At 69.6% G+C, this 453,145-nt stretch carries 407 protein-coding genes, 8 tRNA genes and 8 pseudogenes (1 of these 423 cut by a window edge); 187 read left to right on the top strand and 236 right to left on the bottom strand.

Going from position 1 to position 453,145, the window contains the following annotated elements:
* Positions 1-3 precede the first annotated feature (3 nt).
* The 4 genes from G3I56_RS03360 (at position 4) to rdgB (ending at position 2,399) form a co-directional block, all read left to right on the top strand.
* On the top strand, positions 4-261 hold the full coding sequence (locus G3I56_RS03360) for a PTS glucose/sucrose transporter subunit IIB (RefSeq protein WP_343239846.1): 258 nt from the start codon (positions 4-6) through the stop codon (positions 259-261).
* A gap of 128 nt (positions 262-389) precedes the next feature.
* Positions 390-1,127, top strand: a complete 738-nt coding sequence (rph, locus tag G3I56_RS03355; RefSeq protein ID WP_164407025.1) for a ribonuclease PH — start codon at positions 390-392, stop codon at positions 1,125-1,127.
* A gap of 180 nt (positions 1,128-1,307) precedes the next feature.
* A complete protein-coding gene (locus G3I56_RS03350; RefSeq protein ID WP_203688965.1) occupies positions 1,308-1,736 on the top strand; it encodes a hypothetical protein in 429 nt (142 codons plus the stop codon).
* Between the two features lie 60 nt (positions 1,737-1,796).
* A complete protein-coding gene (rdgB, locus tag G3I56_RS03345; protein WP_164407024.1) occupies positions 1,797-2,399 on the top strand; it encodes an RdgB/HAM1 family non-canonical purine NTP pyrophosphatase in 603 nt (200 codons plus the stop codon).
* Positions 2,400-2,463: 64 nt separating this feature from the next.
* Here rdgB and G3I56_RS03340 read toward each other — a convergent pair.
* The 3 genes from G3I56_RS03340 to bcp form a co-directional block, all read right to left on the bottom strand.
* Positions 2,464-2,546: transfer RNA gene (locus G3I56_RS03340), tRNA-Leu, on the bottom strand.
* 54 nt (positions 2,547-2,600) lie between these two features.
* A complete protein-coding gene (locus tag G3I56_RS43140) occupies positions 2,601-3,629 on the bottom strand; it encodes an HNH endonuclease (protein WP_239134652.1) in 1,029 nt (342 codons plus the stop codon).
* Positions 3,630-3,789: 160 nt separating this feature from the next.
* Positions 3,790-4,257: a thioredoxin-dependent thiol peroxidase gene (bcp, locus tag G3I56_RS03330; RefSeq protein ID WP_164407023.1), complete on the bottom strand. Its 468-nt coding sequence runs from the start codon at positions 4,255-4,257 to the stop codon at positions 3,790-3,792.
* A gap of 141 nt (positions 4,258-4,398) precedes the next feature.
* Between bcp and G3I56_RS03325 the strand changes: the two genes are divergently transcribed.
* Positions 4,399-4,731 carry a DUF3618 domain-containing protein gene (locus G3I56_RS03325; RefSeq protein ID WP_164313204.1) on the top strand — a complete coding sequence of 111 codons (333 nt, stop codon included), beginning with the start codon at positions 4,399-4,401 and terminating at the stop codon, positions 4,729-4,731.
* A gap of 21 nt (positions 4,732-4,752) precedes the next feature.
* The gene (locus G3I56_RS03320) at positions 4,753-5,106 is read left to right on the top strand and encodes a co-chaperone GroES (RefSeq protein ID WP_164407022.1); all 354 of its coding nucleotides are present in this window, start codon (positions 4,753-4,755) and stop codon (positions 5,104-5,106) included.
* A gap of 133 nt (positions 5,107-5,239) precedes the next feature.
* Here the strand turns inward: G3I56_RS03320 and G3I56_RS03315 are convergent, their stop codons facing one another.
* A complete protein-coding gene (locus tag G3I56_RS03315) occupies positions 5,240-7,897 on the bottom strand; it encodes a transglycosylase domain-containing protein (RefSeq protein WP_239134651.1) in 2,658 nt (885 codons plus the stop codon).
* A gap of 214 nt (positions 7,898-8,111) precedes the next feature.
* Between G3I56_RS03315 and G3I56_RS03310 the strand changes: the two genes are divergently transcribed.
* From G3I56_RS03310 to G3I56_RS03295, 4 genes are read left to right on the top strand one after another with little or no spacing between them, the layout of a single operon-like run.
* A complete protein-coding gene (locus G3I56_RS03310) occupies positions 8,112-8,912 on the top strand; it encodes an ABC-2 family transporter protein (protein WP_164407020.1) in 801 nt (266 codons plus the stop codon).
* A 1-nt stretch (position 8,913) separates the two neighbouring features.
* The gene (locus G3I56_RS03305; RefSeq protein WP_343239845.1) at positions 8,914-9,837 is read left to right on the top strand and encodes an ABC transporter permease; all 924 of its coding nucleotides are present in this window, start codon (positions 8,914-8,916) and stop codon (positions 9,835-9,837) included.
* A gap of 53 nt (positions 9,838-9,890) precedes the next feature.
* Positions 9,891-10,925: an ATP-binding cassette domain-containing protein gene (locus G3I56_RS03300; protein WP_164407019.1), complete on the top strand. Its 1,035-nt coding sequence runs from the start codon at positions 9,891-9,893 to the stop codon at positions 10,923-10,925.
* Positions 10,926-10,957: 32 nt separating this feature from the next.
* Positions 10,958-11,668 carry a DUF1707 domain-containing protein gene (locus tag G3I56_RS03295; protein ID WP_164407018.1) on the top strand — a complete coding sequence of 237 codons (711 nt, stop codon included), beginning with the start codon at positions 10,958-10,960 and terminating at the stop codon, positions 11,666-11,668.
* Between the two features lie 141 nt (positions 11,669-11,809).
* On the opposite strand, the gene G3I56_RS03290 is transcribed toward G3I56_RS03295, so the two are convergent.
* Positions 11,810-13,156, bottom strand: coding sequence for an SGNH/GDSL hydrolase family protein (locus G3I56_RS03290; RefSeq protein WP_164407017.1), 1,347 nt, complete (start codon positions 13,154-13,156; stop codon positions 11,810-11,812).
* 203 nt (positions 13,157-13,359) lie between these two features.
* Between G3I56_RS03290 and G3I56_RS03285 the strand changes: the two genes are divergently transcribed.
* The 3 genes and pseudogenes from G3I56_RS03285 to G3I56_RS03275 all read left to right on the top strand — a co-directional run.
* On the top strand, positions 13,360-14,685 hold the full coding sequence (locus G3I56_RS03285) for a DUF445 domain-containing protein (RefSeq protein WP_239134649.1): 1,326 nt from the start codon (positions 13,360-13,362) through the stop codon (positions 14,683-14,685).
* A gap of 111 nt (positions 14,686-14,796) precedes the next feature.
* Positions 14,797-15,378, top strand: a complete 582-nt coding sequence (locus G3I56_RS03280) for a hypothetical protein (RefSeq protein WP_239134648.1) — start codon at positions 14,797-14,799, stop codon at positions 15,376-15,378.
* A 6-nt stretch (positions 15,379-15,384) separates the two neighbouring features.
* Positions 15,385-15,918: pseudogene (locus G3I56_RS03275) on the top strand (helix-turn-helix domain-containing protein); the annotation flags it as partial.
* A 448-nt stretch (positions 15,919-16,366) separates the two neighbouring features.
* Here the strand turns inward: G3I56_RS03275 and G3I56_RS03270 are convergent.
* The 3 genes from G3I56_RS03270 to G3I56_RS03260 all read right to left on the bottom strand — a co-directional run bounded on the left by G3I56_RS03270 (position 16,367) and on the right by G3I56_RS03260 (position 19,158).
* The gene (locus G3I56_RS03270) at positions 16,367-16,795 is read right to left on the bottom strand and encodes an ester cyclase (protein ID WP_164407015.1); all 429 of its coding nucleotides are present in this window, start codon (positions 16,793-16,795) and stop codon (positions 16,367-16,369) included.
* Positions 16,796-16,975: 180 nt separating this feature from the next.
* Positions 16,976-18,037 (bottom strand): alkene reductase, encoded by a 1,062-nt coding sequence (locus G3I56_RS03265; protein WP_164407014.1) that lies wholly within the window; start codon positions 18,035-18,037, stop codon positions 16,976-16,978.
* A 329-nt stretch (positions 18,038-18,366) separates the two neighbouring features.
* Positions 18,367-19,158 carry an SDR family oxidoreductase gene (locus G3I56_RS03260; RefSeq protein WP_164407013.1) on the bottom strand — a complete coding sequence of 264 codons (792 nt, stop codon included), beginning with the start codon at positions 19,156-19,158 and terminating at the stop codon, positions 18,367-18,369.
* Positions 19,159-19,422: 264 nt separating this feature from the next.
* Between G3I56_RS03260 and G3I56_RS03255 the strand changes: the two genes are divergently transcribed.
* The gene (locus G3I56_RS03255) at positions 19,423-20,034 is read left to right on the top strand and encodes a TetR family transcriptional regulator (protein WP_164407012.1); all 612 of its coding nucleotides are present in this window, start codon (positions 19,423-19,425) and stop codon (positions 20,032-20,034) included.
* A 91-nt stretch (positions 20,035-20,125) separates the two neighbouring features.
* On the opposite strand, the gene G3I56_RS44630 is transcribed toward G3I56_RS03255, so the two are convergent.
* From G3I56_RS44630 to G3I56_RS03245, 3 genes are all read right to left on the bottom strand, one after another.
* Positions 20,126-20,272, bottom strand: coding sequence for a hypothetical protein (locus G3I56_RS44630; protein ID WP_275406628.1), 147 nt, complete (start codon positions 20,270-20,272; stop codon positions 20,126-20,128).
* Between the two features lie 20 nt (positions 20,273-20,292).
* A complete protein-coding gene (locus G3I56_RS03250; RefSeq protein WP_239134647.1) occupies positions 20,293-20,703 on the bottom strand; it encodes a transposase in 411 nt (136 codons plus the stop codon).
* Between the two features lie 213 nt (positions 20,704-20,916).
* Positions 20,917-21,228, bottom strand: coding sequence for a hypothetical protein (locus G3I56_RS03245; protein ID WP_164407010.1), 312 nt, complete (start codon positions 21,226-21,228; stop codon positions 20,917-20,919).
* A gap of 290 nt (positions 21,229-21,518) precedes the next feature.
* Between G3I56_RS03245 and G3I56_RS03240 the strand changes: the two genes are divergently transcribed.
* On the top strand, positions 21,519-21,935 hold the full coding sequence (locus G3I56_RS03240) for a hypothetical protein (protein ID WP_164407009.1): 417 nt from the start codon (positions 21,519-21,521) through the stop codon (positions 21,933-21,935).
* A gap of 93 nt (positions 21,936-22,028) precedes the next feature.
* Here the strand turns inward: G3I56_RS03240 and G3I56_RS03235 are convergent, their stop codons facing one another.
* The 7 genes from G3I56_RS03235 to G3I56_RS03205 all read right to left on the bottom strand — a co-directional run bounded on the left by G3I56_RS03235 (position 22,029) and on the right by G3I56_RS03205 (position 26,389).
* Positions 22,029-22,598 carry a hypothetical protein gene (locus G3I56_RS03235; protein ID WP_164407008.1) on the bottom strand — a complete coding sequence of 190 codons (570 nt, stop codon included), beginning with the start codon at positions 22,596-22,598 and terminating at the stop codon, positions 22,029-22,031.
* A 44-nt stretch (positions 22,599-22,642) separates the two neighbouring features.
* A complete protein-coding gene (locus G3I56_RS03230; RefSeq protein ID WP_239134646.1) occupies positions 22,643-23,089 on the bottom strand; it encodes a hypothetical protein in 447 nt (148 codons plus the stop codon).
* A 134-nt stretch (positions 23,090-23,223) separates the two neighbouring features.
* Entirely contained in the window at positions 23,224-23,997 is a 774-nt protein-coding gene (locus tag G3I56_RS03225; protein ID WP_164407006.1) for a PIG-L deacetylase family protein, read from the bottom strand.
* Positions 23,997-24,602 carry a DUF5753 domain-containing protein gene (locus G3I56_RS03220; protein WP_164407005.1) on the bottom strand — a complete coding sequence of 202 codons (606 nt, stop codon included), beginning with the start codon at positions 24,600-24,602 and terminating at the stop codon, positions 23,997-23,999. Before G3I56_RS03220 ends, G3I56_RS03225 begins: the two co-directional genes overlap by 1 nt.
* A gap of 62 nt (positions 24,603-24,664) precedes the next feature.
* Entirely contained in the window at positions 24,665-25,219 is a 555-nt protein-coding gene (locus tag G3I56_RS03215) for a GNAT family protein (RefSeq protein WP_164407004.1), read from the bottom strand.
* 118 nt (positions 25,220-25,337) lie between these two features.
* The gene (locus G3I56_RS03210; protein ID WP_164407003.1) at positions 25,338-25,544 is read right to left on the bottom strand and encodes a DUF397 domain-containing protein; all 207 of its coding nucleotides are present in this window, start codon (positions 25,542-25,544) and stop codon (positions 25,338-25,340) included.
* Positions 25,544-26,389 (bottom strand): helix-turn-helix transcriptional regulator, encoded by an 846-nt coding sequence (locus G3I56_RS03205; protein ID WP_164407253.1) that lies wholly within the window; start codon positions 26,387-26,389, stop codon positions 25,544-25,546. The genes G3I56_RS03210 and G3I56_RS03205 overlap by 1 nt, the downstream gene beginning before the upstream one ends.
* A 203-nt stretch (positions 26,390-26,592) precedes the next feature.
* Here G3I56_RS03205 and G3I56_RS03200 point away from each other — a divergent pair, with 203 nt between their 5' ends.
* Complete coding sequence (locus tag G3I56_RS03200) at positions 26,593-27,255, top strand: ATP-binding protein (RefSeq protein ID WP_164407002.1); 663 nt, start codon at positions 26,593-26,595, stop codon at positions 27,253-27,255.
* Between the two features lie 4 nt (positions 27,256-27,259).
* Here G3I56_RS03200 and G3I56_RS03195 read toward each other — a convergent pair whose 3' ends face one another.
* The gene (locus tag G3I56_RS03195) at positions 27,260-30,421 is read right to left on the bottom strand and encodes a DUF3427 domain-containing protein (protein WP_164407001.1); all 3,162 of its coding nucleotides are present in this window, start codon (positions 30,419-30,421) and stop codon (positions 27,260-27,262) included.
* A gap of 147 nt (positions 30,422-30,568) precedes the next feature.
* Here G3I56_RS03195 and G3I56_RS03190 point away from each other — a divergent pair, with 147 nt between their 5' ends.
* Entirely contained in the window at positions 30,569-31,414 is an 846-nt protein-coding gene (locus G3I56_RS03190; RefSeq protein ID WP_164407000.1) for a DUF6602 domain-containing protein, read from the top strand.
* Between the two features lie 17 nt (positions 31,415-31,431).
* Here G3I56_RS03190 and G3I56_RS03185 read toward each other — a convergent pair whose 3' ends face one another.
* Entirely contained in the window at positions 31,432-32,547 is a 1,116-nt protein-coding gene (locus G3I56_RS03185; protein WP_164406998.1) for a hypothetical protein, read from the bottom strand.
* Positions 32,548-32,666: 119 nt separating this feature from the next.
* Between G3I56_RS03185 and G3I56_RS43555 the strand changes: the two are divergent.
* Positions 32,667-32,753 (top strand): annotated as a pseudogene (locus G3I56_RS43555) (DUF2199 domain-containing protein); the annotation flags it as partial.
* 56 nt (positions 32,754-32,809) lie between these two features.
* Here G3I56_RS43555 and G3I56_RS03180 read toward each other — a convergent pair.
* Complete coding sequence (locus G3I56_RS03180) at positions 32,810-34,042, bottom strand: serine hydrolase domain-containing protein (RefSeq protein WP_164406997.1); 1,233 nt, start codon at positions 34,040-34,042, stop codon at positions 32,810-32,812.
* Positions 34,043-34,585: 543 nt separating this feature from the next.
* On the opposite strand from G3I56_RS03180, the gene G3I56_RS03175 reads away from it, so the two are divergent.
* The 4 genes and pseudogenes from G3I56_RS03175 to G3I56_RS03160 all read left to right on the top strand — a co-directional run bounded on the left by G3I56_RS03175 (position 34,586) and on the right by G3I56_RS03160 (position 39,637).
* Entirely contained in the window at positions 34,586-35,356 is a 771-nt protein-coding gene (locus tag G3I56_RS03175; RefSeq protein ID WP_164406996.1) for a hypothetical protein, read from the top strand.
* A gap of 90 nt (positions 35,357-35,446) precedes the next feature.
* A pseudogene (locus G3I56_RS03170) lies at positions 35,447-36,265 on the top strand (SDR family oxidoreductase).
* 247 nt (positions 36,266-36,512) lie between these two features.
* Positions 36,513-38,336: an asparagine synthase (glutamine-hydrolyzing) gene (gene asnB / locus G3I56_RS03165; protein ID WP_164406995.1), complete on the top strand. Its 1,824-nt coding sequence runs from the start codon at positions 36,513-36,515 to the stop codon at positions 38,334-38,336.
* Positions 38,337-38,416: 80 nt separating this feature from the next.
* Positions 38,417-39,637, top strand: coding sequence for an acetyl-CoA C-acyltransferase (locus tag G3I56_RS03160; protein WP_164406994.1), 1,221 nt, complete (start codon positions 38,417-38,419; stop codon positions 39,635-39,637).
* Between the two features lie 243 nt (positions 39,638-39,880).
* Here G3I56_RS03160 and G3I56_RS03155 read toward each other — a convergent pair whose 3' ends face one another.
* The 5 genes from G3I56_RS03155 to G3I56_RS03135 form a co-directional block, all read right to left on the bottom strand.
* A complete protein-coding gene (locus tag G3I56_RS03155) occupies positions 39,881-42,631 on the bottom strand; it encodes a hypothetical protein (RefSeq protein WP_164406992.1) in 2,751 nt (916 codons plus the stop codon).
* Positions 42,628-44,088 carry an SWIM zinc finger family protein gene (locus G3I56_RS03150; RefSeq protein WP_164407252.1) on the bottom strand — a complete coding sequence of 487 codons (1,461 nt, stop codon included), beginning with the start codon at positions 44,086-44,088 and terminating at the stop codon, positions 42,628-42,630. The genes G3I56_RS03155 and G3I56_RS03150 overlap by 4 nt, the downstream gene beginning before the upstream one ends.
* 179 nt (positions 44,089-44,267) lie before the next feature.
* Positions 44,268-44,642: a VOC family protein gene (locus tag G3I56_RS03145; RefSeq protein WP_164406991.1), complete on the bottom strand. Its 375-nt coding sequence runs from the start codon at positions 44,640-44,642 to the stop codon at positions 44,268-44,270.
* A gap of 368 nt (positions 44,643-45,010) precedes the next feature.
* Entirely contained in the window at positions 45,011-46,030 is a 1,020-nt protein-coding gene (locus G3I56_RS03140) for an SEC-C domain-containing protein (protein WP_164406990.1), read from the bottom strand.
* Between the two features lie 72 nt (positions 46,031-46,102).
* The gene (locus G3I56_RS03135; protein ID WP_164406989.1) at positions 46,103-47,578 is read right to left on the bottom strand and encodes a beta-1,6-galactanase; all 1,476 of its coding nucleotides are present in this window, start codon (positions 47,576-47,578) and stop codon (positions 46,103-46,105) included.
* Positions 47,579-47,821: 243 nt separating this feature from the next.
* On the opposite strand from G3I56_RS03135, the gene G3I56_RS03130 reads away from it, so the two are divergent.
* The 4 genes from G3I56_RS03130 to G3I56_RS03115 all read left to right on the top strand — a co-directional run bounded on the left by G3I56_RS03130 (position 47,822) and on the right by G3I56_RS03115 (position 50,897).
* On the top strand, positions 47,822-48,628 hold the full coding sequence (locus G3I56_RS03130) for a class E sortase (protein WP_164406988.1): 807 nt from the start codon (positions 47,822-47,824) through the stop codon (positions 48,626-48,628).
* Positions 48,629-48,721: 93 nt separating this feature from the next.
* Positions 48,722-49,045: a DUF6412 domain-containing protein gene (locus tag G3I56_RS03125; RefSeq protein WP_164407251.1), complete on the top strand. Its 324-nt coding sequence runs from the start codon at positions 48,722-48,724 to the stop codon at positions 49,043-49,045.
* A 112-nt stretch (positions 49,046-49,157) separates the two neighbouring features.
* Positions 49,158-49,934, top strand: a complete 777-nt coding sequence (gene yidC / locus G3I56_RS03120) for a membrane protein insertase YidC (RefSeq protein WP_239134696.1) — start codon at positions 49,158-49,160, stop codon at positions 49,932-49,934.
* Between the two features lie 105 nt (positions 49,935-50,039).
* Positions 50,040-50,897, top strand: a complete 858-nt coding sequence (locus tag G3I56_RS03115) for a fumarylacetoacetate hydrolase family protein (RefSeq protein WP_164406986.1) — start codon at positions 50,040-50,042, stop codon at positions 50,895-50,897.
* Here G3I56_RS03115 and G3I56_RS03110 read toward each other — a convergent pair.
* The 4 genes from G3I56_RS03110 to G3I56_RS03095 form a co-directional block, all read right to left on the bottom strand.
* Positions 50,884-52,449 (bottom strand): condensation domain-containing protein, encoded by a 1,566-nt coding sequence (locus tag G3I56_RS03110; protein ID WP_164406985.1) that lies wholly within the window; start codon positions 52,447-52,449, stop codon positions 50,884-50,886. The two genes, G3I56_RS03115 and G3I56_RS03110, sit on opposite strands and share 14 nt — an antisense overlap.
* Positions 52,450-52,573: 124 nt before the next feature.
* Entirely contained in the window at positions 52,574-53,464 is an 891-nt protein-coding gene (locus G3I56_RS03105; protein ID WP_164406984.1) for an LLM class F420-dependent oxidoreductase, read from the bottom strand.
* A 92-nt stretch (positions 53,465-53,556) separates the two neighbouring features.
* The gene (locus tag G3I56_RS03100) at positions 53,557-54,090 is read right to left on the bottom strand and encodes a heme-degrading domain-containing protein (protein WP_203688961.1); all 534 of its coding nucleotides are present in this window, start codon (positions 54,088-54,090) and stop codon (positions 53,557-53,559) included.
* A complete protein-coding gene (locus G3I56_RS03095; protein WP_164406982.1) occupies positions 54,087-55,187 on the bottom strand; it encodes a Gfo/Idh/MocA family oxidoreductase in 1,101 nt (366 codons plus the stop codon). The genes G3I56_RS03100 and G3I56_RS03095 overlap by 4 nt, the downstream gene beginning before the upstream one ends.
* 84 nt (positions 55,188-55,271) lie before the next feature.
* Between G3I56_RS03095 and G3I56_RS03090 the strand changes: the two genes are divergently transcribed.
* The 6 genes from G3I56_RS03090 (at position 55,272) to G3I56_RS03065 (ending at position 61,808) form a co-directional block, all read left to right on the top strand.
* The gene (locus G3I56_RS03090; RefSeq protein WP_164407250.1) at positions 55,272-56,828 is read left to right on the top strand and encodes an ROK family transcriptional regulator; all 1,557 of its coding nucleotides are present in this window, start codon (positions 55,272-55,274) and stop codon (positions 56,826-56,828) included.
* Between the two features lie 283 nt (positions 56,829-57,111).
* The gene (locus tag G3I56_RS03085) at positions 57,112-57,921 is read left to right on the top strand and encodes a hypothetical protein (RefSeq protein WP_343239844.1); all 810 of its coding nucleotides are present in this window, start codon (positions 57,112-57,114) and stop codon (positions 57,919-57,921) included.
* 105 nt (positions 57,922-58,026) lie between these two features.
* Entirely contained in the window at positions 58,027-58,806 is a 780-nt protein-coding gene (locus tag G3I56_RS03080) for an HAD-IIA family hydrolase (RefSeq protein WP_164406980.1), read from the top strand.
* Between the two features lie 202 nt (positions 58,807-59,008).
* Complete coding sequence (locus G3I56_RS03075) at positions 59,009-59,599, top strand: hypothetical protein (RefSeq protein ID WP_164406979.1); 591 nt, start codon at positions 59,009-59,011, stop codon at positions 59,597-59,599.
* A 6-nt stretch (positions 59,600-59,605) separates the two neighbouring features.
* On the top strand, positions 59,606-60,277 hold the full coding sequence (locus G3I56_RS03070; RefSeq protein WP_164406978.1) for a class F sortase: 672 nt from the start codon (positions 59,606-59,608) through the stop codon (positions 60,275-60,277).
* A 499-nt stretch (positions 60,278-60,776) separates the two neighbouring features.
* Complete coding sequence (locus G3I56_RS03065) at positions 60,777-61,808, top strand: glycoside hydrolase family 6 protein (RefSeq protein WP_164406977.1); 1,032 nt, start codon at positions 60,777-60,779, stop codon at positions 61,806-61,808.
* 138 nt (positions 61,809-61,946) lie between these two features.
* Here the strand turns inward: G3I56_RS03065 and G3I56_RS03060 are convergent, their stop codons facing one another.
* The 3 genes from G3I56_RS03060 to G3I56_RS03050 all read right to left on the bottom strand — a co-directional run bounded on the left by G3I56_RS03060 (position 61,947) and on the right by G3I56_RS03050 (position 66,438).
* Positions 61,947-63,884: a kelch motif-containing protein gene (locus tag G3I56_RS03060; RefSeq protein ID WP_164406976.1), complete on the bottom strand. Its 1,938-nt coding sequence runs from the start codon at positions 63,882-63,884 to the stop codon at positions 61,947-61,949.
* A complete protein-coding gene (locus G3I56_RS03055) occupies positions 63,881-65,914 on the bottom strand; it encodes a cellulose synthase catalytic subunit (protein ID WP_164406975.1) in 2,034 nt (677 codons plus the stop codon). Before G3I56_RS03055 ends, G3I56_RS03060 begins: the two co-directional genes overlap by 4 nt.
* A 450-nt stretch (positions 65,915-66,364) precedes the next feature.
* Positions 66,365-66,438: transfer RNA gene (locus G3I56_RS03050), tRNA-Lys, on the bottom strand.
* Between the two features lie 180 nt (positions 66,439-66,618).
* Between G3I56_RS03050 and G3I56_RS03045 the strand changes: the two genes are divergently transcribed.
* The 7 genes from G3I56_RS03045 (at position 66,619) to G3I56_RS03015 (ending at position 73,634) form a co-directional block, all read left to right on the top strand.
* Complete coding sequence (locus tag G3I56_RS03045; protein WP_164406973.1) at positions 66,619-68,076, top strand: peptidoglycan-binding protein; 1,458 nt, start codon at positions 66,619-66,621, stop codon at positions 68,074-68,076.
* Positions 68,077-68,171: 95 nt separating this feature from the next.
* Entirely contained in the window at positions 68,172-69,299 is a 1,128-nt protein-coding gene (locus tag G3I56_RS03040; protein ID WP_164406972.1) for an SPFH domain-containing protein, read from the top strand.
* Between the two features lie 121 nt (positions 69,300-69,420).
* Positions 69,421-70,026 carry a lytic polysaccharide monooxygenase gene (locus G3I56_RS03035; protein WP_164406971.1) on the top strand — a complete coding sequence of 202 codons (606 nt, stop codon included), beginning with the start codon at positions 69,421-69,423 and terminating at the stop codon, positions 70,024-70,026.
* A gap of 113 nt (positions 70,027-70,139) precedes the next feature.
* Positions 70,140-70,688: a DUF3592 domain-containing protein gene (locus G3I56_RS03030; protein WP_164406969.1), complete on the top strand. Its 549-nt coding sequence runs from the start codon at positions 70,140-70,142 to the stop codon at positions 70,686-70,688.
* Between the two features lie 40 nt (positions 70,689-70,728).
* Positions 70,729-72,393: an AMP-binding protein gene (locus G3I56_RS03025; RefSeq protein WP_164406968.1), complete on the top strand. Its 1,665-nt coding sequence runs from the start codon at positions 70,729-70,731 to the stop codon at positions 72,391-72,393.
* 42 nt (positions 72,394-72,435) lie between these two features.
* Positions 72,436-72,870 carry a J domain-containing protein gene (locus G3I56_RS03020; RefSeq protein ID WP_164406967.1) on the top strand — a complete coding sequence of 145 codons (435 nt, stop codon included), beginning with the start codon at positions 72,436-72,438 and terminating at the stop codon, positions 72,868-72,870.
* 353 nt (positions 72,871-73,223) lie between these two features.
* Positions 73,224-73,634 (top strand): hypothetical protein, encoded by a 411-nt coding sequence (locus G3I56_RS03015; RefSeq protein ID WP_164406966.1) that lies wholly within the window; start codon positions 73,224-73,226, stop codon positions 73,632-73,634.
* A 16-nt stretch (positions 73,635-73,650) separates the two neighbouring features.
* Here G3I56_RS03015 and G3I56_RS03010 read toward each other — a convergent pair whose 3' ends face one another.
* Complete coding sequence (locus tag G3I56_RS03010) at positions 73,651-74,226, bottom strand: hypothetical protein (protein WP_164406965.1); 576 nt, start codon at positions 74,224-74,226, stop codon at positions 73,651-73,653.
* A gap of 308 nt (positions 74,227-74,534) precedes the next feature.
* Positions 74,535-74,699, bottom strand: a pseudogene (locus tag G3I56_RS43135) (histone-like nucleoid-structuring protein Lsr2); the annotation flags it as partial.
* Positions 74,700-75,242: 543 nt separating this feature from the next.
* On the opposite strand from G3I56_RS43135, the gene G3I56_RS03000 reads away from it, so the two are divergent.
* The 3 genes from G3I56_RS03000 (at position 75,243) to G3I56_RS43550 (ending at position 77,847) form a co-directional block, all read left to right on the top strand.
* Entirely contained in the window at positions 75,243-76,178 is a 936-nt protein-coding gene (locus G3I56_RS03000) for a site-specific DNA-methyltransferase (protein ID WP_164407248.1), read from the top strand.
* Positions 76,179-77,375: a NotI family restriction endonuclease gene (locus G3I56_RS02995; RefSeq protein WP_164406963.1), complete on the top strand. Its 1,197-nt coding sequence runs from the start codon at positions 76,179-76,181 to the stop codon at positions 77,373-77,375.
* Between the two features lie 103 nt (positions 77,376-77,478).
* The gene (locus tag G3I56_RS43550; protein ID WP_164406962.1) at positions 77,479-77,847 is read left to right on the top strand and encodes a hypothetical protein; all 369 of its coding nucleotides are present in this window, start codon (positions 77,479-77,481) and stop codon (positions 77,845-77,847) included.
* Between the two features lie 65 nt (positions 77,848-77,912).
* Here G3I56_RS43550 and G3I56_RS02985 read toward each other — a convergent pair.
* The 7 genes from G3I56_RS02985 to G3I56_RS02955 form a co-directional block, all read right to left on the bottom strand.
* Positions 77,913-77,986: transfer RNA gene (locus tag G3I56_RS02985), tRNA-Lys, on the bottom strand.
* A gap of 97 nt (positions 77,987-78,083) precedes the next feature.
* Positions 78,084-78,842 carry an IclR family transcriptional regulator C-terminal domain-containing protein gene (locus tag G3I56_RS02980; RefSeq protein WP_164406961.1) on the bottom strand — a complete coding sequence of 253 codons (759 nt, stop codon included), beginning with the start codon at positions 78,840-78,842 and terminating at the stop codon, positions 78,084-78,086.
* A 191-nt stretch (positions 78,843-79,033) separates the two neighbouring features.
* Entirely contained in the window at positions 79,034-79,810 is a 777-nt protein-coding gene (gene ehuA / locus G3I56_RS02975) for an ectoine/hydroxyectoine ABC transporter ATP-binding protein EhuA (RefSeq protein ID WP_164406960.1), read from the bottom strand.
* Positions 79,800-80,450, bottom strand: coding sequence for an ectoine/hydroxyectoine ABC transporter permease subunit EhuD (gene ehuD, locus G3I56_RS02970; protein WP_164406958.1), 651 nt, complete (start codon positions 80,448-80,450; stop codon positions 79,800-79,802). Before ehuD ends, ehuA begins: the two co-directional genes overlap by 11 nt.
* Positions 80,447-81,118, bottom strand: coding sequence for an ectoine/hydroxyectoine ABC transporter permease subunit EhuC (gene ehuC, locus G3I56_RS02965; protein WP_164406957.1), 672 nt, complete (start codon positions 81,116-81,118; stop codon positions 80,447-80,449). The genes ehuD and ehuC overlap by 4 nt, the downstream gene beginning before the upstream one ends.
* Positions 81,115-82,047, bottom strand: coding sequence for an ectoine/hydroxyectoine ABC transporter substrate-binding protein EhuB (gene ehuB / locus G3I56_RS02960; RefSeq protein ID WP_343239855.1), 933 nt, complete (start codon positions 82,045-82,047; stop codon positions 81,115-81,117). Before ehuB ends, ehuC begins: the two co-directional genes overlap by 4 nt.
* Before the next feature lie 143 nt (positions 82,048-82,190).
* Positions 82,191-83,141 (bottom strand): D-2-hydroxyacid dehydrogenase, encoded by a 951-nt coding sequence (locus tag G3I56_RS02955; protein WP_164406955.1) that lies wholly within the window; start codon positions 83,139-83,141, stop codon positions 82,191-82,193.
* 284 nt (positions 83,142-83,425) lie between these two features.
* Here G3I56_RS02955 and G3I56_RS02950 point away from each other — a divergent pair, with 284 nt between their 5' ends.
* Both G3I56_RS02950 and G3I56_RS02945 read left to right on the top strand, forming a co-directional pair.
* Positions 83,426-84,130, top strand: a complete 705-nt coding sequence (locus G3I56_RS02950) for a decarboxylase (protein WP_164406954.1) — start codon at positions 83,426-83,428, stop codon at positions 84,128-84,130.
* 225 nt (positions 84,131-84,355) lie between these two features.
* Positions 84,356-85,504, top strand: coding sequence for an LLM class flavin-dependent oxidoreductase (locus G3I56_RS02945; protein WP_164406952.1), 1,149 nt, complete (start codon positions 84,356-84,358; stop codon positions 85,502-85,504).
* Positions 85,505-85,526: 22 nt separating this feature from the next.
* Here the strand turns inward: G3I56_RS02945 and G3I56_RS02940 are convergent, their stop codons facing one another.
* Entirely contained in the window at positions 85,527-87,518 is a 1,992-nt protein-coding gene (locus G3I56_RS02940; RefSeq protein ID WP_164406951.1) for an EAL domain-containing protein, read from the bottom strand.
* Between the two features lie 447 nt (positions 87,519-87,965).
* On the opposite strand from G3I56_RS02940, the gene G3I56_RS02935 reads away from it, so the two are divergent.
* Positions 87,966-89,321, top strand: a complete 1,356-nt coding sequence (locus G3I56_RS02935) for a M6 family metalloprotease domain-containing protein (RefSeq protein ID WP_343239843.1) — start codon at positions 87,966-87,968, stop codon at positions 89,319-89,321.
* Between the two features lie 69 nt (positions 89,322-89,390).
* On the opposite strand, the gene G3I56_RS02930 is transcribed toward G3I56_RS02935, so the two are convergent.
* The 7 genes from G3I56_RS02930 to G3I56_RS02895 form a co-directional block, all read right to left on the bottom strand.
* A tRNA-Lys gene (locus tag G3I56_RS02930) sits at positions 89,391-89,464 on the bottom strand.
* Positions 89,455-90,099, bottom strand: a complete 645-nt coding sequence (locus tag G3I56_RS02925) for a hypothetical protein (protein WP_164406950.1) — start codon at positions 90,097-90,099, stop codon at positions 89,455-89,457. Before G3I56_RS02925 ends, G3I56_RS02930 begins: the two co-directional genes overlap by 10 nt.
* 167 nt (positions 90,100-90,266) lie before the next feature.
* A complete protein-coding gene (locus G3I56_RS02920; RefSeq protein ID WP_164406949.1) occupies positions 90,267-90,674 on the bottom strand; it encodes a hypothetical protein in 408 nt (135 codons plus the stop codon).
* Positions 90,675-91,016: 342 nt separating this feature from the next.
* Positions 91,017-92,369, bottom strand: coding sequence for an AAA domain-containing protein (locus G3I56_RS02915; RefSeq protein ID WP_164406947.1), 1,353 nt, complete (start codon positions 92,367-92,369; stop codon positions 91,017-91,019).
* 79 nt (positions 92,370-92,448) lie between these two features.
* The gene (locus G3I56_RS02910) at positions 92,449-94,077 is read right to left on the bottom strand and encodes a hypothetical protein (RefSeq protein ID WP_164406946.1); all 1,629 of its coding nucleotides are present in this window, start codon (positions 94,075-94,077) and stop codon (positions 92,449-92,451) included.
* Positions 94,068-95,348: a hypothetical protein gene (locus G3I56_RS43545; protein ID WP_239134693.1), complete on the bottom strand. Its 1,281-nt coding sequence runs from the start codon at positions 95,346-95,348 to the stop codon at positions 94,068-94,070. Before G3I56_RS43545 ends, G3I56_RS02910 begins: the two co-directional genes overlap by 10 nt.
* On the bottom strand, positions 95,329-96,303 hold the full coding sequence (locus G3I56_RS02895) for a phosphatase PAP2 family protein (protein ID WP_164406945.1): 975 nt from the start codon (positions 96,301-96,303) through the stop codon (positions 95,329-95,331). The genes G3I56_RS43545 and G3I56_RS02895 overlap by 20 nt, the downstream gene beginning before the upstream one ends.
* 285 nt (positions 96,304-96,588) lie before the next feature.
* Here G3I56_RS02895 and G3I56_RS02890 point away from each other — a divergent pair, with 285 nt between their 5' ends.
* Positions 96,589-97,185: a histidine phosphatase family protein gene (locus tag G3I56_RS02890; protein WP_164406944.1), complete on the top strand. Its 597-nt coding sequence runs from the start codon at positions 96,589-96,591 to the stop codon at positions 97,183-97,185.
* A gap of 138 nt (positions 97,186-97,323) precedes the next feature.
* On the opposite strand, the gene G3I56_RS02885 is transcribed toward G3I56_RS02890, so the two are convergent.
* Positions 97,324-98,778, bottom strand: a complete 1,455-nt coding sequence (locus G3I56_RS02885) for a hypothetical protein (protein WP_164406942.1) — start codon at positions 98,776-98,778, stop codon at positions 97,324-97,326.
* 280 nt (positions 98,779-99,058) lie between these two features.
* On the opposite strand from G3I56_RS02885, the gene G3I56_RS02880 reads away from it, so the two are divergent.
* Complete coding sequence (locus tag G3I56_RS02880; RefSeq protein WP_343239842.1) at positions 99,059-99,517, top strand: hypothetical protein; 459 nt, start codon at positions 99,059-99,061, stop codon at positions 99,515-99,517.
* Positions 99,518-99,592: 75 nt separating this feature from the next.
* The gene (locus G3I56_RS02875; RefSeq protein WP_164406941.1) at positions 99,593-100,462 is read left to right on the top strand and encodes a fused MFS/spermidine synthase; all 870 of its coding nucleotides are present in this window, start codon (positions 99,593-99,595) and stop codon (positions 100,460-100,462) included.
* 25 nt (positions 100,463-100,487) lie between these two features.
* Here the strand turns inward: G3I56_RS02875 and G3I56_RS02870 are convergent, their stop codons facing one another.
* Complete coding sequence (locus G3I56_RS02870) at positions 100,488-101,027, bottom strand: hypothetical protein (RefSeq protein ID WP_164406940.1); 540 nt, start codon at positions 101,025-101,027, stop codon at positions 100,488-100,490.
* A 120-nt stretch (positions 101,028-101,147) separates the two neighbouring features.
* On the opposite strand from G3I56_RS02870, the gene G3I56_RS02865 reads away from it, so the two are divergent.
* On the top strand, positions 101,148-101,852 hold the full coding sequence (locus G3I56_RS02865; RefSeq protein ID WP_164406939.1) for a response regulator transcription factor: 705 nt from the start codon (positions 101,148-101,150) through the stop codon (positions 101,850-101,852).
* A gap of 10 nt (positions 101,853-101,862) precedes the next feature.
* On the top strand, positions 101,863-103,251 hold the full coding sequence (locus G3I56_RS02860; protein WP_164406937.1) for a HAMP domain-containing sensor histidine kinase: 1,389 nt from the start codon (positions 101,863-101,865) through the stop codon (positions 103,249-103,251).
* A gap of 326 nt (positions 103,252-103,577) precedes the next feature.
* Here G3I56_RS02860 and G3I56_RS02855 read toward each other — a convergent pair whose 3' ends face one another.
* The 4 genes from G3I56_RS02855 to G3I56_RS02840 form a co-directional block, all read right to left on the bottom strand.
* Positions 103,578-105,005 carry a GH1 family beta-glucosidase gene (locus tag G3I56_RS02855; RefSeq protein ID WP_164406936.1) on the bottom strand — a complete coding sequence of 476 codons (1,428 nt, stop codon included), beginning with the start codon at positions 105,003-105,005 and terminating at the stop codon, positions 103,578-103,580.
* Between the two features lie 155 nt (positions 105,006-105,160).
* Positions 105,161-106,075 (bottom strand): carbohydrate ABC transporter permease, encoded by a 915-nt coding sequence (locus G3I56_RS02850; RefSeq protein ID WP_203688955.1) that lies wholly within the window; start codon positions 106,073-106,075, stop codon positions 105,161-105,163.
* Positions 106,072-107,091 carry a sugar ABC transporter permease gene (locus G3I56_RS02845; protein WP_164406935.1) on the bottom strand — a complete coding sequence of 340 codons (1,020 nt, stop codon included), beginning with the start codon at positions 107,089-107,091 and terminating at the stop codon, positions 106,072-106,074. Before G3I56_RS02845 ends, G3I56_RS02850 begins: the two co-directional genes overlap by 4 nt.
* Positions 107,088-108,413, bottom strand: coding sequence for an ABC transporter substrate-binding protein (locus tag G3I56_RS02840; protein WP_164406934.1), 1,326 nt, complete (start codon positions 108,411-108,413; stop codon positions 107,088-107,090). The genes G3I56_RS02845 and G3I56_RS02840 overlap by 4 nt, the downstream gene beginning before the upstream one ends.
* 415 nt (positions 108,414-108,828) lie before the next feature.
* Between G3I56_RS02840 and G3I56_RS02835 the strand changes: the two genes are divergently transcribed.
* The gene (locus G3I56_RS02835; protein WP_164406933.1) at positions 108,829-109,884 is read left to right on the top strand and encodes a LacI family DNA-binding transcriptional regulator; all 1,056 of its coding nucleotides are present in this window, start codon (positions 108,829-108,831) and stop codon (positions 109,882-109,884) included.
* Between the two features lie 204 nt (positions 109,885-110,088).
* On the opposite strand, the gene G3I56_RS02830 is transcribed toward G3I56_RS02835, so the two are convergent.
* The 4 genes from G3I56_RS02830 to G3I56_RS02815 form a co-directional block, all read right to left on the bottom strand.
* Positions 110,089-110,161, bottom strand: a tRNA-His gene (locus tag G3I56_RS02830).
* Positions 110,162-110,291: 130 nt separating this feature from the next.
* On the bottom strand, positions 110,292-110,897 hold the full coding sequence (gene orn / locus G3I56_RS02825; protein ID WP_164406932.1) for an oligoribonuclease: 606 nt from the start codon (positions 110,895-110,897) through the stop codon (positions 110,292-110,294).
* A gap of 191 nt (positions 110,898-111,088) precedes the next feature.
* The gene (locus tag G3I56_RS02820) at positions 111,089-112,369 is read right to left on the bottom strand and encodes a helix-turn-helix domain-containing protein (protein WP_164406931.1); all 1,281 of its coding nucleotides are present in this window, start codon (positions 112,367-112,369) and stop codon (positions 111,089-111,091) included.
* A gap of 377 nt (positions 112,370-112,746) precedes the next feature.
* Entirely contained in the window at positions 112,747-113,067 is a 321-nt protein-coding gene (locus G3I56_RS02815; protein WP_164406930.1) for a hypothetical protein, read from the bottom strand.
* 347 nt (positions 113,068-113,414) lie between these two features.
* Between G3I56_RS02815 and G3I56_RS02810 the strand changes: the two genes are divergently transcribed.
* Together G3I56_RS02810 and G3I56_RS02805 are read left to right on the top strand one after the other, a co-directional pair.
* A complete protein-coding gene (locus tag G3I56_RS02810) occupies positions 113,415-113,942 on the top strand; it encodes a universal stress protein (protein ID WP_164406929.1) in 528 nt (175 codons plus the stop codon).
* 145 nt (positions 113,943-114,087) lie between these two features.
* Positions 114,088-114,657, top strand: a complete 570-nt coding sequence (locus tag G3I56_RS02805; RefSeq protein WP_164406928.1) for a GPR1/FUN34/YaaH family transporter — start codon at positions 114,088-114,090, stop codon at positions 114,655-114,657.
* 200 nt (positions 114,658-114,857) lie between these two features.
* Here G3I56_RS02805 and glmS read toward each other — a convergent pair whose 3' ends face one another.
* Together glmS and G3I56_RS02795 are read right to left on the bottom strand one after the other, a co-directional pair.
* A complete protein-coding gene (glmS, locus tag G3I56_RS02800) occupies positions 114,858-116,675 on the bottom strand; it encodes a glutamine--fructose-6-phosphate transaminase (isomerizing) (protein WP_164406927.1) in 1,818 nt (605 codons plus the stop codon).
* Between the two features lie 54 nt (positions 116,676-116,729).
* Positions 116,730-116,987: a hypothetical protein gene (locus tag G3I56_RS02795; RefSeq protein WP_164406926.1), complete on the bottom strand. Its 258-nt coding sequence runs from the start codon at positions 116,985-116,987 to the stop codon at positions 116,730-116,732.
* A gap of 164 nt (positions 116,988-117,151) precedes the next feature.
* Between G3I56_RS02795 and G3I56_RS02790 the strand changes: the two genes are divergently transcribed.
* Complete coding sequence (locus G3I56_RS02790) at positions 117,152-118,723, top strand: metallophosphoesterase family protein (RefSeq protein WP_164407244.1); 1,572 nt, start codon at positions 117,152-117,154, stop codon at positions 118,721-118,723.
* Positions 118,724-118,791: 68 nt separating this feature from the next.
* Here G3I56_RS02790 and G3I56_RS02785 read toward each other — a convergent pair whose 3' ends face one another.
* The 8 genes from G3I56_RS02785 to G3I56_RS02750 all read right to left on the bottom strand — a co-directional run bounded on the left by G3I56_RS02785 (position 118,792) and on the right by G3I56_RS02750 (position 128,767).
* On the bottom strand, positions 118,792-119,676 hold the full coding sequence (locus G3I56_RS02785) for a DUF4429 domain-containing protein (protein WP_164406924.1): 885 nt from the start codon (positions 119,674-119,676) through the stop codon (positions 118,792-118,794).
* Between the two features lie 23 nt (positions 119,677-119,699).
* The gene (locus G3I56_RS02780; RefSeq protein WP_164406923.1) at positions 119,700-121,184 is read right to left on the bottom strand and encodes an RICIN domain-containing protein; all 1,485 of its coding nucleotides are present in this window, start codon (positions 121,182-121,184) and stop codon (positions 119,700-119,702) included.
* 183 nt (positions 121,185-121,367) lie between these two features.
* Positions 121,368-123,170 (bottom strand): IucA/IucC family siderophore biosynthesis protein, encoded by a 1,803-nt coding sequence (locus tag G3I56_RS02775; protein ID WP_164406922.1) that lies wholly within the window; start codon positions 123,168-123,170, stop codon positions 121,368-121,370.
* Positions 123,167-123,733 carry a GNAT family N-acetyltransferase gene (locus tag G3I56_RS02770; RefSeq protein WP_164406920.1) on the bottom strand — a complete coding sequence of 189 codons (567 nt, stop codon included), beginning with the start codon at positions 123,731-123,733 and terminating at the stop codon, positions 123,167-123,169. Before G3I56_RS02770 ends, G3I56_RS02775 begins: the two co-directional genes overlap by 4 nt.
* The gene (locus tag G3I56_RS02765; protein ID WP_164406919.1) at positions 123,730-125,034 is read right to left on the bottom strand and encodes a SidA/IucD/PvdA family monooxygenase; all 1,305 of its coding nucleotides are present in this window, start codon (positions 125,032-125,034) and stop codon (positions 123,730-123,732) included. The genes G3I56_RS02770 and G3I56_RS02765 overlap by 4 nt, the downstream gene beginning before the upstream one ends.
* 10 nt (positions 125,035-125,044) lie before the next feature.
* Entirely contained in the window at positions 125,045-126,517 is a 1,473-nt protein-coding gene (desA, locus tag G3I56_RS02760) for a lysine decarboxylase DesA (protein ID WP_164406918.1), read from the bottom strand.
* A 189-nt stretch (positions 126,518-126,706) separates the two neighbouring features.
* Positions 126,707-127,588, bottom strand: a complete 882-nt coding sequence (locus tag G3I56_RS02755; protein WP_164406917.1) for a siderophore-interacting protein — start codon at positions 127,586-127,588, stop codon at positions 126,707-126,709.
* Between the two features lie 120 nt (positions 127,589-127,708).
* The gene (locus G3I56_RS02750) at positions 127,709-128,767 is read right to left on the bottom strand and encodes an ABC transporter substrate-binding protein (RefSeq protein WP_164406915.1); all 1,059 of its coding nucleotides are present in this window, start codon (positions 128,765-128,767) and stop codon (positions 127,709-127,711) included.
* A gap of 350 nt (positions 128,768-129,117) precedes the next feature.
* On the opposite strand from G3I56_RS02750, the gene G3I56_RS02745 reads away from it, so the two are divergent.
* From G3I56_RS02745 to G3I56_RS02730, 4 genes are all read left to right on the top strand, one after another.
* Positions 129,118-129,471, top strand: a complete 354-nt coding sequence (locus tag G3I56_RS02745; RefSeq protein ID WP_164406914.1) for a hypothetical protein — start codon at positions 129,118-129,120, stop codon at positions 129,469-129,471.
* A gap of 507 nt (positions 129,472-129,978) precedes the next feature.
* Complete coding sequence (locus tag G3I56_RS02740; RefSeq protein WP_203688952.1) at positions 129,979-133,509, top strand: LamG domain-containing protein; 3,531 nt, start codon at positions 129,979-129,981, stop codon at positions 133,507-133,509.
* A 148-nt stretch (positions 133,510-133,657) separates the two neighbouring features.
* Positions 133,658-140,185 carry an RHS repeat-associated core domain-containing protein gene (locus tag G3I56_RS02735; RefSeq protein ID WP_164407243.1) on the top strand — a complete coding sequence of 2,176 codons (6,528 nt, stop codon included), beginning with the start codon at positions 133,658-133,660 and terminating at the stop codon, positions 140,183-140,185.
* Positions 140,186-140,193: 8 nt separating this feature from the next.
* Positions 140,194-140,538 carry a hypothetical protein gene (locus tag G3I56_RS02730; protein ID WP_164406913.1) on the top strand — a complete coding sequence of 115 codons (345 nt, stop codon included), beginning with the start codon at positions 140,194-140,196 and terminating at the stop codon, positions 140,536-140,538.
* 141 nt (positions 140,539-140,679) lie between these two features.
* Here the strand turns inward: G3I56_RS02730 and G3I56_RS02725 are convergent, their stop codons facing one another.
* Complete coding sequence (locus tag G3I56_RS02725) at positions 140,680-140,883, bottom strand: DUF397 domain-containing protein (protein ID WP_164406912.1); 204 nt, start codon at positions 140,881-140,883, stop codon at positions 140,680-140,682.
* 10 nt (positions 140,884-140,893) lie between these two features.
* A complete protein-coding gene (locus G3I56_RS02720) occupies positions 140,894-141,745 on the bottom strand; it encodes a helix-turn-helix transcriptional regulator (protein WP_164406910.1) in 852 nt (283 codons plus the stop codon).
* A 234-nt stretch (positions 141,746-141,979) separates the two neighbouring features.
* Here G3I56_RS02720 and G3I56_RS02715 point away from each other — a divergent pair, with 234 nt between their 5' ends.
* Positions 141,980-142,420, top strand: a complete 441-nt coding sequence (locus G3I56_RS02715; RefSeq protein WP_164406909.1) for an ATP-binding protein — start codon at positions 141,980-141,982, stop codon at positions 142,418-142,420.
* A gap of 68 nt (positions 142,421-142,488) precedes the next feature.
* On the opposite strand, the gene G3I56_RS02710 is transcribed toward G3I56_RS02715, so the two are convergent.
* Positions 142,489-143,475: a hypothetical protein gene (locus G3I56_RS02710; RefSeq protein WP_164406905.1), complete on the bottom strand. Its 987-nt coding sequence runs from the start codon at positions 143,473-143,475 to the stop codon at positions 142,489-142,491.
* A 308-nt stretch (positions 143,476-143,783) separates the two neighbouring features.
* On the opposite strand from G3I56_RS02710, the gene G3I56_RS02705 reads away from it, so the two are divergent.
* Positions 143,784-144,917 (top strand): polyprenyl synthetase family protein, encoded by a 1,134-nt coding sequence (locus G3I56_RS02705; RefSeq protein WP_343239841.1) that lies wholly within the window; start codon positions 143,784-143,786, stop codon positions 144,915-144,917.
* Positions 144,914-145,594, top strand: a complete 681-nt coding sequence (locus G3I56_RS02700) for a biliverdin-producing heme oxygenase (protein WP_164406902.1) — start codon at positions 144,914-144,916, stop codon at positions 145,592-145,594. Before G3I56_RS02705 ends, G3I56_RS02700 begins: the two co-directional genes overlap by 4 nt.
* Here G3I56_RS02700 and G3I56_RS02695 read toward each other — a convergent pair.
* From G3I56_RS02695 to G3I56_RS02680, 4 genes are read right to left on the bottom strand one after another with little or no spacing between them, the layout of a single operon-like run.
* On the bottom strand, positions 145,551-146,723 hold the full coding sequence (locus G3I56_RS02695; RefSeq protein ID WP_164406901.1) for an acyl-CoA dehydrogenase family protein: 1,173 nt from the start codon (positions 146,721-146,723) through the stop codon (positions 145,551-145,553). The genes G3I56_RS02700 and G3I56_RS02695 overlap by 44 nt on opposite strands.
* Before the next feature lie 6 nt (positions 146,724-146,729).
* Positions 146,730-147,734, bottom strand: coding sequence for a hydroxymethylglutaryl-CoA lyase (locus tag G3I56_RS02690; protein WP_164406900.1), 1,005 nt, complete (start codon positions 147,732-147,734; stop codon positions 146,730-146,732).
* Complete coding sequence (locus G3I56_RS02685; RefSeq protein WP_164406898.1) at positions 147,731-149,734, bottom strand: biotin carboxylase N-terminal domain-containing protein; 2,004 nt, start codon at positions 149,732-149,734, stop codon at positions 147,731-147,733. Before G3I56_RS02685 ends, G3I56_RS02690 begins: the two co-directional genes overlap by 4 nt.
* 6 nt (positions 149,735-149,740) lie before the next feature.
* Positions 149,741-151,357, bottom strand: coding sequence for a carboxyl transferase domain-containing protein (locus G3I56_RS02680; RefSeq protein WP_164406897.1), 1,617 nt, complete (start codon positions 151,355-151,357; stop codon positions 149,741-149,743).
* A 143-nt stretch (positions 151,358-151,500) separates the two neighbouring features.
* On the opposite strand from G3I56_RS02680, the gene G3I56_RS02675 reads away from it, so the two are divergent.
* From G3I56_RS02675 to tesB, 3 genes are all read left to right on the top strand, one after another.
* Positions 151,501-152,100 carry a TetR/AcrR family transcriptional regulator gene (locus G3I56_RS02675; RefSeq protein WP_164406895.1) on the top strand — a complete coding sequence of 200 codons (600 nt, stop codon included), beginning with the start codon at positions 151,501-151,503 and terminating at the stop codon, positions 152,098-152,100.
* Between the two features lie 96 nt (positions 152,101-152,196).
* Positions 152,197-153,354 (top strand): acyl-CoA dehydrogenase family protein, encoded by a 1,158-nt coding sequence (locus tag G3I56_RS02670; protein ID WP_164406893.1) that lies wholly within the window; start codon positions 152,197-152,199, stop codon positions 153,352-153,354.
* A gap of 87 nt (positions 153,355-153,441) precedes the next feature.
* Positions 153,442-154,323, top strand: a complete 882-nt coding sequence (gene tesB / locus G3I56_RS02665; RefSeq protein ID WP_164406892.1) for an acyl-CoA thioesterase II — start codon at positions 153,442-153,444, stop codon at positions 154,321-154,323.
* 17 nt (positions 154,324-154,340) lie between these two features.
* Here tesB and G3I56_RS02660 read toward each other — a convergent pair whose 3' ends face one another.
* Complete coding sequence (locus tag G3I56_RS02660; protein ID WP_164406890.1) at positions 154,341-155,135, bottom strand: phosphatase; 795 nt, start codon at positions 155,133-155,135, stop codon at positions 154,341-154,343.
* Positions 155,136-155,388: 253 nt separating this feature from the next.
* Between G3I56_RS02660 and speB the strand changes: the two genes are divergently transcribed.
* The 5 genes from speB (at position 155,389) to G3I56_RS43540 (ending at position 159,821) form a co-directional block, all read left to right on the top strand.
* A complete protein-coding gene (speB, locus tag G3I56_RS02655) occupies positions 155,389-156,384 on the top strand; it encodes an agmatinase (RefSeq protein ID WP_164406889.1) in 996 nt (331 codons plus the stop codon).
* Complete coding sequence (locus G3I56_RS02650) at positions 156,381-158,069, top strand: thiamine pyrophosphate-binding protein (RefSeq protein ID WP_164406888.1); 1,689 nt, start codon at positions 156,381-156,383, stop codon at positions 158,067-158,069. The genes speB and G3I56_RS02650 overlap by 4 nt, the downstream gene beginning before the upstream one ends.
* A 230-nt stretch (positions 158,070-158,299) precedes the next feature.
* Entirely contained in the window at positions 158,300-158,656 is a 357-nt protein-coding gene (locus G3I56_RS02645; RefSeq protein ID WP_164406886.1) for a hypothetical protein, read from the top strand.
* A gap of 69 nt (positions 158,657-158,725) precedes the next feature.
* Positions 158,726-159,352, top strand: a complete 627-nt coding sequence (locus G3I56_RS02640) for a hypothetical protein (RefSeq protein WP_343239840.1) — start codon at positions 158,726-158,728, stop codon at positions 159,350-159,352.
* Between the two features lie 253 nt (positions 159,353-159,605).
* On the top strand, positions 159,606-159,821 hold the full coding sequence (locus G3I56_RS43540) for a hypothetical protein (RefSeq protein WP_239134644.1): 216 nt from the start codon (positions 159,606-159,608) through the stop codon (positions 159,819-159,821).
* Between the two features lie 131 nt (positions 159,822-159,952).
* On the opposite strand, the gene G3I56_RS02630 is transcribed toward G3I56_RS43540, so the two are convergent.
* Both G3I56_RS02630 and G3I56_RS02625 read right to left on the bottom strand, forming a co-directional pair.
* A complete protein-coding gene (locus G3I56_RS02630; RefSeq protein WP_164406884.1) occupies positions 159,953-160,360 on the bottom strand; it encodes an NUDIX domain-containing protein in 408 nt (135 codons plus the stop codon).
* A 576-nt stretch (positions 160,361-160,936) separates the two neighbouring features.
* A complete protein-coding gene (locus G3I56_RS02625; RefSeq protein WP_239134643.1) occupies positions 160,937-161,140 on the bottom strand; it encodes a hypothetical protein in 204 nt (67 codons plus the stop codon).
* 156 nt (positions 161,141-161,296) lie between these two features.
* Between G3I56_RS02625 and G3I56_RS02620 the strand changes: the two genes are divergently transcribed.
* Entirely contained in the window at positions 161,297-162,031 is a 735-nt protein-coding gene (locus G3I56_RS02620) for a ferritin-like domain-containing protein (protein ID WP_164406883.1), read from the top strand.
* A 586-nt stretch (positions 162,032-162,617) separates the two neighbouring features.
* Complete coding sequence (locus tag G3I56_RS02615) at positions 162,618-163,262, top strand: hypothetical protein (RefSeq protein ID WP_164406881.1); 645 nt, start codon at positions 162,618-162,620, stop codon at positions 163,260-163,262.
* A gap of 110 nt (positions 163,263-163,372) precedes the next feature.
* Here the strand turns inward: G3I56_RS02615 and G3I56_RS02610 are convergent, their stop codons facing one another.
* A complete protein-coding gene (locus G3I56_RS02610) occupies positions 163,373-164,317 on the bottom strand; it encodes a LysR family transcriptional regulator (protein ID WP_164406880.1) in 945 nt (314 codons plus the stop codon).
* Between the two features lie 150 nt (positions 164,318-164,467).
* Between G3I56_RS02610 and G3I56_RS02605 the strand changes: the two genes are divergently transcribed.
* The gene (locus G3I56_RS02605) at positions 164,468-165,580 is read left to right on the top strand and encodes a M20 family metallopeptidase (protein WP_164407242.1); all 1,113 of its coding nucleotides are present in this window, start codon (positions 164,468-164,470) and stop codon (positions 165,578-165,580) included.
* Positions 165,581-165,620: 40 nt separating this feature from the next.
* Positions 165,621-166,364: a DUF6585 family protein gene (locus tag G3I56_RS02600; RefSeq protein ID WP_164406878.1), complete on the top strand. Its 744-nt coding sequence runs from the start codon at positions 165,621-165,623 to the stop codon at positions 166,362-166,364.
* A gap of 68 nt (positions 166,365-166,432) precedes the next feature.
* On the opposite strand, the gene G3I56_RS02595 is transcribed toward G3I56_RS02600, so the two are convergent.
* The gene (locus G3I56_RS02595) at positions 166,433-167,242 is read right to left on the bottom strand and encodes an endonuclease (protein WP_164406877.1); all 810 of its coding nucleotides are present in this window, start codon (positions 167,240-167,242) and stop codon (positions 166,433-166,435) included.
* Between the two features lie 254 nt (positions 167,243-167,496).
* A complete protein-coding gene (locus G3I56_RS02590) occupies positions 167,497-169,842 on the bottom strand; it encodes a glycosyltransferase family 39 protein (protein WP_164407241.1) in 2,346 nt (781 codons plus the stop codon).
* 265 nt (positions 169,843-170,107) lie between these two features.
* Here G3I56_RS02590 and G3I56_RS02585 point away from each other — a divergent pair, with 265 nt between their 5' ends.
* The 5 genes from G3I56_RS02585 to G3I56_RS02565 all read left to right on the top strand — a co-directional run bounded on the left by G3I56_RS02585 (position 170,108) and on the right by G3I56_RS02565 (position 178,270).
* Complete coding sequence (locus G3I56_RS02585) at positions 170,108-170,968, top strand: serine hydrolase (RefSeq protein ID WP_203688949.1); 861 nt, start codon at positions 170,108-170,110, stop codon at positions 170,966-170,968.
* A gap of 99 nt (positions 170,969-171,067) precedes the next feature.
* Positions 171,068-172,111 (top strand): esterase-like activity of phytase family protein, encoded by a 1,044-nt coding sequence (locus tag G3I56_RS02580; protein WP_164406876.1) that lies wholly within the window; start codon positions 171,068-171,070, stop codon positions 172,109-172,111.
* A gap of 203 nt (positions 172,112-172,314) precedes the next feature.
* On the top strand, positions 172,315-176,073 hold the full coding sequence (locus G3I56_RS02575) for an ABC transporter ATP-binding protein (protein WP_164407239.1): 3,759 nt from the start codon (positions 172,315-172,317) through the stop codon (positions 176,071-176,073).
* Positions 176,074-176,266: 193 nt separating this feature from the next.
* On the top strand, positions 176,267-176,671 hold the full coding sequence (locus tag G3I56_RS02570) for a hypothetical protein (protein WP_343239839.1): 405 nt from the start codon (positions 176,267-176,269) through the stop codon (positions 176,669-176,671).
* A 129-nt stretch (positions 176,672-176,800) separates the two neighbouring features.
* Positions 176,801-178,270: a S28 family serine protease gene (locus G3I56_RS02565; RefSeq protein WP_164406875.1), complete on the top strand. Its 1,470-nt coding sequence runs from the start codon at positions 176,801-176,803 to the stop codon at positions 178,268-178,270.
* A gap of 83 nt (positions 178,271-178,353) precedes the next feature.
* Here G3I56_RS02565 and G3I56_RS02560 read toward each other — a convergent pair whose 3' ends face one another.
* The 6 genes from G3I56_RS02560 to G3I56_RS02535 form a co-directional block, all read right to left on the bottom strand.
* The gene (locus G3I56_RS02560; RefSeq protein WP_164406874.1) at positions 178,354-178,977 is read right to left on the bottom strand and encodes an ATP/GTP-binding protein; all 624 of its coding nucleotides are present in this window, start codon (positions 178,975-178,977) and stop codon (positions 178,354-178,356) included.
* Complete coding sequence (locus G3I56_RS02555) at positions 178,958-179,347, bottom strand: DUF742 domain-containing protein (RefSeq protein ID WP_164406873.1); 390 nt, start codon at positions 179,345-179,347, stop codon at positions 178,958-178,960. The genes G3I56_RS02560 and G3I56_RS02555 overlap by 20 nt, the downstream gene beginning before the upstream one ends.
* Positions 179,344-179,772, bottom strand: a complete 429-nt coding sequence (locus G3I56_RS02550; RefSeq protein WP_164406872.1) for a roadblock/LC7 domain-containing protein — start codon at positions 179,770-179,772, stop codon at positions 179,344-179,346. Before G3I56_RS02550 ends, G3I56_RS02555 begins: the two co-directional genes overlap by 4 nt.
* Positions 179,769-182,240, bottom strand: coding sequence for a nitrate- and nitrite sensing domain-containing protein (locus tag G3I56_RS02545; protein WP_164406870.1), 2,472 nt, complete (start codon positions 182,238-182,240; stop codon positions 179,769-179,771). The genes G3I56_RS02550 and G3I56_RS02545 overlap by 4 nt, the downstream gene beginning before the upstream one ends.
* 212 nt (positions 182,241-182,452) lie before the next feature.
* A complete protein-coding gene (locus G3I56_RS02540; RefSeq protein WP_164407237.1) occupies positions 182,453-183,091 on the bottom strand; it encodes a hypothetical protein in 639 nt (212 codons plus the stop codon).
* A 224-nt stretch (positions 183,092-183,315) separates the two neighbouring features.
* Positions 183,316-185,163 carry a glycoside hydrolase family 3 protein gene (locus tag G3I56_RS02535; protein ID WP_164406868.1) on the bottom strand — a complete coding sequence of 616 codons (1,848 nt, stop codon included), beginning with the start codon at positions 185,161-185,163 and terminating at the stop codon, positions 183,316-183,318.
* A 500-nt stretch (positions 185,164-185,663) separates the two neighbouring features.
* Between G3I56_RS02535 and aroA the strand changes: the two genes are divergently transcribed.
* The gene (gene aroA, locus G3I56_RS02530; protein ID WP_164406867.1) at positions 185,664-186,911 is read left to right on the top strand and encodes a 3-phosphoshikimate 1-carboxyvinyltransferase; all 1,248 of its coding nucleotides are present in this window, start codon (positions 185,664-185,666) and stop codon (positions 186,909-186,911) included.
* 3 nt (positions 186,912-186,914) lie between these two features.
* Here aroA and G3I56_RS02525 read toward each other — a convergent pair whose 3' ends face one another.
* Together G3I56_RS02525 and G3I56_RS02520 are read right to left on the bottom strand one after the other, a co-directional pair.
* Complete coding sequence (locus G3I56_RS02525) at positions 186,915-187,715, bottom strand: sugar phosphate isomerase/epimerase family protein (RefSeq protein WP_164406866.1); 801 nt, start codon at positions 187,713-187,715, stop codon at positions 186,915-186,917.
* A 10-nt stretch (positions 187,716-187,725) separates the two neighbouring features.
* Entirely contained in the window at positions 187,726-188,700 is a 975-nt protein-coding gene (locus tag G3I56_RS02520; protein WP_164406865.1) for a helix-turn-helix domain-containing GNAT family N-acetyltransferase, read from the bottom strand.
* 214 nt (positions 188,701-188,914) lie between these two features.
* Between G3I56_RS02520 and G3I56_RS02515 the strand changes: the two genes are divergently transcribed.
* Complete coding sequence (locus G3I56_RS02515; protein WP_164406864.1) at positions 188,915-189,316, top strand: nuclear transport factor 2 family protein; 402 nt, start codon at positions 188,915-188,917, stop codon at positions 189,314-189,316.
* Here the strand turns inward: G3I56_RS02515 and G3I56_RS02510 are convergent.
* From G3I56_RS02510 to G3I56_RS02495, 4 genes and pseudogenes are all read right to left on the bottom strand, one after another.
* On the bottom strand, positions 189,313-190,155 hold the full coding sequence (locus tag G3I56_RS02510; RefSeq protein WP_343239854.1) for a zinc ribbon domain-containing protein: 843 nt from the start codon (positions 190,153-190,155) through the stop codon (positions 189,313-189,315). The genes G3I56_RS02515 and G3I56_RS02510 overlap by 4 nt on opposite strands.
* 135 nt (positions 190,156-190,290) lie before the next feature.
* Complete coding sequence (locus G3I56_RS02505) at positions 190,291-191,454, bottom strand: hypothetical protein (RefSeq protein WP_164406861.1); 1,164 nt, start codon at positions 191,452-191,454, stop codon at positions 190,291-190,293.
* A pseudogene (locus G3I56_RS02500) lies at positions 191,447-191,839 on the bottom strand (recombinase family protein); the annotation flags it as partial. The gene G3I56_RS02505 and the pseudogene G3I56_RS02500, both read right to left, overlap by 8 nt.
* A gap of 481 nt (positions 191,840-192,320) precedes the next feature.
* The gene (locus tag G3I56_RS02495) at positions 192,321-192,716 is read right to left on the bottom strand and encodes a nuclear transport factor 2 family protein (protein WP_164406859.1); all 396 of its coding nucleotides are present in this window, start codon (positions 192,714-192,716) and stop codon (positions 192,321-192,323) included.
* A 167-nt stretch (positions 192,717-192,883) separates the two neighbouring features.
* Between G3I56_RS02495 and G3I56_RS02490 the strand changes: the two genes are divergently transcribed.
* The 3 genes from G3I56_RS02490 (at position 192,884) to G3I56_RS02470 (ending at position 195,588) form a co-directional block, all read left to right on the top strand.
* Positions 192,884-193,165: a hypothetical protein gene (locus G3I56_RS02490; protein WP_164406858.1), complete on the top strand. Its 282-nt coding sequence runs from the start codon at positions 192,884-192,886 to the stop codon at positions 193,163-193,165.
* Between the two features lie 705 nt (positions 193,166-193,870).
* A complete protein-coding gene (locus G3I56_RS02480; protein WP_164406856.1) occupies positions 193,871-194,386 on the top strand; it encodes a VOC family protein in 516 nt (171 codons plus the stop codon).
* Positions 194,387-194,559: 173 nt separating this feature from the next.
* The gene (locus G3I56_RS02470; protein WP_164407236.1) at positions 194,560-195,588 is read left to right on the top strand and encodes a transcriptional regulator; all 1,029 of its coding nucleotides are present in this window, start codon (positions 194,560-194,562) and stop codon (positions 195,586-195,588) included.
* A 115-nt stretch (positions 195,589-195,703) separates the two neighbouring features.
* On the opposite strand, the gene G3I56_RS02465 is transcribed toward G3I56_RS02470, so the two are convergent.
* Complete coding sequence (locus tag G3I56_RS02465; RefSeq protein WP_164406855.1) at positions 195,704-196,591, bottom strand: hypothetical protein; 888 nt, start codon at positions 196,589-196,591, stop codon at positions 195,704-195,706.
* 238 nt (positions 196,592-196,829) lie between these two features.
* On the bottom strand, positions 196,830-197,876 hold the full coding sequence (locus G3I56_RS02460; RefSeq protein ID WP_164406854.1) for a LacI family DNA-binding transcriptional regulator: 1,047 nt from the start codon (positions 197,874-197,876) through the stop codon (positions 196,830-196,832).
* Between the two features lie 335 nt (positions 197,877-198,211).
* On the opposite strand from G3I56_RS02460, the gene G3I56_RS02455 reads away from it, so the two are divergent.
* From G3I56_RS02455 to G3I56_RS02445, 3 genes are read left to right on the top strand one after another with little or no spacing between them, the layout of a single operon-like run.
* On the top strand, positions 198,212-199,369 hold the full coding sequence (locus G3I56_RS02455; RefSeq protein WP_164313070.1) for a Gfo/Idh/MocA family oxidoreductase: 1,158 nt from the start codon (positions 198,212-198,214) through the stop codon (positions 199,367-199,369).
* Positions 199,366-200,523 (top strand): dihydrodipicolinate synthase family protein, encoded by a 1,158-nt coding sequence (locus tag G3I56_RS02450; RefSeq protein WP_164406853.1) that lies wholly within the window; start codon positions 199,366-199,368, stop codon positions 200,521-200,523. Before G3I56_RS02455 ends, G3I56_RS02450 begins: the two co-directional genes overlap by 4 nt.
* A 59-nt stretch (positions 200,524-200,582) precedes the next feature.
* Positions 200,583-201,380: a sugar phosphate isomerase/epimerase family protein gene (locus G3I56_RS02445; RefSeq protein WP_164406852.1), complete on the top strand. Its 798-nt coding sequence runs from the start codon at positions 200,583-200,585 to the stop codon at positions 201,378-201,380.
* An 80-nt stretch (positions 201,381-201,460) separates the two neighbouring features.
* On the opposite strand, the gene G3I56_RS02440 is transcribed toward G3I56_RS02445, so the two are convergent.
* The 8 genes from G3I56_RS02440 to G3I56_RS43535 form a co-directional block, all read right to left on the bottom strand.
* Positions 201,461-202,477, bottom strand: coding sequence for a hypothetical protein (locus G3I56_RS02440; protein WP_164406851.1), 1,017 nt, complete (start codon positions 202,475-202,477; stop codon positions 201,461-201,463).
* Positions 202,478-202,533: 56 nt separating this feature from the next.
* Positions 202,534-203,946, bottom strand: a complete 1,413-nt coding sequence (locus G3I56_RS02435; protein WP_164406850.1) for a cytochrome P450 — start codon at positions 203,944-203,946, stop codon at positions 202,534-202,536.
* The gene (locus tag G3I56_RS02430) at positions 203,943-204,638 is read right to left on the bottom strand and encodes a methyltransferase domain-containing protein (protein ID WP_164406849.1); all 696 of its coding nucleotides are present in this window, start codon (positions 204,636-204,638) and stop codon (positions 203,943-203,945) included. Before G3I56_RS02430 ends, G3I56_RS02435 begins: the two co-directional genes overlap by 4 nt.
* 97 nt (positions 204,639-204,735) lie before the next feature.
* A complete protein-coding gene (locus G3I56_RS02425; protein WP_343239838.1) occupies positions 204,736-206,016 on the bottom strand; it encodes an FAD-binding oxidoreductase in 1,281 nt (426 codons plus the stop codon).
* A gap of 100 nt (positions 206,017-206,116) precedes the next feature.
* Positions 206,117-206,641, bottom strand: coding sequence for a flavin reductase family protein (locus G3I56_RS02420; protein ID WP_164406846.1), 525 nt, complete (start codon positions 206,639-206,641; stop codon positions 206,117-206,119).
* The gene (locus G3I56_RS02415; protein ID WP_164406845.1) at positions 206,634-207,140 is read right to left on the bottom strand and encodes an SRPBCC family protein; all 507 of its coding nucleotides are present in this window, start codon (positions 207,138-207,140) and stop codon (positions 206,634-206,636) included. The genes G3I56_RS02420 and G3I56_RS02415 overlap by 8 nt, the downstream gene beginning before the upstream one ends.
* Positions 207,141-207,189: 49 nt before the next feature.
* Complete coding sequence (locus G3I56_RS02410) at positions 207,190-208,179, bottom strand: DUF2156 domain-containing protein (protein WP_164406844.1); 990 nt, start codon at positions 208,177-208,179, stop codon at positions 207,190-207,192.
* Positions 208,163-208,663, bottom strand: coding sequence for a DUF4260 domain-containing protein (locus tag G3I56_RS43535; RefSeq protein WP_164406843.1), 501 nt, complete (start codon positions 208,661-208,663; stop codon positions 208,163-208,165). The genes G3I56_RS02410 and G3I56_RS43535 overlap by 17 nt, the downstream gene beginning before the upstream one ends.
* Positions 208,664-208,989: 326 nt before the next feature.
* On the opposite strand from G3I56_RS43535, the gene G3I56_RS02400 reads away from it, so the two are divergent.
* On the top strand, positions 208,990-209,637 hold the full coding sequence (locus tag G3I56_RS02400) for a dihydrofolate reductase family protein (RefSeq protein WP_164406841.1): 648 nt from the start codon (positions 208,990-208,992) through the stop codon (positions 209,635-209,637).
* A gap of 22 nt (positions 209,638-209,659) precedes the next feature.
* On the opposite strand, the gene rbsD is transcribed toward G3I56_RS02400, so the two are convergent.
* The 5 genes from rbsD to G3I56_RS02375 form a co-directional block, all read right to left on the bottom strand.
* Positions 209,660-210,055: a D-ribose pyranase gene (gene rbsD, locus G3I56_RS02395; RefSeq protein ID WP_164406840.1), complete on the bottom strand. Its 396-nt coding sequence runs from the start codon at positions 210,053-210,055 to the stop codon at positions 209,660-209,662.
* Positions 210,052-211,053: a ribokinase gene (locus G3I56_RS02390; RefSeq protein WP_164407235.1), complete on the bottom strand. Its 1,002-nt coding sequence runs from the start codon at positions 211,051-211,053 to the stop codon at positions 210,052-210,054. Before G3I56_RS02390 ends, rbsD begins: the two co-directional genes overlap by 4 nt.
* Positions 211,054-211,255: 202 nt before the next feature.
* Complete coding sequence (locus G3I56_RS02385; RefSeq protein ID WP_164406838.1) at positions 211,256-213,211, bottom strand: substrate-binding domain-containing protein; 1,956 nt, start codon at positions 213,209-213,211, stop codon at positions 211,256-211,258.
* Positions 213,201-214,751 carry a sugar ABC transporter ATP-binding protein gene (locus G3I56_RS02380; protein WP_164406837.1) on the bottom strand — a complete coding sequence of 517 codons (1,551 nt, stop codon included), beginning with the start codon at positions 214,749-214,751 and terminating at the stop codon, positions 213,201-213,203. Before G3I56_RS02380 ends, G3I56_RS02385 begins: the two co-directional genes overlap by 11 nt.
* Positions 214,748-215,806, bottom strand: a complete 1,059-nt coding sequence (locus tag G3I56_RS02375) for a LacI family DNA-binding transcriptional regulator (protein ID WP_164406836.1) — start codon at positions 215,804-215,806, stop codon at positions 214,748-214,750. The genes G3I56_RS02380 and G3I56_RS02375 overlap by 4 nt, the downstream gene beginning before the upstream one ends.
* Positions 215,807-216,023: 217 nt before the next feature.
* On the opposite strand from G3I56_RS02375, the gene G3I56_RS02370 reads away from it, so the two are divergent.
* Both G3I56_RS02370 and G3I56_RS02365 read left to right on the top strand, forming a co-directional pair.
* Positions 216,024-218,291 carry an ATP-dependent RecD-like DNA helicase gene (locus G3I56_RS02370; protein ID WP_164406835.1) on the top strand — a complete coding sequence of 756 codons (2,268 nt, stop codon included), beginning with the start codon at positions 216,024-216,026 and terminating at the stop codon, positions 218,289-218,291.
* A 250-nt stretch (positions 218,292-218,541) separates the two neighbouring features.
* Positions 218,542-219,840, top strand: coding sequence for a citrate synthase (locus tag G3I56_RS02365; RefSeq protein ID WP_164313061.1), 1,299 nt, complete (start codon positions 218,542-218,544; stop codon positions 219,838-219,840).
* Between the two features lie 677 nt (positions 219,841-220,517).
* Here G3I56_RS02365 and G3I56_RS02360 read toward each other — a convergent pair.
* Complete coding sequence (locus G3I56_RS02360) at positions 220,518-222,800, bottom strand: heavy metal translocating P-type ATPase (RefSeq protein ID WP_164406834.1); 2,283 nt, start codon at positions 222,798-222,800, stop codon at positions 220,518-220,520.
* A 19-nt stretch (positions 222,801-222,819) separates the two neighbouring features.
* Complete coding sequence (locus tag G3I56_RS02355; RefSeq protein WP_164406832.1) at positions 222,820-223,059, bottom strand: cation transporter; 240 nt, start codon at positions 223,057-223,059, stop codon at positions 222,820-222,822.
* 173 nt (positions 223,060-223,232) lie between these two features.
* On the opposite strand from G3I56_RS02355, the gene G3I56_RS02350 reads away from it, so the two are divergent.
* Positions 223,233-224,276, top strand: a complete 1,044-nt coding sequence (locus G3I56_RS02350; RefSeq protein ID WP_164406831.1) for a zinc-dependent alcohol dehydrogenase family protein — start codon at positions 223,233-223,235, stop codon at positions 224,274-224,276.
* Here G3I56_RS02350 and G3I56_RS02345 read toward each other — a convergent pair.
* The 3 genes and pseudogenes from G3I56_RS02345 to G3I56_RS02335 all read right to left on the bottom strand — a co-directional run bounded on the left by G3I56_RS02345 (position 224,257) and on the right by G3I56_RS02335 (position 226,364).
* Positions 224,257-224,885 (bottom strand): annotated as a pseudogene (locus G3I56_RS02345) (GNAT family protein). The gene G3I56_RS02350 and the pseudogene G3I56_RS02345 overlap by 20 nt on opposite strands.
* A 59-nt stretch (positions 224,886-224,944) precedes the next feature.
* Positions 224,945-225,145 carry a MerR family transcriptional regulator gene (locus G3I56_RS02340; protein ID WP_164406830.1) on the bottom strand — a complete coding sequence of 67 codons (201 nt, stop codon included), beginning with the start codon at positions 225,143-225,145 and terminating at the stop codon, positions 224,945-224,947.
* 280 nt (positions 225,146-225,425) lie between these two features.
* The gene (locus G3I56_RS02335) at positions 225,426-226,364 is read right to left on the bottom strand and encodes a sugar phosphate isomerase/epimerase (RefSeq protein WP_164406829.1); all 939 of its coding nucleotides are present in this window, start codon (positions 226,362-226,364) and stop codon (positions 225,426-225,428) included.
* A 214-nt stretch (positions 226,365-226,578) separates the two neighbouring features.
* On the opposite strand from G3I56_RS02335, the gene iolC reads away from it, so the two are divergent.
* From iolC to mmsA, 5 genes and pseudogenes are all read left to right on the top strand, one after another.
* Positions 226,579-227,544 (top strand): 5-dehydro-2-deoxygluconokinase, encoded by a 966-nt coding sequence (gene iolC / locus G3I56_RS02330; protein WP_164406828.1) that lies wholly within the window; start codon positions 226,579-226,581, stop codon positions 227,542-227,544.
* Between the two features lie 137 nt (positions 227,545-227,681).
* Positions 227,682-228,566 (top strand): deoxyribose-phosphate aldolase, encoded by an 885-nt coding sequence (locus tag G3I56_RS02325; RefSeq protein ID WP_203689108.1) that lies wholly within the window; start codon positions 227,682-227,684, stop codon positions 228,564-228,566.
* A 23-nt stretch (positions 228,567-228,589) separates the two neighbouring features.
* A pseudogene (locus G3I56_RS02320) lies at positions 228,590-228,802 on the top strand (5-deoxy-glucuronate isomerase); the annotation flags it as partial.
* Between the two features lie 47 nt (positions 228,803-228,849).
* Complete coding sequence (iolD, locus tag G3I56_RS02315; RefSeq protein ID WP_164406826.1) at positions 228,850-230,760, top strand: 3D-(3,5/4)-trihydroxycyclohexane-1,2-dione acylhydrolase (decyclizing); 1,911 nt, start codon at positions 228,850-228,852, stop codon at positions 230,758-230,760.
* A 14-nt stretch (positions 230,761-230,774) separates the two neighbouring features.
* On the top strand, positions 230,775-232,277 hold the full coding sequence (mmsA, locus tag G3I56_RS02310) for a CoA-acylating methylmalonate-semialdehyde dehydrogenase (RefSeq protein ID WP_164406825.1): 1,503 nt from the start codon (positions 230,775-230,777) through the stop codon (positions 232,275-232,277).
* Between the two features lie 76 nt (positions 232,278-232,353).
* Here the strand turns inward: mmsA and G3I56_RS02305 are convergent, their stop codons facing one another.
* Both G3I56_RS02305 and G3I56_RS02300 read right to left on the bottom strand, forming a co-directional pair.
* Positions 232,354-233,130, bottom strand: a complete 777-nt coding sequence (locus G3I56_RS02305) for a polysaccharide deacetylase family protein (RefSeq protein WP_164406824.1) — start codon at positions 233,128-233,130, stop codon at positions 232,354-232,356.
* 146 nt (positions 233,131-233,276) lie between these two features.
* The gene (locus G3I56_RS02300; RefSeq protein ID WP_164406823.1) at positions 233,277-233,735 is read right to left on the bottom strand and encodes a GNAT family N-acetyltransferase; all 459 of its coding nucleotides are present in this window, start codon (positions 233,733-233,735) and stop codon (positions 233,277-233,279) included.
* A 162-nt stretch (positions 233,736-233,897) separates the two neighbouring features.
* Here G3I56_RS02300 and G3I56_RS02295 point away from each other — a divergent pair, with 162 nt between their 5' ends.
* The 3 genes from G3I56_RS02295 to G3I56_RS02285 all read left to right on the top strand — a co-directional run bounded on the left by G3I56_RS02295 (position 233,898) and on the right by G3I56_RS02285 (position 239,240).
* Positions 233,898-236,555 carry an alpha/beta fold hydrolase gene (locus G3I56_RS02295; protein WP_164406821.1) on the top strand — a complete coding sequence of 886 codons (2,658 nt, stop codon included), beginning with the start codon at positions 233,898-233,900 and terminating at the stop codon, positions 236,553-236,555.
* Positions 236,552-237,478 carry an ABC transporter permease gene (locus tag G3I56_RS02290; RefSeq protein WP_239134640.1) on the top strand — a complete coding sequence of 309 codons (927 nt, stop codon included), beginning with the start codon at positions 236,552-236,554 and terminating at the stop codon, positions 237,476-237,478. The genes G3I56_RS02295 and G3I56_RS02290 overlap by 4 nt, the downstream gene beginning before the upstream one ends.
* Before the next feature lie 157 nt (positions 237,479-237,635).
* Positions 237,636-239,240, top strand: coding sequence for a VWA domain-containing protein (locus G3I56_RS02285; RefSeq protein WP_164406820.1), 1,605 nt, complete (start codon positions 237,636-237,638; stop codon positions 239,238-239,240).
* Positions 239,241-239,344: 104 nt separating this feature from the next.
* Here G3I56_RS02285 and G3I56_RS02280 read toward each other — a convergent pair whose 3' ends face one another.
* Positions 239,345-239,965 (bottom strand): chorismate mutase, encoded by a 621-nt coding sequence (locus tag G3I56_RS02280; RefSeq protein ID WP_164406819.1) that lies wholly within the window; start codon positions 239,963-239,965, stop codon positions 239,345-239,347.
* A 172-nt stretch (positions 239,966-240,137) separates the two neighbouring features.
* Between G3I56_RS02280 and G3I56_RS02275 the strand changes: the two genes are divergently transcribed.
* A complete protein-coding gene (locus G3I56_RS02275; protein ID WP_164406817.1) occupies positions 240,138-242,069 on the top strand; it encodes an AMP-dependent synthetase/ligase in 1,932 nt (643 codons plus the stop codon).
* Between the two features lie 111 nt (positions 242,070-242,180).
* On the opposite strand, the gene G3I56_RS02270 is transcribed toward G3I56_RS02275, so the two are convergent.
* The 3 genes from G3I56_RS02270 to G3I56_RS02260 all read right to left on the bottom strand — a co-directional run bounded on the left by G3I56_RS02270 (position 242,181) and on the right by G3I56_RS02260 (position 244,361).
* Positions 242,181-242,588, bottom strand: coding sequence for a rodlin (locus tag G3I56_RS02270; protein WP_164406816.1), 408 nt, complete (start codon positions 242,586-242,588; stop codon positions 242,181-242,183).
* Positions 242,589-242,754: 166 nt separating this feature from the next.
* Positions 242,755-243,834 (bottom strand): LCP family protein, encoded by a 1,080-nt coding sequence (locus G3I56_RS02265; protein WP_343239837.1) that lies wholly within the window; start codon positions 243,832-243,834, stop codon positions 242,755-242,757.
* 116 nt (positions 243,835-243,950) lie between these two features.
* Positions 243,951-244,361 (bottom strand): rodlin, encoded by a 411-nt coding sequence (locus G3I56_RS02260; protein ID WP_164313048.1) that lies wholly within the window; start codon positions 244,359-244,361, stop codon positions 243,951-243,953.
* Positions 244,362-244,612: 251 nt separating this feature from the next.
* Between G3I56_RS02260 and G3I56_RS02255 the strand changes: the two genes are divergently transcribed.
* Together G3I56_RS02255 and chpD are read left to right on the top strand one after the other, a co-directional pair.
* Positions 244,613-245,023, top strand: coding sequence for a rodlin (locus tag G3I56_RS02255; protein ID WP_164406815.1), 411 nt, complete (start codon positions 244,613-244,615; stop codon positions 245,021-245,023).
* Between the two features lie 312 nt (positions 245,024-245,335).
* Positions 245,336-245,563: a chaplin ChpD gene (gene chpD, locus G3I56_RS02250; RefSeq protein ID WP_006377744.1), complete on the top strand. Its 228-nt coding sequence runs from the start codon at positions 245,336-245,338 to the stop codon at positions 245,561-245,563.
* Positions 245,564-245,887: 324 nt separating this feature from the next.
* Here chpD and G3I56_RS43530 read toward each other — a convergent pair whose 3' ends face one another.
* Positions 245,888-246,316 (bottom strand): hypothetical protein, encoded by a 429-nt coding sequence (locus G3I56_RS43530; protein ID WP_164406814.1) that lies wholly within the window; start codon positions 246,314-246,316, stop codon positions 245,888-245,890.
* A gap of 76 nt (positions 246,317-246,392) precedes the next feature.
* On the opposite strand from G3I56_RS43530, the gene G3I56_RS43525 reads away from it, so the two are divergent.
* Positions 246,393-246,539 (top strand): hypothetical protein, encoded by a 147-nt coding sequence (locus G3I56_RS43525; RefSeq protein ID WP_164406813.1) that lies wholly within the window; start codon positions 246,393-246,395, stop codon positions 246,537-246,539.
* 66 nt (positions 246,540-246,605) lie between these two features.
* On the opposite strand, the gene G3I56_RS02235 is transcribed toward G3I56_RS43525, so the two are convergent.
* Complete coding sequence (locus G3I56_RS02235) at positions 246,606-247,967, bottom strand: NAD(P)-binding domain-containing protein (RefSeq protein WP_164406812.1); 1,362 nt, start codon at positions 247,965-247,967, stop codon at positions 246,606-246,608.
* Positions 247,967-249,268 (bottom strand): ATP-grasp domain-containing protein, encoded by a 1,302-nt coding sequence (locus G3I56_RS02230; RefSeq protein ID WP_164406811.1) that lies wholly within the window; start codon positions 249,266-249,268, stop codon positions 247,967-247,969. The genes G3I56_RS02235 and G3I56_RS02230 overlap by 1 nt, the downstream gene beginning before the upstream one ends.
* A gap of 190 nt (positions 249,269-249,458) precedes the next feature.
* Here G3I56_RS02230 and G3I56_RS02225 point away from each other — a divergent pair, with 190 nt between their 5' ends.
* Complete coding sequence (locus G3I56_RS02225) at positions 249,459-250,811, top strand: glycosyl hydrolase (RefSeq protein ID WP_203688940.1); 1,353 nt, start codon at positions 249,459-249,461, stop codon at positions 250,809-250,811.
* Positions 250,812-250,833: 22 nt separating this feature from the next.
* Here the strand turns inward: G3I56_RS02225 and G3I56_RS02220 are convergent, their stop codons facing one another.
* From G3I56_RS02220 to G3I56_RS02180, 9 genes are read right to left on the bottom strand one after another with little or no spacing between them, the layout of a single operon-like run.
* On the bottom strand, positions 250,834-251,997 hold the full coding sequence (locus G3I56_RS02220; RefSeq protein WP_343239836.1) for a GNAT family N-acetyltransferase: 1,164 nt from the start codon (positions 251,995-251,997) through the stop codon (positions 250,834-250,836).
* Positions 251,994-252,647, bottom strand: coding sequence for a lipopolysaccharide biosynthesis protein (locus tag G3I56_RS02215; protein ID WP_164406810.1), 654 nt, complete (start codon positions 252,645-252,647; stop codon positions 251,994-251,996). The genes G3I56_RS02220 and G3I56_RS02215 overlap by 4 nt, the downstream gene beginning before the upstream one ends.
* Positions 252,644-253,828: a glycosyltransferase gene (locus G3I56_RS02210; protein WP_164407227.1), complete on the bottom strand. Its 1,185-nt coding sequence runs from the start codon at positions 253,826-253,828 to the stop codon at positions 252,644-252,646. Before G3I56_RS02210 ends, G3I56_RS02215 begins: the two co-directional genes overlap by 4 nt.
* A 5-nt stretch (positions 253,829-253,833) precedes the next feature.
* Positions 253,834-254,610, bottom strand: coding sequence for a polysaccharide deacetylase family protein (locus G3I56_RS02205; RefSeq protein ID WP_164406809.1), 777 nt, complete (start codon positions 254,608-254,610; stop codon positions 253,834-253,836).
* Positions 254,570-256,309, bottom strand: coding sequence for a lipid II flippase MurJ (locus G3I56_RS02200; protein WP_164406808.1), 1,740 nt, complete (start codon positions 256,307-256,309; stop codon positions 254,570-254,572). Before G3I56_RS02200 ends, G3I56_RS02205 begins: the two co-directional genes overlap by 41 nt.
* A gap of 35 nt (positions 256,310-256,344) precedes the next feature.
* The gene (locus G3I56_RS02195) at positions 256,345-257,682 is read right to left on the bottom strand and encodes an O-antigen ligase family protein (RefSeq protein ID WP_343239835.1); all 1,338 of its coding nucleotides are present in this window, start codon (positions 257,680-257,682) and stop codon (positions 256,345-256,347) included.
* Between the two features lie 5 nt (positions 257,683-257,687).
* Positions 257,688-259,145 carry a sugar transferase gene (locus G3I56_RS02190; protein WP_164406807.1) on the bottom strand — a complete coding sequence of 486 codons (1,458 nt, stop codon included), beginning with the start codon at positions 259,143-259,145 and terminating at the stop codon, positions 257,688-257,690.
* Positions 259,142-260,323 (bottom strand): glycosyltransferase, encoded by a 1,182-nt coding sequence (locus G3I56_RS02185; protein ID WP_164406806.1) that lies wholly within the window; start codon positions 260,321-260,323, stop codon positions 259,142-259,144. Before G3I56_RS02185 ends, G3I56_RS02190 begins: the two co-directional genes overlap by 4 nt.
* A gap of 45 nt (positions 260,324-260,368) precedes the next feature.
* Positions 260,369-261,490, bottom strand: a complete 1,122-nt coding sequence (locus tag G3I56_RS02180) for a DUF3344 domain-containing protein (RefSeq protein WP_164406805.1) — start codon at positions 261,488-261,490, stop codon at positions 260,369-260,371.
* A 358-nt stretch (positions 261,491-261,848) separates the two neighbouring features.
* On the opposite strand from G3I56_RS02180, the gene G3I56_RS02175 reads away from it, so the two are divergent.
* From G3I56_RS02175 to G3I56_RS02140, 7 genes are all read left to right on the top strand, one after another.
* Entirely contained in the window at positions 261,849-262,088 is a 240-nt protein-coding gene (locus G3I56_RS02175) for a chaplin (RefSeq protein ID WP_006382607.1), read from the top strand.
* A 296-nt stretch (positions 262,089-262,384) separates the two neighbouring features.
* On the top strand, positions 262,385-263,281 hold the full coding sequence (locus G3I56_RS43520; RefSeq protein WP_239134639.1) for a hypothetical protein: 897 nt from the start codon (positions 262,385-262,387) through the stop codon (positions 263,279-263,281).
* A gap of 228 nt (positions 263,282-263,509) precedes the next feature.
* Positions 263,510-263,800 carry a hypothetical protein gene (locus tag G3I56_RS02160; protein ID WP_164406801.1) on the top strand — a complete coding sequence of 97 codons (291 nt, stop codon included), beginning with the start codon at positions 263,510-263,512 and terminating at the stop codon, positions 263,798-263,800.
* Positions 263,801-263,960: 160 nt separating this feature from the next.
* Positions 263,961-264,455, top strand: coding sequence for a DUF5949 family protein (locus G3I56_RS02155; RefSeq protein ID WP_164406800.1), 495 nt, complete (start codon positions 263,961-263,963; stop codon positions 264,453-264,455).
* Positions 264,456-264,655: 200 nt separating this feature from the next.
* Positions 264,656-265,165 carry a hypothetical protein gene (locus G3I56_RS02150; RefSeq protein ID WP_164406799.1) on the top strand — a complete coding sequence of 170 codons (510 nt, stop codon included), beginning with the start codon at positions 264,656-264,658 and terminating at the stop codon, positions 265,163-265,165.
* 108 nt (positions 265,166-265,273) lie between these two features.
* The gene (locus G3I56_RS02145) at positions 265,274-265,750 is read left to right on the top strand and encodes a tyrosinase family oxidase copper chaperone (protein ID WP_164406797.1); all 477 of its coding nucleotides are present in this window, start codon (positions 265,274-265,276) and stop codon (positions 265,748-265,750) included.
* A complete protein-coding gene (locus G3I56_RS02140; protein WP_164406796.1) occupies positions 265,734-266,597 on the top strand; it encodes a tyrosinase family protein in 864 nt (287 codons plus the stop codon). Before G3I56_RS02145 ends, G3I56_RS02140 begins: the two co-directional genes overlap by 17 nt.
* Before the next feature lie 87 nt (positions 266,598-266,684).
* Here G3I56_RS02140 and G3I56_RS02135 read toward each other — a convergent pair whose 3' ends face one another.
* Positions 266,685-266,975, bottom strand: a complete 291-nt coding sequence (locus G3I56_RS02135) for a chaplin (RefSeq protein ID WP_164406795.1) — start codon at positions 266,973-266,975, stop codon at positions 266,685-266,687.
* A 231-nt stretch (positions 266,976-267,206) separates the two neighbouring features.
* Between G3I56_RS02135 and G3I56_RS02130 the strand changes: the two are divergent.
* From G3I56_RS02130 to G3I56_RS02105, 6 genes and pseudogenes are all read left to right on the top strand, one after another.
* A pseudogene (locus tag G3I56_RS02130) lies at positions 267,207-267,497 on the top strand (DUF2087 domain-containing protein); the annotation flags it as partial.
* A 346-nt stretch (positions 267,498-267,843) separates the two neighbouring features.
* Positions 267,844-269,043, top strand: coding sequence for an ATP-binding protein (locus G3I56_RS02125; protein ID WP_164406792.1), 1,200 nt, complete (start codon positions 267,844-267,846; stop codon positions 269,041-269,043).
* Positions 269,040-269,441, top strand: a complete 402-nt coding sequence (locus tag G3I56_RS02120; RefSeq protein WP_164313030.1) for a roadblock/LC7 domain-containing protein — start codon at positions 269,040-269,042, stop codon at positions 269,439-269,441. The genes G3I56_RS02125 and G3I56_RS02120 overlap by 4 nt, the downstream gene beginning before the upstream one ends.
* Complete coding sequence (locus G3I56_RS02115) at positions 269,438-269,818, top strand: DUF742 domain-containing protein (protein ID WP_164406791.1); 381 nt, start codon at positions 269,438-269,440, stop codon at positions 269,816-269,818. The genes G3I56_RS02120 and G3I56_RS02115 overlap by 4 nt, the downstream gene beginning before the upstream one ends.
* Complete coding sequence (locus G3I56_RS02110; protein ID WP_164406790.1) at positions 269,793-270,386, top strand: ATP/GTP-binding protein; 594 nt, start codon at positions 269,793-269,795, stop codon at positions 270,384-270,386. The genes G3I56_RS02115 and G3I56_RS02110 overlap by 26 nt, the downstream gene beginning before the upstream one ends.
* A gap of 199 nt (positions 270,387-270,585) precedes the next feature.
* Positions 270,586-271,947 (top strand): cytochrome P450, encoded by a 1,362-nt coding sequence (locus G3I56_RS02105; RefSeq protein WP_239134638.1) that lies wholly within the window; start codon positions 270,586-270,588, stop codon positions 271,945-271,947.
* 112 nt (positions 271,948-272,059) lie between these two features.
* Here the strand turns inward: G3I56_RS02105 and G3I56_RS02100 are convergent, their stop codons facing one another.
* Both G3I56_RS02100 and G3I56_RS02095 read right to left on the bottom strand, forming a co-directional pair.
* Positions 272,060-272,620, bottom strand: a complete 561-nt coding sequence (locus G3I56_RS02100) for a PadR family transcriptional regulator (RefSeq protein ID WP_164406788.1) — start codon at positions 272,618-272,620, stop codon at positions 272,060-272,062.
* A gap of 60 nt (positions 272,621-272,680) precedes the next feature.
* Positions 272,681-274,696 (bottom strand): NADPH-dependent 2,4-dienoyl-CoA reductase, encoded by a 2,016-nt coding sequence (locus G3I56_RS02095; protein ID WP_164406787.1) that lies wholly within the window; start codon positions 274,694-274,696, stop codon positions 272,681-272,683.
* A 203-nt stretch (positions 274,697-274,899) separates the two neighbouring features.
* On the opposite strand from G3I56_RS02095, the gene icmF reads away from it, so the two are divergent.
* The 6 genes from icmF (at position 274,900) to G3I56_RS02065 (ending at position 283,069) form a co-directional block, all read left to right on the top strand.
* Positions 274,900-278,127 carry a fused isobutyryl-CoA mutase/GTPase IcmF gene (gene icmF, locus G3I56_RS02090; RefSeq protein WP_164407224.1) on the top strand — a complete coding sequence of 1,076 codons (3,228 nt, stop codon included), beginning with the start codon at positions 274,900-274,902 and terminating at the stop codon, positions 278,125-278,127.
* A gap of 119 nt (positions 278,128-278,246) precedes the next feature.
* A complete protein-coding gene (locus G3I56_RS02085; RefSeq protein WP_164406786.1) occupies positions 278,247-279,332 on the top strand; it encodes an S-(hydroxymethyl)mycothiol dehydrogenase in 1,086 nt (361 codons plus the stop codon).
* Entirely contained in the window at positions 279,332-279,964 is a 633-nt protein-coding gene (locus G3I56_RS02080) for an MBL fold metallo-hydrolase (protein WP_164406785.1), read from the top strand. Before G3I56_RS02085 ends, G3I56_RS02080 begins: the two co-directional genes overlap by 1 nt.
* 294 nt (positions 279,965-280,258) lie before the next feature.
* On the top strand, positions 280,259-280,621 hold the full coding sequence (locus tag G3I56_RS02075) for a bifunctional 3-phenylpropionate/cinnamic acid dioxygenase ferredoxin subunit (protein ID WP_164406784.1): 363 nt from the start codon (positions 280,259-280,261) through the stop codon (positions 280,619-280,621).
* On the top strand, positions 280,618-281,787 hold the full coding sequence (locus G3I56_RS02070) for an FAD-dependent oxidoreductase (RefSeq protein WP_164406782.1): 1,170 nt from the start codon (positions 280,618-280,620) through the stop codon (positions 281,785-281,787). The genes G3I56_RS02075 and G3I56_RS02070 overlap by 4 nt, the downstream gene beginning before the upstream one ends.
* 154 nt (positions 281,788-281,941) lie before the next feature.
* A complete protein-coding gene (locus tag G3I56_RS02065; protein WP_164406780.1) occupies positions 281,942-283,069 on the top strand; it encodes an aromatic ring-hydroxylating dioxygenase subunit alpha in 1,128 nt (375 codons plus the stop codon).
* 73 nt (positions 283,070-283,142) lie between these two features.
* Here G3I56_RS02065 and G3I56_RS02060 read toward each other — a convergent pair whose 3' ends face one another.
* Entirely contained in the window at positions 283,143-283,889 is a 747-nt protein-coding gene (locus G3I56_RS02060) for an IclR family transcriptional regulator (RefSeq protein WP_164407223.1), read from the bottom strand.
* A 201-nt stretch (positions 283,890-284,090) separates the two neighbouring features.
* On the opposite strand from G3I56_RS02060, the gene betA reads away from it, so the two are divergent.
* The 3 genes from betA to G3I56_RS02045 all read left to right on the top strand — a co-directional run bounded on the left by betA (position 284,091) and on the right by G3I56_RS02045 (position 287,794).
* Positions 284,091-285,764 (top strand): choline dehydrogenase, encoded by a 1,674-nt coding sequence (gene betA, locus G3I56_RS02055; RefSeq protein WP_164406778.1) that lies wholly within the window; start codon positions 284,091-284,093, stop codon positions 285,762-285,764.
* A gap of 3 nt (positions 285,765-285,767) precedes the next feature.
* Entirely contained in the window at positions 285,768-286,622 is an 855-nt protein-coding gene (locus G3I56_RS02050; protein ID WP_239134637.1) for a methylenetetrahydrofolate reductase, read from the top strand.
* A 299-nt stretch (positions 286,623-286,921) separates the two neighbouring features.
* Entirely contained in the window at positions 286,922-287,794 is an 873-nt protein-coding gene (locus G3I56_RS02045; protein ID WP_164406777.1) for a class I SAM-dependent methyltransferase, read from the top strand.
* A gap of 210 nt (positions 287,795-288,004) precedes the next feature.
* Here G3I56_RS02045 and purU read toward each other — a convergent pair whose 3' ends face one another.
* Positions 288,005-288,886, bottom strand: a complete 882-nt coding sequence (gene purU, locus G3I56_RS02040; RefSeq protein ID WP_164406776.1) for a formyltetrahydrofolate deformylase — start codon at positions 288,884-288,886, stop codon at positions 288,005-288,007.
* 228 nt (positions 288,887-289,114) lie between these two features.
* Between purU and G3I56_RS02035 the strand changes: the two genes are divergently transcribed.
* The 12 genes from G3I56_RS02035 (at position 289,115) to G3I56_RS01980 (ending at position 310,222) form a co-directional block, all read left to right on the top strand.
* Positions 289,115-290,587: an aldehyde dehydrogenase family protein gene (locus G3I56_RS02035; protein ID WP_164406774.1), complete on the top strand. Its 1,473-nt coding sequence runs from the start codon at positions 289,115-289,117 to the stop codon at positions 290,585-290,587.
* 20 nt (positions 290,588-290,607) lie between these two features.
* A complete protein-coding gene (locus tag G3I56_RS02030; protein ID WP_164406773.1) occupies positions 290,608-291,720 on the top strand; it encodes a glycine betaine/L-proline ABC transporter ATP-binding protein in 1,113 nt (370 codons plus the stop codon).
* Positions 291,717-293,738 (top strand): ABC transporter permease subunit, encoded by a 2,022-nt coding sequence (locus G3I56_RS02025; RefSeq protein WP_164406772.1) that lies wholly within the window; start codon positions 291,717-291,719, stop codon positions 293,736-293,738. The genes G3I56_RS02030 and G3I56_RS02025 overlap by 4 nt, the downstream gene beginning before the upstream one ends.
* Positions 293,739-293,752: 14 nt before the next feature.
* Positions 293,753-294,730, top strand: a complete 978-nt coding sequence (locus G3I56_RS02020) for an ABC transporter substrate-binding protein (protein ID WP_164406771.1) — start codon at positions 293,753-293,755, stop codon at positions 294,728-294,730.
* A gap of 267 nt (positions 294,731-294,997) precedes the next feature.
* A complete protein-coding gene (locus G3I56_RS02015; protein ID WP_164406769.1) occupies positions 294,998-297,445 on the top strand; it encodes an FAD-dependent oxidoreductase in 2,448 nt (815 codons plus the stop codon).
* Positions 297,446-297,610: 165 nt separating this feature from the next.
* Complete coding sequence (locus tag G3I56_RS02010; protein WP_164406768.1) at positions 297,611-298,843, top strand: sarcosine oxidase subunit beta family protein; 1,233 nt, start codon at positions 297,611-297,613, stop codon at positions 298,841-298,843.
* Between the two features lie 24 nt (positions 298,844-298,867).
* Positions 298,868-302,245, top strand: coding sequence for a sarcosine oxidase subunit delta family protein (locus G3I56_RS02005; RefSeq protein ID WP_164406767.1), 3,378 nt, complete (start codon positions 298,868-298,870; stop codon positions 302,243-302,245).
* Complete coding sequence (locus tag G3I56_RS02000) at positions 302,238-302,909, top strand: sarcosine oxidase subunit gamma family protein (RefSeq protein WP_164406766.1); 672 nt, start codon at positions 302,238-302,240, stop codon at positions 302,907-302,909. Before G3I56_RS02005 ends, G3I56_RS02000 begins: the two co-directional genes overlap by 8 nt.
* A gap of 379 nt (positions 302,910-303,288) precedes the next feature.
* Entirely contained in the window at positions 303,289-306,231 is a 2,943-nt protein-coding gene (locus tag G3I56_RS01995) for a glycosyl hydrolase 115 family protein (RefSeq protein WP_164406765.1), read from the top strand.
* Between the two features lie 143 nt (positions 306,232-306,374).
* The gene (locus G3I56_RS01990; RefSeq protein WP_239134636.1) at positions 306,375-307,070 is read left to right on the top strand and encodes a polysaccharide lyase family 7 protein; all 696 of its coding nucleotides are present in this window, start codon (positions 306,375-306,377) and stop codon (positions 307,068-307,070) included.
* A 3-nt stretch (positions 307,071-307,073) separates the two neighbouring features.
* Positions 307,074-307,835: a polysaccharide lyase gene (locus G3I56_RS01985; protein ID WP_164406764.1), complete on the top strand. Its 762-nt coding sequence runs from the start codon at positions 307,074-307,076 to the stop codon at positions 307,833-307,835.
* Positions 307,836-307,894: 59 nt separating this feature from the next.
* Positions 307,895-310,222, top strand: a complete 2,328-nt coding sequence (locus G3I56_RS01980) for a Tat pathway signal sequence domain protein (RefSeq protein ID WP_203688933.1) — start codon at positions 307,895-307,897, stop codon at positions 310,220-310,222.
* 67 nt (positions 310,223-310,289) lie between these two features.
* On the opposite strand, the gene G3I56_RS01975 is transcribed toward G3I56_RS01980, so the two are convergent.
* The gene (locus G3I56_RS01975) at positions 310,290-311,432 is read right to left on the bottom strand and encodes a Fic family protein (protein WP_239134635.1); all 1,143 of its coding nucleotides are present in this window, start codon (positions 311,430-311,432) and stop codon (positions 310,290-310,292) included.
* Positions 311,433-312,169: 737 nt separating this feature from the next.
* Between G3I56_RS01975 and G3I56_RS01970 the strand changes: the two genes are divergently transcribed.
* On the top strand, positions 312,170-312,355 hold the full coding sequence (locus tag G3I56_RS01970) for a hypothetical protein (protein ID WP_164406269.1): 186 nt from the start codon (positions 312,170-312,172) through the stop codon (positions 312,353-312,355).
* Positions 312,356-312,373: 18 nt separating this feature from the next.
* Here G3I56_RS01970 and G3I56_RS01965 read toward each other — a convergent pair whose 3' ends face one another.
* The 4 genes from G3I56_RS01965 to G3I56_RS01945 all read right to left on the bottom strand — a co-directional run bounded on the left by G3I56_RS01965 (position 312,374) and on the right by G3I56_RS01945 (position 315,191).
* Positions 312,374-312,919: a hypothetical protein gene (locus tag G3I56_RS01965; RefSeq protein WP_164406763.1), complete on the bottom strand. Its 546-nt coding sequence runs from the start codon at positions 312,917-312,919 to the stop codon at positions 312,374-312,376.
* Positions 312,920-314,437: 1,518 nt separating this feature from the next.
* On the bottom strand, positions 314,438-314,773 hold the full coding sequence (locus tag G3I56_RS01955; protein ID WP_164406761.1) for a hypothetical protein: 336 nt from the start codon (positions 314,771-314,773) through the stop codon (positions 314,438-314,440).
* Complete coding sequence (locus tag G3I56_RS01950; RefSeq protein ID WP_164406760.1) at positions 314,770-314,958, bottom strand: hypothetical protein; 189 nt, start codon at positions 314,956-314,958, stop codon at positions 314,770-314,772. The genes G3I56_RS01955 and G3I56_RS01950 overlap by 4 nt, the downstream gene beginning before the upstream one ends.
* Positions 314,955-315,191 (bottom strand): hypothetical protein, encoded by a 237-nt coding sequence (locus G3I56_RS01945; protein ID WP_164406759.1) that lies wholly within the window; start codon positions 315,189-315,191, stop codon positions 314,955-314,957. The genes G3I56_RS01950 and G3I56_RS01945 overlap by 4 nt, the downstream gene beginning before the upstream one ends.
* A gap of 103 nt (positions 315,192-315,294) precedes the next feature.
* Between G3I56_RS01945 and G3I56_RS01940 the strand changes: the two genes are divergently transcribed.
* Entirely contained in the window at positions 315,295-316,053 is a 759-nt protein-coding gene (locus tag G3I56_RS01940) for a GntR family transcriptional regulator (protein ID WP_164406757.1), read from the top strand.
* A gap of 53 nt (positions 316,054-316,106) precedes the next feature.
* On the opposite strand, the gene G3I56_RS01935 is transcribed toward G3I56_RS01940, so the two are convergent.
* The 28 genes from G3I56_RS01935 to G3I56_RS01800 all read right to left on the bottom strand — a co-directional run bounded on the left by G3I56_RS01935 (position 316,107) and on the right by G3I56_RS01800 (position 334,369).
* The gene (locus G3I56_RS01935) at positions 316,107-316,379 is read right to left on the bottom strand and encodes a hypothetical protein (protein ID WP_164406756.1); all 273 of its coding nucleotides are present in this window, start codon (positions 316,377-316,379) and stop codon (positions 316,107-316,109) included.
* Positions 316,379-316,804, bottom strand: coding sequence for a hypothetical protein (locus G3I56_RS01930; protein WP_164406755.1), 426 nt, complete (start codon positions 316,802-316,804; stop codon positions 316,379-316,381). Before G3I56_RS01930 ends, G3I56_RS01935 begins: the two co-directional genes overlap by 1 nt.
* Positions 316,804-316,986, bottom strand: a complete 183-nt coding sequence (locus G3I56_RS01925; protein ID WP_164406754.1) for a hypothetical protein — start codon at positions 316,984-316,986, stop codon at positions 316,804-316,806. Before G3I56_RS01925 ends, G3I56_RS01930 begins: the two co-directional genes overlap by 1 nt.
* 9 nt (positions 316,987-316,995) lie before the next feature.
* Positions 316,996-317,745 carry an N-acetylmuramoyl-L-alanine amidase gene (locus G3I56_RS01920; protein WP_239134634.1) on the bottom strand — a complete coding sequence of 250 codons (750 nt, stop codon included), beginning with the start codon at positions 317,743-317,745 and terminating at the stop codon, positions 316,996-316,998.
* Complete coding sequence (locus G3I56_RS01915) at positions 317,745-317,987, bottom strand: hypothetical protein (protein WP_164406753.1); 243 nt, start codon at positions 317,985-317,987, stop codon at positions 317,745-317,747. Before G3I56_RS01915 ends, G3I56_RS01920 begins: the two co-directional genes overlap by 1 nt.
* A 68-nt stretch (positions 317,988-318,055) precedes the next feature.
* Complete coding sequence (locus tag G3I56_RS01910) at positions 318,056-318,319, bottom strand: hypothetical protein (RefSeq protein ID WP_164406751.1); 264 nt, start codon at positions 318,317-318,319, stop codon at positions 318,056-318,058.
* Between the two features lie 10 nt (positions 318,320-318,329).
* A complete protein-coding gene (locus tag G3I56_RS01905) occupies positions 318,330-318,848 on the bottom strand; it encodes a hypothetical protein (RefSeq protein WP_164406750.1) in 519 nt (172 codons plus the stop codon).
* 12 nt (positions 318,849-318,860) lie between these two features.
* Positions 318,861-321,629, bottom strand: a complete 2,769-nt coding sequence (locus G3I56_RS01900) for a hypothetical protein (protein WP_164406749.1) — start codon at positions 321,627-321,629, stop codon at positions 318,861-318,863.
* A gap of 13 nt (positions 321,630-321,642) precedes the next feature.
* Complete coding sequence (locus G3I56_RS01895) at positions 321,643-323,730, bottom strand: phage tail tape measure protein (protein WP_164406748.1); 2,088 nt, start codon at positions 323,728-323,730, stop codon at positions 321,643-321,645.
* Positions 323,731-323,756: 26 nt separating this feature from the next.
* Entirely contained in the window at positions 323,757-323,912 is a 156-nt protein-coding gene (locus tag G3I56_RS01890) for a hypothetical protein (RefSeq protein WP_164406747.1), read from the bottom strand.
* Positions 323,909-324,319, bottom strand: a complete 411-nt coding sequence (locus G3I56_RS01885; RefSeq protein WP_164406746.1) for a hypothetical protein — start codon at positions 324,317-324,319, stop codon at positions 323,909-323,911. The genes G3I56_RS01890 and G3I56_RS01885 overlap by 4 nt, the downstream gene beginning before the upstream one ends.
* Before the next feature lie 9 nt (positions 324,320-324,328).
* Positions 324,329-324,835 (bottom strand): hypothetical protein, encoded by a 507-nt coding sequence (locus G3I56_RS01880; RefSeq protein ID WP_239134633.1) that lies wholly within the window; start codon positions 324,833-324,835, stop codon positions 324,329-324,331.
* Entirely contained in the window at positions 324,835-325,236 is a 402-nt protein-coding gene (locus tag G3I56_RS01875; RefSeq protein WP_203689084.1) for a phage tail tube protein, read from the bottom strand. Before G3I56_RS01875 ends, G3I56_RS01880 begins: the two co-directional genes overlap by 1 nt.
* Positions 325,237-325,314: 78 nt before the next feature.
* Positions 325,315-326,052 (bottom strand): hypothetical protein, encoded by a 738-nt coding sequence (locus G3I56_RS01870; RefSeq protein ID WP_164406744.1) that lies wholly within the window; start codon positions 326,050-326,052, stop codon positions 325,315-325,317.
* Position 326,053: 1 nt separating this feature from the next.
* Positions 326,054-326,284 (bottom strand): hypothetical protein, encoded by a 231-nt coding sequence (locus G3I56_RS01865; protein ID WP_164406743.1) that lies wholly within the window; start codon positions 326,282-326,284, stop codon positions 326,054-326,056.
* Positions 326,284-326,733, bottom strand: a complete 450-nt coding sequence (locus tag G3I56_RS01860; RefSeq protein WP_164406742.1) for a hypothetical protein — start codon at positions 326,731-326,733, stop codon at positions 326,284-326,286. The genes G3I56_RS01865 and G3I56_RS01860 overlap by 1 nt, the downstream gene beginning before the upstream one ends.
* Positions 326,734-326,743: 10 nt before the next feature.
* Positions 326,744-327,340 (bottom strand): phage head-tail connector protein, encoded by a 597-nt coding sequence (locus G3I56_RS01855; RefSeq protein WP_164406741.1) that lies wholly within the window; start codon positions 327,338-327,340, stop codon positions 326,744-326,746.
* 1 nt (position 327,341) lies between these two features.
* Positions 327,342-327,581: a hypothetical protein gene (locus tag G3I56_RS01850; RefSeq protein ID WP_164406740.1), complete on the bottom strand. Its 240-nt coding sequence runs from the start codon at positions 327,579-327,581 to the stop codon at positions 327,342-327,344.
* 79 nt (positions 327,582-327,660) lie between these two features.
* Positions 327,661-329,052, bottom strand: a complete 1,392-nt coding sequence (locus G3I56_RS01845) for a hypothetical protein (protein WP_164406739.1) — start codon at positions 329,050-329,052, stop codon at positions 327,661-327,663.
* A 137-nt stretch (positions 329,053-329,189) separates the two neighbouring features.
* Entirely contained in the window at positions 329,190-329,480 is a 291-nt protein-coding gene (locus G3I56_RS01840; RefSeq protein WP_164406737.1) for a hypothetical protein, read from the bottom strand.
* Entirely contained in the window at positions 329,477-330,148 is a 672-nt protein-coding gene (locus tag G3I56_RS01835; RefSeq protein WP_164406736.1) for an HK97 family phage prohead protease, read from the bottom strand. The genes G3I56_RS01840 and G3I56_RS01835 overlap by 4 nt, the downstream gene beginning before the upstream one ends.
* Positions 330,145-331,359, bottom strand: a complete 1,215-nt coding sequence (locus tag G3I56_RS01830; RefSeq protein WP_164406735.1) for a phage portal protein — start codon at positions 331,357-331,359, stop codon at positions 330,145-330,147. Before G3I56_RS01830 ends, G3I56_RS01835 begins: the two co-directional genes overlap by 4 nt.
* Before the next feature lie 14 nt (positions 331,360-331,373).
* Complete coding sequence (locus G3I56_RS01825) at positions 331,374-332,936, bottom strand: terminase (RefSeq protein ID WP_164406734.1); 1,563 nt, start codon at positions 332,934-332,936, stop codon at positions 331,374-331,376.
* The gene (locus G3I56_RS01820; RefSeq protein WP_164406732.1) at positions 332,899-333,174 is read right to left on the bottom strand and encodes a hypothetical protein; all 276 of its coding nucleotides are present in this window, start codon (positions 333,172-333,174) and stop codon (positions 332,899-332,901) included. Before G3I56_RS01820 ends, G3I56_RS01825 begins: the two co-directional genes overlap by 38 nt.
* A 123-nt stretch (positions 333,175-333,297) precedes the next feature.
* Positions 333,298-333,579 carry a hypothetical protein gene (locus tag G3I56_RS01815; RefSeq protein WP_164406731.1) on the bottom strand — a complete coding sequence of 94 codons (282 nt, stop codon included), beginning with the start codon at positions 333,577-333,579 and terminating at the stop codon, positions 333,298-333,300.
* Position 333,580: 1 nt separating this feature from the next.
* Positions 333,581-333,832 carry a hypothetical protein gene (locus G3I56_RS01810; RefSeq protein WP_164406730.1) on the bottom strand — a complete coding sequence of 84 codons (252 nt, stop codon included), beginning with the start codon at positions 333,830-333,832 and terminating at the stop codon, positions 333,581-333,583.
* Between the two features lie 2 nt (positions 333,833-333,834).
* Positions 333,835-334,065 (bottom strand): hypothetical protein, encoded by a 231-nt coding sequence (locus G3I56_RS01805; RefSeq protein WP_164406729.1) that lies wholly within the window; start codon positions 334,063-334,065, stop codon positions 333,835-333,837.
* 10 nt (positions 334,066-334,075) lie between these two features.
* Complete coding sequence (locus tag G3I56_RS01800) at positions 334,076-334,369, bottom strand: HNH endonuclease signature motif containing protein (RefSeq protein ID WP_164406728.1); 294 nt, start codon at positions 334,367-334,369, stop codon at positions 334,076-334,078.
* 64 nt (positions 334,370-334,433) lie between these two features.
* Here G3I56_RS01800 and G3I56_RS01795 point away from each other — a divergent pair, with 64 nt between their 5' ends.
* Positions 334,434-334,982, top strand: a complete 549-nt coding sequence (locus G3I56_RS01795) for a PH domain-containing protein (RefSeq protein ID WP_164406727.1) — start codon at positions 334,434-334,436, stop codon at positions 334,980-334,982.
* 122 nt (positions 334,983-335,104) lie between these two features.
* On the opposite strand, the gene G3I56_RS01790 is transcribed toward G3I56_RS01795, so the two are convergent.
* The 19 genes from G3I56_RS01790 to G3I56_RS01705 all read right to left on the bottom strand — a co-directional run bounded on the left by G3I56_RS01790 (position 335,105) and on the right by G3I56_RS01705 (position 345,640).
* The gene (locus tag G3I56_RS01790) at positions 335,105-335,305 is read right to left on the bottom strand and encodes a hypothetical protein (protein ID WP_164406726.1); all 201 of its coding nucleotides are present in this window, start codon (positions 335,303-335,305) and stop codon (positions 335,105-335,107) included.
* Between the two features lie 169 nt (positions 335,306-335,474).
* Positions 335,475-337,595, bottom strand: a complete 2,121-nt coding sequence (locus G3I56_RS01785; RefSeq protein ID WP_164406725.1) for an FtsK/SpoIIIE domain-containing protein — start codon at positions 337,593-337,595, stop codon at positions 335,475-335,477.
* 85 nt (positions 337,596-337,680) lie between these two features.
* Complete coding sequence (locus G3I56_RS01780) at positions 337,681-337,854, bottom strand: DUF6257 family protein (RefSeq protein ID WP_164406724.1); 174 nt, start codon at positions 337,852-337,854, stop codon at positions 337,681-337,683.
* Positions 337,847-338,053 carry a hypothetical protein gene (locus tag G3I56_RS01775; RefSeq protein WP_164406723.1) on the bottom strand — a complete coding sequence of 69 codons (207 nt, stop codon included), beginning with the start codon at positions 338,051-338,053 and terminating at the stop codon, positions 337,847-337,849. The genes G3I56_RS01780 and G3I56_RS01775 overlap by 8 nt, the downstream gene beginning before the upstream one ends.
* 96 nt (positions 338,054-338,149) lie before the next feature.
* Positions 338,150-338,470: a hypothetical protein gene (locus G3I56_RS01770; protein WP_164406722.1), complete on the bottom strand. Its 321-nt coding sequence runs from the start codon at positions 338,468-338,470 to the stop codon at positions 338,150-338,152.
* On the bottom strand, positions 338,467-338,643 hold the full coding sequence (locus G3I56_RS43110) for a hypothetical protein (protein ID WP_203688931.1): 177 nt from the start codon (positions 338,641-338,643) through the stop codon (positions 338,467-338,469). Before G3I56_RS43110 ends, G3I56_RS01770 begins: the two co-directional genes overlap by 4 nt.
* The gene (locus G3I56_RS01765) at positions 338,640-339,755 is read right to left on the bottom strand and encodes a hypothetical protein (RefSeq protein ID WP_164406721.1); all 1,116 of its coding nucleotides are present in this window, start codon (positions 339,753-339,755) and stop codon (positions 338,640-338,642) included. The genes G3I56_RS43110 and G3I56_RS01765 overlap by 4 nt, the downstream gene beginning before the upstream one ends.
* Positions 339,752-339,970 (bottom strand): hypothetical protein, encoded by a 219-nt coding sequence (locus G3I56_RS01760; RefSeq protein ID WP_164406719.1) that lies wholly within the window; start codon positions 339,968-339,970, stop codon positions 339,752-339,754. Before G3I56_RS01760 ends, G3I56_RS01765 begins: the two co-directional genes overlap by 4 nt.
* Positions 339,967-340,239: a hypothetical protein gene (locus tag G3I56_RS01755; RefSeq protein ID WP_164406268.1), complete on the bottom strand. Its 273-nt coding sequence runs from the start codon at positions 340,237-340,239 to the stop codon at positions 339,967-339,969. Before G3I56_RS01755 ends, G3I56_RS01760 begins: the two co-directional genes overlap by 4 nt.
* A 286-nt stretch (positions 340,240-340,525) precedes the next feature.
* The gene (locus G3I56_RS01750; protein ID WP_164406718.1) at positions 340,526-341,194 is read right to left on the bottom strand and encodes a hypothetical protein; all 669 of its coding nucleotides are present in this window, start codon (positions 341,192-341,194) and stop codon (positions 340,526-340,528) included.
* The gene (locus G3I56_RS01745) at positions 341,191-341,550 is read right to left on the bottom strand and encodes a hypothetical protein (protein WP_164406717.1); all 360 of its coding nucleotides are present in this window, start codon (positions 341,548-341,550) and stop codon (positions 341,191-341,193) included. The genes G3I56_RS01750 and G3I56_RS01745 overlap by 4 nt, the downstream gene beginning before the upstream one ends.
* 23 nt (positions 341,551-341,573) lie before the next feature.
* Positions 341,574-342,131: a WhiB family transcriptional regulator gene (locus G3I56_RS01740; RefSeq protein WP_164406716.1), complete on the bottom strand. Its 558-nt coding sequence runs from the start codon at positions 342,129-342,131 to the stop codon at positions 341,574-341,576.
* A gap of 48 nt (positions 342,132-342,179) precedes the next feature.
* Positions 342,180-342,683, bottom strand: a complete 504-nt coding sequence (locus G3I56_RS43515) for a hypothetical protein (RefSeq protein ID WP_239134632.1) — start codon at positions 342,681-342,683, stop codon at positions 342,180-342,182.
* Positions 342,680-343,573: a helix-turn-helix domain-containing protein gene (locus G3I56_RS01730; RefSeq protein ID WP_164406715.1), complete on the bottom strand. Its 894-nt coding sequence runs from the start codon at positions 343,571-343,573 to the stop codon at positions 342,680-342,682. The genes G3I56_RS43515 and G3I56_RS01730 overlap by 4 nt, the downstream gene beginning before the upstream one ends.
* Before the next feature lie 135 nt (positions 343,574-343,708).
* Entirely contained in the window at positions 343,709-344,083 is a 375-nt protein-coding gene (locus tag G3I56_RS01725) for a VVA0879 family protein (RefSeq protein ID WP_164406714.1), read from the bottom strand.
* A gap of 21 nt (positions 344,084-344,104) precedes the next feature.
* Entirely contained in the window at positions 344,105-344,377 is a 273-nt protein-coding gene (locus tag G3I56_RS01720; protein WP_164406713.1) for a hypothetical protein, read from the bottom strand.
* Between the two features lie 61 nt (positions 344,378-344,438).
* Positions 344,439-344,882 (bottom strand): hypothetical protein, encoded by a 444-nt coding sequence (locus tag G3I56_RS01715; RefSeq protein ID WP_164406712.1) that lies wholly within the window; start codon positions 344,880-344,882, stop codon positions 344,439-344,441.
* Positions 344,879-345,253 (bottom strand): hypothetical protein, encoded by a 375-nt coding sequence (locus G3I56_RS01710; RefSeq protein ID WP_164406711.1) that lies wholly within the window; start codon positions 345,251-345,253, stop codon positions 344,879-344,881. Before G3I56_RS01710 ends, G3I56_RS01715 begins: the two co-directional genes overlap by 4 nt.
* A 93-nt stretch (positions 345,254-345,346) precedes the next feature.
* Entirely contained in the window at positions 345,347-345,640 is a 294-nt protein-coding gene (locus tag G3I56_RS01705) for a hypothetical protein (RefSeq protein ID WP_164406710.1), read from the bottom strand.
* A 548-nt stretch (positions 345,641-346,188) separates the two neighbouring features.
* On the opposite strand from G3I56_RS01705, the gene G3I56_RS01700 reads away from it, so the two are divergent.
* Positions 346,189-346,596: a hypothetical protein gene (locus G3I56_RS01700; RefSeq protein ID WP_164406709.1), complete on the top strand. Its 408-nt coding sequence runs from the start codon at positions 346,189-346,191 to the stop codon at positions 346,594-346,596.
* A 217-nt stretch (positions 346,597-346,813) separates the two neighbouring features.
* Positions 346,814-347,002 (top strand): hypothetical protein, encoded by a 189-nt coding sequence (locus G3I56_RS01695; protein WP_164406708.1) that lies wholly within the window; start codon positions 346,814-346,816, stop codon positions 347,000-347,002.
* 16 nt (positions 347,003-347,018) lie between these two features.
* On the opposite strand, the gene G3I56_RS01690 is transcribed toward G3I56_RS01695, so the two are convergent.
* Together G3I56_RS01690 and G3I56_RS01685 are read right to left on the bottom strand one after the other, a co-directional pair.
* The gene (locus tag G3I56_RS01690; RefSeq protein WP_343239834.1) at positions 347,019-347,990 is read right to left on the bottom strand and encodes a tyrosine-type recombinase/integrase; all 972 of its coding nucleotides are present in this window, start codon (positions 347,988-347,990) and stop codon (positions 347,019-347,021) included.
* 183 nt (positions 347,991-348,173) lie between these two features.
* A tRNA-Arg gene (locus G3I56_RS01685) sits at positions 348,174-348,246 on the bottom strand.
* A gap of 321 nt (positions 348,247-348,567) precedes the next feature.
* Here G3I56_RS01685 and G3I56_RS01680 point away from each other — a divergent pair.
* The 7 genes from G3I56_RS01680 (at position 348,568) to G3I56_RS01650 (ending at position 357,756) form a co-directional block, all read left to right on the top strand.
* Positions 348,568-350,187 (top strand): dynamin family protein, encoded by a 1,620-nt coding sequence (locus tag G3I56_RS01680; RefSeq protein ID WP_164406707.1) that lies wholly within the window; start codon positions 348,568-348,570, stop codon positions 350,185-350,187.
* A 5-nt stretch (positions 350,188-350,192) separates the two neighbouring features.
* The gene (locus G3I56_RS01675) at positions 350,193-352,280 is read left to right on the top strand and encodes a YfjP family GTPase (RefSeq protein ID WP_164406705.1); all 2,088 of its coding nucleotides are present in this window, start codon (positions 350,193-350,195) and stop codon (positions 352,278-352,280) included.
* A gap of 340 nt (positions 352,281-352,620) precedes the next feature.
* Positions 352,621-353,097 (top strand): single-stranded DNA-binding protein, encoded by a 477-nt coding sequence (locus tag G3I56_RS01670; protein WP_164406704.1) that lies wholly within the window; start codon positions 352,621-352,623, stop codon positions 353,095-353,097.
* A gap of 233 nt (positions 353,098-353,330) precedes the next feature.
* Positions 353,331-354,770, top strand: a complete 1,440-nt coding sequence (locus G3I56_RS01665; protein WP_343239833.1) for a Cys-Gln thioester bond-forming surface protein — start codon at positions 353,331-353,333, stop codon at positions 354,768-354,770.
* Positions 354,771-354,958: 188 nt separating this feature from the next.
* Positions 354,959-356,623, top strand: coding sequence for an energy-dependent translational throttle protein EttA (gene ettA, locus G3I56_RS01660; RefSeq protein ID WP_164406702.1), 1,665 nt, complete (start codon positions 354,959-354,961; stop codon positions 356,621-356,623).
* Positions 356,624-356,629: 6 nt separating this feature from the next.
* Positions 356,630-357,067, top strand: a complete 438-nt coding sequence (locus tag G3I56_RS01655) for a thioesterase family protein (protein ID WP_164406701.1) — start codon at positions 356,630-356,632, stop codon at positions 357,065-357,067.
* Positions 357,064-357,756, top strand: coding sequence for a hypothetical protein (locus G3I56_RS01650; protein WP_164406699.1), 693 nt, complete (start codon positions 357,064-357,066; stop codon positions 357,754-357,756). The genes G3I56_RS01655 and G3I56_RS01650 overlap by 4 nt, the downstream gene beginning before the upstream one ends.
* A gap of 35 nt (positions 357,757-357,791) precedes the next feature.
* Here the strand turns inward: G3I56_RS01650 and G3I56_RS01645 are convergent, their stop codons facing one another.
* Positions 357,792-358,205, bottom strand: coding sequence for a globin (locus G3I56_RS01645; RefSeq protein ID WP_164406698.1), 414 nt, complete (start codon positions 358,203-358,205; stop codon positions 357,792-357,794).
* Between the two features lie 129 nt (positions 358,206-358,334).
* Between G3I56_RS01645 and G3I56_RS01640 the strand changes: the two genes are divergently transcribed.
* Positions 358,335-359,330 carry a methyltransferase domain-containing protein gene (locus G3I56_RS01640; protein WP_164406697.1) on the top strand — a complete coding sequence of 332 codons (996 nt, stop codon included), beginning with the start codon at positions 358,335-358,337 and terminating at the stop codon, positions 359,328-359,330.
* Positions 359,331-359,367: 37 nt separating this feature from the next.
* On the opposite strand, the gene G3I56_RS01635 is transcribed toward G3I56_RS01640, so the two are convergent.
* The 14 genes from G3I56_RS01635 to G3I56_RS01570 form a co-directional block, all read right to left on the bottom strand.
* The gene (locus G3I56_RS01635; protein ID WP_164406696.1) at positions 359,368-360,816 is read right to left on the bottom strand and encodes an FHA domain-containing protein; all 1,449 of its coding nucleotides are present in this window, start codon (positions 360,814-360,816) and stop codon (positions 359,368-359,370) included.
* A 41-nt stretch (positions 360,817-360,857) separates the two neighbouring features.
* The gene (locus tag G3I56_RS01630; RefSeq protein ID WP_164406695.1) at positions 360,858-362,204 is read right to left on the bottom strand and encodes a VWA domain-containing protein; all 1,347 of its coding nucleotides are present in this window, start codon (positions 362,202-362,204) and stop codon (positions 360,858-360,860) included.
* Positions 362,205-362,307: 103 nt separating this feature from the next.
* Positions 362,308-363,705 (bottom strand): PP2C family serine/threonine-protein phosphatase, encoded by a 1,398-nt coding sequence (locus G3I56_RS01625; RefSeq protein ID WP_164406694.1) that lies wholly within the window; start codon positions 363,703-363,705, stop codon positions 362,308-362,310.
* Between the two features lie 3 nt (positions 363,706-363,708).
* Complete coding sequence (locus G3I56_RS01620) at positions 363,709-366,207, bottom strand: serine/threonine-protein kinase (RefSeq protein WP_164406693.1); 2,499 nt, start codon at positions 366,205-366,207, stop codon at positions 363,709-363,711.
* Entirely contained in the window at positions 366,207-367,532 is a 1,326-nt protein-coding gene (locus G3I56_RS01615) for a hypothetical protein (RefSeq protein WP_203688927.1), read from the bottom strand. Before G3I56_RS01615 ends, G3I56_RS01620 begins: the two co-directional genes overlap by 1 nt.
* 64 nt (positions 367,533-367,596) lie before the next feature.
* The gene (locus tag G3I56_RS01610) at positions 367,597-368,661 is read right to left on the bottom strand and encodes a glutamate ABC transporter substrate-binding protein (RefSeq protein ID WP_239134631.1); all 1,065 of its coding nucleotides are present in this window, start codon (positions 368,659-368,661) and stop codon (positions 367,597-367,599) included.
* 118 nt (positions 368,662-368,779) lie between these two features.
* Entirely contained in the window at positions 368,780-370,261 is a 1,482-nt protein-coding gene (locus tag G3I56_RS01605; RefSeq protein ID WP_239134630.1) for a hypothetical protein, read from the bottom strand.
* 216 nt (positions 370,262-370,477) lie between these two features.
* A complete protein-coding gene (locus tag G3I56_RS01600) occupies positions 370,478-371,449 on the bottom strand; it encodes a BadF/BadG/BcrA/BcrD ATPase family protein (protein ID WP_164406691.1) in 972 nt (323 codons plus the stop codon).
* Complete coding sequence (locus tag G3I56_RS01595; RefSeq protein WP_164406690.1) at positions 371,440-372,705, bottom strand: 6-phospho-beta-glucosidase; 1,266 nt, start codon at positions 372,703-372,705, stop codon at positions 371,440-371,442. The genes G3I56_RS01600 and G3I56_RS01595 overlap by 10 nt, the downstream gene beginning before the upstream one ends.
* Positions 372,706-372,712: 7 nt before the next feature.
* The gene (locus tag G3I56_RS01590; RefSeq protein WP_164406689.1) at positions 372,713-373,609 is read right to left on the bottom strand and encodes a carbohydrate ABC transporter permease; all 897 of its coding nucleotides are present in this window, start codon (positions 373,607-373,609) and stop codon (positions 372,713-372,715) included.
* A gap of 1 nt (position 373,610) precedes the next feature.
* Complete coding sequence (locus G3I56_RS01585) at positions 373,611-374,555, bottom strand: sugar ABC transporter permease (RefSeq protein WP_164406688.1); 945 nt, start codon at positions 374,553-374,555, stop codon at positions 373,611-373,613.
* Positions 374,556-374,557: 2 nt separating this feature from the next.
* Positions 374,558-375,895 (bottom strand): ABC transporter substrate-binding protein, encoded by a 1,338-nt coding sequence (locus tag G3I56_RS01580; protein ID WP_164406687.1) that lies wholly within the window; start codon positions 375,893-375,895, stop codon positions 374,558-374,560.
* An 82-nt stretch (positions 375,896-375,977) separates the two neighbouring features.
* Complete coding sequence (locus G3I56_RS01575) at positions 375,978-377,189, bottom strand: ROK family transcriptional regulator (RefSeq protein WP_164406686.1); 1,212 nt, start codon at positions 377,187-377,189, stop codon at positions 375,978-375,980.
* Between the two features lie 209 nt (positions 377,190-377,398).
* Positions 377,399-378,502: a mechanosensitive ion channel family protein gene (locus G3I56_RS01570; RefSeq protein ID WP_164406685.1), complete on the bottom strand. Its 1,104-nt coding sequence runs from the start codon at positions 378,500-378,502 to the stop codon at positions 377,399-377,401.
* A 336-nt stretch (positions 378,503-378,838) separates the two neighbouring features.
* Here G3I56_RS01570 and G3I56_RS01565 point away from each other — a divergent pair, with 336 nt between their 5' ends.
* The gene (locus G3I56_RS01565) at positions 378,839-379,375 is read left to right on the top strand and encodes an HNH endonuclease (protein ID WP_164320750.1); all 537 of its coding nucleotides are present in this window, start codon (positions 378,839-378,841) and stop codon (positions 379,373-379,375) included.
* Between the two features lie 151 nt (positions 379,376-379,526).
* On the opposite strand, the gene G3I56_RS01560 is transcribed toward G3I56_RS01565, so the two are convergent.
* From G3I56_RS01560 to G3I56_RS01550, 3 genes are all read right to left on the bottom strand, one after another.
* On the bottom strand, positions 379,527-380,921 hold the full coding sequence (locus G3I56_RS01560) for an ABC transporter permease (protein ID WP_164406684.1): 1,395 nt from the start codon (positions 380,919-380,921) through the stop codon (positions 379,527-379,529).
* Positions 380,922-381,060: 139 nt separating this feature from the next.
* A complete protein-coding gene (locus G3I56_RS01555) occupies positions 381,061-381,795 on the bottom strand; it encodes an ABC transporter ATP-binding protein (protein WP_164406682.1) in 735 nt (244 codons plus the stop codon).
* Positions 381,792-382,325, bottom strand: coding sequence for a PadR family transcriptional regulator (locus tag G3I56_RS01550; RefSeq protein ID WP_164406680.1), 534 nt, complete (start codon positions 382,323-382,325; stop codon positions 381,792-381,794). The genes G3I56_RS01555 and G3I56_RS01550 overlap by 4 nt, the downstream gene beginning before the upstream one ends.
* Before the next feature lie 166 nt (positions 382,326-382,491).
* On the opposite strand from G3I56_RS01550, the gene G3I56_RS01545 reads away from it, so the two are divergent.
* The 3 genes from G3I56_RS01545 (at position 382,492) to G3I56_RS01535 (ending at position 385,209) form a co-directional block, all read left to right on the top strand.
* Positions 382,492-382,707, top strand: a complete 216-nt coding sequence (locus tag G3I56_RS01545) for a hypothetical protein (protein WP_343239832.1) — start codon at positions 382,492-382,494, stop codon at positions 382,705-382,707.
* Positions 382,708-384,837 carry a 4-alpha-glucanotransferase gene (gene malQ, locus G3I56_RS01540; protein WP_239134629.1) on the top strand — a complete coding sequence of 710 codons (2,130 nt, stop codon included), beginning with the start codon at positions 382,708-382,710 and terminating at the stop codon, positions 384,835-384,837. It begins immediately after the preceding gene.
* Between the two features lie 108 nt (positions 384,838-384,945).
* Entirely contained in the window at positions 384,946-385,209 is a 264-nt protein-coding gene (locus G3I56_RS01535; protein WP_164406678.1) for a hypothetical protein, read from the top strand.
* 89 nt (positions 385,210-385,298) lie between these two features.
* On the opposite strand, the gene G3I56_RS01530 is transcribed toward G3I56_RS01535, so the two are convergent.
* Positions 385,299-385,808 carry a MarR family transcriptional regulator gene (locus G3I56_RS01530; RefSeq protein WP_164406676.1) on the bottom strand — a complete coding sequence of 170 codons (510 nt, stop codon included), beginning with the start codon at positions 385,806-385,808 and terminating at the stop codon, positions 385,299-385,301.
* A 128-nt stretch (positions 385,809-385,936) separates the two neighbouring features.
* Here G3I56_RS01530 and G3I56_RS01525 point away from each other — a divergent pair, with 128 nt between their 5' ends.
* Positions 385,937-386,899: an EamA family transporter gene (locus tag G3I56_RS01525; RefSeq protein ID WP_164406675.1), complete on the top strand. Its 963-nt coding sequence runs from the start codon at positions 385,937-385,939 to the stop codon at positions 386,897-386,899.
* A gap of 31 nt (positions 386,900-386,930) precedes the next feature.
* Here the strand turns inward: G3I56_RS01525 and G3I56_RS01520 are convergent, their stop codons facing one another.
* The 3 genes from G3I56_RS01520 to G3I56_RS01510 all read right to left on the bottom strand — a co-directional run bounded on the left by G3I56_RS01520 (position 386,931) and on the right by G3I56_RS01510 (position 388,666).
* Positions 386,931-387,707, bottom strand: coding sequence for a peptidoglycan recognition family protein (locus G3I56_RS01520; protein ID WP_164406674.1), 777 nt, complete (start codon positions 387,705-387,707; stop codon positions 386,931-386,933).
* Positions 387,708-387,739: 32 nt separating this feature from the next.
* Complete coding sequence (locus G3I56_RS01515; protein WP_164406673.1) at positions 387,740-388,138, bottom strand: peptidoglycan-binding protein; 399 nt, start codon at positions 388,136-388,138, stop codon at positions 387,740-387,742.
* 78 nt (positions 388,139-388,216) lie between these two features.
* The gene (locus G3I56_RS01510) at positions 388,217-388,666 is read right to left on the bottom strand and encodes a peptidoglycan-binding domain-containing protein (RefSeq protein ID WP_164406672.1); all 450 of its coding nucleotides are present in this window, start codon (positions 388,664-388,666) and stop codon (positions 388,217-388,219) included.
* A gap of 145 nt (positions 388,667-388,811) precedes the next feature.
* Between G3I56_RS01510 and G3I56_RS01505 the strand changes: the two genes are divergently transcribed.
* Complete coding sequence (locus tag G3I56_RS01505) at positions 388,812-389,819, top strand: winged helix-turn-helix domain-containing protein (RefSeq protein WP_164406671.1); 1,008 nt, start codon at positions 388,812-388,814, stop codon at positions 389,817-389,819.
* A 123-nt stretch (positions 389,820-389,942) separates the two neighbouring features.
* Here the strand turns inward: G3I56_RS01505 and pepN (G3I56_RS01500) are convergent, their stop codons facing one another.
* On the bottom strand, positions 389,943-392,525 hold the full coding sequence (gene pepN / locus G3I56_RS01500) for an aminopeptidase N (RefSeq protein WP_164406670.1): 2,583 nt from the start codon (positions 392,523-392,525) through the stop codon (positions 389,943-389,945).
* Between the two features lie 112 nt (positions 392,526-392,637).
* On the opposite strand from pepN (G3I56_RS01500), the gene G3I56_RS01495 reads away from it, so the two are divergent.
* Positions 392,638-393,153: a DUF1203 domain-containing protein gene (locus G3I56_RS01495; protein WP_164406669.1), complete on the top strand. Its 516-nt coding sequence runs from the start codon at positions 392,638-392,640 to the stop codon at positions 393,151-393,153.
* Between the two features lie 196 nt (positions 393,154-393,349).
* On the opposite strand, the gene G3I56_RS01490 is transcribed toward G3I56_RS01495, so the two are convergent.
* Positions 393,350-394,369, bottom strand: coding sequence for an aspartate-semialdehyde dehydrogenase (locus G3I56_RS01490; RefSeq protein WP_164406667.1), 1,020 nt, complete (start codon positions 394,367-394,369; stop codon positions 393,350-393,352).
* A gap of 344 nt (positions 394,370-394,713) precedes the next feature.
* On the opposite strand from G3I56_RS01490, the gene G3I56_RS01485 reads away from it, so the two are divergent.
* Positions 394,714-395,250: a sigma-70 family RNA polymerase sigma factor gene (locus G3I56_RS01485; protein ID WP_343239831.1), complete on the top strand. Its 537-nt coding sequence runs from the start codon at positions 394,714-394,716 to the stop codon at positions 395,248-395,250.
* Between the two features lies 1 nt (position 395,251).
* Positions 395,252-396,028 carry a hypothetical protein gene (locus tag G3I56_RS01480; RefSeq protein WP_164406663.1) on the top strand — a complete coding sequence of 259 codons (777 nt, stop codon included), beginning with the start codon at positions 395,252-395,254 and terminating at the stop codon, positions 396,026-396,028.
* Positions 396,029-396,128: 100 nt separating this feature from the next.
* Here the strand turns inward: G3I56_RS01480 and G3I56_RS01475 are convergent, their stop codons facing one another.
* Positions 396,129-399,476: a S8 family serine peptidase gene (locus tag G3I56_RS01475; RefSeq protein WP_164406661.1), complete on the bottom strand. Its 3,348-nt coding sequence runs from the start codon at positions 399,474-399,476 to the stop codon at positions 396,129-396,131.
* A 286-nt stretch (positions 399,477-399,762) separates the two neighbouring features.
* Here G3I56_RS01475 and G3I56_RS01470 point away from each other — a divergent pair, with 286 nt between their 5' ends.
* Positions 399,763-400,221: an NUDIX hydrolase gene (locus G3I56_RS01470; RefSeq protein WP_164406659.1), complete on the top strand. Its 459-nt coding sequence runs from the start codon at positions 399,763-399,765 to the stop codon at positions 400,219-400,221.
* A gap of 231 nt (positions 400,222-400,452) precedes the next feature.
* Positions 400,453-402,222 carry a TIGR03767 family metallophosphoesterase gene (locus G3I56_RS01465; protein WP_164406657.1) on the top strand — a complete coding sequence of 590 codons (1,770 nt, stop codon included), beginning with the start codon at positions 400,453-400,455 and terminating at the stop codon, positions 402,220-402,222.
* 20 nt (positions 402,223-402,242) lie between these two features.
* Here the strand turns inward: G3I56_RS01465 and G3I56_RS43510 are convergent, their stop codons facing one another.
* Positions 402,243-402,653 (bottom strand): zinc-binding dehydrogenase, encoded by a 411-nt coding sequence (locus G3I56_RS43510; RefSeq protein ID WP_239134628.1) that lies wholly within the window; start codon positions 402,651-402,653, stop codon positions 402,243-402,245.
* Here G3I56_RS43510 and G3I56_RS43505 point away from each other — a divergent pair.
* Both G3I56_RS43505 and G3I56_RS01450 read left to right on the top strand, forming a co-directional pair.
* The gene (locus G3I56_RS43505) at positions 402,552-402,857 is read left to right on the top strand and encodes a TetR-like C-terminal domain-containing protein (RefSeq protein ID WP_239134627.1); all 306 of its coding nucleotides are present in this window, start codon (positions 402,552-402,554) and stop codon (positions 402,855-402,857) included. The two genes, G3I56_RS43510 and G3I56_RS43505, sit on opposite strands and share 102 nt — an antisense overlap.
* Before the next feature lie 239 nt (positions 402,858-403,096).
* Complete coding sequence (locus G3I56_RS01450) at positions 403,097-404,218, top strand: serine hydrolase domain-containing protein (protein ID WP_164407206.1); 1,122 nt, start codon at positions 403,097-403,099, stop codon at positions 404,216-404,218.
* A gap of 114 nt (positions 404,219-404,332) precedes the next feature.
* Here G3I56_RS01450 and G3I56_RS01445 read toward each other — a convergent pair whose 3' ends face one another.
* Both G3I56_RS01445 and pepN (G3I56_RS01440) read right to left on the bottom strand, forming a co-directional pair.
* Positions 404,333-405,403: a hypothetical protein gene (locus G3I56_RS01445; protein WP_164406655.1), complete on the bottom strand. Its 1,071-nt coding sequence runs from the start codon at positions 405,401-405,403 to the stop codon at positions 404,333-404,335.
* A 423-nt stretch (positions 405,404-405,826) separates the two neighbouring features.
* Positions 405,827-408,421 carry an aminopeptidase N gene (pepN, locus tag G3I56_RS01440; protein ID WP_164406654.1) on the bottom strand — a complete coding sequence of 865 codons (2,595 nt, stop codon included), beginning with the start codon at positions 408,419-408,421 and terminating at the stop codon, positions 405,827-405,829.
* Positions 408,422-408,560: 139 nt separating this feature from the next.
* On the opposite strand from pepN (G3I56_RS01440), the gene G3I56_RS01435 reads away from it, so the two are divergent.
* Positions 408,561-409,217, top strand: coding sequence for a DsbA family protein (locus G3I56_RS01435; protein WP_164406652.1), 657 nt, complete (start codon positions 408,561-408,563; stop codon positions 409,215-409,217).
* A 43-nt stretch (positions 409,218-409,260) separates the two neighbouring features.
* Here G3I56_RS01435 and G3I56_RS01430 read toward each other — a convergent pair whose 3' ends face one another.
* From G3I56_RS01430 to G3I56_RS01395, 8 genes are all read right to left on the bottom strand, one after another.
* Positions 409,261-409,491, bottom strand: coding sequence for a hypothetical protein (locus tag G3I56_RS01430; RefSeq protein ID WP_239134626.1), 231 nt, complete (start codon positions 409,489-409,491; stop codon positions 409,261-409,263).
* Between the two features lie 211 nt (positions 409,492-409,702).
* Entirely contained in the window at positions 409,703-410,344 is a 642-nt protein-coding gene (locus G3I56_RS01425) for a superoxide dismutase (protein WP_164406650.1), read from the bottom strand.
* 138 nt (positions 410,345-410,482) lie between these two features.
* Complete coding sequence (locus G3I56_RS01420) at positions 410,483-411,379, bottom strand: TauD/TfdA family dioxygenase (protein ID WP_164406648.1); 897 nt, start codon at positions 411,377-411,379, stop codon at positions 410,483-410,485.
* A gap of 28 nt (positions 411,380-411,407) precedes the next feature.
* Positions 411,408-412,766: an LLM class flavin-dependent oxidoreductase gene (locus tag G3I56_RS01415; protein WP_164406646.1), complete on the bottom strand. Its 1,359-nt coding sequence runs from the start codon at positions 412,764-412,766 to the stop codon at positions 411,408-411,410.
* Between the two features lie 177 nt (positions 412,767-412,943).
* Complete coding sequence (locus G3I56_RS01410) at positions 412,944-413,660, bottom strand: ABC transporter ATP-binding protein (RefSeq protein ID WP_164406644.1); 717 nt, start codon at positions 413,658-413,660, stop codon at positions 412,944-412,946.
* On the bottom strand, positions 413,636-414,568 hold the full coding sequence (locus tag G3I56_RS01405) for an ABC transporter permease (protein WP_164406642.1): 933 nt from the start codon (positions 414,566-414,568) through the stop codon (positions 413,636-413,638). Before G3I56_RS01405 ends, G3I56_RS01410 begins: the two co-directional genes overlap by 25 nt.
* A gap of 5 nt (positions 414,569-414,573) precedes the next feature.
* The gene (locus G3I56_RS01400) at positions 414,574-415,641 is read right to left on the bottom strand and encodes an ABC transporter substrate-binding protein (protein WP_164406640.1); all 1,068 of its coding nucleotides are present in this window, start codon (positions 415,639-415,641) and stop codon (positions 414,574-414,576) included.
* Between the two features lie 311 nt (positions 415,642-415,952).
* Positions 415,953-417,203 carry an ROK family protein gene (locus G3I56_RS01395; RefSeq protein ID WP_164406639.1) on the bottom strand — a complete coding sequence of 417 codons (1,251 nt, stop codon included), beginning with the start codon at positions 417,201-417,203 and terminating at the stop codon, positions 415,953-415,955.
* Positions 417,204-417,786: 583 nt separating this feature from the next.
* Here G3I56_RS01395 and G3I56_RS01390 point away from each other — a divergent pair.
* Complete coding sequence (locus tag G3I56_RS01390; protein ID WP_164406638.1) at positions 417,787-418,365, top strand: biotin transporter BioY; 579 nt, start codon at positions 417,787-417,789, stop codon at positions 418,363-418,365.
* A 135-nt stretch (positions 418,366-418,500) separates the two neighbouring features.
* On the opposite strand, the gene G3I56_RS01385 is transcribed toward G3I56_RS01390, so the two are convergent.
* Complete coding sequence (locus G3I56_RS01385) at positions 418,501-419,223, bottom strand: hypothetical protein (RefSeq protein ID WP_164406637.1); 723 nt, start codon at positions 419,221-419,223, stop codon at positions 418,501-418,503.
* Positions 419,224-419,409: 186 nt separating this feature from the next.
* Between G3I56_RS01385 and G3I56_RS01380 the strand changes: the two genes are divergently transcribed.
* Entirely contained in the window at positions 419,410-421,500 is a 2,091-nt protein-coding gene (locus G3I56_RS01380) for a protein kinase (protein WP_343239830.1), read from the top strand.
* A gap of 49 nt (positions 421,501-421,549) precedes the next feature.
* On the opposite strand, the gene G3I56_RS01375 is transcribed toward G3I56_RS01380, so the two are convergent.
* Positions 421,550-423,040: an amino acid permease gene (locus tag G3I56_RS01375; protein ID WP_164406635.1), complete on the bottom strand. Its 1,491-nt coding sequence runs from the start codon at positions 423,038-423,040 to the stop codon at positions 421,550-421,552.
* 211 nt (positions 423,041-423,251) lie between these two features.
* On the opposite strand from G3I56_RS01375, the gene G3I56_RS01370 reads away from it, so the two are divergent.
* Positions 423,252-423,737 (top strand): ribose-5-phosphate isomerase, encoded by a 486-nt coding sequence (locus G3I56_RS01370; RefSeq protein ID WP_164406634.1) that lies wholly within the window; start codon positions 423,252-423,254, stop codon positions 423,735-423,737.
* A gap of 166 nt (positions 423,738-423,903) precedes the next feature.
* Positions 423,904-424,713, top strand: coding sequence for a DNA-formamidopyrimidine glycosylase family protein (locus G3I56_RS01365; RefSeq protein ID WP_164406633.1), 810 nt, complete (start codon positions 423,904-423,906; stop codon positions 424,711-424,713).
* 32 nt (positions 424,714-424,745) lie between these two features.
* Here the strand turns inward: G3I56_RS01365 and G3I56_RS01360 are convergent, their stop codons facing one another.
* Positions 424,746-425,996 (bottom strand): GNAT family N-acetyltransferase, encoded by a 1,251-nt coding sequence (locus tag G3I56_RS01360; protein ID WP_164406632.1) that lies wholly within the window; start codon positions 425,994-425,996, stop codon positions 424,746-424,748.
* Between the two features lie 162 nt (positions 425,997-426,158).
* Between G3I56_RS01360 and G3I56_RS01355 the strand changes: the two genes are divergently transcribed.
* From G3I56_RS01355 to G3I56_RS01345, 3 genes are all read left to right on the top strand, one after another.
* Positions 426,159-427,337 (top strand): PP2C family protein-serine/threonine phosphatase, encoded by a 1,179-nt coding sequence (locus G3I56_RS01355; RefSeq protein ID WP_164406630.1) that lies wholly within the window; start codon positions 426,159-426,161, stop codon positions 427,335-427,337.
* Between the two features lie 45 nt (positions 427,338-427,382).
* On the top strand, positions 427,383-427,847 hold the full coding sequence (locus G3I56_RS01350) for an HD domain-containing protein (protein ID WP_164406628.1): 465 nt from the start codon (positions 427,383-427,385) through the stop codon (positions 427,845-427,847).
* Between the two features lie 205 nt (positions 427,848-428,052).
* Positions 428,053-428,247 carry a hypothetical protein gene (locus G3I56_RS01345; RefSeq protein WP_164406626.1) on the top strand — a complete coding sequence of 65 codons (195 nt, stop codon included), beginning with the start codon at positions 428,053-428,055 and terminating at the stop codon, positions 428,245-428,247.
* A gap of 93 nt (positions 428,248-428,340) precedes the next feature.
* Here G3I56_RS01345 and G3I56_RS01340 read toward each other — a convergent pair.
* Positions 428,341-428,411, bottom strand: a tRNA-Gly gene (locus G3I56_RS01340).
* Between the two features lie 154 nt (positions 428,412-428,565).
* On the opposite strand from G3I56_RS01340, the gene G3I56_RS01335 reads away from it, so the two are divergent.
* From G3I56_RS01335 to clpX, 5 genes are all read left to right on the top strand, one after another.
* Positions 428,566-428,642, top strand: a tRNA-Pro gene (locus tag G3I56_RS01335).
* Positions 428,643-428,855: 213 nt separating this feature from the next.
* On the top strand, positions 428,856-430,259 hold the full coding sequence (tig, locus tag G3I56_RS01330) for a trigger factor (RefSeq protein WP_164406624.1): 1,404 nt from the start codon (positions 428,856-428,858) through the stop codon (positions 430,257-430,259).
* 629 nt (positions 430,260-430,888) lie between these two features.
* Positions 430,889-431,497 (top strand): ATP-dependent Clp protease proteolytic subunit, encoded by a 609-nt coding sequence (locus G3I56_RS01325; protein WP_164407204.1) that lies wholly within the window; start codon positions 430,889-430,891, stop codon positions 431,495-431,497.
* A 49-nt stretch (positions 431,498-431,546) separates the two neighbouring features.
* Positions 431,547-432,236, top strand: coding sequence for an ATP-dependent Clp protease proteolytic subunit (locus G3I56_RS01320; RefSeq protein ID WP_164406622.1), 690 nt, complete (start codon positions 431,547-431,549; stop codon positions 432,234-432,236).
* A 183-nt stretch (positions 432,237-432,419) separates the two neighbouring features.
* Positions 432,420-433,706 carry an ATP-dependent Clp protease ATP-binding subunit ClpX gene (clpX, locus tag G3I56_RS01315; RefSeq protein ID WP_164406621.1) on the top strand — a complete coding sequence of 429 codons (1,287 nt, stop codon included), beginning with the start codon at positions 432,420-432,422 and terminating at the stop codon, positions 433,704-433,706.
* A 99-nt stretch (positions 433,707-433,805) separates the two neighbouring features.
* On the opposite strand, the gene G3I56_RS01310 is transcribed toward clpX, so the two are convergent.
* Positions 433,806-434,786: a hypothetical protein gene (locus tag G3I56_RS01310; protein ID WP_164406619.1), complete on the bottom strand. Its 981-nt coding sequence runs from the start codon at positions 434,784-434,786 to the stop codon at positions 433,806-433,808.
* A gap of 136 nt (positions 434,787-434,922) precedes the next feature.
* Between G3I56_RS01310 and G3I56_RS01305 the strand changes: the two genes are divergently transcribed.
* The 11 genes from G3I56_RS01305 to G3I56_RS01255 all read left to right on the top strand — a co-directional run bounded on the left by G3I56_RS01305 (position 434,923) and on the right by G3I56_RS01255 (position 450,474).
* Complete coding sequence (locus tag G3I56_RS01305; RefSeq protein WP_164406618.1) at positions 434,923-437,547, top strand: valine--tRNA ligase; 2,625 nt, start codon at positions 434,923-434,925, stop codon at positions 437,545-437,547.
* A gap of 173 nt (positions 437,548-437,720) precedes the next feature.
* On the top strand, positions 437,721-439,205 hold the full coding sequence (locus G3I56_RS01300) for a folylpolyglutamate synthase/dihydrofolate synthase family protein (RefSeq protein ID WP_164406617.1): 1,485 nt from the start codon (positions 437,721-437,723) through the stop codon (positions 439,203-439,205).
* Positions 439,206-439,211: 6 nt separating this feature from the next.
* A complete protein-coding gene (locus G3I56_RS01295; RefSeq protein ID WP_164406616.1) occupies positions 439,212-439,574 on the top strand; it encodes a DUF4233 domain-containing protein in 363 nt (120 codons plus the stop codon).
* Between the two features lie 67 nt (positions 439,575-439,641).
* Positions 439,642-440,055 carry a nucleoside-diphosphate kinase gene (gene ndk, locus G3I56_RS01290; RefSeq protein ID WP_164406615.1) on the top strand — a complete coding sequence of 138 codons (414 nt, stop codon included), beginning with the start codon at positions 439,642-439,644 and terminating at the stop codon, positions 440,053-440,055.
* A 370-nt stretch (positions 440,056-440,425) separates the two neighbouring features.
* A complete protein-coding gene (locus G3I56_RS01285; protein WP_164320655.1) occupies positions 440,426-441,445 on the top strand; it encodes a rod shape-determining protein in 1,020 nt (339 codons plus the stop codon).
* Between the two features lie 169 nt (positions 441,446-441,614).
* Positions 441,615-442,559 (top strand): rod shape-determining protein MreC, encoded by a 945-nt coding sequence (gene mreC, locus G3I56_RS01280; RefSeq protein WP_164406614.1) that lies wholly within the window; start codon positions 441,615-441,617, stop codon positions 442,557-442,559.
* Between the two features lie 15 nt (positions 442,560-442,574).
* Positions 442,575-443,246, top strand: a complete 672-nt coding sequence (gene mreD / locus G3I56_RS01275) for a rod shape-determining protein MreD (protein ID WP_164406613.1) — start codon at positions 442,575-442,577, stop codon at positions 443,244-443,246.
* 110 nt (positions 443,247-443,356) lie between these two features.
* A complete protein-coding gene (mrdA, locus tag G3I56_RS01270) occupies positions 443,357-445,627 on the top strand; it encodes a penicillin-binding protein 2 (protein ID WP_164406612.1) in 2,271 nt (756 codons plus the stop codon).
* Positions 445,624-446,823, top strand: a complete 1,200-nt coding sequence (gene rodA / locus G3I56_RS01265; RefSeq protein ID WP_164406610.1) for a rod shape-determining protein RodA — start codon at positions 445,624-445,626, stop codon at positions 446,821-446,823. The genes mrdA and rodA overlap by 4 nt, the downstream gene beginning before the upstream one ends.
* A gap of 111 nt (positions 446,824-446,934) precedes the next feature.
* On the top strand, positions 446,935-448,437 hold the full coding sequence (locus G3I56_RS01260; RefSeq protein WP_164406608.1) for a CYTH and CHAD domain-containing protein: 1,503 nt from the start codon (positions 446,935-446,937) through the stop codon (positions 448,435-448,437).
* A gap of 114 nt (positions 448,438-448,551) precedes the next feature.
* Positions 448,552-450,474: a TIGR03960 family B12-binding radical SAM protein gene (locus G3I56_RS01255; protein WP_164406606.1), complete on the top strand. Its 1,923-nt coding sequence runs from the start codon at positions 448,552-448,554 to the stop codon at positions 450,472-450,474.
* A 69-nt stretch (positions 450,475-450,543) separates the two neighbouring features.
* Here the strand turns inward: G3I56_RS01255 and G3I56_RS01250 are convergent, their stop codons facing one another.
* From G3I56_RS01250 to G3I56_RS01240, 3 genes are all read right to left on the bottom strand, one after another.
* On the bottom strand, positions 450,544-451,383 hold the full coding sequence (locus G3I56_RS01250; RefSeq protein ID WP_164406604.1) for a hypothetical protein: 840 nt from the start codon (positions 451,381-451,383) through the stop codon (positions 450,544-450,546).
* 480 nt (positions 451,384-451,863) lie between these two features.
* Positions 451,864-452,640, bottom strand: coding sequence for a methyltransferase domain-containing protein (locus G3I56_RS01245; protein WP_164406602.1), 777 nt, complete (start codon positions 452,638-452,640; stop codon positions 451,864-451,866).
* Positions 452,641-452,680: 40 nt separating this feature from the next.
* Positions 452,681-453,145, bottom strand: partial view of a serine hydrolase domain-containing protein gene (locus tag G3I56_RS01240; RefSeq protein ID WP_164406600.1) — the 3' portion only. Its footprint extends 927 nt past the window's final position; the window shows 465 of its 1,392 coding nt (coding positions 928-1,392); its start codon lies beyond the right edge, outside the window — the gene reads right to left on this strand; its stop codon occupies positions 452,681-452,683.

Raw genomic sequence — 453,145 nt, 5'->3', positions numbered from 1 at the left:
AAAGTGGCTCGGACCAGGGAGTACGACATGTCCACCAAGGCAGAGAAGATCGTCGCCGGCCTCGGCGGCCTCGACAACATCGAAGAGGTCGAGGGCTGCATCACCCGCCTGCGCTGCGAGGTCATCGACGCCTCGCTGGTCGACGACGCCGCCCTCAAAGCCGCCGGCGCTCACGGCGTCGTCAAGATGGGCACCGCGATCCAGGTCGTCATCGGCACCGACGCCGACCCGATCGCAGGGGACATCGAAGACATGATGTAGCCCCCGAACCCGAACCCGAACCCGAACCCGGATCCGAACTCCCGTACCCAGTGCGGGTGTTCGCCCATGAGGGGCCCTTCCTGACCGCAGGAAGGGCCCCTCAAGGCGTTGACGCTAGGCTCGTCGGCATGTCACGTATCGACGGCCGCACGCCCGAACAACTCCGCCCGGTCACCATCGAACGAGGGTGGAGCAAGCACGCCGAGGGCTCCGTCCTCGTCTCCTTCGGCGACACGAAGGTCTTCTGCACCGCCTCGGTCACCGAGGGCGTCCCGCGCTGGCGCAAGGGCAGCGGCGAGGGCTGGGTCACCGCCGAATACTCGATGCTCCCGCGCGCCACCAACACCCGCGGCGACCGCGAGTCGGTCCGCGGCAAGATCGGCGGCCGTACGCACGAGATCAGCCGCCTCATCGGCCGCTCCCTGCGCGCCGTCATCGACTACAAGGCGCTCGGCGAGAACACGATCGTCCTCGACTGCGACGTCCTCCAGGCCGACGGCGGCACCCGCACGGCCGCCATCACCGGCGCGTACGTCGCCCTCGCCGACGCCATCGCCTGGGCACACGGCAAGAAGCTGATCCGGGCCAGCCGCCAGCCCCTCACCGGCACGGTGAGCGCGGTGTCGGTCGGCATCGTGGGCGGAGTGCCCCTCCTCGACCTCTGCTACGAGGAGGACGTACGCGCGGAGACGGACATGAACGTCGTCTGCACCGGCGACGGCCGCTTCGTCGAGGTCCAGGGCACCGCCGAAGCCGAACCGTTCGCCCGCGACGAACTGAACTCCATCCTCGACCTCGCGGTCGCCGGCTGCACCGACCTGGCGGCACTCCAGCGCAAGGCACTGGACGAGGCCCTGGAAAGGTAAAGGGCACACCAAATAAGGTGGCGGTCGCGGGCAACCGCACCGCTGCTCCAGCGCGTCTCCAGGGATACGCGGGAACTCGCGGCAACGCGCAGGAACCGGGCGTACGGCACATACGCACCGCCGTACGCCCGATCCGGCACCGTCGATCACCGTCACCGTCAAACGTAGGGAACCCGAACCATGCCCGTCAGCCGCCGAATCCGCACCGCACGAGGACTCGGAAAGGGGCGCCGTGCCGGCGCGATCGCCGCCACCGTGGCTGCCGTCGCGCTGACCGCCGGGCTCACCACCGGATGCGACGCCGTCAACAAGGCCCTGGACTGCGTCCAGACCGCCGACGCCGTCGCCACCAGCGTCTCCAACCTCCAGAACGCCGTCGAGAACGCGGCGAACGACCCGACCCAGGCGGACGAGGCCCTGTCGGCGATCGACAAGAGCCTCGCCGATCTCGGCGACAAGACGGACAACGCCGACGTCAACAAGGCGGTCGACGACCTCAACAAGGCTGTGGACAACGTCCGTTCGTCCATCAAGGGCGGCGACCAGACCCCGGACATCAGTGGCGTCACGGACGCGGCGGGCGAACTGACGAAGGTCTGCACGTCGTAATCGTCGCAATCGTCATGTGCGGCGTGAGGGGTCCCGGGTGAGGCCGGGATACTGGACGCCATGACACGCCTGATCCTCGCCACCCGCAACGCCGGAAAGATCACCGAGCTGCGGCAGATCCTCGCCGACGCGGCCCTCCCCATGGACCTGGTCGGCGCGGAGGCCTACCCCGACATCCCCGACGTCAAGGAAACGGGCGTCACCTTCGCGGAGAACGCCCTTCTGAAGGCCCACGCCCTGGCCCAGGCAACAGGCCTCCCGGCGGTGGCCGACGACTCGGGCCTGTGCGTCGACGTCCTGAACGGCGCCCCGGGCATCTTCTCGGCCCGCTGGTCGGGCCGCCACGGCGACGACCGGGCCAACCTGGACCTGCTCCTGGCCCAGCTGTCCGACATCGCGGACGAACACCGCGGCGCCCACTTCGCCTGCGCGGCGGCCCTGGCACTCCCGGACGGCACGGAGCGAGTGGTCGAGGGCCGGATGCGGGGAGTACTGCGGCACGCTCCGGAGGGCTCCGGCGGCTTCGGCTACGACCCGATCCTCCAGCCGGAGGGTGACACGCGGACGTGCGCACAGCTGACGCCGGCGGAGAAGAACGCGATCAGTCATCGGGGGCAGGCGTTCCGGGGGCTGGTGCCGGTGGTTCGGGAGTTGCTGGGCTGAGGTGTGTGCACTGGAAGGTCTGGCCTACGGAAGTCGTATGCCAGACCTTTCAAGTGAAGGTCAGTGCGGCCTGAGGGATTCGAACCCTCACGGGATTGCTCCCATCGCGCCCTAAACGCGAGGCGTCTGCCGTTCCGCCAAGGCCGCTGACTGCCCGTCGTCGGGCATGACGGGCGGCTGTAAGTGTACGGCGAGCCATGGCTATCCGGCGAGCGGCATTCGCTGCTTCTGCCGACACCACGTATCTGTCAGCGCGTGGCAGTTGGGGCACAGGTACCGCAGATTCTCCTGGCGGTTGTCGTGCCAGTCCCCGTTGATGTGGTCGATCTGCAGAGTGATCGAGCGGCCCAGCCATTCACCAGGGTTGCCGCAGCTCTCGCACGCGTAAGGCACTCCGACCTCGTTCAAGGCCCGGTGGAGTTGAGCCCTATTGGTCCGGCCTGCGTGGGTGGGTAGAAGGACCAACACCCGGGGAGCAATGGGTGCGGGCGCAGGGGTATCGGCTCGACCCCAGGCTCGGCGCTTGAAGTGGGTTGTGTCGAGGCCGAGGCGGGTTGCCGTGCGACGGACTCGCCGGTGGTTGGTGTCGTTGACGTCCAGGCCGAGGCCACGCATCACGTCGGCATAGCTCGTGGAGCGCGGTACAAGGTCGCGAAGCCTGTCTTCGGGGATGGCCGCGCGCCGATGGGAGAGGTGCTCCGTGCTGATGCCCTGCGCACGCAACATGCGGCTCAACGTTGCACGTGACCGACTGTCGTCCGGTACTCCGAGGGCGCGAGCCACGCCACGCACGCTGGTGGCGTCTGCCGCGGCCGCCCTCAGTTCCTCGGGGGTGAAGGGCAAGTCCACCTCCGCGCGGTTCGCACCGGGGAAGTGGCTGATGTCGATTCCCGCGGCGTCGATGCGGCGCCTGATGTGGGAAAGAGTTCCGGTAGCCGGGGTTGCGCCCAGCTTCAGCGCCACTTCGCGTAGCGACGAAGACGAAGTCGCGGCTTCCGCGATGGTGGCGTCCGGGTACTTGCGCCATGGGCTCCGTTTCGCGAAGTGGCTGGTGTCCAGTCCATGGCTGGCGACTTTCTCCTGGAGCACGCGCCGCTGGCCTCCGCTGGGCCGGAGTTCGAGCCGCCGCATCAGATCCGTCCAGTGTCGTGCTTCGGCGACGATCGGTGCGAGCCGCTCCTTGCCGGATGGGTGTGTAGGTGGCATCGCTGGTACTGGTGCCGTCTGCATGTAGCGCGTTCCCTCCGTCTCCCGACCACCCGTTCGCGGCCTCGTACGGAGTAACGAACCGTTTATCGGACAGTCACGCCCGAAATGCAGACCCGAAACGCAAAGCGGCCCGTGCCGGACCTGGACCGGCACGGGCCGCCTGGGTAGCGGGAGCGGGGGCTCAGACGCCCAGGTCCTTGATGATCTTCGCTACGTGGCCTGTCGCTCGGACGTTGTACAGGGCCTGTTCGATCTTGCCCTCCTCGTCCACGATGAACGTGGAGCGGATGACGCCTACGTACGTCTTGCCGTAGTTCATCTTTTCGCCGAAGGCGCCGTACGCCTGGAGGACCGTCTTTTCCGTGTCGCCGAGGAGGGTGACCTTCAGGTTCTCCTTCTCGCGGAACTTCGCGAGCTTCTCCGGCTTGTCGGGGGAGATGCCGATCACGTCGTAGCCCGCGCCGGCGAGGACGTCGAGGTTGTCCGTGAAGTCGCAGGCCTGCTTGGTGCAGCCGGGGGTCAGGGCGGCCGGGTAGAAGTAGACGATGACCTTGCGGCCCTTGTGGTCGGCCAGCGACACCTCGTTGCCGTCGGCGTCGGGCAGGGTGAAGGCCGGGGCCACGTCACCGGGCTGGAGTCGCTCGCTCATCCGTCTGGTCTCCTCGTACGTCCTCGTGCGGCCTGGAAAGGTGCCGGGTCCGAGCCTAACCGGGGGTGCTGACAGTGCGGGCCGAGGCGGAACTGACAGACTGTCCGCAGCAATGCATCAGCGGACTTCGGAGGGCGTACGGTGGCGGACACCTCGGACAGCAGCAGAACCCCGGCGCAGATCGAGGCGGACATCAGGCGTCGTCGCGAGACGCTGGCCGAGACGCTCGACGAGATCGGGGTGCGGGTGCACCCGAAGACGATCGTCGGCGATGCCAAGGCCAAGGTCGTCGCCGGCGTCGATCACACCCTCGGGCGTGCCTACGTCGGCGTCAACCGTGTTGTCGGTGACGTCAAGGGGCAGTTCGTCGACGAGGACGGGGCGCCGCGGATCGAGCGGATCGTGCCCGTCGCCCTGGTGGTCGTGGGGCTTGTCGGGCTGCTCGCTCTCGGCACCCGGCGGCGCAAGGGCTGAACAGGCAGGTAGGTTCGGAGTGTGAGCGCCAAGAGTAAAGACCAGAGCACCCAGCACGACAAGCTGCCCATCCGGATGCTGCACGACCGTGTGCTCGTCCGGCAGGACGCCAGCGAGGGCGAGCGGCGTTCCGGTGGCGGCATCCTGATCCCCGCCACCGCGGCCGTCGGTCGTCGGCTGGCCTGGGCGGAGGTCGTCGCGGTCGGGCAGAACGTACGTACGGTGGGGCCGGGCGACCGTGTGCTGTACGACCCGGAGGACCTTGCCGAGGTCGAGGTGCGCGGGGTCGCCTACGTGCTGATGCGTGAGCGCGATCTGCATGCCGTGGCGGCGGACCGGTTCGAGGGCGAGGATTCGACCGGCCTGTATCTCTGAATCGCGGGCGAGTGGTGAAGTGGTGAACGGGCGAGTGGTGAAGTGGTGAAGTGGTGAGAGGGGCTGGTGACGACCATCGTCACCAGCCCCTTTCCCGTCAGCCCCGTCAGCCCCGTCAGCCCCGTCAGTCCTGTCAGTCCCGTCTCGACGTGCTCAGCGCGCCGTTCGTGATCCCGGTCGTCGTTCCTTCCGTGCCGCCGCCCGTGTCCGTGGTGCCGCCGGTGTCCGTCGTACCGCCGTCGGTCGTCGTGCCCCCGGTGTCGGTGGTGCCGCCGTCCGTCGTCGTGCCGCCCGTGTCCGTCGTGCCGCCGGTGGTGGTGGTCCCGCCGGTGTCTGTCGTGCCGCCGGTCGTGGTCGTGCCGCCCGTGGTGGTGGTCCCGGTCGTGGTCGTCGTCGTGCCGCCGGTCGTCGGGGTGCCCCCGGTTGCCGGGCCGGTCGTCGCGCCCGGGGTTTTCTGGCCGCCGTCCGTGGTGCCGCCGTTGTCCTGGCCGGCGTTCGTGCCGGGGTCGGGCGATGTGTCGGCGGGCGGGAGTTCCTGTTCCTCGGCGCCGTCCTGGAGCTGGAGGTCGAAGTCCTTCGCCTTCTTGCCCTTCAGGGCGGCCTTCGTGAACTGGGCCCAGATCTCGGCGGGGGCGCCGCCGCCGTTGATCCGGTCGAGGCCCATCGCGCCGTACAGCGACTTGTGCTTGCCGGTGACCGGGTCCTGGCCCATGACCGAGACGACCGTCGCGAGGTCGGGGGTGTAGCCCGCGAACCAGGCCGCCGTGTCCTCCTCGGCCGTGCCGGTCTTGCCGGCGACCGGGCGGTCGGCCGCCTGGGCCGCTGTCGCGGTGCCCTCCTCCACCACGCTCTGCAGGACCGCCGTGGTCGTGTCGGCTGCCTCCCGCGACACGACCTGCTTGGGATTCTGGCTGGGGAGGGTCACCGCGCTCTCCTCGCCGTCCTTCACGATCTTCTCGATGATCGTGTACGTGCCGTGCTTGCCGTGGTTGGCGAGCGTGGCGTACGCCTCGGTCATGTCGAGGACGCTGGCCGTCGACGTGCCGAGCGCGATGGACGGGTACGGGTTGAGGTCGGGGGTGTCGGACGGCAGGCCGAGGTCGATCGCCGTCTGCTTGACCTTCGCGGGACCCACGTCGACGGCCAGTTGCGCGTACACCGCGTTCACGGACTTGTTCGTCGCCGTGCGGACGGTGATGTTGCCGTACGAGTACTGGTCCTCGTTCTCGGGGGCGTACTCGCCGCCGTTCCAGCCCTCGACCGGGCGCTCGTTGGTGCCGTCGTAGTACGTGTTCGGGGTGATCGTCCGGCCGTCCTGGGTCACTGAGCCGTTCTGGACGGCCGAGGTGAACACGAACGGCTTGAAGGTGGAGCCGTCCTGGTAGTCGCGGCGCGTGGCGTTGTTGACGTACTGCTTGGTGTAGTCGATGCCGCCGTACATCGCGAGGACCTTGCCGGAGGCCGGGTCGATGGCGACGCCGCCCGCGCGGACGTAGTTGTCGACCTTGTTCTTCTTCTTGTCGAGTTTCTTCATCACCTTGTCGTTGACCGCCTTCACGAAGGCGTCCTGCTTCGGCTTCTGCAGGGTGGTGGTGATGCGGTAGCCGCCGGCCTGGAGTTCGTCCTCGGTGAGGATCTTGTTGTCGAAGAGGTAGTCGTTGACCGCCTTGACCAGGTAGCCGCGCTGGCCGGACATGCCCGTCGAGACGATCGACTGCTTCGGCTCGGGGAAGGTGATGGCCTTGCGCGCGGACTCGGTCAGCCAGCCCTTCGTGACCATGCCGTCGAGGACGTAGTTCCAGCGGGCGAGTGCGGCCGACCTGTTCTCGGGGTGGGCGATCACGTCGTACTCGCTCGGCGCGTTCAGCAGCGCGGCGAGGTAGGCGCCCTGGCCGGCGGTCAGTTCGACGGCGTCGACGCCGTAGTAGGCCTGGGCGGCGGCCTGCAGGCCGTACGAGTTGCGGCCGGCGTAGCTGGTGTTGAGGTAGCCCTCGAGGATCTCGTCCTTCGATTTCACCCGGTCCAGCTTGATCGAGATGAAGAACTCCTTCATCTTTCGGGTGACGGTCTGTTCCTGGGCGAGGTAGTAGTTCTTCACGTACTGCTGGGTGATCGTCGAGCCGGACTGCTTGCCCTTGCCGGTCGCCGTGTTCCAGGCGGCGCGGATCATCGCCTTGGGGTCGATCGCCGACTCGGTGTAGAAGTCGCGGTCCTCGGCGGCCAGTACGGCGTGCTGGGCGTCCTTGGAGATCTGCGCCAGCGTCACGTTCTCCCGGTTGACCTCGCCGTCGCGGGCGAGCTGGCTGCCGTCGGCGTAGAGATAGACGTTGCTCTGCTTGATGGCCGCCGCGTTGGCCGCGGGGATGTTCACCATGTAGTAGCCGAGCGCGAACAGGGCGATGAGCATCATGGTCCCGATCACGAACGCGCTGAGCACGAACCGCCAGGTCGGGACCAGCCGCCGCCATCCGGTCCGTCGGGGACGCTTGGGCTTCTTGCCCTTCTCGGCTGTCTCGGCCGTCTCTGGGTTCTCGGCCGTGCCTGGGTTCTCGGCCGTCTCTGGGCTCTCGGCCGTGCCTGGGTTCTCGGCCGTCTCTGGGTTCTCGGGCTTCCCGCCCTCCGCCACCGCAGACTGCGCGACGGGTTCCGCGTCGGCCTGAACGACGGCTGGGGCGGTGGGCTGGATGACGGGCTGTACGACGGTTTGTTCGGACTGCGCGTCGGGTTCCACGTCGGGTTCTTTGGGCGCCGAGCCCTGCGTCGGCTGCTGCGGCTCTGGCTGGTCGCTCATGTCGTGCACGGACTCCTGTTTCGCGTCGTACGTTCCCGTACGACCTCTTTCACCACTTCAAACGTTTTCTGCGCCCCCTCTTGAAGACTGTCGCACCCGGCGATCAGTTCCCTGACCTCGGCACGCGTCCTGCCCGAAAACGCGTGGCGGGCAGGGAAGGGAGCGGACTAGGCTCCTGCGCTTCGGTCCGGACGGGTTGGGGAAGGCTGGTGTCGTGGGTTCTGGGCGGTTGTACGCGGCCGTCGCGGCGGGGGGTTTCCGACGGTATGCCACCTATCGGGCGGCCACGCTGGCGGGGATGTTCACCAACACCGTCTTCGGCGTGATCCTGGCATACACCTACATCGCCCTGTGGGACGAGAGACCGCACCTCGGCGGGTACGACCAGTCCCAGGCACTCACCTATGTGTGGCTCGGCCAGGCGCTCCTGATGACGATGTGCGTGATGGGTACGGGCTTCGAGGGCGAGCTGATCGAGCGTATCCGTACGGGTGACATCGCGATCGACCTGTACCGGCCGGCCGACCTCCAACTGTGGTGGCTGGCACAGGACCTGGGCCGGGCCCTGTTCCATCTGTTGGGCCGGGGGGTGATCCCGGTCGCGTTCGGCGCGTGGGCCTTCGACCTGACGCTCCCGGTCTCGCCGCTGACCTGGCTGGCGTTCCTGCTCGCGGTCACGCTCGGGGTGGTGGTCAGTTACGCCTTCCGGTTCCTGGTGGCGCTGACCGGGTTCTGGCTCCTCGACGGCGCGGGTGTCATCCAGATGGCGTGGCTCGCGGGCATCTTCTGCTCGGGCATGGTGCTTCCGCTGAACGTCTTCCCGGGGCTGCTCGGCGAGATCGTACGGGCCCTGCCGTGGGCGGCGTTGATCCAGGCGCCGACGGACATCCTGCTGGGGGAGGCGGATCCGCTGGCCACGTTCGCGTTCCAGGCCGGGTGGGCGGTGGTGCTGCTGGGGGCGGGGCGTCTGTTGCAGGCGGTCGCTACTCGGCGGGTGGTGGTTCAGGGTGGATGACGTGGGTGTGGGTGTGGGCGCGGGCGTAGGCGTTGACGGTGCGGTGGAGACCGGTGTCCGGAGTGAGCGGTGGACCGGCGCCGACTGGGACGACGGGCCGCTCGGTCGCCGGGAGCGATTGCTCGACGGCGTACGGGCCTATCGGATGATCGCCGCGATGTGGATCCGGTCCACGATGGCCTACCGGGTCTCCTTCGCGATGACCACGTTCGGGAACTTCGTGGCGACCGGCCTCGACTTCCTGGCGATCGTGCTGATGTTCTCCCAGATCGACCGGCTCGGCGGCTACTCGCTGCCCGAGATCGCGTTCCTGTACGGGCTGTCGGCGATGGCGTTCGGGATCGCCGACCTCGTCGTCGGGTCGATGGACCGGCTGGGGCGCCGGGTTCGCGACGGCACCCTGGACACGCTGCTCGTCCGGCCGGCGCCGGTGCTCGCGCAGGTCGCCGCGGACCGGTTCGCGCTGCGCCGTCTCGGCCGGATCACCCAGGGTCTGCTGGTGCTCGGCTACGCCCTCACGGCCCTCGACGGCGTCCACTGGACGGTGCTCAAGGTGCTGTTGCTGCCGGTGATGGTGGTCAGCGGCGGGGCGATCTTCTGCGCGGTGTTCGTCGGGGGCGCGGCCTTCCAGTTCGTGGCGCGGGACGCCTCCGAGGTGCAGAACGCGTTCACGTACGGCGGCGCCACGCTGTTGCAGTACCCGCCGGGCCTGTTCGCGCAGGACCTGGTGCGCGGGGTGACGTTCGTTTTTCCGCTCGCCTTCGTCAACTGGCTGCCCGCGCTGTACGTGTTGGGCCGCCCCTATCCGCTCGACCTGCCGGAGTGGGTGGCGTTCCTGCCGCCGCTGGTGGCGGTGGGCTGCTGCTCGCTGGCCGGGCTGGCCTGGCGGGCGGGACTTCGTTCGTACCGGAGCACGGGGAGTTAGGGCACGTGGACAGTCGCAGTCGCAGTCGCGGGGACAAGGACGGTCACAGTCACATGGACGGTCATTTCGCGGACGGTTCGTTCAACGAGTCCTTCATCGAGCTGGACGGCGTCGAGAAGGTCTTCGACGTGCGCAAGCGGACCGGGTTCATGAGGAGCGAGCGGCGGGAGGTGCGGGCGGTCGACTCGATCTCCTTCCGGGTGGCGCGCGGGGAGATGGTCGGCTACATCGGCCCGAACGGCGCCGGAAAGTCCACGACCATCAAGATGCTGACGGGCATCCTCACCCCCAGCGGCGGCCGGCTGCGCGTCGCCGGCATCGACCCGTCACGCGAGCGCACCCGCCTCGCACGGCGTATCGGGGTGGTGTTCGGGCAGCGTACGACGCTGTGGTGGGACCTCCCGCTGATCGACTCGTACAAGCTGATGCACCGCATGTACCGCATCCCCGACGCCCGTTACCGGGAGAACCTCGACCGCTGCGTCGAACTCCTCGAACTGGCCGACCTGTTGGACGTACCGGTCCGTCAGCTGTCCCTCGGCCAGCGGATGCGGGGCGACATCGCGGCGGCCCTGCTGCACGACCCCGAGGTGCTGTACCTCGACGAGCCGACGATCGGCCTGGACGTCATCTCGAAGGCCCGGGTACGGGAGTTCCTGCGCGACCTGAACGCCGAGCGCGGTACGACGGTCCTGCTCACCACGCACGACCTCCAGGACATCGAGCAGTTGTGCTCGCGGGTCATGGTCATCGACCACGGCCGCCTGATGTACGACGGTCCGCTGACCGGTCTGCACGAGGTGGGCGACAGCGAGCGGACCCTCGTGGTGGACCTGGAGCGTGAACTGCCGCCGATCGAGGTGCCGTCGGCGCGGGTCGTACGGGTGGAGGGTCCGCGTCAGTGGCTGGCGTTCCCGGCGTCGGAGTCGGCGGCTCCGCTGGTCGCGCGGATCGCGGCGGAGTATCCGCTGGTCGACCTGTCGGTGCGGGAGCCGGACATCGAGGCCGTGATCGCGAAAATGTACGCCGAGCAGGCCGAGAAGTCGGGGGACAAGCCGAGGGACAAGTCGGGGCGCGCGGCCTCGTAGCCTCCCTCGCGGGGACCTCGTAGGCTGCGTGCATGACGGACGACCTTCCGGAGCTGCGCGCTTCCGACGCCGATCGTGAACGAGTCGCCGAGGTACTGCGGGACGCCCTCGCGGAGGGCCGGCTCGACATGGCCGAGTTCGAGGAGCGGCTGGACGCGACCTACCAGGCGCGTACGTACGGTGAGTTGACGCCCATCACCCGTGACCTGCCCGGGGCCGGGGTGAGCGCGCCCGCTGTGAGCATGGTCAAGCAGCCGGTGGGGGACGGGAGTTGGGCGGACCGGATCGTCGGGGGCGAGGGTTCCTCGCGGTGGGGTGTCGCCATCATGGGCGGGTTCCAGCGCAGGGGGCGCTGGACGGTGCCGAGGCAGTTCAACTCGTTCGCGTTCTGGGGCGGTGGCGAACTCGACCTGCGTGAGGCGTACTTCGCGGACCGTGAGGTGGTCCTCAACTGCGTCGCGATCATGGGTGGCGTGAATGTGCTGGTACCGCCCGGCGTCGAGGTCATTGTGCGCGGCATCGGTGTCATGGGCGGCTTCGACCACAGCCAGGAGGGGGTACTGGGCGATCCCGGCGCCCCCCGAGTGATCATCCAGGGGTTCGCCTTCTGGGGCGGCGTCGGAGTGACCCGCAAGCTCCCGAAGGCGGAGCGCCAGCGGCTCAAGGAGGAACGCCGCCAGGAGAAGCTGGAGCGGCGGGACGGGCGGGGGGAACTCGACGGCTCGGGTTCGGATTACAGATGAGCGAGGGGCTCGGTGCCTCTGAACTCCGGGCGGCTGGGGCACGCCTTCTTTAGGGGCGCGGGGCTGTGACTCTGTGCGGCTCCGCCGCGTGGGCGCGACAAGCCACGACGGACCCGCACCCGAAAACGCACCCCGGACTCCCTAAAGCTCCGCCGGAACTGCCCCCTTCAGATCCTCCAGGTCGAACACAGCCGCCATCCGCGCGTACCCCTTGTCGCTCGGATGCAGGTGATCCCCGGAGTCGTAGTCCGCCCGGAACCGTCGATGGTCGTACGGATCGCGCAGCGCCTTGTCGAAGTCCGCGTACGCGTCGAACACCCGCCCGCCCCGGATCTCCGCGTTCACGGCCTGCCGCAGCGCCTCCGTGGTCGTCGAGTACCCGCGGAACCCCCCGAACGGCATCAGCGTCGCCCCCACCACCCGCAGCCCCCGCCGGTGGGCGTCGTCCACCAGCTCGCGCAGCCCGGAGACGATCGAGGACGCCCGCAGGGTCTCGGGGTCAGGGGCGCGCAGGATGTCGTTGACGCCCAGGTCGATCACGACGGCCTTGACGTTCGTACGGCTCAGGACGTCCCGCCCGAACCGCGACAGTGCGCTCGCGTTGGGTGCGGGCACCCCGGCACCGCCGGGCAGCAGGACGCGGTTTCCGCCTATGCCCTGGTTGACGACGCTGTAGCGGGGCACGTCCGCGCCGGACTCCGCCGCCGCGTGCAGCCGGTCGGCGAGGACGTCGGGCCATCGGCTGTTGGTGCCCACGCTCGACTTGCTGCCGGCGGTGAGCGAGTCGCCGAGGAGGACGACCGTGCCGTTGGCCTGGTCGCTGAGGACGTCCAGGGCGGTGACGTACCGCCAGGCCTCGGTCCGCTCGGTGTATGCCGTGGCACGGGGGTCCTCGGTGCGGTCGCCCAAGGCGGCGTAGGACATCTGCCGGGCGTTCGGATGGTAGGTGACCGGGCCGGACGGGACCGCGGCGTACGTCGTCACCAGGACGTCGCTGTCGCGCGGGACGACGATCCGGACCGCGTCGCTGACGATCTGCTGCCCGGCCGGGATGGTCACCGACGGGCTGCCGCCGAAGGTAAGGCGGCGCATGGTGCCGGCGTCGGCGGCGGCGCTGTTCTCGGCGGCGGCGACGGCGACCGAGGCGTGGGCGATGGTCAGGGGCTGCTTGCCGTAGAGGTTGGAGAGCGTGACGCGGGCACTCGTACCGCCGGCCGCCGTGTGCACGACGTTGCGCAGGGAGCGGCCGGCCAGGCCCTGTGTCTCGGTGCCGGGTTCGCCCTCGACGGGGGAGGCGGCCCAGGTGCCGACCCAGGCACCGGCGGACGCGGGGGCGACGGCGTTGCCCGAGTCGCCGCGAGCCTGGCTGACGGACCGAGCATGCCGGCTGCTGTCGTCGAGGGTCGCCCCGACGTATATGGCGGCCGACACGGCCACGACGAGCGTGATCATCGCGGCGAGCAGGCCATAACCGTGGCGCCTGGTCATGGGATGCGTGACTCCTCGTACTGCGGGGAGCGTGGGGCTCCGGTGGGCTGAGCCCATGATGCGGGATGGGCGTGTGCGAGCCGGCCCGATCCTTCGGATCGGCTTCCTTCGGGTATACGCAGGGAACTCTTGTTCCGTTCCGGGAGTCGGTCAGGAAGGGACAATGTGTGAGGGATCACTGAACGGCGGAGTGAGTGGAGCGAATGGAACGCACGGAAGAACGGACGAGAACGGGATCAGCGGACGGCGCGGTTCCGGGCCGCGCCATGACCTCCTTCAGCCCTGCCGACGAGGAGCGCCAACGCGGGGTGCGCCGGATGAAGCTCACGGCGACGGGGCTGCTGCTCTTCGTCGCCGTCGTGTACGTCCTCGCCAAGTGGGCCGGTGAGCAGGGTGCCGGTGCCTGGACGGGGTATGTCGCCGCGGCGGCCGAGGCCGGCATGGTCGGTGCGCTGGCCGACTGGTTCGCGGTCACCGCACTCTTCCGCCATCCCCTCGGCCTGCCCATCCCGCACACCGCGATCATCCCCACCAAGAAGGACCAACTGGGCGTCTCGCTGGGCGAGTTCGTCGGCGAGAACTTCCTCTCCCAGGACGTCGTACGCCAGCGGCTGCGGGCCGTCGGCATCGGCAGCCGCCTCGGTACGTGGCTCGCCGAGCCGGAGCACGCCGACCGTGTCACGGCGGAGCTGTCGGCGGCCCTGCGCGGGGCGCTCACCGTGCTGCGCGACTCCGACGTCCAGGCGGTCGTCGGCGAGGCCATCACCCGGCGGGCCGATGCCCAGGAGATCGCCCCGGGCATAGGGAAGATGCTGGAGAAGGTCGTCGTCGACGGCGGCCACAGACGGGTCGTCGACCTGGTCTGTGTACGCGCCCACGACTGGCTCGTCCTGCACGAGGAGGAGGTCATGGGCGCCGTGCAGGGCGGTGCGCCCGGCTGGACGCCCAAGTTCGTCGACAAGAAGGTCGGCGAGCGCGTCTACAAGGAGCTGCTGCGCTTCGTCACCGAGATGCGCGACGCCCCCTCCCACCCGGCGCGCGGCGCCCTGGACCGCTTCCTCACCGACTTCGCCTCCGACCTCCAGTCCGACACGGACACACGCGCGCGTGTCGAGCGGCTGAAGACCGAGGTCCTGGGGCGCGGCGAGGTCCAGGACCTGATCGCGTCCGCCTGGACGGCCGTACGCTCGATGATCGTTTCGGCTGCCGAGGACGAGCGCAGCGAACTGCGGCTGCGCGTGCGGGCGTCGCTGCTGTCGCTCGGCTCCCGGATGTCGGTCGACTCCGGACTGCAGAACAAGGTGGACGGCTGGGTGGAGGGCGCGGCGGTGTACGTCGTGACGACCTACCAGAGCGAGATCACCTCCCTGATCACGGACACGGTCGCGGGCTGGGACGCCGAGCACACGACGAAGAAGATCGAGGCACACATCGGCCGCGACCTGCAGTTCATCCGCATCAACGGCACGGTGGTCGGCTCGCTGGCGGGGCTGCTGATCTATGTGGTGTCCCGGGCGGCGGGGGTGTAGCCAAGGGCTGGGTACGTGGTTGGGTGCGCGGCCGAGTACCGGCAACTGAGTACCCGGACCTGAGTACGCGTACTCTGTCGCACCGCCTTCGGGCAGGTGACCCTCGTACGTATGACCGAGATAACGGGGAACGGCACCACCGGGAAGCTGCTCGGGCCGCTGGGGACGCGTCCCTGGGCCGAGCGCTGGCTGACACGCGGACTCGCCGTCGCCGTCGTTTCGGCGTCGTACGTCGTCTGTGTCCCCTGGGACCTGCGCAACCGGGCGGAGAGCGCGGGCTCGCTGGACGAGACGACCCCGGTGACGCGTCTCGGGGTTGTCGTCCTGGGCGTCGTACTGCTGCTCCTGGCGGCCTACTTCGGTTACCGCGACAGCCGGGGCTGGCCGCTGCTCCTGATCGCGGTCCCGCCGGCGGCGCTCATGTACGTCTCCCTGCGCACCCATCCCGGCGCACCGGACGGCTTCGCCGACGCCTGGCCCCTGACCTGGGCCTTCTTCACGCTGGTGATCGCGTCGGGGGTGCTGGTCGCGGCGGGAGTGGGGCGCGCGTTCCGGGTGGAGGAGGAGTCGATGGAGGGGCTGGTGTCGGCGGGCGGAGTCAAGCCTTCAGGGGCGCGGGGCAGTATCGATATGCGGCTCCGCCGCGTGGGCGCGACAAGCCACGATGGCGCCGCAGGGACCCAACGACCTTAGGCTCCCGACAACGGCCAGTTCCTCAACTCGGCGGGCGCGGCGGCGGCCCTGGACATGTGCCTGCACATGATCCGCGACGACCACGGCTCGGCGGTCGCCGCGCAGGCGGCCAGGATGTGCGTGATGCCTCTCGAACGGGAGGGCGGGCAGGCCCAGTTCATCGTCCAGGCCCAGCCGTCGGCCCCGGCGGGCGCGACGATGGAACCGGTGCTGCGCCGGCTGGAGGAGCACGCGGACCAGGGCGACCTGACGCTGGCCGACATCGCGGCGCGGGCCGGCATGAGCGTCCGTACCCTGAACCGCCGTTTCCGCGAACAGACGGGCACGACACCCCTGCAGTGGCTGCACCGGGCGCGGGTGCGGCGGGCGTAGTACCCGCTGGAGACGACGGCGCACCCGGTCGAACACATCGCCGCGCAGACGGGGTTCGGGTCACCGACGGCGTTCCGGGACCGTTTCGGACGGGTGGTGGGGACGAGCCCGTACGCGTACCGGAAGGCGTTCCAGGCGGCCCCTGTGGCTCCTGCGGCAGCGGGCTAGGTGTGTTCTGGCCGCCCCGGCGGATGCCCTTCTCGCGTCATGATCAGCAACTGACAGACCACGGGCAGGAATTGACGGTCCTGGGCCACCCGTGCCGCCCGCGTCTCGCGTCTCGCGTCGGGTACGGCACCCCGTCCGAACGAGCCCCATGCTCAGCCTGCGCCAGCCGAACCGGACCCTGTCCGGCAGGAAGACGGTCCACAACGCCCTCGTCGTGGCGGCGACCACCGCCTCGGCCCTCATCTGGCCGCTCCCACCGCCGGGGCCGCGACCGTCCCCGGCGGTGCCGGCAGCGCCACCTGGTACTCCAACGGCGACAAGCTCACCATCGATCACCGTGGCGCAGGGCTTCTTCAGCCAGCCGCGGCCGTAGCCGCCCGGCGACGCTGAGGCCGGCCCGCCTGCCCCTTGCGAAAGGGTGAAACAGACATCGACTCACGCAGCCCTCTCAGGACTGCAACTGGGCGAAGAGCGTCGCCAGGTCGATGAGGCCCCAGTGCTCGGTGAGCTTCCCGTCGGCCACCTTGAACATGCGGAGCTCCAGCACCTTGATCGATCGGCCGGTGGCGGGAGTGCCGTTGAAGGGCCCGGTGTTCGTGCCGGTGAGGATGAAGTTGATCGCGAACCAGTCGTCCTCGGCGACGACACGGACCGGCGTGGCAGCGAAGTCGGGGACCGCGTCGAGGAACGAGGCCAGCACCGCGCGGGTCTCCTCGAGGCCGGTGGCGGTGCCGTCGGCGGCGTGGTTGCGGAAGTCCGGCGCGTACAGGGCGAACAGGGCGTCGAGGTCACGCAGGTTGACGCGCCTGACGTACTCGTCCGCAAGCCGGTGCAAGTCGGCGGTGGACGTTTGGATTTCGACCTTCGAGGAAGACATGTGCTTCTCCAATATGGATGGGCGGAGCGGCTTCACCCCGGTGACGGACCGTGAAATCGGATCGAACAAGCGCGAGGATGGCCCACATACCGGGGTGACAGAGACGCTGGGCCATCCGTGCATACCGGCCCGCGAGGACCGGTATCGCCGGGGTTTGCCGGGCGGTGTGGTCCTGGTTCGTCAGACGGTGTGGGCGGGGTAGTCGGTGTAGCCGGCCTCGCCGCCGCCGTAGAAGGTGGCGGGGTCGGGGGTGTTGAGGGGTGCGTTGGTGCGTACGCGCTCGACGAGGTCGGGGTTGGCGAGGGCCATGGTGCCGACGGTGATGACGTCGGCGATGCCGTCTTCGATGTCCTTGGCGCGGGTGGCGATGTCGGTGCCGGCCCGGTTGAGGACGAGGGTGGTCGGCCAGAGCTTGCGGAGGGTGTGCAGGAGTTCGTCGTCACCGCCGTGGCCGATGTGGAGGTAGGCGAGGTTGAGGGGGGCGAGGGCGCGCACGAGTGCCGGGTACAGCTCGTGGGTGTCGCTCTCCGCGATGTCGTTGAACGGGTTGCCGGGAGAGATCCGCAGGCCGGTACGGCTGGCGCCGATCTCCTCGGCTACGGCGGTGGCGATCTCGACGGCGAAGCGGATGCGGTTGTCGATGGAGCCGCCGTACTGGTCGGTGCGCTGGTTGGTGTTGTCGGCGAGGAACTGGTGCACGAGGTATCCGTTGGCGCCGTGGATCTCGACGCCGTCGGCGCCGGCGGCGACGGCGGCCGCGGCGGCGCGCCGGAAGTCGTCGACCGTGGTGGCGACCTCCTCGGTGGACAGCTCGCGCGGTACCGGCATCTCCTGGAGCCCGGTGGCGGTGAACATCTCGCCCGCCGGCTGGACCGGGGAGGGTGCGACCGGCTGCCAGTGGTGGGGGGTGTTGTCGGGGTGGGACATCCGTCCGGCGTGCATGAGCTGGATGATGATGCGTCCGTCGGCCTTGTGCACGGCGTCGGTGACCTTGCGCCAGCCGGCGATGTGCTCCTCGGAGTAGATGCCAGGGGTGAGCAGGTAGCCCTGCCCGTCGGCGTTGGGCTGGGTGCCCTCGGTGATGATGAGGGCGTGCGAGGCACGCTGGGCGTAGTACTCGGCGTTCAGCTCGGTCGGCACGCCGCCCGGCGTGGACCGGTTGCGCGTCATGGGGGCCATCGCAAGCCGGTGCGGCAGGGAGATCTCACCGACGGTCGTTGGGTTCCACAGGGCGTTCGACATGGATGTCTCCTCAAATGAAGGGTGAGAGAGATGCGGGGTGGCGGGTTGCCGGAAGTAGCGTGTACGCGGTGATCGGCCTGATCGGCCTGATGGGCCCGGGTCCCTCCACCATGGAAGGCAGCTGCACGGAGGGGCAGTCGACGGGGCGGACGGGCTTGCCGCGCACATGACCGCCGCCACTGCGGTGCCGGTCCCCGGCTGTTCGGGTGGGCGAGGGGAAGGTGGCGAGTGTGTCGGTCTTCCCCCACGCCGCATGACGCATCGGCCTTGTGCGGCAGCGGCCGTGCCGTTGCCGCAAAGGGACTCTCGTACGGGAGCCGGAGCGGTGGTCAGCCGCGGTAGCGATCGGCCGGGACGCTCAGCGACAGGTTCGGGACGAGCGTCTGACGCGCCTTCTCGAACGACTCCCAGTCGCTGATGTCCGGCAGCGACAGGATGGTGACGGGCTCCCCGGCGTCGAGGCCGACGAGCGCCGCGTCGACGGCGTCGTCCACGTTCATGACGATCTCGTCGGGGAACGTCGCAAGGTCGACACCGGAGCCGTCCCAGAGATCCGTGCGGACAGCGCCCGGCAGCACGGCCTGCACCACGACGGGGCTCTCGGCGAGTTCCTGCTGCAGGGCCTGGGTGAACGTCAGCACGTAGCTCTTGGTGCCGCTGTAGACGGCGCTGACGGGCAGGATGTTGAGAGCCATGGCAGAGGAGATGTTCACGACCGTGCCGCGCCCGCGGGCCGTCAGCCCCGGCAGGACCGCGATGGTCAGCCTGGTCAGCGAGGTCACGTTGAGGCTGATCAGCGCCTCGTAGGCCGCCGCGTCGGAGCCTGCCAGCGGCGTGAGCAGCGCACCGCCGGCATTGTTGATCAGCACCTCGATGCTCTCGTCGGACCGCAGACGCTCCTCGACCACGGAGATCTGCGCCGCATCGGTGAGGTCGGCGGCGACGACATCCACCGCACGGCCCGTGCGGCTGCGGATGTCCGACGCCAGTGATTCCAGGCGCGCGGCGTTGCGGGCCACCAGGATCAGGTCGTAACCCCGGTCGGCAAGCCGCTGAGCGTAGGCGGCACCCAGGCCGGCGGACGCCCCGGTGACGACGGCGGTTTTGTTCTGCGTGGTCATGGGGTGGATCTCATTTCTGGGCTGGCGGATGAGGAGGGGCCAAAGCGTCGGCCCGCTTTAGATTACGATAGCTATCTAAAACGCTCCGGTCAACGCCAGCTACCCCTCCAGTCGCCCCCCCCGTGGCCGGAGGTGGGGGCGGGTCCACGGCCCCCCGCCTTGCGGTAGCGAGAAAGAGTCGTACGGGAAAAGGATGTCGCGGCCGACCGCCGGCACTTCGCGTACGATAGATGCACTTAACTATCTATCTTGGGCAGGTGAGTGATGAGTCGCGTTTCGCAGGCACAAGCGCTCGAGAACCGCAGGCGCGCGGTCGCCGCGGCCTCCCAGCTCTTCCGGGAACGCGGCGTGAACGGCATCAGCGTCGCCGATCTGATGAAGTCCATCGGGCTGACCACGGGCGGCTTCTACAAGCAGTTCCCCTCCAAGGAGGCCCTGGTGGCCGAGGCGGCTCAAGCCGCTTTCGGGGACCTTGACCTACTCCTGGCGTCGTTCGACACGGCCCACGGCGATCACGACACCGCGCGCGGCGCCCTCGTCGACTTCTATCTGTCGGCCGAACACCGTGACCAGCCCGGCACCGGTTGCCCCACCGCCGGATTCGCAGGGGACATGGCTCGCGAACCCACAGCCGGAGAGGTACGCGACACGTACGCGGGCGGAGTCCAGGAATTCGCCGCGTGGCTGTCCACCGACGCCGACGACGGCCTTCCCATGGTGGCCACCCTGGTCGGCGCGATCCTCCTCGCCCGAGCCACCGCGGGCACAGAACTGTCGGAGAAGATCCTGGAGTCGACCCACAAAGCCCTGACCGCACCACCGGGCCTTGACCCGGATCGGGACGCGGCTGTGCGACCGGGATCCGGCGGTAGGTAGGCAATCGCCGGAATCCCAGCAGTACGCGGTGGCGGGAGCCCTCCGACCGCCCGCTCCGCTCGCTCCGCCCGAAGCAAGGCCATCGGGCTCTTCACCATGATGGTGGGGACCCTGCAAGCCTCCCGCGCCGCCACCCGCCTTGGTCGCGCCGCGCGTGAGGGCGAGACTCCAAGGCCGCGGTGTCTCCGTAGCCGCCGTCGGCCACCGCGAGGGGGACATCGACGCCCCAGGACCGCATCTCGTCGATCACGTCCAGGGTCAGTTGCCACTTGCCACTTCTCGACATGGCCCACGTCGGCGGGAACCGCCCCGTTCACGGCGGGCCACCTTCGCGGGATCGGCCTGCGGCGAGGCCGGATCCCGGCTCCTGGGAAGGAACAAGCGCCAGTCGATCGCCGCCGAGGCGGTGCCCGAGGCCGGACACAAGGACACGCCCGCCCGGCAGTTGGTCACCTGGCCCGCGGTGCCGGTGTACTGCCGCGACACACACGCCGACGCGTCGCCGTCCTTGAGGAAGCCCGAGTCATCGATGATCAGCGCGGTCGGTCCGATCGCCGCGGCCGTCTTCCATGCGAGTCGGGCCCGCACATGCGCCGGATCCCCCGGACTGGTGGTGATGAAGTGGGCCAGGGCCTGGCGGTTGCCGTCCTCACCCAGCCGGGCGGCCATCGGCTCCACCGATTTCCGCCGCCGAGCAGCGGTCCCCGCAGATACACCCCGCCCCACCGACGCTGATCCGCCCGCGCGAACGGCTCGAACCCATCCGCCGCGAAGTCCTCCAGACAGCACCGGACTTCATCCAGCTCCCCAGGTGTCACAAACCGTCAACGACACGGCCCCTCAACCGGACGCGCCACCGACAACGCACCTGACCAGGCCCTGCTAGGCGTGGCGGTCGGCAACGGCCCAGGAGGCGAGGGCGACGGCTCCGGCGACCCCGAACACGGCGGGCCAGGCGCCCACCTTCTTGGCCAGCGGATGCGATCCGGCGAAGGCGGCGACGTACGCGACGGTCAGTGCCCCGGCGGCCGTCACGCCCGCCTGCTCCTGCCATCGCTGGGCCGCGACGGTCCCCGCGACGGCCAGCACGGTCCCGCCGAGCTGCCGGTTCCTGCTCCAGCGGGCGACGCCGTACCCGCCGACGAGCCCGCCGGCGGCCACCAGCGCCGTAGGAACCTTCGTCGTCTTCGCCATGCCGGCCTGCCTCCGCTGGATCGGGTTGTACAGCAGTCGTGTGTACGTCTGCGTGTACGTGCACCTGCACGTGTACTACGGGCGAGGCTAACCCGTGATCCTGGGTAACCGGCCGGGCGGGGTGGCCGGCCCCTCTGATGAAAACAATGATCAACTATGCCCACTCTGGCGATGGTTGACGACGGTTGACGGTACGGCCTTGGCGTACGGAGGCACGTTGGCGGGGGTGAAAGGGCACTCGGTCGCGCCCGACGGCGAAAGAACGGTTGGGCCGGCGGTACGGTGCGCGCATGTCTGAGCAGCAACTGCCCCGAACTGCGGACCCGATGGTTGTCCGCACCGACTTTTCGAGCGACGCCGCGTGGGAGAACCTGAGGCTGGCTCTCTCCTCACCGAGCGAGGACGACTTCCTGCCGAACGTCGAACTCGTCTCCGACCGCAGGTTCGCCGGAATGACCTCGGCGGAGGCCGTCACCCTGCTCCCGGCCGACCACCAGCACCCGATCCTCGTCCTGGCCGACGCGACGGCCCTGGCCTCGGAGGAGTTCCCCCTCCTCGTCGTGGACCTGCGGGAGGAGCACGGGCGTTGCCTCCGGGTCGTGGCCAGCGAGCTGTGGGGCATCGAGAACAACCTGTCGATCTCGAACATGGACTTCAGGGAATTCGCGGCGGCCGTCGACGCGGACGGGGTGCACCGGGGCTTCTGACCTGCCGGCCGTGCGTGATGGAGCCGACCTTCAGGGCGGCGAACCATCGTGCGGTCACGGGGGCCGGAACTCCTCCAACCGGCCCCCGCCCGCTCAGGGTTGCTTCGCGGCGTCCTTCACCGAGGTCGGCCCCAACTGCTTGGCGCTGGAGTACTCCGGCAACGTCATGGGCTTGTCGAACAGGAAGAACGACTGGTTCGTGCCGACCGTGAACTCCATGTACGCGCCCGTCGTGGCGTCGAAGCCGTAGTAGGCGTTGCAGGTGGAACCCGTCGTGTACGTGCCGTCCATGCCTGGCTGTGGGAGGACCGCGACACCACCCTCGCCGTAGGACTCCACCCTCTCTGTCGGAGTGAGCATCTTGCAGCGCGGCACCGGCAGGCCCTTCATGATGAAGTACCCGTACTCGCCTTTGGCGTTCTGGATGTAGACGTACGAGAGTTTGCCCCGCTGCCCCCACGTCTTGACCCACTGGTTGATCGCTTCGCGGGTCGGCGAGTACTCCATGCGGCCCGCCGGCTGCAGGGCCACGAGGTGGTCGTAGTTGTCCTGCTTGGCCGCGTTCTCCTTGTCCTGGCTGGAGTCGTCGGTGCAGGACGTCAGGGCAAGGCCCGCAACGAGCGCGACGACGGTGGCCAGAGCCATGCGTACGAATTTCTTCATGTCGTGCTGCCCTCTTCCCGGGATGAAATGGGGATGAGCTGGGATCAGTTGGTGCACGTCGTGCGCTCGGCGCCGGCATCCAGCCGGTACGGCAGATCCTTGTCGTGGAAGGGCGCGCGGTGCTCCTGGGCGGCCTTCGAGTTGTAGTCGTTGACCGACTCGATCCGCGTGACCTTCAGCGCGGTGATCGACTGGTCGATCTGCGTGGTGCGAGTCTCCGACGCGGCCTTCCGCTCCTCCTGGAGCACCTGGATCGTCCCCTCGGCGTTCTGCACGGCCACGCACAGATCGAAGAACTCCTCGTACGTGGTCTGCCGGAACTCGCCCGAGGCGACGTTGTTCTCGCGCTTGTCCACCTCACCCCGGAACGGAGCGGTGATCCACATCGCGCCGCCGAAGGCGAACGCCCCTATCCCGTACAACACCGCCAGGCCGACAACCCCGACGACAGCCCAGGCCCCTATCCGTGCCCCGTCGCGCATCTCCCCCATGACCATCCCCCTCCGGAGGCGGTCCGCGGCATGGAACCACCTTCCACGAAGGAGGACACGGGGTGTGATGAAACGGTTCCGCAGGCGCAAAGGGTCAGAAAGGAGGTCTCAGACGTACGCACTGTCGGAGGTACTCAGACCGTGAGCTCTGTCTGCGCTGCCGTCGCGGACACGGGGTCGTGGCGGATGAACCACTCGGTGGAGAGCAGCAGTTCCCGTTCGGCGCCGCTGAGCCCGGCGATCAGCCCGGGGGCGGCCCCCCGTGCCACCTCGGTCTGATGGGCCAGCACGGCGGCGACCTTCTGCTCCAGCCAGGGCCTGACGTCGACGGTCGCGCTGACCTGCTCGTCCGGGACGCTGTGCATGGCCTTGCCTACGGGGGCCAGGTGTCCGCCCCACAGTGGAACGGCCGAGTGTGGATGGGTGGCCAGGTACAGCGCGCTCGGCTGCCAGGGCTCACCGGCCCCCGGGTAGAGCCGCTCAAGTCCGGCCGCCTGAACGGCGAGCATGGTCACCCGGTGCGTGTGCACATGATCCTCGTGACCGGTGAGTCCGCCGTACGCGTCATGGGTGACCACGATCTCGGGCCGGAACTCCCGTATGTACGCGACCAGTTGACCCACCGCTTCGTCGAGGGGCGCGTCGAGGAAGCGTGCCCTGTCCGGGGCGGACTGTGGCACGCGGGAGTCGGCGTAGCCGAGCATTCGGGGGGCGCCGGCGCCGAGGATGCGGAGGGCTTCGGTGAGTTCGGTGGCGCGTTGGGTGGTGGCGGCCCAGGTCGTGGTCACAACTGCGGTGCGGGCGTGGGCGGTTGCGTGGCGGGCAAGGACACCACCCGCCGAGATGGACTCGTCGTCGGGGTGTGCGAAGACGGCGAGGAGGCTGGGTGCGCCTCGCTGTTGGAGCACTACTCGTAGCTCCAGAAGGCCAAGGCCTTTTCGATCAGTTGCTTGGCGTCGGTCCCGTAGTGCGCGGCGCTGCTGAGTAGCCCGAACGCCTTGTTGTGCAGGGCCAGTTCGGCAGGGTCGGTGATGTCCACGCCGGTGGAGACGAGTTCGTAGTGGGCTCGGCTGTCGTCGTACATGTTGAAGCCGTGCGCGGGGACCATGTCGACGTCGGCGGTGGCTGGAAGGATGCCGAGAGTGAGGGAGGGAAGGTCGATCTCGCGGAGTAGACGTTCCAGCTGCCCGCGCATCACCTCGGGCCCACCGACGTATGTGTACAGGGCCTGTTCGCCGAGGATCACGTCGTAGCGGTGCTCACCGTCGTACAGCACCTGCTGGCGCTCCATACGCTTGGCCACGCCCGCCGGCACATCGTCGGGGATGTCGAGGAAGTCGACGACCTTACGGAGGATCACGGTCGCGTAGGCCTCGGTCTGGAGGGTGCCCCAGATCATGGCGGGGACGTAGGCCTTGCTGTGCCGGGTCTGCTGGTAGAGGCTGACGACCTCGTTCTGGACGTCTGCCGTGCCGGTGGACAGGCGTTGCTGCCAGGGGACTGAACTGGTCACCGTGTTCCTCCCAGAGTCATGCGCCGTGAGGCCTTTCCGTCGCCGTGATTCGGTAGCGGCTGCTACTTGTTGACGGACTGCCACTCGTGATCGAGGACGGAGTGGACGATGCTGTCCCGCCAACTGCCTCCCCGCTGGATGTGCTCGCGGATCCGGCCTTCCACGATCATCCCGGCCCGCTCCATGGTTCGGGCCGAGGCTTCGTTCGCGGGCGAGCGTGCTCCCCAGACCCGATGCAGGCCGAGGTCTTCGAAGGCAACGGCCAGGAGAAGCCGGACGGTCTCCAGACCGTAGCCACGCCCCCAACTCGACGCCCTGAGGGCGAAGCCCATCGTCGCGGCCCCCGGCTGGTGCGGGTCGAGCGCCAGTCGTCCGAAGCCGACAAGATCTCCGCCGGTCTGCTCGACGACGGCCAAGGCGTATTCGCGGCGCTCGTCCGCGTGAGCGGCCTTGATGGAACGGGTGACGATCTGCTCGACCTGCTCCCGGGTGCGAGGATCGAAGGAAAGGTGTTCCGTGGCTCTCGGGTCGCCGTAGATCGCGTGTACGGCGTTCACGTCGCCGGGGTCTAGTTCGCGTACGAGGAGGCGTTCACTGAGACGATGCACCTGATGCATGTCGGGACCTTACTGGAGCAGGGTCGGGAGGGTTATGCGGCTACCCGTTTCGTCAACTGTGATCGCCGGACCTGTGAGCCTCCGACTCGGGAGTATTGAGCCCAGGCGGTAACTGGGTTCAACCTTCATGTCTCAGATTTCTCAACGCCCCTATGAACAGTTGCCATGCTTGACCTCGAACAGCAATTACAGGTCCTCCGACACGCTTCGAGTCGCGTATGAGGGTGCCGTTCGCCATCCACGCACACTCGACGCACTCCGTCCCACTTCCCCCGCTGTAAGAGGACTTGAACCACGAGGGAGCGGGCACGTGCCGTGCGGTCATCACGTCTCCTTGCTTATACGGGCGATGAGTGCTGCCGAAGACTCAAGATCGAGCGCCTGTGCGCTCAGGTACTCGAACGCCAACCTATAGCGGTCCAGTTCCGGGGGCTTCTCCATGAAGAGTCCGCCGCCGAGTAGGTCTACGTAGACCACATCCAGATCGGGCTTCGGACCGCGCAGGACGGCGAAGCTCCCAACTGCCGCTGCATGGGCCCCTGTTGAGAAGGGCAACACTTGGATGGTGATGTTCGGGCGCTCGCACACGGTGAGCAGGTGTTGTAGCTGCTCGCGCATTACCTCACGTCCGCCGACACTGCGCCTGATGGCTGCCTCGTCGATCACGGACCAAATGTGTGGCGGTTCCTCCCGTTCAAGGAGTTCCTGTCGCTTCATGCGGATGTCCACCATGTGCTGCACTTCCCGCTCCGCGCACTGAACCTCTGAAGCCCGGTGAACGGCCTCGGCGTACTTGCGGGTCTGGAGCAGGCCAGGAATGTACATGCATGCGTAGTGATCCTCGCGTACGACCTCGTCCTCAAGCGTGAGCATGAGGTTCATGGAGTCGGGGATGGGGTCGGCGAGTGATCGCCACCAACCTTGGATCCTGGCACCCTTCGCAAGCTCGACCAGAGCAAGCCGTTCCGCGTCGGTAGCTCCGTACTCGCGGCAAAGTGCGTCCACGGCCGGCCACTTGACCGTGCCTTCCTTCGTCTCGTACCGACTCAGCGTTGCCTTTGAGATGCCGACGCGTGAGCCTGCTTCCTCAAGGGTCAGTCTCTTGAGTTCGCGTAGACGGCGCAGGTCCGCGCCTAGTTGGCGCCTGCGCGTGGTGGGTCCAATCGGCATCCCTACAAACCCTTCATGTCGGTCCATCAGATCGTCCTGGTTGCCTGCGGGGGTCGGCAAGGCGGTGTGCGCCGGGGGCGCGAGATTTGATGGCGCGCTCCTTCTCGATACTAATGAGAGTTCCATTTTGAGAGTTCCAATGCAACTCTAGGTGTGCGACCGAATGCATTGTGCAACTCGGTGTGGGCAAGAAGGAGTTGAGCATGGACTGCACCACCTGCATGCCCAGGAAGCCCTGGGACCTTCACTTTCTGGCGGAGCCCGAGGAAGTAGCAGGTCTACGACGCGTCCTGCGGATCCACCTCGGACTCTGGGGCTTGGACGAGCTCATCGACGCGGCCCAACTCTGCGTCAGCGAGCTCGTTTCCAACGTGATCACACACGTCGGTCCCGGTACCCCCACCACCCTTACTGTCTCCATGAAGGGCACCCGCCTTCGGATCGAGGTCTACGACCCCGACACCCGGGCCTTGCCCACGCTCCTCAACCAAGGCGTCAACTCCGAATCCGGGCGAGGGATGGAGCTCATCACCTTCACCGCTGACCGTTGGGGCGTGCAGCTTCTCGCCGACCGCAAGATGACGTGGTGCGAGCTCCCCACCACGCTGACCTCGCCGAACGGCCACAGAGGTGGACCTCACGTGACGAGAGCGGGGGAGGTGCTCGGCCTCTACAACGGCGTAACGTTGCCGCCCGCAGCCGACCTAGGTCGGCTGAGCGCAGCCGTGGCGGAGGAGGCAGCGATTGGTGCCATTGCTGACCTCCTCCACTGGCTGCGGGCGCACGGCCGCGATGCGGATGATGCGTTGGATCGAGCCCAGATGCACTTCGAAGCGCAAGCAGGGGTGGTGAGCGACTCGATGTGAGGCACTACCCGGCTTTGATCGTCGAGTACGTCCAGACGTCCGCCGGGATCTCCTGCTTCAGCTTCCACGTGATCGCCATCGGTTTGCTACCTGTGTGCTTCTCGTACTCCGCCGGGCCGAGCAGCATCCACGGTTGGGCACCACCTATGTCGGTGCTCTTGTAACGGCGCACGAAGAGCAGGACGTGGCTGCCCTCAGCAACATGATTCTGATAGCGCAGGCCAGTGGGGGAGGTCTCGGAAGTCTGGTTCTGGGACTCCCAGTGGAAGAGAGTCTCGCTCTGCGCGTAGTCGTGGTACCTGGTCTGCGGTGAGAAGTCCTTCTCGTCCTTCTCCAGGGTAATGAGAAGCGCGTCCGTCTTGATCGAGTCGCACCACTTCACACCCTCGCGGAAATCGGCCGGCATGAAGCCGCCGATGTACGACTGCCCCAGCGCAGGCAGGATCTCTTCGCGGCTGTATGAGGCGTGCACGGTGAGGGGGACACCACTCGGACCGCCCAAGCCCCAGAGAGGGATCGGTACGTGCTCGGTGTGGGCGAGGTTGTACGCCAGCACCTGGCGCAGCTCACCTCGGAAAGCGTGCAGCTTGCGCAGGGTCGCAAATCCGGCGTCGTAGTTGGCGTAGCCCTTGCGGACGATGCCGCCGAGTGGCCACAGCTGGAAGAAGAGCATGCGGGCGTAGGCCTGTCCCTGCTCGTTGAGGGCGCTGTAGGCAGGAGCGTCGTCCTCCAGCATTTGTGTGTACGCAGCAACCCGGACTGGGTCGTCAACGTGCAGGAATGCGGAGACGCGCTTGAGGAGCGCGGCCTCACCTTCCGGCGCCTCCCCCTTCAGGAGGCCGGAACGGCGGAGTAGACCCGTCCAAGAGTTCCCGTTGCCCCGGTAGAGCTCCTTGAGTTCGCGTCCGCTCTCGTCCAGGTACAGGCTGAGCTCCAGTTCGGCGTAATCCGCTACCTCGCGTGCCAGAGCTGTGACGTTGACGCCGATCTGGTCCTTGATGTTGGCGATGATGGTTTTCTTAGCCTTCTCCTCAAGGATGATCTCGCAGCCAGACGGGAGCTGCGGGAAGTCATGCTCGATGTTGTCCAAGAGCCGCTTGCGGGTCAGATTCGTCAGGGCACGGAACTGGTTCTCGAAGCGGAACTCCTTGCGGTGCTGGCCGATAAAGTCCAGTACGGTCAGCACCGCCTTGTTCTCGGTACGCCGGAGCCCTCGGCCGAGTTGCTGCAAGAACACCGTTGCACTGGAGGTGGGTCGCAGCAGGAGCAGAGTGTCTACGTCAGGGATATCGAGACCCTCGTTGAAGAGGTCGACCGAGAAGATCACCTGCAACGCCCCTGCCGTGAGATCGGCCAGCGCCTGCCTGCGCTCATCGGCAGAGGTTCCGGCAGACAGGGCAACGGCGTTGAGGCCAGCCTGGCGGAAGGATTCCGCCATGAAGTGCGCGTGCGCGACAGAAACACAGAAGCCCAAGGCACGCATGGCACTTGGATCGGCGACTTTCTCCTGAACGGCCTTCAAGACCAGCAGCGCCCGCGCGTGGTTGGCGGACAGCACATCGCTCAGAGCGCTTGCGTCGTACGCCCCGCGATGCCACTTCACCGCACTCAGGTCGGTGTTGTCGCTGATGCCGAGATAGTGGAAGGGGCTAAGCAGATCGTTCTCCAAGGCCTCCCACAGCCGCATCTCGGCGGCGATGCGGCCATCGAAGAACTCGTCCTGGATGTTCTTGCCGTCCATGCGCTCAGGGGTCGCCGTCAGACCAAGAAGTTCCAGCGGCTCGAAGTGATCGAGAATCTTCCGGTATGTCAGCGAAGTCCCGTGGTGGAACTCGTCGATCACGATCACATCGAAGTGATCAGCAGCGAGCCGGTCCAGCGCCCGTGCGTTGAGCGACTGCACGCTGGCGAAGACATGTGTCCAACGCTCCGGGATCTCTCCGCTGTGCAGGGATTCGCCGAAGTTCGCGTCTACCAAGACGTCTTGGTAGGTCCGCAGGGACTGCTGGAGAATCTCCTTGCGGTGAGCGACGAACAGCAGCCGGAGGTCACGGCCGTGCTTCTTGCGTAGTTGCTTGTAGTCCAGCGCCGCCATCACGGTCTTGCCGGTTCCTGTCGCCGCGACCAGTAGATTCTGGTGCCGATCATGTACTTCGCGCTCAACTTCGAGCCGCTCCAGCATGTCGCGCTGATGTGGATAAGGGCGTACTTCGAGGCCGGACAGGGTGATTCGGCGATCTGCAACAGACGAAGCGGAGGTACCTCCGGCGATCGCCAACGCTTCCTGGAGTCGAGCTCCGTCAGTGTCCGGGTCGTACATCTCGAAGGACGGATCGCTCCAATACGACTCGAACGTTGCCTCGAACTTCCGCAGTACGTCAGGCGTTGCGATGGACGACAGCCGGACGTTCCACTCCAAGCCATCGAGTAGTGCGGCCTTGGAGAGGTTGGAGCTGCCGACGTACGCCGTGTCGTAACCGCTCTTACGCCGGAACAGCCATGCCTTGGCGTGGAGTCGCGTCGACCTGGTCTCATAGTTGACCCTGACCTCGGCGTTGAAGTCCTGCACTAGTCGATCCAGTGCGCGACGTTCGGTGGCTCCGATGTACGTCGTTGTGATGACGCGTATTGGCACGCCCCGCTCGCTGGCCGCCTGAAGAGACTGCTCGATGATGCGGAGACCGTGCCATTTCACGAAGGCGCAGAGCAGGTCGACGCGATCGGCGGTGGCGAGCTCGGCGCGTAGCTCGAAGCCGAGGCTGGGGTCGTCGGGCGAGTTGGTGATGAGCGCGGTATCGGAGAGGGGGATACCTGGGCGAACAGCGAAGACGCCAGGAGCCTCCTGCCTTGTCAGCGCCAGGAGTTGGCGAGGTCCGTCTGCCACCAACTCCACCCACTCCTGTGCTCCCTCGAGAGTGCTGATGGACTCCAAGATGTGGTTCGTCGCGTATACCCGCTCCTCGGCGGGGATGCTCTGTAGCACGCGGCGCACCGTCCGGGCGATGTGTCTTGCCAGGACATGAGGAGCCGACTCGTCTCCCACCCTGTCGCTCACGAGATGCCACCCGAGGCTCGCGAACTCCTTCAACTTCTGCTCGAAGCGCACCGTGATGAGCTCCTCGTACACGCCCACAGCCGGCTGCGTGAATCCCCCCGACACAGACACCCTGGCTCCCTTGATCGCGCAGCAGTTGACTCATGTGTAACAGAGGGCAGTGACAGTGCGCAGGCGATGACCGACTGCTGGATGGGGGAGAGGAGCGAGTTGCCGTCATAGCTGCACTGACCTGTTGTTCTACCCTAGAATTATTTCATGGCTCAAGAGAAACTTGGAAGAATCCTCAGCTCGGTTGCCATGCGGATGCGCGCAGACTTCGAGCAGTCGAGAAACTTCAGTCACAACGGTGAAGCAGGAACTTCTCGAGAAGCTCTTATTCGGGAGTTTCTCGCCAGCTATCTACCATCTCACGTGGAACCGATACATAATGCCGAGATAGTCACAGCTTCAGACGAGACCTCCCCTCAGTGTGACATCGTTCTCGCGGATCGAGGAACTCCACCTTTCACTACCCTGAACGGGTATCGAATCCTCCCGAACGAGTGTGTTTATGGCGTTGTCGAAGTGAAGACCAAATTAGACAAGCAGCAACTCGTGGACGCGTGCAATAAAATTAGAAAATTGCGGTGCATGTCGAAGGATTCATATCGTCCGACGCCAGGACTTGTACCACGAAAAACGCTGGCCTATGGGAAAATCTACGACTTCTTCCCGACCTCTGGGATCGTCATTGCTTTTGATAGTCTCAAATTAGAGACGATTGGTAGTCACCTCATGGAATGGTGTCAAACTCGGCCGCCAGTCGAGTGGCCTGACAGTGTCTGGGTGTTAGGTAAAGGTCACCTGCAGTGGCAGAACCCTGATAGTTACCTTCTAGAACGCTCACCCGGGCCAGGGTCTCTGCTTGCGCAAATCGATACGGATGCATCTCAGGATATTCTGTTGGCTCTCGCGTTACACTTGAACATTCACTTCTCTGATGCGTGGATGAATCCGCTTGATCTCGTACCGTACGCGGGAGCCACTCGTCTTGGCGACATTTCACGTCGATGGCGTATGACTCCCGCAGGTAGGCCGCTTAAGATACTGGAAGGTCCATGAGGAGAAGAGTCTAGGGTTTAGTCGGTTGGCACCGATTCCCCTATGAAGCTCCCATTTTCCGATCTGTAAACTATTTCTACCCCGTACGTTTTGCACAGGTCGAACATGTCCAAGTCAGGCTTTGCGGGGAGGAGGATGACGCGCTTGGGTGGCTCTGGATGATCCTCAGTTCGCACATAGCGGCTATAATCTAAAATCTGCCCCAGGGCCATCCTCACGTCCTCGCGTGCACTAGATCCCTTAGCTTCGTAAAGCACATGCTCCGTCGCGTCATAGAGATCTGTCCTGAGAGTGGACGTAAGCCCTTTAACTTTTATCTGGAAGGCGCCGGTCTTACGTCCGACCTCTTTAAGGTGGGCCATGTAGGTACGGGTTAATTCGGCTTCATGACGCACGGCGATGTGGGCTGCTGCCGACGAGCGGAGGCTCATCTTCTTATTGAATTCCTCTGATGCAACGAAGGTGCCAAGGGTGGCGGCATTTTCGGCAGCCTTTTTTAGGGAACTTGCCTTTTTTCTGCGCTGGTTGGAAACTGGCAGTGTCCCAGTAGTCGCAGGATCGCTATGAAAGTTAGCCGCAGTGACTATCTCAAAGGGGACGAGTTCCCATGTGGTCTCTGGTGCGGCGGGGATTAAGTTCTTCGACGAGTGCTGGAATTCACCGTCCGGCCGAAGGCGAAAAACGATCACATTGCGCTCTTTGTTGTCGTTTCCGTGCACTCTGCGCCATACGTAAGGTTCTAGGGCGTCCAGGGTAAATTCCCCGATGAACTGATGAGTCTTGGTGCCGCTATTGGGGAGTAAGCCGACCTTTGTGAAAACTCGTAACCTACGATTTTGTTCGGCGTGGCGCAATATGGCTCGATTGCCTGCACCTACGATGCCGGCGAATGTTTGGTTGCCGGACTTCCCGGCCCCGGTGTATTCAAATATGGGCCCCAGGTCGTCTTCCTCCGCCAGCCAACCGTCGTAGTATCCGTTGAGTTCTCCGACGGAGGGGTCCGAATACAGGTTGACGCTCTGCTTTTCGATGGAGGGGCATATGCCGCCCTGTCCGCTTCCTCCGAACACCGGCATAATCTCTGCGCGCGTGTGCACATCTCCGGGAACGATCGCGCTAGCCTTGGTCGTCATGTCATGACCCTAACAACTGTCAATGTAATGACTTTGAGTGGGTGGTGGTGATGAGCGAGCAGGCGAGTTTGAGGAAGGCTCGGCGACGAACTCAGCGCCGTCCTGCGCCGTGCCCTTGCAACCTGAAGACCCACGTCCACACATGTCCCGTAGGGCAGCGACCGTTCGCCGAGTTGGAGCCGACCGACCACCACCCCGTCGCCGTCGGAGGTGAGCTGCACCCGGCCCCACCGGCCCCAGCTCACCTCACCGGCCCGTACCCCTACCGCGGAGAAACCGCCCCGTCATACACGTTCCCCGGCGTAACAACCCCCGTGATCGCCCGAGCAAGAAGCGTGGACGGCTCCTGGCCCCCGCTGGTGATGTCCGTGTTGATCATGATGACCAGCGTGGCCTTCTTCGAGGGCAGATAGACCGTCACCGTCTCGTAGCCCGGGATGGAGCCGTTGTGTCCGATCCAGCCGTTGGCGTTGAAGATGCCGAGGCCGTAGCTGAGGCCGGGGAGGCCGGTCGGCAGCGTCTTGAGGCGTTGGGCCTGGGTCTGGGGGGTGAGGAGTTTGCCGGTGGCGACGATGTCCGCCCAGCGGCGCAGGTCGTGCAGGTCGGAGATCATCGCCCCGGCCGCCCAGGCCCAACTGGGGTTCCAGTCCGTGGAGTCGGCGACCGCGCCGCTCAGCGTCTGGTTCGTGTAGCCGCGCGGATGCGGCTCGGGGAACTCGGCTCCCTGGGGGAGGAAGGTGTGGTGCAGGCGGGCCGGCCGCAGGACCCGCCCGTCGATGAAGTCGACGAGCCGCTGACCACTGACCTTCTCGATCACCAGGCCGAGCAGGACGAGGTTGGAGTTGGAGTACTCGAACTGCTTCCCCGGCGCGAAGGTGTTCTTGTGCTTGTAGCCGTACGCGAGCACCTCCCGGGGTGTGAAGGAGCGCGTCGGGTCGCTCAACAGGTCATGGACGAAGTCAGGATCGGACGTGTAGGGGAACAGGCCGCTGCGCATCTCGGCGAGGTGACGCAGTGTGATCCGGCGACCGTTCGGTACGCCGTGGATGTAACGGGAGATCGGGTCGTCCAGCCGGATCCGGTGGTCGTCGACGAGCTTGAGCAACGCGGTGACCGTGAAGGTCTTGGTCTCGCTGCCGATCCGCACATAGCCGTCGGTGGTCATCGGCCGGCGGGTGGCGGTGTCGGCGACACCGGTCGCGCGGACGTAGCTTCCCTTGCCGGGCATCCACAGTCCGACGACGACACCGGGGATGCCGGCCTGTCGGCGGACGTCCTCGATCGCCTTGTCCAGCCGGGCGGTCACCTTCGGGTCGAGGCCGCCCGGAGGGCAGTCCGTCCGGTCGTGACCGTCGTAACGGTCGTGCCGGTCGGCTGTTGTGGTCTGGACAGCCGCGGCGGGAGCCGCTGCCGCTGCCATCGGGACCAGGGCACAACACGCTGCGAACAGCGTTGTCGCGAGCAGTCGACGGTGGCGGTGGGGGGTACGTCGCATCCGGGGTGCCTCTTCCAGTCACGGTCGGTCACGGGCTCGGACGGCAACATCACCATCGGTGACTCGTCGCGAAGGCCCCCTTCCGAGCGGGCACCGGCGAGTCCACTCGTTCAGACCGTCAACCGGCGTTGTCGTCGGCGTTGTCCCCGGCGTGGGTACCGGCCCGGCCGGGTCGTGTCCGGGTCCCCCGAATGGCTCGCTGATGCGGCAGGTGCCGGGGCAGGGCCATTCACTGGGGAGCATGTCTCGCCTTGATCACCCGCCCGCCCGGCGCCTTCGCTCCGCTGCCGCACTGGGCCTGATCGCGACCCTGGCCGGCGGCGGATGCACGGGTCTGTATCGATCACCGGCCGGTCGTGGTGCGGCTGTGCGCTGCATGAGGAAGGGCATTCCCGACGGGAAAGAAGGGAAATCCTGACGGGAAGAAAGGGCAGACTCCATATCAACGCTTCGTGAAACATAATGAGTTGAAGATGCCTATGCGATGCTGCCTTCACCCCCCTGTCGCTGCGGAGATGTCGACAGGACGTGAACGGAGTTTCCATGCAGAAGGTCATCGACTACATCGAAGAACATCGGAAATCGTACGAGAACCACGCATTCTTCACCCGCCTGCTCGCCGACGAGTCCCTCCCCGGAGAAAAGCGTCTGGCGTGGGGGCCCAGCGTGGTTCCCTTCATCATGGGCTACTCCGATCTGAACAAGTACGTCTTCCGTAAAGACGAAGACAATGCCCGGCCCGATCAGCTGCAGGCCCTTCTGAACGCGCACACGTACGAAGAGGACTTCCACTGGCAGTGGATGCTGACCGACCTGGAGAAGCTGGGGGCCGACAGCAGCATGCCCCTGTCGGACGCCACGCGGGTCCTGTGGAGCGAGAACTTCAGCCACTCTCGACGTCTCTGCCTGGAGCTGGCCGCGCTCGCCGCGGGCGCCCCCACGTACGCCGTTTTCGCGATGGTCGAGTCCATCGAGGCCGTCTCCATCACGATCTTCACCCACTGCCGGGGAATCGCCCTGCGGGACGGTCGCGAATGTGAGTTCTTCGGCACGAAGCACTACATGGCGGAGGCGTCGCACAGCATAAAGTCGCCCGAGGTGGAAGAGAAAAGCCTGCCGCCGCTCGACGACGCACAGCGCGAGGAAGCCAAGCGGATGGTGGACCGCACGTTCTCGCTCTTCGACAACTGGTCCGGCTCGCTCCTGCGGTTCGCTCTCGAAAGCGGGGACCACGAGCGCACGTACGAGAGGTTGATCCAGGAGAGCAAGGACCTGTTGCCGGAAGCCGAGGCGGCGGCCGCTGCCGCCTTCTAGCCTCGATCGTTGCAGGTCAACTGCTATTCCTATGACTAGCTGACCGGGTCAACCGCCGCCCCCTTACCCCCGGCAGCTACCTTGACCGCCATGACGCGCACCCCTCAAAGCGACCCGTCCCCCCACCACCCCGGCGACCTCCGCCCCCTCACCGGCAAGGTCGTCGTCATCACCGGCGCCGCCTGAGGCCAGGGCGCCGCCGAAGCCGAGGCGCTCGCCCGCGCCGGAGCCACGGTGGTCGCAACCGACGTACGCCCGGACGGAGTTGGGGACTGCCGGAAGCTTGACGTCTCCAACGAGGCCGACTGGGCAGCGCTCGCCGCCGAACTCCGGGAGACGTACGGGCACATCCACGGGCTCGTCAACAACGCCGGGGTCATCCAGCGCGACCGCCTCGGCGACGTGCGCCCGGACGACTTCGCGTACGTCCAGTCGGTGAAGACCACCGGGCCGCTGCTCGGTATCCAGCACCTCACGCCCCTGATGCCGCCGGGCTCGTCCATCGTGAACGTCGGGTCGTCCGCCGCGCTCACCGCGTACTACCCGGTGGCGTACACGGCCAGCAAGTGGGCCTTGCGCGGGGTGTCGAAGATCGCGGCAACGGAGTTGGGACCGCGAGGCATCCGCGTGAACACGGTGCACCCCGGCTACATCGAGACCGAGATGACCGCGGCCGCCACCCCGGCCTTCCGGGAGGCGATGTTCCGTGAGACACCCCTCGGTCGCAGCGGCACCGTCGACGACATCGCGCCCCTCGTCGTCTTCCTCCTCTCCGACGCGTCCTCCTTCATCACCGGAGTGGAGATCCCCGTCGACGGCGGCCTCACCGCCCACGGCGGAGTCAAGTCCGTCTCGGACGCGATGAGGCCGCAGGCATCAGCCGCGCCGGAGGTGCCGACCGTCGGGTGAACCCCGCGCAGGCCCGTGGAAACCGCCGGCGCCGGCGCCTGACCAGCGGACGGGCATTCGTTCGGGCGATTCGCCGTACGAGGAGGTGACCCGGCCGCGGTCTGATCGTTTCCGTGGTGGTGTCCGGCGTAACGGGTCCGGCACCTGGTCCTTGTCCTGCGCGCGGTCGGTGTCCGCGGTGTGGGAGGAGGTACTGGATCCGGATCGTGCGACGCGCCCCCTCGCCGGGGTCGGGGGAGTGCCAACGATGTGTGGGCTGGTCGGCTACGCCGGTTTCGCGGGCCAGGTGCCGCAGGGCACCGAAGACACCTCGCTCAAGGAGATGACCGAGACCCTGGCATGCCGAGGGCCGGACGCCTCCGCCGTGTGGGTGGAGGGGGCGGCGGCTCTGGGACACACCCGACTCGCCACCGTGGACCTGGTCGGCGGCCGGCAGCCCATGATCCTGGTGCGCGACGGGCGTACGGCGCTGGCGGTGGCCTTCACGGGCGAGGTCTACAACCATGCCCGGCTGCGGAAGGAACTGACCGCCCTCGGGCACCGGTTCACCACCCGCAGCGACAGCGAGGTCGTGCTGCACGCGATCGACGCCTGGGGTGAGGGGGCTCCGGCCCGGCTGGAGGGCATGTTCGCCTACGCCGCGTGGGAGCCGGGCCCCAGGCGGCTGACACTGGTACGGGACCGGTTCGGGATCAAGCCCCTGTGCTATGCGCGGGCCGGCGACGCGGTGGTGTTCGGCTCCGAGCCCAAGGCCGTACTGGCGCATCCCGCGGTGACCGCGAGACTGGACCTGGACGGGCTGCGGGAACTCCTGCTGTCCGCCCACCCGATGATCAAAACGCCCGGACGCAGCGCTTTCGCGGGGCTGGACGAGGTCGCCCCGGGCACCGTGGTCACCCTGACCCCCGAGGGCGTACGCGCCCGCCGCTACTGGTCGTTGGCCCCGGCCGAGCACCACGACGACCTGCCCGCCACGGTGGCGCGGGTACGGCAGTTGCTGGCGGAGGCCGTCACCGGGCAGCTGGCGGCCGACGTACCGGTGAGCGTTCTGTTGTCCGGCGGCCTGGACTCCAGCGCGATCGCCGCGCTGGCCCGCCCCGCCGCAGGGACCCTGCACACCCTGTCGGTGGACCTCGGCGGTCAGGCGTCCGACCGGGACGCCATGGGGCGCGACCCCGACGGCCCCTACGCCGAGTTGATGGTGCGCCACCTGGGCAGTTCGCACCGCCGGGTACGACTGGACGCCGACGGGCTCGCCGACCCGCACCGGCGCGCCCGGGTCGGTCACCTGCGCGACGGGCTGACGCTCGGGGACTTCGACACCTCGCTGCTCCAGCTGTACCGCGCGGTACGCGAGGACTTCCCGGTCACCCTGGCCGGGGACGGGGCCGACGAACTCTTCGGCGGATACCGCTGGTTCACCCCCGAGGCCGCGGCGGCGGCATCCTTTCCCTGGGACAGCGTGCTGGACCGCGCGGACCTGACCCGGCTGCTCGACCCGGCCCTGGCCACCGCCCTGGACCTGCCCGCACACCGTGCCGCACTCCACCGGGCCGCCTGCGCCGAGATCGAGCACCTTCCCGGCACCACCCTCGCGGAGGCCGCGCTGCGACGCGACAGCTACCTCAACCTGACCCGGTTCCTGCCCTGCCTGCTCGACCGCGCCGACCGCCTCAGCATGGGCGTCGGCCTGGAGGTGCGGGTGCCGTTCCTGGACCATCGCCTGGTCGAGTACGTCTTCAACACCCCCTGGGACATGAAGATGTTCGACGGCCGCGAGAAGAGCCTGCTGCGTGCCGCCGTCGCCGACCTGCTCCCGGAACCGGTCCTGGCCCGCCGCAAGAGCCCCTACCCGATGGTCCGCGACCCCGCCTACCGCGCGGCCCTCACCGCCCAGGTCGACCGCCTCCTGGCCGAGGCAGGCCCCGCCACCGACCTGCTGGACACCGCCGCCGTACGCGACCTGCTGCTACGTCCCACCGGCACAGACCGCTTCCCCCGCGAGGGACTGGAACTCGTCCTGGACCTGGACCACTGGCTGCGCGCCCACCGCCCCACCCTCCGCCTCTGACACCCTCCCCGCTCTCCCTCCCTGTTCTCCTTCTCCCTCTTCTTCCCGTTCGCCGAGACGCACAGGACACCGCCACCGCCATGCAGCACGCCGTGATCACCTCAGCCGTCCGCACCCCCATCGGGCGTGCCCGCAAGGGCGTTCTGGCCGACGTCCGCCCCGACGACCTGCTCGCCCGCACCGTCGCCGAAGCCGTGGCCCGCACTCCCGGTCTGACACCGGACCAGGTGGCGGACCTGGTCGTGGGCTGTGCCCTGCCCGGCGGTGAACAGGGATTCAACATCGCCCGGATCGCCGCCGTCCTGCTCGGCTGGGACCATGTGCCCGGGGTGACCGTCAACCGCTTCTGCACCTCCTCACTGCAGGCGATCCGTATCGCCGCGCAAGCCGTGCGCTGCGGGGACGCGGACGTCGTCGTCGCGGCCGGAGTCGAGTCGCAGTCCCGCCTCGCCCACGGCAGTTCCGACACCTGGCCCGGCACCGAGAACCCCGCCTTCCACACCGCCGGGCAACGCACGATCCGGCGCTCGCAGGCCGACGCGGGCCCCTGGCGCGACCCACGCGAAGAGGGCGGGCACCCCGACCCGTACATCCCGGTGGGACTCGCCGCCGAGAACACCGCCGACCTGTACGGCATCACCCGCACCGACATGGACGCCTACGCCGCCCGCTCCCACCGGCTCACCCAGCAAGCCCTCGAACAGGGCTTCCACTTCGGCGACATCGTCCCGGTCAAGACCCCCGACGGCACCACCGCCACCGCCGACGACTGCCCCCGCACGGGGGTCACCCCGCAGAGCCTCGCCGCTCTGCCGCCACGGTTCCGTCCCGATGGCAGGGTCACCGCGGGCAACAGCGCCCCGCTGTCCGACGGAGCCGCAGCGGTCGTCGTCATGTCCGAGAGCTACGCCCGCGCCCACGGTCACACCCCGCTCGCCCGCATCCTGGCCACCGCCGTCAGCGCGGGCACTCCCGAGACCGAGGGCCCGGTCCCCGTCGCCGCGACCCGCGCCGTCCTGGCCAGGGCGGGCCTGTCCCTGGCGGACATCGGCACCGTCGCCGGCAACGAACCCTTCGCGGCCCAGATCCTGGCGTACTGCGCCGAACTCGGGCTGGAGCCCGAGCGCATGAACCCGCACGGCGGCTCGATCGCCCTCGGCGAGCCCTACGGCGCGGCCGGAGCCCGGCTGACCACAACCGCCCTCGCCACCCTGCGCCACGACGATCTCAGCACCGCCCTGATCAGCATCGTCGCGGCAGGCGGCCAGGGCATGGCCCTCCTCCTGGAGCGCACCTCGTAGGCCGACCACCCCACAACAGCGACACCGCACCCACAATTCGCTCGGCGATCCCGGTACCGGCACCAGCTCACCGCCGCGCCGATGTATCCGCGCCGGGCGAAGTGCGCCGCGAACGCCTCGCGCACCGGCTCGAACTCGGCCGCGACCTCACCGTCGATCGTCGTCATGTCGGCCGTCCCGGCAGTTCGGCCGACCGCGCGGAGGGCGGTTTCCCACCGGGCGGAGGCCGCGAGACAGGCCCGCTCAGCCCAGTACGTCGCGCAGCAGCCGCGCGTTCTTCACCAGCTGGCTCGATCCGGTGCGCGCGGCGGTCGCGGTGACCTCGGGAATCTCGCCCTTCGCCGCGCAGCGCGAGGCGCATTCGACGCCGAGGGCGAGAAGTGCTCCGGTGCCCCGGACCACGGGGGCACCCAGCAGGCGGGGCAGGGCGGTTTCGAGCACGGACCAGATGACGGCGTACGCCCCCGTCTCGGCCGCCGTACCCAGGGAAGCGGTCACCCGGTTCGCCTCGATCCCCCAGTGGCGCAGCAACTCGGCCAGTTGCTGTCCGAGCAGCTCGGTGTTCAGCTGCCCGCGCGCGGCGAGCACGAGCAGCGCGTCCACCGCCGCGTCGCGCTCGCCCTGTTGGTCGTACGTGAGGGTGTACGCCAGGGCCAGGTGCAGCGCGAATCCCGCCGGGCCGCCGGACTCCGCGGCGAACGGCAGGGCGTGGGCCCAGCCCCGCATGGAATCACGGGACCTGAAGTAGTCCCGCGCCAGCACGAGTTCGCGGTGGTGCGGGAGCTGGGCGAGCCAGAAGGGGACCATCGGGTCGTAGAGGCAGCTGCTCCAGAGTGGCCCGATCAGGGCCTCGGCGGCCGGGAGCAGCGGGGGACCGGTGGCCGGGTCGGGGCGTATGTGGCTCACCCAGTCCGTCAGGTGCACGCCCGAGTGGGCGTCGGGCCAGTTCGCGGGAGCGGAGTCCCAGTGCGGCAGGCCGCCCTCGCGCAGCCACCGGGCCAGCCGCTGCCCGGCGTCCGACCCGAGTTCCTCGGCCGCGCCCAGCACCTTCGCGTCGGCGGTCGGGGTGACGCGCAGCAGCGCCTGGGTCAGATCGACCGGCGCGGGCGTGATGCCGAGCCCGTCGAGCACCGAGACGCGCCGCACGAGTACGGCGGCGTCCAGCGCACCCGTGGCATCGGTCGGTACGGCCAGCAGGAACGGCTGCGAGCCGGTCTTGATGATGTCCATCGCCTCGGTCAGGCGCGCCCTCAGCAGCAGCCCGGCCGGGGAGGGGCGGCTGGACCTGGAGTGGGCGGTGAAGGCGCGCTCCCTCGGCTCGTCGCCCCGCAGCGCCCTGGCCACGTCGTACACGTCGGACGGGGTGAAGTCGATGACCTCACGGGGCTCCTTGCGCATGACCGGTTGCAATGCCAGGGCCAGCGCGACCCGGTCGAGGTGGGCGTGCCGGACCAGCCCGTCCAGGACCCGCTCGAACGTCACTGTGCCGCTGTCGTTCCTGTCGTTCCTGCCGCTCGCGACGACCGCCGCGAGCTCCTCGGCGACCTCGACGGCCGTCTCGATGGGCCCCGGCACCGGACGGGGTTCGGGCACGATGGGCAGCAAGTCGGCGTACTGGTCGGCGAGTTGGCCGGTGAGTCGGGCCGGTGCGGTGCCGAGGAGTTCCGCGGCCCGTGCCGCGAGACCGGGGCTGATCCGTGCGGCGGCCGTGCGCAGCTCGGGCAGTACCGAGTCGCCCGCGGCCCCGAGGTGCCGGGCGATCACGTCGAGGGCGCGCTCCTGCAGGTCGACATCCCGGTGGTCGAAGGCCGTCGACGCGTCGAGCACGGTCCGGGCGGCGCGCGCGGGGTCCCGGCGGGCCGCTCGGTCGAGCCGGGTGAGCTGGGCGCGGACCAGCTTCTTCTCCGGTCGGAGCAGGACCCGTTCACACACCTCGGTGAGCACGTCGGGCTCCAGCAACCGGGCCTCGTCCAGACCGATCAGGACCTCCTGGGCGTAGCCGGCCACCGGTGACGACAGGTCGAGCAGCGCCACATGGTCCCGGAGGGCGAGCGCGTTCTCGGCCGGGGTGAGGGCGAGGGCGCGCAGATACGCGAGCGGCGGCGCGGTCTCCGTGCGCGTGCCGTCCTGGAGCAGCCGGGCGAGCAACGGCTCGGCGAGCGCGACGCGTTCGCGGGTCACGGAGGCGTGTTCCGCCGGGGTGAGGGCGAGTTCAGTAAGCGCGGTCGTGGCGTCCCACCCCCACCTCTCGTCGGCCGCCAGGTCGGTGAAGAAGCGCCGGATCAGCGCGGCGCGGTCCACCAGGCCTTCCTCGGAGAGGCTGATGAGCACGCCGAGCCTGGTGTTCTCCCTGAGGTACGGCCGGCCATGGGTGTTGAGCCCGTAGTGGAACGAGCCCACGCCGATGTCCACGCCCGGTCGGTCCAGGACCAGCGGGAGGAGCGTCGGCGTCAGTTCGTCCGCGCGCAGCCGCTCCAGGAAGCTGGCGCCGGGCCGAGGCCCGCCGCGCAGGTGCGCGGGATGCTGCCAGGTGTTGTTGCGCCACCTCAGCCAGTTGTCGATGAACCCGTCAGAGGTCGGGACGGGGCAGCCCGTGTCGTGGACGAGGTGTTCGACGAGGTCGGACCTGATGGACTCCCCTGGCGTCGACCGATCGGCGAGCTGCGCGGCCAACTCGGCCCGCCAGGCGACGGGGTGGAGGTTCACCACGTCGAGCATCCAGACGCCGCCGAGGGGCAGGCGACCCACGTTGCTGCCGTTCTCGTGCCGCAGGATCCAGTCGGCCGCGGCTCCGGGGTCGGTCCGGCAGCCGAGTTCGGCGGCGAGCTGGGCGGCCTTCTCGTGCTCCGGGACGTGGTACCAGCCGGCTCGCATCGGCGCGCGCCGGGCCTCCAGAGCCTCGGCCTGTGCCGCGCGCTCGTCCGGCGTCAGGGCGCCGAGTTCCCGGAGCACTCCCTCGACGTCGCAGGCTTCCGCGAGTTGGACCAGTGTCATCGTGCCGTCTCCGATCGTGCAGTGGTCGCTGACCCTGTGCCTGTGCCTGTCGCTGTGGCTTCCGCAGCAACTTCCGCGTCCGCTTCCACCTCCGCGTCCGCCGCCGTGCCGCGCACCATGCCCACCGCGAGCACGTGCTTGCAGGGGCCGCGTCCGCCCCGGTACTTCGCCCACCAGAAACAGGTGCAGCTCAGCTGGCCCGACTCCTCGTCGGTACGGACCACATGAGCGTCGTCGCCCTTCCCGACCCGGGCCAGCGGTCCTTCGAGCCGCACCGCCCCGTCCGCGACGAGCGCCCGTGCACCGCGCAGCCGGGGGTTGCGCGTCTCGGCGGCACCCGCGCGGTAGGGCAGGTGGCGGTGGAAGTACGCCTCCTCGGCGAGGTCGTAGCCGATCTGGCCGGACGTTCCCAGCATGGTCAGCGCGGCACGCACCCGGTCGGCCGGCAGACCGGCCTGCCGGGTCAGCTCGGCGACGTCGATCCGCGGCTCCCAGGCCAGCAGTTCGGCGACCCGTTCCGCGTCCGCCGCAGCGGATCCGGTGGCGAGGTCGTGGAGCACTCCGCCCTCGCCGGAGAAGCCGCGCGAGGCACTCTGGGAGAGCATCAACGTCAGCCGCATGCCCGGCAGTTCGACCTCCCAGGCGACGGCGGCGGCCCCGTCCGCCGCGGCCGGGGCGGACGGCGCGTACACCCGTACGGTCGTCGCGTGCCGCAGGACCGTCTGCAGGGTCAGCAGCCGCTCGGGCCCGGGCAGGCACACGGCACCCGGCGTCGGCCTCGTCGTGGGACGCAGGGTGCGGCCCGCGGGCACCACCCAGCGGGTCGTACGGGCGTCGGACCTGCGGGTGGGCCTGGGCAGCGCCCGCAGCAAGGAGGCCGCCTCCACGGCGGGCACCTCGGCCCGAAGGGCGAAGCCCGCCGCGAGCACCTGGGCCTCGGCGAAGCCGCGCAGCCAGCGCTCCGGCAGCGGGACCTTCTTCTCCACGAACTCGCCGTCGAAGGTCCTGACCGTCAACTCCTCGGGCCCGACAGCCAGATGGAGGGGGTCGAGCCCGCCGAGCCCGGCCAGCGCCCGCCGCAGCGGCAGGTTGACGTCCACGTTCGTGGTGCCGTGGCCGACGTCGTCACCGTCGAGGCCGGGCGCGAGGACGTCGAGCCGGGCGTAGACGCCGCAGCAGCCGGAGAAGGACTCGAGCCGCAGCCGGTCGCCGTCGGCCGTCACCACCGGGTCGAGCGAGGCATTCGCGCTCGGCCGGTAGTAGCGGGCGGCGGCCACGTCGGCGACCGCGAGCAGCGCTGTCGCCGCGGCGGCCGGCGCGGTCAGGAACCCGCTGAAGAAACGGGGGTTGGCCGCTTCTCCGGCCGGGGTGGCACCGCCGGAGGTCTCCAGTGCGAGGGAACGTCCGGCCGGGGAATCATGCACGGCCGAGGGTCGCAAGTAGGAGTAGGTCTGCATGAGTTGGGTCACGCGCACACGCTACGACCGAGGACTGACACCGGGCCGCGGGGACGCCCGCACACCGCCGTTCGGCTCAGCCGACTCCGACTGCCTGGTCGAGCGCCGCATCGCAGACGCCCGACCAGGCTTAGCCCCCGCTACAGATACGGCCTGCCTGTAGGTCCTACAGGTAGGTCTTACAGGTACGGCTGGGTGATCAGCTCGATCGCGTGGCCGCCGGGGTCCTTGAAGTACACGCCTCGGCCGCCGTGCTCGGTGTTGGTCTCGCCCGGGCGTCGCATCTGAGGGTCGGCCCAGTGCTCGATGCCGTCGTCACAGAGCCGCCGGTACGCCCGGTCGAACAGTTCGTCGTCGATCAGGAACGCGTAGTGCTGCATCTGGATGTCCACCGGCGGCTCGGCGAACTGCAGCAACACCCCGTCGGGGAGCTGGATGTTGATGAACGGGCCCCACGACGGCGCTTCCGGCAGTTCCAGCAGCTCGCGGAAGAAGCGGGCCGACTCGTGGCGGTCCTTGGACGCGATGATGGTGTGGTTGAACGCGACTGTCATTCGGCTGACCTCAGTATTGTTCGACACGAAAAAGGGACTCGTGGTGCACAAGTACTGGGAGGGCCGCGTGCCGAACCGAGCGGGTGACCTGTTCGCACCCGCCGCGGGATCAGACCTCCACCGGATAGCCGATCCGTGCGTGGCGTCGAAGCGCCGGTCCGGTGTTCATGCCGCTGACGCTACTTGATCCGGCCGACCACTACAACGGGCGGACAACGGGCGGAAAGAAGATGGCAAGCGGGCGGACAGCGGGCCCAGGACCCGCACGCGATCACCGCCGGACAGGGCCCCGCCTCCGGGTGAGACCGCCCAGGGAACCATGGCCCCCGCCGGCCCCACCCGACCTCGCCCCACGCTCCTCTCGCCCCCTACACCGCCACCCGTCCGTGGCACCCCTCGTAAGCGGTCCCCGACCCGCACCAGCAGACCGCCCCCCGCTGCGGAGGCCACCCCACGGCCTTCCCCCGGGCCGCCAAGGTCGTCGCATACTGCGGCAGCAGATCGCCGGCCCCCGGCGACGCCCCCTCCGAAGCCGCGAACGCCTCGTAGGAAGGCACTGTGCCCGTGACGATCCCCAGGTTCGCCGTGCCGGAAGCCGCCAGCTCCCGCAGGGACGCCTCTATCGTCGCGAGGTGCTCCTCGTGCGAGGGGTATTCGTCCGCCAGGTCGGGATACGCGGCCACCAGCTCCGCCAGTTCCGCCGCCGGCCAGTGCAGGACCGCCACCGGGAACGGACGGGACAGCGCCTCCCTGAACGCGCCCAGTTCCGCCCGTAGCCGGGAGATCTCCGCCTGCAGCTCCGCCGGGTTGTCCGAACCGAGGGACCAGACCCTCTTGGGGTCGTGGAGCTCGTCCAGCGACACCGGCGACGAATGGAGGGTGTCGGCCAGGTTGTCCCAGTCGTCGTGGGCGACGCCCAGCATCCGGCGTACGCGGTGGCGGCCGTAGAGGAGCGGATGGGTCGAGTACGGGGGTTCCTGCGCGTCCGAGATCAGCAGGCGGGCCGCTTCCGTGAACGTCTCCTGGGCCGCCTCCAGCTCGTCGTGCGACTCCAGGGACTCCGCGACGATCACCCAGGGCGCCGGGTCGCGCGGGCCGGCCGCGCGGACGCCGTCGATGATCGCCCGGGCCTCCGCCTCGTGGCCGTACTCCCACAGGTTCGACGCCTTCAGGGCGCGTACGAGGTGGGGGTTCTCCAGGGAACTGGGGGATTGCAACAGGCGGTCGTACAGGGCGGACGCGGCGGGGCGGTCGCCGGCCAGTTCCAGGTGGGCCGAGGCCTGCACGAGCAGGTGTTCGGCGTCCTCGGGGTAGAGGCCGGCGGTCCGCTCCAGGCGGGCCGCTTCGGCGATGTGGTCGACGTTTTCCTGAGGCGTGTCGGGGCGCATGAGATCACCGTACTGCCGACGCCCGTCAAAGAAGAGAGACAGTCGGCACAGTGCCGACCGTCTCTCCTCGGCTCAGATGGTGACCCCGTCCACCTGCAACGTCTGCACCGCGCCCGCCGCGAACGGCACCGCCACCGTCTTGCCGCTCAGGTATCTGTCCGAGCGGGCCGTGTAGAGGTCGCCACCGCCACCCGTCACCGTGTTCCAGCGCGGGACCAGGCCGCCCGAGCCGCCCGTCACCGTGGTGAAGTTGCCGAGGTTGAAGGTCAGGGTCTGGGCCGACGTGGACGTGTTCAGGGCCACGATCACCAGGCGCTTGGCGCTCGCGTCGTACGCCGCCACCGCGTAGCTGACGCCCGTGTCGAGGATCGTCATGCCGGGGCGGATGTGGCGGCTGAACTGGGCCATCACATAGTGCTTCGTCTGGACCGTCGTCGGCTGGAGGGTGTTCGCGTCGTAGGCGACCATCGCCCAGCCCGCCGTCGGGTCCATGACCTGCCAGTAGACCCAGGCCGTGGGGTGCAGCCAGCGGAAGTCGTACAGGAGGTTCGACGCCAGGGTGAGGCCGGTCCCGTCCTTGTCGCCGGTCTCCGAGTTCCACAGCTTCTTGCCGGACGTCGTCACCACGTCCGTGTAGAGCAGGTCGCGGCGGCCCCCCGAACCCTGGTAGCCGTGCACGTTCACCTGGTTCACCAGGGCCTTCGTGGACGATCCGAAGGCCGCCCAGGTCGTACGGGCCGTGTCGATGTTCGTCTCGTCGGAGGCCGAGATCCTGGTCCCGGTCAGGCCCCGCTTGTCCAACTCGCTTCTCATGTACGGGAGTACGGCGGCCTGGACCGACGCGTCCATGTGGCAGCCCTCCTGCGTACCGGTGGCCGTCCACCAGCTCGCCGCGGGCTCGTTGAACGGGTCCACCGTCGCGAAGTTCACGCCCCAGTTGTTCTTGGCGTACAGGGCCACGGCGGCCAGATGCGAGGCGTGCTGGCGGTAGTTCCAGGTCTGGAGGTTGTTGCCGCCGCCCGAGGCGCCCGACGGGTTGTGGTTCGAACACATCCACCACATCGGCGAGTTGGCGAACAGTTCCGTCGTCGCACCCCTCGCCACCGCCTTCGTCAGCATCGCCCGCTGTTTCGCGTCCGCCGACCAGTTCCAGGCGGAGGAGGTGGGGTCCTCGTTGTTCCAGTCCTGCCAGTAGCCCTCGATCTGCTTGAAGGCCGGGATGTTCGCCGACGCCGTCATGGTCGTGCCGCCCACGCTGTTCCAGCTGGACGCGCCGAGGTTGTAGCGGGCGATGTTCAGGCCCAGGCCGGGCAGCGAGGTCCCGTTGTACGTCACCGACTTGGTGGTGAAGAAGAGGTCCGCGAAGTCGTCCCGGGCGCCGAACACGTTCGCCCACCAGGCGAGCGAGGTGCCCCAGCCTTCCCAAGTCCCGTACTTCGTGGCGGGGTTGACGGTGATGGTCGCGTCGGCTCGTGCGGTGCCTGTAGCCAGGGCGCTGCCGAGGACAGTGCCTCCTGCCGCGGCCAGCAGAGATCTGCGTCGGATCATGGCTTCTCCGTCCGGATTCTGACCTGCCCCGTTCATGCCAGAAGGAAGCATCAGGCGTGGCGCGTGGGGTTGTCGAGAGTTGTGACAGCGCTTTCTAGAACCATTGGACAAAGGGGGCTCACAGGGAGAGGGCGGACAGGGCCCGGGGCGGGCAGGTCTGGTGACTTCGCGAGGTCTGGTGACTTCGCGAGGTCTGGCCTATGGTGCGGCCGACCCATGTGAGGGTGCGGAGGAGGCGTACGCATGCTGGCTCGGACTCCTGTCGTACGGCACCGCACACTTCGCCGGCGCGCCCTCCGCCGCCGCGCGCTGTGGAGCTGCGGCGAACTCCTCGTCACCGTCGGCACAGTCCTCGCGCTCCTCGTCGTCCACCAGCTGTGGTGGACCAACCGCCAGGCCGAACAGGGCGCCCAGCGGGAAGTCCGGTCCCTGGAGAAGGAGTGGGGAAACTCCGCGAGTCCCGGTGGCAGTTCAGGGAGTTCGGGGAGCCAGGGAAGCGGCTCCGGCTCGTCCGGTTCCTCCGACCCCGCCGAGCCTTCCGGCACCACCGGCCGGGACGGCACCCGCCTCACCAACTCCAGCTCCTCCACACCAAGTTGGTCGCAGGCGTACGCCATCCTCAGCATCCCCCGGCTCGGCCTCCGCGTCCCCGTCGCCGAGGGTGTCAGCAAGCCGGCCGTACTCAACAAGGGGTACGTCGGCCACTACCCCGGTACCCAACAGCCGGGCCAGGCCGGGAACTTCGCCCTCGCCGGGCACCGCAACACCCACGGCGAACCCTTCCGGTACATCAACCGGCTGCGGCGCGGGGACGCCGTCCAGGTCGAGACGTCCGACGCGGTCTACTCGTACACCGTCGACCGGGCACTCCCGCAGACCTCCGCCCGCGACGACGGCGTGATCAGGGCCATCCCCCGCTCCACCGTCAGGCCGGCCTACGGCTACCGCACCCCCGGGTACTACCTCACCCTCACCACCTGCACCCCGGAGTACACGTCCCGCTACCGTCTGGTCGTCTGGGCCAGACTCACGTCGATGCGGCCCCGCTGAACCGAGCCGGGCATCCTGTATAACGAACAGCAGGGCATACAGCCGTACGAGAAGCACGAGAAGCAAAAGATGTGCGAGAGGGGGGGCGTGGGCATGATCCGGAGCTGGAGTCCGGTCCTGGTGAACCCGCGTACCGCCGCCGCGCTGTTCCTGCTGCTCTTCGAGGTCGCGCTGCTCGATGCCGGCAGCCTCTCCGCCGCCGTCGCCCTCGCGGCGACCGCCGCGGCCGGGTCCGCGTTCGCCGCCTGCTCGCTCATCGCCTCGCGCTGCGCGCCCGCCGTGCCGCCCACCCGGGTCCGTACGGCCATCCGCGACCGTGCCCGCCGTACCGCCTTCCTGCCACAACGGGACCCCGACGCCCGCGGCCGTACCCGCCCCCGCGCCCCGGGACCCGCCCTCCCGACGGCCACCGCGTAGGGCACGCAGCACCACAACCCTCTGTAGCGAGCCCCCGCGCGGGTCGTCCTGCCGATCTCTCCTCATCCCGGCACGACGAGACCCCTCGGAGGGCTCACCCATGTCCACCTTCCTGTCCGCTTTCGCGGACCTGGTCGCACATCTGGCCGACCTGCTCCAGCCCCTCTTCCACGCCTCCTCGGCCGCCGTCGCGATCATCCTGTTCACCGCGTTCGTGCGACTCCTCGTACATCCCCTGTCCCGTGCGGCGGCGCGTGGCCAGCGGGCGCGCGCCGCGCTGCAGCCGAGGGTCGCCGAGCTGCGGAAACGGCATGCGAAGGACCCCGAGAAGCTCAAGCAGGCCGTCATGGCGCTGCACGCCGAGGAGAAGGTCTCGCCGCTGTCGGGATGCTTCCCGAGCCTGTTCCAGCTGCCGGCGTTCTTCCTGCTCTACCACCTCTTCTCCAACCCGGAGATCGGCGGCCGGACCAACGGTCTCCTCACCCACCAGCTGTTCGCCGCCCCGCTCGGCGAGCGCTGGGCCGACGCGCTCGGCGGTGACGGGATCCTCGGGGCCGCCGGGCTCGTCTACCTCGGGTTGTTCGTCCTTGTCGGTGCCGTGGCCACCTTCAACTACCGCCGCATGAAGCTGGTGATGGCGGCCAGCCCGATGGCGGTGAACGCCGGTGGTGGTGAGGCGGTGCCCGGGCTCGCGTCCGCCGCGAAGTTCGCGCCCTTCATGTCCTTCTTCGCGCTCTTCTCCGTGGCCGTGATGCCGCTGGCCGCCGCGCTCTACATGGTGACCAGTACGACCTGGAGCGCCGTCGAGCGGGCGGTGCTGTACCGCTGGCAGCTCGCACCGGGGGCCGCGGGGTCCACTACGGACTCCAATACCCGGTCCACTACGTGAACCGGGTATTGCGGACAGGCCGTCGACCTTGGACGATCGACCAGTCCTCCGATGAATGGTGACTGAGGGCGTGGCCGGGGGACGTAACCGAGGGAGAGAACGATCATGAAGCTGCTGCGAGTCGGTACGGCGGGGTCGGAGCGGCCCGCGCTGCTCGACGCCGAGGGAACCCTGCGGGACCTGTCGGGGGTCGTCCCGGACATCGACGGACCGCTGCTCGCCGACGACGCGGCGCTCGGCCGGATCCGGGCCGCCGTCGACGCGGGTGAGCTGCCCGTCCTGGACGCGACCGGGCTGCGGATCGGGCCGCCGCTGGCCGGCATCGGCAAGATCGTGTGTATCGGGCTCAACTACCACGACCACGCCCGCGAGACCGGCGCCGAGCCTCCATCCGAGCCGGTGATCTTCTTCAAGGCGGCGGACACGGTCGTCGGGCCGTACGACACGGTGCTCGTGCCGCGCGAGTCGACGCAGACCGACTGGGAGGTGGAACTCGCGGTGGTCATCGGACGTAAGGCCAGCTACCTCGGCTCGCACGAGGAGGCGCTCGCGCATGTCGCCGGGTACGCGGTCGCGCACGACGTGTCCGAGCGCGAGTTCCAGCTGGAGCGGGGCGGCACCTGGGACAAGGGGAAGAACTGCGAGACGTTCAACCCGCTCGGGCCCTGGCTGGTGACCGCCGACGAGGTGCCGGACCCGCAGGGGCTCGCGCTGCGCCTGTGGGTGAACGGTGAGCTGAAGCAGGACGGGACGACCGCCGAGCAGATCTTCGGGGTCGCCGAAGTCGTGCGCTACGTCAGCCAGTTCATGACCCTGTACCCGGGTGACGTCATCAACACGGGTACGCCGGCGGGGGTTGCGCTGGGTGCGCCCGAGCCCAAGCCGTTCCTCAGGGCCGGGGATGTGGTCGAGCTTGAGATCGAGGGGCTCGGGCGGCAGCGTCAGGAGTTCAAGGACGCGTGAGCGCTCCGCTGGGTGCGGGGAATCCGGCTGCCGGTCCGGTGGGGGCTTGGCGCGCAGTTCCCCGCGCCCCTTCGAAGGCGCTCCGCGCCTTTTCGGGGCCCGGAACGGTGGCCTCCCGCGCCACCGACTGGATCAGCTCCCGCAGCCTGGACACGTACAGCCGCATGTTCTTCTGGGCCACGTCCGTGTCCGGGTAGCGGGACGCGAACTGGAGGCCCTCGTGGAGGCGGGTGGTCCAGGCGCACACCTGGTCGCCGTACGACACCCGGATCAGCCCGTACGCCTTCAGGTCGTCCCATCGCTCCGAGCCCGCGATGCCCCGGGTGTCGACGAACGAGACGATCGAGTACAGGTCCGGTGAGGTGGGCCGGAAGTCGGAGCCCAGCAGCTTCAGCACCCGGGCGATCGGCATCCTCGACAGGGGTCGCTTGGCCCGCAGTGCGGTGCGGACCAGGTCCAGCGCGCCGTCGAAGTCCGACACCTGGCCCACCGGGATCTCGATCGGCGCGCCGCCCACGTACCAGCCGACCGAGTCCGACCACTCCGACCTGGCCCGCGTGTGGAACGGCACGACGGTGCGGTACACCTGCTGGCCGCTGATCTCGCGCACGATGAGGGCGGTGGCCGCGAGGATGCCGGTCATGCTGCCGCCGTACGGACGGCAGTACGCCTCGAAGGCCGCCGCGTCCGCGTCGTCCGTGAGCCACTCCCGCATCAACTTCTGGGTGGGCAGCGGCCCTTCGGGGTCGAGGCCGAGGTCGACGGGGAAGTTCGGCAGTTTGCCGTCGCACCGGGAGATGAACTTCCGCCACTCGTCGACGATCGAGTGGGTCTCGTCGATCCCGTCGGCGTGCGTACGCTCGCTCGCGCAGAAGTCGACGTAACTGGCGACCGGCGCCGTGTCCACCGCCTCGCCGTCGAGGCCGGCCGTGTAGAGCTGGTGGATCTCGTGGGCGATGCGGAAGATCGAGTACGAGTCAACGTTGGTGTGGTCGAACGCCATGTACACGCTGGTGCCGTCGTCCCTGACGACCGCGCTGTAGATGAAGTTCGGCCAGGTCAGCGCGTCGGCCGCGATGTCGAACCGATCCTGCAGATAGCGCGAAAGCACCGCCCCGTCCCGGAAGTCACCGACGTCCTCGCGGTGCAGGACGACGTCCTCGGCGGCGAGCGTGAAGCGCCGCAACTCGTCGTTGGGGGAGCTGTCGTGAGAGCTCTCGGGAGAGTCGTCGGGCGACCCGGGCGGGCCGTCCACCCAGCGGAAACCGCTGCGCAGCGTCTCGTGCCGCAGTGTCCAGGCCCGGAACGCGCCCTGGAGGACGTCGAGATCGACCTGCCCGGGGATGTCGAAGGCCGTACCGAGCCAGGTCGGCACGAACAGGCCGTCCTCGCGCACCGTTCGCGCGGTGCGGACGTGGGCCTCCTGTACGTACGCGGGTGGGCGGGTGTCCTCCGGCAGTTCGGCGACGTTTTCGACTGTCGTCGGATGCAGGGTCCAGGTCACGAGCCGTCCGGGCCGGATCTCGCAACGGTGGATATCGGTCAATCGCACGGGACTTCTCCGTTCGCATGCGTGTCACCGGGCTCCTGGATCTCGCCCGATGACACGTGCAGACCAACGATCGGATGCATCCGAAGGAAACGCCACAGCTTCAGGGCTTCAAGGCGTCAGGCCATCAGGGCTTCAGCAGGGCGGCCAGTCGGCGCCAGCCGTCGCGGGGGAGGGCGTCCCTGGACCGGTCCTCGACGACCTGGAGGGTGACATGGTCCGCGCCCGCCGTGTGGAAGGCGTCGATCCGCTCACGGATCCGGTCCTCGCTGCCCCAGGCGAACACCGCGTCGACGAGACGGTCGCTGCCGCCGTCCGTGAGGTCGTCCTCGGTGAAGCCGATGCGCAGGAAGTTGCTGGTGTAGTTCGGCAGGGTCAGATACATGGCGAGGGCTCCGCGGGCGGCAGTGCGGGCCCGCTCGGGGTCCGTCTCCAGTACGACCTTCAACTCCGGTGCCAGCAGCGGGGTTTCGCCCAGTGCTTCCCGGGCCTGCGCGGTGTGCTCGGGCGTCACGAGGTACGGGTGCGAGCCGGCGGCGCGGTCCCGCGAGAGCCCCAGCATCTTCGGGCCGAGCGCGGCCAGCACCCGGCGTTCGGCGGGCAGTCCGGCCGCGTCCAGGGCGTCGAGGTACTCGACCATCGAGGCGTACGGGCGGCGGTACCGGTCCGTCATCCCTGCGTGACTCACCCCGAGGCCGAGCAGGAAGCGGCCGGGGTGGGTCGCCTCCAACTCCGCGAACAGGGACGCCGTTTCGTCGGCCTCGTACTGCCAGATGCTCTGGATGCCGGTCGCCACGACGAGCCGTGAGGTCGCCTCGACGAGCGGAACAGCGTGCCGTACGCCCGGGCTGCCGCCCAACCAGAGGGCGCGGAAGCCCAGTTCCTCCAGCTCGGCGGCGGCCTCGGCGCGCTCGGTGAGGCCCTCGGGGTCCTCCGAGCGCAGCCCGAAACTCCAGATGCCGTACCGCCCGACGGTTTCCTTCAGCGAGCCGACCTGTGAGGCGTTGACCTGGTTCATCGGTTTGGTGTCCCTCCGAGTCCGGATGCCGTGCTGTGGCTCCTAGAAACGGAGGGTCCCTCAGGATAATTCCCGTCGCACCTCGCGGAGCGTCACACCTTGAGGAAGATCTCCAGCGCCTCTACGACCATCCGGTGGTCCTGGAGTTGAGGCAGCCCCGACACCGTCACCGACCCGATCACACCGACGCCCTCGACGGTGATCGGGAACGAGCCGCCGTGGGCCGCGTACGTGTCGGGGTCGAGGCGGGAGTCGTCCTCGAAGGTCGTGCCCTTGGCGCGGAAGCGGGCACCCACCAGGTAGGAGGGGGCGCCGTAACGCTCAACCACCCGGCGCTTGCGGTCGATCCAGGCGTCGTTGTCGGGGGTCGAGCCGGGCAGGGCGGCGTGGAAGAGCTGCTGACCGGCCCGGTGGATGTCGACGGCCACCGGCGCCTGCCGCTCCCGCGCCAGCTCCACCAGCAGTGAACCAAGCGCCCACGCGTCGTCGTACGAGAACTGTGGGAACACCAAGTGCCTTTGCTGTGACTCGAGTTCCTCGACGCTCGGGGTGAGTTCGGGCGCGATGCGCGGCCCGAGCGAGGGCTGTCCGCCCGCCTTGTGGCCGCCGGTCTTCTGACTGGTCATCGCAGGGTCACCGTCACCTTCTCGTTCGCGGAACGCCGGGCCGCTTCCAGTACGTCGAGCGCGGCAGCCGCCTCCAGCGCGGACACCGGGTTGGGGCCGCCGTCGCGCAGGGCGGCGGCGATCGCAGAGTAGTACTTCTCGTACGATCCCGGCAGCGTCGGCTCCGGCCGGCCGCCACCCGTGAGCGGGGACTCTCCGGCCCCGATCCGCCCCCACATGCTCTCGGGTTCGAGCCCCCAACCGGCGTCCCCCGGGCGCCCGCCCGCCTTCAGGGCGTCCTCCTGTGGATCGAGGCCGTACTTCACGTATCCGGCACGCGAGCCCAGCACCCTGAAGCGCGGGCCGAGTTGGGCGGTGGTCGCGGAGACGTACAGGTGGGTGCGGACACCGCTCGTGTGGGTGAGCGCGATGAACGTGTCGTCGTCGGTCTCGGCGCCCGGACGGCGGATGTCGGTCTCGGCGTACACGGAGTCGACGGGGCCGAAGAGGACCAGTGCCTGGTCGACGACGTGACTGCCGAGGTCGTACAGCAGTCCGCCGAACTCCGCCGGGTCGCCGGACTCGCGCCAGCCGCCCTTGGTCTGGGGCCGCCACCGCTCGAACCGTGACTCGAACCGCCATACGTCACCCAGCCCGCCCTCCGCGACCAGCTTGCGGAGGGTGCGGAAGTCATGGTCCCAGCGGCGGTTCTGGAAGACGGAGAGGAGCAGTCCCCGCTGGTCGGCGAGGGCGGCGAGGTCACGCGCCTCGGCCGCCGTGCCCGCGACCGGCTTGTCGACCACGACCGGCAGACCGGCCTTGAGGGCGGCGGTGGCCAGCGGGACGTGCGTCTTGTTCGGGGACGCGATGACGACCAGGTCCAGCTCGTCCGCGCGGGCGAACAGCTCGTCCGGGGTGGCGGCGATCCGTACGTCCGGGAACCCGGCGCGGGCCTGTGCCTGCCGCTCGGGGTTCGCCGTGACGACCGTGTCGAGGACGAGGCCCTCGGTGGCGGCGATCAGCGGGGCGTGGAAGACGGAGCCCGCGAGACCGTAACCGACGAGGCCGAGACGGAGGGGGGCACCGGACGTGCGGGTCATTCCAGTCGTACCAGTCATGCCATCCACTTTGGCAACGCTGTTGCCAAAGTGCAAGCGGCAGGGAAAATGGCTCACGTGAACAGGACCAACGCCAACCTCCCCATGACCACCGCCGCCGCCACGGTCCCCGGCGTGAACCTGCCGGCCCTGCGCAGCCACAACGCCGCGCTCGTCCTCGACCTCCTGCGCACGGCCGGCGCGGAGGGCATCAGCCGCCTCGAACTGGCCGAACGGACCGGTCTGACCCCCCAGGCGGTCAGCAAGATCACCGCCCGCCTGCGCAACGAGGGCCTCGCGGCCCAGGCGGGCCACCGAGCCTCGACGGGCGGCAAGCCGCGCACGGTACTGCGCCTGGTACCGGAGGCGGGCCACGCGGTGGGCGTCCACCTGGACCGCGACGAGGTGAGGGTGGTGCTGGTCGACCTCATGGGGACCGTGGTGGGGGAGCGGCGAGCCCCGCTGGACCTCGGCGCGGGCGCGGACGCGGTGATCGAGGGGGTGGCAGGAGAGGTCGAGGCGCTGCTGGGTTGGGGGCAGGGGAGGGGCGGGGCGTTGCTCGGCGGGGGGCCGCGCAAGGCCGAGGCGCCGCTCGGCGGCGGCCCGGGGGTGAGCGAGGTGTCGCGTGGGCAGGCCGAGGTGGTGCTCGGCGGGCGGCCCGGGAAGTGCGAGGTGCTGCTCGGCGACGGGGCGGGGGCAAGCGGTGTGTCGCGTGAGCAGGCCGGGGTGGTGCCCGGCGGGCGGTCCGGAAGGAGCGAGGTGCTGCTCGGCGAGGGGGCGGGGGTGAGCGAGGTGTCGGATGGGCAGGCCGGGGTGGTGCCCGGCGGGCGGTCCGGGAGGAGCGAGGTGCCGCTCGGCGACGGGGCGGGGGCGAGCGAGGTGTCGCGTGGGCAGGCCGAGGTGCTGCCCGCCGGGTGGCCCGGGGGGAGCGGGGCGTTGCTCCGCGGTGGCCCTGGGGCGGTCGGCGAGTCGGGCGGGGCCAGTGGGCCGGGTGCGAGGGGCCGCGCTCTTCTCGGCGTCGGGGTTGCCCTGCCCGGGCCGCTCGATCACGCCCAGGGCGTACTGCACCGGGTCACCGGGTTTCCCGAGTGGGACGGGTTTCCGTTGCGGGACGCGCTGGCGCGGCGGCTCGGGGTGCCGGTCGCCGTCGACAAGGACACCAACGCCGCCGCGCTCGGGCTGGCGGTCGGGGGCGAGGGCGGGTCCTTCGCCTACCTCCATCTCGGTACGGGTCTCGGGGCCGGCCTGGTGATCGGCGGCGTGCTGCACCGGGGGACCCGGACCGGTGCCGGCGAGTTCGGGCACCAGGTCATCCAGCTGGACGGACCGCCGTGCGGCTGCGGCGACCGTGGCTGTATCGAGGCGCTGTGTCTCGGCGCGGTGGCTCGCGGCGACCTCGACGAGGCGGCCCGAGTACTCGGCGCCGGCGCCGCGAACCTCGTGGGGCTGCTGGACATCGACCGGGTCCTGCTGGGCGGCCGTACCGTCGCCGCGGAACCGGAACGGTTCGTACGAGGAGTCGCCACCGTTCTCACCGGACGCGCCCGGCGTGAGGGCGCCGAGCGGGCGGTGCCCGTACGGGTCGCCCCCGGAGGGGCGCGCGGAGTCGCCGAGGGCGCGGCCCAACTGCTCCTCGCGCCACTGTTCGGACGGCCCGAATAACGGGGTGGTTGTTTGTCCGAGGGCCGGTCGGGGCTTGTCGCTTCCCCACTCTCGGCTTCTCCCTCAGTGCCTTAAGGGCCTGGGGGACCCCCAGACCGGGGGACCCCCATCGCGGCGGGGCCGCAGATCGATGCGGTCCCGCGCCCTTGGAAGCCGCCGGCATCCGCCGATCGGGCGCATTCGCGAGCCCGTTCGGGGCGTAGCCCCACACCCCCCGGAGCGGTGCCGCCCACCGGCCCCACCACCCCGGCATGGTCATGTGTTCATGCGACTGTGTACCTACGTGACCACGACCGTCACCGTCACCGCGACCATGACCGCCGCCCTTCTCGCCTCACCGGGAGCCCTGGCCGCCACCGCCTCCGCCCATGCTCACGCGGCCACCTGCGCCACCACCCCCACCGACCGGGCCTTCCCCCTCACCACCCGCATCCATGGCGGGCCCGCCGCCTACGAAGCCGGTGGTGAGCACCGGACCTGGCGCCTCGACCTCACCAACAACACCGCTCGCACCTGCACGGACATCCACCCCGTCCTCGTACTCGTCGACGAACGCCGTGCCCTGACGACGGCTCAGCCGCGCCTGGAGTTCTACGACGAGCACCGCCCCCGCCCCTACCCCGTGCGGTTCGAGGCCACCGACGCCGACGAGACCATCGGGGTGTTCGACGGCGACGGGTTTCCCGGGTTCACCGTCGGGCCCGGGCGAACCGTTTCCGTGCGGGTGCGGCTCGCGATCGGCGCCGGAGCGGTGGCCAACGACGTCGTCGCCAACGCCGCAGTGGTCCAGCGGCACGCCGGCGACGGCGACTGGGTCGGCCAGTCCAACGACTACCGCTTCCGCGTCGTCGCCCCCGCCCTCGCCCTCGCTCCCACCTCCACCTCCACCTCCACCTCAGCGGACGCGTACCCGGCGTCGTCCGCCGGTCCCGTACCCGGCGTACCGGACGGACTGCCGCCGCACATCGGCGAGCTCGCCGGCACCGGTGGTCACGACACCGCGCTCCGCCTCGCGGGCATCGCCCTCGCCCTGATGCTCACCGGCGGCGGAATGATGCTGCTCGCCCGGCTCCGACCCGTAGGACGGACATAAACCGGCCATTCCCCCAAGATCCGGGCTGTGACAGGCTGGGCGCACGCGGCATCTCGTACGCGTGTACGGCAACGCAAAACGCAGTGCAGGAGCAGGAGACCGGACATGGCAGACCGCAAGCCCATCGACTCGTGGCTCACCGACATGGACGGTGTGCTCATCCACGAGGGCGTGCCGATCCCTGGCGCCGATGCCTTCATCAAGAAGCTGCGCGAGTCGGGCAAGCCCTTCCTGGTGCTCACCAACAACTCGATCTACACCCCGCGCGACCTGCACGCCCGCCTGCTCCGTATGGGCCTGGACGTGCCTGTCGACAACATCTGGACGTCGGCGCTCGCCACCGCCAAGTTCCTCGACGACCAGCGCCCCGGCGGGACGGCGTATGTCATCGGCGAGGCCGGCCTGACCACCGCTCTGCACGACGTCGGGTACATCCTCACCGACCACGAGCCCGACTATGTCGTCCTCGGTGAAACGCGCACGTACTCCTTCGAGGCCATGACCAAGGCCGTACGTCTGATCGAGGGCGGCGCCCGTTTCATCGCCACCAACCCGGACGAGACCGGCCCCTCCGCCGAGGGACCGCTGCCCGCGACCGGTGCCGTCGCCGCGCTGATCACCAAGGCGACCGGCCGGAAGCCGTACTTCGCGGGCAAGCCCAACCCCCTGATGATGCGGACCGGGCTGAACGCGATCGGCGCCCACTCCGAGACCAGCGCGATGATCGGCGACCGCATGGACACCGACGTCCTGGCCGGCATCGAGGCCGGGATGCAGACCTTCCTGGTGCTCACCGGCCTGACCGGGCCCGACCAGGTCGAGAACTTCCCGTACCGCCCGTCCAAGATCGTCAACTCCATCGCGGACCTCGTCGACCGCGTCTGAGCCCTCCGCGTCTGAGCCCTGCGTGCCTGAGTCCTCCCACGTCTGAGCCCGCGCATCAGAACCCTCAGCGTCAGGACCCTTCTCCCGCCTGAATCTCCGTACGCCTCCAAACCCCTCGCAACCCGTACGGAGCAGCCGTACCCGCTCCGGAGATGCGGACCGGGGTCGGGAGGAGGAGTCTCCAGGTGTCTGGAGGTTCACGATGGGTTCCATGCGTCTCACTTTCTGTGCCGGTGCCGCGGTCGCCGCCGCGCTCACCCCCGTACCCGTGGCGTTCGCCGCCGGCGGGGGCATCTCGGTGACCCCGTCGTCCCCGGCACCCGGCAGTGACCTGCGGCTGGTCGTGCGCGGCTGTACGGGGAGGACGGGGACCGCGAAGTCGGAGGCCTTCGTCGCCGATGTGCTGCTCGCGGCGCAGGGGGATGACGGGGCGCTCGTCGGCGGGTCCCGCGTCCGCTCCTCGCTCTCGCCGGGCACGTACGACGTCACGGTCGGCTGCGGCGGCCAGGAGGGCAAGGTCAGCGGTGTCATCGCCGTGGCCGCGAAGGGGACGGACAAGGAGGCGGACGAAGGGGCTGGAAAGCCGCCCTCCACCGCGCCCTCCCGTCCGGCCGCCTCACCTGTCGCCCCCGTGCCCGCCGGTGGTGGCGGCGCGGCGGAGCAACTGGCCGCCGACGAGGCCCGGGGCACCGGCCCCGGCACCGGGCAGGCGGTGGTCGGTCTCGTCCTCGCGGGTGTGGCGGCGATCGTCGTCGCGGTGCGCGGGCTCCGCCGGGGCCGTGGGACGGACTGAGCCGCCATGTCCGACGACGACCGCGAACGAACCCCCGGCACCGGACGCCTGACCATGGGCGTGGCCTGGGCGCTGCTGCTTCTCGGACTGTGGCTGTGGGGCCGCGAGATGACCGACGTACGCCACGGCATATCCGCGCCGACCACCGGCGACATCGCAGCGGTCGGCCGCCCGCCGGACCCCGAACTCCCGCCGGCGCACGAGCCGTTGAGCGGCGCTCTGCCGCAGCGCGTGGACATACCCGAACTGGGCGTGCAGGCCCCGGTGGTGGCCCGCGGCCTCGACCGGCGCGGCGCGATCGATCCGCCGCCCTTCGACCAGGCGGGCGTCGTGGGCTGGTACGGGTCCGGCATCCGGCCCGGCGCCGCCGGCGCCGCGCTCCTCGTCGGACACGTCGACACCGAGACCAGGCCCGCCGTGTTCTACAAGGTCAGCACCCTGCGGCCGGGCGCCACGATCCGCGTCACCCGTGCCGACGGCAAGGTCGCCGAGTTCACCGTCGACGACGTCCGGGTCCTGCCCCGCGACCGCTTCGACGCCCAACAGGCTTACGGCACACGGCAGTCGGGCCGCGCGGAACTCCGGCTCATCACCTGCGGCGGTACGTTCGACCGGGCCTCCCGCACCTACACGGCGAACGTGATCGTGTCGGCGTACCTGACGGGCGCGGCCGTCTGAGCCCGCTCCTCCGGTACGTCCCCACACGCGCAGCCCCAACCTGCCCGGTCGACGACCCGCTCCCCCCAGAGCCGTCGACCGGGCTGGTCCTCGACCGCGGGCACACGGGCTGCGGGAGTAACCCGGCGACCGGCGCGGGAGGTTCGGTGCCCGCCCATGATTGCGGACGGTGAACTGTTGGCCGGGGGCTGGGGCCGTCTGAGACGACTGTAGAACGGATGAGCGCCCAGGCCTAGAGGGAGGCTGACGCCAAGTCCCGGTCCAGTGGCTCTGTGTTATCCGCGCAGGTAGTAGATAGTTCTACGAGCTGCTCCGCCGCCCCGGTCCAGGCCCCGCTGTTCAGGGTTCCCGGCCCGCGTCTACCCCGCCCGAACACGCTGTAACAGGTAACCGACAAGCCGCTGGCGACCTCGTGGGTGTCCGGCCACCTATGTCAGGATTGAGGCTTACGACACTGAATCCAGGGGGGACCAGGACAGTGCATTCGAGGGGGAGTCCGATGTTCGGCAGTAAGGGGGCGACCTGGGGGCGGGCGTCCGTGGCGGTGCTGGGGGCGGCACTGCTGTTCACCGGTTGTTCCGGGTCCTCCGACAAGGGGGACGGCGACGAGCTGGGCAAGGAGACGGAAGCCCGGATCACCCAGCAGCCCAAGGGGACCAACCCGTTCTGGGTCAACCCGGACGGCAACGCGGCGGAACAGGTCGCCGCGTATGTCAAGGACGACAAGACCACCGACGCCGAGCAGATCCGGAAGATCGCCGAGCAGCCGACCGGCGAGTGGATCAGCCCGGAGAACCCGGAGGCGGAGGCCCGCGGCTTCACGGAGGCCGCGCAGAAGGCGGACCGTTCCGCGCTCCTCGTCCTCTACAACATCCCGCACCGCGACTGCGGCCAGTACTCCAGCGGAGGCGCAGCCGACGGCGACAGCTACCGCGCCTGGATCGACGGCGTCGCCAAGGGCATCGGCGACCGCGCGGCCACGGTGATCCTGGAACCGGACGCGATCCTCCACCTGGTGGACGGCTGCACCCAGGACGAGTTCCACGAGGAGCGGTACGACCTGCTGAGCGGCGCGATCGACACCCTGTCGGCGTTGAAGAACACGAAGGTGTACCTGGACGCCGGGAACGCGGGATGGACGCATCCCGACCAGATCTTCGAGCCGCTCAAGTGGGCGGGCATCGACAAGGCGGACGGGTTCTCCGTCAACGTGTCCAACTTCTACTCGACGGCCGAGTCCATTGCCTATGGCAAGGAGCTCTCGGCGAAGGTGGGGGGAAAGCACTTCGTGGTGGACACGTCCCGCAACGGGAACGGCCCCTACACCGGGGGCGAGGCTGCTGAGAACTGGTGCAACCCTCCCGGGAGGGCGCTCGGGGAGTCTCCGACCGTGAAGACGGCCGATCCGCTTGTCGACGCGTATCTGTGGGTCAAGCGGCCGGGGGAGTCCGACGGGGAGTGCAAGGGGGGGCCGAAGGCCGGGCAGTGGTGGGCCTCGTATGCGCTGAAGCTGGCGAAAGCTAGCAAGTGACTATGAGGGTGGGGGGGGGCTGTGCGTTGTCGGCTGCGGGTCGCACGTGGCTGGTCGCGCAGTTCCCCGCGCCCCTAAAGGACACAAGCCGGTCGGCGCCCTTCTTTCGAAGGGCGCCGACCGGCTTGTGCAGCCCGATCAAGGCACCTTGACCCACTGAGCCTTGCTCGGTGTGCCCTGGTCGTCTGTCACGAAGAGCATGTACCAGCCCGATTCCACCAGGTTCCGGTTCTTCGGGACCGTCACCGTGATGCTGTCCTTCGTCTTCTTCAGGTCGAGGGCGATGGAGCGCTGGTCGACGTCCGTGACGTGGGTCGAGGCGCTCGGGCGGATCAGACGGGCTGTCTTGATCGTGGCCGTGTGCTGGGACTTGAAGGTGCCCGACGCGCCACGTGCGATCGTCTGCGGACCCCCCGACAGGGAGGGCTGCGCGTCGCCGTACAGGTACGGCGGCGTGTAGATCTCGATGCGCTGCTCGAACTTGCCCGGCTTGGTGTCGGCCTTGTCCGCGTACAGGGAGTCCGAGCCGAAGAACATGACGCGGCCGTCGGGCAGCAGGATCGAGCCCGAGTGGTAGTTCCGCCCCACCAGCGGGTCGGCGACCCTCCTCAGCTTGCCGGTCTTCGCGTCGTACATACGGGCCTGGAGGATGTTGGAGGCGCCGCGGCCCCGGTAGTCCTCCGAACCGCCCGAGATCATGACCGTGTCGTCGGGCAGGATCGAGTACTGCGGATAGCGCGTGCCCTTCTCCAGGGACGGGCCGTCCGTGAACTTCGGGTTGGCATCCAGCAGGTCGATCAGGCGCGTCTTCCTGCTCGACAACTTCGACTCGCCGACCCCGCCCCCGCCGATCACCATGTACTTCTCGTCCTGCGCCGGCGGCAGCAGCACCGTGCCGGCGGTCTCCAGCAACTTCGGGTCGCTCAGACCCTTCAGCTTGGTGAACCTGTCGGTCGCCACGTCCCAGACGCCCGGGTCACGGCCGACGTCGTCGGGGCCGTAGCCCGCGTTCGCGCCGGAGTAGAACATCTCGCCGTTCTGCATCAGCGAGATCGCCGGGTACGTCGGGAACTGGCGCGTGTGGGTCGTGTACGTCCACTTCTTGGTCTTCGGGTCGTACACCTCGTTCTTGCCCGGCACCAGCTGGCCGATGTCGTCCAGGCCGGAGAGGCTGAGGATCTTGCCGTCCGACATGGTGGTGAGCGTGGGGTACCAGCGGGCCTCGTTCATCGGGTCGACCTTGATGTACTTCTCGGCGACCGGGTCGAACTCGTAGGCGTCCCGGATGCCCTGGAAGTCCTTCTTGTCCAGGGCGAGCTTCTCGGCGATGCCGTACGTGTTGCGGGAGTCGGTGCCCGAGAGGCCCTGCACGCGGTAGTTGTCCTGCGTACCGGTCTCGTACTTGGAGCCCTTCTTCTGCGCCTCGACATAGATCCGGCCGAGCCCCGGATCATTGCGCAGGAACGCGCCCGTCGACTTGTCGAAGACCTTCGTCGCACGCTCCACGACGACCGGGTCCTTCGACACGAACGTCTTGCCGGTCTCCTTGCCGGTGAACTTGGTGCCGGCGGGCAGGGTGATCGGCTTGTCCGGGTTCTCGTTGTGGACGACCATCAGGCCGCCCGCCTTGGTGACGTCACCCTTCAGCTTCTCGTACCGCTTCGTACCGCCCGCGATCAGCAGATTGCCGTTGGAGAGCTGCGTGTGGCCGGTGCAGAACAGATCGGCGGGCGTCGGGATCTTCTTGATCGTGCCCTTGACCGGGTCCCAGATACGGGTGTCGAACTTCTTCGCGTCGAAGTTGTCCGCGTTGTTGCCGGAGCCCGCGACGAGGAGGACCTTGCCGGTGTGCAGAAGGGCCGCGTGAATGGTGTTCTGCCGGTACTTCTCCGGGAAGTTCACCACCTGCCACTTGCCGTTCTCGGCCTTGTACTCCGGTCTGTTGATCTTGTAGTCGTGGTACTTCTCGGTACTGAAGCGGTACACCCACGGCCCGTTCATCCCCGCCAACGCGAGGACCACCGCCGTGCCGATCGCGAGTCGACGGGCGCGGCGGCGGCCTGCACGGTCTGTCATTCCTTACGTCCCCCAAGTCCACCAAGGGCGATCTGCATGGTCTGGTCGTTGCCCTCGCCCCCTACGCTGCCCCCGCCCGTCCCGCCGGATGCGGCCCACTGGGGCTTGTGCTGCGGCGCGTGGGTGGAGTGGGGGGCGTGCGATGTGTGCGGGGCGTGTGGCGCCTGCGGTGTCGGCTGGGCCGGTACGAAGGGCTGCGGCGTGGGCACGGCGTCCTGCGGTTCGGCCGGGCCGGCGGCGAGCTTCTTCTTCTCCTGGCGCAGCATGAGCCGCCAGACGACCATCGGTGTCGCGGTGATCGCCGTGGCGAACGTCGCCCAGATGACCATCGCGGGATGCACGTGCCCGAAGACGAAACCGGCCGCGATCGAACCGCCGAAGATCAGGATGAAGTACCAGTGGTAGCGGAACGTACCGAACCAGCGGTCCGGGCTCGCCGAGTCGCCCTTGGGTGTGACCACGAACTTGCTCTTGCGCCGCAGCGCCGAGTCGATCAGGGCCTTCGCGTAGAGCGGCGCGGACAGCGCCGACATGACCATGCCCGCCACACCGCCGGAGCCCTCCGGCTCGTGCGGGGAGACGTTGTGGCGCCTGTTCCAGATGTACAGGCCGATCTGCAGCGCCGAGGCGTTGCCGTACAGCATCAGCCACACGGTCGGGTCGATGTTCACACCCGAGGCGCCCAGGCCCAGGAACAGCGCGCAACTCAGCGCCGCCAGGATCCAGTTGAGGGCGGACATCGGGTAGAAGATGATCATCATCGTGTAGTTGAAGAGCTTGCTCGGCGGCAGCGAGTAGAAGCCCTTCCAGTACTGCTTGAGGATCGTCTCGTACGTCCCCCGCGACCAGCGCATCTGCTGGGTGAAGAAGTCCGTCCAGGCACTGGGACCCTCACCGACCGCGAGCACGTCCGGCGTGTAGACCGAACGCCACTTCTTCCCCGTCGCCGGGTTCTTGTGGCGGTGGATCTCGAAGCCGGTCGCCATGTCCTCGGTGATCGAGTCGTACAGCCCGCCGATCTGCTTCAGCGCGCTGATGCGTACGGCGTTGCTGGTCCCCACGAACATCGGCGAGCCGTAGGCGTTGCCGGCGCGCTGGATCAGCGCGTGGAAGAGGAACTGCTGCGATTCGGCGGCCTTGGTGACGAAGTTGTCGTAGTTCCCGTACACCTGCGGGCCGATGACGAAGCCGATGTTCGGGTCCCGGAAGAAGCCGAGCATCCGCTCCAGGTAGTTGGGCAGCGGCACGTGGTCGGTGTCGACGGAGGCGAAGAAGTCGTAGTCGTCGCCGTGCGCGTCGAGCCAGGCGTTGTAGTTGCCGTGCTTGGTCTTGGCACGGTGCGGGCCCGTGGGCTGGTTCCACTTCGCGATGCCCTTGCGGGAGAAGTGGTGCACACCCAGGCGGGCGCAGACCGCCTTCACGTCGGCGTCGTCGCCCTCGTCCAGCAGCCAGACATGCATGAGGCCGCGGTGCCGGATTCTCACTGCGGCTTCGAGCGTCTTCGTCACCATGTCCAGCGGTTCCTTGCCGGGCACGAAGGACGTGAGGAAGGCCACTCTCGTGCCGGTCTCGGGCACCACCGGGATCGGGTCGCGGGCGACGAGTGTGGCGTGCGCGTTCGACAGCACGTTCAGGCAGCGGAACAGCTCGATCAGACCGATCGAGACAAGCATCACGATGTCGAGCGCCGGCAGGAAGTCGAAGGCCGGGTAGTCACGTTCCGTCCAGTGCGCGGGCTGGAGCAGCCACACCAGCAGGACGATGGAGAGCAGCGGCGCCGCACCCAGCATCAGCGCGGCCCGTATGCGGTGCGGCTCCTGCGAGAGCAGCGACCGGTACTTGACCGTGTACGGCTTGGTCGGGTCGGGCTGTGTGAGGGGTCCGGCCAGCCGGCTGTAGTGCTCGTAGTCGTACTTCGGCAGGCTCTTCTTGATCCGGCGGAAACCGCCGGTCCGGTTCGACGGCAGCCTGAGCTGGGCCGTCTGTGATGAATCGGAGTTATGCCGGGCGCCCGTCGGCGTCGACGTCATGAGTCGTCCCCCCACACGCGGACAGCCGCGTGTTTGTCGGTTCTTATACGTCTGTTTGGCCCCCCTCGACCGTCACAGACGCATCACTAATGGACCTCTGCCCCCACGTCATCCATAATCCACACTCTATAGACATGGAAGAGTGCCCTTCCGGTTGCACTGATGCCCCCTCGGCATCGGTTCACGAACGGGGCCCCATCCCCGTGCCGACGCAACCGGTCCGCCCCCGATGACTGCGTATCCGCAGCATCTTGCCGCCCAGGGTTCTATGCCGCTCAGCATGATCGCAAGATGCGAAACATGGTGTTTACCGGTCATACGCACTCATTGTGACGGCTGTTGATCCTGATTGGTGCAATTGGGACCGCTTGTGCACGGATGGTTTCGGAGCGCTTACGCGGTGTATGCGAACAGGCCCCCCGCATCAGCGGAGGGCCTGCCGTGTGTCTGTGCGCCGCCAGGGACTCGAACCCCGGACCCGCTGATTAAGAGTCAGCTGCTCTAACCAACTGAGCTAGCGGCGCGCGGTGACGCGGACAACTCTACCCGACCCCGACGAGTGGTCCGGACCGCCGGGGTCCGAGCCCGGCCGAACGCCGGCTGTACATCATTCGGACCGTCAACATGCGACAGCGGGTGACAGTTGAGAAACTGCGAGGGTGCAGAAGCGTGCAAGTCATCGCCTGGGACGTGAGGGGAATCGTATGGCGACTCCGGTATTCGAGGAATTCGATCCCGCGAGCGACTGCGAATGCCCCGGATGTGTTCACCGGCGACGAGCCGCACCGTATTCCGGACCGGTGTCGGGAACAGGCCCGGGACCCGCCCGTACGGCAGTCCGCCGGACCCTCGTCGTCGCGGCGACGGCCTCGACGGTCCTCGGCGCCGGGCTCGCCCTGCCGGCCGCCGCCGCCCCGCAGGCCCCCCACCGGCCGGGCGTACCCGCAGGTGACGAGCCTGACACCCCGCAGGGCGGAAAGGCCCCGCTGCACGGCCCGTCCGGGAAGCCGGCGTTGGACAAGCTCCGGACGACCACCCGGGCGGAGATCATCAATCGGGCCCGGACCTGGGTCGCCGCCCGGGTGCCGTACAGCATGGTCACCTATTGGGGAGACGGTTACCGGCAGGACTGCTCCGGCTTCGTCTCCATGGCCTGGAACCTCGCCGGGAACGAATGGACGGGCAGCCTCGACAAGTACGGCGTGCGCATTCCCAAGGAGGATCTGCAACCCGGCGACATTCTCCTGTTCCACAATCCGACGGACCCGGAGAAGGGCTCACACGTCGTCATTTTCGGCGGCTGGACGGACTACACGCACACCTATTACATCGCCTACGAGGAGACCCGCCCGCACGCCCGCAGGCAGGCCACCCCGCTTTCCTACTGGAGCCACTCGGACCGCTATCAGGCCTACCGCTACAAGGGCCTCGCCGCGAACACGGGCGGCACCTCGGACCCGGGCGACACCGGTGGCACCGGCGGTACGGACGACCCGGAGGGCGCGCCGGGCTCGGCACCCGGCGCCTCCTCTGACACGGTGGCCCGGTTCCCGGGGCGGACGTACTTCGGTACCGGCGCCAGCAACAAGTACGTAACCCGGCTCGGCCGGATGCTCGTGGAGCGTGGCGGCGCCCGCTACTACACCTCGGGCCCCGGCCCGCGCTGGTCCGACGCGGACCGCAGGGCGACCCGGGCGTTCCAGCAGGCCCAGGGCTGGCAGGGCACGGCGGCGGACGGACTGCCGGGGCCGCGCACCTGGGCACTGCTGGTGACCGGGACGGGCAACGACATCGGGGCCGGGGGCAGTCCGGAAGGCCCGCCGACCGGGAACGCCCCGGGAGCGGCTCCGGGAACGGCTCCGGCAACCACCCCCGGAACGGTCCCCGGCGCGCCCGGTCCACCTTCCGCCGGAAAAGCGGTCCCCTCCTTCCCCGGACGGGGCCTGTTCCGGCCGGGCTCCAGCAGCCCGTACGTCACCCAGCTCGGAAAGCAGCTGGTGAAGAAGGGGTTCGGGCGGTACTACACGACCGGGCCCGACTCCCTCTGGAACGAGGCGGACCGCCGCGCGGTACAGGCCTTCCAGCGCGCCCAGGGCTGGCGGGGCGGCGCGGCCGACGGCTACCCGGGCCCGGAGACCTGGCGCCGCCTCTTCACCTCGTAACCCACGCACGCACGCCCGCACACATGAACGAACGCATGTGAGCGCACGCACGAAAACAGGCATGAACGCATCTGGCGCGGAGGCTGGAGGCACAAATGAGTACGACGACCGAACACACACCTGAGCCCGAGGGATCCCCGGACAGTGGCCCCCGGCCCGCCCGGCTCATCCAGAACGAGGCGACCACCGAGATCCCCGTCCACCTGTTGTTCCGCGACGAACCCGACCCGGTGTCGGTGCCGCTGCGGCCCGCCGTCGTGGGGCGCAGGCAGGGTACGGGCGAACAGCCGCGCATCCGCAGACCCGCACCGGCGACGCCGCGCCCGGCGGTTCCGACGGTCGATCCCGACCTGGTGGAGCGCCCGGCGCGGGTGCTGCCCGGCGCGGTGGGTGTGCTCGCCGGTGCCACCGGAGTGGCCGGGGGAGTGCTCACCTCCTGGTGGGCGGGCGCGCTGCCGCCCCTCGCGGTGGAGGCGCTGCGGCTGCCGACGGCGTACGCGGGCGCCGGTCTCGGTCCGGCCCAGTGGGCGGCGTACGCCGGGGCGGGCACTCTCGGGCTGTTCGGGTTCGGCGGGCTGGCCCGGGGGCGGACCGGGCGGGCCTGGGTGCTCGGCCTGTTCGGCCGCTACCGGGGGACCGTCCGGCGCACCGGCCTGTTGTGGGTCAACCCGCTTCTCCTGCGTGCCCGGGTCGACGTACGGCTGCGGCACTGGCGCGGTGAGCCGATGCCGGCTGCCGACGCGAACGGGGTCGCGCTGCGGGTCGTCGTCCTCGTGGTGTGGCGGGTGCGGGACACCGCGCGGGCCACGCTCGGCGTCGAGGACCACGAGGCCTACCTGCGCGAGTGCGTCGAGGCGGCGCTCGTCCGGGTGCCGGTGGAGATGCCGGGCGCGGGAAAGCGGGCGATGGAGGCGGCCGGGGAGGCGCTGACCCGGGCGGTCGCGGCGGACACGGCCCCGGTCGGCCTGGAGGTGTTCTCGGTACTGCCGGTCCGGGTCGAGTACGCCCCCGAGGTCGCCGCCGCGATGACCCGCCGCCGCATCGCCGCCCTGGACGCCCAGCACCGGGCGGCCACGCTCACCTCGGTCGTCGACTCGGTGGAGGACACGGTGACCCGGCTGACCCTGCGCGGCCTGGTCGAACTGGACGACTACGAACGCAAGGTTCTAGTGAAGGACCTGACGGTCGCGTTCTGCTCGGGACGGAGCGAGCCTGGGGCGTGAGGGTGGGGGAGTCGAGCCCGTGATTGGTCTGGACATGCCTATTACGTCGTAATAATCTGAGGCTTGGTCTAGACCTGCACGTCTCACTTGAACCTCCCCCACGTTCAGCAGGAGCGGCAGCATGCGCAAAAAGACCAGGTGGTACGCGTCCATAGTGGGCCTGGCCACCACCGGCGCCCTCGTCCTCACGACCGGAGGCGCCAGCGGCCACGGCTACACCGACCTTCCCGTCAGCAGGCAGAAGCTCTGTCAGAACGGCACCGTGACGGGCTGCGGCGACATCCAGTGGGAGCCGCAGAGCGTCGAGGGCCCCAAGGGTTTCCCCGCCGCCGGACCGGCCGACGGCCAGATCTGTTCGGCGAACCACGGCAACTTCGGCGCGCTCAACCAGCCGAGGACCCCGTCCGGCGGTACCTGGCCGGCGACCGCGGTGACGGGCGGTCAGAGTTACACCTTCCGCTGGCAGTTCACCGCCATGCACGCCACGACCGACTTCAAGTACTACGTGACGAAGTCCGGCTGGAACCAGAACCACGCCCTCGCCCGTTCGGACCTCAACCTCACCCCGTTCCTCACGGTCCCCTACAACGGCCAGCGCCCGCCGGCCACGCTCTCCCACGCCGGAACCCTGCCGTCCGGGCTCAGCGGTCGGCATGTGATCGTCGCGGTGTGGACGATCGCGGACACGGCCAACGCGTTCTACGCCTGCTCGGACGTCAGGTTCTGAGCATTCCTTGAGTAAATCCGCGACCCCCCACGGGTAGGTTCCCCGTACGCCCCCAGGACCAGGTGAGGCGGCGTACGGGGAGCCGTACCGAACGAAAGACCGGGGGAACCGCCATGGACTTCATGTTCTACGGGGTGCCGACGCTCATCATCGTGATGACCGTCCTGATGGCGGCGTTCGTGATCCGCCGGGTGCTGCGGATGCGCCGCGCCTGGAACAGCGGGCTGACCGCCGAGGCGCGCTGCATTCGGACCTACACGACCACCAGCGGAGGGTCCGGCGACTCCTCCGTGCACACGTCGCTGCATCACGTGTACGAGTTCGTCGCGCGCGACGGCCGCACCGTCCGCTTCGAGGAACCGCACGGCCCGGGCACGGTCATCGAGGGCGACTACGTGACCGTCTTCTACAGCGAGGGCGAGCGGATCAACGCCACGGCACACCGCCCGAGCCCGGTCCGCCATGGGCTGGCACTGGCGGGCATCCTTGGGTTCCTCGGGGTGATGGTGGTGTTCTGTATCGGGTTCATGGTGACGTACAGCCAGATCTTCGAACCGATTGGCGACATGTTTTTCGGTGACGACAGCGGCTACAGCAGCACCGACTCCGGCACGGTCGACGGGTTCCCCGAGGGCTGGGACGTGACCACGGAGTCGCCGTGACCCTCCACATCTGACGGCATGTCAACTATCGTGCGCGCCCATGGAGTTCACGGAACCCAACGGGCCGGGCGGGCGCACGGTCGCGGAACTCGTGGCGGCGCGGTGGGGCGACCACCGGCCGGGGCTGTGGTGCGAGGACCGGACGCTCACGCATCACGAGGTGGCAGCGGGCGCGGCGGCGAGGGCCGCGCTGTTGTCCGACCTGCTGCCGCCGGCCGCCGAGCCGCACGTGGGCGTCCTGCTCGACAACACCCCTGAATACCCGCTGTGGTTGAGCGCGGCGGCCCTCGCCGGCGCCGCCGTCGCGGGGATCAACCCCACCCGCCGGGGCCCCGAACTGGCCCGCGACATCCTGCACACCGAGTGCCCGGTCCTGATCACCGCGCGCACCCACCTCCCGCTGCTCGCCGACCTCGAACTCCCCGGCGTACGCCTCCTGTTGACCGACACACCGAAGTACGAGGACCTCCTGGCCCCGTACGCGGACGCCGAACCGGACGCCTCCCGCGCCACCCCCGCCGACCGCCTCCTCCTCTACTTCACCTCGGGCTCGACCGGTGCCCCCAAGGCCGCCATCTGCACCCAGGGCAGGCTCGCCGCCGCCGGGCGGACGCTGGCCGGAACCTTCGGGGTGCGCCCGGACGACGTGCACTACGTCTGCATGCCGATGTTCCACGGCAACGCGGTGATCGCGGACTGGGCCCCGGCCCTGGCGGCGGGCGCCGGGGTCGCGCTGCGCCGCCGCTTCTCGGCCTCCGGCTTCCTGACGGACGTACGCCGTTACAGGGCGACCTACTTCACGTACGTGGGCCGGGCCGTCCAGTACCTGCTGGCGACGCCCGCCCGGCCCGACGACCGGGACAACCCCCTGCGGCTGGGCTTCGGCACGGAGGCCGGGGCGGTGGACGCGGCGGCCTTCCAACGCCGGTTCGGGGTACGGCTGGTGGAGGGCTACGGGTCCTCGGAGGGCGGGGCGGCGGTGCGGTGGACGCCGGGCACCCCGGCCGGTGCCGTCGGCCGGGCGGCCCCGGACGACGACCTCGCGGTGGTCGACCCTGCGACCCGTGCCGAGTGCCCGCCGGCCATCCTGGACGCCTCGGGCCGGCTGCTCAACGGGACAGCGGCGATAGGGGAGTTGGTGAACCGGGGCCGGAACCCCTTCGAGGGCTACTGGCGCAACCCGGAGGCCGAGGCGGCCCGCCGCAGGGATGGCTGGTACTGGACGGGCGACCTCTTCTACCGGGATGCGGAGGGTTTCCTGTACTTCGCGGGCCGCGCCGACGACCGGTTGCGCGTCGACAGCGAGAACCTGGCCGCCGCGACGATCGAGAACATCCTCGCCCGGTACGAGGGTGCCGCTGCCGTCGCCGTGTACGCGGTGCCGGACCCGGTGGCCGGCGACCAGGTGATGGCAACCCTGGCCGGCACCTTCGACCCCGCCGCCTTCTCCGCCTTCCTGGCCGCGCAGGCCGACCTGGGGACGAAGATGGCACCCCGGTTCGTACGGGTCGTACGGCGGATGCCGGTCACCGCGACGAACAAGATCCACCGGGCCGGACTCAGACGCGAGGGCTTCCGCTGCCCGGACCCGGTGTGGTGGCGCCCCCCGGACGAGCCGACGTACCGCAGGCTGACCGGCGACGACGTGGCGGGCCTGGTGGAGCGCTACCGGGAGCGGGGGCGCGAGGAGCTGCTGAGCAGATAGGGCGCCGGGCCAACGAGGGCCCGCGCTAGCACGGGGGCGATCATGAACACCGCGTCCATCGATTTGTCCGCCGTGCTGGGGGTTCCGAACGACGCGGATCTGGCCGCCATCCGCAAGGCATTCCGCACCCGTATGCGGCAGACCCACCCTGACGGCCGCCCGTCCGAGGACGCGGCGGCGGCCCACGAGGAGATGGTCCTGCTCAATCTGGCGTACGAAACGCTGAGGGACCCAGGCAACCGGGCTGCCTACGATCTCGACCGCGGCGCGGAACGTAACGCCAAGCGTGAGCAGTACCGCGAGCCGACTCCACCGCCAACTCCGTCGACGCGAGTCATCGTGCTCGATCCTGCGGCGGTGGATTTCGGGTCCGTCGCCATCGGCGAGACGCCGCGTGACCAGATCATCACGGTGAGGCTCAGCGACTACTCGACCATCCGTTACGCATGGGTACTGAAGCACTGCGGAGACTTCTGACAGGTGGTCGAGCCGCGGCCATGTCGCGACGTCTCGGCGGTGAGGCTGCGGCTTCGAGTCCGGGCTCTGTCGGCGCACGATGCGTCTGGCCTCCGCAGTGACCGGTTCCGGATCATGGTTGACGATCTCATAGTGCTGGTGCCGGTCCGTATCAACGTAGTGACAGCGCCTCCGCCACCTCTTCCGCGCCGCCACCGAAGCTGCGTGCGATCGTCCTGAACCACCGGTACATCAACCTGGGGTCGCTGTGGGCCGGCGCTGAGGCACAGGAACAGGTCGTAGAGGCCCGCTTCGACGACGGCTCGCCGATTGGCATCGCACGAGTTCTCGACACGACCGGTTCGTTCTGGCACGTGGTGTCTGAGCCCGTGGTGCGCGATAACACTCGCCTGATCATCCGCCTCCGAGGCGGGCCAGTGGCGTCCGATCATGCTCGTGGACGGCTCACCGAGCACGTACACATCCGGCTGGACGACTTCACCGAAACGGTCGGAGTGACCGCCTTCATCACAGCGCCGTCGGCGCCTCCGCCGAACCTCGCAAACTCGGGACGCGAGGTGACTGCGCTGACCTACGACACCGGCCAGGCGACGCGCGCACGCGTTGCGGGCCTACGCGACGTCAAGCTCAGTATCTCGGTGGGCGACGAGCCGGAGGAACTGGCGATCAACAAGGGGAAGCCCGCGTCCGATGGACGAGGGCTTCAGGTGTCGGCCGGGCGGACGGACGCACAGGCGGAATCAACGGTCAATGGTTTGGCTTGATGAGTACTCGGCCGGTTCAGCGAGTTCTCTGAGCATTGGCTATTTGATCCTGCACCTGCTGTTCCATCTGCATGAACGCCTGATGGAACAGCGTGCCTACGTCTTGGGATGCGATGAGATCGTCCTCGCTGGTCTCCTTGGCGGGTGCGTCTGTGTCTTCGTCTATGCGTGAACCGATAATTCGCAGGTACTCAGCCGCAACCAGAGCACGCGCATTTACTCTGGAACTCGTCGCTGCGGCTCGATTAGAGACATCAGCTTTGACGATGATTGCGATCGCGACCGCCAGTGTCCCCAGTAGGAACCCTGCGCTGGCAATGGCTGCAATCTTGACTGAATCGCTTGCGCCCACAAAGGCAGCCCAGGCAGTAGCGAAGGTTGTTGCCCCACCGGCCGCTGCCGCCGCTGTCCAGAGCTTGGTTACGCTGAGTGCGCCGGACGTCAGCACCTGCAAGCTTGGAGGTGTGCCACGCAGTGTAACCTTGTCTGTTTCTTTGCTCAGCAGGTGCAGGCGCCTCAAGAACTTCACCAGAGGAGAGGCGAAGCCTTCCCCTTGAACTCCGCTGAGAGGTTTATCAGTTGCTGTACTCACGGCAACCTCCAGTCATGATGAGTGGTTGACCAGAGTTCGTCATCACCGGAACTCGACATCACGGTGCTTGCTGCCTCAAACCACAGCCGAGAATCTGCTAACGGGTTCTCTCGCAACCGATTCGAGCATTAGTGAGACCTACCTCCAGCGTGCGCCTACTTGGTCTAGCTCGCACCTCGGTGCTGAGGAAAGAGGCATCACCGAACGGCGACTACCCGTGCAAGAGGTCTGTGGACCTTGGTATATGGATCGATCGGTGGTGCCTGCCGGGATCGATTCGACTCCGGGTCAGGCCACCGAACCCGCGATCAGTGGTTGTCTTCGTACTTCTCGATCACGTCACGCGGCACTCGGCCGCGGGCATTGACCACAATGCCCTGGCTCTTAGCCCATTCGCCCACCTTGATGGGATCCGGGCCGTCAGCCGGCTTGCTGCGACCACGGTGACGTGGCGCGCTGCCCGACTTGCGGCCGACCTTAAGGAAAGACGGTTACGGTGCGCTGGACCATAGAATTTTCCTCTTTCCAGTTGGGCTGCAAGGCAGTCTAATAGCTTGGGGAGTGAGCTTCACTGCCGACAGGGGATGCCTCTCCGTCACGGCTGACACGTTGCGCAAGCGGTGCATGCCGGAGGAGTCCTATTCGTTATGGACTGAACGGGTGTGGGCATCAGTTGCTTCAAATTAGTATCCTTCTCGACTGCTATGCACGCGCACTAGAGTTAGCAGAAGAATGGATCGGCTGACTCGGAATTAGTCAGTTCCACCTCGGTAGCGTGCTATGACAGACACTTCAAGCTGGACTGCACCACAGACCAGGCAGTGGGGTACGTCTACCTCTGGCGGTGTGTTGCTGGCATGTGGAGCGACTACCCAAACGATGCTCGATTGGCAGTGAGCTTCGCTTCGGTCAGACCTAGCGTCTAGGCTGCGCCTGTGGTTCAGCAGCTAGAGATGGTCTACGAGTCAGCCCCCGCAGCGGATGAGCCGGCGGAGGGAGACGGGCAAGTGCAGCTGATGCACGGCGATGCCTACGACCTGATGGAGAAGCTGGAGCCAGAGTCCATCGATCTGTTGATCACCTCTCCGCCCTACTGGGGCTTGCGGTCGTACGGGCAAGAGCACAACGAGGACATCCTCAAGGAGTGGCTAGCCGAGGACGAGTCGCGGGATCAGATGGATGTGCCGCCCTACGAGTGGTACCGCGCCCACGGTGGCGTGCTTGGGCTGGAGCCCTTGCCCGAGTGGTACATCGCTCACCTCGTCGAGATCTTGCAGCGTGGCGCGGCTGCTCTCAAGGCTGAGGGCAGCATGTGGATCAATATCGGTGACACCTACTTCGCCCGCTGGTCCAGCATCCGTCATGACGGTCGGCAGGGTCTGGGCGACAACCCGCGATCCAGGCGCCGCACTCCCATGGGTGGCTATCGCCAGGAGAAGCAGCTGCTGTTGGTCCCTACCCGCTTCGCCATCGCCATGCAAGACAAGCGGTGGATCGTGCGCAACGACCTCATCTGGCACAAGCCGAACGTGCCGCCACGTCCCGAGAAGGACCGACTGCGACTGGGCCACGAGCACTTTTTCCACTTCGTGAAGCGCGCCAAGGAAGGCCGCCCGAAGTACTACTACGACATGAGCAAGGTCGAGCCAGGCGCTCTGGACGTAGTGAAGACGATGGCTCGATCTGGCTCGGACGGTCACTCGGCGACCTTCCCGGAAGATCTGATCACGCCTCGCATCCTCAGTTCGTGCCCGCCCGGCGGCACCGTGCTTGATCCGTTCTGTGGCACGGGGCGGTCGCTGTCTGTGGCGGCGGCGCACGATCGGCTCGGCATCGGCTTCGAGCTGAACGAGCCGTTCCATCAAGCGGCGACGGCCAACGTGGCCAAGGTCGTGAAGGCAAGACAACCAGCCAAACCCACGACGAAGAGCAAGAGGAAGACGGAGGAGTAGTTGTCCGGGGGGACTAGCCCAAAGCAGAAGAAAGAGCCCAACAACTTCATCGCGGAGTGGTTCGGCCACCGGGTCTATCCGGTGGTCGCTCAGACAGCGGCGAGTCTCGACGATCAAGAGCATCAGCGCTGCCCGTTCTTGACGAACGCGACGAACAAGCACACTCCGTGCGTAAAGCGGAAGAACTCCAAGGGTGTCTGCGCCATCAGCAGCACGAGCAATGGCGAGCACCAGGATTGGCTGGTCTGCCCGTTCCGGGCCCTCGACGTCCCGATGCTTGATAACGCGGCCCACCGTCTGTTCGGCTTCGCCGAAGGCACGGACGTGTCGGTTTTAGCCGCCACGGTCCTCGCGCAGAAGGACGTTGCTGAGGAAGTCCGGCAGCGTGTTGCTGCCGGCCTGCCGACCATCGTGTACTTCCAGAACAAGCTCGGTGGCGAGATACGGATCCAATCGACAGAACGCTCGCCAGAGCTGTCGTTCGACGCCACCATGATCGAGCTGGTGCCCGACGAGCAGGGCAACCTGAGCGTCGGCCGGTACGGCATCTTCGAGATTCAGACCATGGACTTCCACGGCACATATGCCAAGGCTGTGGCCAACCTGAACAGCGCCCTGCACATGCATCGGGACGGGTTCGGCGAGGCGGTCGGCCAACAGCAATGGTGGCTGGCCGAAAAGGTCGAGGGGCCGAACATCGCCAACGTGTTCAAGCGCACCTTCTACCAGATGATGTTCAAGTTCCAGCTTGGTGCCCACGACACCTCGGCTGGCTGCATCTTCGCCATCCCGCGGTCGGTCTGGGACAGCTGGCAGCGCCACCTCGGCAAGCCGGAGCTGACCGATTATGAGGACGGCACCTGGCGCTTGGTAAAGCCCGACCACGAGCCGGTTAAGAACCCGCCGGCCTGGATCTATGTCTTCGACACCGACCTGTCCGAGACAGAGACCCCTAACCGTCTGGGTCTCTGGCGAGTCATTGGCACCGACGCCGCCACCCTGAGCCACTACGCCCTGGACCTTGCTCCCGAGGCAGCTCTGGCGGCCGGCGGGGCCATAGATGGACTACAGCTCTCGATGAAGACCCGACTGGGGAAGTTCCTGCCGGAATTGAAGCCGCCGCAACCACCGCGGAAGAAGGCGGCGAAGAAGGCCGTAGCCAAGACGCCCAAGCCCGAACCAGAGACCCTGCTATGACGGTCAGTTGATGCTCAAGATGGGTTGCTAGAACACGCGCAGGCACCCTGCGGAGTGATGAGGCGCGCTAGAATTTTCGCACGATTGCCAGGGAGATGGCACGGTGTGGCTGGATGAGTGGATGGGTGGCAAGCGCAAGCTGGCGGCCAACACTCGCCGTTCGTATGAGGGTTTCATCCGGCGCTACCTCAAGCCCCAGCTCGGTGACATCCCCCTGGAAAAGCTCCGGCCGGCCCAGATTCGGACCGCGTACGACGCCATCGTGGTCAGTGCCGCTACCACTCCACGGCCGACCGGTCTGGCAACGGTCCAACGCATCCACGCCGCTGCGTGCAGCGCTCAACGATCACGGCCGACACCTACACATCGGTGCTGCCGGAGATCGCCTGCCAGGCCGCGGAAACCGCCGCCGCGCTCGTTCCGCAACCACCCGCCGTGCAGCCGGACTACGGTGGCGGTAGCCCGTCGCTAGCATCCGGCCCTGAAAACGACCAAAGGCACCCTTCCGGAGAGAAGAATGCCTTTGGTCGCAGACTGTGCGCCGCCAGGGACTCGAACCCCGGACCCGCTGATTAAGAGTCAGCTGCTCTAACCAACTGAGCTAGCGGCGCATGACTCTCGCCGACCGCTCTCGCGGCTGGCGACAAGAAAAATACTACCTGGTCCGGGAGGGTGCTCCGGACCAGGCAGCCGTGCCTCGATCGAGGGCTAGATGGCCAGCGACAGCAGCAGCGGCCCCGCACTCCGGTTCAGTCGCTCGGCCGCCTGGCGCAGGCGGTGGGCGTGCCGGAGCGGGAGGGAGAGGGCGAGGCAGCCGACCGTGGAGCCGGCCGTGATCGGGACCGCCGCGCAGACCGTGCCGACCGCGTACTCCTGGAGGTCCAGGACCGGCGCCGTGGGCGGCTGGGTCTCCAGGTGGGAGAGCAGGAGCCGCTCGTTGGTGATCGTGTGGGAGGTGAGGCGGGCCAGCTTATGGCGGGCGAGATGGTCACGGCGGCTGTTGTGGTCGAGCTGGCCCAGCAGGCTCTTGCCGATCGCGCTGGCGTGCGCGGCCGAGCGGAAGTCGACCCACTCGTTGACCGCGGGCGTGTCCGCGCTGTCCGCGCACTGGGTGACATGGATCTCGCCGTCGACGTACCGGCTCATGTAGACGGCCGCGCCCACCGAGTCGCGCAGCCGGTCGAGGGTGTGCTGGAGCTGGGCGCGCAGGGCCTGGTCATGGCCGTGCGCGGCGCCGAGGCGGCTGAGGGCGGTGCCGGTGACGTACGAACCGTCGGCGGCCTGTTCGACGTACCCCTCGCGGCGCAGCATCCGCAGGAGGGGGGTGAGCAGGTCCGTGCCGAGGTGGGTCTGGCGTGCGATTTCGGCGTCGGTGACACCGGCGGAGTGCCGTGCCACTGTCTCCAGGACGCGCAGCGCGTCCTGGGTGGAGTGGTGCGGCGCGGTCGGCTCGTGCTTGAGAGCCACGGTGTTCCCCCTGGCTTGCTTTTAGCCGTGATCCGGACAGCCAATCCCCTCCACGATAGCCGCCAAGGGGTCTGCGTGGAGGGGGCGTTGACGAGATTGTCGGCCGGGCTCCGGCCTCTCAGCAGGGGCATTGGTCATCTGGCATATGCCTATGACATGTAGAAGTTACCGTGATGCCCTCTCCGGCGCGGTCAGAGCACCGCGCTGAGGAATTCGCGCGTTCTGTCCCGCTCCGGATCGCCGAAGATCTGCTCCGGTGGGCCGGACTCGATCACATGGCCAGAATCGAACATCAGCACTTGGTCGGAGATGTCCCGGGCGAACCCCATCTCGTGGGTCACGCAGAGCATCGTGATGTCGGTGCTGCGGGCGATGTCCCGCAGCACGTCGAGGACGCCCGCGACCAGCTCGGGGTCGAGCGCCGAGGTCACCTCGTCGAGTAGCAGCACCTGCGGGCGCATGGCCAGCGCCCGCGCGATCGCCACCCGCTGCTGCTGCCCGCCCGACAGCCGGGACGGATGCTCGTCGGCCTTGTCCGCGAGGCCCACCAGCTCCAACAGCTCACGCCCGCGCGCCTCCGCCTCGTCCTTCGGCAGGCCGAGGACGGTGACGGGCGCCTCGGTGATGTTGCGCAGCACGCTCATGTTCGGGAAGAGGTTGAAGTGCTGGAACACCATCCCGATCTTCTTCCGCACCTCGCGGATCTGCTTCTCCGGGGCTGGGAACAGTGCCTCCCCGTCGACGGTGATCGTGCCCTCGTCGGGCTTGGCCAGAGTCATCAGCAGCCGCAGGATCGTCGTCTTGCCGGACCCGGACGGACCGATGAGCGTGACGTGCCGCCCCGCCTCGACGGAGAGGCTCAGCCGGTCGAGAACGGTCTGCTCACCGAACCGTTTGGTGACCTGGTCCAGCCGGACCAGTTCCGTAGGGGTGCCGGCAACAGGGCTTTTGGCGGTATCAACTTGCAAGGCGTCGCTCCAGAGCTCGTACGAGGAGGGAGGCGGGAAAGGAGATGAGGACGAAGGCGACACCGATCACGGTCAGCGGCTCGGTGAACTGGAAGTGCTCCTGGGAGAAGAGCCGCGCCTCACCGAGCATGTCCAGCACGGTGATCGTCATCAGCAGCGGTGTGTCCTTGAGCATCGCGATCACGTAGTTGCCGAGCGCTGGCACGACCCGGCGCAACGCCTGCGGCAGGATCACCGCCGTCCAGGTGCGCCGCACGGGCAGGCTGAGCGCCGTGGCCGCCTCCCACTGGCCCGGCGGCACTGCCTCGATGCCGGCGCGGTAGACCTGCATCGTGTACGTCGAGTAGTGCAGCCCGATCGCGACGACACCGGTGGTCAGCGCAGAGGCGCCGATACCCCACTCGGGGAGCACGTAGAAGAGGAAGAACAGCTGCACGAGCAGCGGGGTGTCCCGCACGAACTCCGTGACCACTCCGACCGGCCAGCGCACCCAGCGCGTCGGCGTCCGCATCAGCAGCGCCCAGACCAGCCCGAGCGTGAACGAGATCAGCGACCCGAGGCCCAGCGCCTGGAGGGTGACGAGCAGCCCGTCCCACAGGTGCGGCAGGAAATCGCGTACGGCGCCCCAGTCCCACGTCATGCGACACCACCACCCGTCGGCTGCCCGGCCAGTTGCTCCTTCAGCCGCTTCTCCAGCCCGCGCATGAGCCGGGTGAGGAGGAAGGCGATCAGGAAGTAGATGACCAGGATGTACGAGTAGATCTCCGCGCTCTGCTGCAGCGCGAGGCGCACCAGATTGCCGCTGAAGGCCAGGTCACCCATGCCCATGACGGAGACCAGCGCGGTGCCCTTGAGCAGCTCGATCAACAGGTTGCCGAAGGAGGGGATCATCTCCGGCACCGCCTGCGGCAGCAGGACCAGCCGCATCCGCTGCCAGGGCGTGAACCCGAGCGCGACCCCGCCCTCGCGCTGCGCCGGGTCGACGGCGTTCAGCGCGCCGCGCACGATCTCCGTGCCGTACGCCCCGTAGGTCAGCCCGAGCGCGAGTGTGCCCGCCCACATCGGCACCAGCTGCCAGCCGAAGGCGGGTGGCAGCACGAAGTACACCCAGAAGATCATCACGAGTGCCGAGGTCCCGCGGAACACCTCGGTGTAGCAGCCCGCGAGGAAGCGCACCGACCGCAGCCGGTGGGTCCGCGCCATCCCGATCGTGAAGGCGACCACTGCGCCCAACAGTGCGCTGAACAGAAGGAGTTGGACGGTGACCCAGACTCCCCTGAGGACGATTTCCCAGAGTCCCGAGGTCATCCGCCGCACAGCTCCTTCGCGGTCAGATCGGTCATCTCGGCCCGGGTGAAGCCGAACGGCCGCAGGATGCGGAACACCTCGCCGCTCTTCTTCATCCTGTGCAACTCCACGTTGAAGGCGTCCCGGAGCCTTGTCTCGGTCAGCCGGAACGCGAAGGCGCCCCCGTCGACATGCGGCTTGCCGTCGACGAGCGGGGCGAAGGCCTTGGTGGCCTCCGCCTTGCCGGACTTCTCCACCACCAGACGCGCGGTGACCGCCGTACCGGCGAAGGCGTCGACGCGTCCGGCCTCGACGGCGTTCAGTCCGGCCACCTGGTCGGGCACGATCAGCAGGTCGCTCTCCTGGTAGCCGGCCTCGACCGCGTACTGGATCTCGGCATATCCGGTACCGGTCGCCAGACTGGCCTTCTTCTCGACAACATCCCGGTAATTGTGAAGATCCTTGGGATTTCCCTTGCGAACAATGAAGGAATCGAGCATCTGGTAGTCGGGATCGGCGAAGATCACCTGTTCGCAGCGTTCTGGATTTACGTACATCCCGGCGGCCACGACATCGAACTGCTGGGAATTCAGCCCGGGAATGAGTGATCCGAACTCGGTGGGCACGGGCTGGACCCGGTCCACCCCCAGCCGCCTGAAGATGACCCTCGCCAATTCGGGCGCCTCGCCCGTCAGTTCGCCGTCCTTGTCGATGAATCCCTGCGGGATCTCACCGGCGATACCGAGTCGTACGACGCCCTGCGCCCGAAGCCGGTCGAGCAGGTCACCGCCTTCGACGCCGGAGGCGGCGGACACCCGGCTGCACCCGGTGCCGAGGGAACCGACCGTACCGAGCGTGCCGAGCGCCGCCACCCCCGCGAACAGCGACCGGCGTCTGATACCTGATGGTGCGAGTGGTGACGCGATTGATGAAGTGGTTGACGGAGCGATTGATGGAGCGATTGATGGAGCCATGGGCGCGCAGCTACCCGAGAGCACACGGGTTATGCGCCAGGGAATGTGAGGAATGCTTTCCGAGGGATTCTCGGAGCGGCGAGGCAAGGTGGTTGTTATCCCGGCGGGAACATGCCGGGTCAGTGCCCAGGTACGTACCCGCGCTGTTTGTCGACGACGTTCGTGAGTGTATTTCCCGTCTCCCACCGCTCGTACAACTCGATGAACTGCGCGCCCAGTTCATCGCGCCAGCCCACCGTGTCGCCGCTCATGTGCGGGGAGACGATCAGCCCGGGCACCTCCCACAGAGGGCTGTCGGAGGTGAGCGGCTCGTGCTCGAACACGTCGAGGGCGGCGCCCGCGATCCACCGCTTCGACAGCGCCTCGGCGAGCGCGGCCTCGTCGACGAGCTGTCCCCGGCCGACGTTGACGAAACGCGCCGAGGGCTGCATGACGCCGAAGCGACGGGTGTCGAACATGTGGTGCGTGTCGGCGGTGAGGGGTGCGGCGGCGATCACCCAATCGGCGCGCGCCATCAGCCGGTTGAGGTCGTCGGGCCCGTGGATGCCGGTACGCGGAGTACGCCCGACGATCGCCGTCGTCACGCCAAGTGCCTTGAGATACTTCGCGATTGCCCGTCCGATGGGGCCCGACCCGACGACACAGGCCTTTGTCCCGGCGACCCGCTGCGACTCCCGGTGCCGCCATTCGCGCCGCGCCTGGAGGTGCAGGGTCCTCGGCAGGTCCTTGGCCATCGCGAGGACCAGGGCGGCGACGTACTCGGCGATGGGCTGGTCGAAAATGCCCCGCGCGTTGGTCACCACGGTGTCGGACGCGGCGAGTTCGGGACACAGCAGATGGTCCACTCCGGCGCTCGCGGTGTGCACCCAGCGCGGCCGAGCCCCCTCACCCGGCCAGGCGGCGCGCACGGCGTGCGAGGCGAAGTCCCAGACGAGCAGCACGTCGGCGTGCGGGAGTTGCCCGGCGAGGGTGGTCTCGTCGGCGTGCACGATCCGGACCCGCCCGGTGAGCCGGCCGAGGCGGGGCGGTGGATCGGCGTCCAGGACGAGAAGCGTGGGGAGCGCGGGCATCGGGAGCCGTTTCCGATCGAGGAGGCTGGCTGACCGGGTTCACAGGTGTCCGGGCGTCCAGGCGTCTGACATGCGCGGATTGACCACGCTTGCACCCGGACCCACCTTCGTCAACACGGTCGTGTGCACGGTCCGTTGCCGGGTCGGAACCGCGTATCCCGATGATCTAGGCCAACCGGATCATGAGGTGGGCAGGGCTGCGCTGACTGGGTACCCGAGCCCTGGGGCCACCCGGCTCCAGGTACTGCCGGAAGGCAGCGGAAGCAGGAACAGGAAGGTTGGACATGACGGCACTCGGATTCCTCTACCCGGGCCACTCCGCCGAGGACGACTATCACCGCATCGAGCAGCTTCTCGGCAGCGACATCCGGCTGGATCTGGTCCACACGGAAATCGGCGAGGCCCTGGAGACGGGCTCGGCGGACCGCCTCGCGGCGGGCGCGGCGGAGCTGCTGCTCAGCGGCCCGGAGGCGGTGGTCTGGGCGTCTACCAGCGGCAGCTTCCTGTACGGATGGGAGGGCGCCCACGAGCAGATACGCGCCCTTGCCCGGGCCGCGGGCACACCGGCGTCGTCGACGTCGTTCGCCTTCGTGCACGCGGTGCGGGAGCTCGGGGTACGGAAGGTGGCGATCGGGGCGCCGTACCCGGCGGACGTGGCGGAACTGTTCGCGGAGTTCCTGAGGGCCGCGGGGATCGAGGTCACGGCGGTCCACGGTGTCGGGATCCACGCGGAGGCGGGGGAGTGGGGAGAGGAGGAGCTGCTGTCGCTGGCCCAGGAGGCCGACCATGCTGACGCGGAGGCGCTGCTCCTCCCGGACACGGCACTGCACACGGCGTCCCACATCGAGACCCTGGAGAAACACCTCACGAAGCCGGTCCTCACGGCGAACCAGGTCTCGGTATGGGAAGCCCTGAGGCTGACGACCCGCAAAGTGAACGCCCCGTCCCTGGGCACGCTTTTCACAAAGGAGCCGCTGATACAGGCCTGACGCGCCGGGATAATTCAGCCCGTCCGGGGGTCCCCCTCTGGGGGAGTTTGAGGACAAGGCCCGTTCAGGGCCGTAGGGGGGTCTGGGGGTGCAGCCCCCAGGTACAGGATGGGACGGGTAAGGGCGGCGGGGGCGAGAAACACCCCGGGAATAAACGGAGTCAGCCTCCTGTTCCAGTCCGGAGGACAGCGCACGGCACCGAAACAGCAGCAGGAGGCATCCACCGTGACGGCAGACGCGACGCCAGACGCGACGGCAGACGCGACGGCAGACGAGATCCGAGGCACGACGCAGGGCACCGCCCCCGTCCCCCTCTCCGTCCTCGACCTGGTCACCGTAGGCTCCGGCCACACCGCCACCGACGCCCTGCGAACCAGCGTCGCCCTCTCCCGCCTCACCGAATCCCGCGGCTTCCACCGCTACTGGGTGGCCGAACACCACTCCATGCCCGGCGTGGCCTCCTCCTCACCCGCCGTGATCCTCGCCCACCTCGCCGCCCACACCCACCGCATCCGCCTGGGCTCCGGCGGAGTCATGCTCCCCAACCACGCCCCCCTGGTCATCGCGGAACAGTTCGGCACCCTCGAAGCCATGGCGCCGGGCCGCATCGACCTGGGCCTCGGCCGGGCCCCGGGCACGGACGGCGCCACCGCGGCGGCCCTCCGCCGCACGGAGCGGCTCAACGAAGGCGCCGACGACTTCCCCCAGCAACTCGCGGAGCTGACCCGCTTCCTGGATGACGACTTCCCCGACGGCCACCCCTACCGCCGCATCCACGCCATCCCCGGCCCGATCCAGTCGACGTCCCCGGGCGGAGTCCAGTCCGCCCACCGCCCGCCCGTCTGGCTGCTCGGCTCCTCCGGCTTCAGCGCCCGCCTGGCCGGCGTCCTGGGCCTCCCCTTCGCCTTCGCGCACCACTTCTCCGCGCAGAACACCGTCCCGGCCCTGGACCTCTACCGCGAGTCCTTCCAGCCCTCGGGCGTCCTCGACGCCCCCTACGCCGTCATCGGCGTGTCCGCCCTCGCCACCGACGACGAGAACGAGGCCCGCCGCCAGGTCCTGGCGATGGGCCTCAACATGGCCCGCCTGCGCTCCGGCCGCCCCGGCCTGTTCCCGGCTCCGGAGGAAGCGGAGGCGTACGAATTCAGCCCGATGGAAAGGGAGTTCATCAGCTCCTGGATGACGAACATCGTCCACGGCACGGCGGACGAGGTCCGCACAGGCCTGGACGACCTGCAAAAGCGCACGGTAGCCGACGAGTTGATGCTCGTCTCCCACGCCCACCGGGGCGATCTGCGCCTACGCTCGTACGAACTCATCGCGGACGCCTACGGATTGCCCACGAACCCGAACCCGAACCCGGCAACGGTCTGACGAAGCGGCAGACAACGACGGATCACCCCTGCCGACACGAACTCCCTCCCATCAGCAGGGAGATCCGATCCGCCCCCACCGGCCGTGAGTAGAGCCACCCCTGCCCCGTGTCGCACCCGATACGGCGCAGGCGTTCGGCCTGGGCCGCCGTCTCCACGCACTCCGCGGTGACCGTCAGCCCCAGCCGGTGGGCGAGTTGGATCATAGCCTCGACGACGATCTCATCGGCCGGGTTCGGCGCGACGCCCTCGCCCTCGTACTGGAACCCCCGCACGAAAGAACCGTCCAGTTTCAGTACTGACACCGGCAGCCGGCTGAGGTAGGCCAGGTTCGAGTACCCCGTGCCGAAGTCGTCGATCGCGATGCCTACGCCCATGTCGCTGAGTGCCTGGAGTGCCTGGAGGGGTCGGCCGGCGGAGCCCATGACCGCCGACTCCGTCAGCTCCAGCTGCAGCAACTCCGCCGGTAGGCCGGTCTCCGCGAGGATCTCCGCCACGTCCGCCACCAGGTCCGAGTCCCAGACCTGACGTACGGCGACGTTCACGCTCACGAAGATCGGCGGCTTGTCCGGACGTTCGAGCTGCCAGCGGCGGGCCTGGCGGCAGGCCGTGGCGAGGACCCAGCGCCCCAGCTGCACGATCGAACCGTCCTCCTCGGCCAGTCCGATGAACCGGTTCGGCGTCAACGTGCCGAACTGGGGGTGGTGCCAGCGCACCAACGCCTCCACACCGTGCACCCGGCCGTCCGCCATGCCCACCAACGGCTGGTAGTCCAGGGTGAATTCACCCCGCTCGATGGCCGGCCGGAGAGTGGAGGACAGAGCCTGGCGGGTCATGCGGTGAGCGTTGCGCTCGGGATCGAAGAGCGTCCACCGGGACTTCCCGTCGGCCTTGGCCCAGTACAGCGTTGTGTCCGCGGCCTGCATCAGACCCGTGGGAGTCGTGCCCGCCGCGTGCCGTTCGACGACCCCGATGGACGCGGAGACGGACATCCGCTGACCGGCGAGGTCGAAGGGGAGCTGGAGGGCCTTGAGCACCGACTCGGCCAGGTCGGCCAGTTGGTCGGTGCCTGTCGAGTCCTCGATCAGCAGCGCGAACTCGTCGCCGCCCAGTCTCGCCACCAGCGGGGCGACGGCGCCCGGGTTCCGCCGGGCCAGCCCCGCCTCCTCCGCGCACCGCGTGAGGCGTTCGGCCACGGCGGCGAGCAGCCGGTCACCGACGCGATGACCGAGGGTGTCGTTGATGGCCTTGAAACCGTCGAGGTCCAGGTAGCACAGCCCGATCCGGCCCGTCCCGCTCTGCTCGTACGACTCCGCCTCCAGCGCCGCCGAGACCCGCTCGAAGAACAGCGTGCGGTTGGGCAGCCGGGTCACCGGATCGTGCATCTGCAAGTGCCGCAGCCGCGCCTGGAGTTCACGGCGTGCGCTGATGTCGGCCACGGACAGCAGAACGCCCCGGCCTCCGTACCCCTGAACTCCTTCCGAAGCCCGAGACCCTTCCGAACCCGAACCCTCCGCCGCCTCCGCCGCAGTCTCGGCCGGCAGCGGTGTGACCGTGACCTGGGCCCACAGGGAGTGCCCGTCCGGGTGCTTGAGGCGGCGTGTGCAGCGCAGCCGTGCCTGCCGGCCGCGCAGCACCTCGCGGTACGCGTGCCACGCCCGGGTGTCGGAGGCCAGGTCCACCAGATCGGCGGCGACCTTCCCGACCAGCACTTCCGGGTCGATGCCAAGCAGTGCGCCCAGGGACTCGTTGGCCGTGACGACCAGGCCCTCGCGGTCCACCACGGCCATTGCCAGCGGCGCCGCCGCGAACGCACCGCGCAGCAGAGCCGTACCGGCAGCCACATGGGAAGACGCCATGGACGCCATTGACGTGACGGACGCGACGGACGCCACGGATGGCATGGACGGCATGGACGACGTAGAAGAAGTAGAAGACGTGCCGGAGTTACTCTCTGTGTCGGCCGGCCGGATGAGATCTACCGAGGGCGCCGGCCCTTCGGACGTTCCGCTCACCGCTCGCTCCCGCAGTGCACTCGGTCTTGATGTGGATCCCGTCGGGCGGCCGACCGGGCGGCAAACCGCCGCCCCGGCCTTGTCCGTGCAGGAAAGTGTCAGGGAAGTGCCAGGAAAGTGTGCCGATCATAGAGGCTGGTCCCAGGCCCTTCCAGCCACTGTCCAGTGTCCATGAACGACCGGCGGTTTTGACAGATCGTTTCTGCCCGCGCCTGGACGGGTTCCTTCGCCCTCGATCGCTTGTGACGTTCCGTGAGTGTTTCGGGGTGTCGCTCCACGAAGGGTGAGCCCTCGCATGCTTGGCCGTTTACCCGGCCGCCTCCGATCGTCCCTGGTCACCCGCCTGATTGCCTCTCAATCACCCTTCTGGTGCAGACAAACAGGGCATACAAACGCAAGATCACACAGGCTGGGTTGCGGTGTCCCCCAACCGCATCGGAGGTCTGCGTGCCGCGTCAGCTCCCCCTCAAAGGGCTCACCCGTGATGCCCTGGCGGGATTCAAGGGGCTCGCGTGCGCCGGAGCGCGCCCCCATCTGCGCAGCACGGCTGCCGTTCTCACGACCATGACGGCCCTGGCCGCCACCTCCCTCATCGCGGGCCCCTCGGTCGCCGAACCCTTTTCGGCGCAGTCCTGCGCCCTCCAGCGCACCGACGCCCACCACTCGGAGGGCCTGGACACCTGGAACGCCGCCTATCCACGCCCGGTCCGCGCCCTCGACGCCGTGATGGTGTTCCTCTCCTTCCCGGACGCGCGTCCACGGACCACCCCCGCCGAGCTGGCCGCCGACCACTTCCCCGCCACCAGCGACTTCTTCGCCCGTGCCTCGTACGGCAGGTTCACGCTGCGCCCGCACCCGCTCCCGAACTGGATCCGGATGCCGAGGCCGTCGACCTCGTACGCCATACAGCGGGACTGGAGCGCCGCCCACCGGGCCGCCTATCTGCGCGACGCGCTCGCCGCCGCCGACCGGGACGTCGACTTCTCGCGCTACGACATCGTGTACTTCGTGGCCGACCCGGACGCGCCGGGTGTCGACTCCGACGCGACGAAGGTCGTCAACCTGGACGTCCCGCTGCGAGCCGACGGCGCGGACATCCGGCGGGTCGTCACCGTCTTCGAGAAACACCCGCCCGACCGGCTTGTCCTGGCCCACGAGACGGGCCACGTCTTCGACCTGCCCGACCTCTACCACCGGCCCGTGGACGGAAAGGGCGACTGGGACACGTACGTCGGCGACTGGGACCTGATGGGCAGCCAGTTCGGACTGGCGCCGGACCTGTTCGCCTGGCACAAGTGGAAACTCGGGTGGCTGGAACCACGCCAAGTGGTGTGTGTCCGCGGGAGAACTTCGGCCCGGCTGACCCTGGAATCGCTGGGGGCACATCCGGCTACGACCGCATACGCCCGTGCGGATGCGGTCGGTGGAGGGGGTGCGGGGGCGGGTGCGCCGGTCTTCGGGCAGGGGAACGGGGTGAAGCTGGCCGTCGTGCGGACCGGGGCCGATCGGGCGCTCGCCTTCGAGGCGCGGGGGACGACGGGCAACGACAGCGCGACCTGTACGCAGGGTGTGCTCGTCTACCGGGTGCGCGGCGGGGCCGAGTCGGGCGGAGGTCCGGTCGAGGTGGTCGACGCCCATCCGCGTACCGAGGCCTGCTGGGAGGACTCCGTGTACCCGCCCCTCGCGGACGCGCCCGTGGCCCTCGGCGAGAGCTTCACGGTGCCCGGCGAGAACGTCCGCGTCGAGGTGGAGGGCCGTACGCCCTCGGGGGCGTGGACGGTGCAGATCACGGCGGGCGGCTGAGACGTTTGTGAGGTGTCCGGAAACGACGTTGGCGAGGCTGTTGGTGAACAGCCTCGCCAATCGACAACGTGCGCCGCCAGGGACTCGAACCCCGGACCCGCTGATTAAGAGTCAGCTGCTCTAACCAACTGAGCTAGCGGCGCCTGCTGACGTCGTAGACATTAGCACCCTGATCGGCGGGAGGAAAAATCGATATCCGCACCCCGCCGGAGACCGCGGCGCGGGCCGCCCGCACGGCCGCCCAGAGCAGGATTTCCGGGCCCGGAAGCCAGGGCTGGGTGGTGTCGGGGGCGACGACCCAGCGGGATTCCGGCCGAAGATCGCCCTCTGCCTCCCTGTGCTCGGTGTCGGGCTCCAGTGCGGGGACCGTCACGGCGTCGCCGCGGCCGTGACAGAGGAGCGGCGGGATCGAGTGCCTGCGCCGGGCGCCACCGCCGCCGTCTTCGCCTCCCTCGCCGGCCGAGCCCCACTCCTCCCACCTCAGCAGCGACGGCAGCCGTTGGGCCGTACCCAGCGCCGCGAACAGGAGGATCCGGCCCCGATAGGCCGCCACCGGGCCGGAGCCGGGCCCGTCGTCCCAGAGGCGGTCGAGCATCCTGCGGCCGAAGACAGCCGGCACGTTGACGACGTCGAACGCGGTGCCGCAAGGCAGGACCAGCGGTGCGGTGGGCTGCTCGGCCCAGAGCGAGAGCGTGCTGCGCGGATACGTTCCTGCGGAGGCGAGCCAGACGGCGCCCTCCGAGGTGACTCCCGAGACGTCAGAGTGTGTGCTGCTCATGGCATCTAGATCTACCGGCAGTGACCGCATGATCTCCGAGGGTTGCCGGAAACCGGGACGGGAGGGGGCGAGGTGGGGTACCTTGCCCTCCTGAATATGCCGCACGAACTTTCGAGACCGGATCGGGCCAGCTGGGACGAGACAGGTTCAGGCCGGATCAGGCCGGATCAGACCGGGTCGACGTGTCCCTGGCCGTGGCCGCCGATCCCGCTGCCGCCTCCGCCGCTGGCGTTCTCCCCGCCGTCGCGCAGCAGCTCACGGCCGTACTCGACCATCTTCGTCGCGTAGTCCTCGGTCCACTGCGCCTGGTTCGCGATGTCGGCCGTGGTCAGCCGGTCGAAGCGGCGCGGGTCGGCGAGCTGGGCCGCCGCCATCGCCTGGAACTCGACCGCGCGGTCGGTCGCGGCGCGGAACGCGAGGGTCAGCTCCGTGGCGCGGGTCAGCAGCGCGCGGGGGTCGTCGATCGACTCCAGGTCGAAGAAGTGCTCGGGGTCGTCGGCCACCTGCGTGGGCTCGAAGAGCAGGGGCGCGGGGCGTAGCCGCGGTTCGTTGCGACGCGGCGTTGGCTCCGCCATGTCTTCTCCTCCTCGTACGGTCCGCACCGTTCGTACGTACCCTCCATGCGCCACGGCATGTACGGCACACGGTCGAAAGGCCCCGCCGTCGAGCCGGGCCACCGTCCATTGTCCCCTGCCCGCGCAAGTGGGCCCCGGGTTCGCCCGATGAGGCAGCTGATCTGCCGCTACGGCCGCCAGGGCACCCGGTGCTCCGCGAGATGCGACAGCACGGCGTGGTTCGCCTCCCAGCCGTCGGGGGCTGTAACCATCGGCCGCCTGCGGCGGCGTGCCGGACTCCGTCCGGCGATGGGGGCGGCGCTGTGCCGGGCGCCTGTTGGCCAGGGGCCCGGGGCGCGTCGATCACGGCTGCCAGGACACCCGGTGCTCGGACCAGCGATCCCATGTGGACATCATCGCCTCCCAGCCGTCCGGGAACTTCACCGTCACCCCGAGCTGGACCGGCTCCGTCGACGGATGGTCGTCCAGGAGTTCCGTCACGCCCGCTCGGCACACCACCACGCACGCGTGCCGGTGTCTGGAGGCGAGGACGCAGAGGCGGCCCGTCTCCAGGTGGAAGGCGGTGGCGTCGGGGCGGCCGGAGAGGGGGTGCAGGATCACCGTCACGTCGAACTCCCGCCCCTGGAGGCGGTTCGCCGTGTCCACGGTGACGTCCGCGACCCCCAGCTCGGCGAGCGCCGCCCGGACGGCCGCCGCCTGATCCCGGTGCGCGGTGCCGACCGCGATCCGGTCGGCCGTGAGCGGCGTCGGGTCGGGCCCGCGTTCCGACGTGGCCGCGCCGCCCCGGTCCAGCATGCGGCGTACGACCAGGGCAACCGCGCGTACCGCCTCGGGGTCCGTGCGCGGGGTGTGCCGGGCGGGGAGTTCCAGCAGGCCCCAGCCCGATTCGGCGGCCTCGTCGAGCACCCGGTCCGGGGCCGAGCCGTCCGACGGGACCGCGAAGGCGAGCCGCCGGTCGCCGTGGCCGGTGCCGCTGCGGAACGGGGTGTACGGGTAGAAGGCGGCCGAGACGAGTGGCGCGGCCGAGGCCGGGAGCCGCCAGGACACCGGCAGGCGGTGCTGGGGCAGCTCGGGGTTGTGGGCCAGGAGGGTCGTGACCGCCGAGGCCGACGGGTCGTACGACAGGCCCGCCCACTGTTCCGCGCCGACGATCGAGAAGGGGTCCAGCTGGCCCGGGTCGCCCACGAACAGGGCCCGCTCGAACAGTCCGGCGACGGCGAGCAGCGCGTCCGAGCGCATCTGGTACGCCTCGTCCACGATCGCGTGCCGCCATGGCTCGTCGACCTTGACGTGGGCCCACTTGGCGGCCGTGGAGATCACCACGTCCAGGCCCGCGAGCTCGGCCGCCTTCGCGGACTTCCGTACGTTCGGCAGGTCGTCCAGCGCCTTGTCGTACGGGTCGGAGTCACTGCTGTGCAGGCGGCCAACCGGCAGCTCGGGGTTCTTCTCGGCGAGGCGGACGACGAGGTCGTCGACCTGGGCGTTCGTCTGCGCGATGACCATCAACGGGCGCCCGGCCTCGGCCAGTTCGAGCGCGGCCCGGACCACGAGCGTGGACTTCCCGGCCCCGGGCGGCGAGTCGACGACGACTCCGCGGTGGGTGCCGTGCAGCGTGTCGCGGAGGATCGCGTCGGTGGCCCGCCCGGCGGCGGCGCCGGGATCGAAGGCGGCCTGCGGGGGGTGAGCGGGGTTCACAGGGGGCCTTCCTCGGGGGTGGGGCGGCAGCGGTGTCGTTGGGCGGCGGCGATCGAAAAACCCCTCCGCGAACCGGCGTTCACAGGATGTCCTCCTCGGTCACCGGGTCGGCCGCCGGCAGCGTCGGTGTCGCTTCCTCGCCCGGTGGGCCGCCGTGGGTCCACGGGGTCTGGTCCGCGTCGGGGAGCTTCGCGCCGCCCCGCTGTTCGTGCTCGAAGAGCGTGAAGCAGATCAGGTCCCCCTTCTCGGGCACTGATCCGACCTCGGGCTCCTTGCCGCGGCCCATCTTGTCGACCACTCGCAGGACGATCACCGAACCCTCGGATCCCGAACCCTCCGCTCCCGGACCGTCCTCACGGCCCACGAACTCCGCCGCCTGCGGCTTGCCGCCCAGCGAGCGGTACACCTTCACCCGCTCGGCGAGCTGCGGGCGGTCGTCGGTGCGGACGGTGACCAATGGGCGCGGGCTCGGGCGCTTGCCCTCGCTGTACGTCATGACGACGTCCGTGACCTCGCCCGCGAACGCCTCCCCGGACAGCCGTCGGCCCGCCATCACCAGCGGGTCGTCCAAGGCCTCCTGGGCCTCCAGACGGGCCTGCTCGCGCTCGCGCGTGGCCAGTTTGTTCGCCGCCGTCACCGCGTCGTCGCGGCGTGGCTGCGGGGGCTCGCCCGCGGTGACCCGGTCGCGGTGGCCGGTGAACGACCACCGGTCGCGCGTCCACCTGTCGCCCGCGTGCGCGCCCTCCGGCAGCGTCCTCAGGAGGTCGAGGCCGCGCCACACCGCGTCCCAGGTGGGCCGCGTACGGCTCTCGACGAGGGCGCGGATCTCCCGCTCGGTGGCGGTGAGTACACCGAGCCGGTCGTCCGCCGACTCACCGTCCTCGGCGCCGGCGAGCGCCGTCCGCGCGCGGTTGTAGTTCTCGATCGCGGGGGCGAGCAGCTTGTTGTCGAACGCGGGGTCGGTCGCCGGACCGGCCGGCGGCCACAGCAGCTGCCCCTTCCCGTCCCGCGCCAACTCGGCCCGCAGCGCCGCCTCGGCGCCCGACACCCCGTCCGGCGGGTCGATCCAGGCGAGCAGCGCACCCAGGTGCTGGTCCTCCAGCGTGGACTGACCGGTGGCCCAGTGCCGCGACAGCACGTCCGTCAGCGCCAGGAGGAGGGCGGAGCCGGGGACCCGGGCCCGCTCCCCGTAGTGCGTGAACCAGCGGCCGAGCAACGGCACATGGGGCGGCGCGGGATGTGGCGTCTCCGGGTCCTGTTCCGCCGTACGCCTGAAGCGCATCGAGCGCCCCAGCAGCCGTACGAAGTCGATGCCGGCGCGGCTCGGGACGATCAACTGGGGTGCGTCCGCGCACAGTTCGACCTCGACCTTTACGCGCTTGCCGGTCTCCGGGTCGATCTCGTTGCGCTCCGCGGCCTCCACGGCTTCGGCGTGGGAGTCGATGAACGGCAGGACGACGTCGGCCAGTTCGGCGAGGAACGCGAACCTGAGGTCGCGGTCGCGCGGCTGAGGTACGACGAGCAGACGCGGCGCGTCCCGGTCGTCGCCGACCAGCGCGCCCAGCGGAGCCCCGGCCTCACCGGCGGTGATCAGCGGTACGAGGACGAGCGGCCGCTCGGACAGATGGCGGTGCCGGACGGTGGCGGCGGGCTGGGCGCGCCCGGTGCTGACTGCTTCGAGGCGGGCGAGCGTGGCGATCAACGACATGCGGCACCCCCTGTCCCCAACTCCAACTCCAGCTCCAACTCCGTCTCCGGAGGGGCGAGTTCGGCGCCGCGCAGCGCCTCCGCGCGCAGGGTGGCCGCCCTCCGCAGCGTGGCCACCGTCGGGTCGGCAGGGTCACCGGACCGGCCGTGGGCCGCCGACAGGACGTCGTCGACCGTGGTCAGGGCGCCCAGTTCGGCCCGTACGGAACGGCCCAGGGACGTCACCGCGCCCCGCGCGCGGGAACGGTCGCGGCAGTGGAAGGCCAGCTCGCACGTGGACAGGCACTCCGGCGCGTACTCCGCGGGGACCGACTCGACCGACGCGGTCAGTTCGGCGGTGGGCAGGTCCGGGTCGAAGCAGGTGCCCTCGGGGAGGGTGTCGGCGATGTCCTCGATACGGGTCAGCCGGGACAGCTGGCGGCCGGTCACCGCGCGCTGCTTGCGGACGTCGACCGCGGACGCCGCCGCGAGGTTGGAGAAGTCCTTCGGACAGACCAGCAGCACCCGGTGGCGCACGACCGGCGCCGGATCGCCGTCCTGGACGAGCCGAGCGGCGACCTCCTCCAGCGCCAGCACGTACACGGCGGCCTGGCGGGCCGCCGCACCCACCTTCGCGGGGTCCGCCGAACCGTCCAGCATCGGGAAGGACTTGATCTCGACGACCGTCCAGCTGCCGTCGGGGTGCACGACCACCGCGTCCGGTTCCAGGAAGGCCGGCGAGCCCGCGACGTCGAGGGCGAGCATGGGGTGGTCGAGGAGCGTCCAGCCGCCCGTACCCGTACCCGTACCCGTACCCGTACCCGTACCCGTACCCGTACCCGTACCCGTACCCGTACCCGTACCCGTACCCGTACCCGTACCCGTACCCGTACCCGTGGCGGCCCGCGCCGCCGCTGTGGCTTCGCGCAGGGCCAGTGCCGTCCGCGCGGTGCGGCCCTCCGGCCCGCTCGCCGTGAGGTCGGGTACCTCGGCCTCCGTCGGCGGTTCGGCACCCGGGTCCAGCTTCTCGTGCACCAGCCGGAGCAGCTCCGCGCCGCCGTCGGCCTTGACCCGGGCCTCGAAGGTGTTGCCGCGCGCCAGAGCGAACTGGGACTGTCCGAAGGCGGTCGGTGAACCCAGCGCGCTCGCCAGCGTCGCCTTGTTCACCCCCGCGCCGTCCAGGATCGCGCGCCGTCTGCACCCGGGGTTGGCGGCGAGGGCCGCGAGGGCACGCGCGTCCAGTGCCTTCGGCGGGACCGCGGGACCGCGCAGTTCAGCGAGCCGCTGCCGCAGCGCCGTCCCCCGCGTCCGCGGAAGCGGTACTCGGCTCGGCCCCTGGCCCGGGACCTGGCCCGAAGACGGACTCGCGCTGCCTTGGAATTCGCTCACGCGGGGAAGTCTGGCATTCACCACTGACAATTGGGGCCTCTGCGCCGTGAGAGCGCGTTGCGACGGGCGCGACAGGCGCGACGCGGGCCGTGATCCACGCCCTCGCCCGGTCCGCGTTCCGTATGACGAGCGGTGCCAGCAGCAGCCCGAGGCCCATCACGGCGGCGCCCGCGGCGGCGTCGAGGAAGTAGTGGTTGGCGGTGCCCATGACCACGATGGTGGTGATCAGCGGGTAGGCGACGCCCAGGACCTTGGTGGTGCGCGTACCGCCGTACCGCCACAGCATCACTCCGCACCACAGGGCCCAGCCGACGTGCAGGCTGGGCATCGCCGCGTACTGGTTCGTCATACCGCCGAGCCCTCGCGGGGCGCTGGCCTGGCCGCCCCACCAGCCGTACGAGCTGTACTGGGCCATCGTGTCCACGAAGCCGTGGCCGGCGTCGAGCAGGCGGGGCGGGCAGGTGGGCAGCAGGGTGAAGCCGATGAGGCCGATGAAGGTCGAGGTCATCAGCCAGGCGCGGGCCGCCCGGTAGTGGACGGCACGGGACCGGAAGAGCCAGATCAGGATGGCGGGGGTGACGAGGTAGTGCAGCGACGCGTACCAGAAGTCGGCCGGTACGCCGATCCAGGGTTCGCGGGTGAACAGACGGTTGAGCGGGTGCTCGGCGTTCAGCCACAGGGACTTCTCGAACCGGAGGATCGCCAGGCCGTGATCGACGGCGGTCGACTCGTCTCCCCGCACCAGCAGGCGTCCGGTCGAATAGCACGCGTAGACCAGCAGGAGCAGTGGCAGCTCGGTCCACCAGCGGAGGCGGGTGGGCGAGGCCGCCCCGGTCCGTGCACTATCGGTCCGCGGCATCCGATCGTCTCTCCCACTCTGTGTTCCCGTTGAGCTGCGCCTCCGGTCGTCGGTGGCCTGCGGTTCGTCCGATTTTACGGTGTACGTGAACGCCCCATGCGGCGCCCCCGTCCCACAAGACGCAAAGATCGACCCCCCGGTTGCCCCCGGACAGCGTGCGCGATGATGGAGGGGTTCCGCCTTGCTTTTCCACCATTCGGTACCCCTGATTCGCTTGACCGTTCCCTTTCGTTCGCCTCTCACCTGATTTGCCACGCTCACCGTCTCCCCCCGGAAGGGGTCCTCATGGCATCGCGCATCCTGCTGGCCCGGCACGGGCAGACGGAGTGGTCACTGTCCGGCAAGCACACCGGCAGGACCGACGTCCCCCTCATGGGGGAAGGGCGGCGCGGCGCCAAGCTGCTCGGCGAACGGCTGAGCCGGGCGCCCTTCGACGGGCTCCCCGGGGTCGAGGTGCGCACGAGCCCACTGGCACGCGCGCGTGAGACGTGCGAGATCGCCGGGTTCGGTGAGCGCGCGACCGCGTGGGACACGCTCATGGAGTGGGACTACGGGACGTACGAGGGCATGACCCCGGCGCAGATCCAGGCCGTCAGGCCGGGCTGGCTGATCTGGCGGGACGGGGTCCCCGGGGGCGAGAGCCTGGAGGCGGTCACCGCGCGCGCGGACGAGGTGGTCGCGTGGGCGCGGTCCGCTGATCGTGACGTGCTGGTGTTCGCGCACGGGCACATACTGCGGTCGATCGGGGCGCGCTGGCTTGGGCTGCCGATCGACTTCGCGGCACGGATCAGACTGAACCCGACATCACTGTCGGTCCTGGGATGGGCCTACGGCGAACCGGCGATCGAGAGCTGGAACGACCTGGGGCACCTGGTCGGATAGCGCAACCCGGCGCCTGTGAACTCTGGGCGACTGGGCGCCCCCTCAGGGGCGCGGGGCTGTGACATTGTGCGGCTCCGCCGCGTGGGCGCGACCAGCCCCCACCGGGCCCGCAGCCGAGGGCCGGCCGGGAGCGAAGGCTCAGGCCGTGCGCGGCAGGCTCGCGTGCCGCTCCAGGAAAGCCGAAACCCCCGATGCCCGCCGGTGAGGCAGAAGCACCCGCGCCGTGGCCGCCAGCATCGTCTGGATGCGGGAGGACTGGACCTCGTCCAGCAGGTCCAGAACCCGCATGCCCGCCTCCGCCGCCTCGTCCGGGTGGCCGCCGCGGGCCAGGTCGTCGGTGAGCTCGGCCGTGTAGAGGGCGATGTTCCGGGTGAAGTGCGGGTTCTGGAGGTGGGCCGCGCGGCGGGCGTGCCGGGCCGCGCGGGGCCAGTCGCCCAGCGTCGACCAGCACTGCGCCTCCAAACCCTCCAGCTCGGCCTCGCCGTAGAAGCTCATCCACTCGGGGTCGGCCTCCGAGGGGCCGCGTTCGTACAGCGCTTGGGCCCGCGCCAGTGCCTGTTCGCAGCCGGCGCGGTCGGCGAGGCCCGCCCAGCCGCCCGCCTCGCGCAGCGCGAGCAGCGACATCAGGCGGGGTGAGCCCAGGGGCCGGGCCACGCGCTGGGCGGCCTGTGCCGCTCTGACCGCCTCGCGTGGTCGCCCCGTGTCGCGCGCGAGGAACGCGGTGTTGCAGAAGGCGTGCGCCTCCAGGGCCGCGTCCCCGGCCACCCGGGCGGTCGCCAGCGCCTCCGCGTAGTGCGAGCGCGCGTCGTCGAAGCGGCCCGAGTCGTGCGCCAGCCAGCCGACGGAGATGGCGAGTTCACCGGCGCCCGAGTGCAGCCGGTCCGCGGTGGTCTGCCGTACCGTGCCCGCGTCGAGCAGCTCGTAGGCGGCCCGCAGTGGTGCCGCCGCGCGCCGGTAGAGGCCGTCGGCGCCGTGCCGGTCGTCGAGCAGTCTGATACGGCGGACGGCCTCTTCCAGGGCCCCCGCCTCGACGGCTCCGACGCGGCGCGCGGGACGGCCCGCGGCCGAGGCCGAAGCCTCATACGTGAACCCGAAGGGGCTCAGGGAGGCGGCTGCCGCGGTGGCACCGCCCGTCATGAATGCGCGACGCAGCACGTCGCTCTCCTCGTAGTTGTCGTGCGTTCCGTACGGGTCCTGCGCGTCCTGCATCTCATACGTCTCGTACGCCCCCGGCGTCTCACCGGTGCCGTACGTCGGGCTCGCGGGGTGCGCGGAGGGCGTGTCCTCCATGTCGCGGGCCCCGCGGCCGCGCACCGACGAGCGGGACGCGAACCCCAGGTCGGCCAGCGTCCGGCCAGGGAACATGTGCAGGAACACCCGTTCGTAGGCGTAGTTGGGACAGCGGATCTCACCCGCCTCGACCCGGCCGACGTAACGCGCGTCACAGCTGACCCGCTCCCCGATCTCGCGGGCGGCCCGCCGTACCGCCGCGGCGAACTCGCCCGGAGAGCGCTGTCCGCGCAACTGCCGAAAGGCGAGGTTCGGCCGTGGCGGCCGGGGGGACTCCGACGAGGTCACTGTTGACGACGTCATGGCCGGGCCCTCTCTGCGAACCGTCGAACCGTGCCGGATTCCTGACGAGTTGGAACAGTTATCCATCGGACGTCCTGTTTCCGGCGGGCAAGAACGTACCGGGTGCGCACGACCCGCCATGCGGGGTTTGGCTACAAACCGGATATCTCATCCACGATCCGCCATGAACTGCCATCCTTTGCAGCGGTCTTGCGCCGTAGCCGTTGACGTTCTGGCGCGTTGAACCCGATGGACCGGGAGCAACCCGAACTCCCGACCCGTTCGTTACAGGAGGGGTTCCGTGGTGGAGGCCGGGATGGAGATCAGTCAGAGCGCCGATCCTTGTGCGCAGTTCGGAGCACACACATCACCCGCGTTGCCCGCATCGGCCGCGCCAAACACAGCGCACATCTGTGATCTGGTGACGGTTCCGGCGCGGCAGGGGCTGGAGGCGGTCGACATCCTGCGCAGGGGTGCCGGGGACGGGGTCGGCCCCGTACTGCACGACGACGGCTGCGACACCCTGGGCTTCCTGGTACCGCCCGGCACCGCCGCGGCCTGGGACGTTCCCGGCAGCACCTGTACGGAGACCAACGGGCGTGGTCTGAGCCTCGCGGTCCCCGATCCCGTACCCCCCGTCGAGGGCTCGGACTGGTTGCTCCCGCCCGGAGACGCGGACCTGGCCACCGACCCGGCGGTGCTCCGCGCGGCCCTCGGCGAGGCGGCCCGGCTCATCGAGGCCGCCGACAACCGCCGCTGACCCGGCGCGACCGTTGTACGGCCGTTGTGCGGCCGCAATTGTGCCGGGGTATTCGCCCACCCCGATAATGGGGGAATGGGAAAGTCCAGAAACGCGCGGCGCGGACAGTCGGCCGCCGAGGCCGTCGTCGAGACGGTCGACGGCGGGCTCGCCGAGCTGATCCCCGACCGGGACCGGGCGCGCGCCTGGACACTGCTCATCGACGGCGCCCCGCAGTCCCACGTCGACCTCGACGACCCGGCGTACCTCTCCTTCGAGTACCAGCGCCGCCTCGGTCATGTGATCGACCTCGTCGCGCCGCCCGGCAAGCCCGTGCAGGTCGTGCACCTCGGCGGCGGCGCCCTCACCCTGGCGCGGTATGTCGCCGCGACGCGCCCCCGGTCCACCCAGCAGGCCGTCGAACGGGACGCCGCCCTCGTCCAACTGGTCCGCCGCGAGCTGCCGCTGGACCCGAACGCCCGTATCCGGGTGCGCTCCACCGACGCCCGCGAAGGGCTCGCGAAGATCCCCGACGGCTGGGCCGACCTCGTCATCGCGGACGTGTTCAGCGGGGCGCGCACCCCGGCCCATCTGACGTCGGTCGAGTTCCTGACGGACGTACGCAGGGTCGTGAACGACGCCGGCTGTTACGCCGCCAACCTCGCCGACGGGCCGCCGCTCGCCCATCTGCGCGGCCAGATCGCCACCGCGGGGGCGGTCTTCCCCGAGCTGGCCCTGATCGCGGACCCGACCGTGCTGCGGGGGAAACGGTTCGGCAACGCGGTGCTCGTCGGTTCCGCGCACCCGCTGCCCATCGCCGAGCTGACCCGCCGCGCCGCCTCCGACCCGCAGCCCGCCCGCCTCGAACACGGCCGCGCCCTCACCGACTTCACCGGCGGAGCCGTACCGGTCACGGACACGGCGGCGGTCGCGTCGCCGGCACCACCGCCGTCGGTGTTCCGCTGACCCGGTCAGCCGGGCAGTGGTTGTTTCAGTAGGTGATGACCTGCACGTGCGGCGGGCCGTCGTGCCAGGTGCAGAACACCGTCACCCGGTCCGCGCCCGCGCTGAACTCCACCCGGATCCACGACTCCGTCTTCCACACCTGCATCGACCAGCCCGCCCCGGGCGTCGCCGACACGAGCGTCGCGTAGTCCGTACCGAGGTCGAAGACCGCCCGCCCGCCGTCGGTGTCGTACGCCTTCACCGTGGACGGGGTCCGGGTCTGGGGCTTCGAGGGGGTCGCACTCGGGGTGGATGCCGACGCGGGTGACGGCGTCGGGGTGGGCGTCGGAGTCGGTGCCGGGCGGGTGGGCTGTGGGCTTGCCGTCGTGTCGAGCGGCTTCGGTTCCGGGTCCGGCTCCGGTGCAGTCGACTTCCGTCCGGCCGCGTCGGCCGCCGTGATGGGGAGCGCGCGGGGCGGGTCGTACGCCGTTCCCGCCATCACTGTGTGGACACCCCACCACGTCATCGTGGCCGCCGCGCCCGTGGCCAGCGTCCACGCCAGAAGGTGTACGAGTCCTCTGCGCATCGCCGGTCATACTGCCTCACGCGCCCCATCGGTGTCGCCTGTCGTCGGCCGGGCGCGGTCGCCAGGAAGTTATCCACAGGCGCCGGACCCGACTCGCCGGATTGGCGTACGGTGCGGCGCATGGCAAGTGTGCTCGTGGTCGAGGACGACCAGTTCGTGCGCTCCGCCCTCATCCGGCATCTGACCGATGCCGCGCACCTCGTGCGCAGTGTCGGCACCGCCCTTGAGGCGCTGCGCGAGGTCGCTCACTTCCGTTTCGACGTGGTGATCCTGGATCTCGGTCTGCCCGATCTCGACGGGTCCGAGGCCCTGAAGATGCTGCGCGGAATCACCGACGTGCCGGTGATCGTCGCCACCGCCCGCGACGAGGAGACGGAGATCGTCCGGCTGTTGAACGCGGGCGCGGACGACTACCTCACCAAGCCGTTCTCGGTCGAACACCTGTCGGCCCGCATGGCCGCCGTCCTGCGCAGGGCCCGCACCGCACCCGCGGACACCCCGCCCTCCACGGTCATCCGCGTCGGCGGCCTGGCCATCGACCCGCTGCGCCGGCAGGCCGAACTGGACGGCGTACGACTGGACCTGACGCGCCGCGAGTTCGACCTGCTCGCCTTCCTCGCCGGCCGGCCGGGTGTCGTCGTCGCGCGCAGGGAACTGCTCGCGGAGGTGTGGCAGCAGTCCTACGGCGACGACCAGACCATCGACGTCCATCTGTCCTGGCTGCGGCGGAAGCTGGGCGAAACGGCGGCCCGACCCCGTTATCTGCACACCCTGCGGGGCGTCGGCGTGAAGCTGGCGCCGCCCGGAGCGGAGCCGCCGCTGTGAGGGGGACACCATGAGGTGGGCGCTGGTCAAGGTGTGCGTGGCGGTCACGACGATGGTCGTGGTGGCCTTCGCCGTGCCGCTCGGCCTGGTCATCAGGGAGATGGCCCGCGACCGCGCCTTCTCCAACGCCGAGCGGCAGGCCGCGGCCGTCGCCCCCGCCCTCTCCATCACCACTGACCGCGACCAGCTGGAACGGGTCGTCGCCTCCGCCGGATCGGGCGCGGCCCTGGCCGTGCACATCCCCGCGAGCGGCGGTACGAGCCCGGTCGACCTCGGACGGAAGCGCGCCGCCGGCGCCGACATCGAGGCCGTCCGCAGACTCGGCCGCGCCTCCACCACCGAGGTGTCCGGCGGGTCCGCCCTCCTCCAGCCCGTCGCGATCGGCTCCGGTGAGATAGCCGTCGTCGAGGTGTACGTCCCCGAGGCCGAGGTCAGCAACGGCATCGGCCTGGCCTGGGCGGTCCTTGCCGGCGTCGGGGCGATCCTCGTCGTCGGTTCGGTCGCCGTCGCCGACCGGCTGGGCGTGCGCATGGTGCGGCCCGCCCGGCGCCTCGTCGAGGGCGCGCAGGAACTGGGGGAGGGAAAACTGGGCGCCAGAGTGCCCGAGGAAGGACCGGCCGAACTGCGCCTCGCGGCGGTCGCGTTCAACTCGATGGCCGACCAGGTCGTACAACTGCTCGCGAACGAAAGGGAGTTGGCCGCCGATCTGTCCCACCGGCTGCGAACGCCGCTGACCGTGCTGCGGCTGAACGCCGCCTCGCTCGGAGACGGCCCGGCCGCCGAGCAGACGCGGGCCGCGGTCGCCCAGCTGGAGCACGAGGTCGACACGATCATCCGTACCGCCCGCGAGGCCAAGCCGCAGACGACCCTCGCCGGACCGGGCGCCGGCTGCGACGCGGCCGAGGTCGTGCGCGAGCGGATGGCCTTCTGGTCGGCGCTCGCGGAGGACGAGGGGAGGAAGGTGCGGGTGGCCGGTGTGGAGCGGCCGGTGCGGATACCCGTGGCCCGCGCCGACCTGGCCGCCGCCCTCGACGCCCTGCTCGGCAACGTCTTCCGGCACACCCCGGAGGGCACCGCCTTCGCGGTCGACGTCCACAACGGCGACGACGCGGTGATCATGCTGGTGTCGGACGCGGGGCCCGGGATCACCGACCCCGAGGCCGCGATGGCCAGGGGGCGCGGCTCGGGCAGCGCGGGATCGACCGGCCTCGGCCTGGACATCGTGCGCCGGCTCGCGGAGGCGACGGGCGGGGACGTACGGATCGGCTCGTCGGTGCTCGGTGGGACGGAGATACGGATCTGGCTCCAGCTGGACGGCCGGGCAGCACCGGTACGGCGCGGACACCGGGGGAGCGGACCGGGGGTGTTGCGGCGGCGCGGCGCCGGCGCGAGGGCCTGACTTCGGCCGCCGGTCGCCGAGTCGTTTCCGACGCCCGGGGGTCTGTCCGGCGGATCGGGTAACGGACGCGGGGCCGGCGGCACGCTCCCAGCGGGCACGGCGATGTTGCCGCCGGCTGCCGACGCACTCCGTGCCGCCTGCTGTGGCCCGGTTGCTGTCAGCGGGGTCCCGCGCGTGCATTCGCACGCGCGGGACCCCGCCGACCAGCGCTGAGAAGCCCCCTGCTTCCCGTCGGCCCGAGCCCCGGAGCGGCCCCGGCCGGGGCGCGGCACCCCCCTCAGGTGCCGCGACCCGGCCTTTGGACCGACGCCCCGTCAGCGGAGCGCTTACTCGCCGTTCGCCGGCGGGAGGGCGCCGCTGCGGGCAGCGCGGCCGTACCAGAGGGCGCTCGACTTCGGGGTGCGGGTCAGGGTCGCGTAGTCGACGTACACCGCGCCGAAGCGCTTGCTGTAGCCGTAGGCCCACTCGAAGTTGTCCATCAGGGACCACAGGTAGTAGCCGCGGACGTCCGCGCCCTCGGCGATCGCGCGCCGGACCGCCCGCAGATGGCCGTGCAGGTAGGCGATCCGCTCCGGGTCGTGGACGCTGCCGTCCGACTCGGGCTTGTCGTCGTAGGCGGCGCCGTTCTCGGTGACGTAGATCGGCAGGCCCGGCGCCTCCTTCGTGTACCGCATGATCAGGTCGTGCAGACCCGTCGGGTCGATCGACCAGCCCATCTCCGTGCGCTCGCCCGGCGACTGGTGGAAGAGGACCTCGTCGGCCGCCGGCCACGGCGAGAAGTCGCTCGCCCCGTGACCGTCGGCACGTGGACCGCTCGGCTTCTCCTCGGCCGCCGACACCAGTGCCGGGGTGTAGTAGTTGAGGCCCAGCGCGTCCAGCGGCTGGTTGATCAGCGAGAGGTCGCCGTCGAGGACGAACGACCAGTCCGTGACCGACGAGGTCGCGGCGAACAGGGTCTCCGGGTAGGCGCCGTGCAGCATAGGGCCGTGGAAGACGCCGTTGGCCAGGTCGTCGATCTTCCGGACCGCCGCCAGGTCCTCGGGGGTCTGCGAAAGCGGCCTGACCACCGCGGAGTTGAGGCACACCCCGACCGTGTTGCGGGCCGGCATCGCCGCGCGCAGGGCCGAAGTGGCCAGCCCATGCGCCAGGTTGAGGTGATGCGCCGCCCGCAGGGACGCCAGCGGCTCGGTCCGGCCGGGGGCGTGCACACCCGAGGCGTACCCCAGGAACGCGCTGCACCAGGGCTCGTTGAGCGTGGTCCACTGCTCGACGCGGTCGCCCAGCGCCTCGCCCATGATCTGGGCGTACTCGGCGAAACGCAGCGCCGTCTCCCGCTCCGGCCAGCCGCCCGCGTCCTCCAGCTCCTGCGGGAGGTCCCAGTGGTAGAGGGTGAGCGAAGGCTTGATGTTGTGTGCGAGCAGCTCGTCGACGAGGCGCCGGTAGAAGTCCAGACCGCGCTGGACCGCCGGCCCCCGGCCCGTCGGCTGAACCCGCGACCAGGAGACGGAGAAGCGGTACGCGGTCAGGCCGAGGTCGGCCATCATCTGCACGTCGTCGCGGTAGCGGTGGAAGTGGTCGACAGCGATGTCACCGTGGTCGCCGCCGGCCGTCTTGCCCGGTGTATGGCTGAACGTGTCCCAGATCGAGGGGGTGCGGCCGTCCTCCCGCACCGCCCCCTCGATCTGGTACGCGGAGGTCGCTGCGCCCCAGAGGAAGGCGGGAGGAAAAGTCACCGGGGTAACGGATTCAGGCATGGAAGCGCTCCCATAGGAAGTCGTGGAGACCGACGGGTAGGAGATGAGGGAAGTGGGGGGAGAGTGCGAGGGGGCCGAGGCGGCGGTGACCCGGCCCCCGAGAGTTCCCGTACGAAAAGTCCCTGACGAAAGTCCCGTACGAAGTCCTGTACGGGTCAGCCCTTGACGGCGCCGTTCATGATGCCGCCCACGATCTGCTTGCCGAACAGGAGGAAGGCGATGAGCAGCGGCAGTGTGCCCAGCAGCGCGCCCGCCATGATGACCGCCTGGTCGGGGACGTAACCGGTGCCGAGCGCGTTCAGGGCGACCTGCACGGTCGGGTTCTGCTGGTTGAGCGCGATGATCGGCCACAGGAAGTCGTTCCAGGCGAACACGAAGGTCAGCAGGCCGAGCACGGCCATCGCGGGCCGCGCCGCCGGGAAGACCACGTGCCACACCACGCGCAGGCTGTTCGCGCCGTCCACCCGCGCCGCCTCGATCAGCTCGGAGGGCAGCGCCTGCACCAGGTACTGCCGCATGAAGAACGTACCGAAGGCGGTGACCAGCGTCGGCAGGATCACGGCCTGCAACTGGTTGGACCAGCCGAGGTCGGCCATCCACAGGTACAGCGGTACGACGGCGAGCTGCGGCGGGATCATCATCGTGCCGATGGTCAGCAGCAGCAGCGCGCTGGAGAACCTGAACCGCAGCTTGGCGAAGGCGAACCCCGCCAGCGTCGAGAACAGCACCGTACTGACCGTGATGGTGCCCGCGACGAGCGTGCTGTTGAGCATCGCCGTGCCGAGTCCCACCTCGTCCCACGCGACCTGCATGTTCTTGAACAGGTTCGCGCCGAACCACAGCGGCGGCGGCGTCTGGGCGAGCCGGGCGTTGTCGCGGGAGGCCGCGATCGCCGTCCACAGCAGTGGGGCCAGCGAGATCAGCGAGAAGACCGCCAGGACGACGTAGGTGACCGGGCCCGCGTGCAGTTGCTTGCCCGCGCCGATGATCCGGCGGCGCCCGGAGCCCTTGTCGTCCTTCGGCTTCGGCTCCGCATCCACCTGAGGCAGCGTCAGATCACTTGTGGTCATTGGGATTTCCTCAGACGTCGGTTGATCAGCATGTTGACCGCGGCGACGACCAGCAGGATCAGGAACATCGACCACGCGATCGCGGACGCCTTGCCGAGGTTGCCGATGACCCAGCCCTGGTCGTACATGTACAGGCCGAGCGTCTGGTACTGGTGCTCGGAGCCGCCCTTGGACCCGCCGAACAGCAGCGGCTCACCGAAGAGCTGGGTCGCGCCGATGGTGGACACGACCACGGTGAACAGGATCGTCGGCCGGAGCATCGGGACCGTGACATGGCGGAACTGCTGCCAGCGGTTGGCGCCGTCGAGAGCCGCCGACTCGTACAGGTCGGTGGGGATCGCCTGCATCGCCGCGAGGTAGATCAGCGCGTTGTAACCGGTCCACCGCCAGATCACGATGCTGGAGACGGCGAACTGCCCGCCCCAGTCGGACTCGCGCCAGTTGATCGCGTCGACCCCGACGAAGTGCAGCAGCCAGTTGATCATGCCGCCGTCCCACGAGTACAGCAGCGTGAAGACCAGCGTCGCCGCCGCCACCGAGGTGGCGTACGGGGTGAGCATCACCACCCGCCACAGGATCGAGCCGCGCAGCTTGTAGTTGAGCAGGTGCGCGATGCCGAGCGCCAGGAGCAGCTGCGGCACGGTCGAGATCAGACCGATGGTGAAGGTGTTCTGCAGGGCGTTCCAGAAGAAGTCCGAGGCCCACAGGTTCTTGTAGTTCTCCAGGCCCACCCAGGTCTGGTGGTCCAGCGAGGACAGCTGCACGCTGTGCAGCGAGTACCAGCCCGTGTAGAGGAGCGGGACCAGACCGAAGGCCCCGAAGACGAGGAAGAAGGGGGTGATGAACGCGTATGGCGACGCCTTCATGTCCCAGCGGTACAGCCGACTGCGCCACGAGCCCGGACCCGCGGGCGGCTTACCGCGACCTTGAGCGCCCCGGACCGCGCCCGGCTGGTCGCCGGGCGCGGTCTCGGCACTCGACGCTGGATGCGCGAGAGCCTGCTTGGAGCTGGTCACTGGCCGAGCACGTCCTTGATCTCGTTCGTTGCCGCGTCCCAGCCCTGCGCCGGGGTCTTGCCCTTCTGCTCGACCTGCAGGATGCCGATGTCCGCGATCGCGGTGCCGATCGGCTGGTCCTTGACGCCGAAGTACTGGACCGGGATGGTCTTGGCCGACGCCGCGTAGATCTCGGCGATCGGAGCGTTCGAGAAGTACTCGACGGTGGCGGCCTGCGGCTTCAGGGTCGCGTACGCCGCCGGGGCCGACGGGAAGCTGGCCTGCTTGGCGAAGACCTTCGCCTGCTGCTCGGGGGCCGTCAGCCACTTGGCGAGCGCGATGGCCTCCTTCTGGTGCTTGCCGGCCGTCGGTACACCGATGAACGCGCCGCCCCAGTTGGCCGCGGTCGGCGCCGCCGCCACGTCCCAGTTGCCCTTGCCGGACTCACCGGACTTCTCCTGGATGTAGCCGATCATCCAGGCGGGGCAGGCCACCGTCGCGAAGGTGCCCTTGGAGAGGGCCGTGTCCCACGGGCCCTCGAACTGCTTCAGCTTCGCCGACATGGTGCTGGTCGCCACCTCCATCGCGGCGTTCCAGGCGGCCTTGACGCCCGTCGACTTGTCCCAGATGGGGTTGCCGTCCTTGTCGTAGTACCGCTCGCTCTCGCCACCCAGCGCCGCGTTGTAGACCGAGGAGGCGGAGTCCACGAACTTGGTGCCGCTCGGCGCCTTCTTCATGAAGTTCTTGCCGACATCGACGAACTTCGACCAGTCGCCCTTCCACTCTGCGGCGAGCTTGGTGCGGTCCGTCTCGAGACCGGCCTTCTTGAACAGGTCCTTGCGGTAGCAGATCGCCATCGGGCCGATGTCCGTGCCGAGCCCGATCTGCTTGCCGTCCTTGGTGGTGGCCTGTGCGTTCTTCCAGTCCAGCCACTGGGACTTGTCGACCTCCTTGCCGAGGTCGACGAACTTGTCCGCCTGTGTCTGCACGGCCTCGGCGACGTTGCCGATCTCGATCGCCTGGATGTCGTCGACACCGGAGCCGGCCTGCAGACGGGTCAGCGTCTTGGGCCAGTACACGTCGGTCTTGGTGGTGACGTTCTCCTTGATGCTGACGTCCGGGTGCAGTTTCATGTACTCGTCGTAGAGACCGGCCTGCTTGTAACCGAAGACACCGAAGGTGCCGATGGTCAGGGCGGTCTTGCCGCCTCCGTTGTTGCCTCCGCCGTTGTTCGGCTTGCTGTCGCCCGAGTCGTCGGCGCAGCCGGCCAGCAGCCCCGTCGTCAGCGTGGCGACGACCGCGAGGGTCATCAGTCTGCGGGACCCGCGGGTACTCGTGCGCATTGCGTCCTCCTGTTGCCTGACGTGCCGACCCCCCGGCCAACTGCGTTGTTGGGCCCGTTAGTTCTGATGCGGCGGCTCGGGCGGGGAACGTGCGGGATGTGTATGTGTCAGGTACCGTGGGAGCGCTCCCACAGGTGATGTGTTGAAGAGTCGTCGGTCCGGGCGGGGGTGTCAAGGGTGGAGACGCGGGGATGTGTCTTCGGTTATCGGGCTGTTAACTAAAGCTCCCGGAAGCGGAACGGAAGGCTTCGGAAGGCCGGCGAACGGACCCCCGGGAATGTGCCGCCAGGCACCGGAAGATCCCCGGCGGGCCTTGCCGGGAGTGTCACCAGGCCTCACGAGGCCTGTTGCCGGACTTCGGTCCGGAATGCGGGCTGTTAGATTCCAGGCCGGAGCGGGTGACGGGAGGCGGACCATGGTGGGCCACGGAGTGCGGGGCCGGAGTGGCGGGCGGCCGACCCTGGAAGAGGTCGCCGCACGCGCCGGAGTGGGCCGCGGCACGGTCTCCCGGGTGATCAACGGCTCGCCGAGAGTCAGCGATGTGACCCGCGCGGCGGTCGAGGCGGCGGTCGCGGAACTCGGCTATGTCCCGAACACCGCGGCCCGCGCCCTCGCCGCGAACCGCACGGACGCGATCGCACTGGTCGTCCCCGAGCCGGAGACCCGATTCTTTGCGGAACCGTACTTCTCGGACATGCTGCGCGGTGTGGGCGCGGCGATCTCGGACACGGAGATGCAGCTCCTGCTGATCTTCGCGGGCAGCGACAGGGAACGCCAGCGCCTCGCCCAGTACCTGGCCGCCCACCGGGTCGACGGCGTCCTGTTGGTCTCGACCCACGCCGACGACCCGCTCCCCGACCTGCTGGTCCAGCTGGAGATCCCGGCGGTGATCAGCGGCCCGAGGTCGGCGGCGGAGACCCTCACCTCGGTGGACTCCGACAACTACGGAGGTGGCCGGCAAGCGGCCGAACACCTCCTCTCCCGGGGCCGCCGCAAGATCGCCCACATCACGGGCCGCATGGACGTGTACGGCGCCCAGCGTCGCGTCGACGGCTACCGCGAAGCCCTGGAGGCGGCGGGCCACGAGGTGGACGAGGACCTGATCGAACCGGGCGACTTCACCGAGGAGGGCGGTCGCCGGGCGATGACCCGCCTCCTGTCCCGCTGCCCCGACCTGGACGCGGTCTTCGCGGGCTCGGACGTGACAGCGGCGGGCGCCCGCCAGGTCCTGCGCGAAGAGGGCCGCCGCATACCCGACGACGTGGCCCTCGTCGGCTACGACGACTCGGCCATAGCCCGCCACATGGATCCGCCCCTGACGAGCGTCCGCCAGCCGATAGTGGAAATGGGCCGGGCGATGATCGACCTCCTCCTGGAGGAGGTCGCCGACCGCCGCCCGACGGCATCCCGGGTCCTGGAACGGCGCCGGCTGGTGCTTCCCACGGAGCTGATGACCCGTACGTCCTCCTGAGGACGAAGGCCACCGGCCGGGCGGGGAACGCGGGTTCGTCGAGGCGGCGCTCACCGGACGGGCTCAGGGTTCCCTGGACCGGGCCCGGGCGTTCCCTCGCCGGGCGCGGGGGAGGGGGTGCGTCGTGTGTTCCCATGAGTTCCCACGGGGCCGGTCACGAAGAAGCCCTGACCTGTTTTCACAGGTCAGGGCTTCTTCGTTCAGGGTGAGTGACGGGACTTGAACCCGCGGCATCCTGGACCACAACCAGGTGCTCTACCAGCTGAGCTACACCCACCATGACCGGCTTGGGAAGTCCGAGTGGTCTTCCTGACCGGCCGAGAAAAAGTGTACAGGGTCTGAAGGGGTGCTCGCGCCCGGCTTTTCTCGGGGCTGCCGTAAGGGCTTTCCCAGGGCTGTCGTAGGGGCTACTGCGCCGCAGGCAGGGCGTGCTTCGCCGCGATCGTGCGGGCCGTTTCCGAGTCCGGGCCGGGCTGCGGTACGAAGACCGCCTCGCGGTAGTAGCGCAGTTCGACGATCGACTCGCGGATGTCGGCCAGGGCGCGGTGGTTGCCGTTCTTGGGCGGGCTGTTGAAGTACGCCCTCGGGAACCAGCGGCGGGCCAGCTCCTTCACCGAACTGACGTCCACGATCCGGTAGTGGAGGTACGCCTCCAGGGTGCTCATGTCGCGGAGCAGGAAGCCGCGGTCCGTGCCGACCGTGTTGCCGCACAGCGGCGCCTTGCCCGGCTCCTTGACGTGCTCGCGCACATACGCCAGGACCTGCTCCTCGGCGTCGGCCAGCGTCGTACCGCCGGCCAGCTCGTCGAGGAGGCCCGACGAGGTGTGCATCTGGCGCACCACCTCCGGCATCGTCTCCAGCGCCGAGTCGGGCGGACGGATGACGATGTCCACCCCCTCGCCGAGTACGTTCAGCTCGGAGTCGGTGACCAGTGCGGCCACCTCGATGAGCGCGTCGTCGGACAACGAGAGACCGGTCATCTCGCAGTCGATCCACACCATGCGATCGTTCATGCGTCTCACCTTACGGGCAGGTGGCGCGGGGCGAACCAGTGGTGCGGGCCCGCGGTTCGAGGGTGCCGGGCAAACAGACCGGAAACGGGTCGGTGGGTGGGAGACAGGGCGTGGGCCGCGTCGGCCCACCCGGAAACGCGGGACGGGCCGGGTGACGTACCCCGGCCCGTCCCGCGTTCACAAGGCACCCTTTACGCGCCGCTCCGCTGCCCGGGCAGACTCGCGCGGTTTCCGACGTACGGATCCCGCGCGTGCTCCGCCGACAGGCCGACCGAGTTCGCCGTACGCCGGGCCTGGAGCGGGACCGGGCTCTCCGGGTGCGGGGCGCGGTCGTGGCCGCCCTGGCCGTGGTGCCCGTGTCCCTGGCCCGCCGTGGTCGGCGTACCCATGCCGCCGCCGGGGCCGCCCTGCGCCCCGGTCACCCCTGCGTCCGGCTCCGGCACCCGCTCACTCTGCGGCCTGCGCGCCCGGTAGGCCGCGCGGTACGCGGCCGGGGACGAGCCCAGCTGGCGGCGGAAGTGGCCGCGCAGAGCCACCGGGGAACGGAAGCCGCAGCGACCCGCGACCTCGTCCACCGAGTAGTCCGACGTCTCCAGGAGACGCTGGGCCTGCAGGACGCGTTGCGTGATCAGCCACTGCAGCGGTGCGCTTCCCGTGAGCGAGCGGAAGCGGCGGTCGAACGTACGACGGGACATGTACGCGCGTGCCGCCAGCGTCTCCACGTCGAACTGCTCGTGGAGATGCTCCAGCGCCCAGGCGACGACCTCGGCGAGCGGGTCGGCGCCGATCTCCTCTGGTAAAGACCGATCGAGGTAGCGCTCCTGGCCGCCCGATCGGCGCGGCGGGACCACGAGTCGGCGGGCCAGCGCACCGGCCGCCTCGTTGCCGTGGTCCGTCCGCACGATGTGCAGGCACAGATCGATGCCCGCCGCCGTGCCCGCGGATGTCAGTACGTCGCCGTCGTCCACGAAGAGTTCCCGTGGGTCGACGTGGACCGACGGATAGCGCTTCGCCAGTGTCGGTGCGTACATCCAGTGTGTTGTCGCCGGGCGGCCGTCCAGCAGGCCCGCCGCCGCGAGGACGAACGCACCTGTGCACAGGCCTACGATCCGCGCACCCTCTTCATGGGCCCGGCGCAATGCGTCGAGCGCCTCTTCCGGTGGCGGCGCGGTGATCGAACGCCACGCGGGCACGACGACAGTGCCTGCCCGTGCGATCGCTTCCAGGCCGTTCGGCGCGGTCAGTTCCAGCCCGCCGGTGGTCCGCAACGGACCCTCTTCGCCGCCGCACACCAACAATCGGTAGCGCGGCACTCCGGCGTCCTGGCGGTCGATCCCGAACACCGAAAGTGGTATGGAACTCTCGAAGATGGGGCCGCCGCTGAACAGCAGCACCGCGACGATCTCCTTGCGGCGTCGCCCGGAAAGTTTCCGGGCCGCGGCTTCCGGCGCGGCAGTGGAGTCGTGGCTCATACTGCTAAGCCCCCCTCGGTGGTCGCGGCTCCTCGGTTGTGTCGCTCCTGCACGTTTCCCCTCGGTCCTGCACGAGTCCCCCGCCGTAGACAGTCAAGATCGAATCTACTGTGTCCCATGATGCCGAGGTGACCAGTTGGTCACTCGACGGATTGTCGACTTGGCAACTTGGCGTAAAGCATTCGATCACGAAGCGTTGCACTCGTGGGGCGTGCAGGGAAGTGCGCCTCGTCGCAGTGGCCAATCCGCGTAGGGTGCGAGGACCCGTCGGGACCCTTTCAGTGCAGGTGGAACAGGGGTTTGGGGGTTGTTCGGCCAAGGGGTGCACGGTAGCCGGAAGTTGGCTGAAAAGCATCGGGCGCGTGCGCTAAAACAGGTCAGTCGACCGGTGTACTTCCGCCGGAGTGCCGACCGCCCCGGTGAGTGCCGGAAACGCTCCCGTAATGGGCGCCGGAAGGGGTCCTGCCGTGCCGTCCCCGGGGCGGGGCGCTCTCCTCGGCCGGCAGGCGGGCCGCGCAGCGCTCGGACTGCCGCAGCAGCACCCGGCACACCCCTGTCACGGCCGCCAGCCCAAGTGCCGTACCGGCCGCGCCGCCGAGGGAGGAGCCGTAGAGGACGAGTACCACGGGGACCAGAACGCAGCTGAAGGCCGCCCAGCGGACGAGGTCGGTCGCGGAGTCCTGGCTCGGTGAGGTCATGGCTGCTCCCTGTGACGAAGGGTCACGGAGTTCAACGCGTGTTCGAGCGGTCGGTCACTGGCCAGGATGTCCGGAAGATGTGCGTGGGAGTGATCGGAGTGGGCGAGATGTAGGCGAACCCTGTGGAAACAGCCTGTACGTGGCAGCAACCATTGCGTTACGGGCACCCCCTCGTGCATGCTCCCTGGAACCCGTCCGGAGCACGTGCGGGCTATGGGCTACGGAGGCGTGCCGCCGTACCCTTGGGGGTATGGGGTTGGGAAGATGATTCCCGGACACAGCTCCGCCGCACACTGTCGTCCCACATCACGTTGTCCCACCACGAGGATCAAAACGCCGAGAATCCCATGGCCGGTCACGAATTCCTGGAACCCGCGGACCGCAAGCGCCCCGTCGCCGATCACACGGCGGCCGAGCCCTTGGCGGCGGAAGAACCACGTCAGTCCTGCGACCCCGCGTTCAAGCACGGTGTCGTCGTCGGTTTCGACGGCTCGACGTCGAGCGAGCGCGCCCTCGCGTACGCCATCGGAATGGCCCACCGCTCCGGTTCGGGTCTGATCATCGTGCATGTCGCCAACCGGCTGCCCACCACGGTGTGGGCCGGCTGCGAGCCGCCCGTCTTCGTCGACGTGCCGGACCACAGAACCGAGGTCCTCGGGCTCGAACTCGCCTGTGCGGACTATCTGGCCGAGGTGCCCTGGATCCTTGTCGAGCGCGGCGGTGACATCTGCCACGAACTCGAAGAGGTGGGACGGGAGTACGAGGCCGACGCGATCGTCGTCGGCTCGACCCACGGCATCGTCGGGCGCATCTTCGGGTCGGTGGCCGGGCGGCTCGCGAAGCGCGCCCAGCGTCCGGTCATCGTCATTCCGTAGCTCCCTTCCCAACTCCGTGGCTGCTCCCCGATCTCCCTTCGCGCTGCGTGAACCTACTTGTGCGTAGAGGTGTTTGTGCGCTTGTGAAGGGCATATATCGGTCACCGCACAAGCTGTACGGGCACATGCACGAAGGGAGCCCGCCGTGGACAATGACGTCTCCGCGGGAAGCACCACCACGATCCTCGGCCATCTCGCCCTCGGAATAACCCTGTTGGCCTTCGGCCTCGGGTACACCGAGGTGATCGACGGCGTGACGGCCGCGAGCGCGGTCTCACTCGCCACCTATGTCGGCGGCCTCGCCCTCTTCATCGCCGGGCTGCTCGCCTTCCGCGACGGGGACACGTTCACCGGAACGGCGTTCGCCGCGCTCGGGGCGTTCTGGTTCACCTGGGGCGTCGGGGCCGACACTCAGGTCTCCGCCAACGCGGCGGGGCTGTTCCTGCTGCTGTTCGCGCTCGTCGCGCTCAGTCTGACACTGGGGGCTTCAGCGGGGGCTCCGCTCACGCGGGGTGCGTACGGGCTGCTGTTCGTGGCGATGCTGCTGCTCGCCATCGCGCAGTTCGGGGATTCCGGGGGGCTTGCCAAGGTCGGTGGCTGGTTCGCCGCGGCGGGCGGTCTCGTGGCCTGGTACGCGGCCACGGCGGCGCTGGCTCACTGGCCGACAGTTCTTCCACGACGTGCTGCCGGCCGGGGCGTGACGGCCACCGGTTAGCTGCGCAGGCTGGGGGTTGGGCGATCCCCGGCGATATGACGGTCCCCCCGTGGCTGGTGGCAACACGGGGGGATCGTTCTGTTCGTTGGCCTCTGCGGGTGCGTGGGGGCTGGTCGCGCCCACGCGGCGGAGCCGCAAATCGATACAGCCCCGCGCCCCTTCGGGGCGCAGCCCCCGAAGGGGCGCGGGGAACTGGGTGTCTATTCCACCGTTACCGACTTCGCCAGGTTCCTCGGCTTGTCGATGTCCCGGCCCAGGGCCAATGCCGTGTGGTAGGCGAGGAGTTGGAGGGGGATGCCCATCAGGATGGGGTCCAACTCGTCCTCGTTCTTCGGGACGATGATCGTCTCGTCGGCCTTCTCCTGTTCCTGGTGGGCCACCGCGAGGATGCGGCCGCTGCGGGCCTTGATCTCCTCCAGGGCGGCGCGGTTCTTCTCCAGGAGGTCGTCGTTCGGGACGATCGCGACCGTGGGCAGCGCGGGCTCGATGAGGGCCAGCGGGCCGTGCTTCAACTCCGAGGCAGGGTAGGCCTCGGCGTGGATGTACGAGACCTCCTTCAGCTTCAGGGAGGCCTCGCGGGCCACCGGGTAGCCCCGGACGCGGCCGATGAAGAGCATCGAGCGGGCCTCGGCGTACTGCTCGGCCAGCTTCCTGATCTCCTCCTCCTGCTCCAGGATCTCGGCGATCTGCCCGGGCAGCCTGCGCAGGCCCTCGATGATCCGCTTGCCGTCGCGGACGGAGAGGTCGCGGGTGCGGCCGAGGTGCAGGGCCAACAGGGCGAAGGCGACGGTGGTGTTGGTGAAGCACTTCGTCGAGACGACGCAGACCTCGGGGCCCGCGTGCACGTACATGCCGCCGTCCGCCTCGCGGGCGATCGCCGACCCGACCACGTTGACGATGCCCAGCACCCGGGCGCCCTTGCGCTTCAGCTCCTGTACGGCAGCCAGCACGTCGTACGTCTCACCGGACTGGGAGACGGCCACGTACAGGGTGTCGGGGTCGACGACCGCGTTGCGGTAGCGGAACTCGGAAGCCGGCTCGGCGTCGGCGGGGATGCGCGCCAGCTCCTCGATCATCTGGGCGCCGATCATGCCCGCGTGGTACGAGGTGCCGCAGCCGAGGATCTTCACGCGCCGCACGGCACGCGCCTCGCGGGCGTCCAGGTTGAGGCCGCCGAGGTGGACCGTGGAGAAGCGGTCGTCGATCCGGCCGCGCAGGACGCGGTCCACGGCGTCGGGCTGCTCGTGGATCTCCTTGTGCATGTACGTGTCGTGGCCGCCCATGTCGTACGAGGCGGCCTCCCACTCCACGGTGGTCGGCTCGGCCGTCGTACTCGTGCCCTCGGTCGTGTACGTACGGAAGTCGTCGGCCTTGAGGGTGGCCATCTCGCCGTCGTCCAGAGTCACTATCTGCCGCGTGTGGGTGACCAGCGCGGCGATGTCCGAGGCGACGAACATCTCCTTCTCGCCGATGCCGAGCACGACCGGGGAGCCGTTGCGGGCGACCACGATCCGGTCGGTGAAGTCGGCGTGCATGACCGCGATGCCGTACGTGCCCTCGATCACGCGCAGCGCCTGGCGGACCTTCTCCTCCAGGGTGTCCGCCTGGGAGCGGGCGATGAGGTGGGTGAGGACCTCGGTGTCCGTCTCGGAGAGGAACTCGACACCGTCGGCCTCGAGCTTCTTGCGCAGGTCGGAGGCGTTGTCGATGATCCCGTTGTGGACGACGGCGACCTTGTTGTCGGCCGACATGTGCGGGTGCGCGTTGTGGTCGGAGGGGGCGCCGTGCGTGGCCCAGCGGGTGTGAGCGATGCCGGTGGTGCCCGCGAAGCGCTTGGGGACCTTGGCCTCCAGGTCCCTGACCCGGCCCTTGGCCTTGACCATCTTCAGACCCGCGGCCTTCGGCGAGGTCACGACGATGCCTGCCGAGTCGTAGCCGCGGTACTCCAGGCGCTGGAGGCCTTCGAGGAGCAGCGGCGCCACGTCACGCCTGCCGATGTATCCGACAATCCCGCACATATATAAGTGTCCCTGTCCCTGTTCCTGCCGTACGTGGATGCGTACGTGGGTGATCTAGCCGTAGACCATGCGGCGCAACTGCCGGAGGGTGAGCTCCGGCGGTGCGACCGCGCGGTATTTCAGGTCCGCCTCGATCCGGTCGAAGATCGTCGCGTTCACCAGGCCCTGGCCCTGGAGTTCGCGGTGGCGGCGACGGACATAATCCTCGGTTGTCTCGTCGAAGTAGGCGAGAACGTCCTGAATCACCCGCAGCGCCTCGCCCCGGGAGAGGGGTGTGGTACGCGTCAGGTGATCAACGAGTTCGTCGTGCACCCGACGATCCTGAGGTAAAGCGCTGGCAATCGCAAGAATCCTGCCCGATATCGGGCAACGGTCTGTTGAAACTCTTATGGGACCCTGTTCGGTGCCTGTTCACCCTGTGTCCTGCGTGGCGATGGCTGCCCAGAGCACCGTTTTCAGCCATGGACACTCCTCGCATGGGCGTACCCGAGCAGCTCGCAGAGCGCATGAGCATGGCCGAGCAGCACGAGTACCTTCGCGCCAAGTTCTCGCGGCGCACGATGATCAGAAGCAGTGCCGTCACCGTGGGCGCCGTCGCGGGCGGTGCGTTCGTGCCGGGCGCCGCCCAGGCCGCGACGCGGACCTCCGCACCGACGCAGACGTACTCGCAGGCCGCGAAGGTCGACGGCGCGCTCGTCGCCCCCTTCGGCCGTCACCTCGCCTGGGGCAACGACCCCCGCACGGAGATCACCGTCTCCTGGCAGGTCCCGGTCGCGGTGAAGAAGCCCTTCATCCGCATCGGCGCCCACCCCTGGGACCTCTCCCGCAAGATCGAGGCCGAGGTCCGGACGCTGTACACCCCGGCCGGTGTCGGCGCCAGCGGCGACCACACCCAGTACTACCTGCACGCCAAGCTCAGCCACCTGCGCCCCGGCCGGACGTACTTCTACGGCGTCGGCCACGCCGGCTTCGACCCGGCCGAGGCGCACCTCCTGGGCACGCTCGGCACCTTCACCACCGCCCCCGACCACAAGAAGCCGTTCACCTTCACGGCCTTCGGCGACGAGGGCGTCAGCTACCACGGCCTCGCCAACAACAGCCTGCTGCTCGGCCAGAACCCGGCCTTCCACCTGCACGCCGGCGACATCGCGTACGCCGACCCGGCAGGCGCGGGCAAGACCGCCGACACCGGCTTCGACTCCCGCGTGTGGGACCAGTTCCTCGCGCAGACCGAGTCCGTCGCCAAGTCCGTCCCGTGGATGCCGGCCTACGGCAACCACGACATGGAGGCCTGGTACTCGCCCAACGGCTACGGCGGCGAGGAAGCCCGCTGGAACCTCCCCGACAACGGCCCGGACAAGAAGAACCTCCCGGGCGTCTACTCCTTCGTCTACGGCAACACGGCGGTCATCTCGCTCGACGCCAACGACATCTCCTTCGAGATCCCGGCCAACCTCGGTATCTCGGGCGGCACCCAGACCAAGTGGCTGGAGGCGCAGCTGAAGAAGTACCGCGCCTGCGACGACGTCGACTTCATCGTGATCTTCTTCCACCACTGCGCCTACTGCACCTCCACCGCGCACGCCTCGGAGGGGGGCGTGCGCCAGGAGTGGGTGCCGCTGTTCGAGAAGTACACGGTCGACCTGGTCATCAACGGCCACAACCACCAGTACGAGCGGACGGATGTCATCAAGGCGGGCGCGGTCACCAAGAAGCTCCCGATCGGCGGCACTTCGTACCCCGAGACCGAGGGTGTCGTCTACGTGACGGCGGGCGCGGCCGGCCGCAGCCTGTACGCGTTCACCGCCCCGCTGTCCTACGAGGGCCACGAGAACGAGGTCGACTCCGTCGCCTCCTTCATCAACACCAAGGACGGCAAGGTCAACGAGACGGTCACCTGGTCGCGCGTGCGCTACCTCGACTACTCCTTCCTCCGTGTCGATGTCACCCCCGCCGCCAAGGGCCGCCTCGCCACGTTGACGGTGCGCGGCATCGCGGAGACCGGCGAGGAGGTCGACCGCTTCACGGTCGCGCGCCGCGTACGCTGAGCGTGCGCGTATGCCCCGAAGGCAGGGCGTACGAGCAACACCAACAGGCGGTTCTCCGGCGCGTGTTCCTACATGCGCTTGAGGACCGCCTGTTTGGCGAGTGCGAACTCGTCGTCCGTGAGTACGCCCGTCCGGCGCAGCTCACCGAGTTCGCGCAGCCGCCGGAGCTGGGCGTCGTGGTCGTGTTCGACCGGCCTGCCGTCGGGCCCGGCGAGCTCCTTCCGCCGCTGCGGGGGTACGTCCGTCACGTCCGTCGCTGGATGCGGCAGGCGGGCCTGGACGGCCGCCGCGACCAACGCCATCAGCGGGTCCTTCTTGAAGCCCCACAGCTCGACGGAGTTGGGGTCGTACTTCGGCGGGGCCTTGGTCGGTGCGTGCCGCACACCGAAGCGCAGGTAGCCGTTCTCCAGGCCCACCGCCGGATGCCACTCCACGGCCGCGATGTCGCCGACGGCCAGGGAACGGGGGCCGGCGGCGGCCTTCGCGTCCTCCGTCTTCCAGTTCCACTCCAGGCGGACGTGCTCACCGTCGAAGGTCGCGGTGCCGTCCCCGGCCGACACGGACAGCGGTACGGCGGGCCCGGGCAGTAGATAGCGGTCCACGGCGCCGGACGGCACCTCGTCGAGCAGCAGCGCGTTGCGCACCTCGTCCACGAGGTACTCGGCGACGCCGTACCGGTCCGACTCCACGTTCAGCTGATACGGGTCGTCGGTCTCCGCCAGCTTGCCGCCGGTGGCCCGGAGCAGCGGGTCGGCGCCGTCGCGCAGCCGGAGCCTGAGGCGCCCCGACTTTCTGCCCTGCTCGAAGGAGACACCGGCCAACGCCTGGAGGGGAACGGCGAGTTCGCCCAGTTCCTTGCGGAGCAGACTGACGTTCTTGTCATGCCCCGGGGTGAGCCGGAGCCCGTCACCGTCGAAGACCCATGTGCCGTCCTTCTGGATGATTTCCGCCATGGAGAGATTCTGGCACCGGGCCGTCACAACCCCAGCGCGTTCGCGGCCTCGTCGTCCAAGGCAAACCGAACTTCCTTGCCAGTCAATGTCGTTGTGCGCATCGAGAGCTTGCCGGCGCGCACCCCGACGGAGATCTCCGGGTTGTCCTGACAGACGAGGACGAACGAGCCGTCGGCCGTTGCCTTCGGCAGGAACGCCTGGTCCTCCGGGAAGGGCGCGGAGGCACCCTGCTCGTAGGCGCACGGCCGCAGCTGCATCCCGTCGCCGGCCACCCGGTTGCCCTCGATGTCCAGGCAGAACCTCGACGCGGGGCTCACCAGGGCGACCGCGCCCTTCGTCAGGCGGACGACCTGCCACTTCTGCGTCTCGCCGCCGTCGCAGGCCGCCAGGGTGGGATCGGCGGGTGGTCCGGAACCCGGCGAGGCGCTTGCGGCCGGGCCGTTGACGCAGCGGCCGGTGGACAGGTCCCTGAGGGTGATCGTGTCGGTGGTGGTGTTGGCCACGGAGGACGGTGCGATCGAGGCACCCGTCGTGGACGCGGGAGGCTCGGCGCCCTCGGCGGAGCCGGATCCCGCCAGCAGGCGCAGTACGCCGGTGGTCAGGACGGCCGTGACGGCCACGGTGACCGCCACCGTGAGCACCGGCCGTCTGCGTCGCCGGCCCTCGGCTCTGTGGCTCCCGTTTCCGGCGGACGGGGCGGACGGGGCGGGCGCGGGCTGCGTGACGGGCTCGCCGCTCGTCGGCCGGTTCGCCGACCGGGCCCTGCGGTACGCGGCCCCGCCCCACACCAGTACCTGGTCGACCAGCAGCGGCCGTACGTCCTCCGCACCCCCCGCCGCGAGCGTGTGCAGCAGTTTCAGGTCACTGGTGCAGAACTGGCAGGTGTCCAGGTGCTGTTGGAGGTCTGCGGGGGCCTCTCGATGGGTGCCGCGTGCGATGGCGCCGAGCATGCCGCCGTAGCGGAGACACTGGGGGTCGGCGGTGCGTCCGGCTCGTACGCGCAGGAAGGTGTCGACCAGACGGCTGCGGGCCGCCTGGGCAAGGGAGTCGGCGAACTCCGCGGTCGTGTTCAGGAGCCTGGCCGCCGACTCCGTCTCCTCCGGTTCGGCCAGGCACAGCCACAGTGCGGCCCGTTGCTGGTCGGGCAGTTGCTCGAAGGCGGCCAGCAGAACCGAGCTGTGTTCCACCCGGCGCAGCGTGTCGACGGGGCCGAGGCTGTCGGCGGCCCGTTTCGACCAGTCGCGGAACTCCGCGCGCAGCAGGCCGTGTCGCCCGTCGCGCAGCCAACTGTCGGCGGTGCGCCGCACGTCGGCGAGGAGAGCGGTGCGCAGGGCGGGTCCGTGCTGCCGCGATCCACGGGCGAGCACCTGGACGGCCAGGTCGGTGGCGTCGCGCGGCTTGGCACAGAAGGTGTTCGCGTACGCGTGGACGGCCGGGGCGTGTTCCGGCGGGAGGCCGGGCACGGACGGCTGGTGGTGCGGGACTTGCTGTGCGAGGTGCTCGGTCATGAATCTTGACTCCCCACGGAGCGGGCACGGCAAGGCCAGGACCGTAGTGCCGCATTCTGTGAGGGGGCTGTGCGTTCACCCACCCGTGTCGAGTACACGGAAAGTGACGGGGAGGGCGAAGAGGGTGACGGGGACGTTGACGGGCCCCCCGAGGACCGTACTCGGGGAGCCCGTCTGCCTTGATCAGAACCCTGCGACGGGATTCTTCAGGGTGCCGATCAGCTGGAGGGCGCCCGCCGGATCCGCCAGATCCACCATCTGCTTGTTGTTACGCAGTTGCAGCCGGTTGAGGCAGGACAGGGCGAACTCGGGGGCGAACATGTCGTACTGGCGGAATTTGTCGGCCAGTTGGGGGTTCGCCTCCTGGTAGGCGCGGGTGACCTCGGCGACCGTCCGCCAGAAGTCGTCCTCCGCCAGGACGCCTTCGGTGGCGAGGTTCGCGGCCAGGAAGCGGAAGAAGCAGTCGAAGACGTCCGTGAAGACCGACAGGAGCTTCTTGTCCTCCGGTACGTCCACGCGCAGTCGCTCGACCGTCGGCGGCAGAACCGCGTCCGGGTCCAGGACGGCGATCTCCTCGGCGATGTCCTTGTAGATCGCGCGCTGGACCGTGCCGTCCCTGAGGACGAGGATCACGTTCTCGCCGTGCGGCATGTAGACCAGGTCGTAGGCGTAGAAGCTGTGCAGGAGCGGGGTGAAGTAGGCGCCCAGGTAGCCGCGCAGCCACTCCTTCGGGGTCAGACCCGACTGCTCGACGAGGGCCGCGGCGAAGGAGCGGCCCTCGTGGTCGACGTGGACGAGCGACGCCATGGTGGCCAGCGACTCGCCGTCTTCGAGGGAAGACACCGGGCTCTCGCGCCAGAGCGCGGCCAGCATCTTGCGGTACGGGGAGTAGCGGTCGGTGGCGGCCTCGTACTCCAGGTGGCGGTAGCCGACGGCTGCGCGCTCCCGGATGATCGACAGGCCCGTCGACTTCAACACCGGGTCGTTGTCGATGAGTTGGGCCAGCCAGTCGTTGATGGCCGGGGTCGCCTCCATGTAGGCGGCCGAAAGCCCGCGCATGAAGCCCATGTTGAGGACCGAGAGAGCCGTCTTGACGTAGTGCTTCTCGGGGTCGGTCCGGTTGAAGAACGTACGGATGGACTGCTGGGCGAGGTACTCGTCGTCGCCCTCGCCCAGGCAGACCAGGTGCTGCTGGGCGATCTCGGCGGCGAAGGTGACGGTGAGCTTGTTCCACCACTGCCAGGGGTGCACCGGGATGAAGAGGTACTCGGTGGGGTCCAGGCCCCGGTCGGACAGTTTCGTACGGAAGCGGACGACCGTCTCCTGCCCCAACTCTGCGCGCAGGAAGGCCTCGTACTCGATGCCGACGCCCGCCGTGAACGCGGCGCGCGAGCGGTGCGCGGCCAGCCACACCAGCCGGACCGGGCTCGCCGTCTCGGGCGCGTACGAGAGGTACTCGTGCACGCCGAAGCCAAGCCGCCCGTTGTTGGCGACGAAACAGGGGTGGCCCTCGGTCATCCCGGTCTCGATCTCCTGGAAGCCGCTTCTCGTCAGCTCGGCGACGGGGATCTGTGGCTTGGTGAGCTTGTAGCAGGTGCCGGAGAGGGTGGAGGAGATCTCCTCCAGGTAGACGGGCAGGACCTCGTCGCTCAGGCCGAGCGATTTCCGCAGCTCGATGAAGAAGTCGAGGGTGGAGAGCGGGAGTTCGGCCCCGCCGCGGTGCCGGGTGATCGAGTCGGCGTCGACCTGCCAGTGGTCGAGGGCGTGGCGGGTGGCGGCGAAGCGGTAGCGGGTCAGGCCGTCGTCGCCGAGTACGACGTAACTGTCGTCACGGTCGGCACTGTTGTCACCGCCGTCGCCCTTCTCGGGTTCGGGGGTGATCAGCCGTTCGTGCGCGAACTCGGCGAGGGCTTTGCGGATCAGGAGGCGGTTGGCCTGTTCCCAGCGCTCGGGGGAGAGGTGGGCGGTGGCGTCGGTGAGGTTCATACGGACATCGCCTTCATCGCCTTCTCGAACTGCTCGCGGGTGCAGGAACTCAGCAACGCCTTCTTCTCCGGCTTCTGTATCTCGCGTTCGGGCACGAACCCGACGGCTTCGTTCAGGGCGTGCACTGCCTTGTTGCCGACGTCCGGCTCGACGACGACACGGGCGGTGCGCGGGTCCTCGAAGAGGTGGGCCATCACGGCCGTGATGACGGACCTGGTGAACCCGGACACCGGTGTGTCGGTCGCCGGCACCAGGAAGTGCATGCCGACATCGCCGGGCTGCGGCTCGTACAGGCCGGCCAACTCGCGGTGGACCGGGTCGTACCGCTCCATCAGGAAGGCGGGCACGCCGTCGTGGAGACCGAGGAGGGCGTCCTGGTGCTCGTCGGCGGCGACCTCCATGTAGGCCCGCTCGACGTCTTCGAGGCGGGCGTCCCGCATCATCCAGAAGGCCGCCTTGGGGTGCGTGAGCCAGCTGTGCAGCAACTCGGCGTCCTGGAGGGGGTCGAGCGGCCGGAAGGTGAAGGTCGTAGTGGTGGTGGGGGTGGTGGAGGTCGTGTTCATACGGCGAACTCCTGGAAGGCGATGGTCTTCTCGACCGGGTAGTACTCGCTGCCGAGCAGCTCGCCGATGATGAAGCTGTTGCGGTAGGCGCCCATGCCCAGGTCGGGCGAGGTGATCGAGTGGGTGTGGACGCCGGAGTTCTGCAGGAAGACCCCGCGTCCGGTCGTGTCGATCGCGTAGTTGCGGGCGATGTCGAAGTTGCCCTGGGTGTCGTAGCGCAGCCGGTCGCGGACGGGCTTCAGGAACTCCGGCTCGGCGTACTTGTAACCGGTGGCGAGGATCAGGCCCTGGGTGTCCAGGGTGTAGTCCCTCTCCTGTTCCTCCTGACGCAGCCCGAGTGTGTACGTCCCGCTTCCGCTTCGGCCTCCGCTCCCGCTTTCGTAAGTCACCGTGTTCAGCGAGGAGTTGGTGAGCAGTCGGGTGGGGACCGGGCCGCCGAGGTTCTTCCGGTAGAGCAGGTCGAAGATCTCGTTGATCAGTTCGCCGTCGATGCCCTTGAACAGGCCCTTCTGCTCCTGCGTGAGGCGGTAGCGGGTCCGCTCGGGCAGCGCGCGGAAGTAGTCGATGTACTCCGGGGAGGTCATCTCCAGCGTCAGCTTGGTGTATTCGAGCGGGAAGAAACGCGCTGAGCGCGTCACCCAGTTCAGCCGGTAGCCGTGGACGTCGATCTCGCTGAGGAGGTCGTAGTAGATCTCGGCGGCGGACTGACCGCTGCCGACGAGCGTGATCGACTCCTTGGCCTGCAACTCCCGCTTGTGCCGCATGTACCGGGAGTTGTGGATGAAGTCGCCGCCCAGGTCCGCGCACGCCTCCGGGATGTACGGGGGAGTGCCGGTGCCGAGGACGAGTCTGCGCGCCCGGTAGATGTCACCGGCGGCCGTGCGGACGACGTACAGCTCGTCCTCGTACTCGTAAGTCACCTCGGCGACAGTGGTGTTGAAGCGGACGCTGCGCAGCTTGTTGGCGGCCCAGCGGCAGTAGTCGTCGTACTCGACGCGGAGGGGATAGAAGTTCTCGCGGATGTAGAACGAGTACAACCGGCCCGATTCCTTCAGGTAGTTGAGGAAGGAGTACGGGGAGGTCGGGTCGGCGAGGGTGACGAGGTCCGACATGAACGGCGTCTGGAGATGGGCACCGTCGAGGAACATCCCCGAGTGCCACTCGAAGTCGGGCTTCGACTCCAGGAAGACGCCGTCGAGTTCGTCGATCGGCTCGGTGAGGCAGGCGAGGCCGAGGTTGAAGGGGCCGAGACCGATCCCGATGAAGTCGTAGGTCTTGTTCACTGCTTCGGTCCTGTTCATGGCTTCGGCTTCAGGAAGCGACGGCGGTGACGGAGGCGACGGAAGCGACGCGGTCGGCGGACTCTCCCAGGTACTGCTCGGCATGGCCGGCGATCAGGTCGAGTACGGCGGTGATGTCGTCCGTCGTGGTCTCGGGGTTGAGCAGGGTGAACTTGAGGTAGTGGCGTCCGCCGACCTTCGTCCCCGCGACCACGGCCGCACCGGAGGCGAACAGGGCCTTGCGGGCGTACAGGTTGGCGCGGTCGATCTCCGCTGGGTCGGTGACCGCGGCAGGGATGTAGCGGAAGACGAGGGTGGAGAGGGAGGGCTCGACGACGACGTCGTAGCGCGGGTCGGCAGCGAGCAGTTCCCAGCCCTCCTGGGCCAGGTCGCAGACCTCGTCGAAGAGCTCGCCGATGCCGTCGGCGCCCATCACACGCAGGGTCATCCACAGCTTGAGCGCGTCGAAGCGGCGGGTCGTCTGGAGGGACTTGTCGACCTGGTTGGGGATGCGCTCCAGCACCATGCGGCGCGGGTTGAGGTACTCCGCGTGATAGGTGGCGTGGCGGAGCGTGGCCGCGTCCCGGACCAACAGGGCACTCGAACTCACCGGCTGGAAGAAGGACTTGTGGTAGTCGACGGTGACCGAGTCGGCGCGCTCGATGCCGCTGAGGAGGCCGCGGCGCTTGACCGAGGCGAGCAGTCCGCAGCCGTACGCGGCATCGACGTGTAGCCAAGTGCCGTACTGGGCACAGAGTTCGGCGATCTCGGGCAGCGGGTCGATGGAGCCGAAGTCGGTGGTGCCGGCGGTGGCGACGACAGCCATCGGAACCAGCCCGTCGCGCTCGCAGCGCTCCAACTCGTGGGCGAGGGCGACGGTCTGCATCCGCTTGTCGTGGTCGACGGGGATGGAGACGACCGAGTCGGGGCTCAGCCCGAGGAGCTTCGCGGACTTCTTCACGCTGAAGTGGCTGACCTCGGAGGCGAAGATGCGCAGCTCGGCGGCGGACCCGCTCTTGGCCTCCTCCCGGGCGAGCAGCAGCGCCTGGAGGTTGGACTGGCTGCCGCCGCTGGTGAAGATGCCGTCGGCGGCCGGGCCGAGTCCGATGCGCTCGTTGGTCCAGTCGATCAGTTTGCGCTCGATGAGGGTGCCGCCGGCCGACTGGTCCCAGGTGTCGAGGGAGGAGTTGACGGCGGAGAGGATCGCCTCGCCGAGTACCGCGGGTATGACGACCGGGCAGTTGAGGTGGGCGAGGTAGCGCGGGTGGTGGAAGTAGATCGCGTCGCGCAGATAGACCTCTTCGAGCTCGTCGAGGGCGGCGGCCTCGTCGAGGAGGGGCCGGTCCAGGTCGATCCGGTCGATGCGGGGGGCGAGGGCGTCGACCGTGACGCCGGTGAACGGACGGTCCGTGGTGGCGAGTTTCGCGGCCACCCGCTCGACTCCTTCGGTCACGGAGCGGCGGTACCGCTCCGCCGTCGTGTCATTGAGCAGGTGCGAGCGCATCGGGGAAGCCTCCGGGGGACAGAGAGGGCAGGTGCAGGTTCGACATGTCGAACGGTTCAACTTAGGTTAGCCTAACCTAAGTTTCTGTGAGGCGTTCCTGCCCCATCAGTCCCGGCCATGACCGGCGAGTCAGGGCCGGTCATGGCCGGTCAGGGCCGGTCAGGGCTGTGATCCAGGCCTGGGCCGCCGTCATTCGGACTGCTCGCGCAGCTGCTCCTCGCTGAGCCCGCGCCGCCAGTATCCGACGAAGGTGACGGCCCGACGGTCGATCCCGCGCTCCCGTACGAGATGCCGACGCAGCTCCTTCACGGCGGACGACTCGCCGGCGATCCAGGCGTACGGCCGCTCGGCGGAGGGGAGTTGGGCGTCCCGGATGGCGTCCAGGGCCGTGGGTACGCCTGTGCCCGCACGTGTACCTGTGCCTGCGCCGCGCACGAGCCACGTGATTTCGGCATCGGCGCCGGTCGCCAGATCCTGGATGTCCCCGGCATGCCCGGCCTCCAGCCAGACCTGGGCCCGGGTGTCGGCGGGGAGCTGTTCGAGGATCGCGGAGGCGGCCGGTACGGCGGTCTCGTCGGCCCAGATGATGACGAGGTCGGTGCCGGTCGGCGGGCGGAAGCGGATCGCGCGGTTGTCCGCGATCGCCGGTCCGAGCAGGAGGACCCGGTCACCGGCGTCGGCACGGGAGGCCCAGAGGGAGGCCGGACCGGCGGGGGTGAGGGCACCCGGTTCGACGCCGTGCAGTACGAAGTCGATGTCGATCTCCGTCGTACGGCCGTGGGTGTTGGCGCGCAGGGCGCGGAGTGTGTACGAGCGCATCACCGCCCGTACGTCGTCCGGGAGTTCACGCCACCCCTGCCACCAACCGTCACCCAACTCGACGGGCACGGCGGGAGCGGACTGTCCCGGGTGCGGAAGGAAGAGGGAGAGGCTCTGGTCGAGCCCGTCGGAGAAGAAGGCCGACAGATCGTCCCCGGCGAAGGTGACCCGGACGAGAGAGGGCCCGAGCCGCGCGGTCCGCACGACATGGAGGGCGAAGAACCGGAAGGGGACAGCAACGGCGGTAGTCATACGGACTCCTGATGTGATGTCAGGGGACGCGGATGACGCGCCCCCGATAGGGGCGCGGGAAACTGCGCGACCAGCTACAACGGACCCGCAGTTCCCCACTTCCAGTGGAGCGCCTGCCTCTTAGCCGACCTTCTTCGCGCTCTCGATCGCCTCTGCGAGGCTCGTGAGAAGCGGCACGCACTTGTCGTACGACAGAATCGGCTCGGGATTACGCGCGATCACCTGCCCCGCCTTCACCGCGGGCAACTGCTTCCAGGTCGCCTCGGTGATGTCGGCGGGCTGGATCGCCGACGTACGGTTGTCCATCATGATGACGTCGGCCTTGTACTTGTCGACGTTCTCCCAGCTCAGGTTCTCGTACCAGCCGCCGCTCGCCTTCAGGGCCTCGGCGGATGGCTCGACGAAGTTCACGCCGAGGGCCTTGAAGTACTCCAGGTCGACGGAGAGGTTGGAGCCGGAGACGTAGAAGATGTCCTGGCTCGCGGAACCGACCAGCACCTTGATGTCCGGCTTGGCCTTGGTGGCCGCGCGCAGTCGGGCGGCGGCGTCCTCGAAGGCCTTCTTCGCGGCGGTCACCTTGGTGGAGGTGATGTCCGCGCCAAGGGTCTTGGCCAGCTCCAGCATGCGCTGCAACGGCTGGTCCAGCTGGATGTCGAACACGGAGATGCCGACCGTCGGGGCGCCGACGGCGAGGATCTTCTTCTTGGACTCCTCCGGGACGTACCAGAGGGTGCCCGCGCTGTCGAACATCGTGGTGACGAGGAGGTCCGGGGCCAGGGCCGCGTACTTCTCGATGTTGAACTGGCCCCACTCGTTGCCGAGTACGGTCACCTTGGTGACGTCCAGGTCGCCGGCCTGGACGTCGGCCTTGCCGTCCTTGGTCGTGGTCGGGCCGAAGACGCCCTTGACCTCGACGCCGTAGTCGTGGAGCGCGGCGGCGACTCCGGTGAAGGCGACGATGCTTGAGGGCACCTTGTCGGCCTTGGCGGTCGTGCCACGGTCGTCCTTGAACGTCCAGGGACCGGCGGGAGTGGCGGCGGCCTTCGACGCGTCCGCGTCCGCGCCACCGCTTTTCGCGTCGTCGTCCCCACAGGCGGCGAGGACGGCCCCGAGGCCGAGGGCGCCGCCTGCGGCGAGCATGCCGCGGCGGGAGAGATGAGTGGCACGGGCGTTGGACATGAGATGGCTGCTTTCGAACGGGGCGGGTCGGCCCGCCGGACAATTCGAAAGTTAGGTTAGCCTAACTTTACCCGCTGTCCAGAGGGTGGGTCGGGGGAGTGGTGCGGGCGGGGCGAGGTGTGCCGATCCCTGTGGATGGCCTGTGAATCAAAGGTGGGCTATTCGTTCGGTCGGTTATTCGTTCGCGATGGCGACGCCTGTGCCATGAAGGTGAAGGGTGGCCGAGGTTCAACTCGCCTCCGAGGCAACCTAGTTACGGATGAGTAGGTGTACTCATGCCAGGGCGCCGGTGCGCGGGCCATTGTTGAGGCATCGCGCGGCACGACGCGGCGCACTCACCGGAGGACACGATGAACGGCAACCGCCGCCCCCGCACCCTGCTCACCCTGGCCACGGACAACTGGCTCTCCCGGGTGTACCTGGCCGTGGTCGTCGCCGCGACGGGCTTCTTCCTCGTCGACACCTTCTTCGTCTCCCACGCCGACGCCTCCATGTCGGGCGTGGTCCCGTGGCTGCTGACCGCTCCGCTGAGCCTCCTGTACACGCTTCTCCCCGAGGGCACACTGAACGGCACGGGCGACGGGGTGTTCCTGGCCCTCTACCTCGTGGGCATCGCGGCGGCGGCTCTGGCCAACGCGGCGTTCATGGGATACGCGCTGCGGCAGATCTGGCCGGCTTCGGGGGGCGCGGCTGCCGGTGCGTGAGGTTGGAAACGGGGCGCGGTGGTGGGAAAAGGGCCTTGCGGGGCCCTTTCCGTGTTGCTCAAGGCCGCTTGGGTGCGAGCTGAACCAGCGGTTGATTTCAAGCCACTTGCATTCGCCTTCCGACGTGAGCGTGACCCTATGGCCGCCATCCTGGCGGATGGTGCGCATGGGTAAACATCGATTTTGAGTCTCAATGAGCGGTCGTAGAAGGTGCGTCAGCACTCGGTGCGCAGTTCTGCGACGTCGATGTGTCACTTTGAAATTGCTTGACCGTTCTCGATCAACCGTGTTCGATATGGGGGCTCATAAAGATCACGTAAAACGGGGGTACGGATGGGTGGGGACTCTTTGCGCTGCCCGCAGCGCGGAAGCGTCGGACGTGCGAGACGGTTGGTCTCCGGTCTGACGGTCACGGCGTTGCTGGCGGCTCTACCCGCCCTGGGCGTCACCACATCGGTGGCGTGAGCCGACGACACGGAGTCGCCGACATCCGAGGCGTCCGCCGCGTTGGAACAGGCGGAGGCCTCTGGCAAAGCGGTCGAAGTCGTAGGTGCTCGCGAGGAGTACGCCACGACCCACGCCAACCCTGACGGTTACTCGTTCACCCTGACGCAGTCAGCCGTACCGGTGCGCGTCGCGCGGCCGGACGGATCCTGGGCGGAGCCGGACGCGACGCTGGAGCGCCGGGCCGACGGCTCGATCGGGCCGAAGGCGTCGGTGGCCGACATCTCCTTCTCCGCCGGTGGTGACGGCGGAGGCCTGGTGAAGCTGGCCGAGGACGGCCGTTGGCTGAGCCTGGGCTGGCCAGGCAGCCTGCCGAAGCCGGTGCTGGACGGCGCGTCCGCCACGTACGCGGAGGTGCTGCCCGGAGTTGACCTGCGGATGACGGCGACGGTGGAGGGCGTCCGACAGGTGCTGGTCGTCAAGTCCGCCGAGGCAGCCGCCAATCCGGAGCTGGAGCGGATCGAGTTCTCCCTCAAGACGCAGGGCCTGACGGTGGCCACCCGGGCGGGTGGTGGTCTCGCCGCCATGGACGAGGACGGCAACGCGGTGTTCCGTTCACCGGCCGCGCGGATGTGGGACTCGGCAGGGGACACCGCCGGCACGGGGACGACGACCATGTCGCTCGCCGCCGCTGACGACGAGCCCGTCGTGGACGGCCATGGTGGGACCTCCGCCGACCCGGCCGACGGCCCCGGCAACGGCGACGCCTCAGCCGTGCTGCCGGTGGAACTGACCGAGGACGCGGTGGCCGTGGTGCCGGACGCGGGCCTGCTGAGCGGCGAGAACACGGTCTACCCGCTGTACATCGACCCGGATGTGGGGCTGGACGAGTCCGAGCGCACCGTGCTGTCCTCGGACGGCGACACCTTCTACAACTTCGACGGCGGAGACGACGGCGAGGGCGTCGGCCTCTGCGGTACATACGTGACCGGCGGGTTCGCCTACTACTGCGGCTCGGGTTACCGGCAGCGCATGTACTTCGAGTTCGGGTCGGCAAAGCTCGCGGGCAAGCACGTACTTGACGCGACCTTCCGGGTGACCGAGCTGTTTTCGATGTCCTGCGAGAAGACGGTCGTCGACCTCGTCCGTACCGGCAACATCTCCTCGGCGACCAACTGGCCGGGCCCGACGGCGAACTGGGATGTCATGGGCGACCAAAGAGTCGCCGCAGGGCGTGGGACGGCATGTTCTCCGAGCCAGCCGGACGCGCCGGTCGAGTTCAATGACGACCCTGCCAAGAGCTACCAGAACCTCACCCACACGGTGAAGGTCTTCGCGGACGGTGGCTTCTCCCGGTTGACCCTGATGTTGAAGGCGCACGACGAGGGCGACCCCAACGGATGGAAGCGGTTCGACGACAACGCCACTCTGTCGGTCAAGTTCGTGGGGCTGCCTGCCGTGCCGACCTATCCCGGCATCGCGGTGGGCAAGGGTGTCAAATGCTCGACCAAGTCCACGGATCCGGACGTCATCGCGGACCGGAATCCGATACTGACCGCGCGACCGCAGACCGCCGCGGGTGGTGAGGGTGCTGCGCACCTGCGAGCGCACTTCTACGTCCAGAAGAAGCAGGCCGACGGCACATGGGACTTGGTCACCGAGCCGGTGCGACCTCAGCCCAGTACCGTGATCGACAACGCACAAGTGAAGGCCGAGACGCCGATCACACTTGCCGAGAACGGCACGTACCGGATGGCGGCTTTCACACAGTCTCTATACAACGACGACAAGAGCTACCTGCAGTCGTCCAGCACGGTGACGACCAAGAACTGGTGCTATTTCACGGTCGACCTGTACTCCCCGAAGCCCCCGGTGGTGACCTTCGGCGGTCCGTACAGCGAGTGCGACGACTGCGCGGCGGCCGGCGGGCCGGGTATCAAGGGGAAGTTCACCTTCTCTCCGGCGGCCGGAGACGTGAACGACTACTACCAGTACAAGCTCTCCAAGAGCGCGTCGTGGTCGGAACGGATCGCGGGAAACACGGTCGTGACATGGGTCACGCCGAGGGTTGCGGGCACGGAACAGCTTGAGGTCCGGGCCGGAGACAGCGCTGGTGAGGGCGACAGCAAATTCGTGGAGTTCAAGGTCGCTGAGGGCCAACCGGCAGTCGGCCGTTGGCACTTCAACGACTACACCCCCGACCCCGCCACGACTGAGACCTCGGCGGCTGACACCGCAACAGAGGGCACACGGCACGCCATGACTCTGCGCGGCGCGGGCGCGGGCTGGTCCTTGCTGGCGAGACGGGGCGAGCTTGACTACTCCCTGTGGCTGAACGCTGATCCCAACGACGCCGCCCGGCAGTCGGGATACGCGGCCACCTCGGAGGCAGTGGTCGACGCGAGGTTCTCCTTCACCGTCTCGGCATGGGCCAACCTGAGTGACGTGTCCGCCAGCCGGACAGTCATCTCCCAGACGGGAAGCGACAACTCCAACTTCACTCTCTACTATTCGTCGGGCGTGCAGCGCTGGGTGTTCCTGTGGAGCTGGTACGAGAACGGTGTACGGAAGTACGACAGCGTCAGTGCGAGTGCCACAGGCGTGCCGCTCAACGCGTGGGTCCACGTGGCGGGTTCCTATGACGCCGAAAGCCGGTCGATCCGCCTCTACGTGAACGGCCAACCACAGGGTTCTCCGGTGTCCTTGCCCAGCACGTCGAAGGCGACGGTCGCGGGTGGCGCGCTGCAGGTCGGTCGCGTCGCGTTCACCTCGGGTGGCACCTACCAGAACTACATGAGCGGTCGCGTCGACGAAATGACTGTCTGGCAGCGGCTGTTGACTGACGAAGATGTGGCCACGGAGGCCCACCTGCTGGACGAGAACGGCGACGCGTACGCCGAGCTCGTCGCCGACTGGAATCCGGACGGGGCTGTTCCGGGCACAGGCCCGTTGGCGGACACCTTCTCCGGCTACAAGCGGTCCCTCAAGCTCTCCAGCGGGGCATCCCTCGATGGCAAGGCGATCGTCCTCGACGGCACGAATGACACGGCCACAACGGCAGGCCCGGTCGTTGACGACTCAGGGTCTTTCACAGTGACAACGGCCGTGGAGCTGGACTCGGAGGTCATGGCAGCCAAGAGCGACGACTATGTCGCTCAGGTCGTCGGTCAGCGAGGCGCTGATGGTTCCTCCTGGGGTCTGTGGTTCGAGAAGAAAGGCACCGAATTCGACCCGGAGACCGAAAAGGAACTCCCCATCGGTAAGTGGTACTTCGGTCGGCTGGACGCGCTCGGGGCCTGGACAGCCGTTGTCTCCGACGCGCCCAAGACGGTGACGGCCAACAGCGTGACGCGGCTGACCGGTGTGTTCGACGCCTCCGCAGGCACGATCAGCCTGTACGTCGGAGCCAACCAGAACGGCCCCGACCTCGCCTACACCGCTGTGGTGGGTTCGGGCGACTTCGCGGTCGGCACGGGCTTCGTCGACTCCGCCTGGGGCCACTACCTCGGGGGCCGGATCACCCGGATTCGGATCTGGGCCGGGGCCATGTCCGAGCAGCAGGTCGGCGCCATCGTGGGTGGCACGGATGACTGACCGTTCACCTCACCGGCCGTCCGCCGTCCGGTCGCCCTCTGCTCGCTTTGATCACTTGGGGAGTTCTGCTGTGAGTGCCGTAAGGCGTGGGGTTGGCGCCAGGATCAGACGTGTTGTTTTCAGCCGACGCCTGCTGTCGGCCGTGGTGATGTCCCTCGTCGTGTCGAGCGTTGTCGCGGCCCCCGTGCAGGCGGCGGATAGCGTTGTCGGCCTGGGCAAGCCCAAGATGCCGGAGCAACTGGTCTCCGAGGTACACGAGTTCAACGGGCAGGGCGCCAAGAAGGCCAGGGCTCGGGTGGCCGAGACCCGTGCGGAGAACGCCGAACAGGGCAGGCGCGCCCGCGCCGAGCAGACCGCGACCTGGCCGAAGGCGGGTTCGGCGAAGGCGGGGCTCGCAGGCAAGGGCAAGGCGGCCCGGTTGACGGCCGGCGGTCTCCCGGTGACGCTGACCGGTACACGGGACGGAGCCTCGGGTGACACGCGTGTCGAGGTCCGCAGCCGCAAAGCGACCGAGGCTGCCGGGATCAAGGGCGTACTGCTGACCGCGACGGCGGCTGACCCCGGCACCGCCGAAGTCAGCGTCGACTACTCGGACTTCGCTTCCGCGTACGGCGGCGGATGGTCCGGTCGGCTGCGGCTGTTCCAGCTCCCGGCCTGTGCGTTGACGACGCCGAACAAGGCGGCCTGCCGAGAGCGGACACCGCTCGACTCGCACAACAACATCTCGGGCCAGACCGTCTCGGCCAAGGTATCCCTCGCTGCGGAACCTGGGGCACCGACGGCTCAGAAGAGCTCGTCGACATCCAACTCCACTGCCAAGGCCACTACTTCGGCCTCCTCCGTTTCCTCCGCTTCCTCTGCGGTGACCGTCCTGGCCCTCGCGGCGACTGCGGGCGCGTCCCCGTCCGGCGCGGGCGACTATACGGCGAGCCCGCTCTCCCCCGCCTCCAGTTGGGAGGCGGGGGGCTCCTCCGGCGCCTTCACCTGGTCGTACGGCATGGCCGTGCCGCCCGCTGCGGCCGGACCGTCCCCGTCACTGTCGCTGTCCTACGACTCCGGCAGCGTCGACGGGCGTACCGCTTCGACGAACAACCAGTCCAACCCGGTCGGCGAGGGCTTCGAGATCTCCTCGTCCTCGTACATCGAGCGCTCCTACGGCAGCTGCGACAAGGACGGGCAGACCGACAAGTTCGACCTGTGCTGGAAGTTCGAGAACGCCTCGATCGTCCTCAACGGCAAGTCCAGCAAGCTGGTCAAGGTCGACGCGGCAGACAAGACCGACGACGTCTGGCGACTGAGCTCCGACGACGCCTCCACCGTCGTCCGCTCCACCGGAGGCGACAACGGCGACGACGACGGCGAGTACTGGACCGTCACCACCGGCGACGGCACGAAGTACGTCTTCGGCCAGAACAAGCTCCCCGGCGCGGCCACCACCGACCGCACCAACTCGGTGTGGACGGTGCCGGTCTACGGCAACGACTCCGGCGAGCCCGGCTACGACAAGGGTTCCGCCTTCGCCGGCCGCTCGCTCACCCAGGCCTGGCGCTGGAACCTGGACTACGTCGTGGACATCCGCGGCAACGCCATGACGTACTGGTACACCCCCGAGATCAACTACTACGCCCAGAACGACGCCTCCACCGCCACCGCCAAGTACACCCGTGGCGGCTACCTCACCGAGATCCGCTACGGCCAGAACAAGGACACCCTGTTCTCCGGCGTGACCTCCGACAAGGTCACCTTCTCCTACACCGAACGCTGCACCGTCTCCGACTGCGGCGAACTGACGGACTCCTCCGCCCCCAACTGGCCCGATGTCCCCTTCGACTCGATCTGCGCCTCAGGGGCCGACTGCGACGCGTCGAGCCCGTCCTTCTTCACCCGCAAGCGCCTGACCGGCGTCAACACCCACGCCTGGTCGGCCGCCACGAGCGCGTTCACCGCCGTTGACTCCTGGGCTTTGGACCAGGACTTCAAGGACGGCAACGACATCGGTGACACCTCCGACCACAGCCTGGTCCTGGAGTCCGTTCAGCACACCGGTAAGAACGGCACGGCCATCAAGCTCGATCCGGTGACCTTCACCTACGAGATGCGGCCGAACCGGGTCGACGGCGACAGCGACAACATCCTGCCGCTCAACCGCCCCCGGATCAGGACGGTCACCTCCGAGACGGGCGCCGTCACCACGGTCACCATCACCGGCCCTGAGTGCGTGCGCGGCTCGAACATGCCGGCCGCCGAGGACGACAACTCGAAGCCCTGCTATCCGCAGTACTGGAACATCAACGGAGCCGCCGAGGCATCCATCGACTGGTTCCACAAGTACCGCGTCACCGCTGTCCTCAGCGCGGACCCGTACAGCCAGAGCGCGGACGTCGAGAACACCTACACCTACTCCGACCCCGCCTGGCACTACAACGACGACCCGCTCACTCCCGCAGCAGAGCGCACGTGGTCCGTCTGGCGCGGCTACGGCAAGGTCACCTCGACCAAGGGCATCGCGGGCACCACCCAGAGCAAGACGGTCTCCACCTACCTCCAGGGCATGCACGGGGACAAACTCAAGGGCACCGCCACCACGCGGTCCGCCTCGGTCGCCGGCATCGACTTCACCGGCCTGGACATCGCCGACGAGACCGACAGCGACCCGTACGCGGGCTTCCTGCGGGAGCGGATCACCTACAACGGCTCGACACCGGTCAGCGTGACCGTCAACGACCCCTGGTACCGCACCACGGCCACCCACAGCGCCTCGAACACCAAGGCCTACTTCGTCCGCACGGAGAAGGCGTACACGCACACCTATCTGACGGCGAACGCATCCTGGCGCACGCACACCACAGCCACCACCGAATGGGACGCCTACGGCCAGCCGTTGAAGGTGTACGACGCGGGTGACGCGGCCGTCACCGGCGACGAGACGTGCACGCGTACCTGGTACGCGGCCAACGCCACGCTCGGCATCAACTCCCTGGTCACCCGTACCCGAGTGCTCGGCAGAGCGTGCACGATCGCCGAGACCGAGCTGGCTCTGCCCACGTCGTCGGCCACACGCGGTGACGTCCTGTCCGACACCGCGATGGTCTACGACGGCACGTCCACGACCGCCGCCTGGTCCGCGTCCCAGACCCCGACCAAGGGCGCGGTCACCTGGGTCGGCCGCCCCACCGCCTACCCGGCGGCGGCCACGAACGGCGAACGCCACCCGTCCGCATGGCAGACGACCAGCCGGACGACGTACGACACCCTGGGCCGCGTCGCCACGGTAGCCGACACCGACGGCAACACCACGGCCACGTTCTACGTCCCCGAGACAGCGGGCCCGCTGACCAGGACCAAGGTCACCAACGCCAAGACGCAGAGCACCTTTGTGTATGCGGACTATGCCCGAGGTCTGCCGACCAAGGTCTACGACATCAACAGCAAGATCACCGAGACGACGTACGACGCCCTCGGCAGACAGACCGCGACGTGGCTGCCCAACCGCTCCCGCGCCGCCGACTACAGCCCCAACTACACGTACGCCTACTCGGTCTCCAACGCCGACAACCCCTGGTCATCGACCTCGACGCTCAAGAACGACGGCACGTACAACACCAGTTACGAGATCTACGACTCGCTGCTGAGGCCGCTCCAGACCCAGAGCGTCACACCGCACGGTGGCCGGCTGCTGACGGACACTCGTTACAACAACCGTGGCCTGGTCAGCCAGACGTACGCCGATCTCTTCGACGACGAGAACCCTCCGTCTGGCGAGTACTTCGAAGCCGGCGACGGCCAGACCCCCAAAGAGTCGGTGATCGTCTTCGACGGTGCGGAACGGCCCGTCACCAGCACCTTCTACAGCGGGGGAGTGAAGAAATGGAGCACCAGCACCAGCTACTCGGGTGACTCCACCGCGACGACCGCCCTGGACGGAGGCTCGGCCGTCCGTACGATCGTGGACGCCCAGGGCCGTACGACGGAAACCCGCGAGTACGAGGGCACCAGCCCGGCCGACACCGGCTACGGCGCCACGGTGGGCGCGACCTACACGTCCACGAAGTTCACGTACACCCGCGACGGCAAGCCGTTCACGATCACTGGCCCCGACAGCGCCTGGTCGTATGCCTACGACCTGTACGGCCGTCAGACCTCCGCCACCGACCCCGACATGGGCACGACGACCACCGGCTACACGACCTTGGACCAGGTCTCCTGGACCAAGGACGCGGCGGCCCGGGTCGTGATCAGCGGCTACGACGTGTTGGGCCGTAACACCGGCACATGGTCGGCCCCTGGAACTGCGGACCTGACCTCGACCACCGAGGAAAAGGTCGACGCGAACAAACTCACCGCGTACACCTACGACGGGGTCACCGGCGCCAAGGGCCAGCGGGACTCCGCCACCCGCTATGTCGGTGGGGCCGTCAATCCTGCTGATACCGCGTACACGAAGAGGGTCACGGAATTCGACAGCATGTACCGGGCCACCGCCACCCAGCTCGAACTGCCGGCGGCGGACCCCCTCGTCGCCAAGAAGGCTGTCGCTGCGAAGCTGACCTCCACCGCGTACTACGACGTCGACGGGACTCAGCGAAACGTCACGGTGCCGGCCGCCGGTGGCCTTGAGTCGGAGCTCGTCGCCTACACGTACGACGGCCTTGGTCTGAACACCCGGGTCAAGGGGACCAGCGTCTACATGCTGGACGCCAGCTACACGTCCCTGGGGCAGCCCCAAATACTCAGCTTGGGCAAGTCCGAGGCCGAGAACACCTACAACGTGTACGTCAGCAACATCTACGAGGCGGGCACCGACCGTCTCCTCCGGTCGTCGGTCACCGACGACACACACGCCTACACGCTCCAGCAGTTGAACTACGGCTACGACGTCGCGGGCAATGTCACGTCCGTCTCGGACCCGATGACCCTCGGCGGTACCGGCGCGGCGGACAACCAGTGCTTCACCTACGACGGCCACCGCCGTCTGACCGACGCCTGGACCCCGGCGGCAGCGGACTGCTCCACGGCCAACCGCACAACGGCCAAGCTGGGAGGCGCCGCCCCGTACTGGACGTCGTACACGTACAAGGACTCGGGCCTGCGCGCGACCGAGGTCAACAAGACCAGCAGCACGCCCACGACCAAGACGTACTGCTACGACAGCACGAAGACCCACCGCCTCCTCGCCACCACCACCGCTAACACCTGCACCGGCGTCACCTCGGCCTACGCATACGACGCGACGGGCAACACCACGACCCGGCCGGACGGCACGGCAAGCCAGACCCTGACCTGGTCGGCGGAGAGCAAGCTCGACACCCTCAAGGAGGGCACCAGCACCACCGGCTACGTCTACGACGCCGACGGTAGCCTCCTGATCCGCCGCAACACGGCCGGCGAGACGGTCCTGTACCTGGGATCGAGCGAGATCCACCTCGACACCTCGACATCGACGGCGAAGTTCTGGGCTCAGCGTTACTACTCGGGCGCCGGCGCGACGATCGCGATGCGCACCAACAAGTCGGGTACCGACAAGCTCAGTTGGCTGGCCGCAGATCACCACGGCACGAGCAGCCTCGCTGTGGACAACGCGACCCAGGTGACCACGAAGCGCTACAGCAAACCGTTCGGCGCGGACCGAGGCCAACCGACCTTCGGCCCCTGGCCGGACGACAAGGGATTCCTCGGGGCTTCGACGGACTCCGCTTCGGGGCTTACGCATCTCGGGGCGCGGGAGTACGACCCGTCGATCGGGCGGTTCATCAGCGTCGACCCGCTCCTGGAACTCGACAAGCAGCAGACCCTCAACGGCTACACCTACGGCGGCCAGAATCCGCTTACGTTCAGCGACCCCACGGGGATGGGGCTTGCGTGCGGGGGCAAGGAGGATCCTTGCCAGAAGCGTCCTGACGGTTCGGCCGGGAATGGGCGCCCCATGGAGGCCGTCGACTACGCGAAACCGCGCCCGGCCCATCCCTGCAACAGCAACTGCGGTACGGCGAGCGCCGACAGCGCCGGAGCGCCCGTAGTCGAGGAGAACGGTCCCATGTGGGGCTGGCTGGGCGACATCGTGGACACCGTCGACAACTACGTCACCGCGCTCGTCACCGAGCCCGACCTCTGGTGGGGAGCTGCCGAAACCGCCGGAAGCCTGTTCCTCATGGGCGCCGGAGGGGACCTGGTTGTTGCTGGCGGAGCCCTCTGCATCGCCACCGGTGTCGGCTGCGTCATCGGCGTCCCCGCAGCTGCGGGCGGTATGGCCATGGTCGGTATGGGGATCTATGGCGCCGAGGACGGCATCGGGCGCATCGACAGCGGGTTGAACAAGGCGCTGAGGGAAGCAGAGTCGAAGAGTAGTTCCGGGTCTACGAGCGGAGATCTCGGCCCGACCTGGAAAGCACAAGAACCATCGACTGTCTGCGGGAGCAGTGGCTGTGAAGACGTGGCTGTCGGCATCCAGACGAAGATCGGTGGAGAGAGAATGCGTATTACTGACCAGTATGGTGCGCCTACGCTGGGAAAGTACAGAGGCGAGGATACGGGCTGGGCACATCATGACGTCGTGCTCAAGGATGGTCAGGTCTACGATGCCTGGACGGGCCGCAGTGGTGAGCCAGTGGAACGCTATATGAGTCACTGGGAGTACGGCGAGTACCTGCAGATGAAGCCGAGCCCCTACCAGCCATGAGGTCTGATATGGATTTCGTAAGAATTTTCTCCGATGTTCGAAGGCGGCCGAACTCCTACGGTCTGAACGGTGGCTATCGAGAGTTCGTCGCTTTTATCAACGGCTGCAATGCCGCGACCGGTGCCGAGCTTCTGCAAGGTTTTCCCGAACGACTGGCTGCAAAGCTGGGTAGTGGGGCAAATCTTTACTGGGCACTTTTGGTCGCCAACCTCGCTTCTTCGCCGGTTCGGGTGCGGCACTTGGATGACCTGAGTCAACAGCAGCAGGAGCGGGCTGTCGCGGTGCTATTCGACGAGCTTTTGGAATTCCTCAACCTTGGCTGCGGCTCCACTGCCCAACTTTCAAGCCCTTGATGGTTCGGCGCTGAACAGGGCTGGGGCGGGAAGCGGGGAGCCTGTCATCACGCGAGGGATGGAGCCGTGGTGATCATCGAGGGTGGGCGAACGCCACTGCGTACCTCGCCCTTGGTGGAACACACGGCCGATCGGGTCGGGTCATGTGACCGTGTCTGAAGTGTCCGTCTTGAATACCTCGAGGAACATGGCGAAGGCTCGAGGCGGGAAGCTGAGCGTCCCCTGGGCCGGGTCTTTGGAGTCGCGTATGGCTATGCGGGTGCGCACGTCCGCTATCTCTACGCAGGTGTTCCCGTCGCCTCCTTCGGAGAAGGAGGACTTCTGCCAGAGGAGGGGGCTGGTCACGCGTGGTGCCTCACAGTTCCTTCGCCAAGCGGTGGATGAAGTCCCGCGACGCTGCGGGGTCTAGTGCTGCCTTCTCTACCTTACGGAAGAGCGTTCGAAATCGGTCCAGTTGGGACTCGGCATCCACGAACGCCGTGCCGCTGGGTGAGTCGCGAAGCACCGTGTCCAGGCGGGGGAGCGGGCCGCCCAGGTGCATCATGGCGGCGCTCGCTCCGGCGAACCCGTCGGTGTCGAAGGGAACGACGCGCGCGGTGACGTGGCCCCGCTCCATCTCGCTCAGGATCTCCTGAAGTTGGGCCAACATCACCTTGCGGTCGGCCACCCGGATACGCAGGGCGGCTTCGTGGACGACGGTCCGGTACGGGACCGGGGGATCGCGTTCGATGACGGCTCGCCGGTTCATCCGGTGCTGGACCCGCGGAGTCAACTCGCTCTCGGGCAACTGCGGGACCATGTACCCGAAGACCGCGCGGGCGTAGTCCGGGGTCTGGAGCAGACCCGGTACGTGGGTAATGACGACTTCGTGAAGGAACGTCGCGTGATGTTCCAACTCGGCGACATCCGAGAAGACCGGCGGCAGGAGGCCTTGGAACTCCTCCCACCAGCCCTGCGTACGGTCGGTGACCATCGCCACCAGCGCGTCGATCAGAGCCTCGTCGGCGCATGCGTAGTGAGCGGCCAGGCGGCGTACTCGCTCCTCGCTCACCCCGGCCAGGCCGGCCTCCACCTGGCTCATCTGGGCCGAAGTCGAACTGAGCAGCTCCGCCGCTTCTCGGGCCTTCAGTCCGGCGGCTTCCCGCATCCTGCGCAGTTCCGTGCCCAGGCGCGCCTGCCGTGCGGTCGGTCGGCTCCTCGGTGCCACGTGCCCTCCGGTTCGAACTCGCCTTCACTGCACCACGTTCGGGTGCCAGGTTAGTGCAACAGCTTGCGCGAGGAAAAATTTTTGCACTACGGTCGGTCTCGCGACGCACACGCTGCGAAACTGCCGGGACCCCGGAAGCGCACCACTCCGTCCTGCCACGACGGCTGCGGCACGGCCACCGCCCGCACCCTCAGCGACCAGCCAACTCCACTTCCTGCTACAAGGAGTTCACGCATGTCGGAAACTGAAGGAATCGTCCCCGCCGGGAGCGAGCCCTGGGAATACGTCCTCCACATCCCGCACGACCTCCGCGCCGTCACCGTCTGCCGCCGTACCGTCCGTTTGGTCCTCACGATGCACGGGCTGATCCGCCTCGCCGACGTTGCCGAACTCCTCGCGACGGAGCTGGTTTCCAATGCTGTGCGCCATACCAAGGGTCCCGTCGCCCTGCGTCTGCGCATGCGGGGCGGCTTCCTCCGCGTCGGAGCGTGGGATGCCGACCCGGAACCGCCTGTGCCGCCGCCCTCGGCGGGAGCGTTGACGCAGCTCACACATCTGGAGGAGGGGCGTGGACTGGCTCTGGTCAGTTCCTGTGCCGACCTGTGGGGCTGGCAGCCACTGGCCAGGAATGGCTGGCGAGGCAAGTACGTGTGGGGTGACCTTCACGCGGCGTAGCGTGCTTGTGTGAAACGGGCCGCGCCGCCGGTGAACTCTGGCGGCGCGGCCCGTGTCGGCTCCGGAGGCTACCCCTGGGCGAACAGCTCCTCCGCGTCGGCGGCTGTGAGTGACCGGTCGAACCAGGTGCCGAGGATGTCCAGGTCGGTGCAGCCGCTGATGCGTTCGCGGGTGGCCTCGGTGATGTCGATGCCGCGGAGGTCAAGGATGCGGAGGATGTCCTGGGCGCGGCCCTGTACGCGGCCCTGGGTGCGGCCTTCGGCTTCACCCCTGGCCCGGCCCTCGGCCTCACCCTTGACCCGGCCTTCGGCTTCGCCCTTGGCTTTGCCTTCGGCCTCCCCCTGGGTGAAGCCCTTGATGCGGTACTCCTCCACGATGGTGCCGCTGCCCGGGAAGCGGCTGGGACGCATGGCCACGAGGTTCCTCCAGAGTGCGCGGGCCGGGGTGTCACCCAGGCCAATTTCGGTGTATTCCGCCCAGTCGTCCAACGCATTGCCGCCGACGTTGGCCAGCGCCGTCGCCAGAGCTTCCAGTATCGCAGGGAGGGCCGGGTCCTTGGCGTGAGCGAGTGCGGAGAGGACCGCCAGGGGGATGTCCTGTTCCGCCTCGTCCGGGTCGATGATCGTGGGCAGGTTGTCGGGGCCCAGGACCAGGGGGAAGACCGCGATGCTGGTGTGGGCCGGCAGGCCGATGCGGATCGGGTTCGCGGCCCAGGACGCGGTGTTCTTGTCCCGGCAGAGCACCAGCAGGATCGGGGGCACCTTGTACGTGGCGTAGAGATAGGCCAAGTAGTACGTCCAACTGCTGTGCTTCTCCTGGTCCGGTTTGCCCTGGGACTCGAAGGCGAGCAGATAGCCGTCGTTGTCCTCCGTGGTGATCCGTAACAGGGTGTCCACGCGGCGTGCCAGGGGCTTGATCTCGGTGAGATCGGTGTCCAGGAACTGGATCGACGTGGGTTTGGGGAAGGGGATACCGGCCCTCGGAAGGGCTCGGGCAAAGAGCTCCGGGTCCTCCCTGAAGATCTGGTGCATCGCCTCGTGCGGTGAGCTGACCATGCGATGGAACGTAATGGGGTGAATACGATTCTGCGGTGCCAAGGCGATGCGTTCAGCCGTACGAGTGGCTTTTGCTTTTGGAATTTGCCAGAGAGGTATGCGTCCGTTCTCGTGTAGGCCCGTTCGGTGCACTCAGTGGCCGGATTTCGCAATATTGGCCGCCTCACTGTCCTCGAACTCCCTTGCGAAATATGCCAGTTGCGATCACGCTTCTGCGTGTCGACGGGGGTCGGGGGCGGTAGCGGGAAGTGGAGGCTGGGGCGGGTATGGGTGCCACGGAGAGGGTCGCTGATGCGACTGGGGAAGCAGTGGACGCGGTAGCGGAGGTTGTGCGGAGCGACGCCGCTCTGCTGGAGGAGGACTTGGCCGAGTTTCTCGGTTCGCTGACCGCTCCTGGGTCGGTCGCCTCGCAGTCCGTGTACGAGTCCGCCCTGCGGCGCTCCCTCTACGAACCCGTCGCCGACGCCGTCGGGTCCAAGGTGGGCCAGGAGGCGTTGCCGCCGACCGCCGGGGCGCCCGGCGGCAACCGGGCCCCGCTGCGACCGTCGATGGTCTACTGGGCCTACCGCAACTACCGGGGTTTCCCCGACGAGATCGGGAACGGGGCCGGGCATGACGGTTCCGAGGCCGACCTGGCCGTCGTCCGGCGGGCTGCCGTAGCCGTACGGGTCATGCTGAAGGCCTTCGTCGCGATCGACGACATCCAGGACGGCAGCGAGGTCCGCTACGGCGAACCCGCGCTCCACGTCACCCATGGTGTGCCCCTCGCGCTCAACACCGGTTCCTGGCTCATCGCGGCCGTCCTGCGGCACGCGGCCGATCCCGATGTCGTGGACAGCCTCCTGCGGGCCGTCGAGAGCGGCTTCACCGGGCAGGCCGTCGACCTGTCCACGCGTACGGCCGAGACCCGCGCCGAGTTGCTGGCCGCGCCCCTCGAAGAGCGCGTTGCCTACTGGGAGTCGCTGGCCGCCCTCAAGACCGGCACGCTCTTTCGGATGCCGCTCGACTCGGCACTCGCGGGTCTGCGCGTCGTCGATGACGAGCAGTACGTCCTGGACGCCGCCATGCGCCAACTCGGCCTGGCCAGCCAGCTGTTCAACGACCTCACCGACTTCGTACCCGAGTTCGGCGGGGGCAGGATCCACGAGGACTACGACGGGCTCAGCAACCGGGTCTTCCTCGAACTGCTCGACCCGGAGTCGTCCCAACCTTCACTCTCGGGGGAGCGGCTGAAGGCGTACGTACTCGGTCACCCGAAGCTGGAGTCGACGCTCCTCGCGCTCGCAGCTGAAGCTGTCCTGCTGAAGCATGAGGCCAAGGAGAGCGTGTACCGCGTGTGCCGGTCCGACCGCAGCGCCGCCTACTTCGACCTCACCATCGAACGCAAGGGCCACCTCATCGACCGTCTCCTCGAGACGCTCCAGCAGCGGAGCGGCGCGTGACGACCGCCCCGGTCCCTGCCCCTGCCACGGTGGTTGAGCGGCTGCGTACGAGTACCCGTGACTGGCATGACGCGCTGGAGGCCACCCCCTTCGCGAGCGCGATGATCGCCGGGACACTTCCCGTCGAGCGGTACGTCGGCCAACTCGCCGCCTATCGGGTGGTGTTGAGCGCCCTTGAAGGTGAACTCGCCCGGGTCACGGAGTCGTCGGCCGACCCCGTGTGGTCGGCCGACCTCGGCAAACTCCCCGTCATCGAGCGCGACTTGGCCTACTTCGCGAGCCTCGGCACCGTGCCCGGCTCCTGGGCGGCCGAGGAAGGGGAGGCGTTCGCGGCGGACGTACGGCGACTGGCCGCGGCGTCCGACCTTCCGGCGCTCCTCGGGTACCTCTACGTCATGGAGGGCTCGACGCTCGGCGCCCTCTACCTGCACCCGTACGTCACCGCCGCCTACCGCCTGCCCGGCACGGACGGAGTCGCCTACTACACCAGCGGCGACCGCGACCGCTGGGCCCGCTTCGCATCCCGCATGAACCAGGCCCTCGCCGACCCCGAGGTGCAGGACCAGGTCGTCGCGGCGGCCCGCGGCGCCTACCGGCACACCGCCGCGATCACCGGGGCGCTTTCCGTCGGTCTCAGCCCGCCATCTCCATCCCCAACCCCAACTCCCGTGCGATGAGCATCCGTTGCACCTCGCTCGTGCCCTCCCCGATCTCCAGGATCTTCGAGTCGCGCCACATCCGGGCGACCGGGTACTCGTTCATGAAGCCGTAGCCGCCGTGGATCTGGGTCGCGTCGCGGGCGTTGTCCACCGCGATCGTGGACGAGTACAGCTTGGCCAGGGCCGCTTCCTTCTTGAAAGGGTCCCCTGCCACGAGCCTGGAGGCCGCGTCCCGCCAGGACAGGCGGGACGTGTGGGCCTTCATCTCCATGTCCGCGATCTTGAACTGGATCGCCTGGTTCGCGCCGATCGGACGCCCGAACGCTTGCCGTTCCTTTGCGTACTTCACCGACTCGTCCACGCAGCCCTGGGCGAGTCCGGTCGCCAGCGCCGCGATCGCGATGCGCCCCTCGTCGAGGATGCGGAGGAACTGGGCGTAGCCGCGCCCCTCCTCGCCGACCAGGTTCGCGGCCGGGACCCGCACGTCCGCGAAGGACAGCTCCCGCGTGTCCGAGGCGTTCCAGCCGACCTTCGAGTACGGCGCCGCCACCGTGAAGCCCGGCGTGCCGGACGGGACGAGGATCGCGGAGATGAGCGGCCTGCCGTCCGGCTTGCGTCCTGTCACCGCCGTCACCGTCACGAAGCCGGTGATGTCCGTACCCGAGTTGGTGATGAAGCACTTCGTGCCGTTGATCACCCATTCATCGGTGTCGGGGTCCAGCCGGGCCGTCGTCCGCGTCGCCCCCGCGTCCGAGCCGCCGTCCGGTTCCGTGAGGCCGAACGCGCCCAGGATCTCGCCGGCGCACAGCCGCGGCAGCCACTCCCGCTTCTGTTCCTCCGTGCCGAACAGGTGGATGGGCATCGCGCCCAGCGAGACCCCGGCTTCCAGGGTGATCGCCACCGACGAGTCGACCCGCGCCAACTCCTCCAGCGCGATGCCCAGCGCCAGATAGTCGCCGCCCATACCGCCGTACTCCTCGGGGAATGGCAGCCCGAACAGGCCCATCCTGCCCATCTCGCGGACGATCTCGTACGGGAACTCGTGCCGCTCGTAGAAGTCGCCGATCTTCGGGGCCACGACGTCGTGCGCGAACTGCTCGACCGTACGCCGGAGTTCTTCCAGTTCGGGGGAGAGTTTGTGGTCCATGGTCCTTCACTGCTCCTGGGAATCCTGTGAGATCTGCGAGGCCTGTGAGCCCTGTGAATCCTTGTGGGACAGGGCTCGTACGGTGCGGGACGGGCTCGGCCGGCCCAACTGGTCCGCCATCCACGTGCTGGTGGCGACGAGGCCGGCGAGGTCGACCCCGGTCTCGATGCCGAGGCCCTGGAGCATCCACACCAGGTCCTCGGTGGCCAGGTTGCCGGTCGCGGACCTGGCGAACGGGCAGCCGCCGAGGCCGCCCGCGGAGGCGTCCACGGTGGTGACGCCGTGCTGGAGCGCGGCCAGGGTGTTGGCGAGTGCCTGTCCGTAGGTGTCGTGGAAGTGCACGCCCAGCACGTTCGTCGGGACGCCCTGTTCGTTGAGGGCGGAGAGCAGTTCCAGGACATGGCCGGGGGTGGCGACGCCGATCGTGTCGCCCAGGCTCAACTCGTCGCAGCCCATGTCCCGCAGCGCCCTGCAGACCCGTACCACCTGGTGGAGCGGGACCGCCCCCTCCCAGGGGTCGCCGAAGCACATCGAGACATAGCCGCGCACATGCGCCGCCTCGTCCTTCGCGCGTCTCACCACCGGCTCGAACACCGCGAGCGACTCGTCGACCGTCCGGTTGAGGTTGGCCTTGGCGAAGGACTCCGTGGCACTGGCGAACACGGCGACACGCTTCGCTCCCAGCGCCAGGGCCCGGTCCAGGCCGCGCCCGTTCGGCACCAGGACCGGCAGCGCCACCTTCAGACCGCTCGGTTCGCTCAGCTCGCCCAGATCTCTGACGAGCGGGAACAGCTGCTCCGCGTCCGCGAGTTGGGGCACCCACTTGGGATGTACGAAGCTCGTCGCCTCGATCGTCGTCAGGCCGGCGGCGGCCAGTCGGCGGATGAACTCCGCCTTCACAGCTGTCGGGACGGTCGCCTTCTCGTTCTGCAGGCCGTCGCGTGCGCCGACCTCGTGGATCCTGACCCGCGCGGGCAGACCCGGGGCCGGTACGACCATGGGGAGCGTCATTTCTCCTCCTCTGCCGAGGACTTCGCCAAGGACTCCGCAGGGGACTCCGCCATGGACTCCGCAGGCGTGACCACGGCCAGCACCTGGTCCATCGCGACTGTCGTCCCCGGGGTGACGTCCAGCTCGGCGACCGTGCCCGCGTGCGGGGCGGCGATGACGTGCTCCATCTTCATCGCCTCGACCACCAACAGGCTCTGACCGGCGACCACTTCGTCCCCGACCGCCACCTTCACCACCGTCACCGTGCCCGGCATCGGCGCGGTGAGGGAACCGGCACCCCCCGAGCCTGTCGCGGTGAGGGAGGCCGCCACCGGGTCGTGGTCGCGCACCTGCCAGGCGTCGCCGTCGCGGCCCAGCCAGTCGCCGGCGCGGTGGAAGGTGTGGCGGACGCCGTCGACGACCACGGACACCTGGTCGTCGGTGACCGTGTGCGTGCCCTGGAGGAAGTGGGTGACGGGTTCGAGTCCCGGCACTCGCAGCTCGAACGGCAGCGGCTTCGGCGTGCCGCCCAGCCGCCAACCGCTCGGCACGGAGAAGGGATCCGTCCAGCCGCCCCCCGTCGGCTTCGGCCGCAGCGCCTCCAGTCGTACGGCCGCCGCCGCCTCGTAGACCTCCTCCGGCACCCCGTCCGGTACGAGGGAGTCGACCTCGCGCTCCACCAGCCCCGTGTCCAACTCGCCCGCCACCACCGCCGGATGGGCGAGGAGTCGGCGAAGGAACCCGGCGTTCGTCGGCACGCCCAGCGTGACCGTCTCCGCGAGGGCCGCCCGGAGTTTCCTGAGCGCGGTCGGGCGGTCCGGGCCGTACGCGATCACCTTGGACAGCATCGGGTCGTACAGCGAACCGACCTCCGTGCCCTCGGTCAGCCCCGAGTCGGTGCGTACGCCGTCACCGGAGGGTTCGCGCAGGGCGAGCACCGTGCCGCCGGACGGCAGGAACCCGCGCGCACCCGCCCGCACGGACACCGTCTCCGCGCAGATACGGGCCTCCACGGCGTGCCCGGTCAGCCGTACGTCCTTCTGCGTGAAGCTGAGCGGCTCGCCCGCCGCCACGCGCAGCTGCCACTCCACCAGGTCGAGGCCGGTGACCAGCTCCGTCACCGGGTGCTCGACCTGGAGGCGGGTGTTCATCTCCATGAAGTAGTATGAGGACGGGTCACTGCCCGGGACGATGAACTCGACCGTGCCCGCGCCCTCGTACCCGCAGGAGCGTGCCGCCTGGACCGCCGCCTCGCCCATCGCGGCCCGGGTCCGCTCGTCGAGGAACACGCTGGGCGCCTCCTCGATGAGCTTCTGGTGGCGCCGCTGGAGCGAACACTCGCGCTCGCCCAGGTGTACGACGTTCCCGTGGGCGTCGGCCAGGACCTGGATCTCGATGTGCCGGGGCCGGTCGACCCACCGTTCGACGAGGAGCGTGTCGTCACCGAAGGAGGCGCGGGCCTCGCGCCGCGCGGCGGCGATCTCCTCCGCCAGCTCCCCTGTTTCCCGCACCAGCCGCATGCCCTTGCCGCCCCCGCCCGCGCTGGGCTTGAGCAGCACCGGCATGCCGATCTCCCGTGCCGCGTCGGCCAGTTCGGCGTCGGTGAGCCCGCTGCCGCTGGACCCGGGAACCACCGGGACCCCGGCCGCGCGGACCGTCTCCTTGGCGCGGATCTTGTCGCCCATGAGGGAGATCGCGTCCGCCGGGGGGCCGATGAACGCCAGCCCCGCCGCAGCGCACGCGTGCGCGAAGGCGGCGTTCTCGGCGAGGAAGCCGTACCCGGGGTGCACCGCCTGCGCGCCGGTACGGGCGGCGGCTTCCAGGATGCGGGGGACGGACAGATAGCTCTCCGCCGCTGCCGCCGGTCCGATCCGTACCGCCGTGTCGGCCTCCCGGACGTGCCGGGCGTCCGCGTCGGCGTCGGAGTACACGGCGACCGAACGCACACCGAGGGAGCGCAGCGTACGGCTGACACGTACGGCGATCTCGCCCCGGTTGGCGACAAGCACAGTGTCAAACATGAGTCCTCACATCCGGAAGACGCCGAACTGGGGGTCTCCCAGTGGCGCGTTGGCGCAGGCGGTGAGCGCGAGACCTAGGACCTGGCGGGTTTCGAGGGGGTCGATGACCCCGTCGTCCCAGAGCCGGGCGGTCGCGTAGTAGGCATTGCCCTGGTGCTCGTACTGCGCGCGGATCGGGTCCTTGAAGGCGTCCTCGTCCGCCGCCGGCCAGGACTCCCCGCGCGACTCCAACTGGTCCCGCTTGACGGTCGCGAGAACGGACGCGGCCTGCTCGCCGCCCATGACCGAGATCTTGGCGCCGGGCCACATCCACAGGAAGCGCGGCGAGTACGCCCGGCCGCACATCGAGTAGTTGCCGGCCCCGTAGGACCCGCCGACCACGACCGTCAGCTTGGGCACGCGCGTGCAGGCCACCGCCGTGACCATCTTGGCGCCGTGCTTGGCGATGCCCCCAGCCTCGTAGTCCCGGCCCACCATGAAGCCGGAGATGTTCTGGAGGAACAGGAGCGGGATGCCGCGCTGGTCGCAGAGCTCGATGAAGTGGGCGCCCTTCTGGGCGGATTCGGAGAACAGGATGCCGTTGTTGCCGATGACCCCGACCGGGTGCCCGTGGATGCGGGCGAAGCCGGTGACCAGGGTCTGCCCGAACTCGGCCTTGAACTCCGAGAACCGGGAGCCATCGACCACGCGCGCGATGATCTCCCGTACGTCATAAGGAGTGCGGGAGTCTACGGGCACGGCGCCGTAGAGCCCGTGGGGGTCGACCTTGGGTTCCACGGACTGCTGGACGTCCCAGGGCAGCGGCCCGCGCGCGGGGAGGGTGGCGGCGATGTTCCGGACGATGCGCAGGGCATGCGCGTCGTCCTCCGCGAGATGGTCGGTGACGCCCGACACGCGCGCGTGGACATCCCCTCCGCCCAGTTCCTCGGCGGTCACGACCTCACCCGTGGCCGCCTTCACCAGCGGGGGACCGCCCAGGAAGATGGTCCCCTGATTGCGGACGATGACCGCTTCGTCGCTCATGGCGGGCACGTAGGCGCCTCCCGCGGTGCACGATCCGAGCACGGCGGCGATCTGTGGAATCCCGGCGCCGGACATCCGCGCCTGGTTGAAGAAGATCCGCCCGAAGTGGTCACGGTCGGGGAAGACCTCGTCCTGCATGGGCAGGAAGGCGCCCCCGGAGTCCACCAGGTAGATGCAGGGAAGCCGGTTGTCGAGGGCGATCTCCTGCGCGCGGAGATGCTTCTTGACGGTCATCGGGTAGTACGTGCCGCCCTTGACGGTGGCGTCGTTGGCGACGATCACGCACTCACGCCCGCTGACCCGCCCGATCCCGGCGATGACACCGGCCGCCGGCGCCTGCCCCTCGTACATCCCGTCGGCGGCGAGGGGGGCGATTTCGAGGAAGGGCGACCCGGGGTCGAGGAGCCGGTCGACCCGCTCCCGGGGAAGCAGCTTCCCGCGCGCGGTGTGCCGGTTCCGGGCCTTCTCGCCGCCGCCCAGCCGAGCCGCGGCCAGCTTGCCGTGCAGTTCCCCGACCAGCGCGCGGTGAGCCGCCTCGTTGGCCCGCCAGGCCTCCGAAGCGGGGTCCGCCGCGCTGTGGAGCTCCGGTGCCTCCTGCATCCTGCGGTCCCCTAACCCAGTGGTCGGCCCAGTCGTCGAGCCGGTGGTCGTCCAGTAGCCCACCAGCGGTCGACTGGTTAATGAGCGTTAACCTGTTTCCCTCAGGTTAACGACCGCTAACCTCCGTGTCTAGAATCAATCGCATGGCCACGAGAACCGACGCCCCGACCCGCCGCGAACAGATCCTCAAGGAGGCCGCGAGGCTCTTCGCCGAGCGCGGTTTCCATGGTGTGGGCGTGGACGAGATAGGAGCGGCCGTGGGCATCAGCGGCCCCGGCCTCTACCGCCACTTCCCGGGCAAGGACGCGATGCTCGCCGAACTGCTGGTCGGCATCAGCGGCCAGCTCCTGACCGGTGGCAAACGGCGGGTCTCGGAGGCCGACGGAGATCCCGGGACGCTCCTCGACTCCCTCATCGAGGGTCACATCGACTTCGCCCTGGACGACCGCCCCCTGATCACCCTCCACGACCGCGAACTGGACCGCCTGCGCGACAGCGACCGCAAGCTGGTGCGCCAGCTCCAGCGGCAGTACGTCGAGCTGTGGGTGGAGGTGGTCCGGGAGGTCTACCCGGAGCTGACGGAACCGACCGCCCGCTCGGCCGTCCACTCGGTCTTCGGCCTCCTGAACTCGACCCCGCACCTGGGCCGCCCGGGCGCACTTCCGGGCCGGGGTGTCACGGCCGCACTGCTGCACCGGATGGCCAGGGGGGCGTTCGCGGCGGCGGGGGAGCGGGGAGAGTGATGAGCGTTACGGCCCAACTCCACTGGACGGGGCTTCGTACTCGCCGGTACGGTTGATCTGAGCAAGCGCTTAGGTGTTCGAGTCGAGGAGGCGGCGGTGCGCCGTACTGTGTTCAACGAGGATCACGAGGCGTTCCGGGAGACCCTTCGCGCCTTCATCGAGGCCGAGGTCGTTCCCGTCTACGACGAGTGGTTCGCCGCCGGCCAGGCGCCGCGCGAGTTCTACTACAAGCTCGCCGAGCTGGGCGTCTTCGGCATCCGGGTCGACGAGGAGTACGGCGGCGCCGGCATCGACTCGTACAAGTTCGAGGCCGTCCTGTACGAGGAGACCGCGCGCGCGGGTGTCTCCTTCGGCGGCTCCGGTGTGCACGTGCTGCTCGGTCTGCCGTACGTCAAGCTGCTCGCCACCGACGAGCAGAAGAAGCGCTACCTGCCCAAGTTCGTCTCCGGTGAGGAGATGTGGGCGATCGCGATGACCGAGCCGGGCACCGGCTCCGACCTCGCGGGCATGAAGACCACCGCCAAGCTGAGCGAGGACGGCACGCACTACGTCCTCAACGGCTCCAAGACCTTCATCACCGGTGGCGTCCACGCCGACCAGATGATCGTCTGCGCCCGCACCGACGCCCCCAGCGCCGAGGATCGCCGCCACGGCATATCCCTCCTCGTGGTGGACACCAAGTCCGAGGGCTACTCGATCGGCCGCAAGCTGGACAAGCTCGGCCTGAAGACCTCCGACACCGCCGAGCTGGCGTTCGTCGACGTCAAGGTGCCCGTCGAGAACCTCCTCGGCGAGGAGAACAAGGGCTTCTACTACCTCGGCCACAACCTCGCCTCCGAGCGCTGGGGCATCGCCTACGGCGCGTACGCGCAGGCCAAGGCGGCCGTCCGGTTCGCCCAGCAGTACGTCCAGGAGCGCGTCGTCTTCGGCAAGCCGGTCGCGCACTTCCAGAACACCAAGTTCGAGCTGGCCGCCTGCAAGGCCGAGGTGGACGCCGCCGAGGCCGTCGCAGACCGCGCGACCGAGGCCCTGGACGCGGGCGAGCTGACCCCGGCCGAGGCCGCCAGCGCCAAGCTGTTCTGCACCGAGGTCGCGCACCGCGTGATCGACCGCTGCCTCCAGCTGCACGGCGGCTACGGCTTCATGAACGAGTACCCGATCGCCCGTCTGTACGCGGACAACCGCGTCAACCGGATCTACGGCGGCACCAGCGAGATCATGAAGTCGATCATCGCGAAGGACATGGGCCTGTAGGTACATCCGCACGGCTGGGATCTTGCGGGCCTGTAAGGACATGGGCCCGTAAGGTCCCGGAAATTACTGACCCGTAGAAATGACTGCATGAGTCAGGCACTTCAGTCTCTCCTCGATCTGCTCGACCTCGAGCAGATCGAGGAGAACATCTTCCGCGGCCGGTCCCGGCCCGCCATCGTCCCGCGCGTCTTCGGCGGGCAGGTCGCGGCCCAGGCACTCGTCGCCGCCGGGCGCACGGTCCCTCCGGACCGCCCCGCCCACTCGCTCCACTCGTACTTCCTGCGCCCGGGCGACCCCGGGGTGCCGATCGTCTACACCGTCGACCGCATCCGGGACGGCCGGTCCTTCACCACCCGCCGCGTCGTCGCGGTCCAGCACGGGCAGCCGATCTTCCACCTCTCCGCGTCCTTCCAGCGGCACGAGGAGGGCCTCGACCACCAGGCCCCGATGCCCGCCGCCCCCGACCCGGCGACCCTCCCCACGGCCGAGGAACAGCTCCCCAAGTACGAGCACCTGGACCCGGCGATCGTCGAGAAGTTCCTGCAGTCCCGCGAGGCCGTCGACATCCGCTACGTCGACGACCCGCCCTACGGCAGGTTCGGCGAGCCCCGCGAACCGCGCTCCCAGGTCTGGTTCCGTACGAACGGCAAGCTCGGCGGCGCCGTCGACGAGCCGCTGCTCCACGTCTGCCTCGCCACGTACGTCTCCGACTACACGCTGCTCGACTCAATCCTGCTCGCGCACGGACGGGGCGGCTGGGCGGTCAACGACGTGGTCGGCGCCTCCCTGGACCACGCGATGTGGTTCCACCGCCCGTTCCGCGCCGACGAATGGCTGCTGTACGACCAGGAGTCACCGTCGGCGTCCGGCGGCCGGGGTCTCGGCCAGGGCCGCATCTACACGCAGGACGGACAGCTGGCCATCACGGTCATCCAGGAGGGCGTGATCAGGGTCCCCCGCACCCCCTGATCACGAGTTTCATCTCTTTACTCGCCGAGCAGTTCGGCCTCGTTGAGCAGGAACGCCGTCAGCGGGTCGTAGAAGCGCGGGCTCGTCACATGGTCGTCGAGCGGAACGGCCACCTGGAGGGTGCCTTCCGCCTCGGCCAGGAACAGCGCCGGGTCGTTGCAGTCGGCGTAACCGACGGAGTCGATGCCGTGCTGTGCGGCGTACCCCGCCCAGCCGTGGTCGGCGACGACCAGGTCGGGCAGCGGGCGGCCCGCGCGCTCAAGGCCCGTCAGGATCGCGCGCATCGGCTCGCCGGAGTGCGTGTGCCACAGCGAGGCCCCGTGCTCCAGCACCGCCACGTCCGCGAACTGGAACACGTACCCCTCGTCCGTCGTCAGACCGTCCGGGATGACGACGATCTCGCAGCCGGCGCTCCGCAACGCGTCGGCCGTGGCACGGTGCACGTCGAGCAGACCGCCCGGGTGACCGGTCGCGAACAGCACCCGCTGCTGCCCGTCGGCCGCCTTGCGCAGCCGGGCCGCCAGCCGCTCCAGCCCGGCGACCGTCAGCTCCGGGTCGATGGTGTCCTGGCCGTACCGGTGTTCGGGATCGTCGTTCACACCGACCCGCTCGGCCATCACCGCGAGCACGTCCTGCTCGTCGGTCCAGCGGTCGCCCAGCTCCAGCCCGAGCCAGTAGTGCCGTTCGCCGTTCGCCAGCTTGCGGTAGTGGGAGAGGTTGTTCTCGCGGGGCGTGGCGACGTCACCCGCGATGCGGGTTTTCACAAGGTGATCGACAAGCTCGGCGCGGCTGGGAATCCCGGGTATCGGCATGCCTCCCATTGTGAGGCAGGCGACACCGCGAGCACCCGGACGTCCCGACCGCTGGGACGCAGGTCACGCGACCTCGGTAGTACGGAGGGGTCAGGTGTGGTGGGCATGATGGAGGTGGTGGAGATGGTGGACGTGCCATCCGCACGGCTTGCGGAAAGTGGAGAAAAGTACACTTCCTGGGTCCGTCCCGGCCACCTGTCCCGGTGCGAGCGGTTCGCCGGCCACATCCGGCGCGAAAAGAAGGCAGAACAGCATGACCAGCAGTAACGAGGCGTACGAGACGCCCCGAGGCCCCGTCGACTCGTCCCGCATCCCGAGGTACGCCGGTCCCGCGACCTTCGCGCGGCTGCCGCGCCTCGACGAGGTCGGCGGGCGCACGGATGTCGCCGTGGTCGGGGTGCCGTTCGACTCGGGGGTCTCCTACCGGCCGGGCGCCCGCTTCGGCGGCAACGCGATCCGCGAGGCGTCCCGGCTGCTGCGGCCGTACAACCCGGCGCAGGACGCGTCCCCGTTCGCACTCGCCCAGGTCGCGGACGCCGGAGACATCGCGGTGAACCCGTTCGACATCCACGAGGCCGTGGAGACGGTGGAGGCGGCGGCGGACGAACTGCTGGGAACGGGCGCGAGGTTGATGACCCTCGGCGGCGACCACACGATCGCGCTGCCCCTGCTCCGATCGGTGGCGAAGAAGCACGGCCCGGTGGCGCTGCTCCACTTCGACGCGCACCTCGACACCTGGGACACCTACTTCGGCGCCGAGTACACGCACGGGACGCCGTTCAGGCGGGCGGTGGAGGAAGGCATCCTCGACACCTCCGCCCTCTCGCACGTCGGCACGCGCGGCCCGCTGTACGGCAAGCAGGACCTGGACGACGACGCGAAGATGGGCTTCGGGATCGTGACGTCGGCGGACGTGATGCGGCGCGGTGTCGACGAGGTCGCCGACCAGCTCCGCCAGCGCATCGGCGACCGCCCGCTCTACATCTCCATCGACATCGACTGCCTCGACCCGGCGTTCGCCCCCGGCACGGGCACGCCCGAGGCAGGCGGAATGACGTCGCGCGAGCTGCTGGAGATCCTGCGGGGCCTGGCGTCCTGCAACCTGGTCTCGGCGGACGTCGTGGAAGTCGCCCCCGCGTACGATCACGCCGAGATCACGTCGGTCGCGGCGTCGCACACGGCGTACGAACTGACGACGATCATGTCCCGCCAGATCGCGCAGAAGAAGCAGGAAAAGGCAGCGAAGTGACCCACGACCACGACCTGGTGCTGAAGCCGACCGCTGCCCAGACGGAGGCGGCGCTCAACCCGCCCCCCGGCCGCAACGGCGGAGACCTGGTCGTGGAGACGCTGGCCGGACTCGGCACGACGACGGTCTTCGGCCTCCCCGGCCAGCACGCTCTGGGCCTGTTCGACGCACTGCGCCGCTCCGACCTGCGGTACATCGGCCTACGGGTGGAGAACAACGCGGGGTTCGCCGCGGACGCGTACGGCAGGATCACGGGGGAGGCGGCCCCGCTGCTCCTGTCGACGGGCCCGGGCGCGCTTACATCACTGGCAGCACTCCAGGAGGCGGCGGCGGCTTCGGCCCCGGTGCTCGCGATCAGCAGCCAGATCCCAACTGCCGGGCTGGGCGGCGGCAGGCACGGCTACCTCCACGAACTCCCGGACCAGCAGGCCTCGTTCAGGGGCGTGGTGAAATCCGTCCACACGGTCCGTACGCAGTCCCAGATCCCCTCGGTGATCGCCGACGCCTGGAAGTCGGCGCTCACGGCCCCGCACGGCCCGGTGTGGGTGGAGATCCCGCAGGACGTGCTGATGGCGGAGACCCCGATTCCCGTGGTGACGGGCGGCGACGCCTTCCCCGAGGAGCTGCCCCCGCGCCCCGAACTGACGGCGCTGGCAGCCCACTTGCTGTCGAACGCCGAGCGCCCGGCGATCATCGCGGGCGGCGGGGTCGTACGGGCGGACGCCTCGGGCAAACTGAGGGCGCTGGCGGAGCGTCTCCAGGCGCCGGTGGTGACGACGTTCGGCGGCAAGGGCGCGTTCCCGTGGATGCACCCGCTCTCCCTCCAGTCCTGGCTGGAGGACCAGCACATGACCGACTTCCTGGAGGACGCGGACGTCCTGCTGGTCGTCGGCTCGGGCCTGGGTGAACTCTCCTCCAACTACCACACGTTCAAGCCGCGCGGCCGGATCATCCAAGTCGAGGCGGACCTGAGCAAGTTGGAGTCCAACCACCCGGCCCTGGGCATCCACGCGGACGCACGACTGGCGCTGCAGGCGCTGCTGGAGACGGTGCCGGCGGCGAGGGCGGACGAGACGGCGGGGGACCGGGTCCGGGGGGTGCTCGACCGGGTGGGCGCGCGCCTCGCTGCCCAGGAACTAACCCTGGAACAGGGTCTGTTGAAGTCAATCAGGACGGCCCTGCCGCCCCGCTCCCCGTCCTTCTGGGACATGACGATCCTTTCGTACTGGGCGTGGTCGGCCTTCGACCCGCGCGGTGCGAACACCATGCACTCGGCTCAGGGCGCGGGCGGCCTCGGCTACGCCTTCCCGGCGGCCCTGGGAGCGGCGGTGGCCGACCCGACGTACCCGGTCCTCGCGGTCTCGGGCGACGGCGGCGCCCTCTACGGCATCGCGGAGTTGGCGACGGCCCGGCAGTACGACCTGAACGTGACCTGGCTGATCGTCGACGACGGCGGCTACGGCATCCTGCGCGAGTACATGACCGACGCGTTCGGGGAGACGACGGGGACGGACTTGGCGCGGCCGGACTTCGTGGCGCTGGCGGAGTCGTTCGGGGTACCGGGGGTACGGACGTCGGCGGAGACGCTGGAGACGGACCTCGCGAAGGCGTTGACGCAGCCGGGACCGTCGGTGGTGGTGCTTCCGGCGGTGCTGCGGATGTTCGCGGCGACGCACTTGGGGTGACGGGCAGGCGTTATCCGGCACTGGAAGCCAGGTCTGAGGGCCCGTCGAACATCCGCAGCACCGCCGGAAGCGCCAGTTCCACCCACGTCGCCTTTCCGATGCCGTGCCGCCGGGGGCAACAGCCCCGGCGTTCTGCGAGGGCCCGTACGAGTGTGAGACCGCGGCCTCCTTCGTCCTCGGGGCTCGCCTGCTGGGGAGCCCGGCCGACCCCGCCATGGTGAGATGACCGGATGCGTACCGCCCTCCGCGCCCTGCGCTGCTACCTTCCGCCGCTCCTGGTTCACCTCCTCATCGGTGTCCCAGCGGCGCTCGCCATCTTCTGCACACGCTGGTACATCGCCTACGGCCACTGCGAGTACGACGACCTGGGCCGCCGCGACCTGGACGGCTGCACCTACGACCAGATCGAGAACAGCGGCTTCGCCCTGATCGCCCTGGTCCTGATCGGCAGCCTCGTCCTCCTCCTGCTCCTTTTCTTCGTCGTCCTCCGCCCCCTGCACACCGGCCGCCCCCTCAAGCCACGCCTGCTGACCCTGCCGGCGGTCCTGATCCCGTACGCGGTGTACGTGACGAACGGGGGTCGGTGAACGGAACTGGTTGGGCGGCGGCCTGATTTTCACCTTCAGACGGGCCTGCCCCGTCGATAGCGTGTGGTGGTGACGGAGCATGGGTACAGCGCGGCGGACATCGAGGTGCTGGAGTTCGATACCGCCGTGCGTAGACGGCCGGGCATGTACTTCGGAGTGGGGCCCGGGAGTCCGAAGCTGCCAGCCAACTTGCTGTGCACGGCGGGGCGGCACGTGCTTCATCCAGCGACGAGAGTTGCCGGGGAGCACGTGTTGCGTGGTCTCGTCACGATCACCAGCGACAGCAGCTTCACGGTATCCATGGACCAGCCGCATGCCTGGGGAGTCTCCGGCGGTCCTGACCTCGGTTACTTCGGTTCCCTCCTAGGGCCTGAGTGGTGGCAGTTGGCAGCTGTTGCCGCAATATCCCGCCGGGTGACTGTCGAGATGTGGTGCGCGGGGCGCGGGTTGCGCCAGGACCTCAGCGGTATCCGGCCCCTTGCCGATCCCCAGGAGTTTCATCCGGCGGAAGGCAGCGGCACCCGGGTGGGCTTCGCCCTTGATCCGGCATATGTAGGGCAGCACTTCGTGCTTCCAACGGATCTTGAGGATCTCGACCTGCACGGTCCGGACTGCCTGGAGCCAGCGGGCCCGGGCTATGTTCTGATCAAGGACGTCCGACACGGGCAGGCAGCGCCGGAAATCTTGCACCGCTGACCGCTCCGATCACCGTGCGTTCCTCGCGGCCGGCCTTCCCGTCAATGTTCCGCCCGAAGAGGGGCAGACCTGGTCGAGGCCTTGGCCCGAGTGGCGCAGCGAGGATCCGGCCCAGGTACGCGAGCAGCTCAGCCGGCTGGCCGAGGGGGTCCTCCTCAGCGTCGAGCACAACGGGTTCTGGTACGCGGCCTGGGGCACGCGGCCGTCCGATGCGGCGGACGCCCTGGCCACCGCACGACTCCACCTCGCTGATGTGCCGGTGCTCGTACCGGTGTACGCCCACCGCCACCTTCCCGCCGGCCACGGAAACTTCGGGCACCCGGCGCTCTCGATGTGGCAGACCGACGTCATCTACTACGGGCTGGACCTCGTCGACTACATGCACCAGGAGTTCGATGAGGCACGCGGCGACGTCGACGAGAGTTGGGACCCCACAGCGACGGTCCCCTTCTGGCGGGACCTGCTCTGACTCGCGGTTCGTGGATGGCGATGGGTGCTCTCAGCTTGGGAAACTGCGATCATTCGGTGCCGATTTGGGCGTTGGCCTGTGGGAATGGCCGTGGGACGGCCTCTTCGGTGTGGTCCTCTTCCCTCACGAGATCAGGGAAGCTGCCCGGCCTCGTGAAGCGCGTCGAAAGCCATCTCGTCGACGGCCGAGACTCGGTCCCGATCGGCGTAACGGAACCATGCCTTCTCGGCGATCTCCCTTGACGGGGTCAACTCACCTTGGTGATCGGCGGTGTAGCAGATCATCCGGAAGGGGCCGTGATCCGGATGGCCCTCGCCGATCTCGAAAGTGCCGAAGTGAACCATGGAACCGGGGTCGATCGCCGCCTGCAGTTCCTCGTCGATCTCCCGCACCAGGGTCTCGCCGTCGGACTCGCCCGGCTCACGATGACCGCCCGGGAAGTAGAAGCGATCTCTGCCGTGACTACGCGTCACCAACACCCGGTCGTCCCGCACCAGGATCCACGCCACCTTCTCCGGCACGCCGTTGCCATTCGCCATGCTCGGGACCGTGTCGGAGGGAGGGCATCGTCTGCGTCAGCACCTTCCGCGTACTGAGCTTGGGAAGCTGAGGTGTTTTTGGGCCCGCTGGGCGTCTGACCTGCGGCCGACTGTGCGGAACTGCTTCGACGCCAGCGGTTCAGTACCCGCCGTTCCTCGTGGTTCCCCGCTCCACCTGGCACGAATCTGGCGCGGCTCTGAGTGGTGAGGTAGCCGACCCTTGTCGCACCCCGGGTCGCGGCCTTTACCGTGCGGACGACCTCACCGCTCAACAGGTCATGCCTGCTGATCCGTAGCTCTGCAGAGACCGGTCATTGGAGGTCGTACAGGCTGCGGGGAGGGTCGAGAGGGCCAGTGCTGGGCGCTGACGGTTGCTGGGGTTGCTGTACTTCGTTGCTGTACAGCAGGATCCCGATCGGGGGTGAGCTCATGGAGCGGGACCAGCTCGAACGTCTGCTGGGCGGTGGCGACGACACGTCATTGGCCGCTCTGTCTGTTCCAAGTGACGCGGGTATCAGCGTGCGTGACTGACACGGTGCAGGGCTTCGCCGGGGCTCAGCCGCCAGACTGCGGCCCCTAATTCTTGTGTGGCGGCTCGTCGGCGTGCTTGGCTTGCCACAGGGTGGCAAGTTCGCTCAGGTCGTTCGCGACCATGACCTGTGCGAGACGTCCCGCGACGGCCACGACCTCGGGCCGTGCGGATGCCTGCAGGTATTCAGCGTCGGCGTCGTTGGAGGCTTCAGCCGCTGAGGCGTTGAGCGCGGCGCCCAGTTGCCGCATGAGAGACACCGGGGGCGTCGGCCCCGCCATCCCAGGGCGGTTGTCGTGTGCGTGCTCACGAGGTGACCCGTCGGGCAGCGGTGGAACGGTTCGGTGTCCGCCGGGCGTCGTTCCTCTCCAGGGCGCGGTGGTCGTGTCCCGGAGAGGAGTGACCGGGTGCAGACGGGCGGATTCGCCAAGTGGACGCAGCGGTTCGAGGGTGAGCGGGAGCGTCGGCTCGCCCAGGGGGACCCGGACTGGGGGCAAGGGGCAACTCTGCATCCGGCGGTGTGGGCCAGCATTCAGCGCTTCCAGATCGGCGAGGACGGTGACGGAGCGAACCTCGTCGGCAAAGCTGATCAGGCCGGTGATGCCGACTACGCGCAGGCCGTCCGGCTCTTCGTCGCTGAGGAACAGAACCACGCCCGTCTGCTCGCTCGGCTGCTGGCTGCGGGTGGCGTACCGACGTTGACCGGTCACTGGAGCGACACGGTCTTCGTGCGGTTGCGGCGTCTCATGGGCCTGCGCCTGGAGTTGCTGGTGCTGATGATCGCGGAGGTGGTGGCGCTGCGCTACTACAGGGTCGTACGTGATGGCGCCCCTGACGCGCTCACTTCGGATGTGGCGGGACGGATCCTGTCCGACGAGCAGCGCCATGTCCCGTTCCACTGCGAGCGGTTGCACGCCTCCCTGGCAGAACTGCCCCGCCCGGTGCGCCGCCCAGTGATGGTCCTTTGGCGAATGCTGTTGCTCGCGGTCTCCTTTGTCGTCGCCGCTGACCACGGCTCAGCACTGCGGCGGCTCGGTATCGGGCGCTTTCGTTTCATCGCCGACGTCATGGCGTCCGCCGACGAGGTGGTCTCCGCGGTGCTGGCACCCCGGCCAGAAGACGCATGGTCAAGCATGCGGTGACACCCGGAACGGCTTCTTGGATCACTGGCTCCCGTGCCTGCGATTCAGTCCGGACGCACCCTCCCCGGGGACGCTGGGGCACGGCGTACGAGTCGGTCGACTCGCGCGCGTATCCAGTGAACTCGCTTACCTGTAGCGGCAGTTGAGGCCGAACGCGGTCGTCTGGACCATGGGTCCGCCAGGTCGGGGCGTCAAGATCAATGCAAGCCCTTTCCCTCTCCCTCTTCGGGCGGTTGGTGGACTGTGCCGGATGAATATGGCTCGCCGTGCGGAAATTGGCTGTGCATCACCTGTGGGCTCTGAGCTGCCGGTACGCCGCAGGGAAGACGTACCGGGTGACCGGTTTTGCCCGTTCGGTACTCACGCTCCGCAGATTGGCCAGTTACCGTCAGTGCGGCTCTGGCCTTAGATCCCCCATACTGAGTCCGCGCGGCAACGGGGGCTCTTGTTACGTCCTGAACCGCAACGCAACGCAGGAAACGCGGCGCCACTGACCAGGCGCCGCCGAGGTTCACGCGGTCATCGCGTTCACTCACGCCACTTCGTGGCCGACGTGTGCCCACGATGCCCTGGGAGGGGAAACAGTATGAGGAACTCACGCCTGAGAGCGCTCTCCGGTGTACTCGCGGCCGGCGCGCTCATCGCCGGTCTGTCCGGTACGGCGGCGCAGGCATCGGAGAGCACCGCGACCGCTGTCCCGGCGGAGATCGGCATCCGGTTCAACCCGGACGGCGATGCCGGGCAGTGCGGCGGGCTGGCAGGGCAGCAGTGGGCCAAGGATCCGGACTTCACCAAAGCGATCCGGTTCGACACTGACAGCCGCTCGGGCGGCTGTCAGCTGTCCTTCGGCATCTTCGACCCGGACAATACGCTCCGAGGCGTGTCCATCAGCTACGGCTTCCAGGTCACTTCCAACGGTGACGCGGGACAGTGCGGGAACCCGGGCACGTTTCAGATGCCGATCCAGCGGTTCCGGACCTTCGGGCCCCAGATCCGGGTCGACACCGACGGCAGGTCGGGCGGCTGCAATCTCACCTTCACCGTCTCGGGCCGCTCGGACGTCATCCTCGAAGTGCGGTACTTCGCGGACGGTGACGGCAGCCAGTGTGGGAACGCCCTGCCCTCGAACCAGAACCACACGGCGTTCGAGGGCACCCCGGTGACCATCGGCATCGACACCGACGGACGCTCCGGCGGCTGCCAGATGCAGCTGCACCTGCAGAAGGTCTAGCAGGCAGGTCCCAGCGCTCCGGCCGACTCGCCACCACCGTGTGGTCGGTCGCGGTCGGCAGGGGTGCGGCGGTAGCGGGTGTGCCCGGTCTATCGGGCGCGCCCGCGCTGTCATTTCCTGCCCGGCCGAGGCGCAGGACGGTTCAGCCCGCGGTGCCACCGCAGTAGGTCCCCCACTGCGGTGGCACGCAGCAGGTCCCCCAGTTTCAGCGCCGCCGGCAGCGGTGCAACGGGCAGTGCCATGTGGACCGTTCGGCGTAGGGGCGGGTCGGCGACGCGGCACAGGGTCAGTTCGGGTGGGATCGCCCAGGTGGCCAGCGACGGGACGAGTGCCACGCCCAGGCCGGCGGCGACGTAGCCGAACTTGCCGGTCCACTCCGCGATTCTGATGATCTTGCGTGGGGTGAAGCCGGCCCGGGCGCAGGCGTCCGCGAGCATCGTGGGGCGGTCGCCGTACGCGTCCTGGAGCCAGGCCTCGTCGCGCAGATCGCGCAGGTCGATCGACTCGGCTTCGGCCAGGGGGTGTTCGCGGTGGAGGGCGACGAACAGCTCGTCCTCCAGCAGTGCGGTCGTCGTGGTGCCGTCGGCCGAGGGGAGGCCGGAGGGGTAGTCGCTGACCACGGCCAGGTCGAGCGCGCCCTCCGCGAGGCGGTCCATCAGTGTCGTACTCCGGCCTTCCACGGCGACGATCTCCACGTCCGGTCTGGCCCGTCCGAACTCCCGCAGGGCGGCCGGTACCAGTGAGATGTTGGCGGTCGCGAAAGCTCCCACGCGGAGCATCCCGCCCTGGCCCGCGTGGATCACGGTCAGCTCCTGCTCCGCCCTCGACAGACGTTCCAGTACGTCCATGGCGTGACGGTGCAGTGCCCGGCCGGCGGGATTCAGGCGTACGCCACGTGGGAGCCGTTCGAAGAGCGGGCCGCCTGCCTGCTGTTCGAGGGTGGCGATCCGCCGGGACACCGCGGACTGCGTGTAGTTGAGCTGGATCGCCGCAGCGGTGAACGACCCCGTGTCGGCCACGGTCACCAGCAGACGCAGCGCGTCGGTCTCGAACACGTCCCCTCCGCTCACATTCCTTCAGTGCATGGGTTCCATGCAATCTGGTCGCTGGTGGAATGTCATGCCCCTTCGTAACGTCTCATCACATCGCCGATCCGCAGTCCGGAGTCCGCGACCCGAGGGGGAAACGTGATCGCTCTGCCCGCGATGCTCACCGATCTTGAGGAACTCGTCGTCTGTGAGTCCTTCTCCGCCGACCATGCCGCCGTGGCCCGTAGCGCCCAGGTGGTCGGCGCCCTCGGCGCGCGCCTGCTGGGCGCGGTGCCGGAGACGATCGTGGTCGACGGTGTGACCCACCTGCGGTGGACCTTCGGCACACCGCGTGTGCTGCTGGTGGGGCACCATGACACGGTGTGGCCCGGGGGTTCGCTGGAGACCCACCCCTGGTCGGTGGCCGGTGGGATCGCCCGTGGCCCTGGGGTCCTGGACATGAAGGCCGGGCTGGTGCAGATGTTCCACGCGCTGGCGTCGCTGCCGTCCCGGGAAGGTGTGTGCGTGCTGGTCACCGGGGACGAGGAGGTAGGTTCCCCTACCTCTCGGGAACTGATCGAGGACACCGCGCGCGGTCTCGCCGCCTCTTTTGTACTGGAGGCGTCCGCGGACGAGACGGGCGCACTCAAGACCGCCCGCAAGGGCACCTCACGGTACGAGGTCGTGGTGCACGGCAAGGCCGCCCACGCGGGACTGGAACCGCACCGGGGGATCAACGCCGCGGTCGAGGCCGCTCACCAGGTGCTGGCCATCGCCGGTCTCGGGGCCTCGCTCGATGCCGACGGAGTCGTCGGTGGAACCCCTTCGGTTCTGGGAGCCACGACCGTCACGCCCACCCTGATGTCGGCCGGCAGCACGCTCAACACCGTGCCCGCGCTGGCGAAGATCGCGGTGGACGTACGCGTACCGACCCTGGCGGCGCAGGACCGTACCGACGAGCTCATGCGCGGGCTCACCGCCCGGACACCGGGCGCCCGGCTGACCGTACTGGGCGGGAGGAAACGGCCGCCCATGGAGTCCGGTTCGTCCGCCGGACTGTTCGCCCTGGCCTCCCGCATCGCGTCGGACCTGGGTCAGGAACCGCTGCGTGGGGTCGCCGTCGGCGGCGCCTCGGACGGCAACTACACGGCTGCCGTGGGCTGTCCGACGCTGGACGGTCTTGGTGGCGTCGGCAGGGGTGCCCATGCGGACACCGAGCATGTCATGATCGCAACGATGGTCCCTCGTACCCAACTGCTCGCTGAACTCGTCGCCCGGACAAGGCAGTAGCTCGCCCGATCCCCGTCACTCCTTCGTGAAGCAGAGGCCCATGACCACACCCACACCCACGCCCGCGTCCCCGTCGCCCGAGGTCGCCGCACTGGCCGCGCGTCATCAACTCGGGGCGCTTGAGGGCTCGTTCGCTCCCAAGCGGCTCGGCGCGCTGATGTTCCTCGTCTACCTCAACATGCTCTTCGTGTTCTCGGCGTTCTTCCTGGTTCCCGGGGTGCTGTGCTTCTGGTGGCTGCGGCGCTTCCCCAACTTCAGCAGGAAGCAGGCCGCCAAGCGCCTGCACCTGTTCGAGCACGGGATGATCGTGCAACCGCAGTTCGGGGACGGGATGACCGCCTTCCGCTGGGACTCCGCGAGGATCTACCAGGACATCACCCAACTGTTCGTCAACGGCGCCCCCACCCCCGCCAAGTACGTCTACTCCGTGGCCGCCCCGAGCTTCGGCGGCGCCGAGGTCACCGAGTTCTACGAGAGACCTGAGACCTGGGGTCCGTGGATGCAGGAGGCGGTACTCCGTGCCCAGGGGCAGACGGTCCTGGAAGCGGTGCTGGAGGGCGGGACGGTCGACTTCGGCGCTCTCTCGGTCTCCCGCAACGGCGTGACCGGTACCGGGAAACGTGTTCTTCCGTGGTCCGAAGTCCAGGAGATCGACGTCAAGGGAGGCCGCGTCCACATCATGAAGGCCGGCGAGTCCGGTCCCCCCTGGTCCAACGTCGCGGTCAGTGGTGTCGCGAATCTCCTGCTCTTCCTGACCATCGCCGGAAACCTCGGCCGGAAATAGCAGAAGCCCTGAACTCCCCGTAGATCAGGGGGAGTTCAGGGCGCGGCATGTGTCCGTCGCCGGACCGGCTACCAGATCGCCTCGACCCACTCGGGGTGGTCGATGAACGGGTTGCGGTTGTGCTGGTACGTGTCGTAGATCGCCTGGTTGCGCTTCTCCTCGAAGGCGCTGGGCGGGTCCGCCTCGTTCCACGCCTTGAGTACGGAGAGCTTGCCCATGTACGGGTTGCTGCCGTTGCCGACCTTCTCGTTGGGCTCCAGGTCGGCCCAGCCGTCGTCACCCTCGTAGCGCACGGCCATGTAGAGGATCATGCGGGCCACGTCGCCCCGGTCCGCGGCGCGCGGCGCGAAGGAGTCGGAGTCGACGGTGCTGCCGCCGCCGTTGGTGACGGCGCTGCCGCCGTTGTCGAAGTCCAGGTTGCCGCGGATGCTGTTGACCTGGACGTCCGCGGGACGCAGGTGGTGCAGGTCCGTGCCGGGGCCGGTCGCCTCGCCGAAGTCGCCGTGCGACTTGGCCCAGGTGTGCTCGCGGTTCCAGTCGCCGACGTCGCCGCCGTTGAGGGTCTTGCTGCGCGAGACACCGCTGTACAGCAGGATCACGTTGCTGCTGTTGTTCGGGTCCTGGTCGGTGACCTTGAGCGCGTTCCAGACCGCGGAGTACGAGATCTTCGTCTGGCTGCTGATGATCGTGTGCAGCGAGGACTTGAGCGTCGTACCGGTCTTGCCGACCGCGTTCTTGTAGTACGTGGCGTCGTACGCGGTCGTCGTCGCGCCGGCCGGAGTCGCGGTCATCGTGGGGATGGCGAGGGCCGCCAGAACGGTCGACGTGGCGAGTGCCACGGTCTTCCAGCGGCGGGTGCGTATCAGCGTCGCGGGCATCGGGGGTGTCCGTTCTACGCGTGTCGAATGGAGGAGACATTCGGGAGCGTGACATGGACATGCGTTTCCGGCAATGAACTACGCGTGTCCGTTGCATGACGTGAACCGGCAACTCGGCTGATTTCGGCTCGATTTGACGCGCGTAGAGCCCGCGTAGGGCCAAGGAGAGGTCATGAGGCGGTCTGGAAACGGGCGTGGCCCCCGACCGGCGTTCCGGTCGGGGGCCACGCGGTGTCAACCGGTGCCGGTCGGGCTCAGCTGACGTCCGACGCGTCCAGACGGTAGATCGTCGACGTGGACTGTGTGCTCGAACTGCTCTCCTCAGCCGCCGAGTTGGACGAGTCCGACGAGTTGGAGGACCCCGTCGTCGCGCTGCTGCTGTACTCGCTCTCCTTCACCGCCGTGCCGTACTTCTGCACCCAGGCGGTGAGTTCCTGGTCGCCGCCACCCATGCCGCCGCCCATGCCACCGCCGAGCTGGATGTAGTGCAGCTCGCCCTTCTTCACCAACTCCTTGAGCCTGGCCAAGGTCATCGCCTTGTCCTGGCCGGTGAAGCCGAACATCGAGATGACGGGCTTGCCGGTGCTGAGGATCATCTGGCCGGCGCCCTGCGAGTTGGACACCGCGAGCAGCCACTTGGCGCCGTCCTGGTGCTTCTCCAGGTACGAGATCAGCTCGTTGCTGACGCTGCCGCCCATACCTCCGCCGCCACCGCCGCCGGGGCCGGCGCTCGTGCCGCTGCTGCCACCGGGAGCCGTACCGGTCCCGCCGGAAGCCGTACCGGTCCCGCCGTTCTGGCCGGTGGTCCCGCCGCCGGGAGCCGTGCCGCCGCCCGGGAACCCCCCGTTCGTGCCACTGGGTGCGCCACTGGGTGCGCCGCCGCCCTGCGGGAGCTCACCGTTGCCGCCGCCCGGCTGCATCTGGCCGTTACCGCCGCCGGGGAGCTCCCCGTTCGCCCGGCCGCTCTGCTGGCCGCCGGGACCGCCGCCGTTGCCGCCGCCGAAGCCGCCCCGGCCGCCCCCGCCGCCGGGACCGCCCATGCCGCCGCCGCTCGACGGACCCGCGGTCGGGTTGGTGCCGCTCATGCCGCCGCCGGCAGAGGAGAAGGCGGGCGAGACTGCGTAAGCCGTCGGACCCGCGAGGGCCGCCACGATCGCCGCGACGACGGAGGCGCCGAGCAGCCGGACCCTCGTACCGGAGCTCGCGGTCCGCAGGACGAACAGGCCCGCGATCGCGAGGACCATGAGTACGGCGATCGTCGGCCACAGCCAGGTGTTCCAGCCGGTGGCACGGCGCAGCACCACGACCGCCCAGACGCCGGTGACCGCGAGGCCGGCCGGCAGAACCCAGGACCAGCGGGCGTCACCGCTGCGGAAGGCGCGCCACAGCATGACGCCGCCGGCGCCGGTCAGCGCCGCGATGCCGGGGGCGAGCGCGGTCGTGTAGTACGGGTGCATGGTGCCCTCGGCCATGGCGAAGGTCACGTAGTGCAGTGCCAGCCAGCCGCCCCACAGGACGAGCGCGGCGCGCGTCATGTCGGTGCGCGGGGCCCGTCCGCACAGCACCAGGCCGCCGGCGAGCGCGAGGAACGCGAAAGGAATCAACCAGGAGATCTGGCCGCCGAGGATGTCGTTGAACATCCGGCCGATGCCCGCGGTGCCGGCGAAGGTGCCGCCTCCGCCTCCGCCGCCTCCGCCGTTGCCCTCGCCACCGAGGACGCGGCCCAGGCCGTTGTAACCCATGATCAGGTTCCAGGCGGAGCCGTCGGTCGACCCGCCGATGTACGGGCGGTCGTCGGCCGGGACGAGCGAGACCGCCGTGGCCCACCAGAAGCTGGAGACGGCCAGGGCGACCGCGGCCAGGGCCAGGTTGACGACCTTCTTCTTCCAGCCGAGCTTCGACGCGTACACGTAAACGGCGAAGACGGCGGGCAGGGCGATGTAGCCCTGGAGCATCTTGGTGTTGAAGGCGAGCCCGAAGAGGACCGCGGAGCCGATGAGCGGCAGCAGCTTGTCGTTGTGCACCGCGCGCAGGGCGAGGGCCGCGCCGCCGACCATCAGCAGGACGAGGATGGTGTCGGGGTTGTTGTCGCGGTTGATCGCGACGGTGATCGGGGTGAGCGCGAGGACGAGCGCGGCGATCGTGGCCGCCACATGCCCGAAGACCCGCTTCACGGAGGAGTGCAGGATCCAGATCGTGCCGACACCGGCCGCGACCTCGGGCACCATCATCTGCCAGGTCCCGAAGCCGAAGACGCGGCACGACAGGCCCATGAGCATCATCGCGAACGGTGGTTTGTCGACGGTGATGAAGTTGCCCGCGTCGAGCGAGCCGAAGAACCAGGCCTTCCAGCTCTGTGTACCGCTGTAGATCGCGGCGCTGTAGAAGCTGTTGAGGCTGGAGGAGGAGAGGTTCCAGGAGTACAGGACCCCGGCCAGCAGCATGATCGCGACCAGCGCGGGCAGCGACCAGCGCGGCGCCTTCTCGGAAGCGCCGGGCATGCTTGACGCGGCGGGGGCCGGTGGAGCCTCGGGGGCCGCGGGATCTGCGGCGGCGGGGGTCTCCGGGGCGTGGGGGTTCGGGTCGGTGGCAGATGTCACCATCGAATCGTCCGGACAGGGGGTGGGTGCGCGCTGTGGCGCGACTGGGGGCCAGCTGTGAATCAGGGCAACAGTGCGTTACGCGCGGTGCGGGCTTTCCCCAAGCAGGTCCCCCAAGTCTCCAAGCAAGTCCTCCAGTAGGTCCTCACGTGGGTCTCGAAAAAAAGTGCGACCGCCGTACAACCATTCGCATGTGTACGTGAGTCAGAAGAACACCAGCGTGCCGGGGGCGCGTTGATGTCCTTCACGGGGATGGGAAACCTCCATGACTCACCACATATCCAGATCCGCGCGCACCCGCGTACTCGGCGGCGCCGCCGTCTGCGCCGCGACCGTGCTGTCGCTCGTCGCCACCGCGACACCCGCCGACGCGGCTGCGGCGGCCGTCAGTTGTACGTCCGCCAAGCCCGCCCTCGCCACCAAGCTGAAGCGGGACATCACCACCGCCCTCTCCGGCCGGCGAGGCTCCATCAGCGTCGGCGTCTACGACCGCGCCACCAAGACGACCTGCGAGTACCGGGCGCAGACCGCCTACGACTCCGCCAGTGTCGTCAAGGTGACCGTACTGGCGACCCTGCTCTGGGACGCCCAGAAGCGCAACCGCGCGCTGACGGCCACCGAGAAGACCCTCGCGAAGGCCATGATCACCAAGTCGGACAACGCGTCGACCACGAAGCTGTGGAACCAGCTGGGCCTGACGAAGATCAAGGCCTTCGTCGCGGCGGCCGGCATGACGCAGACCAAACCCGGCGCGAACGGCTACTGGGGTCTCACCCAGATCACCGCCCGCGACGAGCAGAAGCTCCTTGCCCTCACCACCGCCACCAACACGATCCTGACCGACAACTCCCGTACGTACATTCAGCTGTTGATGAGCCAGGTCATCGCGTCCCAGCGCTGGGGCACGCCGAAGGGCGCGCCCTCGGGTGTCTCGGTGCACGTCAAGAACGGCTGGCTGCAACGCGCGACGAACGGCTGGCGGGTGCACAGCGTGGGTACGTTCAAGGGCGGCGGCCACGACTACTCGATCACGGTGCTCACGCAGGGCAACAGCACCTGGAACTACGGCATCACGACCATCGAGGGCGTGGCCAAGGTCGTCCACCGGGATCTCGCCGCGAGCTGATCGCGAACTGATCGCGAGCCGGTCGCAGGCCGGTCGGGAGCGAGCCGACTTCACCGCGTCGCCTCCCGGCCGTCACCCACCCGATCTACGGTGACCGCCATGCGCCTGCGACCCTCGCGACCCCTGCGAACCCTGCTCACCACCGTCACCGCCGGCCTGGCGGCGGCCGGCTGTCTGACCGCCGCCGGACCGGCGAACGCCAACTCGGCCGTCACTAAGGCCTGTTCACCCACCGTCTCCCTCGACCGCTTCTCGGACGTCCTCGACAAGACGACGTACGACGGCACCTTCGTCGGCAACCTCTCCGCGCTCGCCGTGGACCGGAACGGCGACCTCGCCGCCCTCTCCGACCGCTCGTCCCTGTTCACCCTGGACCGGCGGACCCTGAGCCCGACGAGCGTCGTCCCCCTCGCCGACGAGACCGGCGCCGCGCTCGACTCCGAGGGCCTGGTCGTCGACCGGGACGGCACCCGCCTCGTCTCCTCCGAGACGGAACCCTCCGTACGCCGCTACTCCCGCGACGGACGCATCCTCGACCGTCTCCCGGTGCCGGACGCGCTCAAGGTCGCCCCGGTCGGCCGTGCCACCGCCAACCAGACCTTCGAGGGGCTCACCCTCCTCCCCGGCGGCCGTACGCTCCTCGCGTCCATGGAGTACGCGATCTCCGGCGACTCCACCGGCATCGCCCGCTGGCAGACCTGGGAGCGGAGGGGCAGCCACTTCGTACTGGGCGCCCAGTACGCCTACCGCACCGACTCAGGCCTGGGTGTCCCCGAGGTGGCCGCGACCCCCGACGGCCGTCTTCTCGTCCTGGAGCGCGGTTTCACCGCCGGCGTCGGCAACACGGTCCGCCTCTACCTGGCCGACCCGCGTCACGCCACGGACACGAGCGGGGTCGAGAACCTCACCGGCCAGAGCGGTGTGCGCCTCGTCAGGAAGACCCTCCTCGCCGACATCGTGAACTGCCCGTCACTGGGAGCGACCGCCAAGCAGCCCCAGCCGAACCCGCTCCTCGACAACATCGAGGGCATGGTCGTCACCGGCCGCACCCACGGTGCCCTGCGCGTCCTGCTGGTCAGCGACGACAACCAGAACGCCGCACAGACGACCCGCTTCTACTTCCTGCGGGTCCGGACGCCCTAGCCGGACGTGGCCAGGCGTAGCCGGGCGTAGCTGGAATTGTTGCGGAGGGATGAAATCCCCTTCGGCCCGTGTTGGTGCTTACCGGCGGAGTGCGGAATCGCGGATCTACGGAAGGCGCCGGAGTGGCAGAGCAGCGGGGGCGGAAGCCAGGACACGAACCGGAACAGGTACCGGATCCGGAACAGGTGCAGGCATCGGCACAGGTGCCTGCGTCGGCACCTGCACCTGAGCCTGCACCCGTACCGGGATGGGCGCGGCGGCTGGTCGGATACGCCTGGCGGTATCCGAAGGACGTCGTGCTGTCCCTGGGTGCGTCCCTCGGCGGTATGGCCCTCATGGCGCTGGTCCCGCTGATCACCAAGGTGATCATCGACGACGTCATCGGCGACAAGAGCCGCTCCATGGCCCCCTGGGCGGGCGCGCTCGTCGTCTCCGCCGTCCTCGTCTACGTCCTCACCTACATCCGCCGCTACTACGGCGGCAGGCTCGCCCTCGACGTCCAGTACGACCTGCGGACGGAGATGTTCGAGACGATCACCCGGCTCGACGGCCGCCGCCAGGACGAGCTGTCGACCGGGCAGATCGTCGGGCGGGCCACCAGTGACCTCCAGCTGATCCAGAGCCTCTTCTACATGCTCCCGATGACCCTCGGGAACGTGCTGCTCTTCGTGATCTCCCTCGCGATCATGGCCTGGCTGTCGCTCCCGCTCACCCTGGTCGCCCTCGCGGTCGCCCCCGCCCTCTGGATCGTCGCCAAGCGCAGCCGGACGAAGCTCCACCCGGCCACCTGGTACGCGCAGGCCCAGGCCGCCGCCGTCGCCGGTGTCGTGGACGGCGCCGTGACCGGCGTACGCGTGGTGAAGGGGTTCGGGCAGGAGGACCAGGAGACCGGGAAGCTCAGGGAGGTCGGGCGGCGGCTCTTCGCGGGGCGGCTGCGGACCATCCGGTTCAACTCCGTCTACACCCCGGCCCTGCAGGCCGTGCCCGTGCTCGGGCAGGTCGCCATGCTCGCCGTGGGCGGGTGGCTGGCCGTGGGCGGGCGCATCACGCTCGGTACGTTCGTCGCGTTCTCCACCTATCTCGCCCAGCTAGTCGGGCCCGTGCGCATGCTCGCCATGGTGCTGACGGTCGGACAGCAGGCACGCGCCGGTACCGAGCGCGTCCTCGAACTCATCGACACCCGGCCGTCGTTGACCGACGGGGACAAGGACCTGCCCGCCGACGCCCCCGCCACCGTCGAGTTCGACGACGTCTCGTTCGGGTACGACGACGACCGGCCCGTCCTCTCCGGGCTCAGCTTCGAGATCCGGCCCGGCGAGACCCTCGCCGTCGTCGGCTCCTCCGGCTCCGGCAAGTCGACCGTCTCCCTCCTCCTGCCGCGCTTCTACGACGTGACGCGCGGCGCGGTCCTCATCGGCGGGCACGACGTCCGTGAACTCACCCTCGACTCCCTCCGGTCCGCGATCGGGCTCGTCCCCGAAGACTCGTTCCTCTTCTCCGACACCGTCCGCAACAACATCGCGTACGGCCGCCCGGACGCCACCGAGGAACAGATCCTGGTCGCCGCCCGCGCCGCCCAGGCGGACCGTTTCATCGCCGAACTGCCCCACGGCTACGACACCAGGGTCGGCGAGCACGGCCTGACCCTCTCCGGCGGCCAGCGCCAGCGCGTCGCACTCGCCCGCGCCATCCTCACCGACCCTCGGCTCCTCGTCCTCGACGACGCCACCTCCGCCGTGGACGCGCGCGTCGAGCACGAGATCCACGAGGCGCTGGGGCACGTCATGGAGGGCCGCACGACCCTCCTCATCGCCCACCGCCGCTCCACCCTCGGCCTCGCCGACCGCATCGCCGTCCTCGACGACGGACGCCTCGCCGACATCGGCACCCACGACGAGCTCCAGGCCCGATCCGCCCTGTACCGGCGGCTGTTGACCGACCCCGACGAGCTGGGCGGCGTCTCGCCCGGCCGAGCCCTGCCCTCCGCCGCTCCGCCCGAGGACACCTCCGTACGGGACGAGCTGGACGCCGAGTTCGACGCCGAACGCGGGGTCACGCCCAGGCTGTGGAACGGTGACCGTGAGCCCAAGGACACCGCGTTCGCCGGGATGCCTGCCACGCCCGAACTCCTCGCCCAGGTCGAGGCGTTGCCCCCGGCCGCCGACACCCCGGACATCGACGAGGCCCGCGCGGTCACGCCCGAGGAGTCGTACGGGCTGAAGCGGCTGCTGCGCGGCTTCGGACGGCCGTTGCTGGTGAGCCTCGGGCTCGTCGCCCTGGACGCCGGAGTGGGACTGCTCCTGCCGATCCTGATCCGGCACGGCATCGACTCGGGCGTCTCCCAACTCGCCCTGGGTGCCGTGTGGGTGGCCGCCGGGCTCGCCCTGGTGTCCGTCGCCGTCCAGTGGGCGGCGCAGATCGGCGAGATGCGGATGACCGGCCGTACCGGCGAACGCGTCCTGTACGCACTCCGGTTGAAGATCTTCGCCCAGCTGCAACGCCTCGGACTCGACTACTACGAAAGGGAGTTGACCGGGCGGATCATGACCCGGATGACGACCGACGTCGACGCCCTCTCCACGTTCCTGCAGACGGGGCTGGTCACCGCCTTCGTCTCCGTCGTCACCTTCTTCGGCATCATGGTCGCCCTGGTGGTGATCGACGTACAGCTCGCCCTCGTCGTGTTCGTCACCATCCCGGTGCTGGTCGTCGGCACGTTCTACTTCCGCCGGGCCAGCGTGAAGGCGTACGAACTCGCCCGTGAGCGGGTGTCCGTGGTCAACGCCGACCTCCAGGAGTCGGTGTCCGGGCTGCGGATCGTGCAGGCCTTCCGGGGCGAGCGGGCGGGCGCGAAGCGGTTCGCGGAGGGCAGCGACAGCTACCGTCAGGCTCGTGTCCGGGGCCAGTGGCTGATCTCCGTGTACTTCCCCTTCGTGCAACTGCTGGCCTCGGTCGCGGGTGCGGCGGTGCTGGTCGTGGGAGCGGGGCGGATCGAGAACGGGACGCTGACGACCGGTGCGCTGGTCGCCTACCTCCTCTACATCGACCTGTTCTTCGCGCCCGTGCAGCAGCTCTCGCAGGTCTTCGACGGGTACCAGCAGGCGACGGTCTCGCTGGGCCGCATCCAGGAACTCCTCCAGGAGCGGACCTCGACCGAGGCCGCCGAGGAGCCGCTGGACGTGCTCTCCCTGCGCGGCGACATCGCCTTCGAGGGCGTGGACTTCGCCTACGGGTCCGGCGACGACGCCGAAGAGGCCCTGAGCGGGGTCCAGTTGACGATTCCGGCCGGGCAGACCGTCGCCTTCGTCGGGGAGACGGGCGCCGGCAAGTCGACGCTCGTGAAGCTGGTCGCCCGCTTCTACGATCCGACCGGCGGCCGGGTCACCGTCGACGGCACCGATCTGCGCGCCCTCGACATCACCTCGTACCGGCATCGCCTCGGGGTCGTGCCGCAGGAGGCGTACCTGTTCCAGGGGACCGTGCGGGACGCCATCGCGTACGGGCGGCCGGACGCCACCGACGCCCAGGTGGAGGCGGCGGCCCGGGCGGTCGGGGCGCACGACATGATCGCCACGCTGGAGGGCGGCTACCTGCACGAGGTCGCCGAGCGCGGACGCAACCTCTCGGCGGGCCAACGCCAGCTGATCGCGCTGGCCCGCGCGGAACTGGTCGACCCGGACATCCTGCTCCTCGACGAGGCGACGGCGGCTCTGGATCTGGCCACGGAAGCCCAGGTCAACCAGGCCACGGACCGCATCGCAGGCCGCCGTACGACCTTGGTGGTCGCCCACCGGCTGACCACCGCCGCCCGCGCCGACCGGGTCGTCCTCATGGACCACGGCCGCGTCGCGGAGGACGGCACCCACGAGGAACTGCTCGCCCTGGACGGCCAGTACGCCGAGTTGTGGCGCACGTTCGTGGGCGCGTCGGAACCGGAGGAACCGGTCCCCGCGCCCGGATGAGCGCCCTGTAGGGGCGCGGGGCTGTGTCGATACGCGGCTCCGCCGCGGGGCGCGACAAGCCACATATGGCCCGGAGTCGGAGTACCGCACTTCCCGCGGAGCGCCTCGCGCAACCGTTCGGCAGGTACCGTGCGTCCGTACATCAGTACGGACGCACGGTTGGAGTCATGGGCGGTTGCGCGAGGGGGACGCGGTGAGTGGTGGTTCGCTACGGCGGCGGTTGGCGCTCGGGCTGGTCGTGCTGACCGCGTCCGGGATGCTCTCCCTCGCGAGTCCCGGTACGGCCGAGGCGGCCGACGCGGCGTCTGCGGCCTCGGCGTGCTCCGGCCGCAAGGCGCGGACGCTGGCCTTCTCCACCGGCGAGGTGCGCATCTACCGGCGCAGCGGCTACGTCTGCGCGGTGACCGTGCCCAAGCGGCCGGGTGCCCGCCAGTGGATGTCGGTGAGCATCCGGGCGCGGGGCGGGCGGCCGGTCGTCGACTCGGGGAAGTTCACGAAGCGGGCCGGCCCGGTGACCGTGCACGCGGGGCGACGGCAGGTGTGGATCGAGGGCGCGGTCGGGCGGGGATCGGTCAGTTCCGGCTGGATTCGGTGCTGAGTTCCCGCTGACTCCCCTCCCGGACCCTATTTACCGATCCCTCGCCCGAGGGATTTCCCTATGTCCCCTGGTGCGCCGGAAGTTGCTCCGATAGCTTCCGGCGCACAGATGTTTCATAGGGGAGGGTGCATGCGCAAGGCGCTCAGATGGCTGCTCGCACTGGCCGTGCTCATCGGCACGGTGAGTACGGCGGGGGCGGCGACCGCCGCTCAGCCGGAAGCCATATCCGGCACCAAGAGCAGTACCAGCGGTACCAGCACTGCCAGTTCGGACATCAAGGACCAGCTCCTCGCGATCCCGGGCATGAGCCTGATCCAGGAGAAGCCGTACACCGGCTACCGGTACTTCGTCCTCAATTACACCCAGCCGATCGACCACCGGCGACCGTCCAAGGGCACGTTCCAGCAGCGCATCACCGTCCTGCACAAGGACGTCTCGCGCCCGACGGTGTTCTTCACCAGCGGGTACTTCGTCAACACGAACCCCAGCCGCAGTGAGCCGACGCGGATCGTCGACGGCAACCAGGTCTCCCTGGAGTACCGCTTCTTCACGCCGTCCCGGCCCGACCCGGCCGACTGGTCCAAGCTGGACATCTGGCAGGCGGCCAGCGACCAGCACCGCGTCTTCTCGGCGCTGAAGAAGATCTACACCAAGAAGTGGCTGTCCACGGGCGGCTCGAAGGGCGGCATGACCGCCACGTACTACGAGCGCTTCTACCCCCGCGACATGGACGGCGTCGTCGCGTACGTCGCCCCCAACGACGTGGTGAACAAGGAGGACTCGGCCTACGACCGGTTCTTCGCCAAGGTCGGCACCAAGGAATGCCGCGACCGGCTGAACGCCGTACAGCGCGAGGCGCTCGTCCGCCGGAAGCCGCTGGAGAAGAAGTACGCGGAGGTCGCCGCCGCCGAGGGCTTCACCTTCGACACCATCGGCAGCCTGGACCGCGCGTACGAGGCCGTCGTCCTCGACTACGTGTGGGGCTTCTGGCAGTACAGCCTGCTCGCCGACTGCGAGTCCATCCCGGCGGACGCGAAGAACGCGACCGACGACGACATCTGGACCTCGATCGACACGATCTCCGGGTTCTCCTTCTACACCGACCAGGGCCTGGAGCCGTACACGCCGTACTACTACCAGGCGGGCACCCAACTCGGCGCGCCCACCATCAAGTTCCCGCACATCGAGAAGAAGTACGTCCGCTACGGCTACCAGCCGCCGCGCAACTTCGTCCCCCGGGACATCTCGATGAAGTTCCAGCCGCGCGCGATGCGTGACGTAGACAACTGGGTCCAGCACCGTGCCCAGCACATGCTGTTCGTGTACGGGCAGAACGACCCGTGGGGCGCCGAGCGGTTCCGCCTCGGCAAGGGCGCGAAGGACTCGTACGTCTTCACCGCCCCCGGCCTGAACCACGGCGCGAACGTCGCGGGTCTGGTCCCCGAGCAGAAGACGCTCGCCACGGCCCGCATCCTGGAGTGGGCCGGCGTCGCCTCGACCGCCGTCCAGTCGAACCCGTCGGTGGCCAAGCCGCTGGCGACATACGACGCCAGGCTCGACAAGCGCAACCTCGAGCGCGAGCCCACCCTGAGGCCGTAACCGTAACGACCGTGGAGGGTATGGGTAGTTGATCGCCACGCGGCCCTCGGTGACATGTCACCGGGGGCCGCGTCGTCGTGCGGTCAGCCGCCGATCGCGGCGGGCGGGCGGCCTGCCATCAGCCGGTTGACCAGGGCCACCAGCACGTCCCGGCTGTCCAGCCGCGTCCGGAGGTCGCCCATGACGACCGGGACGTCCGGGTCGAGGTCGAGCGCGTCCCGCACCTCGTCCACCGTGCGGTCCCGCACCCCGTGGAAGCAGTTGACGCCGACCACGAAGGGGACGCCACGGCTCTCGAAGAAGTCGATCGACGCGAAACTGCTCTCCAGCCGCCGGGTGTCCGCGAGGACCACCGCGCCGAGCGCCCCGTGCACCAGGTCGTTCCACATGAACCAGAAACGTTCCTGGCCCGGCGTACCGAACAGATAGAGGACGAGCTGGCTGCTCACCGTGATCCGGCCGAAGTCCAGCGCCACGGTGGTCGTGGTCTTCTGCTCGACACCGTCGAGGTCGTCCACGCTCAGCCCCGCGGCGGTCAGGTGCTCCTCGGTGTGCAGGGGCGGGATCTCGCTCACGGAGCCGACCATGGTGGTCTTGCCGACACCGAAGCCGCCCGCGATCAGGATTTTCACCGCGGCGGGCGCGGTGGGCGTCCCGGCCACGGACACCTGTGACCCGGTCTGTTCGTCAGAGTCTGAGTAGGGCATCCTTCACCGCCTGCAGAAGAGTCATGTCGGTTTCCTGGCCGACCGCGACCGCGAGCGGCGGCCGGGCCGTCACCCGGTCCAGCGCGATGAGATCGCCGACGAGGATCTTCGTCACCGCCACGGGCAGGTTCAGCCCGGCGGCGACCTCGGCGAGGGCCACCGGGGCACGGCACTGCCCGAGGATCCTCCGGAGCTCGGGCTGCAGCCCCCGGTCGCCGTGCCGTTCGTCCGGCGCGACGGTGGCGATCACCGTGATGAGGGTGAGGTCGTCGCGCACCGAGGCCGTCCGCCCATGAGTGATCGTGTACGGCCTGACCAGGCTTTCCTCGGCCTCATCGGCGTCCGGCGACGCGTCCGCCCAGTGGCTCACTCACGCCCCCCGCCCTCCAGCCGCTGGACCCGCACCTCGGTCCCCAGCCGCTGTCCCACCTGCTGGACGAGGGTGTCCATCGCCACGGCCATCACCTCGGCGTCGACCTCCTGGTCCGCCACGACCGCCAGATGGGTGCCCCGGCCGGCCGCGCTGACGAACAGCCAGAGCTCGTCGAGCTCGATGATGACCTGACGGACGGCCCCGCCGCCGAAGACCTCGCCGACGCCACGGGCCAGGCTCTGCTGACCTGTGGCGATCGCGGCCAGGCGTTCCGCGTCGACCCGGGCGACGCTGCCGGACTGGCTCACCACCAGCCCGTCGTCGGACAGCACGATCGCGGCCCGGGTGCCCGGAACCTGGTCGACCAGGCGGTCGAGCAGCCAGTCGAGGTCGGAGTTGGTGGCAGTGGTTCGCAGAGTCATCGTCCGTCTTCCTTCCGGGCCCCGTCGGGTCCGGGTGAGGGGCTGGTGGGCCGGCGGCTGGGCTGGGGATCGGCGTCGGGCCTGAGCCGGGCGGCCCTGGACTGGCGCTGGAAGGCACCGACGGTGGCACCGGAGCGGGCGCCCGTCCGGCGGGGGAGGGGCTGCGCGGCGCTGGGGCCGGTGCGCTGCGGTTCGGTGTCGTACGAGGGCGGAGCCTCCCGGAGTTCGGTGACGAGACTGGCCTGCCGCACGCGCCGGGGCAGCGGGTTCTGGCTCGCGGTGGGGGCCGGAGCGGATGCCTGGGAGGGGGTTGGCGTGGGGCGGGCCGGCGGTGTCGAGGGCGTCGACGGCGTCGAGGGTGCGATCCAGGGGCCGATGAGCGGACGCGCGTACGCCTCCTGGTCGGCGGCGGGCGCGGCGCGCGGCCGGGGCGCGGTGCGGGTTGGGGCGTGCCCCGGTCCGGTGCGGGCGGTCGCCCCACGCAGAGCGAGCCGGTCCGGGACCGCGGCGGCACCGGGCCCCGGGGTCGCCGGCAGCGCGGCGGGCCGGCCCTGCACCGGCTGACCGGCGGAGATCAGCTCTGCCGGGACCAGGACGACGACCCGGGTGCCACCGAACGACGAGGGCCGCAGCTCGACCTGGAGGCCCAGGTTGGCGGCGAGCCGGGCCACCACGTACAGGCCGAGACGGGCGTCGTCGGCGCGGGACATCACGTCCATGCGGGGCGGCGCGGCCATCAGCTCGTTGGCCTCGGCGTACTGCTCGGGGTCCATGCCCATGCCGCGGTCCTCGATCTCGATCGCGACCCCGCGCCCCACCTGGGAGGCGGTCACCTCGACCGGGGTCGGCGGCCGGGAGAAGGACACCGCGTTCTCCATGAGCTCCGCGAGGAGGTGGACCATGGGGCCGACGGCACGCTCCGAGAGCCAGGTCTCGCCGTCGGTGTCGATCCGGATGCGCCGGTAGTCCTGCACCTCGCCCTGGGCGGAGCGCAGGATGTCCAGCAGGAGGACGGGCCTGCGCCAGCGCCGCTGCGGTGTCCCGTTGCCGAGGATCACCAGGTTCTCCTCGTAGCGGCGCAGCCGGGCCGCCAGGTGGTCGAGGTCGAAGAGGCCTTCGAGGACCTCGGGATCCTCGTGCCGCCGCTGCATCTCGCCGAGACGTTTCAGCTGCATGCCGATCAGCAACTGGGTGCGCCGGGCGATGCGTTGCAGCAGCCGCTCGAAGCCGCGGTACAGCTCGACCTCCCGCACGGCGGTCTCCAGGGCCGAGCCGCGGGCCTGGTTGAGGGCCTGGCCGAGCTGGCCGAGTTCGTCGTCGCCGTGACGGATCGCGGGCAGCTCGGCGTCGGTGTCGACCTTCTCGCCCTTGCGCAGCCGCTCCACGATGTCCGGCAGCCGCTCCTGGAGTTCGAGGGCCTCGGCGCGCAGAGCGAAGATCCGGCGGCGCAGCGTTCCGGTCAGACGCAGTGAGAGGACCAGCATCAGCAGCACGGCCGCCAGGCTCACGGCGCTGTTGACGATCATGTTGGTCATCAGGCTGTCGAGTGAGTCCTCGGTGTAGGCGACGAGGTCGTCGTGGTAGGCGTTGAGGCCCCCCAGCAGTTGGGGAGAGATCCCCGCGAGGCTCTGCTGCCACTGCTTCCCGAGTGCGGCGGAGACGACGGTCCGGCCGCTGCCGTCGGCGCCCTTGGCGTTCAGGAGGCTCTGCTCGACCGTGGTCTTCCGCTTCCAGTCGGCGCCGGACAGCACGGCCTGGAAGGCCTTGGCCCGGTCGGCGGGAAGTTGCGGAACGACCTTGTCGCCGAAGATGTGTTCCTGGCTGCCGATCATCTCGGCGAGCTGGAAGCGCTGCTCACCGGTGAGCCTGCCGCTCGCCACTCCGGCGGCGATGATCGCGTCCTCGCGGGAGATCATCTCCATGCCCCACTGCGCGTCGAGCGCCGGCCGGGTGAGGATGGCCGTCTCGCCGAAGCCGACGTTGCTGAAGTCCTCGAACAACTGCATGCTCGACGAGATCACGCCGGTGTAGGCATCGTACGTCTGCTGCTGGTCGGCGGACCGCCGGTCCACGGCGTCCCGGTAGCCGGGCAGCTTCTTCAGACCGAGGGTGACCTTCTGGAAGGTCGCGGCTAGAGAGCGCGGGGCGGTGCCGAGTGCGTCGAGGCTCTGTACGGACTTGTCGGTGATTCCGCGCTGAGCTGCCAGTTCGGACTTGCCGGCCTTGGGGTTCGCGAGCGCCGTCGCGCTGAGCCGCCGCTCCGCCTGGAGGTTGAAGAAGACGGTGGCGAGCGGGGCGCCGAAGCGTTTCGCTTCCTCGTTGCGGTCATGGACGGTTCCCCAGTCGCCGTAGAGATGGGACGAGTTCGCCGCGCCCAGGCCTACCAGGGCCAGACAGGGCACCAGGGCCAGGACGAGAAGGATCGTCCGGAGCGACAACTGGCGCTTCGGAGCCTTCGCTTCCCTCACATCCTCCGCAGCCCTCGGAGTCCGGTCCTGCTGCTGTTGCGCCGTGCGTGCGTGGAATGCCACAGAGGTTCCCGGCCTGTGAGTGCTGGCGGACTGTCCGAAAAGAAGGGGTCCGCGCATGACAGGGGGAGCCTACCGATTCACGAAATCAGCACAACAGTTGTTCCAGTGAATGGGAGCGACTCGTTATTCGGGCGAAGAAATGGAATCCCTCACACCGGTTTCGCGCACCCCACCGGCCGCTCCCCGCCCAGCTGCACGTAAAGGGCGGTGGCAGTAGGGCAGTTGGAGCGTTCGGCGACGGCCTCGGTCACCCGGTACTCCGGCTTCTTCTCGCTCTTGCCGTCGCACGCCGTCTCGCGCACCTCCCCGCGCCCGGCGCTGTACACGCAGTCGCCGACGATCGTGCGCGGGCCTCCGCCGCCGCCGGGGTCGCCGGGGTGCGGGGCCTGGAGGTTGCGCATACAGGCGTAGCCCTGCGGGACGGCCCCGTCACCGTCCTCGTCGGCGGCGGGGCGCTGTTCGCTGATGTGCAGCACGAAGTCGGTGGTCGCCGGGCACGACGGACCGTCGGTGACCCTGCCGTCGAACCGGGCCACGACCCGGGCCGCCGCCCGCTCGCTGGTGCAGGGCACCTCGGTGAAACTGGTGATGCCGAAGGAACTGCACTCGTCGATGGAGAGGAAGACGGTGCCGTAACCGGTGGGCCGGGGCGGCGTGGGCCGCCGACCGACCGCCGTACCGTCGGCGCCCCCCGAGGCCGCCCCCTCCGACGAGTCACCCGACGAACCGTCCGCCGAACCGTCCGACGACAGCTGACACCCGGTCGCCGTGAACAACGCGACCAGCATCAGCAGCGCGCAGGCGATCACCCGTCGGCACACCACTCCCGCGAATCCCATGGAACGCACGGACCCCACAGAACGCACTGTGCGCATCGCATCCCCCTGAGTACCCGCGCCCAGCGTGGCCCGCGACGCCAGGGCCACGCCGGAAGTTCAGCGGATTTGCGCCTATTGGGGGTGGTGCGCCGGTTGTGCGGCGTACGCCGCGTACGCCTCCTTACCTCCCGCCTCTAGTACGACAGTCCGTGACCGATCGGATACAGCACGCGCGTCGGATCGTCCGCGCGCAGCACCGGCACCGGCAGCCTTCCGCGCGGCCTGACCTGTCCCGCGATCACCCGTGCGGCGGCCCGGAGTTCGACGTCCGTCCAGGAGTAGGTGGCCAAGTAGGCACGCACAGACGGAAGTTGTGACACGTCGTAGGGGTTGCGGACGGCGACGCACACCACGGGCCGCCCGGTGGCGAGGAGTTGGGTGACGAGGGCCCGCTGACTGCTTGCGCCGCTGAGGTTGTACGTCCCGACGACCACCGCGTCCACCTCCCCGGCGGCGGCGACCGCCCGGGCGATGACGGCGGCGGAGGGGGCGGTGCCGGTCGACAGGGCGGTGGCGGTGAAGCCCAGTTCGGTGAGGGCGTTCGCCAGCACGGTGGTCGGCGGCCCGGTGGTACCGGACGGCGACGCGGGATCGGCCCCGACGACGAGCACCCGCTTGTGGGTCACCCGGGAAAGGGGCAGCGTCTTCCCCTCGTTGACGAGGAGGGTGGTGGTCCGCTCGGCGATCCGGTCGGCGGCCAGGAGATGGCCACGGACACCGACGGCCCGGTCGACCCCGGCGTGGGTGACGTACGGCCGGTCGAGCAGCCCGAGCCGGTTCTTGAGCCGGAGAATGCGCAGCAGGGAGGTGTCGAGCCGCGCCTCGGTCAACTCGCCCTGCCGTACGGCCGCCAGGACCGCGTTCCAGGCGATGTCGAGCGACGGCGGGTTGAGCAGCTGGTCGACACCGGCCTTCAGCGCGAGCACCGGAACACGGTCGTCGCCGTACTTCTCCCGTACGCCCTGCATGCCCAGGGAGTCGGTGACCACGACTCCGTCGTAACCGAGTTCCCCGCGCAGGATGCCGGTGAGGATCGGGTGGGACAGTGTGGCGGGGTCGCCGGAGTCGTCGAGGGCCGGGACCATGATGTGCGCGGTCATGATCGAGTCGATGCCGGCGCGGATCGCGGCGCGGAACGGCGGCGCGTCGACGGTGCTCCACTGCTCACGCGTGTGCTCGATGACGGGGAAGCCGTAGTGGCTGTCGACGGCGGTGTCGCCGTGCCCCGGGAAGTGCTTGGCTGTGGCGGCGACGGAGGACCGCTGATACCCCGTGACCTGCGCGGCGACCAGCCCGGCGACGGCCTTCGGGTCGGCGCCGAACGACCGTACGCCGATCACCGGATTGGCCGGGTTGACGTTCACGTCGGCCACCGGCGCGTAGTCCTGACGGATGCCGAGGGCGCGCAGTTCGGCGCCGCCGATACGGCCGGCGGTCAGCGCGTCGGTGCGTGAGCCGTTGGCGCCGAGGGCCATGGCCCCAGGGAGGAGGGTGGCGGGCCTGCCCACGCGGGCGACGATGCCGTGCTCCTGGTCGGTGGAGATGAGGACCGGCAGCCCGCGGGGAGCAGCGAGCGAGGCCTGCTGGATCCCGTTGCTGAGGTCGGCGATCTGATGCGGGTCGCGGGTGTTGTGCGCCCAGGCGAAGTAGATGATCCCGCCGACCCGGTACTTGGCGACGAGTTCGGCGGCCGTCCGTACGCCGACCTCCGCGAGGTTGGCGTCGATGTCGGCCTGGTCGGGCGCGGTGGCGGAGTGTCCGTACACCCGCATGACGAACAGCTGACCGACCTTCTCCTCCAGGGTCATACGGGAGACGATCCGGCGGATTCGCGCGTCACTCCCGTAACGGTCGGCCGGATACGCCTCCCCGCCGAGGGCGAGCGCGGCGCCGGTGCCGGCGGTCGCGGCGAGAAGTGCGCGTCTGGAAGGGCGGGCACCGGTCCCGTTCGGCTCAGCGTTCTGCTCAGCTTGGTCGCGCACGAAGGCGCTCCTTCCCTCGTGAAGAAAACTTCCGAGAAGTCACGAATAACCGGGAAGTTTCTTCCAGTCAAGAGCGCGGGCACTAACGCGAGATGGCCGAATGCCCCCGGAAAGGGGCCGTCACCGGCGCATCGGAGGGGGGCGCGCCGGTGACGGCTCGCTGCCGGCCGCAGGCGGCTTGGAGAGGGTGCGTCAGCGTTCGCAGCCAGCAGCGAGGCCGACACCGCACAGCGGTGACTCATCCGGCAGTCTTGCCGGTTGGACGGGGCGGGGCGGGGGTGGGTTCCCGGATGGCGGCCCGTTCCGGAAAGTAGGTACGGGAGTGAATGATGGGGCGAAGCCCTCATGGGGGCGCGGGGAACTGCGCGACAAGCCACGACGGCGCCGCAGCGAACCGACAACCGAAACCCCGCCCCACTTCCAGCGGAACCCCCCACCGTTCATGGTCCATTTCGCGGACGTTCCGGCGCGTGGGGCGCGGGCCGGGCGAGCATAGGGCCATGGCCGTCGTAGAGATTCCCGGTTCCAAGTCCATCACCGCGCGCGCCCTCTTCCTCGCCGCGGCAGCCGACGGGGTCACCACCCTCGTACGCCCCCTGCGCTCGGACGACTCGGAGGGCTTCGCCGAGGGACTGGTCCGCCTCGGCTACCGGGTCGGACGGACCCCCGGCGCCTGGCAGATCGACGGCCGCCCGCAGGGCCCGGCGGCCACCGAGGCCGACGTCCACTGCCGCGACGGCGCCACCACCGCCCGCTTCCTCCCGACCCTCGCCGCCACCGGCCACGGCACCTACCGCTTCGACGCCTCCCCCCAGATGCGCCGCCGCCCCCTCGCCCCCCTCACCCGCGCCCTGCGCGACCTGGGCGTGGACCTGCGGCACGAGGAGGCGGAGGGACACCACCCGCTGACCGTCGTCGCGGCGGGCGTGGAGGGCGGGGAGGTCACCCTGGACGCCGGGCAGTCCTCCCAGTACCTCACCGCACTGCTCCTCCTCGGCCCCCTGACCCGCCAGGGCCTGCGCATCCACGTCACCGACCTCGTCTCGGCGCCCTACGTGGAGATCACCGTCGCGATGATGCGGGCGTTCGGCGCGGAGGTGCGCAAGGAGGGCGACGTGTTCGTGGTCCCGCCGGGCGGCTACCGGGCCACCACCTACGCCATCGAGCCCGACGCCTCCACGGCCAGTTACTTCTTCGCGGCGGCGGCTCTCACCGGCGGCGAGGTGACGGTCCCCGGCCTCGGCACCGGCGCGCTCCAGGGCGACCTGGGCTTCGTCTCCGTACTGCGCCGGATGGGTGCGCGGGTGGAGATCGCCGACGACCGCACGACGGTCACCGGAACCGGCGAACTGCGGGGCCTGACGGTCAACATGCGGGACATCTCCGACACCATGCCCACCCTGGCGGCACTCGCCCCCTTCGCCTCCGGCCCCGTCCGCATCGAGGACGTGGCCAACACCCGCGTGAAGGAGTGCGACCGCCTGGAGGCCTGCGCGGAGAACCTCCGACGGCTCGGGGTCCGGGTGGAGACCGGGCCCGACTGGATCGAGATCCACCCCTGCCCGCCCGGTACGGCTCCCGCGCAGGACACGGACATCAAGTCGTACGGCGACCACCGCATCGTCATGTCCTTCGCGGTGACCGGCCTGCGCACCCCCGGGATCACCTTCGACGACCCGGGGTGCGTACGGAAGACGTTCCCCGGGTTCCACGAGGCGTTCGGCGAGCTGAGGGACGTACTCGGATAGGGACTAGGCCGATTCGTTGAGCAGCTGCGCGAGGTGTTCGCGGCCGGCGCCCAGCAGGCCCTCCAGGGGTGCGGCGGCCTCGTACCACCGCTTCTCGTACTCCCAGCACAGCCAGCCGTCCCAGCTGTGCCGGGAGAGGACCTCGACGCACTCGCCGAGCGGCAGGACCCCGGCGCCCAGTGCCACCGGGGTGGTGTCCTCGGCCGAGACGATGTCCTTGACCTGCACGTATCCGAGGTGCGGGGAGAGCGCCGCGAAGCTGTCCGACGGCTGCTCACCGCCGAGCCAGGTGTGCATGACGTCCCACAGCGCGCCCGCCCGACGGTGGCCGACCGGGCCGAGGATACGGATCGCGTCGGCGCCGGTGCGATGCGAGTCGTGGGTCTCCAGGAGGATGCGTACGCCGTAGTCGCCCGCGTACTCGGCGGCCCTGCCGAGCCTCCGGGCCGCCGTCGCGTCCGCTTCCTCGGGGCTCTGGTCGGTGCCGCCGCCGGGGAAGACGCGCACGAAGGGGGCGCCCAGGTCGCGGGCGAGTTCGAGGAGCGCGCGAAGCTCCGCGAGTACGGGTTCGTCGTCGCCGGGGGCCGCGACACGCACGTACCCGGCGAGGCCGAGGATCTCGACGCCGGACGCCTTGAACTCGGCGGCCACATCGGCTCTCTCGGCGAGGCCGAGACCGGTGTGGACGGGTTCTTCGGGGTGCGTGCGCAGTTCGATGCCGTGGTAACCGTGGGCGGTCGCGAGCCGCAGGACATCGGAGACGGGGAGACCGGGCACGCCGAGGGTGGAGAACGCCAGTTTCATACAGGGGACCCTATCCGTCACTCCACCTTTCAGTCGTTTCCATCCTTTCCATCGTTTCCGTCACCGCGTGGAGATCCAGCCGCCAGTCCTGGCCGACCAGATCCCTGCCGAAGGAGCGGTGGGGCTTCTCGGTGGCGAGGACGAAGCCGTGGCGCTGGTAGATCCGGCGGGCGGCGGTGAGTACGTCGTTGGTCCACAGGAGGAGTTCGCGGTAGCCGACCTCGCGCGCGAAGCCGACGACTGCCGCGACGAGCCGGTCACCGACACCGAGCCCGCGCGCCTCCGGTTCGACGAGCAGCAGCCGCAGCCGGGCCGTCCCGGGCGCCTCGTCCCGTACGCACATCACGCACCCGACGGGCCGCCCGTCCAGCTCGGCGATCCACACCCGCTCCAGGTGCGGGTCGTGGTCCTCGGCGAAGTCGGCGACGATCCTGGCCACCAGCCCCTCGTAGTCGGCGTTGAAGCCGTACTCGGCCGCGTACAGCGCCGCGTTGCGCTGCACGATCCAGCCCAGGTCACCGGGGTCGGGCTCGCGCAGCACGACGTCCTCGCGGCGCGGGGGCCGGCCGCCGGAGAGGAGCGAACGGACCGTGCGCAGCGCCTCCGTGAGCCGGGGCCGGTCGGCGGCCGGCACGGTGGCGAGCAGGGAGGCGATGGCCTCGGCGGACCGCTCGTTCAACAGACGGGCGGTCTCACGCCCGCGCACGGTGAGCGTGACACGCCGCCGCCGGGGATCCCGCTCGGAGGGCGCCCGCTCGATCAGCTCGTCCTGCTCGAAACGGTTGAGGATACGGCTCAAGTACCCCGCGTCCAGGGTGAGTTCGGCACGGAGATCGACGGCGTCGGTACGGGGGGAGTGCGCGAGCTCGTAGAGGACACGGGCCTCGGTGAGGGTGTAGGGGGCGTAGAGGCGGCTGCTGTAGTCGAGGGCGCCGATGACGTTCGTGTAGAAGCGGTTGAAGGAACGGATGTCCTGAACGGTCATGAACCACCTCGTGGGTGACTTCGACTTCGACTTCGGCCGAGACTGCGGACAGTTGACTCAGTCAGAGATATTGCTGCCTTGAGGGTAGGGCCCGGGTGATGTGTTCCTCAAGACCCGGCAGCCGGAAGGCGATACGCGGTGATTTGAGGTGAGTTGAGGTGAGGTGAACCGAGACCGATGAAGTCCAGCACCCCTCCGCTGTTAGCGTCGCGCCATGTCCAGGACCCAGATAGACGTGATGACCGCCGAGTTCTTCGAGGCCTTCGACAACCGGGGCGGCCGGGCTGCCGATGTGGCGCGGATCCGCCGGCTGATGCTCCCGGGTGGAGTGATCGTCAAGACCGGACCGGAGTTCACGGTCTACACGGTGGACGAGTTCATCGAGCCCCGCCGGCGACTGCTGACCGACGGCCGGCTGGTCGAGTTCTCCGAATGGGAGACCTCCGAACGGACAGAGATCGCGGGTGATATCGCGTCGCGGTTCTGCGAGTACCGCAAGTCCGGGATCCTGGACGGTGAACCGTTCGAGGGAGGCGGCACCAAGACGATCCAGTTCGTCCGCACCTCGGAGGGCTGGCGGATCGCGGCGTTCGCCTGGTACGACCAGCGTCTCTAGAACTCTGTGTGTGCCTGTGGTTTCCAGGCTTTTCGGGCGCGGCGTGGCCGTCTGCGGTTGCCGTCCGGTGGTCCGAACCTCGAGGTGAGGGGGTGGACTTCGGTGGTGTGCAGGTGGTGGAAGCCGGTCCGCTCGGCGGCGCGGGTGCGCCGTCGACAGGTTCTGCGTGAGAGCCGCACCCGGCCGGAGGGGAGATGGTCTTCTCCGGCCCGGTGGGGTGCGGGTACTCCATGACCTGGCACCGGCCTGAATGCTGCTGATGCCTGGGTGTCATGCCCCGCCGGACGCTGGACCACCCCGGTGGGGGTGGTGGCGGGGACCGTACGCACATCGGGCGTACGGCGGGAAGTCTTCTGGCCCGGGGTTTGTTCGGTGGCGCGCCGAATGCCCCGGCCGCGAGGGCGGGTGGGCCTGGTGGGGGTGGGGTGCCCCTTGCCGGGAGTGCTCTTGGGCCCGCGCGGCCGGGGCGGGGCGTGCTCGGTGTGGCGTTGGCGGCGCAGGCGGCGGGTGGTCTTCGCCGGGCGGCGCACCAGGGCCACGGTTCCGTCCACGGTGGTGCGGATGGTCCGGGTGCCTGTGGTGCGTTCGGTGGTGGTGTAGGTCTGGGCGAGGAGGCCGCGGGAGACGATCCGGCGGGCGGCGGTGTGATCGCGGTCCATGGACAGGCCGCAGCCCGCGCAGTGCGCCCACTTCCAGCCGCGTTCGGACAGCCGGTCGCGGGCGGGATGGTGGGTGAGGGTGTTCAGGCAGCCGGGGCAGAGTTTGGAGGTGCCCCGGGCCGGGACGGTGACGACCGCGATCCCCGCCTTCACCGCCAGGTGCCGCATCGCCTCGACCAGGGTGCCGCGTACCTGCCCGGACAGCCGGGCGTTGCCCCGCCGGTGGCCACGCGCCTCCAGGGTGGCGAGGTCTTCCAGGTAGATGACGGGCGCGCCGAGTGCGGTCGCCTGGTCGACGGCCCAGCGGGCCGCCGCCTACGCCAGCGCGGCGTTCAGGTGCCGGATCCGCGCGCACACCCGCGCGTGCTCGGTTTCCAGGACTCGGGCCCGGTCGAGGTGTTCGGCCCAGGCCCGGTGCGGGGAGCCGAGCCCGTCGGCCAGGGCTCGGTGGTGGTCGCGTTTGGCGGCGAGGTGCTCGCGGTTGCCGCGAAGGCGGTGCAGGCGGGCGCTGATGGTGGTGGCGTCGAAGATCAGGGGCCGCCCGTCGGTGACCACCCGCCGGGTCTGCCCTTTCCCGGTCAGGCGGCCCAGAGTGCCCGTGAGCAGGGTATTGACGCCCCAGTCGAAGCCCAGGGCCAGCGTATGCCCGGTCGGTTTGGTGGCCGGGGCGGGCCGGGAGTGGGGCAGGTCGACGGCGATCCTCCCGGCCGGGGTGGGGCGCAGGGTCGGGGTGTGCAGCACCGCGTCCGGGGTGATCGTGGCGGGCAGGCGGATGTCGATCACGTGCCAGACCCAGTCACGGCCGGTGGCGGGCGCGGCGTGCAGGGGGAGTCTGACCCGCAGCCGGGCGGTGGCCGCATCCACCCGGACCAGGGTTACCTGCTGACGGTCCATCGCAGCGAGGAGCACCTGCCCAGCCACCTGTGGTGGGCCCTCCAGTGCACACAGCCCGGCGGGCAGGCAATCGTGCTCGGCGAGGTAGGCGCGCACCTGCCGGGTGCGGTTGCGGATCTCCGCCTCCGTCACTCCGGCAGGCAGTGCCACCCGCAGTGCCGTCCACTCCGCGTCGGTGCGCCGGCCGGGATCGGCGGGCCAGGCGGCCAGGACCGCGGCCACGATGCCGCGCCGGTGCAGGGCCAGCCGCAGGGTACGGGCCGCGTACTCTTCCACGCCCCGGCGCACTCGGTCCGACACATACACCCCCACCGGGGGCATGACAGCCTGCGGCCACTCCAGACGGCGCAGCGCCATCCACCCCTTGGACGGCAACACCTCACCCCGCCCGTCCACCCCGGCAGCCAGCACATCCAAAGACGCCTCGTCCCACCGCGCGGCCACCAGAGCACCGGTCAGCTCCCGGCTCAACCCGGCCAGAAAACCCACCCGTTCCAGCAGAACCCGCTGCCCGACCCGCTCACCCGTAGCCTCCAGCACCCCCGAGAAGGCGGTACACGTCGCCGTCGCCATCAACCTAGCCATGCCCTTCACCCGCAACTCCGGCTCCGGGGACAGGGTGCTGCGTGCGGCCCCCGGCTTCGGCCAGAAGCCTCCGGCGCGCCTCACGCGAGCGCATCCCGTACATACGGCCGGCGAAGGTGGCCACCAGCGACATGAAATCGTCCAGCAACTCCTCCATCCCTCCGGCGGTCCCCTTCGGATGCAACACCTCGACCGTGACGCGGTGATGGGCCAGCACCTGAATCAGCCAGCCCGCACCGAAGCGGGCCAGCCGGTCGCCGTGCGTGACCCGCACATGGGTGAACTCCCCCTTCGCGGCCCGCTTCAACAGCCGGTCAAGCCCCGGCCGTGACTCCCGCAGCCCCGAAGCACGGTCCTTGAAGACCACGACCACCACCCCCGAAGCCGAACCCGCAGTTCGGCTTCCTGCGCGGCCAGCGACGACTCCTGACCACTGGCGCCCGACACCCGCACATACAAAGCCTCACGCCGCCCGGCCTCATCCACACAACCGGTCAGAGCATCCAACGCCTCGATGGAGAAGCGCCGTTCACGCCCCACCCACACCACCGGAACCCTGCCCTCGTTCGCCCACAGCCGCAGCGTCCCCGGATGCACACCCACCCGCCGCGCAGCCACCGCCAACCGAAGAAGTTCCATACCGAGGAACCTACGACCCCGACCGCACCCACCAGCATGAATGTCACACCATCGCGGGAAGCGGGACGGAACTGCCCACAGATCCACACGGGCTCTGCTACGCAGCATCCACAAGGATCACTAAGCAAAATCCCCAACAGTTGAAGACCCTTGACGGCGGAACGGCCGACCGCCCGGCGGCAAAACCGTCGCCGGGCGGTCCGGAGAGTCCGAAGGTGTGTGGCTCCTCAACCCCAGAACTCGTTGCTGCGGTCGATGTCCTCGATGCACTCGTCGAGGTCGGTGATCTTGTCCCCGACGATCCGGAAGACGATGCAGCCGACCTCGTCGATCCGCCGTCCCTGGCGCTCGGCGGTGAAACGGTGCACGGCGACCGCGTGCCCCCGGCCGTCGACAAGGACGTTCATCAGCGCGACGCGCATCGTCCCGGCCGTCTCCTCGCCGAGCCGACGGTACATGTCGATGATCGCGTCCTGGCCCTTGAAGTCCCCGGAGAGGGGATGGCTTCCGGGCACGTGATGTGTGGCGTCCGCCGCCAGCAGGGTGCGCATGGTGTCCATGTCACCTCGCGAGAAGACGTCGAAGCCTTTGCGTACGAGGGTTGCGTGCGGGTGCTCAGTCATGGTGATCGCCACCTTTCGGTGTGTGGGCGATGTCCGACCGACGGGGACCATTGTCCTCGGGTTCGGGGCGGTACGCAGGTCGGACGCGGGATCCCGGAACCGTAACTGTCGGGCGACGGTTCCACGACGTGTGTACTCGCGGTGTGGCGCGCGGGCACGCTGCCCCTATGACGACCTCTTTGGCGGACGGCCGGCTGGCCTGTGGCTGCGGTGAGGACCAGATCCCCTGGATGCTGGCGAAGTTCGGGTTCCTGGGGATGACGGGGCTGGTTCTGGGGTGCCTGGTCGTGATGATCCTGGTGGGCTGGGTGCTGGCCTCGGGGGTGTCGCTGGTCGCGTGGTGGCGGCATCCGCCGGTGGAGACCGAGGAAGCGTCACGCGGCTCGCTGGACGGCTTCACCTGGCGGAGCGAGGAGCCCGGCGAGGGCGGCAACCCACCGCCGAGTTGAGATGTCTGCCCTTGCGGGCCCAACTCGACGACACGCCCTACCAGCGCGACACCCGGCACCTGTGCGAGATGGCCCAGGTCTATGTGAACACTCTGATGCTTCAGGACTTCCTCGGCGAACCGGAGTGGGCCGAGCTCCTCACGCCCGCCGATCGGCGTGGCCTGACCCCGCTGTTCTGGTCGCACGTGCGTCCGTACGGGGAGGTCAACCTCGACATGGACACCCGCCTCGACCTTGATGCGGTCAAACTCCCGGGCCCGCGAGCCGTTCTCCTGCGGACTCACCAACAATCGGCCCATTACTTCGTGAATGTGACCTCCGTAAGGAGAGGGCCGCCGAGCTCCGCGAACTCCAGGACACAGTTGCCACCTACGCCAACCAGATCCAAGCGCCGGCCTTGCGCAACGCCGAACTGGAAGAGGACGCCCGGAAACTCCGGTCTCAGGTCGACGCGGCGAACCGTGGAGAGGTTCGCGCGCTGCGGTAGCCGCGGAGAGCCCGCGGCGTGGCGACTGCGCGTATCAGAGGGCCTGGCCAACGTGATGCCGTCGTAAGCGAGGCCCACAAGTCCCCGGCGTCGCGCCGCGCGCTGGTCAGGAGGTGGTGGGCCCGGGGCGTGCGAGTCGGATCATGGCGCGGTCCTGCCCGCGGCCACCGGCATCGCCCCCGTCCTGACCCCGCTGGCCGCTACCGGCGGGCAAGCCGATGGCCGGCACCTTCGTGGCCGGGGCGGACGGGGTGGGGCACGTCGTGTTCGTCGTCCCCGAGATCACTCCCGAACTGGAGGAGTTCGCCACCAGGGTGCTCGGCCTGGAACTTTTCGGCGGCTGGACGGCCACCACCCCGGACGGCAGCGTCTCGGGACCGCAGTTCTACCGTTGCAACCCGCGCACCCACTGCCTGGGCTACGTCGGCGTACCCGGCATGAAGGGCGTCCAGCACATCGCGATCGAGTCCACCCACCTGGACGACGTCGGCCGCGCCTGGGAGCTGGTCCAGGACCGGGAGCTGCCCGTCACCGTCACGCTGGGGCGGCACATGTCCGACACCCTCATCTCCTTCTACATGCGCTCGCCCACCGGCTTCGACATCGAGTTCGGCGCAGGCGGTGAACTCCTGGACGACACCTTCGTCCAGACCAACCCCTCCACATCCGAAGCCTGGGGCCACAAGTTCGTCGCCGACGGCTGGGCCCCCACCGTCCTCCCCCTCACCCCCTGACCCACCGCACCGGCAAGGAGCCACCCCCTCATACGTGTCACCGTCTTCGGCGCCACCGGCGGCATCGGCCGACCCGTCGTCCAGCAGCTGCTGGACGACGGTCACCGGGGCACCGCCCTTGCCCTGCCGACCCGCTTGCAGCCGACAGCGCACTTGCGCGCGTGCTCGAAGACATGGACCCTTCCCGCCGCAGCGTGATAGGAGCAGGCCTGTTCTCCGTCGCCCTGACCGTGCCCAACTGGCCGGACGTCGTCGGGCGGATGGATGCCGCACTGAAGGGCCGGACGCAGCGGGTGGGAATGTCCGAGGTGGACATGGTCATCGCTATGACCGAGCGAGTGTCCGACCTCGATGACCAGATCGGTGGACGCCATGCGCGCCCCATGGCTGCCGCGTTTCTCGTGAACACGGTGGCCCCCTACCTTCGGGCGGATGCTCCCGACCATGTGCGCAAGGCGATGATGGCGGCGGCTTCCGACCTCTGCTATCTCACCGGTTACATGGCTGTGGATGAAGGTGTTCACGGCGTGGCCCAGCAGTACTACCTCAAGGCGTTGGAGCTGGCCGGAGCGTCGGAGGATCACCTGACGTACTGCACAACGCTACGGGGAATGAGCGTCCAGGCCGTGGACCTGGGGCATGGACAAGAGGCGATGCGCCTGGCCGACGCCGCTGCAGCCGCCTCTCCTGACGCCGGTCCTCGCATGCGGGCTTTCCTGGCCGGTCAGCAGGCGCACGCCGCTGCTCAGACCGGCGAACGCAACAAGGCTCTCAGGTACCTTCGGGAGGCCGAAGTCACCATGGACAAAGCGGAATCCAGAGCAAAGATCTTCGGCTCGTACGACCCCGCCGCGCTGAAGTATCACACGAGCCAGGTGCGGTACGAGTTGGGCGGCAGGGTGGGCGCCGTGGAGGCACTGCAGCAGGCTGACAAACTGCGGCACGTCGTTTACCGACGTACGCGCGTCCATCGCCGTGGGCTCCTCGCTGAGCGCCAACTCGCCGTCGGCCACCTGGAAGCCGCCTGTACTACGTGGAATCTCGCACTGGGCGACTACCCATTGGTCCAGTCCGGGCGCGCGGATCAGCGAGTGCGGAACATATTCAAGCTGATCCGTCCGTACCTGGGCAACCCGGCGGCGCGGGAGCTCTACGAACGCGCACGTCTGGTCACTCCGGCTGCTCTGTTGCCTGCCAAGTGATCCAAAAACAAGCGCTGCCCTGCCGAAGGGCGTGACGCGCCGACCTGTCCGTCCACACCCGAGCGCACCGCATGCGGGTCGGGTCAGGGAGGCGGCTCCAGTTCCCTCATGTCTCTCATGCGCTCTCGTCGCTGAGGCGGTCGACTGCCCACGGCAGGAGCTCCTCGGCAATCGCAAGGCTGAACGGTCTCACCAGCGAACGAAGTTCGGCGCAGGCGGCAGGGCCGAGCGTGAGGTAGGGGAGAGCGGCCAGCTTGTCGGTGGTGTACTCGATCTCCGCCCTGCGCCGCGTACCGTCCTCGGTCAAGGTCAGGTGGGGTCCGTCGTGGAGCCATCCGCGCTCACGCAGGTTCTGCACGGACTGTCCCCATTGCTCCGGCGTCCATCCCCTTGAGTCGCGCAGTACCGCTGCGTCGAACTCGCCTGTGGCGGCGTGCGTGACGAGAGACTCCAGCCCGCTCAGTCCGGCAGTCAGTAGTGCTGCCACGTGACCGTCGCCACGGAACTCCCGCAGCAGAGTCTGCGCGTGCCAGAGGACGAGGTGGGGTGCGCTCGGCCACAGCAGTGCGGCGTGCGCGGCGAAGAGAGGCCGCCCTTGTGGATGGCTCACGGTCGCTTCAGCCGCGGTACGGGCCAATTCCGCCGCGCGGGCCATGGCCGGTGAGGTGACGTCCGTGCCGAGGATGCGGCGAAGCGTGGTATCGATCGCGGTGAGCCGGGCGGCGGCGAACTGCTGGGGCGTAGCGGCTTCCCATGCCGCGGGTATGGATCGGCGCACCACTTGGGGATTGAAGTTGTAGAACGTGGCGATGACCAGATCCGTCGGAGCGGCGCCGAGCGCGGCGGAGCGGGACGCGAAGTACCCCGTCCTGGCGTCCACGCCCAACTCCGCGTACTGGCCTGCGGCTTCGGGCGAGAAGTAGACAGCCCCGTGGTAGGGCTCAAGAGTTCTCCAGGTCTGGCGTGCGAAGGCCAGACTGTCGCGGTCCGTGTGCTGTGTCATGAAGGGCTCTCCGACCTGTGGCGGACGAAACGTTGCTGTTCATCGAGCACACGACGGCGCGTGGGACACACCCAGCCGTACCGTCTGGTCGGTACGTTATCGGAGAGCGGCTCCGGCAACTACTGCTGCTCCCAACTCCGGCGGGGATCCAGCAGCGGAGCCTCCCCGAGGGCGGGGCAGGGCAGGTGTGGGCGGGGGTGGGGGCGAGAAACCGCCCCCACCCCCCACCCCCCACCCCCTACTTCCGAGGCACCCCCGAAGACCCCCGAACCATCAGCTCCCCCCGAACCGTTGCGATCCCCCCGGGCGGCGGCTCCTCGCGGCCCATCGCGATCCGCCCCGCCCGGGCCCCCGCCTCCGACAGCGGCAACCGCACCGTCGTCAGCGAAGGCCACGCGTCCACGCTGAACGGCAGATCGTCGAACCCGGCCACGGACACGTCGTCCGGGATCCGCCGCCCCGACTCCCGCAGCGCCGCGCACGCGCCGATCGCGACGGAGTCGTTCGCGGCGACGACAGCCGTCAGTGACGGGTCCCGGCGCAGCAGCTCCAGCGTGGCCTCGTACCCCGACCGGCGGTCGTACCGCCCGTAGACGGTCCACCGGGGGTCCTCGTCGATCCCGTGGACCGCCAGCGCCGCCCGGTGCCCCTCCAGCCGGTGCCGCGTCGTCGTCCGTTCCTCCGGCCCCGCGATGTACCCCAGCCGCCGGTGTCCGAGCCCGATCAGGTGCTCGGTCAGCTCCTGGCCGCCCCCGCGGTTGTCGAAGGTCAGTGCGATCGCCGACGTGTCCGGCGCCGGCGGGCGCCCGCACAGCACCACCCTCGTCCCCGCTTCCGCGAGTCGCCGCAGCTTCGCCGAGACGGCCGCGAGGTGCGGCGGGTTCTCCACCGCGCCGCCGGTCAGTACGACCGCAGCCGCGCGCTGCCGCTGCAGCAGGGTGAGGTACGTCAGCTCGCGCTCGGGAGAGCCGCCCGTGTTGCACACGACCGCCAGCCGTTCGCCGCCCGCACGGCCGCCCGGGCCCGAGACCTCCGACTGGATCGCGCTCGCCATGATCCCGAAGAAGGGGTCGGCGATGTCGTTGACCAGAATCCCGACCAGGTCGGACGTGGCCGCGGCGAGCGCGCTCGCGGGGCCGTTGAGCACGTAGTCCAGGTCGTCCACGGCACGCAGCACCCGCTCACGGGTGGATGCGGCCACGGGATAGTTCCCGTTCAGTACGCGCGACACCGTCGCGGGCGAGACCTGCGCGCGGGCCGCCACGTCCGCCAGGGTCACCGTCATCTCGTTGTCCTCCGGTCGCGCGACTTGCCGGCCGGCAACAAGCCGTCCAACAACTTGTCGTCTATCGCGTCGCTGTAAGTTGTCGTATTTTGCGTCTTCAGGTCCATACCGATGCAGACCCTATGGCCTTTGGCCCTCGCCGTTCGCCCCCTCGAACAATTCGGCGCCTCTGTGCTCTTGTCCAGACCGCTGCACAGAGGCTAGCTTCTCCCTAGATAGAAAGCGCTTGCTGCAACGCTTGCCAGTAGGGCCGCCAGGGGGCTGCTCTTCCACCGGGCGTACGCGGCGCGTACACCGCGTACCCCGCCCCCTGTGGCACCTACGAAGGGAAAGACGTGACACGCAAGACGGTGCGTATCGCCATGAACGGCGTGACCGGGCGCATGGGCTATCGCCAGCACCTGGTCCGCTCGATCCTCGCCCTGCGCGAGCAGGGCGGTCTCGACCTCGGTGACGGCACCGTGCTGTGGCCGGAACCGATCCTGGTCGGCCGTCGCGAGCACGCGCTGAAGGCGCTCGCCGAGCAGCACGGCCTGGACCCGGAGAACGTCTCCACGAACGTGGACGAGGTCCTCGCCGACCCGACCGTCGACATCTACTTCGACGCGCAGGTCACCTCCGCGCGCGAGGAGTCGATCAGGAAGGCGATCGCTGCGGGCAAGCACATCTACACGGAGAAGCCCACCGCCACCGGTCTCGACGGCGCCCTGGAGCTGGCCCGGCTGGCGAACGCGGCCGGTGTGCGCCACGGCGTCGTCCAGGACAAGCTGTTCCTCCCGGGCCTGCTGAAGCTCAAGCGCCTGATCGACGGCGGCTTCTTCGGCCGCATCCTCTCCATCCGGGGCGAGTTCGGCTACTGGGTCTTCGAGGGCGACTGGCAGAGCGCCCAGCGCCCGAGCTGGAACTACCGCTCCGAGGACGGCGGTGGCATCGTTGTCGACATGTTCCCGCACTGGGAGTACGTGCTGCACGAGCTGTTCGGCCGGGTGAAGTCCGTCCAGGCACTCACCGCCACCCACATCCCGCAGCGCTGGGACGAGAACGACAAGCCGTACGACGCCACGGCCGACGACGCCGCCTACGGCATCTTCGAACTCGAGGGCGGCGCCATCGCCCAGATCAACTCCTCCTGGACCGTGCGCGTCAACCGCGACGAGCTGGTGGAGTTCCAGGTCGACGGGACGGAAGGGTCCGCCGTCGCCGGTCTGCGCAACTGCCGTGTCCAGCACCGTAGTTCGACTCCCAAGCCGGTCTGGAACCCGGACATCCCGGCGACCTACTCCTTCCGCGACCAGTGGCAGGAGATCCCGGACAACGCCGAGTTCGACAACGGCTTCAAGGCCCAGTGGGAGCTGTTCCTCAAGCACGTCTACGCCGACGCGCCCTACCAGTGGGACCTGCTGGCCGGCGCCCGCGGCGTCCAGCTCGCCGAACTGGGCCTGAAGTCCTCGGCGGAGGGCGTCCGCCTCGACGTTCCGGAGATCTCGCTGTGACCATCCAACTCCCGGACGCTACGGGGGTGTTGCGGGCGTACGAGCCGCGTGCCACCCCGCTCGCCCTCACCGCCGGCACCCCCTTCACCTCCCGTACGGTCTACTCGGCGGCCCACGTCGTCGCCGACCCGTACGCGGACGTGTCCCCGGACTCCCCGGCCGCCGTCGACTGGGACGCGACCCTCGCCTTCCGCCGCCATCTGTGGTCCCACGGCCTCGGCGTCGCGGAGGCCATGGACACCGCCCAGCGCGGCATGGGCCTCGACTGGGCGGGCGCGGCGGAGCTGATCCGCCGGTCGGCCGCCGAGGCCAGGTCGGTCGGCGGTCTCATCGCCTGCGGCGTCGGCACCGACCAACTGACCACCCCCGGCGCCTCCCTGGCGGACATCCGCAAGGCGTACGAGGAGCAGCTCGCCCTCGTCGAGGAGGCGGGCGCCCGGACGATCCTGATGGCGTCCCGCGCCCTGGCGGCGGCGGCCAAGGGCCCCGAGGACTACCTCGACATCTACGGCCATCTGCTGCGCCAGTCCGCCGAGCCGGTGGTCCTGCACTGGCTGGGCCCGATGTTCGACCCGGCGCTCGAGGGCTACTGGGGGTCGAGCGACCTCGACGCGGCGACCGAGACCTTCCTGGACGTCATCGCCGCCCACCCCGACAAGGTCGACGGCATCAAGGTGTCCCTCCTCGACGCCCAGCGCGAGATCGACATCCGCCGCCGCCTCCCGCAGGGCGTGCGCTGCTACACGGGCGACGACTTCAACTACCCCGAACTGATCGCGGGCGACGAGCAGGGCTTCAGCCACGCCCTCCTCGGCATCTTCGACCCGCTGGGCCCGTTGGCGGCGCAGGCGGTACACGTCCTCGACACCGGGGACACGGCGGGCTTCCGTGAACTGCTCGACCCCACGGTCGAGTTGTCCCGCCATCTCTTCCAGACGCCCACCCGCTTCTACAAGACGGGCGTGGTGTTCCTGGCCTGGCTGGCCGGTCACCAGTCGCACTTCACCATGGTCGGCGGGCTGCAGTCGGCCCGCTCCCTCCCGCACTTCGCGCGCGCCTACCGACTCGCCGACGGACTGGGCCTGTTCCCGGACCCGAAGCTGGCGGAGGAGCGTATGAAGAACCTGCTGTCCCTGTACGGAGTGGCCCAGTGAGCCAAGTGAGCCCAGTGAGCAGGGGTACCGCGGATCTCTCGCGCTTCAGCATCAACCAGATGACGGTGAAGCAACTGTCACTGCCCGAACTGGCCGACGCCTGCCTGGAGTTGGGCGTCCCCGGGGTGGGCCTGTGGCGCGCACCGGTCCAGGAGTACGGCGTCGAGGCCACGGCGAAGCTGCTCCGCGACGCGGGCCTCGCCGTGACCACCCTCTGCCGGGGCGGCTTCTTCACCGCGATCGACCCGGCGGAACGAGCGGAGGCCCTCGCCGACAACCGCAGGGCTATCGACGAGGCGGCCACGCTCGGCACGGACACCCTGGTCCTGGTGTCGGGCGGCCTGCCGGCCGGCTCGAAGGACCTGTACGGCGCCCGGGAACGCATCGCCGACGCGCTCACCGAGCTGGGCCCGTACGCCGAGAAGCACGGCGTACGGCTGGCCATCGAGCCGCTCCACCCCATGTACGCCGCCGACCGTTGCGTGGTCTCGACGCTCACCCAGGCCCTCGACCTCGCGGAACGCTTCCCTGCCCACCAGGTCGGCGTCACGGTGGACACGTACCACATCTGGTGGGACGACGACGCGCCCGCGCAGATCGCCCGCGCCGGCGCCGGTGGCCGTATCCACAGCTTCCAACTAGCCGACTGGACCACCCCGTTGCCGGAGGGCGTCCTCAACGGCCGCGGTCAGATCGGCGACGGCTCGATCGACATGCGGGAGTGGCGGACGTACGTCGAGGCGGCCGGCTACACCGGTCCCATCGAGGTCGAACTGTTCAACGACGCGCTGTGGGCCCGGGACGGGCGCGAGGTGCTCGCGGAGACCGCGGCGCGGTTCGTGGAGCACGCGGCGTAACGACACGGCCGAGAGCCGTCCGTACCCGGTGGAGGACCGGGTACGGACGGCTCGGCGTTCACCGGTGCGGCCGGGTGTCCTCACGCGCGGATCTCGATGCCGTGCGAGCGGTCGTCGGTGAGGATCTCCATCAGGGCGCGGTGCTCGGTGTGCAGCAGGTCGACCCTGCCGGTGACCTTGTTGTGGACCTCCAGCTCACAGCTGGTGATCTTGGTGTTGAGGCAGTGCTTGATGCCGCCGGGCGGGTTGTAGTAGTTGAGCCCGACGAACTGCTCCCGCTTCGCCAGGAACCGCCCGTTGACGGTCACGGTGTCGTCGCCCGTGCTGAAGTCCCAGTGGAAGTAGCCGAATTGGGCCTTCGCAGTCAACGCCCTGCGCATCGACACGAGTTGATACTCGCGGTTGTCGTGGCGCAGGACGAGGAAGGTCGCCATCGGTGTCCGGACCGGGCCGACCTTCGCGCGGGCGGTGACGATCTCCAGGAAGCTGTCGGGCGCGTCGTCGAACCCGGCGACCTGACCGAAGGCGTAGTAATCGGTGTGCCGGCTGCCCCAGTTGTGGTTCTGGCTGCCTGTCCAGCCGTCCACGTCGACCGTCTCGCTGTCGACCGTGAGGGAGGCGTCGAACCGCGCCAGCGGCATCCCGACCAGGCTCTTGGCCTTGGGGAAGCCGCCGGCGTACATCTTCGGCGGCAGCAGGAACAGCGGCGGTTCGGTGCCCTCGTACGTCAGGTCCCAGCCGATGGCGCCGTTCGGGCCCGTCGCCTCGCCCTTGAGGCGGCCCGGTTCCAGGACCCGGTCGCCGACCCGCGCGCCGAACGCCCCGCGCGGGAAGTCGCACTCGGCGATCGGATACTCCTCCTTGGCGACCACGTGCCGGCCCGTCACCCCGTCGAAGTACACCGCCCACAGCTCACCGATGGCCGCCTCCGGCATCCCGGCCGGGCTGAAGACGGTGTAGCGGACCCAGAAGGCGCGCGGCTCCGTCGGATGGTTCCCGCGCTGGTAGAAGCTCTCGTAGTGGCCCTGCGGCCGGGCCGGGTCGTACTGGACCGTGTTGAGCGGCAGGGTGTGTGGATCGTCCTGGCGCGTCACCATCAGTGGCTCCAAATCCGTTGTGGTGGGCGGGAGTTCAGCGGGCGGGTGGTGCCGGTTCAGCGGCGTGGGCGACGGTCGTGGAGGGTCATCACCATCCCGTGGCGGGGCCGCAGGGTGATCGTGGCGTGGTCGACGACCCGGTGGGACGGGACGTGCCGGAACTCGTAGCGTTGCAGCAGCGCGGCGAGCAGGAGATGCGCCTCCATGAGCGCGAAGTGCTTGCCGACGCAGAGATGCGGCCCCGCGCCGAAGGGCAGGTAGGCGAACCGGTGCCGTTTCCCTGGCGTCCCGCCCTCCCCGCTGCGGAAGCGGCCGGGGTCGAAGCGTTCCGCGTCGGGCCAGTGCGCCGGATGGCGGTGGATGTTGTGCAGGTTGACCAGGACACGGGAGCCCGCCGGTACCCGGTGGCCGCCCAACTCGGTGTCCTTCAGGCTCAGTCGGGGCACGATCGGCGCCGACGGGTACATCCGCAGCGACTCCTCGAAGACCTGGAGCGTGTACGGCATCGCGCGCAGGTCGTCGACGGTGGGCAGGCGTCCGCCGAGAGCGTCGTCGACCTCGCGCTGCACCGCCGCCAGGACGTCACGGTGGCGGGAGAGCAGGTAGAAGGTCCAGCTGAGGGTGACCGCGGTCGTCTCGTGCCCGGCGGCGAAGGTGGTGATCACCTCGTCGCGCAACTGACGGTCGTGCATGCCCACACCGGTGTCCTCGTCCCGGGCGTCGAGCAGCATGTCCAGCAGATCACCGCGCCGGACATACGGGAGTTCCGCCGCTGCCGCTTCCTCTGCCTCGGCCCGGCGTTCGCGGATGATGCGGAAGATCAGGGCGTCGATGCCGTCCATGACCTCACGGAAACGCCGGTTGCGCGGGGTCGGCCAGTGGGTGGGCGGGCTGAAGGGGTTCTGGAGGCGGTCGAAGGCGAAGTTGATCGCCACCTCCACCGCGTCCGGGCCGAGTTCGCCGAGACCCTCGGTGATGTCGGTGCTGAACATGCACCGGCTGACGATGTCCAGCGTCACCCGCATCAGCTCGGTGTGCAGATCGACGGCGTCACCGGTGCGGTAGGTGGCCGCCATGTGGGTCAGCTGGTCCTCGACCGAGGCGGCCATCGTCCGGAACATCGAGGCGAGGGCCTGCTTGCTGTAGATCGGCTGCATCATGCGCCGGTTGGTCCGCCAGCTCTCGTGGTCGTCGCCGGTCAGCAGCCCCTCGCCGAGCACCAGGCGCAGTGGGTTGTCGGGCCCGAGTTTGCCGTAGACGGCACTGTCGGTCAGCACCTCGCCGGCCAGTTCCGGGCTGGACACACCGTGCACGGACACCGGGCCGAGCCGGTATCGGACGAGGTCGCCGCCCTCCCGCCAGCCGACGCGCATCGCGGCGAGGATGTCCCGCCGGAAGTCCAACACACTACCGAGGACCGGTAGTCCGGCCACCTCGGGAGCGGCTCGCGTGTCCGCCGGGCTGCTCATTTGCTGCCGAGGGCGCAGACCCAGCCGAGGGAACGGCGGGGCTCGGCGACGAAACGGGTGTCCTTGAAACCGGCGACGTCGAGCATCGCCACGAGTTCGGCGCCGGACAGGATGCGTAGCCCGTCCCGCTCGGACCGCTTGCTGAAGCGCCGCCCGAAGAGCAACTGGGTGAGCGTCGGTACGGACGACGCCTCCCGGCTCATCTCCAGGGTGACGGCCAACTGCCCGCCAGGCTTCAGGACTCGGTACGCCTCGGCGAGCCCGCGCAGCGGGTCCGGCCAGAAGTAGAAGGTCTCGATGGCGCTGATCCGGTCGAACGCCTCGTCCTCGTAAGGCAGTTGCCCGACATCACCCTGCCGGATCGCGACCTGGCCCCGCCCGATGGCGCCGGCGTTGCGTCGCACGGCCTGGCGGACCATGGTGGGCGAGTGGTCGAGCCCCGCGACGAAACCCAACCCGGCCTGCCGGGCGAGCAGTTCCACGGCCATCCCGCTGCCACAGCCGAGGTCGAGCACCTGATGGGTACGGCGGACGTCCAGATGCTCCGCCGACCACCGGGTGAGCCCTCGATGCTGCACGGTCATCAGATGCCCGACCAGGGCGCCCGGCGCACCCGCCGGGCGCCGGAAGTTCTCCTGCAACAGACGGTAGGGACCTCTGGTCTTCGTGCCGGTGCTCTTGGTGCCGGGCATGGGCTTCCCCTCTTTCTCGGTCTCCACCAGGTCTTACGATCTCCCGCTCCGGTGTCCCTCGCGTGGATTTGAGCGGACTTGAGAGCGAGTGTCCGCGTCAGTCGCTCACGCCGTGCTTCGTGCTTCGTACCTCGCGGTCCAGCCGGTCGAGATGGCGGCGCAGCAACCACCGCCCCGTCCCGCCGAGCGGCAACCGCGGCCCGGCCGACCGGTGCCAGGGCAGCGCCGCCGGACTCCCGTCCACCCCGTCCACCCTGCCCTCCACCAACTGCCGCGCCACATAAGCCCCGTGGGCGATGGACAGGGCCAGCCCGTGACCGCAGCACCCCCCGATGAACCACATCCCCGGGGAACCGGCCAGCGGGCCCACGACGGGCAGGTCGTCGAGGGTCACCCCGATACGGCCGGTCCAGTGGTGCGTGACGGCGGCGTCGGCGAGGAGCGGGTGCAGGGCCCGCATCCGCTCCGTCAGCCACCGCCAGGTCGCCAGGCGGGCCCTGTCGTCCTGCCGGGCCCCGGCAGTTCCTGGTGGGCCCGGCAGCGAGGCCCGGCCACCGCCCAGCACCAGGCGCCCGTCCGGCGTCAGCCGGAAGTACGGCGCCAGCCGCGACGCGTCCACCAGCGAGGCCCCCGACGCCTCCCCGAGCGCCTCGCGCGCCGTCGGCTTCAACGGCTCGGTGGCGATGGCATGCACCTCCAGCGGGGCCACCGTGCCCACGGGAAGGCCGAGGACACCGGCCCCGCCGTTGACCGCGAACACCCCGGCGCTCGTACGGAGTTCACCGCGTGGGAAGAGCAGCCGGGTGCCGCCGGTGCCGGTGGCCCGGTGGTCAAGGACAGGTGAACGCCCGTACAGACGGGCTCCGTTGGCCGCACAGGCCCGGGCGAGGGCGGCGGTGAGGTGGAGGGGGTCCAGGGTGGCCGCCTGCCGGTGGAGCAGCCCCGCCTGACAGGGCACGTCGATGCGCTCGCGCACCCCGGCCGCCGACAGGGGCGGTACGTCCAGGCCGAGGGCGCGGTAGGCCGCCGACTGTCCCGACAGCCGGGCCAGCCCCTCCGGTGAGCGGGCCGCGACCAGTTGCTCGCCGGTGCGCACGGGCACGTCCAGGGCGCGGCACAACTCCAGGGCGCCGGCCACCGCGTCCTCGCTGGCCCGGTGCATACGACGGGCCGTGTCCGGGCCGTGGCGGCGGATCGCGCGGTCGACGGGCGGACCCGCCCGGGGCCCGAGGAGTCCGGTGCCGTGGCCGCTGGCACCAGCGGCGGGGTGGCCCGCGTCCACGACGACGACATCGGCGCCGGGTGCGTACCGCAGCAGGTGGTAGGCGGTGGAGAGGCCGGCCAGACCGGCGCCGACGACGGTGAAATCGGCGCTCACCAGGCCTCGTACAGAAGGGAGTTGATGATCCTCGGGCCGCCCGCCCCGCCACGGCGGCGCCAGGGCCGCAGGTGCTTCCATGCCACCGTGGGACCGCCGCTCACCCATGCCGCGTCCCGCCTCCCCGGCCGTGGAAGGCGCGGTCGTACCAGAGCAGCGGATGCCCGGTGCCGGTGTGGGCGGCGAGGACCTCACCGACGACCAAGTGGTGGTCGCCGTAAGCCCGTACGTCCGTCACCGCGCACACGGACCAGGCGAGGGCGTCGGTGCGGACGGGCACGTCATGGACGTACTCCGCCTGTTCCTCGCCGAAGCGGTCGGCGGCGGTGGCGAGCGGGTCGGCGCAGCGCTCGGCCCAGGGGCGGTGCCGCTCGTCGAGGACGTGGAGGGCGAAGGAGCCGTGATCGCGGAGGGCAGCGAGGGTGCGGGAGGCGTTGGCCAGGCAGAGCGACATCAGGGCCGGGGACGCGGAGACGGCCGCCGCCGAGGAGACCGTGGCACCGACCGGCCGCCCGGCGGCACCCCGGGTGGTCACGACGCACACTCCGGCCGCCAACTTGGCGTACATGTCGAGGCATTGGGCGACACCGGGCCGCGTCGCCAGGGACGACAGGGGGTCAGCCATGCCGGGAGACGGTGAGGTCCACGGGGCTCATGGGGGTCACCCGGCCCATGAGCCCTTCGAGGATGCGCAGGATGTTGTCCCGCAGGGTGCTCTCGGCGACCGGGTCGAGGATCTCGGCGAGGGAGGGGATACCGAGGTCGAAATCGGACCGGAAGGTGACCACCGTGACCGCCGTGGTCCCGGTGGCCCCTATGTCCTCGGCATCCCGCTCCTCGCACGCCCAGGACCCGTGGAAGATCTCGAAGTCGCCCTGGATCTGCTCGAACTCGACGGTCAGCGTCTCCGGGACGAACCGGTCGAGCTCGCTCCACCGCATCAGCCCGTTGCGGAAGACGACACTCCAGTCCGACCGGAGCGACCCGTCGGCCTCCGGCGGATGCACCACGACCTCGTTCACCGTGTCGGTCAGCTCGGGGTAGCGGCGAAAGTCGCAGATCAGCTCGTACGCCTGCCGGGCCGTGCGCTCCTCGGCGACCACCTGGACGATTACCTCACGCATGAATTACTCCTCTTCTGTTGCGTACCGGGGTCATCGGATACCGGGATGATCAGAAGGCGTTGGTCTCCCGCCCGAGCCGCCACAACGCACCCGGTCGTACTCGCTCCTGGAAGGCGATGTATTCGGGCAGCACGACATGCGGAGCCCATTTCTCCTTGTAGTCGAGCTGCGCGGCGGCGGGATAGACGCGCTCACCGTGCTCCCCGAGAAACCGCACGACACGCGCCACCGTTCCACTGAAGCCCGCCACTTCAAGGGCCGGATCAAGCCCGACGAAGGGGGTGAAGCCAAAATGCAGCCATTGACTCCCACCTTCACCGGTCATCCGCTCGATCGCGGTCGAGTTGAGGAGTTCCATGGTGCCGGGCGGGGCGTCGGTGCGGCGCCGGCTGAGATCGTGCAGCCAGCCCGGACGGCTGCCGAAAGCGGGGGAGTAGCAGATGTACCCCACGATGCGCCCGTCGACGGTACCGGTGAATACTCGCTGCTGTTTCTGCTCGGGCCCGTCCCGCTCCCCGACGAGAAACCGAAGCTCTTTCGTTCCCTTCCCTTTCGTTCCCTTCCCTTTCCCGCGCAGCCATTCACGATCGAGGAGGTCGAGCTCGCCCGAGGTGTCCGAGGGGCCGACCTCGGCGACCTCCACGCCCGCCCGCCGGGCCCGCGAGATCTTGTTGCGCAGCCGCACGAACGGCGACCCGCGCAGGGTGAACCGCTCCAGATCGACGGCGTACGAAGCCCCCATCTGGTTCACGGTGAAACCGTGAGACGCGTACAACCGGGCGTCATCGGCCTGCAGTTGTACGGCGATGACGCGCCGCCGCCCGGCCGCGGCCCGGTCGAGGAACGCGTCCAGCAGCCCGGCACGGTCGCCAGGGGCGGCGAAGGGACCGCCGAGCTGGAGGAGATGACGCCCCGCCGGCCGGAAGGCGCAGACGCCGTCGTGACGCTCGTCGAGGAAGAACTCGTTCCCTCTGTTGAGGGCGAGAAAAGCGCTGGGATTGTCGGCGTGCGCCGACACCAGATCAAACGCGGACGGCATCGCGAACCTTCCCGTCGTAAGCGTGCTGGAATGTCGCGAAGTCCGGGTGGATGGACGGCTCGAAGGGCACACCGAAGGGCTTGAGGGAGTTCCCGAAAAGGGCCCGGTCGCCCAGCAGATGAATGGGCAGAGCGAGCAACGCCCATTCCGCACCGACCAGCCAACTCCACACTCCCGCGAACACGGCCCAGGTGACGAGTGAGTGCATGAGATTGTAGGCGACGTAATACCTCCGCCCGATACGTCCGTCAGGGCTTCCCCGATAGGCGATGGCGCCCGGGATGTACCCGATGACATCGATGACGAGAAACAGGGAGACGAAAAGCCACCAGCGGATCTCGGAAAGATGCGTCAGAGCGGCGACGGAGGAAACGACGAGAGCGACCGACCACTCAAGGCGGGCGAGCCGAGACGTGGTTCTGGTGTGGAAGAGATTCCTGGCATCCCAAAAAGGCCCCCGTACACCCCGAGCGAGACATTCCACCTGTCTTACGGCCCGAGACGGGGTGTCCCTCGCACGGCAGCCGAAAAAATCTTGGCCCCCCGTACAACCCTCCCCCCGTATAGCCAGTCGTACTTGTCATCGGGGCTTCTGGAGGGGGATCCGGGGGGATCGCGGGGGTTTCGATACGGAGGGGAAGCCGAGGGGGCCCGGTCGACGGACCGGGCCCCCTCGATGCTGAACTCGACCGGCGGGCGACACCGCCTCCGGCGTCCTTGAGGTGCTGGGAAGAATTGGCGAAGCTCGACCTGCAACCGGATTCGACCGGCAGCAGGACCCGACCAGCCGCAGTAACGGAGTCGCCGACCATGTCAGTCGCCCGCGTCCACAACTTTTCCATCTCGCTCGACGGCTTCGGCACCGGTGAGGGGCTGAGCCTCGACGCGCCGTTCGGCCACGCCGGCCATGTGCTGCACGAGTGGATGTTCACCACCCGGTTCTGGCACGAGATGACCGGCCGATCCGGTGGGACCGGCGGCATCGACGACGCCTTCGCGCAGCAGTTCGCACCGGGGATCGGTGCCGAGATCATGGGCGCCGGCAAGTTCGGCCCGCCCGGCTGGCACGAGGACCCGGAGTGGAAGGGATGGTGGGGGCCCAACCCGCCCTTCCACACACCGACCTTCGTCCTCACCCATCACCCGCGCCCGCCGATCGAGATGGAGGGCGGCACGACCTTCCACTTCCTCGACACGTCGCCCGCCGAGGCACTCGAAGCAGCCCGCAAAGCGGCGGGCGACCAGGACGTACGCATCGGCGGCGGGCCTGCCGTCGTACGAGACTTCCTCGCCGCCGGACTCATCGACCACCTGCACGTCGTGGTCGTCCCCGTGCTGCTGGGCCGGGGCGTACGCCTCTGGGACGGCCTGGAGGGCGTCGAGAAGGGCTACACGGTCGAGGCCACGTCCTCGCCCACCGGGGTCACGCATATGACGTTCACCCGCGCGATCAACTGAACATCAAGGGGGCCGACCCGACTCAGAAGAAAACCCCGCACCGCAGCAGCACGTTCGCGTACGGCCGAGCCTCGCCCGTCCGTACGACCAGCCGCGCCCCCGCCGACAGCTCCTTGAGCCGCTCGTGCGGGACGAGGATGAGGGCAGCGTCGGGAAAGTGCCCGTCCAGCAGCTTCGCAGCCCCCGGATTCGCCTCCCGGACCTCCGTCGCCGCTGTCGCCCCCTCCACCACCAGCTCGGTCAACAACCCGTCGAGGACCTCCGCGAAGGACGGCACCCCGGCCCGGAAGGCCAGGTCGACGACGCGCGGCCCGGCCGGGATCGGCATACCGGCGTCGCACACCAGTACCCCGTCACCGTGGCCCAACTCGGCGAGCGCGCCCGCGAGATGACGGTTCAGGATTCCGCCCCGCTTCACTGGGACTCACCTCGCGCGGCCTCGCCGGTCGACTGTCCCGGGCTGCTTTTCCGGCCGGGGGTCCGGGGGGTGTCCCCCGGGAGAGCACGGCACAGCGCCTCGACCTCCTCGGCGGTGGGGAACGAATCCTGAGCCCCGGCCCGCGTCACGGCAGCCGCGCCCACCCGGGCCGCGTACGCCGCAGCCTTCGCCAACGACTCGCCCGCGCCCAGCCGCCACGCCAGCGCGGCGGTGAACGCGTCGCCCGCCCCCGTGGTGTCCACGGCCTCCACCGGCACCGACGGCACCCGTACCCGCTCCCCGGCCCGTACGGCGACCAACGCGCCTTCCGCGCCCAGGGTGATGACGACCGAGCGCGGCCCGAGCGCGAGCAGCGTCTTCGCCCAGTCCTCCGGCGAGTCGCCCAACTCGGCGTCCGCACCGGCGATCACCCGGGCCTCGTGCTCGTTCACGATCAACGGGTCGCAGGCGGCCAGGACTTCACGCGGCAACGGGCGAGGAGGAGACGGGTTCAGGACGAACCGGCCCTCGGGAGACAGGTTCCGTACGACCTCCACGACCGACTCCAGCGGAATCTCCAGCTGCGCCGACACCACCCGCGCCGCCTGGAACAGACTCCCCGCGGCCCGGATGTCCTCGGGCGACAGCCGCCCGTTGGCGCCCGGCGACACCACGATGCTGTTGTCGCCGGACGGGTCCACCGTGATCAGCGCGACCCCTGTCGGCGCCCCGCCCACCAGGACGCCCACTGTGTCGACGCCGGCGTCCCGCATCGAGTCGAGCAGCAGGCGGCCGTGGCCGTCGTTGCCGACCCGGGCCAGCAACGCCGTACGGGCCCCCAACCGGGCTGCGGCGACTGCCTGGTTGGCGCCCTTGCCGCCCGGGTGGACGACCAGGTCGGAACCGAGCACCGTCTCACCGGCGGCGGGCCGCCGCTCGACCACGGTGACCAGGTCGGCGTTGGCCGATCCCACGACCAGCAGGTCGTAGTCGTACATGAACAGTCTCCCCATACCCATCAGTTGTACCGGCCGGCAGCCGGTCAGTCGGTCGATTGCCCAGTTCGGTCAGCCGGTTGGCCGGTCTGCCGCCGAGCAGGCCGGGCAGCCTCGACGAAAGACGCCCGGCCTGCCCACTCCTCATGAGCCCCGAAGCGATCCCGAAGCGAACTCCGAAGCGCTTCCTGGAGAGAGACGCGGCTCAGCCGCCGAACGCCGCCACGTTCTCCTTCGTGACCACCTTCACCGGCACCATCACCGCCTTCTCGACGCCCTTGCCCTCGGCGACCCGCAGCGCGTTCTCCACCGCGATCCTCCCGAGCTCCTTGGGCTGCTGCGCGACCGACGCGTACAGCGAGCCGTCCGCGACGGCCTTCAGCCCGTCGGGCGTACCGTCGAAGCCGATGACCTGCACCGACGTGCCCGCCTTGCTGCCCAGCGCCTTGATCGCGCCGAGTGCCATCTCGTCGTTCTCGGCGAAGACACCGCTGATGCCGGCGTTGGCCTGGAGGAGGTTGGTCATGACGTCGAGGCCCTTGGTGCGGTCCCAGTCGGCGGGCTGCTTGGCGACGACCCTGATGCCCGGGTAGGCCTTCAGGCCCTCGGTGAAGCCGGCGCCGCGCTCACGGCTCGCGGAGGTGCCCGCCTGGCCCTCGAGGATGACGATCGTGCCCGTGCCGCCCAGTTTCTCGGCGAGCGCCTTCGCCGCCAGTTTGCCGCCGGCTGTGTTGTCGGAGGCGACGAGCGTGGCGGTGTCCGCGTTGTTGACCGACCGGTCGACCGCGACGAGCGGGATTCCGGACTTGTTCACGGCCCGCGCGGCCGGTCCCGTCGCGTCCGAGTCCACCGGGTTGACGATGATCGCCCCGAGGCCCGAACTGGTGAAGTTCTGCAGCTGGTTGGCTTGCTGGGAGGCGTCGTTCTGGGCGTCCGTGACGGTCAGGTCCACGCCCAGCTTCTTGGCCTCCGCCTGTGCGCCGGCCCGGATCTGTACGAAGAAGGGGTTGTTCAGCGTCGACAGGGACAGCCCCACCTTCCGGTTCGTCGCGGACGACGAGCCGTCGTGCAGCAGCGAGGTGGCCCCCACGACAGCCACCGCGACCACCGCGGCCAGCCCGTACGTCAGCGCCTGCTTGCGCCGGTCCCCGCCACCGGCCGCCCCGGCCGGTGCCACCGTAGCCCCGCTCTTCCTCCTCGCGGTGTCGAGCAGTACCGCCAGCGCGATCACGACACCGATGACGACCTGCTGCCAAAAGGCGGAAACGGACAGGAGGTTGAGTCCGTTCCTGAGCACCGCCAGGATCAGCGCGCCGATCAGCGTCCCGGACGCCTTGCCGGTACCGCCGGCCAGCGATGCCCCACCGATGACCACCGCCGCGATGGCGTCCAGCTCGTACCCCTGTGCGGCCTGCGGCTGCGCGGAGGACAGCCGCGACGCGAGCACGATGCCCGCGGCGGCGGCGAACAGCCCGGACAGCGCGTAGATCGCCAGCTTCTGCTTCTTCACCCGCAGCCCGGACAGCCGGGCCGCCTCCTCGTTGCCGCCGATCGCGTACATGGAGCGACCCAGGTACGTACGGCCGAGAACGAACGCGGTGACGAGCCCCATGGCCACCATCACCAGCACGGGCACCGGCAGCCAGCCCCCCAGCGTGTCACCGAGATGCGAGACCGACGACGGGAACGCGATCGGGGAACCCTGCGAGATCACCAGCGACAGACCGCGCCCCACCGACAGCATGGCGAGCGTCGCGATGAACGGCGGCAGCTTGCCGTACGAGATCAGGAAGCCGTTGACCAGGCCGCACGCGATGCCGGTGACGACGGCCAGGACGACCGCTATCGCGACCGGCACGCCCTCCGAAGTCGCCGCCCAGGCAAGGACGGTGGCCGACAGCGCGGCGACGGAACCGACCGACAGGTCGATGCCCGCCGAGACGATCACGAAGGTGACGCCGAAGGCGAGAACGGCCGTCACGGCCGCCTGGACGCCCACGTTGAGCAGGTTGTCCGTCGTCAGGAAGTCGCCGGACAGCGCCGACATCGCGATGACGAGGACGATGAGCGCGGTCAGCGCGCCGTTGTCGAGCAGAACGCGGCGCAGGCCGCTCGTGGCGCCCCTCGCGCCCGCCGTGCTCTTGAGCGTGTCAGTGGCCACGGGAGCCCTCCACAGCAGTAGTTCCATTGTCAGTGCTGATGTCAGTGCTGGTGTTCGTGCTGACGGCGAGCGCCATCACTGAGTCCTGGGTGGCCTCGGCGGCCGTGAGTTCACCGGCGATCCGGCCTTGCGCCATCACCAGCACCCGGTCGCTCATGCCGAGCACCTCGGGCAGATCGCTGGAGATCATCAGTACGGCGGCACCGGCGGCCGTCAGCTCGTTGATCAGCTGGTAGATCTCGACCTTGGCCCCGACGTCGATACCGCGCGTCGGCTCGTCGAGGATCAGCACCCTGGTGTTCGCGAGCAGCCACTTGCCGATGACGACCTTCTGCTGGTTGCCCCCGGAGAGGGTGCGCACCTGCTGGCCGAGCCCGGCCATCCGGACGCCCAGCTGCTCGGCGACCTTCGCGGCGGCGGCCCGCTGACCCTTGAGGTCGACCAGGCCGCCCCTGGTCGCGGCCCGCAGGGTGACCAGGCCGAGGTTCTCCTCGACGGATGCGTCGAGCACCAGCCCCTGGCCCTTGCGGTCCTCGGGCACGAGCCCGATCCCGGCGGACATGGCGGCCCCGACATCGCTCCCGCGCACGGCGGCACCCGCCACGGAGACCGATCCCCTGTCGTACGGATCGGCGCCGAACACAGCGCGCGCCACCTCCGTACGCCCGGCGCCGACCAGCCCCGCGACGCCGACGACCTCACCGGCCCGCACCTCGAAGCTCACGTCGTGGAAGACACCGTCCCGGCTGAGCCCCTCCACCTTGAGAAGGGCGGCGCCCGCCTCGGCGGCCTCCCGCGGATACTGCTGTTCGATCGACCGCCCGACCATGAGCCGTACGAGCTCGTCCTCGGGCGTGTCGGCGGGCACCTGCCCGACGCTCTTGCCGTCCCGGATCACCGTCACCCGGTCTCCCAGGGCGGCGATCTCGTCCAGGTGATGGGTGATGAAGACGATCCCGACACCGTCCTCGCGCAGCGAGCGCACGATCGCGAACAGCTTCTCGACCTCTTCGGAGGTGAGGACCGCGGTCGGCTCGTCCATGATCAGGACACGCGCGTTCAGGCTCAGTGCCTTCGCGATCTCGACCATCTGGAGCCGCGCGATACCGAGTTCACGCACCCGCGCGCGTGGAGACACGTTCACACCGACCCGCTCCAGCAGCACGGCGGCGTCGGTCTCCATCCGCTTGCGGTCGATCATCCCGTAGCGGCGCGGCTGGCGCCCCAGGAAGATGTTCTCGGCGACCGTCAGATCGGGTACGAGGTTGAACTCCTGGTAGATGGTGGCGATCCCGAGACGCTCGGAGTCCTGCGCCCCGTGGATACGGGTCTCCTCGCCGTCCACGAGCACGCGGCCGGCATCGGGGCGGTAGGCGCCGGAGAGCATCTTGATGAGGGTGCTCTTGCCCGCGCCGTTCTCACCGAGCAGTACGTGCACCTCGCCCCGGCGCAGCTCGAAGTCGACGCCGTCGAGCGCGACCACACCGGGGAAGGACTTCCGTATGCCTTCGATGCGAAGCAACTCGTCCGGGTCGCTCACGACAGACTCCTGTTCGTCACGGGGTGCTCTTCGGATGAGGCCGGAACCGGAGCCGGGGCCGGAGAAGACTCACCGCACGACCGCCGTACGACGAGGTGCGCGGCCAGCGTCACGGACTGCGGAGGGCGACCCTCGATCATGTCGACCAGCGCACGGACGGCGGCCCGCCCCAGCTCGCCGGTCGGCTGCGCGATGGCCGTGACGGGCGGATCGGTGTGCACGAACCACGGGATGTCGTCGAAGGCCGCGAGCGCGATGTCCTGCGGAACCCGCATCCCACGCGCGCGTACGGCGTCGAGCGCGCCCAGCGCCATCAGGTTGTCGGCAGCGAAGACGACCTCGGGCGGCTCGGCCAGGTCGAGGAAGGCGTCCGTCACTCGGCGCCCGCTCTCGGCCTGGAAGTCGCCCTGCCCGATGTAGGCGTCGGGGAGCAGCAGCCCGTACTTGGCCAGAGCCTCCCTGAAGGCCTCGACGCGCTCACTGCCGGTGGTGGTGGCCGCCGGGCCCGCGATGATCGCGAGCCGCCGGTGGCCGAGCCCGTACAGGTGGGCGACGAGGTCCCGGACCGCCGCGCGCCCGTCCGCCCGTACGACCGGCACGTCCGCGCCCGGGATCCAGCGGTCCACGAAGACCATGGGGGTGCCCCCGCGCGCGGTGTCCAGCATCAGCGGGGAGCCGCCGTCGGTGGGGGAGACGAGCAGGCCGTCGATACGGCGGTCCAGGAGGGTCCGTACGTGGTGGTCCTGGAGCTCGGGGTGTTCGTCGGCGTTGCCGATGATCACGCTGTAGCCGAGGGCGCGGGCCTCCTCCTCGACCGAGCGGGCCAGCGTCGTGAAGTAGGGGTTCAGCACGTCGCTGATGACCAGGCCGAGGGTGCGGGTCTGATCGGTGCGCAGGGAGCGGGCGACGGCGTTCGGGCGGTAGCCCAGCGCCTCGACGGCGGCCAGCACGCGTGCGCGTGCGTCCGCGCTGACCGACGGATGCTCGTTCAGGACCCGCGACACCGTGGCGACGGACACGCCCGCCTCGGCGGCGACGTCCTTGATGCTCGCCATCGCCGGACCACCTCCTTGTGGTTCGGTAGCCGTGTGGAATCGTTTACACGACTGACTGAAGACAGATTGGAATCGATTACACGCGGGTAAACAAGCCCCCGACCGCTTCCCGATACCGGATCGTGATGCGAGTCGCGCGGCACGCGGAGATCGGGACGCGGGGTGACTTGTCCACAGGCCCCCACGGACTGTCGGTGCCTGGCGGTAGCGTCGGATCATGTCGAAACAGGCGGGCGGCGGTCCGAAGCAGGCGGCGCAGGGAGAACGGCACCTGGCCGTCCTCGAAGGCGTCCTGGAGCGGATCACGTACGCCAACGAGGAGAACGGCTACACGGTCGCCCGCGTCGACACCGGACGCGGCGCCGGTGACCTCCTCACGGTCGTGGGTGCGCTGCTCGGCGCCCAGGCCGGCGAGTCGCTGCGCATGGAGGGCCGTTGGGGCTCCCACCAGCAGTACGGCAAACAGTTCACGGTCGAGAACTACACGACCGTCCTGCCCGCCACCATCCAGGGCATCCGCCGCTATCTGGGCTCGGGCCTGGTCAAGGGCATCGGCCCGGTCTTCGCCGACCGGATCACCCAGCACTTCGGCCTGGACACCCTCCGGATCATCGAGGAGGAGCCCAAGCGGCTCATCGAGGTGCCGGGCCTCGGCCCCAAGCGGACCGCGAAGATCGCCGACGCCTGGGAGGAGCAGAAGGCGATCAAGGAGGTCATGCTCTTCCTCCAGAGCGTCGAGGTCTCCACGTCCATCGCCGTGCGCATCTACAAGAAGTACGGCGACGCCTCGATCTCCGTCGTCAAGAACCAGCCCTATCGCCTCGCCTCCGACGTCTGGGGCATCGGCTTCCTCACCGCCGACAAGATCGCCCAGTCCGTCGGCATCCCGCACGACAGCCCCGAGCGCGTCAAGGCGGGCCTCCAGTACGCCCTTTCGCAGTCCACCGACCAGGGCCACTGCTATCTCCCCGAGGAACGCCTGATCGCGGACGCGGTGAAGCTCCTCCAGGTCGACACGGGCCTCGTCATCGAGTGCCTCGCCGAACTCGCGGCGCCCCCGGAGGAGGGCGAGGACCCCGGAGTCGTACGGGAGAAGGTGCCCGGCCCCGACGGCGACTCGGAGCCCGTGACGGCCGTCTACCTCGTCCCCTTCCATCGCGCCGAACTCTCCCTCTCCGCGCAGTTGTTGCGCCTCCTGCGTACCGGCGAGGACCGGATGCCCGCCTTCCACGACGTGGCCTGGGACAAGGCGTTGACGTGGCTCCAGGGGCGTACGGGGGCCGATCTCGCCCCCGAGCAGGAGGCCGCCGTCCGGCTCGCGCTGACGCAGAAGGTCGCCGTCCTCACCGGCGGTCCCGGCTGCGGCAAGTCCTTCACGGTCCGCTCGATCGTGGAGCTGGCGCGCGCCAGGAAGGCCAAGGTCGTGCTGGCCGCCCCGACCGGCCGAGCCGCCAAGCGCCTCGCCGAACTCACCGGCGCCGAGGCCTCCACCGTCCACCGCCTCCTGGAGCTGAAGCCCGGCGGCGACGCGGCCTACGACAGGGACCGCCCCCTCGACGCCGACCTGGTGGTGGTGGACGAGGCCTCGATGCTGGACCTGCTGCTCGCCAACAAGCTGGCGAAGGCGGTCGCGCCGGGCGCGCACCTGCTGTTCGTCGGGGATGTGGACCAACTCCCCAGCGTCGGCGCGGGCGAGGTCCTGCGGGACCTGCTGGCCGACGGCAGCCCGGTCCCCGCAGTCCGGCTCACCAAGGTCTTCCGGCAGGCCCAGCAGTCGGGCGTGGTGACGAACGCGCACCGGATCAACTCCGGGCAGCATCCGGTCACCGACGGAATGAAGGACTTCTTCCTCTTCGTCGAGGACGACACGGAGGAGGCCGGCCGGCTCACCGTGGATGTGGCTGCACGACGAATTCCGGCCAAGTTCGGTCTCGATCCCCGGCGGGACATCCAGGTGCTCGCTCCGATGCACCGGGGTCCGGCGGGCGCCGGAAACCTCAACGGGCTGCTCCAGCAGGCGATCACACCGGGCCGCCCCGACCTCCCCGAGAAGCGGTTCGGCGGCCGGGTTTTCCGCATCGGCGACAAGGTCACGCAGATCCGCAACAACTACGACAAGGGTGAGAACGGCGTCTTCAACGGCACCGTCGGCGTCGTCACCTCCCTCGACGAGGTCGAACAGCGGCTCACCGTACTGACGGACGAGGACGAGGAAGTGCCGTACGACTTCGATGAGCTGGACGAACTCGCCCACGCCTACGCCGTGACCATCCACCGCTCCCAGGGCAGCGAGTACCCGGCGGTGGTCGTCCCGGTCACCACGGGTGCGTGGATGATGCTCCAGCGCAACCTTTTGTATACGGCCGTCACCCGCGCCAAGCAGCTGGTGGTCCTCGTCGGTTCACGCAAGGCGATAGGCCAGGCGGTACGCACGGTGTCGGCTGGACGGCGCTGCACCGCACTGGACTTCAGGCTGCGGTCGTAGCCGAGGCAGCCGTGGCCGCTGTCGTGACCGGCGCAACGATCGCGAAAAATGATCGATCAAATGAGTCACAAAGGTCACAGGAGACTTCCGGAACCAGGGCGAAGGGGGGCAGGATGAGTAGCTTGGCGGCACTCAGTGCCGCCAATAGGCCCAATGGTCGACCCCGAGTGCACTCTCCTGCGCCAAATGGGGGATGGTAGAGACAGTCAGGGCACCTCGAAGAAGAGGCACAACGTCGGTGAGGGATGACGTGAGCGAGCACACCAACAACGCTGTAGTACTGCGGTTCGGCGACGGCGAGTACACCTACCCGGTGATCGACAGCACCGTCGGCGACAAGGGCTTCGACATCGGGAAGCTCCGCGCTCATACCGGTCTGGTGACGCTGGACAGCGGCTACGGAAACACCGCCGCCTATAAATCCGCAATCACCTACCTCGATGGTGAGCAGGGCATCCTCCGGTACCGCGGGTACCCGATCGAGCAGCTCGCCGAGCGCTCCACCTTCCTCGAGGTGGCGTTCCTGCTGATCAACGGTGAGCTTCCGACCGTGGACGAGCTCTCCGTGTTCAAGAACGAGATCACGCAGCACACCCTGCTGCACGAGGACGTCAAGAACTTCTACCGCGGCTTCCCCCGTGACGCGCACCCGATGGCGATGCTGTCGTCGGTCGTCTCGGCGCTGTCGACCTTCTATCAGGACAGCCACAACCCGTTCGACGAGAAGCAGCGCAACCTCTCGACGATCCGGCTGCTCGCCAAGCTTCCGACGATCGCCGCGTACGCGTACAAGAAGTCGATCGGTCACCCGTTCGTCTACCCGCGCAACGACCTCGGTTATGTCGAGAACTTCCTCCGCATGACGTTCTCGGTTCCGGCGCAGGAGTACGACCTCGACCCGGTCGTCGTCTCCGCCCTGGACAAGCTGCTGATCCTGCACGCCGACCACGAGCAGAACTGTTCGACGTCGACGGTCCGTCTGGTCGGTTCCTCGCAGGCCAACATGTTCGCGTCGATCTCGGCCGGCATCTCCGCGCTCTGGGGCCCGCTGCACGGCGGCGCCAACCAGTCCGTGCTGGAGATGCTCGAGGGCATCAAGGCGAACGGCGGCGATGTCGACGCCTTCATCCGCAAGGTGAAGAACAAGGAGGACGGCGTCCGCCTGATGGGCTTCGGTCACCGGGTGTACAAGTCCTTCGACCCGCGCGCGAAGATCATCAAGGCTGCCGCGCACGACGTCCTCTCGGCCCTCGGCAAGTCCGACGAGCTGCTGGACATCGCGCTGAAGCTGGAGGAGCACGCGCTCTCCGACGACTACTTCGTCTCGCGCAACCTCTACCCGAACGTCGACTTCTACACGGGCCTCATCTACCGCGCGATGGGCTTCCCGACCGAGATGTTCACGGTCCTGTTCGCGCTGGGCCGCCTCCCGGGCTGGATCGCCCAGTGGCACGAGATGATCAAGGAGCCGGGCTCGCGCATCGGCCGCCCGCGCCAGATCTACACGGGCGTGGTGGAGCGCGACTTCGTGCCGGTCGAGCAGCGTTGAGCTGAGTTCGCCTCGCCGGGTGGGCTTGCGGCTCACGCCAGTTCACCCGGCGAGCAGGCCATGAAAAACAGGATGTAAAAGCGGAAGGCGCCCTGCCGACGGTCCCCCCACGGGCCGGCGTACAGGGCGCCTTCCCATGTCCCGGTGCGGATTCCCCCCACGGGATCCGGCCGGGCGTTTCGAGAGGACAGCGCCTGAATTCGCTATCACTGGTGTGCAGGCCGCCGAAGCAACCGTTGTTGTGCGAACCGCCATACTGACGGCTTTGAGCAAAACGAGCAAAACTCGCCGTACTCATGCTGTGTGCGGTCTGCCGGGACGCGCACGCTGGGGTGGGCCGCTCAAGCTTCCCGGTGTACGTGTCCCGGCAACGCATCTCCGAGGACGTCCCCCAAGACATCCTCAGACGTCATCCAGCGCCCCCCAAGACGCTGTCTGACATCGCCAACTTAGACGTTCGAAGCCCTTCGATGGTTACGTTCACAGCACTGTGATCTGCGTCTCGCGCAAATGTCCCTTAGGTGCGCCAGATCCCGGTTGTCGCGACCGGGGCCCAAGCGTAAGGATGATGCGCGAGCCTTGTGAAGAGCTTATGTGAGGCTGGCGTTGGACTCCATAGGGTCTATGACACCTACTTGTGCGTACTGCCGGTAACTTCGGCCGGTCAGGGGCCGATCTCAGCGGAACGTGCGCAGTCGGAGGCTGTTCGTCACCACGAACACCGAGGAGAAGGCCATCGCGGCTCCCGCGATCATCGGGTTCAGCAGTCCGGCGGCGGCCAGCGGCAACGCGGCCACGTTGTAGCCGAACGCCCACACCAGGTTGCCCTTGATGGTCGCGAGCGTCTTCCGGGACAGCCGGATGGCGTCGGCGGCCACCCGTAGATCCCCGCGCACCAGTGTCAGATCGCTCGCCTCGATCGCCGCGTCCGTGCCCGTACCCATCGCCAGACCCAGATCGGCGGTGGCCAGCGCCGCCGCGTCGTTCACCCCGTCGCCGACCATCGCGACGGTCCGCCCCTCGCCCTGCAGCCGCCGTACGACCTCGACCTTCTCCTCGGGCAGGACCTCGGCGATCACCTGCTCGATCCCGACGGCCTTCGCCACCGCCTGGGCCACCGCCCGGTTGTCCCCGGTCAGCAGCACCGGCGTGAGTCCCAGCGCGCGCAGCTCGCGCACGGCCTCGGCGCTGGTCTCCTTGACCGCGTCGGCGACGGTGAGGACACCGCGCGCCACGCCGTCCCAGGCCACCACGACGGCCGTACGTCCGCTGCTCTCGGCCTCCGCCTTCGCGTGGGCCAGTTCCTCCGGCAGTGGCCCCGACAGCCCGTCCACGAGCCGTCCGACGACCACCTCGTGCCCGTCGACGCGCCCGCGCACGCCCCGCCCGGGCACGTTCTCGAACGCCTCGGCCTCCGGCAGCGCCCCGACCCGCTCGGCGGCCCCCGCGGCCACCGCTCGGGCGACCGGGTGCTCGGAGGCGTGTTCGAGGGCGCCCGCGAGCCGCAGCACCTGCTTCTCGTCGGTGCCCTCGGTGACGTACACCTCCTGGAGGGTCATGCGGCCCGTGGTGACCGTGCCCGTCTTGTCCAGGACGATCGTGTCGACGCGGCGCGTGGACTCCAGGACCTCGGGACCCTTGATGAGGATGCCGAGCTGCGCCCCGCGCCCGGTGCCGACCATCAGCGCGGTCGGCGTGGCGAGGCCCAGGGCGCACGGGCAGGCGATGATCAGAACGGCTACGGCGGCGGTGAAGGCGGCGACCGTGTCGCCCGTGACACCGAGCCAGACCCCGAACGTACCGGCCGCGATCAGTAGCACCACCGGCACGAAGATCCCGGAGATCCGGTCCGCGAGCCGCTGCACCTCGGCCTTGCCGTTCTGAGCGTCCTCGACCAGCCGCGCCATCCGCGCGAGCTGGGTGTCCGTACCGATGCGGGTGGCCTCGACGACCAGTCGGCCCCCGGCGTTCACGGTCGCGCCCGTGACGGCGTCCCCGGCGCCCACGTCGACCGGCACGGACTCGCCGGTGAGCATCGACGCGTCGACCGCCGAGACACCCTCGACGACGCTGCCGTCGGTGGCGATCTTCTCCCCGGGCCGTACGACGAACCGGTCACCGATCGCCAACTCGCCCACGGGGATGCGCACTTCACGCCCGCCACGCAGCACGGAGACGTCCTTGGCGCCCAGTTCCATGAGCGCCCGCAGGGCCGCGCCCGAGCGCCGCTTGGCGCGTGCCTCCAGATAGCGTCCGAGCAGGATGAACGCGATGACCCCGGCGGCGACTTCGAGGTAGATCTCCGAGGTGCCGCCGGTGCGGGCGGCGGTGAACGAGAAGCTCTCCCGTACTCCCATGCCCTCCATGCCCGGCATCCCGGGCATCGCGGGTTTGCCCGCGTCGCCCCAGAACAGCGCCCACAGGGACCAGCCGTACGCGGCGAGCGTGCCGACCGACACCAGGGTGTCCATGGTGGCCGCGCCGTGCCGCGCGTTGGTGAACGCGGCCCGGTGGAACGGGAGTCCGCCCCAGACGACGACCGGCGAGGCCAGCGTCAGCGCGAGCCACCGCCAGTTGTCGAACTGGAGCGCGGGAATCATCGACATCAAGGCGACGGGCGCGGCGAGCAGCACGGAGACGACGAGCCGCTGCCGCAGACCGGCCGGCTCGGGGTCCGTATCCCGGTCGACCGCAGGTGCCTCCGTCACGGCCGGCGGGGGCGGCTCCTCGGCCGTGTACCCCGTCTTCACGACGGTGGCGATCAGGTCGTCGACCCCGACCCCGTCGGGGTACGCGATCTTCGCCTTCTCCGTCGCGTAGTTGACCGTGGCGAAGACGCCGTCCATGCGGTTGAGCTTCTTCTCGACGCGGGCCGCGCAGCTGGCACATGTCATCCCGCCGATGGTCAGCTCGACCTCGTGGGGCGTGACTGTCGGGGTCTCGGTGCTGGTACTGGTCATGGTCGCCGCGTCCGTACGGTCAGACCCGGCCGGCGAGCTCGAAGCCGGCCTCGTCCACCGCGGCGCGCACGGCGGCCTCGTCGAGCGGGGCCTCGGACACCACGGTGACCTCGCCGGTGGCGGCGACGGCCTTCACCGAGGTGACCCCGGCGAGCTCGGAGAGTTCACTCGAAACCGAGCCTTCGCAGTGCCCGCAGCTCATGCCGGTCACCTGGTAGACGGCGGTGACGGAACCGGGGGTGTCGGTCTGGGCGGTCATGTCGTTGCTCCTCTTCGAGGTCTCATCGAGGTGTCATCAAGGGCGTCGTCGTGGCGCACGTGCCCTGTGAGTCTCACACTACTATACCCCTGGGGGGTACTTAGCTCGTGTCGGTGGCAAGATCTCCGGTACGGGGACCACGACGGTGACGTTGAGAGCGAGGGCGAGGACGTATGCGCGCGGTGGTGTTCGAGCGGTACGGGGAGCCGGCTGAGGTGCGCGAGGTGCCGGACCCGGTGCCCGCGCCGCACGGCGTCGTGGTGCGGGTCGAGGCCACCGGGCTGTGCCGGAGCGACTGGCACGGCTGGATGGGCCACGACCCCGACATCGCGCTGCCGCACGTGCCAGGCCATGAACTCGCCGGTGTCGTCGAGGCCGTCGGCGCCGGGGTGGGCGGCTGGCGGGCCGGCGACCGGGTCACGGTGCCCTTCGTCTGCGCCTGCGGGAGCTGCCCGTCCTGCGCGGCCGGTGACCAGCAGGTGTGCGAGCGGCAGACCCAGCCCGGCTTCACGCACTGGGGTTCGTTCGCGGAGTTCGTGGCGCTGGACCGCGCCGACGTGAACCTCGTCGCCATGCCGGAGGAGATGTCCTTCGGGACGGCGGCCTCGCTGGGTTGCCGGTTCGCGACGGCGTACCGGGCGGTGGTCCAGCAGGGGCGGGTGGCGGCGGGGGAGTGGGTCGCCGTGCACGGCTGCGGCGGCGTGGGCCTGTCCGCCGTGATGATCGCGGTGGCCTCCGGCGCGCGGGTCGTCGCGGTCGACGTGTCCCCCGGGGCACTGGAACTGGCGCGGAAGTTCGGCGCGGTGGAGTGCGTGAACGCGGCCACCACCGACGACACGGCGGCGGCGGTACGTGAACTGACGGGCGGTGGCGCCCAGTTGTCGCTGGACGCGCTCGGCTCACCGGTCACCTGTGCGGCCTCGGTGAACGGCCTGCGCCGCCGAGGCCGCCATGTCCAGGTCGGCCTGCTCCCGTCGGACACCGGCTCAACGCCGGTCCCGATGGCCCGAGTTGTCGCCCTCGAACTCCAACTCCTGGGCAGCCACGGCATGGCCGCCCACACCTACCCGCCGATGCTGGAACTGGTGGGGGCGGGCATCCTGCGACCGGACCTACTGGTCACATCCACCATCCCGCTGACCGAATCCCCGGCCGCGCTGGCGAAGATGGGGAAGGCACCGGGGGCGGGGGTCACGGTCATCGAGCCGTGGCGCTGACTCCGGCCCTGGCCGCCCACTCGTGGTCCAGGATCGCCATCAGCACCTCGTCGGCCCATTCGCCGTCCCGCAGATGGACCTCCCGGCGCATCCCCCCTCCACCAGGAAGCCGACCTTCTCGTAGACACGCAGGGCCCGGTGGTTGTGGGCCCAGGCCTGCAACTCGATCCGATGCAGGCCGAGTTGCTCGAAGCCGTACGCCACGATCAGTCGCGTCGCCTCGGTACCGAGGCCGCGTCCACGGCCCCGTGGGCCCAGCAGCGTCCGGAAGGTGCAGCTGCGGGCGGCGCGGTCCCACTCGAACAGCACGACCTCGCCGACGAGTTCACCGGTGGCGCGGTCGGTCACGGCGAGGTCGAGGCGGTCGGTCTGGGTGGACCGGGAGCCGTACCAGGAACGCAGCCGCTCCATGGTGATCTCGGTGTCCGGTTCGAAGGTGAAGCGGATGACCTCGGGGTCCTCCACGATCTCGGCGATCACCTCGGCGTCGGCCTCGGTGAACGGCCGCAGTACGGCCTTGTCGCCGATGAGGACGGGTTTGACGGAGAAGTCCACAGCGTTCGTACGACTCGTGCGATCCACGCGATCCACGCGGCTCGTGCCACTCATGCCACTCATGCGAAGAACTGTGCCCCACCGGTGAGTGGGGCACAGGGAATAAAAGGTGCTCAGTCGTCCCTTCGGCCACGGTTGCCCGGGCGGGCCGCGACCCACGCCCGGACTGTGTCGGCGTACCAGTAGGGCTTGCCGCCCTCCACGTGGTCGGGTGCGGGCAGCAGGCCGTGTTTCCGGTACGAGCGCACGGTGTCCGGCTGGACACGGATGTGTGCGGCGATCTCTTTGTACGACCAGAGCCGTCGGTCGGTCATCGGTGCACCTCCCTGCGCGTGCGTCACGGGGTCGGCCAGGGTCGGCCGTCGGGGGAGCCGGACGCTGCGCTTGGCGATCACAAAGCCATTGCCCGTTGAACGACCTTTGGTGACCCTGGGTAAGCATCTGTGGACACGGTGTGACTCAGAACCCGCGTACGCGCGACATGTGTGACGGGAAGGGGTTTTTTGTGACACGAGTGACGCAAAGGCGCACGCCCGCAGACCGGAGTGGCACATTGACCTGCGGGGTGTACGCCGATAACGGACGGGGAGCGGATCAGGCCCCGCAGGACCTCAGGAACGCGCGGGTCCGTTGGGCGATCGGGAGCGGCTTGTCCGGCTCGCACGGGTACATGTCCTGCTCGACGATCGCGAACAGGTCCACGTCCAGCTTCTGGGCGGCGGCCAGGACGGGCCCCAACTCCGGTACGCCGGCCGGGGGTTCGCACATGACACCGCGGGCGACCGCCGGACCGAACGGAACCTCGTTCGCCTTCACGTCCGCGAGGATCTCGGGGTCGACCTGCTTGAGGTGCAGGTAGCCGATCCGCTCGCCGTAGGTCTCGATCAGCTTGACGCTGTCGCCGCCGCAGTAGGCGTAGTGGCCCGTGTCCAGGCACAGCGAGACGAGCGACGAGTCCGTGCCGTCGAGGAAGCGTGTGACGTTCGCCTCGCTGTCGATGTGTGTGTCCGCGTGCGGGTGGACGACGATCTGGAGGCCGTACCGCTCCCGCACCTCGTGTCCGAGCCGCTCGGTCAGCGTGGTCAGGTTGCGCCACTGCTCGGGCGTCAGCGTGTCCGACTCCAGCACCTCGCCGGTCTTGTCGTCCCGCCAGAAGGACGGGATGACCACCAGGTGGGACGCGCCCATGGCCTGGGTGAGCACCGCGTTGTCCGCGACGTGCGCCCAGGTCTTCTCCCAGACGGACTCGCCGTGGTGCAGCCCGGTGAAGACCGTGCCGGCGGACACCTTCAGCCCGCGCTTGGCCGTCTCCTCGGTGAGGACGGCCGGATCGGTCGGCAGGTACCCGTACGGGCCCAGCTCGATCCACTCGTAGCCGGACTGCGAGACCTCGTCGAGGAAGCGCTGCCAGGGAACCTGCTGGGGGTCGTCCGGGAACCACACGCCCCAGGAGTCGGGCGCCGAGCCGACCCGGATGCGTGACAGCGGGGGGCTCGACTGGGAGGAAGCGGAGGAAGGGGGCACCGTCGTCATGGGCGTCAGCTTCAGCCGACTCCGGGACGCGTGTCAAGGTCTGGTCCGAATGTCCGGACAAAGTATTGACAGGGCTCAGTGAGGCGGGCTAGACCTGAGTGCGAGCCGCTGTGTCGACCGCTGTGGCGAGTGCTGTGCCGACCGATGTGCGAGCCGTGCGAAGCCACGTGAGCCGCTTGAGCCGCTTGAGCCGAAGAAACGCGAAGGGAAGTCGATGGCGTACGACCTGATCACCATGGGGCGGATCGGAGTGGATCTGTATCCACTGCAGACCGGTGTGCCGCTCGCCCAGGTGACGTCCTTCGGAAAGTTCCTCGGCGGCTCGGCGACGAACGTCGCGGTCGCCGCGTCCCGACTCGGGCGGAGCACCGCGGTGATCACGCGGACCGGTGACGACGCCTTCGGACGCTATCTGCACGACGCCCTGCGCGACTTCGGCGTCGACGACCGCTGGGTCACGTCGGTCCCCGGCCTCAACACCCCGGTCACGTTCTGCGAGGTGTTCCCGCCGGACGACTTCCCGCTGTACTTCTACCGGCAGCCCAAGGCGCCGGATCTTGAGATCGACGCCCACGAGCTGGACCTGGACGCGGTCGGCGAGGCGAGCATCTTCTGGGTCACGGGCACCGGTCTGAGTGAGGAGCCCAGCCGCACGGCGACCCTGGCCGCCCTCGCCCACCGCGCGAAGTCCGGTACGACGGTCTTCGACCTCGACTGGCGCCCCATGTTTTGGAAAGACACAGCCTGGGACGACCCGGAGTCCCCCCGCTCCTTCTACACCGAGGCCCTGCGCCACACCACCGTCGCCGTCGGCAACCTCGACGAGGTGGAGGTGGCGACCGGCGTACGCGAGCCGCACGCCGCCGCCCGCGCCCTCCTCGACGCCGGAGTCGAACTGGCGGTCGTCAAGCAGGGCCCCAAGGGTGTTCTCGCCGTCAACAGCAAGGGCGAGACGGCCGAGGTGCCCCCGCTCCCGGTGACCGTCCTCAACGGCCTCGGCGCCGGCGACGCCTTCGGCGGCTCGCTCGTTCACGGCCTCCTCGAAGGCTGGGACCTGGAACGGATCATGCGGTACGCCAACGCGGCCGGCGCGATCGTCGCCTCCCGCCTGGAGTGCTCGTCGGCGATGCCCACCCCGGCCGAGGTCGAGGCGGCACTCGCGGCGGGAGCGGTTCTGTGAGCGCCGGTACGCAGGGCGGGAGCGGTTCGGTGGCCGAGTCAGTGATTGGCCGAGTGGCTGAGCCGGTGAGTGGTTCGGTGGCTGGACCAGTGGCCCGCCGAGTGGCCGAGCCAGTGACCGGCCCAGCCAGTAATCCGCTGAGCCCCGTAGATATCTCCGCCCTCGCCGCCACCCGCGCCCGGCACCCCGAGGCCGTTGCCGAAGCCGCCGCCCGGCGGACCCGGCGACCCCTCCTCGGGGACTCCGGGCGGCTGATGATCGTCGCCGCCGACCACCCGGCCCGCGGCGCCCTCGGGGTCGGCACCCGAAAGCTGGCCATGGCCAACCGGGCAGATCTGCTCGAACGCCTGTGCCTGGCACTCTCCCGGCCCGGTGTCGACGGTGTCCTCGCGACTGCCGACATCCTGGACGACCTGCTTCTCCTCGGCGCCCTCGACGGCAAGGTCGTCATGGGGTCGATGAACCGCGGCGGCCTCTCCGGCGCCACCTTCGAACTCGACGACCGCTTCACCGGCCACCGCCCCGAGGACATGGCACGCCTCGGCTTCGACGCCGGCAAGCTGCTCGTGCGCATCGACTACGACGACCCGGGCTCCCTCGCCACCCTGGAGTCCACGGCCCACGCGATCGACGCGATGGCCGAGCGCCGACTCCCGCTCTTCGTCGAGCCGTTCATCAGCAGGCGCGGCCCCGACGGCAAGCTCAGCAACGACCTCTCCGCCGAGGCCGTCACCAAGTCCATCGCCATCGCGTCGGGCCTGGGCGGCAGTTCGGCGTACACCTGGCTGAAGGTGCCCGTCACCGAGAACCCGGACGACATGGCCGAGGTCATGCAGACCTCCACCCTGCCCGCCGTGCTGCTCGGCGGCGAGGTCGGGGACGACCAGGACGGCGCGTACGAGAAGTGGCGCGGTGCGCTCCAACTCCCCACCGTCCAGGGCCTCGTGGTCGGCCGCTCGCTGCTGTACCCGGCGGACGGCGATGTGTCCGCCGCCGTGGACACCGCCGTCGGACTGCTGTGAGGCGCGCGATGGCCGAGGGGTACGGCGGCTGTACCGTGCGGGCGGAGTCCGGCACGACGCACCACGACTTCCAACTCCTGGGCAAGGAAGGGGTGTTCGCGTCGGTCGCCGACCTCGCGCACGCACCCCGGATCGCCCGGGCACTGATCGCCTCCGGCGCGGGAGGCCGCTTCGCCCTGGCAGGAGCGAAGTGTGGGCGACCACTCCCCGCTCGCTACGGCCCCGCGCCGGAGGTCCACTTGGCACACGCGGACAGCACAACGGACAACGCAGGGGGACACCGATGACCCCGCCCACATCCACATCCATCTCCGTCCCGACGACGAGACTCACGGTCGCGCAGGCGCTCGTACGCTTTCTGGCCGCCCAGTACACCGAGCGGGACGGCGTCCGCCGCCGCCTGATCGAGGCCACCTGGGGCATCTTCGGCCACGGGAACGTCGCCGGACTCGGCCAGGCGCTCGTCGAGTACGCCGACGACATGCCGTTCCACCAGGGCCGCAACGAACAGTCCATGGTGCACGCGGCAGTTGGTTACGCACGCCAGTCCAACCGGCTCTCCGCGCACGCCGTGACGACGTCCATCGGCCCGGGCGCGACCAACCTCGTCACCGGTGCCGCGCTCGCCACGATCAACCACCTTCCGGTGCTCCTCCTCCCCGGCGACACCTTCGCGACCCGCTCGGCGGACCCCGTCCTCCAGCAGCTCGAAGTCCCGTACGCCGGTGACGTGTCGGTCAACGACTGTCTGCGCCCGGTGTCGAGGTACTTCGACCGTGTCACGCGCCCCGAGGCGCTGATCCCGGCGGCGCTGCAGGCAATGCGCGTCCTGTCGGACCCCGTTGAGACAGGCGCCGTAACTCTCGCTCTCCCGCAGGACGTTCAGGCCGAGGCATACGACTGGCCGGACGAGTTCTTCGCCGACCGCGTGTGGCACGTACGCCGCCCGGCCGCAGACGCCGACGAACTGACGGAAGCGGTACGGGCGATCCGTGCCGCCCGCCGTCCCCTGATCGTCGCGGGCGGCGGAATCCACCACAGCCGCGCCGAGGAGGCGTTGGCGGAGTTCGCCTCGGCGACCCACATCCCCGTCGCCTCCACCCAGGCCGGCAAGGGCTCCCTGCGCCACGACCACCCCCAGGACGTGGGCGGCATCGGCCACACCGGAACGGCGACGGCCGACGAACTCGCCCGCCTGGCAGACCTGGTGATAGGCATCGGTACCCGTTACACGGACTTCACCACGGCCTCCAACACCCTGTTCGCCGCGCCGGACGTCCGCTTCCTGAACCTCAACATCGCCCCGTACGACGGCCACAAGCTGTCCGCCACCCCGCTGATCGCGGACGCCCGCAGCGCCCTGGAACAGCTGACGGAGGCGCTGGCACTCCACGACCACCGGGTCACGGACGAGTACACCCGCGAGTACACCGAGGACAAGGAACGGTGGGAACAGCGCGTCGACGCCGCCTACGAGGCCGACGAGCCGGACGTACGCCCGACGCAGCCCCAGGTGCTGGGCGCGCTGGACGCCCTCGCCGACGAGTCGGACATCATCATCAACGCGGCCGGCTCACTCCCGGGCGACCTGCACAAACTCTGGCGCGCGAGGTCGTACGACCAGTACCACCTCGAATACGGCTATTCCTGCATGGGATACGAGATACCGGCCGCGATCGGTGTGAAACTGGCGGCGCCCGAGCGTCCCGTATGGGCGCTGGTGGGCGACGGCACGTACCTGATGATGCCGACGGAGATCGTGACGGCCGTACAGGAGGGGATCGCCATCAAGCTCCTCCTCATCCAGAACCACGGCTACGCGTCCATCGGCGGCCTGTCGGAATCGGTCGGCGGCGAGCGCTTCGGCACCGCCTACCGCTATCAGGCGGACGACGGTACGTACACGGGGGCACCGCTGCCCGTGGACCTGGCCGCCAACGTGGCGAGCCTGGGCATGCGCGTCCTGCGCGCGAAGACGGTACGGGAGCTGCGGGCGGCGCTCGCCGAGGCCCGTACCGCCGACACTCCCACTTGTGTCTACGTCGAGACGGAAACGGCAGACACAGTGTCGGGCGCGCCTCCGGCGCAGGCCTGGTGGGATGTTCCTGTGGCCGAGACCGCGACCCGCCCGTCGGCGGTCAAGGCACGTGAGCTGTACGAACGGCACGTCTCTACCCGACGCCGCCATCTGTGAAGGAGAACCTGGGCATGACGAAGATCGTCAACCACTGGATCGGCGGCAAGACCGTCGAGGGCGCGTCGGGCACGTACGGGCCGGTCACCGACCCCGCGACCGGCGCGGTCACCACGAACGTCGCCTTCGCGACGGTCGACGAGGTCGACGCGGCCGTAGCCGCGGCCAAGGACGCGTACGCGACCTGGGGCACCTCGTCGCTCGCCAAGCGGAGCGCCATCCTCTTCAAGTTCCGCGCGCTGCTCGACGCCAACCGCGACGCGATCGCCGAGCTGATCACGGCGGAGCACGGCAAGGTGCACAGCGACGCGCTCGGCGAGGTCGCCCGCGGCCTGGAGATCGTCGAACTCGCGTGCGGTATCACCGTGCAGCTGAAGGGCGAGCTGTCGACGGAGGTGGCGAGCCGTGTCGACGTATCGTCGATCCGCCAGCCCCTCGGTGTCGTCGCGGGCATCACGCCGTTCAACTTCCCGGCCATGGTGCCGATGTGGATGTTCCCGATCGCCATCGCGTGCGGCAACACCTTCGTGCTGAAGCCGTCCGAGAAGGACCCGTCGGCGGCCATGAAGCTCGCCGAGCTGTTCGCCGAGGCGGGCCTGCCCGACGGCGTCTTCAATGTCGTCCACGGCGACAAGGTGGCGGTCGACCGCCTCCTGGACCACCCGGACGTCAAGGCGGTGTCCTTCGTCGGCTCCACGCCGATCGCCCGCTACATCCACACCACTGCCTCGGCGAACGGCAAGCGCGTCCAGGCCCTGGGCGGCGCCAAGAACCACATGCTGGTCCTCCCGGACGCGGACCTGGACGCGGCGGCCGACGCCGCCGTCTCCGCCGCCTACGGCTCGGCGGGCGAGCGCTGCATGGCGATCTCGGCCGTGGTCGCGGTCGGCGCGATCGGCGACGAACTGGTCGACAAGATCCGCGAACGCGCCGAGAAGATCAAGATCGGCCCCGGCAACGACCCCACCTCCGAGATGGGCCCGCTCATCACGAAGGTCCACCGCGACAAGGTGGCCTCGTACGTCACCGGCGCGGCGGCCGAGGGCTCGGAGGTCGTCCTCGACGGCAGCGGCTTCACGGTCGAGGGCTTCGAGGACGGCCACTGGATCGGCATCTCGCTCCTCGACAAGGTGCCGACGACGGCGAAGGCCTACCAGGACGAGATCTTCGGCCCGGTCCTGACCGTCCTGCGCGTCGACACGTACGAGGAGGGCCTGGCACTGATCAACGCCTCCCCCTTCGGCAACGGCACCGCGATCTTCACCCGGGACGGCGGCGCGGCCCGCCGCTTCCAGCTGGAGGTCGAGGCCGGCATGGTCGGCGTCAACGTCCCGATCCCCGTCCCGGTGGGCTACCACTCGTTCGGCGGATGGAAGGACTCCCTCTTCGGGGACCACCACATCTACGGCAACGACGGCACCCACTTCTACACCCGCGGCAAGGTCGTCACGACCCGCTGGCCCGACCCGGCGGACGGCCCCTCGGGCGTGGACCTGGGCTTCCCGCGCAACCACTGAGCACCGAGCACCCTCCGTACCTGCCCGCTGACCTGGACTTTCCGGTCAGCGGGCAGATGCGTTCCGCGTCAGGCGGTCACCGATAGATCTTGCCGGGCTCGGCCTTGGCCGGAGCGAGGAGCTGGGTGACGGTCACGAAGGTGTAGTCCTGGTCGCTGAGCGCCTTCAGGATGGCGGGCATGGCGGGCACGGTGCCCTTGTGCAGCGGGTGGAGCAGGATGATTCCGTCGCGGCCGGCGCCTTCGAGGATGCGCTTGGTGATCAGCGCGGAGTCGTCCGTCGCGTAGTCCTTCGCGGTCACCGTCCACAGGACCTGCGCCAGGCCCAGCTCCTTGGCGACCTTGGATACACGGTCGTCGGTGGCGCCCCCGGGCGGACGCATCAGCGTCGGCTTGGTGCCGGTGAGGTCGGTGATCGCCCGTTCCGTGCGTTCCAGCTCGACTCGGATCCGTGCGTCGGAGACATCCTTCAGCACGGGGTGCGTCCAGGTGTGGTTCCCGATCTCATGGCCGTCCGTGGCGATCCGCCGCACCACCTCCGGGAACTTGTGGATGCGCCGGCCCTCGAGAAAGAACGTCGACGGCGCCTTGTACTCCTTCAGGAGGTCCAACAGCCGGTCGGTGGGTTCGCCCGGGTTGCCGTCGAAGGTGAGCGCGATGCACTTGGTCTTCGCGCAGTCCACCTGCCCCGACGGTACGCCTGCTCCCGACGCGGCCCGTTCGCGTTCCGCGCGCGGGGAGAGCGTCTCCATCTTGTACGCCTGGATGATCAGGACGACGGTCACCGTCACAGCCGCCAGCACGACCAGGGTCAGGGATATGAGCAGGCGAGGCCGTCTCTTCAGGAAATTCACATCCGAGGAGAGGATCTGCAGCGCCGGAGGGGTTGCCTGGCCGCCTCGATTGTGAGGCGGCACACGTGCGTGCGGCGCGCGTCAGCCCAACCGCCGACGTCCGTCGGTGACCTGAACTGCTCGGCGCCGTAAGGCTTAGGCGCCCGCTACAGGTCCGTCGACCCGAACTGCCGTACGCCTCCGGGGTTCTGTGGCAACTCCCAGCCCACCACCGCACACTCGCCGTCGTCCTTGCCGCCCGCGCTCCGATACGTGGCAAGGGCGACCTCGTTGTCGGTGTCGACCGGCACCCACATCCCGTAGCAGCCCCGTTCGCGACTCACCTCGGCCAGCCGCCGCACCAGGGCCCGCCCGATCCCCCCGCGCCGGTACGACTCGGCCACCCCCAGTTCGTACAGCAGCATCTCCGCGCCCTTGTCGGGGTGGACGGTCTCGACGCCGCTCACGAAGCCGACGGGGGTGGCTTCGGCGGGCTCGTAGGCGAGGTACAGATGATGTCCGGGGGACGTCAGGAAACGTTCCGCCCACTCCGTACGCACCGGGTGGTCGAAGAGGTGCTCGGCGGCGGCCAGCTCGGCGACCGTCATGGCGCGGCGAATCTCCACAGCCCTACTTTCCACACTTCCACCTTCCCCGGCCCGGATCTCCATAGGCCCGTTCGTACCACGCCTGGTGTACGCCGGACCCGGGCCGTACGCCCGCAGGATGGTGGAAGGTTCCGACCGTCGGTTGCCCCGGATGTCGGTGGCGGCCCGTACCGTTGACGTATGGATCTTCGAATGCCCGGACTGCGGGGAGCGCGGCCCCGGCGGCTGGGCGCCGTCGTGGCCGCCGCTGTCGTCCTGCTGGCCGGTGCCGGTACGTGGACGGCCGTCGCCTCGGACGACGCGCCCGCGGTGCACCGCGCCGACCGGGTCATGGACATGGGCGGCGGGGTGCGCATCGACACCTCGTACTTCACCGCGGGGTCCGACTCCGACCGCCGCCCCGCCGTCCTCCTCGCGCACGGTTTCGGCGGCAGCAAGGACGACGTACGGTCCCAGGCCCAGGAACTCGCCCGCGACGGGTACGCGGTGCTGACCTGGTCCGCCCGGGGCTTCGGCAGATCGACCGGGAAGATCGGGCTGAACGACCCGAAGGCCGAGGTCGCCGACGTCTCGAAGCTCATCGACTGGCTGGCCGCGCGCCCCGAGGTCCAGCTCGACAAGAAGGGCGACCCGCGCGTCGGCATGGTCGGCGGATCCTACGGCGGCGCGATCTCGCTCCTCGCCGCCGGTTACGACGACCGGGTCGACGCCATCGCGCCCGCGATCACCTACTGGAACCTCGCGGACGCCCTGTTCCCCAACGGTGTCTTCAAGAAGCAGTGGGCCGGGATCTTCATCAACACCGGCGGCGGCTGCGACCGGTTCGAGGCTGCGCTGTGCGAGATGTACGACCGGGTCGCCGAGGCCGGCGAGCCGGACGCCGAGGCCACCACGCTCCTCGCCGACCGCTCGCCCTCCGCCGTCGGCGACCGCATCAAGGTGCCCACCCTGCTGATCCAGGGCCAGACCGACTCCCTCTTCCCGCTCGGCCAGGCCGACGCCGCCGCGAAGGCGATCCGCGCGAACGGCGCCCCCGTGGACGTCGACTGGATCGCGGGCGGCCATGACGGCGGCGACATGGAGACGAGCCGCGTCGAGTCCCGGATCAACTCGTGGTTCGACCGGTACCTGAAGGACGACAAGGGCGCCGACACCGGGCCCGCCTTCCGCGTCACCCGCACCGGCGGAATCGACTCCACCGACGGGGCGGCCACCCTGCGCGGCGCCACCTCGGACACCTACCCGGGGCTGGAGGCCGGGCAGCGCGAGGTCGCCCTGACCGGCAGGGAGCAGTCGTTCGACAACCCGGCCGGCGCCGCCCCGCCCGCCGTCTCCTCGCTGCCCGGCCTCGGCGCGGCGGGCGGCCTCTCCCAGCTCTCCTCGCTCGGAGTCGGCGTCTCGATCGACTTCCCCGGGCAGAACGCCCGCTTCGAGTCGGCCCCGGTCGCCGACGACGTACGGATCACCGGTTCCCCCACGGTCACCGTCCACGTCAAGTCGACCAGCGAGGACGCCGTCCTCTTCGCCAAGGTGTACGACGTCTCGGCCAACGGCAGGCAGCAGGTGCTGCCCGGCCAGCTCGTCACCCCCCTCAGGGTCGAGGGCGCCAAGCAGGGCAAGGACGTCACGATCACCCTCCCGGCCATCGACCACGAGGTCGAACAGGGTCACCGTCTCCGCCTGGTCCTCGCCTCCACGGACCTCGGCTACGCGTCACCGGTCACCCCGGCCACGTACACCGTCTCCGTCACGAGCGACCTGAAGATCCCCACCGCCCCCGGCGTCACCACGGCCTCGGCCGGGCTGCCTGCCTGGGTGTGGTGGCTGCCCCTCGCGGGCGCCGCGATCGCCCTGGCCCTGCTCCTGTCCGGCCGCAGGCGTACGGCGGCACCGTCCGCCCCGGACCCCGATCTGGCCGAAGTCCCGCTCCAGATCACCGACTTGAGCAAGAAGTACGCCAAGTCGTCGGACCGGTACGCTGTACGGGACGTGTCGTTCCGCGTCGAGAAGGGCCAGGTTCTCGGACTCCTCGGCCCCAACGGCGCCGGCAAGACCACCACCCTGCGCATGCTGATGGGCCTCATCAGGCCCGACGGCGGCGAGATTCGCGTCTTCGGGCACGCCATCCGCCCCGGCGCCCCCGTCCTCTCCCGCGTCGGCGCCTTCGTCGAGGGCGCCGGCTTCCTCCCGCACCTCTCCGGTCGCGAGAACCTGGAGCTGTACTGGCAGGCCACGGGCCGCCCGGCCGAGGACGCCCACCTGGCGGAGGCCCTGGAGATCGCGGGCCTCGGCGACGCACTCGCGCGCGCTGTCCGCACGTACTCCCAGGGCATGCGCCAGCGCCTCGCCATCGCCCAGGCCATGCTCGGCATGCCCGACCTCCTCATCCTCGACGAGCCGACCAACGGCCTCGACCCGCCCCAGATCCGCGAGATGCGCGAGGTCATGATCCGGTACGCGGAGGCCGGCCGCACGGTGATCGTCTCCAGCCACCTCCTGGCGGAGGTCGAGCAGTCCTGCACGCACCTCGTCGTCATGGACCGCGGCAAGCTGGTCCAGGCCGGCCCGGTCAGCGAGATCATCGGCTCCGGCGACACCCTGCTCGTCGGCACCACCACCCCCGTGGACGAGCCGGTCGTCGAGAAGGTCGCCGCCCTGCCGGGCATCGTCTCCGCCGTACGCACCGACGACGGCCTCCTGGTCCGCCTCGCCCCCGAGGACGGCAGCGCCCAGCGCCTCGTCGTCGAACTCGTCCGCCTCGAAGTGCCCGTGGAGTCGGTGGGCCCCCACCGGCGCCTCGAAGACGCCTTCCTCACCCTGATCGGAGGCTCCGCATGAGCACGACGAACACGACGAACACGACGAACACGACGAACACGAAAAGCGTGACGAGTGCGACGAACGCGCTCGTGGAGCGGGCGGAGACGGCCGACGGGTACCGTGCCCGGCGGACACTGCCCCTGCGCGTCGAGCTGGTGCGCCAGCTCAAGCGCCGCCGTACGCTCGTCATGGGCGGTATTCTCGCCGCGCTGCCGTTCATCCTCGTCGCCGCGTTCGCGATCGGCGGCGAGCCCGGTGGGCGCAACGGCCAGGTGAGCCTGATGGACACGGCCACCGCGTCCGGCGCCAATTTCGTCGCCGTCAACCTCTTCGTCTCCGCGGGCTTCCTGCTCGTCATCCCCGTCGCCCTGTTCTGCGGGGACACGGTCGCCTCGGAGGCCAGCTGGTCCTCCCTGCGCTATCTGCTCGCGGCCCCCGTGCCGCGCGCCCGCCTCCTCTGGTCCAAGCTCGCCGTCGCCCTCGGCATGAGCCTCGCCGCGATGGTGCTGCTGCCGGTCGTGGCCCTCGCGGTCGGCACGGCGGCCTACGGCTGGGGACCACTGGAGATCCCCACTGGTGGCTCGCTCGCCGCGGGTACGGCGGCCCAGCGTCTGGTCGTGGTCGTGGGATACCTCTTTGTGTCCCAACTGGTCACCGCTGGACTGGCGTTCTGGCTGTCGACGAAGACGGACGCCCCCCTGGGAGCGGTCGGTGGCGCCGTCGGTCTGACCATCGTCGGCAACGTCCTGGACGCCGTGACGGCCCTCGGTGACTGGCGCGACTTCCTGCCCGCGCACTGGCAGTTCGCGTGGGCGGACGCCATCCAGCCCCGTCCGGAGTGGGGCGGCATGATCCAGGGGACGGCCGTCTCGGTAACGTACGCCCTCATCCTGTTCGCCCTGGCCTTCCGGGGTTTCGCCCGCAAGGACGTCGTCTCCTAGGTCACCGGAGGATCACCTACCGGTCTCGACGGCCGCCTCTCGTGGCCACTTCGAGATCCATCCGCAACGCCCCGTACCGCACATTCCCGCCCCTTCCGCCGTCACAGTCACAGAAGTTGACGTCGTCCGGCGTCAACGGACGGAGGGGGCACGGCAGATGGAGCGGAACCGGATACGCCGAACACGACGCCTGCGGGATGCGCTGATCGCGGCGACGGCCGCGGGCGGGCTGCTGCTCACCGGGTGCAGTGCGACGGGGGACAGCGGCGACAGCGCCGGCGACACCAGCCAGGACAGCAAGCAGAACTCCGGTGGCGGCTCGGGCTACGCGCCCGCGCCGGCCCAGAGCAACGGCCCCGGCGAACAGAGCGACCGTGACGGCGGACAAGGCGACACGGAAGGTGAGACAGAAGGCGAGACGGAAGGCGACTTCGCCCCGTCCCTCGACTACCTCTCCACCTTCGCCCTCGACGTCGACACCGCCTCGTACGGCTACGCGCGCCGCACCCTCGCCGACGGCCACCGCCCCGACCCGTCGACGGTCCGGCCCGAGGAGTTCGTCAACAGCTTCGGCCAGGACTACGAACGCCCCGACGGCAACGGCTTCTCGGTCACCGTCGACGGAGCCCGCACCGACCGAGAGAACTGGTCCCTGGTCCGCGTGGGCCTCGCCACCCGCACCGCCGAACAGGAGGGCGAACGCCCGCCGGCCGCCCTCACCTTCGTCATCGACATCTCCGGTTCCATGGCCGAGCCCGGCCGCCTCGACCTCGCCAAGGACTCCCTCGGCGTGATGACGGACCGGCTGCGCGACGACGACTCGGTGGCCATCGTCACCTTCAGCGACGAGGCCGAGACCGTCCTCCCGATGACCCGCCTCGACGACCACCGCGACCGCGTCCACCACGCGATCGACGAACTGGAACCGACCGACTCGACCAACCTCGGCGCGGGCGTGCGCACCGGCTACGCCACCGCCGTCGAGGGCCTGCGCGAGGGCGCCACCAACCGGGTCGTGCTGGTCTCGGACGCGCTCGCCAACACCGGTGACACGGACGCCGACTCGATCCTCGACCGCATCTCCGACGCCCGCCGCGAGCACGGCATCACCCTCTTCGGCGTCGGTGTCGGGAGCGACTACGGCGACGCCCTGATGGAACGCCTCGCCGACAAGGGCGACGGCAACACCACCTACGTCTCGAACGAGACCGACGCCCGCCAGGTGTTCTGCGAGCAACTCCCGCGCAACATCGACCTCACGGCCCGCGACGCCAAGGCCCAGGTCGCCTTCGACCCGGAGACGGTCGCCGAGTTCCGTCTGATCGGCTACGACAACCGCCGGGTCGCCGACGACGACTTCCGCGACGACCGCGTGGACGGGGGCGAGGTGGGCCCCGGTCACACGGTCACCGCCTTGTACGCCGTCCGCACCAAAGAGTCCGCCTCGGGTCACCTCGCAACGGCGACGGTCCGCTGGCTCGACCCCGACACCCGCGAACCCCACGAGGAATCGGGCCAGTTGGAGTCGAATGCGGTGGACGAGGCGCTCTGGAACGCCCCGTCCCGCCTCCAGGTCACAGCGGTGGCCGCCTACTTCGCCGACGCCCTACGCAAGGGCGCCGACGACTGGACCACCCTGCCGGGCGCCCCGTCTCTGAGCGAACTGGCAAGCAAGGCAAACAAGTTGGCGGACAAGACAGAGGACAAGGCGGTCGGCCAACTGGCCGAGGCAATCGAACAAGCGAACCGCTACGACAACTAGGCGGTGCGAGTGAACAGGGGACGCGACGAGCGCCCCCTGTAGGGGCGCGGGGAACTGCGCGACCAGCCCCCACCGGCCTGCGGCCGACAAACAACCCAAGGCCGCTAACCGCACACAGACGGAACCGCCCTCCCAAGGCCCTCCACATGCAGCCTATCCAACCGGTAACCCCAAGCGGAGCGCCCCGCAGCAAGCACAAGCCGCACCTCGCACAAGTCCCCCGCCCGAACCCCCTCCGTCTCCTTCAACGCGTCCAGCACCTCAGTGGTGATCCGATCCAGGATCGGCCGAACCTCCTTGACCAGATCGGGCCGCTCGGTGGGCCGTAGCTCGGGATGCGCGTCCCAACGGGCGTACAGCCCACGCTGGACCAACTTGTTCGCCTCGATCTGGTCCCGGAACACGGCAGCCACCGCCTCCGGATCGAGGCCGAGCCCGACGGCCCGCGCGGAGACGTCGGCCAGGATCTGCTGCTCGCGCACCGGGTCGTCGATCGGCTTGTCGGTGCCGTACTTGGCGGCGGCGACCTTGTCGGCCACCAGCAGCCGCTCGGAGAACAGGTCGGTCAGCGAAGTCAGGGAAGTCAGCGAAGTGAGGGAGGACGTGGGGGAGGAGGCAACGGCGCTTGCCCGTACCGGAGTCGAGGTGTCAGCCACAGCGGGCGCCGCTCCGGAGACGACGGCCAGGACAGCCGACACGCACACGGCGACAAGAACAGACCGCACGGGGTTCCTTTCGGTGGGGGGAGGTCGAGCCGACGCCGGACCGAAGCCCCGCGCCCGGCGACAAAATATCCGCCCCGAATGATCCGCTTCTGCGCGACCCATTGAACTTCCGCTACGCGCCGGTAATTTGGCCCGGGATCAGGAGCGGAACCAGCCACCGGGAGCGAGCGTCATGGGCGTACGCAGGGATCTGAAGCAGGCGAAGCGGCACACCGATCTGGCGGCCCGCCACCGCGTCGAGCTGATCCGCGACGAGACGACCGGCACCGTCCGCGAGGCCCGCGCCGTCCCCATCGTGGCGGTCCCCACCACGGGCAGCACCGCTGACCTGCCCTACACCAACGCGGCCGAGGCCCCCGACGCGGTGATCCTGCGCCGCCGTACGGACGACGGCACCTGGCGCCCGATCACCGCCGCCGCCTTCGCGGCCGAAGTCACCGCCACCGCGAAGGGGTTGATAGCCGCCGGTCTCGAACCGGGCGGCCGGGTCGCGGTGATGTCCCGAACCCGCTACGAGTGGACGGTCCTGGACTTCGCGATCTGGGCGGCCGGCGGCCAGACCGTCCCCGTCTACGCCACCTCGTCCGCAGCTCAAGTGGACTGGATCGTCCGGGACTCGGGGGTCCACCTGGTCGTCACGGAGACGCCGGACAACACGGCCACCGTCATCACCGGCACGGCCACCCACCCCGAACCCCCGCGCGTACTCACCCTGGACGAGGACGCGATGGCCGAACTCACCACCCTGGGGCGGGAGGTGTCGGACGAGGAGGTGACCAAGCGGCGCGCGGCCCTGACCCCCGACACCACCGCGACGATCTGCTACACCTCCGGCACCACCGGCCGACCGAAGGGCTGCGTCCTCACCCACGCGAACCTGCACGCCGAGGCCGCCAACGTCGTCGAACTGCTGCACCCGATCTTCAAGGAGGTCACCGGCCAGACCGCCTCGACCCTCCTCTTCCTCCCCCTCGCCCACATCATGGGCCGGGCCCTTCAGATCGGCTGTCTGATGGCCCGCATCGAGATCGGCCACTTCCCCAGCATCAAGCCCGACGAACTCCGCCCGATGCTGAAGGAGTTCAAGCCGACCTTCCTGGTCGGCGTCCCGTACCTCTTCGAGCGGATCCACGCCGCCGGCCGCGCGACCGCCGAGAAGATGGGCCGCGCCGCCTCCTTCGACCGCGCGCACGGCATCGGTGTCCGCTTCGCGAAGGCGTACCTGGAGAAGTTCCTCAACACCGGCACCGGCAAGGGCCCCGGCCCCGCCCTCTACGCCGCCTGGGCCCTGTACGACCTGCTGGTGTACCGCCGTATCCGCAACGAGTTGGGCGGGCGTATGCACTACGCCATCAGCGGCGGCTCCCCGCTCGACCGCGACCTCAGCCTCTTCTTCTACGCTGCCGGAATCATTGTCTACGAGGGCTACGGCCTGACCGAGACGACCTCCGCCGCCACCCTCGTCCCGCCCCTGGCACCCCGACCCGGCACGGTCGGCCTCCTCGTCCCCGGCACCGCCGTTCGGATCGCCGACGACGGCGAGGTCCTCCTCAAGGGGGCGGTCGTCTTCGGCGCCTACTGGAACAACCCGGCGGCGACGGACGCCGTCCTGAGCGACGGCTGGTTCGCGACCGGCGACCTCGGTGCCCTCGACGACGACGGCTACCTCACCATCACCGGCCGCAAGAAGGACATCATCGTCACCTCCGGCGGCAAGAACGTCGCCCCGGCCGTCCTGGAGGACCGGCTGCGCAGTCGTGCGCCGGTCGCCCAGTGCATGGTCGTCGGCGACAACCGCCCCTTCGTCGCCGCCCTGATCACCCTCGCCCCCGACTCCGTCGCCCACTGGCTCACCGTCCGGGGGATGCCTGCCGACACCCCGATGTCCGAGGTGATCGGCGACCCCCGGATGCGCGCCGACGTCCAGCGGGCCGTGGACCATGCCAACGCGGCGGTCTCCCGGGCCGAGTCGATCCGCGCCTTCACCCTGGTCGAGGGCGAGTTCACCGAGGACAACGGCCTGCTCACCCCGTCCCTCAAGGTCAAACGCCACGCGGTACGGGAGGCGTTCGCCGCCGATATCGAGGCGCTGTACAGCAGGTGAGCTGGACAGCAAGTCAGCCCGACGTCAGGTGAGCCCGAGTCGGTGCCACAAACGCCGAACGGCGGGCCACCGGAGAACCGGTGACCCGCCGCCGCAACCGAGCGGGGAGGCTCAGCTGTTGCCGGCGCCGTTGCCGGACAGCACGGGGATGTCGCTGAGGATGTGCGACAGGGGCTCGTCGCCCTTGGCCTGCGTCGAGTTCTCGACACACTGCTGGTTCTGCGGGGCCGACAGGATCGGGATGTCCTGGAGGGCGACCGGCACGACGCCGACGACGGAACCGACGTTGAGCTTGGCCGGGAGGCCGACACACGGCTTGTTCAGCGAACCCTGGACCAGCGAGAGCTGCGGGCTCATGTCACCGAACGTGGCCGAGTTGCCGAACTCCTGCTCGGCGCCGTTACCGCTGACGGAGGTGGTGCCACCGTCGTTGGCGATCGCCAAGGCCTGGGGTGCTGCCGTCGCCGAGATACCGGCGACGGAGGCGGCGATGGCCGCGGAAGCCCACAGCTTCTTCATGTTCATTCCCTTCGAAATGCGGACTCCGGTGAGGAGCTGCGTGATCAACAACGGCCCAACCCCGGCCGGGGTTGCGGTGATTGCCCCATTTGGCCCAGCGGGTGAGGTGTACGAGCGGCCGTACGGGGGAAACGAGGCCGCTTGCCGGCCCGCCCGGCCACCCTGCTCAGGGGCACGCCAGCCGGTTCCCGCGCACCGGCATGTCCTTCCCGAACACCGGCGGATCGCCGGGCTTGGGATCCGTACCGGCCGCGATCAGGGGCCGGTCCTCGCGCATCTTGGTGAACATCGCCTTCGCCTTCGCGGCGTCCCAGCGCAGCGTCGAACCGACGTCCTTCATCGGGGGGTTGAACCCGGCGATCGGCACGGTGGCGAACTCGGTCCGCGTGGCCGGCACCTTGCTCAGCGCCGCGGCGAGCGTGACCAGCGCCTTCGCGCCGTCCTTCCCGAAGCCCTGCTGGACCTTGGCCGGACCGAGCAGCGTCCGGGCCACCCGGCCCATGGCCACCGGGTCGGTGAGCACCTTCCGGGCGGTCAGCTGCTCCAGCGCCGCGACCAGGAACCGCTGCTGCCGCTGGATCCGTCCCAGGTCGGCGCTGTTGTCGACGTGCCGCGAACGGACGTACTGCAAGGACTGGCCGCCCTTGAGCAGATGCCGTCCCGGCGCCAGGTCCAGCTTGGTCTTGGAGTCCTTGAGGCGCCGTTTCGTGCACACCTCGACCCCGCCGACCTGGTCGACCGCGTCGATGAACCGCCGGAAGTCGATCTGCAGATACTGCTCGACACTCACCCCGGTCGCCGCCTCCACCGTCCGCTCCAGGAGCGGGGCGCCGCCCTCCGCGTACGCGCCGTTGAGCTTGGCGGGATGCGCGGGGCGCTGTTTCGCGGAGGATGTGGGTTTGTACGCCGGAATCGTGGCGAGGGAGTCGCGCGGCAGGCCGATCACGCTGACACGGTCGCGCGCCGCGGACACGTGGACGAGCATCATCACGTCCGCGCAGTTGCAGGCGAAGCCGCCCGCGTGGAACTTACGGCGCTCCTTCTCGGTGATGGTGCCGCGGCCGTCCGTGCCCAGCAGCAGGATGTCGGTGGCCTTGGCGGGGGTGGCGCCGCCCGCGGGTTTCAGCGGCGGCGCCTGGGGTGTGCCGCAGCCGATCGCGGTCGCGGCGCACAGCATCGCGATCCCGCACAGCCGGGATAGGCGGGCAGGACGGGAAAACCGGAACAAAGGGTGTCTCGTCGTCACGGGACGCAACGTAGGCCAGCGGGCCGCCGAGAGTTCGACGGCCCGCTGGTGAAGGCTCGAAGAGAGCCCATACGTACGCCCGGCTCAGTTGTCGCCGGTGGTACTGGTGCTGACGGTCAGTTGTTGCCGACGCCGTTGCCGGACAGGACCGGGATGTCGCTGAGGATGTGCGACAGGGGCTCGTCGCCCTTGGCCTGCGTCGAGTTCTCGACACACTGCTGGTTCTGCGGGGCCGACAGGACCGGGATGTCCTGGAGGGCGACCGGCACGACGCCGACGACAGAACCGACGTTGAGCTTGGCCGGCAGACCGATGCAGGGCTTATTGAGCGAGCCCTGGATGAGCGCCATCTGGGGGCTCATGTTGCCGTACGTGGCCGAGTTGCCGTACTTCTGGATGGCGCCGTTGCCACTGGTGGACGTCGTGCCACCGTCGTTCGCGATCGCCATTGCCGGGGCCGCCACCGCAGCGGAGACACCGACGACGGAAGCGGCGACCGCCGCGGCAGCCATAACCTTCTTGATCACTTGCTAGTCCCTTCGGAAGAAACCCCGTCCACCGGAGCCGCTCTGATCAACTGTCTCCGGCGCGCATAGTTGCTGCGATTCACTCTGATGGCCCATGGCGAGGGGCGTTCGCGAGGGGTCTGTGAACCGGGCGTTTCCATGAATTTCCGAGTCCTGAACGGGCCAATCGGGTGAAGCGGCGAAACCAATCCCCGTCCATCCGGTTGATGCGAGAGCAGGAACATGTGTCTCTGCCAGGAAAGGAAAGCGAAATGCTGAAGAAGGCAATGGCCGCGGCGGCGGTAGCCGCATCTGTCGTCGGAGTCTCGGCGGCGACCGCCACTCAGGCGCTTGCCACAGCGGACGACGGCGGCACCACGTCCGTCAGCGGGAACGGCGCGGTCTCGAAGTTCGGCAACTCCCTGACCAAGGGGGACATGAGCCCTCAGATGAGCCTGGCACAGGGCACCCTGAACAAGCTCTGTGTCGGTCTGCCCGTCAAGGGCAACGTGGGCTCCGTCGTGGGAGTCGTGCCGGTCGCCCTCCAGGACATTCCGATCCTGTCCGCCCCGCAGAACCAGCAGTGCGCCGAGAACTCGACGCAGGCCAAGGGTGACGAGCCGCTGGCCGGCGTTCTCAGTGACATTCCGGTCCTGTCCGGGAACGGTGTCGGCAACAGCTGATCTGGCGCCGTCTGCTGACCGTTCGTCAACAGTCGTCCGGTCGCCCATAAACGCAGCTCGGACAGCCTCTGCACACGGTGCGGGGGCTGTCCGCGCTTTGCCATCTCCCCGATTTCCTTCAGCCTTTCGTGTGGACTGTGTTTTCTGCTGCTTCGGGGCGTTCGAGTGAATTAACCGTGGGACCACGTTCCGTAGTTTCTTCGGCTGTCTATCCCTCGTTTTAGAACTGCCGGTCATGGTGCGAGCCGTTCATGCTGTGCTCGCTCGGTCTTCGGCCGACATAGGGGCATGACCGCAGAGAAGGGAAACCTCATGAAGAAGAGCGTTGCTGTCATCGCGGGCGCCATCATGGCGCTCGGAATGGCCGCCCCGGCCTTCGCCGACGCCGAGGCGGAGGGCTTCGCCGCCAACTCCCCGGGTGTGCTCTCCGGCAACGTGATCCAGGTGCCCGTCCACATTCCCGTCAACGTGTGCGGCAACTCGATCAACGTCATCGCGCTGCTGAACCCGGCGTTCGGCAACACCTGCGTCAACGACTGACGTCGTAGCACCAGCCGTTCGGCGGTGTCTGGGCCGGTCTTGGAGAGCCTTTCGGTGCCAAGGCCGGCTTTTTCTCACCTCTCCCAGCAGGAAGATAATCAGAATGCGACAGAGTCTGAGCAGGGGGATGGTCGTGGCGGCCGCCGCGACGAGCCTCTTGTCCCTCTACGGCATTTCCGCCCTGGCCGACGCGGACGCGGGCAGGGCCGTCAAGGGCCCGTCCGCACACGGAGCCCCGCACGACGACCCCGGCTACGGCAACGGCAACGGCAACGGCCCGGGCCACGGCCAGGGGAATGGTCACGGTCACGGTCACGACAACGGCTACGGCGACACTCCGCCGACGAAGCCGCCGACGAAGCCGCCGACGACGCCGCCGACCAAGCCTCCGACGACGCCGCCCACGAAGCCCCCCACGAAGCCTCCGACGAAGCCTCCGACGAAGCCGCCGACGAAGCCTCCGACGAAGCCGCCGACGAAGCCGCCGACGAAGCCGCCGACGACGCCGCCGACAAAGCCTCCGACGACGCCGCCCACGAAGCCGCCCACGAAGCCCCCCACGAAGCCGCCGACGAAGCCGCCGACGAAGCCGCCGACGAAGCCGCCGACGAAGCCGCCGACGAAGCCGCCGACGACGCCTCCGACGAAGCCGCCGACGACGCCGCCGACGACGCCTCCGACGAAGCCGCCGACGAAGCCGCCGACGAAGCCCCCCACGAAGCCGCCGACGACGCCGCCCACCAAGCCCCCCACGACGCCTCCGACCAAGCCCCCCACGACGCCTCCGACCAAGCCCCCCACGGGCCCGCCGACGACGACGCCTCCCACCGTGCCGCCGACGAAGCCGCCCCACCTGCCGCCGACCGGCAGTCGTGAGGAGTTGATCGCGGCCTCGGCCGTCAGCGTCGTGATGATCGCCGGTGGCGTCGTCCTGTACCGACGGGGCAGGCGGGGCCAGCCCGGCGCCCACGAGTGAGGCGCCACGGGTAGGGCCCCGGGCAACCGGATGAGCCACGCGCCCTGCAGGGGGCGCGTGGCTCATTCAGGGGCGCGAGGCTGTATCGATATGCGGCTCCGCCGCGTGGGCGCGACCAGCCCCCACCGGGCCCGCAGCAGACGAACCGCCTACCCCGCGGACGCGGACCGCACCCCCTCGCGCCGCCCCTGCCCCGGCACTGTCGCGCCGCCCGCCAGGCCGGGCCCCTGTCCGCAGCCGGCGCCGAACCCCTCGTACGAGCGTCTCCGCGGTGAAGGTCGCGCCGTGCACGAAGCGCATCGCCGGGCCGAAGCCGGACGCCGTCACCAGGCCCGCCAGGAACAGGCCGGGGTACGAGGACTCGAAGTGCCGTCCGACCGCAGGGGAACCGTCCGCCAACGCGCCCAGCCCGGCGCCGAGTCGGGGGTCCAGCAGGCCCAGCCTGTCGCAGGTCGCACTGAACCCCGTTGCCGCGATGACGTGTTCGGTCTCCAGGGAGCGCCGCTCGCCCGACCGGGTCACCGTGTCCAGCCGTACGCCGCCGCCGGCGCCCGTCAACTCCTGTGCCCGTGACACCTCTTGACCGAGGAGCACCTCGACCGCCGGTTCGACCCGGTCGCGTACCCACCAGGCGCCCGCCGGGCCGAGGGCCGTGGCGGCGATCCGGGCGCGGGTCGGTTCCGGGAGGCGGTGGAAGAGGCCGGGGCGTTCCGCGTAGAACCAGTTGCGCCAGCCGCAGCCCAGGCCGCTGTGCGGGGCGCGGGCCGAGAGCCACCAGGGACGCTCCCACGGCGCCGGTACGTCGTTCCAGCTCAGCCGGTCGACGCGGGCCAACACCCGTACGCGGGAGCCCTGTTCGGCGAGCAGGGCGGCCGTCTCCAGGGCTGCCTGGCCGCCGCCGATCACCGTGACGTCCCGGCCGCGGAAGCGGTCGAGGTCGCCGTGATGGCTGCTGTGCGAGACCAGGTCGGGGCCGAGACCGCGCAGAGCGGCGGGGATCTCGGCGAAGGGGAGCACACCGACGGCGAGGGCGACGGTCCGGGCACGCACGGTCTCGCCGTCCTCCGTCACCGCCTCGAAGCCCCCGGGCACGGGCGCCACCCGGGTCACCGTCCGTTCGTCGACCCCGGGCACGGCGTTGCGGGCGAACCACTGCCCGTACGAGGCGAACATCTCCAGCGGGATCGGCTGCCCGTGCCGCGCCTCGACGCCCTGACCGGCGCAGTACGTGTCCAGGCGCCAGCGGTCGTCGGGGTCGGACAGGTTCGACGCCCACGGCTCCGACTTCAGGAACATGCCCCGGGGCATGTTGTCGCGCCAGGAAGCCATGGGCCGGCCGAGGACGCGCAGCCGGAGCCCGGCGCCGGCGGCGTGGGAGGCGATGGACAGGCCGTAGGGTCCCGCGCCCACCACCAGCAGGTCGTACATCAGTAGCTGTTCGCTTTCTCGTCGTCGGCAAGGGAGCCCGCGGTCAGTGGCTGTGGCGTGTCGGCCACCGCCTGCCGGACCACGCGGGCCTGGGTGTCGTCCGGTCCGGGCCGTTCGCACAGCCGGCGCAGCCGGGTCGGCAGGCGGCGGGCGGCGTGCCGGGCCCACAGGGCCCACATCGCCCAGCCGGGCGCGAGGTCGTCCGGGGCGTGCCAGGCCAGTTCGCGGCCGGCCGGCGCCGGACGCAGCGCGCTGAGCGGCGCGTAGTTCTCGACCACGAACGCCCGCCCGGGCCGGGGCGCCCCCTCGGGCAGCGGACGGTGGGTCAGGTCGAGGTGCTGGGCGCGTACGACGTCCAGCCCGGCCGTGTCGGTGAAGAGCCGGAACTGGGCGCCGGGGCGCGGATTGAAGTCGAGCAGGTGGTAGTCGCCGGTGGTGGCGCAGCGCCGGAAGTCGAGGTCGAAGATGCCCCGGTAGCCCAGTTCACCGACGACGCGTTCGGAGAGCGCCCACACCGACGCGTTCGGGGTCCAGTGGCCCACCGCCGTGAGTCCGGCGCCGCGCGGCCAGGCGTGCAGCTTGCGGCCGGGGCCGCCGCCGCGCACGGTCCCGGTGCGGTCGACGTACCCGTGGCAGAACCAGTCGAGGTCGGGTCCCGGCGGCAGGAACGCCTGGAGGAGCAGCCGGCTGCCCGCCTCCTCCGTACGCAGGTACAGCTCCCGGGCCTGCCGCGCCGAGCGCACGACGACCGTGCTGCGCAGGTCGCTGTCGGCCGGGAGCAGCCAGGGCCGGCTCCACTTCGCCACGGCCGGCAGCCCGAGGTGCCAGGCCACGGCGGCGGCCTCGGTCGCGCTGTCCGGGATGAGTGTCAGGGGGTGAGGCACGCCCACGGCCGCACACACGGCGGCCAGTTCGGCTTTGTCGGCCACCCGTTCGGCCAGCGGGCCGGGCTGCTGCGGTAGCAGAAAGGCGGGCGCCAGCTCGGCCCGGGCCCGGCCCACCGCGACGGCGCTCGCGTCGTCGAGCGGGATCAGCACGGCGGGCCGCGCGATCTGCGAGGCCACCCGCAGCAGGGCGTGGGCGATGTCGGCGGAGGCGGCGCCGGGCAGCGGCGGCGGATGCAATTGTCGTACGAAACGGGATCTGCGTACGGGACTTCCGTCGACGTCGGCGATCAGGTGTACGTCGACGCCCGCCCGGCCGAGTGAGCGTACGGCGCCCAGTGTTCCGTGGTGAAAGGGATTCCGGTCGGTCCGCACGAGGACGGCGGGGACGCGGGTGTCGAGCAGCGACACGGACATGTGTTTTCGGGTTTCCTTCGGGTCGGTTCACTCGTGCGGGCGAGCGGAACACTCGAAAGTCTCAAGCGCGGTGGCGGAATTCATACTCATATGACTGAGTGTCAGTAGGTGAAAAGGCAGGACGAGAACAGGCAGTGCGAAAACACGCAGTGTGAGAACAGGGAGTACGCGCGTGGAGGAAGGAGCAGGCATGGCCCCACAGAAGCGACGGGCCCGCACCGGACGGCTGGCGTTCCTGGCGGCCGTGGTCGCCGCGTCGGCCGTCCTGGCGACTGGGCCGGGACACGCCGTGGGCGCGGGGGTGGCCGATCCTCCCGTCCCCGTACCGGACACGGTCACGGTCACGCAGCCGACCCCGCCCACCGGGATCGTGGCACCGGTCGCGCCCGTGACCCCCGAACCCCCGGTGGCTCCCGAGCCGCCCAAGGTCGAGCCGCCGGAACCCCCCGAGCCACCGGAGCCGCCCAAGCTCCCCGCTTTCGGCGCGTACGTCGACTACGACGGTGAACGGGGCACGGCCAGGATCGCCGAGCTCAGCCGCTGGCTGGGCGATGCCGATCTCAAGGTCGGCCACACCTATCTGCCGGGCGACCGGTGGAGCAACATCGAAGGGCTGCCCGGCTTCCTCGACGTGTGGGCGGACTGGCGGCGGGCCGAGGAGGACCGGCTGTTCGTCCTCAACGTGCCCATGCTGGAGCGCAACGAGGAGGGCGTCTCCGACCGTCAGGTCCAGGTGCAGCTGCGGCGCGGCGCGGCCGGTCTCTACGATCACCACTTCCGCGCCCTGGCCGAGCGGCTGGTCGCGCTGAACATTCCGGACACGGTCATCGTGCTCGGCTGGGAAATGAACGGCATCACGTACACCCATCGCTGCGGGCCGGACCCGGAGGCCTGGAAGAGGTACTGGAACAGGATCGTCACCACCATGCGGGCGGTGCCGGGCCAGAAATTCCGGTTCGATTTCAATCCGACCCGGGGCAAGGACGCCATTCCGTGGCCGCAGTGCTATCCGGGGGACGACACGGTCGACATCATCGGCATGGACGCCTATGACCAGCCCCGGGGACTCTCATTCGACGAGCAGGTGAGTGAGCCCTACGGACTTCAGGCGCATGTGGATTTCGCCAAGGCGCACGGAAAGCCCATTTCCTATCCGGAATGGGGACTGTTCCGCAACGGCGACAATCCGGAGTACATGCGGCGCATGCTCGCGTGGATGGACGAGCACAAGCCGCTGTACAACACGCTGACCGACTACTGCCCGCACGGCGTGTGGCAGTGCGGCAGCAATCCGAAGGCGTCCGAGGTGTACCGCCAGATCCTGACGGGCCGTAAGGACACCGAGCCGACCGTGCCGACCCCGGTGCCGCCGGTCCCGACGCCGGTACCGACCCCCGAGCCGCCGAAGCCCACGGATCCGGTCACCCCGCCGGCGCCGCTGCCGCCGCCCAACTGCTCGCCGCTGGATCTGGGCGACTGGGTGGAGTACTGGATGGGCGGGAAGCTGTGCCTGAGGTTCGACTGGTGGTCGCGCAACAGGTGACCGCCCGGTGGCGGCGGGTCGTTCACGATCCGCCGCCACCGTTTCCGGTTTCCCCTCCGCCGCCGTTGCCGCTTCCGCTTCCGCCGCGTTCCCGCAGCCGGCGCAGGAGTTCCTTGCCCCGGCTGCGGGCGGCGACATCGCACACGACCGCCGACATCAGCGGTGCCGTCAGCCGCCGGGCCAGCAACAGCCTTTTGTTGACGACGGGTTCGGGGCGCCAGTGGTGCTTGTACGGCTCGTCGCCGCGGAGCAGGCTCAGCGTGCTGTGCCCGCCCGCCCCGGTGTGCTGGGCGCAGGCGTCGAGGAGCATCACGGCGACGTCCGCCTTCCGTTTCCGCAGGCCCGGATGGGCGCCGTACAGATAGCCGCCCGCGAGGCGTCCCGACAGCAGCGTCAGATCGACGGCGACCACGCTGTCGTCGAGGCGGAACTCGGTGACCACGGCGTCCCCGGAGCGCACCATCGGCCCGACCGACCGGGCGAGGTGCTCACGGAACCGGGGCTGGAGATGTTCCGACGTCACCTTCCTTCCCTGCCACTGGAGTTGGTGCAGTTCGAGGAGGCGGGCCAGGGCCGCGTCGACCTCGTCGGGGCCGACGACGCGCCGCTCTACGCCGAGCGCGGTCAGCTTGCGCAGCTTGGCGCGGACCCGCTGGGCCTTGGCGGCGGGGAGCCGGGAGACCAGACCGTCCATCGACACGGCGGGCAGCTCCAGGCACACGGAGTCCCTGACCTGGCGGCGCGGACCGCGCCAGCGCTCGTACACGCGTTCGGCGGCGCCGCCGGGGCGGACCTCGCGCAGGTCGATCAGCGCGGTGCGCGCGGCGTCGGAGAGGCCCTCGGCGAGGGCGGCGGCGGCCTCGTCGGCCGTGTCGTCGTCGAGGAGCACGTCACCGTAGTCGGAGATCGCCCCGCCGAGCGGCACTAGGGCGGGCAGCGGGCGGTGTACGCGCATCAGCGGGGCGGCGGCCAGGAGTTCGCCCTCCGGATCGCGGACGACGACGACCCGCAGCCGGCCCGGGACGCCGTAGGACAGCCACCACGAGTGCAGCCAGGCATGGCTCTGGAACGGGGTCGCCGCGCCGCATCGCCGGTACAACCGGCCCCAGGCCGGAGCCAGTTCGGCGAAGGCGGCCTCGTCGCTGACGACTTCGGTGCGCAGGGCGCCCGTGATCGTGGCCGTCACAGCTGGCCATGTGCGTCGGCGGCGACGGCCGGGCCCGGTACGGAGGCCGCGAGCGCCGGTTCCTCGGTACGCCGTCGGGGCCGCACCAGCAGCACCAGCCCGCCGAGCAGCCCGCCCGCGCTCGCGCCGACCAGCCCGGTCACCGCGGCCGGGGCCGAGGACGGCTCGGCCGGCTTGGCCGCGCGCGAGAACTGGAGCAGCTCCACGTGGGTGGACTCCTTGGTGTCGTTCGCGTGCCGGGTGAGGGAGCGGGCCACGGCGTTGGCCATGTCGGCGGCGAGGTCGGGGCGCGCGGAGGTGGCCGAGACGGCGACCATGGGCGCGTCCGGCGAGGTCGCCGTCTGCACGCTCTTGCGCAGCGTCGACATCGGTACGCCCGCCCACGCCTGGGCGTCCCCGAGCACCGCGAGCTGCGTGGCGACCCGCCCGTACGCCTGCGCGAAACCGAGCGCGGACGCCGGGTCGGACTTCTCGGTCGGTACGGCGACGACGTAGCTCGTGGCCGTGTAGGTGGGCGCCTTGAAGGTGCCGTAGGCGCCGCCGAGGAGGCCGCCGAGCACGGTGCTCGCGGCGAGGAGGTACCACGCGGGCAGGACGCGGGTACGGGTGAAGGGAGTGAGGCGGGGGACTCTGCTGGCGTTCTCGGTCATGAGGATGGGGCTCCCTGGGGTGACGAAGACGGAGACGGGGATGGGGATGTGGGCGGGGTCGGGTTCATGGCAGGGGTGGTCGCCGCGTACACGTCCATGAGCTGGGCGGCGCTGCGCGTGATGTCGTAGTGGTGGGCGGCGGCGGGGGCCGTGCGGTCCCGTGGGCCCAGCGCGCGGGCCTCGGCGAGGGCGCGCGCGAAGGAGTCCGCGCCCCCGGGGATGCGCCGGGCGCCCTCGGCGGCCTCCGGGGGCAGGTCCTCGATCGCCGGGCAGGAGACGTACCGGACGGGCAGCCCGGCGGCCAGTGCCTCCACGACCGCGAGACCGAAGGCCTCCTCCGGGCAGGGGGAGGCGAGCAGGTCCATCGCGGAGGTGAGGGAGGGCAGGTCGGGGCCGGGGGTGCCGTCCGGTACGTAGGGCCGTTCGCCGGTGAACAGCACCCGGTCGGCCACGCCCGCCTCGCTCGCGGTGCGCCGCAGGACGTGTTCCTCGGGGCCGCCGCCGACGAGCAACAGCCAGTAGTCGGAGGGGAGTTGGGCCAGAGCTTCGATGAGGTCGGCGAAGCGCTTGCCCGGTGCGAGCCGCCCGACGCCGCCGACGACGTACGCCCCCTCGGGCAGCCCGAGGCGCTCGCGGGTGTGCCGGCGGGCGACCGGGTCGAAGCGGAAGCGGGTCAGGTCGATGCCGTTGGGGACGACCTCGATCCGGGGCGCGGGCACACCCCAGCGGCGGAGCCGCTCGGCGACCGTGGGGGACACGGCGACGGTGCTGCGGCCGAGCCGTTCGCTCGCGAGGTACAGCGCGCGGACCCCGGCGGTCAGCCGCCGCCCCTCCATCTGTGAGTCGCCGAGGGAGTGTTCGGTGGCGACGATCGCCCGTACGCCCGCGAGCCGCGCGGCGATCCTGCCGTACACGCAGGCCCGGTAGAGGTGCGTGTGCACGAGGTCGTAGCCGCCCGAGCGGATGACGTCGACCAGTCGGGGCAGGGCGGCGAGGTCGCGGTTGCCGGCCATGCCGAGGTGGACGACCCGGACTCCGTCGGCGACCAGACCGTCGGCGACCGAGCCCGGGTTGGTGAGCGTCACGACATCGCAGTCGACCGGCAAGTGCCGCAGCAGCAGCCGGAGTTGCTGCTCGGCGCCGCCGACACCGAGGCCGGTGATGATGTGCAGGGCCTTCACCGCCGTCACGCCCCCTCGACCGGTCGGCGCCGAAGCCGGTGCAGCCGGTACTTGAGATGGAGGCGTACGGAGGTGTCGTTCTCGCCGATGTGGACGCGGGGGAGGACATGGACGCCGTTGAGCGGGCCCGGGTCGATCGCGCAGCCGTATCCGTAACCGGCCGCCTTCACGGCATCGGCCGCCCGCCGGTCGACGGTCCCGTACGGATAGCAGAACCCCTGGACCGGAGCACCGCTCAACTCGGCGAGCAGCGCTCTGCTTTCGGCGACCTCGGCGTGCAGCAGCTCGTCGTCCGCCTTCGTCAGGTCGACATGCGTGAGCCCGTGCGACCCGATCTCGACACCAGCCCCGGCTACGGCGCGGATGCCCTCCGCCGTGAGCAGTGGCTTGCGCGGGCCCAGCGGATCCCAGACGTTCTCCCCGCCGAGCCGTCCCGGCAGGACGAACAGGGTCGCGCCGCACTTCCAACGCTCCAGCACCGGAAGGGCGTCGGTCAGGAAGTCGGCGTACCCGTCGTCGAAGGTGAGCCCGACGAGCCCGCGCCCCTCGCCCCGGGAACGGGCGGCGAGCAGCTCGGCCACACCCACGCCCCGCAGCCCGCGCCGGTCCAGCCAGCGCAGTTGGGCGTCGAGGCGCTCGGGCGTGACCGTGACGCGGTACGGGTCGTCCGAGCAGTCGCCCACCGAGTGGTACATCGCCACCCAGGGCACGGAACCCGCACGGGCGGCTCTTCGGTCACGGTCAGCGGACCCGGTCGCGGCGGCGGGTACGGGGGCGGGCATGGGAGCGGGTGCGCTTGCGGGCATGCGGAAGCCTTCGGGTCATGGAGCGTACGGAACGGAGTGCGAGGACGAAGCTCTGCACGGCCTGGGCCCGCATGAGCCGGCCGAGCAGGAAGTAGACGACGGTGACGGTCGCCGTACCGGCGGCGAGTCCCGCCAGAGGCCCGTCGATCCGGCTGGTCACGAACGCCCCCGCGGCCGTGGCGCACACGGCCGCGCGCACCGGCTTGCTCAGCTCGGCCAGCACCTGGCGCTTCCGGATGGGCACACTGCGCGGGCCCATCCCGTACAGCAGCAGGGCGGCCGACAGGGTGATCCCGGCGGCGTTGGCGGCGGCGATCCCGCACACCCCCCACGGACCGACCGTCCACGCGCCGATCCACGAGGTCGCGGCGATGCCCACGGCCATCGCGGCCAGCGGATACCAGGTCGGCCGGTTCGAGGAGAAGTACGAGCGGACGAGCGCGCCGACCAGGGTGTGCCCGAGCAGCCCGACCGCGTACACACGCATCACGGTGGCCGTCGCCTCGGTGTCCCGGGCGGTGAACGCGCCCCGCTGGAAGAGGAGTTCGATGACCTGCGGCGCACAGGCGACCACCGAGGCCGCACCGAGCAGCACCACCCAGGCGGCCAGCGCGATGTCCCGCTCCACCCGGCTGCGGGCCCGCTCGGTGTCGCCCTCCGCGATGGCCTGCGCGACCACCGGGAAGGTGACCGTGCACAGCATCAGCGACAGCGTCATCGGGATCTGCGCCACCTTCTGCGCGTAGTTCAGGTGCGAGATGGCCCCGGCGGGGAGCGTGGAGGCGAGGAAACGCTCGATGAGCACCTGTGACTGCCGGGTCAGTGCGAAGAGCAGCACGGGCGCGACGAGCGCGAACGCCATCGGCGCCCCGGACGTCTCCTCCAGCACGATCTCGTCCGGCACGGCAGACCGGCGCCGACGCAACTGCCGTAGAACAGAAGGCAGTTGGGTGACAACCATCAAGGCGCCGCCCACCGCCACCCCGACCGCCGCCGAGCGCACCCCCCAGCGTCCGCCCAGCACGAACATCGCCGTGATGATGCCGGTGTTGTAGGCCACGTAGATCGCCGCCGGCGCCAGGAAACGCCGGTGCGCGCGCAGGGCCGCGCTGCAGTATCCGGCGAGCCCGAAGCTGAGGACGCAGGTCGCGGTGAGGCGGGTGCAGTCGATGGCGAGCGACGGGTCGGGCAGGCCGGGGGCGAGTGCCTCGACCAGGTAGGGGGCGGTGGCGATCAGCAGCGCGCCGACCGCCGCGAAGGCCAGCGCCAGCCGGGGCAGCGTCGAGGCGACCAGCGCCCGCACCGGATCGCCCGGTGCACCGTGGGCGCGCCGGGCCAGCGCCATGCTGAACGCCGGGATCAGGACGAAGGCCAGCCCGTCCTCGATGAGGAGCGTCGCCGCGAACTCCGGCACGGTCCACGCGACCAGGAAGGCGTCCGTGTCACTGCCGGCCCCGAACAGCCGGGCCAGCGACTGGTCCCGGACCAGCCCGAGCAGAGCGCCCGCGACCGAGAGGACGGCCGTGACAAGCGTGGCCTTGGCGAGGAATTTCCTGGAGACGGGGGCGAGTCCGGCGGGTTGGTTGCCGGCGCTGCCCTCGTCGCCTTGCTCTCCGGCGCCGTCTCCGCTTTCCTTCGCGGCCGGTGCAGCGGCGCGTGCCGCGGGCAGCGTCACTCTGGTCTCTCCCTCGGTCCGAGGAGGCGTCGCGTTCATCGCGCCGAGGCCTCGGGCACGTCGTCGCCACCGACGAGGGCCCACCAGGCGACGAACCCGAAGACGACGGCGGTCAGCACGGTCGCGGGACCGCCGATGTCGGCGTACAGGAAGTCGATCAGCTGCCAGATCAGCAGCCCGCAGGCGGCGAGGGCGCAGTCGAGGCCGCCGGAAGCCGCCCGCCGGGTTCGCACCAGCCCCCGCAGGCCGCACACCAGCAGCGCCAGCCAGCTGCCCCCGAGGGCCAGCAGCCCGATGAGGCCCTGCTCGCTGAGCACCAGCAGATACATGTTGTGCGGGGACAGCAGCGGCTGCTTGCGGAACGCGGCGCCCGCGCCCTCCGTGTCGCTGCCCGAGGACAGCGCCAACGAGGCGTGTCCGTCGCGGTGTTCGGGGAAACCCTTCAACCCGACGCCGGTGAGCGGGTGTTCGCTCCACATGTCGGTCGCCGCCGCCCACATCGTGTACCGGTCGGTCACCGACTGGTCGGGCGCGTCCGTGACTTGGCCGATGCTGCTGATCCGCTCCTGGAGCATCGCCGAACCCAGGCCGAGGCCACCGACCAGGATCACCGCCGAGGCGGTCACCACCGCGCCCACCTTCAGCGCGCGCCGCATCCCGGCCAGCATCAGCTGCAGCGTGCAGGCCGCCGCCGTGGCGATCCAGGCGCCCCGGCTGAAGGAGACGGCGAGCGGGGCGAGCAGCACCAGGGCGCAGCCGGCGGCGACGGCCCGCTGCCGGGCGGCGGTCGACCCGAGGGCCAGTCCCAGCGCGCACATCAGCCCGAAGGCCACCACGGTCGCCATGCCCATCACGTCGGCGGGCCCGAAGGTGCCGACCGCCCGGATCTCCTCACCCTGGTAGGAGGCTCCGGTCCCGGTCACGAACTGGTGCACCCCGACCGCCCCCTGGAACAGGGCGAAGGCGACGAACGACCAGGCCAGCACCCGGAAGTCACGCCGGTCCCGGACCAGCAGCACCACGGACGCCGGGACCAGCACGAAGATCTGGAGGTAGCGTCCCAGGCCCCCGAGCCCGGCCGCCGGCGAGGACGCCCCCACGGCCGCGACCGCGAGCCCGGCCACCGGCATCCCGAGCACCAGGGCGGCCGTCCGGGACAGGGGACGCCGCCGCTCCCGTACGACGCGGATCGCGCAGTAGAGGACCACCAGCCCGGAGACGGCGTCGGCCGGGGTCGCGCCGCCGTCGGTGCCCTGCGTGGCCGGCAGCGCGAGCAGGGCGATCACCAGGATCACGGGCAGGATCGGAGCGAAGGACGCGATGTACGGGAAGGGCACTCGGCGCGGCAACGTCAGCGTGGGGCTGTGGCTCACTGCGCTCAGCTTCCTGTCGGGCGGACGAGCGTGGCGGCGGTGCGCAGCAGGATGCAGATGTCCTGCCACAGCGACCAGTTGTCGATGTAGGCGTTGTCGAACCGGCTGCGGTCCTCGATCGAGGTGTCACCGCGCAGCCCGTGGATCTGGGCGAGCCCGGTAATCCCGGTCTGCATCCGGTGGCGGGCCGCGTAGCCGGGGTAGGTCTGGCTGAACTTGCCCACGAAGTAAGGGCGTTCGGGCCTGGGCCCGACCAGGCTCATATCGCCCCAGAGGACGTTCCACAGCTGGAGGAGCTCGTCCAGCGAGGTGCGGCGCAGAAGGCGGCAGAACCAGTTCATGCGCTGCTCGTCGGCGACGCTCCAGCGGGTCGCCGACTCCATCTCGTCGACCGGGCGGTGGGTGCGGAACTTGAGGAGGGTGAAGGGCCGCCCGTCCAGGCCGATGCGCTCCTGCCTGAAGACCACACCCCGCCCGCCGGTCAGCCGCAGCACCACCGCGCACAGCAACAGCAGTGGTGAGACCAGCAGAAGCAGGGTGCCCGAGACCGTCACGTCGAGCATCCGCTTGCCGAGGCTGCCCGGCCGGTCCGGCACCATCGCGAGCCGCCGGCAGGAGAACCCGGCGAGCCGTTCGGCGCTCTCGTACGAGGGCGACTCGGCGTCGATCTCCCACACCGTGCAGCCCGACTCCGCCAACGCCCTCAGCAGCGGCCCCTGTTCGGCCCGTACGGAGGGATGGACGGCGAGCACGGCCCGGACGCCGTTCTGGATCAGCGCCCGCTGGACCTCCTCGCCGGTGGTCAGCACGGGCAGGCCCGCCCCGCCGTCCGGGTGGTCGGTGACGAGCCCCACCGGCCGCACCCCGCACGCCGGGTGCCGCAGGAACGCGGCGGCCACGCGCCTGGCGGTGCCGGCCGGCCCGATGACGAGGGCCGTGTGCGGGCGGCGCAACAGCGCCCGGCGCCGCCGCCGGTGGACGGTCGCGCGGCCCACCGCACTCGCCGCCGCCTGTACCGCGCAGCCCAGGACGAGGGTCCGCGCGGACAGCGCGTCGGCGGACGCGTACGCCCCGATCACGGCGGCCAGAGCCAGCCAGCCCATCGCGATCCGGCCGCAGACGGCGGGCAGTTCGTCGAGGAACGCGGGCACGGAGTCGGGCCGGTAGAGCGAGGCGCGCGTGTTCAGCACGACCACACCGAGCAGCAGCGCGCCGACGAGGACGGGGTGGCGCTGGGGCTCGGTCAGTGCCAGGGCGCCGATCAGGGCGGCGCTGCTGTCGACGGCGAGCAGTGGCAGCGGGGAGGCCGGCCGGGGCGCGGGGCGCCGCCCGGCCGGGAATCTGAAGCCGCCCGCCGACCCGCGGCGCGGGATGACCGAGACGGCCGACACTGACGACACTGACGAGAATCCGTGCTCCCGAGGCCCTCCGGCGGGGGAGGGGACGGTACTTTCCGCAGTCACGAGTGGATGGACTCCCTGTACTCGGCGCGCACGGGCCGCACGGCGTGCGCGGTGATCAGCTCGCGGTACACGCCCGCGACGGCCTCGGCACAGTGCCGTACGTCGTGCGCGGACAGGACGTGCCGACGCCCCAGTTGCCCCAGCGACTCGCGCAGCGGGGGGTCGAGCAGCAGTTCGGAGACGGTCCCGGCCAGCGCGGCCGGGTTCTCGGCCGGCACCAGACAGCGCGGTGCGAGAGCGGCGGGCAGAGACTCGCGTCCGCCGTCCACGTCGGTGACGACCACCGGCCGCCCGCAGCCCATCGCCTCCAGCGGCGCCAGCGCCATGCCCTCCCACCGCGAGGGCAGGACGACCAGATCGGCCGCCCGGTACCAGGGGACGGCATCGGTGACGGCCCCCGCGAACAGCACGGAGTCGGGGGCGAGATCCCGCAGCCGCTGGGCCTCCGGACCGTCGCCGACGAGCACCAGCCGCGCCCCCGGCACCCGCCGCGCGACCTCGTCCCAGGCCCGGAGCAGCACGTCCTGCCCCTTCTGCCGGCACAGCCGTCCCACGCACACGACCAGCGGGGCGGCCGGATCGACCTCCGCGAGCAGCGGAATCCCGGCCCGTACGGAGTCCACGGGAGCCGGGTGGAAGCGCTCGGTGTCGATCCCGTTCGGGATCACCCGCCACTGACCGGCGATCCCGGCGCGCACCCCGGTCGCCCGTTCGGCGTCGCTCACGCACACCACCCGGGAGGCCCAACGCGCGCCCCACCGCTCCCACTTGAGCGCCAGCGCGGCGGTGGGCCCGCCGACCGCCTCGAACGACCAGGCGTGCGGCTGGAACACCGTCGCCACCCGCCCCCGTACCGCCAGCCGGGCGGCGAGCCCGGCCTTCGCGCTGTGCGCGTGCACGACATCCGGCCGCACCGCCTCGACCACCCGCCGAAGCCGCCGCACCTCCCCGACGAGCGAGGGCCCCGGCGCGCGTGTCGCGTGCCAGGGGTGTACGTCGGCGCCGAGCGCCCGCAGCCGCGCGGCGAGGTCACCGCCTTCCGGGCAGGCGACCGTGACGTGCAGACCGGCGGCGAGCTGGGCCCGTGCCAGGTCCGTCATGACCCGGGGCGCCCCGCCGTCCACCGGCTGGGTGACGTGCAGGACCCGTGGCCCTGGGTCCGGTGCGATCAGTTGCATGCGCGGTTTCCTCGCTCACGGGTGGCGGTGCCGGACGCACCTCGGCTACTGCCGGGCGTCGACGGCCACGAAAAGTGCGCCGGCCCACGCCGCGTCCCGCTGGCAAACGAGCCGGAAGGCCAGCTGGTCACCACCGCGCCGCAGCGCCGTACCCAGTTCGAACACGTCCGAGTCGTAGCCGAGGGTGTTCGCGTACGCCGGAACACGCTCCGAGACGGCTCCGCCGATCGTGGAGTTCAGCACGTCGTCGAGGGGGTTGGCCGCGTCTCCCAGCGCGGTCGTACGCCCTGCGGCGGACACCGTCAGGGAGTCGCCGGCGCTGCCGCGGTCCCCGTTGTAGGCGACCAGGCCCGCGCGCCCGTTCGCGCCCGCCGGGAACTTCAGTTCGGCCAACCGGACCAACGTGCCGTCACCCTTCCGGTCCCCCAGCGCGTCGAACCCGTCCCACACGGCGAGGTGCCGCAGCGGTTCCGCCGCGTTCTCGTACGCCACGACCAGCGTCCAGCCGCCCCACGCCCCGGCCGCCGACTTCCCCATCGCCACGTTGACCTGCGCGACCGTGTACAGCCCCGAACCGCTGTCCCGGACCAGCTCGGTGACATCGGCGGAGGCCTGGAACGCGTCGGCGCCGTGCGCCACCCGGTGCCCGACGACCGAGTCCGCGAGCAGCACCTTGTACTGGCCGCCGGGCTCGGCGATGAGCACCCGCCCGTTGTCCTTCGGCGGCTTCTGCTCCCCGACCTTGAGGTTGCCGCCCCAGTACAGCCGCGCGTAGGAGACCTTGCCGCCCTGCGGCACCCGGACCTCCGCACGGCTGGAGTTGTACGTGTTCGGGTCGCTGTCGACATCGACGTAGAACATGTCCAGGTCGCCGTTGACCGCCGCCCTGGCGCCGCCCGTTCCCGTCACGAGGCTCTCGCCCCTGCGGATGCCCGCGCAGGTTCCGAGGGCGGCGCGGCAGCTGATGGACGCGTTGGCCGCGCGGACGATCCCGCCGTGCTGGAGAGCGCGGTACCGCTGGGTGAACGCGAGGCGCGCCGACTCCTTGCCGGGCTCCTGGCCGGCGGGCGGCGCGGCGGTCGCCGGACCTACCTGAGTCCAGATCGCGGCGAGGGCAAAGGCGCCCACCATTGCACGGCGCAGCAGAAGACCCGGGGAAACAGACATGACCGGCGTTGCCCTTTCGGGAAAAGGTCGGAAGAAGTCGGGAAAGGGGTCGTGGACCGACGGACGGACAATCTGGAGACCGCTTGTGTGCCCCAGGCGCCCCCGGCCTGTTTTGCGCGACGGATTCGGGGTGGCGATCGACCTTTTGGGCGGCTATGGGGCGACTGACAGAAGGTGAGTCACTCTAGCCGCTATGCGTATTTATTGGTGATTCATGGAGACTGTGTCGTAATCGTGCAGCCGAGCGATTCGAGAGATCACCCCATTGGCGGCACAACCCGGGCGCGTGCCACGCGTTGACACAGCGCCGGGCATCTCCGCCCGGCTGTTTGTGACAACTCCCAAGGAGCACTTCTCCATGTCGCGTATCGCGAAGGGCCTTGCCCTTTCCACCGTTGCCGTCGCCGCCGTGGCGGGTACCGCCGGTGTCGCCGCCGCCGACAGCGACGCGCACGGCGCCGCTGCCCACTCCCCGGGCGTTCTGTCGGGCAACGTCCTGCAGGTCCCGGTCCACGTGCCGGTCAACGTCTGCGGCAACACCGTCAACGTCATCGGTCTGCTGAACCCGGCGTTCGGCAACACCTGCGTCAACGACTGACATCAGTCGACGCTGACCCTTCTGCCGGCCGCTCTCCTTTCCAGGGAGGGCGGCCGGTTCGCGTTTCCGGCGTTTGCCCCGAATGGCGGCCCGGGCGGCCAACTCGCCGGGTGGGCCTCGATACAGGCCCTCACCAGCGATGACGCACGGGACGCGACCGACGGACCGTCACTTTGTGTGCCTGTCCGGTTGCATATGGCGACGGTGGATCTGACGGTGGATCCGACAGCTAACACACGGTCCGGCCTGGTCCGACACGGGTCACCGAACCACCGAACCACCGAAAGGAACCTTCCATGCGTGCTCTGCCCGCACGGCGTCTCGCCTCCACCGCGCTCTGCGCCACCTTTCTGCTCGGCATAGGCGCACCGGCCGCCCTGGCGGCGGGCGGCGACGCGGCCCGCGAGCGTGGCCACGCGGCTTCACAGGCGCCCGTCCCCAACGCCGACGCGCTCCTCGCGCAGGTGAAGTCGCTGGGTGACGTGGGCGGCGTATTGAAACCCGTCACCGATCTGCTGAATGCCGCACTCAAGGCGGACAACGGCCAGTTGCCGCTGGACGAGGCGACGAAGCTGGGCGACGCCGTGAAGGAGGCCATCGCCGCTGCCTCGGCGGCGGCCCCGGCCCCGGCCACTCCGCCGGTGGCGCTGCCGGCGACACCTGAGGTCCCGGCCACTCCGCCGGTGGCGCTGCCGGCGACACCTGAGGTCCCGGCGGCTCCGGCGCTGCCGACCACCCCGGCGCTGCCGACCACCCCCGCGCTCCCCACCACCCCCGCGCTCCCCACCACCCCCGCGCTCCCCACCACCCCCGCGCTCCCGACGACCCCGGCCCTTCCGACCACCCCGGCTCTCCCGACGGCGCCCGCGCTGCCGCCCGCGCCCGCCCTTCCGCTGAGCCTCAAGGTGGGCAAGGTGGGCAAGGGCCCGCTCGACATCAAGGGGGACGCGCTCGCCGCGCTGCAGAAGTCGGTCGACACGCTGCTCACGGCGGTCACGTCCGGCGATGCCGCGAACGTCGTCCCGGCCGTCACCGGCGTGTTGACGAGCCTCGTCGGTGTCGTCGCCGCCACCCTGCTCGGCGGCGGGCTGCCGGCGCCGGACCTGGCCGGCCTGCCGCCGCTGCCCAAGCTGCCCGTGGCGGTGCCGCCGCTGCCGGTCCCGGTGCCGCCCCTGCCGCTGCCGGCCCGCTAGGAATGCCCCCCGGTCGTCGTGCCGACCCCATCGGGTCGGCACGACGACCGTTCTTTTGCCCGTGCGTCAATTTCGTTTGTGCGTCAATCCTTTGAGACGCATTCCGTGTTCCGGAATCACCCGCACCGCAGAAATTTCTGCGTACAGGGTTTCCGCCGTGACCGGGGCTCGTTAGGCACGGCGACAGAATTCCCTCTGGTGACATGAGTTGCCGAAGAAAGGAACACGATGAAGTCCCTGAAGGCTGCCGCTGTTGTTGCCGGGTCCCTGGTCATCGCCGGAGCCGCCGCGCCCGCGTTCGCCTACGACACCGCCGACCTCACGCCCACCAGCCTCAACGGCGCCGTCAACACGCTCACCAAGGGCCCCCTCGACCCGGAGCAGCTGCAGCCGCTCCAGCACCAGTCGAACGCGCTCGACACCGAGAACAAGGATTCGGCGCTCAGCACGGTGAAGGGCGCGACGACCGCCCTCAACTCGACCGGCGGGCTGCTCGGCGGCCTCCCCCTCCAGGGCTGACACGGGTACCCGAGTATCGAAAGGACCGATTCCGTGCGGCGGAATCGGTCCTTCGCGTTGTTCGAGTCCCGTCCCTCTTTCGTGTGGATACCGGTGGGAAATCCCCCGGTCGAGTGAGAATGCGGCCGGACGCCCCAAATCCCGTCGATAAGGTTCCGCGGTGACCTCAACCTCAAGCGAAACGCGCCCTTTCCGCATCGCCGACCTGGGCACGCTCGTCGTGATGGCCTGGAGCGGTGAGGCCCCCGACGGCGACATGCCCTACCTCCTCGCCTACTCCCTCGGGGACGGCGAGGGCGGCCCGGAGGCCTCGGCCGTCGCCGTCGAGCAGCTCCTCGCCAACACCGGTCTGCCGGTCGGCGGCGACATCGTCGACGGCTCCACCCGCCCGAGCCTGCCGGTCAGCCTGCTCGTCGAGGCCGGTTCGGCCGTCCTCAACATGCCGCAGCTCAACGCCCAGTGCACCCCGCCCCCGGAGTGGCTCACCGCGGTCGCCGAACGCGGCTTCGCCTACCTGGTGTTCACCACCCGCGCCTGGCCCGAGGCCCAGCCCGGCAAGCCGATCGAGCCGGAGGCGCTGGCCGCCTTCGCGGGCGCCGAGGAGACCCTGACCGCCGCGGCCCACGTCATCCTCCCGGCCCGCAGCCTGCGCTGACGGCCGAGCAGACGGCAGCGGGGCGAGCGGTGCGGTCCGGGGCCCGGACCGGCGGGTAGGCCGTCCGAGCCGGGCCGCTCTTCCGGGCCGATCGGACGACTAATGCGCCACACGGGGGAATCTTGAGCTGATGCGGTTCCCAGGATCGTTACGCGATACGGACGAACACCCCCCGATTCCTGAAAAGGACCGTAACTGTCATGAAGTCGACCACCCGAATTCTTGCCGCCGCTGTCCTCACCGGCGTGGCGGCGGCGGTGGGCTCCGCGGCCCCCGCCGTCGCGGCCGGCACGGTCCCCGTACCCGTGCCGCTGGACGGCGTCGAGCAGTCCCTCAACATGAGCCTGCCCAAGGTTGGCGGTGAACTGCCGCTGCTGACGCCGGGCGTGCCCGAGGGACCGCGGTACGTCGAGGGGCGGATGATCCCGGACAGCGCGCTGCCGCAGGTGCCGATGGGGGCCGCGCTGCCCGGTCTGTCGGCCGAGACGCCGCTGCCGCAGGTGATCGGGAAGGGCTTCGACGAGGCGGCCGTCAGCCTCCCCGCGGCCGACCTGCGCACCCTGACCCCCGGCCTGTCCGTGGACACCCCCATGACCGCGTCGAACCCCGAGGTGTTCGGCCTGCCGACGCTCAAGGAGCCGCAGGCCGCCGTGCTCACCCCGCTGCTGCAGACGGCCCCCACGGGTGTTCTGGGACTCGGCTCGCTGTAAGTACGGGACCTGACGAACTGGACCCTCTGGGCCCGGGGGGCGACACCCGGGCCCGGTCGCCGGGCGGTCGCCGTTCCTGAACGAACCGAACGAGGAGATGGGGAGAGAGTGTTGTTCGTCAGCAGAGTGCCGCGGGGACCGGAAGGTCCCCGTGCCTGTTCCGGCACGCGGCGGGACGCGCTGCGTGCCCTGTGCGTGTCGGCCCTCGCCCTGGCGGTGGTCCCGGTCGTCGCCGCGGCGTGGCCCCGGCATGACCAGGACGCCGACGAGGCTGCGTCGTTCGACGAGACGTACCGGGGCCGCCGGCTGCGCGGCATGAAGACCGACGCCGGGCACGCGGATCACGTCGACCATATGGCGCAGGCCCTGCGCGCGCCCGGCGACGGGCGGTGGCACGTCACCGTGGACGGGCGGCCACTGCATCTGATGCGGCGCGCGGACGGGACGTATCTGAGCATGGTCGACCACTACCGCTCGTACCCCACGGCCCTGGAGGCGGCCCGCGCGGCCGTCGACGAGCTGGGGCCCGGGCGGCGGTTGACGGTCGACGGAGAGGGAGAGGACGGTCGTGGCGTACACGCGTAAGGACGTCAGCACGCTGACGCGTTCCGAGCGGCGGCGGTTCGTCGGGGCGCTGATGGAGCTCAAACGGCGGGGCGAGTACGACGAGTTCGTGCGCACGCACATCGAGTACTACGTCGCCGACGGCGAGAAGGGGCTGCGTACGGCCCACATGGCGCCGTCCTTCCTGCCCTGGCACCGGCAGTTCCTGCTGGACCTGGAGCAGGCGCTGCAGCGCCTGGACCCGTCGGTGACGGTGCCGTACTGGGACTGGACCCGGGACCGTACGGCGGCCGGCGTGCCCTGGAAGGATGACCTGCTCGGGGGCACCGGGCGCTCCTCCGACCAGCGGGTGATGACCGGGCCGTTCGCCTACGACCACGGTGACTGGACCATCAGGGAGAGCGTCACCGACGGCGACTTCCTCACCCGGGACCTCGGCCGCGCCCGCGAGCCGCTCAAGCTGCCGACCCGGAAGGACCTGGACTCGGCCCTCGACGATCCCGTCTACGACGTGTCGCCGTGGAACTCGACGTCCGCGAAAGGGTTCCGCAACAAACTCGAAGGGTGGGGCAGCGGGCGGGGCGCCCCGTCCTGGCGCAACCACAACCGTGTCCACCGCTGGGTCGGCGGGCACATGGTCGGCGGTGCCTCCGTCAACGACCCCGTCTTCTGGCTGCACCACGCCTTCATCGACCTGTGCTGGTCGCGCTGGCAGCAACGGCACGGCGCCCGCTATCTGCCCGACCGGCCGCCGCGGCCCGGCGACGCGCAGCGCGGCCGGGTCGTCGCCCGGCACGAGACGCTGCCGCCGTGGGACCTGACGCCGGACCAGCTGGAGGACCACAGCGACCTCTACCGCTACGCGTAGCGAGGAACTGCGCGTAACGAGGTGCGGACATGGAAGAGCCCCGACGGTGGGACCGTCGGGGCTCTTCCAGTGCTTGTGTGCTACAGATCAGTTGCCGTATCCGCCGGGGCCGGGGTTGCCCTTGTAGTCGTCGTGGTCACTGGCGTTGACGCAGGTGTTGCCGAAGGCCGGGTTCAGCAGACCGATCACGCTGACCGAGTTGCCGCACACGTTGACGGGCACGTGGATCGGGACCTGCAGGACGTTGCCGGACAGGACGCCGGGCGAGCCGATGGCTGCGGCCTGGGCATCCGCGTCGGCCGTGGCCATGCCGGCACCGCCGAGCATCACGGCACCGGTGCCGAGAGCGGCGACGGCTACCTTCGCGATGCGAGACATCACGTTCTCCTTTTGTTCGATGAGTGCGGGCACTCGACTCGCGCCCGCACTTCCCCTACAACGCGCCCGCTCACGCCTGGTAACGGCGTGCGGCCGGGCGTCACCCTTTTCGAAGCGCGGTGAGAGCAAAGGTGACGGGAAAAGTGGTGGGAGGCCGCTCGCGCACGGGTTAGCCTCGCGGACATGGCATCCGACCAAGCCGAGCAGATCGAGCGGCAGCAGACCGAGAACGTGTTGCGGACCTTCGTACGGGAGGACGGCCGGCTCGTGCGGCTGCCCGCCCGCTGGAGCCGGAAGCTGATCGTGCTCCAGCACATCGCCGACGAGACCTTCGAGCCCGGGATCGAGTACGCGGAGCGGCTCGTCGACGAGCGGCTGCGGGTGTGGTGCGAGGGCGCGAGCCGTATCGACCATGTGACGCTGCGCCGGTATCTGGTGGACCTGAACCACCTGCGGCGCAGCGGCGGCGTCTACTGGCGGCCCGCCGAGGCCGACTTCGGCGCCGCGGCCGACGCCGCCTGAGCTTCCGCGCACAGGGCCCGCTCCCCGGAGAACAGGGGGAGCGGGCCTTCGCGTGTCCGGACGGTATCGGGTCCATAACTCTCGTGGGCCCGTACGTGAATCCTGTGAAGGTCTCCAAGTGAGCCTAACCGGAACCTTTTTGACGCTCTTTTGACTGCTAAGATCATCGCACTTTCAGTAGGCTGAGGCGCGCCATGCGCACGGGGGCAGTCTCTACGGGCCCCATGCGAAGGAGTGGCTGAATCGGTCCGCCGGTAAGGTACGCCACCGGGCGAGGCCCGAGCTTGAGGCCAGGCCCCGTCGGACTGCAACTGCTCCTGTCGCAAGGCGACTTGAAGAGAGTCTCATGACGTCATTGATCCAGGATCCACTGCTGTGGATCTTGCTTGTGGTCCTGGTCGCTGCGGTTGTCGCAGTGATGCGGGCCCGGAGAACCAACATGGCGCTCCGCAGGAAGAACAACGACCTGCAGAGCGTCCGTGAAGCCGTACAGAGTGAGCGCGACCGCCTCTATGCGGAATACACCCAACTGAACGCACAGCACGCGGGCGATCTGGCGGCGGTGCGCAAGGACGCTGAGGAGGACACCAAGGCCGTCCTGAAGTCCGCGATGCGGACGCTTCAGGTGCTCGCCGACGAACAGCAGCTCATCATCGAGAAGTCGCAGCGCCGCTACGGCGACGACGAACAGGTCCTCGGCGACCTGATGATGATCGACCACACCAACAGTCAGTTCGGCCGGCGTGCACAGGGCATCGCCGTGCTGTGCGGCGGCTGGCTCGGCCGGCGCGAGTCCACCGCGTCCGTGTACGACGTCGCCCGCAGCGCACAGGGCCGCATCAAGCACTTCGACCGGGTCACCATCAACACCCAGGTGAACGTCACGGTGGCCAGCCGGGCCGTCGAGCCCATCGCGGTGGTCCTCGCCGAACTGCTGGCCAACGCCACCAACTACAGCGCGCCCGGCACCCGCGTCGACATCAACATCCAGGCCGTACCCACCGGTGTCTGCCTGATCGTCGACGACGCCGGACTCGGCATGAACACGGAGGAGAAGGCGCGGGCCTCCGTGCTGCTCTCCCCGCAGGCACCGGTCGACATCACGAGCCTCGGCGACCCGCCGAAGTTCGGCTTCGCCGTGTCCGGGATGCTCGCCACCCGGTACGGCTTCAAGGTCTCGGTCGATTCGGTGTCCCCCTACGGCGGCGTACGGGCGGTGATTCTCTTGCCAGAGAACCTGTTGACGACGGACGTTCCCGAGCCCGAGGGCGGTGCCGAAAGGGCCGAACCCCGGGCCGAGGTTCCGGTCGCCCCGCAGCGGCTGACCCCGGTGGCCACGCCCGGCGGACCGCAGCGTCCGATCGGGACGACTGCCGGCGGCCTGCCCAAGCGGCGGCGGCGCGGCAGCCCGGTCGCGGTGGTGCCTCCGCCGCCGGAGCCGGCGGAGCTGCACAACGAGGTGACGGCTTCACGTATTGGTGCGTTCCAGCGCGGAACGCTGCTCGGGCGGGACACGACGACCATGGAAGGACCACAGGACCAGTGAATCCCGATCTGTCGTGGGTGCTGAACGACGTGCTGCAGGTGCGCGGCGCCCGTCACGCGATCCTCGTCTCGGCCGACGGCCTCCTGCTGGAGCGGTCCAGTGACATCGACCGCGACGCGGCGGAGACCAACGCCGCCGCGATGAGCTCGATGCAGTCCCTGAGCCGGGCCGTCGCCCCCTTCGTGGGCTTCGGACTCGGTCTGTGGAAGCAGACGCTGATCGAGTACGACGGCGGCTGGATCTTCCTCATCGCGGCGGGCAGCGGCGCCTATCTCGCCGTGTCGGCAGCGCTGGACGTCGACATGGAGGCCATGTCGTTCCGGATGCAGCAGCAGGTGGGGGCGCTCGGCAAGGCGATGACCACCCCGCCGCGTCAGAACGCCGGTGCGGAAGCATGAACGCGCACGGCGAGGAAGCTCCGGTCACGGTCACCAGCGACTTCGTCCGCTCGTACGTCATCACGGGCGGGCGACGGCTGCCGACCGCCGACGACCTGTCCCTGCACACCCTGGTCACACTGGCTCCCGACCGGGAGGTGCCGCTCGGCGCCAGCCCCGAGGTACGGGCCATCTGGGACCTGTGCGGTGGCGGTTACCTCTCCGTCGCGGAGGTCGCGGCGCACCTGTCGCTGCCGGTGGGTGTGGCCCGACTCCTGCTGACCGATTTATTCGAACAGGGTCATCTCCTGCGCCGTGCCGCGCCCCCACGCGCCCAGTCCGTCGACAGAGGAATCATCGAAAAGGTGCTGCATGGACTCGAATCGCTCTACGGCTGAGACGATCTACGTCTCAGACGCGGTCACCACCACCGCGAAGATCCTTGTCGTAGGGCACTTCGCCGTGGGCAAGACCACGTACATCGGCTCGCTGTCGGAGATTGCCCCGCTGCGCACCGAGGAGAAGATGACCCAGGCGTCCGCCCAGGTGGACGACCTGAAGGGCGCGCCGGACAAGGTGACGACCACGGTCGCGCTGGACTTCGGCCGGCTCACGCTGAGCGACGAACTCGTGCTGTACCTGTTCGGCACGCCCGGTCAGCAGCGCTTCATGCAGCTGTGGGAGGACATGGCCCGCGGCGCGCTCGGAGCACTCCTCCTGGTCGACCCGTCCCGGCTGGCTGAAACGTTTCCGGTGATCGACCTGGTCGAGAAGTACGGCCTGGAGTACGCCATCGCGGTCAACACCTTCGACCCGTTGGCCGGCGAGTTCGACGAGGACGAGATCCGCGAGGCCCTCGACCTGCTGCCCGACACCCCGGTCGTCTACTGCGACGCCCGGGACCAGACGTCCTCGGCGAGGGCCCTGATCGCCCTCGTCCAGCACCTGCTCACCCGCGCGGCCTGAACCCCGGTACCTCCCTTTCGGGCCCCTCCCCGCACACGGGGTCCGGACAGGGGGGCCGGTCAGGGGTCCGGACCATCCGGACCATCCGGACCATCCGGACGACCCAGGCTGGCCAGGCCATCCGGAGAACAGCCGCGCACAAGGTTTTTCCTCACCCCCGTCCCCCGCCCCGACGCGCGGGGATCCCTAAGGAACCTTCATGGACACACAGCACGCGGGTGCCACGCCGAGCGCGCCCGCCAGATGCCCCATGCACGGCACCGACTTCGCCGCCGAGCCGCACCGTCTCTACGACCAGATGCGCACCCACGGTCCGGCGGCACCCGTCGAGCTCGCCCCCGGGGTGGACGCCACGCTCGTCGTCCAGCACGAGATGGCCCTCAGGGTGCTCCAGAACACCACCCTGTTCTCCCGTGACTCGCGCCGCTGGGCCGCGCTCAACGAGGGCCGTATCTCCCTCGACAGCCCGGTCCTGCCGATGATGATGTACCGGCCCAACGTCCTGTTCACGGACGGCGTGGTGCACCTGCGTCTGCGCAAGGCCGTCACCGAGAGCCTCGCCAAGCTGAGCATCAGCCGCATCCGGCGGGACGTCGAGCCCATCGCCGACTATCTGATCGACCAGTTCAGCGAGCGGGGCCGGGCCGACCTCCTCAACGACTACGCCAAGCTGATCCCGCTCCTGCTGTTCAACAAGATGTTCGGCTGCCCGGCCGACATCGGCGACCGCCTCACCTCCGGCATGTCCGCCATGTTCGACGGTCAGGACGACGCCCTCAAGGGCCTGGAGCAGGTCGCGACCTGCCTTCAGGAGCTGATCACGCTCAAGCGCCGCGAGCCCGGCGAGGACGTGACCTCCTGGCTCATCCAGCACTCCGCGGGCCTCAACGACGAGGAACTGCGCGACCAGTTGATCGTGCTGATGGGCGCGGGCCTGGAACCCCAGCGCAACCTCATAGCCAGCGCGCTGCTCCTGCTGCTGTCCGACGGCCCGTCCGAGCGAGGCAGCGGCATGCTGGTCGAGGAAGCCATCGAGCACGTGCTGTGGAACAACCCGCCCATCGCCAACTACGCGACGCACTACGCCCTGCAGGACGTCGACCTCGGTGGCGTCCCGGTCGAGGCGAACAGCCCGGTCGTCATCAGCTTCGCCGCCGCCAACAGCGACCCGGCCCTCACCGAGGCCCGGCAGCTGGCCAGCAAGGGCGCGCACCTGGCCTTCGGCGCGGGCCCGCACGCCTGCCCCGCCAAGGACCCGGCCCAGGTCATCGCGCTCACGGCGATCGAGAGGATCCTCAACGCGCTGCCCGACCTGACCCTCGCGGTCCCGCAGGACAGCCTGCTGTGGCGCCCCGGCCCCTTCCACCGCGCGCTGGCCGCGCTGCCGACGCGGTTCAGCCCGACACCGGCCACCCGGATGGCGGCGGCCCTGCGCAACATGACGCCGGCACCGGCGGCCGAACCGGTAACCCGTCCGGCACCGCAGCAGGCACCAGCGGCCCGTCAGGAACAGCGCAAGAAGGGATTCTGGAGCTCCTTCCTCGATGTCTTCCGGCTCTGATGGACAACTGCCCATCCACTTAAGCCGATTGAGAGCATCTGCTCGATCTGCTCGATCGGCCCGGTTGCCGTGAGCGCCCTGTGTCCGAGGTTCCGCCTCGGGGACGGGGCGCTCACCGGTTTTCGCCGGGCAGCTCCGCGAACTCCGCCAGGGCGTGCGTGAGCCACTGGGTCCAGAAGGTCTCCAGGTCGATGCCCGCACGCAGGACCAGGTGCTGGAGGCGGCCCTGGGGGCTGGTCCGAGTGTTGCCCGTACCCGGCCGGAAGTCCCGCTCCTCAATTTCCCGATACTCCGTCAACTGTTGCCGGTGCAGCGCGAGATGGCGGCGCAGGTCGGCCTCGATGCCTTCGGTGCCGACGACCGCCGAGGCGCGCAGCCGCAGCAGCATCGTGTCGCGGTAGGGCTTGGGGTCCTGGGGCGCGGCGGTCCAGCGGGCCAGTTCGGCGCGGCCCGCGGGCAGGACCTCGTAGCTCTTCTTCTGCCCGCGGGTCGGCTGCTCGGCGGGCAGGGCGCGGATGTGCCCCTCGGCCTCCAGTTTTCCCAGCTCGCGATAGATCTGCTGATGCGTGGCCGACCAGAAGTAGCCGATCGACCTGTCGAACCGCCGGGTCAACTCCAGCCCCGAGGACGGCTTTTCGAGCAGGGCGGTGAGGATCGCGTGCGGGAGTGACATGAGTTCAATCCTAGGGACCGGCGATGATGGCTGACCTGTGCTCGCGCGCTCGTACGGCCGTCAGAGCGACGCCGCCAGCTCCGTGCCCTGCTTGATGGCACGTTTGGCGTCCAGCTCGGCGGCCACGTCGGCGCCGCCGATCAGGTGCACGCTGCGGCCGGCGGCGAGCAGCTCGTCGTACAGATCGCGGCGCGGGTCCTGGCCGGTGCACAGGACGACGGTGTCGACCGGCAGGACGGTGGAGGTGCCGTCGACGGTGACGTGCAGACCGGCGTCGTCGATCCGGTCGTACCGGACGCCCGGGACCATGGTGACGCCCCGGTGCTTGAGCTCCGTGCGGTGGATCCAGCCGGTGGTCTTTCCGAGCCCGGCGCCGACCTTGGACGCCTTGCGCTGGAGCAGGTGGACGCTGCGGGGAGGGGTGGGGCGTTCGGGCGTGGCCAGGCCGCCCGGGGTGCGGTAGTCCATGTCGACGCCCCAGGCGCGGAAGTACGCCGCCGGGTCCTCGCTCGTCTTGTCGCCGCCGTCGGTCAGGTACTCCGCGACGTCGAAGCCGATGCCGCCCGCGCCGAGGATCGCGACGCGGTCGCCGACGGGCGCGTCGCCGCGCAGTACGTCGAGGTAGCCGACGACGCTCGGGTGGTCGACGCCGGGGAGGTCCGGAGTGCGGGGGGTGACGCCGGTGGCGACCACGATCTCGTCGAAGTCGGTCACATCGCCTTCGGCCACGAGGGTGTTGAGGCGTACGTCCACGCCGTGGGCGTCGAGCTGGTGGCGGAAGTAGCGCAGGGTCTCGTCGAACTCCTGCTTGCCGGGGACCTTGCGGGCGACGTTCAGCTGGCCGCCGATCTCGGACGCGGCGTCGAACAGGGTGACCTGGTGGCCGCGTTCGGCGGCGGAGACGGCGCAGGCGAGTCCGGCGGGGCCGGCGCCGACGACGGCAACCCGCTTGCGCAGCTTGGTCGGTGAGAGGACGAGTTCCGTCTCGTGGCAGGCGCGCGGGTTGACCAGGCAGGAGGTGATCTTCCCGCTGAAGGTGTGGTCCAGGCAGGCCTGGTTGCAGCCGATGCAGGTGTTGATGGCCTCGGGACGACCGTCGCGCGCCTTGTTGACGAAGTCGGGGTCGGCGAGCATCGGGCGGGCCATCGACACCATGTCCGCGCACCCGTCGGCGAGCAACTCCTCGGCGACCTCAGGGGTGTTGATGCGGTTGGTGGTCACCAGGGGGATGCCGACCTCGCCCATCAGCCTCTTCGTCACCCAGGTGTACGCGCCGCGCGGCACCGAGGTGGCGATGGTGGGGATACGGGCCTCGTGCCAGCCGATGCCGGTGTTGATGATGGTCGCGCCGGCCGCCTCGACCGCCCGGGCGAGGGTGATCACCTCGTCGAGCGTGGAGCCGCCCGGGACCAGGTCCAGCATGGACAGACGGTAGATGAGGATGAAGTCCGCGCCGACCGCCTCGCGCACCCGCCGCACGATCTCCAGGGGGAAGCGCGTGCGGTTCTCGTAGGAGCCGCCCCAGCGGTCGGTGCGGTGGTTGGTCTGCGCGGCGATGAACTCGTTGATCAGATAGCCCTCGGAGCCCATGATCTCGACGCCGTCGTAGCCGGCCCGGCGGGCGAGGAGGGCGGTGCGGACGTAGTCGTCGACGGTCTGCTCGACCTCGGCGTCGGTGAGCTCGTGCGGGGGGAAGGGGCTGATCGGGGCCTGGAGGGGGCTCGGCGCGACCAGGTCCTGGTGGTAGGCGTACCGGCCGAAGTGCAGGATCTGCATCGCGATCCGGCCGCCCTCGCGGTGCACGGCGTGGGTGATCGCCCGGTGCTGGTCGGCCTCCGCGTCGGTGGTGAGTTTGGCGCCGCCCTCGTACGGGCGTCCGGCGTCGTTGGGGGCGATACCGCCGGTGACGATGAGGCCGACGCCGCCACGGGCGCGGGTGGCGTAGAACTCGGCCATGCGCTCGAAACCGTGTTCGGCTTCTTCGAGGCCTACGTGCATGGAGCCCATGAGGACGCGGTTGGGGAGGGTGGTGAAGCCCAGGTCGAGGGGGGCCAGCAGGTGGGGGTAACGGCTCATGGGGGCCTCCGGGGGCGGGGTCGGTCCTGCCTTTGTAGAGGACGGAGGAGAGGTTGTGCAACTAGTTGCACAATGGTGTGGGGCGCATTACAGGGCGCGGGTCGGCGCCGATTTACTAGGACGTCCTAGTATTGTCTTTAGTAGGACGTCCTAGTAAATCGGCAGTCGTGCTCCCCGACGCGTTTTGGGAAGGCCCCATGACCATGAACGATCTCCACCGACCCGTGCACCCTGTCCGCCTGGTGACAGCCTCCGCGCTGTTCGACGGGCACGACGCCTCGATCAACATCATGCGCCGGATCTTCCAGTCGCAGGGTGCCGAGGTGATCCACCTGGGGCACAACCGGTCGGTGCGGGAGGTCGTGGACGCGGCGCTGGAGGAGGACGCGCACGGGGTGGCCGTCTCGTCGTACCAGGGCGGGCACGTGGAGTACTTCGAGTATCTCGTCGAGTCGCTGCGCGGGCAGGGGGCCGAGCACATCCAGGTGGTCGGGGGCGGCGGCGGCGTCATCGTGCCCGAGGAGATCACCCGGCTGCGCCGCAGCGGCGTGACCATCTTCTCGCCCGAGGACGGGCAGCGAATGGGCCTGGCCGGGATGGTCAACTCGGTCGTGAAGAACTGTGACTTCGACCTCTGGGAGAGCAGGTCGGTCGATGCCGCCGCCGTTCTGACCGGTGACCGGTTCGCCATCGCCCGCGCCATCACCGGTGCCGAACTGGGCAAGCTGCCCCCGGAGCTGCTGGAGCAGGTGCGCGCCGCCGCCGCGGCACGGGTCACGCCCGTCCTCGGGATCACCGGTACCGGCGGCTCCGGGAAGTCGTCCCTCACGGACGAGCTGGTACGGCGGTTCCGTGTCGACCAGCAGGACAAGCTGCGGATCGCGGTGATCGCCGTGGACCCGACCCGGCGGCGCGGCGGCGGGGCGCTGCTCGGCGACCGCATCCGGATGAACTCCCTGGACGGGAACCGGACCTTCTTCCGGAGCCTGGCCACCCGCGGCAGCCGTGAGCTGCCCGAGCACCTGTCCGACGTGATCGACGTGATCAAGGCTGCCGGGTTCGACCTGGTGATCGTGGAGACACCTGGCATCGGGCAGGGCGACGCGGCGATCGTGCCGTACGTCGACACCTCGCTGTACGTGATGACGCCGGAGTTCGGCGCCGCCTCGCAGCTGGAGAAGATCGACATGCTCGACTTCGCCGACGTCGTGGCGATCAACAAGTTCGAGCGGCGCGGCGCCAAGGACGCGATGCGTGACGTGGGCCGCCAACTGGTGCGCAACCGCGAGGCGTTCGGCAAGAAGCCCGAGGACATGCCGGTGTACGGCACCTCGGCGGCCACGTTCAACGACGACGGTGTCACCGCGCTCTACCAGCACCTGCGGGCCGGGCTCGCCGAGCGGGGACTGCCGCTGTCCGAAGGCACCCTGGCGCCGGTCGCCGTACGGCACTCCTCCGGCATCCGGCGCGTGGTGCCCGCCGAACGGGTGCGCTACCTCGCCGAGATCACGGAGGCGGTCCGCGCGTACCACGACCGGACCGAGGCACTGGCCGACGCGGCCCGCCGGGTGCAGCGACTGGACGCGGTCAGGGGTGAGCTGGTCGAGGCCGGTTCCGATCCGGAGGGTGTGGAGTCGCTGCTCGCCGACGCTCGCCGGGACCTCCCGCACGACATCGGCGACCAGATTGTGAACTGGCCCGCGGTCGTGGCGTCGTACTCCGGGGACGAGCAGGTGGTGAAGGTACGGGACCGGGAGATCCGTACGAAGCTGAACCGCGAGTCCCTGTCGGGCAACCTGATCCCCCGGGTCGCGCTGCCCGCCTTCACCGACCACGGCGAGCTGGTGCGGTTCTGGCGCCGGGAGAACCTGCCCGGCCTCTTCCCGTTCACCGCCGGGGTGTTCCCCTTCAAGCGCGACGGCGAGGACCCGGCGCGGATGTTCGCCGGAGAGGGCGACCCGTTCCGTACGAACCGGCGCTTCAAGCTGCTCTCCGAGGGCCAGCCGGCCACCCGTTTGTCCACCGCCTTCGACTCCGTCACCCTCTACGGCCGTGACCCCGACGAACGCCCCGACATCTACGGAAAGGTCGGCACCTCCGGCGTCTCCGTGGCCACCCTCGACGACATGAAGGCGCTGTACGACGGGTTCGACCTGGTCGCGCCGACCACCTCCGTGTCCATGACGATCAACGGGCCGGCGCCGACCGTGCTGGCCTTCTTCCTCAACACCGTCATCGACCAGCAGGTGGAGAAGTTCCGGGCGGCGGAAGGGCGCGACCCCTCGCCCGAGGAGGCCGCCGAGCTGCGGGCGCACGCGCTCGCGACCGTGCGCGGAACCGTGCAGGCCGACATCCTCAAGGAGGACCAGGGGCAGAACACCTGCCTGTTCTCCACCGAGTTCAGCCTCCGGATGATGGCCGACATCCAGGAGTGGTTCATCGAGCAGAAGGTTCGCAACTTCTACTCGGTGTCCATCTCCGGCTACCACATCGCCGAGGCCGGGGCGAACCCGATCAGTCAGCTCGCCTTCACCCTGGCCAACGGATTCACCTACGTCGAGGCCTACTTGGCGCGCGGTATGCGCATCGACGACTTCGCGCCCAACCTGTCGTTCTTTTTCTCCAACGGCATGGACCCGGAGTACTCCGTGCTCGGCCGGGTCGCCCGCCGGATCTGGGCCGTCGCGATGAAGGAGCGGTACGGGGCGGGGGAGCGCAGCCAGAAGCTGAAGTACCACGTCCAGACCTCCGGGCGGTCCCTGCACGCCCAGGAGATGGACTTCAACGACATCCGCACCACCCTGCAGGGCCTGATCGCCATCTACGACAACGCCAACTCCCTGCACACCAACGCCTACGACGAGGCCGTCACCACCCCGTCCGAGGAGTCGGTGCGGCGGGCGCTGGCGATCCAGCTCATCATCAACCGCGAGTGGGGCCTCGCCATGAACGAGAACCCGCTCCAGGGGTCGTTCATCATCGACCAGCTCACCGACCTGGTCGAGGAGGCCGTGCTCGCCGAGTTCGACCGGATCAACGAGCGCGGTGGTGTGCTCGGCGCGATGGAGACCGGCTACCAGCGCGGGCGCATCCAGGACGAGTCGATGCTGTACGAGCAGCGCAAGCACGACGGCACGCTCCCGATCATCGGCGTCAACACCTTCCGTCGGCCCGGCGGCGAGGGCGCGCCCCACGAGGTCGAGCTCGCCCGCGCCACGGAGACGGAGAAGGAGTCCCAGCTCGCGCGCGTCCGCGACTTCCAGAGCGTGCACGGAGCGGAGGCCACGCAGGCGCTCGCCCGCCTGAAGGAGGCCGCGGTGGGCGGCGACAACGCCTTCGAGGCCCTGATGGCGGCGGCCAGGGTGTGCACGCTGCGCGAGGTCACCGAGGCGTTCTTCGAGATCGGGGGGCAGTACCGGAGGAACGTCTGAATCCTTGACCGGCGGTCGGCACTCCATGATGCTGTGTTGCGACACATGAGATGCGTGCCGCAATAAGCAACGCTCGGCGCGGGTCTCATATCAGGTCTCGCATCAGTCGAGGAGTGGCCATGACTCACCAGGTCCGTGCTGTCGTCGCGCGGGGCAAGGGCGCCCCCGTCAGCCTGGAGACGATCCTCGTGCCGGACCCCGGGCCGGGCGAGGCGCTGGTGAAGATCCAGGCCTGCGGGGTCTGTCACACCGACCTGCACTACCGCGAGGGCGGGATCAACGACGAGTTCCCCTTCCTGCTCGGTCATGAGGCGGCCGGGGTCGTGGAGTCGGTGGGGGAGGGGGTCACCGATGTGGCTCCCGGTGACTTCGTGATCCTCAACTGGCGTGCCGTGTGCGGGAATTGCCGGGCCTGTCTGCGCGGGCGCCCGTGGTACTGCTTCAACACGCACAACGCCAAGCGGAAGATGACCCTGCTCGACGGTACCGAGCTGTCGCCCGCACTGGGTATCGGTGCGTTCGCCGAGAAGACCCTCGTCGCGGCCGGGCAGTGCACCAAGGTCGACCCGGCCGCCTCGGCCGCCGTCGCGGGGCTGCTGGGATGTGGCGTGATGGCCGGTATCGGCGCCGCCATCAACACCGGGAACGTCGGTCGCGGAGACTCCGTCGCGGTCATCGGCTGCGGTGGGGTCGGGGACGCGGCGATCGTCGGGGCGAACCTGGCCGGCGCCGCGAAGATCATCGCCGTCGACATCGACGACAACAAGCTCGCGACCGCCCGCAAACTGGGCGCGACCCACACGGTGAACTCCAGGGAGACCGACGCTGTAGAGGCGATCCGTGAGCTGACCGGCGGCAACGGCGCCGACGTCGTCATCGAGGCGGTCGGCCGCCCGGAGACGTACAAGCAGGCGTTCTACGCCCGTGACCTCGCCGGGACGGTCGTGCTGGTGGGGGTGCCTACGCCGGAGATGAAGCTCGAACTCCCGCTGATCGACGTCTTCGGGCGGGGTGGCTCGCTGAAGTCGTCCTGGTACGGGGACTGCCTGCCCTCCCGTGATTTCCCCATGCTCATCGACCTCCACCTCCAGGGCCGCCTCCCCCTGGACGCGTTCGTGACCGAGACCATCGCGCTCGACGACGTAGAGAAGGCGTTCGAGCGGATGCACGGCGGCGACGTACTGCGTTCCGTGGTGGTGCTGTGATGGCCGGCGCCCGTATCGAACGTCTGGTCACCTCGGGCACCTTCTCGCTCGACGGCGGCACCTGGGACGTCGACAACAACGTGTGGATCATCGGCGACGAGAGCGAAGCGGTCGTCATCGACGCCGCTCATGACGCCGACGCCATCGCCGAGGCCCTCGGCGGACGCACCCTCCTGGCCATCGTCTGCACCCACGCTCACAACGACCACATCGACGCCGCCCCCGCCCTCGCCGCGCGCACCGGCGCCCCGATCCTGCTCCACGGCGACGACCTGCCGCTCTGGAAGCAGACCCACCCGGAGCGCGCCCCCGACGGCGAACTGGCCGACGGTCAGGTGCTGACCGTCGCCGGGGTCGAACTGACCGTGCTGCACACGCCCGGCCATGCCCCGGGTGCGGTCTCCCTTCACGCACCGGCCCTGACCGCCCTCTTCAGCGGCGACACGCTCTTCGCGGGCGGCCCCGGGGCCACCGGCCGCTCCTACTCCCACTTCCCGACCATCGTCGACTCGATCCGGGCCCGGCTGCTGACCCTGCCCGGCGACACCGTCGTATACACAGGGCATGGGGACACGACCACCGTCGCCGCCGAGGCCCCGCACCTCCAGGAGTGGATCGACCGCGGTTTCTGACCGCCCGCCGGGTCGATCTGCGATCCGTACGTCCCCGAGTGGGGGACTTTGCTGCCCGATGCCTGCCCGATGTCCGCCCGATGCCTGTCCGAGCTGCTCCGACGCGCTCACGCAGGCATCGGGCGGACATCGGGCTCGCTTGGTTTACGGTTGTGCAATGTGCGTCGTGTTGTTCAGGGCGCAACCCGTGCGATGGCTCATCCGGGCCTCTGGACTTCTTGACAAGGGTTCTGGGCGCCCTCAAACTGACGTTGCGCTTACCGCAATCCGTTTCGCTATACGCACCGAGGTGTCATGATGATTCCCGCGTGCCGTCTCGCGGATCTTCCGCGAGGTGAGGCCTTCCGGCTCGACATCGACCCGCCCGTCTCGGTGTTCCACACCGACGACGGCGAGGTCTTCGCCATCGACGACACCTGCACCCACCAGGATGCCTCGCTCGCCGACGGCTGGCTGGAGGGCTGCGAGGTGGAATGCCCGCTGCACGCCTCGAAGTTCGACCTGCGCACCGGCGCGGTCGACTCCCCGCCGGCCAAGCTGCCGGTGCGGACGCACGAGGTCGTCGTCGACGACGGCATGATCTACGTACGGGTGTCCACGGACGCCCCCAACCTGCCGCCCTGTATCGCGTCCCGGCTCGCCGGGGGTCCCGCGTGAGGACGGTGGCCGTGGTGGGCGCCTCGCTGGCCGGACTGTCGGCGGCGCGCTCCCTGCGCAAGCAGGGCTATGACGGACGGCTGGTTCTGATCGGCGACGAGGCTCACCGCCCGTACGACAGACCGCCGTTGTCCAAGGAGTTCCTGGCCGGAACCCTCGGCGAGGCGGATCTCGGGCTGGAGACGGACGGCGAGGACCTCCGCGCGGAGTGGCTGCTGGGCACCCGCGCGACCGGCCTCGACCGCACCGACCGGTCCGTCCGCCTCGCCGACGGCCGGAACGTCCGCGCCGACGGCATCGTCATCGCGACCGGCGCCGCCGCCCGCACCCTGCCGGGCGCCGACGGCCTGACCGGCGTGCACACCCTGCGCACCCTCGACGACGCCCGCGCCCTGCGCGACGAACTGGCCCGGGGCGGACGGCTGGTGGTGATCGGCGGCGGCTTCATCGGTGCGGAGGTCGCCTCCACCGCGTACGCCCTCGGCCTCGACGTGACGGTGATCGAGGCCGCCCCGACACCGCTCGCCGGACCGCTCGGCGAGACCATGGGCGCCGTCGTCTCCGGCCTCCACGCGGACCACGGCGTGCGGCTGTTGTGCGGTGTCGGGGTCAAGGGGCTGAGCGGGGAGCGCCAGGTCGAGGGCGTGCTGCTGGCGGACGGGCGCAGCGTTCCCGCCGACATCGTCGTCGTCGGGGTGGGCGCGCGGCCCTGCGTCGACTGGCTGGCGGGGTCCGGCGTCGCCCTCGAGAACGGCGTCAAGTGCGGTGCCGACGGCCGCACCAGCCTGGCCGGTGTGGTCGCGGTCGGCGACTGCGCCAACTGGTACGACCCCCGGGTGGGCGCCCACCGCCGGGTCGAGCACTGGACGGGTGCGCTGGAGCGTCCCGCTGCTGCCGTGGCCGCCTTGTTGGCCGGGGGCGCGGTGGAGCCGGGGGTGCCCCGGCCGCCTTATTTCTGGTCCGACCAGTACGGGGTGAAGATCCAGTTCGTCGGTCACGCGGGGGGCGCTGACAGTGTGGCGGTCGAGGAAGGTGCGGTTGGTGAGCGCAATGTCCTGGCCGTTTACCGGCGGGGCGGGGAGCCGGTGGGTGTGCTGGGGATGAATCAGCCTCGGCTGTTTGTGCGGTGGCGGAAGCAGTTGAGTGCTGTGCCGGGGGTGCGGTGATTTTGGCTGCGGGCCCGGTGGGGGCTAGTCGCGCCCCGCGGCGGAGCCGCAGATCAGATACAGCCCCGCGCCCCTAGCGTGCGCCCCTGCGGGGCGCTACGCGATACCCAGTGACCGATCCACACGACCACGACGTTTATCCGAGGAGTGCACCGTGACCTCGCCCAGTCTGCCCGACAGTCTGATCGCGACCCTGCCCGGCTCCTCCTACACGGACGCGGGGATCTTCGCGCAGGAGCAGGAGCGCATATTCGAGACCATGTGGTTCTGTGTCGCGCGCGCGTCCGAACTGGCGAAGCCCGGGGCGTTCCGGACCGTCGACGTGGGCCGCGAGAGCATCCTCGTGACGCGGGCGCGGGACAACTCGATCCGCGCCTACTTCAACGTCTGCCGGCACCGCGGCGCCAAGCTCTGCACCGAGGAGTCCGGCGAGGTCAAGCGGGCCTTTCAGTGCCCCTACCACGCCTGGACGTACGGCCTGGACGGCAAACTCGTCGCCGCGCCCAACCTCACCAAGATGCCCGACGTCGGCCGTACCGAGTACGGCCTGGTGAGCGTGGCCGTGCGGGAATGGCTCGGCTATGTCTGGGTCTGCCTCGCGGAGAACCCGCCCTCCTTCGAGGAGGACGTCATCGGCGAGGTCGTCGGCCGGCTCGGTGACGTCGAGTCGATCGAGCACTACGACATCGACAACCTCTCGGTCGGCAAGCGGATCGTCTACGACGTGAAGGCCAACTGGAAGCTCATCATCGAGAACTTCATGGAGTGCTACCACTGCGCCACGATCCACCCCGAACTCACCGAGGTGCTCCCCGAGTTCGCCGACGGGTACGCCGCCCAGTACTACGTCGGCCACGGCGCCGAGTTCGGCGGGGAGGTCCAGGGGTTCACCATCGACGGCTCCGAGGGCCTCGACCGCATCCCGGGCGTCGCCGAGGACCAGGACCGCCGCTACTACGCGATCACCGTCAAACCGCAGGTGTTCATCAACCTCGTACCCGACCACGTGATCTTCCACCGTATGTACCCGGTGGCCGCCGACCGCACGATCGTCGAGTGCGACTGGCTGTATCTCCCGCACGTCGTCGAGAGCGGCAAGGACGTCAGCCGGTCCGTGGAACTCTTCGACCGGGTCAACCGCCAGGACTTCGAGGCCTGTGAGCGCACTCAGCCCGGAATGCACTCCCGGCTCTACGCGAAGGGCGGCGTCCTGGTGCCGAGCGAGCACCACATCGGGGCGTTCCACGACTGGGTGACCGAGCGACTGGGCACGCGCCCTTAAAGGGGGCGCAGCCCTCCTTTAAGGGGCGCGGGGAACTGCGGGACAAGCCCCCACCCGTCCGCGCTCAACGAACTCAGCCCAGATACCCCATCCGGTGACTGATCTCCGCCGCACCCTTCACCAGCAGCGGCGCCAGCTCATGCAGCCGCTCCGTCGTGAACCGGTAGGAGGGCCCCGACGCACTCACCGCCGCGACAACCGTCCCGGTGCGGTCGCGGATCGGGGCGGCCATCGCGTGCAGCCCGAGCTCCAGCTCCTCCTGCGTCCAGGCATAACCCCGCTCCCGCGCCTCCGCGAGATCCTTCTCCAGCTTCGTCTTCGCGGTGATGGTGTGCGGGGTGACCTTCTTCAGGCCTGCCCCGTTCAGCAGCGCTGCGCGATCCTTCGTGGGCAGGTGGGCCAGCAGGATCTTGCCGCTGGAGGTGGCGTGCAGCGGGGTCAGCTGGCCGACCCAGTTGTACGCGCTGACGGCTCCGGGGCCGCGAGCCTCGAACAGGTTGACGGCGTAGTGCTCCTGCATCACGGCGATGTTGACGGTCTCGCCGATCTCCTCGGCGAGCTGCTCGCACACCGGGCGGCCCTGCTGGGTGATGTCGATACTGCCCGTGACCGCGCCGGCCAGCCGCACGATGCCGAAGCCGAGACGGTACTTGCCACGCTCGCCCGCCTGCTCTACCAGACCGCGCGCCTCCAGGGCGCCGAGCAGCCGGAAAGCGGTGGATTTGTGAACATCGATCTCGGCAGCGACCTCACTGACGCCTGCCTCGCCACGCTGGGCGAGAATCTCCAGAACGCTGATCGCGCGGTCGACCGACTGCACTCCGCCGGCCTGTGAATTGGACGTTTCGGTGTCTGTGCTGTGGTTGCTCACAGCGAAACTATACGCGCAGTAAACAACGCCATTGCAAGTAACCACCCGGAAACCAAGAGCTTTCATGTTGCGCTTCCCGCAACCTGGTGCGTATGGCGCTACTGGATTAGCATGCCTCGCGTATCTACGGCGCGAGCGAGACGAGAGATCATGGCTCCCCTGCAATACGACTTCGTCATCGTCGGCGGCGGATCGGCCGGCAGCGCACTTGCGAACAGGCTCTCGGCCGACCCGGCGAACCGGGTGCTGGTCCTGGAGGCCGGCCGGCCCGACTACCCGTGGGACGTCTTCATCCACATGCCCGCGGCGCTGACCTACCCCATCGGCAGCCGGTTCTACGACTGGAAGTACGAGTCCGAGCCCGAACCCCACATGGGCGGCCGACGCGTCTACCACGCGCGCGGCAAGGTGCTCGGCGGCTCCAGCAGCATCAACGGCATGATCTTCCAGCGCGGAAACCCCCTGGACTACGAGCGCTGGGCGGCCGACCCGGGCATGGAGAAGTGGGACTACGCCCACTGTCTGCCGTACTTCCGGCGCATGGAGAACTGTCTCGCCGCCGACCCGGACGACGAGTTCCGCGGCCACGACGGCCCCCTCGTCCTCGAACGCGGCCCGGCCACCAACCCCCTCTTCGGCGCCTTCCTCAAGGCCACCGAGGAGGCGGGGTACGCACCCACCGACGACGTCAACGGGTACCGGCAGGAGGGCTTCGCCAAGTTCGACCGGAACGTCCACCGGGGCCGCCGGCTCTCGGCGTCCAAGGCGTACCTCAAGCCCGTCCGGAAGCGGCCCAACCTCACCGTCAAGACGCGCGCCCTCGTCACCCGGGTCCTCTTCGAGGGCAAGCGGGCCGTCGGTGTCGAGTACCAGCGCGGCAAGGGCGCGCTGCAGCAGGTCCACGCCAAGGAGGTCATCCTCTGCGGCGGCGCGATCAACTCCCCGCAGCTGCTCCAGCTGTCGGGCGTCGGCAACGCGGAGGAGCTGAGCGCCCTCGGTGTCGACGTCGTCCACGACCTCCCGGGCGTCGGCGAGAACATGCAGGACCACCTGGAGGTGTACGTCCAGTACGCCTGCAAGCAGCCCGTGTCCATGCAGCCGTACATGGCGAAGTGGCGTGCCCCCTTCATCGGCCTGCAGTGGCTGTTCCGCAAGGGTCCCGCCGCCACCAACCACTTCGAGGCCGGCGGCTTCGCCCGCAGCAACGAGGACGTCGACTACCCCAACCTGATGTTCCACTTCCTGCCCATCGCCGTCCGTTACGACGGCTCCTCGCCGGCCGGCGGCCACGGCTACCAGGTGCACGTGGGCCCCATGTACTCCGACGCCATCGGCTCGGTGAAGATCAAGAGCAAGGACCCGCGGGAGCATCCGGCGCTGCGCTTCAACTACCTCTCCACCGAGCAGGACCGACGGGAGTGGGTCGAGGCGATCCGCGTGGCGCGCAAGCTCCTCAGCCAGCCCGCGCTCGCCCCCTACAACGACGGAGAGGTCTCCCCGGGAGCCAAGGTGGCGACGGACGAGGAGATCCTCGACTGGGTCGCCAAGGAGGGCGAGACGGCTCTGCACCCGTCCTGCACCTGCAAGATGGGCCCCTCGGCGGACGAGATGGCGGTGGTCGACCCGGAGAGTCTGCGGGTGCACGGCGTGGAGGGACTGCGGGTCGTGGACGCGTCCGTCATGCCCTACGTCACCAACGGCAACATCTACGCGCCGGTGATGATGATCGCCGAGAAGGCCGCCGACCTGATTCTCGGCAAGCAGCCGCTGCCGGCTTCCAAGGCCGCGTACTACCGCCACCGTGACGCCGAGCAGGCCGGGTAGACGTTGACCGACTCAGGACTGCGGGGGCTCCGGGGGCTCCGGGAACTGCTGGAGCGCGTCCGCTACGAGGTGCTGCCCGCCAAGGCGACCGAGGACAAGGTCCTCGCCCACGTTCCGCGCGACGTCGTGGTCACGGTCACGGCGTCGCCGGTCAAGGGGCTGGAGCCGACCCTCGACCTTGTGGGTCGGCTGGCGGCGCACGGTTATCGCGTCGTCCCGCATGTGCCGGCCCGGCTGCTGCGGGACGACACGCATCTGAAGGACGTCGTCGACCGGTTGCGGGAGACAGGCGTGAGGGACGTCTTCGTGCCCGCCGGCGACGCGAATCCGCCCGCCGGGGCATACGAGGGTGCCCTGCCCGTGCTGCGCAGGCTGGGCGAACTGGGCAGCCCGTTCACACATGTCGGCGTCACCGGATATCCCGAGAGCCATCCCCTCATCCACGACGACGTCACCATCCAGGCCATGTGGGACAAGCGCGAGCACGCGACGTACATCGTCAGCAACCTGTGCTTCGACTCGCGCGTGCTGGGGGAGTGGGTGGGTCGTATACGAGGGCGGGAGGTTTCCCTGCCCGTGTACGTGGGTGTCGCGGGGCCTGTGCAGCGGGCGAAGCTGCTGTCCATGGCGACGAAGATCGGGGTGGGGGAGTCGACGCGTTTCCTGACGAAGCACGCGTCGTGGTTCCTGCGCTTCGCGGCGCCCGGGGGCTACTCGCCGGAGCGACTGCTCTCCCGCATGCGGGGGGCGCTCACGGCGCCCGGGGCGGGGGTGGCGGGGCTGCACCTGTTCACGTTCAACCAGGTCGCGGAGACGGAACGGTGGCGCCGGGCCGTGCTGGAACGGTTGGGCGGCTGAGGGTCGTTCTGGGGGCGCCCCGGGCGCCCGGGGCGTGGTGAATGTTGCCGGGGGCTGCCGCCCCCGGCAACATCGGTTTTGACGCCTGACAGTGCCGCCCTGCCCCCGCTACCGGCTGGGACCCGGCCCACCACAACGCTATTGACCGGACCATAGGGTTCTCATAGGTTTCTGGGCCTGATCGCCTTGCTCATTCCCACGAGAGAGCGTTGTGACTTATGACAGCTGTGGATGACACGACCCGATCGCTTCCACACAGGCTCGACGATGTTCCGGGCTGGTTCCCCGTCCTCGACCAGATGCTTTTCAACTGGTTCCTCGACAGGCAGGAATCTGCGGGCATGCGGGGCGACCTGCTGGAAGTCGGCGTGTACATGGGCAAGAGTGCGATCTTCACCGGTCGGCATCTGCAGGAGGGCGAGCACTTCACGGTGTGCGACCTCTTCGAGGGCGACGCGCCGGACGTGTCCAACCGGGCCGAGGCGACGAAGTCGTACAGCAAGCTGACCCAGCAGATCTTCGAGGACAACTACCTCTCGTTCCACGACGAGTTGCCGCGGGTCCTGGCGGGTCCCAGCTCGGTGGTGCCCCAAGAGGTGAAGCCGAACTCCTGTCGGACGGTCCATGTCGACGCCTCGCACCTGTACGAGCACGTGCAGGGGGACATCACCGCGGCCCGCGACGCGCTGCTGCCGGGCGGCATCGTCGTGCTGGACGACTTCCGCTCCGAGCACACGCCCGGCGTGTCCATCGCGACCTGGGAGGCCGTGCTCAACCGGGGGCTGAACCCCATCTGCCTGAGCACCCAGAAGTTGTACGGCACCTGGGACGACCCCGAGACCGTCCAGGAGGAGCTGCTGGCCATGCTCGAGGGGCGGGACGACTGCCACCTCAGCGTCCAGGAGGCCGCCGGTCACCGCATCATCCGCCTGAAGTCCAAGGGCATGAAGGCGCCGGAGTTCCCGGTCTCCCGGCACTACGTCGAGAAGAAGGCGCCCGAGGCGCGGCAGGCGCCGCCCAAGCCGGCAGAGCCCACGAAGCCGGCGGAGTCCGCCGTACGCAACGGCCCCAAGCCGCTGCCTCGCCGCGCCACACGCATAGCCGTTGATCTGCTCCCGCCCATAGTCACCCGCGCCGTCCGGCGCGCACGGCGGTCCGGGCCGAAGTCGTAGCAGAAGCGGTTAGGGCCGTCAGGCGCTGGCGGCCCAGTCGCCGTACGACCGCCGCCCAGCTCGTAGGGGCGGCGGTCGCCGTTCTCCGTACCGCGCCTCGATGTCCGCGATCACCAGGGTCAGGACCTCCCCGAAGACCCCCGACGGGCGGGAGGTGCCCACCCGGTGTCGAGACCGGGTGGCCGCCGAACACACCCGTATACAACCGCCTCAGCGGAAAACCACCGTCCGGCTCCCCTCCACCATCACCCTGCTCTCGCTGTGCCACTTCACCGCGTGCGCCAGCACCTGCGCCTCCACGTCCCGGCCCACCGTCACCAGTTCACCGGGGTCGAGCGAGTGGTCCACCCGCACCACGTCCTGCTCGATGATCTGACCCTCGTCCAGGTCGGACGTCACATAGTGCGCTGTCGCGCCGACCAGCTTCACTCCGCGGTCGTACGCCTGGTCGTACGGGCGTGCGCCCTTGAAGCTGGGCAGGAAGGAGTGGTGGATGTTGATCGCGCGCCCCTCCAGCTCCTTGCACAGGTCGTCGGTGAGGACCTGCATATAGCGGGCCAGCACCACCAGGTCGATGTCCAACTCCCGTACCAGCTCCAGGAGTCGCGCCTCCGCCTCCGGCTTGGTGTCCCGCGTCACCGGGATGTGGTGGAAGGGGATGCCGTAGCTCTCCGCCAGGCCCTCGAAGTCGCGGTGGTTGGAGACGATCGCCGGGATCTCGATGTTGAGGCCACCTGTGCGGCGGCGGAAGAGCAGGTCGTTCAGGCAGTGGCCGAACCTGGACACCATGATCAGGGTGCGGGTCGGGGTCGACGCGTCCCGCAGGGTCCAGGAGATGCCGTACGCCTCGGCGACGGGGCCGAATCGGTAACGCAGGTTTTCCAGGTCCGCGTTCGGATCGGAAACATCGAAGTGGACCCTCATGAAGAAACGGCCCTGGAGTCGATCATCGAACTGCTGGCTCTCCAGGATGTTTCCCGAGTTCCGGACGAGAAAGCCGCTCACGGCGTGGACCAGCCCCGAGCTGTCGGGGCACGAGAGGGTGAGGACGTACTCACTGCCCGGTACCGGTCGAGGAAACTTAGGGGACACGTCGGCCTCCGTTGGTGCGTATTGCACAACATGGTGAGCGATACGCAACATGGTCGGCTCGCCGACCGCTCCGGTCAAGGGCGGAGCGCCTGATGGACACCTGGTGATCCCCTGTCGAAATCGTCATCTTCCAACTACTTGACGTATGTCCGCACATTGGCCAGGGTGTTCCACCACAAGCAATTGGGTGCACGATGCGCAACGAATTTCTGTTGAAAGGCTTGGCGCGTGGCAGACCTGTATGTGGACGGTGAATGGCGGGAGCCGGTGGCCGGCGGCTGCCGCGAAATACGATGTCCCGCTGACGGCAGGCTCGCCGCCACCGTCTCGGAGGGGACACGTCCCGACGCCGAGGCCGCGATAGCCGCCGCCCGCCGTGCCTTCGACACAGGACCCTGGCCGCGCACCCCCGAACGGGAGCGCGGCCAACTGCTGCTGCGCACCGCGGACATCATCGAGCGCGACGCCAAGGAGTTCGCCCGCGCCGAGTCGCTGGACACCGGCAAGCGACTGGTGGAGAGCGAGTACGACATCGCCGACGTCGTCTCCTGCTTCCGCCACTACGGCGGGATCGGGGGCACGGATGCCGGCCGGGTGATCGATACCGGCCGCGACGACGCTGTGAGTCGTGTCGTGTACGAGCCCGTCGGTGTGTGCGGGCTCATCACTCCCTGGAACTACCCTCTCCTGCAAGCCAGTTGGAAGGTCGCCCCGGCCCTTCTCGCCGGCAACACGATCGTTCTCAAGCCGAGCGAACTCACTCCCTCCACCTCGATCCTGCTGATGCGGGCGCTGACGGAGGCCGGGCTGCCCGCCGGTGTTGCCAACCTCGTCCTGGGGGCCGGGCCCGAGGTGGGCGCTCCGCTCTCGGAGGACCCCGCCGTCGACATGGTCTCCTTCACCGGGGGACTGGAGACCGGCAAGCGCGTCATGGCCACCGCCGCCGCCGGCGTGAAGAAGGTGGCCCTGGAGCTCGGCGGCAAGAACCCCAACGTCGTGTTCGCCGACGCCGACTTCGAGACGGCCGTCGACTTCGCCCTCACCGCCGTCTTCCTGCACTCCGGGCAGGTCTGCTCCGCCGGTGCGCGGCTCATCGTCGAGGATTCCCTCCACGACCGGTTCGTGGACGAGGTCGTCCGGCGGGCCCGGCAGATCCGGCTCGGCGGGCCCTTCGACGCCGAGGCCGAGACAGGCGCGCTGATCTCCGCCGGGCACCTGGCGAAGGTCGAGGCGTATGTCGCCGCCGGGCTCGCCGAGGGTGCCGTACTGCGCTGCGGCGGTGAGCGGCCGGACGATCCCGCGCTCGCCGACGGCCACTACTACCCGCCCACCGTGCTCGACGAGTGCACGCAGGACATGCGTGTGGTGCACGAGGAGTCCTTCGGGCCCGTGCTCACGGTGGAGCGCTTCAGCGGCGACGAGGACGATGCCGTACGCATCGCCAACGACACCGAGTACGGCCTCGCCGGGGCCGTCTGGACGCAGGACGGCGGGAAGGCCCAGCGGGTCGCCCGGCGGCTGCGCCACGGCACCGTGTGGATCAACGACTACCACCCCTATGTGCCGCAGGCGGAATGGGGTGGTTTCGGGCATTCGGGTGTGGGCCGGGAGCTGGGACCGAGCGGCCTGGACGAGTACCGAGAGCCCAAGCACATCTGGCAGAACATCCAACCCCGGCCGCAGCACTGGTTCCGCGGCTGAACGCCGAAAAGAGGTCGATCGTGACCCCAGTACAGACCGAGGTGCCGCAGCGGCGCGGCACGCCCCAGGACTCGGACGGCACGCCGGTCATCTCCGTGCGCGGCCTGTGGAAGGTGTTCGGGCCGAAGGCCGAGAGGGTGCCCGAATCGGAGGAGCTGTGCGGGCTCACCCGGCGCGAGCTGATGGACCGTACGGGATGCACCGCCGCCGTACGCGACATCGACTTCGACGTGGCGCCCGGTGAGGTGTTCGTCGTCATGGGTCTGTCGGGTTCCGGCAAGTCGACCCTGGTGCGATGTCTCACCCGGCTGATCGAACCCACCGCCGGTGAGATCGTCTTCGAGGGCGAGAACATCCGCGACGCCGACGACAAGCGGCTGCGCGAGCTGCGCCGCCAGAAGTTCTCCATGGTCTTCCAGCACTTCGGGCTGCTTCCGCACCGGCGGGTCGTCGACAACGTCTCCTTCGGGCTCGAGATACGCGGGATGGGCCGGGCCGAACGCATGAAGCGGGCCCTGGAGGTCGTCGAGCTCGTCGGCCTCTCCGGGTACGAGAACTCCTACCCCGACCAGCTCTCCGGCGGAATGCAGCAACGCGTGGGCCTGGCAAGGGCGTTGGCGGGAGATCCGGAGGTCCTTCTCTTCGACGAGCCGTTCTCCGCGCTCGACCCGCTGATCCGCCGGGACATGCAGAACGAGGTCATCCGGCTGCACCACGAGGTCGGAAAGACGATGGTGTTCATCACCCACGACCTCTCCGAGGCGCTCAAACTGGGCGACCGCATCCTCATCATGCGCGACGGCAAGATGGTCCAGTGCGGCACCGGGGACGAGCTGGTGGGCGCTCCCGCCGACGACTACGTACGTGAGTTCGTGAAGGACGTGCCGCGCGCCGACGTCCTCACCCTGCGCTGGATCATGCGCCCGGCGGTGGACGGCGACGCCCTCGACGGTCCCGAGCTGGGGCCGGACGTCGTCGTACGGGAAGCCACCCGGGCCGTTCTGGCCGCCGAGAAGCCGGTCAAGGTCGTCGAGAACGGCAAGCTGCTCGGCATCGTCGGCGACGAGGAGATCCTCGCGGTCGTCGCCGGGCAGGAAGTCGCCGGACAGGGACAGGAAGGCGGCGCGCGATGACCGTCGCCATGGAGAAACCCCCGACACCGGAGGCACCCGGGCCGGAGGATGCGGTGCCCGAGGCCGCCGCGCCCGTCGCCGCCGTACGCCGGGTCAGCCGACGCATGGTGGTCGGGGCGATCCTGGTCGTCTGGCTGGTGCTGTTCGCCGTACTGCGCGGCACGAACACCCTCACCCTCGCGGCGGCGGACCTCACCGACCTGCACCGGTGGCTGAACGACGTCTACGACTCGATCGGCGCCAACCGCAACTCCAGCCCGCTCTTCCTCTACTTCTTCAACGAGATCCGCCTGGTCATCGACAACCTGGCGACCTTCGTCCAGCATCTGATCTCCCAGCCGTCCGACTCGAGGCCGCTGCCGCAGATCGGGTGGCTCGGGGTCGTCGGGATCGCCGGGTTCGTGTCGTGGACCGTGGGCAACTGGCGGGTGGCGCTGCTGACCGTGGCCGGGTTCGTGTTCTTCGGGCTGCAGGGGCTGTGGCAGGAGAGCATGGACACGCTCGCCCTGACGCTGACGGCGGTGCTCGTGGCGCTGCTGTTCGCGATTCCGCTGGGTGTGTGCGTGGGGCTGTCCGACCGGTTCAACAAGGTCATGACGCCCGTTCTGGACTTCATGCAGACGATGCCCACCTTCGTCTACCTCGCCCCGCTGACCCTGTTCTTTCTCATCGGCGGCGCCTCCGCGACCATCGCCACCGTCGTCTACGCGGCCCCGCCGGCGATCCGCATCACCGCGCACGCCATCCGGTCCGTGCCGGAGACGACGGTCGAGGCGGCCGACTCGCTGGGCGCGACCCGCTGGCAGTCGCTGCTGAAGGTCCTGCTGCCGATGTCGAAGCGGACCGTGGTGATGGGCGTCAACCAGACCATCATGGCCGCCCTCGCCATGGTGACCATCGCCGCCCTGATCGACGCGCCCGGCCTCGGCAAGACCGTCATCCAGGCCCTGCAGTCGCTCGACGTGGGTACGGCCTTCAACGCGGGCCTCGCCATCGTCGTGATGGCCATCGTCCTCGACCGGGTCACGACCGCGGCGAGCGTCCGCGAGGAGGCGGCCCGGCGTTCGGGCGGCCGACTCCTCGCCAGGCGACGGCAGTTGGTGGTGGCGGGAGCGGCCGTCGCCGCCGTCCTCGTCTACCTGTCGCACACCTACGTGTGGGCGGCGGAGTTCCCCGGCGAGGGCAGTGTCGGCAACGCCGTCGCGAGCGGCGCCGACACCGCGAGCACGTGGGTGCAGGACAACCTGTCGGCCCTCACCAACGCCTTCCGGGACGCCCTCACCAACGGACTGCTCAACCCGTTCCAGACCCTGCTCACCGACTCGCCCTGGTGGCTCGTCGGCGCGGTCCTGGTCGGGCTCGGCACGGTGCTCGGCGGCTGGAAGTCCGGGGTCACCACAGCGGTGTGCGTCGGCCTGCTGGTCGCCACCGGAGTCTGGTCGGACAGCATGACGACACTGGCGTCCACGCTCGTCGCCACGGTCATGACGATGCTGCTGGCCGTCGTCGTCGGCGTGTGGATGGGGCGCAGCCCGATCGCCGACCGGCTGATCCGGCCCACCCTCGACGCGGCGCAGGTCATGCCGCCGTTCGTCTACCTCGTACCGTTCCTCGCGCTGTTCGGCGCGACCCGCTTCACGGCGATCGTCGCCGCCATCGTCTACGCGGCGCCCGTCGCCATGAAGATCATCGCGGACGGGATACGGACCGTGCCCGCGACCACCGTGGAAGCGGCCACCTCCGCCGGGTGCAACACCTGGCAGATCATCACCAAGGTCCAGCTGCCGATGGCACGCGGAGCCCTGACCCTGGCCACCAACCAGGGTCTGATCTACGTGCTGTCGATGGTTGTTGTGGGCGGCCTGGTAGGCGCGGGCGCCCTCGGCTACGACGTCGTGGCCGGCTTCTCGCAGGGGCAGCTGTACGGGAAGGGGCTGGCGGCGGGGCTGGCCATCGTCCTTCTCGGAGTCATGTTCGACCGGATCACTCAGGCAGCGGCGCGGCGTAGCAGCGCGTAAGGAGCTAACCCACCATGGCAAGGCAAGCAACAAAGTGGAGAGTCGGCGCGGCCGGCACAGCCGTCCTCGCCCTCACCCTCACCGCCTGCGGCGGCGCGAAGGTAGGCGACGACTCCGCGGGCTCCAACTCCTCCGGGTCCTCCGCGAAGTGCGGCACCTTCAACCTCGCGGTCAACCCCTGGGTCGGCTACGAGGCGAACGCGGCGGTCGTCGCGTACGTCGCGGAAAAGGACCTCGGGTGCAAGGTCACCAAGAAGGACCTGAAGGAGGAGATCGCCTGGCAGGGCTTCGGGACGGGCGAGGTCGACGCCGTCATCGAGAACTGGGGTCACGACGACCTGAAGAAGAAGTACATCACCGACCAGAAGACCGCCGTCGAGGTCGGCCCGACCGGCAACGAAGGCCTGATCGGCTGGTACCTGCCGCCGTGGCTGGCCAAGGCGCACCCGGACATCACCGACTGGAAGAACCTGAACAAGTACGCGGCCAAGTTCAAGACTTCCGAGTCGGGCGGCAAGGGCCAGCTCCTCGACGGCGACCCGTCGTTCGTCACCAGCGACGAGTCGCTGGTGAAGAACCTGAAGCTGGACTTCAAGGTGGTGTACGCGGGCAGTGAGACCGCGCTCATCCAGGCCTTCCGCAAGGCGGAGAAGAACAAGGAATGGGTGATCGGGTACTTCTACGAGCCCCAGTGGTTCATGTCCGAGGTGCCCCTGGTCAAGGTCAAGCTGCCCGAGTACAAGGCGGGTTGCGACGCCGACGCGGAGAAGGTCGCCTGCGACTACCCCGTGTACAAGCTCGACAAGATCGTCAGCGCGAAGTTCGCCAAGTCGGGCAGCCCCGCCTATGACCTGGTCAAGAACTTCACCTGGACGAACGACGACCAGAACACCGTGGCCAAGTACATAGCCGAGGACAAGATGACCCCCGAGGCGGCGGCGAAGAAGTGGGTCGACGCCAACAAGGCGAAGGTGGACGCCTGGATCAAGTAGCACCTGGATCAAGCAGCACCTGGTCCCGCCTGGATCCCGTCGAGTACGACCGCCCGGTGGGCGGTGTGCGTTCACGCACACCGCCCACCGGGCGTCGCCGTGTTCAGGGCCGTTTCGCAGCCGGTGCTCCGGCCGGTTCTCCGACTCCCGGACCCTCTTGACACCCACCTGTGCGGCAGGCACATTGAGTTGCGCAACCTGAGTCATGTTGCGTAGCAAGCAACTGACACTGAGGGCCTGGACTGGTTTTCAACCGGAGGTGCGGCGATGGCGGGACCCCGAGTGGTCATCATCGGAGCGGGCGTCGTCGGCGCGGCACTCGCGGACGAGATCTCCGCGCGAGGCTGGACCGAAGTGACCGTGGTCGACCAGGGCCCGCTGCCCGCCACCGGGGGCTCGTCGTCGCACGCCCCGGGGCTGGTCTTCCAGACGAACTCGTCCAAGACGATGACCGAGCTGGCCCGCTACACCGTCGAGAAGTTCTGCTCCCTGGACGTCGACGGCCAGCCCTGCTTCCTCCAGGTCGGCGGCCTCGAAGTGGCCACCACCCCCGAGCGCCTCACCGAACTGCACCGCCGCCACGGCTGGATCACCGCCTGGGGCATCGAGTCCCGCCTGCTGACCGCCGACGAGTGCGCGGAGCAGCACCCGCTGCTGAACCGCGACCGGGTCCTGGGCGGCCTTCTGGTCCCCACGGACGGCCTGGCGAAAGCGGTCCTCGCAGTCGAAGCCCAGATCCGCCGGGCCACCGAACGAGGCGTGACCTTCCTGCCCCGCCACGAGGTGCTGGACGTCCAGCAGACCGACGGCCGGGTCACGGGCGTCCTCACCTCCGAGGGCGAGATCCCGGCCGACATCGTCGTGTGCTGCGCCGGCATCTGGGGCCCGAAGATCGCCCGGATGGCCGGCCTCGACCTCCCCCTCACCCCCCTGGCCCACCAACTGGCCTGGACCGGCCCGGTCCCCGCCCTCGCCGGCCAGACGGAGGAGGCGGTCCGCCCGATCCTGCGCCACCAGGACGCCGACCTCTACTACCGCGACCGCTTCGACGCCATCGGCATCGGCTACTACGGCCACCGCCCGATGCCGATCTCGGCCGACGACATCCTCTCCTTCGACGAGGCGGACACGGCCGGAGGAATGCCCTCGGTGCTGAAGTTCACCGAGGACGACTTCGCGGACGCCTGGACGGAGACGCAGTCACTGCTCCCCGCCACGAAGGAAGCGAAGGTCGAGGAGGGCATCAACGGGCTGTTCTCCTTCACCACCGACAACTTCCCGCTCCTCGGCGAGTCCCAGGACGTCAAGGGCTTCTGGGTCGCCGAGGCGGTGTGGGTCACCCACTCGGCGGGCGTCGGCCGGGCGATGGCCGAGCTGCTGGTCGACGGCTACTGCTCCTCCTTCGACCTGCACGAGTGCGACCTCAACCGCTTCGAGCCGCACCAGCTGTCCCCGGAGTACGTCCTGGCCCGCGACTGCCAGAACTTCGTGGAGGTCTACGACATCCTCCACCCCCTCCAGCCGTCCGGGCACCCGCGCCCGATCCGCACCAGCCCCTTCCACACCCGCCAGCGGGAACTGGGCGCCTTCTTCCTGGAGGCGAACGGCTGGGAACGCCCGCAGTGGTACGAGGCCAACGCGCCCCTGGTGGAAGGCCGTTCCGTCCCCACCCCGAACGACTGGGCGGCGCAGTACTGGTCGCCGATCGTCGGCGCCGAGGCCCAGGCGACCCGCGAGACGGTCGCGATGTACGACATGACGGCCCTGAAGCGCCTGGAGGTGACGGGCCCGGGTGCCGCCGACTTCCTGGAGGGCCTCACCACCAGCAAGGTCGCCAAGTCGGTCGGCTCGGTGACGTACACCCTGCTCCTGGACCACGACGGCGGCATCCGCAGCGACGTCACCGTGGCCCGCCTCGGCCGCGACCTCTTCCAGGTCGGCGCCAACGGCAACCTCGACCTCGACTGGTTCACCCGACACCTCCCGGCCGACGGCACGGTCCAGGTCCGCGACATCACCCCGGGCACGTGCTGTGTCGGCCTGTGGGGCCCGCTGGCCCGCAAGGTCCTCCAGCCCCTGACGGACGCGGACTTCTCGGCCGACGGCCTCAAGTACTTCCGCGCCAAGCGCGCCTACATCGGCAGTGTCCCGGTCACGGCGATGCGCCTGTCGTACGTCGGCGAACTCGGCTGGGAGCTGTACACCACCGCCGACCAGGGCCAGAAACTCTGGGACACCCTCTGGCAGGCCGCGCAGCCCCTGGGCGGCATCGCGGCGGGCCGCGGCGCCTTCAACAGCCTCCGCCTCGAGAAGGGTTACCGCTCCTTCGGCACCGACATGACGTACGAGCACGACCCGTACGAGGCAGGCGTCGGCTTCGCCGTGAAGCTCGACAAGGGCGACTTCATCGGCAAGGCGGCACTGGAACGCCGTAAGGCGGAGGTACGCCGGAAGCTCACCTGCCTGACGATCGAGGACCCGCGGTCGGTGGTGATGGGCAAGGAACCGGTGTACGAGGGCGACCGGGCTGTGGGCTATGTGACGAGCGCCGCCTACGGCTACACGATCGGCAAGGGCATCGCGTACGCCTGGCTGCCGGCCGAACTGGCCACCCCCGGAACGACGTTGCACATCGGCTACTTCGACCGGCGTGTGGAGGCCGTGGTCGCCGAGGAGCCCTTGTTCGACCCGACGATGTCCCGCCTCCGTGGGTAGGCGCTCCGCTGGAGGCGCGGCGTGGGGTTGTCGGTCCGCTGCGGCGCCGTCGTGGCTGGTCGCGCAGTTCCCCGCGCCCCTTTGGGGCGCTGCCCAGCAGCACCCGGCTTCGCCGGTCCCGCTCAGGGCCCCCGGCCCACTCACCGCAGAAGACGGAGACGTGTGATGAGCCCCCGTACCCCCGGCGCCGAACTGCCGGAGCACCCCGACTGGTTGTGGCGTACGCCCGAGCCGAAGCGCTCGTACGACGTGATCGTCGTGGGCGGCGGCGGACACGGCCTCGCCACCGCCCACTACCTGGCGAAGAACCACGGCATCACCAACGTCGCCGTGCTGGAGAAGGGGTGGCTGGCGGGCGGCAACATGGCCCGCAACACCACGATCATCCGCTCCAACTACCTGTGGGACGAGAGCGCGGGCATCTACGAACACGCCCTGAAGCTGTGGGAGGGCCTGGAGGAGGAGCTGGACTACCCCATCCTCTTCTCCCAGCGCGGCGTGCTGAACCTGGCCCACAGCCTCCAGGACGTCCGCGACAGCGTGCGCCGGGTGGAGGCCAACCGCCTCAACGGCGTGGACGCGGAGTGGCTCGACGCGGACCAGGTCAAAGAGGTCTGCCCGATCGTCAACATCTCGCCGGACGTGCGCTATCCGGTGCTGGGCGGCACCTACCAGCCGCGCGCGGGCATCGCGAAGCACGACCACGTGGCCTGGGGCCTGGCCCGCTCGGCGGACGCGGCGGGCATCGACATCATCCAGAACTGCGAAGTGACCGGCCTGGACGTGGTCGGCGGCAGGGTGGTCGGAGTACAGACGACCCTGGGCCCGATAGCGGCGGGCAAGGTGGCCCTGTGTTCGGCGGGCCACACCTCGGTCCTGGCGGCGATGGCGGGCATCGAACTCCCGCTCCAGAGCCACCCGTTGCAGGCGCTCGTCAGCGAGTTGCTGGAGCCCGTGCACCCGACGGTGGTGATGTCCAACGCGGTCCACGTGTACGTCAGCCAGGCGCACAAGGGCGAGTTGGTGATGGGCGCGGGCATCGACTCGTACAACTCGTACACGCAGCGCGGCGCGTTCCACATCATCGAGGAACAGATGTCGGCGGCCCTGGAACTCTTCCCGGTCTTCGCGCGGGCCCATGTGCTGCGTACGTGGGGAGGCATCGTGGACGTGAGCCCCGACGCCTCACCCATCGTCGGCCTCACTCCGGTCGACAATCTCTACCTCAACTGCGGCTGGGGGACCGGCGGCTTCAAGGCCACCCCGGGTGTCGGCTGGGTCTACGCCCACACGATCGCCCACGACACACCCCACCCGCTCAACGCCCCCTTCTCGCTCGACCGTTTCACCACCGGCGCGCTCGTCGACGAGCACGGCGCCGCCGCCGTGGCCCACTAGGGACCCTCAAGGGAGCCGAACGACATGCTGCTCATCCCCTGCCCGTGGTGCGGGCCCCGCGACGAGGCCGAGTTCCACTACGGCGGCCAGGCACATGTGCCGTACCCGGAGAACCCGTCGGCCCTCACCGACGAGGAGTGGGCCCGGTACCTGTTCTTCCGCGACAACCCGAAGGGCCCCTTCGCCGAACGCTGGAACCACGGCTCGGGCTGCCGGCGCTGGTTCAACGCGGTACGGGACACGGGAACGAACGAGATCCTGGCGGTGTACCGGGTGGGCGAGGAGCGCCCGGCGATCGAGGAGGCGAGGCGCGCGCAAACCTCCCAGCCCCGGCCTGGATCCCCTGTCTCCCCGGCTGCTTTCGAGCCCCGGCCGGCACCCTCAGCTCCTTCGGCAACTGTTGAGCCCCGGCCGGCATTCTCAGCCCGTCCGGCGATTGAGGACGAGGCCCCTTCAGGGCCGACCGGGGGCCTGGGGGCAGAGCCCCCAGAACTTTCGGGAAGGGGTGGGGTGGGGGATGATTCCCAGCCGTTCAGACACCCCACCCGCGGCCGAATCAACAGGAACACCCCCCTCACCTTCACCTTCGACGGCACCGAACACCAGGGCTACGAAGGCGACACCCTCGCCTCCGCCCTCCTCGCCAACGGCATCATCCAAACAGGCACCAGCATCAAACTCGGCCGCCCCCGAGGCATCTTCTCCGCCGGCGTCGAGGAACCCAACGCCGTCATCCAGATCGAGGCCCCGTTCCCCGAACCGATGCTCCCCGCCACCACGGTCGAGCTGTACGACGGCCTGGCGGCAACCAGCCTCCCCGGCCAGGGCCGCCTCGCCACCACCCCCGACCCCGCCCGCTACGACGCCGTACACGCCCACTGCGACCTGCTGATCGTCGGCGCGGGCCCCGCAGGCCTCGCAGCCGCAGCGGCAGCCGCCCGCACCGGCGCCCGGGTCATCCTCGCCGACGACCGCCCGGAGCCCGGCGGCAGCCTCCTGGGCACGGCCGAACACCTCGACTGGGTGGCGGAGACCGCGGGCCTCCTGGAAGCTGCCCCCGACGTACGGGTCCTCCCCCGCACCACGGTTTTCGGCTACTACGACGACAACCATCTCCTCGCCGTCGAACGCCGCACCAACCACCTTGGTGCGGCAGCCCCTGAGAACGTCTCCCGCGAACGCGTCTGGCGCATCCGCGCCCGCCGCGTCGTCCTCGCCACCGGCGCCCACGAACGCTCGCTGGCCTTCGCGGACAACGACCGCCCCGGAGTGATGCTGGCCGCCTCGGCGCGTACGTACGTGAACCGCCACGGCGTCATGCCCGGCCGCAGGGCGGTCGTGTTCACCACGAACGACAGCGCGTACGCGGCGGCACTGGACCTCACCGCGGCGGGTGTGGACGTGTCGGCGATCGTCGACACCCGCCCCTACCCGGGGGAGTGGGCCGAGCGCGCGAGGGCGGCCGGTATCGAGGTGCTGGCCGGACACGCAGTCGTAGGCACGGAAGGCGGCACGGACAGCGCCACGGAGGGCGGCTTCCAGGGTGACTCGCGCCTGACCGCCGTAACAGTCGCCCCCTACGAAGGAGAGCCCACAGAGGCCGGAGCAACCAGAGGCCAGCGGGAGTTCCCCGCCGACCTCCTCCTCGTCTCCGGCGGCTGGAACCCGGTGGCGCAGCTGTTCAGCCAGGCCGGCGGCAAGCTCCGCTACGACGACGCGCTCGGCGCCTTCGTCCCCGACACCTGCCGGCAGCTGGTCGAGGTCGCGGGCAGCGCGGCCGGCGCCATGGACCTGCCCTCGGTTCTCGCCCAGGGCGTGGGCGCGGCCTCCCGCGCGATCGAGGCGGAGGGCTACACACCCGAGGCCCCCCGCCTCCCCGCCCCCGACCCGGCCGCACAACCCCACACACCGCCCATGCACGTGTACGCCATCCCCGACGCGTCCGACACCCGGTCCTTCGTCGACCTCCAGCGTGACGTCAGCGTGGACGATCTGGCGCGCGCCACCGGCGCCGGAATGCGCTCGGTGGAGCACACCAAGCGCTACACGACGGCGGGCACCGCCAACGACCAGGGCAAGACGTCCGGCCTCCTGGCCAGCGGAATCGTTGCCGCGCTGCTAGGCGTCGACATCTCGGCGCTCGGCACGACCACGTTCCGGCCGCCGTACACCCCCGTCTCCTTCGCCACCCTCGCGGGCCGCGACCGGGGCGCGCTGCACGACCCGATCCGGACGACCGCCCTGCACGCCTGGCATGTCGGGCAGGGCGCGCTGTTCGAGAACGTCGGCCAGTGGAAGCGCCCCTGGTACTACCCGCAGGCCGGCGAGGACATGGAGGCGGCCGTCCTGCGTGAATGCGCCGCCGCCCGCGACAGCGTGGCCTTCATGGACGCCTCCACCCTCGGCAAGATCGACGTACAGGGCCCGGACGCGGGCGTCTTCCTCGACCTGCTCTACACCAACATGATGAGCACCCTGAAGGTCGGCATGATCCGCTACGGCGTGATGTGCCGCCCGGACGGAATGATCTTCGACGACGGAACCGTCATCCGCCTCGCCCCGGACCGTTTCCTGGTCACCACGACGACGGGCAACGCCGCCGCCGTACTGGACTGGATGGAGGAGTGGTCCCAGACCGAGTGGCCGGACCTGCGCGTCCACTGCACGTCCGTCACCGAACAATGGGCCACGGTGGCCCTCGTCGGCCCGCGCTCCCGGGACGTCCTCGGTTCCCTGGCGCCCCAACTGGCCGTGGACAACGCGGACTTCCCCTTCATGGCCTGGCGCGAGACCCCCGTCGCGGGCATTGACGCACGGGTGTGCCGGATCAGCTTCTCCGGCGAACTCGCCTACGAGATCAACGTGTCCCCGTGGGAGGCCCGCGCCCTGTGGGAGGCCCTGTACGAGGCCGGCGCCCCGTTCGGCATCACGCCCTACGGCACGGAGACCATGCACGTCCTGCGCGCCGAGAAGGGCTACCCGATCATCGGCCAGGACACCGACGGCACCGTAACTCCCCAGGATCTCGGCATGAGTTGGGTGGTGTCGAAGAAGAAGCCCGACTTCATCGGCAAGCGGTCCTACGCCCGTGCCGACGCCGTCCGTCCCGACCGCAAGCACCTGGTCGGCCTGCTCCCGGACGACCCCGGCGCCTTCCTCCCCGAGGGCACCCAGCTCGTCGCCGACAGTGAGCTGCCCGCGCCGCCCGTCCCGATGCTCGGCCATGTCACCTCCAGCTACCGCAGCGCCGCCCTGGGCCGGACCTTCGCGCTCGCCCTGATCAAGGGCGGCCGGGAACGCGTCGGGACACGGCTGTACGCCCCCGTGGGCGACCGGCTGGTGCCGGTGACCGTCGCGAGCCCCGTCCTCTTCGACCCCGAAGGAGCCCGCCGAGATGGCTGACACCACCACCCTGAGCGCCGCTCCGCCGCATGGCGCTCCGTCCCCCTTGTCCTCCCGGCCCTCCGTGCCCGCCCTGTCGCCGGTGTCTCCGCTGGCACACGAGGCCGGCCGCCTGGCCGCCGCCACCCGCACCTCCGGGGGCGCGGTCCGGCTGGCCGAACTCCCCTTCCTCACCCAGCTGGACGTGCGCCTCGACTCCAAGGGAGCGGCGGCGGACGCCATCGGCCTCGCGCTGGACCTCCCGCTGCCGCTGGCCCCCAACACCGTCGTACGCGCGGGGGAGTTGATCGCCCTGTGGCTGGGCCCGGACGAGTGGCTGCTCGTGGGCCCGCCCGGCAGTGAACAAGACCTGGAGAGCCGTATCAGGGCGGCGGCGGGGGAGGAGCCGGTGTCCGTCATCGACGTCTCCGCCCAGCGCACCACGCTCCTCATCACGGGCCCCCGCGCTCGCGACCTGCTGGCCCACGGCTGCGCCCTGGACCTCCACCCGCGGGCCTTCGGACCCGGCCGCTGCGCCCAGACGACCCTGGGCCGCACCCAGGTGGTGCTGGTCGCCCGGGACGAGCCCAGGGCCGGCTTCTGGGTACTGGTCCGCTCCTCCTTCGCCGGCTATCTGACGGACTGGCTGCTGGACGCGGCTACGGAGTACATCGTGACGGAGTAGACGCCGGCGATCCGGGATCCGGGAGCGGGATCCGGGCGGGAAACACCTCGGCAGGCCCGGCTGGGCGGACAGTTCGCCCAGCCGGGCCTGCCGTCGTATGGACGTCCGGGCCGGGCCTGTCCTAGGGTGCGTGGTGCACGCAGCAAGCGCTTTCTAGTTGTGCTCTCCTGCAGTGCTCTCCTGCCGTGCTTTCCAGTCCGACCATGCCAACGCAACTCATCGCTCAGCTCCCTGACCGGCTGCGCGAAGAGCCGGTGCGGGGCTCTGGGCAGAACGGGAGCGTCTCGTGCCGCACCACGACCCCCAGGACCGGTCACCGCAACCCCCATCTCCCCCCGACCGGTCACATTCATGGACCCGCAAGTCGTTCCTGCGCGCAATGGCAGCCGCCGGAGTGACCCCACTGCTCCCCGGACTCCTCGCCGGGACAGCCCACGCCGCACCCGCACTCCGGACCGGCAGACCCGAGTTCCCGCTGATGCGGGGCGGATTCGCCACCGACGTGTTCGTGGACGCGGCCGACGACCCCGCCGTGCTCCGCGCGGCCGGGGACCTCCAGGCGGACATCGAACGGGTCGGCGGCGTACGACCGAGACTGCTGCACACCGTCCCCGAGCAGACCGCGGGGCTGGTCGTGATCGGCACCATCGGCGCGAGCCCGGTCATCGACGGACTCATCGCCAAGGGCCGCCTGAACGTCTCCCGGGTGAAGGGGAGTTGGGAGGCCTCGGTCACTCAAGTGGTCGACCGTCCGCTGCCCGGGGTGGACCGCGCACTGGTGATCGCGGGCAGCGACCGACGCGGCACGATCTACGGGATCTACGACACCTCGGAACGCATCGGGGTCTCGCCCTGGTACTGGTGGGCCGACGTCCCGGTCGAGCACCGCGACGACGTGACCGTGCCGGCGGTCCCCTTCACCCGCCACGAGCCGTCCGTCCGCTACCGGGGCATCTTCATCAATGACGAGCAGAACCTGACCACTTGGTCCCACCGCACCCAGGAGCCGGACAAGAACATCGGCCCCGAGACGTACAAGCGCGTCTTCGAACTGCTCCTCCGTCTGAAGGCCAACTACCTCTGGCCGGCCATGCATCCGTACTCCGACTTCTTCAACAAGCACCGCGAGAACCCCGAACTGGCCGAGCGCTACGGCATAGTCGTCGGCTCCAGCCACCCCGAGGCCCTGCTCCGAAACGGCGTCCACGAGTGGGACCCGTGGGCGGCGGAGCACCGGAGCACCGACGGCAGCCTGCCCGTGTACGACTACACGGTGAACCCCGGTGTCATCTCGGACTACTGGAGAGCCCGGGCCCGCCAGAACGCCATCTACGAGAGCAGCTGGACACTCGGCATGCGCGGTCTGCACGACACCGCGCTGGAGACGAAGTACGCGACGACGATCCCCGAGAAGGTCGTGGTGATGAACGACATCATCGCCGACCAGCGCCGCATCCTGACCGAGGAAGTCGGCCAGGGTGCCGAGCCGCAGATCTTCATCCCGTACAAGGAGGTGCTGGACCTCTACAACGCGGGCGTCCAGGTGCCCGACGACGTCACGCTCATCTGGCCGGACGACAACCACGGCAACATGCGCCAGCTGCCCAACGACGCGGAGCGGCGGCGCACGGGCGGCAACGGCATCTACTACCACCTGTCCTACTGGGGCCGCCCGAAGAGCTATCTGTGGCTGGACACCACCCAACCGGCCAAGGTCTGGCAGGAGTTGCGCCGGGTGTACGAGCACGGCGCCGACCGTATGTGGATCTTCAACGTGGGGGACGTCAAGTCGATCGAGAACGGGCTGTCCTTCGCCATGGACGTCGCCTGGGACGTGAACCGGTGGCACGCGGACGACGCGGGCGACGCGGAGGGTGTCGGGGGAGTTGAGGGTGCCGAGGGAGTCGAGGGTTTCCTGGTCGAGTGGGCCGGCCGTCAGTTCGGCCACCGCCACGGCCACGAGATCGCCGCGATCCGCACCGAGTACTACCGCCTCGCGGCGGAACTGCGCCCGGAGTTCATCGCCAAGGGCCTGCTCTCCGTGGTCCACCACGGTGACGAGGCGGCCCGCCGGATATCCGCGTACGAGCAACTGCTGGAGCGGGCGCGGACCCTGGGCGCCAAGCTGCCCGAGGCCTACCGGAACGCCTACTTCGAGCTGGTCGAATACCCGGTGCACGGCGCCTACTTGATGAACCTGAAGTACTACTGGGCTGACCGCAACGCACTCGCGCTGCGCCAGGGGCGCGGCGCCGGGACGAACCGCTTCGCCGACCTGGCCGAGGCGGCCCACAGCACGGAGGTGGCGCTCACCAAGCGGTACAACACCGAGGTGGCGGGCGGGAAATGGGACGGGATCGTCAACCCATACCCCTCACAGATCCCGAAGGCGCCGGGCCGTCCGGCCGTCAGCAGGGTAGCCCGGCAGGAGACGTCGGGGCTGGGGGTGGCGTCGGAGGGCAACGAAACGGGGACGGCCCGCCCGCTGTCCTTCTTCTCCGGAACCAGCGACCGCCGTTTCGTGGACGTCTTCAACGCCGGTTTCCTGGCCGCGAGTTGGAGCGCCGAGGTCAGTCATCCCTGGGTCCTGCTGAGCGAGTCGGGCGGCTCCCTGACCGAGCAGACCAGGGTGTGGGTGGAGATCGACTGGGACCGGGCGCCGGAGGGAACGTACGAGGCGACGGTCACCGTGAGCGGGGCCGACACCGGGCAGCGGGTCGACGTACCGCTGAGTGTGCGCAACGACGCTGAACGGGCCCGGCGTCGGAGGCGCGGGTTCGTCGAGGCGCACGGGTACGTCTCCATCGACGCGGCGCACACCGACCGCCGGGTGGCGCGCGGCGGGGCCCGCTGGCGGACCGTACGCGGGCTGGGCCGTCGTAGCGGCGCGGTGGAGGCGGTGCCGTCGACGGCGGCGCCGGTCACGGCCGACTTCGCCGCGAGCGCACCGGAGTTGAGATACCGGGTGCGCTTCAGCGGCACCGGCACCTTCCCGGTCACCGTCTTCCGGCTGCCGTCGCTCGACGAGCGGGGCCGTCGACGGGTGGCGCTCTGTCTCGACGATCAGCCGGTGACGGTCCTGTCGGGGCAGTCCGTCGCCACCGGCAACCGGGGCGACGCATGGGCCCGCAACGTGGAGGACGGCGTCGAGCGACTGACGGCCACGGTGACCGTCACCGAACCCGGCGAGCACGAACTGCGGCTCTTCATGGTCGATCCGGCGATCGCGGTGGACCAGATCGTCATCGACACGGGCGGACTGCCGGTCAGCTATCTGGCTCCGCCGGAGAGCTACCACCCGATGTTCAACCCGGGCCGCTGAGGGGAGCGGGGGCATAAGCGGCGGGTTTACATCGGATCTATCTTCGGCCGGACGGGAACATTGACGCGGATCTGGTCTAGTCCTACGCTCCTCCCGAAGATAGGTCCGATGAATCACCCCGCTCCCGAAAAGGTGATGTTGGCATGCCTATGACACCCTCGCGGCGCGCAATTCTGACAGCCGGAGGCTTACTCGCCTCGGGCGCCGTCTGGTCGACGGCCCGGTCGACGGCCTCCGCAGCCTCTCCGTCCGCCACCGCGGCAGCGTCCCCCACGGACGGCTGGACGAAGACGGCGTTCACGTACGCCATGCAGAAGCCGTGGAACCTGAGCCTGAGCGACCGCTACAGCAACAGCGGAGGCGTCCACCGCATGTGGGTGTACGACACCGACGAGCCGCTGTCGCAGGGCAGTTCCACCGACCCGCGCACCGAGATGCGCTGGCAGCAGCAGTACACGTCCGGCCGCCACATGTGGGACGCCGACGTGTACCTCCCGGCCGGCACGAACGGCGCGACCTTCGTACAGATCCTCCGCGTGATCCACCCCGACGGCACCCCGGCCACCGACTTCATGCTCAACGCCTACAGCGCGAGCGGCGGCACGGTACGGGCGTACGACCGCACGGTCCTGAAGACCGACGCGTACGACACCTGGTTCAACGTCAAGATCGCGCACGACGCCTCGGCCGGCAGCGTCAAGGTCTACTTCGACGACGCGTTGGTGCTGACCACCGAGGACCGGGGCCCCGCCACCCGCCACTTCAAGAACGGCGTGTACCACCACGGCAGCGGCCGGGCCGAGGCACGCTTCCGCAACATCACCTACTGGACCCGGTGAGCCGTGCGGAGACGAAGGGCACTCACCGCGCTCGGCGGACTCGGCCTCACCGGTGTCACCGCCGCGTTCCTGCCGGGACGGGCCCAGGCCGCCGACGAGGTCTACTTCCAGAACCGCGGCAGCGTCGAGGGCTGGGACCACGCCTACACGCAGAAGAACGGCACCATCGAGACCGTCGACTCGCCCACCTACAAGGGCGCGCACGCGCTCGCGGCGACCCAGACGTACATCGACGAGACCGGGGGCTACCACTCCGAGGTGATCCAGCGCGGCGCGCAGAGCGTCGGAGAGGACCGTTACTACGGCCAGGCGATCCGTCTCGGGTCCGGCCTCGGGTCCGGCTGGACCTTCCACGACCAGAACGTCACCTTCCAGCAGTGGTCGCCCGAAGACCCGGAAGGGCCCTGGCTGTTGATGTTCGTCATCGGATCGGAGATCCGGTTCGGCGGTTCCGGGGGCATCAAGGGCTCGGCCGGGTCGATCAGCGGCCTGCGGGACACCTGGATCCGGATCGTCACCCGGTTGAGGCTCGACGGCGACGGCCGGGGCGCCTTCGAGGTGTGGCTGAACGGCACGAAAACGGTGAGCCGGACCGGCATCACCGTACTGCCGTCCACCTCGCGGACGATCCGCTGGTCCAACGGGATCTACTGCACCGCCTGGCGCGAGGGCACGCCCAGCGGCCCGCGAACCCTGACGATCCTGCACGACAACCATCGGATCGCCTCGACCTACGCCTTGGCCGAACCGGCCAACTGGTCCTGAAGCCAAAGACGTTGCCACACCCCCACTCTTCCCACCCCCCACCTCCCGGAGGCACCCGCATGACCTCTCGAAGAGCAGTGCTCGGCTCGGCGCTGGGCGGTACGACGCTCGCCGCCCTGCCCCAGGCCGCGCAGGCCGCTCAGGCCACCGCCTCCACTCCGTCAGGTGGTGCCGCCGTTGCCGGCCGCCGCCCCTGGAAGCTCCGCAACCGGATGGACTCGGACGCGGCCTGGGCCGGATTCCTGCGCAAGCAGGACCTGTTGTGGCGCCGACTGCCCACGCTGTGGCACGAGGGACCGTTCCTGGGGGACGGGCGGCTCGGCAGCATGGTCTACAAGGAACCGGGCGCGAACAGCATCCGCTTCACCGTCCAGCACGGCGAAGTCCAGGACCACCGCCCGGAGTTCGGCAGCGGCTGGGGCACCTGCCGTCTCCCCGTGGGACATCTGACGCTGGACCCGGTCGGCACCATCACCGCGGTGGACTGGCGCCTGAGCCTGTGGAACGCCGAACTGACCGGCACGATCACCACGGACAAGGGCACCCTGACCCTCGCCGCCCTCATCCACGACGGCCTCCTCGCCGTCCGCGTCACGGCGGCAGGTGACGAGGAGGTCCACTGGACGTTCCACCCGGAGGAGGCGATCAGCCCCCGCAAGATCAGCGAGGCCCCGCCGACGGACTACGTCCCGAACCCGCCCTGGACGACCCGGACCACCGGCGACATCGAGCAGGTCCTCCAGCCCCTGACCGGCGGCGGCCAGACCGCGACGGCATTCCGCCACTCGGGCGACACCCTCGTCCTCAACGTCGCCCACAGCCACCCGTCGGACACCAGGGCAGGGGAGACGTCGCTCAAAAAGATCCAGAAGACTCAGAAGATCCAGAAGACCCTGGGAATCGCCCCGTACGCGGCCCTGCGCGCCCCGCACACCCGAGGCTGGCACACGTACTACCGCAAGAGTTTCGTCTCGTTCCCCGACGAGCGACTGCAGAGCTTCCACTGGATCCAGCTGTACAAGGTCGCGTCGGCGAGTGTCGCGGGCGGACCGCCGATGGCCACCTGCGGCCCCTGGCTGGAGCCGACGCCCTGGCCGGCGGTGTGGTGGAACCTCAACATTCAGCTGGAGTACTGGCTCATCCACGGCTCCAACCACCTGGAACTCGACTCACTGGCCACCACCCTCCGCCAGAACCAGGAACAGCTGACCACGAACGTGCCCGCCGCCTACCGCTCGGACAGCGCCGGAGTGGGCCGCAGCTCCGACATGTACGCCAACCGGGGCGTCGGCAGGCCCGGCACCGGCGCCGAAGTGGGCGACCTGACCTGGGCCCTGCACAACGTGTGGCTGAGCTACCGGCACAGCATGGACGAGAAGCTGTTGCGGGACACCGTCTACCCCCTGCTCCGCCGGGCGATCAACTACTACCTGCACTTCCTCCAGCCAGGAGACGACGGCAAGCTGCACCTCCCGTCGACCCTTTCCCCGGAGTACCCGGTGGTCCCCCCGCAGGACACCAACTACGACCTGTCGCTCATCCGTTGGGGCTGCACCGCACTCCTGGAGGCGGCGGAACGCCTGGGCGTCGACGACCCGCTCGCCCCCCGCTGGCAGGAGACCCTGGCCAAGCTGACGCCGTACCCCGTGGACGTCAACGGCTTCATGATCGGCGCGGACACCCCGTACGCGCAGTCCCACCGCCACTACTCCCACCTGCTGATGGTGTATCCGCTGTACCTGGTGAACTGGGACCAGCCGGAACACCGCGAGCTGATCGAGAAAACGGTCGTCCGCTGGCACGCCCTCACCGGCGCCCACCGCGGCTACAGCTACACGGGCGCCGCATCCCTCTACGCGATGATGGGCCGCGGCGACACGTCCCTCACGTACCTGAAGAAGTTCTTCGACCCCACCACGCGCTACCCGTGCCGGGCCAACACCCACTACACGGAGGCCGGTCCGGTCATCGAGACCCCCCTGTCGGCCTCCCAGTCCCTGCACGACATGCTCTGCCAGAGCTGGGGCGGCGTCGTACGGGTCTTCCCCGCCGTCCCGTCCACCTGGCCGGACGTCACCCTCCACGACTTCCGCACCCAGGGCGCCTTCCTGGTCAGCGCGGCCCGGACCGAGGGCACCACCCGCTTCATCCGGATCCGAAGCCTGGCAGGCGAACCCCTGCACCTCCGCCACGACCTGACCGGCGGCCCACTGACGGCACTCCTGGACGACGGCACCCCGGCCCGCACCCACACATCGGACGACGGCACACTCACCATCAACCTGGCCAGGGGCCGCGAGGTCCTGCTGTACGCCGGGGAACGTCCGGACCTCGCGATCGGGCCGGTGGCCCCGGGAGAGCGGGGGGCGGCTTGGGGGCTTCCGTAGGCACAGCCGTAGCTGTACGAGGGCTGGGAGAGGGAGTGGGAACGACGACAGCGTGAACAACGAGCAGTTACTGAGGCCGACGGTAAGGATCGGCGTAGGGCTCCATCGACTGCCGGACCTCTTCGCGGACGGGGTTCATGAGAGGGCCGGGGGCGTAGTAGCGGGCACGGGCCTTCCGATGGGGGACGAGCCAGCCACGATTGACGAGTTCACGGATGTCACGGATGGCCTGCTGGTCACTGAGATCGGCGTCCTGTTGGTACATGGTGCGGCGGACCCTGGCGTCCGAGAAGGCGGGCAGCAACGCATAGACGACACGCTCGTCCAGGCCGGTCGCCTCCACGGCTTCGACGAGGTGGGTCCAAGCACGGGACATCACATCGAAGCGCCGCCGGGCCTGCTGCGCCTGGCGGTGGTGGGCGGTCAGGCAGAACCGGATCCAGGGACGGGTGTCCCGTTCCGGGCTCCAGTGCGGGCCGCCCACATCCTCCAGGACCTGGTAGTAGGCGTAGGTGTTCTGACCTCGGCCGAGCCACTCCTCGATGGAGGAGAACTCGGGCGGCATCAGAGCCTCGCGGGAGAACACCAAGGTGGACAGGGCACGAGACATGCGTCCGTTACCGTCCTTCCACGGGTGGATCTTGACGAGGTTGAGGTGGGCCATCGATGCGCGCACGTGAACCGGGGTATCGAGGTCGCCGTCGTTGAGCCAGTCGATGAACTCCTGCATCAGCGCGGGGACTTCCTGGCAGTTGGGCGCGGTGTAGGCGGGGACCAAGGGGTCGTCGGGGCTGGTGACGTAGACGGGCCCGTCGCGCCAACGGCCGGGGCGCTTGTCGAGGTGGTGGCCCTGCAGCATGAAATGCAGGCTGTTGAGCAGCCCGGCGTCGTACCGGAAGTCGTCACCGGCATCGGCCAGGGCTTGGATGTAGGTCATGCCTCGCTGGTAGCCCTCCAGTTCGGCGCGGGTCCGTTCTCCGGTCTCCAGGGGTTCCTCGCCGGCCATGAGGGCTTCCACGTCGTCCACCGTCGCCGCGTATCCCTCGATGGTGTTCGAGCCGGCGATGGCCCGGGCGGTGAGGTTGCGCCGCAGTTGCCGTGTCCAGCGAGGGGTGGCCCGCAGCATGTGGCGCAAGGCGCGGCGCATGCCCTCGATCTCGTCCAGGACCCGCAGATCGTCGGCGTCCAATCGCGGAGTCCCGTACATCATGAGGCAATGACACTATGATTGTGTCATCAAGTCAAGTGGTGATGGTGCGGCTGACGCGGCTGCTCCGGGGGTGTAATGCTTCCTGCGTCCTGGGAACGGCGGCGCTGGATCGCCCGGCCGTTTGGCCGGAGGCGTAGCGGGTGGGCGTAGCGGATTCGCGGGAGCATTGTCCGGCGCGCTTTCGTATGCGGCCCCGACTGCCCGGAACAGCAAAAATGCCCTTCCGAGAGGGAGAGTGGGGAAGGTGCGCCCCCGGCAGAACTCGAACCTGCGGCCAAGCGCTTTGGCGCTGGGCGGACCACCGGGGGAGGAGGCCTGACCTGGCCGTTTCCGGGCGCTGAACCCGGACGTTCGGCGACTTCGACACGTATTCGACCGACGAAAATTCGAACGCGCTTCGGCTACGCCGCGCATCCCGGGTGCACTCGGATGTCAGCCGAACAACTCTGGCACTGGGCAGACATCCAATGGCTCCTCCGGCCGGTCGGCCCAGCCCCACCAGACGTGTTGACCGGCACACCTCCACAGCGACCGGCAGGCCCGTCGACCGTCGTCGTCCCGCCTGGACAGTACGAGGCCACCGGACTTCATGGGCTGGCCGCAATCAGGACAGGCCGGGGCGTGGTCGGTCATGCGGCGCACCCTAGCGGAGCGACGGCTGCGTCCCGAAGCAACGTCGTCAGGCACTCGTCACCGACCCAGGAGGCGTTGTCGGAGGGCTCGGCTACGTTGCACGCATGACTGACAGGGATCCGCTCGTCGGTGTGCTCGTCGATGTCGTGTGGTGGCTGGAGAGCTGTGGGGATGGGGAGGTGGATCCCGATTCTGCGGTGAAGATGATGGAGAGCGTCGGCGGGGAGCTGCTGCGCCTACCCTCCGAGATCCGGGTCCCTCTGCCTGTTGCGTCGTGTCGGTCGGGCTAACAACTTCGTGCCGTTCTCTCAGGTGTCTACGCCGTCGGTGGTCCTCAGGAGCGCGGCCAATTCGGTGTCGTCCGGGCGGTGGACCGCCTCGGCCGCCTTACGCAGAATGGCGCGGTCGACCTTGTCCGCGTCGGCGGTTAGACGAATCACCACGCCGCCGTCGGGCACCGCGTATTCGTGGCTGTGACCTGCCTTGCGGTACCAGGCGTCGCCGTCGTGCTCACAGGTGACCGCCGTGTCCGACACCTCGCCCAGAGGCTGCTTGGAGCAGCTCTCCGCTGTCAGCTTGCCGCGACTTACGAAGAGGCCGAACGTGGTGGCACCCTTCTCGGACCGATACACGGCGGCGAACTCGTCTTCGTACTCGCCGACCGACTGCTGGAACACGGTGTAGCCGGAGACCTTGGTGACATAGACGAGTTCCGGCGCGACACCCCAGCCGCGCGCGGCGGCCTCGAGGTCGGCGCTGTCGGCGGCCGTCCCGCCGTTCTTGTCCGCGTCACATCCTGTGAGGAGAACTGGCAGCAGAAGAAGGGGGAAAAACGCACGCGCGGGTCGTATCATGCGCATATCTTTTCGCCTGAACATGCCACAGGCACAACTGGTTTCCGGATTCTCCCACCCCCGTCCCCTGCCCATCGACTGTGTACCCCCGCCGGCCTCAGCCACGCTGCCGACGGCGTCCTCCAGGGGCACCCGCCCATTCGCGGAACCGTAAGTGGTGTGTTCGATGTCGTGTCATGTCATGGACATAGCCAAGCCGAGACCCGACTCATGCCTCCCCTGGGCAGCCTCCGCCCTGTTCGGAGCTGCTGTCGGCTGCGGCGCCTGGACTCTGAGCGTTTGGGCGCGCGCGTACTGTGACGCGGGGTACGAGGCCGGCGGACGCTTTGAACTCAACTTCCTGCTTCCTCTCGTAGTGGGAGGCGAAGCACTCGTCGGGCTTGTGGCGTGGGCCATCGGCCGATGCCTGGCGCTCCGCCTGCGGACGGTGGTTCGTGTCTCGCTGTCGACGTTGCTGGTGGTTGTTGCGACGGTGGGGCTGGCGTGGTGGTTCTTCGCGAGCCGAGGGACGCTGGACGGCTATCCAGGCGACTCTGGCCTCTGCCCTGCGAGCAACGTCCCTCCGCAGTGGCCTGGCTGGATTCCTGCTTGATCGGCCACAACCGGACTCCGGTGGCCTCGGCCTGCCCGAACTGCCCGACGCCGGCCGAGGTTTCTCGCCGAGAACTTCGACACGTATTCGACACGGCCACCCGCAAAAACCCGGTGACAGCCGGACAGCCCCGGAACCTGCCCCTTGATCGTCGGGGGAGTGTCCGGGGCTGTGGCGTGCGAGTGAAACCTGCTCTGACCAGTAAAAAGGCCCTCCTGAAGGAGAGCTGAGACTTGCGCCCCCGGCAGGACTCGAACCTGCGGCCAAGCGCTTAGAAGGTGTACGGGCTTAAGCGCTGTGCTCACCAGGCTTTTCCCAGCTGCGCGTTCACCGAATTAACGCAAGGCGCTTGGTCAATCCTCGGGGGATTTTGGCGAGTACTCGGCGCTCCCGGGAAAGGCGCCGCCCCGAACCCCACAGTAGGGCCCGGGGCGGCAGGACGCACGGCTCCGCCATCTGAGCGGACGAGTACCTCGCGCGAGGATCCCAACCGTGCGCCCGCTGTGCGCAGCGCGAGGCTCACGCCGGGTGTGCATGCCCCATCACTGCAAGATCACTCAATGTAGGCCAACCCCTACTGACATTCGATCATGATCAGGCGAGCGTGAGCGGGTGCCGTCTGCCTCACCCCAGCCCGACTGGGTCCTCGCTGAGCGACTGGCCATGGGTGCGAGAATCAGGGCAGCACGCGAACATGCGAACCTCACGCAAGAGGCCGTCGCCAACGGGGCCAGCACCGACCGCCCATCCGTCGTCCGCATCGAGGCCGGCCAGCAGTCGCCCACCTCGGACACCTTGTTCCGGATTGCTCGCGTGATCGGCGTGTCTGTTGCGGAATTCTTCAGGTGACCCGCCGCCGATGCAGGGTCCAGGCGATCGGCGGCGGGCCCCGGCCACCCCGCTCGGGGGAGGGCGGGCGTGGCCGTTCAGTCCTCGCGTATCAGCCCGTCAAGGCGGCCGAGCGCGAGGCGGTGCAGGGCGAGACTGTCCGGGCAGTGCTCCCACTCGGTGCAGCGCGCGCAGGATGTCCGGTGGGTCCGGTGCGTGAGCGCGGCCTTGCGCTGGGCGCAGTCGACGCAGCCGCGCGGCAGCCAACGGTGCAGGGTCCGGTCGATGACCTTCAGGCGGGGGCCCAGGTTGAGGGTGGCTGCGTTGCCGCACCAGATGCAGCGCCCTCGGGCGGTGCGACCCTGGGGGCTGATGGGGTCGGCCGTTTTCGGGACGGGCAGCATCTCCAGCACGTTGACGAAGCCTGGGTTCACTGGTCCGCCACTGGCGCCAGGCCGTTCGTCTCGCGGCAGGGCGTGCAGGCGAACAGGTTAGATCCCGCGCCGACCCCGGAGCCCTGCTCGATCATCCGCACCAGTCGGGCGTCATCGCTGTATCCGTTGTGCCAACTGCACCAGGCGAACGAGCCGTGCTCCGGAGCGCTGTTGCTGGGCGTCATGAGTTCACCTCGTCCTGCACCACGGCCCAGATCTCGGGGGCGTCGGTGGTGTCGTTGCTGCCCCAGCGATCCGCCGTACGCAGTGCGGCAAGAGCAGCGCGCCACCTGCCGGTGTCGGTGTTGTCCGGGGCCGGCACCTGGATGCGGATGCCGTTGGGGATGGCCAGCGCGTGGACCGGTTCATCTAGGGCGTGTTCCAGTGCAGTGCGTAAAGCTGCTGCTCGCAGGCTCATAGGCATACCCGACCCCTACTCTTGCGTGAGAGGCTGACTCTTACGCAAGAGTAGACCGGGGCTCACTACTCTGTCACGTAAGTCACACGGAAGGAGGCGCACGGTGACGACCGAAACGCCCAAGTACTTGCAGGTCGCCGACGGAATCCGAGCCCGGATCGAAACAGGCGACCTCGTGCCGGGCAGTCGCCTCCCGTCCGTCTCCGAGATCGCGGCCGAGTGGGGAGGCAGCAGCAGCGTCGCCACGGCCGCGTACAAGCTCCTCGTCGAGGAGGGCCTCGTCGTGTCCCGCCACGGCGCCGGCCACTACGTCCGCAGCCAGGACAGCCCCGAGCTGCTCGTGCGTCAGCACCACCGCCGTAGCGAGGACTCGCCGTTCGCGGAGGGCGCCGCCAAGCAGGGTGCGGTGGGTACGTGGCGGCACGAGTCGACCACGGAGAAGGCGACCGTGGCCGTGGCCGCGCGCCTGGACGTCGAGGCCGGGGCGCCGGTGATGCACACCTCGTACGTGTACCTCGCCGACGAGGCACCGGTGCAGCTCGCCGAATCGTGGGAGCCACTGGCACTCACCGGCCAGTCGCTGATCGCGCTACCTGAGGTCGGCCCGTACGCGGGCGTCGGGGTGGCCGCCCGGATGCGCGTCATCAGCATCGAGGTGGGCGATCCCGTCGAGCGGGTGCGGGCCCGGCAGGCGACACGGCCCGAGGCGCAGGCACTCGGCATGACACCGCCTGGTCCTGTCCTCGTGATCGAGCGGACCTACTACGACCAGACCACCGGGCGGCCCGTCGAGACCGCCGACGTCGTGATGCGCGGCGACCGATGGGTCAGCATCTACGGACAGGCCCCGCAAGGCGTCTGACCCCGGACATGACGAAAGCGGCCCCGCTCTCCCGAAGGAGAGCGGGGCCGCGGTCACGGGCGCCAGGGTGTGAGGTCGAGTTCGGTCGGTGGTTCAGGTGCCGGGCCAGCTGGAGTATCAGGGCCGACGCGCCGAGCCCACAGATGGAGGTCGAGGTAGGCGCGGGTCAACAGCTTCCGCTGCGTCCGCTCCTCCTTCACTTCCTTGTCGAGCCGCTCCGTGATCGCCGTGAAATCCGAGCGCCGGTTCGTCGCCCTCGACTGCGTCCACGACAGCAGCCCCACCACCAGAGCGACCGCGCCGCCGACCATCGCCCCCACATCCATCAGCGCACCTTCCTCAGGTACGGCGGGGGCGGGTCGTCCATGCCGGACACCAGCACCACGCCGATCGTGAACGCCCCCCATCCGCACGCGGAGCCCACGGCCGGAGGGAACGTGGACGCTGCGGCGGCCGAGAAGACGCCCGCCCACAAGCCGGCGGGGACGGCGAGCGCCACGTAGCCGAGGCCTTGTACGCGCGGGCAGTTGACGACCAGCCCGGCCGTCGCCGCGGCCAGGCCGCAGACCACCCACATCCAGCCCAGTGCATCAAGCGGCACGTACTGGGTGAGGTCGGCGAGTCCGCGGGCGGTGCCGTAGCGCGGGTTGCCGACGATGCCCAGCCCGCCATATCCGGCCCACCCCAGGCCGACGACCACGAGGAAGGCGCGGCGGCGGGAGAACGCCGACCGCGCCGCCGCGCCCCACATCAGGCGTCCGTCTTCGGCCGGTTGGGCACGGCGTAGGTGATGCCCCACGCACCGAGGACCGCGAGCACGATCGTGACGCCCTCCCCGGTGGTGAGCACGCTGTCCTGCACGGCGGTGACAGCCGCCGCCGATCCTGCCGAGACTCCGGCGATGAGCGACTTGGCGATGCTGGAGATCTTCACGGGTGCCTCCTAGTTGGCGAGTCGCGCGGCCAGCTTGACCGCGACCTTCTCGGCGATGGATTCGGCGAGTGCGGGGTTCGTGGCGAGCGCCTGGACCTGAGCGTCGGTCAGCGTGGCGGGCCGGGCCCCGATCGCCTTGACGATGCGATCCACGTCGCTGTTCTCCAGCGCGCCACCACCCCCGAGCAGGTGGTTCACGGTCGCGATGGCGACCTTGTTGATGTCGTCGGCGGTCAGTGCCACGTCGTCCTCCTTGATGGGTCGCGGGGCGCCCTTCTGCACCCACGCGTACAGCGGGCCGCCGGGGCACGCGGTCGCGTAGCCGTCCCGGTGGCCCTCGATCTCGTCCCCGGCGCCGTCCTCGCGGAGCAGCTCGATGCCGTCGCGGATCGCGCCGAGCATGGGGCCGGTCGGCTCGGTCAGACCCTCGTCGCCGACGAGGCCGACGATCGCGTAGTGCGCCTTGTTCAGCGTCTGGTTGCCGTTGGCGCCGGTGCGGCGGCCGAGGCCACGGCCCTCGAGGAGGTAGCCGTGCGGACAGGCCCCGTAGTTGTAGGCGATGTCCGAGTAGTTCTCGGTCGTGTTGGCGAGGTGGCTGGCGCGGATGGCTTTCCACTCGGCGATGCACGCGGCATGGTCGGTGAGCAGCCGGGTGCTCACTGCGGTCCCCTCGTAGTGGACCTTCACGCCCTTCGTGGTGGCCTGCAGCGGAGCCGCTGAGGCTGGCCAGCCGAGCTGTGCGCGCGTGACGAGCCGCATCACTCACCATCCGCCGGGGTGAAGTCGAGGTAGTAGGCCTTGCCCGGCTCGAAGCTCACGGCCGGGTTGTCGACCTGGATCGTGAGGCTGCCCGACGGCGAGGCCTTGGCGTACCGCTGGTCCTCGGGAACGTCCGGGTCGTACACGGCCATGAACTCGAAAGAGCGCGCGACCTGGGAGTCTTCCGGCCCCCACCTCTTGTGGGTCTCGGTGTTGCAGCGGAACTTGGCGCGCACGGGCATGACTGCCTCCAGGCATGACGAAAGCCCCGGCCGGATGGCGCGGGGCGGCGGGTGGGGCGGGCGAGGGATCAGCTGGGCATGGGCGGAATCTCGACGAAGTGGGCTCTGTACGGCTCCGGTGGCAGGACCGTCGGGTAGCCGTCGCCGACGCCCGTGATGATGAGCCAGTCGTCCAGGTTCGCGGTGCGCTCGTATCCGTCCTGGTCGGTGTAGGTGAGGACTCTGCCGGTGTCGGACACAAACCCGATGCCCGTCGACCATGTCCCGGCGATGTGGGCGCCGTTGGTGCCGTCGTACTGGATGCTGTCCATGCGCGGCGTGACGAAGGGCATGCGGGTCTCCTCAGGCGGTGCGGGTCAGGGTGAGGCGGGATCCGGCGCGCACGTTGGTGGCGACCGCGTTCGAGGTCTCCTGCGCCCACTGGAGTTGCAGGGTGCCCGCCGTCCCGGCGGTGGCGAGGGTGCCGAAGACGAGGGCCACGGTTCCCGTGCTGTCGCCGCCGCCGAACGACGCGAACTCGACGATGGTGCGGGTCTGCATATTGACGCCGCCGACGTTGGTCGACGTGGTCACGCCCGTGTTGGCGCCGTGGACACCCCAGTTCATGGTGGCGCCGGCCGGGCCGGTCCATGCGACCTTGATGTCTCCGGCGACGGTCGCGTCGGAGTCGTGCAGCAGCAGCAGCGCCACCTCGTAGGTGGCGTTGGCCTCGACCGGCACGAACAGCTGGTCGTCGTTTTGCAGGGTGGCGCTGCTGGTGACGGACTCGTTGGCGGTCTTGGTCGCCGTGACCGGGCACATCGACTCCAGGAAGGCGGCGGTGACTTTCGTGCCGGCGTAGACCGGGGGGTACGTGGCCACGCGGGTGCCTCCCTAGAGGGCGATGATCATCGGTTGGGCGAGGGCCAGAGTCGTGCCCGACAGGTGCGACTTGACGATGCCGTTGACGGACCGTGCGCTGATGGTGAACGTCTGCGGATTCGACGTCCCGGAGATGGCGGACACGGTCATGACCTCGCCGCCCATGCGGATGTCGAAGGGGAAGTCGGCTGCCGCCGTTGTCCACCGGGGTCCGGCCGTCGTGTTCACGGACAGGGACAGCGCGCCGGAGGTGACGCCGGCGGCGAGTTCGCTGCCGCTGGTGTCGGCGTGCCCGAGCAGGTCGTCGCCGATGACGCCCACGACCCACGGCGATCCCGGGGTGCAGTTGAACTCCAGGTCCCAGTCGACGGGGTGGCCGATGGTCTCGGTGTAGCCCTGGGCAAGCAGGTCGATAGGTCCGGGCGGCAGCCAGGCGGGCGGGTTGGCGATCGTGATGCGGTCCCCGGAGTCGACGTCGGTGACGCTGTCGATCAGTGAGGGCGCGGCGGCCAGGTCGACGCGCAGGACCGGATAGCGGGCCTCATCGAGGGTCCCCAGGTGCAGACGCCAGTAGGCCTGCGGTTCGGCCTGGTCGTCGTCGTACAGGTTGAGGGTGACCGACTCGTCGTACACGCCGACACCGTTCGGCGGGGCCGCCGTGGACAGGGCGCCGGTGTCGAGGGTGACGCGCGCGGAGGCGCCGTCGGCGCGCTGCACGGTGATGTCGTTGCGCACCCCCTGGTCGTCGTCGACAGGTTCCAGCGGCGGTGCCACATGCCCGGCGCTCAGGTAGTTGAGGGCGAGGGAGACGGGCTGGTTGTAGAGGGAGTTGCGGTCGCGGTAGGCGAGACCGACGCTCTCACGCCGCTCGTAGAGGATCCCGCCGTCGGCGTCCCCAGCCTCCTCGAACAGGGTGAGCAGAGCGTCCGGGCGCTGTACGCCGACCTGCTCCTGTGCGGCCGGGTCGCCGTACAGGGTGAGGGGCACGGTCTCCTCGGTGGCCAGGCGGGTCATGCGGGCACCCGCGGTCTCTCCCGCCCACGCGCTGATCGCGTTGTCGAAAGCGGCGGTGTCATCGACGGACCACACCGAGATGTGGCCCAGCGCCATCCCGTCCAGGTCCGCGGCGTAGCCGTCGGGCGGGGAGGCGACTCCGGTGGGGCGGCCGACGGTGCCGGCGAAGGATGCGTTGAACGCCACGGCGCTGCCGTCGACGGTGACCCATCCGATATGCCAGTCGACGTTGGCGCCGTTCTGTACCGCGTTGAACTCCATCTTGATCCACTGGCCGTAGGTGGCCGTGGTGGTGACGAGCCCTTGGGTGAAGACGGTGTTGCCGTCGTTGTCCCGTCCGAGGACCGTGGCTGCGGACGCATTGCTCTGCTGGAAGTACCACTCGGCGACGGTGCCGGTGGACAGGATCCGCATGAACGTGCGCTGGATGGGGTTGCCGCCATCGAGCCGGTACATCCACTGCACGGACCACTCGGTGAGCGTGGAGGCGGGCGCGGGAACACGGCCCGCCATCCTCGGCAAGGAGGTGCCGGCCGAAGCGAGGACGGGCAGCGGGTTGGACGAGGGCAGCGTGTCGGCACCGGCCCAGGTGACGTTCGTGAGGGTGAGCGGGGCGACGCCGACGATGGGGCTGTAGGCGTGGCTGGCGGACGCGCCTTCCTCCATGGGCCAGTAGGCGAGCGGAGTGTAGGAGGGGATGCGTCGGCGCAGCGTGGAGTCGAGGGCTTTGGTGCCCTGGCCGAGGCGGCGCAGGATCCCGGCGGCCTCGACCGGTACGCGTACGTCCTTGCCGGAGACGTCCCAGCGCGAGGGCCACGACGAGATCTCTCCGATGAACCGGGTACGGCGGTTGGTGATCGCCGCCGGGGCGTTTACCGTCCAGGTCAGGCCCGCGCTGTCCACGAAGCTGCCCGCGCCGACGGCCGGGACGCTGAAGTCCGGGCTGGCCACGATGGAGCCGCCGATACCCGAGCGGACCTCCGCCTTGTGGAAGCGGCCGTTGGGCTGGGTGAAGCCGACGTCCGTGGCGCGGCCGACCCGCAGCGCGGTCGCCGAGTTGAAGATGGACGTCGTCCCGGCCTGCACGACCGCACTGCCGAACTGGGTCCACGGCCCGGACGTCCCCGAGGGGGCGGTGTAGAAGGTGATGGTGCGCCCGCCGGAGCCGTTGTCGACGTCCAGCGTCACCCGCAGCGCGAGGCGGCCGGACGCCGTGTTGGGGAAGGGAAGGGTCGACGACGCCGACAGAGTGGCGGTGCCGTCCGCCGACCACTCGAAGTACAGGGCCCTGTTCCGGGTGCCGAGGAACCAGCTCTTCGAGCCCCCCGCGAACCCCAGCTTTCCCACGAGCTGGGTCGTGGACCCGCTCCCGGCCGCATAGTCGGTCCAGTTGGACAGCGTGGCGTCGACCCTTACGTCGAGGTCCCCGGTGATGTCGAGGGCCGCCGTGTCCGGGGTGGACGCGACGGCGCTGGACGAGCCGGGCAGTTCGAGGAAGGAGGTGCCTGCCTTGACCGAGACACGGATGAGGGTGTTGCGGCCGATGAGCAGGTAGTACGGCGACAGCGGGTTGCGGGGGCTGTACTTGCCGAGCCGGTTGTTGAAGACGAGCGTGCACTTGCCCGGGTCGACCCGCACCCCCTCGTCGGCCCGGCCCCGGCTGATGACGATCTTGTTGGCGACGTACACGTCCGACGTGACGTCGACCCACGCGCCGCTGATCCACAGCTCGACCAGCACGCTCAGCGGGGTCTGGGGAAACACCACAGCCGTACCCCTTTCAGCTGGTGAGGATCTGGATGCTGCCGCGCCCGTCGACCCGGACCGTCTTGCGCAGCAGCTTCTTGAACTCGCCCTCGGCGAATTCGAGTCGGACCACGACCGCCCCGCCGCCCGCCTGCGCACCCATCAGCGGTGCCATGCCGGTGGTCAGGGGCCGGGAGGGCGTGGCGAGTTCGGGGTCGACGAGGCCTCGCATGGTCTTGTCGAGGACGCCGCGGTTGTCCTCGGCGCCCATGGCGATACCGGGCGGCAGCCAGCGGCCGACGACCTCGGCCAACACCTTCGACGGAGAGCCGATACCGAGGGCCTTGGCGATCGGGCCGGGGATCATGTCCTTGGCCCAGCCGATCAGCGTGCTCCGCAGCCAGGAGCCCATCGACTTGATGCCGTTCCACAGGCCGGTCACGATGCTCTGGCCCTTGCCGTAGAGCAGGCTGCCCAGGGATCCGACCGCCCTGCCGATCCGTCCCGGCAGTCCGGACATCCAGCCGACCAGGGACAAGGCCCGGCTGACGGCGGCGTCCTTGAGGGACTGGAAGGCGCGGGAGGCCGTGTTGCGCAGACTCCCGGCCAGGCTGGACAGGGCCTTGAGGAGGCGGCCGGGCAGGCCGATCTGCCACTGGACCAGTGCCAGCATCTTGTTGATGGCCCAGTCCTTGGCTGATCCGAACCAGCCAGAGAACTTCCCGGGCAGCGTGCCGAACCACTTGAAGCGGTCCGACAGCCAGGAGACGGTCGCGCCGAACGCGGTGGTGATGGCACCCCAGACGGTGGACCAGATGTCCTGGAACCAGGTGGTCTTCGTCGCGATGATGACGATCACGGCGACCAGGGCGACGATGGCGAGGATGATCCAGGTGATCGGCGAGGCGAACAGGGCGGTGTTGAACAGCCACTGGGCGCCCGTCGCGATCGTGGTCGCCGCGGCCCACGCGGTCTGGGCGGCGGTCCACACCATCATCCCGCCCTTGATCAGCAGGACGGCGCCCGCGATCCCGCCAAGGGTGTAGGCGAGCGGCTCGAACGCGGCGGAGTTGTCAGTGGCGAACTGGACGAACGTGCCGCCGACTTCGGCCAGCTTGACGATGGCCTGCCGCTTGAAGGTCTCCAGGGCTGCGGACGGGCTGTCGCTGACGGTCTTGGCCATCTTGTCCGCGGCGCCGCCGACCTTGCCGAGGGCAGTGACAGCCGAGGAGGGGTCCAGCTTGTACAACGCGGACCCAAGGTCTTCGGCCTGGGTACCGAACAGGGCGGACGCGGCAGCCGCCTGTTCGACCGGGTCCTTGATGCCGCGGAGCCGGTCGAGGGTCTCGTCCAGGGCCTGCGTGGCACCTTTGCCGCCCTTGCCGATGCGGTCGGCCATGGTCTGGGCGTCCAGGCCGATCGCCGTGAAACCCTGCGCGGTCGTCTTCGAGCCGTCGATGGCCCGGATGCTGAACTCCTTGACCGCGTCCGCGACCAGGTCCGCATCCCGCGCGCCGCCCTTGAGGCCCTGCGACAGCAGGCCCATGGCGGTCTGGCCGTCCAGGCCGAACTTCTTCCACTGCACGCCGTACTCGTTCACGGTGTCCAACAGGTCGTCGGCCTTGTTGGCGCCCGTCTGGAAGCCCCGGGTGAGGATGTCGAACGCCTCGTCGGCGTTCTTCGCCAGGCCCGTCTTGAGCATCTGGCCGACCGCGGCCGTGGTCGGGCCGACCTCCTGGTCGAACGTCTGCGCCAGGGCGAGGGCCTTGCTGGTGACGCCCTCCAGGCCGCCCTTGGCCTTGGAGACGTCCCCGATGTTCTGGTAGACACCCTTGATGGCCTCGTTGACCTGCTCGGTGGAGTCGCCCCAGTTGTTGGCGTAGACGTCCGCCGAGACCTTGGACAGCTTCGCGGCCTCGGCCGGGCCGACGCCGAGCTGCGCGGCGAGCTTCGCGTTGGCCGCCGACATGTCGAGCGCTGCGGCCACACCGACCCCGAGGCCGGCCGCCACTCCGGTGGCGATGCCCGTAGCCGCGGCATCGAACTTCTCCCGGACCTTGCCCAGCGTCTCCGTGGCCTGGTCGCGGGCAACCAGGTTGAACACGAGCGAGGTGTCACTCATGACTCACCCCCTGATGACAGGGGGCGTCACCGCCCCGACGTGAGCTTCTCGTTGGCTTTCTGCTGCGCCTCGGCGTAGGCGTCCAGCCAGCCCAGGTAGGTGTCCGTCTCCTCGACGGTGAAGGTGTCCCAGTCCCTGCCTTTGATCCCGAGCAGGTGCGCGGCGTCGCCGAGTCGCCTCATCCGGCGATCGGCAGACTCGCTTTTCCCTGCTCGTCAGGGTCCTCGAACGCCTCGTCGATCTCCTCGTCGAGCTTGGCGAGGACCGCGTCCAGCTGCGCGGCGGGCACGGAGTCGACGACGCTCTTGCGCATCTCGCGCAGCTCACCCTTGGAGTGCTCCAGCGTGAGTTCGTCCCATGCGAAGTCGACGTCCTCGTACTTCACGCCCGGGTGCACGCGCTTGAGGTACATGAACAGCAGCGCGCGCCGGCACAGGCTGTTGCCCTTCATGACGTCCTGGGTGAACTCGGTGAAGTTCTTCCCGGTGCGCCGCTCCAGCATCTCCCGCTCGGCGGACATCAGCTTCTTGGGGTTGTAGCGCCAGCGCTGCGGTTCCTCGCTGCCCTCAGGCTTGTAGACCAGGTACACGGCTTGCTCCTATCCGGCCCGGTCCGCGATGCGGCGGGCCATGTCTTCCATGGCCTGGTTGACGGCCTGCTTGTAGAGGGCTTCGCGGCCGGTGAAGGAACGGTCGAACCACTCGATCTTTCCGCGCTGCTGCACCCACTGATCGCGGTTGCCCCACACGGGGTGGCGCCATCCGGACGCCCTGTTCGTCCTCTTGGGCGCGTTGGGGAAGCCCCGGATGTTCTTCGTCTTGAACGCTTTGACCCTGGCGCCGGACCAGCGTCCGCCGAGCTTCACCTCGGGGCGGATCTTCCGGGCGATCGACGAGCGCAGCGCGGGCATCGCGCCCTGCGTCGAGACCATCGCCATGATGGAGTCCTTGGCCTGCTGGGCGCCCGGGCGCAGGGCGTCGCGCATGTTCTTCGCGAGGTCCTTGCGCAGGGCCTTGCCGTCCTCCTCAGCGCGGATCGCCCGCACCAGGGCGGCCAGGCCGTCGTGCGTCTCGATGCCGAGGGAGAACGGCGGCCCGCCGGCCATCAGACGGTCGCCCTCGTCACGGCCCCCGAGGTGGGGAACCCGAGACTGACGGTGGCCTCGTCACCGACCGACCCGGTGATCGGGTTCCACGCCTTGATCAGGATGCTGCCGGTGTACTTCGGGTTGGAGGTGCCGACCGCGGCCTGGTCGGCGCGCACCTCGAACGGGACGACCAGGCCCAGCAGCGGCCACATGATGGCGTCGAGTTCCGCGGCGGTGAAGGACTGCAGGAACTCGCAGCCCAGCTCCGCGGACTTGAGGCCACCGAGGACTTCCTTCCAGCCCAGCGAGGCGTAGTTGGTGACGTCCTTCTCCTCGACCTCGACGGACAATTCCGCCTTTTTGGTGTAGGTGTTCAGGACGTTCGCGTTGATGGACAGGTACTCGGCGAGCAGAACCATCTTGGGCACGGCTGGCCCCCTTTCCGGGCATGGCGAGGAACCCGTACCGAGGCCGGCCGGGCAGAGGTGGGGTGCGGGCTATCCGATGCCGAGGGTGGCGGCGAACAGGAACGACGGAGTGGTGCCGGAGATCGTCCAGGCGATGCGCCACCAGGTGTCCGTGATGGCTGTGCCCGCGGTGCGCTGGATCTGGCCGCCAACGACGGTCGCCGCGGTGAACGTCAGCCGGGTCGTCGGGCTGGCGAAGGTGTTGTCGACGGACGACTCCACGCGCGCGGTGATCGACGGGGTGGTGCCCGCCACCGACAGCACGTGCAGCGCCGCGTACATGCGCTTGTTCAGGGCGACCGCACCCAGGTTGAGGCCGGTGCCCGTGCCGGTCGCGGTGCGGGCGGTGCCGGGCGGGTGGGCGAACTGGCCGCGTACCAGCGGCCAGCTGCTCTTCGCGGTGCCGGTCCAGGGGGCGACCTCACCGACCGCGTCCCCGAGTTTGTAGTCGGCGCGCAGGGCGCTGGTGAAGTACGCCAGGCTGCCCACGGACGCGTCGTTGTTCGCGCTGACCGACCACGGGCCGACCCCGCCGAGCTGCGACCAGGACGCGTCGTCGACCTTGGACGGGTCCCCGGCCTCCCACTGTCCCTCGGCGGAGATCTCAGCCGAGCCCAGGCCACCGAGGTTCTCCTTCCAGCCTGCCGAGCCGTAGTTCGTGGTGTCCTTCGCCTCGACCTCGGCGGACAGCTCGACCTTGTTCGAGACGGTGGTCAGGTCGGCGGCCACGGCGAAGCACCGCACGTTGGTCAGGATGGTCTTGGGCACGTCACTCCTCCTCGGCGGCGGCGGCGATCTTGCGGCGGGTACGGGGGCGAGGCTCCTTGCCCGGCGGCCCGCCGTCCCCGGCGGCCTCGTCGACGACTTCCTCAGCGACGCCGGAGGCCACCAGGTGCGCGCCCTGCGCGGTCTGCACGTCGGCCTCTTCACCCTCGGCGGGCCACGGTGCACCGTTGAGCTGGGCGCCCTCGGGCATCGCCTGCGTCATGCGGATCTTCATCAGGTGTTCCCGTCTCCGATGACCTTGACGGCCAGCTCGGCGCCGACATAGCTGGATCCCTGGTGCTCGTACCAGCGGTAGCCCTGCACCCGTTCCAGGTGCAGGTCGTCGGCCGCACCGCCGAGGGCGAGTTCGCCCGGGGCGCCCCGGGCCGCTTCGAGGGCCTGTTTGAGCGAGGCGACGCCCGCCCCGGACAGCAGAGCGTCCAGGACCCGCTGAGACGACCGGTCATCCGCGCGGCCTGCCAGCACGCGGCAGGTGAACATCAGCTCGTCTGTACCGCGGCCCATGGTCTTGTCGAAGTTGATGTCGACCTCGGCGACGAAGAAACAGGGGACGACGACCGAGTCGGGTACGTAGCCGGTCGACGTCAGCTTCCCGATACCGGCAGGCAGGACGACCACACGGGCGGCGTCCGCGAGGGCGTCGCGGACAGCGGAAATCTGCACGGTGCCCCCCTTATCCGAAGCCCGGCAGGATGTACGGCTCGATGAGCGCCCACACGTCGGGGTCCCGGCGGCTGAGGTTGCGCACGCCCCACTCGGCCGAGCCGATGATGCCCTCGGGTGAGTCCTTGCGCTTGTACAGGCGGGAGGCCTGGATCATCGCGGCCTCGGCGATGTCGTCCGGAACAGCCGGCCAGCCGAACCGGGCGGTCACCCGCAGCCGGGTGGTCGAGATGCCCCACGTCGCCAACGGCCGCAGCAGGCCGGTGATCGGCTTGCCGTCGGCCAGGGCATTGTCGGGGGACGTCTCGTATCCGGTGACCGCTGTCCACGACGCTCCCGATCCGGTCTCCACGACCAGGCCGGCCGCGCTGCCGATGTCGTCGATGAGGAACAGGTCGCCGTCGTCCTCGCGCACGATGCTGCCGCGCGGGTTGAACGTGCGCTGCACGGCCACCGGGTCGAGCCAGAAGCGGCGGCCACAGGTCTTGTCGATGCTCCGGGACGCGGAGCGGCGGGCCCGGTCCAGCAGCGCGTCGCGGGTGTCGTCGGAGGCGACGATGCCGAGCTGGACCTTCAGGTCTTCCAGGGTGACGTACTCGTTGGCCACGTCACGCCTTGTCGGTGGCGCGCGACTGGCGCCCCTTCGGCGGGGTGGTCCGCGACTCTGCCCGCTCGCCGCCGTCCTCGCCGACGGCGATCCGCTCGCCGTCCGGCGCGTAGCCGCGCAGTTCCAGCTGCTCGTCGACCGCGGCGACGCGGTCCTCCTTGCCCTTGCGTCCGACGTAGCCCGCACGTTCGCGCAGCAGGGCGGCGACCATCGGGTCCTCGGTCTGGGGGATGTCGCTCATGGCAGTACTCCTGAGGTGAGTGAGCGTGCCCGCCGGGCCCGCCCTGGATGAGATGAGGGCGGGCCCGGCGGAGTCGGGATCAGACGCCGGTGAACGTCGGAGCGATCAGGCCCGTGCCCGCGATCTTCCGGGCCTGGGCGTAGCGGACGTGGGTGTACGCGAAGTAGCCGTACACGACCATCAGCACACCGAGGCTGGCGGCCTTGGTCTGCTCCGCCCGGATGTACATCGGAGCGCTCGGGTCTTCCCACAGGTGGCACTCGTTGCGGTCCACGAGGTAGATCTCGTCCTCGGTGCCCGCCCCCAGGGTCGTGCCGATGTTGTTGTCGACGATGACCGGAGTGCCGTTGGGCAGCGTGCCGCGCACGCCGCTGCCATAGGTGGCACCCAGGTTGGTGCCGGACATCTGCGCGGCGATGCCGGGCTGGCTGATGAGCGGCCAGGTCGAGCCCATGGCGTTCTGCATCCAGTACCAGCGGCGGGAGTGCATGACCGCGATGTTCTCGCCGGACGCCATGTCCAGCAGCGCGGCCTCGACGCCCGAGAGACCTTCGAGGAGCTTCGGGTACAGCTCGGCCGTGGTCGGGGTGGCGTCGGTGTAGGCGACGCTGGTGGCTACGTTGGTCAGGCCGTTGGTGGCCTGATTGAGAAGCGTGTTGTCCAGCGTGGTCGCGTACCGGCGGAACAGGTCGTCGAGGACAACCGGCTCCACGCCGGCGCCCCGCTCGATGGCCTGCCGGGACAGCGTCTGCTGGCCCGCGTTGGTCTGCACGTTGAAGGTCAGCAGCGTGTCGTCGATGTCCGTCTCGGACACCGCGGCGTTCTCCGTCTGGGTGGCGGTGCTGGTCGCCGTGGTGATGCGCGACAGGTTGACCGTCATGCCCTGCGAGGGCATGTCGTGGTGCCGGATGGCGTCCGCGAACGGCCGCTTGGCCGCCGCCGCCGGCGCGTAAAGCTCGGTCAGGTACTGCGGTACCACCAGGCCCGCGAACGCGCCCGTACCGGCCGCACGCTCCTCGATCTGGGAACCGCGCTCGACACGCTCTTCGGCCATGTGCCGGGCCAGCCGGTCACGGGCCTCGTAGTCGTCGCCGAGAGCGGCGGCCACGACGTCACGCTCGAACTGTCGGCCCCGCCGGTCCTGGTCGGGCCGGTAGGTGCGCTCCTCGGCGCCGACCCGGTGCACCCGGTCGTAGGCCGGTGCCCGGTTGGCGGCCGGGACGGTGCGCGCCTGCAGAGCGGTCACCTCGTCCTCGCGGACCTGCTCGGCCTCCAGCCCATCGAGCGCGGCCTGGCGGCGGGTGACCTCGGCGTCGGCCGCGTCGCGGGTGGCGACCCGCGCGGTGACCGCGTCCTCGGTCAGGTTGTCGTCGGAGCGCAGCGCCATCAGCGCGTCCTGCTCCTGCTGTCGTGCGGTGATCGCCGTGTCCAGGGCGGTGCGCGCCTGGGCGATCAGCTCGGCGAGGGTCATCCTCGTCGTCCTTTCGTCGTCGTGATTCAGGCGCCCCGTGTCCAGACAGACGGCCACCCGAGGCATCGCGCCGGGTGGTCTCGTGCGCGCAGAGCGCAGGGCAGTAACTCCCGCCAGGCGGCGGGAAGATCAGGGGGTCAGGCCGGCGGCAGCTCGTAGAGGTGCCAGACCATGCCGTCGGGGGTGCGCGGCGTGGTGCCTCGGTGGCGGGCGCCGTCGGGGATCGGGTGGCCGGTGCCCACGACGAGGAATGTCCGGGCGGTGCCGGGTTCCTCGAGGGAGCCTTCCGCCCAGAAGTCGACGACGTGCGGTGCGTTCTCGGCGACGCCGATCCGGTCGGCGGCGACGTGGACGGGGTCACTGTGGATGTTGCGGGTCTGCGGCTGGCCGGTGACGTAGATGCGGTGGCGCAGCATGCGGCGCGTCATCGGGCGAGCGCGATCTCGAGCAGCGCCCTGGCCCGGCTGGAGGTCGGCGCGACCGGCTGCCGCAGTGCTGCGCCGGTGTGGGGGTTGGCGCCGTAGCCGACGATAGCGACGTCGCCGCGGTGGATGTCGTACCGGTTGATCCGGTACTCGGTGTAGTCCGGGGACCACTGGCCCGACTCGATGCGGAACGCGAACGACATCTCGTCGACCAGGCCCGCGCGCAGCTTCGGCGCGATGTACGCGACGTCGTAGTCGGCGGGGTCTAGGGCGGGCGCGTGGACGGACAGGCCGGTGCCGTCCTCGGCGAGCAGCAGCGTGCCGGTGGTCGTGCGGGCCATGCGGCGCAGCTGGTCGTGGCCCAGGACGAGCGGTACGTCGAGGTCCGCGCGGGCCAGCGATTCGGAGCCTGCGCCCTCGGTGACGATCTCGGTGTACGGGCCGAAGTAGTCCCACATCTCGTAGGCCTGCTCGTACACCGTGGCGTGTCCGAGGAACTCCAGGGTGCCGCCGTCCCCGTCGGCCTCGCGCAGCTGCACGCCGGACAGTCGGGCGCGCATCACGGCGCGGGATCCGCTCTGCTCGGCGCTGCGCCGCTGCGAGGGACGGTCGGCGCGCTGGCGTACCTGCTGGGCTCGGGCCGCGGCGGCGGCGAGCGCGGGTGTGGTCATGACGGTGCTCCCGGTACGGCGGTCGTGGGCTGGGCGGGGACGGAACGCGAGCCGAACAGCCGGTCGAACTCGGCGAGCTGGTCCTCGGTGAAGGGCGGCAGGTTCTCCAGCGCCCGGGCCTCGGACGGGGTGAGCGTCCGGTTGGTGATGCGCGCGCCGATCGTGCGGGCGCGGGCCTCGGGGTCCATGCGCAGCAGCGCGTCGGTGTTCAGCTTCACGAACCGCGGGCCGGACACGAGCTTGCGGCTGAACGCGTCCTCGCGACGGCCCACCGCAGGACCCAGATTCATGATCAGGAACTGGAGGTTGCGCTGCGTCATGTTGGCGTAGGTGACGCTGCTGCCCGACACGGCCACGTCGATCAGGTCACCGGGGACGCCGAAGAAACGCGCGATTTCCTGCGCCCCGTACTGGCGGGCCTCGAGGAACGAGGACTGCGAGGCGACAGCCTGGATCGGCTTGTACTCCCAGTCCATGCCGTGGACGAACAGGCCGGAGCTGTCGACGGCGGCACGGAAGTTCTCCCGCGCGACCCGGGCATCATCCTTGCCCACCACCTTCGCCGTGTTCTTCAGCTCGGCCAGCGGCACCGCCCCGCCGGCGAACCAGTCACGGGCGAACTGCTGCGCCGACAGCGTCTCCTCGATCGTCCACGCCGCATACGCCACGGGAGACAGGCCGAGCGGGCAGCCGGCCACGGTGTACTGCTTCTCGTGCCAGACCTCCCACGGCTCGTACTCCTTGCCGTTGATGACGAACTTGGTGATCGTCGAACCGTTGCCCCGGACGGTGACCGCGCCGAGCTCCACCAGGTCGATGCGCCCGGGCAGGCCGCGCCCGTCCGGGCCGATGACCCCGGTCCGCTCGGTGATGATTCCGAAGCAGTTTCCGCCCCGGTCCAGGTCGAACTCCGTGGAGTACACCCACTCCTTGATGCCGACCTCCAGGCCGCCCGGGGCGACCAGGACGGGAGGCTTCGGCACCTCTACCTGGATCCCGTTGACGTACCGGTACACGTCGATCGGGAACGACGACATGAGGTCCGCACGCAGGCGCAGGCACGCCCACACCGCCGAGTTCCGCAGCGCCGTCTCGTTGGTGACGTGCACCCGGTTGGTGCGCCCCTCGCGGGAACGCGCGAGGAGATCCTCGGCGGACGTGATCTGCGCGTCGCGGGTGAACGCGCCCTTCAGCCTGGACCAGGCGCCCATGCCCCTACCTCCCCTCACGCGAACGAGTCCGCGATGTCGTAGTCCTCGATCACGTGCGGGCCCCGGATCAACAGCGCCCACCGGGCGAACGTCGCCGCACAGAACGGGCTGATCTCGGTCAGGGAACTGGTGCGGTCCAGCGTCCAGGCGTCGCCGTTGCGGCGTGTCCTGGCCCCGTTGACGGCGGCCGTGAACGGCACCTGGTCGAGGTGGCGCACAGTGCCCTGGTTCATCGCGTCGGCGATCTGCCCGCACGCCTCGATGACGTCGCCGCTCCGCATCACGGCCAGCTCGCCGCGCTGCGGATGCTCCTTGTCCTTGGGCACGTCGATGCCCGCGGCCACCAGGTCGTCGATGAGGGAACTGGCCGGCGCCCCGGACGCGGCGACCGCTACAGCCACCGGCTTCCACAGGCGGTGCAGCTTCACCATGGCGGGCACCACCCAGTCCGTACCGGGCCGATACGCCACCACCTCCAGGTGCACCTTGCCGTCCGGGCGCAGCGAAGCCGCGCTGATCGCCGCACGCTTGCGGTCCTGCGACACGTCGATCGCGAGAGCGACACTGGACGCCACCGGCTTGCTCGCCGCGTCGACCAGGCCCGGCCACTTGCCCTTGGGGACGTTCGGGTCGACGGGCGGCGTCGGCTTCCTCGTCCGGTTCAGGTACGCCCGGTCGAACTCGGCCGGATCCATCTTCTCCAGCTCGGCACGGATCACGTCCTCGGTGACCGTGAAGCCGAGCGCGGGCAGCGTTGCGTACCAGGTCGCCGGGTCGTCGCGCGGCATGTCCTCCGGGGCGAACCACTCGAAGTACGCCACCCTCGGGCCGACCGCGGCGGCGTCCTCGGCGAGCGCCTTGAACAGTGCCTCGATCAGCTCGCGCCCCACCTTGCGCTTCTTGTTCAGCCACACCGACTTGGTCGTCCCGCCGGCGGACGCCCACCACAGTTGCGCCATCTTCCGGGTCAGCATGGCGGGGCTGAACGCCTGTTCCAGGCGGTCGTCCTCGTGGGCGAAGGACTCGTCGATGAACCCCATGTCCAGCGGCGGACCATGGCCGGCCTTCTCCGTGTTCGCGGTGATGCCCATCTTCGAGCGCGTCGCGGGCCACAGGATCGCCTCGTTCCCGTTGCTCTTCCGGATGCGCGCCCGCTTGCGGAGATCCGAGCCGGAGATCTTCTCCCAAAACTCGTCCTCCCAGCGCTGCCGGGCCATGCCCCGGGTCTGCGCCGCGTACACGATGTTCTGCCGCTGCCACGCCATCGCCCGGTGCACCTGCGCGCCCAGGCACAGCTCCGTCTTGCCCTGCTGCCTCGACACACTGATGCCGACCTCGCGGTGCGCGAACAGTCCGGTCTCGGGGTCGATCTCCAGGGCGACGTCGGACACGTACTTCTGCCACGGCATCGGCGGGGCGCCGAGCTTGGCCATGACCTTCCACAGCTTCGGCCCCAGCGACTTGCGCTCCGGGTTGCGGGGCGTGCCCCAGCGCGGCGGACACGTCAGGCCGTACCGGTCGTACAGGTCCTCGGCGAACTCAGTCGGGGCTTGCCAGGTCTCCGAGGTCGTCGTCATCGTCCGTGGCCCGCCCCTCCAGCAGCTGGGCGAGCGTCTGCCGCAACTCGCGGTTCAACTGGGGCAGCGTCCGCACGTCGTCCTGCGCCGGCACCTGCTCGCCGCACGTCTCGCACTCGGCGGTCCCGTCGATCTCACGGGCCAGCCGGTACGCCATCTCCGACAGCGACGGCTCGACACCGACCAGGTCGCCGAGCTGCTCGACGTCGGACCGGACGGCCTGCTCGACGGGCCCCATGACGCCCCCCTTCCAAGATCATCCCTGGCTCATCGGCTCGGGGGGAGAAAAATAAAAGCTGGGCGCGGGGTTGCGATATGTCCGATTTCTAAAAATCCCAGGGAGATCTCCAGCCGGATCAGATCAACTCGAAGCTGTGACCTGCACGTTTGCAGGAGGATCTATCTTGAGCGGCGTGGTGCGCTCCTCCTGTGCCACGTCGCCGGTGGTCTCGTCGACGTACTTGCGGCCCTGCTCGTTACGCAGGTGAGCGGCGTACCTGATGCGTCGGCCGCAGCCGTCGGTGTCCGGCTCGATGGCGATGGGCCCGTCGATCGGCACGACGGTTACGTCGATGTCGTTGGCTCGCAGCCAGTCGGCCACGGCGTCCATCGGGCCGAAGGGTGTTGCGATCGGCCTGGCCACGTCAGCTGCTCCCGAAGTTGTGTAGCCAGCCCAGCAGCGGGCGGACGGGGTTGCCGTCCTGGTCGATGACGCGCAGCTGCGGGTGCTGCTCCCCAGCGACGCAATGGAACGCGTCGCAGAAGGTCTCCCAGTCCGGCGTCGGCGTCGGGGTGGCGGCTGCCTCGACGCCAGTGAAGGTGACGCTGGTGACGTGGTCCGTGATGTCGTGCCCGTCAATCTCTATGTACGTGATCGGTCCGGGGATCAGTCCCATGGTCAGCCTCCCCTTGTGTTGCCGATGATCCCCGAGTCGGCGTACTCCTCGACGAGGCTGCCGCGCGTCGGTGACAGGCCGAGCCGAGAGATGGTGCGCCAGATGGCGGTGTGCTCGTCCTTGTCGCCGCCGAGGTCGAGCGCGCACCGTGCCGCCTCGCGCCACTCGTCCAGCTCGGCCTCGGTGAGCGAGATGGTGTGGGTGGTGATCTGCGCGGTGGTGAGCTCCGGCATGGTGTCCTCTCTACGGTCCGGCGAACCAGTCGACGGAGGTGTGCAGCTGGACGACGTCGGCGAGGGGCCGGTCGCTCTTCTCGCTGTTGCACTTGCGGAGGCAGGTGGGGCAGCCGGTGACGCCGTGGATGGGGGCGAGGTTGTCGGGGTCGAGCTTGGCGCCGCCCTTGCTGCGGGGGTGGATGTGGTCGACGGCGTTGGATGCTCCGTGGCCGCAGACGATGCAGACGTCGAAGGCGGCGAGGATGCGGGCGCGTACCTGTCGGTACTCGTAGGAGGTGAGTTCGGCGGAATCGGTGGCCACAGCGACCCCTCTGCCGTTCAGGTCTCTCGGTACGATCCGTCCACCTATCAGGAGGGGGAACGCCATGGTGGAGTTCAACGTGCGGCCGGACATTGACGCGGCAGCCGCGAAGCTGAAGAACACGTTCGGGTCGAAGCGGGAGATCGAGCGTCTGCCCGAGGTGCTGTGGGAAGGCGAGACGGTCGAGATGCTTGCCACTGGGGTGTACGGCAAGGGCAACGGTCTGGTGGCGATGACCGACAAGCGGCTGATCTTCCTGAAGCACGGGATTCTGTCGCAGCAGGTGGAGGACTTCCCGTACGCGCGGATCAGCTCGGTGCAGTGGTCGGGCGGGATGCTCATGGGGACGCTGCAGGTGTTCGCGTCGGGCAACAAGGCCGAGATCAAGCAGATGCCCAAGGACGTGGGGAAGGATCTGGCGGACGCGTTGCGTGCGCGGCTCGCTGGCGTTGTCCCTGGTACGCCTCCGGCTGGTCCGGCTGGCGTTGCTGCGCCGGCGGGCGGGCAGGACGTCGCGAGTCGTCTGGCGACGTTGGACGGGCTGCGGGCGCAGGGCTTGGTGACTGAGCAGGAGTACGCGGAGCGGCGGGCGAAGATCCTGGACAGCCTGTAGGTGTGCTGGCATGACGAAGCCCCTCGGGTCAGGTCGCCGAGGGGCTTCGTCATGCGTCTGTGGGGTGCCCGTCTGCGGACACACGGGTTCCCGGAGATCGTTACACGCTTTCTGACCTGCGGTCAAGCAGCCTTGCGGGCCGCACGGTTGGCGGCGAGTGCGGCGACGGCTTCGGCCGCGTACCAGGGCTGCCGTGCAGTGCCGCCGGCACGGGCGAGTTGGCCTCGGTGGACGAGTAGGCGGACGCCTCCAAGGGTGATGCCGAGGACGCGGGCGGTCTGGTGTGCGGTGAGGTGGCCGGGCCGGATGTTCTGCGACTCCATGCCCCCATGATGCGGCAGGGAGGGAGGCGGCGAGGGGGAGCTGAAGGTGCCTGTTTCCCGTTTCCCGCGTGTCCCGGGTGGTGCCTCCCTGGCCTCCCTGACTGGCCATTTACGCAGGTCATGTACAGGGAGGCGCGGCAGGGAGGCTCCGGGGAGAACTCCCTGAGATCTAGGCGGGTCCCTCCTCGTCGTCGAAGTCGTCGACGTCCTCGGCAAACCGCTCCAAGAGGGCGTCCTGGACCCGCTCGCGGGCGACGACCATCACGCCGTTGGACTTGTACTGCTCGGCCCCGTACGGCTCCAGGGCCCGCTTCAGGTCGGTGGGTCCCCAGCTGCCGTACGCCTCCGGGTTGCGGGCGGCGAGGCGGTGCAGCACCTCCTGCGCGAGGACGCGGGCGTCGTCGGCGAGGATCGCGGCGACGTCGGCGAGCGGGTCGGGCGGCTCGAATGTCGGCTCGTCGGCGGCCGGGCCGCCCTCGTACAGGCCCATCGCCCTCTCGACCACGGGCGTCACCTCGTCGACACCCTTGTCGGGGTCCCGGGCCACGTAGTGGGCGCGCACCACCTCGAACGGCTTGTTGCTGAACCCCACGGTCACGGCGGTGCCGACGTCCTCGCCGGGAATGAGGGTGGTCGCGGTGACGCCGGCCTTGTGGCGGCCGGAGCCGAGCAGGCCGTCGTTTGCCACGTGGTCGCCGACCGCGAACGCGACCCGGTGCGAGGTGTTGCGGGTGACGTCACGCGGCAGACTGTCGGCGGTCGGGGAGACCGTGACCCAGATAAGGGTGATGGCTGTCTTGCGGGCCTTCTTCATCACCTTGATGGCCAGCTCAGCGGCCTCTTTGCCGTACTCCTTGTGCATGAAGAGTTCGTGGCACTCGTCGAACACGACGACTTTGGGCCGCATCCGGGGGTCCTTCAGCGCCAGCTCGCGCGTCACCTTCGTGGCGCCCTCGCCGAGTTCCTCCAGCAGCTTGCCGCGGGTGGTCACCTCGTCGCGCAGGCTGCGCAGGGCCTTGAGCGCGGCGTAGACGTCCTCGTCGTCGTCGCCCTTGACCAGCGTCTGGAGCCGGGGCTTGAGCGGGTCGTAGTCCGTGTTGTACGCCATGACGTACGCCTCGACGATGACGATCGGGTCGAGGATCGCGCCGAGCAGCAGGGCGATGACCAGCGACGACTTACCCGAGCCCATGATGCCGCCGACCATGTAGTTCGCGGCCATGAGCTTGCCGATGATGGCGTCGCCGCGCTGGGAGACGGCGACCGGTACGCCCTTGAAGTAGTCGGTGGTGCCCTCGGTGAGCAGCGGCCATGGCGGGACCGGCCCGGACAGTGAGCCCTGGTCGGCTACCCACAGGTCGAGGGTGCCGGGCTGCTTCGGGGGCTCGGTGGGCCACACTTCGACGGGCTTGCGGAGCAGGTTGTGGGCGAGGACGTTCTTCTTCGCGTTGACCATCTCGACGGTGACGCCGATGGGGAGCTGCAGCTGTGTGTGCCAGCCGTTCCCGGAGCGGGTGGTGGGCTGCTCCCACCTCGGCTGCCAGCCGTCCTTGATGGCCTTGTTGAGCGGGGCGATGCCGAGGCCGCCGAGCGCGCGCAGGATGGCGCCCTCGTCGGGCACGACGTCCCGTTCGTCGCCGCCAACGGGCAGCGCCCATGAGGGTGCCGTCTGCCGGTGCCGGCCGACGGCCCACACGCCCATGAGGGCGAGCCAGGGCAGGGAGTACAGCAGCGGTTCCCACAGGACGCCCGCGATGAACGCGACCCATCCGACCAGTTCGATGACCGTGTTCAGGGGGGTGAGGACGTCGTGGACGTCGTGGTTGTACCAGGCCAGCATGAGGCCGAGCATGAGCAGCACGCTGCCGGTGCTGAGGACTGCGGAGGCGATGGCCTTGGGGGCGTTGAGGATCATCTGCAAGAGGTCCATGCGCCGCTTGTGGCGGGCGAACCGGTAGGCGTAGGCGCGCTGTTCCCACTGCCGGATGAGTTCCTCGTTCCCGGCGGCCTCGGCCTGGCGCATCATGCGTGCGTGCATGGCGGTCGTGCGGGCCTCCCACGCGCGCCGGGTGAGGACGCGGGTACCTCCGCTGATGTACGCGCTATGGCGGACGAGGATCCGGTAGGTGTCATGCTCGCGGGCCTCGACGACGACGCGGCGCAGGCTCTCGATACGGACGCGGCGGGACGGCCGGGACGCGGCGGGACGGTTGGAGGACGGCTCGGGGGCTGGGGCGTCCTGGCCGTCCTCGGCGGCGGACGAGGGCGCCTTGATGAGGTCGACTGTCATGCTGGGGGCTTCCTGCCTCTTGCTGGGGTACGGAGGCCCGGGGACGGCGGCTGCTTGGCGGTAGGACGCCGTCCCCGGGGTGCAGCTACTTGTTGCGGTTGGCGCGTTCCTCGCGCCGGCGGGCGCGCTCCTTGATCCGCTCGATACCGCGGTCGATGTCGGGCTGGTCCTGGATGTTGGCGATGGCGCGGCGGGCGCCCCGGAGTTCGAGGCGGGCGATGCCGAGCTTGTCGGCGAAGGTGAGCTTCGGCTCAGACATGCGTGGCCTCCGTGGTGGCCATGGCGGCGGCGATGGCGGCGTGGGTACGGGCGATGTCGGCCCACAGGGCGCCAGCCGCAGCGAGCGGGATGGCCTTCTCCCTCTCGGTGCCCTGGGCGTACCGCTCGGCGTCCCCCGCCAGCCGTTCGGCGCGGGTTAGCGCGTCGTCCGCCAGTGCAATGTGCTTGGTGCGGTCCATCAGGTCCTCCTCGGGACAGGCCGGGCTGTCCGGCCCCACCGCGCCCCCGCAACCGCGGCCGTGACGACCGAGGTTGGCGGAGGACGGAAGGGCAGGTCAGCGGCCCTTGTTGAAGTCGCGCCACATCGAGCGCAGGACGAGGGCGACGATCGCGATGGACAGGCCGCCGAGGGCGAGTGCGATGGACGCGAACGCGAGGCCGATGGAGGCGACGCAGACGGCGCCGCCGATCGCCAGCCACTCGCTCGCGCTGCGTCCGTCGCGCTTGTGGTCGTGCTGGCACTGCTGCTGAGGCTGCGCCTGCTGGATGGTGGCGAGCTTGGCGAGTTCCATCGCGGCGAACGCCAGTTGCACGGCGGCCGTGTCGGTCTCGGCGGCGCGTACCGCCTGCTCAGCCTTGTCGAGGGCGTCGCTCACGCGGTCCACCCCCGGATGCGGCGGGTGATGCGGGGCCAGAGCAGGACGCCGGCGGCGAACGCGAGGACGGCGGGCTGAGCGACGATGGCGGCGACCGCAGTGAGGACGAGGGCGAGCAGCGCCGGGTAGGCGACGAGCAGGCCGAGGACGGCTCCGAACAGGACGCGCATCATGCGTATCCACCCTGCATCTCATCGGCCTCGGACTGGCCCTGCGGCTTCTTCGCGGCTCGGGAGAGGGCTGCTCGGATGTACGGCTCGTCGACCAGGAGGCGTCGGTTGCGCGCCAGGTGTTCGGCGATCTGCTTGGCCTTGGCATCCGGTCCGAGGATGGATGCGGCCTCCTCGACTGCGCCCTGAAGATTCACGGGCGGCAGGGCTTTGACCTGGGGCGCATCAGCCGCATCAGGTCGATGCACCTGGTACTCCGGGGGCCGGGTGCCGAGCACGAGGGCGACCGCGACCGGGTCGACGGGCACGCCGTAGGTGCCGAGGAGATGCGCCAGTTCGGCGGGGGGCGCATCAGGCCGCGCATCAGCGGCGAGAAGGATCGCGTCCGCCGGGTCCATGGTGGCGAACCGCTTGCGCAGTACCTCGGTGGCGGATGCCGGCCGAGGACGAGCGGGAGGCTGGACGGCTGCCCGGGCGGCGGCGCCGTACATGGCGCCGAGGGCGGTATCGGCGCCGCCGGTGATGCGCTCGCGCTGCACACCGACCAGGGAGGCGCCGAGGACCTGGTCGCCGCGGCCGACGCGCTTGGCGAGATCCCACGCTGTCCGCTGCGCGGCCTCGCGCACCTTTACGTCGGGGTGTCGTTCGGCGGCGGCCTGGTGGTAGGCGAGCTGCTGTACGTCGTCGGCCTGGCGACGCTGCTCGTCGGCGTCGACACCGGTGGTGTAGGTGACGATGCGGCGGGCGATCAGGCCGAGGCCTTCGGCGGCGCCGGACATGCCGAGCGGCGTGATCCCGTACACGGCGGCCTCGGCCAGGGTGGAGGCGAGGGAGAGACCGGTGAGGCAGGCGGCGAGCGGGGCGCCCCACAGCCCTCCGCGCACCCAGGCCGGGGAGGGCTGGCCCAGCATGGTCAGCCCGAGCATGGTGAGGGCGAAGATGAGGGTGAGGCCTTCGCCAGCGGCGACGACACCGATGGCGGTCGCCTCGCGGTGGAAGACGGCGAGCACGTTGGAGAAGGTGCCGACGGCGCCGGCCGCGCCGACCGCGACCATGACGATCGCGGCGGCGCCGAGCACGAAACGCTGACCGTTGGTGAGGCGGCGGGTGGTCATCGGCCCTCACCGCGCTCGGCGTCGAGGGCGGCGAGGAGTCCACGGACTCGGCAGTCGAGGGCGACAGCGGCTTTCAGCATGTCTTCGCTGCTGTGGATGTTCAGGGGCGCCGTCTCGTCCAGGATTCGCCGGGTGACGGCGATCTCGGCCTCAAGGGACTCGAAGCCCGTGGTGGTGTAGCCGGGCTCGCGCAGCGGGTCGTAGGGGGTGCTCATCGTGCGGCCACCGCCTCGGAGGCGCGGGCGAGGAGGAAGGCATCGTCGCGGTGGTCCTGGGTGCGGCGGTCGGCGCTGCTGGTGTAGTCCTCGCGGCACAGGCGGTGGAGCTCGGCGACGCGGGCGGTCGTGATGGTGCCGGTGACGCCGGCCTCGGTGGCGCGGACGCTGATGGTGCGTCCGGCGATGCGGCGGACGAAGCCGGCCGCGACGAGGCGGCGGGTGGGGGAACTTGCGGGCGCGACGGGGCGCGCGGGAAGATCTTGCACAGCCGTTCTCCTGTGTCTGCAGGTAGGTCGGTCAGGCCCTGCCTTGGTGGTGACACACCTCGGTAGGGCCGCTTAGTTTGTAATGGCCAGGGTGGCTAGCCACCACTCTATGCACACCCGTGGACGGGTGGCAATACACCATGCGAGGATTCAGGCATGCCCTCCGTTCACAAGAACCCTGCGAAGACATTCCGACCCGATCCCGACCTGTACGAGCGGGCCAAGGGCGCCGTCGCCGAGGTCGGGTCGGACATGAACGGACACCTGGTCTCGTTCCTCCGCTGGCTCACACACGAGACGGACGAACTTCCAGCGCGCCCGCCTCGTCCGGAGTAGGGGGTGACGCCTGCGGCTGGTAGTGCAGGAGCAGCAGCAGGTCCGTCTCGCCCTTGTACGCGCAGCCGCACGACCGGCAGCGCACCGGGCCGCCCGGGAGCCGCGACAGGACCGCACCGCACACCGTGCCCGCGTCGTCCGTCACCGCGACGCACAGACCGAGCCGTTGCCGACGGGGTACCGGGTCTCCGACGATGGTCCGGACCTGTCCCTCGAGGGAGCGCACCTCTCGCGCCAAGTCCCCGGCGGCTGGGTACTCGGCGGCGATCCACTCCAGCTCCATCCCGAGCCACCGGCAGTCCGTTGCCAGCCCGTCCGGCGGCGGCGCGCTGTGGTGCGGCCAGCGCTCGCGCTGCACGTCGACGCGCCACGAGTGCACAACCTCGCCGACGTGGTTGCTCTGCATCAGGTCGAGGACGTCCTCGTTGATCGGCGAGCGCGGGCCGGCCGTGCGCACCGTGACCAGCTCGCCGAACCCTGAGCGGCGCGGCACCAGGAAGTCGACCAGTTCACCGGCGAGGTCGGGCAGTCGGTCGAGGCGCTGGGCGAGCAGGAGTGTGTCGCGCTCGCACAGGTACGCCGGGCCCGTGTCCCGCTCGCACAGTCCGCAGAGGTTCATGTGGTCGGGTGCCCGTCTGTGGTGAGCGGCGTGACGATGCGGTGGAACAGGTCGGTGCACCGGATGCTGTGCACGGCTCCGTCGGAGGCGTCGACGAGGCGGCAGCAGGGGTCCAGGGGCGGCGGGCACTCGCCGAGCGCGTGCCGTCGGGCCCAGTCGTGTTCGGCGACGGTGCGGTGGTGGTCGGCGTAGAGGCGGACGGTGCACCAGGTGAGCACCGCGGCTGTGTAGAAGCCGAAGGCGCCGATCCAGCCGTTGATGGTCATGCCGTAGCAGGCCCCGGCGGTGATGAGGATGGTGACGGTGAGGGAACCGTGAGCGGCGCGCGGGCTGGGAGCGCGGTCTGCGTGGGTCATGAGCTGCTCCGTTCGGTGGTGGGTCAGCTGGCGATGGCGAGGCTCTGCGCGCCCGCCTGGGCGCCGGGCACGACCCCGGCGGCCTTCCGGGCGTCCCACTCGGCACGCGCCCTGTCACCGGCCGCACGCTCCATCTCTCGCCGCGCCTTCGACTGACGCGCCTGCGCCGCCTTGCACGGCACACACGACGCCTCACCCAACCGGCGATGCATCCGATGCCCGCGCGCCGTCCCGCCAGCTGCGTGCGCCTCAGCGAGGAGTCGACGCCGGTTGTCGTCGATGGCCTCGTCGTGTGCGGCCTGGCACTGCGGGCACACCTGCTCCTTGCGGCGCTTGTGGATCTGGTAGGCCCGCTCGGTCCCGCAGCCGATCGCTCGGGCCGCGAAGTCGACGCCGGCCCACACGCCGAACCGCTCCTGGTTGGCGAGGGCGTACTGCATGCAGGCCAGCAGCAGGGGGCAGCGGTGGCACTGGCGGGCGGCGTGCTGGCGTTCGGTCGGGTCGGGGCTGAAGAACGCGGTGGGGTCGGTGCGGCAGGGGAGGTTCGGGGTGGTGGCGGTGAGGGCGGCGAGGCTGGTCATGGGCGCTCCCCTGGGGGTTGGTGATCGGGCTGTTGGTGGCGGCGCAGGTCAGGCGCAGATGACGCAGCGGTGGTCGGCGCTCTCGTTGTCCTGGCACAGGTCGACGCACCAGCGGCAGTACGGCGTGAGCTTGTGCTGGGCGCGGCCGTCGAAGCGGGTGTCGGTGGGGTCGAAGGGCTTCTCGCACCTGGCGCAGGCCTCGGTGGTGGGCTGCTGCTCGGTGGTCTTAGTGCGGCGGTCGATGGCTTCGATCCACGCGACCTTCACCGCCGCGCTCTGGACCAGTTCCGCGCGCAGCTTCACCGGGTCGGACTCCGCGAGCGCCTCAAAGTGCTCTTCGTTGCTGACGTCCCGCCAGGTGAGCACGCCTGCCGCTGCGTTCCTGTCGGCCGCATCCCGGTACCGACGTGCGGCGTGGCGGTAGACCGGCAGCCCGGTGCCGTCGGGGTGGTTCTGCTCGCCCCACTTGGCGTCCTGCCGGATGCGTTCGGCGAGGACCTCGGACAGGACGCGGTCGGTGGTGGCGCTGGGGTTGGCGCGGTGCTCGGTCATGCGCTGTGCCTTTCGTCGTTGGCGAGGTAGGTCTCGCAGCCGTGGCAGTAGAGACGCCCAGGGCGGATGAGGGGCAAGCCGCAGTCGGGTCCTTGGCAGCGGGTGACGGCGGGCGGCTCGTCGGACGGCTGCGGCGCGGGCGGCGTTTCGGGCGGCGCGGTGGCGGCCGGGCCTTCACCACTCGATGACTCGTCTTGGACGGCCTCGCCCGCGCGCTGCTGTGGCTGAGGTGAAATGCCAGCCATGTTGTGGTCGGGGAGTGGGTCCCTACCGTAGGTAGGGAGGTACTGGTAGACCCCCGCTACGGACGCTGTCCGGACCGCGTCCACTGACGCCATCCGGGGGCGTCCATGGACGCGGTCCGGGTTCTCTGCGGGGGGCTCGGAACCCCCGCTACGGACGCTGTCCGGAACACCAGCCGTTGACGCTGTCCGGACCGCGTCCATGGACGCCATCCGGACAGCGTCAGTGGACGCGGTCCGGGTCGCCTCGGCGATCTCCGCAGCTTTCTTCTTCGCGTACGCCTTCCGCTGCCGGGTGTCCGTCATGTGATGCATGTGCGCCTGCCAGTCCAGCCTCCCGCCAAGCGGCATCAGCAGCAGGTAGACGCTGGATGCGTTCGGCCGGCGCTTGCGGGCGAGAACCCCCACGCCCATGAGGACCTTTACGGCGCGGGTGACGGTCTCCTGTGAGCAGCCGGACAGGGTGGCGAGGGTCTCGCGGCCGGGGAACGCGTTGGAGCCGTCGGCGTCCGCGTACGTGGAGATCCACATGCCCACGGTCACGACGCGCGCCACCTCGGGGATGGTCCGTCCGACGCGCAGTACCTCGGCCCGGAGGGCGTTGGTCCAGGCGTTGCGGACGCTCTGCACGCGGTCGTCAGTGCTCAACTCGGGTCTTCTCTCGGTGATGTTGCGGAACCGTTGCTGCAAGATCGGGGGCCGGGCCCGCCGTGGGGGACGGCGGGCCCGGGTGACGGCCGCGGGCGTGGGGGACGCCCGGGGGAACGGCCGTCGGGAGAGTGGTCAGTTGGCCTGCGCGAGGGGGAAGGCGTGCATGCTGCGGCCGTCGGGGAGGGCGATGGTCCAGGGGCCGCCGAAGAGGCCGTACGCGACCCAGTCGCAGCCGCGCCCGGTGTACTTGCCCTGGCCCTTCACGAGGGCGCCGAGGGTGCGGCCGATGCATTCCTGTCCGACGACGTCGGAGGCGACGACGTCATCGCCGGTGCGGTGCTTGCGCGGGTTGGCGGCGAGAGCCTCGCGGAAGTCCTCGCCGTTCGCGACGTCGCCGCAGGACGGGCAGACGAACGCCCACTTGATCGGGTCGCCGCCGAAGCGCTGGGTTGCCTCGGCGACCAGTTCGGCCTGGGTGAGCTTGCGGGAATCGGTCGTGGTGGTCATGGCTGTCCGTTCTGGTGGTAGTTACTTGCGCCGACTGCTGAGCGAGTGCTGGAGAGCGGCGTACTGACGCGCCGCCTGCTCGCGGACCTCAGGGATCGGGCAGTCGTCTCGGCGGTGCCGTTGGGCGCGGATGACGAGCTGCTCTGTCGCCGCGTAGCCCACGGCGTCTTCGGCCTGCCCGCACGGGCAGGTGAAGTCCGCGGCGCCGAGGGACTTGGCCTTCGCGGTGTCGAGGCGGACGCGCAGGCCGTAGCCGGGGCGCGGGTTGCCGATCGTCGGCCCGATCCCGTTCATGCCGGGAGTCCCACGAGCTGTTGCGCGGCCTGCTCGCCGAGGACGAGGCGACGGCCGGCACTCACCGCTGGCGCCTCGTGCTCGCCACCGGGCCGTCGACGATGGCGAGTACGTCGAGCGCCAGCGCGCACAGCTCTTCGCTGTCGCGGCCGAGCTGCACGTCGGCGATCCGAGCCAGGATCGCGCTGTGGCGGGACTCTGTGGCGGCAGCGAAGGTGCGCAGACAGGACAGTTCGGCGTCGCGCTGCGGGAGAGTCAACCTCGCCCGCTTCTGGGGGTCCTGGCCGCCGACGGGTACGGGCAGGGCGCCCGACTCGGCGACGGCCGCCGCCAGTTCGGTGCTCTGGATGCCGTGCTCGGCGAGTTCGGTGAGGGTGGCCATGAGGGAAGGCGGGCAGCACGTCGGGGCGCCCTTCACCGCGTACAGAGGGGTACCGGTCTGGGTGGTGGCGCGCAGCTCCCACTCAGCACCGTCGAAGGTGCGCAGCGTCGTCGGGGAGTTCATGCGGTCACGCCCTGGGCATCGCGGGGGGCGTTGACCTGCTCGTCGGTCATCGCGATGCCGTGTGTGGCGATCTTGATGTCGATGCCTGCACGGATCGCCTGCGCCGCAAGCCACGAGTCTCCGGCGTAGACGTACAGGGCCACATCGCTGGGTGCGATGCCCAGGGCCGTACGCCACAGCTCGAATCGGTGAGGCGTGTCCACCGAGAGGTGCAGATCGGCGGCCTTGCCGCCGAAGGGCTTGTAGATCGTGACGTGCGCGGCGGGAAGCTCGGGGTGCTGGTCGATCAGGTCAGCGAGCACCTGGACAGCGGAGCGCTGCACGCTGACCGGGGACGCATGATCGGTGTGGTGGGTAGTCTCAGTGGTCACGGTGACCTCTGCCTTCTGTGCGGTAGGGGCGCCGGTCGGGGGCTGCTCGGGCCGGGAAAGTCGGAGCGGCCCTTCGGCGCGTTCAGGGGAAAGTCAGGCGACGGCCGTCTTGCCGGCGTCCTTCATCCGGCTCTTCGCCGCAGCCTTTGCACGGCGAGCAGCCGCAGCCTGGAGCGCGATGCGCGAGAAGTGAGCCGACTTCAGGTGCTCGGCCACGCGGGCGATCTGCTCGTCCGTCGCGTTCGGGTGCTTCTCCCGCGCCTGCTTCTCAAAGCGGCCGTTCGCCGCGGCTCTGGCTTTCGCCGTCCGCGACGCGGGATCGAGCGTGTTCGCCCAACTGGTGTGGGCGGCGAGCCTGGCCCGAAGCGATCGGTCCTGCGGATCCATGTCCCTCCCTCTCTCTTCCATCTCCATACTCGAATGGGGATGGAGTGGGCGAAAAAAGAGCCCGACGTCGGGACTGGACTGCCGCCGCGATTGCGTCGGCTTCCGGCTCCGAAACGGTGGGGCGCTCTTCCTTCACCAGTTTCTGAATCTTGCTGTACGAGACGCCGGTTGCGCTGGCCAGAGACCTGACCGAGTGGACCACGCCCCCGGGTAGCGGCTGCTTCATCAAGCGCTGGAGCAGCGTGCCGTCGTGCACGCGGTATCTGTCTGCCGACACGGAACCTCCGGTGTTGCCATCCCCATCCTCGAATGGGGATGGCTGTAGCTAAGCACAGCGCTTGGGGGATGTCTAGCACAGTGCTGCGCCAGATCTGCTCTGTCCCTTGCGCCCCTTGTGCGTACACACGCGGGGCGACTTTGCGCCTCTTTGAGCAGGCCAGCTACCCATTTGCGTATGGGGTTGTGGACAATGTCCCTTGTACGTGCGGGTAACCCCCGCCGGATGAGCCGACGCATCCGGCCCCCGCCGAAGACCTGGAGACCTCTACATGACGACTCGGGACGCCGAGACGCTCGCACAGCTCGTCAGCGAGCAGGCGGGTAAGGGGAAGCGGTACACCTTCGAACAGCTCGCAAACCGGTCAGTCGACCCGGAGAGCCACTACTCACCGAGCGCCAATCTCGTCTGGACAATCGCGAGCGGCAAGAGCGTCAAGATGAACCCGAAGTTGGTCAAGGCGCTGGCTGCTGGTCTCGGACTCACTCCCGAACGGGTGGCGGATGCAGCGCACCGGCAGTTCCTCGGCTGGTACAGCAGTGAGCCTTCAGCCCAGGTCACGGGTGCGGAAGAGGATGAGGACGTGGTCTACAGGGTCGCCGCCAAAGCGGGCGTGACCGCCGAGGAGATGCCTGCGGTGAAGGCCTTCTACGCGGCATTGCGCGGCGAAGGGAAGTAGTCGAACATCGTTCCTCTACTCACGGAACGTTTCACGTTCACCTCATTGGGTGAACAGCTATTTAAGGCCACTCGGCGTAGAGTGATCGAACCTCGCGCGATTCGTACGCGTGTGCGATTCCATGCTGTCCTGCGCGCACACGCGGAAAGGGGGACGAGTGGCAGAGCCGAGAGTGCACGTCCACGCAAAAGACCTGAAAGGGGAAACCCCTGTCGCCGTGCGCGACAGTACCCAGCACTACGACCTGGCCATCGACTTCTCGTGGCCGGCAGAAGACATCGTGGCTGGACTCCAACAGCTCTTCCAGGATGGCGTGGACAGTGGGCGGTGGTCCCGCGCCGACCACAGCGAGGCTCCCATCGAAACGAACGAGGCCGCTCCCCATCCGGGGAACGACCTCGACTGAGCAGCGGACCCGGCGGCTACAACCGGTCGCCGGGGCTCAGCTCCCTATGGATCTTCAGCGCGCGCTCGGTGCCGGCCGAAGCTCCATACCGTGACAGCATCTGTCGCGACCGCCACCCCATGATCCTCATGAGTGCATCGTCCCCACCACCGTTCGCTTGCCACAGGTGCGCGAACGTGTGCCGGAACTGGTGCGGGTGAATGTGCGGGATGCTCGCCTCCTTGCAGCGGTTCTCGATCATCGTCCCGACGCCCCAGATCGTCATGGCCTCGCGCCGCTTGAAGCTCACCCACAGTGGATCGCCCGGCTCCAGCGCCCTCCCCAAGTACTTCCCGGCCGCCCGCAGGTAGCGGTCCATCGCCACCGACGTAGCCCGGCCGAATGGTGCCGGCCGCTCCCGGCCGCCCTTTCCGAGGACGTGTAGCACCATCAGGTCTAGGTCGAGCTTCTCCTGTGTGCGCACGGTCAGCTCGCTCAGCCGGGCCCCGGTGTCGAGGAACATCATGATGATCGCCGTGTCCCGGCGGTCCTTGAAGTCCTTCCCCTTGCACACGCTGAGCAGCTTCTTCAGCGCGTCGTCCGGGATGACGGGCACCTCCACCTCCGGCACGGTGGGCGCCTTCATCGTCCGCATGGGGGAGCGGTCCATCTCCTCCTCCTCGACTGCCCAGTTGAAGAACGTCTTCAGCGAGCGGAAGTGCTGGTGCGCGTTGCCGGGGCTGCTCTCCTCGATCAGGTCCCCGATGTACGCCTCGATGTGCTCACGGTGGATGCCGCCTTCCCCTTCCAGCGCAGTCGGGGCGGGGCGGTCCTCCGGCTCGTTCGGCTCGTAGCCGAGGAGGTAGGCGCGGAACTGCTCGGCGGCTCGGCTGTAGATCCGCTGAGTGTTCGGGCTGAGGTTGCGCGCGCGCAGGGAGCGGATCCATGACGAGGTCAGGGGGCCGATGTCGTACGGCTTGGGGTCGTCGGCGGTTTTGGTGGCGGTCACGCCTCACCGTCCTCATTCGAGTACGCGAATGCTGTTCGCCCCCGGGGTGTGGTGGTGGTATCCGGGGGATGAGTACGACGCTACGCCGATCTCGGGAATCCTCAAGGCGCTTGGCCAAATACCGCTGTGCTGGCCCGACATGAAAAGGCCTCCCACGCGTTTCCGCTGATGAGAGGATGTTTGCGCCCCCGGCAGGACTCGAACCTGCGGCCAAGCGCTTAGAAGGCGCCTGCTCTATCCACTGAGCTACGGGGGCCGGGTGTGGTGGCCTCGGTCAGGGTGGGCCCGGGTGGGCCGGTCCTTGACGTTGCCGGGGACAAGGATAGGGCTCCCGGGTCCTTGTCCTGGTTGCTTCCCCTCCGTGGCTCAATGTGGAGGTTCGGTGAAGCGGTCCTGATAATCGCAGGCAGGTACGAATCGTGCACCGCTTTTGCCGTCTCGCGCATCGGGTGTTGTCCACTCGTTATGCCTGGACTGTGCCTACGTCCTAGTCGTCCCTTCCGTCCCTTGTGTTCCGTCGGCGCGCAGACATGCTCATATGCTTCAGAATTCCCCTAAAATTGGGCATTCTTCACATGTGGTGACCTTGGACGTACGGCCTCAGCTGATCGACGCACTTTCCGCCCTGCGCGAGCGTGTCGCCGCCGCACGCTTCCCGCTGCCCCTGCCCGGGGCTCCACGCGCGCGTGCCAACCGCGACGAACTGCTCGCGCAACTCGACGACTACTTGGTGCCCCGCCTGAGGGAACCTGAAGCGCCCTTGCTCGCCGTTGTGGGCGGGTCCACCGGGGCCGGCAAGTCGACCCTGGTCAACTCCCTTGTGGGGCGCCGGGTCAGCGAGGCAGGCGTACTGCGGCCCACGACCCGGACACCGGTACTGGTCTGCCATCCCGAGGACCACCACTGGTTCAGCGGGATGCGTGTACTGCCCGACCTCACGCGCGTGTGGGTGCCCCCACAGGAGCCGGGACAGGACCCCGGTGACGATCTGCTGCTCCCTGGCGAGGACGGGGCACGGGTCCTGCGCGTGGAGACCGCCGAGAGCCTCCCGCGCGGACTCGCCCTCCTCGACGCCCCCGACGTCGACTCCCTCGTCGCCGACAACCGCGTCCTCGCCGCCGAACTGATCTGCGCCGCCGACATCTGGATCATGGTGACCACGGCGGCACGGTACGCCGACGCCGTCCCCTGGCATCTCCTGCGCACCGCCAAGGACTACCAGGCCTCCCTTGTCACCGTTCTCGACCGGGTGCCCCACCAGGTGGTGTCCGAGGTGTCCCGGCAGTACGGCGCGCTCCTCACCAAGGCCGGCCTCGGCGACGTACCGCGCTTCACCGTGCCCGAACTGCCCGAGTCCGCCTGGGGCGGTGGACTTCTTCCGGCCACCGCGGTGGCCCCGCTGCGCGCCTGGCTCGCCCAGCAGGCGCAGGACCCGGCCAGCCGCCAGCAGGCGATGGCCCGTACGGCCTACGGCGTCCTCGATTCCCTCAAGTCCCGCATGCCCGAGCTGGCCGGTGCCGCCGCCGCGCAGTACTCGGCCGCCCTACGGCTCACTGCGGCCGTCGACGGGGCCTACGACAGCGAGCACGCGCGCGTACGGGGGCGGTTGCAGGCCGGCGCCGTCCTCGCCGGGGACGCGCTGAAGCGGTGGCGCGCCTTCCCGCTCGACTGCTCCGCGGGCGAACTCCTCGACGCCCTCGTGGAGAGCCTCTGTGCCCTCCTGTTGTGCTCCGTCACCGCCGCCGACGAGCGCGTCGACGACGCCTGGCGCCGCGAACCCGCCGCGGACGCCCCGGGACTGACGGGCCGCGACCCGTCCCAGGAGAGCGTCGAACACCGCATCGGGATGGCCGTACGGCGGTGGCGGCGCGAGCTGGAGGAGTACGCCGAGGAGGAACTGCGCGACCTCGACCGGAATGCCGCCACGGATGTCGAGGCGGTCGCCGCGCTGGTCGCCACCGCGCTGCTGGGTGGCCGGCGGGCCCGGTCCGCGGGCGAGGGGCTCGCCGAACGCATCGGCGCCCACGGCGCCCTGCGACTGCGCGACCGCGGCGGACGGCTGCTCGCCGACCACCTGGACCGGGTCATGCACACCGAACGCGAGCGCCGCCTCGCCCCGCTCGACGCCCTTGACGTCCATCCGGAGCCTCAGGCCGAACTCATCGCCGCGCTGTCCGTACTGCAGAAGGAGAGGTGACCGCCGTGACCGCCGTCACTGACCACGACCACCACGACGCCCCGGCAGAGAACGTGCCTCCACGGGAGGACCTTTCCGACGGCAACAAATCCGAGGAGAAGGCGGAGGAGAAGGAGCAAAAGGGGAAGAACGAGGGAGGGACACCCGAGAACGAGAAGGAGAGGGAGAAGGAGGGCGAGAAGGACGGGGGCGGCGATGGTGGGGCGCCCGACGGCCACGTCCCCGGCAACGCCCCTTCCGCTTCCCTTTCCGCTTCCGCCGAAGGCGACGGCCACGCGCGCGTGGCGGGCGATTCCGACTCCGGCGCCTCTGCCTCTGCCTCTGCCGCTGACAACGGCTCCTCCAAGGACGCCCGTACAGACCCCCGCCCGGAATCCGAGTCCTCCGGAGCCTGGGACGACGGACTGATCGCCCGACGCGTGTCCGAGACGGATTCTCCTGTCCGCGAGACGGTGGTCGAGCCCCGGGTCTCCAGCAGCGTTCCCCAGCCGGTGATGCCGCTCGCCTACGACGGGCCGCTGCGCTCGCGGCTCGACGCGCTCCGCGAGCTCGTTGGGCTGTCCCGCACCCGGCTGGACAGCAGAACGCTCGCCGAGGCCGGCCGGGTCCTCGACGAGGCGGCGGCCCGGCGCAGGCTCTCTGGGCAGCACACCGTCGTCGCCATCGCGGGCGCCACCGGCAGCGGCAAGTCCCAGCTGTTCAACGCACTCGCCGGAGTGGCCATTTCGGAGACCGGGGTACGTCGGCCGACCACCGCCATGCCCATCGCGTGCAGCTGGAGCGATGGCGCGGCGACCCTCATCGACCGGCTGGGCATCCCCGGCCGGCTGCGCCGGCGCCCGCTGCAGAGCGCGGAGGCAGAGGCTCAACTGCGCGGCCTGGTCCTGGTCGACCTGCCCGACCACGACTCGGCGGCCGTCCAGCACCGCGAACAGGTGGACCGCGTACTGGCACTGGTCGACGCGGTCATCTGGGTCGTCGATCCGGAGAAGTACGCGGACGCCGTCCTCCACGAGCGCTATCTGCGGCCCATGGCCGGACACGCGGAGGTCATGTTCGTCGTCCTCAACCAGGTGGACCGCCTCCCCGGGGAGGCCGCCGACCAGGTCCTCGACGACCTGCGGCGCCTGCTCGACGAGGACGGCATCGCCCTGGGGGAGTACGGCGAACCGGGCGCCACCGTACTGGCGCTGTCCGCGCTCACCGGGGACGGCGTCGGTGAACTGCGCGAGGCGCTCGGGCAGTTCGTGGGCGAGCGCGGGGCCGCGGCCCGCCGGATCTCGGCCGACCTCGACGCCGCCGCGTGGCAGTTGCGGCCCGTCTACGCCACCGGACAGCGCACCGGGCTGAGCGAACGGGCCCGGGACGAGTTCTCCGACCGGCTCGCCGACGCGGTGGGCGCCACCGCCGCGGGCCAGGCCGCCGAGCGCGTCTGGCTGCGCAACGCCAACCGCGCGTGCGGCACCCCGTGGCTGCGGTTGTGGCGGTGGTGCCAGGACCGGCGCGAGACCTCCACCGGCCGCTTCGCCGTCAGCGAGCAGCCGGACGAGGAGGCCACGGCCCGCCAGCGTGTCGAACAGGCGGTGCGTACGGTCGCTGAGCGGGCGTCGGCCGGACTGCCCGCGCCATGGGCGCTGGCGGTGCGTGAGGCGGCCGTACGGGGGGCCCAGGGCCTGCCCGAGGCGCTGGACGAGCTGGCGACATGCGCCGGGACGCCCTCGGGACGGCCGCCCCGGCCGGGCTGGTGGCCGGTCGCGGTGCTGGCGCAGGCATCCATGACGATTCTTCAGATCGTCGGCGGGCTGTGGCTGGTGGCCCAGATCGTCGGGGTCATGGCGCCGAACCTGGGCGTGCCGGTGCTGCTGATGTCGGTGGGCATCGTCGGCGGTCCGGGAGTGGAGTGGAGCTGCAGACTGGCGGCTCGCGGACCTGCCCGCCGGTACGGACTGGAGGCGGAACGGCGGCTGCGGGAAGCGGCGGCCGGCTGCGGCCGGGCCCGGGTGCTGGATCCGGTGGCGGCGGAACTGCTGCGGTATCGCGAGGTACGGGAGCAGTACGTGCGGGTCACGGGGGCCCGTGCGGTTGTGGGGTGAGAGGTGAGAGGTGAGCGCGAGGAAACCGGCAGGTCACAGGGGCTGAATCCCGGAAGAGCGACGGGAGGGTGACGTGAGAGGGAGACGTGGGTCCCTCAGACGGGTGACGGAGTTTTCCACAACCGGCCGGTAGTCCACAGGGCTCAGCGGGCTCGGACCGACGGATGCATTCTGGCTTCGCGGCGATCACGACGGACGTGATCGCCGCGAAGCGGTGACCGGAGAAGTTCTCGTGGTCGGGAAGTTCTCACGGTCGCCGTGTCGGAGGCAGCCGTACGGGACGGGCCCGTACGGGTATCCGCCCGGCGCGAGTGCGCCGGGACCGGGAGGGGTGGTTCGTGTGAACGAGACGATGGTGTGCGCGGTGGGCAATGTGGCGACGCAGCCGGTGTACCGCGACCTGGCGTCGGGGGCGTCGGCGAGGTTCCGGCTCGCGGTGACCTCGCGCTACTGGGACCGCGAGAAGAACGCGTGGACGGACGGACACACCAACTTCTTCACGGTGTGGGCGAATCGAGCTCTCGCGACGAATGTCGGGGCGTCACTGTCGCTGGGCGAACCGGTCATCGTGCAGGGCCGGTTGAAGGTGCGCACCGAGATGCGGGACGGGCAGAGCCGGACGTCGGCGGAGATCGACGCCGTGGCGATCGGCCACGATCTCGCGCGGGGAACGTCGGCCTTCCGGCGCTCCGCCGGCCCGCCGAAGGGCGAGGCCGCGTCACCGCCCCGTCCCGAACCCAGTTGGGAGACACCGGTCGACGACGACGAGGGCGGGGCCGGGGCGCAACAACGCCGGGAACCCGTGGCGGTGACGTGACATCGGGCCGCGGTGGGCGCGGGCGCCGGCCGGACTGAGGCTTATCGGTGGACTGACCGGCAAATGGATGATCTTGGCGATAACGATTCCGAGTCGGATCGGTTATCCGATGACAGGACTGGGAAGTGCGGTGCGCCACATCCCTAGGATGCCCGGATAGCTCACGGGGCTTCTGATGCTGCTGGCGGGACCGCACCCCCCACGTCAACGAGTCCTGCTCGAAGGGGAATTCTGTGTTTTCTTCGTTCTCCGCGCTGTCCGGGCGCGGGCGAGCGGCGGCGGCCCGGCTCGCCGCCGCGACGATGGTGGCTGGTCTCGTCGTCACCGGCGCGCTGGTAACCGCCGGTAGCGCCGTCGCGGACGCCACTCCGCAGCAGCAGGGCGGGGCGACCGCCACCATAGGCGGGCTCAAGACGTATGGCGCGGCCGTCGTCCACGGAGACGACGGGGAGGGCGGGGAGGACGGGGACGAGCAGGTGTCCGCGGGCCTGTTCGAGATGTCCGTCGACAACGGCGGCACCCTGCAGACCTACTGCGTCGACCTGCACAACCCGACACAGAAGGATGCCAAGTACCAGGAGACCTCCTGGAGCGGCACCTCTCTGGGCGGCAACAAGGACGCGGGCCGGATTCGCTGGATTTTGGAGAACTCCTATCCGCAGGTGAACGATCTCGCGGCGCTTGCCGCCCGGGCGGGGGCGGTCGGCCTCACCGAGCAGGACGCGGCGGCGGGCACCCAGGTCGCCATCTGGCGCTACTCGGACGGCGCGGACGTGGACGCCGTGGACCCGAAGGCCGAGAAGCTCGCGGACTATCTGGAGAAGAGCGCGCAGAACCTCGCGGAGCCCGACGCTTCACTGACCCTCGACCCGCCTGCGGTCTCCGGCCACCCCGGTGAGCTGATCGGACCGGTCACGGTGCACACCGACGCGGACAGCGTCACGGTGATACCGCCCGCCGACGCCGCGACGAGCGGGGTGCGGGTCGTCGACCAGGACGGCGAGGCCGTCACGTCCGCGGTCGACGGCGGCCAAGTGTTCTTCGAAGTGCCCGAGGACGCGCTGGACGGTTCGGCGGCGCTGAGCGTCCAGGCCTCGACCAGCGTGCCGGTCGGCCGCGCCTTCACCTCCGACAGCCGGAGCCAGACCCAGATCCTCGCCGGCTCCAGCGAGTCCACGGTCTCCGCGACAGCGACCGCGAACTGGGCGGCCACGGGTCCCGTGCCCGCACTGTCGGCGCGGAAGAACTGCGCCAAGAACGGCGTGGACATCACGGCCGCCAACAAAGGCGACGAGGCGTTCACCTTCCAGCTGATGGGCTTCGAGCACACCATCGCGGCGGGGGAGTCGCGGACGGTGACGATCCCCTTGCAGGAGGACCAGCCGTACGACTTCACGATCATGGGGCCGAACGGCTTCAAGCAGCGGTTCGCGGGTGTCCTCGACTGCGAGACCCAGGGCAGCGCGGGCGGCGACGAGGTCCAGACCCTCAGCGAGCCCAGCCCGGCCCTGGCGGGCGGCACCCCCGCCGCAGGCGTCAACCTGGCCGAGACCGGCAGTTCCAGCGCGACGCCGATGATCGGGGGCATAGCGATCGGCCTGCTGGTGATCGGCGGCGGCGTGGTGCTCCTCGTCGGCAAGAAGGAGCAGCACGGGGCAGGCCCCCGAGCGTGAACGCGAGCGACATCGCACCTTGACAACTCAACAGCGTGTGACCGCATGGTGACCCGCTGACGGCACAGCCCCGTCCGTCTGCAGGCGCCCGGGGCCGCTGACGTACTCGTTTCCCCGTAGGGGTGGCAGTACGGCAAGATGGGTTACATCCCACCACTGCCTGATTTCAAGCTGCCGGACGGTTTCTCTTGGCTGAGTACATTTACACCATGCGCAAGACGCGCAAGGCGCACGGCGACAAGGTCATCCTTGACGACGTGACGCTGAGCTTCCTGCCCGGCGCGAAGATCGGTGTGGTCGGCCCGAACGGTGCCGGTAAGTCCACCGTTCTCAAGATCATGGCGGGCCTCGAGCAGCCGTCCAACGGCGACGCCTTCCTGTCGCCCGGCTACAGCGTCGGCATCCTCATGCAGGAGCCGAAGCTCGACGAGTCCAAGACGGTCCTGGAGAACGTCCAGGACGGAGCAGCCGAGATCATGGGCAAGCTCAACCGCTTCAACGAGGTCGCCGAGCTGATGGCGACCGACTACTCCGACGCGCTCCTTGACGAGATGGGCAAGCTCCAGGAAGACCTGGACCACGCCAACGCCTGGGATCTCGACGCGCAGTTGGAGCAGGCCATGGACGCGCTGGGCTGCCCGCCCGGCGACTGGCCGGTCGTCAACCTCTCCGGTGGTGAGAAGCGCCGCGTCGCACTCTGCAAGCTGCTGATCGAGGCTCCGGACCTGCTCCTCCTCGACGAGCCCACCAACCACCTCGACGCCGAGTCGGTGAACTGGCTGGAGCAGCACCTCTCGAAGTACGCGGGCGCCGTCGTCGCCGTCACTCACGACAGGTACTTCCTGAACAACGTCGCCGAGTGGATCCTCGAGCTGGACCGAGGCCGCGCGATTCCCTACGAGGGCAACTACTCCACGTACCTCGAGAAGAAGTCCACCCGCCTCAAGGTCGAGGGCCGCAAGGACGAGAAGCGGCAGAAGCGCCTCAAGGAAGAGCTGGAGTGGGTCCGGTCCAACGCCAAGGGCCGGCAGACCAAGTCCAAGGCGCGCCTCGCCCGTTACGAGGAGATGGCAGCCGAGGCCGACAAGATGCGGAAGCTGGACTTCGAGGAGATCCAGATCCCGCCGGGCCCGCGTCTGGGCTCCATCGTTGTCGAGGTCAACAACCTCTCCAAGGCCTTCGGTGACAAGGTCCTCATCGACGACCTGTCCTTCACCCTGCCGCGCAACGGCATCGTGGGCGTCATCGGCCCGAACGGCGCGGGCAAGACCACGCTGTTCAAGATGATCCAGGGCCTTGAGACCCCCGACTCCGGTGCGATCAAGGTCGGCGACACGGTCAAGATCAGTTACGTCGACCAGAGCCGCGCCAACATCGACCCCAAGAAGTCGCTGTGGGCCGTCGTCTCCGACGAGCTCGACTACATCAACGTCGGTCAGGTCGAGATGCCGTCGCGTGCCTATGTGTCCGCCTTCGGCTTCAAGGGGCCGGACCAGCAGAAGCCGGCAGGCGTCCTCTCCGGTGGTGAGCGCAACCGCCTGAACCTGGCGCTGACCCTCAAGGAGGGCGGCAACCTGCTGCTCCTCGACGAGCCCACCAACGACCTCGACGTGGAGACCCTGTCCTCGCTCGAGAACGCGCTGCTCGAGTTCCCCGGTGCGGCAGTGGTCATCTCCCACGACCGCTGGTTCCTGGACCGGGTCGCGACGCACATCCTCGCGTACGAGGGCGAGTCGAAGTGGTACTGGTTCGAGGGCAACTTCGAGTCGTACGAGAAGAACAAGGTCGAGCGGCTGGGGGCGGATGCCACTCGTCCGCACCGCGCCACCTACAAGAAGCTGACCCGGGGCTGATCGATCTTGCGGCATATCTACCGCTGCCCGCTGCGCTGGGCGGACATGGACGCGTACGGCCACGTCAACAACGTGGTCTTCCTCCGGTACCTGGAGGAAGCCCGTATCGACTTCCTGTTCCGCCCGGACAAGGATTTTCAGCAGGGGTCCGTGGTGGCACGCCATGAGATCGACTACAAAAGGCAGTTGGTCCACCGGCACACGCCCGTGGACATCGAGTTGTGGGTCACGCGGATAAGAGCGGCGTCCTTCACGCTCACCTACGAGGTCAAGGACCCGGACCAGGTGTACGTCCAGGCCTCGACGGTCGTCGTGCCGTTCGACTTCGCGACACAGCGCCCGCGCCGCATCACCTCCGAGGAACGGGAGTTCCTGGAGGAGTACATGGACGCGGACGACGCCGAGGACGAGAACGCCGAAGAGGGCGGGGCCGTCGCCGCATGACGGTCCTGCACCTCGCCGACGAGGGGGAGGCGGCCGACCTCGCCGCCTTCCTCGCCAGGCTGCTCCACTACGACCGCGGGGCAGCTGTACGCCTCCAGGGGACCGGCACCGCACTCGCCGTGTTCGGGCGGCCCCCGTCCTTCGAGGTCCTCGCGATCCGCGCGGCCCGGCTCGCCAAGCCGTACAAAGACGGGCTGGACGCCGCCCTCGACGTCACCGTGTCGGCCGGTGAACTCCTGGAGACGGTGGACGAGTCGGCCGTCACCCTCACTGTCCCCGGGGCCGTGACCGGGCCGTCCTGGGCCGGGGTGCTGCCCCCGCGCGGCGGCTGGCGACCGGAGGCCGGCCTGCCCGCACCGGACGCGCTGCGCGCCATGGTCGCCGCAGCCGTCGCCGAATTCCGTTCCCGTACGCAGGAGTTGGCACCCGAACTGCGTACCCGCGCCGAACTCGACCGGATCGGGCGGGAGATCTGGACCCGGACGGTGGGGGACACCCGCCTGCCGGTACGGGCTGTGCACGCGGCGCAGTCCCTGGGCTTCCTGCGGCCCGCACAGGGCGCCAGGGCGTCCGGTGAGGCGCCGCTCGCGCTGGTCTCGTCGGGGCCCTGGCTGCGGCTGCGTACCGAGTTCGGCTCGATCGCCGTACGCAGAGCGGGACTCGGGGCGCTGGACGTCAGCGTCCGCTGACACCGGCGACGTACAGCGAGGCTTCCCGCGGTTGGTCAGCCGTCCGTGTTGACCATCGAGGCCGCCGCGTACGTCAGGTAGTTCCACAACGTCCGCTCGTGCTCCTCGGAGAGGCCGAGCTCCTCGACGGCGACGTGCATGTGCTTCAGCCACGCGTCGTGCGCGGCCCGGTCGACGGCGAAGGGTGCGTGGCGCATCCGCAGCCGGGGGTGGCCGCGGTTCTCGCTGTACGTCGTGGGACCGCCCCAGTACTGGATCAGGAACAGCGTGAAGCGCTCCTCGGCCGGACCCAGGTCCTCCTCCGGATACATGGGCCGCAGCAGCGGGTCCTCGGCGACACCCTCGTAGAACCGGTGTACGAGGCGCCGGAAGGTCTCCTCGCCGCCGACCTGCTCGTAGAAGGTCTGCTCCTGAAGCGTGCCGCGCGGAATCTCTTTCACGTCACCCATGGTCTCAGACGGACCGGCCGAGTACTCAAGGCCTAGGACCACCCCGTCCGTGCGCGCACCGGGCATCCGGTTCCGTTTCGGCCGGTATCGGCGCTCGCGTCCCGGCCCGGGGCGCAGGACAGTGGACGTATGAGCACGCACGCTGTCCACGAGGGCAGGGACGACGACCTTGACGACCTCGCCGCCTCGGCCCGGGCGGAGCTCCTGCGGGTGATCGAGGCCAGTGGGGCCTGGGACGGCGACCCGGTCTGGCGGGAGGCGTTCGAGGCGGTGCCGCGGCATCTGTTCGTGCCGTACTACTACGCCGGTGCCGTGTCGGGCCGGCAGCGGCTGTGGGGCGGGAGCCCCGACCCGCGTACGCGTGAGCGCTGGGTGCGCGGTGCCTACACGGACGCGCCGCTCGCGACCCGGATGCGCGACGGCGAGCTGGTCTCCTCCAGCAGCCAGCCCTCGCTCATGGCCATGATGCTCACCGAACTGGAGGTCGAGGACGGGCACAACGTCCTGGAGATCGGCGCCGGTACGGGGTACAACGCGGCGCTGCTCGCCCACCGCCTCGGCGACGCGCTCGTCACGACGGTGGATCTGGACCCGGAGATCACCGAGTCGGCCCGTCGGCATCTGGCCGCCGCCGGACACCGCCCTGTCGTCGTCACCGGCGACGGCGCCCGCGGCGTGCCCGAGCGCGGCCCCTTCGACCGGATCATCGCGACCTGCACGCTCAGCTCGGTCCCGCGCGCGTGGCTCGCCCAGTGCCGCCCCGGCGCCCGCATCCTGACGCCGTTCGCCACAGGCCTGGCCGCCCTCACGGTCCTCGACGCCGAGCACGCCGAGGGACGCTTCCTGCACACGTCCGCCTATTTCGTGCCGCTGCGCGGGGACAGTCGGCCGGAGCCCGCCGTCCCGCACCTGGGCGCACTCCCGGCCCGGGCACGCGACCACGAGCTGTTCCGGTTCCTGCTGACGCTCACCCGGGGCAGCCTGGACCCGCAGGAGGCGTACGCGCTGTGGGAGCGCGAGGACCGGCCGGTACGGGAGCGGTACGGGATCACCGTCAGCGGCGACCAGGAGTGGGCCTGGCTCGACGAACCCACCGGTCCGTACGCCTGGCCCCTCCCCGTCTGACAGGTCTGTCCCGACCTGACCCCGACCTGTCCCCGGTCTATCCCCGACGGATCGTGATCGTCGTCCACGCTCCCACGTGCACCCGGTCGCCGTCCTGCAGCGGTACGGGGACGAAGGGCTGGATGGGCTCCTCGGAGTTGTTGACCGTCGTACCGTTCGTCGAGTTCTGGTCGACGACCGCCCAGCTGCCGTCGGGCTGCTGGACCAGCACCGCGTGCTGGTGCGAGACGCCCGGGTCCTCCGGCGGCACCGCGAGGTCGATGTCCGGGGACTCGCCCGTGGAGTGCCGGCGGCGGCCGATCGTGATCTGGTTGCCGGTGAGCGGGCGCTGCTGCTCCGGCGAGTACGCGGGCAGGTTCAGGCCCGCGGCCTCGGGGCCGGAGCGCTGCATCATCGCCATGAAGTACTGGCGGTCCGGGCCGATCGTCGCGGACCAGGTCAGCGGCTGCTGCTGGCCGTAGCCGCCGCCGGGTGCGGGCGGGGCCTGGGTCCTGCCGGGCTGGGGGTAGCCGTAGCCGCCGCCCTGCGGCGGGGGCGGAGGTCCGCCCGGGCCGCCGGAGGGCGGGGAGATCACCCAGTCGTCGTCACCGCCGCCGTAGCCGCCGGGGCCGGTCTGCGGACCACCGGGCCGGCCCGTCTCCTGCGGGAACGCGGGCTGGAAGGGCGGACCGGACGGCTGGAACGCCTGCGGCGCGCCACCGGGCCCTCCAGGCGGCGGGTACCCCTGGGGTCCGCCGGACGTGACAGGGGGACCGGGCTGCGGGTATCCCTGCGATCCGCCGGGGCCGCTGGGCGGGTAACCCTGCGGCCCGCCGGGGGACGTACCACCGGGACCGCCGGGACCACTGGACTGGTAACCCTGCGGTCCGCCGACGGACGTGCCACCAGGACCACCAGGGCCTCCGGGGCCGCCCGGGCCACCGGGGGTGGGACCCGGCGGCGGGGGGACCGGGCGCGACGGGTCGTTGCCGAAGGGCGGAATAGGTTCGGCGGGGCGGTTGATCTGCGACGGGCGTGAGCTCTGGTAGTCGTACCCGTCACCACCGCCGTAGGACGGGCCGGGCGGCGGCGGGGACGGGAACCGCTGGCCGGGACCCGGGCCACCGGGACCCGCGCCGTATCCCTGGCCGTAACCCTGGCCCTGGCCCTGGTCCTGGCCAGGTCCCGGCGCCTGGGGGCGCGGGGCGGCCGGGGTGTACGAGGTCGCCGTGTTCGTCAGGAAGTTCCACCGGCACTCCTCGCAGAACGGAGCGCCCCCCTCACGCGGGGTGCGGCACTGCGGGCACAGCTCCTGCTCGGCGTCCGGTACGGCGGACAGGTGCGAGCGGCTGCCGGGCGCGCCGGTGGCGGAACCCGGCGGCGGATAGCCGTAACCGGGCGCCGGGGGTGGCGGCGGGGGCGGGGGCACGGCACCGGCCATGCGGTGACCGCAGACCTCGCACCAGTCGTCGGAACCCGACTGGTGTCCGTTCGGGCAGGTCGGCATGTCGGCGCTTCCCCCTCTCCTCTTCGCTACGTTTTGTGTATCTACTTCTTTACACGAACAGTCTTTGTGGACCGTGTCTCGAGCGTCATCTCGTCGGCCTCTTCGACCTTCGCCTTCAGTCGCACAGTACCTGCCGCGGCGTCGACCACGTCCACCACCTTCGCAAGCAGTTTCGCAGTATCCGCGTTTCCGGAGGCGCTGGCGAGCTGAACGGCCCGTCCCAGCTTGGCCGTTGCTCCGTCGATGTCACCCGCTTTGCGGGCATCCAGACCCTGCTGGATGACCTGTGCCAGTTCGGCCTGACCTGTGTAGTGCGCGACCTGTGGGTTGATCGACGTCGAGGCCACCATGTCGTCGGTCCACACGGCCCGTACGAGGCCCTGCGCGCCGAGGTTCTGGGCGCTGCCGTCGGGCTGCGGGATCACCAGGGAGACACGGGCGGCCAGCATCTCCTGGCCCAGGCCGGCGGAGGGCACCTGGACGCACACGTGGTAGTCGCGGGACTCGTCCCCCCAGGAACCGGTGGGGTAGTCACCGGCGCGCGGGCCCGCCTCCGTGCGGCGGTCGGTCAGCTCCGCGACGGTGGGCGCGACCTGCTTGACGAACTTGATCTCCGTGCCGACCGGGGTCCACAGCCGCAGGGCGACGTCCGCGACCTCCTTGCCCATGGCCGTCTCCATCATCTGCGTGAAGTCGGCGGAGAGGCCTGCCGGGTCGGCGACGATGTCGGCGGTGCCCAGCAGCGCGGAGGCGATGGCGGTGACCTCCTTGACCTCCCAGTCGGTGCCCACGCCCCGCGCGTCGCAGGTGAAGCGGCCGGCGCAGGAGTCCAGGGCGGCCTTCAGGTCCTCCGGCGACTCGTGCTCGTTGCGGCCGTCGGTGAGCAGGATGCCGTGCCGGATGGCGACCTCGGACGAGGACAGCAGCCGGTCGGCGAGGCGCAGCCAGGTGCCGATGGCCGTGCCGCCGCCCGCGCTCAGCCGGCGCAGCGCCTGCTTGGCCTGCTCGCGGGTGGTCGCGTCGGCGACCGCGAGCCGCCCACCACCCGGATAGACCTCCCTGGCGACGTGTGTGCCGTCGATCACCGTGAAGTGCACCCCGTCGCGCACGGCGTCGATCGCGGCGGCCGTCGCCTCCCGGGCGCCCCGCATCTTGGTCGGCGGGTAGTCCATCGAGCCGGAGCAGTCGACCATGATCGCCACGGCCGCGTCCGGGCCCCGGCCCGGTGAGTAGATGTGGGGTGCCGAGGCGCCCGTGCCGACCGTGCCGCCGCCGGTCGCGGTGACCGTCACGATCGCGCTGACCTCACGGCCGCCGTCGGGCAGGTACTCGTTCTGGTAGACGTCGACCGAGAACTGCGGCACGTTCGACTTCGAGAAATTGGCCATGCGTGCTTCGCTCCCCCTCGAAAACCCCACATCCGTGGAGCAGTGACTGTATGCGGACCAGTCCCCTCCGGTCCTTCCGCGGACACCCCCGTCGTCAGTGCCCTCAGGCCGATCCTGCCCCCTGCGACGGGGCGGGGAACGGCACGACGGCCACTGTTACGTTGTCGTGGCCCCCGCCGTCCAGGGCGTGGCCGACCAGGACCCGGGCGGCGTGCAGCGGACGTGAGGCGGCGTCCGGCGGGAGGACCTCGGCCAGCTCGTCCGCGGCCTCCGCGTAGTTCCACAGCCCGTCCGTGCACACCACGACCACACCCGGCCGGTCCGGCTTGAAGGAAGCGGTGTGCGGCTCCAGTTCGTACGCGTCCGCGCCGAGCCAGCCCGTGATGGCGTGGGCGCGCTCGTCGGCGTACGCCTCCGCCTCGTTCATCAGGCCCGCGGCGACCATCTGCGCGGCCCACGAGTCGTCCTCGGTGAGCCGGGCCGGGGCTGTGGAGCGGTCCAGCGGGACCCAGTAGGCACGGCTGTCGCCGACCCAGCCGACGACCAGCAGCGTCGGGGTGACGATGGAGCCCACCAGGGTGCAGGCCGGGGAGTTCTGGTGCGGGGTGTGCTCGAGGGCCCCGCCGGTCTCGTCCGCCAGGGCGTTCACGGCGTGCGAGGCGGCGATGATCGCGTCGTGCATCGCCTGCTGCGGGTGGGTGCCCTGGGGCAGGGCCGCCATCAGTGAGTCGCCGGCCGCGCGGGACGCGGCCAGGGAGGCCTCGTCGGGGCGGGTCGCCGAGGAGACGCCGTCGCAGACGATCGCGACCAGCGCGGGCGCGCGGTCGGGCAGCGTGGTGTGGGAGATCGCGTACGCGTCCTCGTTGCGGTGGTGGCGCAGGCCCCGGTCGGTGACCGCGGCGAGCGGGCCGACCTCGTCCTCCATGTGGTCGCGCTCACGCGGCTGGGCGTGCCCGCAGTTCTCGCAGTAGCCGTCGTTGTCGACCCGGCCCGCCCGGCAGGCCACGCACACCTTGGTGCCGGCCGGGGGCGTCGACGCCTCGGCGGGGCGCGGGGCGGGCGCCTGGAGCGGGTACTCGTCGGGCTCGCCGCCTGCGGGCCGGTCGAACCGTACGCCCGTGGCCGGGGAGACCGGCGATCCCGTGGGCGGCGGTCCGGGCACCGGCGACCGGCCGGGAACCGGCGGGAGCGCCGTGCCGGCCGAGTCGGTGCCCCGGAGGTCGGTGGCCAGGTGCACGGGCGCCGGCTTGCCGGAGCTGCTGGTCTCGGGAGCGTGGGGCCAGTCCACGGAAGCGGCCTCCGAAGGCGGGTGCGGCGCGGACGCGAGGGCGCCGCTCAGGGTGAGCGTCGGGGAGTCCCCGGGGCGCGGGGGCACGGCCGACAGGTCGTACCCGCACGCGCCGCAGAACCGGTCGCCCGATTCGAGCGGCTCCTCGCAGCTCGGGCACCGGGACAGGGCCGTCGGCTGGGACGGCTGGGGTGGCTGGGGCATCTGGGACATCAACTACACCCACGTCCGGGGGCGGTAACGGTTGGCGCGTTCCACCAGGTCGATCCTCTCCTCGCCGCCCTGCGCGAGCCTGGCCAGCGTCCGGTACGAGCGTTCCAGCCCGAAGCGCAGACCACGCTCGTCCAGGTCGCTGCCGAGCAGCACCCGCCCCCCGACGGCAGGAGGGGCGGAACTCTGGCCATGGGAGAGTATCCAGTCCAGCGCGCAGCCGAGGACTTCCGTCGACAGCTGCTCCCGCCGGACCGCGTCCAGACCGTATCCGCCCAGTGCCTCCACCTGCACGGCGGACGCGATCAGATCGTCCAGGAACGGCGCGTCGGCGGCGACCGCCGTCCGCTGCCGCAGCCGTGCCCGTACGGCGGCCACGCGGGCCGCCGTGTAGTGGATCGAGGCCCCCGGAACCGACTCCAGCGTGGTTACGGCGCTACGGCGGTCGCCCGCCGCCAACTGGACGCGGGCCAGCCCGAACGCGGCGCTCACATAGCTCGGGTCGGTCGTCCACACCAGCCGGTAGTACTCGGCGGCGTTGTCGAGCTGCCCGAGCACCTCCGCGCACAGCCCGAGGGCCAGCTTGGGCGGACTCTCGCCCGGGAAGGCGTCGTAGACCGCGTCGAACGACAGCGCGGCGCCCTCGTGATCGCCCGTCACCAGCGCCGCCACACCCCGGTACCAGACCACCCGCCAGTCGTCGGGCCGCTCCTCCTCCAGTCTGACCAGCGACTCCAGGGCGGTCGCGGCGTCCCCGTTCTCCAGCCGGGCCCGGACCTCCCGCAGCCGGGTCTCCGTCGACTGCGCCGGCACCACGGCGAGAGCGGCGATCAGCTCCCCGGCCGCCGACGCCAACAGGCCTGCCAGGAAGCCCGCGTTGGGGTCGGCCGGGTCGACACGGGGCACCGGCAGCGCGAGCGCGGCGGCACCGGCGTCGATGGCCTTGACGAGCCGCGGGGCGCCGGTGAGCGCCCTGGTGGCGCCGCTGACGGCGGGAGCGGCCGGCGGCGCCGACTTCTTCCGGGGCGTCGCCACGCGCGCCCCCAGCCGCGACACCTCCCCGTCCAGTACACCGAACAACTCCGAGTCCGTGACCGTCACTTCCGGCCCGAACAGCGTCGACAGCGCGGGCCGGGCCCGTCCCGTCTGGAGCGACACGACCTCGCGCAGTACGCCCGTCAGCTGCTCGGACATCTCCTGCGCGGACGCGAACCGGCGGGCCGGGTCGGGGTCGGTGGCGCGGACCAGGAGCCGGTAGAACGACTCGTACTGGCGGAAGACCTCGATGTGGTCGGGGTCGGGCAGGGAGTCCACGAACACGTTCGTGTAGCCCTGGAAGTCGAACGTCATGACGGCGAGCGTGCGCGCGACCGTGTACAGGTCGGACGCCACCGACGGGCCGACCTCCGCGACCTCCGGCGCCTGGTAGCCGACCGTGCCGTAGATGGCCGACTCGTCGTCGTCCATCCTGCGGACCGCGCCCATGTCGATCAGCTTCAGCTGGTCCTCGGTCTGGATCGCGTTGTCGACCTTGAAGTCGCAGTACAGCAGGTTGCGGCTGTGCAGATGACCGAGGGCTTCGAGCGCCTCGATGCCGTACGCGCACGCCTGCTCCACCGGCAGCGGGTCCCGCTTGCCGGCCGGGGTGCGGCGGTCGTTGGCGATCTCCTTGAGCGACTTGCCGCCGACGTACTCCATGACGATGTAGCCGTCGAGGGAGCCCGTGCGCTGGTCGAGGTGCTCGACGAAGTTGTAGATCCGCACGATGTTGGCGTGCTCGATCTCCGCGAGGAAGCGCCGCTCGGAGATCGCGGCGGCCATCGCGTCCTGGTCCCCGGTGTCCAGCAGGCCCTTGAGGACCACCCACCGGTCGGACACGGCCCGGTCCACGGCGAGGTAGACCCAGCCGAGGCCGCCGTGCGCGAGGCAGCCCACGACCTCGTACTGGCCGTGCACGACGTCCCCGGCGCTCAGCTTCGGCGCGAACGAGTACGGGTGCCCGCACTTGGTGCAGAACCCCTCCGTACGCCCCGGCCGGCCCTCGCCGCGCGCCCGCCCCACCGGCGCCCCGCAGTCGGAGCGCGAGCAGAACCGCTTGCGCTCGGGCACCTCCGGGTTGTCCAGCACCATCGCGCGCGGGTCGGGCCGCGGCACCCCCGGCACCTCGACCAGGCCCGCGCCGAGCCGGCCGCGCCCGGTGGACCCGGCGCTCGAACCCGAGCTGCGCACCGACACCGAACGGCCCGTCGCCTTCCCCGACATGGACCGCGACAGCCGTCCGGAGACCGAGCGGCGCGACTGCGAGGAACGGGACGTGCGGGAGGTGCGGGCGGAACGGGCGGAGGCACGGGAACCCGCCGAGGCCGAGGACGAGCCGGCCATGCCGCCGGCCGACACGACCGGCGCGAGGCCGCACGTGTCGCAGTACAGCTCTCCGCCGCCCATGTCCTCGTAAGAACCCTCGCAGTCGGGCCGCTGGCACTTCTGCTGTTCGGTTCCGGTCATCAGTAGTCCCCCCTCCGGTCACTGGGTCCGGCCTGGCCGGGCACCCGCGGGCCGCCGAAGTACTCGGCGGCGGCCTGCTGGTAGCGCAGCACGGCCTGCTCCGCGACCCGCAGGTCGCAGGGCGCGCTCCACAGCATGCGGCGCGCCGCGTCGTACCGCTCGATCAGCAGCGGGTCCTCCGCGAGGCCGTGCCGGGCGACCTTCGCCCGGTACGCGTCGAGCCGGCCGCGCAGCTCCGCGCGGACCGCCAGCGGCTGGGTGACAGCCGTCAACGACTCGCGGGCGCGCATCAGTTCGTCCTCCGCCTTCGCCTCCAGCGACTCCAGGAGCGGCGAGAGACGGTGCCACTGGGCATGCCTGCGGTAGTCGGCGGCCATCGACACCTGCTCCTGCAACGCCGTGGGCGGGCCGCTGACGGCGGGCACCTCCGACGCGGCGATCTTCGCCAGCACCTCACCGCGCGCGCTGCGCGCCTCGGCGAGGGTGCGGTCCGCGCGGGACAGCAGGTCCCGCAGCTTCATGAGCCGCGCCTCCGCGTCCTGGCGGACCGTCAGCACGGCGTCGATCTCCCGGCGTACGTCCTCCAGGGCGCGCGCCTCACGGTCGTACACCGTGGTGTCCGGACGGCCGCCGCCGGGCGCCGAACTGCCCTGCGCGGGCAGCCAGAACGCCAGCGGGTCGGAGATCACCCGCTCGCGCAGGGCGGTCAGGGTGCGCGTGATGCGCTCCAGGTCGTCGCCCGCCGGGTGCTCGCCCGGGCGTACGCCCACGGAGTGCGCCAGCTGGCGGGTGCGCTGCAGCTCGGCGGCCAGTAGATCTATCCGCGCGGGCAGGGCCGACCAGACCGCGTCGGAGGTGACGACCATGTCGAGCGAGGTCGCGTACAGCTCGTTCATCCGCTCCACCAGGGCGGCCAGCGAGTACTGGTGGCTGAGCTTCCCGGTGCCGTGCAGGGTGGGCGCGTTGGCCGTCGCCGTCGCGCTGCCCGCGACCGTGACGCACTCGCCGCGCAGCAGCTCCGTCAGCTCCACCAGGTCCTCCCGGCTGGACCAGCGGCGGCGCGAACGGATGTCACGGGCGGAGTGGTACGTGTCCGAGTACGCGTCGAAGTACGCCCACAGCAGCGTGATCGACGCGTCGGCGGACGTCCAGCGCTCCTTGGTCGTGCCGGTGAGCTCGGCGCCTTCGAGGAGTCTGCGGCCCGCGTGGTCCTGGAGGGCGAGGAGCGAGGTCTCGATCGCCTCGTGCTCCGCGCCGAGCCGCGCCAGCGCACGGTCCACCTCGTCCCGGTCCATCACCGGCCCGGTGGCTCCCGTGACGCCCATCGATCACCTCGACTACTCGTGTGGTTGGCTCGTTCGTTCGGCTCGCTGGTCGGGTCGGTGAACGTCAGTTCTTGTAGTGGGGCAGCGGCGGCTTCGCCGACTCCGATTTGCTGCCGAGGGTCGGAGACAGCCACTTGTCGTACGACGCCTGCCAGCCGCCGTCGGCGATGTACTGCTTCAGTATGAGATTGACCCGGGCCGCCAGGTCGTTCGCACCCTTCTGCACCGCCACGCCGTAGTAGTCGGTGGTGAACGTGTCGCCCTTCAGCTCCACCGTCGGGTCCTGCGCCGCCTGGCTCGCGGCGAGCGCGCCGTCGGTCACCACGGCGTCCACCTGGCCGAGCTGGAGCCGGACGAGACAGTCGAGCTGGCTGGGGACTGTCGTTTTGATGTCGGCGGAGGCGACCCCGGCCTTCTTCGCGGCCTGGTCCGTCTTCAGCTGCTCGAGCGCCGTGGAGCCCGACGCCGAGCAGATCCGCTTGCCGGCGAGCGTCTTGTCGTACCCCTTGACCGAGGACTCCTTGGGCGCGAGGACCTGCTGCCCGGTGAGGAAGTACGGAGCGGAGAACGCCACGTCCTCCAGGCGCTTACAGGTGATCGTCATCGTGCGGACGATCATGTCGACGCGGCCGGCCTTGATCGCCGGGATGCGCTGGTTGGTCGGGATGGCCTTGAACTGGACGGCTTTCTCGTCGCCGAGGATGTCCTTCGCTATCCGGTGGACCAGGTCGATGTCGAAGCCCTCCAGCTCCGCCGACTTGCCGCCGTTCGGATCGCGGTAGCCCCAGCGGTAGCTGTTCTGGTCGACGCCGACGATCAGCCGCGGGTCCTTACGGGCCTTGATCGCCGCGATCGTCTTCCCGTCCAGCGGAGACGGCAACGGGCTCTGGTCCTGCGGGTTCTCGCACTCCGCCGCGACCTTCGCCTGGACGCCCTCGGCGACCCCCTGGCCACCCGTCTCCGTACCGCCGTCGCCGGGCGGCCGGGTCAGCGGGAGCAGCAGCAGCGTGCAGGCCACCACGAGGGCGCAGACGGCCGCCATCGCCCCGACACCGCCCCAGCCCCGCAGTCCGGCCCGCAGAGCCCGGAGACCGGTGCGCGGACTCCGCGGAAGCCGCTGTGCGTTCATCGTCCCGCCCCCTCTCATCGCCCGAACTCCCTTGCCGCCGCACTCCCTTGTGCTGCTTCGTGCTGCTGCTGTGCTGCTTCGATCCGCGTCCGTACTGTTCTTACCTCTTCGGACCGCATCAGCGGTACTCCGACAGCCTGCGCCCGATGCCGAGCACCGCGCCCGCCGCGCCCAGCACCCCGAGAGCCGCGGCGCCCAGCGGGAGGCCGATCATCGCGTCCCGGCCGTCCCTGGCCGACTGCTGGAACTCCGTCTGCTCATGTCCGATCGCCGTCTTCAGCGCCTGGTCGACGCTGTCGAAGCACTCGCCGGTCGGCTTGTCGCTCTTGTCCCCTATGACGCGGGCGAGCGCCTGCTGGAAGTCGCCCGACTCGTACTCCGTCTGCGCCTCCTCGTGGCGCTTCTTCCACTCCTCCATGCCACCGACGGCCGACGTGACCGGCTTCTTGCCCGCCTGGTCGTCGGCGAGCCCCTCGGCCTCGACCAGGCCCTTGCCGAGCGCGCTCATGTCGCCCTCGAAGTCGTGGTCGTAGGCGTCGACGACCGTGCCGTCCTTCAGCTCGACCGTCTCCGCGCCGCGCGCCACCAGCGTCAGGTTCTCGTTGCCGCGCGCCTTGAGGGAGGCGATCCGGGCGTTGTGCAGCACGTTCAGCGAGCGGATGCCGTGGTCGTAGGAGTCGCTCAGCCCCGAGCGGGCGAAACTCTGCCCGGCGACCAGCCACAGCAGGACGATCGTCGCGGTGGCCGTCGCCGCCACCAGACCGTGGTTCAGCAGCCGGTTCGTACGCCGGTAGTTGCGCCGCTGGGCCCAGACGAGGGCGCCGAGCACGGCGACGCCGAGGCCGATCGCCGCCCACGGGTACGAGGTCGCGTCCGCGTAGTCGGAGTCCAGCCGCTGGTTCTCCTTGGAGTAGAGCTTCTCCGCCTGCGGGAGCATCCGGTCCTGCATCGTCTCGTTCGCCAGCCGCAGGTACGAGCCGCCGACCGGGAAGCCCAGCCGGTTGTTGGCACGGGCCCGCTCGATGTAGCCCGTGTACTCCGACAGCAGCTTGTTGAGATCGGCGATGGTCCTCGCGGACTCGGAGTCCGGCTCGGAGTTGGTCGCGGCGGCGGAGAGCTTGGCGGCGGCGTTGCGGATGTCCTCCTGGTAACGCTTGCGGGAGGTCGCCGTCTCGTCACCGCCGGCCAGGAAGCCGCTGGAGGCGGCGGTGTTGGCGTCCGCGAGGGAGCTGTAGATGTCCGCGGCGGCGGAGCTGAGGGGCTGGCTGTTGTTCAGCACGTCGTCCGCGGCGGACGAACGATCGGTCATCTGCCACGCGGTGACGGCACCGAACGCGACGACGAGCACGGCGAGCAGGGCGCCGATGATCCGCAGCCGCCCCGGCTCGGTGGTCGCGGCGGCCCGCAACTGGTCGACGCCCTCGGCGAAGGCGGTACGGCGCGGGGGCTGGGTGACCCCGGGAGCGGGGCCCCTGCCCGGCTGGGAGGGGATGGCGGGCAGGCCCGAGGCGGCGGACGTGCCGGGCACACCCGACGGGCCGGGCGAGCCCGGCGCCGGTGGTGCCGCACTGCTCGTAGATGTCACTGTGACCTCCCCCATGGTCATCCGTCACCGCCAGTATCGCCCCCGGCACTGACAATCCGCACCGACCTTGACTGGATCTTGATCGGATCGCAGTGCGGCGGCGTTGTGTCGCGGTGGGTGGCGTTGTGCCGGGGCGCGCTGCCATGCATTCGGACACATGCGCGCTCCCCGCACCACCCCTCTGCCCATGAATACGCCGGAGGAATCTGTTCGGTTCCCGTACGAAGCAGGTCAGACCTCGTAGAAGTGTCGTACGCGCGCGTGCACCTCCGCCGGGGCGTTCGTGTGATCCAGGCCGAGCAGCGCCGCCCCCAGCACGGGCCGCGCCGTCACCACCCGGGCGAAGGCCTTGGGCGCCCGCGCGGCCAGCAGCTCGGTGATGCGGTCCGTCAACCGGGCGTGCTGGGCCGCGAGAACACCCCCGCCCAGCAGGACCGGGGTCTCCTCCTCGAGGAGACCGAGGCGGCCGAGTGCGACCGAGGCCATGGCCACCACCTCGTCGGCAAGGCGGTCCACCAGCGCGCACGCCACCGGGTCACCGTCCGCCGCCGTGGCGAACAGCACCGGCGTCAGCTCGTGGCGCCGGGCGTTGTCGACGCCCCCCAGATGCAGGGCCTCGATCAGCGCGTACATGGAGTTCAGCCCGAAGTGGGCGGGCAGGGCGGACACCAGGGCTGTGGGACCGCCCCGCCCGTCCTCCGCCCGCGCCGCGTGCCACATTGCCTCCTCCGCCAGGCCCCAGCCACCGCCCCAGTCGCCGGAGACACGCCCCAGCGCGGGGAACCGGGCCGTGCGGCCGTCCGGGGTCATCCCCACGCAGTTGATGCCGGCGCCGCAGACGACGGCGACCCCGCGCGGCTCGGTGATCCCGGCCCGCAGGATCGCGAAGGTGTCGTTGCGTACGTCGACACTCGCGCCCCACGCGCGTGCGTGCAGCGCGGCGGCGAACTGCCGTTCCTCCACGGGGAAGTCGGCGTTCGCCAGACACGCCGAGACCCGGTCGACGGACGAGACCCCGGCGGCGGTGAACGCCTCGGCGACGGCGTCGGCCAGCCCGGAGACCGCCGTGTCAAGACCGTCGGCAGGCGGCCGGAACCCCCCGCCCCGCGCGGTGGCCAGCACCTCCCCGTCGGCCGCGACCACTGCCACGTCGGTCTTGCTGTTGCCCGCGTCGATGGCGAGGACGTGTGCGGTCATGCCCACGCGAGATGCTCCCGGTTGTGCGCGATCAGGGTGTCGGTGAGGGTGTCGGCGTAGTCGTACTGGCCGACGAGCGGATGCGCGAGCAGTGCCCGGAAGACCCGGTTCCGTCCGCCCTGCAGAGCGGCCTCCAGGGCCAGTTCCTCGTATGCGGTGACGTTGGCGATCAGCCCCGCGTACAGGGGGTCGACAGCCGGGACGGCCAGGGGAGTGGCGCCCTGCCGGCCCACCGCGGCCTGCGTCTCGATGACCGCGTCGTCCGGCAGGAACGGCAGTGTCCCTTTGTTGTACGTGTTCACCACCTGGTAGGGATTGCCGCCCCCGCCGAGCAGTGACGCGGCCAGGTCCACCGCCGCCTCCGAGTAGAAGGCGCCCCCGCGCTTGGCCAGCAGCTCCGGTTTCTCGGCCAGGGCCGGATCGCCGTACATGCGCAGCAGTTCCTCCTCCATCGCCGCGACCTCGGCCGCCCGGGAGGGCTTGGTGCGCAGTTCCCGTACGACGTTGTCGTGGGCGTAGTAGTAGCGCAGGTAGTAGGAGGGCACCGTCTCCAGGCGGTCGAGTACCGAGCGCGGAAGACGGAGGTCGTCGGCGATCCGGTCGCCGTGTTCGGTCAGCAGCCGGGGGAGGACGTCCTCGCCCTCGGGGCCGCCCAGGCGGACGCCCGTCTCCCAGGTGAGGTGGTTGAGGCCCACGTGCTCCAGGTGGATGTCGGCCGGGGTCACCCCCAGCAGGGCGGCGAACTTCCGCTGGAAGCCGATCGCCACGTTGCACAGGCCGACCGCCTTGTGGCCGGCCTGGAGGAGGGCGCGGGTGACGATGCCCACCGGGTTGGTGAAGTCGATGATCCAGGCGGCGGGGTTGGTCCGGCGGACGCGCTCTGCGATGTCCAGGACCACCGGCACCGTGCGCAGCGCCTTGGCGAGGCCGCCCGCGCCGGTCGTCTCCTGGCCGACGCAGCCGCACTCCAGCGGCCAGGTCTCGTCCTGCTGCCGTGCTGCCTGGCCGCCGACGCGCAGTTGGAGCAGGACGGCGTCGGCACCCTCGACGCCCTTGTCCAGGTCGTCGGTGGTGACGATCCGCCCGGGATGCCCCTGCTTGGCGAAGATGCGCCGGGCGAGGCCGCCGACCAGCTCCAGCCGTTCGGCGGCCGGGTCGACGAGCACCAGCTCCTCTATGGGCAGGGCGTCCCGCAACCGCGCGAAACCGTCGATGAGTTCGGGGGTATAGGTCGATCCGCCGCCGACCACGGTGAGTTTCATGTGTGGATCAACCCTTTACGCCGGTGAGAGTGACGCCTTCGACGAACGCCTTCTGCGCGAAGAAGAACACGACGAGCACGGGAGCCAGGACCAGCACGGTCGCGGCCATGGTGAGGTTCCAGTCGGTGTGGTGGGCGCCCTTGAAGGACTCCAGGCCGTAGGACAGGGTCCACGCGCCCGGGTTCTCGGAGGCGTAGATCTGGGGGCCGAAGTAGTCGTTCCAGGCGTTGAAGAACTGGAACAGGGCGATGGCGGCGATGCCGGGCTTCGCCATCGGCAGGACGACCCTCAGCAGGGTGCGCAGATCACCGCAGCCGTCCACCTTCGCGGCGTCCACGTACTCGTTGGGGATCGTCATCAGGAACTGGCGCAGCAGGAAGATCGAGAACGCGTCGCCGAACGCCAGCGGGATGATCATCGGCCACAGGGTGCCGGACAGGTCCAGTTGCTTCGCCCAGAACAGGTACATCGGGATGACGACCACCTGGGGCGGCAGCATCATCATCGAGATCACCAGCATGAGCGTCAGGTTCCGGCCCCGGAAGCGGAACTTGGCCAGCGCGTAGGCCACGGGGACGGAGGACACGACGGTCAGGACGGTGCCGAGACCGGCGTAGATCAGGGTGTTCTTCCACCAGGTGAGGAAGCCCGGAGTGTCGAACACCTTGCGGTAGTTGGACCACTCCCAGGTGTGCGGGATCAGGTCCCGGCTGAGTGCCTGCGAGTCGCTCATCAGCGAGGTCAGGAACACGAACACGAAGGGCAGGGTGAAGAAGAGGGCCGCCGCGACGCCGAGGGAGTGGACCGCGATCCATTCCAGGAGCGCCTTGCGGCGGGCCGTGCGCTCGGCGGGTGAGGAGGAGGATGCCTTCAACTCCACGGGCCGTTCCAGTAGTTGGGTCATGTCAGTCACCTGCCTGGATGAGACCGCCCCGGCGCCGCATCAACAGCGCGGTGAACGCCATCGAGAGGGCGAACAGCACCAGGGCGACGACACAGGCGGAGCCGTAGTCGAAGCGCTGGAAGCCGAGGTTGTAGACGAGTTGGGGGAGGGTGAGTGTGGAGTGCTCGGGGTAGCCGGGCTGGAACATGGTGCCCGCGCCCTGGATCACGCCCGAGGCGACCTTTCCGGCCACCAGTGGCTGTGTGTAGTACTGCATCGCCCCGATGACGCCGGTGACGACGGCGAACATGATGATCGGTGAGATGTTCGGCAACGTGACGTACCGGAACCGCTGCCACGGCGTCGCGCCGTCCAGCTCGGCCGCCTCGTACTGCTCTCTCGGTACGTCGAGCAGCGCCGCCATGAAGATCACCATCAGGTCGCCGATGCCCCACAGGGCCAGCATCGTGAGCGCCGGCTTGGACCAGGTGGGGTCGTTGAACCAGCCCGGGGCCGGGATGTCGATCTTCTCCAGCATGGAGTTGACCGGTCCCGTACCGGGGTTGAGGAGGAACGCGAACGCCATGGTCGCGGCGACCGGCGGGGCCAGGTAGGGCAGGTAGAAGAGGGTGCGGAAGACGCCCGTACCCGTCTTGATCTTCGTGATGAGCATGCCGATCCCGAGTCCGAACAGGACCCGCAGGCTCACCATGATCACGACCAGCCACAGCGTGTTGCGCAGGGCGGGCCAGAAGAAGGGGTAGGACTCGAAGACGTACTTCCAGTTCTTCGTCCCGACCCAGGTCGGCGGCTTGAAGCCGTCGTAGTGCATGAACGAGAAGTAGACCGTCGAGATCATCGGGTACGCGAAGAAGACCGTGAAACCGATCAGCCAGGGCGAGAGGAAGGCGAGGGTGCGCAGCCTCGAACGCCGGTGCTTCGCCCGGAGGGTGTAGGTGGCGGCCATGGCTACTTCGCCTGCGCGATGTCCGTGTCGATCTGCGCGGCGGCCTTCTTCAGGCCCGCCTGCAGGTCGGTGACCTTGCCGCTCTCGTAGTCGTAGCCGAGTTCCTGGATGGTGGTGAGGTAGACGCCGCCGTTGATCGAGGCCGGCGAGGTGGTCGAGTTGGGGTCCGCGGCGATGTCCAGGAACGTCTTGAAGCGCGGGTCGTACTTCAGCTTCGGGGACTTCAGCGCCGCGAGCGTCGAGGGCACGTTGTGGATCGCGTTGGAGAAGCCGACCACCGCGTCCGTGTCGGTGGTGATGTACTTCACCAGGTCCCAGGCCGCGTTCTGCTTCTTGCTGGTGGCGGCGATGCCCGCGATGGTGCCGGTGATGTAGCCCTTGCCGTACTGGTCGGCCTGGTCGTCGGGCACGGGCAGCGGGGCGACGCCGATCTCGAAGTCGGGCTTCGCGTCCAGCGCCATGCCCAGCCGCCACTCGCCGTCCAGCTGCATGGCCACCTGGCCGGTCTGGAAGGGGTGCTTGGGGCCCCACTCGTCACCGAGGCCGGAGCGGTACTTCTCCAGCTTCTTGAAGCCGCCGAGGTCGTCGACCAGCTTCTTCTGCACGGCGAAGGCGTCGGCGACGGCCGGGTCGGTGGCGACCGTCGACTTCCCGGACTTGTCGAAGTACGTCGGCCCGAACTGGCCCATGTAGTGCTCGGTGGTCGTCTCCCAGCCGTGGTAGTTCGGCATGAAACCGAGCTGGGAGTAGGTGTCGCCCTTGCTGATGGTCAGCTTCTTGGCGTCGGCCTCGAACTCGGACCAGGTCTTCGGCGGGCTGGTGATGCCGGCCGCCTTGAAGGCGGTCTTGTTGTAATAGAGGCCGTACGCGTCGCCGAGCAGCGGGACGGCGCAGCGGTTGCCGTCGAACTGGGTGTACTCGCTCATCGCCTTCGGGAAGGTGGTCGCCGGGTCGATGCCCGCCTTCTCGAAGAGCGGGTTCAGGTCGACCAGCGCACCCGACGAGCAGAACTTGCCGACGCCGTTGGTGGTGAACGACGAGATCACGTCGGGTGCCTTGCTGCCGCCCGCGCGCAGCGCCTGGTTCATCTTGTCGTCGGTCATGTTGCCGACGACGTTCACGTGGATGTTGGGGTGGGCCTTCTCGAAGCCGGCGATCAGCGCCTTCACGCCCGCCACCTCGTTCGGCGCGCTCCAGGCGTGCCAGAAGGTGATGGTCGTGTCCTTCGAGGCGTCGTCCTGGCTGCCCGAGGAGGACTGGCCCGTACAGGCCGTGGCGAGGAGGGCTGTCGAGGCGGTGACGGCGAGTGCGGCGGCGACTTTTCTTGATATTCCGGGCATGGCGAGGTCTCCCAGGGAAGGGCGAAGCAGGGCACGGGACTGGTGAGGGGTGAAGCAGGAGGTGAATCAGGAAGAGGAGCGCTCAGCGGGAGGTGTCGAAGACCTCGTCGCGGGTTGCCGCGAGGGCGCTCTCCAGCGCGCCCCGCAGCACGGGGTGTTCGCGTACGTCGCCCACGACCAGCCGGGGCCGGGTCGCGGCCAGTTCCTCCAGCTCGGCCTGGACCAGACCGCGCAGGGGTTCGCCGCCCGCGGTGAGGGAGGCGCCGCTCAGGACGACGAGTTCGGGGTCGAGGACGGAGACGAGCGAGGCCAGACCGGTGGCCAGGCCGGTCGCGTACGTTTCGAGGAGCCGCCGGTGGGGCCCCGCGTTGATGTCGGCGGCCTGGGCGACGAGGGCTGCTGCGACCTCGGCGTACGGGCCGTTCGGGACGGGGGTGATACCCAGCTCGCGGGCGAGCCGGGGGATGACCTGCGAACCGGCGAGCTCCTGGTAGCCGCCGCTGCCGGCCCTGCTGACCTGCCGGACCAGGGGTGTGCCCGGCACGGGCAGGAAGCCGACCTCGCCGGCGCCGCCGGTCCAGCCGCGGTGCAGCCGGCCGCCGAGGACGAGCGCGGCACCGAGTCCGCCCTCGTTCCAGAGCAGTACGAAGTCGTCGTGCCCTCTGGCCGCGCCGAGCCGTTGTTCGGCGATGGCGACGAGGTTCACGTCGTTCTCGTACTCCACCGGCATCGGCAGCGCGGCGGCGAGTTCGTCGAGGAGGGTCGGAGAGTGCCAGCCGGGGAGGTGTGCGGCGTAGCGCAGCCGGCCGGTGCCCGGGTCGAAGGCGCCCGGGGTTCCGATGACGAGGCGCCGGAGGTCGGACCGGGCCAGTCCGGCCGCCTTGACCGCGCCGTCCAGGGCGTCGGTGACCTGTTGGACGACGGGCCTGGCGGGGCGTTTGCCGGGGGTGGGCAGGGCGTACTCGCCCACGGTCCGGCCGGTGATGTCGGCGACCGCGGCGAGGACGCGTTCGGGGGTGACGTCGAGCCCGGCGGCGTACGCGGCGGTCGGGTTGACCTCGTACAGCTGGGCGTTGGGGCCGGGTCGGCCCTCGGTGGTGCCGGTCGCCAGGACCAGCCCCGCCGCTTCCAGGCGGGCGAGGAGCTGTGAGGCGGTCGGCTTGGAGAGGCCGGTGAGCTTGCCGATCCGGGTGCGGGACAGGGGGCCGTGCTCCAGGAGCAGGTCCAGGGCGGCCCGGTCGTTCATGGCGCGCAGGACGCGAGGGGTGCCGGGCGTGCCTGCGGTTCCTGCCATGGGTGACTGCACCTGCCTTTCCGTGCCCAGCTTTTCACAACGGTGATGACTGTTAGGAAGGTTTCCTATCGGATGGCGAGAAGATAGAACCGGACCAAGGGGGACGTCAAGGGGCAATGAGAGAGCGGCAATGAGAGCGCAACGAGAAAAGGCGGCGCCCCGAATCGGGGCGCCGCCTCTCGTGCAGGCTGCTTCGTGTTTCGTGCCGGTTACCTGACTGTTCGCGCCGGTGTGATCGGGGAGGCCGCCTCCGCCTGCGGGGAGCCCGCGTTGGAGTACACCGAGGGGGCCGCGACCGCTGCCGTCGGGTCCAAGGGCTCCTCCTCCGGGATGACCGTGGTGCCGCCGACGATGCGGATGCCCGCCGCGTCCAGGGACCGCTTGACGCGCCAGCGCAGTTCGCGTTCCACCGTCAGGGACTTGCCGGGCATCGTCTTCGCCGTGAGGCGGATCACCATCGAGTCCAGGAGGACGCTGTCCAGGCCCAGGATCTCGACCGGGCCCCACAGCAGCTCGTTCCAGGGCTCCTCACGGCTCATCTTCTCGCTGACCTCGGCGAGGTTCGCCTTCAGCCGCTCCAGGTCCTCGTCGGCGCGGACGGTCACGTCGACGCCGGCCGTCGCCCAGCCCTGGGAGAGGTTGCCGATGCGCTTGACCTCGCCGTTCCGGACGTACCAGATCTCGCCCTGGTCGCCGCGCAGCTTCGTCACCCGCAGGCCGACCTCGATCACCTCGCCCGACGCCACCCCCGCGTCGATGGTGTCGCCGACGCCGTACTGGTCCTCCAGGATCATGAACACGCCGGAGAGGAAGTCCGTCACCAGGTTGCGGGCGCCGAAACCGATCGCCACGCCCGCTACACCGGCTGAGGCCAGCAGTGGGGCCAGGTTGATCTGGAACGCGGAGAGGACCATCAGGGCGGCGGTGCCCAGGATGATGAAGCTCGCCACCGAGCGCAGCACGGAGCCGATCGCCTGGGAGCGCTGACGGCGACGCTCGACATTGACCAGCAGGCTGCCCAGCGCCGTACCGCCGGCCGGGCCGTCGGCCGCCTGGACCGTGCGGTTCATCCGGTCTATCAGCTTGGTGATAGCCCGCCGTACGGCCACTCTCAGCGCCACCGCGATCACCATGATCAGCAGGACCTTGAGGCCGATCGCCAGCCAGGTGGACCAGTTCTGCTCGACCCAGCTGGCGGCGTTCGTCGCGCTGTCCTGGGCGTCCTGGAGCGACGGGACCAACGCGGTCGGTGACTCCGTGGGAGTCGGTGACGGTGACGAACCGGCGGCCAGTAGGACGGCGGGCAATGACACGGGGGGTACCTCCAGAGCGGCCTGCCCCCGGTACGGATGGTTACGTCGGTCGGCTCGTCGTCGAGCCTGTCATTCAGGTCACGGAAAGGTCACCGGAAGGGCAGATCCACCACACTAACGGGGCAACGTGAGCGGATCGGCGCCATGTTCGAGGGAGAGACCGTGCTCACCTGGGGATGAAGAGGGTGTGGTCCCGGGTCATGAACGCGAGGTGTGGTCGAAAACACTCCCAGCCCGTTACCGGGACGTGGTGGCGCAGCCGCCGGGCGAGAGGGGAGACTGACTACAGATCGTCCCGGCGCGAGCCACGTGCCGCCGACGCCCAAGGAGGCATCCGTGCCGCATGTCCTGGTACTCAACGCGTCGTACGAGCCACTCGGCGTCGTACCGCTCCGCCGCGCGCTCGTCCTCGTCCTGGAGAACAAGGCTGTCTCCCTGGAGGAGTCGGGCGCCTTCATGCACAGCGCGACCGTAACTGTCCCCGCACCCAGCGTGGTCCGGCTGAAGAGGTTCGTACGGGTCCCTTACCGGGGGCCCGTTCCACTGACCCGTAGGGCGCTGTTCGCCCGCGACGGCGGCCGGTGCATGTACTGCGGCGCCGCCGCGACCAGCGTCGACCACGTCATCCCGAAGTCCCGTGGCGGTCAGCACCGCTGGGACAACGTGGTGGCGTCGTGCCGTCGCTGCAACCACACCAAGGCCGACCGGCATCTCTTCGAGATCGGCTGGCGGCTGCGCCACAAACCCGCCCCGCCCACAGGTCTCGCCTGGCGCATCATCGGCACCGGACACAGGGACCCGCGCTGGCTGCCGTACCTGCAGCCGTACGGCGCGGACGACGCGATGGCCCGGATCGACGGCATCTCAGCCTGACGTCCGGGCTTTCATATACCTGAATACGGCTTGAATACGGTCTGAATATGGATTACCCGAACGCCTGTACGAGTTGGTTGTGCGGTACGGATGCGATCCGGCCCCCGGGGACCCCCGTTCCCCAGGGGCCGGATCACTCATGCCCGGCCGCTCACACGTACCTGAGCTCCGCCGGATGCACCGAACGGCGCAACAGCGGCAGTGATGTGGCCGCGGCGAGCAGACAGCACACGTACACCGCCGGCGGGACCAGCAGCGCCGTGTACGGCACCGAACGGCTGCCGTCGTGGGCGATTCCCGCGAACCAGCCGCCGATCAGCAGCCCTCCGGCGCCCGCCAGCAGCATCGGCGGCGCCAGCGGCAGGGCCGTCTCCAGGAGCAGTGCCCGGCCGAGCACCGTGCGCGGGACTCCGGCGGCGGTCTGCGCGGCCAGGCCCCGGCGGCGGTTGGCCACCGACTCGGCGGTGCCCACGCCGAGCCCGCAGAGCGTGATCACCAGGGCGACCAGCACGGCGGCGCCGGTCAGGTCGACGCCGGTCGTGTAGAAGGACATGGGCGCGGCCAGGTTGCTCCGGCCGCGGTCGCGCAGCGAGGTCAGCAGCACCTCCCGGACGCCGACGAACCCCGTGCCCACGATGGTCACCAGCAGCACCGCCGCATGGGTGCGCGCGGCGGCCCACGGGTCGTCGCGCAGCCGCTCCGCCGCGATCAGCGTCGCCGGATCGGCGGTACGGGCCGCCAGGATCCGCCCCGTGAACCGGGCGGTGGCACCGGTCAGCCACAGGGCGCCCATACCGGTGACGGTCACCACGGCGAACACCAGCACCGGCGCGGTCTCGTACCCGCCGAACGTGGCCGGCGCCAGCAGCAGCCCCACGAACAGCAGACCCAGGGCCGCCATCGGGACCGGCATCCCCGGACCACGCCCCTCGCGCGGGGGCACCCGGCGTACCCGGCCCAGCGGCGAGGCGACCACGCGGCGCAGCGCCAGTACGCCCACCAGCGCGCCCAGCACCGGTACGGCCGCCGTGACCAGCGCGATCCCGAACCAGACGACAACCGGCGGCTGGTGCCACTCGCCCAGCAGGAACAGCACGCAGGACATGGTGGCGAGCGCCGTGCCGAGCAGACAGGCGAGCCCCGTCTCCAGCGCCGCGATCCGCCGCACCTGCGCGGGGGCGGCCCCCGCCAGCCGCAGCGTGGCCAGCCGCCGGTCCCGGTGCACGGCCCCGACCCGCGCGCACTGCCCGAGAAACCCGAGCACGGGCACGAGCAGCAGCACGAGGACGAGGACCATCCCGGAGCGTTCACCCTGGTGGTTCAGCAACCCGGAGCCGAACGACACGTAGTACTGCCCGCGCACCGAGGCGACGGCCACGGCGGCCACCGCGAACCCGGTGGCGAGCGCCGCCCCGCCCGCCGTGAGCGCGACCCGCCACCACTCCCGCCGGTCGGAACCCCGGGTGAGCAGCCAGGCGAGCCGCACATCGGCCCACAGGGAGCCCTTGCGGCTCCTGGGGGAAACCTCGTCGGATGCCGATGTCACGAGGCCACCGCCTGGGAATCCGTGGCCGTGTCGCCCGGCCGGACCCGACGGCCGGAGTGCGGAACATGGGAGCGGCCGGGTCGGCGGGCGGGGGGCGAGACGGTCGCCGTGGAGCCGCCGTCGGGAATGCCGGTCGGTGTCACAACGCCACCTCCGCCGAGGTCTCGGCCCCGTCGGTGACCACGGCGCCGTCGCTCAGCCTGAGCTCGCGGTCCGCGTACGCCGCCACCTGGGCGTCGTGCGTGATCAGCAGGACCGCCGTGCCGGACTCGCGAGCCGTGTGCGTCAGCGCCGTCATCACCTGCTCGCCCGCGAGGGAGTCCAGCGCGCCGGTCGGCTCGTCGGCGAAGACCACCTTCGGGCCGGTGACCAGGGCCCGGGCCAGCGAGACGCGCTGCGCCTGCCCGCCGCTCAGCTCGCCCGGCCGCAGCATCTGCTGCCCGAGGACCCCGAACCGTTCTAGCCACTCGCCCGCCCGCTCGTGCGCCGCTCCCCGCGCGGTCCCGGCGAGCAGCAGCGGCAGCGCCACGTTGTCGAGGGCGGTCAGCTCGGGAATCAGCTGCCCGAACTGGAAGACGACCCCGAACTCGGTGCGCCGCAGCTCGCTCAGCCGCCGCTCGGGCAGTGTGTCGAGCCGCTCCCCGGCGTACTCGACGGTGCCCAGGTCCGGCCGGACGATGCCCGCCAGACAGTGGAGCAGCGTCGACTTCCCGCTGCCGCTGGCCCCCGTGACGGCCAGGATCTCGCCGGCCCGCAGCTCGACCGAGGCGCCGCGCAGCGCGGGTGTCCTGCCGTGCGTCTTGGACAGGCGGCGGGCCGCGAGGAGCGGTGGTGCCGTGTCCCCGCCGGGCGTTTCCCCGTTGGTGGTGGTCATGCCGTGTCGACCTCCGCGGTCAGTGTGGTGAGCCGGCCCACCGTGGTGGTCATCCAACGGAGGTCGGCGTCAAGGTGGTTGAGGGCGTAGTCCGCCGAGAGCACGGTCGAGAGGTCCGAGCCCGGCGCGGTCTTGACCGCCGTCAGCTCCCGCATCCGCGCCATGTGCGCGGCGCGCTGGTCCAGCAGATACGCCGCCGGGTCCCCGCCGGCCAGGATCGCGACGACGACCTTGGCGAAGATCTCGTTGACGACGTGCGGCGCGGGCGCGCTGATCTGCCGTACCCAGTCCGCGAGTTCACGCTCCCCGTCGCCGGTCGCCCGGTACCTGGTCCGCTCCGGGCCGCCATCCGCGTCGGTGCCGTCGACCTCCGCGAGCCCGTCGCGCACCAGGCGCTGCAGGGTCGTGTAGACCTGCCCGTAGGCCAACGGCCGGGCCTGCGGGAAGCGTTCGTCGTGCCGTCGCTTGAGGTCATAGCCATGGCTGGGCCCCCCGGCGAGCAGCCCCAACAGGATGTGGCGGGTGCTCATGGCCTCATTATGCACTCGCTACATGTACTGAGTGAATAGTAACCCTGGGTGAGGGCGGTACCGTGGTTCGTCCGTTCACCTACGTCTGCGGTCGCGCCCAATGGGTAGGGCTGCGAAAGAAACCCGCCAACCGCCGCCAGCCGTCGTACGCGACAAGGAGGCCTCCGTGGCCGTACCGGCCCACATCTTCAGCGCCGAGAGCGCCGCCACCGAGGCGCCGCTCACCAGCGAGCCGCCGCTGCCCGCCGCCGAGCCCCTCACCAGCGAGCCCCCGCTCGCCGACGCCGAGGCCATGACGAGCGAGCACGCCGACGCCGAAGCGGACCCCACAGGGCTGTACGAGGGTCCGGTCCCGGCGCTGTCGGACCCCGCGGGGCTGTAGATGTCCGTACACGGGCCGGCCGAACCCGCCGGGAGCCACGAGGACGGCGAGAGCGGGGCCGGGGAACGGCTCGCGCTCGCCCGCCTCGCCGAGCTGCACGGCGTCGCCCCCTCCTTCAGCCCCTCCCCGGACCACGCGGTCGCGGCCTCCGACTCCGCGCTCGTCGCCGTACTGGCCGCGCTCGGCGTCGACGCCACGACCCCGGAGGCCGTCCGGGCCGCCCTCGACACCCGGGAACGGGAACTGGCGGCACGGCTGCTGCCACCCACGGTGGTGTGCGGCGCCGACGGTACGGCGACCGCGCTGGCCGCACTGCCCGAGGGGACGCGTCTGCGCATCCACACCGAACAGGGCGAGACCTGCGACTCCGTCGACCGGCTCCCGCCCGGGGTGCACGAGTTGGATGCCCTCGCGCCCGACGGCCGCACCGCCCGCGCCCACCTCGTCGTCGCCCCGGCCCGGCTGCCCACGCCCACCGGACGCTCGTACGGCCTTCTCGTCCAGCTCTACTCCCTCCTGTCCCGGCGCTCCTGGGGCATGGGCGACCTGGGTGACCTCGGTGAGCTGAGCGCCTGGGCCGGGCGGGCGCTCGGCGTCGGATTCGTGCAGGTCAACCCGTTGCACGCGGCAGTTCCCGGGGCGCCGACCGACCCGTCCCCGTACCGGCCGTCCTCCCGTCGCTTCCCCGATCCCGTGCATCTGCGGATCGAGGACATCCCCGAGTTCGCGTACATCGGGGAGGCCGAACACCGTGAGCGGGTGCGCGGGCTGCTGGAGCGGGCCGGGCGGTTGCGGGAGTCCGTGCTGGACAAGGACGAGCTGATCGACCGGGATGCCGTGTGGGAACTCAAGCGCGAGGCCCTGGAGTTGGTGTGCGCCGTACCGCTCGGCCCCGGGCGGCAGGCGGCGTACTCCGACTTCCTCGCGCGGGCCGGTGAGGCGCTGGAGGACCACGCCACCTGGTGCGCGCTGGCCGAGGTGCACGGTTCGGAGTGGTCGCGCTGGCCGGCGGAACTCCAGGACCCCCGGTCGGCCGAAACCGCCCGTGCCCGGGGCGAGTTGATGGACCGCGTCGACTTCCACTGCCGCCTCGCCTGGCTCACCGACACCCAGCTCACCGACGCCCAGCGGACGGCACGCGACGCGGGCATGCCGGTCGGGATCGTGCACGACCTCGCCGTCGGAGTGCATCCCGGGGGTGCCGACGCCTGGGTGCAGCAGGAGTACTTCGCGGCCGGCATGTCGGTCGGCGCGCCCCCGGACGCCTTCAACGCGCGCGGCCAGGACTGGGGTCTGCCGCCCTGGAGACCGGACCGCCTGGCCGAGTCCGGCTACGCCCCGTACCGCCAGCTGCTGCGGTCCCTCTTCGGCTACGCGGGCGCCCTGCGCATCGACCACGTCATGGGCCTGTTCCGGCTCTGGTGGGTGCCCCAGGGGCTGGCGCCGACGGAAGGGGCGTACGTCCGGTACGACGCCGAGGCCATGCTCGCCGTCCTCGCGCTGGAGGCCTCGCGGGCCGGGGCGATCGTGATCGGCGAGGACCTGGGCACCGTGGAGCCGGGGGTGCGGGAGACGCTGCACGAGCGCGGGGTGCTCGGCACGTCCGTGCTCTGGTTCGAACGCGACTGGAACGGCGACGGACGCCCCCTGCCCCCCGAGCACTGGCGTGCCGACTGCCTCGCCACCGTCACCACCCACGACCTGCCGCCGACGGCCTCCCGACTCACCGGCGACCATGTCGAACTCCGCGACCGGCTGGGCCTGTTGACCAACCCTCTGGCGCAGGAGCGGGCCGAAGCCGCCGCCGACACGAGCGAGTGGCTGACCCTGCTCTCCCGCCTCGGCCTGCTGAAGGGGGAAAGCGGCGGTCTCTCGGGGGAGGCGGAGGAGGCCGAGATCCAGGCCGTCCACCGCTATCTGCTGCGCACCCCGGCCCGCATGATCGGCGTCTGGCTCCCGGACGGCGTCGGCGACCGCCGCCCGCAGAACCTGCCGGGCACGTGGAACCAGTACCCGAACTGGCGGCTGCCCATCGCCGACGCGGAGGGCAGGCCGGTGACGCTGGAGGAGCTGGCGGGATCGTCACGGCTGTGGGCCCTGATGGAGGTGCTGCGGGAGGAGAGTCCCTGAGCGTTCCCTCATCGACGGCGGGCGCTCCGGGACCTTCGCGGGGCGCCCGTACCCCTCATACGGCACCCCGGGCGCGCGGCCCCGCCGGGCGTTCGCTACTTTTGCACCGTGGACAAGACGAACGCCCTGCGCGCCGGCGCCCTGGTCGCCGGTACGACGCTGATGATGCTGCTCATGACGTCTCCCGCGCTCGCGCTCACCCGCGACGACGGTGACGACCCCGGCAAAGGCCTGAGCGTCATCGAGACGCTGGGCCTCTACGTTGTCGCCCCGATCGGCCTGTTCGTGGTCATCGCGGGTCTGGTGATGGTCCTGGACAAGTCCTCGGACCGCGCCCCGAAGGCCGCCAGGCCTGCCAAGGCCAAGGTCTGACCCGACCTGACCTGACCTGATCTCTCGTTCCGAGGGCGCCGTTCCCACCCCGTCATGCATGGAGTGGGAACGGCGCCCTCGGCGTGTTCTCAGCCGTCCGTCGCCGCCAGCAGCTCCCGCAGCAGGTCGGCCAGTTGGCCCGCCTTCCCGGTGCCGAGGGCGGCCAGGGCCTCCGTCTGAACGGCGAGGCCGACACCGACCGCCTCGTCGATACGGCTCAGTCCCTCCTCGGTCAGGGTGACCTGGAGGCCGCGCCGGTCATGGGGGTCGGGCGAGCGGCGCAGCAGCCCGGCCCGCTCCAGCTTGTCGAGGCGGCCGGTCATCCCGCCGGTGGTGAGCATCAGCGTCGACGACAGCTGGCGCGGCGAGAGCGTGTACGGCTCGCCCGACCGGCGCAGGGTCGCGAGCACGTCGAACTCGCCGCGCGCGATCCCGAACCGCGCGTACGCCTCCTCCAGCCGGTCGCCCATCGCACGCGAGAGCCGATAGACGCGCCCGAAGACCTCCATCGCGATGGTGTCGAGATCGGGCCGCACCACCGCCCACTGGTCGATGATCGCGTCGACGGGGTCCCTGTGCTGCGGCGGCTGTGCACTCATGGGCCGAGTATCGCCGAACCCCGGGCCGAACGGTCACTCGCAAGAAAGCAGCCCTCCAGCAAGTAGCTTGACGCTAAGTCGCTTAACGCTAAGCTACTTATTGCCGACCTACCTCGAAGGGTGCGCCCATGCCCGCGAACCGCTCCGCCCTCGTCCCCGTCATCGCCCTCACCGCCCTGGCGCCCATCTCCTGGGGCACCACCTACGCGGTCACCACGGAGTTCCTCCCGCCCGACCGGCCCCTCTTCACCGCCCTCCTGCGCGCCCTGCCCGCCGGTCTCCTCCTGCTCGCGATCACCCGGGTGCTGCCGCGCGGCGCCTGGTGGTGGAAGGCCACGGTCCTCGGTGCGTTCAACATCGGCGCCTTCTTCCCGCTGCTGTTCCTGTCCGCGTACCGGCTGCCGGGCGGTATGGCGGCTGCCGTCGGGTCGGTCGGCCCGCTGTTCGTCGCCGGGCTCGCGGCGGTGCTCCTGGGCGAGCGGCCGACCGTACGCACCCTGCTCACCGGAGTCGCGGCGGCGCTCGGCGTCAGTCTGGTCGTGCTGAGGGCGGCCGGGGAGCTGGATGCCCTGGGCGTGGTGGCCGCCCTCGCCTCCACCGCGTCGATGTCGACGGGCATCGTCCTGACGAAGCGCTGGGGCCGCCCGGACGGCGTGGGCCCGCTCGCCCTCACCGGCTGGCAGCTGACCGCCGGAGGCCTGCTCATCGCGCCCCTCGCCCTGCTGGTCGAGGGTGCTCCGCCCGCGCTGGACGGCCGGGCCGCCGCCGGGTACCTCTACCTCGCGCTGGCGAACACGGCGGTGGCGTACTGGCTCTGGTTCCGCGGCATCGGCCGGCTCACCGCGACCCAGGTCACCTTCCTCGGTCCATTGTCCCCGCTGACCGCCGCGTTCGTCGGCTGGGCAGCGCTCGGTCAGGCCCTCACGCCGGTCCAACTGGCGGGCATGGGGCTGGCGTTCGGGGCGACCGTGGTGGGACAGACGGGCGTGCGCGGGGTCACGGCGGCGAGGGGGGCGGAGACGGGATCGCGGCCCGGTTCCGGTTCCGGAGCGGAGAAGCCTCGGGTTCCCGTGCCGGCGTCGCGCCGCTGAGCAGGCGGGTGTGGGTAGACGGCCGGGCCGGTCAGGCGAGCAGGGCGGCGACCTCGTCGCGGATCGACGGCATGGCGGTGTACAGCGTGCCGGGGCAGTCGGTGGCCGCCCAGTGGCGGTGGCCGCCGATGACCGGCGCGGGTCGGCTGACCCCGCTGACCGGGTTGACGTAGACCACCTTGCCCAAGGGGGAGAGCGCGTGCCGCCCGGCGAGGTCGGCCAGGAGTCGGACCAGGGCGGTGCGTGCGGCGGCCGACGCGGGAGTGGTGGTCAGCGTTCCCAGCAGGGCGATGCCGATGTTCCCGGAGTTGTACCCCTTGACGTGCGCGCCGGTGACCATCCGCCCCGAGGCGTCGTGGGCGGGCGTGCCGTCGGTGCCGGACCAGCGGCCCTCGTACACCAGACCGGCCTTGTCGATCAGGTAGTTGTAGCCCATGTCGCCGTATTCGGCGGCGTCGGTACGGTAGATCGCGCGCACCACGGCGGCCGGGTCCGGGTCCGAGCTGCCGTCGTCGGTGTGGTGGACGGTGAGCGTCTGGACCGGGTAGTACTCGGACGGCCAGAGCTCGCCGCCGGCGGCGAAGCGCAGGGTCTCGTCGGCGCCCCAGTCCGCACGGGACAGCAGCGTGTACGCGGCGGAGACGGCGGGCGAGGCCGAGGCGGGGTGGGGCAGCGCGCCCAGCGCGGCGCCGACGCCGAGGGCGGTCAGGAACGTCCGCCGGGGCAACGGGGGCAACGGGGGCAACGGGGGCAGCGGGAGCAGCGGCTGTCCGGTGGTCCGGGAGCCGGGAAGGTCCGGGCGTCTCATCGTGGGCCTCTTCCTGGTGGCGGGATGCGGTCTCAGAGGGCCGAGATGGCGCAGGCGTCCTTCGGGGCGTAGAGCCGGGACCAGGTGCTGGGGCCCACGACGCCGTCCGCGCCGCCTGTGGTCGCGTTGCAGGTCTGCACCCAGTGGACGCCGGCCAGCGTCCTCGGGCCGTAACCCCCGTCCTCCTCCAGCCAGTTGGGGTACCCGCTGTAGTAGTTGATCAGGCACTGCACCTGACGGACCGCGTCACCCGTGCTGCCGGGGTCGACTGTGGGCCGGGCCGCGTCGTCGATGTAGTCGCAGTTGGTCTCGGCCGCGGCGGCGCTCGCGGCGGTCGCCCTGGGGGCGCCGGTGAGGAGTGCCCCTCCCGCGGCCAGTGCCAGTACGGCGGCGGCGTGGACGAGAGCCGAGCGGTGGACACGTGTGCGCATACTGTCTCCCCAGAAAATGCGGCGGTCGAGCGGCGTGTCCTCCCCCGTCGGGACACGCCGCTCGACCGGCCGGAACACTCAGCGCGAGTCGGCGAACCTCGCGAACGCGGCGCGGGTGCCCGAGCCGGCGTCCCCGTCGATGCCGCCCGTGTAGCCGTAGCTCTGCAGCAGGCGCTGCAGCGCCTTGATCGTGTTCACGCCCGGGTCTCCGTCGATCGCACCGGTGTAGCCGTAGTACGTCGCCAGGCAGCGCTGGAAGGCCTTCCAGCTGTTGGTGCCGAGCTCTCCGTCGATGCCGTCGTTGTAGTTCCAGTACGTCGCCAGCCAGCCCTGGACCTTCTTGGCCCGCGCGGAGCTGAGACCGAAGTTCTGCGTCGCGAGGATGCTGGCGGACTGGGTGCTCGCCGTGGCCTGGGTGGCAGGCGCGGCAGCCGCGAACCCGACGCTCGTGCCCAGCAGGCTTCCGCCGGCAATCGCGGCGACGGTGGCGGCACTGATGAGTGACCTGGACAAAATACTCGGTCGCATTCGTTTCCCCACAGGATCGTTGGTCGCACGGATCTTTTTTTGGACGATCCGTGAACGGCTTCCGATATGACCTTGTCAGTCTCCTCACAGCATCGACATACTTTTCCGCCTGAGCGTAAAAGCCATGGTCAGGGGAGGGACTTGAATGCTCCGAATCCACTTCACGGACGCCGATCTCGCGCGCGTTCAGGTGGCGGCCAGGCCGGATCCGCTCTGGGAAATCTGCTTCAGCCTGCGCCGTTTCCAGAGCCGCAAGGGCCTGTGGGCGTACGCCGATTGGCATCGCAGCGCACGCGAGGCGCTGTACGCGAAGGGCCTCGCGCCCGTCGTCCGCAGCGTGTTGCGTCCCCTTTATCCAGGGGGAACCTATTTTCCGGACTTCCTCACGCCCGCCGAGGCGTCCGAAGGTCTGGACGCGGGCCTGGAGGCGATCCTTGACGTCCCCCGTAAGCGTGTGCTGCGAGAACTGAACATTCTGGACCAAGTGAACGGTGCTCCCGACTGGACCCGGCAATTACCCGACATCACGACGCGCAAGGAATTCGTCCGAACGATCCGGACTTATTACGACGTCGCGATCCGTCCGCACCGCGATCACATGCAGGCGCACGTCGACGCCGACCGCTCCGCCCGCGCCCGGGACCTGCTGGACGGCGGCACGGACGGGCTCCTGGCCGGGCTGGGGCCGTATATGCGCTGGCGGCGTCCCACGCTCGAGATCGACTACTGCGAGGACCGTGACCTGCACCTGGACGGGCGCAGCCTGACGCTGGTCCCCTCGTACTTCTGCTGGGGCGGCCCGGTGTCGCTGGCCGACTCGGATCTCCCGCCCGTGCTCGCCTACCCACTGCGGCATGCGGCCCCCCGCACCGACGAGACCGGTGCGCAAAAGGCCCGGGCCCCGCTTTCCGCGCTCCTGGGCGAGACCCGCGCCATCATCCTCCGGGCGACGGCCACAGGCGCCACGACCGGCGAACTCGCCCGCGCGGCAGGGGTCTCCGCGGCGTCCGCCACCCGCCACACCACCGTGTTGCGCGACGCGGGCCTCCTGGTCAGCCACCGCCACGGCCCGTCCGTCCTGCACACCCTGACGCCCCCGGGCGCCGCCCTGCTGCGGGCCGGCGGACAGAACTCCCGGACGGCCCCGGTCTGACATCGGGCAGGGGAGCACGAGGCGTCCGGCATCGGGGCACCCCGGCGCAAGCATCGGGGGCACCCCGCGGCGTCCCGCCGCAGAGTGCCCCCGACTCCGTACAACCGCTTGCTTGCCTTGCCCCTACTCGGCCGCCGCGTCCGCCGCCTGTGCCCTGAGCGCACGCTCGATACCGGAACGGGACTCCGAGACGAGCCGCCGCAGGGCCGCGTTCGGCTCGGCGGCGGTCAGCCAGGCGTCCGTCTTCGCCAGGGTCTCCTGCGACACCTGGACGGCCGGATAGAGGCCGACGGCGATCTGCTGGGCGATCTCGTGCGAGCGCGAGTCCCAGGCGTCCTTGACCACCGCGAAGTACTTGTCGGTGTACGGCGCCAGCAGCTCGCGCTGGTCGGTCTGGACGAAGCCCCCGATCACGGCCTCCTGGACGGCGTTCGGCAGCTTGTCGGACTCGATGACCGACGCCCAGGCCTCCGCCTTGGCCTCCGGGGTCGGACGGGCCGCCCGGGCGGTGGCGGCGTGACGCTCACCGGCGGCCGTCCTGTCCCGCTCGTACTCGCCCGCGATCTCGTCCTCGTCGAAGCGCCCGACGGCCGCCAGCCGCTGGACGAACGACCAGCGCAGCTCGGTGTCGACGGCCAGCCCCTCGATGGTCTGTGTGCCCTCCAGCAGCGCGCCCAGCAGGTCCAGCTGCTCCGGCGTACGGGCCGTGGCCGCGAAGGCGCGGGCCCAGGCCAGCTGGTGGTCGGAGCCGGCCTCGGACGTCCGGAGGTGGGCCAGCGTGGCGTCCGTCCAGCGGGCCAGCAGGACCTCGCGGGCGGCCGGGTCGGCGTACAGCTCGATCGCCAGCTTCACCTGCCGCTGGAGCGACTGCACGACGCCGATGTCCGACTCCTTGCCGATGCCCGACAGGACGAGGGAGAGGTAGTCGCGGGTGGCCAGTTCGGCGTCGCGGGTCATGTCCCAGGCGGAGGCCCAGCACAGCGCGCGCGGCAGGGACGCCTCGAAGTCGCCCAGGTGCTCGGTGACGAACGCGAGGGACTCGTCGTCGAGGCGTACCTTGGAGTACGACAGGTCGTCGTCGTTGAGCAGGATCACGGCCGGACGACGCCTGCCGACCAGCTGCGGTACGGCCGTCAGCTCGCCGTCGATGTCCAGCTCGATACGCCCGGTCTCGTCGTCACGGAGCAGCTTGCCGCTCTCGTCGTCGAGGTCGTACAGGCCGACGGCGATCCGGTGCGGCCGGAGCGTCGGCTCGCCCTTGGCGCCGGCGGGGAGCGCGGGGGCCTCCTGGCGGACGGCGAAGGAGGTGATGACACCGTTCGCGTCCGTCTCGATCTCGGGACGCAGGATGTTGATGCCGGCCGTTTCCAGCCACGACTTCGACCACGCCTTCAGATCGCGCCCGGAGGTCTCCTCCAGGGCACCCAGCAGGTCGCTGAGCCGCGTGTTGCCGTACGCGTGCTGCTTGAAGTAGGCCTGCACGCCCGCGAAGAACGCGTCCGTGCCGACGTACGCGACGAGCTGCTTCAGTACGGAGGCGCCCTTGGCGTACGTGATGCCGTCGAAGTTGACGAGGACGTCGTCGAGGTCGCTGATCTCGGCCATGATCGGGTGGGTGGACGGCAGCTGGTCCTGGCGGTACGCCCACGTCTTCATGGAGTTGGCGAAGGTGGTCCAGGAGTGCGGCCAGCGCGAGCCGGGGGCGTACGCCTGGCAGGCGATGGAGGTGTAGGTGGCGAACGACTCGTTCAGCCACAGGTCGTTCCACCACTCCATGGTGACGAGGTCGCCGAACCACATGTGCGCCAGCTCGTGCAGGATCGTCTCGGCGCGCGTCTCGTACGCGGCGTCGGTGACCTTGGACCGGAACACGTACTGGTCCCGGATCGTGACCGCGCCCGCGTTCTCCATGGCACCGGCGTTGAACTCGGGAACGAACAGCTGGTCGTACTTCTTGAAGGGGTACGCGTAGTCGAACTTCTCCTGGAACCACTCGAAGCCCTGCCGGGTCACCGCGAAGATGGCGTCGGAGTCGAGGAACTCGGCGAGCGAGGGCCGGCAGTAGATACCGAGCGGCACGGTCTGCCCGTCCGCCTCGTACACACTGTGGACCGAGTGGTACGGCCCGACGATGAGCGCGGTGATGTACGTGGAGATCCGGGGCGTCGGCTCGAAGCGCCAGACGTCGTCCTTGGGCTCGGGCGTCGGCGAGTTGGAGATGACGGTCCAGCCGGACGGTGCTGTCACCGTGAACCGGAAGGTCGCCTTGAGGTCGGGCTGCTCGAACGAGGCGAACACGCGCCGCGCGTCCGGCACCTCGAACTGGGTGTAGAGGTAGGCCTGCTGGTCGACGGGGTCGACGAAGCGGTGCAGGCCCTCACCGGTGTTGGTGTAGGCGCAGTCGGCGACGACGCGCAGCACGTTGCGCCCGGCCAGGAGGCCCGGCAGAGCGATCCGGGAGTCCTTGAAGACCTCGTCGGGGTCGAGAGCGTCCCCGTTGAGCGTCACCTCGCTCACGGTCGGGGCCACCAGGTCGATGAAGGACTCCGCGCCGGTCTCGGCGGAGTCGAAGCGCACTGTGGTCACGGACCTGTAGGTGCCGCCCTCCTGTGCGCCGGAGAGGTCGAGCTCGATCTCGTACGAGTCAACGGTGAGCAGCTTCGCCCGCGCTTGCGCCTCTTCGCGGGTCAGGTTTGTGCCAGGCACGCGGTCATCTCCTCGTTATGTGTCGGTTGCGTCATCCTTCCATGGGATCCGCGGCCGACGCGATGTCCAAAATCCGCCGGTGAGCGGGGCGGACAGGCGCGAACGTGGAGCCATGACGACGCACACGACAACACGCGCGAAGGCACGCATCACGTACGCCGTACGCCCCATCGGTCCACTGATCCTCAAGAGGCTGCGTTCTGCTGACGCTGCGGGACGCGAGTTGGTTCCCGAAACCGACACGGAGGGCGGCTCACCACTCCGCTGCTGCCTGCGCGACAGCACCCCGGGCGAGCGCATCGCCCTCGTCTCCTACGCCCCGCTGCGGCAGTGGGCGGCGGAGACGGGGGCCGACCCCGGGGCGTACGACGAACAGGGGCCGGTCTTCATCCACGCGGAGGCTGAGGCTTGCGCCGGGCCGGCGGTGGGGGAGGGGTACCCGTTCCCGGGGGAGCGGCGGGTGCTGCGGCGGTACGACGGGGCGGGGCGGATCGTGGGCGGGCTGCTGGTGGAGGGGGTGGACGAGGCGGCGATCGAGGAGGCGTTCGCCGATCCGGGGGTGGCGGTGGTGCATGTACGGGCGGTGGGGTACGGGTGCTTCCTCTACGAGGTGAGGAGGGCGCCGTAGGGGGTTGTTTTCGCCCCCGCCGCCCCTACCCGTCCCATCTCTGGGGGCTGCCGCCCCCAGACCCCCGCTTCGGCCCTGAAGGGGCCTCGTCCTCAAACGCCGGACGGGCTGGAAATGTCGGCCGGCGCTGGTATTTCAGCCCCTCCGGCGTTTGAGGAGCGGGGGTTCGGGGGCAGCGCCCCCGAGGAAACCTCGGTTACTTGCCGCTCAGCTCCACCGCCACCAGCTCCGCGATCTGTACCGCGTTCAGCGCGGCACCCTTGCGGAGGTTGTCGCTGGAGACGAAGAAGGCGAGCCCGTTCGCCGCCGTCTCGTCGGCGCGGATGCGGCCCACGAACGACGCGTCCTGGCCGGCCGCCTGGAGGGGGGTCGGGATGTCCGACAGGACGACACCGGGCGCCCCCGCCAGCAGCTCGGTCGCCCGCTCCACCGAGAGCGGGCGTGCGAACCGCGCGTTCACCTGGAGCGAGTGCCCCGAGAACACCGGCACGCGGACACACGTACCGGACACCTTCAGCTCCGGGATCTCCAGGATCTTGCGGGACTCGTTGCGGAGCTTCTGCTCCTCGTCCGTCTCGAACGAACCGTCGTCCACCAGATTGCCCGCCAGCGGCAGCACGTTGAACGCGATCGGCCGCTTGTACACCTGCGGCTCGGGGAAGTCGACCGCCGAACCGTCGTGCGTCAGCTTGTCCGCGTCGGCGATCACCTTCTGCGCCTGCCCGTGCAGCTCAGCCACACCCGCCACACCCGAACCGGACACCGCCTGGTAGGTCGCGACGACCAGCGCGTCGAGGCCAGCCTCCGCGTGCAGCGGACTGAGGACCGGCATCGCGGCCATCGTCGTGCAGTTCGGGTTGGCGATGATGCCCTTGGGGCGGTCGACGATCGCGTGCGGGTTCACCTCGGACACCACCAGGGGTACGTCCGGGTCCCGGCGCCACGCCGACGAGTTGTCGATCACGACGGCACCCTGCGCGGCGACCTTCTCCGCCAGCGCCTTCGAGGTCGCGCCGCCCGCCGAGAACAGCACGATGTCGAGGCCGGTGTAGTCGGCCGTCGCCGCGTCCTCCACCGTCACACCGTCGAGGACCGACCCCGCGGACCGCGCCGACGCGAACAGCCGCAGCTCGCTGACCGGGAACTCTCGCTCGACGAGGATCCTGCGCATGACCGTGCCGACCTGACCGGTGGCTCCGACGATTCCGACCCTCACGGCGACTCCTTCTGTATGGCGCTGTATCGCGCGACCGGTTGCGTGACCGGCGCATTTCCATCATGCGTCCCACCCGGGGCAACATGTCCAATCCTTTGCCCGGCATGCCCGAGGAATGGGACGGGACACGGGCCCCGCCCGGTTGCGATCGTCCGGCCGCACCTCTCCTGAGCTGGAGAAACCCGCCTGGTGCAGACACTCGGGCGCAAGCTGTTCGGGCCCGGGCCGACCGGGGGCCGGCGGGGCCAGGGTCTCGCTTCGGTAACGGTGTGACGCACGTCTCTGCTGCGGCCGAACGTTTTGGCCGCCCTCGGCGTCGTAGAGAAAACGCGGCGAGGGGGAGGGTGCTTGTGCTGCGCAGAAAGGCCCGGCGCGTCCAGGAGGACGACCACGGCGACCCGCTGGACACGGCGCAGGAGCGCAGGGTCCGAGCGGTGCTCGCCCTTGGCGGCGTGCCGCAGGCGGACCTGCTGGACGGGGTACAGCAGGTCCGCCTGCGGCTGCTGGAACGCACCGCGAACGGACACGAGGCGCCGCGTGACGTGTCGGCGTGGGCGGCGGTCGTCGCCTCCAACCTCGCCATGGACTGGCATCGGGCGAAGCGGCGCCAGGAACGGCTGGGGGAGCGGCTCGCCTCCCTGCGCCAGCCGGTGGCCCAACCCTCCGGCGAGGAGACGAGCCTGCTCTCCCTCGCCGTCGCCCGAGGGCTCGACGACCTGCCCGACCCCCAGCGCCAGGTGCTGGTCCTGCGTTTCTTCGCCGACCTGCCGGTACGCGGGATCGCCGAGGAACTGGGCATCCCGGAGGGCACGGTCAAGAGCAGGCTGCACACGGCGGTACGGGCCCTGCGCGCCCGCCTGCACGAGGACGAGGTGGTGTGACATGGCCGCCGAATACGACGGCGTGGACGCGTTGATGGCCGCGCTGACCGACGATCCGCTGCCCGAAGAGGCCCTCACGGACGCCGACTTCATGGCCGAGCACTGGTCGGCGGCGGCCGATGTGGCGCTGCTGCGCGAGCAGTTGGGGCTCATCGGGGGTGCACTGGCGTCACAGGAGCAGGAACGCACGGAGCCGGCATCGGCGGCGGTACGTAAGCCGCTCCGGGTCCGGGTCCGGGTCCCGGTCCGGGAACGGCGGTACTGGCGTCCGCTGCGCACCCTCGCCCTCGGTGTCGCCGCAGTGACCGCGGCGGGGACCCTGCTCACGGGGGCGGGGTGGCTCCTCTCGCAGGCCGGGAACGGGGCCGACGACTCGGCGGCGTCCACGACGTCCGACTCGAAGAAGGACAGCGCCAAGGACGGGGCCGGCTCGGGTGAGCTGAGCAACGCAAGATACCTCGCCTGCGCCCGTCTGGTCGTCGAGGGCACGGTCACCGCCGTCGACCCCGGGCCCGGAGCCGGCTTCAACGCCGGACAGGACCGAATCACCCTGCGCGTGGCCCGTTACTACAAGCCGGACAAGGGCCCGGCCGAGGTGACGTTCGTGATGGACCAGGAGGTCGACCCCCGGCTGACGGTTGGCGGCCACACCCTGATCGGCATCCCGGCGGGCGCCGGATCCCCCGACACCTGGATCACCGGCGAGAAGCAGATCGCCGCCCAGCGGGCCTGGATCACGGCCAGGCTGCCGGACTCACGCACCGTCCCGTGCGAGTGAACCGAGAGCCGACCGAGAAGGAGTGAACCGCGTCTGAGACGCAAAGGGGCGGGCGCCCGGTACCAGGTACCGGACGCCCGCCCTGTGGTCGTGCCTACCGCTACGGCGTGACCTTCTCGATCTTCACGTTGCCGATACCGGCGACCGTGCCGTGCGCGTTCACCAGGGACACCTGGCCGAAGAACTCACGGCCCGCCGGCGCGACGGCCGAGGCGACGATGTTGCCGGAGACGGTCGCCGAGGCGCCCGTGCCGAGCTTCACCGGGGTACCGGCGACCTGGATGGAGCCCAGGGCGGCCGAGTAGAAGACGTCCTGGTAGTCGTACGCGGTCGTACCGGCCGGGATCGCGTAGCCGACGACCTCGACGGTGTACGTACCGGCGGCGGGCGAGGCGATGGAGACCGCCTCCTCCGAGTCACCGTCGGCGGAGGTGCCGACCGCGGTGCCGGCCGCGTTGTACACGACCAGGTCGAGGTCGGCCGCCGTGTCGGAGACGTTGCCGATGGAGACGTCCAGGGACGCGGCGCCCGCGGGCACCTCGACCGTGGTCGTCTGGGTCTCACCGTCGGCGATGGTCGGACGGGCGTTCAGGGCCGAGCCGAGCGGACCGCCGGCCAGCTTGCCGTCGACCGCGGCGAGGTTGTTCGTCACCTTCCAGGAGGCGGCGATCGGCGTGCCGACCTTGGCCTCGGGGACGGTCACGACCTCCGGGTCGAAGGTCGCGCCCAGGAGGGTGGCGTCCAGCTTGTACGGGTTGTCGAGCAGCGGCGACGTACGACGCGACTCGACCTCGACCTCCCAGACACCGGCCTGCGGGTTCGGGTACGAACGCACGTCGGGCGCGCAGCCGTTGGTGTTCGGGTAGTTGCTGTAGCAGTACGGCGTGCCCGTGTCCTCGACCGCGACACCGTACGGGTGGATCGAGATGAACCGGGTCTGGCTGGTGGCCGCCAGTCCGCTGATCGCCACCTCGAGGGCCTTGGCGCCCTCGGGAACGGTCAGGAAGTAGGACTGGGTGCTGTTGCGCTGCACCGAGTTCGACGCGGAGAACGTGTACTTGACCGGCGTCGAGACCACGACCGTGGTCAGGATCTGCTTGTCGATGCCCTCGGTCTTCGGGTCGTCGACCTCGAGGATCGCGCTCTTGATGCCGGCCGTGGCCGCCTTCGCGGAGACCTTGACGGTGACCGGCTTGTTCAGCTCCAGCTTGACCTCGTCGGAGCCGACAATCTTGAAGGTGTGACCGGCGTTGTTCTCGAAGTGCAGCTCGTGCCGGATCGCCTTGTCGGGACCGGACGTACGCGTCACGGTGATGTCGTACGACTTCTTGACGCCGGCCTTGAGGCCACCCTCGCGGTCGTACAGGCCGGTGCCGAAGCCCGGGGTCTTCAGCGCGAAGTCGATCGCGGTGTCGACCGGGGCCTTGACCGTGTAGTCGTGGGCGGTGGCGCCGTCCTTGATGGCCTTCCACGCGTCCACGATGTTGATGAGGCCGGAGCCCTCTTCGTACGCCTGCGTGTCCTTGATGTGGTCGGCGTTCGAGACCAGGGCCGTGCGGAGATCGGCCGGGGTGAGGGCGATGCCCTTCTCCTTGGCGGCCGACAGCAGCAGCGCCGAGGCGCCGGCGGCCTGCGGGGACGCCATCGAGGTGCCCTGGAGCATCGAGTAGCCGGCCGGGAGGGTGTAGCCCGACTGGGCGACCGGGGAGCCGGGCAGCCAGGTCTGCGTGGTGTTGATCGCCGCGCCGGGCGCGGTGATCGTCGGCGTGAAGCCGCCGTCCTCACGCGGGCCGCGCGAGGAGAACGGCATCATCGCGTACTTCTTCGAGACGACCGAGCCGTAGTTGGCCGCCCAGGTCTCCTTCGAGATGGACGCGCCGACGGAGATGACCTTGTCGGCCAGACCGGGGTCACCGATCGTGTTGGCGCCCGGGCCGGAGTTGCCGGCCGAGATCACGAGCTGCACGCCGTACGTGTCGATCAGACGCGTGTACAGCTCGGCGCGCGCGTTGTTGCCGTCGTTCAGCGCCGGGAGGCCGCCGATCGACATGTTGACGATGTCGACGCCACGGTTGACGACGAGGTCGATCATGCCCTCGGTCAGCGCGACGTTGGTGCAGCTCGGGCCGAAGACACAGGCACGCGACGAGACGAGCTTCGCGCCGGGTGCGGCACCGTTCATCTTGCCGCCGAACAGGCTGTTCGCCGCGGTGATACCGGCGACGTGGGTGCCGTGCTCGGACGAGATCATGCCGATGTTCGCGTAGTCGGCCTTCGCGCCGGCCGCGTTGTAGACGACGTCCTTGCGGATCTCGACGACGAACGGGATGCGCTCGACGACGTCGGTCGCCGGGTTGTCCGTCCCGAAGTAGCCGACCTGGTAGCCGTCCTTGTACGCCTTCATCGGGGTGTCGTCGGTGAAGTTGTGGTTGTCGTTCACGTCGACGGTGACCGTGCCGGCGGCGGCGTTGTACAGCGCGCCCCAGGCGTCGGTCTTGTCGCCGTCGCGGTTTACGTCACCGGCCTGGTCACCACCGGCGGTGGCGGCCTCCAGGAAGTAGTTGAACTTGTAGTCGCCGGCCGGAGCCGTGAAGTTCTCGGTGCCCTGGCTCCGCGTGGTGACGGAGAAGGCCGGTCCGGAGACCGCCCTGCTCATCTGCAGCCAGCTGCCGTCGCCGTCGGCGACCGGGTCGGTGGACGTCACCCAGTCGACGATCTTGCGCTCGCCGGTGGTGGTCTTCTGCAGCGCGGGGTGCGCCAGGTCGATACCGGAGTCGAGGATGCCGATGGTGATGCCCCGGCCGTCCGCCTTCGGGTTCTTCTTCACGAAGTCGACGGCGCCCGTCTCGAACGACGGGTTGTACGGGTTCTTGGCGGGCGTGTTCTTGTCCGGCGCCGCGTAAGTCTTGGTGGCACTCCCCTTGGAGGCGGAGGAGGCGGAGGAGGCGGAGGAGGCGGAGGAGGCGGAGGAGGCGGTGTCGGCACTCGGCGTCGGGTCGTCCAGTGGGATGTCCTGACGGAGGTCGATCCCGTGCACGGAGGAGAGCTTGGCGGCGGCGGCGATGGCCGCGTCCGCCTTCGCGGTGGGAACGGTCGCCCGGACGTAGCCGACCTTGTCGAAGGCCCGGCCGACGAGGCCGCCCTGGACCGCGTCCAGCTGCGCGGCGACCTGCTCGGTCTGGCCCGGCGCGGTGGCGATCATCATCGTGACGGTCTTGTCACCGTCGGCCTTGGCCTCGGAGAGGAGTTCGGCGTCGTCGGAGCCGAGCTTTGCGTGTGCCGACTTGACGGAGCCGTCGGCCGGGGCCGCGTCCTTCGCCGTGTCCGCGGAGAAGGCCATGGGTATGGGCCCAGCCGCGGAGAGCGCGGCCACCAGTCCGGCGGCGACGGCTATGCGCGCCACGCGTCTCGCGCCCGAGATCGGTGCGGGCTGAGGGGTGAGGGTCATCGGCATCCCTTGTAGGTAAAGGAGCGTGCGTTGAGCGGCCGAGTTGATCGACCTTGGCCAAGAGCGTCCGGAATGCGACGCCTGACGGTCACATAGCTTTACCTAAGGGGCGGATGTTTGGTGATGGTTGACCGAAACGATACGAACGAGTGGGGAAAACCCGCGATGCGCTTTGACTGGATGAGTCAGAATCGCGGTGTTTCGTACTCGGCGTCCTGCGTCGTACCCGGCGCCGTCCGGAGGCAATCCACCTGAACATTCCAGCCCCGCACGCTAACGTCCCCATATGCGCAAGACGCTGCGGGTCGCCGCGTACGCCGTTGTCGTCCGCGACGGACAGATCCTGCTCGCCCGCAGCCCCGCCGACGGGGGCGGCCACGAGTGGGTGCTGCCGGGCGGCGGCATGGAGCACGGCGAGGACCCGTACGACACGGTCCGCCGCGAGCTCATGGAGGAGACGGGCTACCGCATCGACGTGAGGGGCCTACTGGGCATCGACTCCCGCCGCCGTACCTTCACCCACCGCCGGTGGCGCCCGGTGGACCACCAGGGTTTGGCGTTGGTCTACGAGGGTCTGGTCACCGGCGGCGAACTCCGCCCGGAGACGAACGGCTCCACGGACCTCGCCGCCTGGCACGACCTGGACGCGGTGGCGGGACTGCGGAGGGCGCGGACGGTGATCGTCGGGCTGGAGCTGTGGCGGGAGCGGCCGGTCACGGGGAGGGTCGTGCAGGCGGGCGAGTAGCTCACCTACCCCGTCAGATGAACACGGAGTGACCGACTCCGGGCCGTTCGCCGTGCGGTCGTGAACGGGCAAGGTGGCCCAAGATCCACGTACGGAGATCGGCGTCGCGCGTTGCTGCCTCGTTCACGCGCAGGTCATCCCCAGTGCCAAGCATCCAGAGTGAGCGGGAAGTTCGCGACTGCGATCGCCCGTGACCACGTCCGACGCGTTCGTACTCGGGGAGACCGCGCCATGTCGCGCACACGCTCTGTCGTCAGCTCCACGCACGAGGTCAATCGACGTACGGTACTCGCCGCGGCCGGGGCGGCGGCCGTCTCGGCGGGTGTCGGCTACGGGCTGCGGCCCAGTGACAGCCAGGCCGCCACAGTGGCCGAATCCGCAGTCGCCGAGGGTCCGGTGGCCGTGCCCGGCCAGGCGGTGCCGGCCGCGCTCGCCCCGTCCACCCGGGGCACCACGCTCAACACCGTCTCCGCGCCCCTCGGCACGGGCGGCTACCGGCGCCTCGGCGAGGGCCCGGCATGGGGACGGGTGGTGCGTACGGATCTCGCGTCGCCGCACTCCGCCCGGGCCGCCCGCCGGACCACGATGGCGGCCTTCGTCCAGTTCACGGACCTGCACCTGACCGACGTACAGCACCCGCTGCGCCTGGAGTACATGCGTTCGGCCGACCGGCACGCCTGGCGCCCGCACGAGGCGCTGTCGGTGCAGGGCGCGACCTCGCTGGTCGAGCGGATCAACGCGCTGAGCGGAGCCCCGGTCACCGGCTCTCCACTCGACTTCGTGATGACCACCGGCGACAACACGGACAACAACGCGCGCTCCGAGCTGGAGTGGTTCATGAAGGTGATGAGCGGCGGCCGGATGACACCGAACTCCGGTGACCCGCGCCACTACGAGGGTGTCCAGAACAGCGGCCTCCCGCTCTACTGGCAGCCGGACTCCGTCACCCGCGACTCCGACAAGCAGGACGGCTTCCCGCACATCGAGGGCTTCCTCGCGGCGGCGATACGCGAGGTGCGCAGCCCCGGCCTGAACCTGCCCTGGTACTCGACGGTCGGCAACCACGACTCCCTCCCCCTCGGCTGCTACGCCTCCCAGAGCGACCCCTTCCTCACCGACTTCGCGGTCGGCGGCAAGAAGCTGATGGATCTGCCGACGGCGCGCAGCAAAGCGCTCCAGGACCAGATCAGAAGCTCCGACGACCCGAGGGGCGTCCGCTTCCGGGAGCTGATCCAGGCCCACACGCGCGACCTGCGCTCGGTCACCCCGGACGAGAACAGGGCCCCGTTCACCCGGGCCGACTATCTGAAGGCGCACCTGGACCCGGCGTACGCGGGCGAGGGTCCGGTGGGCCACGGCTACTCGACGGCCAACCTCGACTCCGGCACCCAGTACTACACCTTCCGCATCTCGGACGACGTCGTCGGCATCAGCATCGACACCACTGACCCGGGCGGCCACTACCAGGGCTCGATCGACGCGACCCAAGTGCGCTGGCTGGAGCGGACGTTGGAGGAGCACGCGAAGGCAGGATCGTACGCCGTCGTCTTCAGCCACCACACCAGCCAGTCGATGACCAACACCCACCCGGACCCGGCCCACCCGGACGAACGGCGCTACGACGGTTCGGTCCTCCTGGCCCTCCTCGCCAGTCACAGCAACGTCCTGGCCTGGGTGAACGGGCACATCCACCGCAACGTCATCACCGCGCACTGGGCGCCGGACAACCGCTCGTTCTGGGAGATCTCGACGGCCTCACACGTCGACTTCCCCCAACTGGCCCGTGTCATCGAGCTGGTGGACAACCACGACGGCACGCTCTCGCTGTTCACGACGCTGGTGGAGTCGGCGGCCCCGCACCGGACGGACTACGCGGACCTGTCCCAGACGGGACTGGCGGCGCTGTACCGGGAGTTGTCGTTCAACGCGCCGGGAGCGCGGATGGATCTGTCGGGGGACGCGGGGGACCGGAACGTGGAGCTGGTGCTGAAGAAGGGCTGACGGTTGAAGAAGGGCTGAGGTCACGGCGTGAGGATGATCTTGCCGAGGGCGGTGCGGCCGGAGGACTCCGCCAGTTCCATGGCCGCGGCGGCCTCGCTCAGCGGGAAGCGGGCGGCGATCCTCGCGGTGAGGACGCCGTCGCGCAGCAGACCGAAGACATGGGTGAGGTCGGTGCGCGTCCGGGCCCGGAACGCCTCGCGCTTGGCCGAGTCGGGCTTTCCGGCGCCCGACCAGACGTCGTAGAAGCTCGCGTGCCTGCCGGCGAGCCGGGCGGCGAACTGCCGGCCGACGCCGGCACGCAGAGCACGCGGACCCCGCTGGACCAGGCGATGGCGCTGCTCGTCGACCTGCTGACGAGCGTTCAGGACGCGGGCGAGGCCGACGCGACGAAGACCGACGCCACGACCGGCGACCGAACGCTGGACGGGCAACTCCGGCAGTGGGCCCGCTCCCAGGGGCGGCCGGACATCACACCGGGCGTCGCCCGCGCCGCCCTCCTGATCTGGTCGCGGGTCCACGGGATCGTGAGCCTCGAACTCACCGGCATGTTCGACAGCCATTCCCTGGAGGCGCACCGGTTGATCGACCTGGAGATCGACGGCGCTGTTCGGTCGCTGGAAACGCCCAACCCCTGATCGGCCGAGCCAGGTGGTGGGGGCGAGGTGAAGGGCCGGGTCGGCGGGGTTCCTGGAGTCGCGGACGGCTGTGCCGGGGAGGCTCGGCGCAGTCAAAGGCCGAGAAGCGCTCAACCATCCCGCCCCAGGCAACCTCCGGCCCACCCACCGTGTCCCTCCCCCCGACCGCCACCCGGCGGAACAAGGGGGAACGGCGTATGTCAGTCACCAAGAGGTCGGTCCACAAGCGGCTGCTGGGGATGGCCGTGGCGACCGCCGTCGCGGCGGGCGCGTTCGCGGCGCCCGCTGTGGCGGCACCGGCCGAACGGGGCGGTGGACACGCGGCCACCCGCGACGCCATGAACGCCGCCGTCAAGGACGGTGTACCCGGTGTGGCCCTCCAGGCCAAGGACCGGCACGGCGTCTGGAAGGCGACCGCCGGTGTCGGCAACCTCAGGACCAAGCAGCCGCGCAGCGCCGACGACAGCTTCCGGGCCGGCAGCATCACGAAGACCTTCATCGCGACCGTCCTGCTCCAACTGGAGGCCGAGGGACGGGTGTCGCTCGACGACACCGTCGACAAGTGGCTGCCCGGAGTCGTCCGGGGCAACGGCCACGACGGACGGAGGATCACCCTCCGCCAGCTCCTCAACCACACGAGCGGCATCTTCAACTACACCGACGACGAGCAACTCCAGAGCGAGATCTTCGTCCCGGAGGGCTTCTTCAAGAACCGGTACCGCACCTGGACGCCGGACGAGATCGTCAAGATCGCCATGGGCCACAAGCCGGAGTTCACCCCGGGCGCGAGCTGGAGCTACTCCAACACCAACTACACGATCGCCGGCATGGTCATCAAGAAGGTGACCGGCAACTCGTACGGTGACGAGGTCCGGCGGCGCGTCATCAAGCCGCTCGGGCTGCACGGCACGTACATGCCGGGTGCGAACCCCAGCGTCCCCGGGCCCAGCAGCCGTGCCTACTCAAAGCTCGGCGAGAACAGCACCGGCAAGATCTACGACGTCACCGAGATGAACGCCTCCGTCGCCAACTCCGCAGGCGAGCTCATCTCCAACCCCGGTGACCTGAACCGCTTCTACTCGGCCCTGCTGCGCGGCAAGGTCCTGCCGGCCGAGCAACTCACCGAGATGAAGACGACGGTAGCCGCGGGGGCCGTGGGCGGACGCTACGGGCTCGGGCTCATCGAGAACAAGCTGAGCTGCGGGGTCACCGTCTGGGGCCACAGCGGCGGCATCCACGGCTCCAGCTCCGTGGCCGTCACCACAGCCGACGGCAAGCACTCCCTCGCCGTCAACTTCAACGGCGACTGGAGCGGCGACCTGCTGAAGGTCGGCGAGGCGGAGTACTGCGGGACCAAGTAGGGCCGCACGAAGAAGCACGGGGACACATCACGGGGACATACGGGGACACGTGAGGAGGGGCCCCGGTCGCCCGGCGGCCCCTCCTCTCCCCTCCTGGTACTGCCCGGTCCGTCACTACCTGGGCAGTACCACGACATACGCCGCCGGCTCGCGGTCCCCCGACGCCATCAGAGCCGTACGTACGACAGTTGCCTGCTGGTCGATCGCCTCGCGCAGCTTGCGCGGGGTGATGTGGACGACCGTGATGCCCAGCCGCTCCAGGTGCTCACGCTTGTTGGCGTACTCCGACCAGAGCGCGTCGTCCTCCTGCCGGTGGCCCGGAAGCGGGGTGCGCGTGTCCAGCTCCACCGCCACCGCCTGGTCGGGCCAGTAGGCGTCCAGGCCGCCGAGGTGGGGGCCGCCGGGCAGACGCAGATCGACGTTCCAGACCGGGTCCGGGAGGCCGTGTTCGCGCACCATCCGGTACAGCCGGTCCTCGGCGATCGCCCTGCCCTCCGCGAGCAGGGAGTCGACGGCGTCCACGACATGCGGCCGGTTCAGCAGTCGGCCCTGGTTCAACTCCCGTACCACCGAAGCCGGTTCACAGTGGCCGCCGCGCACCGCGTCGGTCAGCAGCCGGCGTACGGCGCCTGCGTCCGTGAGTCCGGCCACGGCGTCGGCGAGGGCGCGCGCCACCGGCGCGACCGGCAGTCCGTCGATCAACTCGGGCGCGGGCAGCGCCGAGGAACGGACGATGCGGACGCAGCCCGTCGAGCGCAGTCGGCGCAGCCGGGGGACCAGGACGTCGAAGGTGTCGAGGGACAGCAGCGGCGGCGCGGACGAGAAACCGTGCAGGGCGAGCGCGGCGAGGCCGGTGATCATGGCCTCTCCGTAGACCGGACGGCCGCGCTCCCGGTACGGCTCCTCGGAGTCGGGCTGGGCAGGGATCCCCGTCGCGGCCCGCTCCTTCGCCGCGTACAGCAGCACCGCGTGCAGCCGCTCCTCGCTGGTGGGCGGGCCCGGGTGCAGCAGGAACACGCCCGGCAGGATCTGCTGCCAGGGTCCGCCGGTCCGGCACTGCTCGTTCGCCTCGGCGGGCGCGACGCCGTTTGCCCGCAGCTGCGCGGTGGTCAGTACCCGGCGCTGTACGTGCGACAGGTGGCGGAAGGGGCGGGTGCTCGGGGAGAGCGGGGTGTTGTGGGTCATGACTCCGGCTTTCCCGTGTCCGATCCGTCCCCTAACCCCTGTTACACGCTCGTCGACAATTCCGGACAAGCTCGTCCTAAAGTGCAAGCGTTCGAGTGCCGAAAGGCGCTGGTCCATCCGGGGGTTACGGGGCCGAGTGCCCGGGTTCGGTAACGGCGGGATCGGCGGGCTCAGCTGGGCCGGTGGGATCGGTGGGGTGTCGGGGGCAGCGGGGTCGGACTCGATGTCCGCCGCCCCGCTGCCTATCGGTGGCGCGCACGCTTCAGGCGCCGCCCGGGTCGTGCCGCGTGCAGCTCTCCGGCAGGCATGCGGGCGCCGCCGGACAAGTCGCCCCACGTCACACGCCCCACCTCACACGGGATGCCACGGGATGCCACGGGCGCCCGGGAGGTGGGGGCCTGAATCACCCCGTGGAGCGATCCCTCACCGCGGCGCCGCCACCCCGTCGCACGCCTGTGCCCGCAGCGCACGCGCCAGGTCGTCCCGTGACTCCAGGACCAGGCGGCGCAGGGCCGGTGCCGCGTCCGCGTGGTCCGTCAGCCATGTGTCCGTCGCCGCCAGGGTCTCCGGTGAGTCCTGGAGGGACGGGAACAGGCCGCGTACGACGTCCATGCCGATCTGGATGGAACGGTCGGCCCACGTCCGCTCGATCACCGCGAAGTACTTCTCCGCGTACGGCGCGAGGAGGTCCCGCTGCGATCCCTGGACGAAGCCCGAGATGGTGGCCTCGACGAGGGCGTTGGACAGCGCGTCCGACTCGACGACCTGGGCCCATGCCTGTGCCTTGACGGCGGCAGAGGGGCGGGCGGCGAGGCAGCGGACCTGGTGGCGCTTGCCGGACGCCGTGTCGTCGCGGGCGAGTTCGGCGGCGACCGTCTTCTCGTCGGCAACGCCGTGTGAGGTGAGCGGCTCCAGGAACGTCCAGCGCAGCTCCTGGTCGACGTCGAGGCCGTCGATCTTCGCGGTGCCCTCCAACAGCCCCTGGAGCAGCTGGAGGTCGGCCTCGCTCGACGCCACGGCTGCCAGGAAGCGGGCCCACGTCAGCTGGTGCTGGCTGCCCGGTTCGGCGAGCCGGAGCTCCGTCAACGCGCCCTCGGCGAGCAGACGTTCGCCGGTAGCCCGCCAGTCGGGCGCCGTGTAGTGGGCGAGCGCGGAGCCGGCCCAGGCGTGCAGCATCTGGAGGACGCCGATGTCCGACTCGCGCCCCGCGAAGCGCAGTACCAGGTCGATGAAGTCCCGGGCCGGCATCAGTGCGTCCCGCGTGAGGTTCCACAGCGCGGACCAGCACAGGGCGCGGGCGAGCGGGTCGGTGATGTCACCGAGGTGCGCCCGCAGCGTCGCCAACGAGCCTTCGTCGAACCGGATCTTGCAGTACGTCAGGTCGTCGTCGTTGACGAGAACAAGGTCGGGGGCCTCGCTGCCGACCAGCTCACCGACCACGGTGCGTGGCCCGTCGACATCGACCTCGGCACGCGCGTACCGCTCCAACGCCCCGTCCGGCGAACGCCGGTAGAGGCCGACGGCCACCCGGTGGGGCCGCAGCTCGGGGTGCGACTCGGCGGCCTCCTGGAGCACGGCCAGCTCGGTGATCAGCCCGTCCGCGCTCAACAGCACTGCTGGGGTGAGGGAGTTGACCCCGGCGGTCTCCAGCCAGGCCCGCGACCAGGAGGCCATGTCCCGCCCGCTGGTCTCCTCCAGCACGGACAGCAGATCGCCGAGGCGCGTGTTGCCGTACGCGTGCCGCTTGAAGTAGCGCCGCGCGCCTTCGAGGAACGCGTCCGACCCCACGTAGGCGACGAGCTGCTTGAGTACGGAGGCACCCTTGGCGTAGGTGATGCCGTCGAAGTTGAGCTTGGCGTCCTCCAGGTCGCGGATGTCGGCCGTGACGGGGTGCGTGGAGGGAAGCTGGTCGGCGCGATAGGCCCAGGCCTTGCGGTTGTTCGCGAAGGTGACCCAGCCGCTGGTGAAACGGGTCGCCTCGACGAGCGAGAAGGCGCCCATGAAGTCGGCGAAGGACTCCTTGAGCCACAGGTCGTCCCACCACTCCATGGTGACGAGGTCGCCGAACCACATGTGGGCCATCTCGTGCAGGACGACGTTCGCCCGCCGCTCGTACGCCGCCTGCGTCACCTTCCCCCGGAAGATGAACTCCTCGCGGAAGGTGACGAGCCCCGGGTTCTCCATCGCGCCGAGGTTGTACTCGGGCACGAAGGCCTGGTCGTACTTCCCGAAGGGGTACGGGTAGTCGAAGTGGTCGTGGAAGAAGTCCAGCCCCTGCTTGGTGACGAGGAAGACGTCGTCGGAGTCGAAGTGGGGGGCGAGACCCTTGCGGCACATGGCGCCGAGGGGGATGTCGAGGGTCGTACCGTCGGCGAACGTACGTGAGTACGAGTCGGTGACGTAGTGGTAGGGCCCCGCCAGGATGGTGGTGATGTAGGTGGAGATCGGCTTGGTCTCGGCGAACCGCCACACACCGTCGACGAGTTCCCCGACGCCGTTGCTCCACGCGACCCACTCCTCCGGCGCCCGCACCTCGAACCGGAAGGGGGCCTTCAGGTCGGGCTGCTCGAAGTTGGCGAAGACACGGCGGGAGTCGGCGGGCTCGTACTGCGTGTACAGGTACACCTCGCCGTCCTCGGGGTCGACGAAGCGGTGCAGGCCCTCGCCGGTGCGGGAGTATGCGCACTGGGCGTCGACGACCAGCTCGTTGTCCGCGGCGAGATCCTCCAGCAGGATGCGCGTGCCGTCGAAGACGGCCCCCGGGTCGAGATCCCGGCCGTTGAGGGAGACGGCGGTCACGCCGGGTGCGATGAGATCCGCGAAACTGGCGGCGCCGGGCTCGGCACACCGGAACCGGACGGTCGTCACGGACCGGAAGGTCCGAGCCCCGCCCGCACCACTCCCGCCGACCGGGTCACCCAGGGCGGACCGCACGTCGAGGAACACCTCGTACCCGTCGACGGACAGCAGGGCGGCCCGTTCCCGGGCCTCGTCGCGGGACAGATTCTCACCGGGCACGGAACACTCCCTCGGTTTTTTCACCAGTACGGCCGACCAGCACCGATCCTGCCACGCACGACTGACACCGGGCACCCGGGAATGCGACGACGGCGCGGATACGTTCCCTCTGGAAAGCGCTTCTTTCTCTAGGAGATCCATGTCCGAGACGAGCTCGCCCAAGACCCCCGTCGACTTCTGGTTCGACCCGCTCTGTCCCTGGGCCTGGATGACCTCCCGGTGGGTCCTGGAGGTCGAGAAGGTCCGTGACATCGAGGTCCGCTGGCACATCATGAGCCTGGCGGTGCTCAACGAGGACAAGCTCGACGAGCTGCCCGAGGAGTACCGCGAGATGCTCGCGGTCAAGGCCTGGCAGCCGGTGAAGGTCGTGACGGCGGTCTGGCAGAAGCACGGCGCCGACGTCCTGGGCCCCTTCTACACGGCCCTCGGCACGCGCATCCACAACAAGGGCGAGGGCCCGACGCTGGAGGCTATCGCGGGCGCCCTGGCCGACGTCGGCCTGCCCGCCGACCTGATCGACTACGCCGAGCAGCAGGACTTCGAGTTCGACGCCGAGCTGCGCGCCTCCCACAAGGAGGGCATCACCAAGGTCGGCCAGGACGTCGGCACCCCGGTGATCGCGGTCCCCGGCGCCGACGGCGAGCAGATCGCCTTCTTCGGCCCGGTCGTCACCCCTGCCCCGAAGGGCGAGGAGGCCGCCAAGCTGTGGGACGGCACCCTCCTGGTCGCCTCGGTCCCCGGCTTCTACGAGATCAAGCGCTCGCGGACGGCCGGCCCGGACTTCAGCAACCTGTAGCAACGTGCGGGACCTGTAGAACCCCCAGGGCGGCCGGCCTTCCTCAGTTCTTGGCCTGGTCCTTGGTCCGGCTCTTGGGCTGGTCCTCGGCCTCCGGTTTGGGGAAGGAGCCGCCGTCCTTCTGGTTCCCCAGCCGCTGGTAGCGCAGGCAGCCGTCGCGGGCGCAGCGGTAGTAGGCGCCGAGGCGAGTGTGTTTCGGCTTCTGCCCCTCGACGTACTCCTTCTCCGTCTCGGTGAGCCTGATGAAATCCTGACGTGTGCCTGCGCAATTCATGCACCGCATGGACACCATGTGATCCCCCCGGCGTGTCGGGCACCGGGGGCCTGGTGCCCCGGCCCCACGAGAGTAGATCCGAGGCACGGCATATGGGGAGACCCCCGCGAGTCATGTCCTCGCGGGGGTCTCCCGTCATTCCGCCTGCCGTCGAGTCCGGTGAGAAGACGATCACGAGGCAGGACGCTGCACGCCAGTCGGCGCAATCGGCTCAGGGCGCCAACAGCAGTACGTTCGTACGGGACTTGGCGGCCTCGTAACGCTTCGCGACGTCCTGCCAGTTGACGACGGCCCACATCGCGTCGATGAAGTCGACCTTCTGGTTCCGGTACTGGAGATAGAAGGCGTGCTCCCAGGCGTCGAAGACCAGGATCGGGGTGGCGCCCTGGCCGGCGTTGCCCTGATGGTCGTAGACCTGCTCGACGATCAGCCGTCCACTGAGCGGTTCGTACGCGAGGACGCCCCAGCCCGAACCCTGCGTCGTGGCCGCCGCCTTCGTCAGCTGCGCCCTGAAGCCCGCGAACGAACCGAAGGACTCGGTGATCGCGTCCGCGAGTTCACCGACGCCGTCCTTGGCGAGGGGCTCGCCGCCGCCGTCGCCGGTCATGTTGTGCCAGTAGATGCTGTGCAGGATGTGGCCGGAGAGATGAAAGGCGAGGCTCTTCTCCAGGCCGTTGACCGACCCCCACGACTCCTTGTCGCGTGCCTCCGCGAGCTGCTCCAACGTGTCGTTGGCGCCCTTCACATACGCCGCGTGGTGCTTGTCGTGGTGCAGCTCGATGATCTCGGGGCTGATCACGGGCGCGAGCGCGGAGTAGTCGTACGGCAGCTCAGGGAGCGTGTAGACGGGCATGCGGGGGTCCCCTCGACCTCTTATTGCACATTACTTGCAACTACACGCTAGCAACAAAAAGACCCTCGTGTGTGTCGCACGAGGGTCTTTTCCGGGAGAAGCGGAGGGGGCGGACGGGGCAGAGGGGGGCAGGGCGGTCTACTCCGCGACCGACGTGTAGTGCGAGGCGTCCCCGGCGATCGAGTAGCTCTCCTTGCCCTCGATGCCGACCGGGATGTCACCGGCGATGGTCACCCGGTGCAGACGGCGCGGCAGGCCGTTGTAGTTGTCGACGGCGTAGTGCTGGGTGATGCGGTTGTCGAAGAGGACGAGCTGGTTCGGCGACCAGCGGTGGCGCAGGATGTTCTCCGGGCGGGTGACGTACGCCTGGAGCAGATCGAGGATCTTGCGGGACTCGGTGACCGACAGGCCGACGATCCGCTGCGCGAACCCGCCGATGAACAGCCCGCGTTCGCCGGTCAGCGGGTGGACGCGGACGACCGGGTGGGCCGTGCGGAAGGTGATGGACGTGAACTGGGCGCGCTGGGCGGCCAGTTCCTCGTCGAGCGCCTCGTCCGGCACCGCGTAGTCGTAGTCGTTGGTGTGCTCGGCCCACAGGTTGTCGGCCAACTGCCTTAGGGGCTCCGGCAGATCGCGATAGGCGGCGGCCGAGCTGGCGATCAGCGTCTCGCCGCCGTACGGCGGAACCGTGATGCTGCGCAGGGTGCTGGCCTGCGGCGGGTTGAGGACGAAGGTGACGTCCGTGTGCCAGTGGTTGGCGGCGCGGCCTCGCTCGCTGTCGACGGGCAGGACGTTCGCGGCGCCGTCGACGGACGGCACGGTCGGGTGGGCGGTGGTCAGTTCGCCGAAGTGGCGGACGAAGGCCTGCTGGCCCTCGTCGTCGAGGTTCACGTCGTCGAAGACCAGGGCCTTGTGGACGTTGAGCGCCTCGCGGAGGGCGGTGACCTGCTCCTCGTCGAGCGGCTTGGAGATGTCCACGCCGGATACGCGGGCGCCGATGTTGGCGGTGACCTTCTGGATTTCGATGCCGGACATGTGCGGGTTCCTTTCGGATCGGAGTTCGTCAGACGAGGGCGGGTGCGGGCACGGGTACGGGTGTGGTGCTGACGTACTGGTTCGCGGGGCGCGGGAGGCCGTACCTCTCGCGCAGGGTCTGGCGCGGCCCGTACTCACCGCGGAGCAGACCGCGGGCGCGCAGGATCGGGACGACGTGGTCGACGAAGGCTTCGAGACCGGACGGCAGGACCGCGGGCATGATGTTGAAGCCGTCGGCGGCACCCCGGGTGAACCAGGTCTCGATCTCGTCGGCGACCTGCTCGGGCGTACCGGCGAAGGTGAGATGCCCGCGCCCGCCACCGAGCCGCCCGATGAGCTGCCGGACGGTGAGACGCTCGCGCCGGGCCAGTTCGACGACGAGCGTGTAACGGCTCTTGGCGCCTTCGATCGCGCTCTCGGGCGGCAGATCCGCCGGTAGCTGGGCGTCCAACTCCAGTGTCCCGGCGGGCAGTTTGAGCAGGCCCTCCAGGTTGCCCACGCCGTGCGCGTACACGATGTGGTCCTCCAGGACCTGCTCGTTCGCCAGCGCCTCGGCCTCCGTGGAGCCGAGCACCGGGACGATGCCGGGCAGCACCTTGATGTGGTCGGGGTCGCGACCGCCCGCCGCCGTACGGGACTTGAGGTCGGCGTAGAAGGCCTGCGCGTCCTCGATGGTCTGCTGGGCGGTGAACACGGCCTCCGCGTACCGGGCCGCGAACGCCTTGCCGTCCTCGCTCGACCCCGCCTGCACCAGTACCGGGTAACCCTGGGGCGAACGCGGCACGTTGAGGGCGCCCTCGACGCTGAAGTACGTCCCCTGGTGCCGGGGCGGATGGACCTTCGTGTCGTCTCCCCAGACACCGGCGGCCTTGTCGGCGACGATCGCGTCGTCCTCCCAGCTGTCCCAGAGCTTGAGCGCCACATCGAGGAACTCGGCGGCCCGGGCGTACCGCTGGGCGTGGGCGGGCTCCGCGTCGAGCCCGAAGTTGCGGGCGGCCTCGGCACCGGCGGTGGTGACGATGTTCCAGCCCGCCCGGCCCCCGCTGATGATGTCGAGCGAGGCGAACTTGCGGGCCAGGTTGTAGGGGGAGTTGTAGGACGTCGAGGCGGTCGCGATCAGACCGATGTGCGTGGTCGCCGTGGCCAGGGCCGTCAGCAGGGTGAGCGGCTCCATGGCACCCGCGGGACGCTGACCCACACTGCCCCAGAGCTGCGGACTGTCGGCCAGGAACAGCGAGTCGAACGTACCCCGCTCCGCGATCCGGGCGAGCCGCACGTAATGGTCCAGCTCGACATGGGCGTACGGGTCACTCTCGGCGAGCCGCCACGAGGCCTCGTGGTGTCCGGTGGTCATGAGGAAGGCGTTGAGGTGGAGCTGGCGAGTCATGGGTGTGTCGTGTCCTTTGCTTGCGAATGCCGGTGCGGACTCTCGGTCCGAGCGGTGCTTCTCGTCGCTGGCCCGGGCATTTCCAGCCCGTCCGGCGCTTGAGGACGAGGCCCCTTCAGGGCCGAAGCGGGGGCCTGGGGGCGGCAGCCCCCAGCAGACGGTCACGCCGACCGACACTCACCGGACGTCCTCCGTCACACCCAGGGCCGCCAGCAACAACCCCCTGTACTCGCCGCGCGCAGCGGCATCGCGATCGATCGTCAGGTCGAGCCCGATCCGCCCCTCCTCCAGCACAAGCACCCGCTCGGCAAGAGCAACCGCCTCGTCCACGTCGTGCGTGACGAGGAGAACGGACGGCCGGTGCCGCTCCCACAGCTCCCTCAGCAGACCGTGCATCCTGATCCGCGTGAGCGCGTCCAACGCACCGAACGGCTCGTCGGCAAGCAGCAGTTCGGGCTCCCGGACCAACGACCGGGCCAGCGCGGCCCGCTGCGCCTCACCGCCGGACAGCTCGCTTGGCCAGGCTCGTTCCCGCCCCTTCAGGCCCACCTCCGCGAGAGCCTCCCGGCCCTTCGCGGCAGCCTCCTTGCCGTCCGTCCCCAGCAGTACGTTGTCCAGCACCCGGCGCCACGGCAGCAGCCGCGAGTCCTGGAAGACCACCGACACCCGCTCGGGCGCGGTGAGTTCACCGCTTCCCTCGACTTCGTGATCGAGGCCCGCGACCGCCCGCAGCAAGGTGCTCTTGCCGGAGCCGCTGTGCCCGAGCAGGGCCGTGAACTGCCCGGCCGGAATGTCGAGGTCGATACCGTCGAGGACCTTGCGCCCGGCGAACGACCGTGTCAGGCCCCGGAGTCGGACGGCGGACCGGGTCAGTTGCTCAGTGTGCGTCGCCATGACAGCACCCTCCGTTCGACGAGACGGACCGCGCTGTCGGACACCAGGCCGAAGAAGCCGTAGATGACCAGGCCGACGAGGATGACGTCGCTCTGGCCGTAGTTCTGGGCCTGGAACATCATGTAGCCGAGTCCGCTGGTGGCGTTGATCTGCTCCAGGACGACCAGGCCCAGCCAGGACCCGGTCACGCCGAGCCGGAGTCCCACGAAGAATCCGGGCAGCGCACCGGGCACGACGATCTGCCGGACGAACTGGAACCTCGACAGGCCCTGCACCTCGGCGAGTTCGACGAAGCGGCTGTCGATGCCGGACAGCGCGGCATGTGTGTTGAGGTAGATCGGGATGTAGACGACGATGGCGATGATCGCGATCTTGAACGTCTCGCCGATGCCCAGCCAGAGGATGAACAGCGGGATCAGACCGAGGGCCGGGATGGCCCGGTTGAGCTGGACCGTCCCGTCGATCAGCGCCTCGCCGACCCGGCTGAGACCGGCGGCCAGGGCAAGGAGGACGCCCGCGACCAGCCCGATCGTGAAGCCGGAGGCGGCCCGACGCAACGAGGTCAGGATGTCGTTCGGCAGGGTCCCGTCGGTCCACAGCCGGCCGCCTGTTTTGAGCACGGTCCAGGGCGCCGGGATCGCGGCCGGGTCGAGCTGTCCGGCTGCGGAGGCGCCGGCCCACAGGGCGATGACGAGGGCCGGGCCTACGAACGGAGCGGCGGGCAGCCGCTTCCCGGGAGAAAGCCGGCGCCGCCTGCGAACCTGGGAGCCGCTCTCCTCGGTGGCCGTGACGGACGCGACGGATGCTACGGCCTCGGTGGACGCGGTGGACGCGGTGGACGCGGTGGACGCGGTGGCCTCGGCGGCGCCGGCAGCTGCACCGGCGGCAGTTGAGGCGCTGGTGGTCACGGCGCTCACCTCCGGTACTCCGCAGCCACGGACTTCGCGGCGATGCCCTCGAAGCGGTGGTCGAAGAGCGAGCTCACGTCGAACTTCTTCACGAAGCCGCCCTCCGCGAGCAGATCGGCGGTCTCCTGCTCCCACTTGATCGCCTCGGCCCAACTCGTGGGAAACAGTGGCTTGTTGGCGAGCTTGGTGATCGCCTGCGCCTGCGGGAGCGTCAGGTTCTGCGTCTTGACGTAGAACTCCTCGTTCCAGATGTCGGGGTTCTCGTACCCCCACACCAGGCCCTTGGCCCAGTACGGGATGTACGCGGCGATCGCGGCGGCCTCCGCGGAGTCGTTCAGCACGGAGACCGGCGCCCACAGCAGGCTGAGCAGGTCGACCACGTCCGTGTCGATGCTGCGGGCACCCTTGGCGCCGTACTGCTGGAAATACGCGGGCGCCTGGCTGATGGCCAGCGGCGCGACGTCCACCTGGCCCGACTGCAGGGCGGTGAAGAACTGGTTGCTGGTCAACGGGACGAGTTTGACCTCGTCGTACGCGAGCCCGGCCTTCTGCAGCGCCCGCAGGAGTACGACGCCCTGGGCCTGTCCCTGCGAGAAGGCGAGTTTCCTGCCCTTGAAGTCCGCGACCGACCGGATGTCGCTGCCGGGCTTGGTGGCGAAGAGATAGTTCGGCTTGCGGGTGACGTTGATCGCGACGATTTTCGCGTCGTAACCCTGGAAGTGCGCCTGAATCGGCGGAATACCCGCGTTGTTGGCGAGGTCGAGGGAACTCGAGCGGAAGGCGTTGATGACATCGGGACCGGCGGAGATGTTCTCCCAGCTCGACACCTTGAAAGGCAGCTCGCCCAACTTGGCGAGCTTGAACTGGAGTTGCTGGGTGCCCGAATACGAGGAGATCTTCAGGCTCGTCCCGGCCGGGACCCTGTCGGCGAGCGGGGCGGTCGAGGCGCCCTTGCTGTCGGCGGCGGCACTGCTGTTCGCGCAGCCGCTCAGCCCGGCGACGCCGGCCGCGGCGCCGAGCAGGGAGGTGAGGAAGAGCCGTCGGTCGACACCCGGCAGGGGAGATGAAGGCATGGGAGGACTCCGTGAGTTCAGAAGGCAGGACCGCATGCGGAATTCAGGACACGGACACGACGAGGCCCGAGAGAGCGAATTCACGCAGAAGGGCAGAAGGGCAGAAGGGAGAGACGGCACAGAGAGCAGCAAGCTCGGAGAGAGAGCAGGAAGCTCAGAAAGTGCGGAAGAAATGAGCGCTTCACACGTGGCAACGTGTCAGCAACAGTGGCGACGTGTCAGCAACAGAGGGTGCGACAGCTCACGAAAGGGCTCATGAGCAAGATGTTCCAGGTCATGCGTGGTCCCTGTCAACATTCGGAGTTTCTGAATTAAATAGCCTGAGGTGAAGCGGCCAGCGGATCCCGGTACAGCACGTCGAGTGCCACCGCACCGCCCGCCACCGCGAGTACCGAGTCCGGGAAACTCGTCGGCACGACAGAGGCCGCGCGGTCGGCGCCGACCCCTTCACGCAGTGCGGCAAGGCAGTCCTCGCGGTAGATGACCCCGACCTCGGTCACGACCACCGTCTCCGGATTCAGCACGTCGAGCAGCAGCCGCGCCGCCCGCCCCACGGCACCTGCCCGCTGCACCAGCAGCCGTACGGCGACCGGGTCGCCCCCGGCTGCCGCCGTGACCACATGCATGGGATTCGTGCCCACGACGACGCCCGCCTCCCGCGCCCGCCGGCACAGCGTCCGCTCGCTCAACTCGGCCTGCAGGCAGCCCGTACGCCCGCAGTCGCAGGCCTCCGTACCGCCCGGCACCGGGAGATGGGCGATGGCGCCCGATTGGGAGCGCGGCCCGTGGTGCACCTCGTCGTTGGTCGCGAACGCCGCGTCGACCACGTTGCCGACGAACAGATGCAGCACGCTCCCGCCGTCCCGCGCCGGCCCGAACAGCCGCTCCGCGTTGACCAACGCCCGTGCGTGCCCGTCCACATGGACCGGCAGTCCGGTGCGGGCGCGGAGCACGTCCCGCACCGGCACGTCCCGCCAGCCCAGCATCTGGTGCTCGACGACGGTCCCTGACTCCCGGTCCACCCAGCCGCCCACGGCCACGCCGACACCGAGGGCCCGGCGGCCGGGGGCGCCGTCCAGCAGCGCCCGCAGCCCCTCGGCGGCCCGTGCCAGCACCCACCCCGGATCGGTGTGCTCGTGCGCCAGCTCGCGCCGGGACACCACCCGGCCGCGCAGATCCAGCAGCGCGACGGTCGTGTACGACACGGCCACATGCACGCCGGCGACCACGAACCGCGAGGGGTCGACGTCGACGGGGACGTGCGGACGCCCCACGCCGTTCGACCGCCGGGGCACGGACTCCTCGCGGATCAGGCCGAGTTCGGCGAACCGGGCGCAGTAGTCCGTCACCGACGCCGGTGACAGCCCGGTCAGCCGGGCGATGGTGCTGCGCGCCACGGGCCCGTGCTCCAGCACGGACCGCAGGACGACACTCGCGCTCGTCCTGCGCCGGTCGGAATCGGCGGCGCGAGGCACGCGGGACGAGGAGGAAGTACGGGAGGGGAGGGAGGAGGAAGCGGAAAGGGAGGGGGAGGCAAGGGTGGGTGCCGCGGCACGGGGCATGGCGATCATCCTCGGGGAACTGGTCCGACACTGCGCCGTCTCGTGAGGACTCGGGGACCCGTGAAGGCTCGGGGAGTCCTGTGGAGCGAGGCGCGCCGGAGCCGCCTCACCCGGGGCGGCGACAGGTGGCCGTGCCCACGCGTCGCAGGTCGACATAGCGACGCGACGAGAAGTACCGGGACTGGGCGACCATGCGCTCGAAGCTAGCAAAACGGGCCGACGCTGCACAGACGGCGACCGACGGGCGAGACGGCAGGCGTCCGGGCCGCGGTCGAACCAGGACCGATTCGGGGCCGGAACCGGGCCGAACTCGGGCCGGGCACCGTCCAGGCCAGGCCCCGGGGATGCGCAGGCCTGCGGTCGGATTGGCGGAACCCTACAGAGCGCGCCCGCCGCACCTCGGTAGCCCACACCACCTCACCTCAGTGACCGGCGTCACGCCGTACCGGGTGTAATGCCCATCGTTTGTCCGGAGTCCACCAAGCCGCCGTCGCCCCCTTTGTCGGGCGCTGACGGTGATCGGCTCGAGGTCGCTGGGATAGCGTCACGAAGTCCCTGCCGCCCACATCTCCGCGGAGTCCCCATGGCAACCGCCGCCGTCGCCCCCGCCCGCCCCGGCCAGGTCCTCGCCGACCTGCTCCCCGCCTCCCGCGTCCGGGACGCCGCGCTCGTGCTCGGCGGCGCCGGACTCGTCGGGATCGCCGCCCAGATCGCCGTCCCCGTGCCCGGCTCGCCGGTACCGGTGACCGGGCAGACCTTCGCAGCGCTCCTCGTCGGCACCGCGCTCGGCGCCGGCCGCGGCCTCGCCGCCCTCGTCGTCTACGCCCTGGCCGGACTGGCTGGCGTGCCGTGGTTCGCGGAGGGCGGCTCGGGCACGTCGGTGTCCTTCGGTTACATCCTCGGCATGCTGCTCGCGTCCGCCGCCGTGGGCGCGCTGGCCCGCCGAGGCGCCGACCGCTCGATGCTGCGCATGGCGGGCACGATGCTGGTCGGCGAGGCGATCATCTACGCGATCGGCGTCCCGTACCTCGCCCTGGCGGCCGGCATGAGCGCGAGCGCGGCGATCGCCGCCGGCCTCACACCGTTCCTGTTCGGCGACGCCCTGAAGGCGGCCCTGGCGATGGGCGTACTGCCGACGGCCTGGAGGTTCCTCAACCGCTGAACTCCGCAACCGCTGAACTCAGCACGGACGTCGACGAGATCCGGGATGCCGCGCACGGCACCCCGGATCTTCTGCGTCCTGCTCTTCCGCGTTCTTACCCGACTTCCAGGCTTCCTGACCTCCCGGATTCCTGACTCAGCCCTGCGGCTGCCGGGGCCGCCGCTGCGACCACCACATGCCCGCGGCCCCGGCGGACAGCAGCGCCGCACCGACACCGCCGAGCGGGAGCAGGTCGCGCGCCGGGCCGGTCCTCGGCAGTTCGTCGCCGCCGGGTGCCACCGGCTTGTTGTCGGTGCCGAGCAGCAGCGGGGTGGCCGGGGCGTTCGGTGACGGGTTGTTCGTACCGAACGGGACCGGGCCCTGCTGCCAGAACGTCTTCGAACCGTCGGCGGTCTGGACGGGCAGACAGATCTTGCCGGCCTTGCCCAGATCGAACGTCGCGTCGACGTCGTACGACTTCGACTTACCGGCGGCGAGATTACCGACGGCACAGCTGAAACCGCTGTTCGAACCCTCCGGGAGGTCCCCTTCGGCAATCTCTGAACAGCCCTGAACGTTCTTGACCGTCAGGCCGTCGAATCCGACGACCAAAAGCCTGATGTCGCCGCTGTCCTTGCTCCCGTCGTTCTTTACCGTGGCGGTAATCGCCGTTTCTTTCGAACTGTTGTCGACCGAGATACTCTCGGGCAACTGGGTGGTCAACTTGACGCCTGTCGGCGCCGCGTCAACGGCCTTTCCTCCCTTGCTGCTTCCGGGCCCCTGGTCATCCGCGCTGGCGGTGAAGGAAAGGATCATCACGGCCGAAAAAGATGCCGTGAGCAGCGATCCCGCGATGGCCGTCGTGCGACCAGAACTCATGTTCGTCCCCCTTGGATCCCCCTGGACTGCGCCTGAATTCGCAGTCCATGAAGAGGTACCACAAGATTTCCCGCCACTATGCTGGTACGGCACGAAGTGTGACCATTGTGGTTCTGGTGGGGCATGCGTTGAGGGGGGTGCAGAGGATTGCCGGGGAATATGGGTGGCGGTGCTCCAGGTCTGCTGGTGACGGGCCGATATCGGCTGGTCGAAAGTATCGGACAGGGGGGAATGGGGCGGGTGTGGCGGGCCGCCGACGAAATGCTCGACCGGCCGGTGGCCGTCAAGGAAATGCGGATTGACGGACTCGACGCGGAGGACACCCGCACCCGCCGCGAACGCACACTCCGCGAGGCCAGGGCGACGGCCAGGATCGACCACCCGAACGTCGTGCGCGTGTACGACGTCGTGGACGAGGGTGAACGGCTGTGGATCGTCATGGAGTTGGTCGCCGGCCGCTCCCTCGAGCAACTTCTCGTCCAGGACGGCCCGTTGGGTCCGGCCGACACGGCCCGCCTCGGCCTCGGGCTGGTCTCCGCGCTGCGCCAGGTGCACGCGGGGGGCGTACTGCACCGCGACATCAAACCGGGCAACGTCCTCGTGGAACGACGCGACGGACGGGTCGTCCTCACCGACTTCGGCATCGCCGCCATCCAGGACGCGAAGGCCCTCACGATGGTCGGCATGCTCGTCGGCTCCCCCGACTACATGGCACCGGAGCGCGTCTCGGGCCGGCATCAGGGCCCGCCGTCCGACGTGTGGTCCCTCGGCGCGACCCTCTGTGCGGCGCTGGGAGGCCGCTCGCCTTTCTCCCGCGAAACGACCCTGGCGACTCTGCACGCGGTCCTGTACGAGGACCCCGAACTCCCGGCCGCAGCGGGCCCGTTGCACGACATCCTGACCGCCCTCCTGGAGAAGGAACCGTCGGCCCGGCCCGCACTGGAGGACGTGGAACGGGTCCTGCGGCCGGTGGCGTTCCCGGAGCCGGCCCCCGAAGAGGGAGAGGGAAGGGACGAGGACAGGGAGCCGTCGACCCCCGGGGCGCCGGAGACACCGGACACGCGGCCGGAGACGACGCCCCCGACTCCCGTACCGGCGCACGCGGACGCACCGACGCCCGCCTACCTGGACGCGTCACTGGTACAGGCCGCACGCCGGCCACACGAGCAGCCATCGGACGAACCGGAGCGGGAACAGCGCCAACACTGGGAGCAACAGGAGCAACAGGAGCAACAGGAGCAACAGGAGCAACAGGAGCCCGAGCCCCCACCGCCGACGGACGCGGTGCCCTCCGCCCGCACGACAGTCACCCCGGTCCTGGGAACCCCGTCCCCCGAGGCGCCCAACGCCTCCACCGAAGTCCCCTCCGAGATACGGTCCGAGGTCGGTTCGGCGGGCCCCGGCGGAACGCGCCGGGCCGGGATCTCACTGATCCGGACACAGGGTGACGCACACGCGCGGGCACACGCGCAGGCGGTGACGGAGCGGCGGCCGGGCCCGAGGCATGCGGCCGGCCTCCCGACGGCGCCACGGACTGGGGTACCACCGGGAGCGCCACCCGGTGAACTCCCGGGCCCCGCGGTCCCGTCCGACCCGAGTCGGGGCAACGCCCCACGCCACGGCCGCCGTCGTACGGTCATGGCGGTCGCGGGTGTGGTCACCGCGGGGGCGCTGGTCGGGACGATCCTGGCGGTGACGGCGGGATCACCCGACGACAAGAACACGGCGAAGCCCGGTTCATCGCGGCAAGCCGGGACCTCGACCCCGCCGTCCACCACGACCCCTGTCTCCACCCCCACCCCCACCCCCGACTCCCCCCAGCCCACGGTCGAGGGCACCTCGCGCCCGCGCAGCCTGCCGCCGGGGGCGCACGAGGAGGGGGGCGGATACGCGTGGGCGACGCCCAAGGGCTGGCGCCGGGACGTGAAGACGGGCGCCGAGGTGCACTACACGTCTCCCGACGGGAGGCAGGAACTCCTCGCCAAGTCCTCCCTCGCACGCGGCGAGTTGCTGGGGACCTGGGAGGAGTCGGAGCGCAACGCCCGCCAGGGCCAGGACTACACGAAGATCAGCCTCGCGGAGACGACGTTCCAGGATCACCCGGCGGTCGTCTGGGAGTACACCTTCACCCTGGACGGCACCCACTGGCACGCCAGGCTGCTCGGCTTCGACGTGGAGGGGAAGTCGTACCAGATCAGCACCTGGTACCACCAGGAGATCGAGGAGCAGGCGGTGCGGACCTACGAACGGGTCAGGGAGTCGTTCACGGTGCTGTGAACAACTCCCCGACCACTCAAGCCAACTGAGGCAACCGAGCCAACCGAGATCAGCCGACCTTGACGACCTCGTTGACGTCGTCGCCGTCATCGACGGTGCCCGGGCTCCGAGGGCCGCTGACGACCGCCGATCCGCGCCCGGTCTTCTGCCGGACGACGGCGATGGCGAGCACAACGGCCGCCACCAGCAGCGACAGCAGCACGGTCTCGCGCCCGTCGTGCTCGGTGTCGGTGAGCATGTAGCCGAGGACGAACACGATGAGGGCGGCGGTCGCCCAGGTCAGATACGGGTACAGCCACATCCGTACGACGAGCTTCTCCGGTGACTCGCGCTCGATGATCTTCCGCATGCGCAGCTGCGAGAAGCAGATGACCAGCCAGACGAACAGGGCGACGGCGCCGGAGGAGTTGACGAGGAAGAGGAAGACCGAGTCGGGGAACTTGTAGTTGAAGAAGACGGCGACGAAGCCGAAGACGACCGACGCGATGATCGCCGCGAGCGGCACACCACGGGGGGTGGTCCGCGCGAAGGCCTTGGGCGCGTCACCGCGCTGCCCGAGCGAGAAGGCCATGCGGGAGGCCGTGTAGAGCCCGGAGTTGAGGCAGGACAGCACCGAGGTCAGCACGATGAAGTTCATGATCTGACCGGCGTGCGCGATACCGAGGGAGTCGAGGGCGGCGACGTACGAGCCCTTCTCCTTGATCGAGGGGTCGTTCCACGGCAGCAGGGTGACGACGACGAAGATCGACCCGAGATAGAAGACGCCGACCCGCCAGATGATGCTGTTGGTGGACTTGGTGACGGCCCGCTGCGGGTCCTCGGACTCCCCGGCGGCCAGCGTGGCGATCTCACTGCCCATGAAGGAGAAGACGACGAGCAGTACGCCGGTGAGGATGGCGCCGGGCCCGTTGGGCAGGAACCCGCCGGAGTCGGTGAGATTGGAGAGCCCGGCCTTGTCACTGTCGACCCCGGGAAGCACGCCGAACACGGCAAGCCCACCAATGATCACGAAAGCACTGATGGCGACGACCTTGATACCGGCGAACCAGAACTCGAACTCGCCGTAGGAACCGACCGAGACGAGGTTGGTCGCGGTCAGCACCATCATCACGATGAGCGCCCAGGCCCACTGAGGTACGGCGGGAACCCACCCTTCGAGAATGGTGGCACCGGCGGTCGCCTCCACGGCGAGCACGACGACCCAGAAGAACCAGTACAGCCAGCCGATGGAGAACCCGGCCCAGCGCCCGAGCGCCCGGTCGGCGTGCGCGGAGAACGAACCGGAGGTCGGATTGGCGGCGGACATCTCGCCGAGCATCCGCATCACCAGCACGACGAGCGTGCCGACGAGCGCGTACGAGAGAAGGATGCCCGGCCCGGCGGTACGGATACCGGAGCTGGACCCGACGAAGAGTCCGGCGCCGATGACACCGCCGATGGCGATCATCGACAGATGTCGGTTCTTCAGCCCGGCCTGAAGACCGGAGGACGAGGGAGAGTCCGGGGGAGAAGGCGGGGAGGAGCTCGGCTGCGAGGTCATGGGGGAATTCCTTTGCGCCGGGTGAACGGGGAAGCGCGCCGGTAGGGACGGCGTAAACGGTCGGTCCAGTGAATCGGAGGCAAAGGGATTCTTGAACCTTTGAATCCGGATCGTTACTTGAGGTTTTCTTGAGGTTTCGTAGTGTTGCCACAGCTTTTCGCGATCAGCCCCCGGCGCTGCTTCCCGGAAACAGACATGTCACACTCGGAACATGCGCGTGTATCTCGGCTCCGACCATGCGGGCTTCGAACTCAAGAACCACCTCGTCGAGTGGCTCAGGGAGGCCGGCCACGACCCCGTGGACTGCGGCCCCCACATCTACGACGCCCTCGACGACTACCCGCCCTTCTGCCTCCGCGCCGCGGAGCGCACGGCGGCGGACCCGGACGGCCTCGGCATCGTCATCGGCGGCTCGGGCAACGGCGAGCAGATCGCGGCGAACAAGGTGAAGGGCGTGCGCGCGGCGCTGGCCTGGAGCGAGGAGACCGCGTCGCTGGGCCGCCAGCACAACAACGCCAACGTGGTCGCGGTGGGCGCCCGCATGCACACGCAGGACGAGGCGACGAAGTTCGTGGAGACCTTCCTGGCGACCCCGTTCTCGGGCGACGAGCGTCACCAACGGCGCATCGACATGCTCACCGCCTACGAGACGACAGGCGACCTGCCGCCGATCCCGCCGCACCACCCCCAGCAGTAGGGCGGCGGCACCCTCCAGCCCGTCCGGCGATTGAGGACGAGCGCGTTCAGCGCGAAAGGGGGGGCTGGGGGCGCAGCCCCCAGGAACAGGATGGGACGGGTAGGGGCGGCGGGGGCGAAAACCCCTACCGCAACCCCGACCCACCCGCGAACAAAGAAGGAGCACCGTGCCTGAGGGGCACACGATCCACCGGCTCGCCCAGGACTACGGCGCCGCGTTCCTGGACACCGCACCCCATGTCACCAGCCCCCAGGGCAAGTTCTCCGACGCAGCCGCCCTCCTCGACCGCGCGGAACTGACCCACACCGACGCCCACGGCAAGCACCTCTTCCTCCGCTTCCGCGAAGCCGACTGGGTCCACATCCACCTCGGCCTCTTCGGCAAGGTCAACTTCGGCGACGCCCCCGCCCCGCCCCCCACGGACACGGTCCGCCTCCGGCTCGCGAACAGCACCTCGTACGTGGACCTCCGGGGCCCCACCACCTGCGCCCTCATCACGGACCCCGAGAAGCAGGCGATACACGATCGGCTGGGCCCCGACCCCCTCCGCCCGGACGCCGACCACCAGACCGCCTACGCCCGCGTCAGCCGCAGTCGTACGACGATCGCCGCCCTCCTCATGGACCAGAAGGTCATCGCGGGCGTGGGAAACGTCTACCGCGCCGAGGTCCTCTTCCGGCACGGCATCGACCCGTACCGCCCTGGCAGGGACATCACACCCACCGAGTGGGACGCGCTCTGGAGCGACCTGGTCGCCCTCATGCGCGAGGGCGTACGCAACAACCGCATCGACACCGTCCGCCCGGAACACACCCCGGAGGCGATGGGCCGCGCGCCGCGCGTCGACGACCACGGCGGCGAGGTCTACGTCTACCGCAGGGCCAACCTGCCCTGCCATCTCTGTGGCGGCGAGATCCGCACCGCCGACCTCGCCGCCCGCAACCTCTTCTGGTGCCCCACCTGCCAACGCGACTGAGAAAGCACAACCAGACGCCCTGGCCCGGGATTTCAGAACCCGTGGGACAGCCAGGGCTCCACCACCGACCCGAACGCCACCGAGGCCTCGGCCAGCGCACCATGCCGAAGCTCACGCACCCGCCCGGCGGCCCCCAGCCCGGCCAACGGCACGCCGCCCAGATAGGCGGCCCCCAACTCCCGTACGGACAGCGCGAGATCAGCCGCGTCCTCCGTACGCCGGCACACCGCGCCCTTGGCATCGCCCGTCAGTCGCCACCGCCCGGAGTTCCACGGACAGAACGCGTCCTCGACGTCGAACACGACATCCACCGGCGCCTGATACGTCCGCGCCTCCAACGCGGCCCCCACGTCGACCAGTCGTACGTACAGCGCGTCCCGCCTGCGCAGCCCGCACCGCCGGATGTCCGACACCATGTGATGCCACGGCTCCTCGACCGGCCGCCCGCGCGCGACGATCTTCGACGTCAGGTCGATGTCGAACAGGAACCGCCACAACGCCCCCTGCGAAGCGGCGTCGAGGGCCTCCACATCCTCGACGACAACCGAGCTGTTGGACCCGGCGAGATCCCAGTCGGGCTTGACCCGGAACCGGGCGAACCCCACAACATCAGTGCCCCGCTCGGCGACAACGCACTGCAACGGCGACGCCCCGCCCCGCTCGCTCTCCGGATCGAGCACCATGACGCGCTCCCAGCCGGGCATCCGGGCCAGCATCCCGGGCCGCTCCGGCACCCGCCGCGCGTACACCGCCTCACAGACGTCGAGGGCCTCGGCCGGTACGGCATACCGCAGCCGTACTTCATCGGCACCGGCCGGCGCCTCCAGCCGTACCCGCGTCGTGTCGATCTCGAAGGCCAGCGAGTGGGTGGCGGCCCCGTACCCGAACCGCCCGTAGATGGCGGGCTCGGAGGCCGTGAGCACGGCCAGCGGCTCGCCCCAGCTCCGTACGTCGTCCAGCTGCCGTCGCATCATCGACGTGAGCACCCCGCGCCTGCGGTGCGTGCCGGCGACGCCGACCATCGTGACGCCCGCCGCCTGCACAGAGGCACCACCCGGTACGGTTACCTGGAATGTGAAGGCACCCGCACTGCCCACACACGCGTCACCGTCCCAGACGCCCACGAAACGGTCGTACTCGGTGAGTGATTTCCACAACTCCCGCTCCTCGGCGGACTCCGGCATTCCGCCGAAGGCACGGAGCAGGTTGTCGTACCACTGATCCCAGTCGTCGGGCCGGAGCACCCGCAGGTCGGTCGTGGCGGGGGTACTGGAGGTCGTCATGGAGCATGACTACCAGGGCAATGCGGGACGAGCGAGGGAATTTCTCCCTCGGGGCCTCGGACCGGCCCTCGGTGGGTTTCACTGTGAAGTCGAAGCTCGGACGGGGGACAAGTGGGACCTCCCGTGCCAAGCGGCTGGTCCGATGGATAGGGTCCCGAACTAATGGCAGCAGGACGAGAGCGGCGCGCGGAGGCCGAGACGTTCACGGCCCGGTTGAAGAAGCAACTTCACCGGGTCCGCACCGGCCTGCGCAGATCCGCCGTGGACTACTTCCGGGGCGACGGTTCGGACTGGATCGCGCTCGCCGGCCTGCTCATCATGATCCCGATCATCGCGGCCACGACCCTCGCCAACTCGGTGTGGTGCTCACCGGCCGCGCTCGTCCTCCCGATCGTCGCGGGCGGCCTCCTGCTGCGCCCGGCCAGCCTGCTCGGCCTGTATGCGGCGGCGGCGACGGCACTGATCGTGGAGTCGGTGAAGCTCGGCCCGTACACGGAGGGCCCGTCCAGGGTCACCCCGGGCGTGGTCCTGGTCGTGGCGGCCTGCGGTTTCTTCGGCCTGCTGATCGCACAGTTCCGCAGCCGCGTAGGAGTCCCCTGGCGCCGCGGCGGCACGATGCTGTTCGACCTGCGTGAACGCATCCGCGTCCAGAGCAAGTTGCCGCAACTGCCCCAGGGCTGGCACCGGGAGATGGCTCTGCGCCCGGCGGGCGGCCAGTCGTTCTCGGGCGACTTCGTGGTGGCGGCCCGCACGAACGGGGGCCGCACGATGGAGGTCGTCCTGACGGACGTCTCGGGCAAGGGCATGGACGCGGGTTCCCGGGCCCTGCTCCTCTCGGGCGCCTTCGGAGGCCTGCTGGGCTCACTGCCGCCCCACGCCTTCCTCCCGGCGGCGAACGGCTACCTCCTCCGCCAGGACTGGGACGAGGGCTTCGCGACCTCGATCCACCTGGTCCTGGACCTGGACTCGGGCGACTACGAAATCTTCTCGGCCGGCCACCCACCGGGCCTCCAGCTCAGCGCGGGCACGGGCCGTTGGGAGGAAAAGGCGGCGGAGGGACCGCTGTTGGGTGTGTACGACGGAGCCCAGTTCGACCCCGTGAAGGGATCGCTGCGCCCCGGGGACGTCCTGATGCTCTTCACGGACGGTCTGGTCGAGACGTCGGAGCGGGACATCGTCGAGGGCATCGACCGTCTGACGGGCGAGGCCGACCGCTATGTGGCCGGCGGCTTCCACGGCGCGGCCTGGCACCTCATCGAGGCGGTCGCCAAGGACGTGAACGACGACCGGGCCCTCCTTCTGGTCTGCCGAGAGGGCCCCACGGCCCAGGCAACGATCTGAACGACCATCGAAGCCCACCGACCGGCCGAGCCCCACACTGACCGGATGACCAAGAATCCTCCAGCCCCCCGAACGCCCCTGACCCTGGCCGAAGTAGAGGCCGCGGCCCGGGCCGCACACGCCACGCAGACGGACAAGGCGGGCCGCCCCTACGCGGAGCACCTCCAGGCCGTCGCGGAGGGCGTACGCGCGCGTGGAGGCGATGAGGAGCAGGTCGCGGCGGCCTGGCTGCACGACGCCGTGGAGGACGACGCGCTGTCCGAACACTGGCTGGAAGAAGCCGCGTTGTCCCGTCGTACGAAGGACATCGTGCTGGCCGTCACCAAGCGCGCGGGGGAGGCCCCCGAGGCGTACGCCCGGCGCATCCTCGACACCCCGGGCGCGCTCCTGGTCAAGGAGGCGGACCTGGCGCACAACGCGGACCCGGCCCGCCAGGCGGCGCTGGACGCCCCCACCCGGACCCGCCTGACCGAGAAGTACGCCAAAATGCGCGCACTTCTGGGCCTTTAGAACCGTAAATGTCGCCCTAAGTACTCACAAAGAACACATTTCCGTGCTCTGGGTTTCTCTGTGCGGATAAATCGATCCCGTGGGGCCGATGATGCGTCACCGGCCGCATACGGCGGCCTCGTTGGTGGCACGATGGATCTGGCGGGGGTGCGAGGGAACGCGTCCCTGGGCCGGTAGAGCGGACCGACCAAAGGGTGTGATCAGTGTGGCCATTTCGTTGTCAGTGGTGCTGATGTTGGGAATCATCCTGGTGGTGCTGATTCGTGGAGGCACGATCAAGGCGGGCCCGGCGATCGTCGCCGTCCTCTTCGGCTTCTTCCTCGCCTCGACCGGCATGGCGGACGACATCCAACGCTTCATGAACTCGATAGCCGAAACGCTCAACGAGATCCAGTTCTGACCTCAGTGGCACACCACGCAGACCACAGGGTCCGGCCGCCGTGGGAAAACGCAACCGGCCCGGTTCCGAGGAACCGGGCCGGCGGCGAGAGAGAGCGGGCGACGGGAATCGAACCCGCGTAGCTAGTTTGGAAGACTAGGGCTCTACCATTGAGCTACGCCCGCACATGCGCGCCGCAGGTCAACATGACCGCGGCACAGAAAGCATCGTAGCGGTTCCGGGCCCCTCGACGCACACCCTGTTTCCGCTCCTGGCTGCCACTGCTGAAATGCGGCAACGATGTCGCCTGCGGGCATGTACCCTACGTGTCGCACCAGACGGGGTGTGGCGCAGCTTGGTAGCGCGTCCGCTTTGGGAGCGGAAGGCCGTGGGTTCAAATCCCGCCACCCCGACCATCGTGCCGGACCACCGGCAGGATCAGCTTCTGCATCACCTTTTGGGGCGTGTACCGCCTGCGGCTACTATGCAGACTGCGCGCCCGTGTGTCTGCGTTGTTTACGTCCCTCAAGGGCCGCGAATCCGCTGAGGCTCCGCCGCGTCCGACATCAGGACAATCAGCAGAACCTTCAGTAGAACCCCAAGAAGTCAGCCCCCAAGGAGACCGAACCGTGAAGAGCGCCGTGGAGACCCTGAACCCGACCCGGGTTCGGCTCAGCATCGAGGTGCCCTTCGAGGAGCTCAAGGACAGCCTCGACGCGGCGTACAAGAAGATCAACCAGCAGGTCACGGTGAAGGGCTTCCGGAAGGGCAAGATCCCGGCCCGCATCATCGACCAGCGGTTCGGCCGCGGTGCGGTCCTGGAGGAGGCGGTCAACGACGCGCTCCCGAAGTTCTACACCGAAGCGGTCAACGAGGCCGAGCTCAACGTCCTGGGCCAGCCCGAGGTCGACATCACGGAGTTGAAGGACGGCGAGACGCTGAACTTCACCGCCGAGGTCGACGTCCGCCCGACCATCGAGATCCCGGACTACTCCGGCATCGAGGTCGAGGTCGACGCGATCGAGGTCACCGAGGAGGACATCGACAAGTCGGTCGAGCAGCTCCGTGAGCGCTTCGCCGCCACCTCCCCGGTAGAGCGTGCCGCCGCGGACGGCGACGTCGTGACGCTGGACCTGGAGGCCAAGGTCGACGGTGAGGTGCTGGAGGACGGCGTCGCGAGCGGCGTTTCCTACACCATCGGCTCCGGCGAGCTGCTGGAAGGCGTCGACGACGCCGTCACGGGCGTGGAGGCCGGTGGCGAGGCCACCTTCACCTCCGAGCTCAAGGGCGGCTCGGCGGCCGGCAAGGAGGCCGAGGTCACCGTCAAGGTCACCCAGGTCGCCGCCCGTGAACTCCCGGCCCTGGACGACGAGTTCGCCCAGCTCGCCTCCGAGTTCGACACCCTGGAGGAGCTGCGCGCGGACAGCCGCAAGCGCCTCGAGAACATGAAGCAGTACGACCAGGCCACGCAGGCCCAGGAGCGCGTCCTGGAGAAGCTGCTGGAGCTCGTCGAGGTGCCCGTCCCCGAGAAGCTTCTCGAGGAAGAGATCAACACCCGCAAGCACAACCTGGAGCACCACCAGCTCGGCCAGATGGGCATCGACCTCGAGAAGTACCTCGAGATCCAGGGCAAGACGGCCGAGGAGTTCGACACCGAGACCAAGGAAGCCGCGGTCAAGGGCATCAAGACCCAGTTCGTCCTCGACGAGCTGGTCAACAAGGAGAAGCTGAACGTCAACCAGGAGGAGCTCACCGAGCACCTCATGCGGCGCGCCGCCTCCTCCGGCATGTCCCCCGACCAGTTCGCCCAGGCGGTCGTCGAGGGCGGCCAGGTCCCGATGCTGGTCGGCGAGGTCGCCCGCGGCAAGGCCCTCGCGGTCGTCGTGGAGGCCGCCACGGTCAAGGACACCAACGGCGAGATCATCGACCTCGACGACGAGGAAGAGGACGAGACCACGGAGGCGGTCGAGGCCGCCTCCGAGGAGACCCCGGCCGCCGAGGCCGAGGCCCCCGAGGAGAAGCCCGAGGCCTGAAAGCCACGGCACCTCTGAACGCACGCGGACAGGCCCCCGGGAACTTCGGTCCCCGGGGGCCTGTCCGCGTCCTGGAGAGACGCGGGGCCTGTCGATCACAGCCCCACCGCGCGGGCGCGACAAGCCCACACGCCGGGCCCCTGGTCATCCGCGGCCACAGCGGCGCGCCCGACAGGGGCGCGGGGCTGTGACATTTGCGGCTCCGCCGCGTGGGCGCGACAAGCCCCTACGCCTGGCCCGTCGTCATCCGCGCCCACACGGACGCGCCCTATAGGGGCGCGGGGAACTGCGCGACAAGCCCCCACGGACCCGCGCCCGACCACCCCTGGCGGAGCCACGGCGAGAAGCACCCGGGGCCCGGGGCGGGAGCCCCGTGACGCTCACCGAAACCCCGGCCACCGCACAGCCGACCCTCACCGGAAACCCTGCTCAACCCAGCGGAGCGCATGCGCTCACAGCGAACAGTTCCTTTCCCGGGATTCCCCGGAGGGACCCGCGCGTTAGGGTCCATGAATACGAGGGCAGGGGAGTCCCCCGAAACGGCCGGACAGCCCCACGCCCCGGCAGAACACGTGAGACGGCCCGGCGCCGTCGTAATACGAGCAGGTGGATACGACGTGACGAATCTGATGCCTTCCGCCGCCGGCGAGCCTTCCATCGGCGGTGGCCTCGGCGACCAGGTCTACAACCGGCTGCTCAACGAGCGGATCATCTTCCTCGGTCAGCAGGTCGACGACGACATCGCGAACAAGATCACCGCGCAGCTGCTGCTCCTCGCCGCCGCTGACCCGGACAAGGACATCAACCTCTACATCAACAGCCCGGGCGGTTCGATCACGGCCGGTATGGCGATCTACGACACCATGCAGTTCATCAAGAACGACGTGATGACCATCGCCATGGGTCTCGCCGCTTCGATGGGCCAGTTCCTGCTCAGCGCGGGTACACCCGGCAAGCGCTTCGCCCTGCCGAACGCCGAGATCCTGATCCACCAGCCCTCCGCGGGCCTCGCGGGTTCGGCGTCGGACATCAAGATCCACGCCGAGCGGCTGCTGCACACCAAGAAGCGCATGGCCGAGCTCACGGCGCAGCACACGGGCCAGACCGTCGAGCAGGTCACCCGGGACTCGGACCGCGACCGCTGGTTCGACCCCCAGGAGGCCAAGGCGTACGGCCTCATCGACGACGTCATCGCCACGGCCGCAGGCATCCCGGGCGGCGGCGGCACAGGGGTGTAGTGCCCCCAATGCCCTTCAGCCCCCGCCTAAGCCCCTTTCAGGAGACACCGTGAACGACTTCCCCGGCAGCGGCCTCTACGACCGTACAAGGGCCGCACAGGCCGAGTACACCGGCCCCACCGCCGAATCCCGCTACATCATCCCGCGCTTCGTCGAGCGCACCTCGCAGGGCGTGCGTGAGTACGACCCGTACGCGAAGCTCTTCGAAGAGCGCGTGATCTTCCTCGGTGTGCAGATCGACGACGCCTCCGCCAACGACGTCATGGCGCAGTTGCTGTGCCTGGAGTCGATGGACCCCGACCGGGACATCTCGGTCTACATCAACAGCCCCGGCGGCTCGTTCACGTCCCTCACCGCGATCTACGACACGATGCAGTTCGTGAAGCCGGACGTCCAGACCGTCTGCATGGGCCAGGCGGCCTCCGCCGCCGCGATCCTCCTCGCGGCCGGTACGCCGGGCAAGCGCATGGCGCTGCCCAACGCGCGCGTGCTGATCCACCAGCCGTACAGCGAGACCGGCCGCGGGCAGGTCTCCGACCTGGAGATCGCGGCCAACGAGATCCTCCGGATGCGTGCCCAGCTGGAGGACATGCTGGCCAAGCACTCCACCACGCCGATCGAGAAGATCCGCGAGGACATCGAGCGCGACAAGATCCTCACGGCCGAGGACGCCCTGGCGTACGGCCTGATCGATCAGATCATTTCCACTCGGAAAATGAACAACGCCAGCGTCCGCTGACGTACTGGTGGACGCAGAAGTTGTGGCGTCCTCCGCCCCTTGGCACGGGTCGACTCGGAGCACGTGGAAGTGAACCGCGCCAAGGGGGGCCCGAACCAGGGGCCCGGCAAGGTACCGTCGGACATAAGGCAGCACCAGGAGCCGCTGTACCCAGGCGTCTCCCAGGCGAAGGGGAAGCACACCGTGGCACGCATCGGTGACGGCGGCGATCTGCTCAAGTGCTCGTTCTGTGGCAAGAGCCAGAAGCAGGTCAAGAAGCTCATCGCAGGCCCCGGTGTATACATCTGCGACGAGTGCATCGATCTCTGCAACGAGATCATCGAGGAAGAACTCGCGGAGACGAGCGAGGTCAGGTGGGAGGAACTCCCCAAGCCTCGCGAGATCTACGAGTTCCTCGAGGGGTACGTTGTCGGTCAGGAGTCGGCCAAGAAGGCCCTGTCCGTCGCGGTGTACAACCACTACAAGCGGGTCCAGGCCGGGGAGAACAGCGCCGGTCAAAGCCGTGAGGACGCCATCGAGTTGGCGAAGTCGAACATCCTCCTGCTGGGCCCCACGGGTTCGGGCAAGACCCTCCTCGCGCAGACACTGGCGCGCATGCTGAACGTCCCGTTCGCCATCGCCGACGCGACGGCGCTGACGGAGGCCGGGTATGTCGGCGAGGACGTCGAGAACATCCTGTTGAAGCTGATCCAGGCGGCGGACTACGACGTCAAGAAGGCCGAAACCGGAATCATCTACATCGACGAGATCGACAAGGTCGCGCGGAAGAGTGAAAACCCGTCGATCACGCGTGACGTGTCCGGTGAGGGTGTCCAGCAGGCCCTGCTGAAGATCCTCGAAGGCACGACGGCCTCCGTCCCGCCGCAGGGCGGACGCAAGCACCCGCACCAGGAGTTCATCCAGATCGACACGACGAACGTCCTGTTCATCGTGGGCGGTGCCTTCGCGGGCCTGGAGAAGCTCGTCGAGTCCCGTGCGGGCGCCAAGGGCATCGGCTTCGGCGCCACGATCCGCTCCAAGAAGGAGCTGGAGGCGAAGGACCGCTTCGAGGACGTCATGCCCGAGGACCTGGTGAAGTTCGGCATGATCCCCGAGTTCATCGGCCGCCTCCCGGTCATCACCTCGGTCCACAACCTCGACCGCGAGGCCCTCCTCCAGATCCTGGTGGAGCCGCGCAACGCACTCGTCAAGCAGTACCAGCGCCTCTTCGAACTCGACGGCGTGGAGCTGGACTTCGAGCGCGAGGCCCTGGAGGCCATCGCCGACCAGGCGATCCTGCGCCAGACCGGCGCCCGCGGCCTGCGCGCCATCATGGAGGAGGTCCTCCAGGCGGTGATGTACGAGGTCCCGTCCCGCAAGGACGTGGCCCGCGTCGTCATCACGGTGGACGTCGTCCTGAAGAACGTGAACCCGACCCTGATCCCGAGGGACGCGCGCGGACGCGGCCCGGGCGAGCAGAAGACGGCGTAACCGGCGTAACGGCAGGGCAGGTCAAGGGAGTTGAGCAACTGCGGAGGGGCCCCGGTCAACAGACCGGGGCCCCTCCGCAGTTGACGCCGTCGAGGCGTGTCAGGCCTTCACACGCACGTCCTTGCGGAGCTTGGCGGCGAATTCGGCCGCCTCCTCCAGCGTGGAGGACTTGCCCACGGTCAAGGCGGCGAGGTCGTACGTCAGGACGTAGCTGAGGGTGCTGTGGTCGCCCCAGATGCAGAACGGCATCTTCGTCGTCTTGCCGGACTCGGCGGTCTCGATCTCCTGGCACTTCATGACGCCGTTGTCGAACCCGGCCGGCGTGAACTCCTTCGGGCTGCCGACGAGTTTGCCGTCGTCGGCGGACGCGTCCTTCGTCGACTCCGCCTTCATCTGGGCGAACATCGCGTCGACGACCTTCTCCGGCTCGTCGATGCTGCCGTACACGCCGGAGAACATCACGGTCTTGCCGGTGAGGCCCTCGCCCGAGGTGTACATGGCGCTGACGTCCTTGGGGTTCTGCACCCCCCAGGCCTCGGCGTCCTTGATGTCGTCCGCGGTCAGCCCGTCGGACTCGTCGCCCCCGCTCTTCTTGTACGCGCCGTCGAGCACGGTCGCCGGCGCCGTCAGCTTGTGCGCGCCGTCGTCGGCGATGGCGGAACCGCCGCCCGAGCCGCTGCCCAGCACGAACCACGCGCCCACCGCGATGGCGGCCACGACAGCCACCGCCCCGAGGACGATCGCCGTCTTCTTCTTGCCCCCGCCCGGCGCCGGCGGCTGCGGAACCCCGTACGGTGCCTGGCCGTACGGCTGCTGCTGCTGGCCGTACGCGTCGGGGGCACCCTGTGGGGCCTGCTGCGGATAGCCGTAGCCGGGCTGCGGGGGAGCCTGCTGCGGATAGCCGTAGCCCGGCTGTGGCGGCGGCGCCTGCTGGGGGTAGCCGTAACCCGGCTGGGGAGCCGTCGGGGGGCCCTGAGGTGCCTGGGGCGGCTGCCCGTAAGGACCCGGCTGGGCCGGCTGCCCGTATGGTCCGGGCTGCTGCGGCGGTTCGCCGTACGGACCCGGCTGGTTGTGGCTCATCCCTGGGTTCCCCTCCAGATGCTTATGTGTTCCTGACATCTTCGCGCAGGCCGGGCGCCCGAGTTGCCCCGGGTGTCCCACCGTTACGAAAGAAACGCGTTTCGGGACACGGCCGTGACGCCCCTAAACTGGCCGGGTGACCGAGAACGCTCAGCAGCAGCCAACAGCGCCCATCACCGAACTGCCGACCCAGTACGCGCCGGCCGAGGTAGAGGGGAAGCTGTACGAGCGCTGGGTGGAACGGGGTTACTTCGCCGCCGACGCGAAGAGCGACAAGCCCGCCTACACCATCGTCATCCCGCCGCCGAACGTCACGGGCTCCCTCCACCTGGGCCACGCCTTCCAGCACACGCTCATGGACGCCCTCACCCGCCGCAAGCGCATGCAGGGCTATGAGTCGCTCTGGCTCCCCGGCATGGACCACGCCGGTATCGCGACCCAGAACAAGGTCGAGCAGCAGCTCGCCGAGGAGGGCAAGTCGCGGCACGACCTGGGGCGCGAGGAGTTCGTCGAGCGGGTCTGGCAGTGGAAGGAGGAGTACGGCGGCAAGATCCTGGGGCAGATGCGGCGCCTCGGCGACGGCGTCGACTGGTCGCGCGAGCGGTTCACGATGGACGAGGGGCTGTCCAAGGCCGTCCAGACGATCTTCAAGAAGCTCTTCGACGACGGCCTCATCTACCGCGCCGAGCGCATCATCAACTGGTGTCCGCGCTGTCTGACGGCCATCTCCGACATCGAGGTGGAGTACCAGGAGGACGCGGGCGAGCTCGTCTCGATCAGGTACGGCGAGGGCGCGGACAGCCTGGTCGTCGCCACCACCCGCGCCGAGACGATGCTCGGTGACACCGCCGTCGCCGTCCACCCCGACGACGAGCGCTACAAGCACCTCGTCGGCAAGCAGATCAAGCTGCCGCTGACGGACCGTTCCATCCCGGTCGTCGCCGACACGCATGTCGACCCGGAGTTCGGCACCGGTGCCGTCAAGGTGACCCCGGCCCACGACCCGAACGACTTCGCCATCGGGCAGCGCCACAACCTGCCCAACATGACGATCATGGACGAGCACGGTGTCATCACCGTCCACGGCCCCTTCCTCGGCCTGGACCGCTTCGAGGCCCGCTCCGCGGTCGTCGGCGCCCTGCGCGGACAAGGCAGGATCGTCGCCGAGAAGCGCCCGTACACGCACTCCGTCGGGCACTGCTCGCGCTGCTCCACCACCGTCGAGCCGCGCCTGTCCCTCCAGTGGTGGGTCAAGGTCGAGACGCTGGCCAAGGCCGCCGGCGACGCGGTCCGCGACGGCCGGGTCTCGATCCACCCCGAGGAGATGTCCAAGCGCTACTTCGACTGGGTCGACAACCTCAACGACTGGTGCATCTCGCGCCAGCTGTGGTGGGGCCACCGCATCCCGGTCTGGTACGGCCCGGACGGCGAGGTCGTCTGCCTCGGCCCCGACGACGAGACGCCCACCGGCGAGGGCTGGACCCAGGACACCGACGTCCTCGACACCTGGTTCTCCTCCGGCCTGTGGCCCTTCTCCACCCTCGGCTGGCCCGAACAGACCCCGGACCTGGAGAAGTTCTACTCGACCGACGTCCTGCTGACCGGCCACGACATCATCTTCTTCTGGGTCGCCCGGATGATGATGTTCGGCCTGTACGCCATGGACGGCGAGGCCCCGTTCAAGACCATCGCGCTGACCGGCCTGGTCCGTGACGAGCGCGGCAAGAAGATGTCGAAGTCCTTCGGCAACGTCGTCGACCCGCTCGACTGGATGGACAAGTACGGCTCCGACGCCGTCCGCTTCACCCTGGCCAAGGGCGCCAACCCCGGCACCGACGTCCCGATCGGCGAGGACTGGGTCCAGGCGTCCAGCAAGTTCGCCAACAAGATCTGGAACGCCACGCGCTTCGCGCTGATGAACGGCGCCACGATCGAGGGCGACCTCCCGCCCGTCGAGAAGCTCTCGGCCACGGACCGCTGGATCCTCTCCCGCCTGAACAAGACGGTCGCGCAGGTCGACGCGTACTACGACGACTTCCAGTTCGCGAAGCTCAGCGACACCCTCTACCACTTCGCGTGGGACGAGGTCTTCGACTGGTACGTGGAGCTGTCGAAGACGACCTTCTTCGCGGGCGGCGAGCAGGCGAAGGTCTCCGGCCGGGTCCTCGGCGAGGTCATCGACGTCATGCTGCGGCTGCTCCACCCGGTCGTCCCCTTCGTCACCGAGACGCTGTGGACGACGCTGACCGGCCGTGAGTCCCTCGTCATCGCCGAGTGGCCCAAGGACAGTGGCTTCCGCGACGAGGCTGCCGAGGCCGAGATCGGCACCGTTCAGGCGGTCGTCACCGAGGTCCGCCGCTTCCGTAAGGACCAGGGCCTCCAGGACGGCCAGAAGGTCCCCGCCCGCCTCACCCTGGACGGCACCGCGCTGGCCGCGCACGAGGCGGCCATCCGCCAGCTGCTGCGTCTCCAGCCGGAGGGTGAGGGCTTCGCGGCCACCGCGACCCTCCCGGTCGCCGGTGCCACGGTCGCCCTCGACCTCTCCGGCACGATCGACGTCGCCGCGGAGCGCAACCGCCTCGCGAAGGACCTGGCGGCGGCGCAGAAGGAACGGCAGCAGGCCGAGGCCAAGCTCGGCAACGAGGCGTTCATCGCAAAGGCCCCGGACAACGTGGTCGACAAGATCCGTGGCCGCCTCACCAAGGCGGACGAGGACATCACCCGCATCCAGGCCCAGCTGGAGGGCCTGCCGCAGGCGTAGGAGTGTGTACGGCGCGCAGGCCCCCGGGACTTTCATCCCCGGGGGCCTGTCGCGCCCTATAGGGGCGCGGGGAACTGCGCGACCAGCCACAACGCGACCCGCACCCGCCAACGAGAGCCTCACCACCCCACTCCGTAGGCACCCTGTCAGTCCCCGTCCGTAGACTGGCCCACGTGAGCGACACCGACCCCTTCGACGACATCATCGACGCCGAGACCGACCGCGACCCGGACCTCGCGGTGATCGAGGCCGGCAGCCGCACCCTCCGCACCCAAGGCGGAGCCGTACCCGCGGATATCCCGGGCCGCCCCCGGGACCCCGAGGTCGACAAGGCCCTGCGCACCGTCGAGGCGGATCTCGCCACGCGCTGGGGCGAGACCAAGCTGGAGCCGTCCGTCAGCCGTATCGCGGCGCTGATGGACCTGCTGGGGGAGCCGCAGCGCGCGTACCCCTCGATCCACATCACCGGCACCAACGGCAAGACCTCCACCGCCCGCATGATCGAGACCCTCCTCGGCGCCTTCGACCTGCGCACCGGCCGGTACACCTCGCCGCACGTGCAGTCGATCACCGAGCGGATCACGCTCGACGGGACGCCGATCTCCGCCGAGCGGTTCGTGGAGACGTACGACGACATCAAGGCGTACGTCGAGATGGTCGACGCCCAGCAGGAGTTCCGGCTCTCCTTCTTCGAGGTCCTGACCGGCATGGCGTACGCCGCCTTCGCCGACGCCCCGGTCGATGTGGCCGTCGTCGAGGTCGGGATGGGGGGCACCTGGGACGCCACCAACGTGATCGACGCCGATGTGGCCGTCGTGACGCCCATCGATCTCGACCACACCGACCGGCTCGGCGAGACACCCGGTGAGATCGCCGTCGAGAAGGGCGGCGTGATCAAGCAGGACGCGACCGTCATCCTCGCCCAGCAGCCGGTCGACGCGGCCCAGGTGCTGCTGAAGAAGGCCGTCGAGGTGGATGCCACGGTGGCCAGGGAAGGGCTGGAGTTCGGGGTCGTGAGCCGGCAGGTCGCCGTCGGCGGGCAGATGCTGACGCTGCGCGGGCTCGGCGGGGAGTACGAGGAGATCTTCCTGCCGCTGCACGGCGGCTACCAGGCCCACAACGCCGCCGTCGCCCTCGCCGCCGTCGAGGCGTTCTTCGGCGTCGGCACCCAGCGGCCCGAGCCCCTCGACATCGACACCGTGCGCAAGGCGTTCGCCGCGGTGACGTCCCCGGGGCGGCTGGAGGTCGTACGGCGCTCTCCCACCGTCGTGCTCGACGCCGCGCACAATCCGGCGGGCGCACGCGCCACGGCCGAGGCCGTGGGCGAGGCCTTCGACTTCAGCCGGCTCATCGGTGTCGTCGGGGCGAGTGCGGACAAGAACGTACGAGGGCTGCTGGAAGCCTTCGAGCCGATCTTCGCCGAGGTCGTGATCACCGAGAACTCCAGCCACCGCGCGATGAACGCCGACGAGCTGGCCGCCATCGCCGTCGAGATCTTCGGCGACGACCGGGTCCAGGTCGAGCCGCGCCTCGACGACGCCCTGGAGGCCGCCATCACCCTCGCCGAGGAGGACGGGGAGTTCTCGGGCGGCGCGGTACTCGTCACCGGCTCCGTCATCACCGTCGGCGAGACCCGACTGCTCCTGGGGAGGGGCTGACCCGCCGTGCGTACGCTCTGTGCTTCGACCCTGATCGGCGAGGTCTTCCTGATCGGCTTCGCCGGTCTCGTCGCCATGAAAGACCCCGACCTGTCCATGTCCACCGTGTGGACGGTCAGCGGTATCGCGATGCTGCTGTGCGTGCTGCTCTGCGGTGTGATCACCCGGCCCGGCGGGGTGCAGCTCGGCTGGGCCCTGCAGATCGCGCTCATCGCGTCCGGCTTCATCGTGCCGACCATGTTCTTCATGGGCGTGATGTTCGCCGCGCTGTGGTGGGCGTCCGTGCACTACGGGCGGAAGATCGACGAGGCGAAGGCCCGCTTCGCGGCTCGGACCCAGCCGACCGGTACCAGTCCTGACGCTGCGTGACACCCGCTCGGACCGGCCCTGTAGCCTCTGACAACCGCACACACGTGACCCGAATGGAGCCACCCCCGTGACTCAGCGCACCCTCGTCCTGCTCAAGCCCGACGCCGTCCGTCGCGGCCTGACCGGCGAGATCATCGGCCGGATCGAGCGCAAGGCCGGCTGGCGGATCACCGCGCTGGAGCTGCGGACGCTGGACCAGGACACGCTGGAGCAGCACTACGGCGAGCACAAGGGCAAGGTCTTCTACGAGCCCCTCGTCGAGTTCATGGCCTCCGGCCCCGTCGTCGCGCTCGTCGTCGAGGGCGACCGGGTCATCGAGGGTGTGCGGGCGCTCGCCGGCCCCACCGACCCCATCGCCGCCGCCCCCGGTTCCATCCGCGGCGACTACGGCGTGATCGTGCGCGAGAACCTCATCCACGCCTCCGACTCCGAGGAGTCCGCCGAGCGTGAGCTGAAGATCTTCTTCCCCGGCCGCGGCTGAGCCGCCCCGACACCGGCCGGCGGACATCGACGTACGGCCGGTGAAATTCCTGCGCAGGTTCTGTTCCGCTTTCCCTGAGGAACCGTCACCTCACCCGGATGCCTGACCTGGGACGGCCGTCGAAAACCGGCCGTCCTGCGGCATATGCGCGCCGATCGGGGGAACGCCTACCCTCGAACGCTCGTCTCCACAAGCGAGACGGCACATCGCGTGCTGACAATGGCGAAGACCCTCGCGTGGTGTTCGTGCAGGCGCGACTACGATGTAAGCCTGGCAAGCCTTCACGTCACCGCACCAACTTCGCCGCCCCAAAACAGAGCCATCACACGCTTCACTTGGGAAGGCCAGACGAATCCTGATGGGGAACTCAATGTCGTTCATCGGCCGCGACATGGCAATCGACCTCGGGACCGCCAACACGCTGGTGTACGTCAGGGGTCGCGGGATCGTACTCAACGAGCCGTCCGTCGTCGCGATCAACACCAACACCGGTGGCATTCTCGCGGTCGGATCGGAAGCGAAGAAGATGATCGGTCGGACGCCTGGCAACATCGTTGCCGTGCGCCCGCTCAGGGACGGCGTCATCGCCGACTTCGAGATCACCGAGCGGATGCTGCGCTACTTCATCCTGAAGATCCACAAGCGGCGGTATCTCGCCCGCCCCCGTGTCGTCGTCTGTGTGCCCTCGGGCATCACGGGTGTCGAGCGCCGCGCCGTCATCGAGGCCTCGTCCCAGGCCGGTGCGCGGCAGGTGCACATCATCGAGGAGCCCATGGCCGCGGCCATCGGTTCCGGCCTGCCGGTCCACGAGGCCACGGGCAACATGGTGGTGGACATCGGCGGCGGCACCACGGAGGTCGCGGTCATCTCCCTCGGCGGCATCGTCACCGCCCAGTCCATCCGTGTCGCGGGTGACGAACTGGACAGCTCGATCATCCAGCACATCAAGAAGGAGTACTCCCTTCTGCTGGGCGAGCGGACCGCCGAACAGATCAAGATCACGATCGGTTCGGCGTACGACCTCGACAATGACGAACACACCGAGATCCGCGGCCGGGACCTTGTCTCCGGACTGCCCAAGACCGTCGTGATCTCCGCGGCCGAAGTACGCAAGGCCATCGAAGAGCCGGTCAACGCGATCGTCGACGCCGTGAAGACCACCCTCGACAAGTGCCCGCCCGAGCTGTCCGGCGACATCATGGACCGCGGGATCGTTCTGACCGGCGGCGGGGCCCTGCTCCGCGGGCTCGACGAGCGGCTGCGCCGTGAGACGGGCATGCCCATCCACATCGCCGAGGACCCGCTGGACAGCGTGGTGCTCGGCTCCGGCAAGTGCGTGGAGGAGTTCGAGGCGCTCCAGCAGGTGCTGGACGCCCAGCCGCGCAGATGACGTAACTCTTCGATTCCGCCGTACGAGATGATCTCCTCTCGTACGGCGGATCGTTGGTATAGAGGCATAAGCTCCCCCGGACAACTCTTCTGCCCCAACTCTTGCCTCGACCCCTGCCCCAAGTCTTTTGCCCCAAAAAAACTCTATTGAGGAAGGCACGCCGCCGCACGTGAGGGACACACGAGAGAGCCGGCTGCTCCTGGTGCTGCTGATCGCCATCGCGTTCGCGCTGATCACGGTGGACATCCGTGGCGGGGAGGACTCACCGGTCGACGGTGCCCGGCAGGCCGCGGCAACCGTCTTCGGCCCGGTCGAGGACGGGATGGCCTCCGTGGTCGACCCGGTCGGCGACGCGGTAGCCGCCGTACGCGACTCCGGTGACCGGCACGACCGGCTCGCCACGCTGGAGAAGGACAACGCGGCCCTCAAGGCCCGTCTCGGCAGCGACGACCGCAACCGCAGCCGCTTGAGCCAGCTCGACAAGATGCTGAAGTCGGCCGGCGCCGGGCAGTACGGCATCAAGGGCGCCGAGGTCATCGCCATAGGAGCGGCCCAGGGCTTCTCCTGGACGGTCACCATCGACATCGGTGCCAACGATGGCGTCAAGCGCGACATGACCGTCCTGAACGGCGACGGACTCGTCGGCCGCGTCACCACCGTCGGCCCCGGCACCTCGACCGTGCTGCTCGCCAACGACCCCGACTTCACCGTCGGCACGCGCATGGAGGGCAGCGACGAACTGGGCTTCGCCTCCGGCCAGGGCGACCGGCCGCTGCGCGTCCAGCTCCTCAACGGCAAGGCCAAGGTGAGCAAGGGCGACCGGCTCGTCACCTTCGGCTCGCAGGCCGACAAGCCGTTCGTGCCCGGCGTACCCGTCGGTTTCGTGTCCCGGGTCGACCCCTCGGGCGGCGACCTGACCCGCACGATCTACGTCACGCCGTTCGTCGGCTTCACCAAGCTCGACATCGTCGGTGTCGTCGTCGAGGCCCCGCGCACCGACCCGCGCGACACCGTCCTCCCGGCCAAGCCGAGGCCGACCCCCACGCCGACGGTCACCGTGACGGTGACACCGTCCGCGCCCGCGGCCGACGGCCAGTTCCAGCAAGAGCAGTAGGAGCTGAACTCTCCCATGCGTTTCAACCGGATGCTCCTGTCCACCACCCTGGTGGTCGTCGCCATGGTGATCCAGGTGAGCGTCCTCGCCCGCCTCCACCTCCCGGGCGCCGTCCCCGACCTGCTGCTGCTGACCGTCCTCGGCCTCGCCCTGGTGTACGGCCATGTCGGCGGCGCCCTCGTCGGTTTCGGCGCCGGACTCCTCGCCGACCTCGCCCCGCCCGCCGACCACGCGGCCGGCCGCTACGCCCTCGTGCTCTGCCTGATCGGCTATCTGGCCGGACTCGTGAAACCCGAGAACGGCCGGCTCAAGTCGGCCACCGGCCCGATGGCCGTCGTGGTCGCCGCCGCCGTCGGTACGACCCTGCTGTACGCCGGTGTCGGCGCCCTCGTCGGCGACACCGCCGCCCGCCATGTCGGCCTCGGCAACCTGCTGTTCACGGCCGCGCTGTACGACCTGCTGCTCGCGCCGTTCGTGGTCCCCGGCATCATGTTCCTGGCCCGCAGAGCGGAGAACGACCCGCTCGCCGAGGCCAACTCCTCGGCCAAGAAGGCCGACATCTCCTCGGGCTGGCTCTCCTCCGGCACCGGCCTGCGCATCGGCAGCCAGCGCGGCGGCCTGAAGGTGAGGGCGGCCCGCTCGAAGGCCGCCCGCGCCGGCCGCATCAAGGGGGTCAAGCGCCTGTGACCGCAGCTGAGTCGAAGACCCCCGGAACCGACATTCACAGCTCGACCGTGTACTCGTATGCCTCATACGTCCGTGCCCCGCACGCGTACTGAGAGGCGGAGGCAGCACCAGTGACCAACATTCCCGAGACCGGCCGGACGCCACGCGTCCAGATCCGCCTCGTCGTCATCCAGATCCTCGTCCTCTCCCTTCTCGGCACCCTCGGGGGCCGCCTGTGGTACCTCCAGATCCGCGAGGGGGACGCCTACGCCAAGGAGGCGTCCGGCAACCATGTGCAGCAGGTCGTGCAGCCCGCCGTGCGCGGGTCGATCCTCGACGCGCGCGGGGTGCCGATCGCGGACAACGAGACGCGCCTCGTCGTCTCCGCCTCCCGCACCGAGCTGCTGAAGATGAGGGACGACGGCGACGCCGTCCTCACCAAGCTCGCCGGGGTCCTGGGCATGAAGGCCCAGGAGGTCAAGGACAAGGTCCGGCTGTGCGACGCCAAGACGCCGCAGCCCTGCTGGAACGGCTCGCCGTACCAGCCGATCCCCATCACCGACGAGGCCACCGCCCGCCAGGCCCTCCAGATCCGTGAGCGCTCCGAGGACTTCCCCGGCATCACCGCCGAGCCCGCCGCCGTGCGCCGCTACGCGAGCCCCGGCGGATCCAACACCGCCCAGGTTCTCGGCTACCTCTCCCCGGTCACCGACGACGAGATCACCAAGGCGCGGGACACCGACTCGCCGTACCTCCGCTCCGACCAGGTCGGCCGGTCCGGTCTCGAACGGGAGTACGACAAGGAGCTGCGCGGCAAGGCAGGCGTCACCCGCTACGAGGTCGACAACCTCGGCCGCGTCATCGGCACCGCCGAGGCGGACCCCGCCCAGTCCGGCTCCAACCTGGTCACCAGCATCGACGCCCGCGTCCAGCGGGTCGCCGAGTACGAGCTGAACCACGCGATGAAGAAGGCCCGCGAAGGGTTCGACGACAACACCAACGAGAACTACAAGGCCGACGCGGGAGCGGTCGTCGTCATGGAGGCCAAGACGGGCCGGGTCGTCGCCATGGCGTCCAACCCGACGTACGACCCGAACGCCTGGGTCGGCGGCATCTCCGCCAAGGACTACGCCAAGCTGACCGGCAAGAACTCCAACTACCCGCTGCTCAACCGGGCGATCCAGGGCCAGGCGGCCCCCGGCTCGATCTTCAAGGTGATCTCCACCTCGGCCGCGGTCGACGCGGGCTACCCCTTCGACGGGAACTACGACTGCTCCAGCTCGTACTCGATCGGCGGCCAGGTCTTCAAGAACTACGAGTCCAAGGGGTACGGGCCGATCAGCCTCGGCCGCGCCATCGAGGTCTCCTGCGACACGGTCTTCTACCGCATCGCCCACGACGAGTGGGTGAAGGACGGCGGCCTGAAGCCGAAGAAGAACGCCGGCAACTGGTTCTACAAGACCGCCCACCAGTTCGGCCTCGGCGCCGTGACCGGCATCGACCTCCCGAACGAGGTCACCGGCCGCGTCCCCGACCGCAAGTGGAAGCAGGACTACTGGAAGGCCAACAAGGCCTCCTGGTGCAAGTACGGCAAGAAGGGCGGCACGTACGCCCAGCAGATCGCGTACGAGAACTGCCTCGAAGGCAACCTGATGCGCGCCGGTGACTCCGTCAACTACTCGATCGGACAGGGCGACATCCTCGTCACGCCGATACAGATGGCGACGATCTACTCGGCGATCTCCAATGGCGGCACCCTGTACGACCCGACGGTCGGCAAGGCGGTTGTCAGCGCCGACGGCAGGTCCGTGCAGGCCATCGCGCCCAAGTCGCACGGCAAGCTGCCGATCACCAAGGCGACCCTGAAGGACATAAACGGTGCCCTGGAAGGGGTCGTCACCCGCGGTTCGGCGGCCTGGCGGTTCGGCGGCTGGCCGCAGGACAAGATCCCGATGCACGCCAAGACGGGTACGGCCGAGGTCTACGGCAAGCAGACCACCTCGTGGTTCGCGACGTACACCAAGGACTACACGATCGTCATGACGATCTCCCAGGGTGGTACGGGCTCCGGAGCCTCTGGACCGGCCGTCCGCAACATATACGAGGCTCTGTACGGCGTCTCCGAGGACGGCAAGATCGACAACCGGAAGGCGCTGCTGCCCACCCCGCAGAAGAGCCTGCCGAAGATCGAGTCGGACGGCTCGATCGACGCCCCGAAGATCAAGCCGTACGCGCCGCCGAAGGAGGCCACCGAGGAGACGCTCGCCCTCGCGGGCGGACAGCTCCCGCCGGCCACGGTCGCGTCCGAACGGACGGGCACCAACCGGGCCCGCCGCAGGAGCAGGCGCAAGGGCAGGCGGAATACGCGCGGTACGCGGAGTACGCAAAGGACGATGTCATGACCGGCGCGAACACCTTCTCCGTCTCCGGCTACGGCCCCGAACGCTCGTCCATGTCCCGTCTGCTGGCCCGCGACTCGCTGGCCCGCAGGCTGGACTGGCCGATACTGCTGTCCGCGCTCGCCCTGTCCTTCATCGGCGCGATCCTGGTCTACTCGGCGACCCGCAACCGCACCGAGATCAACCAGGGCGACCAGTACTACTTCCTGCTCCGGCACCTCATGAACACCGGCATCGGGTTCTGCCTGATGATCGGCACGGTCTGGCTCGGCCACCGCAACCTGCGCAACGCGGTGCCGGTCCTGTACGGCCTCTCGGTCCTCCTGATCCTCATGGTGCTGACCCCGTTGGGCGCGACCGTCAACGGCGCCCACGCGTGGATCGTGCTCGGCGGCGGCTTCTCGCTCCAGCCCTCGGAGTTCGTGAAGATCACGATCATCCTGGGCATGGCGATGCTCCTGGCCGCCCGGGTCGACGCGGGCGACAAGCTCTACCCCGACCACCGCACGGTCCTCCAGGCGCTGGGCCTGGCCGCCGTACCGATGATGGTCGTCATGCTGATGCCCGACCTCGGGTCGGTCATGGTCATGGTCATCATCGTGCTCGGCGTGCTGCTCGCCTCCGGCGCCTCCAACCGCTGGGTCTTCGGCCTGCTCGGCACGGGCGCCCTCGGCGCGGTCCTGATCTGGCAGCTCGGGGTCCTGGACGAGTACCAGATCAACCGCTTCGCCGCCTTCGCCAACCCCGAACTCGACCCGTCCGGCGTCGGCTACAACACCAACCAGGCGCGGATCGCGATCGGTTCCGGCGGCCTCACGGGCACCGGCCTCTTCCACGGCTCCCAGACCACGGGCCAGTTCGTCCCCGAGCAGCAGACCGACTTCGTGTTCACGGTCGCGGGGGAGGAGCTGGGCTTCGTCGGCGCGGGCCTGATCATCGTGCTGCTGGGCGTGGTCCTGTGGCGCGCCTGCCGCATCGCCCGCGAGACGACCGAGCTGTACGGCACGATCGTCGCCGCCGGGATCATCGCGTGGTTCGCCTTCCAGGCGTTCGAGAACATCGGGATGACCCTGGGGATCATGCCGGTCGCCGGTCTGCCACTGCCCTTCGTGTCGTACGGAGGATCGTCGATGTTCGCCGTGTGGGTGGCGGTGGGGCTGTTGCAGTCGATCAGGGTGCAGCGGCCGATGTCCGCCTGACCGTGGGTGGCCGGTGGGTGGAGTCCGGGGAAACAGTGAAGGTGTCCCGGATGGCCAATAAACCCCCTTTGGCTGCTGCCATTGAAGCGGAATCGTGACTAGATTCGATTCATGGCGGACACAAAGCGGGAAATCGAGCGGAAGTACGAATCCGATGACAGCGGGCTGCCCGACCTGACGGGCGTCGCCGTCGTCGCGGACGTCATCGACAAGGGCACCGCCGAACTGGACGCGACCTACTACGACACCTCGGACCTGCGGCTGGCCGCCGCGTCGATCACGCTGCGCCGCCGCACCGGCGGTGCCGACGCCGGCTGGCACCTGAAACTCCCGGTCGCCCCGGGGATCCGCGACGAGATCCAGGTACCGCTCTCCGACACCGTCCCCGACGAACTGGTGAGCCTGGTGCGCGCCCGGATCCGCGAGGGCCAGGTGGTGCCCGTGGTGCGGCTGCGCTCCACACGGGACCTGCGCGACCTCGTCGGCGCCGACGGCCGGCAGCTCGCCGAGGTCAGCGTGGACACCGTACGGGCGGACCGTCTGTTCGGCGGCGAGGGCACCGCCCAGTGGACCGAGATCGAGGTCGAGCTCGCCGACGGCGGAAACCCGGCCATCCTGGACAAGGTGGAGAAACGCCTGCGCAAGGCCGGGGTACGCCCGTCGAAGTCCACGTCGAAGCTGGCCCGCGCGCTGGCGGAGACCAAGGGCGGACAGCCGCGCCCGAAGGACGAACCCGCCGAGCCCGTCACCGCCGGCGACCACGTCCTGGCCTACGTCCGCGCCCAGCGGGACGCCATCCTCGACCTCGACCCGGCCGTGCGCCAGGACGCCGAGGAGTCCGTGCACGACATGCGGGTTGCTACGCGCCGCCTGCGCAGCACCTTCAAGACCTTCCGCCCGGTCCTCGACCGGAAGGTCACCGACCCGATCAGCGACGAGCTGAAGTGGCTCGCCGGTGAGCTGGGCGTGGGCCGCGACCACGAGGTGCTGGCCGAACAACTGAGCGAGGCGCTCGACGAACTGCCCCCCGCCCTCGTCCACGGTCCCGTCCGTGAGCGGCTGGGCGCCTGGTCCGAGGCCGGGCACGGAGGATCGCGCCGCCGACTGCTCGGCGTGCTGGACTCCGCGCGCTATCTGACGCTCCTCGACACCCTGGACGCCGTGGTCGCCGAGCCGCCCGTGCTCAAAGCGGCGGCGAAGAAACCGGAAAAGGTGCTCGCCGAGGCCGTACGCAAGGACTTCGCGAAGGTGTCCGCGCTGGTCGGGGAGGCCATGGAGCAGCCGGCCGGCGCCGACCGCGACCTCGCCCTGCACGAGGCCCGCAAGAAGGCCAAGCGCACCCGCTACGCGGCCGAGACGGCGACCCCCGCCCTCGGCGTCCCGGCGAAGACGCTCACCAGGTCGATGAAGTCCCTGCAGAGCCTGCTCGGCGACCACCAGGACAGCGCCATGGTCCGCACCACGCTGGGCGAGCTGTCCGCCGTGGCCCACGCGGCGGGGGAGGACACCTTCACGTACGGGCTGCTGTACGGGCGCGAGGAGCGACGCGCCGCGCGGGTGGAGGAGGCGCTGCCGGAGGAGTGGAAGACGATCAAGGCGTCGATGGAGGTCTAGTCGATGGAGGTTCAGCGGCTCAGTGCCGGTTTTCCGGCGGGCCGGGGAGTCCTCCGGGCGGGTTACGCTTGATGGTCATCCCCCGTCAGCTCAGCTCACGAAGGTAACGCCGCGATGCCTGTCGAGTCGGTTTTCCCGCAGCTCGAAGCTCTGCTCCCGCACGTGCAGAAGCCGATCCAGTACGTCGGCGGTGAGCTGAACTCCACGGTCAAGCCCTGGGACAGCTGTGACGTCCGCTGGGCGCTCATGTACCCGGACGCATACGAGGTCGGGCTGCCCAACCAGGGCGTCATGATCCTCTACGAGGTGCTGAACGAGCGCGAGGGCGTCCTCGCCGAGCGCACGTACAGCGTCTGGCCCGACCTCGAGGCGCTGATGCGGGAGCATGGCGTCCCGCAGTTCACTGTGGACGGTCACCGGCCCGTGAAGGGCTTCGACGTGTTCGGGCTGTCCTTCTCCACCGAGCTGGGCTACACGAACATGCTGACGGCGCTGGACCTGGCGGGCATCCCGCTGGAGTCCAAGGACCGTGGCCTGGACGACCCGATCGTGCTGGCGGGCGGCCACGCGGCCTTCAACCCCGAGCCGATCGCGGACTTCGTCGACGCGGTGATCATCGGCGACGGTGAGCAGGCCGTCCTCGACATGACGGAGATCATCCGCGCGTGGAAGGCGGAGGGTCGGCCGGGTGGTCGCGAGGAGGTCCTGTTCCGCCTGGCGAAGACGGGATCGGTGTACATCCCGGCGTTCTACGACGTCGAGTACCTGCCGGACGGCCGGATCGCCCGCGTCGTACCGAACAAGTCCGGTGTTCCGTGGCGGGTCAGCAAGCACACGGTCATGGACCTCGACGAGTGGCCCTACCCCAAGCAGCCCCTGGTCCCGCTCGCGGAGACCGTCCACGAGCGCATGTCGGTCGAGATCTTCCGCGGCTGCACGCGCGGCTGTCGCTTCTGCCAGGCCGGCATGATCACGCGCCCGGTGCGGGAGCGGTCGATCACGGGCATCGGCGAGATGGTCGAGAAGGGCCTGAAGGCGACTGGCTTCGAGGAGGTCGGCCTCCTCTCCCTGTCCTCGGCGGACCACTCGGAGATCGCCGACATCGCGAAGGGCCTGGCGGACCGCTACACCGAGGACAAGATCGGCCTGTCGCTCCCCTCCACCCGCGTGGACGCCTTCAACGTGGACCTCGCCAACGAGCTGACCAGGAACGGCCGCAGGTCCGGCCTGACGTTCGCGCCCGAGGGCGGCAGCGAGCGCCTGCGCAAGGTCATCAACAAGATGGTGTCCGAGGAGGACCTCATCCGGACCGTCTCCACGGCGTACGGCAACGGCTGGCGCCAGGTGAAGCTGTACTTCATGGTCGGCCTGCCGACGGAGACCGACGAGGACGTCCTCCAGATCGCCGACATGGCGACGAACGTGATCGCCGAGGGCCGCAGGGTCTCCGGCCAGAACGACATCCGCTGCACTGTCTCGATCGGCGGCTTCGTGCCCAAGCCGCACACCCCGTTCCAGTGGGCCCCGCAGCTCTCCGCCGAGGAGACGGACGCCCGCCTGACGAAGCTCCGCGACAAGATCCGCGGCGACAAGAAGTACGGCCGCTCGATCGGCTTCCGCTACCACGACGGCAAGCCCGGCATCGTCGAGGGCCTGCTGTCACGCGGCGACCGGCGGATCGGCGCGGTGATCCGCGCGGTGTACGAGGACGGCGGCCGGTTCGACGGCTGGCGCGAGTACTTCTCGTACGACCGCTGGATGGCCTGCGCGGAGAAGACGCTGCCCGACTTCGGGGTCGACGTCGACTGGTACACGACGCGTGAACGCACGTACGAGGAGGTCCTGCCGTGGGACCACCTCGACTCGGGCCTCGACAAGGACTGGCTGTGGGAGGACTGGCAGGACTCCCTCGACGAGACAGAGGTCGAGGACTGCCGGTGGACGCCTTGCTTCGACTGTGGGGTGTGTCCGCAGATGGACACTTCCATCCAAATCGGACCGACGGGTGCGAAGCTGCTGCCGCTGACGGTGAAGTAGTGGTCTGAGGTGCCGCAAGGGGTGTCCGACGGGTCGATGACCCTTCGGACACCCCTTCGCATGTGGTCGTTACGGGACCACGGTGCCGCCGTTGACCGCGTTGGGGGCCGGGCGCCTGTTCATCTCGACCCAGGGGTTGCCGGCGTTGGTGCCGCACTGCAGGATCGCCGGGTTGGGGCCGTTGTTGTCGAACTGGCAGGTGAGTTCGTAGACCCGGCCCGTGGTGGTGATCAGGCCGAACTGGATGCCCCCTGACGCCTGGTGCTCGCCGACGGAGGCGCCGCACGGCACGCCCGCCGCGCCGCCCGCCGGGTATCCGGTGTGGGTGCTGAGGTCGGTCCACAGCATGGGGTTGGCGTTGCTGCCAGTGAGGTCACGGATGCCCGCGTAGAAGCGTCCGTCGGACGACAGCGCTGCCTGGTACTCGACGTTGCCCTGGGGATGGTAGGTGTCGACTTCGGAACAGGGGCCCGGGGTGCCCGTCGCACCGGTGTTGCCGGTGGCGCCCGTTGCTCCGGTGGGTCCGGTAGGGCCGGTGGCGCCCGTCGCTCCGGTGGCGCCTGTGGCTCCGTTGCCGGGGCCCGTTGGTCCGGTCGCACCTGTTGCGCCGGTCGGACCCGTGGGACCCGTCGGGCCGGTCGGACCCGTTGGGCCCTGGCACTTGTCAGTGCCGCCCTGGGTGGTCGAGGCGGCGCGGTGCTTCGGACCCTCCTTCTTGCACTTGTCCTTGCCGCCGACGTAGTGACTCGTTCGGGCAGCGTGGTCGCCCGCGCTGCGCGCCGCGGCCGTCGCCGGGCTGGCCACGCTCGCTGCCAGGACCAGTGCGAGCGAGGCCACCATTCCGGCCTTCTTGAACCTGTCCCGCGCCAGCGGCCCGAGAAGCGAACGCGTCCTGTGTTCGGGACTCATCGGTGTGCTCCTTGCGTCGACATGCCTTGACCTGTCTCGATCGGCTCGGGATGTCCCGAACATGAAGGGGAGCTTTACCGGAGCGCGATGCACGGCGCCGCAATATGTGCGCAAAGTCGTGCGTTTATCAACGTATAGGACTAATCGGTACGTTCAGATGGGTTAGCCGCACGTGAGGCCTTCCAGGCGTTCGACGGCCCATGCGTGATCGTCAGGAATGAGGCGCAGACGATCGGACGCTCCCTCGGCTCTGTACGGCTCCCTGGCGAACTCCACGAGGAGACGAGCCGGCCTCACGCCGGTGTGTGAAGGGCTGCTGCCACACCGCGCATGCCTTCCTCGGCTGCGGCGTCGACACCCCGGAACCGGATGGCCCGCTGTTCACCAAGTCCTGGTTTACGGACTGGGGGCTGCTCTGCTCAACCGCGAGTTCGCGGTCGGTCGGGCCGTCCCCGCGGTGCCCGGGCCGTCCGGCGGCCGTCAGGGGCGGGAGCAGATCACCGTGACGAGGGTGAACGAGGCGTAGAAGGGCCCGTGGGCGAGGCCGGCGAACCAGGCTTCGCCCCGTGCCCGGTCGATGTGGCCCTCCGTGATGGCCTGTTGCATGTTGCGGCCGAGCCCGAGGGTGTGGTCGCCGTCCGCGAAGTCGGTGAAGACGGGGGTGTTGGCGCTCGTCGTCTCGATGCGGAATCCCGCCTCGACGGCCAAGCGGGCGAGGCGGCGGCCGACGGTGGCGTGGCGGACCACCTTCTCGGTGGTGTAGCGGGTGAACGCGCGGCTCGTCTCCAGGTCCTCCGCGTCCACCGCCAGGGTGTCCCAGTCGGGCTCCACCAGACCGACGAGGGCGCCGGGACGGGTGGCGGCGTGGAGCTGGGTGAGCACCTCGGCAGGGGACCGCACATGCATCAGAACCCGGTCGATCTTGGCGCGGTCCACCGTCCCGGGGGCGACGGGCAGGGCATGCGCGTCCGCCTCCCGGATCTCCACAGTGCTCACGGCGGCGGTGCGTTCGCGGGCCGTCGCCAGCATCGCCGGGTCCTGGTCCACCCCGATCACCCGGCCGCCCGGACCGACCCGTTCGGCGAGGGCCGGGAGGTCGGTGCCGGGGCCGCAGCCCACGTCGAGGACGGTGTGGCCGGGGCGGAGGTCCAGCAGATCGAGCAGTTGCCGTTTGTACGTCCGACCGGCGTCCTCGGACGCGGCACGAAGCATGTAGGACGCCTGATCGGGCCTGGGTACACCGAGAGTCTTCGACATGGGTGTCAGTCAAGCAGTGCGCGCCGGACGCCAAGTGGGTTCAGCAGGGGCGTAGTTGGCAGGTGTGCGTGAGGAGGTTGCCCAACAGGCCTTCCGCGTCACCGGACTTGAAGGCTCGCGCCACGCCGCTGAGGCCGCCGTTGTCCCTGTCGTCGTCCTTGTCGCGGCGGAGGTGGAGTGACAGGGCCGGGCTGTTGATCCGGGCGTCCGCGGTGGGGAGTTGCAGGGGGAAGGTCGCCTGGAGGTCCCAGGCCTGCGATGCGCTCGCCTGCGCTTCCGCGGTCTCGCCGTTCAGGTGCAGGCGCGCCCGGTTGTCCTCCGGGGAGACGGTCAGCGACATCGGGATGTCTCCCTCCGGGGTGCTGATCGAGCCTCGCCAATGGGGCGTCCTGAGGCGCGGGGGGCGTACGGGGTCGGCTGCGAAGGGGTTGATCGACTCGGGGGAGAAGCCGGGGACGAGCGCGCCGAGGATGTGGTGGGTGATTCCGTCACGGGCCGCCTTGTC

Origin of the sequence: Streptomyces sp. SID12488 (genome assembly GCF_010548275.1) — a bacterium.
Classification (GTDB): domain Bacteria; phylum Actinomycetota; class Actinomycetes; order Streptomycetales; family Streptomycetaceae; genus Streptomyces.
The sequence above is the reverse complement of the archived record's forward strand: the minus strand, read 5'-3'. Positions and strand labels throughout refer to the sequence as shown.

What these genes read in the sequence shown, in the direction of transcription:
- rph (WP_164407025.1), top strand. Translation starts at nt 390, where the DNA reads ATGTCACGTATCGACGGCCGCACGCCCGAACAACTCCGCCCGGTCACC.
- G3I56_RS03350 (WP_203688965.1), top strand. Translation starts at nt 1,308, where the DNA reads ATGCCCGTCAGCCGCCGAATCCGCACCGCACGAGGACTCGGAAAGGGG.
- rdgB (WP_164407024.1), top strand. Translation starts at nt 1,797, where the DNA reads ATGACACGCCTGATCCTCGCCACCCGCAACGCCGGAAAGATCACCGAG.
- G3I56_RS43140 (WP_239134652.1), bottom strand. Translation starts at nt 3,629, where the DNA reads ATGCAGACGGCACCAGTACCAGCGATGCCACCTACACACCCATCCGGC.
- bcp (WP_164407023.1), bottom strand. Translation starts at nt 4,257, where the DNA reads ATGAGCGAGCGACTCCAGCCCGGTGACGTGGCCCCGGCCTTCACCCTG.
- G3I56_RS03315 (WP_239134651.1), bottom strand. Translation starts at nt 7,897, where the DNA reads ATGAGCGACCAGCCAGAGCCGCAGCAGCCGACGCAGGGCTCGGCGCCC.
- G3I56_RS03300 (WP_164407019.1), top strand. Translation starts at nt 9,891, where the DNA reads ATGGACGGTCATTTCGCGGACGGTTCGTTCAACGAGTCCTTCATCGAG.
- G3I56_RS03295 (WP_164407018.1), top strand. Translation starts at nt 10,958, where the DNA reads ATGACGGACGACCTTCCGGAGCTGCGCGCTTCCGACGCCGATCGTGAA.
- G3I56_RS03290 (WP_164407017.1), bottom strand. Translation starts at nt 13,156, where the DNA reads ATGACCAGGCGCCACGGTTATGGCCTGCTCGCCGCGATGATCACGCTC.
- G3I56_RS03285 (WP_239134649.1), top strand. Translation starts at nt 13,360, where the DNA reads ATGGAACGCACGGAAGAACGGACGAGAACGGGATCAGCGGACGGCGCG.
- G3I56_RS03280 (WP_239134648.1), top strand. Translation starts at nt 14,797, where the DNA reads ATGACCGAGATAACGGGGAACGGCACCACCGGGAAGCTGCTCGGGCCG.
- G3I56_RS03270 (WP_164407015.1), bottom strand. Translation starts at nt 16,795, where the DNA reads ATGTCTTCCTCGAAGGTCGAAATCCAAACGTCCACCGCCGACTTGCAC.
- G3I56_RS03265 (WP_164407014.1), bottom strand. Translation starts at nt 18,037, where the DNA reads ATGTCGAACGCCCTGTGGAACCCAACGACCGTCGGTGAGATCTCCCTG.
- G3I56_RS03260 (WP_164407013.1), bottom strand. Translation starts at nt 19,158, where the DNA reads ATGACCACGCAGAACAAAACCGCCGTCGTCACCGGGGCGTCCGCCGGC.
- G3I56_RS03255 (WP_164407012.1), top strand. Translation starts at nt 19,423, where the DNA reads ATGAGTCGCGTTTCGCAGGCACAAGCGCTCGAGAACCGCAGGCGCGCG.
- G3I56_RS44630 (WP_275406628.1), bottom strand. Translation starts at nt 20,272, where the DNA reads ATGCGGTCCTGGGGCGTCGATGTCCCCCTCGCGGTGGCCGACGGCGGC.
- G3I56_RS03250 (WP_239134647.1), bottom strand. Translation starts at nt 20,703, where the DNA reads ATGGCCGCCCGGCTGGGTGAGGACGGCAACCGCCAGGCCCTGGCCCAC.
- G3I56_RS03245 (WP_164407010.1), bottom strand. Translation starts at nt 21,228, where the DNA reads ATGGCGAAGACGACGAAGGTTCCTACGGCGCTGGTGGCCGCCGGCGGG.
- G3I56_RS03240 (WP_164407009.1), top strand. Translation starts at nt 21,519, where the DNA reads ATGTCTGAGCAGCAACTGCCCCGAACTGCGGACCCGATGGTTGTCCGC.
- G3I56_RS03235 (WP_164407008.1), bottom strand. Translation starts at nt 22,598, where the DNA reads ATGAAGAAATTCGTACGCATGGCTCTGGCCACCGTCGTCGCGCTCGTT.
- G3I56_RS03230 (WP_239134646.1), bottom strand. Translation starts at nt 23,089, where the DNA reads ATGGGGGAGATGCGCGACGGGGCACGGATAGGGGCCTGGGCTGTCGTC.
- G3I56_RS03215 (WP_164407004.1), bottom strand. Translation starts at nt 25,219, where the DNA reads ATGCATCAGGTGCATCGTCTCAGTGAACGCCTCCTCGTACGCGAACTA.
- G3I56_RS03210 (WP_164407003.1), bottom strand. Translation starts at nt 25,544, where the DNA reads ATGACCGCACGGCACGTGCCCGCTCCCTCGTGGTTCAAGTCCTCTTAC.
- G3I56_RS03205 (WP_164407253.1), bottom strand. Translation starts at nt 26,389, where the DNA reads ATGCCGATTGGACCCACCACGCGCAGGCGCCAACTAGGCGCGGACCTG.
- G3I56_RS03200 (WP_164407002.1), top strand. Translation starts at nt 26,593, where the DNA reads ATGGACTGCACCACCTGCATGCCCAGGAAGCCCTGGGACCTTCACTTT.
- G3I56_RS03190 (WP_164407000.1), top strand. Translation starts at nt 30,569, where the DNA reads ATGGCTCAAGAGAAACTTGGAAGAATCCTCAGCTCGGTTGCCATGCGG.
- G3I56_RS03185 (WP_164406998.1), bottom strand. Translation starts at nt 32,547, where the DNA reads ATGACGACCAAGGCTAGCGCGATCGTTCCCGGAGATGTGCACACGCGC.
- G3I56_RS03180 (WP_164406997.1), bottom strand. Translation starts at nt 34,042, where the DNA reads ATGCGACGTACCCCCCACCGCCACCGTCGACTGCTCGCGACAACGCTG.
- G3I56_RS03175 (WP_164406996.1), top strand. Translation starts at nt 34,586, where the DNA reads ATGCAGAAGGTCATCGACTACATCGAAGAACATCGGAAATCGTACGAG.
- asnB (WP_164406995.1), top strand. Translation starts at nt 36,513, where the DNA reads ATGTGTGGGCTGGTCGGCTACGCCGGTTTCGCGGGCCAGGTGCCGCAG.
- G3I56_RS03160 (WP_164406994.1), top strand. Translation starts at nt 38,417, where the DNA reads ATGCAGCACGCCGTGATCACCTCAGCCGTCCGCACCCCCATCGGGCGT.
- G3I56_RS03155 (WP_164406992.1), bottom strand. Translation starts at nt 42,631, where the DNA reads ATGACACTGGTCCAACTCGCGGAAGCCTGCGACGTCGAGGGAGTGCTC.
- G3I56_RS03150 (WP_164407252.1), bottom strand. Translation starts at nt 44,088, where the DNA reads ATGCAGACCTACTCCTACTTGCGACCCTCGGCCGTGCATGATTCCCCG.
- G3I56_RS03145 (WP_164406991.1), bottom strand. Translation starts at nt 44,642, where the DNA reads ATGACAGTCGCGTTCAACCACACCATCATCGCGTCCAAGGACCGCCAC.
- G3I56_RS03140 (WP_164406990.1), bottom strand. Translation starts at nt 46,030, where the DNA reads ATGCGCCCCGACACGCCTCAGGAAAACGTCGACCACATCGCCGAAGCG.
- G3I56_RS03135 (WP_164406989.1), bottom strand. Translation starts at nt 47,578, where the DNA reads ATGATCCGACGCAGATCTCTGCTGGCCGCGGCAGGAGGCACTGTCCTC.
- G3I56_RS03130 (WP_164406988.1), top strand. Translation starts at nt 47,822, where the DNA reads ATGCTGGCTCGGACTCCTGTCGTACGGCACCGCACACTTCGCCGGCGC.
- G3I56_RS03125 (WP_164407251.1), top strand. Translation starts at nt 48,722, where the DNA reads ATGATCCGGAGCTGGAGTCCGGTCCTGGTGAACCCGCGTACCGCCGCC.
- G3I56_RS03115 (WP_164406986.1), top strand. Translation starts at nt 50,040, where the DNA reads ATGAAGCTGCTGCGAGTCGGTACGGCGGGGTCGGAGCGGCCCGCGCTG.
- G3I56_RS03105 (WP_164406984.1), bottom strand. Translation starts at nt 53,464, where the DNA reads ATGAACCAGGTCAACGCCTCACAGGTCGGCTCGCTGAAGGAAACCGTC.
- G3I56_RS03100 (WP_203688961.1), bottom strand. Translation starts at nt 54,090, where the DNA reads ATGACCAGTCAGAAGACCGGCGGCCACAAGGCGGGCGGACAGCCCTCG.
- G3I56_RS03095 (WP_164406982.1), bottom strand. Translation starts at nt 55,187, where the DNA reads ATGACTGGTACGACTGGAATGACCCGCACGTCCGGTGCCCCCCTCCGT.
- G3I56_RS03090 (WP_164407250.1), top strand. Translation starts at nt 55,272, where the DNA reads ATGACCACCGCCGCCGCCACGGTCCCCGGCGTGAACCTGCCGGCCCTG.
- G3I56_RS03080 (WP_164406980.1), top strand. Translation starts at nt 58,027, where the DNA reads ATGGCAGACCGCAAGCCCATCGACTCGTGGCTCACCGACATGGACGGT.
- G3I56_RS03075 (WP_164406979.1), top strand. Translation starts at nt 59,009, where the DNA reads ATGGGTTCCATGCGTCTCACTTTCTGTGCCGGTGCCGCGGTCGCCGCC.
- G3I56_RS03070 (WP_164406978.1), top strand. Translation starts at nt 59,606, where the DNA reads ATGTCCGACGACGACCGCGAACGAACCCCCGGCACCGGACGCCTGACC.
- G3I56_RS03065 (WP_164406977.1), top strand. Translation starts at nt 60,777, where the DNA reads ATGTTCGGCAGTAAGGGGGCGACCTGGGGGCGGGCGTCCGTGGCGGTG.
- G3I56_RS03060 (WP_164406976.1), bottom strand. Translation starts at nt 63,884, where the DNA reads ATGACAGACCGTGCAGGCCGCCGCCGCGCCCGTCGACTCGCGATCGGC.
- G3I56_RS03055 (WP_164406975.1), bottom strand. Translation starts at nt 65,914, where the DNA reads ATGACGTCGACGCCGACGGGCGCCCGGCATAACTCCGATTCATCACAG.
- G3I56_RS03045 (WP_164406973.1), top strand. Translation starts at nt 66,619, where the DNA reads ATGGCGACTCCGGTATTCGAGGAATTCGATCCCGCGAGCGACTGCGAA.
- G3I56_RS03040 (WP_164406972.1), top strand. Translation starts at nt 68,172, where the DNA reads ATGAGTACGACGACCGAACACACACCTGAGCCCGAGGGATCCCCGGAC.
- G3I56_RS03035 (WP_164406971.1), top strand. Translation starts at nt 69,421, where the DNA reads ATGCGCAAAAAGACCAGGTGGTACGCGTCCATAGTGGGCCTGGCCACC.
- G3I56_RS03030 (WP_164406969.1), top strand. Translation starts at nt 70,140, where the DNA reads ATGGACTTCATGTTCTACGGGGTGCCGACGCTCATCATCGTGATGACC.
- G3I56_RS03025 (WP_164406968.1), top strand. Translation starts at nt 70,729, where the DNA reads ATGGAGTTCACGGAACCCAACGGGCCGGGCGGGCGCACGGTCGCGGAA.
- G3I56_RS03020 (WP_164406967.1), top strand. Translation starts at nt 72,436, where the DNA reads ATGAACACCGCGTCCATCGATTTGTCCGCCGTGCTGGGGGTTCCGAAC.
- G3I56_RS03000 (WP_164407248.1), top strand. Translation starts at nt 75,243, where the DNA reads ATGCACGGCGATGCCTACGACCTGATGGAGAAGCTGGAGCCAGAGTCC.
- ehuD (WP_164406958.1), bottom strand. Translation starts at nt 80,450, where the DNA reads ATGACGTGGGACTGGGGCGCCGTACGCGATTTCCTGCCGCACCTGTGG.
- ehuC (WP_164406957.1), bottom strand. Translation starts at nt 81,118, where the DNA reads ATGACCTCGGGACTCTGGGAAATCGTCCTCAGGGGAGTCTGGGTCACC.
- G3I56_RS02955 (WP_164406955.1), bottom strand. Translation starts at nt 83,141, where the DNA reads ATGCCCGCGCTCCCCACGCTTCTCGTCCTGGACGCCGATCCACCGCCC.
- G3I56_RS02950 (WP_164406954.1), top strand. Translation starts at nt 83,426, where the DNA reads ATGACGGCACTCGGATTCCTCTACCCGGGCCACTCCGCCGAGGACGAC.
- G3I56_RS02925 (WP_164406950.1), bottom strand. Translation starts at nt 90,099, where the DNA reads ATGAGCAGCACACACTCTGACGTCTCGGGAGTCACCTCGGAGGGCGCC.
- G3I56_RS02920 (WP_164406949.1), bottom strand. Translation starts at nt 90,674, where the DNA reads ATGGCGGAGCCAACGCCGCGTCGCAACGAACCGCGGCTACGCCCCGCG.
- G3I56_RS02910 (WP_164406946.1), bottom strand. Translation starts at nt 94,077, where the DNA reads ATGTCGTTGATCGCCACGCTCGCCCGCCTCGAAGCAGTCAGCACCGGG.
- G3I56_RS02895 (WP_164406945.1), bottom strand. Translation starts at nt 96,303, where the DNA reads ATGCCGCGGACCGATAGTGCACGGACCGGGGCGGCCTCGCCCACCCGC.
- G3I56_RS02890 (WP_164406944.1), top strand. Translation starts at nt 96,589, where the DNA reads ATGGCATCGCGCATCCTGCTGGCCCGGCACGGGCAGACGGAGTGGTCA.
- G3I56_RS02885 (WP_164406942.1), bottom strand. Translation starts at nt 98,778, where the DNA reads ATGACGTCGTCAACAGTGACCTCGTCGGAGTCCCCCCGGCCGCCACGG.
- G3I56_RS02875 (WP_164406941.1), top strand. Translation starts at nt 99,593, where the DNA reads ATGGGAAAGTCCAGAAACGCGCGGCGCGGACAGTCGGCCGCCGAGGCC.
- G3I56_RS02870 (WP_164406940.1), bottom strand. Translation starts at nt 101,027, where the DNA reads ATGCGCAGAGGACTCGTACACCTTCTGGCGTGGACGCTGGCCACGGGC.
- G3I56_RS02865 (WP_164406939.1), top strand. Translation starts at nt 101,148, where the DNA reads ATGGCAAGTGTGCTCGTGGTCGAGGACGACCAGTTCGTGCGCTCCGCC.
- G3I56_RS02860 (WP_164406937.1), top strand. Translation starts at nt 101,863, where the DNA reads ATGAGGTGGGCGCTGGTCAAGGTGTGCGTGGCGGTCACGACGATGGTC.
- G3I56_RS02855 (WP_164406936.1), bottom strand. Translation starts at nt 105,005, where the DNA reads ATGCCTGAATCCGTTACCCCGGTGACTTTTCCTCCCGCCTTCCTCTGG.
- G3I56_RS02850 (WP_203688955.1), bottom strand. Translation starts at nt 106,075, where the DNA reads ATGACCACAAGTGATCTGACGCTGCCTCAGGTGGATGCGGAGCCGAAG.
- G3I56_RS02840 (WP_164406934.1), bottom strand. Translation starts at nt 108,413, where the DNA reads ATGCGCACGAGTACCCGCGGGTCCCGCAGACTGATGACCCTCGCGGTC.
- G3I56_RS02835 (WP_164406933.1), top strand. Translation starts at nt 108,829, where the DNA reads ATGGTGGGCCACGGAGTGCGGGGCCGGAGTGGCGGGCGGCCGACCCTG.
- orn (WP_164406932.1), bottom strand. Translation starts at nt 110,897, where the DNA reads ATGAACGATCGCATGGTGTGGATCGACTGCGAGATGACCGGTCTCTCG.
- G3I56_RS02820 (WP_164406931.1), bottom strand. Translation starts at nt 112,369, where the DNA reads ATGAGCCACGACTCCACTGCCGCGCCGGAAGCCGCGGCCCGGAAACTT.
- G3I56_RS02815 (WP_164406930.1), bottom strand. Translation starts at nt 113,067, where the DNA reads ATGACCTCACCGAGCCAGGACTCCGCGACCGACCTCGTCCGCTGGGCG.
- G3I56_RS02810 (WP_164406929.1), top strand. Translation starts at nt 113,415, where the DNA reads ATGGCCGGTCACGAATTCCTGGAACCCGCGGACCGCAAGCGCCCCGTC.
- glmS (WP_164406927.1), bottom strand. Translation starts at nt 116,675, where the DNA reads ATGTGCGGGATTGTCGGATACATCGGCAGGCGTGACGTGGCGCCGCTG.
- G3I56_RS02790 (WP_164407244.1), top strand. Translation starts at nt 117,152, where the DNA reads ATGGGCGTACCCGAGCAGCTCGCAGAGCGCATGAGCATGGCCGAGCAG.
- G3I56_RS02785 (WP_164406924.1), bottom strand. Translation starts at nt 119,676, where the DNA reads ATGGCGGAAATCATCCAGAAGGACGGCACATGGGTCTTCGACGGTGAC.
- G3I56_RS02780 (WP_164406923.1), bottom strand. Translation starts at nt 121,184, where the DNA reads ATGACCGAGCACCTCGCACAGCAAGTCCCGCACCACCAGCCGTCCGTG.
- G3I56_RS02775 (WP_164406922.1), bottom strand. Translation starts at nt 123,170, where the DNA reads ATGAACCTCACCGACGCCACCGCCCACCTCTCCCCCGAGCGCTGGGAA.
- G3I56_RS02770 (WP_164406920.1), bottom strand. Translation starts at nt 123,733, where the DNA reads ATGAACACGACCTCCACCACCCCCACCACCACTACGACCTTCACCTTC.
- G3I56_RS02765 (WP_164406919.1), bottom strand. Translation starts at nt 125,034, where the DNA reads ATGAACAGGACCGAAGCAGTGAACAAGACCTACGACTTCATCGGGATC.
- desA (WP_164406918.1), bottom strand. Translation starts at nt 126,517, where the DNA reads ATGCGCTCGCACCTGCTCAATGACACGACGGCGGAGCGGTACCGCCGC.
- G3I56_RS02755 (WP_164406917.1), bottom strand. Translation starts at nt 127,588, where the DNA reads ATGACTACCGCCGTTGCTGTCCCCTTCCGGTTCTTCGCCCTCCATGTC.
- G3I56_RS02750 (WP_164406915.1), bottom strand. Translation starts at nt 128,767, where the DNA reads ATGTCCAACGCCCGTGCCACTCATCTCTCCCGCCGCGGCATGCTCGCC.
- G3I56_RS02745 (WP_164406914.1), top strand. Translation starts at nt 129,118, where the DNA reads ATGAACGGCAACCGCCGCCCCCGCACCCTGCTCACCCTGGCCACGGAC.
- G3I56_RS02735 (WP_164407243.1), top strand. Translation starts at nt 133,658, where the DNA reads ATGTCCCTCGTCGTGTCGAGCGTTGTCGCGGCCCCCGTGCAGGCGGCG.
- G3I56_RS02730 (WP_164406913.1), top strand. Translation starts at nt 140,194, where the DNA reads ATGGATTTCGTAAGAATTTTCTCCGATGTTCGAAGGCGGCCGAACTCC.
- G3I56_RS02715 (WP_164406909.1), top strand. Translation starts at nt 141,980, where the DNA reads ATGTCGGAAACTGAAGGAATCGTCCCCGCCGGGAGCGAGCCCTGGGAA.
- G3I56_RS02710 (WP_164406905.1), bottom strand. Translation starts at nt 143,475, where the DNA reads ATGGTCAGCTCACCGCACGAGGCGATGCACCAGATCTTCAGGGAGGAC.
- G3I56_RS02695 (WP_164406901.1), bottom strand. Translation starts at nt 146,723, where the DNA reads ATGGACCACAAACTCTCCCCCGAACTGGAAGAACTCCGGCGTACGGTC.
- G3I56_RS02690 (WP_164406900.1), bottom strand. Translation starts at nt 147,734, where the DNA reads ATGACGCTCCCCATGGTCGTACCGGCCCCGGGTCTGCCCGCGCGGGTC.
- G3I56_RS02685 (WP_164406898.1), bottom strand. Translation starts at nt 149,734, where the DNA reads ATGTTTGACACTGTGCTTGTCGCCAACCGGGGCGAGATCGCCGTACGT.
- G3I56_RS02680 (WP_164406897.1), bottom strand. Translation starts at nt 151,357, where the DNA reads ATGCAGGAGGCACCGGAGCTCCACAGCGCGGCGGACCCCGCTTCGGAG.
- G3I56_RS02675 (WP_164406895.1), top strand. Translation starts at nt 151,501, where the DNA reads ATGGCCACGAGAACCGACGCCCCGACCCGCCGCGAACAGATCCTCAAG.
- tesB (WP_164406892.1), top strand. Translation starts at nt 153,442, where the DNA reads ATGAGTCAGGCACTTCAGTCTCTCCTCGATCTGCTCGACCTCGAGCAG.
- G3I56_RS02660 (WP_164406890.1), bottom strand. Translation starts at nt 155,135, where the DNA reads ATGCCGATACCCGGGATTCCCAGCCGCGCCGAGCTTGTCGATCACCTT.
- speB (WP_164406889.1), top strand. Translation starts at nt 155,389, where the DNA reads ATGACCAGCAGTAACGAGGCGTACGAGACGCCCCGAGGCCCCGTCGAC.
- G3I56_RS02645 (WP_164406886.1), top strand. Translation starts at nt 158,300, where the DNA reads ATGCGTACCGCCCTCCGCGCCCTGCGCTGCTACCTTCCGCCGCTCCTG.
- G3I56_RS02630 (WP_164406884.1), bottom strand. Translation starts at nt 160,360, where the DNA reads ATGGCGAATGGCAACGGCGTGCCGGAGAAGGTGGCGTGGATCCTGGTG.
- G3I56_RS02625 (WP_239134643.1), bottom strand. Translation starts at nt 161,140, where the DNA reads ATGCGGCAACTGGGCGCCGCGCTCAACGCCTCAGCGGCTGAAGCCTCC.
- G3I56_RS02615 (WP_164406881.1), top strand. Translation starts at nt 162,618, where the DNA reads ATGAGGAACTCACGCCTGAGAGCGCTCTCCGGTGTACTCGCGGCCGGC.
- G3I56_RS02605 (WP_164407242.1), top strand. Translation starts at nt 164,468, where the DNA reads ATGCTCACCGATCTTGAGGAACTCGTCGTCTGTGAGTCCTTCTCCGCC.
- G3I56_RS02600 (WP_164406878.1), top strand. Translation starts at nt 165,621, where the DNA reads ATGACCACACCCACACCCACGCCCGCGTCCCCGTCGCCCGAGGTCGCC.
- G3I56_RS02595 (WP_164406877.1), bottom strand. Translation starts at nt 167,242, where the DNA reads ATGCCCGCGACGCTGATACGCACCCGCCGCTGGAAGACCGTGGCACTC.
- G3I56_RS02585 (WP_203688949.1), top strand. Translation starts at nt 170,108, where the DNA reads ATGACTCACCACATATCCAGATCCGCGCGCACCCGCGTACTCGGCGGC.
- G3I56_RS02580 (WP_164406876.1), top strand. Translation starts at nt 171,068, where the DNA reads ATGCGCCTGCGACCCTCGCGACCCCTGCGAACCCTGCTCACCACCGTC.
- G3I56_RS02565 (WP_164406875.1), top strand. Translation starts at nt 176,801, where the DNA reads ATGCGCAAGGCGCTCAGATGGCTGCTCGCACTGGCCGTGCTCATCGGC.
- G3I56_RS02560 (WP_164406874.1), bottom strand. Translation starts at nt 178,977, where the DNA reads ATGCCCTACTCAGACTCTGACGAACAGACCGGGTCACAGGTGTCCGTG.
- G3I56_RS02550 (WP_164406872.1), bottom strand. Translation starts at nt 179,772, where the DNA reads ATGACTCTGCGAACCACTGCCACCAACTCCGACCTCGACTGGCTGCTC.
- G3I56_RS02540 (WP_164407237.1), bottom strand. Translation starts at nt 183,091, where the DNA reads ATGCTGGTCGCGTTGTTCACGGCGACCGGGTGTCAGCTGTCGTCGGAC.
- aroA (WP_164406867.1), top strand. Translation starts at nt 185,664, where the DNA reads ATGGCCGTCGTAGAGATTCCCGGTTCCAAGTCCATCACCGCGCGCGCC.
- G3I56_RS02525 (WP_164406866.1), bottom strand. Translation starts at nt 187,715, where the DNA reads ATGAAACTGGCGTTCTCCACCCTCGGCGTGCCCGGTCTCCCCGTCTCC.
- G3I56_RS02520 (WP_164406865.1), bottom strand. Translation starts at nt 188,700, where the DNA reads ATGACCGTTCAGGACATCCGTTCCTTCAACCGCTTCTACACGAACGTC.
- G3I56_RS02515 (WP_164406864.1), top strand. Translation starts at nt 188,915, where the DNA reads ATGTCCAGGACCCAGATAGACGTGATGACCGCCGAGTTCTTCGAGGCC.
- G3I56_RS02505 (WP_164406861.1), bottom strand. Translation starts at nt 191,454, where the DNA reads ATGGCTAGGTTGATGGCGACGGCGACGTGTACCGCCTTCTCGGGGGTG.
- G3I56_RS02495 (WP_164406859.1), bottom strand. Translation starts at nt 192,716, where the DNA reads ATGACTGAGCACCCGCACGCAACCCTCGTACGCAAAGGCTTCGACGTC.
- G3I56_RS02490 (WP_164406858.1), top strand. Translation starts at nt 192,884, where the DNA reads ATGACGACCTCTTTGGCGGACGGCCGGCTGGCCTGTGGCTGCGGTGAG.
- G3I56_RS02480 (WP_164406856.1), top strand. Translation starts at nt 193,871, where the DNA reads ATGGCCGGCACCTTCGTGGCCGGGGCGGACGGGGTGGGGCACGTCGTG.
- G3I56_RS02470 (WP_164407236.1), top strand. Translation starts at nt 194,560, where the DNA reads ATGGACCCTTCCCGCCGCAGCGTGATAGGAGCAGGCCTGTTCTCCGTC.
- G3I56_RS02465 (WP_164406855.1), bottom strand. Translation starts at nt 196,591, where the DNA reads ATGACACAGCACACGGACCGCGACAGTCTGGCCTTCGCACGCCAGACC.
- G3I56_RS02460 (WP_164406854.1), bottom strand. Translation starts at nt 197,876, where the DNA reads ATGACGGTGACCCTGGCGGACGTGGCGGCCCGCGCGCAGGTCTCGCCC.
- G3I56_RS02445 (WP_164406852.1), top strand. Translation starts at nt 200,583, where the DNA reads ATGACGGTGAAGCAACTGTCACTGCCCGAACTGGCCGACGCCTGCCTG.
- G3I56_RS02440 (WP_164406851.1), bottom strand. Translation starts at nt 202,477, where the DNA reads ATGGTGACGCGCCAGGACGATCCACACACCCTGCCGCTCAACACGGTC.
- G3I56_RS02435 (WP_164406850.1), bottom strand. Translation starts at nt 203,946, where the DNA reads ATGAGCAGCCCGGCGGACACGCGAGCCGCTCCCGAGGTGGCCGGACTA.
- G3I56_RS02430 (WP_164406849.1), bottom strand. Translation starts at nt 204,638, where the DNA reads ATGCCCGGCACCAAGAGCACCGGCACGAAGACCAGAGGTCCCTACCGT.
- G3I56_RS02420 (WP_164406846.1), bottom strand. Translation starts at nt 206,641, where the DNA reads ATGGCTGACCCCCTGTCGTCCCTGGCGACGCGGCCCGGTGTCGCCCAA.
- G3I56_RS02415 (WP_164406845.1), bottom strand. Translation starts at nt 207,140, where the DNA reads ATGCGTGAGGTAATCGTCCAGGTGGTCGCCGAGGAGCGCACGGCCCGG.
- G3I56_RS02410 (WP_164406844.1), bottom strand. Translation starts at nt 208,179, where the DNA reads ATGCCGTCCGCGTTTGATCTGGTGTCGGCGCACGCCGACAATCCCAGC.
- G3I56_RS02400 (WP_164406841.1), top strand. Translation starts at nt 208,990, where the DNA reads ATGTCAGTCGCCCGCGTCCACAACTTTTCCATCTCGCTCGACGGCTTC.
- G3I56_RS02390 (WP_164407235.1), bottom strand. Translation starts at nt 211,053, where the DNA reads ATGTACGACTACGACCTGCTGGTCGTGGGATCGGCCAACGCCGACCTG.
- G3I56_RS02375 (WP_164406836.1), bottom strand. Translation starts at nt 215,806, where the DNA reads ATGGCGAGCATCAAGGACGTCGCCGCCGAGGCGGGCGTGTCCGTCGCC.
- G3I56_RS02370 (WP_164406835.1), top strand. Translation starts at nt 216,024, where the DNA reads ATGTCGAAACAGGCGGGCGGCGGTCCGAAGCAGGCGGCGCAGGGAGAA.
- G3I56_RS02360 (WP_164406834.1), bottom strand. Translation starts at nt 222,800, where the DNA reads ATGACCAGTACCAGCACCGAGACCCCGACAGTCACGCCCCACGAGGTC.
- G3I56_RS02355 (WP_164406832.1), bottom strand. Translation starts at nt 223,059, where the DNA reads ATGACCGCCCAGACCGACACCCCCGGTTCCGTCACCGCCGTCTACCAG.
- G3I56_RS02350 (WP_164406831.1), top strand. Translation starts at nt 223,233, where the DNA reads ATGCGCGCGGTGGTGTTCGAGCGGTACGGGGAGCCGGCTGAGGTGCGC.
- G3I56_RS02340 (WP_164406830.1), bottom strand. Translation starts at nt 225,145, where the DNA reads ATGACCGACCGACGGCTCTGGTCGTACAAAGAGATCGCCGCACACATC.
- G3I56_RS02335 (WP_164406829.1), bottom strand. Translation starts at nt 226,364, where the DNA reads ATGACGACGGTGCCCCCTTCCTCCGCTTCCTCCCAGTCGAGCCCCCCG.
- iolC (WP_164406828.1), top strand. Translation starts at nt 226,579, where the DNA reads ATGGCGTACGACCTGATCACCATGGGGCGGATCGGAGTGGATCTGTAT.
- iolD (WP_164406826.1), top strand. Translation starts at nt 228,850, where the DNA reads ATGACCCCGCCCACATCCACATCCATCTCCGTCCCGACGACGAGACTC.
- mmsA (WP_164406825.1), top strand. Translation starts at nt 230,775, where the DNA reads ATGACGAAGATCGTCAACCACTGGATCGGCGGCAAGACCGTCGAGGGC.
- G3I56_RS02295 (WP_164406821.1), top strand. Translation starts at nt 233,898, where the DNA reads ATGGATCTTCGAATGCCCGGACTGCGGGGAGCGCGGCCCCGGCGGCTG.
- G3I56_RS02290 (WP_239134640.1), top strand. Translation starts at nt 236,552, where the DNA reads ATGAGCACGACGAACACGACGAACACGACGAACACGACGAACACGAAA.
- G3I56_RS02285 (WP_164406820.1), top strand. Translation starts at nt 237,636, where the DNA reads ATGGAGCGGAACCGGATACGCCGAACACGACGCCTGCGGGATGCGCTG.
- G3I56_RS02275 (WP_164406817.1), top strand. Translation starts at nt 240,138, where the DNA reads ATGGGCGTACGCAGGGATCTGAAGCAGGCGAAGCGGCACACCGATCTG.
- G3I56_RS02270 (WP_164406816.1), bottom strand. Translation starts at nt 242,588, where the DNA reads ATGAAGAAGCTGTGGGCTTCCGCGGCCATCGCCGCCTCCGTCGCCGGT.
- G3I56_RS02255 (WP_164406815.1), top strand. Translation starts at nt 244,613, where the DNA reads ATGCTGAAGAAGGCAATGGCCGCGGCGGCGGTAGCCGCATCTGTCGTC.
- chpD (WP_006377744.1), top strand. Translation starts at nt 245,336, where the DNA reads ATGAAGAAGAGCGTTGCTGTCATCGCGGGCGCCATCATGGCGCTCGGA.
- G3I56_RS02235 (WP_164406812.1), bottom strand. Translation starts at nt 247,967, where the DNA reads ATGTACGACCTGCTGGTGGTGGGCGCGGGACCCTACGGCCTGTCCATC.
- G3I56_RS02230 (WP_164406811.1), bottom strand. Translation starts at nt 249,268, where the DNA reads ATGTCCGTGTCGCTGCTCGACACCCGCGTCCCCGCCGTCCTCGTGCGG.
- G3I56_RS02225 (WP_203688940.1), top strand. Translation starts at nt 249,459, where the DNA reads ATGGCCCCACAGAAGCGACGGGCCCGCACCGGACGGCTGGCGTTCCTG.
- G3I56_RS02215 (WP_164406810.1), bottom strand. Translation starts at nt 252,647, where the DNA reads ATGACCGAGAACGCCAGCAGAGTCCCCCGCCTCACTCCCTTCACCCGT.
- G3I56_RS02205 (WP_164406809.1), bottom strand. Translation starts at nt 254,610, where the DNA reads ATGCCCGCCCCCGTACCCGCCGCCGCGACCGGGTCCGCTGACCGTGAC.
- G3I56_RS02185 (WP_164406806.1), bottom strand. Translation starts at nt 260,323, where the DNA reads ATGCAACTGATCGCACCGGACCCAGGGCCACGGGTCCTGCACGTCACC.
- G3I56_RS02180 (WP_164406805.1), bottom strand. Translation starts at nt 261,490, where the DNA reads ATGTCTGTTTCCCCGGGTCTTCTGCTGCGCCGTGCAATGGTGGGCGCC.
- G3I56_RS02175 (WP_006382607.1), top strand. Translation starts at nt 261,849, where the DNA reads ATGTCGCGTATCGCGAAGGGCCTTGCCCTTTCCACCGTTGCCGTCGCC.
- G3I56_RS43520 (WP_239134639.1), top strand. Translation starts at nt 262,385, where the DNA reads ATGCGTGCTCTGCCCGCACGGCGTCTCGCCTCCACCGCGCTCTGCGCC.
- G3I56_RS02160 (WP_164406801.1), top strand. Translation starts at nt 263,510, where the DNA reads ATGAAGTCCCTGAAGGCTGCCGCTGTTGTTGCCGGGTCCCTGGTCATC.
- G3I56_RS02150 (WP_164406799.1), top strand. Translation starts at nt 264,656, where the DNA reads ATGAAGTCGACCACCCGAATTCTTGCCGCCGCTGTCCTCACCGGCGTG.
- G3I56_RS02135 (WP_164406795.1), bottom strand. Translation starts at nt 266,975, where the DNA reads ATGTCTCGCATCGCGAAGGTAGCCGTCGCCGCTCTCGGCACCGGTGCC.
- G3I56_RS02125 (WP_164406792.1), top strand. Translation starts at nt 267,844, where the DNA reads ATGACGTCATTGATCCAGGATCCACTGCTGTGGATCTTGCTTGTGGTC.
- G3I56_RS02115 (WP_164406791.1), top strand. Translation starts at nt 269,438, where the DNA reads ATGAACGCGCACGGCGAGGAAGCTCCGGTCACGGTCACCAGCGACTTC.
- G3I56_RS02110 (WP_164406790.1), top strand. Translation starts at nt 269,793, where the DNA reads ATGGACTCGAATCGCTCTACGGCTGAGACGATCTACGTCTCAGACGCG.
- G3I56_RS02105 (WP_239134638.1), top strand. Translation starts at nt 270,586, where the DNA reads ATGGACACACAGCACGCGGGTGCCACGCCGAGCGCGCCCGCCAGATGC.
- G3I56_RS02100 (WP_164406788.1), bottom strand. Translation starts at nt 272,620, where the DNA reads ATGTCACTCCCGCACGCGATCCTCACCGCCCTGCTCGAAAAGCCGTCC.
- G3I56_RS02095 (WP_164406787.1), bottom strand. Translation starts at nt 274,696, where the DNA reads ATGAGCCGTTACCCCCACCTGCTGGCCCCCCTCGACCTGGGCTTCACC.
- icmF (WP_164407224.1), top strand. Translation starts at nt 274,900, where the DNA reads ATGAACGATCTCCACCGACCCGTGCACCCTGTCCGCCTGGTGACAGCC.
- G3I56_RS02085 (WP_164406786.1), top strand. Translation starts at nt 278,247, where the DNA reads ATGACTCACCAGGTCCGTGCTGTCGTCGCGCGGGGCAAGGGCGCCCCC.
- G3I56_RS02080 (WP_164406785.1), top strand. Translation starts at nt 279,332, where the DNA reads ATGGCCGGCGCCCGTATCGAACGTCTGGTCACCTCGGGCACCTTCTCG.
- G3I56_RS02075 (WP_164406784.1), top strand. Translation starts at nt 280,259, where the DNA reads ATGATGATTCCCGCGTGCCGTCTCGCGGATCTTCCGCGAGGTGAGGCC.
- betA (WP_164406778.1), top strand. Translation starts at nt 284,091, where the DNA reads ATGGCTCCCCTGCAATACGACTTCGTCATCGTCGGCGGCGGATCGGCC.
- G3I56_RS02045 (WP_164406777.1), top strand. Translation starts at nt 286,922, where the DNA reads ATGCTTTTCAACTGGTTCCTCGACAGGCAGGAATCTGCGGGCATGCGG.
- G3I56_RS02025 (WP_164406772.1), top strand. Translation starts at nt 291,717, where the DNA reads ATGACCGTCGCCATGGAGAAACCCCCGACACCGGAGGCACCCGGGCCG.
- G3I56_RS02020 (WP_164406771.1), top strand. Translation starts at nt 293,753, where the DNA reads ATGGCAAGGCAAGCAACAAAGTGGAGAGTCGGCGCGGCCGGCACAGCC.
- G3I56_RS02015 (WP_164406769.1), top strand. Translation starts at nt 294,998, where the DNA reads ATGGCGGGACCCCGAGTGGTCATCATCGGAGCGGGCGTCGTCGGCGCG.
- G3I56_RS02010 (WP_164406768.1), top strand. Translation starts at nt 297,611, where the DNA reads ATGAGCCCCCGTACCCCCGGCGCCGAACTGCCGGAGCACCCCGACTGG.
- G3I56_RS02005 (WP_164406767.1), top strand. Translation starts at nt 298,868, where the DNA reads ATGCTGCTCATCCCCTGCCCGTGGTGCGGGCCCCGCGACGAGGCCGAG.
- G3I56_RS02000 (WP_164406766.1), top strand. Translation starts at nt 302,238, where the DNA reads ATGGCTGACACCACCACCCTGAGCGCCGCTCCGCCGCATGGCGCTCCG.
- G3I56_RS01995 (WP_164406765.1), top strand. Translation starts at nt 303,289, where the DNA reads ATGGCAGCCGCCGGAGTGACCCCACTGCTCCCCGGACTCCTCGCCGGG.
- G3I56_RS01990 (WP_239134636.1), top strand. Translation starts at nt 306,375, where the DNA reads ATGCCTATGACACCCTCGCGGCGCGCAATTCTGACAGCCGGAGGCTTA.
- G3I56_RS01980 (WP_203688933.1), top strand. Translation starts at nt 307,895, where the DNA reads ATGACCTCTCGAAGAGCAGTGCTCGGCTCGGCGCTGGGCGGTACGACG.
- G3I56_RS01975 (WP_239134635.1), bottom strand. Translation starts at nt 311,432, where the DNA reads ATGATGTACGGGACTCCGCGATTGGACGCCGACGATCTGCGGGTCCTG.
- G3I56_RS01970 (WP_164406269.1), top strand. Translation starts at nt 312,170, where the DNA reads ATGACTGACAGGGATCCGCTCGTCGGTGTGCTCGTCGATGTCGTGTGG.
- G3I56_RS01965 (WP_164406763.1), bottom strand. Translation starts at nt 312,919, where the DNA reads ATGATACGACCCGCGCGTGCGTTTTTCCCCCTTCTTCTGCTGCCAGTT.
- G3I56_RS01950 (WP_164406760.1), bottom strand. Translation starts at nt 314,958, where the DNA reads ATGACGCCCAGCAACAGCGCTCCGGAGCACGGCTCGTTCGCCTGGTGC.
- G3I56_RS01945 (WP_164406759.1), bottom strand. Translation starts at nt 315,191, where the DNA reads ATGAGCCTGCGAGCAGCAGCTTTACGCACTGCACTGGAACACGCCCTA.
- G3I56_RS01935 (WP_164406756.1), bottom strand. Translation starts at nt 316,379, where the DNA reads ATGGATGTGGGGGCGATGGTCGGCGGCGCGGTCGCTCTGGTGGTGGGG.
- G3I56_RS01930 (WP_164406755.1), bottom strand. Translation starts at nt 316,804, where the DNA reads ATGTGGGGCGCGGCGGCGCGGTCGGCGTTCTCCCGCCGCCGCGCCTTC.
- G3I56_RS01920 (WP_239134634.1), bottom strand. Translation starts at nt 317,745, where the DNA reads ATGCGGCTCGTCACGCGCGCACAGCTCGGCTGGCCAGCCTCAGCGGCT.
- G3I56_RS01915 (WP_164406753.1), bottom strand. Translation starts at nt 317,987, where the DNA reads ATGCCCGTGCGCGCCAAGTTCCGCTGCAACACCGAGACCCACAAGAGG.
- G3I56_RS01910 (WP_164406751.1), bottom strand. Translation starts at nt 318,319, where the DNA reads ATGCCCTTCGTCACGCCGCGCATGGACAGCATCCAGTACGACGGCACC.
- G3I56_RS01895 (WP_164406748.1), bottom strand. Translation starts at nt 323,730, where the DNA reads ATGAGTGACACCTCGCTCGTGTTCAACCTGGTTGCCCGCGACCAGGCC.
- G3I56_RS01890 (WP_164406747.1), bottom strand. Translation starts at nt 323,912, where the DNA reads ATGAGGCGACTCGGCGACGCCGCGCACCTGCTCGGGATCAAAGGCAGG.
- G3I56_RS01880 (WP_239134633.1), bottom strand. Translation starts at nt 324,835, where the DNA reads ATGGCCGGCGGGCCGCCGTTCTCCCTCGGCATCGAGACGCACGACGGC.
- G3I56_RS01875 (WP_203689084.1), bottom strand. Translation starts at nt 325,236, where the DNA reads ATGGTTCTGCTCGCCGAGTACCTGTCCATCAACGCGAACGTCCTGAAC.
- G3I56_RS01865 (WP_164406743.1), bottom strand. Translation starts at nt 326,284, where the DNA reads ATGAAGATCCGCATGACGCAGGCGATGCCCGAGGGCGCCCAGCTCAAC.
- G3I56_RS01850 (WP_164406740.1), bottom strand. Translation starts at nt 327,581, where the DNA reads ATGAGCGACATCCCCCAGACCGAGGACCCGATGGTCGCCGCCCTGCTG.
- G3I56_RS01845 (WP_164406739.1), bottom strand. Translation starts at nt 329,052, where the DNA reads ATGACCCTCGCCGAGCTGATCGCCCAGGCGCGCACCGCCCTGGACACG.
- G3I56_RS01840 (WP_164406737.1), bottom strand. Translation starts at nt 329,480, where the DNA reads ATGACGCGCCGCATGCTGCGCCACCGCATCTACGTCACCGGCCAGCCG.
- G3I56_RS01835 (WP_164406736.1), bottom strand. Translation starts at nt 330,148, where the DNA reads ATGACCACACCCGCGCTCGCCGCCGCCGCGGCCCGAGCCCAGCAGGTA.
- G3I56_RS01830 (WP_164406735.1), bottom strand. Translation starts at nt 331,359, where the DNA reads ATGGGCGCCTGGTCCAGGCTGAAGGGCGCGTTCACCCGCGACGCGCAG.
- G3I56_RS01825 (WP_164406734.1), bottom strand. Translation starts at nt 332,936, where the DNA reads ATGACGACGACCTCGGAGACCTGGCAAGCCCCGACTGAGTTCGCCGAG.
- G3I56_RS01820 (WP_164406732.1), bottom strand. Translation starts at nt 333,174, where the DNA reads ATGGGGCCCGTCGAGCAGGCCGTCCGGTCCGACGTCGAGCAGCTCGGC.
- G3I56_RS01810 (WP_164406730.1), bottom strand. Translation starts at nt 333,832, where the DNA reads ATGGGACTGATCCCCGGACCGATCACGTACATAGAGATTGACGGGCAC.
- G3I56_RS01805 (WP_164406729.1), bottom strand. Translation starts at nt 334,065, where the DNA reads ATGCCGGAGCTCACCACCGCGCAGATCACCACCCACACCATCTCGCTC.
- G3I56_RS01795 (WP_164406727.1), top strand. Translation starts at nt 334,434, where the DNA reads ATGGTGGAGTTCAACGTGCGGCCGGACATTGACGCGGCAGCCGCGAAG.
- G3I56_RS01790 (WP_164406726.1), bottom strand. Translation starts at nt 335,305, where the DNA reads ATGGAGTCGCAGAACATCCGGCCCGGCCACCTCACCGCACACCAGACC.
- G3I56_RS01785 (WP_164406725.1), bottom strand. Translation starts at nt 337,595, where the DNA reads ATGACAGTCGACCTCATCAAGGCGCCCTCGTCCGCCGCCGAGGACGGC.
- G3I56_RS01780 (WP_164406724.1), bottom strand. Translation starts at nt 337,854, where the DNA reads ATGTCTGAGCCGAAGCTCACCTTCGCCGACAAGCTCGGCATCGCCCGC.
- G3I56_RS01775 (WP_164406723.1), bottom strand. Translation starts at nt 338,053, where the DNA reads ATGGACCGCACCAAGCACATTGCACTGGCGGACGACGCGCTAACCCGC.
- G3I56_RS43110 (WP_203688931.1), bottom strand. Translation starts at nt 338,643, where the DNA reads ATGATGCGCGTCCTGTTCGGAGCCGTCCTCGGCCTGCTCGTCGCCTAC.
- G3I56_RS01765 (WP_164406721.1), bottom strand. Translation starts at nt 339,755, where the DNA reads ATGACCACCCGCCGCCTCACCAACGGTCAGCGTTTCGTGCTCGGCGCC.
- G3I56_RS01760 (WP_164406719.1), bottom strand. Translation starts at nt 339,970, where the DNA reads ATGAGCACCCCCTACGACCCGCTGCGCGAGCCCGGCTACACCACCACG.
- G3I56_RS01750 (WP_164406718.1), bottom strand. Translation starts at nt 341,194, where the DNA reads ATGAACCTCTGCGGACTGTGCGAGCGGGACACGGGCCCGGCGTACCTG.
- G3I56_RS01745 (WP_164406717.1), bottom strand. Translation starts at nt 341,550, where the DNA reads ATGACCCACGCAGACCGCGCTCCCAGCCCGCGCGCCGCTCACGGTTCC.
- G3I56_RS01740 (WP_164406716.1), bottom strand. Translation starts at nt 342,131, where the DNA reads ATGACCAGCCTCGCCGCCCTCACCGCCACCACCCCGAACCTCCCCTGC.
- G3I56_RS43515 (WP_239134632.1), bottom strand. Translation starts at nt 342,683, where the DNA reads ATGACCGAGCACCGCGCCAACCCCAGCGCCACCACCGACCGCGTCCTG.
- G3I56_RS01725 (WP_164406714.1), bottom strand. Translation starts at nt 344,083, where the DNA reads ATGACCACCACGACCGATTCCCGCAAGCTCACCCAGGCCGAACTGGTC.
- G3I56_RS01720 (WP_164406713.1), bottom strand. Translation starts at nt 344,377, where the DNA reads ATGAACGGGATCGGGCCGACGATCGGCAACCCGCGCCCCGGCTACGGC.
- G3I56_RS01715 (WP_164406712.1), bottom strand. Translation starts at nt 344,882, where the DNA reads ATGAACTCCCCGACGACGCTGCGCACCTTCGACGGTGCTGAGTGGGAG.
- G3I56_RS01705 (WP_164406710.1), bottom strand. Translation starts at nt 345,640, where the DNA reads ATGGATCCGCAGGACCGATCGCTTCGGGCCAGGCTCGCCGCCCACACC.
- G3I56_RS01700 (WP_164406709.1), top strand. Translation starts at nt 346,189, where the DNA reads ATGACGACTCGGGACGCCGAGACGCTCGCACAGCTCGTCAGCGAGCAG.
- G3I56_RS01650 (WP_164406699.1), top strand. Translation starts at nt 357,064, where the DNA reads ATGACGGTCCTGCACCTCGCCGACGAGGGGGAGGCGGCCGACCTCGCC.
- G3I56_RS01645 (WP_164406698.1), bottom strand. Translation starts at nt 358,205, where the DNA reads ATGGGTGACGTGAAAGAGATTCCGCGCGGCACGCTTCAGGAGCAGACC.
- G3I56_RS01640 (WP_164406697.1), top strand. Translation starts at nt 358,335, where the DNA reads ATGAGCACGCACGCTGTCCACGAGGGCAGGGACGACGACCTTGACGAC.
- G3I56_RS01635 (WP_164406696.1), bottom strand. Translation starts at nt 360,816, where the DNA reads ATGCCGACCTGCCCGAACGGACACCAGTCGGGTTCCGACGACTGGTGC.
- G3I56_RS01630 (WP_164406695.1), bottom strand. Translation starts at nt 362,204, where the DNA reads ATGGCCAATTTCTCGAAGTCGAACGTGCCGCAGTTCTCGGTCGACGTC.
- G3I56_RS01625 (WP_164406694.1), bottom strand. Translation starts at nt 363,705, where the DNA reads ATGTCCCAGATGCCCCAGCCACCCCAGCCGTCCCAGCCGACGGCCCTG.
- G3I56_RS01620 (WP_164406693.1), bottom strand. Translation starts at nt 366,207, where the DNA reads ATGACCGGAACCGAACAGCAGAAGTGCCAGCGGCCCGACTGCGAGGGT.
- G3I56_RS01615 (WP_203688927.1), bottom strand. Translation starts at nt 367,532, where the DNA reads ATGGGCGTCACGGGAGCCACCGGGCCGGTGATGGACCGGGACGAGGTG.
- G3I56_RS01610 (WP_239134631.1), bottom strand. Translation starts at nt 368,661, where the DNA reads ATGAACGCACAGCGGCTTCCGCGGAGTCCGCGCACCGGTCTCCGGGCT.
- G3I56_RS01605 (WP_239134630.1), bottom strand. Translation starts at nt 370,261, where the DNA reads ATGGGGGAGGTCACAGTGACATCTACGAGCAGTGCGGCACCACCGGCG.
- G3I56_RS01595 (WP_164406690.1), bottom strand. Translation starts at nt 372,705, where the DNA reads ATGAAACTCACCGTGGTCGGCGGCGGATCGACCTATACCCCCGAACTC.
- G3I56_RS01590 (WP_164406689.1), bottom strand. Translation starts at nt 373,609, where the DNA reads ATGACCCAACTACTGGAACGGCCCGTGGAGTTGAAGGCATCCTCCTCC.
- G3I56_RS01585 (WP_164406688.1), bottom strand. Translation starts at nt 374,555, where the DNA reads ATGGCCGCCACCTACACCCTCCGGGCGAAGCACCGGCGTTCGAGGCTG.
- G3I56_RS01580 (WP_164406687.1), bottom strand. Translation starts at nt 375,895, where the DNA reads ATGCCCGGAATATCAAGAAAAGTCGCCGCCGCACTCGCCGTCACCGCC.
- G3I56_RS01575 (WP_164406686.1), bottom strand. Translation starts at nt 377,189, where the DNA reads ATGGCAGGAACCGCAGGCACGCCCGGCACCCCTCGCGTCCTGCGCGCC.
- G3I56_RS01555 (WP_164406682.1), bottom strand. Translation starts at nt 381,795, where the DNA reads ATGACCACCACCAACGGGGAAACGCCCGGCGGGGACACGGCACCACCG.
- G3I56_RS01550 (WP_164406680.1), bottom strand. Translation starts at nt 382,325, where the DNA reads ATGAGCACCCGCCACATCCTGTTGGGGCTGCTCGCCGGGGGGCCCAGC.
- malQ (WP_239134629.1), top strand. Translation starts at nt 382,708, where the DNA reads ATGTCCGTACACGGGCCGGCCGAACCCGCCGGGAGCCACGAGGACGGC.
- G3I56_RS01530 (WP_164406676.1), bottom strand. Translation starts at nt 385,808, where the DNA reads ATGAGTGCACAGCCGCCGCAGCACAGGGACCCCGTCGACGCGATCATC.
- G3I56_RS01525 (WP_164406675.1), top strand. Translation starts at nt 385,937, where the DNA reads ATGCCCGCGAACCGCTCCGCCCTCGTCCCCGTCATCGCCCTCACCGCC.
- G3I56_RS01520 (WP_164406674.1), bottom strand. Translation starts at nt 387,707, where the DNA reads ATGAGACGCCCGGACCTTCCCGGCTCCCGGACCACCGGACAGCCGCTG.
- G3I56_RS01515 (WP_164406673.1), bottom strand. Translation starts at nt 388,138, where the DNA reads ATGCGCACACGTGTCCACCGCTCGGCTCTCGTCCACGCCGCCGCCGTA.
- G3I56_RS01510 (WP_164406672.1), bottom strand. Translation starts at nt 388,666, where the DNA reads ATGCGACCGAGTATTTTGTCCAGGTCACTCATCAGTGCCGCCACCGTC.
- G3I56_RS01505 (WP_164406671.1), top strand. Translation starts at nt 388,812, where the DNA reads ATGCTCCGAATCCACTTCACGGACGCCGATCTCGCGCGCGTTCAGGTG.
- G3I56_RS01495 (WP_164406669.1), top strand. Translation starts at nt 392,638, where the DNA reads ATGACGACGCACACGACAACACGCGCGAAGGCACGCATCACGTACGCC.
- G3I56_RS01480 (WP_164406663.1), top strand. Translation starts at nt 395,252, where the DNA reads ATGGCCGCCGAATACGACGGCGTGGACGCGTTGATGGCCGCGCTGACC.
- G3I56_RS01475 (WP_164406661.1), bottom strand. Translation starts at nt 399,476, where the DNA reads ATGACCCTCACCCCTCAGCCCGCACCGATCTCGGGCGCGAGACGCGTG.
- G3I56_RS01470 (WP_164406659.1), top strand. Translation starts at nt 399,763, where the DNA reads ATGCGCAAGACGCTGCGGGTCGCCGCGTACGCCGTTGTCGTCCGCGAC.
- G3I56_RS01465 (WP_164406657.1), top strand. Translation starts at nt 400,453, where the DNA reads ATGTCGCGCACACGCTCTGTCGTCAGCTCCACGCACGAGGTCAATCGA.
- G3I56_RS43505 (WP_239134627.1), top strand. Translation starts at nt 402,552, where the DNA reads ATGGCGCTGCTCGTCGACCTGCTGACGAGCGTTCAGGACGCGGGCGAG.
- G3I56_RS01450 (WP_164407206.1), top strand. Translation starts at nt 403,097, where the DNA reads ATGGCCGTGGCGACCGCCGTCGCGGCGGGCGCGTTCGCGGCGCCCGCT.
- G3I56_RS01445 (WP_164406655.1), bottom strand. Translation starts at nt 405,403, where the DNA reads ATGACCCACAACACCCCGCTCTCCCCGAGCACCCGCCCCTTCCGCCAC.
- G3I56_RS01435 (WP_164406652.1), top strand. Translation starts at nt 408,561, where the DNA reads ATGTCCGAGACGAGCTCGCCCAAGACCCCCGTCGACTTCTGGTTCGAC.
- G3I56_RS01430 (WP_239134626.1), bottom strand. Translation starts at nt 409,491, where the DNA reads ATGAATTGCGCAGGCACACGTCAGGATTTCATCAGGCTCACCGAGACG.
- G3I56_RS01425 (WP_164406650.1), bottom strand. Translation starts at nt 410,344, where the DNA reads ATGCCCGTCTACACGCTCCCTGAGCTGCCGTACGACTACTCCGCGCTC.
- G3I56_RS01420 (WP_164406648.1), bottom strand. Translation starts at nt 411,379, where the DNA reads ATGTCCGGCATCGAAATCCAGAAGGTCACCGCCAACATCGGCGCCCGC.
- G3I56_RS01415 (WP_164406646.1), bottom strand. Translation starts at nt 412,766, where the DNA reads ATGACTCGCCAGCTCCACCTCAACGCCTTCCTCATGACCACCGGACAC.
- G3I56_RS01410 (WP_164406644.1), bottom strand. Translation starts at nt 413,660, where the DNA reads ATGGCGACGCACACTGAGCAACTGACCCGGTCCGCCGTCCGACTCCGG.
- G3I56_RS01400 (WP_164406640.1), bottom strand. Translation starts at nt 415,641, where the DNA reads ATGCCTTCATCTCCCCTGCCGGGTGTCGACCGACGGCTCTTCCTCACC.
- G3I56_RS01395 (WP_164406639.1), bottom strand. Translation starts at nt 417,203, where the DNA reads ATGCCCCGTGCCGCGGCACCCACCCTTGCCTCCCCCTCCCTTTCCGCT.
- G3I56_RS01390 (WP_164406638.1), top strand. Translation starts at nt 417,787, where the DNA reads ATGGCAACCGCCGCCGTCGCCCCCGCCCGCCCCGGCCAGGTCCTCGCC.
- G3I56_RS01385 (WP_164406637.1), bottom strand. Translation starts at nt 419,223, where the DNA reads ATGAGTTCTGGTCGCACGACGGCCATCGCGGGATCGCTGCTCACGGCA.
- G3I56_RS01375 (WP_164406635.1), bottom strand. Translation starts at nt 423,040, where the DNA reads ATGACCTCGCAGCCGAGCTCCTCCCCGCCTTCTCCCCCGGACTCTCCC.
- G3I56_RS01370 (WP_164406634.1), top strand. Translation starts at nt 423,252, where the DNA reads ATGCGCGTGTATCTCGGCTCCGACCATGCGGGCTTCGAACTCAAGAAC.
- G3I56_RS01360 (WP_164406632.1), bottom strand. Translation starts at nt 425,996, where the DNA reads ATGACGACCTCCAGTACCCCCGCCACGACCGACCTGCGGGTGCTCCGG.
- G3I56_RS01355 (WP_164406630.1), top strand. Translation starts at nt 426,159, where the DNA reads ATGGCAGCAGGACGAGAGCGGCGCGCGGAGGCCGAGACGTTCACGGCC.
- G3I56_RS01350 (WP_164406628.1), top strand. Translation starts at nt 427,383, where the DNA reads ATGACCAAGAATCCTCCAGCCCCCCGAACGCCCCTGACCCTGGCCGAA.
- G3I56_RS01325 (WP_164407204.1), top strand. Translation starts at nt 430,889, where the DNA reads ATGCCTTCCGCCGCCGGCGAGCCTTCCATCGGCGGTGGCCTCGGCGAC.
- G3I56_RS01310 (WP_164406619.1), bottom strand. Translation starts at nt 434,786, where the DNA reads ATGAGCCACAACCAGCCGGGTCCGTACGGCGAACCGCCGCAGCAGCCC.
- G3I56_RS01285 (WP_164320655.1), top strand. Translation starts at nt 440,426, where the DNA reads ATGTCGTTCATCGGCCGCGACATGGCAATCGACCTCGGGACCGCCAAC.
- mreD (WP_164406613.1), top strand. Translation starts at nt 442,575, where the DNA reads ATGCGTTTCAACCGGATGCTCCTGTCCACCACCCTGGTGGTCGTCGCC.
- rodA (WP_164406610.1), top strand. Translation starts at nt 445,624, where the DNA reads ATGACCGGCGCGAACACCTTCTCCGTCTCCGGCTACGGCCCCGAACGC.
- G3I56_RS01260 (WP_164406608.1), top strand. Translation starts at nt 446,935, where the DNA reads ATGGCGGACACAAAGCGGGAAATCGAGCGGAAGTACGAATCCGATGAC.
- G3I56_RS01255 (WP_164406606.1), top strand. Translation starts at nt 448,552, where the DNA reads ATGCCTGTCGAGTCGGTTTTCCCGCAGCTCGAAGCTCTGCTCCCGCAC.
- G3I56_RS01250 (WP_164406604.1), bottom strand. Translation starts at nt 451,383, where the DNA reads ATGAGTCCCGAACACAGGACGCGTTCGCTTCTCGGGCCGCTGGCGCGG.
- G3I56_RS01245 (WP_164406602.1), bottom strand. Translation starts at nt 452,640, where the DNA reads ATGTCGAAGACTCTCGGTGTACCCAGGCCCGATCAGGCGTCCTACATG.